Origin of the sequence: Streptomyces sp. ASQP_92, assembly GCF_025399895.1 — a bacterium.
Lineage (GTDB): Bacteria > Actinomycetota > Actinomycetes > Streptomycetales > Streptomycetaceae > Streptomyces.
In genome coordinates this window covers 226,145-602,845 of the sequence record NZ_JAODUA010000003.1, presented here as the reverse complement: position 1 = coordinate 602,845, position 376,701 = coordinate 226,145, and the positions used below count along the sequence as shown (strand labels likewise).

General features: G+C 71.9%; 326 protein-coding genes, 3 pseudogenes and 1 riboswitch (1 of these 330 running past the window's edge). Of the genes and pseudogenes, 138 read left to right on the top strand and 191 right to left on the bottom strand.

Annotation, left to right across the window (positions count from 1 at the left end):
• The 18 genes from N4G70_RS12200 to N4G70_RS12115 form a co-directional block, all read right to left on the bottom strand.
• Positions 1-8,145: non-ribosomal peptide synthetase (locus tag N4G70_RS12200; RefSeq protein WP_261712567.1), on the bottom strand; the 8,145-nt coding region annotated here is incomplete at its 3' end.
• Positions 8,146-8,297: 152 nt separating this feature from the next.
• A complete protein-coding gene (locus N4G70_RS12195; RefSeq protein ID WP_261712566.1) occupies positions 8,298-9,479 on the bottom strand; it encodes an acyl-CoA dehydrogenase family protein in 1,182 nt (393 codons plus the stop codon).
• Positions 9,476-10,174: a hypothetical protein gene (locus N4G70_RS12190; RefSeq protein ID WP_261712565.1), complete on the bottom strand. Its 699-nt coding sequence runs from the start codon at positions 10,172-10,174 to the stop codon at positions 9,476-9,478. The genes N4G70_RS12195 and N4G70_RS12190 overlap by 4 nt, the downstream gene beginning before the upstream one ends.
• Positions 10,171-11,049 carry a hypothetical protein gene (locus N4G70_RS12185; RefSeq protein WP_261712564.1) on the bottom strand — a complete coding sequence of 293 codons (879 nt, stop codon included), beginning with the start codon at positions 11,047-11,049 and terminating at the stop codon, positions 10,171-10,173. Before N4G70_RS12185 ends, N4G70_RS12190 begins: the two co-directional genes overlap by 4 nt.
• 2 nt (positions 11,050-11,051) lie before the next feature.
• Positions 11,052-11,321, bottom strand: a complete 270-nt coding sequence (locus N4G70_RS12180) for an acyl carrier protein (protein WP_261712563.1) — start codon at positions 11,319-11,321, stop codon at positions 11,052-11,054.
• Positions 11,322-11,386: 65 nt separating this feature from the next.
• Complete coding sequence (locus tag N4G70_RS12175; protein WP_261712562.1) at positions 11,387-12,718, bottom strand: type III PLP-dependent enzyme; 1,332 nt, start codon at positions 12,716-12,718, stop codon at positions 11,387-11,389.
• Positions 12,715-14,100, bottom strand: a complete 1,386-nt coding sequence (locus tag N4G70_RS12170) for an ATP-grasp domain-containing protein (RefSeq protein WP_261712561.1) — start codon at positions 14,098-14,100, stop codon at positions 12,715-12,717. The genes N4G70_RS12175 and N4G70_RS12170 overlap by 4 nt, the downstream gene beginning before the upstream one ends.
• A 65-nt stretch (positions 14,101-14,165) precedes the next feature.
• Entirely contained in the window at positions 14,166-15,095 is a 930-nt protein-coding gene (locus tag N4G70_RS12165; protein ID WP_261712560.1) for a 3-oxoacyl-[acyl-carrier-protein] synthase III C-terminal domain-containing protein, read from the bottom strand.
• Positions 15,096-15,255: 160 nt separating this feature from the next.
• Positions 15,256-15,990 carry a DUF4097 domain-containing protein gene (locus N4G70_RS12160; protein WP_261712559.1) on the bottom strand — a complete coding sequence of 245 codons (735 nt, stop codon included), beginning with the start codon at positions 15,988-15,990 and terminating at the stop codon, positions 15,256-15,258.
• 215 nt (positions 15,991-16,205) lie between these two features.
• Positions 16,206-16,916 carry a 2-hydroxychromene-2-carboxylate isomerase gene (locus tag N4G70_RS12155; protein WP_261712558.1) on the bottom strand — a complete coding sequence of 237 codons (711 nt, stop codon included), beginning with the start codon at positions 16,914-16,916 and terminating at the stop codon, positions 16,206-16,208.
• A gap of 1 nt (position 16,917) precedes the next feature.
• Positions 16,918-17,664 (bottom strand): 3-oxoacyl-[acyl-carrier-protein] reductase, encoded by a 747-nt coding sequence (fabG, locus tag N4G70_RS12150; protein WP_261712606.1) that lies wholly within the window; start codon positions 17,662-17,664, stop codon positions 16,918-16,920.
• A gap of 22 nt (positions 17,665-17,686) precedes the next feature.
• Positions 17,687-18,184, bottom strand: coding sequence for a 3-hydroxyacyl-ACP dehydratase FabZ family protein (locus tag N4G70_RS12145; protein WP_261712557.1), 498 nt, complete (start codon positions 18,182-18,184; stop codon positions 17,687-17,689).
• Positions 18,181-18,594 (bottom strand): hypothetical protein, encoded by a 414-nt coding sequence (locus N4G70_RS12140; protein WP_261712556.1) that lies wholly within the window; start codon positions 18,592-18,594, stop codon positions 18,181-18,183. Before N4G70_RS12140 ends, N4G70_RS12145 begins: the two co-directional genes overlap by 4 nt.
• Positions 18,595-18,607: 13 nt before the next feature.
• Complete coding sequence (locus N4G70_RS12135) at positions 18,608-19,729, bottom strand: beta-ketoacyl synthase N-terminal-like domain-containing protein (RefSeq protein WP_261712555.1); 1,122 nt, start codon at positions 19,727-19,729, stop codon at positions 18,608-18,610.
• Positions 19,726-20,691 carry a hypothetical protein gene (locus N4G70_RS12130; RefSeq protein ID WP_261712554.1) on the bottom strand — a complete coding sequence of 322 codons (966 nt, stop codon included), beginning with the start codon at positions 20,689-20,691 and terminating at the stop codon, positions 19,726-19,728. Before N4G70_RS12130 ends, N4G70_RS12135 begins: the two co-directional genes overlap by 4 nt.
• The gene (locus N4G70_RS12125; protein ID WP_261712553.1) at positions 20,688-21,491 is read right to left on the bottom strand and encodes an alpha/beta fold hydrolase; all 804 of its coding nucleotides are present in this window, start codon (positions 21,489-21,491) and stop codon (positions 20,688-20,690) included. Before N4G70_RS12125 ends, N4G70_RS12130 begins: the two co-directional genes overlap by 4 nt.
• The gene (locus N4G70_RS12120; protein WP_261712552.1) at positions 21,488-22,726 is read right to left on the bottom strand and encodes a beta-ketoacyl synthase; all 1,239 of its coding nucleotides are present in this window, start codon (positions 22,724-22,726) and stop codon (positions 21,488-21,490) included. Before N4G70_RS12120 ends, N4G70_RS12125 begins: the two co-directional genes overlap by 4 nt.
• Positions 22,727-22,763: 37 nt before the next feature.
• Positions 22,764-23,024: an acyl carrier protein gene (locus N4G70_RS12115; protein ID WP_120721618.1), complete on the bottom strand. Its 261-nt coding sequence runs from the start codon at positions 23,022-23,024 to the stop codon at positions 22,764-22,766.
• A 491-nt stretch (positions 23,025-23,515) separates the two neighbouring features.
• Here N4G70_RS12115 and N4G70_RS12110 point away from each other — a divergent pair, with 491 nt between their 5' ends.
• Positions 23,516-24,313 carry an ABC transporter ATP-binding protein gene (locus tag N4G70_RS12110; protein WP_261712551.1) on the top strand — a complete coding sequence of 266 codons (798 nt, stop codon included), beginning with the start codon at positions 23,516-23,518 and terminating at the stop codon, positions 24,311-24,313.
• The gene (locus N4G70_RS12105) at positions 24,313-26,250 is read left to right on the top strand and encodes an FtsX-like permease family protein (protein ID WP_261712550.1); all 1,938 of its coding nucleotides are present in this window, start codon (positions 24,313-24,315) and stop codon (positions 26,248-26,250) included. Before N4G70_RS12110 ends, N4G70_RS12105 begins: the two co-directional genes overlap by 1 nt.
• A 16-nt stretch (positions 26,251-26,266) precedes the next feature.
• Here N4G70_RS12105 and N4G70_RS12100 read toward each other — a convergent pair whose 3' ends face one another.
• Complete coding sequence (locus N4G70_RS12100; RefSeq protein ID WP_261712549.1) at positions 26,267-27,247, bottom strand: LysR family transcriptional regulator; 981 nt, start codon at positions 27,245-27,247, stop codon at positions 26,267-26,269.
• A gap of 154 nt (positions 27,248-27,401) precedes the next feature.
• Positions 27,402-28,196 carry an AfsR/SARP family transcriptional regulator gene (locus N4G70_RS12095; protein WP_261712548.1) on the bottom strand — a complete coding sequence of 265 codons (795 nt, stop codon included), beginning with the start codon at positions 28,194-28,196 and terminating at the stop codon, positions 27,402-27,404.
• A 585-nt stretch (positions 28,197-28,781) separates the two neighbouring features.
• Here N4G70_RS12095 and N4G70_RS12090 point away from each other — a divergent pair.
• Together N4G70_RS12090 and N4G70_RS12085 are read left to right on the top strand one after the other, a co-directional pair.
• Entirely contained in the window at positions 28,782-28,991 is a 210-nt protein-coding gene (locus tag N4G70_RS12090; protein ID WP_261712547.1) for an MbtH family protein, read from the top strand.
• Positions 28,992-29,136: 145 nt separating this feature from the next.
• The gene (locus N4G70_RS12085; protein WP_261712546.1) at positions 29,137-30,150 is read left to right on the top strand and encodes a helix-turn-helix transcriptional regulator; all 1,014 of its coding nucleotides are present in this window, start codon (positions 29,137-29,139) and stop codon (positions 30,148-30,150) included.
• A gap of 109 nt (positions 30,151-30,259) precedes the next feature.
• On the opposite strand, the gene N4G70_RS12080 is transcribed toward N4G70_RS12085, so the two are convergent.
• Genes N4G70_RS12080 through N4G70_RS12070 form a run of 3 tightly spaced genes read right to left on the bottom strand, consistent with a single transcriptional unit; the run spans position 30,260 to position 33,646 of the window.
• Entirely contained in the window at positions 30,260-30,784 is a 525-nt protein-coding gene (locus tag N4G70_RS12080) for a flavin reductase family protein (RefSeq protein ID WP_261712545.1), read from the bottom strand.
• Complete coding sequence (locus N4G70_RS12075) at positions 30,781-32,073, bottom strand: cation:proton antiporter (RefSeq protein ID WP_261712544.1); 1,293 nt, start codon at positions 32,071-32,073, stop codon at positions 30,781-30,783. The genes N4G70_RS12080 and N4G70_RS12075 overlap by 4 nt, the downstream gene beginning before the upstream one ends.
• A gap of 22 nt (positions 32,074-32,095) precedes the next feature.
• Positions 32,096-33,646 (bottom strand): tryptophan halogenase family protein, encoded by a 1,551-nt coding sequence (locus N4G70_RS12070; RefSeq protein ID WP_261712543.1) that lies wholly within the window; start codon positions 33,644-33,646, stop codon positions 32,096-32,098.
• A gap of 294 nt (positions 33,647-33,940) precedes the next feature.
• Here N4G70_RS12070 and sbnB point away from each other — a divergent pair, with 294 nt between their 5' ends.
• From sbnB to N4G70_RS12045, 5 genes are all read left to right on the top strand, one after another.
• Positions 33,941-34,999 (top strand): 2,3-diaminopropionate biosynthesis protein SbnB, encoded by a 1,059-nt coding sequence (gene sbnB / locus N4G70_RS12065; protein ID WP_261712542.1) that lies wholly within the window; start codon positions 33,941-33,943, stop codon positions 34,997-34,999.
• Between the two features lie 15 nt (positions 35,000-35,014).
• A complete protein-coding gene (gene sbnA, locus N4G70_RS12060) occupies positions 35,015-35,992 on the top strand; it encodes a 2,3-diaminopropionate biosynthesis protein SbnA (protein WP_261712541.1) in 978 nt (325 codons plus the stop codon).
• A gap of 278 nt (positions 35,993-36,270) precedes the next feature.
• Positions 36,271-38,085: a fatty acyl-AMP ligase gene (locus N4G70_RS12055; protein WP_261712540.1), complete on the top strand. Its 1,815-nt coding sequence runs from the start codon at positions 36,271-36,273 to the stop codon at positions 38,083-38,085.
• Positions 38,082-38,465, top strand: a complete 384-nt coding sequence (locus tag N4G70_RS12050; RefSeq protein WP_261712539.1) for an acyl carrier protein — start codon at positions 38,082-38,084, stop codon at positions 38,463-38,465. Before N4G70_RS12055 ends, N4G70_RS12050 begins: the two co-directional genes overlap by 4 nt.
• On the top strand, positions 38,462-39,136 hold the full coding sequence (locus N4G70_RS12045; RefSeq protein ID WP_315904245.1) for a 4'-phosphopantetheinyl transferase superfamily protein: 675 nt from the start codon (positions 38,462-38,464) through the stop codon (positions 39,134-39,136). The genes N4G70_RS12050 and N4G70_RS12045 overlap by 4 nt, the downstream gene beginning before the upstream one ends.
• A gap of 17 nt (positions 39,137-39,153) precedes the next feature.
• On the opposite strand, the gene N4G70_RS12040 is transcribed toward N4G70_RS12045, so the two are convergent.
• Positions 39,154-42,105: a trypsin-like peptidase domain-containing protein gene (locus tag N4G70_RS12040; protein WP_261712538.1), complete on the bottom strand. Its 2,952-nt coding sequence runs from the start codon at positions 42,103-42,105 to the stop codon at positions 39,154-39,156.
• Positions 42,095-42,406, bottom strand: coding sequence for a trypco2 family protein (locus N4G70_RS12035; RefSeq protein WP_261712537.1), 312 nt, complete (start codon positions 42,404-42,406; stop codon positions 42,095-42,097). The genes N4G70_RS12040 and N4G70_RS12035 overlap by 11 nt, the downstream gene beginning before the upstream one ends.
• 356 nt (positions 42,407-42,762) lie before the next feature.
• Here N4G70_RS12035 and N4G70_RS12030 point away from each other — a divergent pair, with 356 nt between their 5' ends.
• From N4G70_RS12030 to N4G70_RS11975, 12 genes are all read left to right on the top strand, one after another.
• Positions 42,763-44,112, top strand: coding sequence for a YcaO-like family protein (locus N4G70_RS12030; protein ID WP_261712536.1), 1,350 nt, complete (start codon positions 42,763-42,765; stop codon positions 44,110-44,112).
• A gap of 15 nt (positions 44,113-44,127) precedes the next feature.
• On the top strand, positions 44,128-44,739 hold the full coding sequence (locus tag N4G70_RS12025; RefSeq protein ID WP_261712535.1) for a TOMM precursor leader peptide-binding protein: 612 nt from the start codon (positions 44,128-44,130) through the stop codon (positions 44,737-44,739).
• Between the two features lie 57 nt (positions 44,740-44,796).
• Positions 44,797-46,410, top strand: coding sequence for a tpaE (locus N4G70_RS12020; protein WP_261712534.1), 1,614 nt, complete (start codon positions 44,797-44,799; stop codon positions 46,408-46,410).
• A 2-nt stretch (positions 46,411-46,412) separates the two neighbouring features.
• On the top strand, positions 46,413-47,111 hold the full coding sequence (locus N4G70_RS12015; protein ID WP_261712533.1) for a tpaF: 699 nt from the start codon (positions 46,413-46,415) through the stop codon (positions 47,109-47,111).
• A 1-nt stretch (position 47,112) separates the two neighbouring features.
• Positions 47,113-48,813 (top strand): hypothetical protein, encoded by a 1,701-nt coding sequence (locus N4G70_RS12010; RefSeq protein WP_261712532.1) that lies wholly within the window; start codon positions 47,113-47,115, stop codon positions 48,811-48,813.
• The gene (locus tag N4G70_RS12005) at positions 48,810-50,684 is read left to right on the top strand and encodes a YcaO-like family protein (protein ID WP_261712531.1); all 1,875 of its coding nucleotides are present in this window, start codon (positions 48,810-48,812) and stop codon (positions 50,682-50,684) included. The genes N4G70_RS12010 and N4G70_RS12005 overlap by 4 nt, the downstream gene beginning before the upstream one ends.
• 30 nt (positions 50,685-50,714) lie before the next feature.
• Positions 50,715-53,393, top strand: a complete 2,679-nt coding sequence (locus N4G70_RS12000; protein ID WP_261712530.1) for a lantibiotic dehydratase family protein — start codon at positions 50,715-50,717, stop codon at positions 53,391-53,393.
• Positions 53,374-54,309: a lantibiotic dehydratase C-terminal domain-containing protein gene (locus N4G70_RS11995; RefSeq protein WP_261712529.1), complete on the top strand. Its 936-nt coding sequence runs from the start codon at positions 53,374-53,376 to the stop codon at positions 54,307-54,309. Before N4G70_RS12000 ends, N4G70_RS11995 begins: the two co-directional genes overlap by 20 nt.
• A 309-nt stretch (positions 54,310-54,618) precedes the next feature.
• Entirely contained in the window at positions 54,619-54,774 is a 156-nt protein-coding gene (locus N4G70_RS11990; RefSeq protein ID WP_120721640.1) for a thiocillin/thiostrepton family thiazolyl peptide, read from the top strand.
• Between the two features lie 123 nt (positions 54,775-54,897).
• Positions 54,898-55,956: a hypothetical protein gene (locus N4G70_RS11985; RefSeq protein ID WP_261712528.1), complete on the top strand. Its 1,059-nt coding sequence runs from the start codon at positions 54,898-54,900 to the stop codon at positions 55,954-55,956.
• A 54-nt stretch (positions 55,957-56,010) separates the two neighbouring features.
• Entirely contained in the window at positions 56,011-57,939 is a 1,929-nt protein-coding gene (locus tag N4G70_RS11980) for a RiPP maturation radical SAM C-methyltransferase (RefSeq protein WP_261712527.1), read from the top strand.
• 13 nt (positions 57,940-57,952) lie between these two features.
• Positions 57,953-58,627: a DUF5825 family protein gene (locus N4G70_RS11975; protein ID WP_261712526.1), complete on the top strand. Its 675-nt coding sequence runs from the start codon at positions 57,953-57,955 to the stop codon at positions 58,625-58,627.
• A 57-nt stretch (positions 58,628-58,684) separates the two neighbouring features.
• On the opposite strand, the gene nshR is transcribed toward N4G70_RS11975, so the two are convergent.
• On the bottom strand, positions 58,685-59,491 hold the full coding sequence (gene nshR / locus N4G70_RS11970; RefSeq protein ID WP_261712525.1) for an NshR/TsnR family 23S rRNA methyltransferase: 807 nt from the start codon (positions 59,489-59,491) through the stop codon (positions 58,685-58,687).
• 465 nt (positions 59,492-59,956) lie between these two features.
• Here nshR and N4G70_RS11965 point away from each other — a divergent pair, with 465 nt between their 5' ends.
• Positions 59,957-60,085 (top strand): DUF6408 family protein, encoded by a 129-nt coding sequence (locus N4G70_RS11965; protein WP_261712524.1) that lies wholly within the window; start codon positions 59,957-59,959, stop codon positions 60,083-60,085.
• Between the two features lie 76 nt (positions 60,086-60,161).
• Here N4G70_RS11965 and N4G70_RS11960 read toward each other — a convergent pair whose 3' ends face one another.
• Both N4G70_RS11960 and N4G70_RS11955 read right to left on the bottom strand, forming a co-directional pair.
• On the bottom strand, positions 60,162-62,270 hold the full coding sequence (locus N4G70_RS11960; protein ID WP_261712523.1) for a DUF2075 domain-containing protein: 2,109 nt from the start codon (positions 62,268-62,270) through the stop codon (positions 60,162-60,164).
• Between the two features lie 193 nt (positions 62,271-62,463).
• A complete protein-coding gene (locus N4G70_RS11955; RefSeq protein WP_261712604.1) occupies positions 62,464-64,347 on the bottom strand; it encodes a DUF2075 domain-containing protein in 1,884 nt (627 codons plus the stop codon).
• A 556-nt stretch (positions 64,348-64,903) separates the two neighbouring features.
• Between N4G70_RS11955 and N4G70_RS11950 the strand changes: the two genes are divergently transcribed.
• Positions 64,904-65,485 carry a Uma2 family endonuclease gene (locus tag N4G70_RS11950; protein ID WP_261712522.1) on the top strand — a complete coding sequence of 194 codons (582 nt, stop codon included), beginning with the start codon at positions 64,904-64,906 and terminating at the stop codon, positions 65,483-65,485.
• 97 nt (positions 65,486-65,582) lie between these two features.
• Here N4G70_RS11950 and ychF read toward each other — a convergent pair whose 3' ends face one another.
• Positions 65,583-66,671 (bottom strand): redox-regulated ATPase YchF, encoded by a 1,089-nt coding sequence (gene ychF, locus N4G70_RS11945; protein ID WP_261712521.1) that lies wholly within the window; start codon positions 66,669-66,671, stop codon positions 65,583-65,585.
• A gap of 223 nt (positions 66,672-66,894) precedes the next feature.
• On the opposite strand from ychF, the gene N4G70_RS11940 reads away from it, so the two are divergent.
• Positions 66,895-67,479 (top strand): DUF6542 domain-containing protein, encoded by a 585-nt coding sequence (locus N4G70_RS11940; RefSeq protein ID WP_261712520.1) that lies wholly within the window; start codon positions 66,895-66,897, stop codon positions 67,477-67,479.
• A gap of 325 nt (positions 67,480-67,804) precedes the next feature.
• On the opposite strand, the gene ppgK is transcribed toward N4G70_RS11940, so the two are convergent.
• Positions 67,805-68,557: a polyphosphate--glucose phosphotransferase gene (gene ppgK, locus N4G70_RS11935; RefSeq protein WP_261712519.1), complete on the bottom strand. Its 753-nt coding sequence runs from the start codon at positions 68,555-68,557 to the stop codon at positions 67,805-67,807.
• A 47-nt stretch (positions 68,558-68,604) separates the two neighbouring features.
• Positions 68,605-69,585, bottom strand: coding sequence for a 4-hydroxy-3-methylbut-2-enyl diphosphate reductase (locus N4G70_RS11930; RefSeq protein WP_261712518.1), 981 nt, complete (start codon positions 69,583-69,585; stop codon positions 68,605-68,607).
• 313 nt (positions 69,586-69,898) lie between these two features.
• On the opposite strand from N4G70_RS11930, the gene N4G70_RS11925 reads away from it, so the two are divergent.
• The 4 genes from N4G70_RS11925 (at position 69,899) to N4G70_RS11910 (ending at position 73,517) form a co-directional block, all read left to right on the top strand.
• The gene (locus N4G70_RS11925; protein ID WP_261712603.1) at positions 69,899-71,299 is read left to right on the top strand and encodes an APC family permease; all 1,401 of its coding nucleotides are present in this window, start codon (positions 69,899-69,901) and stop codon (positions 71,297-71,299) included.
• Positions 71,300-71,308: 9 nt separating this feature from the next.
• Positions 71,309-72,523, top strand: a complete 1,215-nt coding sequence (gene xseA, locus N4G70_RS11920) for an exodeoxyribonuclease VII large subunit (protein ID WP_261712517.1) — start codon at positions 71,309-71,311, stop codon at positions 72,521-72,523.
• A 10-nt stretch (positions 72,524-72,533) separates the two neighbouring features.
• Positions 72,534-72,764, top strand: coding sequence for an exodeoxyribonuclease VII small subunit (locus N4G70_RS11915; RefSeq protein WP_120721656.1), 231 nt, complete (start codon positions 72,534-72,536; stop codon positions 72,762-72,764).
• A gap of 162 nt (positions 72,765-72,926) precedes the next feature.
• Complete coding sequence (locus N4G70_RS11910; protein ID WP_261712516.1) at positions 72,927-73,517, top strand: malonic semialdehyde reductase; 591 nt, start codon at positions 72,927-72,929, stop codon at positions 73,515-73,517.
• A gap of 84 nt (positions 73,518-73,601) precedes the next feature.
• Here N4G70_RS11910 and N4G70_RS11905 read toward each other — a convergent pair whose 3' ends face one another.
• Positions 73,602-74,156, bottom strand: coding sequence for a DUF4245 domain-containing protein (locus N4G70_RS11905; RefSeq protein WP_261712515.1), 555 nt, complete (start codon positions 74,154-74,156; stop codon positions 73,602-73,604).
• Positions 74,157-74,283: 127 nt separating this feature from the next.
• On the opposite strand from N4G70_RS11905, the gene glpX reads away from it, so the two are divergent.
• Positions 74,284-75,315: a class II fructose-bisphosphatase gene (gene glpX / locus N4G70_RS11900; protein ID WP_120721659.1), complete on the top strand. Its 1,032-nt coding sequence runs from the start codon at positions 74,284-74,286 to the stop codon at positions 75,313-75,315.
• An 80-nt stretch (positions 75,316-75,395) separates the two neighbouring features.
• Here glpX and N4G70_RS11895 read toward each other — a convergent pair whose 3' ends face one another.
• Entirely contained in the window at positions 75,396-75,749 is a 354-nt protein-coding gene (locus N4G70_RS11895; RefSeq protein ID WP_261712514.1) for a WhiB family transcriptional regulator, read from the bottom strand.
• A gap of 150 nt (positions 75,750-75,899) precedes the next feature.
• Positions 75,900-76,592: a DUF1707 domain-containing protein gene (locus N4G70_RS11890; protein ID WP_399035076.1), complete on the bottom strand. Its 693-nt coding sequence runs from the start codon at positions 76,590-76,592 to the stop codon at positions 75,900-75,902.
• Between the two features lie 182 nt (positions 76,593-76,774).
• Here N4G70_RS11890 and N4G70_RS11885 point away from each other — a divergent pair, with 182 nt between their 5' ends.
• Positions 76,775-78,445 (top strand): fumarate hydratase, encoded by a 1,671-nt coding sequence (locus N4G70_RS11885; protein ID WP_261712513.1) that lies wholly within the window; start codon positions 76,775-76,777, stop codon positions 78,443-78,445.
• 163 nt (positions 78,446-78,608) lie between these two features.
• The gene (locus tag N4G70_RS11880) at positions 78,609-78,920 is read left to right on the top strand and encodes a hypothetical protein (protein ID WP_261712512.1); all 312 of its coding nucleotides are present in this window, start codon (positions 78,609-78,611) and stop codon (positions 78,918-78,920) included.
• A gap of 19 nt (positions 78,921-78,939) precedes the next feature.
• Here N4G70_RS11880 and N4G70_RS11875 read toward each other — a convergent pair whose 3' ends face one another.
• Entirely contained in the window at positions 78,940-80,463 is a 1,524-nt protein-coding gene (locus N4G70_RS11875; protein ID WP_261712511.1) for a ricin-type beta-trefoil lectin domain protein, read from the bottom strand.
• A 142-nt stretch (positions 80,464-80,605) separates the two neighbouring features.
• On the opposite strand from N4G70_RS11875, the gene N4G70_RS11870 reads away from it, so the two are divergent.
• From N4G70_RS11870 to N4G70_RS11860, 3 genes are all read left to right on the top strand, one after another.
• A complete protein-coding gene (locus tag N4G70_RS11870) occupies positions 80,606-81,997 on the top strand; it encodes an aspartate ammonia-lyase (RefSeq protein ID WP_261712510.1) in 1,392 nt (463 codons plus the stop codon).
• A gap of 57 nt (positions 81,998-82,054) precedes the next feature.
• On the top strand, positions 82,055-82,744 hold the full coding sequence (locus tag N4G70_RS11865; protein ID WP_261712509.1) for a DUF402 domain-containing protein: 690 nt from the start codon (positions 82,055-82,057) through the stop codon (positions 82,742-82,744).
• A gap of 292 nt (positions 82,745-83,036) precedes the next feature.
• Complete coding sequence (locus N4G70_RS11860) at positions 83,037-85,088, top strand: ATP-binding SpoIIE family protein phosphatase (protein ID WP_261712508.1); 2,052 nt, start codon at positions 83,037-83,039, stop codon at positions 85,086-85,088.
• Positions 85,089-85,177: 89 nt separating this feature from the next.
• Here the strand turns inward: N4G70_RS11860 and N4G70_RS11855 are convergent, their stop codons facing one another.
• Positions 85,178-87,469 (bottom strand): transglycosylase domain-containing protein, encoded by a 2,292-nt coding sequence (locus N4G70_RS11855; RefSeq protein ID WP_261712507.1) that lies wholly within the window; start codon positions 87,467-87,469, stop codon positions 85,178-85,180.
• 270 nt (positions 87,470-87,739) lie between these two features.
• Here N4G70_RS11855 and N4G70_RS11850 point away from each other — a divergent pair, with 270 nt between their 5' ends.
• The 4 genes from N4G70_RS11850 to N4G70_RS11835 are packed head-to-tail and all read left to right on the top strand — an operon-like array spanning position 87,740 to position 93,713.
• Positions 87,740-90,121 carry an FtsX-like permease family protein gene (locus N4G70_RS11850; RefSeq protein WP_261712506.1) on the top strand — a complete coding sequence of 794 codons (2,382 nt, stop codon included), beginning with the start codon at positions 87,740-87,742 and terminating at the stop codon, positions 90,119-90,121.
• A 51-nt stretch (positions 90,122-90,172) separates the two neighbouring features.
• On the top strand, positions 90,173-90,697 hold the full coding sequence (locus N4G70_RS11845) for a PadR family transcriptional regulator (protein ID WP_261712505.1): 525 nt from the start codon (positions 90,173-90,175) through the stop codon (positions 90,695-90,697).
• On the top strand, positions 90,694-91,386 hold the full coding sequence (locus N4G70_RS11840; protein ID WP_261712504.1) for an ABC transporter ATP-binding protein: 693 nt from the start codon (positions 90,694-90,696) through the stop codon (positions 91,384-91,386). Before N4G70_RS11845 ends, N4G70_RS11840 begins: the two co-directional genes overlap by 4 nt.
• Entirely contained in the window at positions 91,383-93,713 is a 2,331-nt protein-coding gene (locus N4G70_RS11835; RefSeq protein ID WP_261712503.1) for an FtsX-like permease family protein, read from the top strand. The genes N4G70_RS11840 and N4G70_RS11835 overlap by 4 nt, the downstream gene beginning before the upstream one ends.
• 539 nt (positions 93,714-94,252) lie before the next feature.
• Here N4G70_RS11835 and N4G70_RS11830 read toward each other — a convergent pair.
• Positions 94,253-95,197, bottom strand: coding sequence for a hydrogen peroxide-inducible genes activator (locus N4G70_RS11830; protein ID WP_261712502.1), 945 nt, complete (start codon positions 95,195-95,197; stop codon positions 94,253-94,255).
• 143 nt (positions 95,198-95,340) lie between these two features.
• Here N4G70_RS11830 and N4G70_RS11825 point away from each other — a divergent pair, with 143 nt between their 5' ends.
• A complete protein-coding gene (locus N4G70_RS11825) occupies positions 95,341-95,895 on the top strand; it encodes a peroxiredoxin (protein ID WP_261712501.1) in 555 nt (184 codons plus the stop codon).
• Between the two features lie 3 nt (positions 95,896-95,898).
• Positions 95,899-96,432, top strand: coding sequence for an alkyl hydroperoxide reductase (locus tag N4G70_RS11820; RefSeq protein WP_053726284.1), 534 nt, complete (start codon positions 95,899-95,901; stop codon positions 96,430-96,432).
• A 75-nt stretch (positions 96,433-96,507) separates the two neighbouring features.
• Here N4G70_RS11820 and N4G70_RS11815 read toward each other — a convergent pair whose 3' ends face one another.
• From N4G70_RS11815 to N4G70_RS11800, 4 genes are all read right to left on the bottom strand, one after another.
• Positions 96,508-97,917 carry an AI-2E family transporter gene (locus tag N4G70_RS11815; RefSeq protein WP_261712500.1) on the bottom strand — a complete coding sequence of 470 codons (1,410 nt, stop codon included), beginning with the start codon at positions 97,915-97,917 and terminating at the stop codon, positions 96,508-96,510.
• Positions 97,918-98,087: 170 nt separating this feature from the next.
• The gene (locus tag N4G70_RS11810) at positions 98,088-98,789 is read right to left on the bottom strand and encodes a lytic transglycosylase domain-containing protein (RefSeq protein ID WP_261712499.1); all 702 of its coding nucleotides are present in this window, start codon (positions 98,787-98,789) and stop codon (positions 98,088-98,090) included.
• Between the two features lie 384 nt (positions 98,790-99,173).
• Positions 99,174-100,496, bottom strand: a complete 1,323-nt coding sequence (locus N4G70_RS11805) for a PhoH family protein (RefSeq protein WP_261712498.1) — start codon at positions 100,494-100,496, stop codon at positions 99,174-99,176.
• A gap of 893 nt (positions 100,497-101,389) precedes the next feature.
• On the bottom strand, positions 101,390-102,151 hold the full coding sequence (locus N4G70_RS11800; protein ID WP_261712497.1) for an isoprenyl transferase: 762 nt from the start codon (positions 102,149-102,151) through the stop codon (positions 101,390-101,392).
• Between the two features lie 137 nt (positions 102,152-102,288).
• On the opposite strand from N4G70_RS11800, the gene mgrA reads away from it, so the two are divergent.
• Positions 102,289-103,326, top strand: a complete 1,038-nt coding sequence (gene mgrA / locus N4G70_RS11795) for an L-glyceraldehyde 3-phosphate reductase (protein WP_315904244.1) — start codon at positions 102,289-102,291, stop codon at positions 103,324-103,326.
• Positions 103,327-103,763: 437 nt separating this feature from the next.
• On the opposite strand, the gene N4G70_RS11790 is transcribed toward mgrA, so the two are convergent.
• Together N4G70_RS11790 and N4G70_RS11785 are read right to left on the bottom strand one after the other, a co-directional pair.
• Positions 103,764-105,293: a DUF2079 domain-containing protein gene (locus N4G70_RS11790; protein WP_261712495.1), complete on the bottom strand. Its 1,530-nt coding sequence runs from the start codon at positions 105,291-105,293 to the stop codon at positions 103,764-103,766.
• Between the two features lie 57 nt (positions 105,294-105,350).
• A complete protein-coding gene (locus N4G70_RS11785; RefSeq protein WP_261712494.1) occupies positions 105,351-106,154 on the bottom strand; it encodes a class I SAM-dependent methyltransferase in 804 nt (267 codons plus the stop codon).
• A gap of 46 nt (positions 106,155-106,200) precedes the next feature.
• Here N4G70_RS11785 and N4G70_RS11780 point away from each other — a divergent pair, with 46 nt between their 5' ends.
• On the top strand, positions 106,201-106,575 hold the full coding sequence (locus N4G70_RS11780; protein WP_261712493.1) for a DUF192 domain-containing protein: 375 nt from the start codon (positions 106,201-106,203) through the stop codon (positions 106,573-106,575).
• Here N4G70_RS11780 and N4G70_RS11775 read toward each other — a convergent pair.
• The 15 genes from N4G70_RS11775 to N4G70_RS11705 all read right to left on the bottom strand — a co-directional run bounded on the left by N4G70_RS11775 (position 106,565) and on the right by N4G70_RS11705 (position 119,310).
• Positions 106,565-107,320, bottom strand: coding sequence for a hypothetical protein (locus tag N4G70_RS11775; RefSeq protein WP_261712492.1), 756 nt, complete (start codon positions 107,318-107,320; stop codon positions 106,565-106,567). The two genes, N4G70_RS11780 and N4G70_RS11775, sit on opposite strands and share 11 nt — an antisense overlap.
• Positions 107,321-107,488: 168 nt before the next feature.
• Positions 107,489-108,112, bottom strand: coding sequence for an OmpA family protein (locus N4G70_RS11770; protein WP_261712491.1), 624 nt, complete (start codon positions 108,110-108,112; stop codon positions 107,489-107,491).
• A gap of 7 nt (positions 108,113-108,119) precedes the next feature.
• A complete protein-coding gene (locus tag N4G70_RS11765; RefSeq protein WP_261712490.1) occupies positions 108,120-108,722 on the bottom strand; it encodes a hypothetical protein in 603 nt (200 codons plus the stop codon).
• Between the two features lie 38 nt (positions 108,723-108,760).
• The gene (locus N4G70_RS11760; RefSeq protein ID WP_261712601.1) at positions 108,761-109,414 is read right to left on the bottom strand and encodes a pilus assembly protein TadG-related protein; all 654 of its coding nucleotides are present in this window, start codon (positions 109,412-109,414) and stop codon (positions 108,761-108,763) included.
• A gap of 8 nt (positions 109,415-109,422) precedes the next feature.
• Positions 109,423-109,725: a hypothetical protein gene (locus N4G70_RS11755; RefSeq protein WP_399035057.1), complete on the bottom strand. Its 303-nt coding sequence runs from the start codon at positions 109,723-109,725 to the stop codon at positions 109,423-109,425.
• Between the two features lie 74 nt (positions 109,726-109,799).
• Positions 109,800-110,780: a response regulator transcription factor gene (locus tag N4G70_RS11750; RefSeq protein ID WP_315904243.1), complete on the bottom strand. Its 981-nt coding sequence runs from the start codon at positions 110,778-110,780 to the stop codon at positions 109,800-109,802.
• A gap of 43 nt (positions 110,781-110,823) precedes the next feature.
• Positions 110,824-112,095, bottom strand: coding sequence for a sensor histidine kinase (locus tag N4G70_RS11745; RefSeq protein WP_261712598.1), 1,272 nt, complete (start codon positions 112,093-112,095; stop codon positions 110,824-110,826).
• 41 nt (positions 112,096-112,136) lie between these two features.
• Complete coding sequence (locus tag N4G70_RS11740) at positions 112,137-113,036, bottom strand: DUF5936 domain-containing protein (RefSeq protein ID WP_399035054.1); 900 nt, start codon at positions 113,034-113,036, stop codon at positions 112,137-112,139.
• 72 nt (positions 113,037-113,108) lie between these two features.
• The gene (locus tag N4G70_RS11735) at positions 113,109-114,044 is read right to left on the bottom strand and encodes a type II secretion system F family protein (protein ID WP_261712489.1); all 936 of its coding nucleotides are present in this window, start codon (positions 114,042-114,044) and stop codon (positions 113,109-113,111) included.
• 80 nt (positions 114,045-114,124) lie between these two features.
• Positions 114,125-115,462: a CpaF family protein gene (locus tag N4G70_RS11730; RefSeq protein WP_261712488.1), complete on the bottom strand. Its 1,338-nt coding sequence runs from the start codon at positions 115,460-115,462 to the stop codon at positions 114,125-114,127.
• Positions 115,459-115,896 (bottom strand): hypothetical protein, encoded by a 438-nt coding sequence (locus N4G70_RS11725; RefSeq protein WP_261712487.1) that lies wholly within the window; start codon positions 115,894-115,896, stop codon positions 115,459-115,461. The genes N4G70_RS11730 and N4G70_RS11725 overlap by 4 nt, the downstream gene beginning before the upstream one ends.
• A gap of 3 nt (positions 115,897-115,899) precedes the next feature.
• Complete coding sequence (locus N4G70_RS11720; RefSeq protein WP_261712486.1) at positions 115,900-116,292, bottom strand: TadE/TadG family type IV pilus assembly protein; 393 nt, start codon at positions 116,290-116,292, stop codon at positions 115,900-115,902.
• Positions 116,292-117,530, bottom strand: coding sequence for a P-loop NTPase (locus N4G70_RS11715; RefSeq protein ID WP_261712485.1), 1,239 nt, complete (start codon positions 117,528-117,530; stop codon positions 116,292-116,294). The genes N4G70_RS11720 and N4G70_RS11715 overlap by 1 nt, the downstream gene beginning before the upstream one ends.
• A gap of 7 nt (positions 117,531-117,537) precedes the next feature.
• Entirely contained in the window at positions 117,538-118,245 is a 708-nt protein-coding gene (cpaB, locus tag N4G70_RS11710) for a Flp pilus assembly protein CpaB (RefSeq protein ID WP_261712484.1), read from the bottom strand.
• A gap of 132 nt (positions 118,246-118,377) precedes the next feature.
• Positions 118,378-119,310, bottom strand: a complete 933-nt coding sequence (locus tag N4G70_RS11705) for a hypothetical protein (protein ID WP_261712483.1) — start codon at positions 119,308-119,310, stop codon at positions 118,378-118,380.
• Positions 119,311-119,681: 371 nt separating this feature from the next.
• Here N4G70_RS11705 and N4G70_RS11700 point away from each other — a divergent pair, with 371 nt between their 5' ends.
• Complete coding sequence (locus N4G70_RS11700) at positions 119,682-121,379, top strand: chitinase (RefSeq protein WP_261712482.1); 1,698 nt, start codon at positions 119,682-119,684, stop codon at positions 121,377-121,379.
• A 70-nt stretch (positions 121,380-121,449) separates the two neighbouring features.
• Here N4G70_RS11700 and N4G70_RS11695 read toward each other — a convergent pair whose 3' ends face one another.
• From N4G70_RS11695 to N4G70_RS11675, 5 genes are all read right to left on the bottom strand, one after another.
• Positions 121,450-122,370 carry a serine protease gene (locus N4G70_RS11695; protein ID WP_261712481.1) on the bottom strand — a complete coding sequence of 307 codons (921 nt, stop codon included), beginning with the start codon at positions 122,368-122,370 and terminating at the stop codon, positions 121,450-121,452.
• 168 nt (positions 122,371-122,538) lie between these two features.
• Positions 122,539-124,017, bottom strand: a complete 1,479-nt coding sequence (locus N4G70_RS11690; RefSeq protein ID WP_261712480.1) for a GntP family permease — start codon at positions 124,015-124,017, stop codon at positions 122,539-122,541.
• 124 nt (positions 124,018-124,141) lie between these two features.
• Positions 124,142-124,555 (bottom strand): RidA family protein, encoded by a 414-nt coding sequence (locus N4G70_RS11685; RefSeq protein ID WP_261712479.1) that lies wholly within the window; start codon positions 124,553-124,555, stop codon positions 124,142-124,144.
• Entirely contained in the window at positions 124,545-125,327 is a 783-nt protein-coding gene (locus N4G70_RS11680; protein WP_261712478.1) for an IclR family transcriptional regulator, read from the bottom strand. The genes N4G70_RS11685 and N4G70_RS11680 overlap by 11 nt, the downstream gene beginning before the upstream one ends.
• A complete protein-coding gene (locus N4G70_RS11675) occupies positions 125,324-126,382 on the bottom strand; it encodes a sugar kinase (protein ID WP_399035142.1) in 1,059 nt (352 codons plus the stop codon). The genes N4G70_RS11680 and N4G70_RS11675 overlap by 4 nt, the downstream gene beginning before the upstream one ends.
• A 205-nt stretch (positions 126,383-126,587) precedes the next feature.
• Between N4G70_RS11675 and N4G70_RS11670 the strand changes: the two genes are divergently transcribed.
• Positions 126,588-127,877 carry an amino acid deaminase gene (locus tag N4G70_RS11670; protein WP_261712476.1) on the top strand — a complete coding sequence of 430 codons (1,290 nt, stop codon included), beginning with the start codon at positions 126,588-126,590 and terminating at the stop codon, positions 127,875-127,877.
• Positions 127,878-128,436: 559 nt separating this feature from the next.
• Positions 128,437-130,065, top strand: coding sequence for a D-aminoacylase (locus N4G70_RS11665; RefSeq protein WP_261712475.1), 1,629 nt, complete (start codon positions 128,437-128,439; stop codon positions 130,063-130,065).
• Here the strand turns inward: N4G70_RS11665 and N4G70_RS11660 are convergent.
• Together N4G70_RS11660 and N4G70_RS11655 are read right to left on the bottom strand one after the other, a co-directional pair.
• The gene (locus tag N4G70_RS11660) at positions 129,995-130,333 is read right to left on the bottom strand and encodes an alkyl sulfatase dimerization domain-containing protein (RefSeq protein WP_261712474.1); all 339 of its coding nucleotides are present in this window, start codon (positions 130,331-130,333) and stop codon (positions 129,995-129,997) included. The two genes, N4G70_RS11665 and N4G70_RS11660, sit on opposite strands and share 71 nt — an antisense overlap.
• Positions 130,334-130,465: 132 nt before the next feature.
• Positions 130,466-131,902: a cellulase family glycosylhydrolase gene (locus N4G70_RS11655; RefSeq protein WP_261712473.1), complete on the bottom strand. Its 1,437-nt coding sequence runs from the start codon at positions 131,900-131,902 to the stop codon at positions 130,466-130,468.
• A 108-nt stretch (positions 131,903-132,010) separates the two neighbouring features.
• Here N4G70_RS11655 and N4G70_RS11650 point away from each other — a divergent pair, with 108 nt between their 5' ends.
• From N4G70_RS11650 to N4G70_RS11640, 3 genes are all read left to right on the top strand, one after another.
• A complete protein-coding gene (locus N4G70_RS11650; protein WP_261712472.1) occupies positions 132,011-132,532 on the top strand; it encodes a hypothetical protein in 522 nt (173 codons plus the stop codon).
• Between the two features lie 250 nt (positions 132,533-132,782).
• Positions 132,783-133,994 (top strand): pyridoxal phosphate-dependent aminotransferase, encoded by a 1,212-nt coding sequence (locus N4G70_RS11645; RefSeq protein WP_120721702.1) that lies wholly within the window; start codon positions 132,783-132,785, stop codon positions 133,992-133,994.
• 113 nt (positions 133,995-134,107) lie between these two features.
• Positions 134,108-134,494 (top strand): hypothetical protein, encoded by a 387-nt coding sequence (locus N4G70_RS11640; protein ID WP_120727791.1) that lies wholly within the window; start codon positions 134,108-134,110, stop codon positions 134,492-134,494.
• Between the two features lie 299 nt (positions 134,495-134,793).
• On the opposite strand, the gene N4G70_RS11635 is transcribed toward N4G70_RS11640, so the two are convergent.
• Positions 134,794-136,617: a phosphoenolpyruvate carboxykinase (GTP) gene (locus tag N4G70_RS11635; RefSeq protein ID WP_261712471.1), complete on the bottom strand. Its 1,824-nt coding sequence runs from the start codon at positions 136,615-136,617 to the stop codon at positions 134,794-134,796.
• A gap of 296 nt (positions 136,618-136,913) precedes the next feature.
• On the opposite strand from N4G70_RS11635, the gene N4G70_RS11630 reads away from it, so the two are divergent.
• Positions 136,914-137,594, top strand: a complete 681-nt coding sequence (locus N4G70_RS11630; protein WP_261712470.1) for a hemolysin III family protein — start codon at positions 136,914-136,916, stop codon at positions 137,592-137,594.
• Positions 137,595-138,608: 1,014 nt separating this feature from the next.
• On the opposite strand, the gene N4G70_RS11625 is transcribed toward N4G70_RS11630, so the two are convergent.
• A complete protein-coding gene (locus N4G70_RS11625; protein WP_261712469.1) occupies positions 138,609-140,633 on the bottom strand; it encodes a thioredoxin domain-containing protein in 2,025 nt (674 codons plus the stop codon).
• A 113-nt stretch (positions 140,634-140,746) separates the two neighbouring features.
• On the opposite strand from N4G70_RS11625, the gene N4G70_RS11620 reads away from it, so the two are divergent.
• Positions 140,747-143,992: a tetratricopeptide repeat protein gene (locus N4G70_RS11620; RefSeq protein ID WP_261712468.1), complete on the top strand. Its 3,246-nt coding sequence runs from the start codon at positions 140,747-140,749 to the stop codon at positions 143,990-143,992.
• A gap of 73 nt (positions 143,993-144,065) precedes the next feature.
• Here the strand turns inward: N4G70_RS11620 and N4G70_RS11615 are convergent, their stop codons facing one another.
• Both N4G70_RS11615 and mca read right to left on the bottom strand, forming a co-directional pair.
• Positions 144,066-144,311, bottom strand: a complete 246-nt coding sequence (locus tag N4G70_RS11615) for a hypothetical protein (RefSeq protein WP_261712467.1) — start codon at positions 144,309-144,311, stop codon at positions 144,066-144,068.
• Positions 144,304-145,185, bottom strand: a complete 882-nt coding sequence (gene mca, locus N4G70_RS11610) for a mycothiol conjugate amidase Mca (protein WP_261712466.1) — start codon at positions 145,183-145,185, stop codon at positions 144,304-144,306. The genes N4G70_RS11615 and mca overlap by 8 nt, the downstream gene beginning before the upstream one ends.
• 128 nt (positions 145,186-145,313) lie before the next feature.
• Between mca and N4G70_RS11605 the strand changes: the two genes are divergently transcribed.
• Positions 145,314-145,715, top strand: coding sequence for a DUF4307 domain-containing protein (locus N4G70_RS11605; protein ID WP_261712465.1), 402 nt, complete (start codon positions 145,314-145,316; stop codon positions 145,713-145,715).
• A 225-nt stretch (positions 145,716-145,940) separates the two neighbouring features.
• On the top strand, positions 145,941-146,438 hold the full coding sequence (greA, locus tag N4G70_RS11600) for a transcription elongation factor GreA (RefSeq protein ID WP_261712464.1): 498 nt from the start codon (positions 145,941-145,943) through the stop codon (positions 146,436-146,438).
• 67 nt (positions 146,439-146,505) lie between these two features.
• Here the strand turns inward: greA and N4G70_RS11595 are convergent, their stop codons facing one another.
• From N4G70_RS11595 to ilvA, 3 genes are all read right to left on the bottom strand, one after another.
• A complete protein-coding gene (locus N4G70_RS11595) occupies positions 146,506-147,351 on the bottom strand; it encodes an ABC transporter permease (RefSeq protein WP_261712463.1) in 846 nt (281 codons plus the stop codon).
• Positions 147,348-148,361 (bottom strand): ATP-binding cassette domain-containing protein, encoded by a 1,014-nt coding sequence (locus tag N4G70_RS11590; RefSeq protein WP_261712462.1) that lies wholly within the window; start codon positions 148,359-148,361, stop codon positions 147,348-147,350. Before N4G70_RS11590 ends, N4G70_RS11595 begins: the two co-directional genes overlap by 4 nt.
• Before the next feature lie 194 nt (positions 148,362-148,555).
• Entirely contained in the window at positions 148,556-149,785 is a 1,230-nt protein-coding gene (ilvA, locus tag N4G70_RS11585; protein WP_261712461.1) for a threonine ammonia-lyase, read from the bottom strand.
• A 154-nt stretch (positions 149,786-149,939) separates the two neighbouring features.
• Between ilvA and N4G70_RS11580 the strand changes: the two genes are divergently transcribed.
• The 3 genes from N4G70_RS11580 (at position 149,940) to N4G70_RS11570 (ending at position 151,314) form a co-directional block, all read left to right on the top strand.
• Positions 149,940-150,443: a MarR family winged helix-turn-helix transcriptional regulator gene (locus N4G70_RS11580; RefSeq protein WP_162952534.1), complete on the top strand. Its 504-nt coding sequence runs from the start codon at positions 149,940-149,942 to the stop codon at positions 150,441-150,443.
• Between the two features lie 33 nt (positions 150,444-150,476).
• The gene (locus N4G70_RS11575) at positions 150,477-150,989 is read left to right on the top strand and encodes a sigma factor-like helix-turn-helix DNA-binding protein (RefSeq protein ID WP_261712460.1); all 513 of its coding nucleotides are present in this window, start codon (positions 150,477-150,479) and stop codon (positions 150,987-150,989) included.
• A 70-nt stretch (positions 150,990-151,059) separates the two neighbouring features.
• On the top strand, positions 151,060-151,314 hold the full coding sequence (locus N4G70_RS11570; protein WP_261712459.1) for an amiloride-sensitive sodium channel family protein: 255 nt from the start codon (positions 151,060-151,062) through the stop codon (positions 151,312-151,314).
• A 19-nt stretch (positions 151,315-151,333) separates the two neighbouring features.
• On the opposite strand, the gene N4G70_RS11565 is transcribed toward N4G70_RS11570, so the two are convergent.
• A complete protein-coding gene (locus N4G70_RS11565; RefSeq protein ID WP_261712458.1) occupies positions 151,334-152,488 on the bottom strand; it encodes a cystathionine gamma-synthase in 1,155 nt (384 codons plus the stop codon).
• Between the two features lie 69 nt (positions 152,489-152,557).
• Here N4G70_RS11565 and N4G70_RS11560 point away from each other — a divergent pair, with 69 nt between their 5' ends.
• From N4G70_RS11560 to N4G70_RS11550, 3 genes are all read left to right on the top strand, one after another.
• A complete protein-coding gene (locus N4G70_RS11560) occupies positions 152,558-153,667 on the top strand; it encodes a hypothetical protein (protein WP_261712457.1) in 1,110 nt (369 codons plus the stop codon).
• 221 nt (positions 153,668-153,888) lie between these two features.
• On the top strand, positions 153,889-154,554 hold the full coding sequence (gene msrA, locus N4G70_RS11555) for a peptide-methionine (S)-S-oxide reductase MsrA (protein ID WP_261712456.1): 666 nt from the start codon (positions 153,889-153,891) through the stop codon (positions 154,552-154,554).
• 295 nt (positions 154,555-154,849) lie between these two features.
• Positions 154,850-155,464, top strand: a complete 615-nt coding sequence (locus tag N4G70_RS11550) for a DUF4236 domain-containing protein (RefSeq protein WP_261712455.1) — start codon at positions 154,850-154,852, stop codon at positions 155,462-155,464.
• 38 nt (positions 155,465-155,502) lie between these two features.
• Here the strand turns inward: N4G70_RS11550 and N4G70_RS11545 are convergent, their stop codons facing one another.
• Positions 155,503-156,855 carry a tetratricopeptide repeat protein gene (locus N4G70_RS11545; RefSeq protein ID WP_261712454.1) on the bottom strand — a complete coding sequence of 451 codons (1,353 nt, stop codon included), beginning with the start codon at positions 156,853-156,855 and terminating at the stop codon, positions 155,503-155,505.
• A gap of 171 nt (positions 156,856-157,026) precedes the next feature.
• Here N4G70_RS11545 and N4G70_RS11540 point away from each other — a divergent pair, with 171 nt between their 5' ends.
• From N4G70_RS11540 to N4G70_RS11530, 3 genes are all read left to right on the top strand, one after another.
• Positions 157,027-157,590 carry an anti-sigma regulatory factor gene (locus N4G70_RS11540; protein ID WP_261712453.1) on the top strand — a complete coding sequence of 188 codons (564 nt, stop codon included), beginning with the start codon at positions 157,027-157,029 and terminating at the stop codon, positions 157,588-157,590.
• A 317-nt stretch (positions 157,591-157,907) separates the two neighbouring features.
• Complete coding sequence (locus N4G70_RS11535; RefSeq protein ID WP_261712452.1) at positions 157,908-158,114, top strand: hypothetical protein; 207 nt, start codon at positions 157,908-157,910, stop codon at positions 158,112-158,114.
• Positions 158,115-158,267: 153 nt separating this feature from the next.
• Entirely contained in the window at positions 158,268-158,705 is a 438-nt protein-coding gene (locus N4G70_RS11530) for a DUF4291 family protein (RefSeq protein WP_399035026.1), read from the top strand.
• Positions 158,706-158,741: 36 nt separating this feature from the next.
• Here N4G70_RS11530 and N4G70_RS11525 read toward each other — a convergent pair whose 3' ends face one another.
• Complete coding sequence (locus N4G70_RS11525; protein WP_261712596.1) at positions 158,742-159,095, bottom strand: DUF1330 domain-containing protein; 354 nt, start codon at positions 159,093-159,095, stop codon at positions 158,742-158,744.
• 390 nt (positions 159,096-159,485) lie between these two features.
• Positions 159,486-160,523 (bottom strand): NAD(P)-dependent alcohol dehydrogenase, encoded by a 1,038-nt coding sequence (locus tag N4G70_RS11520; protein ID WP_261712451.1) that lies wholly within the window; start codon positions 160,521-160,523, stop codon positions 159,486-159,488.
• A gap of 158 nt (positions 160,524-160,681) precedes the next feature.
• Between N4G70_RS11520 and N4G70_RS11515 the strand changes: the two genes are divergently transcribed.
• On the top strand, positions 160,682-161,536 hold the full coding sequence (locus N4G70_RS11515; RefSeq protein ID WP_261712450.1) for a helix-turn-helix transcriptional regulator: 855 nt from the start codon (positions 160,682-160,684) through the stop codon (positions 161,534-161,536).
• A 14-nt stretch (positions 161,537-161,550) separates the two neighbouring features.
• On the opposite strand, the gene N4G70_RS11510 is transcribed toward N4G70_RS11515, so the two are convergent.
• Positions 161,551-162,819, bottom strand: a complete 1,269-nt coding sequence (locus N4G70_RS11510) for an Ig-like domain-containing protein (protein WP_261712449.1) — start codon at positions 162,817-162,819, stop codon at positions 161,551-161,553.
• A 272-nt stretch (positions 162,820-163,091) separates the two neighbouring features.
• Positions 163,092-163,412 carry a hypothetical protein gene (locus N4G70_RS11505; protein ID WP_261712448.1) on the bottom strand — a complete coding sequence of 107 codons (321 nt, stop codon included), beginning with the start codon at positions 163,410-163,412 and terminating at the stop codon, positions 163,092-163,094.
• A gap of 108 nt (positions 163,413-163,520) precedes the next feature.
• On the opposite strand from N4G70_RS11505, the gene N4G70_RS11500 reads away from it, so the two are divergent.
• Entirely contained in the window at positions 163,521-163,805 is a 285-nt protein-coding gene (locus N4G70_RS11500; protein ID WP_261712447.1) for a hypothetical protein, read from the top strand.
• Between the two features lie 115 nt (positions 163,806-163,920).
• Here the strand turns inward: N4G70_RS11500 and hutH are convergent, their stop codons facing one another.
• The 5 genes from hutH to N4G70_RS11475 form a co-directional block, all read right to left on the bottom strand.
• Complete coding sequence (hutH, locus tag N4G70_RS11495) at positions 163,921-165,462, bottom strand: histidine ammonia-lyase (protein WP_261712595.1); 1,542 nt, start codon at positions 165,460-165,462, stop codon at positions 163,921-163,923.
• A 449-nt stretch (positions 165,463-165,911) separates the two neighbouring features.
• Entirely contained in the window at positions 165,912-167,045 is a 1,134-nt protein-coding gene (locus tag N4G70_RS11490; RefSeq protein ID WP_261712446.1) for a sensor domain-containing diguanylate cyclase, read from the bottom strand.
• A gap of 88 nt (positions 167,046-167,133) precedes the next feature.
• The gene (locus tag N4G70_RS11485; protein ID WP_261712445.1) at positions 167,134-167,922 is read right to left on the bottom strand and encodes an enoyl-CoA hydratase/isomerase family protein; all 789 of its coding nucleotides are present in this window, start codon (positions 167,920-167,922) and stop codon (positions 167,134-167,136) included.
• A 64-nt stretch (positions 167,923-167,986) separates the two neighbouring features.
• Positions 167,987-169,198 carry an adenylate/guanylate cyclase domain-containing protein gene (locus tag N4G70_RS11480; protein ID WP_261712444.1) on the bottom strand — a complete coding sequence of 404 codons (1,212 nt, stop codon included), beginning with the start codon at positions 169,196-169,198 and terminating at the stop codon, positions 167,987-167,989.
• 115 nt (positions 169,199-169,313) lie between these two features.
• Positions 169,314-170,174: a biotin--[acetyl-CoA-carboxylase] ligase gene (locus N4G70_RS11475; RefSeq protein WP_261712443.1), complete on the bottom strand. Its 861-nt coding sequence runs from the start codon at positions 170,172-170,174 to the stop codon at positions 169,314-169,316.
• Between the two features lie 151 nt (positions 170,175-170,325).
• Here N4G70_RS11475 and N4G70_RS11470 point away from each other — a divergent pair, with 151 nt between their 5' ends.
• From N4G70_RS11470 to N4G70_RS11455, 4 genes are all read left to right on the top strand, one after another.
• Positions 170,326-171,927, top strand: coding sequence for an acyl-CoA carboxylase subunit beta (locus N4G70_RS11470; RefSeq protein WP_261712442.1), 1,602 nt, complete (start codon positions 170,326-170,328; stop codon positions 171,925-171,927).
• Between the two features lie 8 nt (positions 171,928-171,935).
• Positions 171,936-172,142 (top strand): acyl-CoA carboxylase subunit epsilon, encoded by a 207-nt coding sequence (locus N4G70_RS11465; RefSeq protein WP_261712441.1) that lies wholly within the window; start codon positions 171,936-171,938, stop codon positions 172,140-172,142.
• A gap of 721 nt (positions 172,143-172,863) precedes the next feature.
• Positions 172,864-172,992, top strand: a complete 129-nt coding sequence (mmpB, locus tag N4G70_RS11460; RefSeq protein WP_261712440.1) for a morphogenic membrane protein MmpB — start codon at positions 172,864-172,866, stop codon at positions 172,990-172,992.
• 39 nt (positions 172,993-173,031) lie between these two features.
• Positions 173,032-173,643 carry a nucleoside triphosphate pyrophosphatase gene (locus N4G70_RS11455; protein ID WP_261712439.1) on the top strand — a complete coding sequence of 204 codons (612 nt, stop codon included), beginning with the start codon at positions 173,032-173,034 and terminating at the stop codon, positions 173,641-173,643.
• A gap of 18 nt (positions 173,644-173,661) precedes the next feature.
• On the opposite strand, the gene N4G70_RS11450 is transcribed toward N4G70_RS11455, so the two are convergent.
• Positions 173,662-174,126: a hypothetical protein gene (locus tag N4G70_RS11450; protein ID WP_261712594.1), complete on the bottom strand. Its 465-nt coding sequence runs from the start codon at positions 174,124-174,126 to the stop codon at positions 173,662-173,664.
• Positions 174,127-174,519: 393 nt separating this feature from the next.
• Between N4G70_RS11450 and N4G70_RS11445 the strand changes: the two genes are divergently transcribed.
• Together N4G70_RS11445 and N4G70_RS11440 are read left to right on the top strand one after the other, a co-directional pair.
• Complete coding sequence (locus tag N4G70_RS11445; RefSeq protein WP_261712438.1) at positions 174,520-176,274, top strand: biotin carboxylase N-terminal domain-containing protein; 1,755 nt, start codon at positions 174,520-174,522, stop codon at positions 176,272-176,274.
• A 647-nt stretch (positions 176,275-176,921) separates the two neighbouring features.
• Positions 176,922-177,500 carry a TetR/AcrR family transcriptional regulator gene (locus N4G70_RS11440; RefSeq protein ID WP_261712437.1) on the top strand — a complete coding sequence of 193 codons (579 nt, stop codon included), beginning with the start codon at positions 176,922-176,924 and terminating at the stop codon, positions 177,498-177,500.
• Positions 177,501-177,527: 27 nt separating this feature from the next.
• On the opposite strand, the gene N4G70_RS11435 is transcribed toward N4G70_RS11440, so the two are convergent.
• Positions 177,528-178,487 (bottom strand): DeoR/GlpR family DNA-binding transcription regulator, encoded by a 960-nt coding sequence (locus N4G70_RS11435; RefSeq protein ID WP_261712436.1) that lies wholly within the window; start codon positions 178,485-178,487, stop codon positions 177,528-177,530.
• Positions 178,488-178,641: 154 nt separating this feature from the next.
• Positions 178,642-180,081, bottom strand: coding sequence for an NAD(P)H-quinone dehydrogenase (locus tag N4G70_RS11430; RefSeq protein ID WP_261712435.1), 1,440 nt, complete (start codon positions 180,079-180,081; stop codon positions 178,642-178,644).
• Between the two features lie 234 nt (positions 180,082-180,315).
• Between N4G70_RS11430 and N4G70_RS11425 the strand changes: the two genes are divergently transcribed.
• The 4 genes from N4G70_RS11425 to N4G70_RS11410 all read left to right on the top strand — a co-directional run bounded on the left by N4G70_RS11425 (position 180,316) and on the right by N4G70_RS11410 (position 185,633).
• Entirely contained in the window at positions 180,316-180,753 is a 438-nt protein-coding gene (locus N4G70_RS11425; protein ID WP_053728283.1) for a gamma-glutamylcyclotransferase, read from the top strand.
• A 910-nt stretch (positions 180,754-181,663) separates the two neighbouring features.
• Entirely contained in the window at positions 181,664-182,488 is an 825-nt protein-coding gene (locus N4G70_RS11420; protein ID WP_261712434.1) for a purine-nucleoside phosphorylase, read from the top strand.
• A gap of 56 nt (positions 182,489-182,544) precedes the next feature.
• Complete coding sequence (locus N4G70_RS11415) at positions 182,545-184,191, top strand: phospho-sugar mutase (RefSeq protein WP_261712433.1); 1,647 nt, start codon at positions 182,545-182,547, stop codon at positions 184,189-184,191.
• A gap of 215 nt (positions 184,192-184,406) precedes the next feature.
• Positions 184,407-185,633: a glycosyltransferase family 39 protein gene (locus tag N4G70_RS11410; protein ID WP_261712432.1), complete on the top strand. Its 1,227-nt coding sequence runs from the start codon at positions 184,407-184,409 to the stop codon at positions 185,631-185,633.
• A 39-nt stretch (positions 185,634-185,672) separates the two neighbouring features.
• Here the strand turns inward: N4G70_RS11410 and N4G70_RS11405 are convergent, their stop codons facing one another.
• The 3 genes from N4G70_RS11405 to N4G70_RS11395 form a co-directional block, all read right to left on the bottom strand.
• A complete protein-coding gene (locus N4G70_RS11405; RefSeq protein WP_261712431.1) occupies positions 185,673-186,308 on the bottom strand; it encodes a PH domain-containing protein in 636 nt (211 codons plus the stop codon).
• 38 nt (positions 186,309-186,346) lie between these two features.
• Positions 186,347-186,961: a class F sortase gene (locus tag N4G70_RS11400; RefSeq protein ID WP_261712430.1), complete on the bottom strand. Its 615-nt coding sequence runs from the start codon at positions 186,959-186,961 to the stop codon at positions 186,347-186,349.
• A gap of 93 nt (positions 186,962-187,054) precedes the next feature.
• Positions 187,055-188,155 (bottom strand): hypothetical protein, encoded by a 1,101-nt coding sequence (locus N4G70_RS11395; protein ID WP_261712429.1) that lies wholly within the window; start codon positions 188,153-188,155, stop codon positions 187,055-187,057.
• 244 nt (positions 188,156-188,399) lie between these two features.
• On the opposite strand from N4G70_RS11395, the gene deoC reads away from it, so the two are divergent.
• The 3 genes from deoC to N4G70_RS11380 are packed head-to-tail and all read left to right on the top strand — an operon-like array spanning position 188,400 to position 191,701.
• Positions 188,400-189,359 carry a deoxyribose-phosphate aldolase gene (gene deoC, locus N4G70_RS11390; RefSeq protein WP_261712593.1) on the top strand — a complete coding sequence of 320 codons (960 nt, stop codon included), beginning with the start codon at positions 188,400-188,402 and terminating at the stop codon, positions 189,357-189,359.
• 10 nt (positions 189,360-189,369) lie between these two features.
• Complete coding sequence (locus N4G70_RS11385; protein ID WP_261712592.1) at positions 189,370-190,815, top strand: aldehyde dehydrogenase family protein; 1,446 nt, start codon at positions 189,370-189,372, stop codon at positions 190,813-190,815.
• On the top strand, positions 190,808-191,701 hold the full coding sequence (locus N4G70_RS11380; protein ID WP_261712428.1) for an aldehyde dehydrogenase family protein: 894 nt from the start codon (positions 190,808-190,810) through the stop codon (positions 191,699-191,701). The genes N4G70_RS11385 and N4G70_RS11380 overlap by 8 nt, the downstream gene beginning before the upstream one ends.
• A 109-nt stretch (positions 191,702-191,810) precedes the next feature.
• On the opposite strand, the gene N4G70_RS11375 is transcribed toward N4G70_RS11380, so the two are convergent.
• Positions 191,811-192,221: a hypothetical protein gene (locus tag N4G70_RS11375; RefSeq protein WP_261712427.1), complete on the bottom strand. Its 411-nt coding sequence runs from the start codon at positions 192,219-192,221 to the stop codon at positions 191,811-191,813.
• A 64-nt stretch (positions 192,222-192,285) separates the two neighbouring features.
• Between N4G70_RS11375 and N4G70_RS11370 the strand changes: the two genes are divergently transcribed.
• Positions 192,286-192,984, top strand: a complete 699-nt coding sequence (locus N4G70_RS11370; RefSeq protein ID WP_399035008.1) for a uridine kinase — start codon at positions 192,286-192,288, stop codon at positions 192,982-192,984.
• 141 nt (positions 192,985-193,125) lie between these two features.
• Here N4G70_RS11370 and N4G70_RS11365 read toward each other — a convergent pair whose 3' ends face one another.
• The gene (locus N4G70_RS11365) at positions 193,126-193,908 is read right to left on the bottom strand and encodes a SigE family RNA polymerase sigma factor (RefSeq protein WP_261712426.1); all 783 of its coding nucleotides are present in this window, start codon (positions 193,906-193,908) and stop codon (positions 193,126-193,128) included.
• Positions 193,909-194,098: 190 nt separating this feature from the next.
• On the opposite strand from N4G70_RS11365, the gene afsQ1 reads away from it, so the two are divergent.
• The 5 genes and pseudogenes from afsQ1 to N4G70_RS11340 all read left to right on the top strand — a co-directional run bounded on the left by afsQ1 (position 194,099) and on the right by N4G70_RS11340 (position 197,861).
• Complete coding sequence (afsQ1, locus tag N4G70_RS11360; RefSeq protein WP_174248559.1) at positions 194,099-194,776, top strand: two-component system response regulator AfsQ1; 678 nt, start codon at positions 194,099-194,101, stop codon at positions 194,774-194,776.
• A 40-nt stretch (positions 194,777-194,816) separates the two neighbouring features.
• Complete coding sequence (locus N4G70_RS11355) at positions 194,817-196,322, top strand: cell wall metabolism sensor histidine kinase WalK (RefSeq protein WP_261712425.1); 1,506 nt, start codon at positions 194,817-194,819, stop codon at positions 196,320-196,322.
• Positions 196,319-196,942 (top strand): hypothetical protein, encoded by a 624-nt coding sequence (locus N4G70_RS11350; protein ID WP_261712424.1) that lies wholly within the window; start codon positions 196,319-196,321, stop codon positions 196,940-196,942. The genes N4G70_RS11355 and N4G70_RS11350 overlap by 4 nt, the downstream gene beginning before the upstream one ends.
• A 68-nt stretch (positions 196,943-197,010) precedes the next feature.
• A pseudogene (locus N4G70_RS11345) lies at positions 197,011-197,559 on the top strand (VanZ family protein); the annotation flags it as partial.
• A 98-nt stretch (positions 197,560-197,657) separates the two neighbouring features.
• On the top strand, positions 197,658-197,861 hold the full coding sequence (locus tag N4G70_RS11340; RefSeq protein WP_261712423.1) for a PspC domain-containing protein: 204 nt from the start codon (positions 197,658-197,660) through the stop codon (positions 197,859-197,861).
• Between the two features lies 1 nt (position 197,862).
• On the opposite strand, the gene N4G70_RS11335 is transcribed toward N4G70_RS11340, so the two are convergent.
• The 3 genes from N4G70_RS11335 to N4G70_RS11325 all read right to left on the bottom strand — a co-directional run bounded on the left by N4G70_RS11335 (position 197,863) and on the right by N4G70_RS11325 (position 200,264).
• Entirely contained in the window at positions 197,863-198,603 is a 741-nt protein-coding gene (locus tag N4G70_RS11335) for a hypothetical protein (protein WP_261712422.1), read from the bottom strand.
• 76 nt (positions 198,604-198,679) lie between these two features.
• The gene (locus N4G70_RS11330) at positions 198,680-198,985 is read right to left on the bottom strand and encodes an ATP-binding protein (protein ID WP_261712421.1); all 306 of its coding nucleotides are present in this window, start codon (positions 198,983-198,985) and stop codon (positions 198,680-198,682) included.
• Between the two features lie 124 nt (positions 198,986-199,109).
• Positions 199,110-200,264, bottom strand: a complete 1,155-nt coding sequence (locus tag N4G70_RS11325; protein WP_261712420.1) for an adenosine deaminase — start codon at positions 200,262-200,264, stop codon at positions 199,110-199,112.
• A 114-nt stretch (positions 200,265-200,378) separates the two neighbouring features.
• Here N4G70_RS11325 and N4G70_RS11320 point away from each other — a divergent pair, with 114 nt between their 5' ends.
• Complete coding sequence (locus tag N4G70_RS11320) at positions 200,379-201,143, top strand: S9 family peptidase (protein ID WP_261712419.1); 765 nt, start codon at positions 200,379-200,381, stop codon at positions 201,141-201,143.
• An 18-nt stretch (positions 201,144-201,161) separates the two neighbouring features.
• On the opposite strand, the gene N4G70_RS11315 is transcribed toward N4G70_RS11320, so the two are convergent.
• Positions 201,162-202,067: a LysR family transcriptional regulator gene (locus N4G70_RS11315; RefSeq protein ID WP_261712418.1), complete on the bottom strand. Its 906-nt coding sequence runs from the start codon at positions 202,065-202,067 to the stop codon at positions 201,162-201,164.
• A 120-nt stretch (positions 202,068-202,187) separates the two neighbouring features.
• On the opposite strand from N4G70_RS11315, the gene N4G70_RS11310 reads away from it, so the two are divergent.
• A complete protein-coding gene (locus N4G70_RS11310; RefSeq protein WP_261712417.1) occupies positions 202,188-203,465 on the top strand; it encodes an MFS transporter in 1,278 nt (425 codons plus the stop codon).
• A 136-nt stretch (positions 203,466-203,601) separates the two neighbouring features.
• The gene (locus N4G70_RS11305; RefSeq protein WP_261712416.1) at positions 203,602-204,603 is read left to right on the top strand and encodes a sigma-70 family RNA polymerase sigma factor; all 1,002 of its coding nucleotides are present in this window, start codon (positions 203,602-203,604) and stop codon (positions 204,601-204,603) included.
• A gap of 90 nt (positions 204,604-204,693) precedes the next feature.
• Here the strand turns inward: N4G70_RS11305 and N4G70_RS11300 are convergent, their stop codons facing one another.
• Positions 204,694-206,049, bottom strand: a complete 1,356-nt coding sequence (locus N4G70_RS11300; protein WP_261712415.1) for a hypothetical protein — start codon at positions 206,047-206,049, stop codon at positions 204,694-204,696.
• 135 nt (positions 206,050-206,184) lie between these two features.
• Here N4G70_RS11300 and N4G70_RS11295 point away from each other — a divergent pair, with 135 nt between their 5' ends.
• From N4G70_RS11295 to N4G70_RS11285, 3 genes are all read left to right on the top strand, one after another.
• Positions 206,185-206,436, top strand: a complete 252-nt coding sequence (locus N4G70_RS11295) for a hypothetical protein (RefSeq protein WP_261712414.1) — start codon at positions 206,185-206,187, stop codon at positions 206,434-206,436.
• Entirely contained in the window at positions 206,433-206,750 is a 318-nt protein-coding gene (locus tag N4G70_RS11290; protein ID WP_261712413.1) for a hypothetical protein, read from the top strand. Before N4G70_RS11295 ends, N4G70_RS11290 begins: the two co-directional genes overlap by 4 nt.
• A gap of 154 nt (positions 206,751-206,904) precedes the next feature.
• Positions 206,905-207,105 (top strand): hypothetical protein, encoded by a 201-nt coding sequence (locus N4G70_RS11285; protein WP_261712412.1) that lies wholly within the window; start codon positions 206,905-206,907, stop codon positions 207,103-207,105.
• Between the two features lie 178 nt (positions 207,106-207,283).
• On the opposite strand, the gene N4G70_RS11280 is transcribed toward N4G70_RS11285, so the two are convergent.
• The 14 genes from N4G70_RS11280 to N4G70_RS11215 all read right to left on the bottom strand — a co-directional run bounded on the left by N4G70_RS11280 (position 207,284) and on the right by N4G70_RS11215 (position 222,445).
• A complete protein-coding gene (locus tag N4G70_RS11280) occupies positions 207,284-207,577 on the bottom strand; it encodes an STAS domain-containing protein (protein WP_261712411.1) in 294 nt (97 codons plus the stop codon).
• A 124-nt stretch (positions 207,578-207,701) separates the two neighbouring features.
• Positions 207,702-208,286, bottom strand: coding sequence for a Uma2 family endonuclease (locus N4G70_RS11275; RefSeq protein WP_261712410.1), 585 nt, complete (start codon positions 208,284-208,286; stop codon positions 207,702-207,704).
• A 139-nt stretch (positions 208,287-208,425) separates the two neighbouring features.
• The gene (locus N4G70_RS11270) at positions 208,426-209,016 is read right to left on the bottom strand and encodes a Uma2 family endonuclease (RefSeq protein ID WP_261712409.1); all 591 of its coding nucleotides are present in this window, start codon (positions 209,014-209,016) and stop codon (positions 208,426-208,428) included.
• A gap of 109 nt (positions 209,017-209,125) precedes the next feature.
• Complete coding sequence (locus N4G70_RS11265) at positions 209,126-210,403, bottom strand: thymidine phosphorylase (protein ID WP_261712408.1); 1,278 nt, start codon at positions 210,401-210,403, stop codon at positions 209,126-209,128.
• A gap of 101 nt (positions 210,404-210,504) precedes the next feature.
• The gene (locus N4G70_RS11260) at positions 210,505-210,897 is read right to left on the bottom strand and encodes a cytidine deaminase (protein ID WP_261712407.1); all 393 of its coding nucleotides are present in this window, start codon (positions 210,895-210,897) and stop codon (positions 210,505-210,507) included.
• On the bottom strand, positions 210,894-212,183 hold the full coding sequence (locus tag N4G70_RS11255) for an ABC transporter permease (protein ID WP_261712406.1): 1,290 nt from the start codon (positions 212,181-212,183) through the stop codon (positions 210,894-210,896). The genes N4G70_RS11260 and N4G70_RS11255 overlap by 4 nt, the downstream gene beginning before the upstream one ends.
• The gene (locus N4G70_RS11250; RefSeq protein ID WP_261712405.1) at positions 212,180-213,304 is read right to left on the bottom strand and encodes an ABC transporter permease; all 1,125 of its coding nucleotides are present in this window, start codon (positions 213,302-213,304) and stop codon (positions 212,180-212,182) included. The genes N4G70_RS11255 and N4G70_RS11250 overlap by 4 nt, the downstream gene beginning before the upstream one ends.
• Positions 213,301-214,836: an ABC transporter ATP-binding protein gene (locus N4G70_RS11245; protein ID WP_261712590.1), complete on the bottom strand. Its 1,536-nt coding sequence runs from the start codon at positions 214,834-214,836 to the stop codon at positions 213,301-213,303. The genes N4G70_RS11250 and N4G70_RS11245 overlap by 4 nt, the downstream gene beginning before the upstream one ends.
• A 258-nt stretch (positions 214,837-215,094) precedes the next feature.
• Entirely contained in the window at positions 215,095-216,159 is a 1,065-nt protein-coding gene (locus N4G70_RS11240) for a BMP family protein (RefSeq protein ID WP_261712404.1), read from the bottom strand.
• 140 nt (positions 216,160-216,299) lie between these two features.
• Complete coding sequence (locus N4G70_RS11235) at positions 216,300-217,562, bottom strand: amidohydrolase (protein ID WP_261712589.1); 1,263 nt, start codon at positions 217,560-217,562, stop codon at positions 216,300-216,302.
• 201 nt (positions 217,563-217,763) lie between these two features.
• A complete protein-coding gene (locus N4G70_RS11230; protein ID WP_261712403.1) occupies positions 217,764-218,855 on the bottom strand; it encodes a hypothetical protein in 1,092 nt (363 codons plus the stop codon).
• 15 nt (positions 218,856-218,870) lie between these two features.
• Positions 218,871-219,809: an N-acetylneuraminate synthase family protein gene (locus N4G70_RS11225; RefSeq protein ID WP_261712402.1), complete on the bottom strand. Its 939-nt coding sequence runs from the start codon at positions 219,807-219,809 to the stop codon at positions 218,871-218,873.
• 54 nt (positions 219,810-219,863) lie between these two features.
• On the bottom strand, positions 219,864-221,066 hold the full coding sequence (locus tag N4G70_RS11220) for a cytidylyltransferase domain-containing protein (RefSeq protein WP_399034990.1): 1,203 nt from the start codon (positions 221,064-221,066) through the stop codon (positions 219,864-219,866).
• Positions 221,063-222,445 (bottom strand): DUF6716 putative glycosyltransferase, encoded by a 1,383-nt coding sequence (locus N4G70_RS11215; RefSeq protein WP_261712401.1) that lies wholly within the window; start codon positions 222,443-222,445, stop codon positions 221,063-221,065. The genes N4G70_RS11220 and N4G70_RS11215 overlap by 4 nt, the downstream gene beginning before the upstream one ends.
• Before the next feature lie 188 nt (positions 222,446-222,633).
• Here N4G70_RS11215 and N4G70_RS11210 point away from each other — a divergent pair, with 188 nt between their 5' ends.
• Both N4G70_RS11210 and N4G70_RS11205 read left to right on the top strand, forming a co-directional pair.
• Positions 222,634-223,617 (top strand): glycosyltransferase family 2 protein, encoded by a 984-nt coding sequence (locus N4G70_RS11210; RefSeq protein WP_261712400.1) that lies wholly within the window; start codon positions 222,634-222,636, stop codon positions 223,615-223,617.
• Positions 223,617-224,993, top strand: coding sequence for an alpha-2,8-polysialyltransferase family protein (locus N4G70_RS11205; protein WP_261712399.1), 1,377 nt, complete (start codon positions 223,617-223,619; stop codon positions 224,991-224,993). The genes N4G70_RS11210 and N4G70_RS11205 overlap by 1 nt, the downstream gene beginning before the upstream one ends.
• 60 nt (positions 224,994-225,053) lie before the next feature.
• Here the strand turns inward: N4G70_RS11205 and N4G70_RS11200 are convergent, their stop codons facing one another.
• A complete protein-coding gene (locus N4G70_RS11200; RefSeq protein ID WP_261712398.1) occupies positions 225,054-225,701 on the bottom strand; it encodes a TetR/AcrR family transcriptional regulator C-terminal domain-containing protein in 648 nt (215 codons plus the stop codon).
• A gap of 38 nt (positions 225,702-225,739) precedes the next feature.
• Here N4G70_RS11200 and N4G70_RS11195 point away from each other — a divergent pair, with 38 nt between their 5' ends.
• Together N4G70_RS11195 and N4G70_RS11190 are read left to right on the top strand one after the other, a co-directional pair.
• Positions 225,740-227,212: an FAD-dependent monooxygenase gene (locus N4G70_RS11195; RefSeq protein ID WP_261712397.1), complete on the top strand. Its 1,473-nt coding sequence runs from the start codon at positions 225,740-225,742 to the stop codon at positions 227,210-227,212.
• A gap of 233 nt (positions 227,213-227,445) precedes the next feature.
• Entirely contained in the window at positions 227,446-228,585 is a 1,140-nt protein-coding gene (locus N4G70_RS11190; protein WP_261712396.1) for an acyltransferase, read from the top strand.
• 18 nt (positions 228,586-228,603) lie between these two features.
• Here the strand turns inward: N4G70_RS11190 and N4G70_RS11185 are convergent, their stop codons facing one another.
• Positions 228,604-229,188: a Uma2 family endonuclease gene (locus tag N4G70_RS11185; protein WP_261712395.1), complete on the bottom strand. Its 585-nt coding sequence runs from the start codon at positions 229,186-229,188 to the stop codon at positions 228,604-228,606.
• A gap of 317 nt (positions 229,189-229,505) precedes the next feature.
• Positions 229,506-231,086 carry a methylmalonyl-CoA mutase gene (locus tag N4G70_RS11180; RefSeq protein ID WP_261712394.1) on the bottom strand — a complete coding sequence of 527 codons (1,581 nt, stop codon included), beginning with the start codon at positions 231,084-231,086 and terminating at the stop codon, positions 229,506-229,508.
• 200 nt (positions 231,087-231,286) lie between these two features.
• On the opposite strand from N4G70_RS11180, the gene N4G70_RS11175 reads away from it, so the two are divergent.
• A complete protein-coding gene (locus tag N4G70_RS11175) occupies positions 231,287-232,186 on the top strand; it encodes a L,D-transpeptidase family protein (protein WP_261712393.1) in 900 nt (299 codons plus the stop codon).
• 323 nt (positions 232,187-232,509) lie between these two features.
• Here the strand turns inward: N4G70_RS11175 and N4G70_RS11170 are convergent, their stop codons facing one another.
• The 3 genes from N4G70_RS11170 to N4G70_RS11160 all read right to left on the bottom strand — a co-directional run bounded on the left by N4G70_RS11170 (position 232,510) and on the right by N4G70_RS11160 (position 236,238).
• Positions 232,510-233,502 carry a hypothetical protein gene (locus N4G70_RS11170; protein ID WP_261712392.1) on the bottom strand — a complete coding sequence of 331 codons (993 nt, stop codon included), beginning with the start codon at positions 233,500-233,502 and terminating at the stop codon, positions 232,510-232,512.
• Positions 233,502-234,164 carry an RNA polymerase sigma factor gene (locus tag N4G70_RS11165; protein ID WP_261712587.1) on the bottom strand — a complete coding sequence of 221 codons (663 nt, stop codon included), beginning with the start codon at positions 234,162-234,164 and terminating at the stop codon, positions 233,502-233,504. The genes N4G70_RS11170 and N4G70_RS11165 overlap by 1 nt, the downstream gene beginning before the upstream one ends.
• Positions 234,165-234,489: 325 nt before the next feature.
• A complete protein-coding gene (locus tag N4G70_RS11160) occupies positions 234,490-236,238 on the bottom strand; it encodes a glycoside hydrolase family 20 protein (RefSeq protein ID WP_261712391.1) in 1,749 nt (582 codons plus the stop codon).
• 263 nt (positions 236,239-236,501) lie between these two features.
• On the opposite strand from N4G70_RS11160, the gene N4G70_RS11155 reads away from it, so the two are divergent.
• The 7 genes and pseudogenes from N4G70_RS11155 (at position 236,502) to N4G70_RS11125 (ending at position 241,906) form a co-directional block, all read left to right on the top strand.
• On the top strand, positions 236,502-237,149 hold the full coding sequence (locus tag N4G70_RS11155; RefSeq protein WP_261712390.1) for a 2-oxo-4-hydroxy-4-carboxy-5-ureidoimidazoline decarboxylase: 648 nt from the start codon (positions 236,502-236,504) through the stop codon (positions 237,147-237,149).
• A gap of 189 nt (positions 237,150-237,338) precedes the next feature.
• Positions 237,339-237,719 carry a succinate dehydrogenase, cytochrome b556 subunit gene (gene sdhC, locus N4G70_RS11150; RefSeq protein WP_100574740.1) on the top strand — a complete coding sequence of 127 codons (381 nt, stop codon included), beginning with the start codon at positions 237,339-237,341 and terminating at the stop codon, positions 237,717-237,719.
• 8 nt (positions 237,720-237,727) lie between these two features.
• Positions 237,728-238,210 carry a succinate dehydrogenase hydrophobic membrane anchor subunit gene (locus N4G70_RS11145; RefSeq protein ID WP_261712389.1) on the top strand — a complete coding sequence of 161 codons (483 nt, stop codon included), beginning with the start codon at positions 237,728-237,730 and terminating at the stop codon, positions 238,208-238,210.
• Positions 238,211-238,241: 31 nt separating this feature from the next.
• Complete coding sequence (gene sdhA, locus N4G70_RS11140; protein WP_261712388.1) at positions 238,242-239,996, top strand: succinate dehydrogenase flavoprotein subunit; 1,755 nt, start codon at positions 238,242-238,244, stop codon at positions 239,994-239,996.
• Complete coding sequence (locus N4G70_RS11135) at positions 239,996-240,772, top strand: succinate dehydrogenase iron-sulfur subunit (protein ID WP_120721784.1); 777 nt, start codon at positions 239,996-239,998, stop codon at positions 240,770-240,772. Before sdhA ends, N4G70_RS11135 begins: the two co-directional genes overlap by 1 nt.
• Positions 240,773-240,839: 67 nt before the next feature.
• Positions 240,840-241,085: pseudogene (locus N4G70_RS11130) on the top strand (Uma2 family endonuclease); the annotation flags it as partial.
• Positions 241,086-241,249: 164 nt separating this feature from the next.
• The gene (locus N4G70_RS11125; protein ID WP_399035133.1) at positions 241,250-241,906 is read left to right on the top strand and encodes a TetR/AcrR family transcriptional regulator; all 657 of its coding nucleotides are present in this window, start codon (positions 241,250-241,252) and stop codon (positions 241,904-241,906) included.
• Position 241,907: 1 nt separating this feature from the next.
• On the opposite strand, the gene N4G70_RS11120 is transcribed toward N4G70_RS11125, so the two are convergent.
• The gene (locus N4G70_RS11120; RefSeq protein WP_261712386.1) at positions 241,908-244,106 is read right to left on the bottom strand and encodes an alpha-N-acetylglucosaminidase; all 2,199 of its coding nucleotides are present in this window, start codon (positions 244,104-244,106) and stop codon (positions 241,908-241,910) included.
• 121 nt (positions 244,107-244,227) lie between these two features.
• Positions 244,228-245,796: an ABC transporter substrate-binding protein gene (locus N4G70_RS11115; RefSeq protein ID WP_261712385.1), complete on the bottom strand. Its 1,569-nt coding sequence runs from the start codon at positions 245,794-245,796 to the stop codon at positions 244,228-244,230.
• Between the two features lie 301 nt (positions 245,797-246,097).
• Between N4G70_RS11115 and N4G70_RS11110 the strand changes: the two genes are divergently transcribed.
• Entirely contained in the window at positions 246,098-246,346 is a 249-nt protein-coding gene (locus tag N4G70_RS11110) for an SCO4848 family membrane protein (RefSeq protein WP_261712384.1), read from the top strand.
• 57 nt (positions 246,347-246,403) lie between these two features.
• Here N4G70_RS11110 and N4G70_RS11105 read toward each other — a convergent pair whose 3' ends face one another.
• A complete protein-coding gene (locus N4G70_RS11105; RefSeq protein ID WP_261712383.1) occupies positions 246,404-247,018 on the bottom strand; it encodes a DUF3995 domain-containing protein in 615 nt (204 codons plus the stop codon).
• 251 nt (positions 247,019-247,269) lie between these two features.
• Here N4G70_RS11105 and N4G70_RS11100 point away from each other — a divergent pair, with 251 nt between their 5' ends.
• Positions 247,270-248,571 carry a D-alanyl-D-alanine carboxypeptidase gene (locus N4G70_RS11100; protein ID WP_315904241.1) on the top strand — a complete coding sequence of 434 codons (1,302 nt, stop codon included), beginning with the start codon at positions 247,270-247,272 and terminating at the stop codon, positions 248,569-248,571.
• Here N4G70_RS11100 and N4G70_RS11095 read toward each other — a convergent pair.
• The 4 genes from N4G70_RS11095 to N4G70_RS11080 are packed head-to-tail and all read right to left on the bottom strand — an operon-like array spanning position 248,540 to position 251,362.
• Positions 248,540-249,439: a YihY/virulence factor BrkB family protein gene (locus N4G70_RS11095; protein ID WP_261712381.1), complete on the bottom strand. Its 900-nt coding sequence runs from the start codon at positions 249,437-249,439 to the stop codon at positions 248,540-248,542. The two genes, N4G70_RS11100 and N4G70_RS11095, sit on opposite strands and share 32 nt — an antisense overlap.
• Positions 249,427-249,891, bottom strand: coding sequence for a GtrA family protein (locus N4G70_RS11090; protein ID WP_261712380.1), 465 nt, complete (start codon positions 249,889-249,891; stop codon positions 249,427-249,429). The genes N4G70_RS11095 and N4G70_RS11090 overlap by 13 nt, the downstream gene beginning before the upstream one ends.
• Positions 249,888-250,826 carry a decaprenyl-phosphate phosphoribosyltransferase gene (locus N4G70_RS11085; RefSeq protein WP_261712379.1) on the bottom strand — a complete coding sequence of 313 codons (939 nt, stop codon included), beginning with the start codon at positions 250,824-250,826 and terminating at the stop codon, positions 249,888-249,890. Before N4G70_RS11085 ends, N4G70_RS11090 begins: the two co-directional genes overlap by 4 nt.
• A complete protein-coding gene (locus tag N4G70_RS11080) occupies positions 250,823-251,362 on the bottom strand; it encodes a phosphatase PAP2 family protein (protein ID WP_261712378.1) in 540 nt (179 codons plus the stop codon). The genes N4G70_RS11085 and N4G70_RS11080 overlap by 4 nt, the downstream gene beginning before the upstream one ends.
• Positions 251,363-251,549: 187 nt before the next feature.
• Between N4G70_RS11080 and N4G70_RS11075 the strand changes: the two genes are divergently transcribed.
• Together N4G70_RS11075 and N4G70_RS11070 are read left to right on the top strand one after the other, a co-directional pair.
• Positions 251,550-252,935 carry an FAD-binding protein gene (locus N4G70_RS11075; RefSeq protein ID WP_261712377.1) on the top strand — a complete coding sequence of 462 codons (1,386 nt, stop codon included), beginning with the start codon at positions 251,550-251,552 and terminating at the stop codon, positions 252,933-252,935.
• A 79-nt stretch (positions 252,936-253,014) separates the two neighbouring features.
• Positions 253,015-253,770, top strand: a complete 756-nt coding sequence (locus N4G70_RS11070) for a decaprenylphospho-beta-D-erythro-pentofuranosid-2-ulose 2-reductase (RefSeq protein WP_261712376.1) — start codon at positions 253,015-253,017, stop codon at positions 253,768-253,770.
• Here the strand turns inward: N4G70_RS11070 and N4G70_RS11065 are convergent, their stop codons facing one another.
• From N4G70_RS11065 to glyA, 3 genes are all read right to left on the bottom strand, one after another.
• A complete protein-coding gene (locus N4G70_RS11065) occupies positions 253,771-254,349 on the bottom strand; it encodes a 2'-5' RNA ligase family protein (protein ID WP_261712375.1) in 579 nt (192 codons plus the stop codon).
• 112 nt (positions 254,350-254,461) lie between these two features.
• Positions 254,462-255,472 carry a tryptophan--tRNA ligase gene (gene trpS, locus N4G70_RS11060; RefSeq protein WP_261712586.1) on the bottom strand — a complete coding sequence of 337 codons (1,011 nt, stop codon included), beginning with the start codon at positions 255,470-255,472 and terminating at the stop codon, positions 254,462-254,464.
• Between the two features lie 532 nt (positions 255,473-256,004).
• Positions 256,005-257,276 (bottom strand): serine hydroxymethyltransferase, encoded by a 1,272-nt coding sequence (glyA, locus tag N4G70_RS11055; RefSeq protein ID WP_261712374.1) that lies wholly within the window; start codon positions 257,274-257,276, stop codon positions 256,005-256,007.
• Between the two features lie 29 nt (positions 257,277-257,305).
• Positions 257,306-257,396, bottom strand: a riboswitch (ZMP/ZTP riboswitch).
• Between the two features lie 91 nt (positions 257,397-257,487).
• Between glyA and rocD the strand changes: the two genes are divergently transcribed.
• Positions 257,488-258,723, top strand: a complete 1,236-nt coding sequence (gene rocD / locus N4G70_RS11050) for an ornithine--oxo-acid transaminase (protein WP_261712373.1) — start codon at positions 257,488-257,490, stop codon at positions 258,721-258,723.
• A gap of 10 nt (positions 258,724-258,733) precedes the next feature.
• On the opposite strand, the gene N4G70_RS11045 is transcribed toward rocD, so the two are convergent.
• The 5 genes from N4G70_RS11045 to N4G70_RS11025 all read right to left on the bottom strand — a co-directional run bounded on the left by N4G70_RS11045 (position 258,734) and on the right by N4G70_RS11025 (position 263,774).
• Positions 258,734-259,633 (bottom strand): hypothetical protein, encoded by a 900-nt coding sequence (locus N4G70_RS11045; RefSeq protein ID WP_261712372.1) that lies wholly within the window; start codon positions 259,631-259,633, stop codon positions 258,734-258,736.
• A gap of 202 nt (positions 259,634-259,835) precedes the next feature.
• A complete protein-coding gene (locus tag N4G70_RS11040) occupies positions 259,836-260,255 on the bottom strand; it encodes a hypothetical protein (protein ID WP_261712371.1) in 420 nt (139 codons plus the stop codon).
• 1 nt (position 260,256) lies between these two features.
• The gene (locus N4G70_RS11035) at positions 260,257-262,029 is read right to left on the bottom strand and encodes a hypothetical protein (RefSeq protein ID WP_261712370.1); all 1,773 of its coding nucleotides are present in this window, start codon (positions 262,027-262,029) and stop codon (positions 260,257-260,259) included.
• A gap of 243 nt (positions 262,030-262,272) precedes the next feature.
• Positions 262,273-263,457, bottom strand: a complete 1,185-nt coding sequence (locus N4G70_RS11030; protein WP_261712369.1) for a glutathionylspermidine synthase family protein — start codon at positions 263,455-263,457, stop codon at positions 262,273-262,275.
• A gap of 50 nt (positions 263,458-263,507) precedes the next feature.
• A complete protein-coding gene (locus N4G70_RS11025) occupies positions 263,508-263,774 on the bottom strand; it encodes a hypothetical protein (RefSeq protein ID WP_261712368.1) in 267 nt (88 codons plus the stop codon).
• Between the two features lie 141 nt (positions 263,775-263,915).
• Here N4G70_RS11025 and N4G70_RS11020 point away from each other — a divergent pair, with 141 nt between their 5' ends.
• On the top strand, positions 263,916-264,776 hold the full coding sequence (locus N4G70_RS11020) for a hypothetical protein (protein WP_261712585.1): 861 nt from the start codon (positions 263,916-263,918) through the stop codon (positions 264,774-264,776).
• A 91-nt stretch (positions 264,777-264,867) separates the two neighbouring features.
• Here the strand turns inward: N4G70_RS11020 and N4G70_RS11015 are convergent, their stop codons facing one another.
• From N4G70_RS11015 to N4G70_RS11005, 3 genes and pseudogenes are all read right to left on the bottom strand, one after another.
• The gene (locus tag N4G70_RS11015) at positions 264,868-265,074 is read right to left on the bottom strand and encodes a DUF397 domain-containing protein (protein ID WP_261712367.1); all 207 of its coding nucleotides are present in this window, start codon (positions 265,072-265,074) and stop codon (positions 264,868-264,870) included.
• Positions 265,071-265,229 (bottom strand): annotated as a pseudogene (locus N4G70_RS11010) (transcriptional regulator); the annotation flags it as partial. The gene N4G70_RS11015 and the pseudogene N4G70_RS11010, both read right to left, overlap by 4 nt.
• A gap of 76 nt (positions 265,230-265,305) precedes the next feature.
• Positions 265,306-266,652, bottom strand: a complete 1,347-nt coding sequence (locus N4G70_RS11005) for a tetratricopeptide repeat protein (RefSeq protein WP_261712366.1) — start codon at positions 266,650-266,652, stop codon at positions 265,306-265,308.
• A gap of 453 nt (positions 266,653-267,105) precedes the next feature.
• Between N4G70_RS11005 and N4G70_RS11000 the strand changes: the two genes are divergently transcribed.
• Complete coding sequence (locus N4G70_RS11000; protein WP_261712365.1) at positions 267,106-267,324, top strand: hypothetical protein; 219 nt, start codon at positions 267,106-267,108, stop codon at positions 267,322-267,324.
• 209 nt (positions 267,325-267,533) lie between these two features.
• Positions 267,534-268,652 (top strand): methyltransferase domain-containing protein, encoded by a 1,119-nt coding sequence (locus tag N4G70_RS10995; RefSeq protein ID WP_261712364.1) that lies wholly within the window; start codon positions 267,534-267,536, stop codon positions 268,650-268,652.
• A gap of 26 nt (positions 268,653-268,678) precedes the next feature.
• Here N4G70_RS10995 and N4G70_RS10990 read toward each other — a convergent pair whose 3' ends face one another.
• On the bottom strand, positions 268,679-270,100 hold the full coding sequence (locus N4G70_RS10990) for a PLP-dependent aminotransferase family protein (protein ID WP_261712363.1): 1,422 nt from the start codon (positions 270,098-270,100) through the stop codon (positions 268,679-268,681).
• Between the two features lie 46 nt (positions 270,101-270,146).
• Between N4G70_RS10990 and N4G70_RS10985 the strand changes: the two genes are divergently transcribed.
• Both N4G70_RS10985 and N4G70_RS10980 read left to right on the top strand, forming a co-directional pair.
• The gene (locus N4G70_RS10985) at positions 270,147-270,644 is read left to right on the top strand and encodes a carboxymuconolactone decarboxylase family protein (protein WP_261712362.1); all 498 of its coding nucleotides are present in this window, start codon (positions 270,147-270,149) and stop codon (positions 270,642-270,644) included.
• 80 nt (positions 270,645-270,724) lie between these two features.
• Positions 270,725-271,453 (top strand): isocitrate lyase/phosphoenolpyruvate mutase family protein, encoded by a 729-nt coding sequence (locus N4G70_RS10980; RefSeq protein WP_261712361.1) that lies wholly within the window; start codon positions 270,725-270,727, stop codon positions 271,451-271,453.
• A gap of 63 nt (positions 271,454-271,516) precedes the next feature.
• Here N4G70_RS10980 and N4G70_RS10975 read toward each other — a convergent pair whose 3' ends face one another.
• Together N4G70_RS10975 and N4G70_RS10970 are read right to left on the bottom strand one after the other, a co-directional pair.
• On the bottom strand, positions 271,517-271,999 hold the full coding sequence (locus N4G70_RS10975; RefSeq protein WP_261712360.1) for a hypothetical protein: 483 nt from the start codon (positions 271,997-271,999) through the stop codon (positions 271,517-271,519).
• The gene (locus tag N4G70_RS10970) at positions 271,996-272,241 is read right to left on the bottom strand and encodes a helix-turn-helix transcriptional regulator (protein WP_120721816.1); all 246 of its coding nucleotides are present in this window, start codon (positions 272,239-272,241) and stop codon (positions 271,996-271,998) included. Before N4G70_RS10970 ends, N4G70_RS10975 begins: the two co-directional genes overlap by 4 nt.
• Before the next feature lie 51 nt (positions 272,242-272,292).
• Here N4G70_RS10970 and N4G70_RS10965 point away from each other — a divergent pair, with 51 nt between their 5' ends.
• A complete protein-coding gene (locus tag N4G70_RS10965; protein ID WP_261712359.1) occupies positions 272,293-272,610 on the top strand; it encodes a hypothetical protein in 318 nt (105 codons plus the stop codon).
• Between the two features lie 74 nt (positions 272,611-272,684).
• On the opposite strand, the gene N4G70_RS10960 is transcribed toward N4G70_RS10965, so the two are convergent.
• The 4 genes from N4G70_RS10960 to N4G70_RS10945 all read right to left on the bottom strand — a co-directional run bounded on the left by N4G70_RS10960 (position 272,685) and on the right by N4G70_RS10945 (position 276,569).
• Complete coding sequence (locus tag N4G70_RS10960; protein ID WP_261712358.1) at positions 272,685-273,674, bottom strand: malate dehydrogenase; 990 nt, start codon at positions 273,672-273,674, stop codon at positions 272,685-272,687.
• 287 nt (positions 273,675-273,961) lie between these two features.
• Complete coding sequence (locus tag N4G70_RS10955; protein ID WP_261712357.1) at positions 273,962-274,999, bottom strand: DUF2690 domain-containing protein; 1,038 nt, start codon at positions 274,997-274,999, stop codon at positions 273,962-273,964.
• A 207-nt stretch (positions 275,000-275,206) separates the two neighbouring features.
• Entirely contained in the window at positions 275,207-275,689 is a 483-nt protein-coding gene (locus tag N4G70_RS10950) for a DUF3017 domain-containing protein (protein ID WP_261712356.1), read from the bottom strand.
• A 19-nt stretch (positions 275,690-275,708) separates the two neighbouring features.
• Entirely contained in the window at positions 275,709-276,569 is an 861-nt protein-coding gene (locus N4G70_RS10945) for a bifunctional methylenetetrahydrofolate dehydrogenase/methenyltetrahydrofolate cyclohydrolase (RefSeq protein WP_261712355.1), read from the bottom strand.
• 206 nt (positions 276,570-276,775) lie between these two features.
• Between N4G70_RS10945 and N4G70_RS10940 the strand changes: the two genes are divergently transcribed.
• Positions 276,776-277,537: an RDD family protein gene (locus N4G70_RS10940; RefSeq protein WP_261712354.1), complete on the top strand. Its 762-nt coding sequence runs from the start codon at positions 276,776-276,778 to the stop codon at positions 277,535-277,537.
• Positions 277,538-277,601: 64 nt separating this feature from the next.
• Here N4G70_RS10940 and purH read toward each other — a convergent pair whose 3' ends face one another.
• Together purH and purN are read right to left on the bottom strand one after the other, a co-directional pair.
• The gene (purH, locus tag N4G70_RS10935; protein ID WP_261712584.1) at positions 277,602-279,236 is read right to left on the bottom strand and encodes a bifunctional phosphoribosylaminoimidazolecarboxamide formyltransferase/IMP cyclohydrolase; all 1,635 of its coding nucleotides are present in this window, start codon (positions 279,234-279,236) and stop codon (positions 277,602-277,604) included.
• Positions 279,163-279,768 carry a phosphoribosylglycinamide formyltransferase gene (gene purN / locus N4G70_RS10930; protein WP_261712583.1) on the bottom strand — a complete coding sequence of 202 codons (606 nt, stop codon included), beginning with the start codon at positions 279,766-279,768 and terminating at the stop codon, positions 279,163-279,165. Before purN ends, purH begins: the two co-directional genes overlap by 74 nt.
• Positions 279,769-280,106: 338 nt before the next feature.
• On the opposite strand from purN, the gene N4G70_RS10925 reads away from it, so the two are divergent.
• Positions 280,107-280,907, top strand: coding sequence for a hypothetical protein (locus N4G70_RS10925; RefSeq protein ID WP_261712353.1), 801 nt, complete (start codon positions 280,107-280,109; stop codon positions 280,905-280,907).
• Positions 280,908-280,977: 70 nt separating this feature from the next.
• Here the strand turns inward: N4G70_RS10925 and N4G70_RS10920 are convergent, their stop codons facing one another.
• Positions 280,978-282,828, bottom strand: coding sequence for a DUF6350 family protein (locus N4G70_RS10920; protein WP_261712352.1), 1,851 nt, complete (start codon positions 282,826-282,828; stop codon positions 280,978-280,980).
• Positions 282,829-282,991: 163 nt separating this feature from the next.
• Between N4G70_RS10920 and N4G70_RS10915 the strand changes: the two genes are divergently transcribed.
• The gene (locus N4G70_RS10915) at positions 282,992-284,596 is read left to right on the top strand and encodes a helix-turn-helix domain-containing protein (RefSeq protein WP_261712351.1); all 1,605 of its coding nucleotides are present in this window, start codon (positions 282,992-282,994) and stop codon (positions 284,594-284,596) included.
• A 94-nt stretch (positions 284,597-284,690) separates the two neighbouring features.
• Here N4G70_RS10915 and sucD read toward each other — a convergent pair whose 3' ends face one another.
• The 5 genes from sucD to N4G70_RS10890 form a co-directional block, all read right to left on the bottom strand.
• Positions 284,691-285,575, bottom strand: coding sequence for a succinate--CoA ligase subunit alpha (gene sucD / locus N4G70_RS10910; RefSeq protein ID WP_120721826.1), 885 nt, complete (start codon positions 285,573-285,575; stop codon positions 284,691-284,693).
• Positions 285,576-285,597: 22 nt separating this feature from the next.
• Positions 285,598-286,776, bottom strand: coding sequence for an ADP-forming succinate--CoA ligase subunit beta (gene sucC / locus N4G70_RS10905; protein WP_261712350.1), 1,179 nt, complete (start codon positions 286,774-286,776; stop codon positions 285,598-285,600).
• A gap of 229 nt (positions 286,777-287,005) precedes the next feature.
• The gene (locus N4G70_RS10900; protein ID WP_261712349.1) at positions 287,006-288,160 is read right to left on the bottom strand and encodes a VWA domain-containing protein; all 1,155 of its coding nucleotides are present in this window, start codon (positions 288,158-288,160) and stop codon (positions 287,006-287,008) included.
• The gene (locus tag N4G70_RS10895) at positions 288,160-290,556 is read right to left on the bottom strand and encodes a DUF5682 family protein (RefSeq protein ID WP_261712348.1); all 2,397 of its coding nucleotides are present in this window, start codon (positions 290,554-290,556) and stop codon (positions 288,160-288,162) included. The genes N4G70_RS10900 and N4G70_RS10895 overlap by 1 nt, the downstream gene beginning before the upstream one ends.
• The gene (locus N4G70_RS10890) at positions 290,553-291,701 is read right to left on the bottom strand and encodes an AAA family ATPase (RefSeq protein ID WP_261712347.1); all 1,149 of its coding nucleotides are present in this window, start codon (positions 291,699-291,701) and stop codon (positions 290,553-290,555) included. The genes N4G70_RS10895 and N4G70_RS10890 overlap by 4 nt, the downstream gene beginning before the upstream one ends.
• A gap of 139 nt (positions 291,702-291,840) precedes the next feature.
• Here N4G70_RS10890 and N4G70_RS10885 point away from each other — a divergent pair, with 139 nt between their 5' ends.
• Positions 291,841-293,193, top strand: coding sequence for an SWIM zinc finger family protein (locus tag N4G70_RS10885; RefSeq protein ID WP_261712346.1), 1,353 nt, complete (start codon positions 291,841-291,843; stop codon positions 293,191-293,193).
• Between the two features lie 196 nt (positions 293,194-293,389).
• Positions 293,390-295,168, top strand: coding sequence for a DUF5691 domain-containing protein (locus N4G70_RS10880; protein ID WP_261712345.1), 1,779 nt, complete (start codon positions 293,390-293,392; stop codon positions 295,166-295,168).
• A 514-nt stretch (positions 295,169-295,682) separates the two neighbouring features.
• Here the strand turns inward: N4G70_RS10880 and N4G70_RS10875 are convergent.
• Positions 295,683-296,096, bottom strand: coding sequence for a cobalamin B12-binding domain-containing protein (locus N4G70_RS10875; protein ID WP_189762011.1), 414 nt, complete (start codon positions 296,094-296,096; stop codon positions 295,683-295,685).
• Between the two features lie 432 nt (positions 296,097-296,528).
• Here N4G70_RS10875 and N4G70_RS10870 point away from each other — a divergent pair, with 432 nt between their 5' ends.
• Both N4G70_RS10870 and N4G70_RS10865 read left to right on the top strand, forming a co-directional pair.
• Positions 296,529-297,332 (top strand): triacylglycerol lipase, encoded by an 804-nt coding sequence (locus tag N4G70_RS10870; protein WP_261712582.1) that lies wholly within the window; start codon positions 296,529-296,531, stop codon positions 297,330-297,332.
• A 323-nt stretch (positions 297,333-297,655) separates the two neighbouring features.
• Positions 297,656-299,356 carry a M23 family metallopeptidase gene (locus N4G70_RS10865; protein WP_261712344.1) on the top strand — a complete coding sequence of 567 codons (1,701 nt, stop codon included), beginning with the start codon at positions 297,656-297,658 and terminating at the stop codon, positions 299,354-299,356.
• Positions 299,357-299,413: 57 nt separating this feature from the next.
• Here the strand turns inward: N4G70_RS10865 and pcrA are convergent, their stop codons facing one another.
• Complete coding sequence (pcrA, locus tag N4G70_RS10860; RefSeq protein WP_261712343.1) at positions 299,414-301,885, bottom strand: DNA helicase PcrA; 2,472 nt, start codon at positions 301,883-301,885, stop codon at positions 299,414-299,416.
• A gap of 201 nt (positions 301,886-302,086) precedes the next feature.
• Between pcrA and N4G70_RS10855 the strand changes: the two genes are divergently transcribed.
• Positions 302,087-303,238: a C40 family peptidase gene (locus N4G70_RS10855; protein ID WP_261712342.1), complete on the top strand. Its 1,152-nt coding sequence runs from the start codon at positions 302,087-302,089 to the stop codon at positions 303,236-303,238.
• A gap of 18 nt (positions 303,239-303,256) precedes the next feature.
• Here the strand turns inward: N4G70_RS10855 and N4G70_RS10850 are convergent, their stop codons facing one another.
• Complete coding sequence (locus tag N4G70_RS10850) at positions 303,257-303,610, bottom strand: hypothetical protein (RefSeq protein ID WP_261712341.1); 354 nt, start codon at positions 303,608-303,610, stop codon at positions 303,257-303,259.
• A gap of 362 nt (positions 303,611-303,972) precedes the next feature.
• On the opposite strand from N4G70_RS10850, the gene N4G70_RS10845 reads away from it, so the two are divergent.
• Entirely contained in the window at positions 303,973-305,058 is a 1,086-nt protein-coding gene (locus tag N4G70_RS10845; RefSeq protein WP_261712340.1) for a C40 family peptidase, read from the top strand.
• Between the two features lie 68 nt (positions 305,059-305,126).
• On the opposite strand, the gene N4G70_RS10840 is transcribed toward N4G70_RS10845, so the two are convergent.
• The 3 genes from N4G70_RS10840 to N4G70_RS10830 form a co-directional block, all read right to left on the bottom strand.
• Entirely contained in the window at positions 305,127-306,263 is a 1,137-nt protein-coding gene (locus N4G70_RS10840; RefSeq protein ID WP_261712339.1) for an esterase family protein, read from the bottom strand.
• 130 nt (positions 306,264-306,393) lie between these two features.
• Positions 306,394-307,074 (bottom strand): response regulator transcription factor, encoded by a 681-nt coding sequence (locus tag N4G70_RS10835; protein ID WP_261712338.1) that lies wholly within the window; start codon positions 307,072-307,074, stop codon positions 306,394-306,396.
• On the bottom strand, positions 307,071-308,342 hold the full coding sequence (locus N4G70_RS10830; RefSeq protein ID WP_261712337.1) for an ATP-binding protein: 1,272 nt from the start codon (positions 308,340-308,342) through the stop codon (positions 307,071-307,073). Before N4G70_RS10830 ends, N4G70_RS10835 begins: the two co-directional genes overlap by 4 nt.
• A 255-nt stretch (positions 308,343-308,597) precedes the next feature.
• On the opposite strand from N4G70_RS10830, the gene N4G70_RS10825 reads away from it, so the two are divergent.
• On the top strand, positions 308,598-309,902 hold the full coding sequence (locus N4G70_RS10825) for a PspC domain-containing protein (protein WP_261712336.1): 1,305 nt from the start codon (positions 308,598-308,600) through the stop codon (positions 309,900-309,902).
• 156 nt (positions 309,903-310,058) lie between these two features.
• Here N4G70_RS10825 and N4G70_RS10815 read toward each other — a convergent pair whose 3' ends face one another.
• From N4G70_RS10815 to guaA, 4 genes are all read right to left on the bottom strand, one after another.
• Positions 310,059-310,577 (bottom strand): DoxX family membrane protein, encoded by a 519-nt coding sequence (locus tag N4G70_RS10815; RefSeq protein WP_399034943.1) that lies wholly within the window; start codon positions 310,575-310,577, stop codon positions 310,059-310,061.
• 94 nt (positions 310,578-310,671) lie between these two features.
• On the bottom strand, positions 310,672-311,916 hold the full coding sequence (locus tag N4G70_RS10810; protein WP_261712333.1) for a hypothetical protein: 1,245 nt from the start codon (positions 311,914-311,916) through the stop codon (positions 310,672-310,674).
• 120 nt (positions 311,917-312,036) lie between these two features.
• Positions 312,037-312,825 (bottom strand): class II aldolase/adducin family protein, encoded by a 789-nt coding sequence (locus tag N4G70_RS10805; protein WP_261712332.1) that lies wholly within the window; start codon positions 312,823-312,825, stop codon positions 312,037-312,039.
• Between the two features lie 119 nt (positions 312,826-312,944).
• The gene (guaA, locus tag N4G70_RS10800; RefSeq protein WP_261712331.1) at positions 312,945-314,534 is read right to left on the bottom strand and encodes a glutamine-hydrolyzing GMP synthase; all 1,590 of its coding nucleotides are present in this window, start codon (positions 314,532-314,534) and stop codon (positions 312,945-312,947) included.
• Positions 314,535-314,853: 319 nt separating this feature from the next.
• Between guaA and N4G70_RS10795 the strand changes: the two genes are divergently transcribed.
• On the top strand, positions 314,854-315,156 hold the full coding sequence (locus N4G70_RS10795; RefSeq protein ID WP_261712330.1) for a chorismate mutase: 303 nt from the start codon (positions 314,854-314,856) through the stop codon (positions 315,154-315,156).
• 426 nt (positions 315,157-315,582) lie between these two features.
• Here the strand turns inward: N4G70_RS10795 and N4G70_RS10790 are convergent, their stop codons facing one another.
• From N4G70_RS10790 to N4G70_RS10755, 8 genes are all read right to left on the bottom strand, one after another.
• Complete coding sequence (locus tag N4G70_RS10790; protein WP_261712329.1) at positions 315,583-316,773, bottom strand: hypothetical protein; 1,191 nt, start codon at positions 316,771-316,773, stop codon at positions 315,583-315,585.
• 295 nt (positions 316,774-317,068) lie between these two features.
• Positions 317,069-318,874 (bottom strand): GMC family oxidoreductase, encoded by a 1,806-nt coding sequence (locus N4G70_RS10785; protein WP_261712328.1) that lies wholly within the window; start codon positions 318,872-318,874, stop codon positions 317,069-317,071.
• Positions 318,875-318,939: 65 nt separating this feature from the next.
• A complete protein-coding gene (locus tag N4G70_RS10780) occupies positions 318,940-320,568 on the bottom strand; it encodes a succinic semialdehyde dehydrogenase (RefSeq protein ID WP_261712327.1) in 1,629 nt (542 codons plus the stop codon).
• Between the two features lie 166 nt (positions 320,569-320,734).
• On the bottom strand, positions 320,735-322,378 hold the full coding sequence (locus N4G70_RS10775) for a serine/threonine-protein kinase (RefSeq protein WP_261712326.1): 1,644 nt from the start codon (positions 322,376-322,378) through the stop codon (positions 320,735-320,737).
• 78 nt (positions 322,379-322,456) lie between these two features.
• Positions 322,457-323,980, bottom strand: coding sequence for a serine/threonine-protein kinase (locus N4G70_RS10770; RefSeq protein ID WP_261712581.1), 1,524 nt, complete (start codon positions 323,978-323,980; stop codon positions 322,457-322,459).
• 198 nt (positions 323,981-324,178) lie between these two features.
• A complete protein-coding gene (locus tag N4G70_RS10765) occupies positions 324,179-325,942 on the bottom strand; it encodes a serine/threonine-protein kinase (protein WP_261712325.1) in 1,764 nt (587 codons plus the stop codon).
• Positions 325,943-326,143: 201 nt separating this feature from the next.
• Positions 326,144-328,894 (bottom strand): protein kinase, encoded by a 2,751-nt coding sequence (locus N4G70_RS10760; RefSeq protein WP_261712324.1) that lies wholly within the window; start codon positions 328,892-328,894, stop codon positions 326,144-326,146.
• 216 nt (positions 328,895-329,110) lie between these two features.
• Entirely contained in the window at positions 329,111-331,828 is a 2,718-nt protein-coding gene (locus N4G70_RS10755) for a protein kinase domain-containing protein (protein WP_315904240.1), read from the bottom strand.
• Between the two features lie 269 nt (positions 331,829-332,097).
• On the opposite strand from N4G70_RS10755, the gene N4G70_RS10750 reads away from it, so the two are divergent.
• Positions 332,098-333,237: a serine hydrolase gene (locus tag N4G70_RS10750; RefSeq protein ID WP_261712323.1), complete on the top strand. Its 1,140-nt coding sequence runs from the start codon at positions 332,098-332,100 to the stop codon at positions 333,235-333,237.
• On the opposite strand, the gene N4G70_RS10745 is transcribed toward N4G70_RS10750, so the two are convergent.
• Positions 333,234-334,940, bottom strand: coding sequence for a glycerol-3-phosphate dehydrogenase/oxidase (locus tag N4G70_RS10745; RefSeq protein WP_261712322.1), 1,707 nt, complete (start codon positions 334,938-334,940; stop codon positions 333,234-333,236). The genes N4G70_RS10750 and N4G70_RS10745 overlap by 4 nt on opposite strands.
• Before the next feature lie 233 nt (positions 334,941-335,173).
• On the opposite strand from N4G70_RS10745, the gene N4G70_RS10740 reads away from it, so the two are divergent.
• Positions 335,174-336,418 carry a nucleotide sugar dehydrogenase gene (locus N4G70_RS10740; RefSeq protein ID WP_261712321.1) on the top strand — a complete coding sequence of 415 codons (1,245 nt, stop codon included), beginning with the start codon at positions 335,174-335,176 and terminating at the stop codon, positions 336,416-336,418.
• A gap of 91 nt (positions 336,419-336,509) precedes the next feature.
• Positions 336,510-337,007, top strand: a complete 498-nt coding sequence (locus tag N4G70_RS10735) for a hypothetical protein (RefSeq protein WP_261712320.1) — start codon at positions 336,510-336,512, stop codon at positions 337,005-337,007.
• 111 nt (positions 337,008-337,118) lie between these two features.
• On the opposite strand, the gene N4G70_RS10730 is transcribed toward N4G70_RS10735, so the two are convergent.
• The 4 genes from N4G70_RS10730 to N4G70_RS10715 all read right to left on the bottom strand — a co-directional run bounded on the left by N4G70_RS10730 (position 337,119) and on the right by N4G70_RS10715 (position 341,473).
• On the bottom strand, positions 337,119-338,243 hold the full coding sequence (locus N4G70_RS10730) for a GuaB3 family IMP dehydrogenase-related protein (protein ID WP_261712319.1): 1,125 nt from the start codon (positions 338,241-338,243) through the stop codon (positions 337,119-337,121).
• A 106-nt stretch (positions 338,244-338,349) separates the two neighbouring features.
• Positions 338,350-339,855: an IMP dehydrogenase gene (gene guaB / locus N4G70_RS10725; protein ID WP_261712318.1), complete on the bottom strand. Its 1,506-nt coding sequence runs from the start codon at positions 339,853-339,855 to the stop codon at positions 338,350-338,352.
• Between the two features lie 167 nt (positions 339,856-340,022).
• Positions 340,023-340,607, bottom strand: coding sequence for a sigma-70 family RNA polymerase sigma factor (locus tag N4G70_RS10720; RefSeq protein WP_261712317.1), 585 nt, complete (start codon positions 340,605-340,607; stop codon positions 340,023-340,025).
• Positions 340,608-340,861: 254 nt separating this feature from the next.
• Positions 340,862-341,473, bottom strand: a complete 612-nt coding sequence (locus tag N4G70_RS10715; protein ID WP_003948568.1) for a response regulator transcription factor — start codon at positions 341,471-341,473, stop codon at positions 340,862-340,864.
• Positions 341,474-341,899: 426 nt separating this feature from the next.
• Here N4G70_RS10715 and N4G70_RS10710 point away from each other — a divergent pair, with 426 nt between their 5' ends.
• Positions 341,900-342,229: a WhiB family transcriptional regulator gene (locus N4G70_RS10710; protein WP_120721857.1), complete on the top strand. Its 330-nt coding sequence runs from the start codon at positions 341,900-341,902 to the stop codon at positions 342,227-342,229.
• Positions 342,230-342,342: 113 nt separating this feature from the next.
• On the opposite strand, the gene N4G70_RS10705 is transcribed toward N4G70_RS10710, so the two are convergent.
• Positions 342,343-343,236 (bottom strand): LysR family transcriptional regulator, encoded by an 894-nt coding sequence (locus N4G70_RS10705; protein WP_261712316.1) that lies wholly within the window; start codon positions 343,234-343,236, stop codon positions 342,343-342,345.
• Positions 343,237-343,316: 80 nt separating this feature from the next.
• Between N4G70_RS10705 and N4G70_RS10700 the strand changes: the two genes are divergently transcribed.
• Together N4G70_RS10700 and N4G70_RS10695 are read left to right on the top strand one after the other, a co-directional pair.
• On the top strand, positions 343,317-343,985 hold the full coding sequence (locus tag N4G70_RS10700) for an MOSC domain-containing protein (RefSeq protein WP_261712315.1): 669 nt from the start codon (positions 343,317-343,319) through the stop codon (positions 343,983-343,985).
• Positions 343,986-344,112: 127 nt separating this feature from the next.
• Positions 344,113-344,886, top strand: coding sequence for an SDR family oxidoreductase (locus N4G70_RS10695; protein ID WP_261712314.1), 774 nt, complete (start codon positions 344,113-344,115; stop codon positions 344,884-344,886).
• 41 nt (positions 344,887-344,927) lie between these two features.
• Here the strand turns inward: N4G70_RS10695 and N4G70_RS10690 are convergent, their stop codons facing one another.
• Positions 344,928-346,787 carry a DUF2264 domain-containing protein gene (locus N4G70_RS10690; RefSeq protein ID WP_261712313.1) on the bottom strand — a complete coding sequence of 620 codons (1,860 nt, stop codon included), beginning with the start codon at positions 346,785-346,787 and terminating at the stop codon, positions 344,928-344,930.
• A gap of 199 nt (positions 346,788-346,986) precedes the next feature.
• Between N4G70_RS10690 and N4G70_RS10685 the strand changes: the two genes are divergently transcribed.
• The 5 genes from N4G70_RS10685 to N4G70_RS10665 all read left to right on the top strand — a co-directional run bounded on the left by N4G70_RS10685 (position 346,987) and on the right by N4G70_RS10665 (position 352,643).
• Positions 346,987-348,138: a substrate-binding domain-containing protein gene (locus tag N4G70_RS10685; protein WP_261712312.1), complete on the top strand. Its 1,152-nt coding sequence runs from the start codon at positions 346,987-346,989 to the stop codon at positions 348,136-348,138.
• A 124-nt stretch (positions 348,139-348,262) separates the two neighbouring features.
• Positions 348,263-349,591, top strand: coding sequence for an ABC transporter substrate-binding protein (locus N4G70_RS10680; RefSeq protein WP_261712311.1), 1,329 nt, complete (start codon positions 348,263-348,265; stop codon positions 349,589-349,591).
• Positions 349,592-349,595: 4 nt separating this feature from the next.
• Positions 349,596-350,687, top strand: coding sequence for a carbohydrate ABC transporter permease (locus N4G70_RS10675; protein ID WP_261712310.1), 1,092 nt, complete (start codon positions 349,596-349,598; stop codon positions 350,685-350,687).
• The gene (locus N4G70_RS10670) at positions 350,684-351,556 is read left to right on the top strand and encodes a carbohydrate ABC transporter permease (RefSeq protein ID WP_261712309.1); all 873 of its coding nucleotides are present in this window, start codon (positions 350,684-350,686) and stop codon (positions 351,554-351,556) included. Before N4G70_RS10675 ends, N4G70_RS10670 begins: the two co-directional genes overlap by 4 nt.
• 58 nt (positions 351,557-351,614) lie before the next feature.
• Entirely contained in the window at positions 351,615-352,643 is a 1,029-nt protein-coding gene (locus N4G70_RS10665; protein ID WP_261712308.1) for a hydroxyacid dehydrogenase, read from the top strand.
• A 25-nt stretch (positions 352,644-352,668) separates the two neighbouring features.
• Here the strand turns inward: N4G70_RS10665 and N4G70_RS10660 are convergent, their stop codons facing one another.
• The 3 genes from N4G70_RS10660 to groES all read right to left on the bottom strand — a co-directional run bounded on the left by N4G70_RS10660 (position 352,669) and on the right by groES (position 358,320).
• Positions 352,669-356,157, bottom strand: a complete 3,489-nt coding sequence (locus N4G70_RS10660; protein WP_261712307.1) for a hypothetical protein — start codon at positions 356,155-356,157, stop codon at positions 352,669-352,671.
• 88 nt (positions 356,158-356,245) lie between these two features.
• The gene (groL, locus tag N4G70_RS10655; protein WP_261712306.1) at positions 356,246-357,874 is read right to left on the bottom strand and encodes a chaperonin GroEL; all 1,629 of its coding nucleotides are present in this window, start codon (positions 357,872-357,874) and stop codon (positions 356,246-356,248) included.
• 137 nt (positions 357,875-358,011) lie between these two features.
• Positions 358,012-358,320, bottom strand: a complete 309-nt coding sequence (gene groES, locus N4G70_RS10650) for a co-chaperone GroES (RefSeq protein WP_003998759.1) — start codon at positions 358,318-358,320, stop codon at positions 358,012-358,014.
• A gap of 233 nt (positions 358,321-358,553) precedes the next feature.
• Between groES and N4G70_RS10645 the strand changes: the two genes are divergently transcribed.
• From N4G70_RS10645 to N4G70_RS10635, 3 genes are all read left to right on the top strand, one after another.
• Positions 358,554-359,243, top strand: a complete 690-nt coding sequence (locus tag N4G70_RS10645; protein ID WP_261712305.1) for a response regulator transcription factor — start codon at positions 358,554-358,556, stop codon at positions 359,241-359,243.
• A 314-nt stretch (positions 359,244-359,557) separates the two neighbouring features.
• Positions 359,558-360,592, top strand: coding sequence for a cell wall metabolism sensor histidine kinase WalK (locus N4G70_RS10640; RefSeq protein WP_261712304.1), 1,035 nt, complete (start codon positions 359,558-359,560; stop codon positions 360,590-360,592).
• 190 nt (positions 360,593-360,782) lie between these two features.
• A complete protein-coding gene (locus N4G70_RS10635; RefSeq protein ID WP_261712303.1) occupies positions 360,783-361,967 on the top strand; it encodes an LCP family protein in 1,185 nt (394 codons plus the stop codon).
• A gap of 656 nt (positions 361,968-362,623) precedes the next feature.
• Here the strand turns inward: N4G70_RS10635 and N4G70_RS10630 are convergent.
• Complete coding sequence (locus N4G70_RS10630) at positions 362,624-363,496, bottom strand: polysaccharide deacetylase family protein (RefSeq protein WP_261712302.1); 873 nt, start codon at positions 363,494-363,496, stop codon at positions 362,624-362,626.
• 19 nt (positions 363,497-363,515) lie between these two features.
• Positions 363,516-364,421 (bottom strand): polysaccharide deacetylase family protein, encoded by a 906-nt coding sequence (locus N4G70_RS10625; protein ID WP_261712301.1) that lies wholly within the window; start codon positions 364,419-364,421, stop codon positions 363,516-363,518.
• A gap of 85 nt (positions 364,422-364,506) precedes the next feature.
• Here N4G70_RS10625 and N4G70_RS10620 point away from each other — a divergent pair, with 85 nt between their 5' ends.
• Positions 364,507-365,739 (top strand): class I SAM-dependent methyltransferase, encoded by a 1,233-nt coding sequence (locus N4G70_RS10620; protein WP_261712300.1) that lies wholly within the window; start codon positions 364,507-364,509, stop codon positions 365,737-365,739.
• A 600-nt stretch (positions 365,740-366,339) separates the two neighbouring features.
• On the opposite strand, the gene N4G70_RS10615 is transcribed toward N4G70_RS10620, so the two are convergent.
• The 9 genes from N4G70_RS10615 to tsaB all read right to left on the bottom strand — a co-directional run bounded on the left by N4G70_RS10615 (position 366,340) and on the right by tsaB (position 374,342).
• Positions 366,340-366,705: a hypothetical protein gene (locus tag N4G70_RS10615; protein ID WP_261712299.1), complete on the bottom strand. Its 366-nt coding sequence runs from the start codon at positions 366,703-366,705 to the stop codon at positions 366,340-366,342.
• A 67-nt stretch (positions 366,706-366,772) separates the two neighbouring features.
• The gene (locus N4G70_RS10610; RefSeq protein WP_261712298.1) at positions 366,773-367,393 is read right to left on the bottom strand and encodes a hypothetical protein; all 621 of its coding nucleotides are present in this window, start codon (positions 367,391-367,393) and stop codon (positions 366,773-366,775) included.
• A 183-nt stretch (positions 367,394-367,576) separates the two neighbouring features.
• On the bottom strand, positions 367,577-368,053 hold the full coding sequence (locus tag N4G70_RS10605; RefSeq protein ID WP_261712297.1) for a VOC family protein: 477 nt from the start codon (positions 368,051-368,053) through the stop codon (positions 367,577-367,579).
• Positions 368,054-368,250: 197 nt separating this feature from the next.
• A complete protein-coding gene (helR, locus tag N4G70_RS10600) occupies positions 368,251-370,446 on the bottom strand; it encodes an RNA polymerase recycling motor ATPase HelR (RefSeq protein ID WP_261712296.1) in 2,196 nt (731 codons plus the stop codon).
• 324 nt (positions 370,447-370,770) lie between these two features.
• On the bottom strand, positions 370,771-371,622 hold the full coding sequence (locus N4G70_RS10595) for a polysaccharide deacetylase family protein (RefSeq protein ID WP_261712295.1): 852 nt from the start codon (positions 371,620-371,622) through the stop codon (positions 370,771-370,773).
• Positions 371,623-371,753: 131 nt separating this feature from the next.
• The gene (locus tag N4G70_RS10590; protein ID WP_261712294.1) at positions 371,754-372,017 is read right to left on the bottom strand and encodes a hypothetical protein; all 264 of its coding nucleotides are present in this window, start codon (positions 372,015-372,017) and stop codon (positions 371,754-371,756) included.
• Positions 372,014-373,138, bottom strand: a complete 1,125-nt coding sequence (gene tsaD / locus N4G70_RS10585; RefSeq protein WP_261712579.1) for a tRNA (adenosine(37)-N6)-threonylcarbamoyltransferase complex transferase subunit TsaD — start codon at positions 373,136-373,138, stop codon at positions 372,014-372,016. The genes N4G70_RS10590 and tsaD overlap by 4 nt, the downstream gene beginning before the upstream one ends.
• The gene (rimI, locus tag N4G70_RS10580) at positions 373,135-373,617 is read right to left on the bottom strand and encodes a ribosomal protein S18-alanine N-acetyltransferase (protein WP_120727836.1); all 483 of its coding nucleotides are present in this window, start codon (positions 373,615-373,617) and stop codon (positions 373,135-373,137) included. Before rimI ends, tsaD begins: the two co-directional genes overlap by 4 nt.
• Positions 373,618-373,688: 71 nt before the next feature.
• Positions 373,689-374,342, bottom strand: a complete 654-nt coding sequence (gene tsaB, locus N4G70_RS10575; RefSeq protein WP_261712293.1) for a tRNA (adenosine(37)-N6)-threonylcarbamoyltransferase complex dimerization subunit type 1 TsaB — start codon at positions 374,340-374,342, stop codon at positions 373,689-373,691.
• A gap of 145 nt (positions 374,343-374,487) precedes the next feature.
• Here tsaB and N4G70_RS10570 point away from each other — a divergent pair, with 145 nt between their 5' ends.
• Positions 374,488-375,036 (top strand): hypothetical protein, encoded by a 549-nt coding sequence (locus tag N4G70_RS10570; RefSeq protein ID WP_399035127.1) that lies wholly within the window; start codon positions 374,488-374,490, stop codon positions 375,034-375,036.
• Between the two features lie 47 nt (positions 375,037-375,083).
• Here N4G70_RS10570 and N4G70_RS10565 read toward each other — a convergent pair whose 3' ends face one another.
• The 3 genes from N4G70_RS10565 to N4G70_RS10555 form a co-directional block, all read right to left on the bottom strand.
• Positions 375,084-375,260 carry a hypothetical protein gene (locus tag N4G70_RS10565; protein WP_261712291.1) on the bottom strand — a complete coding sequence of 59 codons (177 nt, stop codon included), beginning with the start codon at positions 375,258-375,260 and terminating at the stop codon, positions 375,084-375,086.
• 152 nt (positions 375,261-375,412) lie between these two features.
• Positions 375,413-375,922 carry a tRNA (adenosine(37)-N6)-threonylcarbamoyltransferase complex ATPase subunit type 1 TsaE gene (gene tsaE, locus N4G70_RS10560; RefSeq protein WP_261712290.1) on the bottom strand — a complete coding sequence of 170 codons (510 nt, stop codon included), beginning with the start codon at positions 375,920-375,922 and terminating at the stop codon, positions 375,413-375,415.
• Positions 375,891-376,701 carry the 3' portion of an alpha/beta fold hydrolase gene (locus N4G70_RS10555; RefSeq protein ID WP_261712289.1) on the bottom strand. The gene runs 425 nt beyond the window's last position, so only the last 811 of its 1,236 coding nucleotides appear in the window; its start codon lies off the right edge, out of view; its stop codon occupies positions 375,891-375,893. Before N4G70_RS10555 ends, tsaE begins: the two co-directional genes overlap by 32 nt.

The following is a 376,701-nucleotide window of genomic DNA, read 5'->3' as shown; positions in this document are numbered from 1 at the left end:
CAGAAGGGGTGCGACGGACCAGCCGTCCCAGGCGATGTGGTGGACGACGAGTTGCAGCACATGGGTGCCGGGTTCCGTGCGGTAGAGGAAGGCGCGCAGCGGGACCTGGGAGGTGAGGTCGAAGCCGCGGCGGGCCTCGGCGCGGCAGGCCTCGGCGAGCTGCTCGGGCGAGACCTCGCGCACCCTCGGTCCGCTCCACACCCCGGCGTCGAGGACGACCTGCCGCGGCTCGCCGTCCACCTCCGGGAACACCGTCCGCAGACTCTCGTGCCGCGCCACCACATCACCCAGCGCCGCGTCCAGGGCCACCACGTCGAGCGGGCCCGAGAGGTGGGCCACGAAGGAGACGTTCTCGGCGGCGGAGTCCGGGTCGAGGCGGTTGAGGAACCACAGCCGGGTCTGGGTGAACGACACCGGCAGGGGTTCGCCGTCGGCGCGTTCGGTGCGGCGCAGGGGCGGCCGGACCGCTTCCTCGGTGCCGAGCCGCTCGGCGACGCCGGCCACGGTGCGCTGCTCGAACAGGGTGCGGATGGGCAGCTCGACGGAGAGGGCGGTACGGATCCGGCTGACGGCACGGGTGCCGAGCAGCGAGTCGCCGCCGATGGCGAAGAAGTCGTCGTCGATGCCGACGGCGTCCTTGCCGAGGACATCGGCGAAGATGCCGCAGAGGATCTCCTCGACGGGGGTGCGCGGGGCGCGCCCGCGCGGGGCCCGCGCCTCCTCCTCGGCGGCCGGCAGGGCACGGCGGTCCAGCTTGCCCTGGGGGGTGAGCGGGAGTTCGTCGAGGAACACGATCACCGCGGGCACCATGTACTCGGGCAGCGACCGGGCGAGCCGCTCGCGCAGCAGGTCCGGGTCGGCGCCGTCCGGCTCGGTCGGGACGACATAGGCCACGAGCCGGTCCCCGCGATCGTCCTCGGCCCGCACCAGCGCGGCGGCCTGGCGCACCTCGGGCTGGGCGGCGAGCTCCGCCTCGACCTCGCCGAGTTCGATGCGGAAGCCGCGCAGTTGCACCTGGTCGTCGGCGCGTCCGGTGTAGTGGAGCTGGCCGTCCGGGAGCCACTGGGCGAGGTCGCCGGTGCGGTACATGCGGGCGCCCGCCGGGCCGTAGGGGTCGGCGACGAAGCGCTGGGCGGTGAGGCCCGGCCGGTGCAGATAGCCGCGGGCGAGGTTGCCGCCGACGTAGAGCTCTCCCGTGACCCCGGCCGGGACCGGGCGCAGCGCCTCGTCGAGGACGTACACGCGGTGGGCCCCGGTGGGGCGGCCGATGGGCGGGTGCCCTTCGCCGCGCAGCGGGTCGCTGACGGTGGAGGCGAGCACGGCCTCGGTGGGCCCGTATCCGTTGAACATCCGGACCTGGTGGGCCCAGCGCTCCATGACGTGCGGCGGGCAGGCCTCGCCCGCGACGATCAGGGTGAGGTCCTCGGGCAGCGTGCAGTCCTCGGGCAGGGCGCCGACGACGACGGGCGGCAGCCCGGCGAGGTTGACGCGGTGGCGGTGCATCAGCTCCACCAGCGGGCGGCCCGGCACCCGGCACTCCTCGTCGGCGATGACGAGGGTGCCGCCGGCCAGCAGGGACAGGCTCAGCTCCCACACCGAGGCGTCGAAGCTGAACGAGGCGAACTTCAGCACGCGCGAGCCGGCGTCGACGCCGAACTTCTCGACCAGGCTGGCCACCATGGCGGCGAACCCCGCGTGGTCCACGCCGACGCCCTTGGGTCGCCCGGTGGAGCCGGAGGTGTAGATGACGTACGCGGGGTGGCGGGGGTCGAGGACGGCGGTCCGGTCGGCGTCCGTGGGCGCGTGGTCGGGGAGCGCGGCCAGTTCGGCGGCGGTCTCGGGCAGGTCGAGGAGCACCGTCCCGCAGCCGGGCTCGGGCAGCCGGGCGGCCAGGTCGCCCGTGGTGACCAGGAGCGAGGGCCCGCTGTCGGCGAGCATGTACGCGATGCGGTCCGCCGGGTACTTGGGGTCGACCGGCAGATAGGCGGCGCCCGCCTTGAGGACGGCGAACACGGCCACCGTCATCTCGACGGGGTCCGCGAGGGCGAGGGCGACGATCCCCTCGGGTCCGGCGCCACGGGTGATGAGCAGGTGCGCCAACCGGCTTGCCCGGGCGTCGAGTTGGCGATAGGTGAGCTCGGTGTCCCCGTCGATCACGGCCACGGCGTCGGGGTCGCGCGCCACATGGGAGGCGAAGAGGTCGGGGATCACGGGGCGCGGGGTGTCCGAGGCGCGACCGCCCCACTGACCCACGATGCGCCGGAACTCGGCGTCCTGGTGCAGCGCGAGACCCCCGAGAGGAGTCTCGGGGCTGTCGAGCAGGGCGTGCACGGCCTGGACCAGTTGGCCGAGGGCCGCCTCGACGGCGTCCTTCGCGTATCCGGCGGGCCGGTACTGGACGCTGAGGCCGAGGCGCCGGCCCGGGTACACCAGGACCGCGAGGCCGCGTTCGGCGGCGAGACGGGTGGTGCCGTTGGTCAGACGCAGCCCGGGTACCAGTGCGCCCAGTTCGGCGAGGTCGGCCCTGGGCTGGTTCTGGAAGCTGAGCACGGTGTCGATCAGATCGCCGACGCCCGCGACGCGCTGCACCTCGGACAGGCCGAGGTGGTGGTGGTCCAGGAGGTCGGTGCCCCGGGCCTGCACCTGGCGGACCAGTTCGGCGAAGGGCTGCGCGGGGTCGAGGGTGACCCGTACCGGCAGCATGTTCATGAAGAGGCCCACCATGCCGTCCACGCCCGGCAGCTCCGGCGGCCGGGCCGAGCTGACGGCGCCGAACACGACGTCGGAGCGGCCGGTGCGGCGGCCGAGGACGACCGCCCAGCACGCCTGGAGGACCGTGTTGAGGGTGACACTGTGCTCGCGGGCGAAGGTTGTGAGGCGGGTGGTGAGCTCCTCGGTCAGCTCGAACGCCACCGACTCGGGCAGCCGGGAGGTGTCGGTCCCGTCGCCGGTGCCGAGGCGGGTGGGTTCGGAGACCCCGTCGAGCGCCGCGCGCCAGGCGTCCCGGGCCGCCGGTACGTCCTGCCCGGCGAGCCACTCGAAGTAGTCGCGATAGGGCGGGGCGGGCGCCAGCGCGCGGGGGTCGGCGCCGGCCGCGTACAGGGTGAACAGCTCGCGGGCCAGGACGCCCATCGACCAGCCGTCGACCAGGAGGTGGTGCAGCGTCCACAGCAGGCGGACGCGCTCGCCGGGCAGGCGCAGCACGGTGAACCGCAGCAGCGGGGCGGTGGCGAGGTCGAAGCCCCGCTCCCAGTCGGCGTCGGTCAGGCGGTCGATCTCGGCGGTGCGCTCCGCCTCGTCGCCCAGGGCGGTGAGGTCGGCCTCGCTCCACGGCGTCCGGGCGTGCGGCGCCACGGTCTGGAGGTGCTCCTCCTGTCCGGGCGTGGTGGGGAAGCAGACGCGCAGTCCCGCGTGGCGCGCCAGGAGCGCGTCGGCGGCGGCGCGGAAGGTGTCCGCGTCGAAGGGCCCCTCGATGTCGAGGACGACCTGCATCAGATACGAGTCGGTGTGCTGCTTGTCCAGTTCGGCCTGGAAGAGCAGGCCCTTCTGGAGCGGGGACAGCGGCAGCACCTCGGGGGCGGACCGCGCACTCTCCCGGTGGCGTACGAGGGTGTCGAGCGCCCGGAACCAGTTGTGCGCGATGTCGTGCGCGTCGTCGTCGGTGAACACCTCCGGCGCCCAGATCCAGTCGGCGACCAGGTGGGCACCGTCCGCCCGGTCCTCGGTCACGGGGGTGACCGCGAGGGTGTGCCGCAGCGGCATGCTCGGGTGGGTGCCGGTGCCGACGACACCGTCCTCGGTGACCAGGGACCAGTCGCCGGCCGGCTCGGCGGTGCGGAACCGGCCGAGGTAGTTGAAGCCGATCGCGGGGGTGCCGTGGCGGGCCAGGGCGGGCATCGTCTGGGGGTTGAGATGGCGCAGCAGTCCGTAGCCGAGGCCGTGGTCGGGCAGCCGGCGCAGCAGTCGGCGCACCTCGCGCACGGCGGAGCCCGCGCCGGGCCCGCCCGCCCACAGCTCGTCCCAGTCGATCCCCTCGCCGAGGCCGAGCAGGACCGGGTAGACGCTGGTGAACCAGCCGACGGTGCGGGACAGGTCGACGTCGTCGGTGAACTGCTCGCGGCCGTGGCCCTCCAGCTCGACCAGGGTCGCGGCGGGCGAGGGGTCGCCGTGCCGGCGCCGCCAGTCGGCGACGGCGATCGCCAGGGCGGCCAGGAGCAGGTCGTTGACCTCGCCGTCGGCGCCCGGGGCGCCGGACAACAGGGTGGCGGTGGTGTCGGCGGGCAGTTCGAGGCGCAGCCGGTGCGCGCTGCCGTAGGTGTCGCGCACCGGGTCAAGCGGGCCGGATCCGACCGGGATGGCCGCGCCGGTCAACTGCTCGGCCCACAGCGGGAATTCGGCGAGCCGGCCGGCGGTCCTGGCCTGTTCGCCCAGGAGCCTGGTCCAGCGGCGGTAGGAGGTGGGCACCGGGTCGGGTGCGGTTCCGGCGACGGCGGCGGCGAGGTCGGGCACCAGGATGCGCCACGAGACGCCGTCCACGCACAGGTGGTGGGTCAGCCACACCAGACGGCCGGGCCGGCCGGGCCCCGCGTCGAGCAGCACGAGCTGGGTCACCAGGCCACGCTCGGGGGCGAGCCGGGTGCGCGCCAGATCGATCTGTTCGCGGACGGCGGCGGCGAGCGCGGCCGGGTCGTCGGCCAGGGCGGAGACATCGACGCGGTGCACCACATCGGCCGCGGCCACCGCGCCTGGCTCCGGGGCGGTCAGGGACCACAGCCCCGGGGCGGGTACGGAAAGACGCGTCCGCAGGGCGGGGTGCCGGTCGAGGACGGCGGCGGCCGCGGTGCGCAGCGTGTCGAGGTCCAGGTTGGCGGGGGTGGTGAGGACCACGTACTGGCTGTACTGCCGGGACCGCTCGTCCAGGGCGGCGAGGTCCTCCCTCAACTGGGCGGCGATCGGCCCGAGTTCGATCTCGCCGGTGCCGTCGTCGGTCTCGGTGGGGAGGCCGGGGGCGCCGGACGTCGCCAGGGCGGCGATCGCGCGGGGGGTGCCGTGCTTGCGGATCAGCAGCGGGGTGAGTGAGAGGCCCTCCTTGCGGGCGCGGCTGACCGCGAGGATGGTGCTGATGCTGTCGCCGCCCAGGGCGAAGAAGTTGTCGTCGACGCCGGCCGAGGGCAGGCCGAGGATCTCGGCGAAGACCGCGCAGAGGATCTCCTCCTCGCGCGAGTGCGGGGTGCCCGCCACGGCGGCCACGCTGTCGGGGCCCGCGTCCGGCCGGGGCAGCGGGAGCGCCTTGCGGTCGACCTTGCCGTGCGCGGTCAGCGGCAGCCGGTCGAGGGCGACCAGGTGCTGGGGCACCATGTAGGAGGGCAGGGTCTGCTTGAGATGGGCGCGGACCGGGCCGAGGTCGAGGACCTCCCCGTCCCGCGGGACGGCGTAACCCACCAGCTGCTTGCCGCCGTTGGGGTCGTCGGTCACCTTGACCGCGGCGTCGGCCACGGCGGGGTGGCCGCGCAGGGCCGCCTCGATCTCGCCGAGCTCGATGCGGTGGCCGCGCACCTTGACCTGGTCGTCGCGGCGCTCCAGGAACGTCAGTTGGCCGTGCTCGTCCCAGCGCACGCGGTCCCCGGTGCGGTACATGCGGGAGCCCGGCGCTCCGAACGGGTCGGCGACGAAGGTCGCCGCCGTGCGGGCCGCGGCGCCCAGGTAGCCCCGGCCCACCCCGGCCCCGGCGACGTACAGCTCGCCGGGGGTGCCGTGCGGGACGGGACGCAGGTCGTCGCCGAGTACGTACAGGCGGGTGTTGCGGACCGGGATGCCGATCGGCACCGGCCGGTCCTGGGGCGGGGCCTGGGAGATGTGCGCGTGGGTCACGTCGTCGGAGCACTCGGTGGGGCCGTAGGCGTTGACCAGCGGAATGTGCGGGTAGCGGGCGAGCCAGCGCTCGCACAGGTCGGCGGGCAGGGCTTCGCCGGTGACCATGAGGTGGCGCAGCCCGGGCAGGGCGATCTCGGTGCCGTCGAAGTCCCAGACGTCCAGGGCCGCGCGCAGCAGCGAGGGGACGACTTCGAGGACGGTGACGCCGTCGGCGGCGGCCAGCGGGAAGAGGAGGTCAGGGTCGGCGGCGGTGTACCGGTCGACGGCCCGCACCCGGCCGCCCACGACGAGCGGCGCGAGCATCTGCCAGACGGAGATGTCGAAGGTCACCGGGGCGTTCTGCACCAGCGTGTCGTGCTCCCCGAGGCCCAGGTCGTCGACCTTGGCGAGCAGGTGGTTGACCATGCCGGCCCGGTGCACCATGGCACCCTTCGGCTTGCCGGTGGAGCCGGAGGTGAAGATGACGTACGCCAGGTCCTGGGGGTCCACCGCGAGCGGGGCGAGTGCGTCGGCCGCGTCCTCGGAGCCGTCGGGGGTGACCAGGCGCACGGGGTGTCCGGCGGCGGCCGCGGCCTGCTCGGCGAGCGCGCGGTGCTCGGCGTCGGCCAGCAGGTGCTCGATGCCGTTGTCGGCGAGCAGTGCGGTGGTGCGGGCGACGGGGGCGTGCGGGTCCAGGGGTACGTAGGCGGCTCCGGCGCCCATGATGGCGAGCACCGCGGTCACGAATCCGGCGCCGGGCGCCGCGAGGACGCCGACCAGGCCGGTGGAGGGAAGCCCGCGCGACAGGGCGCTCGCCCGGCCCACCAGGGCGGCGTAGGTGAGGCGTTCGCCGTCCTCCTCGACGGCGATCGCCTCGGGGCGCCGCGCGGCCTGGGCGCGGACGCGCTCCACGACGCAGCTGAAGTCGGCGGCGCGCACCGGGCCGGTGCCGGTGGCCAGCCAGGCCTCCTCGGCGTCCGCCGTCGCGCCCACCCGCCCGACCGGTTCGTCGTCGGCGGCGGCCGCGAACTCCTCGGTGAATCGCGCGAGTTGGTCGAGGTGGGCGCGCGCCTCTTCGGGGGTGTAGCGGCCGGGGTTGGCGTTGAGGTGGAGCTCGATGCCCTCGTCGGCGGTCTCCACGACGGTGATCATCAGGTCGTCGACGAGACCGGTGGACAGGTTGTTCACCTCGGCGGTGCAGGGGCCGAGCACCAGGGAGGCCTGCTGCGGCAGGAGGTTGACGAACGGGCCGAACGGCCTGCGGTCGTCGGCGCGCAGCCCCATGTCGCGGCGGATCGCGCTCACCCGGTGCCGCTGGTGCTTGAGCACCTGGGCGAGCTCCCGGGAGGCGCGGCGCAGCAGCTCGGCCTTGGTCAGGGTGGGGCGCACGGGCACCCGTAGCGGCAGGTAGTTGGCCATCATGCCGGGCACGGCCCGCTGCCGGGCGCTCATGCGGGCGGAGGCCGCGAGGGTGAGCAGGACCTCCTCGGTGCCCGCGGTGCGCTGGGTGTGGACGGCCACGGCGGCCACCGCCGCGGTGGGCAGCGTGACCTCGGCCCGGCGCGCGCTGTCGCGCAGCCGGCGCGCGGCCTCGGCGGACAGCGCGGTGGAGACACGCAGGAAGCCGGTCGGCAGCCCGTGGGGCTCCGTCCGGCGGGACAGGGTGACGAGTTCCGGCGGCTCGGGGAACCGGCCCCGCCAGAACGCCTGGTCGCGCCGGGCTCCGGTGGACTCCCGGTAGGCGCTCTCGGCGTCGGTCAGCTCGCTCAGCGGGGGCAGCGGCCGGCCCGGCACGGCGCCGTCCGGGTCCGCCTCGTACAGCTCGGCGAGCCGGCGCCACAGGACGGTCTGGCTGAACCCGTCGCACAGCAGGTGGTGGACGCACAGGTAGAAGTAGTGGCGCTCGGCGCCGACCGTCAGGAGCGCGGTGCGCAGCAGCGGGAAGTCGTCGAGTCCGAAGGCCGCGTCCAGATCCGCGGACATCCAGTCGAGCGCCGCGCCCTCCGGATTCTCGGATTCCCTCAAGTCCTGTTCAAACAAAGGCACTTCGGCGAGCGGCTCGATGTGCTGGCGCGGCTCGCCCTCGATGTCGGTGAAGCGGGCCCGCAGGCACTGGGCCTCCTCGAACAGCCGCCGCAGCGCGGCACGGAAGCGCCGGCGGTCCAGGGGCCCGCGCAGATCGAGGTAACCGGCGGAGTTGTACGCGTTGTTGCGCCCGGCGCCCTGCGCGTCGAGCCAGATCTCCACCTGGCCCGCGGTCAGCGGCAGCACGGTGCCATGAGTCGAAGTCATCACAGGCTCCCAGGAGAGGTCGGGCCGGCGGTCGGAATCGTGCGAGAGGTGCGGGGCCGGGCCGGGTGAAGGCCGTAAAGGATGGGTTCATCCTGGTCCGGTGGCCTGACGACGGACTGACTCACCGCTGACGCGCTGGTGTTGGGGGCGGTTCAGGCCTCGGCCGGGTGGCGGCGGCGGTCGCGGTCGACCTTTCCGCCGAGCAGCCCCTGGAAGAGGTTGAGCCGTTGCATGTTGCCGGTGCCTTCGAGGAACTCCATCGCCCGGGCGTCGCGGGCCAGCTTGTCCAGGAAGGGGTGGGACAGGCGCGCCCCGGGCCCGAAGAACGTGGCGGCCGCCAGGGTGACGTCCTCGGCGAGGCGGGCGGCCCGCAGTTTGGCGGCCGACGCCAGATGGCCGTCGGTGCCGCGCGCGTCCACGGCCGCGGCGGCGTGGTGCACCAGGTGGCGGGTGGCGTCCACGCGCCGGCCCAGCTCCTCGAAGCGCTCGCGCTCGGCGCCGCTCAGCGTGCTCCGGTGCTCGGCCACGTACTCCAGAGCGGCGCGGGCGATGCCGACCGCGATGGCCGCGACGCCGGGCCGCAGCACGTTGAAGGTCTGCACGAACGCCCACACCCCGCGCCGGGTCGCGGTCAGATGGCGGCCGAGGACACGGTCCTCGGGGATCGGCACCCGGTCCATGACGATGGAGCTGATCCGGGCGCCACGCAGTCCGATCATGTCGAGCGGCCGGGCGTCGAACCCCGGCCCGGCGGTGTCGACGAGGACGGCGGTGATGCCGAGCGGCCCCGGCCTGGCCCGCGCGAACACCACGCCGATCTGGGCGCGGCAGGCGTTGCCGACATAGCGTTTCTCGCCGCTCAGCAGGGCGCTCCCGTCCGGTGCGGGGGTCAGCGAGGTGCGCAGCGCCGCCGCGTCCGAGCCGCCCTCCGGTTCGGTCAGGGCGAAGCAGGTCCACAGCGGCTCGGCGAGCATCCGCCCGTAGAACCAGCGTTTCTGCCGGTCGTCGGCGCACAGGCCGACCGCGACACCGGCCAGCAGCGGCCCGGGCGATGCGACCAGGGTGCCGACGTCGGCGCAGGCCAACTCCTCCATGACGACGGCCCGTTCGAGGGCGGAAACCCCGAAGAAGCGGTGGCCGCCGATCTTCTCGGGTTCATGGCCGTACTCCTCGGGGACGCCCATCGTGGCGAGGTGGCGCACGGCGGGCAGGTCGAAGTGGTGGCGGATGGCCTCCGGGTCGCGGTCGATCTCCAGGGCGAGGGGACGCACCTGGGCGCCCCATTCGCGGATCTGCCCGCGCAGCACGAGGAGACGGTCGTCCAGCTGCGTCACGGTGCCTCCTTCGCCACGGCGTACGCCTCGGCCAGCAGCTCCGACACATAGGCGGTCAGGCCGGGGCTGTCGGTGAGATAGCCCGCCGCGCCCAGCAGCCGGACCTGCTCGCGGTCGGCGGCGGTGATCCGCCCGTGCAGATGGTGGAGCATGCCGGGTGGCAGGTGGCCGGGGCGGGCTCCGTTCAACACGGCCTGGATTTCCAGGTGTTCGGCCAGTACGTCGGCCACCGTGCCCTTCACCAGCTGCTGCTGGAGCAGGGTGGAGTCGCCGACGCGCCGGTGGGCGAGGCGGGTGAAGCAGGCGGCGCGCAGCGCCTGGGCGAGCCCGAGGCGCAGCCATACGAGCCCCAGGCCGTACACCGCCCGCTCCTCGGCGCCGGAGTCCGCGCCGCGGTCCGCCGGTGCCGCCCGCCCGGTGTCGATCAGGACCACGGGCCCGCCCGGCAGGCCGAGTTCGCCCCGTACCGTCGCGCGCGCCGGATCCAGGGGCTCCTGTGCGCCGTCCAGCCAGAGCGCGTGGGCTCCGGCGTGGGTCGGCGCGGCGACGACTGCGTGCCCGCCCGGCCCGCACGGCAGCAGACCGGGCAGGACGCCGTCGGCGAGCGCGGCGAGCGCGGGGGCGAGGCCCTCGTGCCGGGCCGCGTCGTGACAGCGCTCCAGCAGACCGGTGGTGTCCCGCACCAGCGTGGTCATGGCGCTCCCTGGTCGAGCAGGCAGACGCTCAGCTCCGCCGAGTCCGGGTCGTGGTCCACCAGGACGCGTCGGGCATCGCGGCCGTCGGCCGGTGCGACGCAGCCGACCTCCGCGGCCAGCGCGCCGAACACGCCCGAGGCCGGGAACCCGTCCGGGGCGGAGACCGTGAGCCCGGTGTGCCCGGGCAGGTCGCGGGCGGCCCGAAGGCCGGGGCTGAGGACGGCCGGCACGTCCGGATCGCAGTCCAGCTCGTCCAGGGCGGTGCGCACCGCGCCCGGAACGTCGTCGGCCGCCACCCCGGACATCCGGCGCATCGCCAGCGATCCGGTGCGCCCGGCGGCCGTGAACAGGAGCGCCGCGCCCGCGTCGCCCGCGAGGTGGCGCCCGGTCTCGTACGGCAGCCTCGCCTGGTCCAGGACGAACACGGCGGCGGTCCGGTGCCCGTGGCGCCGGATGTAGGCGTCCGCGAGTTCCAGCGCGGCGAACGGCGCCGCCGAGCCGCAGTCCGCGACGGTGAACACCAGGGGCCGTCCGGGGATGATCTCGGACAGACAGGTGACCGCGGCTCGCCGGCAGTCCAGATCCGGGGTGGCGTGCGCGACGACGGCGAGGCCGATGTCGGCGGGCTCGGGCGTGAGGTCGGCGAGGAGGGCGGCGGACATGGCGGCGAAGGTGTTGCCCGCCGCGTCCGCCGCCTCGGGCCGGGGTTCGACGCCGTACAGGGCGGTCAGATCGGCGAAGTGCCGCCGTGAGAACGGGTCGTCGATCCGCGTGGTCCCGGTGGAGAAGCTCCGGTGCACGATCCTGTCGAGCCGCAGCGGGAACCGGACGGGTGCCCGCCGCGCGGGCGATGCCCCGGCGGGGTGCGCGGCCATCGTCAGGAGCCCATTTCCGTGGCGATGAAGTCGGCGAGCGTCCGCACGCTGGTGAAGTGCGCCATCTCCAGGGAATCCGTGTCGAACTCGATGTCCAGCGCCTCCTCCAGTCGCATCAGCATCTCGAACACGCCCGTCGAGTCGAGCCCGAGCTCGTCGAACAGCCGTGATTCCTCGGTGAGTTGGGGCAGCTCGTAGTCGAGTACCTCCGAGAGCGCGGCGGAGATCGCGTCGACGATCACGTCGCGGTCGGTGGCGGTCAGTCCGGCCATGGCGGTGGTCCTTTCGAAGGGGGCAGGGGGGCAGGAGGCTGAGGGTCGTGCGGTGGCGGGGCCGGTCAGTGGGTGGCGGCCCGGCGGAACGCCGCCGCGGCCGGCAGGCGCTGCTTGCGCAACAGGTCGTCGGGCCGGTCCGCCTCGCGGATCAGATGCGCCCGGCCGTCCGCGACGAGCACCTCGGCGGGGTAGCCGTGGCTGAGGAAGTGCACGGGCGACGCGGTCGGACCGTAGGCGCCGGAGCGCTCCACGCCGAGCAGGTCCCCGGGCCGCAGCGGCGGCAGCTGGACCTTCTTGGCCAGCGTGTCGTTGGGGGTGCACAGCGGGCCCGTCACGTTCCAGGCCTCCGTCGGCTCGGGCCCCGTACCGTCGAGGCTGCCGCTGAGCAGGCGCAGGGGGAAGTTCCGCTTCACGAAGGAGCCGATGCCGACGGCCGCCATGTGGTGGTGGGTGCCGCCGTCGGTGACGGCGAACCGCTCGCCGAGCGAGGTCTTCACATAGCGCACCCGCACGACGTACGTACCGGACTCGGCGGTCAGATAGCGGCCGAGCTCCATCACGAGGCGGGTGCCGGGGTGGGCGTCCGCGAACCGTGCGATCACCGGGTTGAGTTCGGCGGCCAGGGCGGTCAGGTCGAGGTCGTGTTCGCCGTCGAAGTAGGCGACGCCGAGGCCGCCGCCGATGTCCACGAGGTCCAGTGCGAAGCCGAGCGCGGCCGACAGGCGCTGCGCGAGCTCGAAGATCTGCTCCGTGTTGCGCACGATGGTGGCCTCGGTGAGGATCCGGGTGCCCATGTAGACCTGGATGCCCCTGATGTGTACGTACTCATAGCGCTCCACCAGGCCCTGTTCCGCCAGGAGTTGGGCCTCGTCCATGCCGAACTGGCGGGGCTTGCCGCCCATGGTGAGCCCCGAGCCCTTGATGGAGAAGGCGGGGTTGACGCGCAGCACGACCGGGGCGCGGGTCCCGCGCTCGCGGGCCAGCTCGTCGATCCAGGCCAGCTCCTGGAGCGACTCGCACACGATCGCGGCGATGTTCTCGTCGAGACAGGCGGCCAGCTCGGCGCGGCTCTTGCCGGGGCCGAGGAAGAGGATGTCCTCGGGGGCGACGCCCGCGCGGCGCGCGGTGAGCAGCTCCGTCATCGAGGACACCTCGGCGCGCGCGCCGTGCGCGTGCAGCAGGGCGCACACCGCGATGTTGGGGTTGGCCTTGAGGGAGTAGAAGATCTGGAGCCGTTCGTCGAACGCCTCGCGCAGCGCGCGCATCCGGCCCGCGAGCGCGTCCCCGTCGTACACGAACAGCGGGGTGCCGTAGGTCCGGGCGAGTTCGGCGACGGGGATGCCCTGCACGGTGGCCGGGCCCTCCTGCACATCGGGTCCCGTGGTGATGGTCATGCGACGGTGTCCCTTCCGGCCGCGAGGCGGGCGGCTATCCGCGTGTCCAGGGCTTCGACGGCGTCGTCCGAGTCCGCCACGAGCACTCCGTAGAGGCGCCCCGCGACGGGTCCTTCGGGCGTCCGGCCGTCGGCGGGGAAGCCCGCGTTGACGGTGGCGTAGTTGTTCACGAGCAGGCCCGTGCCGCGCGCGCGGTCGAAGAGGAGCCCGTCCAGGAGCCGGTGCGCGGCCGCGAACGGAAGGGGCTCGGCCAGCCGCAGCGGGTAGTGGCGGGCGACGGCGATCTGCCGCTCGGCGACGAACTGCTCCTGGAGCCGCACCTGGTACGTGGACATGTTGTTGCGGGCGTTGATCTCCACGACCGGGTAGAGCGCGCCGTCGGGGTCGATCATGGCGTCCACGCCGACGACGCCGAAGTAGCCGTCGGAGGCCAGCCGTTTGCCGAGCCGTTCCGCGGTGTCGCGCACCACGTCGAGCTGGGCGCCGGTGAGCCGGGCGGGCATCCGGTGGCCCTTGTGCACGCCGCCCTCGGTGAGCTGTTCCTTCACGAAGTCGAAGTGCGTGGTGCCGTCGCGGGCGACGGTGAACTGGTAGTTCAGATCGCCTTGTTTGGCGACCCACTCCTCGACGACGAAGCTGACCGCGTCATGGCCCGTGCGCTCGGCCTGGCGGGTGACCATCGAGAGGATCCGCTCCCCGCGCCGCCTGCTCTCCAGGACGGCGATGCCCTTGCCGGAGACGCCGAACGCCTCCTTCACCACATACCGGCGCTGCTCGTCACCGGCGGCGGCCTCGAAGGCGGCGCCCAGTTCGGCGAGGGTGCGGCAGGCCCAGCCGCGGGGCTGGCGCAGTCCGAGTTCGTCGGCGACGCGGCGGCTGTAGACCTTGCTGTTGACCGCCTTGCAGGTGACGGCGTCGGGGGCGGCGACGGACAGTCCGGTCGCCGCGGCCAGCAGCTCCTCCTGCGCGGAGACGCCGTGGGCGGCGATGCGGCAGCCGCCGACGGCCAGGCCCGAGAGGGCGGCGAGCAGCGCCGGGTCGGCGAGCGCGTCCTCGGTCACCGTGCGGGCCGGGTCCTGCGCGCCGGCCACATGGAGGTGCGGAAGCCGCACCCCGAGGTCCGCGAGGAAGGCGAGGTGGTCGTCGTCGGGACGGGACTTGAGGACCACGTGGTCGACCGCGTCACCGAGCAGCAGCGCGAACTCGTCCATGTGGTTGACCACCGCGTCGGCCGCCGGGGCCGACAGGCGGGGCAGCGTGTGCTCGCCGCGCGCCCACTGCTGTTCCACCTCGAAGTTGCCGAGGAAGACCAGGGGGGTCTCGGGTGTCCCGGTGAGCGCCGTCGCGAGGCGTTCGCGGAAGCCGGGCCAAGTGCCGGTCATGTGCCGTCCTCTCGGGGTCTGGGGCTCGCGGGCGGTGGGCCGCGCGAGGCTCGGTGCCGTCGCTTTCAGTGCTGGAGAACCATCGCCGCGAAGGACTGGCCGAGGCCCGCGGAGGTCATCACATAGGTGGCTCCGGGCCGCAGCAGGCCCAGTTCACGGGCGGACTGGTAGTTGATGAACGGGTCCGCGCAGAAGCAGTGGCCCGTCCGCGCGATGTTGTCCAGGAAGATGCGGTCGGCGGGGATGCCCAGTTCCTTGGCGGCGACCGTCCACGAGACGCGGTTGACGTTGTGCGGCAGGACGAGGTCGACGTCGGCGATGGTGAGCCCGGCGTCGGCGAGGGCGCTGTGCACGACGTCGGACATGACGTCCTGGTAGATGCGCTTGGCCTCCCTGGCGCCCTCGGGGTCCAGGTCGATGACGCCGTCCTCGCGGCCGACGATGCGCGCGTGGTATCCGAGCACCCGGTCGCGGGGCCCGTCGGCGCCGACCAGTACGGCCGTCATGCCCTCGCCCATGATGGAGACGTCGGCGACCCACTGCGAGAACGGGGTGAAGGTCTTGTCCCCGGCCAGCACCAGGGCCAGCGCGTCGGGGTCGCCGTCGGCGGCCAGCAGGGTGCCGGCCACGTCGACGGCGAGCAGGCCGGTCGCACAGCCGTGGTCGGCCACCGAGAAGACGTTCGCGTTGCGCAGTCCGAGCACCTCGCGCACCTGCTGCAAGGGGCTGACCGGGTAGGGCGCCGTGGTCCGCAGGCCCTTGGCCCGGATCACATGGCGCACCCGGTCCTCCCGGCCGGCCAGCGCGTCCAGCTTGCCGATCGCCGCGAGCAGCATCTCGGCCTCGGACTGGTCGGGGGCCTGGCAGATCCGGTCGAGGCCGTAGAGCCGGGTGAACCTGCGTACCTGCTGGTCGTCGAGGCCCAGCGGTTCGCGCAGGTCGGCCACGGAGATGGTGGGCGGCAGGTAACTCGACACCGCTTCCAGTGAGGTCATGCGCCGGGCCCTCCTTGAGTGGTTTGCAGCCACTCAAGACTCGCCGGGCCCGCTGACGAGCGGCTGACGCGCAGCTGATCCGTCCGGGCATGCCGATGTCCCAACCCGCCGTGCGGTCACGGGGGTTGGGACCCGGTCGGTGGTTCAGGAGCCCGGTGGTTCAGGAGCTTTTGACGCTGACGTCCCCGCTGCCGGTCTTCAGCCCGATCTCGTACTTGCCCGAGGGGTCGTTGGGGACCTTGATGTCCTTGTCGCCGTTGCCCGTCTTGACGGTCACCTTGTAGCTGGCCGGCGGCACGGTGAGGCTGACGTCGCCGCTGCCCGCGGTCACCTGGACGTTCTGCGGGGCGCTGGGGGTGAGGTGGATGTCGCCGGAGCCGGTGCGGGTGTCGATGCCGCCGCCCGCGAGGCCCCGTCCGGAGATCTCGCCGTTGGTGGTCTTCACCTTCACGGCGCCGCTGATGTCCTCCAGCGTGATGTCGCCGGAGGACGCCGACACGTTCACCGCGCCCACCTTGTGCAGGCTGACCTCCCCGGAGGAGACGTCGCCGCTGACGGGGATCCCGGCGGGCACCTGCACGGTGTACTTCACCGAGCAGGAGCCGGAGCAGCCGCCCAGGATGAGGACGCCGTCCTCGATGCGGTGGGTGGCGCCGGACGGCTTGGTGTCGCCGTTGTTGTACTGGACCTTGCGGTGTAAGGACGCCGAGCCGCCGTCGGTGCCGTTCACGGTGACACCGCCCGACCCGTTCTCCAGGCGCACGGCGGTGATCTTCCCGGAGAGCGCGCTGTCGTCCTCGAAGGACTGCTGGTTGATGGAGCCGCACGCGGTCAGCGCGCCGGCCGCGATGCCGATCGAGGTGAGAATGCCCAGGGCGCGGAGCTGCTGACGCATGAAATGTCTCCCAGTTCTGGAGAAGCGGCTTGAAGCCGTGCGGGCATGTCGCCCGCTCGGGCGTGGGGAAAACCGTGGCCCGGTTCGACCCGGGATCTCGCGTGTCACGACGCTAACGCAGAGTGTCGGAACACGAACATGGGGCAGACCCCCGGATACCCCCTGAGGACTGCCCCCCGTCCGAACTCACCGCCGTACGACGGTCGTACATCCGGTCACCCGCAGCCTCCCGCGTGTCCGTCGTCGACGGATCTCGCCCCGAGCCCGACCGCCCCCGCGGGTTCCGGCAGACCGCGGGGGGTGAGCTCGCGCTCCCGCAGGTGGAGGACGAAGTCCGGCAGCCGGTCGAGCCCCCAGAAGCGGCTGAAGCCGTGCACGAAGAAGGGCACGCCGAACACCCCGTCCGCGCAGACGTCCAGCAGCAGGCGAACCCCTTCCGCCCGCAGCGCCGGGTCGTCGCTCGCACCGGCCAACTCGGCCGGATCCAGACCCAGTTGGGATCCGATGTCGGCGATGACCGCCCGGTCGCAGATGTCGCGGCCCTCCTCCCAGCGCGCGCGGTAGGCGGCGGCGACATACTGCGGGCCGCGTCCCGCACGCCGCGCGACGAGGTAGGCCAGATGCGGGATCTCCCACACCGGTTCGCGGTCGACCGGCCAACTGAGCGCGATACCACGGGACTTGGCGAGGCGATTGACGTCCTGGAGCACATAGAGGTGCTTGGCGCGGGACATGGGGGTGTACGGGAAGGTGCCGCCGGCCTCGGTCAGCAGGCGTTCGCTGATCGCGTCCGGCTCGAAGAAGGGCCGCCACTCGACGGCGTCCGCCACGTCCGGGTGATGGTTCGTCAGATCACGGTAGGCGAGCCAGGAGTAGGGGCTGCGCAGCGAGAAGTAGAACCTCGGGGTCTTCCGGTCGGCGCCCACCTCAGATCACCAGGCCCCCGTCGACCCCGAACACCTGGCCCGTGATGTACGAGGCCCGCTCCGACACCAGGAAGGACACCAGGTCGGCAACCTCCTCGGGCCGGCCGAAGCGGCCCAGCGGGATGCGTTCGGCGAGCTTGTCGCCGCTGTCCTCGCCCAGCGCCGCCGTCATGTCGGTCTCGATGAAGCCCGGGGCCACCGCGTTGACGCGGATGCCGCGCGGCGCGACCTCCTTGGCCAGGGCCTTGGAGAAGCCGATGATCCCGGCCTTGGACGCCGAGTAGTTGGTCTGGGTGGCGTTGCCGTACACCCCGGCGACCGAGGACATCGTGACCACGGTGCCGGCCCGCCGCTTCAGCATCCCGAAGACCGCGGCCCGGCAGATGTGGTAGGTCCCGTCGAGGTTGACGCGCAGCACGTCCTGCCACGCCTGGTCGTTCAGCATGATCAGCGGGTTGTCCCGGACGATGCCGGCCGAGGAGACCAGAGCGTGGATCGGCCCGAGGACGCGCTCGGTCTCGCGGACGAACTCCTGGGCCTGGGCCCCGTCGGCCACGTCCACGCGACGGGCGAAGACGGTCGCGCCCGCCTCCTCGGCCTCCTTGGCGACGGTCCGGGCCTCCTCGTCGCGCGAGCGGTAGCAGAACGCCACGGCGAAGCCGTCGGCGGCGAGCCGGCGCACCACGCTGCGACCGATCCCCCGGGAGCCCCCGGTGACCAGTGCGACGCGGGGTTTCTCTGCGGACATCATGACCTCTCGTCGATTGTCTTCACGGGCTCGCGAGGACGGCGGCCCCGGCGAGCGACTCCAGCTCCTCGGCCGGGCGCAGCGCGAACGTGAGCTGTTCGACCTCCAGGACCAGCCGGCCGTCCACGGAGCTGGAGCCCCGGGTGACGACGGTGTCCCCGAGGTCGCGGACCAGCGTGACCTCGTGCACGAGGACCGACCCCGGGTAGACGGGCCCCAGGACCCTGGCGTCGCGCACCCCGGCGCCGAGCGTGACCTGCCCGGTCCGCACATCGGGGTTGGGCCGCTCCCAGCACGCGAGCAGCAGCGCGGCCTGGGCCCAGGACTCCAGCATCATGCTCGCCGGGTAGGCGTACTCCTGCGCGGCCCCCTGGGCCAGGCCCCGGTAGGCGGGTTCGGCGACGCTGACCGCCTTGTACGCGGTGAGCCGCTTCCCCGGTTCCACCTCCCCGAGCCGGTCCACGAGCAGCGCCGGGTGGCGGTGCGGGATGACGGAGGTGATGCGGAATTCGGGGTTCACTCGTCCTCCTGGTCGGGGCGGTCCTGCGGGAAGTGCAGGGCGATGCGGGCGGCGGGCCGGGCGTCCGCGCTGACGGATGCGGTGGCCCGCACCCCGTGGTCGCCGCGTTCGATCCGGGCCTCGATGACGAGTTCCTCGCCCGGCCGCACCGGGCTCAGAAAGCGTGCCTTCTTGAGCACGAACCCCCCTCCCCCGCCGACTCCGTGGGCGGACACCAGGTCGTGGACGTACTGCACCAGGGCGAAGCCCGGCACCAGCGGGAAGCCGGGGCAGTGGCCCTGGAGGAAGGGGGCGCCGTGGGCCACGGTGACGCTGCCGCGCACCGTCTCCTCGGCGGGGAGCGGAGCGGTGGGGCCACTGGGGCGCGACGGCTCCAACTCGGCGATGCTGAGCGCCTCTTCGAGCATCATGGTCGTGTCCTCCTCATCCGCCCAGCAGGGCGCAGCCGACGGTGCCGTCCCGGTCGATGCCGGTGACCAGGGCCGTCGTTCCGGGCGGCAGCCCGCCCTCTTCGGCGAGTGCCAGTACCGCCGCCGTCTGGAACGCGGTGGCCGCCGCCGAGGTGTCCCCGAGCAGCGGACGGCAGCGGATCCTGCGGGGGTCGGCGCCCGACGGCAGGGCGCGCAGGACGGCGTCCTCCTCGCCGTCGGCGCCGAGCGGCGCGACGAGACGCACGCTCGCCGCATCGATCCCGGCGTCGTCCAGGACGGCGCGTACACAGGTGGTGAGGGCCTCGGCCGCGGCCTCGGGCCGGTGGTAGGCGCGGAAGCGGGTGCCCAGGAGCCGGGCGAGGGGGGTGCGGCCCGCGGCCGTGGCGCTCGCGGCCGGCTCCAGGAGCCAGACCACGGAGCCCTCGCCGAGCGGGGGCCGCTCGCCGCCGTCGGCGGCGTGCCACTCGAGCCAGGCGCGCTGCGTCGAGTACTCCTCGGCCGCCCCGCACAGGACCCGGTCGCAGTGGCCACCCCGGTGGAGGCGGGCGGCGTAGCCGAGGGCGAGCAGGCCGGTCAGCCAGCCGCCCGCGACGGTGGTGTTGGGGCCCTTGATGCCGTGCCAGATGGCGCTCTGGCCGGCCATCCGGTTCATCACGGTGTTGGGGAAGCGCGCCGGGTCCACGAGGTAGGGGCGCTCCCCGGTCAGCGAGTCCCGGGTGAAGTCCATGATGCTCTGGACGCTGCCGTGGCCGGTGCCGAGCACCAGGGCGAGCCGTTCGGGGTGCTCGACGACGTCGGGCCCGCACTCCTGGAGGAGCTGCCCGTACGCCGACACGGCGAGCGCGGTCAGCCGGTCCATCGTCCGGGTGCCCTTCTTGCCGAGCGCGCCCGCGGCGGTGAACTCCGGTACCAGAGCGCCCTGTTGATAGGGACCCGGGTACTCGGTGGCGTCGAGCGCGGCCGGCGCGCTCCGGTCGGCGGCGAGGCCGGTGCGGAAGGCCGCACGTCCCGTGCCGTAGGGCGAGAGCGCGGACCACGCGGAGAAGACGAGCTCACCGGCGGGTGCGGGCCGGGCCGCGAGACCCGGGTCGTCGAGGGTGGCCGCGCCGGTCATGCCGTGGTCCCGCGGCCCGATGTCTGCCCCGGCTTCCCGTTCAGCGCGTTGAGCAGCCGGTCGTCGAAGTTGACCAGGCTCCAGTCGCGGCGGTTCTCGATCACGGCCCAGCCGTGGGTGATGCGGCCGGTGGTGGTGGGCACGAGGACGCCGTCGCGCAGGACGTAGGTGTCCATGCGGGCGGTGTAGGTGAAGCGCTTGAAGACGTTCTCGACGGTGAAGACGGTGTAGAGCGTCTCCTCCATCCGGGCCTCGTCCAGGACGGTGATCCGCGAGTGCGGGACGACCGGGATCCAGTCCTGCTCGTCGAGCAGGGTCTTGATGGAGACACCGCGGTCGGCCAGGAACAGGTCGACGACCTCCTCCATCTGCCGCAGATAGCCCGACATCTGTACCCGCTCGGTGAAGTGGCAGTAGAAGTACGGCATCCGCCAGGCCCAGCCGAAGGCGTTGCGGCCCTCGGTGAGCTGCTCCAGGGGGTCCGCGCCCGGCCGCAGCGCGATGGGCTCGGCGCCCGCGCCGAGGCGGTCCACGACCGCGCCCTCGAGGGCGGCGGGCGGCTGCTCCGCCGCGTGGCCGCGCGGGTCGAACCGGAACTGCACGGCGACCTTGGACACGACGGCCCGCTGGGTCTCGCCGTCGCGCCGCACCGTCATCTCGACCGTGAGCCGCATCCCGTCGCCCTTGTCCGGCGCGGGGGCGACGACGGCGCTCGCCACGTCGTCGATGTGGAACGCGGTGAGGATCTTGGTGTCGATGTCCGTGATGTCGACGCCCAGGCCGTAGCGCTCGTACAACTGCCCGGCGAGGAAGCCGTGTTGACGCAGGTGGTCGTAGACGGCCTCCTCCACCATGTAGTTGACGTGCTTGAAGCCGATCCAGGTGCAGATGTTGGACCCCTCGTAGCGGGGCCGTATCTCCACGCGGGTGGTGCCGTCCGTCGCGGCGGTGCTGACGCTCATGGCTTCTCCAGGAGGGAAACGGGGGCTGCGGCGGCGTGCCGCGCCGGGCAGGGGTCGGCGGCGAGGAAGTCGCACACCAGGCGGGTGACGCGGTCGGCGGCCTCCACCATCGGGAAGTGGCCGCAGTCGTCGAGGAGTTCGAACCGGGCGCCGGGTACGGCGCCGGCCAGCGCGCGGCCGTCCTCGGCACGGGCCGCGATGTCCTTCTCCCCGGACAGGACGAGCAGCTCGGTGCGGACCGCGTTGAGGTCGAGGAAGGGGGTGCGCAGATACGACTCGAAGAACCGCATCCAGCCGTAGGGGCCGATCTGGTCGCGTAGCCGGCGGGCCATCCAGTCCCGGTGGGCCTGGGCGAACCGGCCGGTCTCCCCGACCGCGAGCGCCTCCTCGAAGACGCGGTGGAAGTCGTTGAGGTAGTAGGAGATCACCGACCAGTCGAAGTCCTGGGGGCTCGACCGGTAGAAGGGGCTGATCAGTACGGTGCGGCGGGGCGCGAGGTGCCCGGCCGCGAGGGCCTCGGTGAGCAGGTTGGCGGCGTAGGAGTGGGCGACGACCGCGTCGTACCCCTCGCCGACCAGGTCCCGGAGGCAGCGGCCCGGCTCGGGCAGCGCGCCCCAGCCGTCGCCGCCGTTCATGGCCCGCCAGGGCAGCGCCGCGTCCCACAGCTCCAGGTGCCGGTCCGCGCGGGCCGCCAGCGGGTCCCAGACGGAGGGCTTGCCGCCGAGGCCGTGCAGCAGTAGGACCCTGAGCGGCTCGCCGGACTCGGCGGGCCTGCGCAGCCGGGCGGTGATCCGGCTCATGCGACCGGCTCCCCCTCGTATCTGCCGAGGATGACCACCGCGTTGTTCCCGGCGAAGGCCAGCGCGTTGTTCTGCACGATGCGCACATCGGCCGGGCGGGCCCGGTTGGGTACGGGGTCGAGCGCGCACTCGGGGTCGGTCGCGTGGTGGTTGATGGTGGGCGGGATGAAACCCTCGGTGATGGCCAGCGCGCAGGCCGCCGAGGCGAGCGCGCTGGCGGCGCCCATGGTGTGGCCGAGCATGGACTTGATGGAGATGGTGGGCGGCGGCTCGGCGAACACCTGGCGGATGGCTCCGGCCTCGGTGACGTCGTTGGCCTTGGTGCCGGTGCCGTGCGCCGAGATGAAGTCGATGTCCTCGGGCTTCACTCCGGCGTTGCGGTGCGCCAGTTCGATACAGGCGGCGAGGCTGTCCTGGTCCGGGGCGACCGGGTGGTGGGCGTCGCAGTTGAGGCCGTAGCCGAGCACCTCGGCGTAGATGCGGGCGCCGCGCGCCAGGGCGGACTCCAGGCTCTCCATGAACAGGATGCCCGCCCCCTCGCCGGTGAGGATGCCCTTGCGGTCCACGTCGAAGGGCTGGCACACCTCGGGAGCGATGGTGCCCAGGCGGTAGAACCCGGTGAACGTCTTGCGGCACACCGCGTCGGCCCCGCCCGCCAGGGCGATGTCCACCTCGCCGGAGCGGATCGCGTCGAAGCCGGATCCGATGGCGTAGTTGCCGGCGGCGCAGGCGGTCGGAATGGTGACCGCCTCCACGTCCTCCAGCTCCAGCTCCCGTACGACGCTGCTGGACAGCAGTCCCGCGGTCGAGCGCCGGGCGGCGACGGGGTCCAAGTTCTCCGGTCCGTCCCAGAGTTGACGTTCCATCAGGACGTCGAGGTCGTGCGATTCGCCGTCGGTGGTTCCCACCGACACCAGGACGCGGCGGGCGCGCAGGGCTGCCGGCTCCATGTGCGCGTCGTCCACGGCCATTCTGGCCGCCGCGACACAGAACTGGCTGGCCCTGCCGAGCTCGCCCGGATCGATGTGCTCGATCCACCGCGCCGCGTCGAAGCCCTCGATCTCGCATCCGTTGGCGTGCGCGTATCCGGTGGTGTCGAACGAGGTGATCGGCTTGACGCCGCTCCGGCCGGTCCTGAGCCCGGCCAGGAACTCGGCCGGCCCGGTGCCGATGCTGGTGACCGTGCCCAGGCCCGTGACCACGACCCGGTGTGGCTGCCGGCGCTCACTGCTCACCGGTGTCTCCTCTCTGTCGGCATCCGAGCGGCCGGGCCTACTTGGACAGGCTTTCCCTGACCACGTCGACGACGCCGTCCAGGTTGACCATGCGGACCAGTTCGGCCTGGTCGATCTCGATCTGGAAGGTGCGCTCCAGGGACGAGAGGATCTCGATCGCCCCGAGCGAGTCCGCGTTGTGGTCCTCCTTGAACAGGCTCGTGTCCGTGACCTCGGCGGGCTCGATCTCCAGGATCTCGCAGACGATGTCGCGGATCTGAGCGCGCTGTTCGTCGGTGATGGCAACCGTGCTGGGCATTGCGCCTCCCATGGGAATGCGGTGGTGGGGTACCGGGTGGATGTCGAGAAGTCTTGTCGTGGGCGCTGACGCGAACCTGACGGAAGGCTGACTCCCGGCACCGGTCGGCGACGCCCTCTGAGCCGCGTCGAAGCGAGCGCGGACCACGCCCGCGCCCCCGACTCGCCCACCGGTGACCGGCGTTGTTCAGGCCTGACCGAAACACCTGGTCCCGGGCGCCGGGGGGCGTCATCGTGGGCGCCCGGGCGCCCACGCGTCACCCGGGCCGGCGCGGCCTCACCCGAAAGTGGATTCCTCGTCACCACCGTCAACCTGTTCATGGGCGACGGCGTCAGTGTGGTCGGGTACGCGGCGACGATCGCCGCACCGGACACCCGGAGCACCCAACTAGCGCCCTTCATACGAGAGTTGACCCATTACGGCGTCTCCTCGAAGCGGCGCCGGCGGCCCTCTCGACCCGCAGTACTCACCCCGACCAGGGAGTCGATCTGATGAACCGCACAGGGCCGCACGGCCCGGACGACGTCGTCGTGCTGAGCGAGGTCCGCCGCGCCTACGGCACCGAACGCGCCCGCACCGTCGCCCTCGACGGCGTCTCGGTCGCCTTCCGCCGGGGCACCTTCACTGCCGTGATGGGCCCCTCCGGCTCCGGCAAGACCACGCTGCTCCAGTGCGCGGCGGGCCTGGACCGGCCGACGTCCGGCACGGTCACCCTCGACGGCCTCGACCTGTCCGGGCTCGGCGAACGCGCGCTCACCAAACTGCGCCGCGAGCGCATCGGCTTCATCTTCCAGGCCTTCAACCTGCTGCCCGCGCTCACCGTCGAGGACAACGTGACCCTGCCGCTGCGGTTGGCAGGGCGCAAACCCGCGCGCGGGGCGGTCGCCCACGCCCTGGAGCGGGTGGGTCTCGCCGACCGGATGCGGCACCGGCCCGGCGAGCTCTCCGGCGGCCAGCAGCAGCGCGTCGCCATCGCCCGCGCCCTGATCACCGACCCCGCCGTCATCTTCGGCGACGAGCCCACCGGCGCCCTGGACACCCGCACGGCGCTCGAAGTGCTGCGGCTGCTGCGCTCGGCCGTGCGCGACGGCGGCCAGACGGCCATCGTGGTCACCCACGACCCGGTGGCCGCCTCCCACGCCGACCGCGTGGTCTTCCTCGCCGACGGCCTGGTCGTCGACGAGCTGTACGGCGCGTCCGCCGACACGATCGCCGAACGCATGACCCACCTGGGCGCCTGGGGCGACCTGCCCGACGCCGGCACCCGCTCGCTCAAGGGAGCCCTGTGATGTTCCACCTGGCTCTGCGCACCCTCGGCTTCCGCAAGGGCGGCTTCCTCGCCTCCTTCATCGCCCTGTTCTTCGGCGCACTGATCCTCGCGGCCTGCGGCGGCCTCATGGAGACCGGGGTACGTGCCGACGTGCCGCCCCAGCGGTTCGCCGCCGCGCCCGTCGTGGTCGCGCGCGGCCAGTCCTACGACGGCGACCTGGTCCTGGCCTACGACCGTCTCGACGCCTCGCTCGTCGCGCGGATCGCGGCCGCGCCCGGCGTCCGGCGGGCGCTGGGCGATGTGTCGTTCCCGGCCACCGCGCTCGACGAGGGCCGGGGCACGGACCCGGGCGCCGAACTCGGCGGGCACGGCTGGTCCTCCGCCGTGCTCGCGGGCGCGCCCCTCGCGCAGGGCACCGAGCCGCGCGCGGCCGGCCAGGCCGCCCTGGACACGCGGCTCGCCACCCGGCTCGGCGTGGGCGTCGGCGACCGGCTGCGGATGATGGTCTCCGGGGCGTCGGTGTCCGTGCAGGTGAGCGGCCTGGTGCGCCCCGCGACCGGGACCGACACCGCCCTGTACGTCACCGACGCCCAGGCAGAGCAGTTGCGCGGCGCCCCGGGACGGGTGGACGCCATCACGGTGCTGCCCCAACCGGCCGTCAGCGCCGAGGAGTTGAAGCACAACCTGGCTCCGGTGCTGCGCAGCCTGGACGCCACGGCGGTGACCGGGGAGGCCCGGGGCACCGTCGAGTTCCCCGACTCCGAGGGCGGGGCGTCCCCGCTGATCTCGATGTCCGCGGTGTTCGGCGGGATCGCCGCCATGGTCGCCGTGTTCGTCGTGGGCTCCACCCTGGCCGTCCTCATCCAGCAGCGGATGCGGGAAATGGCCCTGCTGCGGGCGATCGGCGCGCTGCCCGGACAGATCCGCCGCATGGTGGTGGGCGAGACCTTGGTCGTCGGGCTCGGCGCGACCTTGCTCGCCCTCGTTCCGGGGCGGGCGGCGGGCGAGTTGATGATGCGTCAGCTCGCCGCGGCCGGTGTGGTGGACGACGCCATCGTCTACCGGGCCGGATGGATCCCGCTGGCGACCGCCGCCGGTACGGCGCTGCTCGCGGCGGTGGCCGCCGCCTTCATCGCCTCCCGCCGGGCCGCGCTCGCCCCGCCCACGGCCGCCCTGACCGAATCCGCGCTGGGGAGCCGCTGGCTGAGCGCGCCCCGGCTGGTGTGCGCGCTGCTCTGCTTCGGCGGGGCCGCGGCGCTCGCGTTCGTCACCGCCACCGTCATGGACGGCTCGGTCGCCTCCAGCACCGCGGGGCCCGCCGCCATGCTGTGGACCGGGGGCGTCGCGCTGATCGCCCCCGGCCTGACCCGGGTGCTGCTCGCCGTGCTGCGCCCGCCGCTGCGGCTGCTTCCGGGCCTGGCCGGCCGGCTCGCCTCGGACAACGCCCGTGCCCGCAGGATCCGTACGGCCGGCGCGGTCACCCCCGTGGTCCTGGCCACCGGGCTCGCCACCGCGCTGATCTACCTCCAGCTCAGTGCGGACGCCGGCGGCGGGGGCGAGGCGACCAGCGCGTGGATCAACTATCTGCTCGCCGGAACCATCATCGGCTATGCGGTGATCTCCCTGGTCAACACCCTGGTGGTGGCCGCCGCCGAACGGCGCGCCGAGTTCGCGCTGCAACGCCTCGTCGGCGCGACGCCGGGCCAGATCCTGCGCATGGTGACCGTCGAGGCGCTCCTCGTCGCGGTCATGGGCATCGCTCTCGGCTCGTTCGTCGCCCTCGCCACGCTCGTGCCGTTCAGCCTCGCCCTGGACGGCTCGTGGCTGCCGGGCGGAGGCCTCGTGGTCTACGGCGCGATCGTGGGGTGTGTCGCCGCGCTGACCCTGCTGGCCACCCTGCTCCCCGCCCGCCTCGCCCTGCGCATCCGGCCCGCCGAGGTCCTGGCGATGCCGTGACCGCGCCGGGCGGGCCTCAGACGGCGTCGGCGGCGGCCTCGGACAGGAACGGCCTCAACTCCGCGAAAGATTCCGGATGTTGGGCGATCCACGCCCAGTAGCGCGGGATCGTACGGGCGTACTCGCAGTAGTAGCGGCGCACCGTGTCCACCAGGCTGCGCAGGGTGCCGCGGGCGAGCGAGTCGGTGCGCCACACCAGCAGCATCTCGGTGCTCGCGGTGCCGCTCAACGGCACGAGCGCGACCTCCTTGGTCGCTCCGGTCGGCGTGGTCAGGGCGGCCGCGCCGGCGTCCCGTACCCAGTTCATCGCCTCGTGGTGGCCGTCCACGTAGTGCAGGACCTCGGGGTCGGCGTGGTCGAACTTGGCGAACAGGTGCTTCTCGATGGGGTGGAACCAGTGGTCGCGGGCGTAGCGGACCCAGGTGAGGCCGGCCAGGTCGGCCACGCCCACCCCGACCCGGTCGGCCAGCGGATGGCCGCGCGGAACGGCGAGCCAGACCGGCTCGCGCACGATGACGGTCTTGGCCAGGGCCGGTTCCAGCACATCGGCCGGCGCCACCAGCGCCATGCTGGGCACCAGGGCCGCGTTCAGGGCGCCGCCGCGTACCGCCGCCACGGCCGCCGCGGGCGCGAGGGTCTCGCTGCGTACCTCGCCGACGGGCAGCGCCTCCTGGAGCACCATGCGCAGCGACGGCGGCGTCCACTCGGCGTTCCCGAACCGGAACACCTCGGAGGAGAACGCGCTGGCCTCGGCGATCACCAGATCGGCCTGGTGGACGAGGTCGGCGAGGAGCGGCAGCAGCCGTTCCCCGCGGGAGGTGGGGAGCACGCCCGAGCGGCTGCGGACGAAGAGCTCGCCGCCGATCGCCTTTTCTATCCGATGTAATTGCGCGGTAAGGCTCGACTGCGGAAGATTCAATTCCACAGCGGCCTTGGATATGCTCCCCGCGCAGTCGATGGCCATGACGATTCTGGCATGACGTAACTCGACGTTCACTTATCCCCCGTTCGCGACCGACACCCGCGGACGTCCATCCGGGGACAGGCCCGGACCGACCGCACGCTAACAGGACGCACAGGTTCAGTCCATATCGTCGTCAGGCGAGGGCGTGGGCCGCCGGACGGCGTCGGGGGAATGCAGCGGAAATCGGTCAGCCGATGGCCGTAACGGCGTGGGCCAGCACGCAGCGCGGTTCGCCGAGCGTTTCGTCCTGGCGGAGAATCGCCTCATAGGCGCGGTGCAGCGCCCGCCCCGGTTCGAGCCCGAGATCCACGGCGAGCCGACGGCGTGCGCCGTGGAAGATCTCCAGCGCCTCGGCCTGCCGGCCGTCCCGGTACAGGGCGAGCATCAACAGCTCGCTCAGCCGCTCCCGGCCGGAGTGCTCGACGGCCAGTTGCCGCAGTTCGGAGACGGGCACCCGGGCCGCGTCCACGGAGAGCTTGGCCGCGGTGAGGTCCTCGTAGGCGGTGATGCGGCGCTCTTCGAGATGGTCGGCCTGGATCCGGCAGCGCATCCCGTCCCGGGCGTCCATCAGCGCGGGCCCGCGCCACAGTCCCAGCGCGGACTCCAGGGTGACGATGGCCCGGTGCGGGTCCCGGTCGACCAGTTCGGCTCCGGTCTCCGCCAGCGCCAGGAAGCGGTGCGCGTCCACGCTCGCGACCGGCACGTCGAGGAGATACCCGCTGCTGACGGTGTGCAGCGGCTCGGTCGTGCCGGTGACCGACTGAAGGAGTTTGCGCAGTCTTCGCACATTGGCTTGAAGTGCGTTGCGGGCGTTCGCCATCGGCTGCTCGGCCCACAGCTCGTCGACCATCCGGTCCGAGCTCACCGGCACCCCGGGAGAGAGAGCGAGCATCGTGAGCACCACGCTCGCCCGCTTCGAGGACATCGTGTAGCGCTTGCTTCCGTGCGCGAGGTAAAGCGGACCGAGAACGTTGATTTCCATAGCAGGACCCCCATGTCAACTCGCGGACTTCGCACATGATGCCCAGGTGTATTCGGCCGGGGGAAATACCATCTCGCCGCGAATGCGAGCGCCATCAGTATGGCTTCGTGTCATCGCTCATCAAGCGGCTCATGCGTCCGACAAGTGCCAGGGGTGACGGCCGCTGTTTCCCCCAGATATCCGTCCTGCCCCCTTTCGGTCCCCTTTCGCTCGTACGGTCCGTGCGGCCCGCGACCCCCGGGAAGCGCAGGGCCGGGACGGCCGGCCCCGGCCCGCCGGCGGCTGGACGCGCCCGGGGAGCCGCTCCCCGCCACGGCTCCGCCGGGCTCGGGCCATACCAAAGGGCCCCGAATTGCCGTGCGCGGCTGGCGAGTTCACAGAAAGCGCTTAAGATCCTGGCGACGACGCGGTGGTGGGGGTGTTGGACGTCGCTCGGCGACCGCGTCCTGTCGCTCGGGATCCTGCCGCACGGTGTCGGCCGGCCGCCGCCCGGCTGTCAGCTTCGCGTCAGCGATCCCCGCGAGCATGAGGGCTCGGGCCGTACGGCCCCCGTCTTCCCACGACTCGGATACCGGAGTTGGCGACGTGTCGAACCCCTTTGACGATCAGGACGGATCCTTTCCCGTAGTGGTGAACGGCGCCGGCCGGCCCTCGCTGTGGCCCGCGTTCGCGCCGTGTCCCGACGGCCGGCAGGTCGCGCTCGGCGCGGGGCCGCGCGACGCCGCCCTCGCCTTCGCCGGGGAGCGGTGGCGCGACCCGCGCCCGCGCGAGGCCGTCGCCGCACCGGTCTTCTGAGCACTCCCCGGTTCGCCCGCACCCGCGGGATGCGCCCGGTCTCCATCGCGCCCGGCGACGCACGACGACGTCTTGGTGACGCTCACCGGCCAGCCGGTCGGCCCGACCGTTCCTTTCGCGAACGAGCTCATTAACGGGGGCAGTTATGCAGAGAATCCACTTCACCGCCGCCGATATAGCCAAGACCCGGCTGAGGACGACCGCCGGGCCGCTGATCGAGACGGCCTTCGCCTACGGGCTGCTCGGCCGGGGCGTCACACCCGCCTACGCCCGCTGGCGCAAACAGGTCGCCACCCGGCTGCCGGCCTGGCCGAGGTTACGTTCGGGCGGGCTCGGCGTCGGCGGCGACCCCGAGGTGCTGTTGCGGCTCATCGAGCAGAGCGGAACCGAGGACCGCGCCCCGCAGGACACACCCCAACAGGACGCGCTGGCCGCCCAGTTGTCGGCCTACCGGGAGGCCGCCGGCCTCTCGGAGGTGTGGCAGGCGGCGATCGCACCGTACTGGGACCACATCGAGGCGTATCTGGAGGTCGAGTGCGAGGCGCGCGGCCGGGTGGTGATGGCGGGCGGGGTCGGTTCACTGCTCGCCACGCTGCACCCGAGGATCACCTGGCGCTCGCAGATCCTGGAGATCCCGGGCGGGCCCGACGAGGACATCTACCTCGACCGGCGCGGCCTCGCGCTCACCCCGTCCGTCTTCCTCAACCACCGCCCGGCGCAGCTCACGGGCGGCCGGAGCGAGGGCGGTGAACTGGTGCTCGCCTTCGCCGCGCCGCCGGACGCCCAGCGGGCGGCGAGCCTGTGGGACGCGCCCGACGACGACGCGCAGTCGCTCGGCGCGCTGGTCGGCCAGACCCGCGCCGCCGCGCTGCGGGTGCTGCGGGCCACCTGCACGACCAGCCAGCTGGCACACCGGCTCGGCATCTCGGCGGCGGGCGCGAGCCAGCACACCACGGTGCTGCGCCAGACCGGCCTGATCACCACCCGCCGCATCCGCAACACCGTCCTGCACACGGTGACCCCGCTGGGGCTCGCCCTGCTCGACGGGCTCCCCATGCGCTCCGCGCCGGACCGGCCCTCTTCGGGCGCCACCGTCCCCGAGGCGTGGCGCCACACCCTGGACGGCATCCCCCGCCCGGTCGTGCAGCACGCCTCCTGAGGGGTCCGCGCCTCCGAGTCACCTCTACGGTTTTGAGTCACCCACACGCGAAGGTCCGGCCCCGGCGGGGTCGGACCTCTTGTCGCTGTGCGATCGGTGGCGGCCCGGTTCAGAGCCGCGACCAGGAGCGGAACTGCCGCAGCCCGTACAACAGCGGCGGCAGGGCGTGCCGTTGGGTGATCAGCCGGGCCTCGCCGAAGACGGTGACGTGGTCGCCGGTGCGGTGCAGGGCGCTCACATCGCAGTCGGCGACGGTGTGCGCGTCCTGGACCAGATGGGGTCCGCCCGAGTCCGCGCCCTGCTCCCAAGGCACCAGATGGAAGCGTTCCGGGTTGCCCGAGGCGAACAACTCGGCCGTCCCCCGGGCCCCTTCGTGCAGCAGGTTCACCGCGAAGGTGCCCCGCTCCAGGATCGCCTCCAGGGTGGGGCTGCCGTGGCGCAGGCACACCAGGAGCGTCGGCGGCTTCAGCGTGACACTGCACACCGAGGAGCAGGTCATGCCGCGCGGCGCCCCGTCGTGGCCGGTGGTGGTGACCACGCCCACGCCGGTGGGGAAGCCGCTCATCATCGCGCGGAAGTGGTCGGGCGTGGTCCGGTCGGCCACCGCTTCGACATGGACGGTGTGTTCGGTCATCGGACCCTGCTTTCTGTGGCTACGGCGTACGTCGCGGTCGTGGGGCGGCGCTCTGTCCGGTCGAGGAGAGTGAGGAGCGGTCCCGTCATGGCCGTCGTCGTCAGCGCCATGACGATCAGGGCGAGGACGATCGGGCCGGTCAGGATCCCTGAGCTCAACCCGGCCTGGAGCACGATGAGTTCGGTGAGCCCGCGGGTGTTCATCAGAACGGCGACCCTGCGTGCCGTCGCGGGGGGCCGGCCGCTGCGGCGGGCCCCCAGATATCCGCCGAGCCCCTTGCCGACGCAGCCAAGGACGACGGCCGCGGCGATCAGGCGCCAGGAAGTGTCGGCGAACGAGCCGGTGAGCACGGTGACCCCGGTGACCACGAAGAAGGCGGGCGCCAGCGCGCCGCCCGCCCGCGAGACGGTGGTGACCGCGCGTTCCCAGGGCGCGTCCGTGCCCCGGGGAACCGCCAGGCCGACCAGGGCGGCGCCGAGGACGGCCGTCATGCCGAGGTGTTCCATGGCGAGCGCGACCGCGAGGGCCACCGCGCCGAGGAGCACCGCCGCGGCGCGCGGCAGCTTGACGCAGGCGCTGCGGGCGGCCCGGGTCCGCAGCCCGTAACGGACGGCCAGCGCGCACACCGCGCCGAAGGCGAGCGCCCGCACCGAGTGGAGCACCCCGTCGAGGCTTCCCGCGCCGAGGCTGATGGCGAGGGTGAGCAGCAGCCAGCCGACCGCGTCGATGACGAGGGCCGCGGCCAGCGCCGTCTGCCCCGCCGCCGACCGGGTCATGCCCCGGTCGGCGAGGATCCGGGCCATGACGGGGACGGCCGTGATGGACATCGACACCGCGACCATCAGCACGAAGGCGGGCAGCGGGGCGTCGCCGCGTGCGGCGGTGTCGCCGGTGGCCAGCACCAGACCGGCAAGGAGCAGTCCCGTCACGAGCGGCGGGACCAGCGCTCCGGTCGCCACCCACAGCGTGCCGCCGCGCCGGGGGCCGGCGGGGTCGGCCCCCAGGGTGTGGGCGAGGCCGACCAGGAACAGGACGAGACCGGCCTGCGCGATCAGCTTGACCACGCCGAACACGGGCCCCGGCAGGGCCGCGTCCAGGGTGTCGCGGCCGAACAGGGCGATCACGACGGGCCCGGACAGCAGGCCCACCACGATCTCCCCGATGACCACGGGCTGACGCAGCACCCGGGCGAGGGACCGGCCCGTCAGCGCGATGAGCAGGATGGCGGCGAGCGCCGCCAGGACGTGGGCGACGCGTGGCGCGTCGCCGAGGAGCCTGAGCGATTCCATGACGCGGTCCCCCGTCGGCCGCTCAGCGATGCTGGGCGAAGTATTCGTACGCCTTGGGAAGCGTCTGCGTCAGTCGTCGCGTCTTGTCGCGGATCGCCTCGAATTCCCGCTCGGCGGCGGAGGGGTCGGACAGGGCGAGTGCGGGCGACGGCTTCAGCTCGATTCCGCCCATTCCGAGCAGAACGCACATGTACGAGTAGGCGGGCAGACCGTGGTAGTACGGGAAAATGCTCTCGGAGTCGGGGACCTGGGTCTTCCACATCTCCAGGCGCTCGGCGAGCGAGTCGGGAATCACCCGGGTCTTGGTGTCGCGCCAGTACTGGGTGTCCTGTCGTTTGGCCGCGACGTAGTGCAGGACCAGGAATTCTCGTATTCCGTCCATGACATGGGAGACGGAACGGTTGTAGAGCTTGCGCTGGTTCGGGTTCCAGTCCTCGTTCGGGAAGTTCTTGGCGATCTGCTCGATGGCGTGGTGGATGAAGAAGATGCCGGTGGATTCGAGCGGCTCCACGAATCCACTGGAAAGGCCCACGGCCACACAGTTGTTGACCCAGGAATTCCTGCTGCGGCCGATGCGCATCTTGATGTGGTTGGCGTTGACGTCGGCGGCGGCCGGCCCGACGAACTCGCGCAGGGTGCGCTCGGCGTCCTCGGGCGAGAGGTAGTCCTTCGCGTAGACGTATCCGGTGCCGACCCGGCCCATCAGGGGAATCGTCCAGATCCAGCCGGCGTCCTGGGCGGTGGCGGTGGTGCACGGCAGGATGCCGCGCTTCTCCATGTCCATCGGGACCTGGAGGGCGACCGCGCTGTCGTTGGGCAGGGTGTCCTGGTAGGAGATGAACGGCTCGTCGAGCGCCTTGTTGATGAGCAGCGCGCGGAAGCCGGTGCAGTCGATGTAGAGGTCCCCGGTGATGTCGCCGTGCCCGGCGGTGGTGACCCCGCTGATCCAGCCGCGCTCGTCCAGGTTGACCTGCTGGACGTCGTCGACGATGTGCCGCACACCGCGTTCCACCGAGTACGTGGTGAGGTACTTGGCGAGCAGCGCCGCCTCGAACTGGTAGGCGTAGGGGAACTGGGTCTTGCCCTGGTGCTCGGACATCGTGAGGCCGTGCATCTCGTCCGCGCCCTCGTCGAAGGGCTGGTCGATGAGGGCGCCGTCCAGGCGGCGCGGGCTCAGTCCGGCGTCGATGACCGAGGCCATGACGAAGCAGTCCTTGTCGAACCGGTCGGTCGGCCCCTGCTGGAGCCACCAGTCGGTCAGCGGGAAGCCGTTGACCGAGCGCATCTGCTCGAAGGGGTGGTAGAAGTAGTGGCCCTTTTCCCGCCAGTTCTCGAACCTGACGGCCAGTTTGTACGTGGCGTTGCAGGCCGGCATCCAGTCCTTCTCCTTGAGTCCGAGGAACTCGAAGAAGTGCCGGATGTCGCTGAAGGTGGCCTCGCCGACGCCCACCGCGCCGATGTTCCCGGACTCCACGAGGGTCACGTTTATTCGCTCCCCGAAAGCGGCCTTGAGGTATGAGGCCGTCATCCATCCGGCTGTTCCGCCACCCACGATCACGACTTTGTTGAGCACTGGTGACTCCTGTTCGGTAGTCCACGAGTTTCGCCAGTGGCTCCGGCCCCCTGTGTCTGATTTTCCTGGGTGGCGCCACCGATAAAGGAGACTAGGGGCGGCTGAACTCGGCGCCCAGATCCTTAAGTGATGGCCGAAAGGCGCAGGTGGGGCTGACCGGATGGACAGATGGCCCCGAGGTCCGCTACGGGCCCCCTTTGCCGCGTCAGCCCACTGTCAGCGGCGTTCGGGAACATGAAAGGCGGGGTTACCGGGTGGGAATCGCTCCGCCCGCCCGCTGCAATGGAGATTTGGATGACAAAGGAAGAATCCGTCCCGCCGTTCGCCGTGATCCCCGGCTCCCAGGTCCACGGCATTCTGACCGGCCACGAGCAGCGCACCATGGAGCTGGTGAAGGCCGCCTACCGGCTGCACGGCGAGGGCGACACGGTCAACCCACCGTCGTATTTCCTGCGCTTTCCCGACCGTCCCTCCGCCCGGATCATCGCGCTGCCCGCGTCCATCGGCGGCGAGAACCGGGTCGACGGGCTGAAGTGGATCTCCAGTTTCCCGGAGAACGTGGCCTCGGGCATCCCCCGCGCCTCCGCGGTACTGGTGCTCAACGACCACGCCACGGGGTATCCCCTGGCCTGCCTGGAGAGCTCGATCATCAGCGCGGCGCGCACCGCGGCGTCCGCCGCGCTCGGCGCCGACCTGCTCTCGCGCGGGCGGCCGCGCCCGCGCAGGGTCGGCTTCATCGGCACCGGGTTCATCGCCCGGCACATCCACACCTACCTCGCCGGCACCGGCTGGACCTTCGACGAGGTGGGGGTGCACGACCTGGCCGCCGCGTACGCGGGCGGCTTCCGCGCGTATCTGGAGGGCTCGGGCGAGCGGGGCCGGATCACCGTGCACGACAGCGCCGAGGAGCTGATCCGCTCCTCGGACCTGGTGGTCTTCGCGACCGTGGCGGCGGCTCCGCACGTCCACGAGCCCGCCTGGTTCGCGCACAACCCGGTGGTCCTGAACATCTCGTTGCGCGATCTGGCGCCCGAGATCCTGCTCGCCTCGACGAACGTCGTCGACGACATCGAGCACTGCCTGAAGGCCGACACCTCGCCGCATCTGACCGAACAGCTCACGGGATCACGGGAGTTCATCGCCGGAACCCTGGCCGAGGTGATGGCCGACAAGGTGGAGATCCCCGGGGACCGCCCGGTGGTGTTCTCGCCGTTCGGGCTCGGCGTGCTGGACCTGGCGGTCGGCAAGTTCGTGTACGACGAGGTGGCCTCCCGGGGCGAACTCCGCGTCGTGGACGGCTTCTTCCATGAGGTGGACAGATATGGGCGGACCGCGACCGACAGCCGTTCCTGAGGTGAGGGGGCCCAAGTGCCGGTGATCTCCGTACCCGAGGACTTCCACACGGACGATCTCTATGTGGACCTGCGGTCCGTCCTGGACGTGCCGCTGTATCTGAAGTGCGAAGGCTTCAACTTCGCCGGTTCGATCAAACTCAAGGCGGCGCGGTCGATGATCGCCGACGCCGAACGCGAGGGGCTGCTGACCCCGGACTCGGTCATCGTCGAGTCGTCGTCGGGGAACCTCGGCGTCGCCCTGAGCATGATCGCGGCGAGCCGGGGCTATCAGTTCCTGTGCGTCACGGACACCCGCTGCAATCTGAACACCCGGCGGTTGATGGAGGCGATGGGCGCCCGGGTGCACACCATCACCGAGCCCGACCCCGAGGCCGGTTTCCTCGGGGCCAGACTCGACCACGTACGGCAGTTGTGCGCCTCCGACGACCGTCATCTGTGGCTCAACCAGTACGCCAATCCGTGCAACTGGCAGGCCCACTACCGCAGTACGGCGCCGTCCATCGCCGAGCGCTTCCCGGAGCTCGACGTCCTGTTCGTCGGGGCGGGCACCACGGGGACGCTGATGGGGTGCGCCCGGTACTTCAAGGACTCGGGCCGCCCGGTCACCGTGGTCGCCGTCGACTCCGTCGGCTCGGTGAGCTTCGGCGGCCCCCCGGCGCCCCGCATGATCCCGGGCCTCGGCTCCGGCGTACGGCCACCCCTGCTCGACCGGTCGTTCGTGGACGACGTGGTGCTCGTGCCGGAGATCGACACGATCCGGGTCGCGCACCGCCTGGCCGCGGGCGGCTTCCTGTTCGGTGGCTCCACCGGGACGGTCGTCTCCGGCGCGCTCGGCTGGCTGGCCGAGCACCGCGGCGGCGGCCGCTGTACGGCGGTGGCGATCTCTCCGGACCTGGGCGAGCGCTATCTCGATTCCATCTACCAGAGCAACTGGGTGAGCGACATCTACGGAGCTCACGCACTGGAGCTCGGCCCGCTGCGCATGGGCTGACGAAGCCCGGCGTCCCTTCGACTGATGCTACGTCAGGTCGCTTGCGGAGCGCGCCGGTTGATCACGGCCCCCACCACCCCTCCCCCCGGTAGTGGGGGCCGTGTCATTGCCGTCGCGGCCCGCCCGCTGGATGCTGGACGCCGGACCGGAACCCCGCCACGCCGTCAGCTCCCCGTCAGGGCCCGGCGGCACCATCGGCAACAGGGTCGCCGCGGGCAGCGACATCCGGCTCGGCCCCGGCGCATTCCCGAGCGGCGACAGCCGAGAGGAGCGAACCCATGCACCGGACCCTCGCGCCGAGCGCGCCTTCGCCCACCCCACCGCCCCGGCTCCAACTGCCGTGCCCATCAACCCTCGTGGAGTCCCTGCTGCGCCGCGCCTCAGGCAGTGGCGCGGCGCGCCCCGTGTTCACCGCGCTCGGCGCCGAGGGCCAACGGCTCGAACAGCTCACCGCCGTCGAACTCCTCGGCCGGGTCCGCGCCACGGCCGCCGCGCTGGGCGAGGTGGGCACGGCGGGAGACCGGGTCCTCGTCCCGGCGCTGCCCGGCACCGACTTCGCGGTCGCCTTCCTGGCCTGCCTGTACGCGGGCCGCATCGCCGTACCCGTACCGCCGCTGAGGCCCGCGGCCCGGCGGCGCCCGGCGGACGGCGCCGACCGGCTCGGGGCGATCCGCCGGGACTGTCGGCCGGTCGCGGCGCTGGTGGCGTCGGCGCGGGACGCCCTCCCGGGGGAGGAAGGGGCCGGGCTCGCGTGGATCCCGGTGGCGCGGGCGCCGGGGCACCCCGATCTGCTCCCCGATCCGACGGCCCTCGACCCACGGGCGGTGGCGCTCCTCCAGTACACCTCGGGGTCCACCAGCGAACCCCGGGGAGTGATCGTCGGGCATGCCGGCCTGATGGCCAATCAGCAAGCCGTGCGCGATCGCTGCGAGGTCGACTCCGGTACCACGGTGGTGAGTTGGCTGCCGTTCTTCCACGACATGGGGCTCTGCACCGGGGTGGTCCTGCCCCTGGTCTCCGGAGCGGCGGCGGTCACGATGGAACCCTCCGCCTTCGTCCGCGACCCCCTGGTGTGGCTGCGCGCGATCGAGGCGGAGGAGGACGTGTTCGCCGCGGCGCCGGACTTCGCGTACGAGCTGTGCGTGCGGCGGATCGGGCCAACCGAGCGCAGGCGCGTCGACCTGTCCACCTGGCGGGTGGCCGTCAACGGGGCCGAGCCGGTGCGGGCGCGGACACTGCGCGCGTTCGCCGACGCCTTCCGGCCCTCCTTCTTCCGCCCGGAGGTGTTCTCGCCCGGGTACGGCCTCGCCGAGTGCACCCTGGGCGTCACCCTGGGGCGTCCGCTGTACGAGGCGCCGGTCCGCCGCTACGACCGGGACGCCCTGGCGCGCGGCACCGCCGTACCGGCCGCCTCCCTGGACACCGCCGTCGAACTGGTCGGCTGCGGGCCGCCCCTGCCGGGCGTACGGATCGAGGTCGTGGACCCGGCGACCCGGCGGGTGCTTCCGGAGGGCGCCGTGGGCGAGATCTGGGTGGACGCGCCGGGGAACTGCCAGGGGTACTGGGGCCGCGAAGCCGAATCGGCCAGGACGTTCGGGGCGCGGCCGGCCGGCTCCGCCGAGGGCGGACCGTATGTACGCACCGGGGATCTGGGCTGCCTGGACGGCGGCGAGCTGTTCGTCACGGGCCGCCTCAAGGACGTTCTGGTGGTGGGCGGCGAGAACTACTTCCCGCAGGACGTGGAGGCGGTGGCCGGCGCCGCGCACGAGGCCTTCGCCCACCAGCGGGCCGCCGCCTGGCCGCTGGAGGAGGACGGTTCGGGGGTCGCGGTGGTCGTCGAGACGGCCGAGCGGGACCCCGAGGTGCTCGCCCGCGCCGTACGGGCCGCGGGCGTCGCGGTCGCCCGGGCGCTGCCCGCCCCGGTGAGCGTCTTCGCGGTCGCCCGCCACCGGGTGCCGCGCACGACCAGCGGCAAGACCCGCCGCCGGGACTGCGCGGACGATCTGCGGGCCGGGCGGCTGCCCCTGCTCGCCCAGTGGTCCAGCCTGCCGCCCCGGCCGGCGGGCCCTTCCGAGAGGAGACAGTCCGTATGAGCATCCCCACGAGCGGCCGGGAGGCCGCGCCGGCCACCGCGACCGCGACCGCCGCCGGCGTCACTGTCACTGTCACCGAGCGCCAAGTGGCCGACCATCTCACCCAACTCCTCGCCGAACACCTTCAGTTGGACCACGACCTGATCGACCAGGACGTGCCGCTCAGCGCGTACGGCATCGACTCGATGGCCGGCACCTGGCTGACCCGGCGGCTGGGCGAACGCTGCGGGGTGAGCATCGACCGGGCGCTCCTCGTCCACCGGCCGAGCGTGACGGAGGTGGCGCAGGACGTGGTCGCGGCGCTGGCCGCGCGGGGCACGGCCGGCCCCCGGGACTCCGTCGGTTCACAGGATGGCCCCGGCCGGCGGGGCACCCCTTGATCGAGACGCTGTTCCCCCACCCCGGCACCGCCGCAAAGGAACACTTGGGGGATGTTCCCGAAGGCAGCGGCCTCTTCCCCGAGGAGCGCGCGCTGGTGGCGGGGGTCGGCGCCGGGCGGCGCCGGGAATTCACCACGGTGCGGCACTGCGCCCGCGCGGCCCTGAAGACACTGGGCGCGGGCCCGGCCCCGCTGCTCCCGGACGAGTGGGGCGCCCCGCGCTGGCCGCCCGGGATCGTGGGCAGCATGACCCACTGCCGCGGCTACCGGGCGGCGGTCGTCGCCCGGCACGGTGACGTAGGGGCGCTGGGCATCGACGCGGAGCCGCACCGCCCGCTGCGGGACGGCGTCCTGACGGCCGTGGCCCTGCCCGCCGAACAGGACGAGCTGGCCGCCCTCCTCCACCGCGCTCCCGCCGTCCGCTGGGACCGGCTGCTGTTCTGCGCGAAGGAGGCGGCGTTCAAGGCGTGGTTCCCGCAAGGGGTGCGGCACGGCGGGGCCAGGCCGAACGGGTTCCACGACATCGGGGTCACCTTCGGCGGGGCGGAGGGAACGTTCCGGGCGGTGGTCCTGCCCGGGCGCCCCGGCGAAACCGTCCTGGAGGGCCGCTGGCTGGCCTCACCGGAACTCCTCCTGGCGGCGGTGGCGCTGCCCGGCCCACTCCTCGGGTGACCGTCACTCCGCCGACGTCACTCCCCCACCCGCCCCGCCCCCTCCCGTACCCAACTCGGCCTGATCACCTCGGCGTTGCCGTCCAGCGCGGCGGCCGCCCGGGTCAGGGATCCGGCGGCCGTGCGCGGGGACGAAGGGAGGGCCCGGGCGGCCCGGGACAGCGCGCGGGCGGCGTCCGCCTGGGTGGCTCCGGCGATGTCGAGGGCGGCGGAGGCGCGGTCGGCGGTGGCGGCGGACTCCTCAAGGCGACCGTCGCACCAGTACGCCCAGGCCAGGTTCAGCAGACAGACCCCCTCGGCCCGGGGGTTCTCCATCAGGGATGCCTCGTGGCGGGCCTCCTCCAGGACGGTGGCCGCGCGGGCCGGGGCGTCCAGGGCCAGCAGGGCGATGCCCTGGGCGTTGAGGGCGTACGCGATGGCCTCCTGGCTGTCGGCGGCGCGATAGGCGCGGGCCGTCCCGGCGCCCGCGTCGGCGGTCTCCTGCCAGCGGCCCAGGGTGAGCAGGGCGATGGTACGGGCGTTGCCCGCGCGGGCGACGGTGAGCAAGTCCCCTTCGCTGGCGGCGAGTTGGGAGAGGCGCTCGGCGACGGCCAGGGCGCTCTCGCCGTCGCCGAGGTAGCTGTGGGCGAGACTGAGGGAGAGCAGCGCGTGCACCTCCCGCTCGGTGTCGCCGAGTTCACGGGCCAGATCGGCGGCGCGGGTGAGCGGGACGATCGTGGCCCCCTGGTCGCCGAGCTGGCGGTGGGCGTCACCGAGTCCGAACAGCGCGTTCTGGAGCGCGGGCCGGTCGCCGAGGCGTTCGGCCAGGGTCGCCGCCTCGGCGAACAGCCGGACCGCCTGCTCCATCGGGCCCGCGCTGAGCCGGGCGTGCCCGTAGGCAACCGCGTGGGCGAGGCGCACCCGCTCGTCCTGGATGTGTTCCTCGACGGCCAGATGCATCGTGACCGCGGCAAGGACCGAGCCGTGCCACACCAGCCATTCGCTGATCTCGCACAGCGCCCGCGCGGCGTCGTCGTGGTCACCGGCGCGTACGAGGTGGTGGAAGCGGCGCCGGTTCGGCTCGATGTCCTCCAGGGTGCGCCACTCTCCGCGCGGCCGGCTCCGGCGCTCGTACCAGGACGCGATCTGCCGTTCCACTGCCTGCCTCCTGTGGGGTCCGTTGCGGGGCATGCGCCCGTAGGCGATCTCCGCGTCCAGCGGGTGCAGCGCGAAGGTGCGGTGCGCGCGGTCCACGGAGACCAGATGTCTGCGGACGAGGGAGATGAGGACGGGGGCCGCGGGCAGCTCGGGGTCGAGCCCGGCGAGGATCTCCTCGACGGCGTCCTGTCCGACCGGCGTGCGCAGCGCGGCGAGTACGCCGAGGACGGCGTGCGCCCGTGCGTCGAGGCGTTTGTAGCGATCCTGTGCGAGGTCGGCGACGACGTCGTGGCGCCGGGTGAAGTCTTTGAGTACGTCTTGGAGGCTGGGCAGCAGCACCGTGTCGTCGGCGAGCGCGCCGATGAGCAGTTCCAGAGCGCGCGGGACGCCATGTACATGGACGGCGGCGTGCAGCAGTTCGTCGTCGGACAGTTCCGCCATGCCGAGGCTGCCGTCCCGGTCGAGTTCGCGCAGCAGGGCGGCGGCCTCCGCGGGGCCGAGACCCTCGGAGAGTTCGATGTGGGCGGCGAAGCGCCGCAGTTCGGGGGCCAGGCGCACCGGCACCTGGCTGGTGACCAGCAGCCGCGGGGTGGAGCGGACCCGGAAGAGCCAGTCGAGGATGACGGCGAGTTCCTCGTCGGCGACGCTGCCGTCGTCGTCGAGCAGGTCCTCCAGGTTGTCCATGAGGACGACGATGAGCCGCTCGCCGAGGGCCGCGTGCAGCTCGGCGAGCCGTTCCCGCGCCGTGCCGCCCGCGCTCCAGACGTCCCGCAGCCGCGCCAGGCACTCGGGGCCGAGCAGCCGCGCGCAGTCGAAGTAGAGCCGCTCCAGGGAGATCCCGGAGGTCCGGGTGGAGAGGTTGATCAGGCCGGACGGGACCGGGCCCTGGACGGTGCCCGGCCATGAGCCCCGGTCCAGGAGGTCCATGACCTTCGCGGCCAGCGCGCTCTTTCCTATGCCGCGCGGGCCGGTGATGGTGACCATCCGGATCGTGGGGTCGCTCAAGTGGCGTGCCACGGCGTCGCGTTCACTGGTGCGGTTCTTGAACAGCTCGATCCCGTACGCGACGGGAACGCCCACCACCCGCAGGTCGGGGACCCGTTCGCCGGGTGGCTCCACGGGCCCGGCGAGCGGCAGCGGTTCGCGGTCGCCGAGGCCGAGGAGCCTGGTCAGTTCCGTACGCCTGCCGTCGGCGAGTCCGCGCAGGGCGTGGTCCAGGCGTACCGCGGTGAGCCGGCCGGGGCCCTCCGAGCGGTGGTGTTCGGCGACGACGCCGATGATGAGGTGGCCGGCCCACACCGCGGCGCCGGACATCCCCGCCCAGGGCGAGGCTCCGGGGTCGGGGTCCGCGCCGGCCGGGGCGACCGTCATCTCCAGGGTGCCGGTGCGCAGGTTGGACAGGGCGGCCACGGTCCCGTCCGCCTGGTGCAGTTCGCGGAAGGTGCCCTCGCGGCGGGTGCGGCGCTTCCACAGCGGAAACCCGGCGGCACACACGTCGACCACCCCGTGCCGGTCGTCGGCGACGCGTCCGAAGCGGGACGGCTCGACCACCGCGGGGGCGCCCGGCGGCGGCTCGACGCCCAGGACGGCGAGGTCGCTGTGCCGGTCCGCCCAGGTCACGGTCGCCGGGGCCGACCATTCGCCGTCCCGGTCGGCGTCGCACCGTACGACCAGGGCGGTCGCGTCGGCGACCACATGGGCGGCGGTCAGGACGGCGGAGGCGGAGACGCGGTAGCCGGAACCGCGTCTGCGGCCGGCGCCGGTCTCGACGATGATCTCGGCGATCCGGTGCGGGTCGAGCCCTGGCCCGTCGGCCACGGACTCAGGTCTCATCGAGCAGTTCGTCCCCGGAGATCAGCGCCGGCCGGTCGGGGTCGCCCGCGGCGACGGGTCTGAGCGTGAGCGTGATGCGCTGGGTGACCGTCTGGGCGGTGCGCGCGCTGTGGTGCACGTCGAACACCCAGAACCGCACCTTGGCGCCCGGCTCGCGGCTCCGCTCGACGCCCACGGTCAGTTCGAGGTCGAGCTTCTCCGCCTGGAACCGCAGGCCATCGCCTTCGCCGTCGGCCATGGCGCGGCTCAGCTCGGCTCTCAACTGGGCGATCATGTCGGCCAGTTCCACCGCGTCGTCCACCCCAGCGCCCCCGCGTCTCGCCCGACACCGCCCGGTTCACCCGGCCCGTCGAGCATACCCAGCGCCCGCCGACGGGCCCTGTCTCCCGTCGACTTCGAGCCAGGCGCACCCTCAGGCCTATCACATCGGCAGGCCGTCGTCGACGGGTCGGGACCCGTCGGAGTCCGGTGCCGGACGAGCGGGCTCCGGGACACCGAAAATCCGCAGGTCGACGGGGTCGCACGAAACTAACTCGCCCCGCCGAAACGGCAGTTGGGGCGGCCCGACGGGGTGCCGGAGTATTGCAACTATGTTGCTTGACAAGTTCCCGGGAGGCCGTGCAAGGTCGATAACCGGAAGATCGCGACGGGGGGTTCGTGGTGCCACGGGGGAAGTCGGAAGCTGTCAGCGCGCCCGAGTTGCGGCGCATCGCCTCACTGGTCTCGCCCTACGGCCTGGTGTCCCGCACGACCGCGGTTCCGGCCACCGAGGGCGACCCCGCGTTCGCCGTCCACGTCTCCAGCATCGGTGACCCGTCACAGGTGCTGACCAGTCTGCGCGGCTGGCGCGACAGCGGCGACATGGGCAACGTCAACGGCGTCGGCAGCGCGCTCGGCGGTGAGCGCGCCCGGCTCGTCTCCATCGCCGAGGCGCTTGAGCGGTACTCGGTGTGCTCCTGGCACGACGACGACATCCTGGTGGCCGCCGAGGCGGACCTCACCGAGGAATACGTCTCGCCCTCGCGGTGGCCGCGGTGTTCCGACGGCGAGTTCGCCCGCGCCGACTGCGGCCTGGTGCCCTACGACCCGTCCGTCCCCATCCGCTGGGTGCGGGCCCGCTCGCTCACGCACAGACGCACCGCCCTGGTGCCGGCCGTGGCCGTCCATCTGCACATGACGCCCCAGTCGCCGTCGGAGCTGTTCACCCGCGGGGTCACCACCGGCGCGGCCGTCCACTCCGACATCCGCAGCGCCGTCCTCGGTGGCCTCCTGGAAGTCGTCGAGCGGGACGCGCTCTCGCTCTCCTGGCTCCAGCGCCTGCCGCTGCCGGAACTGTCGATCGACCCCGAGAGCCTCGACGCGGACACCCGCGCCCATTACGAGACGGGGACCGCCGGCCATCTCTCGATCCGCGTCTTCGACGCCACGACCGACTTCGGCATCCCCGTCCTCTACGCGATCCAACTGGCCGACCACGAACCGTCGTTGGCCCAGATCGTGTGCGCCACCTGCGACCTCGACCCGCGGCGGGCGCTCGGCAAGATCTACCGGGAACTGGCCGCCCTGCGCATCGCGCTGCGCGACCACGTGCGGCGCGGCCCGGTGGGCCGGCCCGACGACGGCACGGTCAGCGTGATCGGCTCGGCCGCCTACAACGCCTCCCTGGACCGTCGGCACGTCTTCGCTCATCTGCTGGAGGGCGAGCGCCCGCGGCGCAGCCTCGACGCGCTGCCCACCCTGCCGGCCGGCGCCGATCCGCTGGGCACCGCGGTGTCCCGGCTGGCCGAGCGGGGCGCCGAGGTCCTGGCGGTCGACATCACCACCGACGAGGCGCGCCAGGTCGGCATGCACGCGGTGAAGGTGCTGGTGCCGGAAGCCGTGCCGCTGTCCTTCATCCACAGCGAGCGCTACCTCGCCACGCCGAGGCTGTACGCCGCGCCGACCGCGATGGGCCACGAGAGACACACCGGAGAGTCGGTGAATCCGGAGCCCCAGCCCTTCGCGTAGAGAGGAGCACACGACATGTCACCCGAGGAACCGGCGGACTGTCTGTATCTGGTGCGGGACGCGTTCGGGGAGCAGTACGCCGAGGCGTACGCGATCTCTCCCGTGGTCCGGGTCACCGGTGAAGAACTCCCCGACGACACCCGGCTCGCCCGCGCCGGGACGATCGTGGTGGTCCACTCCGGACGTCTTGAGGAACTGCGGGACGCGGTGGACCGGTTCGGGTTCGAGCGGGGCGTCCCGACGGTGGGCCTCGAACTGCTTCCGACCCGGATCGTGTGCGGCCCGGCCGTGATCCCCGGCGCCACCGCCTGCTACGCCTGCTATCTGCGCCGCATCGAGCAGCACCGCGATCCCGCTCAGCCCTATGACGTGGGCCCGGCGACGCGCGGCCTGCCGGAAGGTTTCGGCCGTCCGCACCTCGCGATCGCCCACGGTCTGCTGACGCTCGCCCTGGCCGAGCTCCGCACCGGCCCCACCGGACTCGGCGGCACGGTCCGCACCTTCGACCTCGTCACCGGGACGCTGTCCAGCGCGCCGACGGTGGCGGTGGACCGCTGCGCCCGGTGCGGCGAGCGACTGCGCGCGGCGGCGCCGGACGCCGTCGCGAGTCTGGCCGGGCTGCCCTGACCGGCGAGGTCGGTGGTGAGCCCCAGTTGTCGAGCTTCGTAGTGAGGAGTGCAACTCATGGCCGCTGAGGTCAAGGCCGAGACGATCGGCCGGGCCGCGCACCGCGACCGGCAGATCGCGGTGCCCGTGCACCCCGCGGTGCGCCGGGGTGTCCGGCTGCGCCGGTCCGGCGACTCGGTGATGCTCGACGGCGCGGACAAGCGGCAGGTCTTCACCGGCCGCTTCGCGCGGGACAGCCTGAGCCGGCTGGTCGCCGCGTGCGACGGCTCCGCCACCCACGCCGAGCTCGCCGCGGCGACCGGCCTCCAGGAGTCCGTCGTCTACAAGTCGCTCGCCCTGCTGTGGGCATCGGGCGTCGTGGAGGAGGGCACGCCGGATGCTCAACTGCCGTTGGTCGCACCGGAGTTGGCCTGCTTCCTGTCGCGCCTGGGCAACTCCACCGGCGTGAACCCGTCCTGGACGCGGGGCGCCGAGCGGCTCGGGAGCGCCACGGTGCACCTGGCCGGGGACCACTCCCTCGTGGAGGCCGCGGCGCGCTGTCTGACCGGCGTGTGCGTGGTGGTCGCCGACGGCGACGGGCCGGCGGAGGCGACGGACGCCCTCGTCGTGTTCTTCGAGACGCCGCGGTCCCGGCCGGGCCTCGCCGAGCTGCGCGACCGGTGCCGGCGCGAGGGCCGCCCCCTGCTGCGGGTCCGGGCGGGGGCGGGCTCGGTGGTCGTCGGACCGTATGTGGAGCCGGAGTTCACGCCGTGTCTGCGGTGCGCCACCTCGGGCGAGGACGAGCTGGACGGCGCCCCCGAGGAGCACGCGTACGACCTCGTCGCGGGGCTCGTCGCCCACCATGTCCTCGCCCTGGTCGCACGGTCGACGATGACCCATCTGCCGCTCGATGCGGCTGTCATCGACCTGACGACCCTGGCCACGAAGTACCGCGCGAGCGCGAGCCGCCCCGGCTGCCCCGACTGCTCGTTCAGCCAGGGCCCCGCCGCCGCGGTGCCGCCGGCCGGCGCCCTGTACGAGGCGGCGGTGGCGATCCCGCCGCGCCGGTTCCTCGACCCCAAGGGCCATCTGGCGCACTACCAGTCCTCGAACATCAAGTTGCAGTCGGAGTTCCGGGAGTGGCCCACCTGCCCCCGCCTGCCGCTGCCCCCCGCAGAGGTGTCGCGCCTCGCGGGCCCCCCGGCCGCGGACCGCGCGAAGCTCGGCGACAGCGATGTCTCGCTGCTGCTCGCGGTGGCCTTCGGCATTCGTGAGCAGACCGCCGACGGGTGGGTGAAGCGGTGGACCGCGGCCGCCGGGAACATCGGCTCGGCCGGCGCCTATCTGCTGAGCCGGGACGAGTCCGTGCTGCCGGTCGGCGGATACGCCTACGTCGAGCCGGATCACGCGCTGGCGCGGCTCACCACGGGCGGGGCCCCGCCGCCGGGAGAGCGGCCGCTGCTGCTCGTCGTCACCGCCAACCTGAAGAAGGTGGTGCGCAAGTACGGCACATTCGGGCTGCGGCTCGCCCTGCTCGACGCGGGCTGCGCCCTGTCCGCGGCCCGCCGGGTCGCCGGCCATCTCGCGCTCGACTTCACGCTCGCCACCAACTGGGACGACGAGGCCCTGAGCGACTACCTGGGGATCGCCCCGAACGAAGAGCCCATAGCCGCCGTCATGGAACTGGGGTAACCATGCGCTCCGACCTGTCCACGATGCGTCCGCTGCTCGACGGCTTCGCCTCCCGTGCCGTCACCAGCGACGGCCTCGCCGCGCACCGCTCCCCCGCCCCCTTCCCCGACGCCACGCCCGTCGAGGTGCGGGACGCGGACATCGGAGCCGGCCACGACTTCCACCGGACGCTGCTCGACCGGCGCTCGTCGCTGCGGTACGCCGACGAGCCGGTGCGCACCGAGGTCGTACTGCGTCTGCTGACCGGCGCTCTGGAGCGCGACGGCCGCGACTGGGGCCTCGACGAACAGGCAGGGCCGCTGGAGGCGTTCGTGTTCGCGCTGCGCAGTGAGGGCATGCCCGCCGGGGTGTACCGGGTCACCGCGCGCGAGGCGTCCCTCATCGCCCCGGCCTCGGCGCTCGGCGACCCCGAAAACCTGGGCGTGCAGCGCGAGTTCGCCGGTGCGGGCGGGATCGTCAGCATGTACGCGGCGCTCGACCGGGCCGACTCGTGGGCGGGCGCGCACGGCTACCGCATGTGTGTGACGCGCGCGTCGATGGCGCTGTACGACTTCCATCTGGAGTGCCAGTCCCACGGTCTCGTCGGCACCCTGTTCGGCGGGTTCATCGGCACGGCGGTCCGCGACCTGGTCCACAGCGACGGCGTGACCCGCCATCCCCTGCTGTCCGCGACGTACGCGCTGCCGGAAGCGGGCGAGTGAGATGGTCGCCGAGCCCAAGACCGGTGTCGTCCTGGCCCGCCCGGATGTGAGTGTGCTGCGGACCGTGGAAGGGGTGTGGGTCGGGGTCGGCGCCGCGTCCATGACGGTGAAGGGCGGCGCCGCGTTCGAGCTGGTCTCGACACTGGTGAGCCGCTCGGACGGCAGCCTGACGGGCACTGATCTGGTGGCCGGGCTGCCGCAGGCGGCGCGCCCCGCGGCGGAGCGCCTGCTCGGCGCGCTGGTCGCGCACGGTTGTGTCGTCCTGCTCGACACTCCGATGAGCCGGCAGGAGGCGGAGCGAGGAGCGGTGGCCCGTCGGCTGATCCCGCAGTTCTCCCAGCTCACGGGGGATCCGGTGGCGGCCCTCGACCGCCTGCTCGCCACCACCCTCGTTCTGCACGGCCGCCCGGCCTGGCTCGACGGACTGCGTACGCTCCTCGACGCCGCCCCCGCGCCGGGAGCCCGGATCGAGTACCGCTCGACCTGGCAGAAACGTCCCGCCGGGCGAAAGGGCGCCGAACTGGTCGTCCTGGACGCGGACGGCCGACCGCACGAGGAGACGGTGCGGATCCAGGACGAACTGCTCGCGCTCAAAGTGCCGCACGGCATCGTGGGCACGGTGGCCGGCCGGTACTGGATCCTGTGGACCGACCACGACACGACCGGCTGCTGGGACTGTCTGCACCGGTACGGCCGCGCCCGGCCGCGGAACGCGAACGCGACGCCGGTGCCGCAGGAGTGGGCCGCGGCCACCGTGGCGCACGCGGCCCAGTCGCGCCTGGCCCACCTGCCCACCGCCGCCGCGCTCTCGCTCGACCCCGAGGCGCTCGCCGTCAAGCAGCATCCGGTGTGGCCGGTCGCGGGGTGCCGGTGCGGCCGGGCCAAACAGCCACCGGCCGCGGCGCGCGCCCACGACGACGGGGCGGAGCCGCTGGTACGCCGGAACATCGCGAGCCCGCACGACGACCCGCGCCAACAGGACGACGACGACCGCATCGTCGCCACCCTGGGCCGCTGGACGGACGACCTGATCGGCCCCTTCCTCGGCCTGGACGGCGAGGACGCCCCGCAGGTCCCCTTCGGAAGGGCCCTGGCCACCGTCCTTGTCGACACCGACGGCACTCCTCACATACGGCGCGTATCCGCCGCCACGCTCTCGACCCGGGAAGCCATGTATCAGGCCGCGCTCAACGCGATCGAACGGTTCGCGACCGTGCCCGGCGCGCCCGCCGGCCCGAGCCTGGGCGCCGGATGGACCGAGGACGAGGCCCTCTACCGCGCCCTGCTGCGCCACACCCTGCAACAGCCGCACAGCGAAGGCGAGTTGACGGCGTTTCACCTCGACGAGCTCGGCGACGACGCGTGCGCCCGTGCGGCCCGCTATCTCGACCAGGCGGTCGCCCGCGCCACGGACCGAGGCACCGCGCGATGGACCGCGACCCGCCTGGCGAACGGCCTCCATCTGGCCCGTGCGCACACCCCCGACGACGTGGCCGCCGAGGGCCTGGGCGCCTGCCGTGCCGAAGCGGTCTGCGCGGCCCTGCTCCGGCTGGTCAACGACGACGACGTCCTGGTGCCCCTCAACCCGCACTTCCGCACCTGGCCGGAGGTCTGGCGGCACATCACCAAGCCGCACGGCACACAGGCCCGGCACACGGTTCCCTTCCTGGGCGACCGGGTCCGGCTGATGGAGGTGGCATGAGTACGGTGACCCAGGACCCGCCGGTGGCGGACCCGTTGCTCGCCCTGCTCGCCGACGCCGGCGCGCCGACACCGGCCGAGGTGCTGCTGGGCACGCTCACCGGCCCGGCCCGGCTGGCGACTCCCGACGACGCCCCGCCCGGGTCGGGGCGCGGGGTGGCCGTGTTGTTCTGGCGCGGCAGCGTCCACGTCCTCGGCTACGACCGCGAGGGCGGCGGATGCCCCCGGTGTCTGTGCTGGTTCCTGACCCGCCAGGTCGTCCCGCGCCCCGCCGCGCCGTACGGCGAGCCGGCCGACGACACCGCGCGGGCGAGGGCCGCTGCCGAAACGTTGTGGCACGGGCTCACCCCCGCGCTGCGCGCCGTCGTCGGCGGGCTCGCCGCGCTGCTCCTGCGGGGCGACCGCCCGGGCGGCTCCCTCGTCACGGTCGACCGGGCGAGCGGCACGGTCCAGCCCGGAAGGATCCCGCCGAGGGCCGGGTGCCCGGGCTGCCCGCCGTCGACGGCCACGACCGCGGTCACCTTCGACACCGAGCCCGCGTCCCTGGTGAAGGCCGAGGGAACGCTGCGCACCCGTGCTCCGCTGCCCGCGACGCTCGCCTCCGACTATGTGGGGCCGCACGCGCTGTTCCGGTCACCGCTGGTCGACCTGGACGGGCCCGTACCGGCCGCGCAGGTCCATCTGCCGCTGGGCAACGGCGACTTGGAGCCCGGCATCGGCCGCTCCCACACCTTCACCGCGAGCAGGCGGACCGCGGTCCTGGAAGGCCTTGAGCGCTACACCGGCTTCCACTACCGGCCCTCCCAGGGAATCGTCGAGGCCACCCTCGGCGAACTCGGCGCCCGCGCCATCGACCCCCGCACACTCGGCTACCACGCCGACGAGCAGTACGCGCGCGAGGACTTCCCGTTCGCGCCGCTGGGCGCGGAGGAAACGGTGCGATGGGTGCCGGTCACCCCGCTCGGCGAAGGACCGGCCCGCCATCTGCCCGAGCCGGCCCTGACCTGGGTGCGGCCGGACGGTGCGCGCAAGCCGTTCTTCTACGACACCTCGAACGGCTTCGCCCTGGGGCAGAGCCCCGAGGAGGCGACCCTGCACGGCATCCTGGAGGTCGTCGAGCGGGACGCGTTCCTGCTCACCTGGTACCGCAGGCTCGTGCTGCCCGAGCTCGTGATCGGGCCGGCCGACCGCGCGCTGCGGGATCTGGTGGAGCGCGTCGACATCGTCACGGGCTTCCGCGTCCGGCTGTTCTGGGCGGCGCTGGACACCGGGATCCCGGTGGTGCTCGCCCTGGCCCAGCGCGACGCGGCGACGGGACCCTGCACCTTCGTGTCGACCGGGGCCGGACTCGACCCGCGCAGGGCCGCCGAGTCGGCCATCTTCGAGGTGGCCGCGATCCTGTCCGCCGTCACCCACTCCTTCGAGGAGAACCTCGCCCACGCGGCGCGCCTGGCCGACGACTTCCATCTGGTGCGCACCATGGCCGATCACAGTCTGCTGGGCGCGCTGCCCGGCTCCCGGCCGTGGTTCGACTTCCTGTCCACCCCGGACCGGCCCACCCTCGGTTTCGCGGAAGCGGCGGCGGCCGTCCCGGTGTCGGCCACGCTCGGCGAGGACCTCGACCACGTGCGGACGAGGATCGAGGCGGTCGGCGCGCACATCTACGTCGCCGATGTGACCACCCCCGAGTTGCGCTGGCGCGGCCTCCAGTGCACCCGCACCTTCATTCCCGGCTTCCTGCCGATGACCTTCGGGCACGACACCCGGCGCCTGGTGGGCCTGCCGAGACTCGACCGGGCGCCACTGCCGTACGCCTCGCTGCTGCCGCCCGGCCGGAGCGCGGCCGAGGTCCCGCCCCACCCGTTCCCCTAGTCCGCCGGTTAACGAGAGGAGATCGTGCTCGTGCGATCGGATGAACGCCCGAAGCGCCCCACCGTGCCCACCGCGAAGGTGAGCCCCTACGTCGTCTTCCGGCGCGGCCGGCTGCCCGTCGCCGAGCTGGAGGGCCTTCGCTTCGAGGGGTCCTGGGCGCGCGTCGACGAGTTCCGCCGGCTGCGCCAGGCGTGCGACGAGCGGGCGGGCGAGGTGTCCGACGTACTGGCGGCGCTCGTGCCGCGGGTCGAGGAGTCGGTGCGGGCCGAGGTGGTGAAGCTGCGCCGCGACGTGTTCAACCAGCGCGCCGACCCTGCCCTGCGCCGACTCGGTGTCCTGGAGCCGCACCTGGACGAGGTGACGTTGCGTCAGGTACGGGAGTGGCACGAGCTCGTCCGGCGGATGCGCGACTGCGAGAGCGCGTCCCGGGCACTGTTCGACGAGGAGATGGACGCGGCGCGGGACACCCTGCGCCGGCTGTTCCACCACGACGCGATGGTGAAGAGCATCCAGCTCTCCGGCGACCAGCTCTACCAGAGCCTGCTGCGGTACGCCTCGGGCGAGGGCGGTTCAGTGAAGCCGAGCCGGCTGCGCGTCATCGAGTCCTCGCTGGTGAACTTCGCCTACCGCGCGGCCTTCAAGCCGTCGCCGTTCGGCCGGTTCACCGAGGTCGGCGCGTTCCCGCCGGACCTGCCGGACGCCGAGGGCCCCGAACCGGAGGCCGAGACGCACTCGGCCACCACCTTGAACCGGGTGTTGCTGAACTGGATGGTCGGCGGAGTCCAACGGGTGCCCGGCGGCTTCGAGTTGGGCACGCTGCTGCTCAACTCCTCGCTGCACGCGAGCGACGGCCTGATCGAGTTCATCGGGATCAAGGCGGACGGGCGGGCCACCGAATACGGCGGATCGGAGGGCGTGGTCCGGCTCAAGCGCGACAAGGTCGTCGACTCGGTGCTGGCCGCGACGGCGGAAGGCTCGGCCCGCGTTCCGGCGGTGCTGGCCGCCCTCACCACGGTGACCGGCGACGACGCCGTCAGCCGCAAGGTGGTCAACGCGCTGATGCGCACCGGCCTGCTGTCGTTCCGGCCCGGCATCGACGAACAGGACCCCGGCTACTCGGCGAAGCTCGGCGACCTGCTGGGCTCCGGCACGAGCGAGCCGCTGAAGGCGCTGACCCGCGACCTCGCCACCCTGCGGGAACTGGAGACGACCTTCCCCGACGCCTCGGCCCAGGAACGCGGGCACCTGCTGCGTTCGGCCGGCCGGGCCATCACGGAGGTGGCGGAGATCTGCGCGGTCGGGTCGCCGCCCGACGCGATCGTACGGTCGCCGGTGTACGAGGACGCGTGGACCCGGGCCCGGCCGACCACCTGGAGCAAGCCGTCGCTCGATGCGGGCCTGCCCGCCCTGGAGAGCCTGTGGCGGTTCTCCTCGATGCTGGACTACGGCCAGGTGAAGCGGCTGGGTCTGTACTCGTTCGCCGTCGCCGAGTTCGGCGACCGGGACACGGTGCCGTTCCTGACGTTCTTCGACCGGCTGATCCGGCTGTCGGACGCCGAGCAGGACGCGGTGTTCGGTGGCCGCGCCTCCAAGGAGGCGGAGACCTTCGCGGCGCAGCGCACGGCGGCGCTGCGCGAGATCGGCGCCAGGATCGTCCGGGACGACGACGTGCTGCGGCTGAGCCCGGAGGCGATCACCGACGCGTGCTCGGGTGTGAAGGACTGCGTCGACCCGGACTCGATCACCTTCCGCCTCCAGTTCGCCGGCGAAGAGCCGTCGCCCCGCATCGTGGTCAACGGCGTCCTGACCGGATACGGCGTCTACTTCTCCCGCTTCGGCGCGTTCATCGAGGGATCCGCCGCCGAGGGCTGGACGCTGCGCTCCGCGCTCCGCGACCACCTGCGGCAGGCGTTCCCCGGGCAGACGGACCTCAACGCCGTGCTCGGCTTCAACTTCAACCTGCACCCGCCGCTGACCGACCGGGTCCTCGACTACCCGGGCTCTTGGCCCACCACGCCGGACATGAAGGCGTACGGGGTCGGCGAGTTGATGGTCCGCGTCGACCACGCCAACCGCGGGCTCGTGCTGTGGGATCCGGCCGTCGGCGAGCCGGTCGACCTGATGCCGATGAACTTCCTGATCCCGGTGGGCGTGCCCGTCCTCTACCAGTTGCTGGAAGCGCTCAGCCCGACCACCCGCTATCCCTGGCAGCCGCTGGAGGACATCTCCCACGCCATGGATCCGGGCGCCTTCCCCGGCTCCTCGCGCCGGCTGATGGTCGACGACGTCGTCGTCAACAGGTGGGCGTGGACGGTGCCGGCCAAGGACATCCCCGGCCTCGCGGAGGTGAGCAAGGACTCCCATCCGGCGCTCCTCGCATTCGACCAGTGGCGCCAGGCCCAGGGGCTGCCCCGGCACGCGTTCGTGCTGTGCCAGACCTCGGCCGAGTACAACGTGCTCTCCGGGCGCACCCGGGGGCTGCCCCGCAACTGGTCGGACTTCGAGCACCTGCACCGGGCCAGCGTCCACAAGCCCATGTACGTCGACTTCCGCAACCCCTACCTGGTGCGCAGCTTCGCCAAGTCCGCGTTGTCGCGCGACGACGTCTTCGTATCGATCCGAGAGTGCCTGCCGGCCACCGAGGAGTACGGCGGTGACCGGGGACCGACAGCGGCAGAGGAGTTTTTCGTTGAGCTCTACAGGAACTAGCCGGGACGACGGGTGGCGTGCGCTCCACGTCCACCTGCCGCACTCGCTCCAGACCGCGTTCCTGCGCGACGTGATCCGTCCCGTGGTGCGCGCCGGCGAGGGAGGCGACCGCTTCTTCTTCCTGCGGTACTGGCAGGGCGGCCCGCACATCCGGCTGCGGATCGACGGGGCGGACCCGGAGAGAGCCGACGCGATCCGCGCCGCGCTGCTGGCGGGGATGCCCGCGATGACCGCCGAGCTGAGCGCCGAGTACGACTACGAGGTCTCCCTCCAGGCCGACCTGGCCCGCCTGGAGGACGAGTCGACGCAGGCCATCAGGGCCCCGGGCACCGTCGAGCCGATGGCGTATCTGCCCGAGTACGCCAAGTACGGCGGCGTCGAAGGCGTCCGCATCGCCGAGGAACTCTTCTGCCGGACCTCGGTCGCCGTGCTCGACCTGGCCGCCGCCCGGCCCACCCCGGAGCCGAAGGCCCCGGTGGGCGAGGCGATCCGGATCATGGCGATGTCCCTGCGGGGCTCGGGCCTCGACCTCGACCAGAGCCGTCAATTCCTGGGCGGCTACGAGGAGTTCTGGCGCCGGTACGTACCGGAAGGCTACGACCGGACCTGGGACGGTCTGTACGAGAGAACGCGGCCGAAGGTGCTGGAGCTGTGCGAAGCCGTGTGGCGCGAGGGCAGAACCGATGTCTTCCACGACATCTACGCGAACGCCCTGACCGCCGCGCGACAAGCGGGCACCGCCTCGGGTGAGGACCTCGGTGAACTCGTACTGGGCGGGACCCCCTATACCCGCTGCCTCTCGAACTACATCCACACCACGAACAACCGCCTGGGGATCATTCCCGCGGGCGAGGCATTTGTAGCGCATGTGATGCACCGATCCCTCTCCGAAATCGGAGCCCGCACGGGGAGATAAGCAGCCCCCTCCCGGCAGAACACGCAAAGAATGCGCCAGTGGAGCGCCTTTTCGGCATGCCCAAAAAAGGGATGAGAATGAGCAGAAAAACCCCCTAGGCAGACACATCCTCCCAGCTCAGAGCGGGTGTGGTCGGTCGAATTGAATTCGATGGCCGCCACCGCTCCCTTCGGCATGCCCTGAAATGGAATAGGCACTTCGGCACCAAAACGCGCGGACTATAGCGCGCAGATTTTTTTAATTCAAGGAGTGAAAACCCGGCTTCCGGGTGCTAGCTTTATTGCACCAACCACGGGGAGGTGAATGACAATGAACAACATCGAAGAGCTCGACCTGAACGCCCTGGAGATCTCGGACCTGATCGAGGATTCGGGCAACAACGACGAGTCGCTGTCGCAGATCATGGCGGCGTCGTGCACCACGAGCGGCTGCGCGTGCAGCTCGTCCTCGTCGTCCTCGTCCTGACCGTAGTGACGAGACGGGCCCCCGCCGGAGGCGCCTCTTCCTGAGGGCGCGCCCCCGGCGGGGCTTGCCATGAGCGAACCGCCTTCACCCGTGAAGGGGTGGGGGTGACATCTGGAGGTACGCGTGCACGTCTTCGTGACGATCCCCCTCAACAAGCAGGACGTGTCGGTGCCGCAGCGCACTCGGGGTCTCGTCACGGACCTGTTCGCGTCCGGCCCCACCGCCTGGCCCGGGGCCTTCTACTTCGTCCGCACCTGGGACCGCGAGACCAGCCTCGACAGCTTCCAACTCAGCCTGGAGTCAACCGAGTTCAGCGCCGATGAGGCACGGGACCGGGTCGAGCGGGCCGCGACCACCCACGGTCTTCACGCCACCGTGGCGGAGGTTCCGTTCGAGGAGATCCCCTCGCCGCTGTGGAACTGCGGTTTCGGCGGCCCCGACTTCGACTCCGTCGCCAAGCGCCTCTTCCGTGCCGCGTCGCCGGTGCTCGCCCGCATCGCGGCGTCGCTCGACGGCGACACGACCGGGTCCTATCTGCTCGCGCTGCGCCTGATGGTCGCGCACGCCGGCGCCACCCTGCTCGAATCCGAGCAGCGGCAGCTGCCCTCGCACTCCTTCGAGGAGCTGCTCAGCCTGCGCCTCCTCAGCTTCCGCTCGCACTACGAGGGCGTCTTCGCGCGGGCGAGCGACCCGGAGTCCTTCGAGCGCCGCTACGCCGCGTACTACGACCAACTCGGCGCGCGCGCCCGGGACTACGTCCGCGCCTGCGCCCAGTCGCCCGAGTCGGCCGTCGCCGATGCCCGGGTCAGCGACTGGGCGGGCCTGGTCCACCAGCACTTCACCGCGCTGCGGGAGGCCGTGGCGTCCGGTGCCGTCGTCGACGAGGGCCTCACCCTCGACGACCTCAACCGGGGCCGCGAGGTACCGCTGCCGCCGACCCGCTTCCACTCGTTCATGTCGGACGAGATGGCCCAACTGCTGCACCACAACCCGGACTTCCTGTCCTTCCGCGTCCTGACGAGCCTGCTGTACAGCAGCCTGCACACGCTCGGGTTCAACCTCGTGGAGCGCTACCTCTTCTGCTACGTACTGGCCCGCGCCAACGAGGACGTCTCGGGGCGGGCGACCGCGGAGCTGCAGAGCGGGCTCGGCGCCCTGGCGCGGAAGCTCGCGCACCGGTGACCGCACACGGTGCCACGGTCGTCCACCCGAAACCGATCTACCCAGAGGGGCGTCATGCGTGTCGTGCTCGCTAGTGTGCCGTGGAGTCCGATCGAGATGCCGTCCCTGGCGCTCGGGCTGCTCAAGAGTCTGACGTTGAAGGAGTTCCCGGACGCCGAGGTCGAGGTGGTCTACGGCAACCTGGAGTTCGTGGACTGGGTCACCTCCCGGCGGAAGTTCCGGTACGAGGACTACAAGTACTACGACCGGGAGAGCTGCTACCTCGGCCACGGCGACTGGGTCTTCTCCTCGGCCCTGTACCAGGACCCGGCCTGGAAGGTGGACGAGTTCCTGGAGGCCTTCGGTCCCCGGCCCGCGGGATCCGAGGGCGCGAGCGCGCCGGCCCCCTGGCTCGAGGCGACGCTGTGGCTGCACGAGCACGCCCAGGAGTTCACCGACCAGCTGGCCGAGCGCATCGCCGCCGGCCGGCCCGACGTCGTCGGCTTCACCACCACCTTCCAGACCGTCACCGCCTCCCTCGCGGTCGCGCGCAAGCTCAAGGAGCTCTCCCCCGGGACCGTCACGGTGTTCGGCGGCGCCAACTGTGAGGGCTCGCAGGGCGAGGCGCTGCACCGCAACTTCGACTTCATCGACTACGTGGTGCGCGGCGAGGGCGAGCTCGCCTTCCCCGGCCTGCTGCGGTCGCTGCGCGAGGACGGGCCGGCCGTCTCCACCATCGGCGGCGTGTGCTGGCGCGACGAGAACGGCACCTCCGTCTTCAACCGGCCGGCCATGAAGCCGCTCCCGCCGGACGCGATGGTCCTGCCGCACTACGACGAGTACTTCACCCGGTTCGCGAAGTCCGAGGCCCGGCGCTGGGTGGAGCCCCGCCTCGTCATCGAGGGAGCGCGCGGCTGCTGGTGGGGCGAGAAGCACCACTGCACCTTCTGCGGCCTCAACGGCGCCAGCATGATGTTCCGCAGCAAGCGCCCGTCGCAGTTCTTCGACGACATCGTGACGCTGGCCGAACGCCACCGGGTCCTGGACATGCTCGTGGTCGACAACATCCTGGACATGGCCTACCTGGACTCGCTGCTGCCGCAGCTCACCGAGGCCGGCGTCGATCTGCGGATGATGTACGAGATCAAGGCCAACCTGCGCTACGAACAGCTCCAGGTGCTCGCGAAGGCCGGCGTGGTCTGCGTACAGCCCGGCGTGGAGAGCCTGAACGCCAACGTCCTCAAACTCATGGACAAGGGCGTCACCGGCTGCCAGAACGTCCGTATGCTGCGCGACGCCGAGTCGCTGGGCCTGACCGTGATCTGGAACTACCTCTACGGGTTCCCGGGCGAGCGGGACGAGGACTACAGCTCGGTCATCGAGCAGTTCCCGAAACTGCACCACCTGTGCCCGGCGGGCGCGGACGACCGGCTCGGCATCCAGCGCTTCAGCCCGTACTTCGAAAAGCCCGAACTCGGCTTCACCGAACGGCGGCCGGCCCGCCAGTACGAGCTCTGCTTCGACCTGCCGGAGCCCGAACTCTTCGACCTGGCCTACCTGTTCGAGTCGCCGGAACGCGGCATCGGCGACGAGCTGGCGGCGAGGCTGACGGCCGGGCTCAACGAGTGGCGCGGCGAGCACTCCCACAGCCGGCTGTCCTGCTTCGAGACCGACGATGCCATCACCATCACCAACAGCCGGCCCCACTTCGACTGGGACGTCGTGCGCCTCACGACGCCGCTGGAGCGCACCCTGTTCCACATGCTCGACGACCCGAGGTCGGCGGAGTACCTGGAGCGGGAGGCCGCCCGGCGTGCGGAGGCCGGGGTCGAGGAGGTGCGCGCGGTGCTCGCGCGCTGGTCGGAGCTGGGTCTGGTCTTCACCGACTCCGGCCGGATGATCCACGTCGTCACCAAGGACCACAACCAGCATCTGATGCGGATCCTCGTCGGCCGGGAGCTGGCGACGACCCAGCACCAGTCCGTGGCGCCGGTCGCCGTCTGAACAGGAGCGCGCAATGACACTGGACGTCGACGTGTCGACCATCCCCGAGGTTTCGTCCGGCTCCCGCTTCGGACTGTGGCGCCATCGCGACGCGGCGGTGCGGGCCCTGCCGGACGTGTACCTCGGCCACCGCCCGCTCGGCGGCGACGCGGCGGAGGAGGCGCACCGGGCCTACGAACTCGGCGCACGGTTCGTGTCGATCGAGCCGCTCGCCGTCCTCGGCCCGGACGGCGACGCGGAGCGCACCACCCAGGTGCTCTCCCTCGTCCGCGAACTCTCCAGCCGGGGCGTGGAGGTCGACTGGCGGGCCCGGCTCGTCCCCGGCGGCCCCGAGTGGTGGGTCTTCGGCCACCTGTTCCCGCCGGCGGTCCTCGAAGGCCCGGGCGGCGACGAGGCGTTGGCGACCTGGCGGTCGCGCTACCACGTCGGCCGGTGCTTCCTGCGCCGCGGCCCCGGCTTCGTTCAGATCCGGGACCGCCGCCACGGCGGCTTCCGCCGCCTCACCATCTCCGACGCCGCCTACCTCACCGCGATCGACGCCCTCCTGGCGGGCCGGGGCACGGACACCGTCCCCGCCCCGATCGTGACGGCCTTCGAGAAGCAACACCTGGCGGTGCGCTTCGGCGCCGAGATCTGGTGGGCCCCGTACCGCTTGCAGCGGTGGCCGCTGCCGTCTTGGGAGGTGTGAGGGGGTTGGGGGGTGCGGGCGGGCCGTGCCGGCCCGCCCCGAAGCGGGCTCGGCCCGCTATCCCTTGGGGAGGTTGTACTCGGCCCGCTCGTGCAGCGCGATCCCCGCGGTGACGGAGACGTTGAGGGACTCGGCGGCAGGGTTCATCGGGATCGAGACCTTGCCGACCGAAAGCCCCTCGAAGTCGCTCGACGTGCCGATCTTCTCGCTGCCGAAGACGAGCGCGAGCCGCTCGTCGATGCCGCGCAGATCACGGGTGCTCAGCTCCCCCTCCGCGTCGAAGGCGACCAGCCGCATGCCGCTTTCCCGGAAGTAGCCGGTGGCCTCCTCGCGGGTGGCGAGCACGACCGGGAGCGAGAACACGTATCCCCGGCTCGCCCTGACCAGACGCCGGTCGGCGATGCTGACGAGGTCACTGTCCACGAGCACGATGCCGGCGGCGCCGAGCGCGAAGGACGTCCGCAGGATCGCCCCGATGTTGCCGACGATCTTCACGCCGTCGAGGACGACGATGTCCCCGGTGGTGGCGGCCAGATCGGCGAAACGACGGGGCTTCGGAACCCGGACGAGGCCGAAGGCCTTGGGCCGCTTCTCCGTCTTGAACACGTGGTTGGCGATCGAGGACTCGATGAGCCGCACCGGAATCTTCCGCTGCTCACACGCCGCGAGCAGCTCGGCGGGCAGCGGGCTGGTCTCGAGCCCATAGACCTCGAAGAAGTCCAGCCCCGCTCCGATGCACTGCATCAGAGGCTCGATGTCCTCGATGAGCGCCGTCTTGACAACGGATCTCGACGGCTTCGTGACGTCGATGATGCGTTGTACAGCGGGATCGGACTTCTCGGTGATGACGGCCAGACTGTTCACCGTCGGATCTTATCGCAGGGGGTGAGGTGTGGAGCTGGAGTGAGGGGTGGGGGCCAGGGGCAGCGGCTCCGGGACAGCAAGTCCGCTTGTCAATTCAGGCACACTCGACACCCCAGCTCTGGTCAGCCCTACCGCACCCCCATGACGGGCAGCATCCGACGATCGGCTTGCCCTTCTCGGCGTGGGTGGGCCAGAGCCAGTGGTGGCTGCCTGAGACGGTGTGCCATCCAGTTACTTGCCGGCATGCCCGTTCGGGCCGAAATTCCGACTCAACTCCGTTCGACTGCAGGGACATTGGCCCCGACGAGACCGCCGCCCTGTGAGATAGGCTTTCACCGCTGCGCACCTTCCCGGAGGGTACGAGGCGGAGTCCACGGTCCAGTCCACTGGCCGTGAGTTACGGATGGGCCAGATGCCCGGTAGGGCGGTCCTACCATCCGTAACTCACACCTTGGGTGGGCCTTCATGGAACCGGTCGAGTACAAGCCTGCGCGTCGTCCCTGGATCCGCGAGATCCTGGCCGGCGTCGCCGCCAGCGTGATCTCCAACCTCGTGTGGGAGGCACTGGCGGTGGCGGCACGCCACCTCATCTGAGGCAGGCATGTGGCGGGCCCGGCGAGCCCGCCACTCTCAGCCTGTGTGGCTTCGCCCCGAGGGCGACGAAGACCTCTCAGAAGAGCAGCTCCTGTCCCCCAGAAGTGTCACCGCCCTTCCTCTTCGGGCTGGGGAGATGGGGTACCCGTGCCTCAGCAGGCAGGTTCTCCCAGGTAGGTCGCAGGCCGTGAATCTGCGCGGCGCCGACGCAGGTCTTGAGGTACGTCTGCGTCTCCTCATCGGTGGAGTACAGCACCGTCGCGCGGCTCGCCCTCGTCATGAGCACGTGGTAGGCGTGCCGGACACATCGCGCGAACTCCTCCCGCTTCTCCTCCTCGCTTCCGGTCCCCTCCCGGAGCTTCATGTCAAAGGAACCGGGCACTTTGACACGTTTGATCTTGCTTCCCGCCTCCTCGTACCACTGGCCTTTTTGATAGACCCACCGGTCACCGCGTCTCACCATGTCCTCGCCGAGGATCACCCCACACCAGTCCCATTCGAGGCCCTGGGCTGTATAGACGCAGCCGATCTGATGGATGCCATACGGGTGCACCGACCATTTCGTGGACGGGGGCACCGCTCCGCCCTCGCGGAAGGAGTCGCCCTTGGCGTTCCACGATCGGTGCCAGCCACCGATCCGCACATCCGCCTCCAGGCGCGCGGCCTTCCCCTGCCCCACAGGTTCCGTCCAGGGCCAGCAGAAGCCGGCCACCATGCGAGCCGTCGCTCCCGCCGCCGCCTCGGACTTGATGATGTACTCGAGTTCCTCAGGACTGTCCGCCACTTCGACATGCATCAAACCGTCGGGGGTCCACTCGGTGGTTCCTGCCTCGATGTCCAGGACCGCTCGCACCCAACGGATGTACGCGTCACTACCCCCGCAGCGCCATTCCTCCCTGAGTTCATAGCGGAGCGGCGTGATCCCCCGCGCTCTCGCGGCACTCTCGATCAGACTCACCGTTCCGACTTCCTTGGGTCGCACGGACTGGCTCTCGTCGAGAAAGAACACGGTGAGGCGAGAGGCATCGAGCAGATCGTCCACTTGGGGCTGCTTTCCCGACTTCTCCTCTCGGCGGTACATGTCGATGGTTCGCTCTCTCAGGCGGTGTGCCTCGTCGCAGATGAGGACATCCAGAACTGGGTCTGGGGGCGTCACGAAGTGGCTGAAGTAGGCGAACCTCTTCCTGAACTCCCTGTCGGGGTAGCCCACCTGCTCCTGGAGCGCCCCGTTGAAGGCGCGGCTTCCGCTGGCGTACTTCACCGACCGTTTCGCTGCCTCGAAATCGGCCCTGAGTTGTAGGCCCACGGCACTCTTTCCGGTACCCGCACCACCTAGCACGATGAATACCGCTCGACTGCCGTCCGACGGCGCAGCGGACTCATCGGGATGGCCCAGGACCAGTTCGGCTCTTTCCCGGACGCTCGCCGCCACTCGCTTCTGCTGTCCACGCAAGGTGAACACCGTGTCCTCTCCACGAGATCTGATCATCGCGTCGAGAAGCGGAGTGTTACGCAGGTTCATGAACCGCAGGAGCTGCTCCGCCTCAGAAGCCGCACCGTCCTCCGAGAAATGCCGCCGCAGGTCCACAAGGAGCTGGTCGCGACTATCTCGGGTGTACACCCGCTCATAGGCTCCGGTCGGCGCCAGCGTATCGAGCAGCGGTCTCACCGAGTCGTCGGTGGAATTGTGCAGGTAGGCGAATCCGCCGCATTCGACAGTGACACCACGCAGCGGCCCTTGGTCGCCGGTGAACACACGGTAAGTGTTCCTGAGCTGCAGCGCAGGGTGCTTCTTGGGGCTTTTATATCCGGGCACCCGCACGAGTTCCGCGGTGGCGGCCTCCACTCGCGTCACCATTGACCATCGCTTCAGCTCGACGAGTTGGAACGATGGCAGACGCGTCTCAGGGTGTCGGCCCACCAGAACGACGTCGATGAGAGTCGGCTCGCCCTTCTTCGGGGCGTCGACCGTCGCCGCGCACTCCACGACCATTTCAACGTTGCCGCGCTCCGCCGCAACAAGGTCTTCCGCCAATTTGACCAGGCTGTCGGCCCAGGCCTCCCGTTCCGTATCGGACACGTCGTGCCCTCGGAAGTGCCTGTATCTGGCGGCGAGATGCGGCACCATCCGCCGCCTGGAGTTCAGAGTGAGCAGGTCCTGCGCAGGCAGCTTCAGCAGGAGCATGGACACGAGATGGTTCCCCCAGGGCACGAGTGACTCGTGCGGGTGGGGGCATCTCCTCGCGTAGAGGAAGCCCGTCGGGCCGCAATTGGTACGGGTGATCTTAGGGAGTACGGCAGCGCACGCGAACTTCTCCCGTCGCCTCATGGCATGTCAGCGGCAAGTTGGCGAAAAGCCGCTGGTTCAGGCCGGTCGGTTACGCGGTGACAGCCACACTCCCGCTGGCACCCACCAGTTCTCGTAGTCTCTCCTGCGTCTCGCGGTCCGTGGAGTAAACGACCGTGCCCACCATTCCGCGGGTCAGCAGCACCTTGTACGTGTTGCGGATCAGGCGATCCACATCGGCGTCCGGTGTCGAGCGCTTGAACACCGGGTCCTTGGACGCCGTGCGGTCCGTCACCCACCGGTCACCGCGCCACACCAGGTCGGGGCCGATGATGACGCCGGACCAGTCGTACTCGAAACCTTGGGCGGTGTAGACGCAACCGATCTGACCGAAGCCCGCCGGGTCCGTGGCCCATAGGGCGGACGGCGGTGCGCCCGCGACAGAGCGGTCGCCGCGAAGGTTCCAGGGGCGCGCCCAAGCACCGATCCGCACGTCTGTCGGCAGGGGCTGTCCCGGCTTGGGTTCCGGGGACCACTGCCAGCAGTAGCCGGCCGACATACGAGCGCTGTAGCCCTGACCGCGACGGCCGTCCAGGAAGGTTTCCATCTCTTCCGGGCTGTCGGCCAAGAGGAGTTGCATGCGGTCATCCGGATCCCACACCACCGGGTCGCCGGGTTCCAGCCCCAGGAGCCGCACCACCCAGCGCAGGTAGACATCGCTCCCGCCGCAGCGAAACTGGCTTTCCAGCCTTACGACGGGGCAGTTCAACCCCCTACGCGCCGCAGCGGCTCGAATGTCTTCCACCGTGCCCATCTCACCCGGGCGCACGACCTGATGCTCGTCGAGCAGAAAGACGGGCACTTTGGCGACGTCCATCAACTCGTCGATCTGCTGCTTGTCGGTCCGACGTGCGGCCGGCGTGTACCGGTTGGCGGATGTCTCGCGGATGCGGTGGGCCTCATCGCAGACCAGGACGTCGAGGCTGTTCCTCTCCGTCGTCATGAAGCTGTTGAAGTACTTGAAGAGATCCTGCACTTCGCGCTTCCTGGCACCCGCGACCTTGCGCATCGTCTTGGTGAAGGACTGGGAGCCGGTCGCATGCAGAGCCGGGATGCCTCGCCGGTACAACTCGCCCAGCAGGGAAAGCGCGATGACGCTCTTGCCGGTGCCGGGACCACCGGTGATGACCACAACCTCCTTGTGGTCGGACTGCTGGGCCTTGCGTACCGCGCTGAGGACCTTGCGGTAGGCGACCTGCTGTTCATCGAGGAGCACGAACTGCTCTCTCTCACGGACTTCCTGTGCTGCTACTGCCATCAGCTGCTTCGAGGGGACCGATTTGCCCGCGAGCAGCGCGTCAGCGGCTGCGGCGCCCGAACACTCAGAGCTGAGCCGGGCACGAACGTAGTCGATGAACCCACCCCGGGCGTCACCCGAGAACAACTGGGCCCCTTCGGACTCGATCTCACACAGTGCGGCCACGTCAAACGCGGTTGCGTTGTGCAGGAAGGCCACTCCCCCGACCCGCTCCGGGTGGCCGGCGACAGCGCCATTGAAGTTGGTGAGGTATTCGCAGTAGCGGCGCACCTGCTCGACGGGATTGAGGACCGGCTGACCATAGGAAGGGACATGACACAGGACCGGGTCGTCCTCGTCCGGAACCACATCGCTCCACTGTTTGAGTTCCACCACGACATAGGAGGGGTCGCCCGTGCGTGGGTGGAACCCCGCGAGAACCGCGTCGGCTCGCTTGCTGCTCATCGGAAGCGCGTACTCGAGCATGACCTCCACGTCACCGAGGCCCGCGTCATTGAGCACGGCGGTGAGCGCGGGGATGCTCCGTTCCCAGGACCGCGCCTCTGAGGCGTTGGGCGGGTAGCCGCGGATGCGGGTGAACCGCTCGGTGAGGTGGAGATGAAGCGAACTGTCCAGCGCCATGACGGCGACCGTTTTCGCAGACGCTCGGAACAACAAGGACTTCCCCCCGGGCAGCACGAAATAGCTCGTGCGGGTGGGGGCATGTCCTTCGAGACTCCACAGGGTGGAGCGGAAGCCCGTCGGGCCGCGTTGGCGATGGGTTTGAGGGTACCTGGCGATATCTACGGCCATACCGGCGGTCGCATCGGCGCCGGACAGGCTTCACGCCGGGAGCCTGGAATCCCCTGCCACCTGGGAATGTGGAGCGGCTGGACGAGTCGGGCTGTGCGCCGGGTTCTGCTCCAGCCCCGTCAGCCCATCCACGTCCCGGCACAATCCCAGCACCGGAAACCCAAGGGCCCGCCCCCGAAGGGCCGGACCCTATCTGACCTTCACGTTCGCAAGGTCAGCGACGCGGTGACACGTCAGCCGCTACACGTTGAACCGGAACGTCCCCAACACCGCTCCCACCTGCGGAAAGGTCATCTCGGGCGGGTCAAGTCAGCACAGAATCAGCACGGGCGGCAGAGGCTCCGGCGGGCGGGGGCAGGAGGGTGGCTCCACCGTCCGCGATCTCGTGGCCCGGACCTCCCCGAGTCGCTACGGTTGAGCCATGACCGCACTGCCCGACTGGATGCGCCCGCCCCGCGCGGAAGGCTGGTTCGCGGAGGACCTGGACTACCTCCCGGAAGCGCCGCGCCACACCGAGCTGATCGACGGAGCCCTCGTATTCATGATGTCCCCACAACGGTGGTGGCACGGCCATCTCGTCACGATGCTCACCGTGGCTCTCATGGAGCAGGCGCCGGCCGACGTCAGAGTCGGGCGGGAAATGACCATCAAGCTCGATCAACGCAATCGGCCCGAGCCGGATCTGCTGGTGACGACGGCTGACTTCGACGGTGACCGCACCTGGTTCGCACCGGATGAAGTACGACTCGCCGTCGAGGTGGTCTCTCCCGAATCCGCCCACCGGGATCGCACGGTAAAGCTCCACAAGTACGCAGAGGCCGGCATCCCGCACTACTGGCGCATTGAGGACGAGGACGGAGCACCCATCGTCCACGTCTACGAACTGGACGAGCCGACCGCCACCTACGTACCCGTTGGCATCTTCAGGGGCTCACTCCACCGCCCGGTGCCCTTCGAGATCAACCTCGACCTGCAGAAGCTCGCTCCGCCCCACCGTGGCTGAGTCAGCACGGGAATGCGGAAGGGGCCGGGCTCACCAGAGCCCGACCTCTTCCGAGCTGCATACTTGAAAAATTAACTAGCTCACAGTTACGAACCCGCTATACGTTGAAGCGGAACTCCACCACGTCCCCGTCCTGCATCACATACTCCTTGCCCTCCATGCGCGCCTTGCCCCGCGCACGCGCCTCCGCCACCGAGCCCGCTTCGATCAGGTCGGCGAAGGAGACGACCTCCGCCTTGATGAAGCCCTTCTGGAAGTCGGTGTGGATGACGCCGGCCGCCTCGGGGGCCGTGGCGCCCTGGGGGATGGTCCAGGCCCTGGTTTCCTTGGGGCCCGCCGTCAGGTAGGTCTGGAGACCCAGGGTGGCGAAGCCGACGCGGCCGAGGGTGGCCAGGCCCGGCTCCTCCTGGCCCATGGACTGGAGGAGTTCGAGCGCCTCGTCGTCGTCCAGCTCGATCAGCTCGGACTCGATCTTGGCGTTGAGGAAGATCGCCTCCGCGGGGGCGACCAGCGCGCGCTGCTCGTTCTTGAAGTCCTCGTCGACCAGCTCGTCCTCGTCCACGTTGAAGACGTACAGGAACGGCTTGGTGGTCAGGAGGTGCAGCTCGTGCAGCAGGTCGCCCTGCTCCGTGCCCTTGGTGATGCCGTGCGAGAAGAGGGTGTCGCCGGCTTCGAGGATCTTCTGGGCCTTCTCGACCGCCGCCAGGACCGCGATCTTGTCCTTCTGGAGGCGGGACTCCTTCGTCAGGCGCGGCACCGCCTTCTCGACGGACTGGAGGTCGGCGAGGATCAGCTCGGTGTTGATCGTCTCGATGTCGTCCTTCGGGGACACCTTGCCGTCGACGTGGACGACGTTCTCGTCCTTGAAGGCGCGGATGACCTGGCAGATCGCGTCCGACTCGCGGATGTTCGCGAGGAACTTGTTGCCCAGGCCCTCGCCCTCGCTCGCGCCGCGCACGATGCCGGCGATGTCGACGAAGTCGACCGTGGCGGGCAGGATCCGCTGGGAGTTGAAGACCTCGGCGAGCTGGGCGAGGCGCGGGTCGGGGACGCCGACGACGCCGACGTTCGGCTCGATGGTGGCGAACGGGTAGTTGGCCGCCAGTACGTCGTTCTTGGTCAGGGCGTTGAACAGGGTCGACTTGCCGACATTCGGCAGACCGACGATTCCGATCGTGAGCGACACGTGGCGACTTCCCGGTACGAGGGCGGTGGACGGTCCTGAAAGTGGACCGCCCACCAGTTTACGGGCGCGCGATCCCGGCCGTGACGGCCCGGGTTTCCGGGCCCGCGATCGTGCCCATGACGGCCCCGGACCCTCGAACGCACGGGCAAGCTCGCCCAAAGGGCATGCGCAATGGGCGTGTCCAATGGGCGGTTACGCCCCCGTCGCGACCTACGTTGGTTCGGTGGAGCAATACAGGACGCGCAGCCCCCAGCCCGGACAGCGAGCACGGACCTCGGCACCGGGAGCCTCCCGGGCGCCACTCGGCGCGTCCGGAGCGGCGGCGAGCGGTGAGAGCGCCGCCGTCTACCGCGCGGCGGGCCGCACCCGCCCGGTGCCGCCCCTCGTCCTCGCGCTGCGCCGACTCCCCTCCCCCCGGCTCACCGGACTCGGCGGCGGACTGTTCGCCGCCGCCCTGATGGTGGCGCTCGGCACCCTCGACTGGCTGCTCTTCGACGGCTCGCCCGTGGTGTACGGGGTGCTGTTCCTGCCGGTCTGCGCGGTGACCGCGCTCTGGGTGAGGGCCGCCGACCTGGTGACGGCCCCGATCTGCGTCCCCATCGCGTTCGCGGTGGGCATCGTCCCGGTCGCGGGCGGCGCCGGCGGGTTCGGCGGGCAGGCCATGGCCGTGGTCACCGCCCTCGCCCTGCACGCGGGCTGGCTCTACGCGGGAACACTGGTCGCCGGAGTGATCGCCACGGTGCGGAAGGTGCGGCTCATGGGGCGCCGGCGCGCCCTCGCCAAGCCCGCCGCCTCGGCCCGGCGCTGACCCGCCCCGGCGCACCCTCTGCCGGGGGCCCACTTCGGCCACCCTCTGCCCAGGCCCTGCCTCGGCCACCCCCTGCCCAGGCCGCACTTCGACCGCACCCTGCCCGGGAAGCAACCCGCGCCGACCGCCCTCTGCCCGGGAAGCAACCGGCCCCGGCCACCCCCTGCCCGGGCCCGCCTCGGCCGCCCCGGCCCAGGAAGAAACCCGCTTCGGCCATCCCCTGCCCAGCCCCGCCTCGGCCGCACCGGTCCAAGAAGCAACCCGCCCCCACCCCCTGCCCGCGAAGCAACCCGCCCCCGCCACCCCCGCCCGGAAGGCGACCCGCTCAGCCGCGCGACGCCGCCATCCCCGCCCCCACGATCCCCGCGTCGTTCTGGAGCTGCGCCGGGACGATCTCCGCCTTGATGCCCTCGATCAGCGGGAGGAACTTGGCGGCCTTGCGGCTGACGCCGCCGCCGATGATGAAGAGGTCGGGCGAGAACAGCATCTCCACATGGGCCAGGTACTTCTGGACCCGGCGTGCCCAGTGCGGCCAGCTCAGGTCCTCGTCCTCCTTGACCTTGGTCGAGGCGTGCTTCTCCGCGTCGTGGCCGTGCAGCTCCAGGTGGCCGAGCTCGGTGTTGGGGACGAGATGACCGTCGGTGAAGACCGCGCTGCCGATGCCCGTACCGAAGGTCAGCAGGATCACCGTGCCCGCGCGGCCCCGGCCCGCGCCGACGCGCATCTCGGCGACGCCCGCCGCGTCCGCGTCGTTCAGGACGGTGACCGGCGCGCCTCCCAGCCGTTCGCCGAGCAGTCGGGCCGCGTCCACGCCCACCCACTCCTTGGAGACGTTCGCGGCCGTACGCACGGTGTTCGCGGTCACCACCCCGGGAAAGGTGACGCCCACCGGACCGGACCAGCCGAAGTGCTCCACGACCTCCGCGACGCAGCCCGCGACCGCTTCCGGGGTCGCGGGCTGGGGGGTCAGTACTTTGTGGCGCTCCCGCGCGAGCGTGCCCCGTTCCAGGTCGACCGGGGCACCCTTGATGCCGGTTCCGCCGATGTCCACTCCGAACACGTTCCTCATGGCGTTCATGAGATCCACCGTACGGGCGGTCGCGCGGCGGGACGTACTGGGCGGCGCTACTCGCCCGCGAGTTGGGCTGCCTCCGCGCGCAGGTCGCGGCGGAGCTCCTTGGGCAGCGAGAAGGTGATCGACTCGTCCGCCGTCTTCACCGTCTCGACGTCGCCGTAGCCGCGCTGGGCCAGCCATTCCAGTACGCCGTCGACGAGGACGTCCGGCACGGAGGCGCCGGAGGTCAGGCCGACCGTGGTGACACCCTCCAGCCAGGCCTCGTCGATCTCGTCCGCGAAGTCCACCAGGTGGGCGGCGGGGGCGCCCGCGTCGAGGGCGACCTCGACCATGCGGATCGAGTTCGAGGAGTTCTTGGAGCCGACGACGATGACCAGCTCGGCGTCCTCGGCGAGCTTCTTCACCGCGACCTGGCGGTTCTGCGTGGCGTAGCAGATGTCGTCGCTGGGCGGCGAGAGCAGGTTGGGGAACTTGTTCTTGAGGGCGCCGACCGTCTCCATCGTCTCGTCGACGGAGAGCGTGGTCTGGGAGAGCCACACGACCTTCGACTCGTCGCGCACCTCGACGTTCGCCACGTCGTCCGGGCCGTCGACCAGGGTGATGTGGTCCGGGGCCTCGCCGGAGGTGCCGATGACCTCCTCGTGGCCCTCATGGCCGATCAGGAGGATGTCGTAGTCCTCCTTCGCGTACCGCACGGCCTCCTTGTGGACCTTGGTGACCAGCGGGCAGGTCGCGTCGATGGTGGCCAGTTTGCGCTCGGCGGCCTCCGCGTGGACGGTCGGGGCCACGCCGTGGGCGGAGAACATCACGATGGAGCCCTCGGGCACCTCCTCCGTCCGCTCGACGAAGATCGCGCCCTTCTTCTCCAGGGTCTGCACGACGTACTTGTTGTGGACGATCTCGTGCCGGACGTAGATGGGCGCCCCGTACTGCTCCAGGGCCTTCTCCACGGCGATCACGGCACGGTCCACGCCCGCGCAGTAGCCACGAGGAGCGGCGAGAAGGACCCGGCGGGAAGCGGCAGTAGTCATGCCGTCCATGGTAGGGGCTACCGCCGACAGCCCCGCCGACCCGCCCGAGGGGCGTCCCGCGCCCGACCCGCCGACCCGCCCGCGCCCGGCCACCGCCCGCCCGAGGGGCGTCCCGCGCCCGACCCACCGACCCGCCCGCGGGGCGCCCGCGCCCGGCCACCGCCCGCCCGAGGGACGCCCCGCGCCCGACCGGACTGCCCGGCGGGCCAAAGATCGCCCGGCCGGTGAGACTGGCCGCATGAGTGGCGTACGCGAGGAGCACGTGGACCCGGACCGCCCCCGCCGCACGGGTGGCGCGAGCCGTCCCCGGCGCATGAGCGGCACCGGCCCGGACGAGGGGGCCGCGCCCACCGGGCAGCTGCGGCGGAGCCTGGGCTTTCGCGACCTGGTGGTCTACGGGCTGCTGTTCATCGCCCCCATGGCCCCGGTCGGCATCTTCGGCACCCTGGACGCCAAGTCGCACGGAGCCGTCGCACTGGTCTATCTGGTGGCCACGGTCGCGATGGGCTTCACCGCGTTCAGCTACGCCCAGATGGTGCGGGTCGTCCCACTGGCCGGGTCGGTGTTCGCGTACGCGCGCAAGGCGCTCGGCGAGGGGCCGGGCTTCATCGCCGGGTGGATGGCGATGCTCGACTATCTGCTGATCCCGGCCGTCGCCTACCTCTTCTCCGGCATCGCGATGAACTCGCTCGTGCCGTCCGTGTCGCGCTGGGTGTGGACGGCGATCGCCGTCGTGATCACGACCCTCCTGAACCTGTGGGGCGTACGGGCCGCCGCCCGGGTCGGCTTCGCGGTGCTCGCCATGGAGATCGTGGTGCTGCTCGTCTTCGTGGTGTCGGCGGTGGTGGTGCTCGTACGGGACGGCGCCCAGCGCGGCTGGCTGACGCCGCTGACCGGGGACGCCGGGTTCACGCTGGGCGCGGTGCTCGGGGCGGTGTCCGTCGCGGTCCTGTCCTATCTGGGCTTCGACGCGATCGCCACGTTCGCCGAGGAGGTGACCGGGGGCTCGGCGAAGGTGGCGCGGGCGGTGCTGTTCTGCCTGGTGCTCGCCGGGTTCCTGTTCGTCGCGCAGTCCTATCTGGCGGCCCTGCTCGAACCGATGTCGTCGGCGCAGCTCGCGGCCGATCCGGTCAAGCAGGGCTCGGCGTTCTACGACACCGTCGAGGCCTCGGTCGGCGGCTGGCTGCACACCCTGGTCGCGGTCAGCAAGGCGATCGGGGCGGCGTTCGCGGCACTGGCCGGGCAGGCCGCGGCGGGCCGGCTCGTCTTCGCGATGGCCCGCGACCGGCGGCTTCCGCGTGTGCTGTCGCGGACCGACTCGGGGGTGCCGCGCGCGGCGCTGCTGCTCGCCGCGGTGGTCACGCTGATCGCCGCGGTGTGGGCGGCCCGGCGCGACGACGGCATGGACCATCTCGTCTCCGTGGTCGACATGGGCGCGCTGACCGCGTTCTTCCTGCTGCACGTCTCCGTGGTCGCCTGGTACGCGGTGCGCCGCATGGAGGGCGCCCCCAACTGGCTGAGCCATGTGGTGGTTCCGGTGCTCGGGGCGGCGGTCATCGTCGCGGTGGTCTGGGAGGCGACGGCCACCGCCCAGCTCGTCGGGCTGGGCTGGCTGGCGGTGGGGCTCGTGGTCCTGGCGATGCAGTGGGGCCGCCGCTCCGGCCCGGACCCGGAGCCCCCGGAGCGGGGCGGGACTGTCGGTGGCGCGGGCTAGCCTGCGTACATGGCTCTGAATACGAGTGCGGACGCGCCGCTCCCCGTCGGCGAGGTGTCCCGCCTCATCGGGGGGTGGATCAACCGCCTCGGGGCGGTCTGGGTGGAGGGGCAGATCACCCAGCTCTCACGGCGGCCCGGCGCGGGCGTGGTGTTCCTGACGCTGCGCGACCCCTCGCACGACATCTCGGTGGGCGTCACCTGCTACCGCCAGGTCTTCGACGCGGTCGCGGACGTGGTGTCCGAGGGCGCGCGCGTCGTCGTGCACGCCAAGCCCGAGTGGTACGCGCCGCGCGGTCAGCTCTCGCTGCGGGCGGTGGAGATACGGCCGGTCGGCATCGGTGAACTCCTCGCCAGACTGGAGCAGTTGAAGCGCACGCTCGCCTCCGAGGGCCTGTTCGCCCTGGACCGCAAGCGCCAACTGCCGTTCCTGCCGCAGCTCGTGGGTCTTGTGGTGGGCCGCGCCTCGGCGGCCGAGCGGGACGTTCTGGAGAACGCCCGGCGGCGCTGGCCCGCGGTCCGCTTCGAGGTGCGCAACGTGGCGGTGCAGGGGGTGCACGCGGTGCCCCAGGTGGTGCGGGCCGTGCGCGAGCTCGACGCGCTGCCGGACGTGGACGTGATCATCGTGGCCCGCGGCGGCGGCAGCGTGGAGGACCTGCTGCCCTTCTCGGACGAGGAGCTCGTACGGGCCGTCGCCCAGTGCCGTACGCCCGTGGTCTCGGCGATCGGCCACGAGCCGGACGCGCCGCTGCTCGACCTGGTGGCGGACCTGCGCGCGTCCACCCCCACCGACGCGGCCAAGAAGGTCGTGCCGGACGTCGGCGAGGAGCTCGACCGGGTACGGATGCTGCGGGACCGGGCGCGCCGCCATGTCAGGGGCCTGGTCGACCGCGAGGAGCGGGGCCTGGCGGGGATGCTGGCCCGGCCCTGGATGGAGCGGCCGCACCGCATGGTGGACGACCGGGCCGACGAGGTGGACGCGCTGCTGCACCGTTCGCGCCGGGTGCTCGGCCACCTGCTGGACCGGGCGGACTCGGAGCTCTCGCACACCCACGCCCGGGTGGTGGCGCTGTCCCCCGCGGCCACCCTGGAGCGCGGGTACGCGGTGCTCCAGCGGGCCGGCGGCGAGGTGGTCCGCTCCCCCGGCGAGGTGGGCCCCGGTGAGGATCTGCGCGCCCGGGTCGCCGAGGGCGAACTGCACGTCACTGTCGTACCGCGGACATAGGGTGGATCGCATGGCCAAGACGGACGAGGCCGCGTCGGGCGACGCGGCACTGGGGTACGAGCAGGCGCGGGACGAGCTGATCGACGTCGTACGGCGCCTCGAAGCGGGGGGCACCACCCTGGAGGAGTCCCTCGCACTGTGGGAGCGGGGCGAGGAACTGGCAAAGGTGTGCCACCGCTGGCTTGAGGGCGCCCGGGCCCGTCTCGACGCGGCGCTGGCGGAGCCCGCCGAGCAGGAGTGACCCCGGGCCCGGCGGTCCCGGGCCGATCAGGGAGCATGGAGACACCGACCCGCATTCTCGATGTGAGTCCGGTCACCCTGAAGATAGCTTAGTTGAAAGCTAATACAAATCGGCGTACGGTCGAGTCATCGCTTGATCAGCCGCCCGGAAGGTGTTTCTCAGATGTCCCTCGTTCTTGACCCCGCCGCCCAGGACCTCCTCTTCCGCGAGGCCCGCACCGCCAACACGTTCACGGACGAGCCGGTGACCGACGAGCAGGTCCAGGCGATCTACGACCTGGTCAAGTACGGCCCGACCGCCTTCAACCAGTCGCCGCTGCGCGTGACCCTGGTCCGCTCCCCCGAGGCCCGCGAGCGCCTGGTGCAGCACATGGCCGAGGGCAACCGCCCGAAGACCGCCACCGCCCCGCTCGTGGCGATCCTCTCCGCGGACAACGAGTTCCACGAGGAGCTCCCCGCCCTCTTCCCGCACTTCCCGGCCGCCAAGGACGCCTTCTTCTCCGAGCGTTCGGTCCGCGAGGGTGCCGCCCTGCTCAACAGCGCGCTCCAGGCCGCGTACTTCATCGTCGGCGTCCGCGCCGCCGGCCTGGCCGCCGGCCCGATGACCGGGTTCGACTTCGCCGGCGTGCAGAAGGAGTTCCTGGACGACGACCACACCCCGCTGATGATCGTCAACATCGGCAAGCCCGGCGAGGACGCCTGGTTCCCGCGTAGCCCGCGCCTGGCTTACGAGGACGTCGTCACCACCGTCTGAGCCCGTTCGGCTACGTCAAGGGCCCCGCACCTTTCCGGTGCGGGGCCCTCGGTGTTCGCGGCGGCAGGCCGGGCGGTGTCGCGGTCAGCCCGTCGCTTCCCTGGACTCCTTCTTCGACTCCAGGGACCCGGCCATAGTCACCAGCTGCTCATACGGTGCCGTGCCGGTCACCACGGTCGTGGAGCCCTGGTCCTGGCGGACGAGGGCGTCGTACTTGGGGCCGTCCCAGAAGGTCCAGGTCGCGCCCGCGATCTTCTGCGACTTGTCGGTCCTGGTCGCGTTCTTGCTGACCTCGGCGACGTACTTCTCGAAGGGCGCGGTCGACTGCTCGATGGCCACGTACTGGTTCTGCGGGTCGAGGAACCCCAGGTGCCAGGCGTTGTTCTTGGCGCCGTCGTACGACACCGAGGTCGCCCGCCACTTGTCCTGGTCGGGCAGGCCGACCGGCGCCGCGACCGGGTAGGGCGCGGCCCTGCGCACGGTCGACAGCTCGACCGTGTAGTTGACCGGCTTGAGCGGAGGGGCATCCGATTCGTCGTGCGGGATGAACACATAGATCACAGCCGCCGCGATGCCGATCACCGCCAGCGACTGCAGCATGTTCCGGACTGTCTGCTTGCTGCTGCGCGTTCCTGCCACGACCCCATGGTCTCAGGTCATGTCGCCGCTCATACGTGGGCCCCTCTGCTCAATTTGTCGACGTACGGATAGAGTCCTAGCACCCTCTTTATCCTGCGGCCGTCGCCGTACAGAAAGGTGCGCTCCGATGACCGAGCATCATCTGCCGTCCGAACTCGAGGTCTCCCCCGAGGCTCCGGACCGCAACCTGGCCCTTGAGCTCGTCCGGGTCACCGAGGCGGCCGCCATGGCCGCCGGCCGCTGGGTCGGCCGCGGGGACAAGATCGGCGCGGACGGCGCCGCGGTCAACGCCATGCGGACCCTCGTCTCCACCGTGTCGATGAACGGCATCGTCGTCATCGGTGAGGGCGAGAAGGACGAAGCCCCCATGCTCTACAACGGGGAGCGCATCGGCGACGGCACCGGACCCGAGGTCGACATCGCCGTCGACCCGATCGACGGCACCACCCTGAACGCCAAGGGCATGCCCAACGCGATCGCCGTGCTGGCGGCCGCCGACCGGGGCGCCATGTTCGACCCGTCCGCCGTCTTCTACATGGACAAGCTGGTCACCGGCCCCGAGGCGGCCGACTTCGTCGACATCAACGCCCCGGTCTCGGTGAACATCCGCCGGGTGGCCAAGGCCAAGAAGTCCTCCCCCGAGGACGTCACCGTGGTCATCCTCGACCGCCCCCGCCACGAGGGCATCGTCAAGGAGATCCGGGAGACCGGCGCCCGCATCAAGTTCATCTCGGACGGCGACGTCGCCGGTTCGATCATGGCCGTGCGCGAGGGCACCGGCGTCGACCTGCTCATGGGCATCGGCGGCACCCCGGAAGGCATCATCTCGGCCTGCGCGATCAAGTGCCTGGGCGGTGTGATCCAGGGCAAGCTGTGGCCCAAGGACGAGGCCGAGCGTCAGCGCGCGATCGACGCCGGGCACGACCTGGACCGCACGCTCTCCACCAACGACCTGGTCAGCGGTGACAACGTGTTCTTCGTCGCCACCGGCATCACCGACGGCGAGCTGCTGCGCGGAGTCCGCTACCGCGCGGAGACCGCGACGACCCAGTCGCTCGTGATGCGCTCGAAGTCGGGCACCATCCGCCAGATCGACTCGACGCACCGCCTGTCCAAGCTGCGCGCATACAGCCAGATCGACTTCGACCGGGCCAAGTAGCCCTGGAAGTACGGCAGTTCGTACGTAGGTGAAGGGGCGTCCCCGTTGTGCGGCGGGGGCACCCCTTCACTCACGCAGAGCTACGCGGCGGACGCGGACTTCTTCACCTCGACCTCGCGACGACGCCGACGGGCGATCACCACCCGGCGCTCGGCGGCGGTCAGGCCGCCCCACACCCCGTACGGCTCGGGCATCAGCAGGGCGTGCTCGCGGCACTCCACCATCACCGGGCACCGGGCGCAGACCCGCTTGGCGGCCTCCTCGCGGGAGAGCCGGGCGGCCGTCGGTTCCTTGGAGGGGGCGAAGAACAGGCCCGCCTCGTCCCGGCGGCAGACCGCCTCCGCGTGCCACGGGCCCGCCTGATCCTCCCGAGCTGGACCACGCTGCGGCGGAACGGCGGCGACCTGCAGGGAATGATGCGGCGGATGCAGCACGGCCTACTCCTGACGACGGCTTCGCGAGCGAGCGACGATGCGACAGTCCCTACCCGCTGTACGCGGGCCTATGCACTGAGTTCCTAAGGGCGGAACTGCGCTCGGATGCCCGATGGCCTGAACTCGGCGCCGCCGCGCGCCGGTTCCGGGTCAGAAGTCGAGGCGCTTGCGCAGTCGGTCGTGCAGGTCGGCGATGCGCTTGCCCCGCTTCGGCTTGGCCTCGATGTTGCCGAAGACGGAATGACCATTGACGACGACCACCGGAGCCTCCGGGTCGTCGGCCTCCAGGGTGTGCACCTCGAAGTTGCCGAAGATCCCCGTGCCGCTGCCGCGCAGGCTCAGATTCTCCGGGACCCGCACCTCCACATTTCCGAAAATCGCGGTGGCGTTGATGACGGTCAGACGCTGCTGGAAGAGCGCCTCGGTGAGGTCGATCTCCACATTCCCGAACAGGGCGAAGGCGTTGGTGCGCCGGCCGACCCGCCAGCGGCCCTTGCGGGTGGAGCTGGAGAAGACCGCGATCAGGTTCTCGGCGTCGACGGGGGTGCCCGTCTCCAGCGCCTCGCGGGGCCCGGCCGCCGGGCGGGGGCGGACCCCGCTCACCGGCAAGTCCTTGACCAGGGGCTCCAGTTCACCGAGGGTCTTGGCGCGGTAGACCGCGTCGATGCGCTCGGAGTGCTCCGCGGTGTCGAGCCGACCCTCGGCCAGCGCGTCGCGCAGGATGTCGGCGATCCGGTCCCGGTCGGCGTCGGAGGCCCGCAGCGCGGGGGGCTCGGCGAGCGGTGCGGGATCGGCCTTCGCGGGCTCCACGGGGCCCGGCTGAGCGTGCTTTTCGAGGTCCACGGGGGCAGCGTACCCAAACGCGATAGATCGCGACTAGTCGCGGGGCGGGACGGACTGGGCCCCGGGCGGCCCGGGCGACTGAGCCTTACCTCACAGCCTCGCTGTCCGGGCGGCGGCATACGCTGGTGGGTGCTGTGCCAATGGAGGTACAGCAGCTGTCTGCCGAGTGAGGAATGGCCGCAATGCCAGAGTTTCAGTACTCCGACCTTCTCCCCCTGGGAGAGGACACCACGCCGTATCGCCTGGTGACCGCCGAGGGTGTCTCCACCTTCGAGGCCGACGGTCGTACGTTCCTCAAGGTCGACCCGGAGGCGCTGCGCACGCTGGCCGCCGAGGCGATCCACGACATCCAGCACTACCTCCGCCCGGCCCACCTGGCCCAGCTCCGGAAGATCATCGACGACCCGGAGGCCTCGGGCAACGACAAGTTCGTCGCGCTCGACCTCCTGAAGAACGCGAACATCGCCGCGGCGGGCGTCCTGCCGATGTGCCAGGACACCGGCACCGCGATCGTCATGGGCAAGCGCGGCCAGAACGTGCTGACCCAGGGCGGCGACGAGGAAGCCCTGTCGCGCGGCATCTACGACGCGTACACCAAGCTGAACCTGCGGTACTCGCAGATGGCGCCCCTCACCATGTGGGACGAGAAGAACACCGGCTCCAACCTGCCCGCACAGATCGAGCTGTACGCGACCGACGGCGGCGCCTACAAGTTCCTCTTCATGGCCAAGGGCGGCGGCTCGGCCAACAAGTCGTTCCTCTACCAGGAGACGAAGGCCGTCCTGAACGAGGCCTCCATGATGAAGTTCCTGGAGGAGAAGATCCGCTCGCTCGGCACCGCCGCGTGCCCGCCGTACCACCTGGCGATCGTGGTGGGCGGCACCAGCGCCGAGTTCGCGCTGAAGACCGCGAAGTACGCCTCCGCGCACTACCTGGACGAACTCCCCAGCGAGGGCTCGGAGTTGGGCCACGGCTTCCGCGACGAGGAGCTGGAGAAGAAGGTCTTCGAGCTGACGCAGAAGATCGGCATCGGCGCGCAGTTCGGCGGCAAGTACTTCTGCCACGACGTGCGCGTGGTGCGCCTGCCGCGCCACGGCGCCTCGCTGCCGGTCGCGATCGCCGTCTCCTGCTCGGCCGACCGCCAGGCCGTCGCGAAGATCACCGCCGAGGGCGTCTTCCTGGAGCAGCTGGAGACCGACCCCGCGCGCTTCCTGCCCGAGACGACCGACGAGCACCTGGACGCGGACGACGAGAACGTCGTGCGCATCGACCTCAACCAGCCGATGGACGCGATCCTGGCCGAGCTGACCAAGCACCCGGTCAAGACCCGCCTCTCGCTGACCGGCCCGCTGGTGGTGGCCCGAGACATCGCGCACGCCAAGATCAAGGAGCGGCTCGACGCGGGCGAGGAGATGCCGCAGTACCTCAAGGACCACCCGGTGTACTACGCGGGCCCGGCCAAGACCCCCGAGGGGTACGCCTCCGGCTCGTTCGGCCCGACCACGGCCGGCCGGATGGACTCCTACGTCGAGCAGTTCCAGGCGGCGGGCGGCTCCAAGGTGATGCTGGCCAAGGGCAACCGCAGCAAGCAGGTCACCGACGCCTGCGGCACGCACGGCGGTTTCTACCTCGGCTCGATCGGCGGCCCGGCCGCGCGCCTCGCGCAGGACTGCATCAAGAAGGTCGAGGTCGTCGAGTACGAGGAGCTCGGCATGGAGGCGGTGTGGAAGATCGAGGTCGGGGACTTCCCGGCGTTCGTCGTCGTCGACGACAAGGGCAACGACTTCTTCCAGGCCCCCACCGAGCCGCCGACGTTCCTGAACATCCCCGTGCGGGGCGCCGGACAGGCCTGATCCGGCACGGGCGCCCTCGTACGGCATCCCCCCTGCCGGGCAACCGGAACGCGAATAGGGCCCAAAGTCCCTAAGAATCCGGCGAATTGGCCGCCTATCCTGGCATGTGTCCGCAATCACCCCGGCCGCCGCATCGGCCGGGGAGGTTCAACCACCGGGAGGGGTGGCGCAGTTGGGGTGGTTCAAGGGGCCCGGCGGTTTACTGACGGGGCTCGACCAGGCGCTGCTGAGGCTCCGCGCGAAGGCGTCGCCGTCGGCCGACGCGATGGTCGGCGCGGCGGGGCACGTGGTGACGCCGATCCCCCGGGGCGGCTACGGCGAGGTGCTGTTCTCCGTGCGCGGGCGGCCGCTGAAGTACGCGGCGCGTGCGCACACCCCGCTCGCCCTCGGCGCCCGGGTCCGGGTGTCGTCGGCGCTGTCGCCCTCGGCCATCGAGGTGGCCCGCCTCGGCCCCGCCGCGGACACCTGTCCGTGACGGGGCCGGGCGGCGTGTGTCAGGCGAAGCGCTGGCTCGCGGTGCCGTCGCAGGGCCGCAGGGTGAGCGGGTCCTTGGCGGCGCCGAGCGTGGCGCACAGGCCGGTCGCCGCGGCCGGGCGCAGGCCGCCCGACTGGCGCACCCACTCCTGGTTCACGGCGCCCGAGCAGTTCCAGATGATCAGCTTGGCGCCGGCGGTGTAGTTCGCCCCCGGCACGTCCAGGCAGCGGTCCTGGGTGAGCTGGGTGTGCACGGACTTGCGGCCGTCGTCGTACCACCAGCCCTGGTTGCGCCCGCCGTGGCAGTCCCAGCCGATGACGGCCGTGCCGTTGGCGCTGCTCGACGCGGTGACGTCGAGACAGCTGCCGGTCGCCTCGTTCTTCAGCGGCCGGTAGGCGTCGTCCCAGGCCAGGGTCTGGAGCACCGGGGTGCCGGTGGACGCCGGGTCGGCGCAACTGCCTTCCGCGGCACCGGAGTTGTAGAGCTGAGTGAGGCAGGAGGCGAAGGCGCCGTGGCCCCGGTAGTTGGGGTGGAAGGACTGGCGGACCGAGTTCTCGTCCGGCAGTCCGGGCTTGGAGAGGTCGATGTAGAGGCCCCGGGCCCAGGTGTCCTCCATGCACACCTCGTGGCCGTTGAAGAGGCGCGAGTTGTCGAGGTAGGTCGCTCCGGTGTCCCTGGCCACCTTGCGCATGCCGACCTCGAAGGCGGGCACCGCGGTGTTGCGGCCCCACACCGTGTCGGAGTCGTAGCCGAGGCCGCCGCACACCAGCTTGCCGGGGAAGTTCGGGTTGTCGTGGAAGTCGGGGCCGATCGGGCTCGGGTAGCCCATCACCACGAGTTTGTAGGAGCCGTCGGCGTAACCGGCGTCGCGCATCACGGTCTTGAGGTCGCCGACCGTCTGCTCGACCTTGGGCACCAGCGCGTCGACGCGGCCCTGCCAGCCGGGCTCGTACTTGGACTGGCACGGGCCCTGGAGCAGCAGATAGCGCTCGACGCAGTCGGTCATGACCGGGCCGAACTGGAGGTCGTCGTTGGCGCCGGCGACCAGGAGCACCATCTTGATCCGGGTGTTGCGCGCCTTGATGGCGAGGCTGTCGCTCTGCACGAGTTCGTCGGCGTACTGCTTGGTCCCGCCGATCCTGATGTTTCCGGTGTACGCGCCGGAGCAGGCGACGTTGTAGGTCTCGTCGGCCGGGATGCCGGTGCGGTGGATGGCGGAGTCGGGCGAGCGGTGGCACCAGTTGTCGGGGCCGTTGGTACCGGCCTCGTAGGTGCCGACGCCCTCGCCGGAGATCTCGCTGTCGCCCAGCGAGATCAGGCCGGTCCTGCGGTCCCCCATGGCCCGCTCGGCGGGGTCGCCGTAGAGCCGGGTGGCCTCGGCCGCGCGGATCTTCTCCAGTTCGGGCGGGAGCGGAGTGGACCGGACGGACGGGGCGGACGCGGCCTGCGCGCCGGTCGCGCCGACCGTCATGCCCCCGAACGCGGCGGCCGCGGCCACGGCGGCCGCGAACGTACAGCGAAGTCTGTGCCTCTTGCGCGTCATTACGCCTCCCTGGTGGGCTCCCCGGGAGTACGGGGTCGTCCCCCCGGGAAAATGCAGCCCCCCGGTATTTACTGGCCGGTAAGGCATGTTGGGAATAGGTAGAACAAGACAACTGCTCAACTTTTGCGGGAGGTTCAACCCCATGAACGACAGCGAGTACCGGACCGAGCACGACTCGATGGGCGAGGTGCGGGTCCCCGCGCAGGCCAAGTGGCGGGCGCAGACGCAGCGGGCGGTGGAGAACTTCCCCATCTCCGGCCAGCGCCTGGAGCGCGCCCACATCGAGGCGCTGGCCCGCGTCAAGGCGGCCGCCGCCAAGGTCAACGCCGAGCTCGGGGTGGTCGACAAGGACATCGCGGCCGCCGTCGAGGAGGCGGCCGGCGAGGTCGCCGAGGGCCGTTGGGACGAGCACTTTCCGGTCGATGTCTTCCAGACCGGATCCGGCACCTCCTCGAACATGAACATGAACGAGGTCGTGGCGACGCTCGCCTCCGAGAAGCTGGGCCGGGACGTCCATCCCAACGACCATGTGAACGCCTCGCAGTCCTCCAACGACGTCTTCCCCTCCTCCATCCACATCGCCGCGACGGCCGCCGTCACCGCCGATCTGATCCCCGCCCTGGACCATCTGGCGAGCGCCCTGGAGCGCAAGTCCGCCGAGTTCGCGGACGTGGTCAAGTCGGGGCGTACGCATCTGATGGACGCCACCCCGGTGACGCTGGGCCAGGAGTTCGGGGGCTATGCGGCCCAGGTGCGGTACGGCATCGAGCGGCTGCGCTCCTCCCTGCCCCGCCTGGCCGAACTCCCCTTGGGCGGCACGGCGGTCGGCACCGGGATCAACACCCCGCACGGGTTCTCGGCGGCCGTGATCGCCGAGGTCGCCCGCGTCACCGGACTGCCGCTGACCGAGGCCCGGGACCACTTCGAGGCGCAGGGCGCGCGCGACGGCCTGGTGGAGACGAGCGGGCAGCTGCGCACCATCGCCGTCTCCCTCACGAAGATCTCCAACGACCTGCGCTGGATGGCCTCGGGGCCGCGTACGGGATTGGCCGAGATCAGCCTTCCCGACCTCCAGCCGGGCTCGTCGATCATGCCCGGAAAGGTCAATCCGGTCATTCCGGAGGCCGTCCTCATGGTCGCGGCCCAGGTCGTCGGCAACGACGCGACCGTGGCGACGGCGGGCGCGGCCGGCAACTTCGAGCTCAATGTGATGCTCCCGGTGATCGCCAAGAACCTCCTGGAGTCCATCCGGCTGCTCAGCCGTGTCTCGCGGCTGCTCGCCGACCGCACCATCGACGGCGTCACCGCGCACGTGGAGCGGGCCCGCGAGTACGCCGAGTCCTCGCCGTCCGTCGTCACCCCGCTCAACAAGTACATCGGGTACGAGGAGGCAGCCAAGGTCGCCAAGAAGTCCCTGGCCGAGCGCAAAACCATCCGCGAGGTGGTGCTCGAAGGGGGGTATGTGGAGCGCGGCGATCTGACGGTCGAACAGCTCGACGAGGCCCTGGACGTGTTGCGGATGACCCGCCCCTGAGGGACCGCGTGATCCGTATCGCTGCGTGGCCTTGACCCCACTCCGTAATATCTGCACATGACAGGTACAGGAGGCGGCACCCACCACTGGGCGCCGGGGGACCAGATCCTCTGGCGCTACCGCGACCACGCCCTGGGCCTGGAGGGCGGCCGTAAAGGACCGTTCCACATCTGCCGCCCGGTGACGGTCGTCCAGGACACCGACGACCTGCTGGCGGTGTGGATGGCTCCCGGCACCGAGTGCGTGCGCCCGGTGCTCACCGACGGCCGCCCCCTGTACCAGGAGCCCCTGGCCACCCGGTACACCACCCCGCGCACCACGGAGCGCTCCCAGTGGTTCGGCAGCGGCGTGCTCAAGCTGGCGCGCCCCGGTGAGCCCTGGTCGGTGTGGCTTTTCTGGGAACGGGGCTGGCGCTTCAAGAACTGGTACGTGAACCTGGAGGAGCCGCGCGCCCGCTGGTCGGGCGGCATCGACTCCACGGACCACTTCCTCGACATCTCCGTTTCCACGGACCGCAGTTGGCGCTGGCTGGACGAGGACGAGTTCGCGCAGGCCCAGCGGGTCGGCCTGATCGACGGTGACCTCGCCGGCCGGGTGCGGGCGGCCGGGCAGGCCGCGGTCGAGGTGATCACGGCGTGGGGACGGCCGTTCTCGGACGGCTGGGAGGCGTGGCGGCCGGATCCGCGCTGGCCCGTTCCCGCACTCCCGGCGGACTGGGATCGCACCCCGGCGCACATGACGTCGTGAGACCCTTGATGCGCCCCGGGGGTTCAAACGTAGGATCGTCCTCCGCGGGGTCGCGCGGGGGCCAACCAGCGCCGATCGGGCGGTTCCGGTGCGAGAATTGACCGTATGTCACCACAGGGGGGTGGAGCATGCCCGGTGTCGCCGCCCGGACCGGACCTCCCCCGCGCCCAGAGAACGTGGGGGACGGTGTACCGCGTGAAGCGCCGGCCTCACGCATCCTTACCCTGTCGCTGTCACTGCCGCCGCACGCGGCAGGGCGGATGTCTCACCCCGGACGGACGGAACCCGACGCGTGACGGAGCCCCAGCCCACCTCGCACGAGAGCCGGCGCAAGGAACTCGCCCGGCCCACCGAGCAGACCCTTGCCCACGCCGTTGAGGAGCAGGGGAGGCCCCATGCCGACACATCGGCCGCACCGCAACCGGGCGGTCAGGCCCGCCGCAGCCCGCTGGGCGCCCGTCCGGGCGACCGGAGCGGCGGCGTGACCGCCTCCGTGCCCGGCCAGCCCGAGCGGGCGGGCCGGGACGCCGCGGCCGCCTCCGCCGTGCCCCGGGTGGGCGCGCCCGACGACAGTGGCGCGGCCGAGGGCCCGGGCGCCCCGGACTCCGGCGAGGGCGCCGCGGCGGTGGCCCGGCGCGAGGGCGACCGGCTGCGCTTCGTGGGCGCCGCGACCCGCCGGATCGCCCGGGGCATAGACCTCGACGAGATCGTGCTCGGCCTGTGCCGGGCCACCGTGCCGACGTTCTCCGACGCCATCCTGGTCCACCTGCGCGACCCGCTGCCGGTCGGCGACGAGCGCCCGGCCACCCCGTTCGTGCTGCGCCTGCGCCGCACCGACCGGCTGCGTTTAGTGGACGAGGCGCTGAGCGAGAGCGCGGAGGCGGAGGGCCTCACGGTGCTGGGCGGGTCGGGCCCCGACCTGACCCCCGCCTCCGAGCTGTGCGAGGTGCGCACCGGCGGTGAGCTGAACGAGGTGCTGCGCGGGGTGCGGCCGGTCTTCGCGGAGTCCCCGGCGGCCCGCGCGGCCCTGGCCGAACTGCTCGGCCCCGACCGTACGGTGCCGGGCGGGCGGCGGGCGATACTCGCGCCGCTGCGCGGCCGGCGACGGGTGATCGGCGCCGCCGTCTTCGTGCGCGGCCCCGAACGGCCCGCCTTCGAGGCCAACGACCTTCTGGTGGCGGCCCAGTTGGCCACCCACACGGCGCTCGGCATCGACAAGGCCGTCCTGTACGGACGCGAGGCGTACATCGCCGACGAGCTCCAGCGCACCATGCTGCCCGACAGCCTCCCCCAGCCCACGGGGGTCCGGCTCGCCTCGCGCTACCTTCCGGCGGCCGAGACCGCCCGCGTCGGCGGCGACTGGTACGACGCGATCCCGCTGCCCGGCAGCCGGGTCGCCCTGGTCGTCGGCGACGTCATGGGCCACTCCATGACCTCCGCCGCGATCATGGGCCAACTGCGCACCACCGCACAGACGTTGGCGGGTCTGGACCTGCCGCCCGCCGAGGTGCTGCACCACCTCGACGAGCAGGCCCAGCGGCTCGGCACCGACCGCATGGCGACCTGCCTGTACGCGGTGTACGACCCGGTCGCGCACCGCATCACCATCGCCAACGCCGGCCATCCGCCGCCGGTCCTGCTGCACCTCGGCGGGCGCGCGGAGGTGCTGCGGGTGCCGCCGGGCGCCCCGATCGGGGTCGGCGGGGTCGACTTCGAGGCGGTCGAGCTGGACGCCCCGGCGGGCGCCACGCTGCTCCTGTACACCGACGGCCTGGTCGAGTCCCGGCTGCGCGACGTGTGGACCGGCATCGAGCAACTGCGGGAACGCCTCGCCGCCACCGCCCAGTTGACCGGCCCCGACCACTCGCCGCCGCTGGAGGCGCTCTGCGACGACGTGCTGGACATGCTCGGCCCCGGTGACCGGGACGACGACATCGCGCTGCTCGCCGCCCGCTTCGACGGGATCGCGCCGAGCGATGTGGCGTACTGGTTCCTCGACCCGGAGGAGACCGCCCCCGGCCGGGCCCGCAGGCTGGCCCGCAGGGCCCTGGAGCGCTGGGGCCTCGAGGAGCTGACCGACTCGGTGGAGCTGCTCGTCAGCGAGGTCGTCACCAACGCGGTGCGCTACGCCGAGCGGCCGGTCACGCTGCGGCTGCTCAAGACCGACGTGCTGCGCTGCGAGGTCGGCGACGACTCCCCGCAGCTCCCACGACAGCGCCGGGCGCGCGAGACCGACGAGGGCGGGCGCGGCCTGTTCCTGGTCAACCGGCTCGCCAGACGCTGGGGCGCGACCCGGCTCTCCGGCGGCAAGGTCGTCTGGTTCGAGCTGCCGACCCGCCCCTGAACACCCGTACCGCGCACGGCACTTGACACGGAACGGCCCCCACTCCCCGCTCGGGGGGTGGGGGCCGTTCCGTCGGCTCGGGCGCCGGATCAGTTCGGCAGGAGCGGGTCCTCGGGAAGGCCCGTGCCGGTGGGGTGCGTCGGCGGCGTCGTGGGTGGCTTCGGCTTGTGCGAGGCCGTGCCGGACGGCGTCTTGGACGGGTCGACCGGGGTCTTGGACGGCGTGTTCGACGGCGTCTTGGAGGGGGTGCCGGACGGCGTCTTGGGCGGCGTGCCCGAGGGCGTCTTCGACGGGGTGCTCGACGGCTTCTTGGACGGCGTGTAGTCGGGCTCCTTGGCCGCGCCCTGGTCGGTCTCCAGGTCGAACTTGTCGGCGCCGCCCTTGACCGCGTCGAAGGTGTACGCGGCCCAGATGCGGGCCGGTATGGAGCCACCGTTGATGCGGCCGGGCTCACCGGCACCGTCCGTCATCGACACCTGGCCGCCCTTGGGGACGTTCACGGTCTTGCCGTCGTCGCCCTTCACGGTGCGCGGCTCGGCCGCCTCGCCCCACAGCCCGATCGAGGTGACGAGGTCCGGGGTGTAACCGGTGAACCAGGCCGACTTGTTGTCGTCGGAGGTACCGGTCTTGCCCGCGACCTGCTTGCCGTCACGGTTGTCGGCGGAGGCCACCGAGTCCTGGGCCGTACCGTCGTCGACCACACCGGTGAGCACGGAGGTGACGGAGTCCGCCGCGTCCCTGCTGATGACCTGGCTGCCTATGGGGTCGGGCTTGTCGTACTTGTGGTCCTTGTGCTCGGCGGACTTCACGATCGACGGCGTGACTTCCTTGCCGTGGTTGTCGAGCGTGGCGTACACCGCGGCCATCTGGAGCGGGCTCGCACCGTAGGAGCCGAGGGTCATGGCGGGCACGGGGGCCTTGCCCTTGAGGGACGTCATGCCCATGGCCACGGCGGTGTCGCGCACCTTGTCGAGGTGGGCGTCGACGCCCATCTGCGCGAAGACGGAGTTGACCGACTTGTTCATCGCGTCCTGGACGCTGATGGGCCCGTAGTCGCGGCCGTCCTCGTTCGGCGGGTTGAAGGGGATGTCGCTGCCCTTGACCGGCCGCTTGCTGTCGCCGTTGTAGACGGTGTTCGCCTTGATGGGCTTGCCGTCCTGAGTCTCGGCGCCCTGGTTGAAGGCGGCCGCCAGGATCACCGGCTTGAACGTCGAGGCCGGCTGATACGTGGTGTTGGTGGCGTTGCTGAGCTGGTGCTTGAGGAAGTCCTGGCCGCCGTAGAGGGCGACCACGGAGCCGGTCTTGGGGTCCACCGAGGCGGCACCCGCCTGGAGGTCGGCGTCGACCTTGCGCTTCTTCGGGTCGAGCTTGTCGGTCAGGTCCTTCTTGACCGCCGACTCCAGAAGCTTCTGCTTGGTGGGGTCGATATTGAGGGTGATCGTCCAACCGCCGCGGTCCAGGAGCGCCGAATCGACCCCGTTGTGGATCAACTCGGCCTTGGCGGCCGCGACCAGATACCCGGTCTGACCCTCCATGCCGGGGGCGACCTTGGCGTCGTGCGGGGGCTCGAACGTCACCTTCTTGCGCTCGTCCGGCGTCAGCTTCTTCATCTCGACCATGTTGTCCAGGGCCTTGTTCCACCGGCCCTGCACCAGGTCCCTGCCGACCGGCCCCGCCGTCTGCCAGTCGTACTGACTGGGGGCCTGGAGCAGCGCCGCGAGGTAGGTGCCCTCCGACAGCGTCAGCTTGGAGACGTCCTTGCCGTAGTACGCCTGCGCGGCGGCCTGGATGCCGTAGGCGCCCCGGCCGTAGTAGCTGGTGTTCATGTACCCGGCGAGGATCTCGTCCTTGGAGTAGCGCTGGTCCACCTTGAGGGAGATGACGATCTCCTTCAGCTTGCGGGTGACCGTCTGCTCCTGCGTCAGGTAGTTGTTCTTGACGTACTGCTGGGTGATGGTCGAGCCGCCCTGGGCGCCCTTGCCCATGAGGGTCTTGAGGATGCCTCGGGTGGTGCCCTTGAAGTCGACGCCCTTGTCGTCGTAGAAGGTCTTGTTCTCCAGGGCGACGAAGCTCTGCTGGATCGGTACGGGGACCTTTTCGAGCGCGACGGTCTCGCGGTTGAGGACACCGGTGCGGGCGAGCACCTGGCCGTTGGAGAGCTTGTAGACGTTGCTCTCCAGCTTGGCCTCGACGTTGTCGCTGGGGATCGGCACCATCAGGTAGACGACATAGAACGCGCCCATCGCGAGAAGGCAGAGCCCGAAGAACGTGCCGAGCACCTTCTTCCAGGTGAAGAACCGGCGTATGCCCTTCTTCTTCACCTTCTGCTTGCCCCGGCGCGTCCCGCCCTGTCGGGCGCGCCGCTCTTCCGCTCGGCCCATAACCTCAGTCGCTCGCCTTCATATGACTCACCAGACTCGCCAGATCAGCTCAGAAAACTAACACCGCACCTATGGACAAAGCGGATTCGATCACGTCTTTTCCGTACGTGAGAATCAGCACCTGCCCCATGGGAACCGACGATCGAATCGTGCCGAGGGTTGCGAGAGTTCCCGATGCTGCCCGGTTTTGCCCCGCAATGGGGCGGCTGGAGGGAGCTATGCACCCCGGGTATACACAGGGGGTATACCTAGTGCGTATAGTCCTCTCCCATGAAGCGACGCCTGCACGATCTCGGCCTCGGCATACGGTTCGCCCTCGGGGGCGGCCGGGAGGGCTGGGCCCGCACCCTGCTCACCGCGCTGGGTGTCGGCCTCGGGGTCGCCCTGCTCCTGAGCGCGGCCTCGGTGCCCGGCCTCGTGGACCACCGGGCGGCCCGCATCCACGACCGCCAGCCGTTCTCGGCCGGCTCGGACAAGAACACCAAGAACCTCAGGGCCTCGCTCCTGTACGCGGGCGCCGACACCGAATACCGGGACGACACCATCGGCGGGAAGCTGCTGCGGGCGGCGAGCGCGGACCCCGTCCTCCCGCCGGGTCTGGCCACCCTGCCCGCCCCCGGCACCATGGCCGTCTCCCCCGCGCTGCGCGAGCTGCTCGACTCCCCCGAGGGCGACCTGCTGCGGACCCGGCTGCCGTACGAGATCACCGCGACCATCGGGGACGCGGGGCTGGTCCAGCCCTCGGAGCTCTACTACTACGCGGGCAGCACCGCCCTCTCCACCGAGAGCGGCGCCTCCATGGCGGCCGGTTTCGGCAACATCGACGAGGAGCGCCCGCTCGACCCGATGCTGGTCGTCCTCGTCATCCTGATCTGCGTCGTGCTGCTGATGCCCGTCGCCATCTTCATCGCGACCGCCGTACGGTTCGGCGGCGAGCGGCGCGACCGGCGGCTCGCGGCCCTGCGCCTGGTCGGCGCCGACGCCCGCACCACCCGCTGGATCGCCGGCGGCGAGGCCCTGGCCGGATCGGCGCTCGGGCTCGCCACCGGCACCCTGTTCTTCCTCGGCGGCGCCGAACTCGTCGGCCCCCTCGGTCTGTGGAGCTTCGGGTTCTTCCCCGCGGACCTGCGGCCGCTGCCCTGGCTGGCGCTGGTCGTCGCCGTCACCGTGCCGGCCCTCGCGGTGGTGGTGACCCTGGCCGCGCTGCGCTCGGTGGTCATCGAACCCCTCGGCGTCGTCCGGGGCGGCCGCACTCGCAGGCGCAGGCTGTGGTGGCGGCTCGCGATGCCCGGCGTCGGCGTGGCGCTGCTCTTCGTGTCCCAGAACCCCGAGCTGCGCACGGCGTCGCTGTCGGTGGCTCCCCCGCCCATCGCGGTGCAGCTCATGGACGCCGCGGCCCCCCTCTCCATCGCCACGGGCGCCACCTTGGTCCTGGCCGGGCTCGTCTCCCTGCTGCCCTGGCTGGTCGAGGCGGTGGTGGGCCGGCTGCGCGGCGGCTCGCTCTCCTGGCAACTGGCGGTCCGCAGGCTCCAGTTGAGCAGCGGAGCGGCGTCGCGGGCGGTCAGCGGGATCACGGTGGCGGTCGCCGGTTCGGTGGCGCTCCAGATGTTCTCCGTCTCCATCCACGACGACTTCGACAAGGTGACGGGAGCCGACGCGAGCCGCGCGCAGTACACCGTGCTCGCCGACTATCCGGACACCAAGCTCGCCGAGCGCATGATCGAGGCGTTCCGCGAGACGCCCGGGGTGCACAAGGTCATCGGCTCGGTGACCAGCTATGTGACCTGGCCGGGCCCGGTCGCCGACGACGACATCCGGCCCACCACCACGCTGACCCTCGGCGACTGCGCGACCCTGCGCGAGCTGGCCCACATCGACTCCTGCCGGGACGGCGACACCTTTGTGGTGCACCCCTCCAGCGACCGGGAGCGGGCCGCCTGGGTGGACCGTACGGCCCGGCTCGGCAAGCCGGTCGACACCTCGTCGGGCGAACCGGGCGAACCGCGCAGGCTGTGGACGCTGCCCGCCTCCGCCCGGACCGTCATCGGCCGCCCGGACCCCGCGGGCGAGGTGCAGTACGGCATCTTCGTGACACCCTCGGCGATCGACACCTCGCTCCTGACGTCGCTGGCCCGCACCTCCGCCATGCTCACCGTCGACCAGAGCGTGCCGGACGCCGCGGAGCACATCCGCAACACCGCGGCCCGGCTCTCCCCGACTCTGCGCGTCCACACCGTGCGGACCATCGAGCGCGACCAGCAGTACGCCGGCATCCAGACCGGACTACAGGCCGCCTCCCTCGCGACGCTCGGCCTGATCGCGGCCGGGATGCTGATCTCACAGCTGGAGCAATTGCGCGAGCGCCGGCGCCTGTTGGCGGCCCTGGTGGCCTTCGGCACCCGCCGGGCCACGCTCGCCGGTTCGGTGCTGTGGCAGACCGCGGTGCCGGTGGTCCTCGGGATCTCGCTCGCGGTGGTGGGCGGCATCGCGCTCGGCGCCCTGATGCTGCGGATCGTCGGCAAGACGATCAGCCAGTGGTGGCTGTTCCTGCCGCTGGCCGGGGCGGGCGCCGCCGTGATCCTCGCGGTGACCCTGCTGAGCCTGCCGGCCCTGTGGCGCCTGATGCGCCCGGACGGCCTGCGTACCGAATGACCCTCACTAACTCCCGCACCAACCAAGGCAGTTAAGAGAAAGGAACGCCCCATGTCCATCGGCCACACCCTCCTCGGGCTCCTCGAGTCGGGCCCGCGCCATGGGTACGACCTGAAGCGCGCCTTCGACGAGAAGTTCGGGCACGACCGTCCGCTGCACTACGGGCAGGTCTACTCGACGATGTCCCGGCTCCTGAAGAACGGCCTCGTCGAGGTCGACGGCGTGGAGGCGGGCGGGGGGCCCGAACGCAAGCGGTACGCCATCACCGAGGCCGGCGTCACCGACGTCGAGACCTGGATCAGGCAGCCCGAGAAGCCCGAGCCCTACCTCCAGTCGACCCTCTACACCAAGGTCGTCCTCGCCCTGCTCACCGGCCGTGACGCCGGGGACGTGCTGGACACCCAGCGCGCCGAGCACCTGCGCCTGATGCGCGTGCTCACCGACCGCAAGCGGCGCGGCGACCTCACCGACCAACTGATCTGCGACCACGCCCTGTTCCATCTGGAGGCCGATCTGCGGTGGCTGGAACTGACCGCCGCACGCCTCGGCCAGCTCGCCTCGGAGGTACGCGCATGACGCCCGCCGGCTCCCTTCTCGTCGCCCACGACCTGCACAAGGCCTACGGCCCCACACCCGCCCTTGACGGCGCCGGGTTCTCCATCCACCCCGGCGAGGTCGTCGCGGTGATGGGCCCCTCCGGCTCCGGCAAGTCGACGCTTCTGCACTGCCTCGCCGGGATCGTCACCCCGGACTCCGGCACGATCACCTACGACGGCCGCGAGCTGTCCGCGATGTCGGACGCCGAGCGCAGCGCCCTGCGCCGCTCCGAGTTCGGCTTCGTCTTCCAATTCGGCCAGCTGGTCCCCGAGTTGACCTGTGTGGAGAACGTGGCGCTGCCGCTGCGCCTGGCCGGCGTCAAGCGCAAGGAGGCCGAGCGCAGGTCGCTCGAATGGATGGAGCGCCTGGAGGTCGCCGACCTCGGCGCCAAGCGCCCCGGCGAGGTCTCCGGCGGCCAGGGCCAGCGGGTCGCGGTGGCCCGCTCGCTCGTGACCAAGCCCCGGGTCGTCTTCGCCGACGAGCCGACCGGCGCGCTCGACTCCCTCAACGGCGAGCGCGTCATGCAGCTCCTCACCGAGGCGGCCCGCTCCACCAACGCGGCGGTCGTCCTGGTCACCCACGAGGCGCGGGTCGCGGCCTACTCGGACCGCGAGATCGTCGTACGCGACGGAAAGTCCCGCGACATGATGCTGGAGCACTCCGTATGAGCCTGCTGCGTGATCTCGCGCTCGGCGCCCGCTTCGCCCTCGCGGGAGGTCGCGAAGGCTGGACGCGCACTCTGCTCACCGCCGTCGGCGTGGGCCTGGGCGTCGCCCTGCTGCTCGGCACCACCGCACTGCCGGGCGCGCTCAATGCCCGCCACGCACGTGACGAGGCCCGCAGCGACTACGGGGCCTCGGTCAACAGCGGCCCCGCGCAGGACACCCTGCTGCTCGGCCGCGCGGACACCCAGTACCAGGGCAACGACGTGCGGGGCCGGCTGCTCCAGCCGGAGGGCCCCAAGGCGCCGGTGCCGCCGGGCGTTTCGGCGCTCCCGGCGCCCGGCACCATGGCCGTCTCGCCCGCCCTGCGCGAGCTGCTCGCCTCCCCCGAGGGAAGCCTGCTGCGCGAGCGCCTCCCCTACAAGATCACCTCGACCATCGCCGACCAGGGCCTGATGGGCCCGCACGAGCTCGCCTACTACGCGGGCAGCGACACCCTCAAACCGCGCAAGGAGGTCAACGACGCGGTCGAGGTGCTGCGGGTCAACGCCTTCGTGAACAAGGCGCCCCAGGAGAAGCTCGACCCGATCCTGGCGCTGCTGATCGTCATCATCTTCGTGGTGCTGCTCATGCCGGTCGGCGTGTTCATCGCGGCCGCCGTACGCTTCGGCGGCGACCGGCGCGACCGGCGGCTCGCGGCGCTGCGCCTGGCGGGCGCCGACCGGCGGATGACCCGCTGGATGGCGGCCGGCGAGGCGCTGGCCGGGGCCGTGGTCGGCCTCGTGATCGGCGCCCTGTTCTTCGTGGTCGGCCGGCAGTACGTGGGTGACATCTCGATCGCCGGGCTCAACGTCTTCCCGGCGGACGTCGACCCGAGCCCGCTGCTCGCGGCGGGCGTGGCGATCGCGGTGCCCGCCTCCGCGGTCGCGGTCACCCTGTTCGCGATGCGCTCGGTGGTGGTCGAACCCCTCGGCGTCGTCCGCACCTCGACGCCGCGCAGGCGCCGTGTCTGGTGGCGGGTGCTGCCGCCGCTCGCCGGAGTCGGCCTGCTGGCGCCGATGATGGGCCGGGGCCGCGAGAGCGGAATGTTCAACCAGGCCCAGGTCATCGGCGGCACCGTCCTGCTGCTCATCGGCGTGACCGCGCTGCTGCCCTGGCTGGTGGAGGCGGTCGTGCGACGGCTCGGCGGCGGGCCGGTCGGCTGGCAACTCGCCGTGCGCAGGCTCCAGTTGACCTCCGGCTCGGCGGCCCGCATGGTGAACGGCATCGCGGTCGCGGTGGCCGGGGCGATCGCCCTGCAAATGCTGATCGGGGCCGTCGAGGGCGATTACGTGAAGTCGAGCGGCGAGGACACCGACCGGGCCCAGCTCATGGTGCCGCTCGTCGATCCCTCTCCGGCCACCCAGGCCCGCGCGATCAGCACCCTGAAGGCCACCACCGGGGTCACCGGCACGGTGGTGCTCGGCTCCCTCGAAGCCGGCGAGAAGGCCAAGGAGCCGCAGCACTTCACCCCGGTCACGATCGGCACCTGCACGGACCTGAGCGAGGCCGCGACCCTGCCGTCCTGCAAGGACGGCGACGCGTTCATCGCGACCGGCGGCGACTGGGAGCCCGAACGCGCCCTGGCCCCGGGCGCCCCGCTCTTCCTCGACCCGACCAGCAGCGGCTCCCTCGCCAAGGGCGCGGAGGTCCGCTGGACGGTTCCGGCCGGTACGCGCAAGGTCGCCGCCCGGCCCGACCCGGTGGGCCAGCGCCGCCCCGGCCTCCTGGTCACCCCGGGCGCCCTGCCGCACGACGCGAAGCTCCCGCTGCACTCCACAGTGTTCGTCTCCACGGCCCCCGGCGACGATCTCGCCAAGGAGCGGGTCCTGAACCTCGCCGCCAAGGTCGACCCGCTCGTCCCGGCGCGCGCGCTGAGCGAGCACCACACGTCCAGCCGGTTCGCGGGGGTCCGCAAGGGCCTCTACATCGGGGCCGCGGCGGTGCTGATGCTGATCGGCGCGAGTCTGCTGGTGTCGATGCTGGAGCAGTTGCGCGAGCGCAGGAAGCTGCTGTCCGCGCTGGTCGCCTACGGCACCCGGCGCTCCACCCTGAGCTGGTCGGTCCTGTGGCAGACCGCCGTCCCGGTGGCGCTCGGCCTGGCCCTCGCGGCGGCGGTGGGCCTGGGGCTCGGGTCCGTGCTGCTGCGGATGGTGGGCCGCCCGGTGTCCGTCGACTGGATCCCGGCGGCGTCCATGATCGGCATCGGCGCGGGCGTGGTCCTGCTCGTCACGGCCCTGTCCCTGCCACCCCTGTGGCGCCTGATGCGACCGGACGGCCTGCGCACGGAGTAACACGGCGGGGCGCTAGTCCTCAAACGCCGGACGGGCTGAAATGCCCCGACGCGGGCCAGCACCAGTGCCGCCAGGGGCGCGGGGAACTGCGCGAAAAGCGGGCACGGCCCGCAGCCGAAAGCGGGGTCACCTGGGGCTCCGCCCCAAACCCCGTTCGCGCCTAAAGGACGCTCGTCCTCAAACGCCGGACGGGCTGAAATGCCCGATGCGGGCCAGCACCAGTGCCGCTAAGGGGCGCGGGGAACTGCGCGACCAGCCACGCACGGCCCGCAGACCGAAGGATTTTTGGGGGCGCGGGGAACTGCGCGACCAGCCACGCACGGCCCGCAGACGAAAGCGGGTTTCAGGGGCGCGGGGAACTGCGCGAGAAGCGACCACGATCCGCACATGAAACCGGGGTTTCCTGGGGCTCCGCCCCAGACCCCGATCGCGCCTGAACGGCGCTCGTCCTCAAACGCCGGACGGGCTGGGTATGCCCGCGCTGGCCCGCACCAAGCAGTTAAGGGGCGCGGGGCACCGCGAGGGCGGAGGGTGCCGGTTCACTTGGGTACCCGTACCGGAAGCCCTCGCACCACCCCCCGCAGCGCCGCCGCGAACTCCTCGAACTCGCCCTGCCGCGCCGCCCCCGCCCGCATCGCCAGAGCGATCGTGCGCGAGGGGGCCGGCTCGGCGAAGTATCCGGTGACCAGGCGGTCGTTGCGGCCCGTTTCGATCTCGACGGCCGTACGCGGCAGCAGCGTCACCCCGAGCCCCCCGGCCACCAACTGCACCAGCGTGGACAGGCCGGCCGCGGTGGTCGTCACGGGCGCACCCTCGGTGCGCCCGGCCTCCCGGCAGATGTCGAGCGCCTGGTCGCGCAGGCAGTGGCCCTCGTCCAGGAGCAGCAGATGCAGTTCGCGCAGCGCCTCGCGGGGGATCTCGCTGCGCCCGCCGAGCCAGTGGTCCTGGGGGGTGACGAGCACGAAGTCCTCGTCGAACAAGGGGAGTTCGGTGACACCGGGTACCCCGAGCGGGACCGCGAGCAGCAGCAGGTCGAGCCGTCCGGCGGTGAGCCCCTCTATCAGCGAGGACGTCTGCTCCTCGTGGACCTGGAGGTCGAGCTCCGGGTACCGCTCGTGGACGAGCCGCAGCACGGCGGGCAGCAGATAGGGCGCCACGGTCGGGATCACGCCGAGCCGGAGCACCCCGGTGAACGGCGCCCGCACCGCCTCGGCCTCCTCCAGGAGCGCGCCGACCGCGTCCAGGACGGCCTTGGCCCGCACCGCGAGCCGCTCCCCCGCGGGGGAGAGCAGCACCTTGCGGGTGGTGCGCTCCAGGAGCTGGACGCCCAGCGCCTCCTCAAGCGCCGAGACCGCGCCGGACAGCGCGGGCTGGCTCATGCCGATGGCCGCGGCGGCATCGCGGAAGTGGAGATGCTCCGCGACCGCCGCGAACGCGCGCAACTGCGCCAGGCTGGGCTGCTTGCCCCTATTACCCACGGCCACTGATAGGCACCTCCGATCGCGCTGACCCAGTCTAGCTATTTCCCTGATCAATGCCTCCTGTGTCAGGATCGTAATCCGTCCAACCCCCTGGGAAGCACCCGAATCCGCTCGATTCGGGCTTCCTCGTTCTGCAAGGAGAGCGCGTGCTCACTGTTGGTGACCAGTTCCCCACGTACGACCTGACTGCCTGTGTGTCGCTGGAGAGCGGCCAGGAGTTCCAGCAGATCGACCACAAGACCTACGAGGGCAAGTGGCGCGTGGTCTTCGCGTGGCCCAAGGACTTCACCTTCGTCTGCCCGACCGAGATCGCCGCGTTCGGCAAGCTGAACGACGAGTTCGCCGACCGTGACGCCCAGGTCCTCGGCTTCTCCGGTGACTCCGAGTTCGTGCACCACGCCTGGCGCAAGGACCACCCGGACCTGACCGACCTGCCGTTCCCGATGCTGGCCGACTCCAAGCACGAGCTCATGCGTGACCTCGGCATCGAGGGCGAGGACGGCTTCGCGCAGCGCGCCGTCTTCATCGTCGACCCGAACAACGAGATCCAGTTCACGATGGTGACCGCCGGTTCCGTGGGCCGTAACCCCAAGGAGGTCCTGCGGGTCCTCGACGCCCTGCAGACCGACGAGCTGTGCCCGTGCAACTGGACCAAGGGCGAGAACACCCTCGACCCGGTCGCGCTGCTGGCCGGTGAGTGACCCATGTCCCTCGACGCGCTGAAGTCCGCGGTCCCGGACTATGCCAAGGACCTGAAGCTGAACCTCGGTTCGGTCATCGGCAACTCCGACCTGCCGGCCCAGCAGCTCTGGGGCACGGTGCTCGCCACCGCCATCGCCTCGCGCAGCCCGATCGTGCTGCGTGAGCTGGAGCCGGAGGCCAAGGCCAACCTGTCGCCCGAGGCGTACACGGCCGCCAAGTCGGCCGCCGCGGTCATGGCGATGAACAACGTCTTCTACCGCACCCGCCACCTGCTCTCCGACCCGGAGTACGGCACGCTGCGGGCCGGTCTGCGGATGAACGTCATCGGCAACCCGGGCGTGGAGAAGGTCGACTTCGAGCTGTGGTCGCTCGCCGTCTCCGCGGTGAACGGCTGCGGCCAGTGCCTCGACTCGCACGAGCAGGTGCTGCGCAAGGCCGGTGTCGACCGCGAGACGATCCAGGAAGCCTTCAAGATCGCCGCCGTGATCACGGCCGTGGGCGTCACCCTCGACTCCGAGGCCGCGCTCGCCCAGTAGGTCGCGTACACACCACTGAAGGGGCCCCGCCGGTATCGCACCGGCGGGGCCCCTTCGGCATGGGTACGGGGGTGACTACTCCCGGTCGCCCGAGGTGGCCGCCGCGGCGGCCGGCGGCGGGGCGTGTTCGACGGCCCGGGCGCTGCGCAGGGCGTTCTCGCGGGAGTACTTGCGCAGATAGCCGACCACGGTGTTGGTGACGGCGACCAGCGGGACCGCGACCACCGCGCCGCCGATGCCGCCCACCAGACCGCCCGCGGCCACCGAGAGCACCACCGCGAGCGGGTGCACCCGCACCGCGCGGCCCAGGATGAAGGGCTGGAGGACATGCCCCTCGATCTGCTGGACGGCCAACACCACGAGCAGCACCATCAGCGCGTTGAACACGCCGTCGGTGACCAGGGCGACGACCACGGCGAGCGCGCCCGAGACGACCGCGCCGACCAGCGGGATGAACGCGAACAGGAAGATGAACACGGCGAGCGGCACCGCCATGGGCACGCCCAGGAAGTAGATGCCGATGCCGATGCAGATCGCGTCGATCAGGGCCACGATCACCGTGCCGCGCACATAGGCGGTGAGCGTGCGCCAGGCCTTGGGCCCGGCGCCCGCGACGCCCGGCCGGGCGGCCTCCGGCACCAGGTTGAGGACCCACTGCCAGATCTTCGGGCCGTCGTACAGCAGGAACAGCGTCGAGAACATCGCGAGCAGTATCCCGGTGAGCACCTCCACCAGGACGGTCACGCCCTGGAGCCCGGCCGTGGTGATCTCGTTGGTGTTGGCGCCGATGGTGTCGCTGAGGTTCTTGGCGATCTGGTTGATCTGGTCCTCGGTGACGTGGAACGGGCTGTTCAGCGCCCAGCGCTTGAGCTCCTCGATACCGGCCCGCACCTTGCCGGAGAGGTCGTCGAGGTTGTCCATGACCTGCCAGACCACGAACCAGCCGACGAGGCCCATGATGACGAACCCGGAGATCGCGGTGACCGCGGTGGCGAGGCCGCGCGGCAGCCCCATCCGCTTGAGCCGGGCGACGGTCGGCTGGAGCAGCGCGGTGATCAGCAGGGCCGCCACGAAGGCGAGGACCACCAGGCTGACGGCGCTGATGATCTGGGTCAGTACGTAGATGGCCCCGGCCAGCACGAGCAGGCGCCAGCCCACCGCGGCCGCCACCCGCATGCTCCAGGGCACGGCGTCGACCGGATCGGGCCGCGCGGAGACCGCGGGCGCGTACGCGGGCGGCGGCGGTACGTGGTCGGCCGGCACGTGGTCGTCGCCCGGCTCGCTCTCCTCCGGCGACTCGTCCTCCCGGGCCGTCGCCGGCGCTCTGGTGGCGGTGGAGTGCACGGGCGCGGGGTGTGCGGGAACGACGTTCACCGGATCGAGCTCGGCGTCGGCTTCCGCCGCGGCCCTGCGCTCGTCCAGACGCTCTCCCATCCGGGTCAACCCGGCTCCGAGCCGTCCGAGCAAGTTGGGCACTTTCGCCATGATCCCGCCGTTTCCCTTGTCCCCGCCGCTGAGTCTCCCCACCGTCTACCCCCGAACCGTCCGGACCTGACCGTACACGGGCGAAGCCCCGCACCGAAGGACGGTGCGGGGCTCCGAAAGGTTGAGCGACGCCGGGTGTTTTCTCCCGCCGCGCCGACCTGCCGGCCGGTCTAGTACCAGCTGTGGGCCTGCCAGTACGACCAGGCGCCGCAGGGGCTGCCGTAGCGTTCGTTCATGTAGTTCAGGCCCCACTTGATCTGCGTGGCCGGGTTGGTCTGCCAGTCGGAGCCCGCCGAGCTCATCTTGGAGGCCGGCAGCGCCTGGACGAGGCCGTAGGCGCCGGAACCCGCGTTGGTGGCCTGGTAGTTCCAGCTCGACTCGTTGTTCACGATGTGGCTGAAGCACTGGAACTGGCCCGCCGGGACGATCTGCCGGGCGATCGACTGGATCTCGTCGATCGTGTAGGAGCTCTTGACGGCGAAGTCGGCACGGCTCGCCGAGCGGCTGGCGGCCTGGGTCTCCAGGTCGCGGGCCTTGGCCTCCTTGTCGGCCTTCTCCTTGTCCGCGGCGTCCTTCTTGTCCTTGGCGGCCTGTGCGGCCTGGACGCGCGCGGCCTCCTCGGCCGACTTCTTCGCCGCGGCGCTGGCCTGCGCGGCCTGGGCGTCCGCCTGCTGCGTAAGGGACGCGGTCTGCACCTGGGCCTGCTGGCCTGCGGGGATGTCCGCGAGAAGCGTGGTGTCGGCTGCGGTGGCCTCGAAGTTGTCGTTCGAAGCGACAGCGGGGCTTCCTGCGGCAACGCCGACAACGGCGCCAACGGTGGTGACCGCAGTGGCAGATGCCACCGCGAACCCCCGGACCGAGATCCGGCTCACACGGTTTCCTTCCAGCAGCATCCGCACGGGTGACCTCGCGGACGCGATCGTGCCCCTGGCTCTCTCCTCCCAACTACTGGGTCACGGGAGGAACTGACCCGATGGGCAACTCCCCTGCGGGAAGTGCCGCGTGAAGCGCGGGCGGCATACGGCTCAGCTATGGAGTTGCGTGGGTACGGGAGTACCCGGGTACAAGGGTGCCGCATGCGGGGCCTGACGGATCCAAGACTCTGCCGGAAGCGGACGCCGTGAAGCAATTCCCCGTTGCGTGTGAAAGCTCACACCCCGTTCACCCCACTGGTTTCTTGCAATCGCACCCACATGGAGGCGCCGCCCGGCTACGCTGCTGCGTTCGCCGGACGGCGCCAACTCGTGCTTACCGCCTCAGATCGAGACGTCCTCCAGCATTTCGGTCACCAGGGCGGCGATCTGCGAACGCTCGGAGCGGGTGAGGGTGACGTGCGCGAACAGCGGGTGCCCCTTCAGCTTTTCGACGACGGCCACGACGCCGTCGTACCGACCGACCCTCAAGTTGTCGCGCTGGGCCACGTCATGGGTGAGCACCACCCTCGAATTGGCACCGATCCGGGACAGAACGGTCAGCAGGACGTTCCGTTCCAGTGACTGCGCCTCGTCCACGATCACATACGCGTCGTGCAGCGAGCGGCCCCGGATGTGCGTGAGCGGCAGGACTTCGAGCATGCCGCGCGAGGTGACCTCCTCGATGACCTCACGGCTCGTCACGGCGGACAGCGTGTCGAAGACGGCCTGGGCCCAGGGGCCCATCTTCTCGGCCTCGGAGCCCGGCAGATAGCCGAGTTCCTGCCCGCCCACCGCGTACAGCGGCCGGAAGACCATCACCTTCTTGTGCTGCCTGCGCTCCAGGACGGCTTCCAGGCCCGCGCAGAGCGCGAGCGCCGACTTGCCCGTGCCGGCCCGGCCGCCCATCGAGATGATCCCGATGTCGGGGTCGAGCAGCAGGTCGAGCGCGATGCGCTGCTCGGCGCTGCGGCCGTGGATGCCGAACACTTCGCGGTCGCCCCGCACCAGCTTGACGTTCCCGTCCGGCGAGACCCGCCCGAGCGCCTTGCCGCGCTCGGAGAGCAGCACGAGCCCGGTGTGCACGGGAAGCTCGGCGGCCTCCGGAACGTAGAGCGTCTCCTCCTCGAAGAGAAGGTCCACCTGCTCGCCGCTGAGCGGCAGTTCGGCCATTCCGGTCCAGCCGGAGTCGGTGATGGCCAGCTCGGCGCGGTACTCCTCGGCGAGCAGGCCGACCGACGACGCCTTGATCCGCAGCGGCAGGTCCTTCGACACGACGGTGACGTCGTATCCCTCCGCCTGGAGATTGCGGGCGACGGCGAGGATCCTGGAGTCGTTGTCCCCCAACCTGTAGCCGGCGGGCAGTACGCCGGGATCGGAATGGTTCAGCTCGACACGGAGGGTGCCGCCGAGCTCCCCCATCGGGATGGGGGCGTCGAGACGTCCATAGCGGACCCGGAAGTCGTCGAGCAGGCGCAGCGCCTGCCGGGCGAAGTAACCGAGCTCCGGATGGTGCCTCTTGGCCTCCAGCTCCGTGACCACGACGATGGGGAGCACCACTTCGTGCTCCTCGAACCGGGTCATCGCGTTGGGGTCGGCCAGCAGGACGCTGGTGTCGAGAACGTAGGTGCGCCGGTCGGGCATGCGGCGCTTTGTGCTGGTCACCACGGAAGGACGTACCCCCTCGTAAGAGGCGCATGAGATCGGGGTGCGACGGCGTCGCGGAAACGGGGACCGGGCTTCGGCCGCGCTGCGCGGGCCGAGCTCCGGCCCTCCACGTCGCCCGCGCGCGGTGCGCGGTCGTCCTGGTGCAAAGGGCCTCCCGGGCGGGTGGCACGGGGCCGCCCACTGAGATACGACGTCCGTGGACCGGTCGTCGACCTGGGGGGGTTATGCCCTCGAACAAGCGAAGCCATGCCCCGTCATATGCCCTGACTTCCCCCTGGGCCTCCGCCCCGGACCCCGCTCACACCTGAACGGCGCTCGTCCTCAAACGCCGGACGGGCTGAGATCCATGGACGCGGGCCAGCACCGGTGCCGCCAGGAGCGCGGGGAACTGCGCGCCCAGCCCCACACGCCCCGCACCCGAAAGAAGGCAACCCGGGGCTCCGCCCCAAACCCCGTTCGCGCCTAAAGGGCGCTCGTCCTCAAACGCCGGACAGGCTGAAGATGCCGATGCGGGCCGGCACCAACCCTGCCAGGGGCGCGAGGAACTGCGCGAGAAGCAAGCACGGTCCGCAGACCGAAGGGCTTTTAGGGGCGCGGGGAACTGCGCGAGAAGCGAGCACGGCCCGCAGACCGAAGGCCTTGGGGCTCCGCCCCAGACCCCGTTCGCGCCTGAACGGCGCTCGTCCTCAAACGCCGGACGGGCTGAAGGTGCCCCCGCACCGAGCAGCTTAGGGGCGCGGGGAACTGCGCGAGAGGCGAGCACGGCCCGCGGACCGGACCGGACCGGAGAGGGGGTGGGGGGAGGCCCACCCGGGCGCGGCGGGACGACGGGAAGCGCGCTGAGCCCGTCCGGCGTTGGAGGACAAAGGGGGGTTAGAAGGAGGACCCACCCCTCACGTGCCGTACCTCCGATGCCGCGCCGCGTAATCCCGCAGCGCCCGCAGGAAGTCGACCTTGCGGAAGGCCGGCCAGAACACTTCGCAGAAGTAGTACTCGGAGTGCGCCGACTGCCAGAGCATGAAGCCCGACAGCCGCTGCTCACCACTCGTGCGGATCACCAGGTCGGGATCGGGCTGCCCCCGCGTGTAGAGGTGCTCCGAGATGTGCTCGACGTCGACGATCTCCGCGAGCTCCTCGAAGGACGTGCCCTTCGCCGCGTGCTCCAGCAGGAGGGAGCGGACCGCGTCCGCGATCTCCTGGCGGCCGCCGTAGCCGACGGCGACGTTGACCAGTATCCCGTCGATGTCGTGCGTGGCCTGCTCGGCCTCCTTGAGGACGGCCTGCGTGTGGTGCGGCAGCAGATCCGCGTTGCCGACGTGGTGGACCCGCCAGCGCCCGTCCGCCGCCAAGTCCCGTACCGCGTCCTCGATGATGCCGAGCAGCGGGATCAACTGGTCTTCGGGGCGGTCCAGGTTGTCGGTGGAGAGCAGCCAGAGGGTGACGACCTCGACGTCCGTCTCGGCGCACCAGCCGAGCAGCTCCTGGATCTTGCTGGCGCCGGCCTGGTGACCCTGCTCGGGGCTGCGGGCCGATGCCTTGGCCCAGCGCCGGTTGCCGTCCAGGATGACACCGATGTGCTTGGGCACCTGGTCATGGTCGAGGCGGCCTTCCACCCGGCGCGCATAGAGCCTGTACACCAGGTCGCGCAAACTCACCGATTTCACCCTCTCGTTGCCTTCCCGGGGGCCCGCCGCCGCCCCGCACACCGGCCGCCCCAGGGAAAGCACAGTACTGCGGACGGGTCATGGCGGCCCAACTCGGTCTGTCACAAGTCCGTGATAAGCAGGGAAACGTGACTGAATCCCTCCGCTTCCTCGCCGCGCCGGACCGCTACGACTCCATGGAGTACCGCCGCACCGGCCGCAGCGGCCTCAAACTGCCCGCCGTCTCCCTGGGCCTCTGGCACAACTTCGGCGACGACCGCGCCCTGGACGCCCAGCGTGCGATTCTGCGCCGCGCCTTCGACCTGGGGGTCACCCACTTCGACCTGGCCAACAACTACGGCCCGCCGGCCGGCTCCGCCGAGCTGAACTTCGGGAAGATTTTCGGCCAGGACTTCGCCCCGTACCGGGACGAGCTCGTCATCTCCACCAAGGCCGGCTATCTGATGCGCCCCGGCCCGTACGGCGAGTGGGGTTCGCGCAAGTACCTGCTGTCCTCGCTCGACGCGTCCCTGGACCGGATGAGCCTCGATTACGTCGACGTCTTCTACTCGCACCGCTTCGACCCTGAGACCCCCCTGGAGGAGACGATGGGCGCGCTCGCGTCCGCCGTCCAGCAGGGCAAGGCGCTGTACGTGGGCGTCTCCTCGTACACCGGCGAGCAGACCGCGGAGGCCGCCCGGATCCTGAAGGAGATGGGCGTCCCGGCCCTGATCCACCAGCCCTCGTACTCGATGATCAACCGCTGGACCGAGCAGGACGGGCTGCTCGACACCCTGGAGGCGGCCGGCATGGGCTGCATCTCCTTCGCGCCGCTCGCCCAGGGTCTGCTCACCGACAAGTACCTCCAGGGCATCCCGGAGGGCTCGCGCGCGACGCAGGGCAAGTCCCTGGACCCGGGTCTGCTGTCGGACGAGGTGGTGCGCCGTCTGCGCGGCCTGAACGACATCGCCTCGCGGCGCGGTCAGTCGCTGGCGCAGTTGGCGCTGGCCTGGGTGCTGCGGGATCCGCGCATGACGTCGGCGCTGATCGGGGCGTCCAGCGTGCGTCAGCTGGAGGAGAACGTGGCGGCGCTGGCCGGACCGGCGCTCACCGAAGGGGAGTTGAAGGAGATCGACGTCTTCGCCGTGGACACCGAGGGCACCAACATCTGGGCCGGGCGCGGCTGATGGGGAGGAGGGGCCCGGGTCGGCGGTCCGCGTGACGCGGACCCGGCCGGGCGCCGGGAGAGAAAAAACGGGCCGGTCCGTGGGGGGGATACGGACCGGCCCGAGGGGGGGTTTCCACCATAACCCTTCGTAAGTGATGCTGGGCGCCACGGCGCTCCAGAACTACGCTCCGAAACCGGGTGAGTACGGTTTTCCGGTCCCTCGCAGGGGTGATGCCCGGTCCGGGCTCTCGCTTGACCGTGCAGGTCAGATGGGGTGCGGCAGGGTCGGCGAGGGAGCGGCGGCCTCGTCCTGGGGGCGAAAATCCGCTGCGGGGGTGCTTCACCCCCTTGGCGCAAGGGTGGCGGCGCGGTGTGACCGTGTGACACCAGCGCGTACACGAGGGCCCCTGCCGGGCGACACCGAATGGTCGACCCGCGCCCGACGTGGCCGGTGCCTCAGTCCCGTCGGCGCAGCAGCGAGACGCCGTCCGCCTCGGCCACCCGCACATAGCCGTAACCGGCGAGCGCGCGGGCGTACTCCTGCTCCTGCCGGGGGCCCGGATAGGGCCAGGGGCCCGGCGGGTGGGGCCAGGACTCCGGCGGGACGCGGTCGTAGGCGATCCACTGCGCGGTGGGGCGCGGGATCGGGCCGTCCGTCGCGTACAGCTTCCAGTGCACCGGGAAGGTCGGGAACAGGGCGACCGTGGTGCGTGAAGTCAGTTGCGGGACAAGGCGGTTGGAGGCCGCCACGGTCGCGCCGTCGGGGATGCGCCGCAGCAGGGCGTGGACGGCGCGGACGTGCGGGGTGCCGTGCCAGGTGGAGCGGTGGGCGACCTGGGCGAGCGGGAAGGACGGGACGAGGACGAGGGTGACCGCCGCCACCGTCGCCAGGGAGGCCCGGACATGGCGCCGGGCGAGCGGGCCGCCGTCGGCGGCGTAGGGCCGCAGCGCGTCGGTGAGGGCGGCGAACACGACGGGCATCAGGACCGCCGTGTAGTGGAACGCGGTGCCCCAGTGGAAGGCGTTGGTGGACAGCATCCGCCAGCCGAGCGTGGGCAGCGCGATCAGGGCGAGCGGGGAGCGCAGCGCGATGAGCGCGGCCGGTGCGAAGACGAGGACGAGGGTGGTCGCCTTCACCTCGGGGCGTACCGCGTCCAGCGGGGCCAGGGCGAGGGTGGTGAGCAGCGCGTGGTGGGCGGGCGCGAGGTTCGCGGCGTGCGCGTAGGTGCCCGCCGGGCTGAAGTACGGCATGAGGACCTTGAATTCGAGCGCGCTGCCCACCAGGCCGAGCGCGGTGGCCGCGATGCCGAGCCGGCGCGGCCCCCGCCAGGCGATGTACGCCCCGATCGCGGCGAGGGTCAGCCCGAGGTCCTCCTTGACGAGGAGCAGCGGTGCCGCGTGGGCGAGCGCGCGCCGCCAGTTGTGCCGGGCCAGCGCTTCCAGGGCGTAGGACACCAGCGGGACGGCGAAGCACACCTCGTGGAAGTCGAAGCCGACCGCGGAGGCGATGCCCCAGCTCAGCCCGTATCCGCAGGCGACGACATGGGCGGGCCGGCGGCCGAGGACCCGCGCGGCCTGCCGGGCGAGCGGCACCACGGCGAGCGCGAGCAGCGCGGCCTGCGCGACGAGCAGGGTGTACGGGGAGGGGACGAGGCGGTAGAGCGGGGCGAGGAGGGCGAGCACGGGGTGGAAGTGGTCGCCGAGGAGGTTGAAGCCGTCGCCGCGCAGCGGTGCGACGGGCGCCCGCAGGTGGGCGTAGGCGCGGACGGCCTGCTCGAAGATGCCGAGGTCGTAGCCGGTGGTGCGGACCAGCGCCTGGCGCCGGGCCGAGACGGTCGCGTACAGGAGGAAGAGCGCGGCGGCCCACCCCCACCACAGGAGGGCGGGCCGGCCGATGCGTACGCGCGGGAGGCGGGCGAGGGCGGGCACGGGCAGGCGCGGCGACTGCGGGCGCCGCCCTACCCTTTGGTCAGCAATTGTCCGCATGTGTCCCGATGTTAGGCCCCGGGGGCCGCTGTCGGGCCCAGGCGGCCCGCGTGGGGCCTAGGAGGTGCGGCCGGGCCTCAACGGCTTCCGGGCCTCGATCAGGAAGCGTGTCGTGTGCGCGACGAAGGGGCCCTCGGTACGGATCTGCTCGTCGAGCGCCTTCAACCGGTCGCGGTACTCCTCGACCGTGAAGCCGGGCACCATCCAGATCACCTTGCGCAGGAAGTAGACGACGGCGCCGATGTCCAGGAACTCCGTACGCAGCTTCTCAAGGCGCAGATCGACGACTTCGAGCCCCGCGCCCTCCGCCTCCTTGCGCGCCTTACCGGGGTCGCGTGCGCCGCGCACCTCCGGGGGCTGCGGTCCGAGGAAGTACTCGACGAGCTCGAACACGCTGGCCGGGCCCACCTGTTGGGAGAAGTAGGTGCCGCCGGGCGACAGGACGCGGGCGATCTCCGACCACCAGGTGGTCACCGGGTGCCGGCTGACGACGAGGTCGAAGGCGCCGTCGGCGAACGGCAGCGGCGGCTTGTCCTCGTCGGCGACGACGGCCACTCCGCGCGGGTGCAGCAGGCCCGTGGCCCGGGCGACGTTCGGGGGCCAGCCCTCCGTCGCGACGGCGAGCGGGGGGAGCTGGGGCACGGCGGCCAGGACTTCGCCGCCGCCGGTCTGGATGTCGAGGGCGGCGGTGGCCTTCGCCATCCGCCCGGCCATCGAACGGGCGTACCCCCAGGATGGCCGCTCTTCGGTGGCCCGTCCGTCGAGCCAGGAGAAGTCCCAGCCGTCGACGGAGACGGACGCGGCCTCGTCGATCAGTTCCTCGAAGGGACGGTTGTTGTGGTTCCTGATGTTTCGGCCCATGTTGCGGACCCTACGCGGCGGCTCCGCGAGCCACTACCGTTTATCCATGGGCCGATGGAGGGACGGAACGGGCGAGTTGAGGGTGCTCGACGGCGCCCACGCGCCGGTGCCGCTGGAGATCGCGGCGTCCTACCGGGCCCGTACGCGGGGCCTGCTCGGCCGCGACGGAATCGAGGGCGCGCTCCTGCTGACCCCGGCGAGCAGCGTGCACACCTTCCGGATGCGCTTCGCGATCGACGTGGCCCATCTGGACCGGCATCTGCGGGTGATCGCGGTACGCACCATGGCGCCGGGCCGCCTCGGCGCGATCCGGCCGCGCGCGCGGCACGTCCTGGAGGCGGAGGCGGGCGCCATGGCCGCGTGGGGCCTGCGGCCGGGCTCCCGGGTGGCCGTCGCGGCGGGACAGGATCTCAGGACTTGAGCTTGGCCGCCTGCGCAACGGAGAGCTCGTCGGGAATGTGGGGCGTGTCGTCGCCGGTGACATCGACGGCGTAGTACGTCACCACCGTCGTCCCGGTGCGCACCACCTGGAAGACCATCGGCACGGGGTCGCCCTGGGCCTGGCCCATCAGCTCGTACGCGAGGGCTTCGTCGCCCGCCTTCGGCGCGGGCAGCTCCTTGACCTCGGTGAAGGACGACGGCTCCAGGTCGCCGCCCTTGGTGGAGAACCCGTCGGCACAGGCCTTGATGGCGCTGCGAAGCCGGGGCAGCACCTCGGTCGCGCCCGAAGGGTGGGCGCCGAGCACCTCGGTGACGACCGTCTGGTCCGCCTGCCCGTCCTCGGTGGTGTTGGTGAGCCGCCGGAACACGGTGGCGGAGGGGGCGGGCTGGGGTGTGCCGTTGATGACGGCCACGAAGGGCATGCAGGCGTCGTTCGAGGTCCGGGAGCTGCCGGTGGGGGTGCCGCCCTCCATCGGTTCGGCCGCGAAGTCCTTCACATCGCCGGTCACCAGAGCGGCCGCCGCGAGCTGGTCCCCGGTGAGCACCCCGGAGGCGGTCTTCACCCGCGCGGTACCGGTGGCACCGGGCGCGGCCGCGGTGTCCCGCACGGATCCCTGCGCTCCCGCACCCTCCGCACCACCAGGCCCGCACGCCGCCGCCGCGGTAAGGGCGACGAGACACACCCCGGCCGTCGCCGTACGACTCCGTACCAGCCTTGGCTTCATACCCAGCACCGTAACAACCACTCCTGTGGATTGGCTGGGTCCTGGCCCACCCGTTACCGACCGACACGGGCCACCCACGGCCACGTCCCCTCGGCTACCCCGGGACGGCCGGGACTAACAGGGCTCGGCGGGCGGGGAGTTGAGGGCGGGCGCGCGTCCAGAGCCCGCCTAACCTCCGCCGCCGCGCGTGAAGCTGACCTCCACGCGGCGGTTCTTCTTGCGGCCGTCCTCCGTCGAATTGTCCGAGATCGGGTAGTCCTCGGCATATCCCCGGATCTCGAAGGTCACGTCGGGGCCCAGGGACAGGGAGAGGGCCTTCTGGACGGCGTCGGCGCGCTGCTTCGAGAGGATCACGCCGTGTTCGTGCGTGCCGAGGTTGTCGGTGAAGCCGAAGACGCGGACGCCGGTCGCCTTCTGCTTCTTGATCTCGGCGGCGATGCCCTGGATGCGGTCGTTGGCGTCGGGTGACAGGGCCGCGCTGTCCATGGCGAACAGGACCTCCGCCTGGAGCGCGAACGTCACGTTGGTGTTGGTGTCCGAGCGCCGCTCCTCGCCGCCCTGGTCCTCCACGATCGCCTTGATGTCGAGCACCTTGGGCGCCGCCAGCGTGCCGCCCTCGGCGAGCTTCAGGTTCGGCGAGGTCCCGTCGACCTTGACCGACGGGTCGGTCGTCGCCTCGGTGCCGGGCAGTGGGGGGCTGCTCGGCGTCCCGTCGGCGTACGAGGTGGTGGCGCCGGCGGTCAGGACCAGCGCGGCGGCGATCGCTACGGCTGCGTGCCGGGTTCTGTTCATGGCGTGATCACCCGGAGACGGGGACGGTCATGGTGGGGAAGGTCGGGAGCTGGAAGTCGACCTCCTTGGTGGTGGCGGGTGGGGCGGGGAACTGGGCGAAGAAGGGGACGGTCTGGCCCGCCTTGACGCCCACGATGCCCATCGTGCACAGGCACTTCCCGCCGGTGTCACGCAGCACGTAGTAGCGCTTCTTCCCGACCTTGTCGACGAGGGTCGCTCCGGCCACCGAATCCCCGCTGGCCAGTACGTCCTTCTCAGTGCCGACCCAGCCGGAGGTGTCCACGAAGTTCTCCGAACCGGAGTTCTTCAGCTGCCCGGCCACCGTGACGAAGCCGCCCGTGTCACGGGACATGCTGTTGATGGTGAGGACGATTCCCCCCTGCCCTGTGGTCTCCGCGAGTTTGGTCGCCGGGTCGGACTTCGGCGTCGAGGAGCCCGGCTGTTGGCCACCGCCCGACGAGGCCGCCTTCGACTGCGAGCCACCACTGGCCGTGTTCGACTTGTCGTCCTTGCTGTCGCCGCCGCATCCGCCGACAGCCAACGCCAGGGCGGCGGTCACAACGGCCGCCACCGCGCCCCTACGGGCCCTCAACGTGCGCGGAACGCTCATCGGTGCCTTTCCCCTGTCCGTCTGTTCGTCACTTGATGTCAGTCGACCAGTTTCACGGTGAAGATCTTCTCCAGATCCGGCATGGGCTCCACGGGCATGTCCTTGCCGTCGCACGTGATCGTGACGGGAGGGGGCGTCGTGGCCGTCGGAGCGGGCGTCGGTGCCGGCGTCGATGTGGCCGTGGGCGTTGGCGTCGGCGTCGGCGCTGGACTGCCGCCGCCCCCCGTGCTCGGCGGAAGCACGCATCGCAGCTCGATCAGCGCCGTCGCTTCGGCGGTGCCGTGCTCCCCCTCGGTCCCCGGGATCACCGACTTGCCCACCGTGTACTGGGTCGTGACGCCCACGGTGAACTTGTACTGGCCCGCCCCGCCGGGGTGGGGCTCGAACGCGGAGAGGTCGGCATGGTTCGCCGCCGCGAAGTTCACCGCCTCGGCGTGGGCATCCGCGACGAAGACGCCGTCCTTGAAGATGTCGTCGACACCGCCGGGTGTGGTGAGCGCCGCCAGCACCCTCGGGCCCAGCTCCTCACGCGCGCGCTGGGCCGCCGCGAGAGCCGCCGCGTCGGCCGCTCCCTGAGCGCCGTTGCGCGTCGCGGACGCCTGGCCGACCGCGAAGAAGGCGAAAGCGAGAAAGAGCAGGCCCGCCACCATCACGACATAGATGGGGAAGGCCTGCCCTCGATCCTGGCGCAGGTTCGGGATCAGCCGCCGGCCTTGATCTTGTCGATCTGTTCTTTGATCTTGTTCGTGATGGACGTGCCGATCCCCGTCGCCATGATCCCGCCGATGATCGCCACCACCACCAGAATGATCCCCAGATACTCGAACGACGTCTGCCCCCGGTCGCGCCCCCCGGCTCGCCCCCGCGGCGCGTACCGGGCGCGGGCCCGGGCGACCGTCGTGTCCCTCCAGGCGTTCGCGCGCAGTTGTGCGGCGACGGCGGTCCTCAGCAGCGTGTCCTGCGGCATCTCGCGGGTCTCCTCCGGTTGCGGCATCGCGTACATCACCGGGAAGGTAGGCCGGGGGCGCGGTGGCCGGGGAGGGTCCAGGGGCCCAAAGACGGGCCCAAAGAGGTGAGTTACGCATGGTGGGCCACCCCCAGCCAGCGGGCGATCGCCGCGCTGCGGGTCGTGGCGCCCAGCTTGGCGAAGATGCGGTTGATGTGGTTCTTGACCGTCTTCTCGCTGATGAAGCACGTGGCCGCGATGTGCTGGTTGTTCATGCCCGCCGCGATCAACTCCATCACCTCGGCCTCCCGCGAACTCAGCCTGAACTCTTCCCTGTTGCGCATGGACAGCGCTCGTTGCCCAGTTGAAGACTGTGCCACAACCGGTTGCAGTTGCGAAAGGGATTCCCCGGAATTGGCAGGCTCCGGGTCCGGTTGGCCGCGCACATGGGCCAGGAGGGCGTTCGTCGCCGTGGCCGTGAAGGCGGCCCTTCCCTCCCTCATTCCCCTTACGGCAGCGGTCAGTTCGTCCGCCGTGAACTCGCCGTGGACCAGATAGCCGCCCGCGCCGAGTCGCAGCGCCTCCCGCACGATCTCGCTCTCACGGCTGTACGTCAGCATCATTACGGGCGCAAGGCGCACCAGGTGCGGCAGGGCCGTGAGGCCGTCGACGTCCGGCATCCGCACGTCCAGCAGGATCACGTCCGGGCGGTGGCGCACCGCGGCCTCGTACGCCGCGCGGCCGTCGGCGGCCTCGGCGGCCACCTCGATGTCGTGGCGGCCGTGCAGCAGCGCGACGAGGCCCGCCCGCACGACCGGGTTGTCGTCCACGACGACGATCCGCAGGGGCGGAAGCGGGCGCGCCGGGCCGCATACCCCGGCGTCCGGGTCCGGGCCGGACACCCTGGCACCCCGGTCCAGGCCGGACACCCCGGCACCCTGGTCCAAGCCGGACACCCCCGCGCCCAGCTCCGGGTTCGGGTTCGGGTCCCAGCCCCGGTTTCGCTCACGGCCCCGACCCCCGTCCCGGTCCCGCTCAGGGCCCCGGCCCCCGTCCCGGACCGAACCGCTCACCCGTCGGCCCGGCCACCCGTACGCGAAGTCGTCCTGCATGACGCCTCCCTTCCAGCCGTTTCACGAGGGTCGCACGCCCACGTCACGCACGTCGCGGAACGTGGGCGTCTTTCAACTGATCTTCCGGTAAAGGGAGTTCGACACGGACCTCTGTTCCGCGGGGCGCGTCGCCCCGGCCCACCCTGATCCGCGCCCCCATCGACGCGGCCCGTTCCACCATGCCCACCAGGCCGAAGTGGCCCGTGCGCCTGAGGTCGTCCAGGGTGGTGCCCGGCGGGAGGCCCCGGCCGTCGTCCCGCACGCTGAGGCGGAGCAGGGCGCCCTCGACACCCGCCGCCACCTCGATACGGGCCGGGCCCGCGTGTCGGTGGGCGTTGTCCAGGGCCTCGCTCGCGATCGTCAGGAGCTGGCGGGCCACCCCGGCCGGGAGCATCGGCGCCGGCCCTTCGCCCAGTGGCGTCCACCGCGCCCGGATGCCGGTTCGGCGGGTGAAGTCCCGTACGGCGGCAGACAGTTCGGTCAGGACGTCGACCTTCCCCTGGGTCCGCCGGAGGTCCCCGAGCAGTTCGCGGGACTCCGCGGCCGCCCGCCGCGCGGCCCGTGCCACCAGGTCGGCCTGGCCGCGGACCGTGAGCGGGTCCATGCGGTCGGCTGACGCGGCCAGGCCGTCGGCGGCCAGCGCCAGGCCGTGCAGGGTCTTGGCCACCGAGTCGTGCAGGTCACGGGCGAGCCGCGCCCGCTCCTCCTCCACCGCGTCGTGCACGGCGAGGCGGGCCCGGGTCTCGGTCAGGGCCTGGCTCGCGGCGCCGAAGCGGAACAGGAGGTTGCGGATCGTCACCCCGACCGCCCCCGCGATCACACAGAACCCGGGCAGCAACAGGGCCGAGGCGTCCGCCAGTTGGGAATGCGGGCCGGTCGCGTACACCAGGGTCAGGATCGCGACCTGAAGGCCCGCGAAGAGGCCCGCGCCACGCCAGCCGTAGACCAGGCCGGCCAGGAGCGGGGTGCAGATGGTGACATAGCCGAGGGGGGACTCCGGGGTCGCCGTGATCAGGAGCAGCGCGCCGAACACGGCGTCGACGGCGAGCAGCCAGGGGTGGCGCAGGAGGAGCGGGCCGAAGCGCTCCCAGTCGCGGAACAGGACGTAGGACCCCATGAAGGTGACCAGGACCGCGGCCCCGACCAGCAGGCCGGGCGCGCCCGGGGCGGCGCCCGCGAGCGAGAAGGGGGCGCCTATCGCGATCATCGCCAGGCGGAAGCCGAACACCTGGCGGCACATGGCCTGGAGTGCGTTGATCTGGAGGGCGAGGGCGGGGGCCGCCACCGTGTCCTTCGCGCGGCGGCGCATCGGCATCGGCACCCTCAACCCCCTTGCGCCGAGCGTCAGTTGCAGGGTCACTTCGGGCCACCGAGGAAGCCGCCGAAGTCGAGGTCGGCGCCGTACACGAAGCCCACGGTGAGCAGGATCAGCGTGCCCGGCAGCAGGAAGGTCGTCACCGCGAAGGTGGCCTTGGGGACCGCGCGGGCCGCCTTGCGGCGGGCGTTCTGCGCGTCGGTGCGGCGCATGTCGGCGGCGATCGCTATCAGCGTCTCGACGATGGGCGCGCCCAGTTCCTCGCCCTGCTGGAGCGCGGTCACGAACATCGCGACCTGCTCGGAGTCATTGCGCTTGCGCAACTCCTCGAAGGCCTGGCGACGGCTGACGCCCATGTCCATCTGGCGCAGGGTGATGCGCAGTTCGTCGGCCCAGGGCCCCTGGTACTTGTCGGCGACCCGCTCCAGGGCCTGACGGAAGCCGAGGCCCGCGCTGACCACGACGGCGAGTACGTCGAGGAAGTCGGGCAGGGTGCGTTCGATGTGGTCGCGGCGCACCCGGACGGCCGACCAGATGCCGACCTCGACCCAGAACAGGGCGAACCCGACCATCACCACGGCGATGATCCAGTGCCCTTCGAGCAGCATGATCAGCGCGGCCGCCGCGCCGAGCAGCCCGTACACCGCGCGCCGGGCCGCGTAGCGGTCGATGGTGAGGCCGCCCGGGTTGCCCGCCAGGTCGATCTGACGGCGCTTTTTGGCGACCCGTTCGGGGCCCATCATCCGCAGCACCGCGGGCGCCCAGCGCATGCCGAGCCGGTCCACGGCCGAGCCGACGGCCGTGGTGCGCGTCGCGCCGATCTCCAGGGCCACCGAGAGGTCGCTCGGGAGTTTCACCTCGGCCCGGTACATGCGGATGCCGTGGAACATCCCGTACACACTCAGGCCCATCAGGGCCGCGTAGAACAGTCCCAGTCCCATGGGTCGCTCACTCCCCTCTCTTCAGTCGGCCGCGTGGGCGCGTGCGGCGGTGCGCGTGCCGGTGTCGCCGGGTCATACGTCGATGCGGGAAAGGCGGCGGACCACGAAGAAGCCCAGGGCGTACAGGGCGATCGAGATCAGGACGGCCGCCTGGCCGAGGAAGGCGCCGGTCATGCGGTCGAGCGCGCCCGGCATCACCGCGTTGAGCATGAGCAGCGCGGCCATTCCGAAGCCGGGTACGGCGTACGCGGTGACCGTCACCTGGGCGAGCGTGGTGCGTACCTCGCGCCGGGTCTCCTTGCGTTCCTCCAGGGTGGTGGTGAGGTTGCGCAGCGAGCTGACGACGGTGCCGCCCGCCCGGTTGGCCAGCACCAACGTCGTGACCAGGACGCCCAGTTCGCGCGAGGGCAGCCGTTCGGCGATCTCACCCAGCGCGTCGTCGAGGGACTCCCCCACGGCGAGCCGGTCGGTGACCCGGCCCAGCTCCTCGCCCGCCGGGGCCTCCATCTCCTCGGCCGCCATGGCGATGGCGGTGCGCAACGCGAGTCCGGCCTGGGTGGCGTTGGCGAGGATGCGGGAGAGTTCGGGCAGTTGGTTGATGAAGCGCTCGATGCGTTTCTGGCGCTGCCAGTCGAGGAAGGAGTTGGCGCTCCACAGTCCGGCGAGCCCCGCGAGCGGCCCGAAGAACGAGGCGAGGACGGACGCGGCGATCAGCCACAGAGCGGCCACCCCGGCCACCATGTACACGAAGAACTCGCCTGGGGTCAGGTCGAGGCCGGTGGCGGCCAGCTTCCGTTCGATGCGCCGGCCCAGTGACGTACCGCGCAGCCGGCGGTCCACACCGCGAAAGGGGCGCTGCCGACCGGTGCCGGCGGGGGCGCCCGGGTTGCTGAGCCGGTCGATGAGCGCTTCGCGCTGGGCGCGGCCCGCCCCGTAGGAGCGCAGCCCCAGGACGGCCAGCACCCCGGCGAGCAGGGTGACGCCGAGCGTGAGGAAGGAGAGGTTCATCTGCGCGTTCCCTGTCGGTTGGCGGGCTCGGTGGGCGGGAGACAGCTCGGCGGGCGGGGTGAACTCACGTGCGGACGGGCTCAGTTGGCGTGGCGGACGGTGAGCTGTTCGGTGTGGGCGGCGACCCCGTAGGCCTGGGGTACGGGCTGGTTGGCGAGGTAGAGGCGGTCGGCGACCCTGCGCGGCAGCGGGAAGTACTGGAAGTGGCCGTGGATGCGGCCGTCGGCGGACATGGGCCGGGCGTCGAAGCGGCAGACGGTGGTGATGCGGTACGGGTCGCGGCCGTGCGACTCCAGAAGGGCGATCTCGGTGATCTTGCGGGCGCCGTCGGCGTGCCGGGTGAGCTGGACGATGACGTCGACGGCCGAGTTGATCTGGTCGTGCAGCGCCTCGAAGGGCACCTCCACCTCGGACATCGAGGCGAGCGTCTGGAGCCGCATCAGCGCGTCCTCGGCGCTGTTGGCGTGGACGGTGGCGAGGGAGCCGTCGTGGCCGGTGGACATCGCCTGGAGCATGTCGAGGGACTCGCCGCCGCGGACCTCGCCGACGACGATGCGGTCGGGGCGCATGCGCAGCGAGTTGCGTACGAGGTCGCGGATGGAGATGTGCCCCTTGCCCTCGACGTTGGGGGGCCGCGCCTCCAGGCGGATGACATGGGCCTGCTGGAGCTGGAGTTCGGCGGAGTCCTCGATGGTGATGATGCGCTCGTGCGGCGGGATGAGGCCGGACAGGGCGTTGAGCAGGGTCGTCTTGCCGGTGCCGGTGGCGCCGGACACGATGATGTTGAAGCGGGCCTGGACGAGCCCGGCGAGCAGCAGCAGCATGGGCTCGTCCAGGGAGCCGAAGGTGATCATCTCCTGGAGCGTGAACGACCTGGGGAAGCGGCGGATGGTGAGGGTCGCGCCGGTCAGCGACAGCGGCGGGATGATCACGTTGACGCGCTCGCCGGACGGCAGCCGGGCGTCCACCATCGGGTTCGACTCGTCCACCCGGCGGTTCACGGTCGACACGATCCGCTCGATCGTCTGCATGAGCTGCTCGTGCGAGGCGAACCGGAGCGGCAGTTGCTCCACCCTGCCGCCGCGCTCCACGAAGATCTGGTCGGGCCCGTTGACCATGATCTCGGTGATGGAGGCGTCTTCGAGGAGCGGTTCGAGGATGCCGAGACCGAGCGCCTCGTCGACCACCCGCCGGATGAGCTGGGCCCGTTCGGCGGTGGAGAGGACCGGGCCCTCGCGGCTGATGATGTGCCCGAGCACCCGTTCCAGGCGGGCCCGGCGCTCGGCGGCCGCCAGCGACGACATCTCCGCGAGGTCGATCTCCTCCAGGAGCTTGGCCCGGTAGGAGGCGACCAGGTGGCCGTCCTCCCGCCCCGCGCCGCTCTCCTCGGGGGCGGCGATCCGTGCCCGCAGACTCATGTCGTGCCTCCAGTCGTCTCGGACCGGCTTCGGTGCTGAAGCCTCGGCATGGTGGAGGTGCGGGTGGCGGAGCCGAAGAAGCCGTCGCCGAGGCCCGGGATGACGCTGGGGATCTCGATGGTCACCGTGTACGCCGCCCCGTCCCCGCCGCCCCCGGCCGGCGCGACCCGCGGCTTGAGCCAGTCGCTGACCGCGGCCGTGCCGGCGGCCACCGGGTCCGGGCTCGGCTCGCCGTTCCTCGGCGCGTCCAGGCTCGCCGCCCGCGCCGCCGCCCGCGCCCCGGTGCCCGCCTGGTTCGCGGCGTACGCGGCGACGCCGAGCTGGATCGCGGCGAGCCCGACGAGCAGCAGCAGAGTCACGAACCCGATGTATTCCAGGGCGACTTGGCCCCGGTCGGCGTGCCGGTCGCCGTCTCGGTGGATGGGGATGCGCACGGCTCAGCGCTCCTTCACATGGGCGGCGGTGCCGTCGACCGGAAAGCCGCTGAGGACGCCCGGGATCAGGACGGGGATCTTGAGCGTGACGGTGGCGCGGTACATGCCGCCCCCGTCCTCGCCGCAGGCCGTGTCACCCTCGAAGGAGGACGGCACCTGGCGCAGGGCCGCCGTGCGGCACGCGCCCGCGGCGCCGCCCTGGGCAGCGGCCCCCGCCCGCGCCCCCTCGTCCGCCGCGTTGCCCGCCAGCACGAAGGTGTAGCCGACCAGGGCGCACTGCCACAGCGCGACGAGCAACAGCAGGATCAGCGGAACCACGCCGATGAACTCGATGGCGGTCTGCCCCCGGTCCCGGCCCCGCTCCCATTCCTGCGCGCGGATCCTGACCCGGCGCATCAGCCGCCCCTGCGCCTGAGCACGAGGCCCGAGCCCCGGGCCGCCCGGGCCTTCGCCCTGCCCTCCGGCGCCTTGAGCAGGCCGAGCTCTCCGGCCAGGGCCCACAGCGCCTGGCGGATGGTGCTCCGGCCGTCGAGGTCGTGCAGGCGGCCCGCGTCCACGACGGACTGGAGCTCCTTGAAGTGGGCCGGCACCGCGGTCTGGGCGACCCGGGTCCCGGTGATCTTCTGGACGAGCGGAGGCTGGATCTCGGTGCTGCGGGTGTGCCGGTTCACCACGGTGGTGGTCTCCTCGGCCTTGCGGATCTGGAGCCGGTCCCACATCCGTACGGTCCGCTTGGCACCCCGTACGGACACGACGTCGGGGGTGGTGACGAGGAGCGCCACGTCGGCCATCTCGACGACGGCGGCGTTGGCGGCGGTGAGCTGGCTGCCGCAGTCCACGACGACGGTCTCGTAGCGGGTGCGCAGGGCGCCGATGATCTGGCGGGCGGCCCGGTCGGTGACCTCCTCGCCGCGTTCGCCCTCGCCGGGAGCGAGCAGCAGGGCGAGCCCGCTCTCATGGGTGAAGACGGCGTCGGCGAGGACCCGGGGCGAGATGTCGGTGATGGCCGCGAGGTCGGCGATGGAGCGCCGGAACTGGACGTCGAGGTAGGAGGCGACGTCACCGGCCTGGAGGTCCATGTCGAGCAGCACGGTGGTACGGCCCGACGCCCGTGCGGCGAGGGCGAGTTGGACGGCGACGAGGGTGGTTCCGACGCCGCCCTTGGCTCCGGTGACGGTGGTGACGGTGCCGCCGGGCCCGGTGAAGACGTCGAGGCTCGCGCCCAGGTGGCGGCGTACGCCCGCGGACCACTGGGCCGCCGCCTGGACGCGGACCGCCAGCTCCTCGTAGGACAGCGGCAGCGCGACCAGGCCCCGGGCGCCGGAGTCCATCGCGGCGGAGAAGACGGCGGGCCCCGCGTCGGAGGAGATGAGCACGACGCCGATCGCGGGGAAGCGCAGGGCGACCTCGCGGATCAGTTCCAGAGCGGGGGTGGGCCCGATGCGTTCGTGGACGAGGACGACCTCGGGGAGTTCGTCCAGGGACTCCCCGGCGAGCCGGGCCAGGGTGTCGAGCAGCTGGGTGGAGTCGCCGACCGGCACCGCGGGTTCGGCGTCGGGGAGTTGGCTGAGCAGGGTGGTGACGGACCGGGCGGCGTCCGCGTCGGCGACGGCGGGCAGGATTCGAGTGGTCATCCGCACCTCACTGGTCCTTTTCGAGCCGGTACGTACGGTCACCGGGCGGGATCGCGCTGTCGCCGTTGCCGCGGCCGACGAGCGCGAGGCGGACATGGGTGGCGAACGACTCGGCGTAGGCCACCCGTTGGGCGTCGAGGGTGCTGAGGGCGAAGGTGATCGGGACGGCCTGGGTGGTCTGGTTCTTGTCGGCGGCCGAGGGGTTGAGTGCCTGGACGGCGCCCACCTGGATGACCCGGGCGTTGGCCACGATGAGCTTGGAGACGGGCGTCTCGCCCTGTTTGGTGGCGGCGAAGGTGGCGAAGATGTTGACGCTGTCGCTTCCGTTGATCTTTCCGGCGACCCCGGTGGACGCGTCGATCATGATGGCGATCTCCTGTTCGCCCGGCTTGAGTTGGGGCCGGTCGGTGAACATGCCGTCCTGGAGGAGGGAGCCCTTGGTGAGGTGGGTGGCGGCCATCTTGCCGACGACGTCCGTGAGGTCGGTGACCGCGCCCTGGGAGAGCCAGCGCTTGGGCATGCTCGTCCGCGCGAACTGGTCGGCCCTCAGGGGGGCGTAGGCGTCGATGTCGTCCTTGAGTCTGTACGCCGTCACCTCGGGGCCCACCTTGGAGTCCACGTCGCTGATCACCGTGAGCACCCCGGCGAACGCCCCCAGGGCGCACAGGACCGAGAGGAGGAGAAGGATGATGCCGCGGCGCTGGCGGGAGTTCATTGACCGTACGACCTCGTTCGCTGACGTGGGGCAGAGCGGGCAAGTGGCGTGCTGCTGGCGCGGGTTGGGGCCGGGACCGGGCTCGGCGGCGCCGTCCCGCCCGGGGCTCCGAGCGGGGCCCGGGACCGGCTCCTACGGGCCCGGCGCGATGGCGCGGCGGCGTTCGGCCCGGGTGAGGGGGCGGGCGCGGTAGGCGGAGGCGGGTACGGGCCCGAGGGCGGCGGCGCCGGTGGCCTCCGGCTCCTCCTCGGGCGGCTGGTGCGAGGCGCAGAACCCACAGCGGTCGCCGATCAGCTCCATGGCGCACCAGCGGCACTGCTCGCGCCGTACGGAGGCGACGAGTTGGTAGAGGACCGAGATGTCGGGCAGATAGGCGGCGAACTCGGTCACCTTGCCGGTGCCCCACCAGGCGGCCGAGTCGGCGGGCAGCACGGTCTCCTGCACGGCTTTGACCTGCCAGGCGGGGGCCAGCGCCATGGTGACCCAGTCGGAGCCCGCGCTCCCCGGGGCCACCAGCATCTCGCAGGCGAAGTCCGGCCCGGCCAAGGTGGCCCCGGGGCCCACCTTGACGAGCTGGGGCCGGGGGTGGGCGAGGACGGCGAACTGACTGCCCGGCATCCATGACCTGGCGTGCGCGGTGAGGCCGACCGGGACGCGCTCCAGGCGGGTCACGGAGTTGAGGACGGCGCCCGCGTGGATGTAGTGCGAGAGCAGCCGGGCCGCCGAGGCGATCACACCGGGGCTGAAGTCGCAGACGGAGAGCTGCCTCAACTGCCGTACCAGGATGGCCAGTCCCAGCGGCGGCAGATCGGACTTGATCAGGGTGACCCGGTCGGTTTCCAGCAGCGACCGCACGGTGTGCAGCCGGTGTTCGTGGGCCGCGGAAAGAGAGGCGGGAAAGAAGGCGATCACATAGCCGTGCTGTTCCAGGAGGCGGTGCATGTCGACGAGCGCCGCGTCCAGCGGCTGGGCGTCGGGGGACTGGAGCAGCGCCGCGAGCGGCGTCTGCGGATCGGTCGGCGGCAGCACCAGGTCGGGGCTGGTGACGGCTATCGCGGTCGGCACGTCTCGGGCCCCCGTTCGCTGATCGCGGTCGCCACCTCGGGCCCCCGTTCGCTTCGGTCCCGGAGCCCGTACGAGCCCCCGTGACCGCGACTGACTGCTGCGATTCCCACCTGCCTCAGCACTTTATCCACGACTTACCGGGCGGAGAACCGTCTTCTCCTTTCCTGTGTGCTTCCGCGGCTGGTTTTGGTACGCGTGGGACGAATGATGCGCCGAAAGTCGGCCAACCGGCGGCCTGAATCGATCCGGACGGTCGGTGCCGGAGGTCTTGACAACCCAATTGGTCTGGACCATGTTGTCCGACCAGGACGCCCACCCCCACTTCCCCGTCCTCCTCCCCGCCCTCCCCACTCCCCTCCCGGAGGCAGCACGTGAACCGTGCGAGACATGCAAGGCTCGCCCTGGCCGTGGCCGCGGCCGGCGCCCTGTCCATAGCCGGGCTCTCCGGCACCGCCCAGGCGGCCGACGTCAACAACGCCAAGAACGCCGGATTCGAGTCGGGCCTCGCCAACTGGACCTGCACGGCCGGGAGCGGCGCCACCGTCTCCTCCCCCGTGCACGACGGCACCGCCGCGCTCAAGGCCACCCCGTCGGGCTCCGACACCGCCCAGTGCGCGCAGACCGTCGCCGTCAAACCCAACTCGACGTACACGCTGAGCGCCTGGGTGCAGGGCAGTTACGTCTACCTGGGTGCGAGCGGCACCGGCACCACCGATGTGTCGACCTGGACGCCCGGCACCGGTGGCGGCTACGGCCGGCTCTCCACCACCTTCAAGACCGGCGCCTCCACCACCTCGGTGCAGATCTACACGCACGGCTGGTACGGCCAGCCCGCGTACTACGCCGACGACATCTCCGTGGACGGCCCCGACGGCGGCGGAGGCGGCGACCCGGCCCCGACCGTTCCGGCGGCGCCCGGCGGCCTCGCGGCCGGCTCGGTGAGCTCCTCCTCGGTGAACCTGTCCTGGAGCGCGGTGTCGAACGCGACCGGGTACAACGTCTACCAGGGCGGCACCAAGGTGCAGTCGGTGACGGGCAGTTCGGCGACCGTGACCGGACTGAGCGCCTCGACCTCGTACCAGTTCCAGGTGACCGCCACCAACAGCGCGGGCGAGTCCCCGAAGTCGGCGGCGGTGACCGCGACGACCTCGGCGAGCGGCGGCAACCCGGGCGGCGGCGGGAACGTGCCCAAGCACGCGGTGACCGGCTACTGGCAGAACTTCAACAACGGCGCGACCGTCCAGAAGATCAGTGATGTGCCGGCGAACTACGACATCATCGCGGTCGCCTTCGCGGACGCCACGACGACCCCGGGCGCGGTGAGCTTCACGCTCGACACCAACGGCCTCGGCGGCTACACCGTCGACCAGTTCAAGGCGGACATCGCGGCCAAGCACGCGGCGGGCAAGTCGGTGATCATCTCGATCGGCGGCCAGAACGGCACGATCTCGGTCAGCGACTCCACCTCGGCGAACAACTTCGCCACCTCGGTCTACTCGCTGATGCAGACCTACGGCTTCGACGGCGTCGACATCGATCTGGAGAACGGCCTCAACTCCACCTACATGACCCAGGCGTTGAAGTCGCTGGCGTCGAAGGCCGGCAGCAAGCTGGTCATCACGATGGCCCCGCAGACCATCGACATGCAGTCCCCGTCGAACGAATACTTCCGCACGGCGCTCAACATCAAGGACATCCTGACCGTCGTCAACATGCAGTACTACAACAGCGGTTCGATGAACGGCTGCGACGGCAACGTCTACGCCCAGGGCACGGTCGACTTCCTGACCGCGCTCGCCTGCATCCAGCTCCAGGGCGGCCTCGACCCCTCGCAGGTCGGCCTCGGCCTGCCGGCCTCGACGTCCGGCGCGGGCAGCGGCTATGTCTCACCGTCCGTGGTCAACGCGGCCCTCGACTGTCTGACCAAGGGCACGAGCTGCGGCTCCTTCAAGCCGTCGAAGACCTACCCGACCCTGCGCGGCGCGATGACCTGGTCCACCAACTGGGACGCCAAGTCGGGCAACGCCTGGTCGAACGCGGTCGGCCCGCACGTCCACGCCCTGCCGTAACCCGGCGATGGACGACGACAGCAGCGCCCCCGCCCCGCGGGCGGCGCTGCTGCCGCGTCGTCCTAGGGGGTCACGGCTTGGGCAGGGTGCAGCCCGCGCGGCTGAGGTCGATCTTGTTGCCGGCGCCTATGCAGGGAACGATGATGTACGTCTCCTGGGCGTAGTTGATGCCCTGGCGCACGGTGACGTTGCCGTTCTGGTCGACCTCGCACGGGTTGTTCTCCGTGCAGCGCTGGCCGTCCTCGTTGCCGGTGTTGTTGACGGCGACGACCTTGCCGGTCGTGGTGTCGATCACCGGGGAGCCGGAGGTGCCGCCGATGGTGTTGCAGGACGAGGTGTAGCGGACCGAGTCCTTCCAGGTCCAGTCGCCCTCCTTCAGCCGGTAGACGAACCCGTCCACGTTGCAGCTGTAGGTGCGCTTCCAGTACCCGGAGACGACCTTGATCGCCGAACCCTGCGTCGGGTGCGCGTCGTTGAGGGTGAGCGCGCTGATCCCGTAGCCGCTCTGGATCTGGGCGTAGGACTTGGTGAGCTGGTAGATCGAGATGTCGGTGTCGGTCATCGTGGCGTACGCGACCTTGCTGGCGCGCAGCGTCGTGACCTTCGAGCCCGAGGCGTTGAGCAGCGAGAAGGAGCGGGTCGAGGGTTGGTCGACGATGACCTCGCCGGGGCCGGGGAAGCCGCTTTCGAGGCAGTGGCCGTTGGAGAGCACGAGGGCGGGGTCGTTCGGCTGCGAGCTGGGCGTGCGGATCACGGAGCCCGAGCAGTTGCTGAGTGCCACCGTGCCGGCGAAGGTGACCGCCTTGACGGGGGCCGCCTTGACGGGTGCCGCCTTGGCGGGTGCCGCCTTGGCGGGCGCCGCCTTGGCCGGGGTGGTGACCGGGGCCGCCGGGGCGTCGGAGGTCTGCGCGGCGACGGCGGGCACCGCGCCCGCGGCCGCGAGCAGCAGGGCACTGACGGCGCCGAGCGCGCCGACGAAGGACTTCTTCATGTGGGGGTTCCCTTTTTGAGGGTGCTGGGATGATGAAGAGGTGCGGTTTTGTCATGCGCATTGTTGAGGCAGCGGCGCTCAACGGGCAAGTGGACAAACCGAGTTGTCCGGGGGTGACCGAAGCAGCCGATGGAAGGCGAACCCCCGCCGGACACCCCCGGGAGCTCCCTAGATCACCAGGCTGAGCAGCGCCGCCACCACGAAGCCCGCCACCGACAGGACCGACTCCAGGACCGTCCAGGACTTCAGGGTGTCGCGTTCGGAGATGCCGAAGTACTTGGCGACCATCCAGAAGCCGCCGTCGTTCACGTGCGAGGCGAAGATCGAGCCCGCCGAGATCGCCATGATGATCAGGGCCAGATGGGCCTGGGAGTAGGCGGAGCCCTCCACCAGGGGCACCACGATGCCCGCCGTGGTGACGATCGCCACCGTCGCCGAGCCCTGGGCCACGCGCAGCACGACCGAGATCAGCCAGGCGAGCAGGATGACCGGCAGGCCCACGTCGTTGAACGTGGTGGCCAGCGCGTTGGCGATGCCCGAGGCCTTCAGGACGGCGCCGAAGATGCCGCCCGCGCCGACCACCAGCAGGATGTTGCCGACCGGCTTCAGGGACGCCGTGGACACCCGCTCCAGGGACGTACGGGACCAGCCGCGCCGGATCCCGAGCAGGTAGTAGGCGAGCACCAGCGCGAGGGTGAGGGCGACGAACGGGTTCCCGAAGAACTCCAGGACCGAGCGCACGGCGGAGGGGTCGAGCGCGACCGAGGAGAACGTGGCGGCCAGGATCAGGATCAGCGGGGTGCCGATGATGGCCAGCACCGCGCCCAGCGGCACCGGCTCCTCGCGCGGGGTCACCCCGGCGGCCGCCTGCTCGGCGGCGACCGCGGCCTTGGCCTCCTCGGCGGCCTCGACCATGTCCTGCGGAACCTCGACGAAGAGGCGCTTGCCGATCCAGGCGGCGTAGGCCCAGGCGGCCAGGACGGACGGGAGGCCCACGAGGGCGCCCATCAGGATGACCCAGCCGAGCGAGACGTGGAACAGGCCGGCCGCGGCCACCGGGCCGGGGTGCGGCGGCAGGAAGGCGTGGGTCATGGACAGACCCGCGAGCAGCGGCATGCAGTACAGCAGGATCGACTTGCCGGACCTCTTCGCGGCCGCGTAGACGATCGGTGCGAGGACGAAGATGCCGACGTCGAAGAAGACCGGGATGCCGAAGATCAGGCCGGTGAGGCCCATCGCGAGGGGGGCGCGCTTCTCGCCGAACAGGGCGAGCATGCGGGCGCTCAACACCTCGGCGCCGCCGCTGACTTCGAGGATCGCGCCGAGCATGGTGCCGAGCCCGATGATGATCGCGACATGACCGAGGATGCCGCCCATGCCGGACTCGACGACCGAGACGGCGGCGGATTTCTGGACCGTGCCAAACAGCTCGGTGACCGACAGGCCCGCGCCCAGGCCGACGGCTATGGAGACCGCGAGCAGCGCCACGAAGGGCTGGAGCCTGACCTTGATGATCAGGAAGAGCAGCAGCGCGATGCCGAGGACGGCGACGGTCAGCAGACCGGCGGTGCCGCCGATCAGCGGCAGGATGCCGCCGGTGTGCACGGGGGGTGGTGGGGCGGGGGCCGCGACAGCGTGGAACAACATGTGCCAACTCCGGTGTGCAGCAGGGGGGGTTCCAGGGCAGGGGGGACCGCGGCACGGCGTCCCGGCGGTCCGGGGCGCCGCACCGTGCGGCGGGAGGAGCGGTGTGACTAAGGCGGGCAAGGAATTACGCGTCCAGGACCGCGAGGGCGTCGATCTCGATGAGCAGGCCCGCCGGCAGACCGACGTAGACGGTGGTGCGGGCGGCGGCGGGGGCCTTGAGGCCCTGCTCCTCGAAGTACGCGTTGTAGATCTCGTTCATCTCCGCGAAGTGGTCCACGTCCGTGAGGTAGACGCGCATCATCATCACGTCGTCCCAGCTCGCGCCGCCCTCCTCCAGGATCGCCTTGACGTTGGCGAAGGTCTGGAGGGTCTGTTCGCGCAGGGTGGGGCCCGCCGGGGTGGGCGCCCGGCCCTCGACCGCCGGCAGGAAGCCGACCTGGCCCGCCACCTGGAGGATGTTCCCCTTGCGCACTCCGTGCGAGAACCTGGCGGGCGGGGTGGTGTGCGTGGCCGGGGTGAGGGCGATCTTATCGGTCATCGGAACTTCCTTGTGCGGATGGGGTGTTGGTGGTGGTGCCGGAGTACTCGCGGCTGATGGCCTCCGCGGTGCGGCGCACCTGGGGAAGCAGGCCGAGGAGTTCCTCGGCGGTGACGACGACGTTCGGCGCGGAGACCGACATGGCGGCGACGACCCGGCCGTCCGCGCCGTGGATGGGCGCGCCGACGCAGTTGATGGACTCCTCGTGGCCACCGAGGTCGGTGGCCCAGCCCTGTTCGCGCACGGTGGCCAGCTCCTTGAGGAAGGCGGCCGCGTTGGGTGTCGAACGGGACGTGTAGGTGGGGTAATCGAGCTTCTCCGCGACGGCGCGCCGCTCGGCCTCCGGCAGATCGGCGAGCAGCAGCTTGGCCACGGCGGCCACGGTGATGGCGACGGGTTTGCCGATGCGCGAGTACATCCGCACCGGGTAGCGGCTCTCGACCTTGTCGATGTAGAGCACCTCGCCCTCCTCGTGCACGGCGAGGTGGACGGTGTGCCCGATCCGCTCGTTGAGCGCTACCAGGTGGGGGTGGGCGATCTCGCGTACGTCGAGGTTCTCGACGGCCTCCTGGGCGAGCGCGAAGAGGCGGGCGCCGAGCCGGTAGCGCTGGTCCTCCTGGCGGTAGACGAGCCCGTGCTCGTGCAGGGTGCGAAGGAGCCGCAGCGCGGTGGACTTGTGCACCCCGAGCCGGTCGGCGACCTGCCCGAGGTCGGCGGGGCCCTGCGCGAGCAGCGGCAGGATGCTCAGCGCCCGGTCGACGGTCTGGCTCATCTCGTACGTACCTCCTGGTCGTCCCCCGTCCAGCCGGGGCCGAGACGAAGTCTCCCCCAGGCGGTGTCGTCCAGGGCCACGAGCCGGTCGGCGTGGGCGCGTGCCGGAGGCTGGGTGAGGTCGCCGGGCACGGTGAGCGCGGCGGCGGCCATGAGGTGGCCGTGCCGGATGCGGTCGCGCACGGGCAGTCCCCGCAACGTGGCGGACAGGAACCCGGCCGCGAAGGCGTCGCCAGCGCCGACGGGGGCGACGACGTCCACGGCCGGCGGCCGTACGAGGGTGGCGACCCCGTCCCCGTCCTCGATTCCCTCGATCGCCCGTGGGCTCCGGTCGATGACGACGGCTCCGCCCTTGCCCAGCTTGATGACCAGGAGCTCGGGCTCGGGCAGCGCGTCGGAGATCGCCCGGGCTCCGCGCACCCCCCACGCGGCCTCCGCCTCGTCGGCCCCGACGAAGACGATGTCCGCGCCCCGGGCCAGATCGAGCAGCACCCGGGGCCCGGCCGCGTCCCGCCACAGGCCGGGGCGGTGGTTGACGTCGAAGGAGATGAGGGGGCGGCCGGGGTCGGCGGGAGGGGGCGCGGCGGCGCGGCCCGGCGAGGGGCGGGGGGCGAGGGGCGGGCGGGCGGTGAGCTCGCGCATCAGGGCGAGGCAGTCCTCGGAGAGCGCGGCGGTGATCCCGGACAGATGCAGGATCCGCCCCGCCCACAGATCATGCCGGGGCACGGTGTCCGGGGACATCGCGGAGGCGGCCGATCCGGCGCGGTAGTAGAGGACCTCGTGCCCGTCGGCCGCGCGGTCGTCGGCGGTGCGGAAGTAGATACCGGTGGGCCGCTCGGGGTCACGGCGCACCGCGCGCACATCGACGCCGTACGAGCCGATCGCCTCGACCAGATGGTCGCCGAAGCCGTCCGCGCCGACCCGGCTGACCCAGCGCACACGGTGCCCGGCGGCGGCGAGCGCACAGGCCACATTGGATTCGGCGCCGCCGATCGTCCGTGTGAAGGCGGGAACATCGGCGAGGCGGCCCGGCCGGGTGGGCACAAAGGTGACCATGGACTCGCCGAGGCAGACGACATCGACCGGGGCCTCGGCGTCGTGCGCGGCGGCTGGGGATCCGGTGGTCACTGCTGGCTCCTCGCTGCTGGCGGCCGGGGGCCGGTCATTGACCCGGCGTTGGCCCGGATGTTAGACAGCATTAAGCGATATGCGCAATGAGTGTTGCACATGATGCAACACTCTCTCGAGGAGTGAGGTTTCCGTGGCAGCCACCGATCGCACAGCCGGGCTCGCGGCGCTGGGCGCCGAACGCGTCGACCACCGATTCAAGGGGCTGCCGCCGGACGCGGAGGGGCGCACCGTCGCCGAACTCGCCGCCGAACGCCGCAACTTGTTCACCGGGGGCTTCACCACCCCGGTCCTCACGCTGTCCGCCGAGGCCGTCGAGCACAACCTGGCCCTCCTGGAAACCTACGCGGAACGCCACGGGCTGGCCTTCGCACCGCACGGCAAGACCTCGATGGCGCCCCAGCTCTTCGCCCGCCAGATCGAGCGCGGCGCCTGGGGGATCACCCTCGCGGTGCCCCACCAGGTGCGGGTGGCAAGGGCGTTCGGGACCGAACGGATCTTCCTCGCGAACGAACTCGTCGACGCGGCGGCGCTGCGCTGGATCGCCGGGGAACTGGAGCGGGACGAGGCGTTCGAGTTCATCTGCTACGTCGACTCGGTACGCGGCGTCGAGCTGATGGACCAGGCGCTGCGGGGCTCCGCCCGGCGCCTGGACGTGGTGGTCGAGCTCGCCGCGGGCGAGGGGGCGCGCACCGGGGTGCGCACGGAGGCCGAGTGCGCCCAGGTCGCCGACGCGGTGGCGGCCACCGGCACGCTGCGACTCGTCGGCGTCGCGGGGTACGAGGGCGAGGTGCCGCGGGCGGATCCCGAGCGGGTACGCGCCTACCTCGACCGCCTGGTCGCGCTCGCGGTCGCCTTCGACCGGGCGGGGCGGTTCTCCGGACTCGGGGTCGAGGAGATCGTGCTCAGTGCGGGGGGCTCCGCGTGGTTCGACACGGTGGCGGAGGCGTTTGCGCCGGTGCCCCAACTCTCCCTCCCCGTATTGAAGTTGCTCCGTTCCGGTGCGTACGTCTCGCACGACGACGGGCACTACCGCAAGCTGACGCCGTTCAACCGGGTCCCCTCGGAGGGGGCCCTGCGGCCCGCCTTCCAGCTCTGGGCCCAGGTCGTCTCCCGGCCCAGTCCGGAGCAGGCCTTCGTGAACGCGGGCAAGCGGGACGCGGCGTACGACCTCGACCTGCCGGTGGCGCAGGTGGTGCGGGACGCGGTGACGGGGGTGGTGCGGGGGGCCTCCGGGATCACGGTGACGGGGCTTTCCGATCAGCACGGGTGGTTGCGGACCGAGGCGGGGGTGTCGTTGTCCGTCGGGGACTGGGTGGGGTTGGGGCTCTCGCATCCCTGCACGGTGTTCGACAAGTGGGTTCTGGTTCCCCTGACCGAGCGGGACGGGACGGTGGCGGACTACATCCGCACGTACTTCTGACCCCGGGGGCGTTTTCCCACCCACCCGCCCGTGCGGCGGGGTTGGTCGGTTCCGGCCCCTCCTGGGGCTCCGCCCCAGACCCCGAGCACCTTCGCCCACCCACCCGCCCGTGCGGCGGGGTTGGTTGGCTCCGGGCCTTCCTGGGGCTCCGCCCCAGACCCCGTTCGCGCCTGAACGGCGCTCGTCCTCAATCGCCGGACAGGCTGAAATGCCCCGATGCGGGCCAGCACCGACCCCGCCAGGGGCGCGGGGAACTGCGCGAGAAGCGGGCACGGTCCGCAGCCGACCGGGGTTTTAGGGGCGCGAGGAACTGCGCGACCAGCCACCCGCAACCCGCAGCCGAAAGCGGGCTTCAGGGGCGCGAGGAACTGCGCAAAAAACGACCAAGGCCGCGGGATCGGGAGGGGTTAGGGGCGCGAGGAACTGCGCAAAAAGCGACCACGGCCCGCGGACCGGAGGGCGCTTAGGGGCGCGGGGAACTGCGCGCCCGGCCACCCGCGGCCCGCAGCCGGAACAGGGGCGCGGGGAACCGCGCGAAACAGCCGGCGCCCGCACGGACGTGGGCCCGCACCGACAGGAGACCCGTATGGACCTGGTCATCCGGAACGCCCGTGTCGTGGACGGCACAGCCGCCCCCTCCTACCCCGCCGACCTCGGCCTCACGGACGGCCGGATCAGCGCGATCGCCCACCCCGGTGAGCCCAGGCTCACCGCGACCCGCACCCTGGACGCCCACGGCCTCGCCGTCGCCCCCGGGTTCATCGACATGCACGCCCACTCCGACCTCGCCCTGCTGCGCGACCCGGACCACAGCGCGAAGGCCGCCCAGGGCGTCACCCTGGAGGTGCTGGGCCAGGACGGCCTGTCGTACGCGCCCGTCGACGACCGCACGCTGGACGAGGTGCGCCGGGCCATCACCGGCTGGAACGGGGACGGCGGGGACATCGACTTCGACTGGCGCACCGTCGGCGAGTACCTCGACCGCCTGGACCGCGGCATCGCCGTCAACGCCGCCTATCTGATCCCGCAGGGCACCGTGCGGATGTACGCCGTGGGGTGGGACGACCGGCCCGCCACACCCCAACAGCTCGACCACATGCGGCAGTTGGTGGCCGAGGGTCTGGAACAGGGCGCGGTCGGGATGTCGTCGGGGCTCACCTACACCCCGGGCATGTACGCCACCGACTCCGAACTCACCGAGCTCTGCCGGGTCGTCGCCCGCTACGACGGCTACTACTGCCCCCACCACCGCTCGTACGGCGCAGGCGCCCTGGAGGCGTACGAGGAGATGGTGCGGCTCACCCGGGACGCTGGATGTGCCCTGCATCTCGCGCACGCCACCATGAACTTCGGCGTGAACAAGGGCCGCGCGCCCGAGCTGCTCGCCCTGCTCGACCGCGCCCTCGCCGACGGCGCCGACATCAGCCTCGACACGTACCCCTACACCCCGGGGTGCACAACGCTCGTGGCGCTGCTGCCCAGTTGGGCGAGCGAGGGCGGGCCGGAGGCGATCGTGGCGCGGCTGCGCGACGACGACACCGCCGAGCGCATCCGCCACCACATGGAGGTCGTCGGCGCGGACGGCTGTCATGGCGTGCCCATCGACTGGGCCACCATCGAGATCTCGGGGGTGAGCGACCCGGGGCTCGCCGGGTGTGTCGGCAAGACCGTCGCCGGGGCCGCCGCCCAGCGGGGAGAGGCGCCCTGGACCACCGCGCGCCGGCTCCTCATCGAGGACGGCCTCGGGTCGACGATCCTCCAGCACGTCGGCCACGAGGAGAACGTACGGGCCATCATGCGCCACCCCGTGCACACGGGCGGCAGCGACGGCATCCTCCAGGGCTACAAGCCGCACCCGCGCGCGTACGGCACCTTCCCGCACTATCTCGGGCGCTACGCACGGGAGTTGGGCGTGCTGTCGTTGGAGGAGACCGTCGCCCACCTCACCTCCCGGCCCGCGGCCCGCCTTCGGCTGCCCGACCGGGGCCTGATCCGCGAGGGCTACCGCGCGGACCTCGTCCTGTTCGATCCGGACACCGTCGCCGCGGGCGCCACCTTCGACGCCCCGCGCACGCTGCCCGTCGGCATCCCCCATGTCCTGATCGACGGGAAGTTCGTCATCGAGGACGGCAGACGGACCGGCGTGCCGGCGGGCCGCTCCGTGCGGCGGACGCCCGGGACGCGCTGAGCGGGCCGGTGGCCAGACCGCGCGCCGCCGTGAGATAGACGGTGCGCAGCGGCCCGTACTCGGCCGAGTAGGCGAGCTGGGTCAGGGCGAGTGCCTGGAGCGCCTTCGCGCTGCGCAGTGCCGCGACCGGCACGGCGGCCCCCACCACCCGGTCGAGCAGTTCGATGACCACGTCGTAGCGGGGGGCCGGGGCGTCGTACTCGCGCTGGGCGGCGGCGAGCAGCCCCCGCCAGCCCAGCCGCTCACGGGACCGGTCGGTCACGGTCATGGCCACTGCCTCCTGTCGCGTCCGGGGCGCGGGTCGATCGGACGCGTACGGGACGCTAGGAACACCCCGTACCCGGCACAACCGCGCCGCGTCGGACGTGGCTCAATCCCTTCGCGCGCGCACCCGGGCGCCTCACGCCCGTGGCCGGATCCGCGCCGAGACCTCCCCCGTGTCCGGCGTTCCCGAAGCGATGTGCAGGATGCGGGTCGTGGGGTCCCAGGCCCCGGCGGTGGCGCCCGTGACCTCACCTCCGTGCGGGAAGAAGCGGGCGGGCAGATACACCTCGGTGTCGCCGCGCACACCCTCCTTCGGCCGCCAGCTCACCGCCAGGGTGCGGAGCGGCTCGTCCCAGGCGTAGGTGATGGGGTCACCCGCGATGGCTCTCGGGGCGGGCCGGTCGAGGGCCGGCAGGAGCGGGGTCGGCCTGAGGTCCCGGTCCCAAGGCGCCCAGGATCCGGGGTCGTTGGACCAGTAGGCGGTGCCCGCGCCCATGGAGTCGGCCAGGGCCCGCACCCTGGCGATGTACTCCAGGGCGCCGGGCAGTGTCGCGTCGAGGCCGTACTCGCCGATGAGCACGGGGGCGCCGAGCCGGCGGGCGGTCTTCTCGGTCTGCTCGCGCCAGGAGGTGAGCGTGCGGTCCACCCACCTCCCGGTGCCGGCGGTGTAGCCGCCGCCGAGGTCCATGGGCAGGGGGTAGAGATGCGGCGCGTACACGATGCGGGCCGCCTCGCCCTCGCCGCGTGGGTCGGACAGATACGGAAGTGCGCTGGGCAGGCCCCAGTTGGCGCTGACCGCCTCGGGTTCGACGAAGATCCAGGAGTCGTGGTCGACCGCCCGGATCGCGGTGATGGTCCGGCGGTAGAGGGCGGCGAGCGGGCCCGCCTCGAAGGCGGGGCCCTGGACGCTGCCGCCGAAGGGCTCGTTCATCAGGTCGTAGCCGACGACGGCGGTCTCGTGGGCGAACCGCCCGGCGACGTGCGCCCAGGCGGCCGTGTAGTGCGCGCGCAGATCGCGGCTCGCCCCGCGCGTGCCCCAGAAGTTGTCGAAGGCGCGCACGGTGCCCGGCTCGATGTACTTGAGCTCCCACTGGTCCCGGTCGGCGACCGGCAGCCCCTCCGCCTCGGTCGCCCACGCGGGCGCGCCGTTGCCCTTGACGGCCGGGCCGTAGACGTCCTGGTGCATGTCGAGCATGACGCGGAAGCCGTGCGCCCCGTACCAGCGCACCCGCTCGGCGACCCGGTCGAGGTAGCCGTCGTCGTAGGTGCCCGGTGTCGGCTCCACGCTGCGCCACTGGATGAGGAAGCGGACGAAGTCCGAGCCGAGCGCGTCCGCTTCGCGCCGCACATCGGCCTCCTTGATCCAGGGCAGACCGTCCGGCCGCGACTTGGCGCTGCTCGCGGTGTTCAGACCGGTCAGGACGAGCGCGCGGCCCTGGTCGTCGGTGATCCAGCGGTGGCCGGTGGCGGTGGGCGCGGGGCCCGCCCGGGCCGGTCCCACCGCCACGAGGAGGGCTGCGGCCATCGCCGCCGCCGCGCCCGCCGCCGTCCATCCGATCGCCCGTAGCCGCATGGCCGGACTCTAGGGGGTTCGTGGCTCCTTCAACACCCCTGCTCACAGCCATAGTTGAGGCTTGTTCAGCATCTTCTCATCGGTCGCCGGGTGCCCTAGGGTCCGGCCATGCGTCTGCCCAGAATCGAACCGGCGGTGGCGGCCGTCACCGGGCTCTGCCTGCTGCTCGCCCTGCTCCTGGGCCTCACCCCGGTGCTGACCGCGTTCACCGCGCACGGCGGGGCCGCCCTCGTGCCGAGCGCCCTCGGGGTGCCGCTCGCCGTGCCCGCGCTGCGCGCGGTGCCGCTGGGAAGTACGGGGTGGACGCAATTGCTCTGCGAGGACTTCGCGGTGGCGGTCCTGACGGCGGTGGCCGGGCTGCGCATGCGCCGCCATGTGCGGCTGCGCCCGACCGCGTCCCGCCCGCGCCGACTGCTCGCGGGCTGGACGGCCCTGATCGCGGGCGCGGCGGCCGCCGGGGTGTGGCGGGGCCTGGTGACGGCCCGCCTGGTCGACGCTGGCACGCTCGGCTGGCTTCTCTACGCGGCGGCGGGCGCGGTGTTCGGGGCCCTTTGGGGCGCGGGGCTCGGCTGGCTCACGGCGGTGGCGGCCCTGGCGGGCCCGGCCCCGGCGCGCCCATCGAATCCCTGAGCCCCTGGGAGGGTCCGGGGCGGCCGCAGCCGGCTCACCCCCTCCCAGGGCCCGGAAGGAGCGGGGTGGGGAAGATCTCACCACTCCCGGACCGCACCCCCATTCCAAGCCAGGCCGCGCCCGGCGCCCCGCATTCCCCCGGCCCGCCCGACCCCGCCGCATTGCGATGGAAGCCCGCCCCGGGGGACGCACGCCCGAGCGGACCCTAATCACGAGGCACCCCGCGAAACACGGTCGTAAGGTGGCCGTCATGCAGGTGATCCAGTCGACCAAGCTCGCCAATGTCTGTTACGAGATCCGGGGCCCGGTGCTCGAGGAGGCCATGCGCCTGGAGGCGGCGGGCCACCGCATCCTCAAGCTGAACACCGGCAACCCGGCGGCCTTCGGCTTCGAGTGCCCGCCCGAGATCCTGGAGGACATCCTCCGCAATCTGTCGGGCGCGCACGGCTACGGCGACGCGAAGGGCCTGCTGTCCGCGCGGCGCGCGGTGATGCAGCACTACCAGACCAAGGGCATCGAGCTCGACGTCGAGGACGTCTACCTCGGCAACGGCGTCTCGGAGCTCATCCAGATGTCGATGCAGGCGCTGCTCGACGACGGCGACGAGGTCCTCGTCCCCGCCCCCGACTACCCGCTGTGGACGGCCTCCGTCTCGCTCGCGGGCGGCACCGCCGTGCACTACCGCTGCGACGAGCAGTCCGACTGGATGCCGGACCTCGCCGACATCGAGCGCAAGGTCACCGACCGCACCAAGGCCATCGTCATCATCAACCCGAACAACCCGACGGGTGCGGTGTACGACGACGAGATGCTGCGCGGCCTCACCGAGATCGCCCGCCGCCACAACCTGGTCGTCTGCTCGGACGAGATCTACGACCGCATCCTGTACGACGGCGCCACCCACACCCCGACCGCCGTGATCGCCCCGGACCTGATGGTCCTCACCTTCAACGGCCTCTCCAAGAACTACCGGGTGGCGGGCTACCGCTCCGGCTGGCTCGCGGTGTGCGGGCCGAAGGCCCACGCCTCCTCGTACATCGAGGGCCTGACCATCCTCGCCAACATGCGCCTGTGCGCGAACATGCCGTCCCAGCACGCGGTGGCCACCGCGCTCGGCGGCCGGCAGTCGATCGAGCAGCTCGTGCTTCCGGGCGGGCGGCTCCTGGAGCAGCGGGACACGGCGTACGAGCTGCTCACGCGGATCCCCGGGGTCACCTGTGTGAAGCCGAAGGGCGCGCTGTATCTGTTCCCGCGTCTGGACCCGAACGTCTACAAGGTGAAGGACGACCGGCAGATGGTCCTCGACCTGCTGCGGGCCGAGAAGATCATGGTGGTTCACGGGACCGGGTTCAACTGGCCGGAGCCCGACCACTTCCGGATCGTGACGCTGCCGTCCACCAAGGATCTGGCGGACGCGGTGACGCGGATCGGGACCTTCCTGGACGGTTACAGCCAGATGTAGCGGCGGCCGAATCCGGCTCGGCGACCGGTCGCCGAGCCCCGGCTGTCCCCGCCTCAACTTTAGACAGAATCTAAGCTAGGATGGCCTCCTGAAACACTCAGGAGGCCATGCGCATGTACGAGCCGATCCGCACCAAGTCGGTCCACAGCACGGTGGCCGCCGACGACACCCGCATCCCGCACCGCTCCCGCGAGGAGGAGCTGGACATCCAGCTCGCCGGACACCTCTCCGCACTGCTCGCCGTCACCGACGAACTCGGCCTCACCGAGGCCGGGGACGCCATCGCACGGCAGATCGCCCGGCTGCGCGGCGGACTGCCGCCGGTGCGCCACGCCGGGCTCAGCGGCGCCGACCCCAAGGCCCTGCACACGCGCGCCCACGCGCTCGCGGGCCGCGCCCTTCTGGTCGCCGCCTCCCGCGCCGACACCGCCGCCGCGATCCTCGCGGCCGAGCGCATGGACGCCCACGCCGCGGCCGACGCGCTGCCCACCGCCGCCTGACGCGGCCCCCTGTTCGGCCCCGGTCCGCGAGCCGCGGAGGTCCGCGGACCGGGTGCCACACATCCCCAAGTACCGCACGCCGCGCCCGAGTTGGCGTCGGCGCCCGTGCTGTTCGCGCCCCTCGGCGTACGTGAAAAAGGGCCGGCCCCCGGAGCCGTGAGGGGGCTCCGGGGGCCGGCCTTCGCGCGGCGGGTCACGAGTGACCCCACAGGTCAGGGCGGATGTCGAACCGACCCGCCGCGAGCACCTCCGGCCGGGCCAGGACAGGCGGCCGTGACCGGAGGGGGTTTCGGGGCGGTTCAGCCCAGGCGGGACACCAGCGCGCGGTACTCGTCCCACAGCTCCTTGGGCGCGTGGTCGCCGAAGGTGTTGAGGTGCTCGGGGACCAGGGCGGCCTCCTCGCGCCAGACCTCGGTGTCGACCTTGAGCAGGAAGTCGAGGTCGGCCTCCGGCAGGTCCAGGCCGTCGGTGTCCAGGGACTCCTTGGTCGGCAGGATGCCGATCGGGGTCTCGACGCCCTCGGCCTTGCCTTCGAGGCGCTCCACGATCCACTTCAGGACGCGGCTGTTCTCACCGAAGCCGGGCCACACGAACTTGCCCGCGTCGTTCTTGCGGAACCAGTTGACGTAGTAGATCTTCGGCAGCTTGGCGGCATCCGCGCCGGCGCCGACCTTGACCCAGTGGGCCATGTAGTCGCCCATGTTGTAGCCGCAGAACGGCAGCATGGCGAACGGGTCGCGGCGCAGCTCGCCGACCTTGCCCTCGGCGGCGGCGGTCTTCTCGGAAGCGACGTTCGCGCCGAGGAAGACGCCGTGGTTCCAGTCGAAGGACTCGGTCACCAGCGGCACCGCGGAGGCGCGGCGGCCACCGAAGAGGATCGCCGAGATCGGCACGCCCTTGGGGTCCTCCCACTCCGGCGCGATGGTCGGGCACTGCCCGGCCGGCACGGTGAAGCGGGCGTTGGGGTGGGCGGCCGGGGTGTCGGAGGCGGGCGTCCAGTCGTTGCCCTTCCAGTCCGTGAGGTGCGCGGGCGCCGTCTCGGTCATGCCCTCCCACCACACGTCGCCGTCGTCGGTGAGCGCGACGTTGGTGAAGACCGAGTTGCCCCACAGGGTCTTCATGGCGTTGGCGTTGGTGTGCTCGCCGGTGCCGGGCGCGACGCCGAAGAAGCCGGCCTCGGGGTTGATCGCGTACAGCTGGCCGTCCTCGCCGAAGCGCATCCAGGCGATGTCGTCGCCGATCGTCTCGACCTTCCAGCCGGGGATCGTCGGCTCCAGCATGGCGAGGTTGGTCTTGCCACAGGCGCTCGGGAAGGCCGCGGTGACGTACTTGGCCTCGCCGTTCGGCGGCGTCAGCTTCAGGACGAGCATGTGCTCGGCGAGCCAGCCCTCGTCCCGCGCCATGACCGAGGCGATGCGCAGCGCGTAGCACTTCTTGCCGAGCAGGGCGTTGCCGCCGTAACCCGAGCCGTAGGACCAGATCTCGCGCGACTCGGGGAAGTGCGAGATGTACTTGGTGGTGTTGCACGGCCACGGCACGTCCGCCTCGCCCTCGGCGAGCGGCGCCCCTAGGGTGTGGACGGCCTTCACGAAGAAGCCGTCGGTGCCGAGCTCGTCCAGGACGCGCTGTCCCATGCGGGTCATGGTGCGCATCGAGACGGCGACGTACGCGGAGTCGGTGATCTCGACGCCGATCGCGGAGAGCGGCGAGCCGACGGGGCCCATGCAGAACGGGACGACGTACATCGTGCGCCCGCGCATCGAGCCGCGGAAGATCCCCTTCTCGCCCGCGAAGACGTCCTTCATCTCGGCGGGGGCCTTCCAGTGGTTGGTCGGGCCCGCGTCCTCCTCCTTCTCGGAGCAGATGAAGGTACGGTCCTCGACCCGGGCGACGTCACGGGGGTCGGAGGCGGCGTAGTAGGAGTTGGGGCGCTTGGCCTCGTTCAGCTTCTTGAACGTGCCCTTGGCGACGAGCTCCCCGCACAGGCGCTCGTACTCGGCCTCGGATCCGTCGCACCAGACCACGCTGTCCGGCTGGGTCAGTTCCGCGATCTCGTTGACCCACGAGATCAGTTCCTGGTGCTTGGTGGGGACAGAGAGGGGAGCCGCGATATCGCGCGCCACGATCGCTCCTTGATGAGGGTCTGGAGGGGTTGACGTACTACTTCATTGCCGCCCCGTGGGGGCTGCGACCCGGATGCTTGACCCCGTGGATCCCTTTGGCGCTCATCCGGTGCCGACCGCACTCATCTGATCTTCCGCGTCGTTCGCCCATATGTCCAGGGGGCCTCTCACGTGAGCATCACCACTTACCGCCTTCTTAACTGCCATTTGCCGTTCACTTACCCGCCGACCGCCGGACGCTCGGTAACACCCCGTACCTATGCGTAACTTACGGAGCCGTAGGTAGCATTCGGACCATGACTGATCAGGTGACGGAGCACGCGATCGACCCGGTGACACAGATGGTGAAGCCCAAGATGCGCGGCTGGCTGCACGCCGGAATGTTCCCAGCCGTACTGATTTCGGGCCTGGCGCTCATCGCGTTCGCGGACTCCCCCACGGCCCGGATCTCCTGCGGGATCTTCGTCCTGACCGCCTGTCTCCTCTTCGGGACCAGCGGCATCTATCACCGGGGCACCTGGGGCCCGCGCGGCGAGGCGATCCTGCGCCGCCTGGACCACGCCAACATCTTCCTCATCATCGCGGGCACCTACACCCCGCTCACCCTGCTCCTGCTGCCCGGCTCCACCGGCCGGGTCCTGCTGTGGGCGATCTGGGCGGCCGCCGTGGCCGGCATCGCCTTCCGCGTCTTCTGGATCGGCGCCCCCCGCTGGCTCTACACCCCCTGCTACCTGGCGATGGGCTGGGCCGCCGTCTTCTTCCTCCCCGACTTCGCCCGCACCGGCGGCATAGCCGTGCTGGTCCTGATCATCGTCGGCGGCCTGCTCTACAGCGCGGGCGGCGTGATCTACGGCCTCAAGCGCCCCAACCCCTCACCGGCGTTCTTCGGCTTCCACGAGGTGTTCCACTCCCTGACGCTGGCGGCGTACGTCGCCCACTATGTGGGGATTTTGCTGGTGGTTCGTCAGCACGGGTAGCTCCGCGGGGGGAGGGGGAGCGCGGGCGGTTTCCCCTGGCGGGGGGCGGTTCCCCTGGCGGGGGCGGGGCCTGTGTCCCCCTGGCGGGGGGCGGGCGGTTTGCCCTGGCGGGGGTGGGCGGTTCCCCCTGGCGGGGGCGAGCGGTTTGCCCTGGCGGGGGCGGGCTGTCGCGCGGGGCGGTGTGGGTTGTGCCGGTGCCCTCCCTCACGTCTCCATCGGCGCCCCACCCACGGTGCGCCCCTGGCTGCGGCTGGGCCCCTGCGCGGTTCCCCGCGCCCCTAGCCCCTCTCGATCCTGCGGGCCGTGGTCGCTTTTCGCGCAGTTCCCCGCGCCCCTAAAACCTGTTTTCGGCTGCGGGCCGTGGGGGGGGCTGGTCGCGCAGTTCCTCGCGCCCCAAGGAAACCCGTCTGCGTCCGCGGGCCGTGTACGGCTGATCGCGCAGTTCCCCGCGCCCCCAAGAAACCCGCCTGCGTCCGCGGACCGTGGAGGGCTGGTCGCGCAGTTCCCCGCGCCCCCCAAGGAAACCCGCCTGCGTCCGCGGCCGTGGGGGGGGGGCTGGTCGCGCAGTTCCTCGCCCCCTAAGAAAACCCGACTGCCTCCGCGGACCGTGGGTGGCTGGTCGCGCAGTTCCCCGCGCCCCTTAAGTGCCCGGTGCCGGCCCGCGTCGGGGACCTCGGGCCGCCATCGCGCCCCTTGACCACTCGGTGCTGGGGCACCTTCAGCCCGTCCGGCGATTGAGGACGAGCGCCCTTAAGGCGCGATCGGGGTCTGGGGCGGCGCCCCAGGAGGGCCCGAACCAACCAACCCGATGCACGGGCGGGCGGGTGGGCAAAGGGCCCGGGGTCTGGGGCGGAGCCCCAGGAGGGCCCGAACCAACCAACCCGATGCACGGGCGGGCGGGTGGGCAAAGGGCCCGGGGTCTGGGGCGGAGCCCCAGGGGGCCCGGAACCAGCCAACCCCGCCGCACGGGCGGGTGGGTGGGAAAACGCCCCCCCGGGGCCGGGGCGGAGCCCCTTAGGTCAGGGCCGCTGCCAGGGCCTCCGGCGTCGTCGCCGGGGCCGTACAGACGAACCGCCGGCACACGTACGCCGCCGGCCCCCCACCCACCAACGGCCGATCCGCGAGGAGCGGAAACTCCTCACCCCCCGGCACCCCCACCGCCACCACCGCCCCCGGCGCGGCCGACAGCAGCGCCGTACGGTGCAGCGCCCCCGTGCGCGGGTCCGTGGGCGCGCCCACGACGGCGACCTCCCGGGGCCCGTCGAGCAGCGCCTCGGCCGCCGCGAGCCCCCACCCGATGAACCGCGGCGCCCGCGGCCCGAGCGCCCGGACCACCCCGAGCGCCGACTCCGCCGCCTCCCGGTGCGCCGAGGATCCGGTGTGCGCCGCGTAGGACAGCAGGGCCGAGGCCGCGGCCGTCCACCCCGAAGGCGTCGCGTTGTCCGTGGGGTCCTGGGGCCGGCGGATGAGCCGCTCCGCGTCGTGCGCGGTGTCGTACAGGACGCCCTGCTCGCCGACGAACTGGTCCAGGACGATGTCGAGCAGGAAGCCGGCGAACTCCAGCCAGACCCCCTCCCCGGTGACCCCGGCGAGCGCGAGGAAGCCCTCGGCGACGTCGGCGTAGTCCTCCAACACCCCCTGATTGGCGCCCACTTGACCGTCCTTGGAGGTCCGGGCCAGCCGGGCGTGGGCGTCCATGTGGACCCGTACCAGCACATCCGCCGCCTCGGTCGCGCGCTCGACGAGGTCCGGGCGGTCGAAGAGCGCGCCGACCTCGGCGAGCGCCGCGATGGCCAGGCCGTTCCAGGCCGCGACCAGCTTGTCGTCGCGCCCGGGCCGCTCGCGCAGCTCACGCGCCGCGAGGAGCCCGTCGCGGGCGGCATCCGTCAACTCCCCGCCGTCCCGCGGAAGTTGGAGGACGGAGGCGCCTTCCTCGAAGGTGCCTTCCTCGGTCACCCCGAAGCGCCGGGCCGCGGCGAGGCCGTCCTGCTCGCCCAGGATCTCGGTGAGCTGCGCGGGCGTCCACACGTAGAACGCGCCCTCCACATGGCGCCCGGTCCCGTCGTCGCTGTCGGCGTCGAGCGCGGAGGCGTACCCGCCCTCGTTGGTGCGCAGCTCGCGGACCATGAAGTCGGCGGTCTCCAGGGCGACCCGGCGGGCCAGATCCGAGCCGGTGACCCGCCACAGATGCGCGTACACCCGGCACAGCAGGGCGTTGTCGTACAGCATCTTCTCGAAGTGCGGGACCAGGGTGGCCTGCGGGCGCGGGCGCAGTACATAGCGGTGGAAGCCGCCGCCGAGCTGGTCGTAGAGGCTGGAGCGGGCCATGGTCTCGCACATGCCCTCGGCCATCTCCAGGGCCGCCTCGGAGCCGGTTCGCGCATGGTGGCGCAGCAGGAACTCGATGACCATGCCGGGCGGGAACTTGGTGTCGCCGCCGCCCAGCCAGCCGCTCGCCGGGTCGTACTCCCGGGTGATCCCGAGCAGCGCCTGGGCCAGCTCCTCCTCGCCGGGCAGCCCGCCCGTGCCGTGGTCCAGTTCGCGGCCCGCCAGATCGCGGGTGATCTTCTCGGCGACCTCGGCCACCTCCTCACGCCGGTCGGCCCACGCGGCCCGGACGCCTTCGAGGACCTGCCGGAAGGACGGCATGCCGTGCCGGGGTTCGGGCGGGAAGTAGGTGCCGAAGTAGAAGGGTTCGCCGTCCGGGGTCATGAAGACGGACATGGGCCAGCCGCCCCGGCCGGTCGCGGCCTGCACGGCCTCCATGTAGACGGCGTCCACGTCGGGCCGCTCCTCGCGGTCCACCTTGATGTTCACGAAGTGCTCGTTCATGAAGGCCGCGGTGACCTCGTCCTCGAACGACTCGTGGGCGAGGACATGGCACCAGTGGCAGCTGCTGTAACCGACGCTGAGCAGCACCGGAACCCCGCGTTCGCGGGCCTCCTCGAAGGCTTCGGGCGACCAGGGCCACCAGTCGACGGGGTTGTCGGCGTGCTGCAGGAGATAGGGGGACGTCTCATGGGCCAGGCGGTTCGGCATGACTCCATACTCCCCCACACGGGAGATGATCCGCCGACTCCCTCGCGCCGACGCGCGTCACCCACGACACTTGGGGACGCAGGCGGACGTCGGGCTCTCGGAGGGGGACGCACATGCGGGACAGCCATCGGGCCGAGGCCGAGCGGCTGTTGGTACGGGCCGTGGAGGAAGAGGTACGGCGCTCCGGCGGGCGGTCCGACGCGAACACGCTGCTCGCCCGGGGCCGCGGCGCGCTCGACGCGCTGGCCGGGAGCGCCGCGGAGGAGTACGCGGCCTATACGCAGGCACTGGACGAGGCGGCGGCGGGACAGCTCTCCTTCGGGGAGCGCTTCACCCGCGACGGCGGCTCAACCGCCTTGCTGGCGACGGGTGTTGGTGCCCTCGCAGCGGTGGTCGTCGACCTGGCCCTGGGGCTCGGCGCGGGCGGCGCGGTGGGCGCGGGGGCCGCCGTGCTGGTGGCCGGGGCCGCGGGGACGGTCGCCAAGGTGACGGCCTCGCACGTGCCCGCCGCCCATCGCAGGGCCGGGGCGCTGGGCCAGCCGGGCGGCCCGGAGCAGCTGCGTCTCCAGTGGCTGACCGCCCTGGAGGTGCGGGGCATCCGTCCGTTCCTCGACCAGCAGCGGGCGGTGAGCCCCAAGGTGCCGCAGAAGAAGGTGCCCACGCAGTTGCGCGGCACGGACAAGAGCGCGGCGGCCCGGCGCCGCTCCGTCCTGGAGCAGTCCTTCGGTCATCTGCCCGACCCCCAGGGCCCGTTCGCGGGCCGGCGGGCCGAGCTGGCGCGGATCGGACAGTGGGTGCAGGCCGCCCGCGCCTCCACCGAGACCCGCCCGGTGGTCGTGGTCCTGCACGGCGCGCCCGGTTCGGGCCGCAGCACCCTCGCGATCCGCGCCGCGCACGCCCTGCGCGACCAGTTCCGCGGGGCCTGCCTGGTCGACATGCGCGGCGGCAATCCGGCGGGCGAGGGCCCGCTGCCGACCCGGGACGCGCTGCTGCACCTGCTCAACCGCCTCGGCGCGCCGCGCGAGCAGCTCCTGTTCCGGGGCGGGGCCGCCCCCGATCGCGCCGAGTCGGGTCCTCGGGGAAGGTCGTCCCCCGAGCAGCAGGTGCGCCGCCTCGCCGAGCTCTACCACCAGCATCTGACGGGCCTGCCCGTCACCGTCGTCCTGGACGACACCGACGACGTGGAGCAGGTGCGCACCCTGGTGCCGCAACGCTCCGAGGGCCTGGTCCTGGTCACGTCGACCCGGCCACTCGATCTGCCCGCCGACTTCCCGGCCTGGGTGCACCAACTGCCGGTCGAGCCGCTGGACGCGGCGGGCGCGGAGGAGCTCCTGCGGGAGGCCGCCGAGGAGAAGGAGACGGGCCCCTACGACGCCGAATCGACCGAATCGGTACGCCAGTTGTGCGGCGGGCTCCCGTTGGCGCTGCGCATCGCCGGGTCCTCGCTCGGGCCGCGTTCGGCCCGCGCGCTGGCCGCGGACCTCGGGGCGTACGGCCCGGTGGCGCCCACCGAACGCGCCCTGTGGCTGCGCTACACCGACCAGTCCGAACCGGCCCGCCGGCTGCTGCGCCGACTGGCGCTCGCCGGGCGGGCCTCGCTCGGCGCGGCGGCCGCCGCGGCCCTGCTCGCCGCCGACGAGCAGGAGGCCCAGCGCCAGCTCACCGCGCTCGCCACGGCGGGCCTCATCGACCATGTGCGGGGCAGCCGCTACCGGCTCCACGACGTCGTACGGTCCTTCGCCCAGGCCCGCCTCGCCGACGAGGAGGAGCCGGCCGAGCGGGCCGCCGCGCAGGAGCGGCTGATCCGCAACTACGCGGAGCTCGCGGACGCGGTGGGCCGCATGGTCGACGGCAAGATGTCGACGCGGGCCGGCCAGTTCGGCGGGCACGGCTTCCCGTCCCTGGACGCGGCGCTGCGCTGGCTGGACGACGAGTCCAGCTTCATCACCGCCGCCCTGCGCCAGGCCGAGGGCGTCGACCAGGAGGCCGTGCTCAGCCTGCTCGGCGCGCTGTGCGACTACTGCCTGCTGCGCGGCGACCTCTACCGCCTGGGCGAGATCAGCGAGCTGACCCAGGCAGTCGACCAGGGCCTGCTCGTGCGGTCGGTGCAGTGGCGCACCGGCATCGCGGCCCGTCAGCTCGGCGAGCTCGACACGGCGCGTACGACGCTGTCCTCGGTGGTCACCCTCTATCGCGAGGCCCATCACGACGCGGGCCAGGCCCTGGCGCTGTGCTCGCTCGGCATCACCCTGCACCACCAGGGCAATCTGGCCGAGGCGGCGGCCCGGCTGCGCGAGGCGATCGACCTCCAGTCCGGCGAGGAGCTGGCCGGCGACCGGGCCTGGTCGCTGCACGCGCTCGCGGCGGTGGAGCGCGACCGCGCGAATCTGTCGGGCGCGCTGGCCCTGCTGGACGCCGCCCTCGCCCTGCACCGCGAGAACGAGTCGCTGCACGGCGAGGCCTGGACCCACTTCCAGCTCGGCCAGCTGTATCTGCGGACCGGTGAAGTGGCGCGTGCGGAGGGCGAGTTGGACACCGCGCTCGATCTGTACGGGCGCACCCGCGACGGCCGCGGCGAGGCCTGGGCGCTGACCCAGCGGGCCCGGGCCCGCCTCGTCGACGGCGACGCCCAGGCGGCCGTCGACGGCCTGAACCAGGCCCTGGCGCGCCACCGTGAGCAGGAGGACGCGCGCGGCGAGGCATGGACGCTGTACTACCTGGGGCAGGCCCTGGAGGAGCGCGGCGACCGGGACCAGGCGGTGCGCGAACTGGAGCGGGCCCGCACGATGTTCTCGCGCATGCGGGACGTGTACGGGCTCGCCTGCGCCCGCCACCACTCGGGCCGGGTCACCCGCGACCAGCGCGCCGCCCAGACCGGCAACCTGCGCAACTCCGGCTTCGCCCGGCAGCTCCTGGTCGACGCGCGCGCCGACTTCCACCGCATCGGGGTGGCCCACGGCGAGGCCTGGACCTGTCTGGAGCTGGCGTTGATCGACGCGGGCAACAACCGTCCGGGCCCGGCCCTCGCCCTGTGCGACGAGGCGACCGCACTGTTCGCCTCGTACGACGACCGGCGCGGTGGCGACTGGTCCCGCTTTCTGCGCTGCACGCTGCTGCCGTACGCGGGCGCGGGCGGGGTGGAGGTGGGCACGGCGGTGGCCCAGGAGGAGGTGGCCCAGCTCCTGCGCGCCGGGCACGGCGCCCGCGACGCCAAGCTGGAGGACTGCGCGCAGGCCTACGCCCTCATGCTGGAGCGCGGCATCTCCCTGGAGGCGGGCTGGCAGGCCTGGCAGCTCGGCATGGTCCCGGACCGGCACGCCCGCGAGGTCATGGGGGTGCCGGTGGAGGCGGGGCGCTGAGCCCTGCCGCCCTCACGTCGGCGGTCGGCGACAGACCGGTCGCCCCCGCCGGGGCGGGGGCGACCGGTCCGCGTCAGACCTTGTTCGGTGCGCCCTTGGCCCCGGCGGTCGCCGGGGTCGCCTCGGACGGGTCCGGGGCCTCCTCGAAGTCGACCTTGCCCATGTGCCGGTTCATCGACTTCATCAGCATCCACACGCCCAGGGCGAGGGCGGCGAAGACGATGAACCCGAGCACACCGGGCGTCACCTTGTCGTTGTTGATCTCCTCGGCCAGCGGGACCAAGTGCGTCATTGCGAGGCTTGCGCTCATATCAGGCATTGTCGCGCACGCCGGCGAAGAGGTCGTCCTCGGGGAGGGAAGTGTCCACGAACGACTTCGCCAGCTCGTACTCCTCGGTCGGCCAGACCTCCTTCTGGAGGTCGAGCGGCACGCGGAACCAGCCGCCGTCGGGGTCGATCTGCGTGGCGTGCGCGATCAGCGCCTTGTCCCGGATCTCGAAGAACTCGGCGCAGGGAACGTGCGTGGTCAGCGTGCGTTCGGCGCGCTCGAACTCCTTCCAGCGCTCCAGCCACTCGCCGTAGGGGGACTCCATGCCGCGGGAGAGCAGCGCCTCGTGCAGCGCGACCGTGCGCGGCTTGTTGAAGCCCTGGTTGTAGTAGAGCTTCTGCGGCTGGAAGGCCGGGCCGAACTCGGCCTCGGGGTACTTCCCGGTGTCGGCCGCGCCCTCGAAAGCCACCATCGTGATCTTGTGGGTCATGATGTGGTCGGGGTGCGGGTAGCCGCCGTTCTCGTCGTACGTCGTGATGACCTGCGGACGGAAATGGCGGATGGAGCGCACCAGGCGGCCGGCCGCGAGGTCGACGTCCTCCAGGGCGAAGCAGCCCTCGGGAAGCGGCGGCAGCGGGTCGCCCTCGGGCAGGCCCGAGTCGACGAAGCCGAGCCACTCCTGGCGGACGCCGAGGATCTCGCGCGCCTCGTCCATCTCTCTCTTGCGGACCTCGTGGATGTGCTCCTCGATGTACTTGTCGCCCTGGAGCTTCGGGTTGAGGATGGAGCCGCGCTCGCCTCCCGTGCAGGTCACGACCAGCACGTCCACCCCCTCGGACACATACTTCGCCATGGTCGCCGCGCCCTTGCTCGACTCGTCGTCGGGGTGGGCGTGGACGGCCATCAGTCGCAGCTGCTCAGTCAAGACAAGATCCTCGATGACTCAGTAAGTGAATTCGGCGCCCTCTGTGATCGGCGCAATGGGCGGCTTCTATAGTGACCGAATCGGGGGGCGGAAAATTCCGGCGACCCCCACCAGCAGGAGGACGACTCATGGCCGCTGTGCGCGAGCAGCTTCCCCAGGGCCGCTACGGGCGCTCGGCGGACCAGCGCGCGGACCGCAAGCTGAAGATCGTCGGCGCGGCCCTCGCCGTCGCACTGCTCGGTGTGATCGCCTGGATCGGCTTCGACTACGTGGGCGGCCAGTCGCTCTCCGCGCAGGTGATCAAGTTCAAGGTGGTCTCGGACACCTCGGTCGAGGTCCACCTCGAAGTGGTCAAGGACAAGAACGCCAAGGGCACCTGCACCCTGCGCGCCCAGCAGACCAGCGGCGACGACGTGGGCCGGGCCGACTTCCGCTTCGACGAGCCGGTCAAGCAGATCGACAGGGTCGTCACCATCACCACGACCTCGCGGGCCACCGCCGCCGACCTGGTCGGCTGCCAGTCCGACTGACCCCCCGCGGGGCCGACGCCGGCCCCGGGCGGCGCCGTACTGCTGACGTCAATGATCAACGTTGCCGAAGCACCCGCGCTGACCTGCGTTGATGAAGTTCTAGCGGTTTATGTCCTCCCCCTACGGCGCCTGAATTGTTAGGCTCGTGGTTTCGCCCACCCAACAAGGCACATGCTTCTGGGTAGGGCGATGCTTTGTTATTCCCAGTACCGACGAGGAGCACCTGTGACCCAGACCAGCGACAACGTCACCTGGCTGACCCAGGAGGCGTACAACCAGCTCAAGGCCGAGCTGGAGTACCTGTCTGGTCCCGCGCGCACGGAGATCGCCGTAAAGATCGCGGCGGCCCGTGAGGAGGGTGACCTCCGGGAGAACGGCGGGTACCACGCGGCCAAGGAGGAGCAGGGCAAGATGGAGCTCCGGGTGCGCCAGCTCACCCAGCTCCTGGAGCACGCCAAGGTGGGCGAGGCCCCCGCCGCGGACGGCGTGGTCGCTCCCGGCATGCTCGTCACGATCGCCTTCGACGGCGACCCGGACGACACCCTGGAGTTCTTGATGGCCTCCCGCGAGTACGCCTCGACGGAGATCGAGACGTACTCGCCGCAGTCGCCGCTCGGCTCCGGGGTGAACGGCAAGAAGGTCGGCGAGGACGCCGAGTACGAGCTGCCCAACGGCAACAAGGCCTCGGTGAAGATCCTGGCCGCGGTCCCGTTCAACGGCTGACTCCCGCCCCAGCACAGCCAGAGCCCCCGGCCGCCCTTGAGCGGCCGGGGGCTTCGTGTCGGCCGGGTCAGGCCGTGGCCGAGCGGTACTTGCGGACCGCCAGGGTGCGGAAGACCACGATGATCAGGAGCGACCAGGCCAGCGAGGCCCAAACCGGGTGCTGCATCGGCCAGGCGCCGGAGTCGACCACGCCCGGGTTGCCGAACAGCTTGCGGCAGGCCTGGACGGTCGCGCTGAACGGGTTCCACTCGGCGATGTGCCGCAGCCACGGCGTCATCCCCGAGGTGTTCACGAACGCGTTGGAGATGAAGGTGACCGGGAAGAGCCAGATCAGCCCGCCGGAGGTGGCCGCCTCGGGGGTGCGGACCGAGAGGCCGATCAGCGCGCCGATCCAGGAGAACGCGTACCCGAGCAGGAGCAGCAGGGCGAAGGCGCCCAGCATCTTGGGCAGGCCGTTGTGGATGCGCCAGCCCACCAGGAGGGCCACGATCGCGAGGACGACCACGGTCAGGGTGGTCTGCACGAGGTCGGCGAGGGTGCGGCCGGTCAGGACCGCGCCGCGCGCCATGGGCAGCGAGCGGAAGCGGTCGATGAGCCCCTTGTGCATGTCGTCGGCGATGCCCGCGCCGGCGCCCGCCGTGGCGAAGGTGACGGTCTGCGCGAAGATGCCGGCCATCAGGAACTCGCGGTAGGCGCCCGCGTCGGTGGTGCCGCCGATGTTGACCGAGCCGCCGAAGACGTAGCTGAACAGCACCACGAACATGATCGGCTGGATGAGCCCGAAGATGACCATCTCCGGGATGCGGGTCATGCGGATGAGGTTCCGCTTGGCGACGACCAGCGAGTCCCGTACGGATCCGCCGATGCCACCGCCGGCCCGGGGTGCGGGCGCGGCGTCGGTGAGGGTGCTCACTTGGCGTCCTCCTTGCGTCCCTTGGCGGGGGTCCGGCCTTCGGCGCCCTCGGCGTCGTCGTCCTTCGCGGTCTCGGCCGCGTGGCCGGTCAGCGAGATGAAGACGTCGTCGAGGGTGGGGCGGCGCAGCCCGATGTCGTCGATCTCGACGCCCTGGGCGTCGAGTTCACGGATGACCTCGGCGAGCAGTTTGGCGCCGCCGGTGACCGGGACGGTGAGCTGACGGGTGTGCGTCTCGATCTTGACCTCTCCCTTGCCGAACCCGGCGAGGACGTCGCGGGCCGGGGTGATCTGGTCGCTCTGGTGGACGACGACCTCGACGCGCTCGCCGCCGGTGCGGGCCTTGAGCTGGTCGGAACTGCCGCGCGCGATGACCTTGCCGTGGTCGACGACGGCGATGTCGTGCGCGAGGCGGTCGGCCTCTTCGAGGTACTGGGTGGTGAGCAGCAGGGTGGTGCCACCGGCGACCAACTCCTGGATGACTTCCCACAGTTGCTGCCTGTTGCGCGGGTCGAGGCCGGTGGTCGGCTCGTCCATGAACATGACGGGCGGCGAGACCACCAGGGCGGCCGCGAGGTCCAGGCGGCGGCGCATGCCGCCCGAGTACGTCTTGGCGGGGCGGTCGGCGGCGTCCGCGAGGTGGAAGCGGTCGAGCAGTTCGCCCGCGCGCACCTTCGCGGCCCTGCTGTTCATCTGGTAGAGCCGGCCGACCATCTCGAGGTTCTCGCGGCCGGTCAGGTATTCGTCGACGGCCGCGAACTGGCCGGAGAGGCCTATGGAGCGGCGGACTTCGTTGGGATGCTTGAGGACGTCGATGCCCGCGACGACCGCCTTGCCCCGGTCGGGCTGGAGCAGAGTGGTCAGGACGCGCACGGTGGTGGTCTTTCCGGCGCCGTTGGGGCCGAGCAGGCCGAGGACCGTGCCCTCAGGGACATCGAGGTCCACGCCGTCCAGAGCCGTTACGTTGCCGAATGTCTTCACCAGGCCTTCGGCGTAGATGGCGCCTGGCATGTGAGTACCCCCAGTGGTGGGTGTGACTTCCTGGACAAATCGTAGATTTCCCGGGCGCCGGGCGCCCGGTGGAGCTGTGTGCGGGCCACACCATAACGCGATACATCGCGTCCTGTCAGCGGTTTGCGCGCGCTCGTCCCCGCCCCCTCCCGCGCGCCGACCCCCCGGCCCGCGCGTCGATCCCGCACGGCGTCTCAGTCCAGCACGGTGTAACCCGCCTCGCGGAGCGCCGACGCGACCTCGCCACAGTGCTCGGGGCCCTTGGTCTCCAGGTGCAACTCGACCTCCACCTCCGTGAGTCCGAGCCGGGGATCGGTCCGTACGTGGCTCACGTCCAGCACATTGGCATCCAGCACTGACAATTCCGCCAGGAGCGAGGCCAGCGCCCCGGGCCGGTCCGTCAGGCGCAGCCGCAGCGACAGATAGCGGCCCGCCGCCGACATGCCGTGCCGCAGGATGCGCTGCATCAGGAGCGGGTCCACATTGCCGCCCGAGAGCACCGCCACGACCGGCCCCCGGAAGGCGTGCGGATCGCTGAGCAGCGCGGCCACCGGGCTCGCCCCGGCCGGCTCCACCACCAGCTTCGCGCGCTCCAGGCAGAGCAGCAGCGCACTGGCCAGCTCGTCCTCCGAGACCGTACGCACCTCGTCCACCAGCTCGCTGATCAGCGAGAACGGGATGTCGCCCGGCCGCCCCACCTTGATTCCGTCGGCCATCGTCGGCGCCGTCTCGATCGCGACGGGATGCCCGACGGCCAGCGAGGGCGGATAGGCCGCGGCGGCCGCCGCCTGCACGCCGACGATCTTGACGTCCGGCCGCAGCGCCTTGACCGCGACCGCGATCCCCGCCGCGAGGCCGCCGCCCCCGATGCCCACCACGATGGTGCGCACCTCGGGGCACTGCTCCAGGATCTCCAGACCCACCGTGCCCTGCCCGGCGATGATGTCCTGGTGGTCGAAGGGGTGGATGAGCACCGCCCCGGTCTCGGCCGCGTACGCCTCGGCGGCGGCCAGCGTCTCGTCGACGACCGTGCCGCGCAGGATCACCTCCGCGCCGTAACTCCGGGTCGCCGCCACCTTGGGCAGCGGGGCGCCGATCGGCATGAACACCGTGGAGCGCACCCCGAGCAGCGAGGAGGCCAGTGCCACGCCCTGCGCGTGGTTGCCCGCGCTCGCCGCCACCACCCCGGCCGCCCGCTCCTCCGGGCGCAGGCCCGCGATCCGTACGTACGCGCCGCGCAGCTTGAACGAGCCGGTGCGCTGGAGGTTCTCGCACTTGAGGTGGACCGGGGCTCCGACCAGCGACGAAAGGTGGCGGGACCCCTCCATCGCGGTGGCGCGGGCCACTCCCGACAGCATCTTCTGCGCGCCCCGGATGTCGTCGAGGATGAGGTGGTGCAAGGGGCCTGACGTACTGAAGCTCATGACCTCAAGTCTCGCAGCTCACGCCCTTTCGGGGCGTGGGGATCCCGAGCGGTGGGCACTTGTCCACAGGTTTGCGCACCGCCGGTACGTACGGGGGCCCGGCCGCGTACTCTGTCCCCCACCACACCGACACCCGCACGAGAGAGCCCCGGCCATGCCCCCTGTTCAGGACATGACTCCCCCGCTCGACCCCGGCCTCCTCGATGCCCTCCAGCACCAGGTGGCCGTGTTCGCCCGCCGCGCCGAGCAGACCCGGCTCGGTGGCGTCGGACAGGTCCGCAACTCGATGGACCGGGCCGCGTATCTGCTGCTCAACCGGCTCGACCGGGAAGGCCCGATGGGCGTCAAGGCGCTCGCCGCGGGAATGGGGATCGACTCCTCGACCGTGACCCGCCAGGTCGCGCCGCTCGTCGACACCGGCCTCGTCAAGCGGACTTCGCACCCCGAGGACGGCCGGGCGGTCGTGCTCCAGCTCTCCCCGCGCGGCCAGTCCCGCCTGGAAGAGGTGCGCTCCTCGCGCCGCGAGCTGATGGCGCAGGTCACCGACGGATGGACGGAGGACGAGCGGGAGTCCTTCTGCACCCTGCTCACCCGCTTCAACTCGGCGCTCTCCGCCCGCCAGTCGGCCGCCCACGAGCCGTCCGCGCCGACCTCTTGACCCGGGGCTCGCGCCTGCCCTCATATGAGGCTCATGCGCGAGCGGTCCTCCACCCGACACCGCCGCCGCACCCGGGAGTTCGAGGCATTCGTGGCGGGCGCGGGAGGCCGGTTGCTGCATGCCGCCACCCTGCTGACCGCGGAGCCCTTCGACGACAACCCGCGCGCCCGGCGCCTGTTGACCGCCGCCCTCGCCGAGACGTACGCCCGCTGGCACCGGCTGCGCGGTGAGGACCCCTACGACCGCACCCGCCAGGAACTCGCCGGCCGCTTCGCCCGCGCCGCCTGGCGCCACCACCGGCCCGCCGTCCCCGGGCTGCCCCGGCCCCCCGCCGACGAGGGGCTCCTCGCGCGGCTGACCGCGCAGGAACGGCTCATCCTCGTGCTGCGGCTGTACGAAGGCGTCGCCGAGGAGCAGACGGCGGCGCTCGTGGGACTGCCGACGGACCGGGTCCGCGCGATCTGCACCCGGGCGATCACCACGATGCGCAGCACCCCGCCCGCGCCCCGCACGCCCGCCGCCCCGGCTCCCGGGGCCACCACGTGAACCGGCCGCCGAACCGGCCGCCGGTCGGCCCGTCGATCCGGCCGGGGATCACATCGAGGGAGGCCGTCCGGTGAGCGCGCCCGATCGCAAGACCGCCGAGGTCCGCCGCATGCTGGAGGGCGCCACCCATCCGGCCGTCCCGGCCGAACTGGCCGAGCGGGCGGCCGAATTGGGGCTGCGCATGCTGCACCGGCGGCGCATCGCGCGCCGGCTGCTGTGGCTGCTGCTCACGGTGGCGGTGATCGCGTTCCTGGTGTGGGCGTCGGTGGCCCAGCCCTGGGTGGCGCCGCCGTCCACGGTGACGCCACCCGTCGACGGGCTCTAGGCCCGCCGGTGAGCAGGACCTAGCCGAGCGCCTGCCGGAGGTCGGCGAGCAGGTCGTCCGCGTTCTCGATGCCCACCGAGACCCTGACCAGGTCCGCCGGGACCTCCAGGGCCGAACCCGCGACGCTGGCGTGCGTCATGCGGCCCGGGTGCTCGATCAGCGACTCGACGCCGCCGAGGGACTCGCCGAGCGTGAACAGCTTCGTACGGTTGCAGACCTCGACCGCCGCCTGCTCGCCGCCCTCGACGCGGAAGGAGACCATGCCGCCGAACGCCCGCATCTGCTTCGCCGCCACGTCGTGGCCCGGGTGCTCGGGCAGCCCCGGGTACAGGACCTGGGTGACCTTGGCGTGCCGGGTCAGCATCTCGGCGACCTTGCCCGCGTTCTCGCTGTGGCGGTCCATGCGCACCGGGAGCGTCTTGATGCCGCGCAGCACCAGCCAGGAGTCGAAGGGCCCGGCGACCGCGCCCATCGCGTTCTGGTGGTACGCCAACTCCTCGCCGATCTCGGCCGAGTTGGCGATCAGCGCGCCGCCCACGACGTCGGAGTGGCCGCCCATGTACTTCGTCAGCGAGTGCACGACGATGTCCGCGCCCAGCGACAGGGGCTGCTGGAGGTAGGGGCTGGCGAAGGTGTTGTCGACGACGAGCTTGGCGCCGGCGGCCGAGGCGACCTCGGCGACGGCCGCGATGTCGGTGATGCCGAGGAGCGGGTTGGAGGGCGTCTCGACCCACACGACCTTGGTGCGGTCGGTGATCGCGTCCCGTACCGAGGCCGGATCGGAGGTGTCGGCGACCGACCACTCGACGCCCCAGCGCGAGACGACCTTCGCGAACAGGCGGAACGTACCGCCGTAGGCGTCGTTCGGGATCACGACGTGGTCGCCGGGCGCGAGCAGCGCCCGCAGCAGGCAGTCCTCGGCGGCGAGACCGGAGGCGAAGGCGAGGCCGCGCCGGCCGCCTTCGAGGGCCGCCAGGTTCTCTTCGAGGGCGGTCCGTGTCGGGTTCGCGCTGCGGCTGTACTCATAGCCGCCGCGCAGACCGCCGACGCCGTCCTGCTTGTACGTGGAGACCTGGTAGATCGGGGGTACGACCGCACCGGTCAGCGGATCCGCGGTGTTTCCGGCATGGATCGCGATGGTCTCGAAGCTCTTGTCGAGGTGCTCGTGGCTCATGGCCCAGAGCCTAGTTCGTCGCACCGCTGGGTTCGTCATATCCGCCCGCGGTCTGGTTCGCTGGTGGGCATGGAGATTCTGTGGTCCCTGCTCGCGCTGGGCGTGTTCGTCGCGGTCATCAGCCGGTTCGTGTTCCGCCGGGGCGCCGGCGGCATCCAGCTGTCACGGCCCGGAGCGCCCGACGCCGCGGACCCGGCGGCGTACGGCTTCGCCTTCCAGGAGGAGCTCGACGTCCGCCTGCCGGGGCCCGACCAGGATCTCCTCGACGTCCTCGCGGTGGTGCAGCAGACCCAGGACTTCAAGCCGGCCCAGCGCCTCCTGGCCGGGACACCCAAGGAGGGCGAGCGGCGCTGGCAGCGCGTCCAGGCCTTCGCGGGCGCGGCCTCCCTCGAACTCGCCCAGCGCCCGGGTGTCGGCGGGGCCTGGCTGCGCGCCTGGCGTTCCGAGGCGCCCAAGGACGCGGGCGCGGCGCAGGTGCACGCGGAGTTCCTGGTCCAGCAGGCCTGGCGGTCCTCGTCGGCCGACCGCGACGACTTCCGCATCATCCTGGAGGAGGCCCGCACGATCTGCGGCGAGGCCGCGCTGCTCGCCCCCGGCGACCCGGTCCCGTACATCGTCGAACTCGCGGTGGCCCGCGGACTGGCCTATGCGCGCCCGGAGTTCGACCACCTGTGGGCCCAGGTGATGGACCGCGCCCCGCACCACATGGGCGCGCACCTGGCGGCCCTGCACTACCACTGCGAGAAGTGGCACGGCTCGCGCGCCCAGGCCGACGAGTTCGCGACGGCGGCCGCGGCCCGCGCCCCGCGCGGCTCCCTGCTGTCCGCGCTCCCCCTGTTCGCCGTCCACGAGCACGTTCCGGACGTCGTCCTGGTCAGCGACTTCTACCGCACGGCGGTGGTGAGCCGCGCCATGGAAGGCGCCCTGCACGCCGTCCACCAGGCCCGCCCCGACGACCCGGTGCTGCCCCAGGTCCGCCATCTGCTGGCCTTCTTCCTGGTACGCGCGGAACGCTGGGCGGAGGCGATGGACCAGTTCGTGGCCCTGGACGGCCATGTGGGCGCCGTCCCCTGGACCCTCTCCGAGGACCCGGCGGCCATGTACGCCGTGTGCCGGGCCCTGGCGGTGGCGGGTTACGAGGCGAACGGGGGGAGCCCGGCGACCCTGCGGCGGCCGTAGGGGTCGCGCCCCGGGTGCCGAACCGGTGCCGGCCCTCCCCCGGCTCTGGGTGCCGAAACGGTGCCGGATCCCCCTGGCGCCCCGGATGCCGAACCGGTGCCGGCCCTCCCCGGCCCCGGGTGCCGAAACGGTGCCGGCCCGGCCCCGGCCCGTTCCCGGAATCTCCGGCCCCGCCCCCGCGTTCCTCCTACGCACCCACCCTTCCTTTCCGAGGAGCCCCGATGATGTTCGGCCGCCGCACCCCCGAGCTGCCCACCCCCGAGCAGGCCCTCAAGGGACGCCCGGAGCCCGAATTCGCCCTGCCCTCCCGGCACACGGTCCTGGGCAACCCGCTGGCCGGGCCGTACCCCGAGGGCCTTGAGGTCGCGGACTTCGGGATGGGCTGTTTCTGGGGCGCCGAGCGCAAGTTCTGGCAGACCCCGGGCGTCTGGACGACGCTGGCCGGCTACCAGGGCGGCAGCACGGTCAATCCCGCGTACGAGGAGGTCTGCTCGGGCCTGACCGGCCACACCGAGGCGGTCCGGGTGGTGTACGACCCGGCCGTCGTCTCCTACGAACAGCTCCTGAAGGTGTTCTGGGAGAACCACGACCCGACGCAGGGCTTCCGCCAGGGCAACGACGTGGGCACCCAGTACCGCTCCGCGATCTACACCCACACCCCCGCCCAGGAGGCCACCGCCCGGGCCTCCCGCGAGGCCTACCAGCAGGTCCTGACGGCCTCGGGCCACGGCACCATCACCACGGAACTACTGCCGGCCGAGGGCCGCCCGTTCTACCCGGCCGAGCCGTACCACCAGCAGTACCTGGACAAGAACCCGGCGGGGTACTGCGGGATCGGCGGCACCGGAGTGTCCTGCCCGATCGGGGTGGCCAAGGCGGACGGCTGAGCCTGCCGAGAGGCAACCGAGCCTTGGCCGATTGGGGGCTCGGCGGTCTCCGCAAACGATCTAAAAACAGGTCGCGTACGTGATGCGGCCTGGCGAGTCCCGTCAGCCGGTCGAGAACCCTGCCGACGGCTCGTGGATTGGTATGGCTGGTCAAGAGCCGTACGGCACGCGATGAGCCGGTCGGCGCTCAAGCTCTCTGCCACGTGAAAACGTCGGCCATCTTCCCAAAAGGGGGACGAACTCCAGCACCGGCGGCCACAATTGAACCTTCGGAATTGGTCGGCCAGGGGGCGTCGTGGGCTTCAGTTACCGCAAGAGCTTCAGGGCTGGACCGATCCGAGTCGGCGCATCCAAAGCTGGCATCAGCTACTCGGTCGGCGTCAAAGGTGTTCGGGTGACGAAGCGAGCGGACGGCAGACTGCAAGCCGCTCTCTCAGCACCCGGCACCGGACTGCTCTACAGCGGTAGCAAGAGGGCTGGCATCGCAGCCGACGACTCCACCTCTGCCAGCCCTACAGCCAAAGATCTTCGTGCTGCCTATCAGCAGATCTACACGACGTCGATCCAACTACTCCGGACCGGCAGAAGCGGTGCCGAGATCCGTGGGAACCTGCACAGCCGGGGCCTTGCCCACCCTCGGCTCCTCAAGGCTGTCACCAACGCTGAGAAGCACCTCGCCGACGAAACGATGCGTAGAGCCAAGCAAAAGGCGAAGGACGCGCAGGAGGCTCGCATGAACGGCCTGGCTGCGGAGGCTGCTGAAGCCCTTGAGCAGGGCACGGCATCGCACCTCGTGGACAGATGGCTGAAGAAGGAACGGGGCGTGGGCTTCATGGCACGGGGTGACGTCATGGGACGGGCGAAAAAGATCCGTAAGGCCAATATTCGACGGGGCGCGTCTTGTCCTTGAACCTGACGACAAGGCGTTCACCACGCCAGACCCTCTGATCAGAAAGGCCGTTCAGAAACGGCCGCACCTCGTGTCAGAGCCAGGATCCGTTCATGGAATTCTCGTGATGCCGCCTCACGCGGGTATCGGCAGCGGAGTTCTCTGTCCAGCTCATGCGCGATTAGCAGCAGCGACGGCAGAGACTTACGGTCGGCGGAAAGAGCCATCCCGCCCATATCCACTGCTTCTTCGATGTCCCCGGTTCGTGCCGCGGAGAGTCCGAGCGTGAGGCGCGCCTCCGCTGCGCGCATGGGAGAGGTTTCGGTGCCGTCGGGCCCCGTGCTGATACGGATCACCGACCGGGCATGAGCGGCGGCGCGTTCGTCGTCTCCGAGCAGACGGTAGGCGTCCATCTCGTAGAAGTCCCACTTGTCCGGGTCGATGATGAAGTGGTGTTCGGGGTGATCCGGGCGGGGCAGGCGATCCAGCCTTGCGCGGCCCGCGTCCAGGGAGTCACGTACCAGGCGGGCGTCTCCCATCCGGGCGGCGGCTCGGGCCTTGTGGGCGTACAGCTGCACGCCCACAGAGTGCGTCTGGTCGGCGACGTGCCCGGCTTCCACGGCGTCGTGCATGTCCTGCCACCGGCACTGGGTGAGAGCGAACCACGCCTCGATCTCCCACGCCCAAGCCTTTATCTCCCCGTGGCCGGCCTCCTCGCCGATGCGGAGTGCGGCGGCCTTGCTGAGGTTGGCGGCCTCGCGCTGGCCCCGGTCGTACTGGACGTATGCGTTGAGCAGGAACAGCCACCCGGCGTCGACGAGAAGATCTCGGTGCTGGCGCAGCGTCATGCGGCCTTCGAGCTGCTTGGTGACGTACTGCAAACCGTTACGGGTGCGCTGGTGGAGGTGGTCGGCATCCGCGTACGGATAAGCGCGGGCCAACTGGTCGATGCCCTGCTCGATCGACTCCAGGGCGGCGCTGTTGATGCTGGACATCTCGGTCCGCCGCAGCAACTCGGCGACGTCCCACAGTCCCGCGCCCCCCTGAGCCAGGAGGGTGCTCGGGTCCTCCGGCACGGAGATGGGGGCTGTTCGCTCCAACTCCCATGGGCGAGGCGCCAGTCCCGCGAGGTGACCCGGGATGCGCAGCCCGTCCACCACTTCGAGGATCTTTCGGTGCTGCGTGATCCGGGGTCGCACGCCCTTGCCGCTGGTCTCCGGCCGGGCCATCTTGCCGATGTGCTCGCGCTTGTAGCCGACTGCCTCGGCGATCTTGGCGTAGCTGACTTTCCCGTGCAGCCGAGCGAGTCTGAAGACCTCGCCGAAGTCATGATGGGCGATCGCCGAGCGCACATCCGCGCGTTCCAGCACGTTCGGCGGCAATGCGGCCGGGGTCGGAGCAGCTTCGGTCATTTCACTTCCCCATCGTGACTGACCTGATGTTCCATCTGCGTCTGCCTCGCGAGTGTACCCACGAGGGGGGTCCCCAAGAGGGGGAAGCGACAGTCAGTACAAGGGGTGCACCCTCTGTCCACGCTGCCGGGAACGCCCCGGCAGACAGGACCAGAGACGGTGGCTTGTCGCATGGATGCGAGAAATGCGGAGCGGCACAAGAGCGTGATGAGCGAACCCGCAGCGAACGCACCGACTGTGCGCACATCGCGTCGCTCGGTCTACGACCCGGCGAATGGACACTTCCGTCATCTGACGGTCTACGCGGAATCGCCGGACTGCGCCAAAGCAGCGCGGGACATGATCGGCTCCTACCTCCAGGGCTGGGGACTGCCACACGTGGTCGATGCCGCGCAGCTCGTCGTGTCAGAACTGGTCGGCAACGTCGTGCACCACGCGGTGCCCGACGACTGCCTGATGCGGCCCGGTGCCGCGCGGAAGATCGACGTGCTTGTGAAGGCGTGGCCCGGATGGCTGTTCATCGGTGTCACTGATGAGGACTCGACCCCGCCCGACCTCCCGGCGGGTGAATACGTTTCGCCAGAGCTGGCGGGCGACTTCGCAGAGGCGCTGTTGCCGGACCGCGGGCGCGGGCTGTTGCTCGTTCAGCGGCTGGCTGACGCGGTCTGGTGGTCACCCAAGGGGCCGGGCGGCAAGACCGTGTGGTGCCGCTTCGACCTCGACGGCACGACGTAGAGAGCTCACTCCGGGTCATCTCCCCTGTATGCGCCGGCGCGACTGGGAGTGGGCTGCGGACCTGACATTGGCCGGAGCCTGATCGCTCCGACCACAAGGGCTCGCTGCTCGTGTTTCGTTCCCGTGGAGTTCCTCGTAGGTCACATTGCTGCACCCGCGTAGGGACGGGAGTGTCCTGCTCGACCGGGGTGGCCAGGTCGAGGGCTGACCCCGGGTGCGGCGCCGTTCGGGGGAGTCCGGCCCGTTCCTGGAGTACCGGTGGCCCGGTTCGGGTGCATTGCTGAGGACATCAGCGATCGACCCGACAGGCGGTAGCCGTGAGCGACCCGAGAACGACCATGGGAGACCCCGTACACCTGGCCCTGCCGCACGCACCGCCGAAGCCCGCGCGGGGATGCGCGGTCTGCGCCGAGCTGGTGGCACGCCGACGGGTTGCCCAGCGAAAGGGCGACCTCTCGGCGGCCACGGACGCCGACGTGGAGATCCGCCACCACCCCCACCGGGGCCGCCCCCGGCATCGGTGACCGGGCCGGGCCCGGGGTGGGGTGGCCGGCCCGTCCTTTTGCCCACCCGCCCGTATGCGCAGGGTTGGATGGTTCCGGGCCCTCCTGGGGCTCCGCCCCAGACCCCGTTCGCGCCTAAAGGGCGCTCGTCCTCAATCGCCGGACGGGCTGAAGATGCCCATGCGGGCCCGCACCGGTCCTGCCAGGGGCGCGGGGAACTGCGCGAGGAGCGGGCACGGTCCGCAGGATCGGGAGGGTTTAGGGGCCGGCGGTTTCGACTGGGCGGTCCGCAACGCCTGCCTGTCGCACTACGAGCGCGCCGTCCACACCGAACAGGCCGCCTGGAAGCGGGAGTTGAAGCGGGCGCCCGCGCGGGTGCAGTGGGATCCGGAGCGGGATCTGCGGCTCCAGGCGCTGCCGTACCGCTCGTTGCAGCTCGGCCTCGCCGGGGAGGCGGTGCGGCGGTACGCGGACGAGTGGATCGTCGGTATCCGTGATGTGACGCCGCTCGCCCACCGCGTGCACGCCCTCGTGCGGGACGGTCAACTCGACGCCGCACGGGGCCTGTTGCCCGTCGAGCGGGTCTACCCCGGACCGGCGGTCGGTTCGTAGGGCCGGGGCCCTCCCCCGGCAGCGCCGTCCGGCGTCCTACACCGAAGCCGCCGCCCGCAGCGCCGCGGCCGTCCGTGCCGGGTCGTACCCCGGGCCGACCCCGTCCACCAGGATCAGGTCGCCGGGGATGTGGTCGGCGCGCAGGGGGATCAGGGCCTGGTAGGCCGGGGAGTCGTACCAGGCGCGGGCCTCCTCGATCGTCGGGAACTCGATGATCACCAGCGCGTCGGGCCACTCGCCTTCCCGGACCTCCAGCGGCGCGTTGTGGACCAGGAAACGGCCACCGAACGGGTCCAGGGTGGACTGGATGCGCTCCATGTACACGAAGACGTCCTCGTGCGGCGGGCGTCCGCCGGCCGGGCGGAGGTTGGCGATGGCGTAGGCGGTGATGGGGTCCTCCCGGTGGTGGGTGTCGTGCTCCCTTGCGAACGGTCCGATCATGCCCAGGGGTGGCGGGCCAGGTCGATTACCTCGGAGGTAGGCGACCCCGGCCCTGGCCCGGACCGGGCCCGGGTTGGGCCCGGGCCCGGGTTGGGTCCGGCCCCGCGTCGGGCCCGGGCCCGGGAACCCGCAGGGCGGTCCGCCAGGGTGGGGCACAGCCCGAGGGGCCCCGGGCGAGGGAACGCCCTTCGGGCAAGCGAACGGCCCCGGAGGCGGGGGTTCCTCCAGGGCCGTTCGGTCGGGGCGGGTCGGCAGTCGACCGGGCCGACGGCTACAGCCCGCCGGCGCGTCGGCCCGGCCAGGCGGCCGGCGAACCGGCACGTCAGCCCGGTCGGCGCGTCAGATCGTCGCCGTGTCGATCACGAAGCGGTAGCGCACGTCGCTGGCCAGGACCCGCTCGTACGCCTCGTTGATCTGGTCCGCGCGGATCAGCTCGATCTCCGCGCCCAGGCCGTGCTCGGCGCAGAAGTCCAGCATCTCCTGGGTCTCGGCGATGCCGCCGATCATCGAACCCGCGAGGATCTTGTTGCCGCCGATGAGGCCGAACATGTTGAGCGAGTTCGGCTCCTCGGGAGCGCCCACGTTCACGAAGGCGCCGCCGGCCTTGAGGAGGGCGAGGTAGGCGCCGAGGTCGAGCGGCGCGGACACGGTGGAGACGATGAGGTCGAAGGTGCCCGCGAGCTGCTCGAAGGTGGCCTCGTCACTGGTCGCGTAGTAGTGGTCGGCGCCCAGCTTGAGGCCGTCGTCCTTCTTGCGCAGCGACTGGCTGAGCACCGTCACCTCGGCGCCCAGCGCGTGCGCGATCTTCACGCCCATGTGGCCGAGGCCGCCGAGCCCGAGGATGGCGACCTTCTTGCCGGGGCCCGCCTGCCAGCGCTTGAGCGGCGAGTAGAGGGTGATGCCGGCGCACAGCAGCGGGGCGGCGACGTCCAGCTCGATGCCGTCGGGGATGCGCAGGGTGTGGTCGGCGTCCACGACGATGTGCGTGGAGTAGCCGCCGTAGGCGGGCTTGCCGTCCCGGCCGATCGCGTTGTACGTCGAGACGCCGTCCGAGCAGAACTGGTTCTGGCCCGACCGGCAGGCCTCACACTTCCCGCAGGAGTCGACGAAGCAGCCGACGCCCGCGTGGTCGCCGACCTGGAAGGCGGTGACGGCCGAGCCGACCTCGGTGATCACGCCGGCTATCTCGTGGCCGGGCACCATCGGGAAGATGGCCTCGCCCCAGCCCTCGTTCACCTGGTGGATGTCGGAGTGGCAGATACCGGCGTACTTGATCTCGATGAGCACGTCGTTCGGCCCGACCGGACGGCGCTCGATGGTGGTGCGCTCCAGCGGGGCCTTGGCGGCGGGGGCGGCGTAGGCGGCGACGGTGGTCATGCCGTTCTCCTCAGATCTTTGGGGTACGCCGTCCACCCTGCCCCAGTTCCCGGACGTCACCCAGGCCTCTGTTCTGCCTACGTCCAGCGTGCGTACCACTGACAGGGTCAGGCTCCTGGGCGTACGTCCAGGGGGGCGAGCGCGGATACTGGGGTGTCATGGACCAGCGCGCCGAACTCAGCGAATTCCTCCGCTCCCGCCGGGCCCGGCTGAAGCCCGAGGACGTGGGGCTGCCCGACCACGGGCGGCACCGCAGGGTGCCCGGCCTGCGCCGGGAGGAGCTGGCGCAGCTCGCCGGGGTCTCCGTGGCGTACTACACGCGTCTGGAGCAGGGCAACGCGCAGAACGTGTCCGTGGAGGTCCTGGAGGCGATCGGGCGGGCGCTGCGCCTCAACGACATCGAGCACGACCACCTCAGCCATCTCGCCAAGGGCAAGCCGAAGAAGAAGCGCGCCTCGGCCTGCCGGACCCAGCAGGTGCGCCCGGCGCTCCAGCAGCTGATCGACGCGATGGAGGGCGTGCCCGCGTACATCCTCGGGCGGCGTCTGGACATCCTCGGGTGGAACCGGATGGCGGCGGCCCTCTTCGGCGACATGGGCCAACTGCCGCCCCGGGAGCGGAACATGGCGCGCCATGTCTTCCTCGACCCGGCCGCGCGCTCGCTGTACGCGGACTGGCACAGCAAGGCCGTCGACGTGGTGAGCGTGCTGCGGCTGTGCGCGGGCTGCTACCCGGACGACCCACAACTGACCGCACTGGTCGGCGAGTTGTCGGTCAAGAGCGAGGAGTTCCGGGCGCTGTGGGCGGCGCACACCGTCGCCGACAAGGGCCATGGCGTCAAGCGGCTGCGCCATCCGGTGGTGGGTGAGCTGACGCTCGCGTACGAGACGCTGAAGCTCCCCGACGCGCATGACCTGTCGCTGGTCACCTTCCACGCGGAGCCGGGCTCGGCGTCCGAGGAGTCGCTGCGGCTGCTCGGCAGTTGGAGTGCCGAGCAGCCGGTGCGTACCTGAGGAACCGCGGCGGATCAGACGGCGGAGCCGGCCTTCCACTGCTCCCAGCTCATGTTCCAGCCGTTGAGGCCGTTGTCGGGCTGGACCGTCTTGTCGTGGGAGTTCTTGATGACGACCACGTCACCGGTGATCGAGTTGTTGTAGAACCAGGCGGCCATCGTGCCGTCGTCGCCCGCGCCCTTGGTGTCCGACAGGCCCACGCAGCCGTGGCTGGTGTTGGCGCTGCCGAAGATGGACTTGGCGCCCCAGTAGTTGCCGTGGATGAAGGTGCCGGACGCGGACAGGCGCATGGCGTGCGGCACGTCCTTGATGTCGTACTCGCCCTTGCCGTCGTCGTCCGTGAAGCCGACCGTCGCACCGTTCATCCGGGTCTCCTTGTACTTCTCGGAGATCACCATCTGGCCGTTGTACGTGGGGTGTTCGGGGGATCCCGCGGAGATCGGGATGGTCTTCACGGTCTTGCCGTCCTGGGTGACGGTCATGGTGTGGGTGTTCGCGTCCACGGTGGAGACCTGATTGCGGCCGATCTTGAAGGTGACCGTCTTCTCCTGGACGCCGGTGATCCCGTTGGAGGCCTCGACGCCGTCCAGGTCCATCTTCATGGTGACGGTCGAGTTCTCCTTCCAGTACTCCTGCGGGCGGAAGTCGAGGCGCTGCGCGCCGAACCAGTGCCCGACGACTTCCTGGCCGCTGCTGGAGGAGACGGAGATCTTGGTCTGGACGCCCTTCTTGTTGGTGATCGCCTTGTCGAAGTTGATCGACACCGGCATGCCCACGCCGACAGTGGAACCGTCCTCGGGCGTGAAGCTGCCTATGAAGCTGTTCTTCGGGGAGACGGTGGTGAAGGAGGCGTTCTCGTGCGCCTGGCGCCCCTTGGCGTCCGCCGCGGTCGCGGTGATCTGGTACTTCACGGAGCGCTTGAGGGCCTTGTCGGGCGCCCAGCTGAGGCCGTCGGCGGATATCTTCCCGGCGACCTTGACGCCGTCGGCGGAGGTCAGCGTCACATCGGTCAGCTTGCCGTCGGCGACGGTGACCTTGGTGCCGCTGTTGATGCCGACGTTGTCGGCACCGTTCTTCGGCGTGATGGTGATCTTCGCGTCCGAGGTGTCCTTCTCGGCGGCCTTGTCCGCCGCCGCCTGCGACGACGACGAGCTGTCGGCCTTGGCGCCCTTGTCGCCGTCGCCGTTGCAGGCAGAAAGGACCAGTACGCCGCCGAGCACCGCGCACGCCGCCGCGAGGCCCTGCTTGCGGCGCTTACTCTCCGTCTTCACACGCTTCTCCATCGTCGCCGTCCCCCCACGTCATCACGTCTAGAACATCAGACTGCTCGATACCGTTCCGCAGCGGGGGTGAATGTGGGGCACACCACGCGTCCACGGACGGGTCGGGGCGGGACGGTACAAGATCGCCGAAAGGCTGTCCCACCGTCCCACCCCGACCTCCGCTCGCCCGGCGCGCCCGTTGGGTCGTCGCCCTCGTCAGTCCTCGACCCGGCCGTGCTCAGGTCTCGGCGCGGCCGCTCACAGCACGCGTCCCGGCCTCGTCACCGCTGTACTCAGTCGTCGCCGTCCTCGTCGTCGAAGTCCCACTCCTCGCCGTCGGGGTCGTAGCCGACCCGCTCGCTGCTCCAGGAGGCCTGGACCAGCTCCGCGCCGGGCAGCGCCGCCACCAGGTCGACCGGGTCCACGAGGTAGGCGAGGGCCTCCGCTCCGTCTTCCCGTACCGCGGCCTCGGCATGCGTACGTTCCTCGGTACGCATCGCGGGGTCCTGGGCGATGCGGTCGACGGCGGCGCCGGCGAGCCGGTCCGCGTCCTCGATCTCCAGGACCAAATCGATGCGCAGGCGCACATATCGTGATGTCTCTTCTTCGCTCATGCGAGGGAGCGTAGGGCTCAAGGCATCCGCGACTTTCCCGCGACCCGCTGCTTTCACTAGCATCAGCGCATCCCGCCAATTCGCCGTACTCGCAAAGGGATCGCTCACTTGTCCGTCGCTCGTCGTCCCCTGCTCACCGCCACCGCGGCGGGGACTCTGCTCTGCGCCCTGTGGTTCGTGCCGTCCGCCAACGCCACGGACGAACAGCATCCTTCGGCGGCCCCCGCGCACTCCGCGTACCGGGCCGCCCCCACCCCCGCCGAAGGCCCCCTCGCACTCGCCGACACCGGCGGCGGCGCGGACACCTCCCCCTACCTGGTCGGCGGCACGCTGTTCCTGGGTCTCGGGGCGGGGTTCGTGACGTACTCGGTCCGCAGATCGCGCACCTGCTGACCGGCCGCGCGCGCCTCGACTGCCGTGGCGCGTAAGGCAGTTGTCGCTACGACGCGACGAGAAGGGCCGCCCGGGACATGGTGTCCCGGGCGGCCCTTCTCGTACGGCGGGCGGGTCAGGCGAGCGGGCCCGTCACCGGCTCCACCGCGGCGACCAGCTTCCCTTCGCGTACGAAGGCGTCGGCGGCGGCCAGGTCCGGGGCGAGGTAGCGGTCGGGTCCGGGGCCCTGGACGCCGGCCGCGCGCGCCGCGGCGATGGCGGCCTGCGAGGCGGGCGCGGGGGTGAGTCCCTTGCGCAGCTCGATGCCCCGGGTCGCCGCGTACAGCTCGACGGCGATGATGCGGGTCAGGTTGTCGACGGCGGTACGCAGCTTGCGCGCGGCCGACCAGCCCATGGAGACGTGGTCCTCCTGCATGGCCGAGGACGGGATCGAGTCGGCGGAGGCGGGCACCGCGAGCCGCTTCATCTCGCTGACCAGGGCGGCCTGGGTGTACTGGGCGATCATCAGGCCCGAGTCCACACCGGCGTCGTCGGCGAGGAACGGCGGCAGACCGTGGCTGCGGTTCTTGTCGAGGAGACGGTCGGTGCGGCGCTCGGCGATGGAGCCGAGGTCGGCAGCGACGATGGCGAGGAAGTCCAGGACGTAGGCGACCGGGGCGCCGTGGAAGTTGCCGTTGGACTCGACGCGGCCGTCGGCCAGGACCACCGGGTTGTCGACGGCGGAGGCCAGTTCGCGCTCGGCCACGGTCAGGGCGTACGCGATCGTGTCGCGGCCCGCGCCGTTGACCTGGGGGGCGCAGCGCACCGAGTACGCGTCCTGAACGCGGGGCGCCTCTTCCTCCTGGAAGTGGCCGGTCAGGCCCGAATCCTTCAGGACGGCCAGCATGTTGGCGGCGGAGGCGCCCTGGCCGGGGTGGGGGCGGATGGCGTGCAGCTCGGGGGCGAGGACCTTCTCGGTGCCGAGCAGCGCTTCGAGGGAGAGCGCGGCGGTGATGTCGGCGGAGGTGTAGAGCTTCTTCAGGTCGGCGATGGCCATGCACAGCATGCCGAGCATGCCGTCGGTGCCGTTGAGGAGGGCGAGGCCCTCCTTCTCGCGCAGCTCGACGGGGGTGATGCCGGCCACGGCGAGCAGCTCGCCGGCGGGCTTCACCACGCCGTCGGGGCCCTCGGCGTCGCCCTCGCCCATCAGGGTCAGGGCGCAGTGCGAGAGCGGCGCGAGGTCGCCGGAGCAGCCGAGCGAGCCGTACTCGTGGACGACCGGGGTGATGCCCGCGTTGAGCACGTCGGCCATGGTCTGGGCGACGGAGGGGCGCACGCCGGTGTGCCCGGAGGCGACGGTCTTCAGACGCAGGAACATCAGCGCGCGCACGACCTCGCGCTCCACGCGCGGGCCCATGCCGGCGGCGTGCGAGCGCACGATGTTGCGCTGGAGCTGGGCGCGGAGCTCGGGGCTGATGTGCCGGGAGGCGAGCGCACCGAAGCCGGTGGAGACGCCGTACACCGGCTCCGGCTTGGCGGCCAGCGCGTCGACGATCTCGCGGGCTCGGGCCAGGGCGGCGAGGGCCTCGGCGGAGAGCTCGACCTTCGCGTTGTGGCGGGACACGGCGATGACGTCCTCGGGGGTGGTCCCGGAGGTCCCCACCACGACAGTGTGCATATCCATATTCAGCACCCTACGGATTGAATCGCCGGGTGTCACTAGGCGGGGTGCGCGGGCTGGGCCCCTCGGGGCTCCGCCCCAGACCCCGGGGTTGGTCCCGTGCCCTCCTGGGGCTCCGCCCCAGACCCCGTATCGCGCCTTAAGGGCGCTCGTCCTCAAACGCCGGACGGGCTGAGGTGTCCTGTGCTGCCCCGCACCGAGTAGTTAGGGGCGCGGGGAACTGCGCGACCAGCCACGCACGACTCGCGGCCGAAGACGGGTTTTGGGGCGCGGGGAACTGCGCGAAAAGCGACCACGACCCGCAACCGAAAGCGGGTTTTCCTGGGGGCGCGGGGAACTGCGCAAGACGCTGGCGCGGCCGCACCCACCGAGGGGGTTGGGGCGCGGGGAACTGCGCGAGGTACCAGCGCGGCCGCAGGGGCAGAGGGGGTTGGGGGCGCGCCCCCCTAGCCTCGGCCCCTGAAGCGGCGGCGGTCGTGCGCCGGCGTCGGCGGATTCTCCGCCAGCCGCAGCACCGCCCCGTCCCGCCCCGCCACCACCGGCTTCGCCGAGCGCGCCGCCTTCGCCCGGTACTGGGCCGCGTCCGCGAGGCGGAACAGGCGGCGGGCCGAGACGATGGGGCCGATGGGGTCACCGGTCGAGGCCACCCCGCACGCGACCCCCTCCCCGAGCTCCAACTCCCCCGCACGCAGGCAGAGTTCGTCTCCCACCGCCACGACCTCGTCCGCGCCCGGCCCCACCGAAAGGAGGCAGAACTCGTCGCCGCCCAGCCGCGCGGACAGCGCGCCCGGCAGTTTCGCCCCGCACAGGGACAGCACCGAACCGAAGCGTTCGAGGAGCCGGTCGCCTACCTCGTGGCCCAGCGTGTCATTGACCCGCTTGAGCCCGTTCAGGTCGCACACCACGAGGCTGACCACCGAGCCGTCGGCGCGGTGGCGCTCGATCGCCTCGTCGAGGCGCATGTCGACCGCGCGGCGGTTGGCGAGCCCGGTGAGCGGGTCGGTGAAGGCGAGGCGGCGCACCTCTTCGAGGCGTTCGGTCTGGGCGATGCCGGCCGCCGCGACCGAGGCGAGGACGGTGGCGAAGTCCGCGTCGGCCGCGTCGAAGACGGGCGCCCCGACGGGCCGCGCCACATAGAGCTCACCCCAGGCGCGCCCGTGCAGCACGATCGGGGCGACCACGCAGCAGCCCCGGCCGCGGCGGCGCAGCGCGGTGACCCGTTCGTGGCAGTAGCCGACATCGCCCTCGGGGGGCGCGGCGGCCGTCTCGACCCAGGCGTTGGGTTCGCCACCGCCCGCCCACCGCTCGTGCAGGAACTCGGTGATCTCGGGGAACTGGTGCACCGGATACGCCTCGTCCTCGGGGAACTCCTCCTCCCCGTGGGCCCGTTCGCCCGCGTTGACGAGGACCCTCAGACGCCCCAGCTCGCGCTCCCACACCGACAGCGCGGCGAAGTTCCCGCCGAGCGCGCACCGCGCGCCCAGGGCGGCGGCGCGCCAGGACTCGCGCGGCGTATGTGCCGCGGCCATGGCCTGCGCCAGCGAAACCACGGCCCGCAGCCGGGCATCCTCTCCACCCATTCCTCCAGCTTAGGTAGGTTTTGGGTGTTTTGACCCGGGGGACGCCGTGAAGGGCGCCGGGGACACGGCCGCAGCCCCGGCGACCGGGTCACTCCCCGGGCCAGGCCGGCTTCCGCTTCTCGTTGAACGCGGCCACGCCCTCCGCGCGGTCCCCGGAGAACGCCACCGCCCGCCAGGCCGCGTCCTCGACCTCCAGGCCGGCCCGCAGGTCGAGGCCCTGGCCGAGCCGCATCGCCCGCTTGGCCGCGCGCAGCCCGACGGGCGAGTTGGCCGCCATGCGTCCGGCGAGCGCCAGCGCCTCGGTGCGGGCGCCCTCGGCCAGTACGTCGATCAGGCCCAACTCCCTTGCCTCGGCGGCCTCGACGCGCCGCGCGGTGAAGACCAGCTCGGCCGCGCGGGCGGCGCCGACCCGGCGCGGCAGGAGCTGCGTACCGCCGCCGCCGGGGATGACGCCGACCGACACCTCGGGGAGCCCGACCACGGCGGTCGCGTCCGCCACGATCACATCGCAGGCCAGCGCCAGCTCGAAGCCGCCGCCGAGCGCGAAGCCGTGCACGGCGGCCACGGTCGGCATGGGCAGTTCGAGCACACCGGTGTAGGCGGCACGGGCGGTGGGCCGCTGGCGTACGAGGTCGGCGTCGCTGAAGGAGTTGCGCTCCTTGAGGTCCGCGCCGACGCAGAAAGCCCGCTCGTTCGTCGACGTCACCACGGTCACCCGGGCGTCGCGGTCGGCGCCGAGCGCCTCGCAGGCGGCGGCGATGGAGCGGGCCATTTCCGTCGACACCGCGTTCATGGCCTTGGGCCGGTCGAGCACCAGCTCGGCGACATACCCCTCGCGCCGTACGACGACGAACTCCCCGAACCGCTGCTCGGCCATGGCAACCCCTCCGTTAACGAACGTTACGTCGGGGGTGATCCTAGGCCGCGACCCGAGCGGCCCTCTAGGACAGGTTCGGGACCTCGCGCCGGCGCAGCAGCCAGGGCTCCACCACCCCGAGGCCGCGCACCGGGCGCTGCCACATGGGCTGGAGCGCGAAGCGGTACTTCGCCGGGGGCGTGAACTCCTCGCCCTCCTTCTCGGCGGCCAGCGCGTCCTGGGCGGCCTGCGCCTCGGAGACGGGCGCGTCCCCGGTGCGGGCCAGCTCCTCCGCGAACGCCCCGTCGACCAGGACGGCGTCCTTCGGGGCTATGGAGGTGAGGCGGCTGGCCAGGTTCACGGTGGTGCCGAACACGTCGCCCATGCGGGTCGTGACGGTGCCGAACGCGATGCCCACCCGCAGGGCGGGCATCGTCTCGTCGCCGGCCATGGTCTCGATGAGCCGCAGCGAGATCTCGGCGGCCGTGCCCGCGTCGTCGGCGGCGAACAGGACCTCGTCGCCCAGCGTCTTGATGAGCCGCCCGCCGTGCGCCGCGACGAGGTCGGCGGCGGTCGTCTCGAAGGCCTCGACGAGCTCGCCGAGCTCCTCCTCCTCCAGGCGCCGGGTGAGCCGGGTGAACCCGACCAGGTCCGCGAAGCCCACCGCCAGGCGGCGGTCGACCATCTCCTCGTCGTCGGCCGCCTGCACCACGCGACCGGTCGCGGCGGCGAGCTGGCGCCGCCACACATAGACGAGGAACTCCTCCAGCTCGGGCAGCAGCAGCTCGACCAGGGGGTACGTGACCTCGGTACGGGTCATGCCGGGCTCGGGGGGCTCGGTCAGGCCCTCCAGAAAAGAATCGATCTGCCATTCGGCCAGCCGGGCGGTGGTCTGCCCGGTGGAGCGCGCGACCTGCACCGCCATCGGCTCGCTGAGCAGCCCCGCCTCGACGAGTCCGGCGAGCCGGCGCAGGGCCAGCACGTCGGCCTCGGTGAGCGCCTTGGCCTGCCCGATGTCGGCGAACCCCATGGCCCGCCAGAACCGGGACGCCAGCTCCATGGAGACGCCCGCGGTACGGGCCGCCTGGAAGGGGGTGTAGCGCCGGTCGGCGCCGAGGATGAGCTGCTCCAGACGGATGGCGAGCGGGTCGTCGGTGGGCTCGGCGGTGTGATCGACGGCGTGGTGCGGCGTCGGGTACGCGGAGGGCGCGGCCTCGGCCGGGGTGCCGGAGCCGCCCGGGGTGTCGCCGGGGCCGCTTCCGGCGTCCGCACCGGACCGTGTCTCGTCGACGGTCACCGGCCGCCTCCTGCCCGTTGCCTGCGCACTGCCCTGCCGATCTGTCGCTGGATCGGGCTCAACGATACGGCAGGTGTGCCGTAGCTCACGTCCCGGGAGCGCCCGTCCGGCCGCTTCAGGACACGGCCGGACGCAGGTGCACGATGTCCCCCGCCGCCACCGGCCGCTGGACACCCTCCGCGGTGGCCAGGACCAGGCGACCGTCCCCGTCCACGGCGACCGCCTCGCCCTCGATCGACTGCCCGCCGGGCAGCTCGGCACGCACGGTGCGGCCCAGCGTCGCGCAGGCCGCCGCGTACGCCTCGTGGAGGCCGGAGGCGGCCGGGTCGCCCGACGCCGTGCGCCACGAGGCGTACCACTCCTCCAGGGAGCGAAGGACCGCTCGCAGCAGGGTGTCGCGGTCGGTGGAGACCGCGTTCGCGAGGGCGAGGGAGCCCGCGCCGGGCACGGGGAGTTCGTCGGCGCGCAGCGTCACGTTGAGGCCGATGCCGACGACGACACCGTCCGCGCCGGCCCGCTCGGCGAGGATCCCGCCCGCCTTGCGTTCTTCCCCGTCCACCGTGATCAGGAGGTCGTTGGGCCATTTCAGTGCCGTCTCGACGCCCGCGGCCCGCGCGAGGCCGCCCGCGACCGCGACGCCGGTGAGCAGTGGCAGCCAGCCCCACCGCTCGACCGGCACCGAGGGGCCCGGCTTCAGCAGGACGGAGAAGAACAGGCCGGAGCGGGCCGGCGCCGACCAGCGCCGGTCGAGGCGACCGCGCCCGGCGGTCTGCTCCTCGGCGACCAGGACGGCGCCCTCGGCGTGCGCGTCGGCCTTCGCGGCGAGGTCGGAGTTGGTGGAGCCGGTCGCCGTGACCACGTCCAGGGAGGTCCACAGGGCGTCGGGCCGCAGCAGGGCGCGGCGCAGCGCGGTGGCGTTCAGGGGCGGCCGGTCGAGATCGGACCAGCGGCTGTCGGAAGCGTCCGGGGGTGTCATGCAGCCAGGTTAGGTCGCAATTGCAAGGCACCCCGGGTGTGGCAAACGCCGCACTGCCGAACCGTATCGGCGCCACTACCCTACGAGTCAGTAGCCAGCCTACGAGTCAGCAGCCAGCCACCCCCGTGACCAGGCAGGGAGCCGCATCCCGATGTCCGAGCCGGAAAACGCCCAGAGCGACGCCACCGTCGACCTCCACACCACCGCCGGAAAGCTGGCGGATCTTCAGCGCCGCATCGACGAGGCGACCCACGCCGGCTCCGCGCGTGCGATCGAAAAGCAGCACGCCAAGGGCAAGTTGACGGCCCGTGAGCGGGTCGAACTGCTCCTTGACGAGGGCTCGTTCGTGGAGCTGGACGAGTTCGCCCGGCACCGCTCCACCAACTTCGGGATCGAGAAGAACCGCCCCTACGGCGACGGCGTGGTCACCGGGTACGGGACCGTCGACGGCCGCCCGGTGTGCGTCTACTCCCAGGACTTCACCATCTTCGGCGGCTCGCTCGGCGAGGTCTACGGCGAGAAGATCGTCAAGGTCATGGACTTCGCCCTGAAGACGGGCTGTCCGGTCATCGGCATCAACGACGGCGGTGGCGCCCGCATCCAGGAGGGTGTCGTCGCGCTCGGCCTGTTCGCCGAGATCTTCCGCCGCAATGTGCACGCCTCGGGCGTCGTCCCGCAGATCTCCCTGATCGTCGGCCCGTGCGCGGGCGGCGCGGTGTACTCGCCCGCGATCACCGACTTCACGGTGATGGTCGACCAGACCTCGCACATGTTCATCACCGGGCCCGACGTCATCAAGACCGTCACCGGCGAGGACGTGGGCTTCGAGGAGCTCGGCGGCGCCCGCACCCACAACACCACCTCGGGTGTGGCGCACCACATGGCTGGCGACGAGAAGGACGCGATCGAATACGTCAAGTCCCTTCTCTCCTACCTCCCTTCGAACAACCTGAGCGAGCCGCCGGCCTTCCCCGAGGAGGCGGATCTGGAGACCTCGGACGAGGACCGCGAGCTGGACGCCCTCATCCCGGACTCCGCGAACCAGCCGTACGACATGCACACGGCCATCGAACACGTCCTGGACGAGGGCGAGTTCCTGGAGACGCAGGCCCTGTTCGCGCCGAACATCATCACCGGCTTCGGCCGCGTCGAGGGCTACCCGGTGGGCATCGTCGCCAACCAGCCGATGCAGTTCGCCGGTTGCCTCGACATCAACGCCTCCGAGAAGGCCGCGCGCTTCGTGCGCACCTGCGACGCCTTCAACGTGCCGGTCCTGACCTTCGTGGACGTGCCCGGCTTCCTCCCCGGGGTCGACCAGGAGTACGGCGGCATCATCCGCCGTGGCGCCAAGCTGATCTACGCCTACGCCGAGGCGACGGTCCCGCTCATCACCGTCATCACACGCAAGGCGTTCGGCGGCGCGTACGACGTCATGGGCTCCAAGCACCTGGGCGCCGACCTCAACCTGGCGTGGCCGACCGCCCAGATCGCCGTCATGGGCGCGCAGGGCGCGGTCAACATCCTGCACCGGCGCACGATCGCCGCCGCGTCGGACCAGGAGGCGACCCGGGCCGAGCTGATCGCGGACTACGAGGACACGCTCCTGAACCCGTACATCGCGGCGGAGCGGGGGTACGTGGACGCGGTGATCATGCCGTCCGAGACGCGCGCCCACATCGCGCGCGGGCTGCGTCAGCTGCGCACGAAGCGGGAATCCCTCCCTCCGAAGAAGCACGGCAACATCCCCCTCTAGGAGCCACTGTGATCAAGGTCGTACGGGGCAATCCGACCCCGGAGGAGCTGGCCGCCGCACTGGCGGTGGTCCAGGCGCGCGCCGCGGCGACGGCCTCGGCCGCGCCCGGTGCGCCGCGGCCCCCGGAGGGCTGGTCCGACCCCTCCCGCATCGCCCGCCGCCCCCTCCCGGGGCCGGGCCCCCACGCCTGGTCCCGAACCTACTGGCCCGCCTAAACCCGCGCCCGGCCCCCGCGCCCCCAACCCGCTTCCGGGTGCGGGCCGTGCGGGTGCCTGTCCTTCGCCCTCGGGCCGTGCGGGGCGCCCGCGTTTCGCCCGCGGGCCGTGCGGGGCTGGTCGCGCAGTTCCCCGCGCCCCTTAACTGCCCGGTGCTGGGGCACCTTCAGCCCGTCCGGCGATTGAGGACGAGCGCCCTTAAGGCGCGATACGGGGTCTGGGGCGGAGCCCCAGGGAACCCCGCTTTCGGCTGCGGACCGTGCTCGCTTCTCGCGCAGTTCCCGCGCCCCTGGCAGGGTCGGTGCGGGGCTGTCTGGATCACCTCAGCCCCCGCGCCCCCAACTGCCCGGTGCTGGGGCACCTACAGCCCGTCCGGCGTTTGAGGACGAGCGCCCTCAAGGCGCGAACGGGGTCTGGGGCGGAGCCCCAGGCAACCCCGCTTTCGGGTGCGGATCGTGACCGCTTCTCGCGCAGTTCCCCGCGCCCCTCGCAGAGTGGGTGCGGGCCCGCATGGCCACCTCAGCCCCCGCGCCCCAGGCAGGACCGGTGCGGGGCTGTATCGAGCGCCTTCAGCCCGTCCGGCGATTGAGGACGAGCGCCCTCAAGGCGCGAACGGGGTCTGGGGCGGAGCCCCGGGCAACCCCGTCGCGCTTCGTTCGCCGCACCGGTTGAGTACTCGTACTCAGGCGCACCCAACCCCCCACGCCGCACTATCGATTGCATGCTGTGGTCAGACCCCGATGACGAGCCGCCGAAGGAACTGCGCGACGCCCAGGCGATGATGCGCCGGGCGGGCCTGTTTCTCGCCCTTGCCATGGTGGTGGCGATGATCGTGGTCGGTATCCGCTGAGGGCCGGGCCTGGGCCGGGTGCACCCCGCGGCGCCTACGATGGCGCCCATGACTGCTCAGCGCCGCCTCGTCCTCGCCTCCCAATCCCCCGCCCGCCTCGGGCTGCTCCGCCAGGCCGGGCTCGCGCCCGAGGTCATCGTGAGCGGCGTCGACGAGGACGCCCTGAGCGCGCCGACCCCGTCCGAGCTCGCCCTGGTGCTCGCCGAGGCGAAGGCCGACGCGGTGGCCGGCCGCCCCGAGGCGGAGGGCGCGCTGGTCATTGGCTGCGACTCGGTCCTCGACCTGGACGGCGTGGCGCTCGGCAAGCCCGCCGACGCCGAGGACGCGACGGCCCGCTGGAAGTCGATGCGCGGCCGCTCGGGCGTGCTGCGGACCGGGCACTGCGTGATCGACACGGCGACCGGCGAGCGCGCCTCGGCGACCGCGTCGACGGTCGTACGGTTCGGCGAGCCCACGGACGCGGAGGTCGCGGCGTACGTGGCGAGCGGTGAACCCCTTTACGTGGCAGGGGCGTTCACCCTCGACGGCCGCTCGGCACCCTTCATCGACTCCATCGAGGGCGACCACGGCAACGTCATCGGGCTGAGCCTGCCCCTGCTGCGCACCCTGCTCGCCGAGCTGGGCCTCTCGATCACCGAGCTGTGGGTCTAGGCGGGAGCCAGGCGGGCATCAGGCGGCCGCAGGCGCCCCGTTGGGCGCCTCCGGAGCCCCGTCCTCGGGGGCGGGCCCGGCCTTGGTGACGGGACGCTCCCTCGCGTACGCCAGCAGAACGAGGACGAGCAGCGCGAGCACGACCATCAGATACGCGAAGGCACCCCAGCCGACCAGCCCGACGGTGAACGCGGCAAGGACCGCGTGCACCACCGCGCAGGCGATCAGCGTGATGCGGGCGACGCGGCCGGGGGCGCGGTCGCGGATGCCGATGATCAGCAGAAGGACACCGCAGACGGCGAGGAAGAGTCCGAACAGGCCGCCCGCGACCCAGGCTCCCACCGAGATCGCGTGGGGATCGATCCCGGCGAGCGACATGTTCTGGTTGTGGGCGACCAGGCCGAGCACCCAGTTGACCAGCACGATGCCGCAGGCCTCGGCGAAGAGAATGAGCGCGGCCACGATGGCGATCGGTCGGCGCAGCACGCGCGACACCCCCTGTTACCCCTAGTACGGCTGTGCCGCGCACGCTACTAACCGGTAATGGTTCGTACAAGGGTCCGCACAACACCGGTGGTACGCCCGGGGCGGCGCCGCTTCGCCACGCGGGGGCCGGACGGCAAAGAATCACTCGGCCATTCGTAGGTACTCCACAAAGAATTCCCCGGACGTGCTGGCCCCCGGGACAGAGACCTTGCCCACACCCCACCGCTACTGTGCGGTACGGGAGCCCGGCGTACCGTGGTGCGACAAGGGATTTCGCGACTTGAGCGTGCCTCGAATCACACTCCGTGTGGGCAAGCTCACCATTGGGGATGGGTCGTAAGCCAGTGTGCGGCTTCCCTAAACTCAGCTTGTTTCAAGGAGGGAGCCATCGTGCGCAAGGTGCTCATCGCCAACCGAGGCGAAATCGCTGTCCGCGTTGCCCGGGCCTGCCGGGATGCCGGAATCGCGAGCGTAGCCGTCTACGCCGATCCGGACCGGGATGCGCTGCATGTCCGGACAGCGGACGAGGCATTCGCCCTGGGCGGTGACACCCCGGCATCCAGCTATCTGGACATCGCCAAGGTGCTCGCGGCAGCGGCCGACTCCGGAGCGGACGCGGTCCACCCGGGCTACGGATTCCTGTCCGAGAACGCCGAGTTCGCCCAGGCCGTGCTGGACGCGGGCCTGACCTGGATCGGCCCGCCCCCGCAGGCCATCCGCGACCTCGGCGACAAGGTGGCGGCCCGTCACATCGCCCAGCGCGCGGGCGCCCCGCTCGTCGCCGGCACCCCGGACCCGGTCTCGGGCGCCGACGAGGTCGTCGCGTTCGCCCGCGAACACGGCCTGCCCATCGCCATCAAGGCGGCCTTCGGCGGCGGCGGCCGCGGCCTGAAGGTCGCCCGCACCCTCGAAGAGGTCCCCGAGCTGTACGACTCGGCGGTCCGCGAGGCCGTCGCGGCGTTCGGCCGGGGCGAGTGCTTCGTCGAGCGCTACCTCGACAAGCCGCGCCACGTCGAGACCCAGTGCCTGGCCGACACCCACGGCAACGTCGTCGTGGTCTCGACCCGTGACTGCTCGCTTCAGCGTCGCCACCAGAAGCTGGTCGAGGAGGCCCCGGCACCGTTCCTGACGGAGGCTCAGAACGCGGAGCTGTACGCCGCGTCCAAGGCCATCCTCAAGGAGGCCGGCTATGTCGGCGCGGGCACCGTCGAGTTCCTCGTCGGCGCCGACGGCACCATCTCCTTCCTGGAGGTCAACACCCGCCTCCAGGTCGAGCACCCGGTCACCGAAGAGGTCACCGGCATCGACCTGGTCCGCGAGATGTTCCGCATCGCCGACGGCGAGGAACTCGGCTACGACGACCCGGTCATGCGCGGCCACTCCTTCGAGTTCCGCATCAACGGCGAGGACCCGGGCCGCGGCTTCCTGCCCGCGCCCGGCACGGTCACCCTGTTCGCACCGCCGTCGGGCCCGGGCGTGCGCCTGGACGCCGGCGTCGAGTCCGGCTCGGTCATCGGCCCCGCCTGGGACTCGCTCCTGGCCAAGCTCATCGTGACCGGCGCGACCCGTGAGCAGGCGCTCCAGCGGGCCGCGCGCGCGCTGGCCGAGTTCACGGTCGAGGGCATGGCGACCGCGATTCCCTTCCACCGCGCGGTGGTCGCCGATCCCGCCTTCACCGCCGACCCGTTCACCATCCACACCCGCTGGATCGAGACCGAGTTCGTCAACGAGATCCCGGCGTTCACGGCCCCGGCCGACGCGGAGTCCGACGAGGAGCCCGGCCGCGAGACGGTCGTGGTCGAGGTGGGCGGCAAGCGGCTCGAGGTGTCCCTGCCGTCCTCGCTCGGCATGACGCTGGCGCGGACCGCCGCGGCGGGTGGCGCCAAGCCGAAGCGGCGTGCCGCCAAGAAGGCCGGCTCCGCCGCCTCCGGCGACACCCTCGCCTCGCCCATGCAGGGCACGATCGTGAAGGTGGCGGTCGAGGAGGGCCAGGAGGTCAAGGAGGGCGACCTCGTCGTCGTCCTTGAGGCCATGAAGATGGAACAGCCGCTCAACGCGCACCGCGCGGGGACGGTGAAGGGGCTTGCGGCGGAGGTGGGGGCGTCGGTGTCGTCCGGCGCGATGATCTGCGAGATCAAGGACTGACCCCAGCCCTGCCCCACCCGAGCCCCGGCCCGCACCACCGGCCGGGGCTCACCCATACCCCGGGGCGCCACCCCGACCCCCTGGTCCTCAAACGCCGGACAGGCTGAAGCTGCCCCCGCACGCCCCCCCAGCCCCTGGGGCTCCGCCCCAGACCCCGTTCGCGCCTAAAGGGCGCTCGTCCTCAAACGCCGGACAGGCTGAAATGCCCCGACGCGGGCCAGCACCGACCCCGCCAGGGGCGCGAGGAACTGCGCGAGAAGCGACCACGGCCCGCAGTTGAGAGCGGGGTTGCCTGGGGCTCCGCCCCAGACCCCGTATCGCGCCTGAACGGCGCTCGTCCTCAAACGCCGGACAGGCTGAAATGCCCCGCTGCGGGCCAGCACCGACCCCGCCAGGGGCGCGAGGAACTGCGCGAGAAACGACCACGGTCCGCAGCCGAGAGCGGGTTTTGAGGGGCGCGGGGAACTGCGCGACCAGCCCCTTCGGCCCGCAGGCGAAGGCGGGTTTTCCAGGGGCGCGGGGAACTGCGCAACAAGCGACCCCGGTCCGCAGGCGGGGGAGGCGGCCCCCCTCCAGGGGCGGGGCGGGGCAGGGGCAGAGCGGGGTTCGGGGCCGGGACCCGGGAGGGGGGCTGGCATGCTGGAGGGATGGATGGGAAAACGGGGTCGCCGCCCCGCCCGCTGCGGGCGGACGCACGGCGCAACCACGACCGTCTCCTGGCAACCGCCCGCACCGCCTTCGCGGAACACGGCACGGACACCTCCCTGGAGGACGTGGCCCGCAGGGCAGGCGTGGGCATCGGCACCCTCTACCGCCACTTCCCCACCCGCCAGGCCCTGCTGAGCGCGGTGTTCCAGAGCGAGGTGGACATACTGCTCACCCGCTCGCGGGAGCTGCTGAGCGCCGAGCAGCCCTGCACCGCGCTCATCGAGTGGCTGCGCGCCATCATCACGCACGCGGGCCTGTACCGGGGCCTGGCCCGCGCCCTCATGTCGGCCTCGGGCGACGCCGGTTCGGCCCTGGCCCGGTGCAGCGAACCGATGCGGGAGGCGGGCGACGCCCTGCTCGTACGGGCCCGGGACGCCGGTTCCGTACGCGCCGACGTCACCATCGCCGACCTCATGCAGCTCACCAACGCCATCGCGCTCGCGGCCGAACAGTCCCCGGACGACCCGGAGTTGGCCGACCGGCTGCTGGCCCTGACCTATCGGGGCCTGAAGGGCTGACCGAGCCCGAGCAGCGCCCGGTCGCGCCTAGCGGCGCCGCAGATCCGCGACCCGCGCCCGCTCGCCCGGCCCCTGGGGCTCACCCATTCCCGAAGCGCTGCGCAACTGTGGGCCCGCGCCGGGGCCGTGGGTGCGGCGCTGGCCCGGGAGCGGCATCTCGCGGCGGGGCGGGCGGCCCGGGCCGGTCTCGCCGGAGGGCGCGCCCGAGGGGCCCGCCACGGCGATCTGCACCCCCTGGTCGGCGAGGGCCTGCAACTCGGTGGCGGCCCGGTCGTCGTGGCCCGGCGGCTCGTCGGTGACCAGGCGGGTGATCACGTCGGTCGGCACCGTCTGGAACATGGTGTCGGTGCCGAGCTTGGTGTGGTCGGCGAGGACCACGACCTCGGCCGCCGCCTGCACCAGCGCGCGGTCCACGCTCGCCGAGAGCATGTTGGAGGTGGACAGACCGCGCTCGGCGGTCAGACCGCTCCCGGACAGGAAGGCGCGCGAGACCCGGAGCCCCTGGAGGGACTGCTCGGCGCCGCTGCCCACCAGGGCGTAGTTGGAGCCGCGCAGGGTGCCTCCGGTCATGACGACCTCGACCCGGTTGGCATGGGCCAACGCCTGGGCCACCAGCAGGGAGTTGGTGACGACGGTCAGGCCGGGGACCCGCGCGAGCCGGCGGGCCAGCTCCTGCGTGGTCGTCCCCGCGCCGACCACGATGGCCTCGCCCTCTTCGACGAGACCCGCGGCGAGGTCGGCGATGGCCGTCTTCTCCGCGGTGGCTAGATGGGATTTCTGCGGGAAGCCGGATTCACGGGTGAACCCGCCCGGCAGTACCGCACCGCCGTGGCGGCGGTCGAGGAGTCCTTCGGCCTCCAGCGCCCGCACGTCCCGCCGTACGGTCACTTCGGAGGTCTGGACGACACGGGCGAGCTCCCGGAGCGATACCGCCCCGTTGGCGCGCACCATTTCGAGGATCAATTGGCGACGTTCTGCAGCGAACACGAAACTGACAGTAACCTGGGCGGCCGAATATTCTCAGCAGTTTGCGCCGAATAACAGAAGGTGCACCCAAAGGGGGCTGTCGAGTGGTATACGCCCCGTTACGGCCTCTCGGGCCCCGCGCCGCACTCGCCAACCCCCCGCCCCAGCAGGGGAGTTACGCCTCTCCGGCCTTCTTGCGGGTGTGGAGCTGGCGGGCCACCTCGGCGATCGAGCCGGACAGCGACGGGTACACGGTGAACGCGTTCGCGATCTGTTCCACCGTCAGGTTGTTGTCGACCGCGATCGAGATGGGGTGGATCAGTTCGCTCGCGCGCGGGGCGACGACACAGCCGCCGACGATGATGCCGGTGCCCGGGCGGCAGAAGATCTTGACGAAGCCGTCCCGGATGCCCTGCATCTTGGCGCGCGGGTTGCGCAGCAGCGGCAGCTTCACGACCCGGGCGTCGATCTTGCCGGCGTCGACGTCGGCCTGGGTGTAGCCGACGGTGGCGATCTCGGGGTCGGTGAAGACGTTGGAGGAGACCGTCTTCAGGTTCAGCGGGGCCACCGCGTCGCCGAGGAAGTGGTACATCGCGATGCGGCCCTGCATGGCGGCGACCGAGGCGAGCGCGAAGATGCCGGTCACGTCGCCGGCCGCGTACACGCCGGGGGCGGAGGTGCGCGAGACCTTGTCGGTCCAGATGTGGCCGGACTCCTTGAGGCGTACGCCCGACTCCACGAGGCCCATGTTGGCGGTGTTGGGGATCGCGCCGACGGCCATCAGGCAGTGGCTGCCGCTGATGACGCGGCCGTCGGAGAGGGTGACCTCGACGCGGTCGCCGACGCGCTTGGCGGACTCGGCGCGCGAGCGGGCCATGACGTTCATGCCGCGGCGGCGGAACACGTCCTCCAGGACCGCGGCCGCGTCCGGGTCCTCGCCGGGCAGCACGCGGTCGCGGGAGGAGACGAGGGTGACCTTGGAGCCGAGCGCCTGGTAGGCGCCCGCGAACTCGGCGCCGGTGACGCCGGAGCCGACCACGATGAGCTCCTCGGGCAGTTCGTCCAGGTCGTACACCTGCGTCCAGTTGAGGATGCGCTCGCCGTCGGGCTGCGCGTCGGGCAGCTCGCGCGGGCTTCCGCCGGTGGCGATGAGCACGGCCTCGCAGGTCAGCATCTCCTCGGTGCCGTCGGCGGCCGTGACGATCACGTCGCGGGTGCCGTCGATGCCCTGCGGTCCGGCGAGCCGGCCGCGGCCGCGCATGACCCGGGCGCCCGCGCGGGTCACCGAGGCGGTGATGTCGTGGGACTGGGCGAGCGCGAGGCGCTTCACCCGCCGGTTGACCTTGCCGAGGTCCACGCCGACGACGCGGGCGGACTGCTCCTCGGGAGGCGTGTCGTCGGCGACGAGGATGCCCAACTCCTCGTACGAAGAGTCGAAGGTGGTCATCACCTCGGCCGTCGCGATCAGGGTCTTCGACGGCACGCAGTCGGTGAGCACCGACGCCCCGCCCAGACCGTCGCAGTCCACGACGGTCACCTCCGCACCGAGCTGGGCGCCCACCAGGGCCGCCTCGTATCCGCCCGGTCCGCCACCGATGATCACGATCCGCGTCACGAAAAAGTCCGCCTCGTAGTGTCGATCCCGGCCTGCCTGCCCGCCCGGCCGGGGGTCCGGGGCGGGGCCCCGGGGGAACGCAGTACGTACTTCATTGTCCCGCACGCTTCCCGTGTCCTCGCCCCGGGGGCGCCATTCGGCCGCCATGGCGGGTTACGGCGGGATACGGCGGGGCCCCCGTGGTGGCGGGCGGTGCGAGCGGCCCCCGCGGGCCACTGTCGTACCCTCGACACCATGTCGCTCTACGCCGCGTACGCCGGCAACCTGGATCCGCGGCTGATGACCCGCCGCGCCCCGCACTCTCCGTTGCGCGGCACCGGCTGGCTCAACGGCTGGCGCCTGACGTTCGGCGGAGAGCAGATGGGCTGGGAGGGCGCGCTCGCGACGATCGTCGAGGCCCCCCGCTCCCAGGTCTTCGTCGCCCTGTACGACATCGCGCCGCTCGACGAGGAGTCGATGGACCGGTGGGAGGGCGTCGGCCTCGACATCTACCGCCGGATGCGGGTGCGGGTGCACACCCTGGACGGCGAGGACGCGGCCTGGCTGTACGTCCTGAACGGGTACGAGGGCGGTCTTCCTTCGGCGCGCTACCTCGGGGAGCTGGCCGACGCGGCGGAGTCCGCGGGCGCGCCGCACGACTACGTGATGGAACTCCGCAAACGCCCCTGCTGAGACCCGGGCCCCCTGCAACCCCCTCAGGGGCGCGGGGGTGCCGAACGCTCGGGGCCGGGCCCCCTGCAACCCCCTCAGGGGCGCGGGGGTGCCGAACGCTCGGGGCCGGGCCCCCTGCAACCCCCTTGAGGGCGGGGGACCGAACGCTCGGGCCGGGCGCACCACCAGCCCCTCAGGGGCGCGGGGGTGCCGAACGCTTGGGGCCGGGCGCCCTGCAACCCCCTTGAGGGCGGGGCCGAACGCTCGGGCCGGGGCGCACCACCAGCCCCTCAGGGGCGCGGGGGTGCCGAACGCTTGAGGCTGCGCGACCACCAGCCCCTCAGGGGCGCGGGGAACTGCGCGACCAGCCACGCACGGCCCGCAGACGAAGAAGTCGCCCCCCTCCTCGGGCACCGGACCCTCAAGACTCCCTTCACCCGCGGCCCGGTGGGGGCCGTTCGCGCAGTTCCCCGCGCCCCTGGCGGGGCTGGTGGCGGGCGCGGTCACCACGGCGGGCCATGCGGACCGGCCGCCCTTCACCCGCGGCCCGGTGGGGGCCGTTCGCGCAGTTCCCCGCGCCCCTGGCAGGGCTGGTGGCGAGCGCGGTCACCACGGCAGGCCACGCGGACCGGGCCCCCTTCACCCGCGGCCCGGTGGGGGCCGTTCGCGCAGTTCCCCGCGCCCCTGGCAGGGCTGGTGGCGGGCGCGGTCACCACGGCAGGCCACGCGGACCGGGCCCCCTTCACCCGCGGGGCGATTTCGTGGGAAGCCACAAACGGATTCGGCAGGTCCGTTATCCTGCACATCTACGCGCGTAGGACTTCAGCGGTTACGCTCGTGCGCGTAATTCTTCTTTACCGGGGGAAATCCCCCGGACCCGGCCGGACAGTCACCGGGCGGGACGACGTTCCTTCGCGAGGCGAGAGACTCAGTGAACGCATCTGCCACCCCGGACCTGCTCCAGGACGACCCCCACGCCGCCGCCGACGCCGCCGCCGCGCGCCTGCGCGAGCTCACCGGCGCCGAGACCCACGACGTCGCCCTGGTGATGGGCTCCGGCTGGGCGCCGGCCGTCGACGCGCTCGGCGCCCCCGAGGCCGAGTTCCCCGTGACCGAGCTGCCGGGCTTCCCGGCGCCGGCCGTCGAGGGCCACGGCGGCAAGATCCGCTCGTACAAGATCGGTGACAAGCGGATCCTGGTCTTCCTCGGCCGCACCCACTTCTACGAGGGCCGGGGCGTCGCCTCCGTCGCGCACGGCGTGCGCACCGCCGTCGCCGCGGGCTGCAAGACCATCGTGCTGACCAACGGCTGCGGCGGTCTGCGCGAGGGCATGCGCCCGGGCCAGCCGGTCCTCATCAGCGACCACATCAACCTGACGGCCACCTCGCCGATCATCGGCGCCAACTTCGTGGACCTCACCGACCTGTACTCGCCGCGCCTTCGCGCGCTGTGCAAGGAGGTCGACGAGACCCTGGAAGAGGGCGTCTACGTCCAGTTCCCCGGCCCGCACTACGAGACCCCGGCCGAGATCAACATGGTCCGCGTGCTCGGCGGCGACCTGGTCGGCATGTCGACCGTCCTGGAGGCCATCGCGGCCCGCGAGGCCGGCGCGGAGGTCCTCGGGATCTCGCTCGTCACCAACCTCGCCGCCGGTCTGACCGGTGAGCCGCTCAACCACGAAGAGGTGCTCCAGGCCGGCCGCGACTCGGCGGCGCGCATGGGCGAGCTGCTCACGCGGGTACTCGACCGCATCTGAGCCTTCCCCACAAGCACTTCCAAGCCCTTCCAAGCCCCTCCCGAAAGGCTGACAACGTGACGCAGGACCTGATCGCGCGGGCCAAGGCCTGGCTCGCCGAGGACCCCGACAGCGAGACGCGCGACGAGCTGGCCAAGCTCATCGAGAGTTCGGCGGACGCCGAGCACGCGGCGGAGCTGGCCGCGCGGTTCAGCGGCACGCTTCAGTTCGGTACCGCCGGGCTGCGCGGCGAGCTGGGCGCCGGGCCGATGCGGATGAACCGTTCGGTCGTCATCCGCGCCGCCGCCGGGCTCGCCGCGTACCTCAAGGCGAAGGGGCAGGGCGACGGGCTCGTCGTCATCGGCTACGACGCGCGCTACAAGTCCGCCGACTTCGCGCGGGACACCGCGGCCGTCATGGTCGGCGCGGGCCTGCGCGCGACGGTGCTCCCCCGGCCGCTGCCGACGCCCGTACTGGCCTACGCCATAAGGCACTTGGGCGCCGTCGCCGGCGTCGAGGTCACCGCGAGCCACAACCCGCCGCGGGACAACGGCTACAAGGTGTACCTCGGCGACGGCTCGCAGATCGTGCCGCCGGCCGACGCGGAGATCGCCGCCGAGATCGCCGCCGTCGCCTCGCTGCACGACGTACCGCGCCCGGAGAGCGGCTGGGAGGTGCTCGGGGACGAGGTCCTGGACGCCTATCTGGCGCGTACGGACGCGGTGTTGACCGAGGGCTCGCCGCGCACCGCGAACGTCGTCTACACGGCGATGCACGGCGTCGGCAAGGACGTGCTGCTCGCCGCGTTCGCGCGGGCCGGGTTCCCCGAGCCGGTGCTCGTGGCCGAACAGGCCGAGCCCGACCCGGCGTTCCCCACGGTCGCCTTTCCCAACCCGGAGGAGCCGGGCGCGATGGACCTGGCGTTCGCCACGGCCCGCCGCGTCGACCCCGACGTCGTGCTGGCCAACGACCCGGACGCCGACCGCTGCGCGGCCGCGGTCAAGGACCGGGACGGCCAGTGGCGGATGCTGCGCGGTGACGAGGTCGGCGCGCTGCTCGCCGCCCACCTGGTCTCCAAGGGCGTCACCGGCGTGTTCGCCGAGTCGATCGTGTCGTCCTCGCTGCTCGGCCGCATCGCCGCGGCGGCGGGGCTCGGGTACGAGGAGACGCTGACCGGGTTCAAGTGGATCGCCCGCGTCGAGGACCTGCGCTACGGCTACGAGGAGGCGCTGGGCTACTGCGTCGACCCCGAGGGCGTGCGCGACAAGGACGGCATCACCGCCGCCCTGGCCTTCGCCGAGCTCGTCTCCCTCCTCAAGGAGCAGGGCCGCACGGTCCTGGACCTGCTCGACGAGCTGGCCCTGGCGCACGGCTTGCACGCCACCGACCAGCTCTCGGTCCGGGTGGAGGACCTGACGGTGATCTCGAACGCGATGGCGCGGCTGCGCGAGCAGCCGCCGACCGCGCTCGCGGGTCTCGCCGTCACGAAGGCGGAGGACCTGACGGAGGGCACCGAACAGCTGCCGCCCACTGACGGTCTGCGCTACTACCTGGAGGGCGCCCGGGTCATCGTGCGCCCGAGCGGCACCGAGCCGAAGCTCAAGTGCTACCTGGAAGTCGTCGTGCCGGTCGGCTCGGCCGACGAGCTGGACGCGGCCCGCGCCCGGGGCGCGGAGCTGCTCGCCGGCATCAAGAAGGACCTCGCGGCGGCCGCCGGCATCTGATCGGCGGGGCGTGCGGAGCAACCGGGGCGGTGGTCAAGAGACCACCGCCCCGGTCCTGCTTTCGGGTGATTTCGTACGGCAGTTGACGCAGCGGTGCCGCATCGGGCGGGGACGCGCGAGCAAGGGTGGCCCGTACCTCTCGCCGTACTCGTCGCGGTCCCTCGCCGCGCCTGACGGCGTGCCTCCCGCCGTGCCCGAGCCAAGGAGCCGTCGCAGTGTCCCCGACCGCGCCTCCCCCAGCGACGACCACGGTCCGTCGCGGACCCGTCCCCGGCGCCCGCCGGTATCCGGCCGAGCGCGTTCCGGGCGCCCGGCCACCGGTCCGGGAGCGGGTACGCGCCGCCCTTCGGTACGCGGGGCCCGCGCTGCTCGGCCATCTCGCGGTGCGCCTGCTGGGGGTGCTCGTCCTCGCCCGCTGGACGCACCTGCGCCACCACGGCCTGTGGCCGGTGCTCGCCAAGTCCTGGGACTCCAACTGGTACCTCGGCATCGCGGCCCACGGCTACGAACCGTCCCCGCCGGGCACCGACGAGCCCAGCGATCTGGCCTTCTTCCCGCTGTACCCGGTGCTCGTGAAGGCGGTCGCCGCCGTCACCCCGGGCTCGCGGGCCAGTGTCGCCCTGGCGCTCGCGATCGTGTTCTCGCTGGTCGCCGCGGGCGGGGTGTTCGCGGTCGGCGACCGCCTGCACGGCCGGCGCACCGCCACCCTGCTCACGGTGCTGTGGGCCGCGCTGCCGGTGGGCGTGGTCCAGTGGATGGGCTACACCGAGTCCCTGTTCACGGCGCTGACGGCCTGGGCGCTGTACTGCGCGCTGACCGGGCGCTGGGTCTGGGCGGGCTCGCTCGCGGCGCTCGCGGGCCTGACCCGTCCGACCGGCATCGCCCTCGCGGCCGCCGTCTCGCTGACCGCCCTGGCCGCCCTCGTACGCGCCCGGCGCCTGGCGTGGCGGCCGGTGCTCGGCGGCCTGCTCGCGCCGCTCGGCTGGTGCGCCTATGTGGCCTGGGTGGGGCTGCGGGTCGGCCGCTGGGACGGCTACTTCGCCGTGCAGAAGCGGTGGACCAACGAGTGGGACGGCGGCGTCGGCACCCTGCGCGAGATGCGGGATCTGCTGGTGTACGCGAACCGGCCGCCGCTGTTCCTGGTCGTGGTCACTCTGGTCCTGATCGTCTCCGCAGTGCTGTACGTGCTCTCGCTCGCCGACCGCCAGCCGCTGGTCCTGCTGGTCTTCACGGGCGCCCTGCTGCTGGTCGTCCTCGGCAGCGGCGGCGTCTACTTCCCCCGGGCCCGCTTCCTGCTCCCCGGATTCCCGCTGCTGCTCCCGCTCGCACTCGCCCTGTCCCGGGCCCGCCGCACGGTGACCGCCCTCGTGCTGGGGTCGGCCGCCGTGTCGTCGGCGTGGCTGGGCGCGTACATGCTCATGGTGTGGCCGGGACCGCCGTGACGGGACCGCCGTGGGGCCGGGGCAGGCGCCGTTTCGCTCTCAGCCGATGGCCAGCAGGACCACGAACAGGACGGCCCCGGCGACGGCGGGCGCGATGACCTCGTACGCCCAGCGGACGCTCACCGGTCCCTGGGCGCCCTCGCGCGAGGCGCCCTGCTCGGCGAGTTCGCGCAGGGTCAGGACGGACTGGTCGGTGGGCGCCATCCGCGCCTTGGTGTCCGTGACGTCGGCGGTCACCGAGACCCCGCTCTGCCCGTCGACCGTGGCGTCCCGTACCTGCCGGCGGGCGGCCCGCTTGCGCTGGCGCAGCGAGACCGGGATCGCCCACAGCTGGTACTTGCCGCCCGACTGGTCGAAGACCTCGCTGGAGTAACCGGCCCGTACGTCCGCGACGGATGCCCAGGGCAGCGTGATCGTGCGGAACGGGTTGCGTACGAGCAGCCGGTCGGCGCTCGCGAACACCGCGGGGCGGAAGCTGAACGCGACGATCAGGGGCACCGCGCACAGCAGCACGGCGAGCGCCAGCCAGGGCGCGTTGCCGTGCCCCTGGAGCACGGCGTCGACGCCGAGCCAGATGCCGATCGCGAGCAGCAGCGCGCCGCCGGCGATACCGGCGGCTGAGCGGTAGGTCCGGTCGGCGTAGGCCGGCTCGGCGGGCGGCGTGGGGCTCGTCATGGCCCGATTCTGCCTCACGCCCCACGCGCCGGTTTCCCTCAGGCCACCAGATCCGCGTACACGATGATGTTGTCGGGCCGGTGGCCGCCGGTGAGCTCGCCGCCACAGGTGATGATCCGCAGCTCGGGGCGGTCGGTGTCGCCGTACACCTTCTGCGTCGGGAAGGTCTTCTTGTCGACCTGTTCGAGCGCGCGGACCGTGAAGTCGGCGCTCCTTCCGTCGGCGCGGGCGACCGAGACGGTGTCGCCGACCTTGACCTTGGAGACGTTCTTGAGGACCGCGGGGCCCTTGACCGTGTCGAAGTGCCCGATGAGGACGGCGGGCCCCCGCTCGCCCGGGGTGACTCCCTTGTCGTACCAGCCGATGCGGTCCGCGTCGGCGACGGAGGGCACCTCGACGGTGCCGTCCTCGGCGAGCCCGAGGTCGAGGATCGGCCCGGCGTCCACCCCTGCCGCCGGGATCCGCACCCGTACCGGCTTGGACGCGGGCAGCGCGGCCGCGGCCTTCGGGGAGGCCGGGGCGGCCGTGGAGGCGGTGATGTGCGGCGGCGGAGTGGCCTTCGGGGTCTCGGAGCCGCAGCCGGCGGCCGAGGCGCCGACGGCGAGGACGAACAGGGCGGCGACGACCGAACGGGCCGCGCGGGTACGGGACATGAGGTGCTCCGGGGCGGAAGACGAGCGGCCCCCCGGGGGGGAGACCCGATCCGAGAGGACGGGCGGACCCCCGGAGGGACCCGCCCGGCGTGATTAGACGCGGCCGGCGGCGCGGCGGCGCGCCACCACGAACCCGGCCGCACCGAGGGCGGCGATCCCCGCGCCGCCCGCGAGCAGCGCGCTCTTGTCCATGCCGTCCTGCTTGAACTCGGCCCCGGCCGCGACGCCGCCCTTGGGCACCACGGTGGTCTGACCGCCGTTCTGCGCCGGGGAGTTGACCGGGGTGGTGGTGGGGGTCTTGGCCGGGGTGCCACTCGCGCACCCGGCGGGGAGCTTCGGGAAGTCGGTGTACCTGTACGGCATGGTGCCGCCCTGGGTGCGCTGACCGAGCTTGGGGGTGGCGGTGTTCGCGCCGTCGATGCGGACCCCGTAACGGCCGTCCAGGGGGTGGGCACGGTCGGCCGTGGCGAGCGCCTTGAAGGAGGCGTCGCGCAGCACGGCCTTCGGACCCTGGCTGCTGTTGGTGAGCTTCACCGACATCCCCGCGCCGAAGACGCTGGGCACGACCTTGGTCACCGTGCAGCCGGCGCGGCCGTCGGTGAACTCCGACGTCAGCTTGCCGGTGGTGGCGTTCAGCACCACGTGCATTCCGTGGACGTACCCGTCCGCGTCCTCACCGTTGGTCCCCAGGATCAGGACGACCTTCCCGTTGGTCACGAACTCGGCCCGGTAGTGCCCGGCGGCGGACCGGGAAACCGGCACGCTCTCGCCGTTGACCAGCTTGTACGTGACGGTGTCGGGGTCGGTGCAGGCCTTGGACAGCGCCGGGAAGGGCTGGGACTTCCAGGCGGTGTCACCGCCCTGGGAGCGCTGGAAGAACACGGCCTTGCCGCCGGTCGCCGCCTCGAGCTTGATGCCGGCGCTCAGGTCGGTGGGGTGGGCCCGGTCGACGGTGGCGACGACCTTGCCCTTGGCGTCCTTGAGCTCGGCCTTCGGGCCGTTCGCCAGGTCGTTGGTGAGCGTGACGGTCATGCCGAGCCGCTCCGAGGCGACGCTCTTGGTGACGTGGCAGGAAGTGGTGGCCGGCGTCTGCCCCGGGGTGGCCGCGAAGGCCGCCGCCGGGGTGAGGAGGGCTCCGGCGAGGGCGGCGGTGGCGATCGCGACGCGGAGCGGGGTGCGGGCGTAGGTCGACATGAACGACTCCATGGAGCAGGGCGGCCGAGTGGCCGGAGAAGGAAGAAGTGGAGGTCGCATGCCGCCTCCTCTGCCGGGTGGGGCCGTTGAGGCTGGGCGGGGCTGCTGAAGAGAAATCTATGGATCACCTGTACGAGAAGCGTCTGCTCCGTGTCACAGGCGCGTGACAGAGCTCACCCCCGCTCACCTGAGCCTCGGGGGCTGTACAGGAAGCTACGCGCGTAGATATGCTCATCTGGTGACCATGCCCACCAATGCACCCGCAGCTGCTGCCTTCGCCGACGCGACCGCGTCCGACGGCTCGCTGCGCCGCTTCCTCCACGGGCTCCCCGGCATCGACCCGGTGGGCCTGGAAGCGCGCGCCGCGTCCCTCGGCACCCGTTCGATCAAGACCTCGGCCAAGGCGTACGCCATCGACCTGGCCATTTCGATGATCGACCTGACGACGCTGGAAGGCGCGGACACCCCGGGCAAGGTCCGGGCGCTCGCCGCCAAGGCCGTCCACCCCGATCCGACCGACCGCACCACCCCGCACACCGCCGCCGTCTGCGTCTATCCGGACATGGTGGCGAGCGCCAAGGAGGTGCTGAAGGGGTCGGACGTCAAGGTCGCCTCCGTCGCCACCGCCTTCCCGGCGGGCCGCGCGGCGCTCCCGGTGAAGCTCGCGGACGTACGGGACGCGGTCGAGGCGGGCGCCGACGAGATCGACATGGTGATCGACCGGGGCGCGTTCCTGGCCGGCCACTACCTCAAGGTGTACGAGGAGATCGCGGCCGTCCGCGCCGAGTGCGGCGACAAGGCCCGCCTCAAGGTCATCTTCGAGACCGGTGAGCTGTCGACGTACGACAACATCCGCCGTGCCAGCTGGCTCGGCATGATGGCCGGCGCCGACTTCATCAAGACGTCGACGGGCAAGGTCGCGGTCAACGCCACCCCCGCCAACACCCTCGTCCTGCTCGAAGCCGTACGGGACTTCCGCGCCCAGACCGGGATCCAGGTCGGCGTGAAGCCGGCCGGCGGCATCCGCTCCACGAAGGACGCGGTGAAGTTCCTGGTCCTGGTCAACGAGACCGTGGGCGCGGACTGGCTGGACAACCACTGGTTCCGCTTCGGCGCCTCCTCGCTGCTCAACGACCTGCTGATGCAGCGTCAGAAGCTGGCGACCGGCCGTTACTCCGGCCCCGACTACGTGACGGTGGACTGAGACCATGGACATGAAGACACAGACATCCGCTTTTGAGTACGCGCCGGCTCCCGAGTCGCGCTCGGTCGTCGACATCGCGCCGTCCTACGGCCTGTTCATCGACGGCGAGTTCACCGAGGCCGCCGACGGCAGGGTCTTCAAGACCGTCTCGCCGTCCACCGAGGAGGTCCTGTCCGAGGTCGCCCGGGCGGGCGTCGAGGACGTCGACCGTGCTGTGAAGGCCGCGCGCAGGGCGTTCGAGAAGTGGTCGGCGCTGCCCGGCTCCGAGCGCGCCAAGTACCTGTTCCGGATCGCCCGGATCATCCAGGAGCGCAGCCGCGAGCTGGCGGTCCTGGAGACCCTGGACAACGGAAAGCCGATCAAGGAGACCCGCGACGCGGACCTCCCCCTGGTCGCCGCGCACTTCTTCTACTACGCGGGCTGGGCCGACAAGCTCGACCACGCCGGGTTCGGTGCGAACCCGCGCCCGCTGGGAGTGGCGGGCCAGGTCATCCCGTGGAACTTCCCGCTCCTGATGCTGGCCTGGAAGATCGCCCCGGCGCTCGCCACCGGCAACACGGTCGTCCTGAAGCCGGCCGAGACGACCCCGCTGTCGGCGCTGTTCTTCGCGGACATCTGCCGCCAGGCGGGCCTGCCCAAGGGCGTCGTCAACATCCTTCCCGGATACGGCGACGCGGGCGCGGCCCTGGTCGAGCACGAGGACGTCAACAAGGTCGCCTTCACCGGTTCGACCAACGTCGGCAAGGCCATCGCGCGTTCCGTCGCGGGCACCGACAAGAAGGTCACCCTGGAGCTGGGCGGCAAGGGCGCCAACATCGTCTTCGACGACGCCCCCATCGACCAGGCCGTCGAGGGCATCGTCACCGGCATCTTCTTCAACCAGGGCCAGGTCTGTTGCGCGGGTTCGCGCCTGCTGGTCCAGGAGTCGATCCAGGACGAGCTGCTCGACTCCCTCAAGCGCCGCCTCTCCACGCTGCGCCTCGGCGACCCGCTGGACAAGAACACCGACATCGGCGCCATCAACTCGGCCGAGCAGCTCGCCCGGATCACCGCGCTCACCGAGACCGGTGAGGCCGAGGGCGCCGAGCGCTGGACCGCCCCGTGCGAACTGCCGTCGGCGGGTTACTGGTTCGCCCCGACGCTGTTCACCAACGTCACCCAGGCGCACACCATCGCCCGCGACGAGATCTTCGGCCCGGTCCTGTCTGTGCTGAGCTTCCGCACCCCGGACGAGGCCGTCGCCAAGGCCAACAACAGCCAGTACGGCCTGTCCGCCGGCATCTGGACGGAGAAGGGCTCGCGCATCCTCGCCGTCGCGGGCAAGCTCCGCGCCGGTGTCGTCTGGGCCAACACGTTCAACAAGTTCGACCCGACCTCGCCGTTCGGCGGCTACAAGGAGTCGGGCTTCGGCCGCGAGGGCGGCCGGCACGGCCTGGAGGGCTACCTCGATGTCTGAGACTTCGACGCGTCTGAGTGTCTTCAAGACCTACAAGCTGTACGTGGGCGGGAAGTTCCCGCGTTCCGAGAGCGGCCGGGTGTACGAAGTGGTCGACAGCAAGGGCAAGTGGCTGGCCAACGCGCCGCTCTCCTCCCGCAAGGACGCGCGGGACGCGGTCGTCGCGGCCCGCAAGGCGTTCGGCGGCTGGTCGGGCGCGACCGCGTACAACCGCGGGCAGATCCTCTACCGCATCGCCGAGATGCTGGAGGGCCGCAAGGACCAGTTCGTGCGCGAGGTCGCCGAGGCCGAGGGGCTCTCGAAGTCCAAGGCCGCCGCCGTCGTGGACGCGGCCATCGACCGCTGGGTCTGGTACGCGGGCTGGACCGACAAGATCGGCCAGGTCGTGGGCGGGGCCAACCCGGTCGCGGGCCCGTTCTTCAACCTCTCCACCCCCGAGCCGACCGGTGTCGTGACGGTCCTGGCCCCCCAGGACTCCTCGTTCCTCGGCCTGGTCTCGGTCGTCGCGCCCGTCATCGCGACCGGCAACACGGTGGTCGTCATCGCGTCCGAGAAGGCGCCGCTCCCGGCCCTCTCGCTCGGCGAGGTGCTCGCCACCTCCGACCTGCCGGGTGGCGTGGTCAACGTCCTGTCCGGCCGGACGGCCGAGATCGCGGCGCCGCTGGCCGCGCACCAGGACGTCAACGCGATCGATCTGACGGGCGCGGACGCCGAGTTGGCGCGCGAGTTGGAGATCGCGGCGGCGGACAACCTCAAGCGCGTCCTGCGCGCCAAGGCCGTGGACTTCACCGCGGACCCGGGCACCGAGCGCCTCACCGCGTTCCTGGAGACCAAGACGGTCTGGCACCCCACGGGGTCCCTGGGCGCCTCCGGCTCCGCATACTGAGCTGCGCGTACTGAGCTCCACGTACTGAGCTGCGCGTACCGGGCCTGCGCGCACCGGGCCGTGCGAAGGGCCCCGCCGTCCACCGACGGCGGGGCCCTTCGCGTACCCGTCAGCGGGGCAGCAGACCGGCGGCCCGGTCCATGAGCGGCAGGTCCTTGAGGGCGGAGCCGCTCGTCAGGACACCCGTCGCGGCCGTCGTCGACACCGGCTTGAAGTCGGCGACCTGGGTGCCGACCCCGTTGGTCAGCGGGTCGACCCCGGTGTTGGCGAGCGGGTCGAGCCGCAGCCCGAGCACGGGCCCCACGGCGTGGCCGGCCGAGCCGGTCAGGCCGTGCGCGGCCGCCGTGAGGTCGGTGACGGTCGCGTTCTGGGCGGACGGGTGGACGGGGGCGGGGGCGGCCTGGGCGGCCGGGCCCCCGGCGGCCAGGGCCGCGCCGGCCGCGGTCACGGTGAGCCCGGCACTGAGCAGCGTCCGGTGGCGCAGGCCCCTCGCGGGCCTGGATGCCTCGTGTCGTCCCATGGGATCCCACTCACTCTCGGAGGTAGTCGTGTGTAATCACGCGATCACGAAGCGTAGTTGAGATGTGACACTGGATACCAACGGCCTCCCCTGGGGGTCCCACTCCCGGGCGCATGGCCCACACTGGTGTCCCGTGAGTTCATCTGCCATCGCGACGCGCGTCGTCCTGCTCTCCGGGCCCTCGGGCTCCGGCAAGTCGTCCCTGGCCGCCCGCACGGATCTGCCCGTGCTGCGCCTGGACGACTTCTACAAAGAAGGTGACGACCCGACCCTGCCGTTGGTGGCGGGCTCCACGGACATCGACTGGGACTCCCCGCTGTCCTGGGACGCGGACGCCGCGATCGTCGCCATCACCGAGCTGTGCCGCACGGGACGTACCTCCGTGCCGGTGTACTCGATCGCCACGAGTTCCATCACCGGCACCACCTCGCTCGGCATCGGCCGCACCCCGCTGTTCATCGCGGAGGGCATCTTCGCCGCCGACATCGTGGACCGCTGCCAGGAGCTCGGGGTGCTCGCGGACGCGATCTGTCTGCGGGGCCGTCCCTCGACGACGTTCCGCCGCAGGCTGCTGCGCGATCTGAAGGAGGGCCGCAAGTCGGTCCCGTTCCTGCTGCGCCGCGGCTGGCGCCTGATGCGCGCCGAACGCGCCATCGTGGCCCGCCAGTCCGCGCTGGGCGCCCATCCCTGCGCCCGGGACGAGGCCCTGGGCCGCATCGCGAGCGCCGCGGCCGGACGCAGCCGCGCGGGAGTCGCCGCCTAGGGCGGGCCGAGCGTCCGTGGTGCGCGCGAGGGCGCGCACACAATGAAGCGGCGGGGCCCGAAGGCCCCGCCGCTTCCCCCGTTCCCCCCGTGGGTGGCCCCCGTGTCCCCCGTGGACCACCCGCGCCCCTCCCCCGGACCTTCAGGCCACCAACTCGCCGAAGGACTCCTCCTCGTCACGGCCGAAGCTGAGGACGTCGTCCTCACGCAGCCGGCGCAGCGAGCGCCAGATGCTGGACTTCACCGTGCCGACACTGATGTCGAGTATGTCCGCGATCTCCGGGTCCGTACGGCCCTCGTAGTAGCGCAGGACCAGCATCGTGCGCTGCAGTTCGGGCAGCCGGGCCAGCGCCTGCCAGAGCACGGCGCGCAGTTCGGTGCCGCGCATCGCGTCCGTGTCGCCGGCCGTCTCCGGCAGCTCCTCGGTCGGGTACTCGTTGAGCTTGCGCCGCCGCCAGGCGCTGATGTGCAGATTGGTCATGGTCCGGCGCAGATAGCCGCCGACCGCCGCCTTGTCACTGATGCGGTCCCAGGCGCGGTAGGTGGAGAACAGCGCGCTCTGGAGCAGGTCCTCCGCCTCGAAGCGGTCGCCGGTCAGGTGGTAGGCGGTGGCGTACAGGGAGGCGCGGCGCGCCTGGACGTAGGCGGTGAACTCCGCCTCCGACAGGCTGCTCCGCTCCCCCGAGCCCTCCCGGTACGCCGCCTCCCCGCCCCCCTGCGACTTCTTCCCCGCGGCCGGAACCGCGGGGCTGTCCAGCACCGTCATGTAGGGCGAAGGCCCTTGCTGTACCGATGACGTGTGCTGGCGCCCGGCGCCCCGAGCGCACCCCCGCATGCTCGGGACGCCGGACTTCTCGGCACTCCGTACGACGTCGTGGAGACGCGTCACAACTGCGCTGGAGTTGGTGCTGTGCAGTGCGTTCATCTCGCGCCCCCCGTCGGTGGAGTCTGTTTCGTGCCCGTGCTGGGTTACGAGGAAGAGCCTGCCCGGGCAGTTTCATGGGGTTGTCCGTCGAGTGTCACGGGCCTGTCACAGCGGCCTGTGCGAGCGGTGTCGCGGGCCGAGGGCCGGACGGGGGTCGTACTCCTTCCCCCCATGGGCCAGAATGACCTCTGTGCCTTTCCTGTTGCTGATCGAGGACGACGACGCCATCCGCACGGCCCTCGAACTCTCCCTGTCCCGCCAGGGCCACCGTGTGGCCACCGCGGCGACGGGAGAGGACGGTCTGAAACTGCTGCGCGAGCAGCGGCCGGACCTGATCGTGCTGGACGTGATGCTGCCCGGGATCGACGGTTTCGAGGTGTGCCGCCGCATCCGGCGCACCGACCAACTGCCGATCATCCTGCTGACCGCGCGCAATGACGACATCGACGTGGTGGTGGGCCTGGAGTCCGGCGCCGACGACTATGTGGTCAAGCCGGTCCAGGGGCGGGTCCTCGACGCCCGGATCAGGGCCGTGCTGCGCCGCGGCGAGCGGGAGGCCACCGACTCGGCGGCGTTCGGCAACGTGGTGATCGACCGGGCCGCGATGACCGTCACCAAGAACGGCGAGGACCTCCAACTCACGCCCACGGAGCTGCGGTTGCTGCTCGAACTGAGCCGCCGCCCCGGACAGGCGCTCTCCCGCCAGCAGTTGCTCCGGCTCGTCTGGGAGCACGACTACCTCGGTGACTCGCGGCTCGTCGACGCCTGTGTGCAGCGGCTGCGCGCCAAGGTCGAGGACGTGCCGTCCTCCCCGACGCTGATCCGTACGGTCCGTGGCGTGGGCTACCGCCTGGACACCCCGTCGTGAAGCTGACGCTCCGCCCCCGCACCCACCAAGAGCCCGGCCGGTGAAGCGGGCCGTACTCGCCGGGCTGCGCTGGACCAGTCTGCGGCTGCGCCTGGTCGTGGTGTTCGCGCTCGTCGCGCTGACCGCGGCCGTCTCCGCGTCCGGCATCGCGTACTGGCTCAACCGCGAGGCCGTCCTGGTCCGTACGCAGGACTCGGCGCTCAACGACTTCCGCCAGGGCATGCAGAACCGCGCCGCCTCGCTGCCGCTCCAGCCGACCGAGCACGACCTCCAGGTGTCCGCCAAGCAGATGGCGGACAGCAGCAACTCCCGTTACAACGTGCTGCTCGTGGCCGAACGCGCTCCCGGCAAGCCGATCGTGGGCGCCTCCGACGTGGACGGCTTCACGCTGGAGGACGTGCCCGCGTCCCTCCAGGAGGCGGTCACCAAGAAGCAGAAGGTCACGGGGAGCAACGCCTACCCGTACCACCTGTTCTGGCAGCGGATCACGCTGCACGGGCGCCCGTATCTGGTCGGCGGCACGAAGATCATCGGGGCGGGGCCGACCGGCTACATGCTGGCCCCGCTCGACCAGGAGCGGCGCGACCTCAACTCGCTCGCCTGGTCGCTCGGCATCGCCACCTTCCTCGCGCTGCTCGCCTCCGCGCTGCTGGCGCAGGCGGCCGCCACCACCGTGCTGCGGCCGGTGCAGCGCCTCGGGGACGCGGCGCGCAGGCTCGGCGAGGGCAAGCTCGACACCCGCCTGAGGGTGTCCGGAACCGATGAACTCGCCGATCTGTCAAGGACGTTCAACCGCACGGCCGAGGCGCTGGAGAAGAAGCTCACCGACATGAGCGCGCGCGAGGAGGCGAGCCGTCGCTTCGTCGCCGACATGTCGCACGAGCTGCGGACGCCGCTGACCGCGCTGACCGCCGTGGCGGAGGTCCTCGACGAGGAGGAGGACAGCCTCGACCCGATGATCGCGCCCGCGGTGCGGCTCGTGGTCTCCGAGACGAGGCGGCTGAACATCCTGGTCGAGAACCTGATGGAGGTCACCCGCTTCGACGCGGGCACCGCCCGGCTGGTCCTGGACGACGTGGACATCGCCGACCAGATCACCGCGTGCATCGACACCCGGGCCTGGCTGGACGCCGTCGAACTCGACGCCGAGCGCGGCATCATGGCGCGCCTCGACCCGCGCCGCCTGGACGTCGTGCTCGCCAACCTGATCGGCAACGCCCTCAAGCACGGCGGCTCCCCGGTGCGGGTCTCGGTCCGCGTGGAGGGCGAGGAGCTGGTGATCGCGGTACGCGACCACGGGCCCGGCATCCCCGAGGACGTCCTGCCGCACGTCTTCGACCGGTTCTACAAGGCCAGTGCCTCGCGGCCGCGCTCGGAGGGCAGCGGGCTCGGCCTGTCCATCGCGATGGAGAACGCGCACATCCACGGCGGTGACATCACCGCCACCAACTCCCCCGAAGGCGGCGCCGTGTTCGTGCTGCGGCTGCCGCTGGACGCCACCGAGCCGGCCACCACCGAGACGCCGGAAGGAGACGCGGCGCAGTGAGAGAACTCCGTCGCCGGGCAGCCTTCGCGCTGGCCGGTCTGCTGACGCTGGCCACCGCCGCCACCGGCTGCGGCATCCGGCCCACCTCGGTGCCCGTCGACGCGGGCCCGGCGCCCTCCCGGGTGCCGTGCGAGGTGCCGGACAACGCGATCGGCCCGCAGTTCGAGGGCGTCACCATCCAGGTCCACCTGGTGTGCGGGGCCCAGTTGGTCACGGCCCAGCGGTCGGTGCGCATCGCGGAGAACAGGGGCGCCCAGGACCGGCTCCGCTTCGCGCAGACCCTGCTCGACGAGCTCATCGCCCAGCCGTCGGGCGACGAGAAGGAGGCCGGGTTCACCACCGAGGTCAAGGGCCCGCTCACCGTCACCGCGGCCCGCGCCAACGACCCGGCGGGCACGCTGCGCCTCAGCCGCGCCCCGGAGGCCCTGTCCGCGCTCGCGCTGTCGCAGGTGGTGTGCACGTACGCGGAGAACATGCCGACCACGCCCGGCAGCCAGCAGGTGGTGCTCGGCGGCCCCGGTGAGGACCCGGCCCGCGGCTACACCTGCACCGCGGAGATGAAGTCCCGCCCGGACAGCGCGGCCACCCTCGGCGAGATCCCCCGCCCCAGCCGTACCTAGGGCGGCCGCGGGCGGAATCACTGGGCCCGGGCGGAACCGTTCCCGCCGCGTCCCGCGTCTTGGGGGGCGTGCAGCAGCGTCATGGTCAGGACGGCAGCGCCGTCATCCGGTTCCGCGCGGTGGGGTGGGTCCTCCTCCTCGCGCATCTGCTGCTCGTGGCGTGGATCTCGCTGAGACCCCGGGACGTGATGTGGGTGACGGCCACCAATCTGACGCCGCTCGCCGGCATCAGGGCCGACCTCGCGCTCGGCCCGCTCCAGGCCGCCCACCGGATCGGTGAGGGTCTGCTGCTGCTCGCCCCGCTGGGGGTGCTGCTCCCGATGGCGGGCGGCCGCCTGCGGGTCTCGCCGCTGGCTTCCCTGGTACGCACGGTGCTGGCCGGCGCGCTGATCTCGCTCGGCATCGCCCTGCTCCAGACGGCCGTGCCCGGGCAGGTCCCCGATGTGGACGCGCTGCTCCTGAACACCGCGGGCGTGGCGCTGGCCCACCTCGCGGTGGTGCCGGCGGGCCGGCGGGGCCTCCGCCGCAGGAACCAGGGCGACCCCTGCGCGCCCCTCCTTCCGGAGGAGCCTTCTCAGGGACGTACCCCGACAAATCCCAGGGTTGTCACAGCCCCCTGGACCGACGCCCCGGCGAGGGTCCGGCGGGAGTATGGAGACATCGCGAGGGAGCCCGACCGAAGCGGCTCCCCCCTCCAGCTCCGAAGGAGCCTGCCATGAGCGCCCCTCTTGTCCGCCCGACCGAAGGCCGCCGGATCGGCGGGGTGTGCGCAGCGCTGGCCCGGCGCTTCGGCACCTCCGCCACCACGATGCGGGTCATCTTCCTCGTCTCGTGCCTGCTGCCGGGGCCGCAGTTCCTGGTCTATCTGGCGATGTGGGCGCTGATCCCCGGCGAGAAGTCGGCGCGCGCGGCCTGGTAGTTCAGGCCCCGAGAATCCGGGCGAGCTTGTCGAGCTGACGGTCGGCGATGTCGTGCGGCACGGCGACCGTCACCGGTGCCCGCCCGGACAGGTCGATCGCCATGAACCGCACGATGGTGGCGCCCCGGCGCACCACGACGAGGTGCACGGGGGCCGGAGCGCCCTGCCCGGTCGCGGTCGCGGTCCAGCTCACCGACTCGCCGCGCACCTGGTACGGCTCGGCCCGCACGTCCTGGTAGGTGGCCCGATGGCCGTCGAGGAGCGTGTCGAAGGCGGTGCCGCAGTGGGCCAGAGCCGTTCTCAGCCGCTCGATCAGGCGCCGGGCGTCCGGCGGCGCGTAGGCGGACAGCGAGGCCGACACCGCGAGGCCCGGGTTCCGGCGCGCACCGAGGCCCCGGCTCACGGTCGCGCGGGCCCGGTCGTCGGGTGCCCCGCCCATCACCTCGGCCAGCGGCGCGCAGGCGGCGCGGTCGGCCCGGGGGGCGCGGTCGGCGCCGGTGTCGGGCGCGGGTGCGCCGGAGATCTCGTACCCGGGCACGTCATCCGCCGCGAGGGCGGCCCGTTCCAGGCCGTTCGGCGGCGGAGAAGCGGGCGCCCGGGCGGTGACCGGTCCGGCGGGGCCCTCCGGCGCCGCGGTGCAGGCCACGCCCGCGAGCAGCGCGGTCAGGACGAGCACCGCCGCCCGGGTGAGCACCATCGCTCGGGTCGGCACCGTCGCTCGGGCGGACGCCTTCGGACGCATGATCAGGACCCTACTCAGACACCGTCGGGGCGCACACCCGGCTCACGGGTGTGCGCCCCGAGGGGGTGTACCGGGGTCAGCCGCCGAGGCCGCCGGGCAGACCGCCGCTCGCGAGGTTGCTCGCCACGGGGCCGGTCGGCAGACCGCCGAGCAGGCTGCCCACCGGGTCGCCGGACGTCTTCTTCTCCTGCTGGCCGACCAGCGCCTCGGGGGAAGCCGCGGGGACGACCTTGGAGACGGCGCCGATCGGGGTGCCCGCGGTCACGGTCGACAGCGCGCCCAGGGCCGGGAGCGCGGGGGCGGCGGACGCCGTGCCGGCGGCAGCCGCGGCGAAGGCGGCACCGAGGGCAACGACACCGAGCGTCTTGGTGGACTGCTTCATCAGAAATTCGTCCTTGGGGTGGGAAAGGTGAGCGGCTCGCCAAGGTAGTCAGCCGACCACCCGGGCGCAAACATGCGAAAACGGCCGGGGGTTCACACCCCCGGCCGTTTTCCGCTACCTGAGATCAGCCGCCTGCGACCGAAGAACCGCTGGTCGTGGCGGTCTGCTGGAACAGCCATTCGGATTTCAACTCGGCGTATCCGGGCTTGATCACGTCATTGATCATGGCCAGTCGTTCGTCGAAAGGAATGAATGCTGATTTCATCGCATTGACTGTGAACCACTGCATGTCATCGAGTGTGTAGCCGAAGGCATTCGTCAGGTGCTCGAATTCCTGGCTCATGGTGGTGCCCGACATCAGCCGGTTGTCCGTGTTCACGGTGGCCCGGAAGTGCAGCTTGCGCAACAGCCCGATGGGGTGGTCGGCGTACGAGGTGGCGGCTCCGGTCTGGAGGTTGGACGTCGGGCACATCTCCAGCGGGATCCGCTTGTCCCGTACGTACGAGGCGAGCCGGCCGAGCTTCACCGTGCCGTCCTCGGCGACCTCGATGTCGTCGATGATGCGCACCCCGTGGCCGAGCCGGTCGGCGCCGCACCACTGGAGCGCCTGCCAGATCGACGGCAGCCCGAACGCCTCGCCCGCGTGGATGGTGAAGTGGTTGTTCTCGCGCTTGAGGTACTCGAAGGCATCGAGGTGGCGGGTGGGCGGGAAGCCCGCCTCGGCGCCCGCGATGTCGAAGCCGGCGACGCCCGAGTCCCGGTAGGAGTTGGCCAGTTCGGCGATCTCCAGGGCGCGGGCCGCGTGCCGCATCGCGGTGAGCAGCGCGCCCACCCGGATTCGGTGGCCGTTGGCGCGGGCCCGCCGTTCGCCTTCGCGGAAGCCCTCGTTGACGGCCACGACGACCTCGTCGAGGGTGAGGCCCTGCTCCAGGTGCTGCTCGGGCGCGTAGCGCACCTCGGCGTAGACGACACCGTCCTCGGCGAGGTCCTCGGCGCACTCGGCGGCGACGCGGAACAGCGCGTCGCGGGTCTGCATGACGGCGCAGGTGTGCGCGAAGGTCTCCAAGTACCGTTCCAGGGAGCCCGAGTCGGCGGCCTCGCGGAACCAGATGCCGAGCTTGTCGGCCTCGGTCTCGGGCAGTCCGTCGTACCCCGTCTGTCGGGCGATGTCGATGATGGTCCCGGGACGCAGACCGCCGTCGAGGTGGTCGTGGAGCAGCACCTTCGGGGCACGGCTGATCTGATCCGGGCTGGGTACGGAAGCGGTCTGGCTCGTCATCTGCGCACTCTAATCCCTACGCGCGTAGATCGCCCGGTGTACGGCCACCGTCGATACGTAACAGTGACCGCGCGGACGGGTGGCGTACACCTCGGCTTCTGAGACTGTTCTGCCATGGCACTGCAAGCGACTCCCCTGCCTGCGGCCCGGCTGGGACGGGCCGTCGGCGCGACCGGCGCCGGCGCTACGGTCGGCGGCGTGGTCCTCGTGCTCCCGGACGGCGACCCCGTCTCGGCACGCCGGCCCTCCCCCCTCGCGTACGCGGCCGCGCTCCCGCTGGCCCGCAGACTGGCGCGGGACGGCGGCCCGGAGGGTCTCGTGGCGCACGCGGTCCACTATCGCGGCCGGGGCTGGAACGGCGGCGACGCACGGCTGGCCACGGACGCCGAATGGGCCGCGGACGAGGTCGTACGGCGCTATGGGGACGTGCCGGTGTGTCTGGCCGGGCACGGCATGGGCGGCCGGGCCGCGCTGCGGGCGGCGGGCCATCCGGCCGTCAACTCCGTGCTGGCGCTGGCCCCTTGGATCCCCGACGACGACGTGGCCGCCGACCCCGAGCCGGTGAAACAGCTCGTGGGCCGGCGCGTGATGATCGTGCACGGCACCAATGACGCGCGCACCGACCCCGAGCTGTCCTACCGGCTCGCCGAGCGCGCCAAGAAGGCCAACCGGGACACCTGCCGCTTCGAGGTCCACTCCGACGGCCACTCGATGCGTCAGCACCGGCCCGAAGTCCACGCGCTCGCGGTCGACTTCGTCTTCGGCACCCTGTTCTCGCGCCCGTACGCCCGCCCCGTCACGGACGCGTTCGCCGCGCCACCGCCCCTTGGGCTCCGGATGCCCCTGGCGGCCGGCTTCGGCAAGTCCCTTCGCCGATAAGGGAGTTCGCGGGGCGACTCACTCGGGGATCAGCTTTCCACGGCGGGAGAGCAGAAAGGCCTTGAAGGCGGCCACCGGCGGGGTGTCCGGATGGCCGTCCAGCCAGGCCACCCCGATCTCGCGCACTGCGCGCGGGGCGGTGACGGTCAGCTCGACCACTCCCGGCCGGGCCACCGCGGGCGGCGGGAGCAGCGCCACGCCGAGCCCGGCCGCGACGAGGCCGCGCAGCGTCTCGGCCTCCTCGCCCTCGAAGGCGATGCGGGGCGCGAACCCGGCGTCGGCGCACAGGTCGTCGGTGATGCGGCGCAGCCCGTAGCCCGGCTCCAGGGTCACGAAGGTCTCGTCGGCGGCCTCCGCGAGCCGCACCCGCTTGCGGCCCGCGAGCCGGTGGTCGTCGGGCACCACCAAACGCAGCCGCTGCTCGTCCAGGCGCCGGGCCGCGAGGTCCGGCGCGTCCGGCACGGGCGAGGTCAGACAGAGATCGAGCTCGCCCGCGCGCAGCCGCTCGATCATCGCCTCGCCATAGTTCTGTACGAGGGTGAAGCGGACCCGGGGATGGTCGACGCGGAAGGCGCGGATCAGGCCCGGCACCGTCTCCGACCCCATGGTGTGCAGAAAGCCGAAGGCGACCTTGCCGGTGCCCGGGTCGGCGTCCGCGCGCACCGACTCCGCGGCCCGGCCCACCTCGGCGAGGGCCCGCTCGGCGGAACCGAGGAAGGTACGGCCCGCGGCGGTCAGCGCGACGGTGCGGCCCTTGCGCGCGAACAGGGCGACACCCAGGTCCTCTTCGAGGCGGACCATGGCGCGCGACAGGGTCGACTGGGGCACGCCCAGTTCGTGCGCGGCGCGGGTCACGTGCTCATGGCGGGCCACCCCGGCGAAGTAGGCCAGCCGCGGCGCGAGCGCCATCGCGGCGTCCTCCATGGATTCTTCGTAACTGTTCGATGACACGCGCACCTCTGACCTCGGCTGATGCAGCAGTGGATCGATTGTCGCCCATCTGTGCATTGGACGCATAAACGCAGGCAGGCCTACGGTTTCGACATGCCTCCCGCCAGTACCGGGGCGTCCACCACCGTGGGCGCCTCCACCTCGTCGTCCCCGCTCCAGCTCACCCCCGGCGCCGCCGGCTACCGCCGGATGAGCTTCGCGCTCTTCGCCGCCGGTGTCGCCACTTTCGCCCTCCTCTACTCCACCCAGGCCCTGCTGCCGCTGATCTCCGCGGACCTCGGGGCCACGGCGAGCGCGGCGAGCTGGACGGTGTCGGCCGCGACGGGCGCGCTCGCCCTGTGCGTGCTGCCGCTGAGCGCGCTGTCCGAGCGGTTCGGGCGGACCCGGACGATGACGGTGTCCCTGGCCGTCGCGGTGGCGGTGGGCCTGCTCGTCCCGTTCGCGCCTAACGTCGGCTGGCTGGTGGCGCTGCGCGCGGTGCAGGGCGCGGCGATCGCGGGGCTCCCCGCCTCGGCGATGGCGTACCTGGCGGAGGAAGTGAGGCCCAAGGCGCTGGTCGGGGCGATCGGCCTGTTCGTCGCGGGCAACTCGATCGGCGGCATGAGCGGACGCATCCTGACCGGCTGGGTCGCGCAGGCCTGGGGCTGGCGCGCGGCGCTCCTTGCGGTGGGTGCCCTGGCCGCGGTGTGCGCGGTGGCGTTCCGCCTGCTCCTGCCCAAGGCCCGCAATTTCACCCCGGGTTCGCTGAACCCGCGCGCGCTGGCCCGCACCGTGCGCGGCCACCTCGCCGACCCGCTCCTGGTGCGTCTGTACGCCATCGGCGCGCTGTTCATGACGGTGTTCGGCGCGGTCTACACGGTGATCGGCTACCGCCTCACCGCGGCGCCCTTCAACCTGCCGCAGGGCCTGATCGGCTCGATCTTCCTGGTGTATCTGGTCGGCACGGTCTCCTCGGCCGCCGCCGGGCAGTTGGTGGCGCGGGTGGGCCGCCGCGGCGCCCTGTACCTGGCCGTCTCCACCACCGCGGCGGGCCTGCTGCTCTCGCTCGCCTCCTCGCTGCCCGCGATCCTGGCGGGCCTGGTGCTGATCACGGCGGGCTTCTTCGCGGGCCACGCGGTGGCCTCGTCCTCGGTGAGCCACACCGCCAAGACGGGTCGCGCCCAGGCGTCGGCGCTGTACCAGTCCGCGTACTACCTGGGCTCCAGCGCGGGCGGCACGCTGGGCGCGGTCGCCTTCCACGCGGGGGGCTGGCCGGCCACGGTGCTCCTGGGCGTCCTCGCGGTGCTCGGCGTCGTCTCGGTCACCCTGTACGGCTCGCACGCGGCCCGCGCCGAGCGCCGCACCCGCCGCCTGCACCTGACGCACGCGTGACGCACGCCTGACCCACGCCCACAGCTGACCCGAGCACCCCGCTGACCTGCCGATTTCTCCATAGCCGCGCGATTGTCAGTGGGGTCCGGTAGCTTCCGAAGTGCTGGCTTTACACGGCACGACACGGGGTGGACCGATGAGTGATCTGGCAGCGGCGGCGGATCTGGACGTACGCCTCGAAGAGCACCGCAGAGAGTTGACCGGGTACTGCTACCGGATGCTCGGCTCGGCCTTCGAGGCGGAGGACGCGGTGCAGGACACGCTGGTGCGGGCGTGGCGCAGCATCGACAAGTTCGAGGGCCGCTCCTCGCTGCGCTCGTGGCTGTACCGGATCGCGACCAACGTCTGCCTGGACATGCTGAACGCGGGCAACAAGCGGGCCCGCCCGATGGATCTGACGGCGGCCACCCCGGTGGCCAACGCCCAGCTCAACTCCCGCCCGGAGGTGACCTGGCTGGAGCCGGTGCCGGACGGGCGGGTGCTGCCGACCGTCGAGGACCCGGCCGAGGCGGCGCTGGCCCGCGAGTCCGTGCGGCTCGCGTTCGTCGCCGCGCTCCAGCACCTTCCGCCCAAGCAGCGCGCGGTGCTGATCCTGCGCGAGGTCCTGGCGTGGAAGGCGAGCGAGGTCGCCGAGCTCCTCGACACGACGGTCGCCTCGGTCAACTCCGCTCTCCAGCGCGCCCGTTCGACCCTTGCGGAGTCCGAGCCGAAGCAGACGGACGCGGCGAACCCGCTCGACGAGGAGCAGCGCAAGCTCCTGGACCGCTATGTGGCGGCCTTCGAGGGCTACGACATGACGGCCCTGACCGCCCTGCTCCACGAGGACGCGACGCTGTCGATGCCGCCGTACGACCTGTGGCTGCGGGGCCACGACGACATCGTGGGCTGGATGCTGGGCGTGGGCGAGGTGTGCCGCGGCTCCCGCCTCCTGCCGACGGTCGCCAACGGCACGCCGGCCTTCGCCCACTACCACCCGGATCCCGCGGGCGGCTTCGTGCCGTGGGCCCTGATGGTGATCGAGACGAGCGGGGGCAAGGTCTCGGGCATCTGCTCCTTCCTGGACACGTCCCGCTGGTTCCCCCTCTTCGACCTCCCGGCCCGCCTGGACGAGGAGGGCGTTCCGGTTCCGGCCCACTGAGCCGCGGGGCGCTCGGCACGGAGCACGTCGACATCGGGGAGCCGCGACGGTCCGGGGGGGCAGGGGTGGAGGCTTCCCCTCACCCCAGCCCTACGCCTTGAGCCGGGCAACCTCACTGATCCGTGCCGCCAGTTGACGAACGGACCGCGCGTTCTTGTGCGGCGTAAGGCGGCGCCGCATCGTGTCGAAGTGCTCGTCCCCTCGGGCGGACGACACATGTTCGTAGTCCTCCAGGAAGCGGGTCCACGAGTCGCATGCCGCGTCGAGGTGGCCGTATTCGAGCTGCCGTTGGGCGAGCACGGCGTAGAAGTGGACCCTTCCCTGGCGCTCGTTGGCGGGCTGCACCGTGAGCGCCTGTTGCAGGGCCTTGATCGACCCCGGCAGGTCCCTCCCCTCGTACAGGACGTGCGAGACGTGGAAGGCGTAGGCGGACTGGTTGTACCCGCCGATCGACTCGCGGCGGCTGTCCGCCCGCATCAGGGCGGATTCCGTCGCGGCCAACAGGCTTCGCGCGCGCCGGTGATCTCCCACCATGGCCGTGGCGTGCGCCTGCTGACCGGTGAGAAACGCCTTGAGGCGGGGGCCGGCCTTGGGGGCCGCTTCGGCTGCCGAGTCGGCCAGCTTCAGGGCCAGCGGGCCATATCCGAGGTTCGACGCCTGGAGGCTCATGCCGCGCAGTGTCCGGCAGTACGTCACATGGTCGTCCGCACGGTCCGCCAGCTTCAGCGCCTTGAGGTAGTACGTCTGGGCCGTCCCGTGGTCCCGTTCGTACATGGCCATCCACCCCGTCAGGTAGACCAGGTCCGAGGCGGCTGCCCACATGTCCTTCCGGACGGCGTCTGTCGCTTCGGCGCGCAGCCACGGAACCACGGTGTTGACGAGGAAGGCGGCGGCCATCGGCCGTGCGTGTGCTCCGCCCAGCTCGTCGAGGATGTCCGCGATCTTGTCGGTCATCCTGCGGACCGACTCGACCTGACCGGCTCCGATCCGAACCGTCTGCTTGCCGGGAACGACGGGGCCGGCTTCCGCGGCATGCGCGTCCCCGGAAAACATCGGCACGGCCAGGGCGGCGGAGAACAGGCCCGCAGCCGCGATGACACCCCGGCGCGACGGATCCATGTCGGCCGTCCCCAGATCGACGATCTCTTCCACGGCATCGAGGCCGGCCGGAGCCTGATCGGACGCGGCAAGCGGGAGACCGGCCTCGGCGTGTGTCACCGTCCGGTGCAGCTTGCGCGAGAACGCCTCGACGATCAGACGCCTGACCGGGGGGTTCGGCACGGTTCCGGCTACCCAGTGCGACACCGCCGACTGGTCGTAATGAAGGTCCATTCCGGCTTCCGCACCCATGCGGTTGACGATGAGCGCGAACTGAGAGCGCGACCATTTGGCCTGTACGAGCAGGCGGCGCAAGCTCTCGTTCGGGATGCGTGTCCGATTGGCCATGCCCTCAACTCCCGGCAGTGCGCGTGGCGTTCATGGGTTTCATGCTCCGACCGTCCTTCCAAGGTACCGCCGTGCGTGGTCGTGCGGTTGCGTAGAGACAGGAGAGACCGTCGAGGAAGGAACCGCGCCGTGGACGTGGACAGCCCCATTGACCGGGCCGATGAATTCGTTGAAGTAGCCGCCGAGTACGCCGAGTACGCCGTGGACACGGCCAACGGCAACAGGATCGGCGTCGTGCAGGACCGCTTCGAGGGGAGCGTCTACCTCCGCCCGCCCGGCGGCGGCGTCGAGTGGGCCACCCCGCCCGAGGCGCTGCGTTCCCCGTCGGCCGCCGAGCTCGTTCAGGCGCGTGTGTTCGACACCCCGGTTGAGGCGCGGCGCCCATGAGCGCCAGGAGCACCGCGCGGTTTGTGCGCTACCGCGTCATGGCGCACCCGGACGAAGCCCTCCGCGCCTCGGCGACGTGCACGAACGGGACCTGTCACTACGTGGTCCTGCCGACGGAAACGGTCGACGAGGTGAGCCGGGCCATGCAGGAGCACACGGCACGCACCGGTCACGCCGTCTTCTGCCGCACGATCCAGGACACGGCCGTCGTGGTCCTGGCCGATCGAACCGAGCAGGAGCGGCGGGCCGAGGCCAACGCCCTGGAGTACAGGCACCTCGGCGGAGCCGCCGAGGACGCGCGGGCCGACGCGTGAGGCGCCACGCAGCCACCGGACGCGTCCGGCCATGACGGGCAGGAGCGCCGAACTGCCCGACGGGCGAGGGAAGTTGACCTCGGGCGCGGTCGGCCCGCACCCACCGTGCGTACAGGAAGTCGATCGTGCGGCGAGGGACGAGGGGAGAGCGGGCATGGAGAGCAAGTCCGGCGCGGGGGCGGTCCAGTTCGAGTACGTGACCTACACCGTGAAGCCCGAGAGGTGCCCGGCCTGTCACCAACCGGTCCCCCTCCACCTGCCCGCCCGCAGGGGAACCCTCGCCCGCTGGAACGGACCACCCCGTGTCGCCTACTGGCACCCTCGATGCGCCGAGGCCCACGAGACCCCGCTGTGAGGAACAGCAGCGGGTGATCGCGCGCGCAGTTGGCAGGTCCTGCGGGGGCTCGCCCGCGCGCCGCTCGCTTCGGGCACCCTGCGACCGGACTGGCTGCCGGCCTCAACGGGCAATCCCGCGCTCCACCGCGTACGCGCGACCAGCCCCGCACGCCCCGCAGCCGGACGCAGGGCCGGCCTCACGACAGGTCCGACCCCAAGCCCGCCAGTTCGAGCAGCGCCACAAGCCCCGCCCCCGCCCCCCGCATCCGCACCCGGCGACCGGCCCGCCGGGCGGTGAGGCGGAGGCGGGCCACCGCCTCGACCGCGGCGAGGTCGGCACGGCTCAGTGCGGCGAGGTCACACACCACGAGCTCCGCCCCGGACCCGTACAGCCCACGCAGCCGCTCGCACAGGAGCGGGACGTCGGCGAAGGTGAGGGGGTCGGGGACGACGAGGACAGGGGCGCGCTGCGCGGGGTCGATGGCTTCCACACCGATGAGACCCCGTAGCCCTCCGGAACTCATCGGTGCGGCGTCCCCGGCACGCCTCCGGCCCGGCTAGCGTCCCGGGAAAAGGCGTGGTCGGTGCGGCGTCCCCGGCACGCCTCCGACCCGCCTAGCGTCCCGGGAAAAGGCTTGTCTCGATCGACAGCTCGAAGGGGGCGGGCAGCATCACCGCTTCTCCGAACTTGCCTGCCGTGAGCGTCCGGTAGACATCACCCGTGGGCTCGCCATACAGCGTGACGGTGGGCCCACCGGGCGCCCAGCGGTCGATCAACAGATGGAGCGGGATGCCGGCTTGGGCGTATCCGGCGGCCTTGGTGATGCGGTCATGGCCGGCGTTGGACTGCGAGGTGATCTCGACCACCAGCTCGGCGGCGTCGGCGGGAATGTGGTTCTTGTCCCCGAACAGCGCATCCTTGGGTACCACCACCAGGTCCGGGATGTACATCCCGTGCCGGGACGGAAGGGCGAGCGCGAGGGTCTGGTAAATGCCCCAGTCAGCGGCGATCACGGAGTAGAGCTGTCGCTGAACGGTCTCGGCGATGTCGTTGTGGCCGTTCGATGGCGTCGGTGACAAGGTGACGACCCCCTCGATGATCTCCACCTTGCAGCCCTCGGGTGCGTCCGTCCCCTCCCAGAGACGGACGAGGTCGTCCCAGCCCTGGCCGGGCTCGTGGCCAACCGTGAGTGCGCTCATGGCGGTCTCCCTGCGTCGGTTCGTCACGCAGTCCAGCATGCCGAACGGGACCGGCGAGGGTCCACCGATCCCGTTCACCCGGACGTGGTGCGGCCGTATGCCCCGGCCGGCGGGGTCGGGGCACATCGAGGCCCAGCGGCTAGCGAACCGGAAAGCCCCCGGTGTCGATCTCCAGGTCGAAGGGGGCGGGCAGGGTCAGCTTCCCGCCGTACTCCACCGTGCCGAGAACTCGATAGGTGCCCTGTTCCGGCTCACCGTAGAGCGTCGCGGTCGGACGGCCCGAGTGCCAGGGGTCGAGCAGCAGGTACAACGGCACGCCCGCCTTCGCGTACCCGTGCGGCTTGGTCACGCGATCGTGGTTGGCATTGCTCTTGGAGGTGATCTCCACTACGAGCTCGGCATCCTCCGCGGCCGTACGGCCATCCGGACCCTGACTCAGTCGTGAACGCGGCATCAGCACCAGGTCGGGAATGTACATCCCCCCGCTCTGGCGGAGGGCGAGGCCCAGCGTCTGGTAGATCGCCCAGCCATCGGGCAGCACGGTGAGGAGTTGCTGCTGCACGAGCCAAGCGGTGTCGTTGTGTTCGTCGGACGGCGGTGGTGACACGGTGACGATCCCCTCGATGATCTCCACCTTGCAGCCCTCGGGTGCGTCCGTCTCTTCCCAGATCCGGACGATGTCGTCCCACTCGTGGCCGGTGCCGGAGTGGTCGACGGTGAGTGCGCTCACGGCGGTCTCCCTACGTCGGTTCGTCACGACTCCAGCATGCCGAACGGGACCGGCGATGGTCCACCGGTCCCGTTCACCCATACGAGGGCCCAAGCCACACAATCCCAGGTCAGGCGATACGTTCCAGCACGATCGGGTTCGCCGAGAAGGCCGTTCCGGACGGGGCCACGTCGTACGAGCCCTCCAACGACTCCAGCGCGTACGCGAACTTCTCCGGCGTGTCCGTGTGCAGGGTCAGCAGGGGCTGGCCCGCGGTGACCGTGTCGCCGGGCTTGGCGTGGAGTTCGACGCCGGCGCCCGCCTGCACCGGGTCCTCCTTGCGGGCGCGGCCGGCGCCCAGGCGCCAGGCGGCCACGCCGATGTCGTACGCGTCGAGGCGGGTCAGGACGCCCGAGGAGGGGGCGGTGATGACGTGCCGCTCGCGGGCGACCGGGAGTGCCGCGTCCGGGTCGCCGCCCTGCGCCGCGATCATCCGGCGCCACACGTCCATCGCGGAGCCGTCGGCGAGGGCCTTCGCCGGGTCGGCGTCCTTGATGCCCGCCGCGTCCAGCATTTCGCGGGCGAGCGCGATGGTGAGCTCGACGACGTCGGAGGGGCCGCCGCCCGCCAACACCTCGACGGATTCCCGGACTTCTAGGGCGTTGCCGGCCGTGAGGCCGAGCGGGGTGGACATGTCGGTGAGCAGCGCGACCGTCTTGACGCCGCTGTCGGTGCCCAACGCGACCATCGTGGACGCCAGTTCACGCGCGTCCTCGATGGTCTTCATGAACGCGCCGGTGCCGACCTTCACGTCCAGGACGAGGGAGCCGGTGCCTTCGGCGATCTTCTTCGACATGATCGAGGAGGCGATCAGCGGGATCGCCTCGACCGTGCCGGTCACGTCGCGCAGCGCGTACAGCTTCTTGTCGGCGGGGGCCAGGCCGTCGCCCGCCGCGCAGATGACCGCGCCCGTGGTGTCCAGGACGTTCAGCATCTCCGCGTTGGAGAGCAGCGCGCGCCAGCCGGGGATCGACTCCAGCTTGTCCAGGGTGCCGCCGGTGTGGCCGAGGCCCCGGCCCGAGAGCTGCGGCACGGCCGCGCCGCAGGCGGCGACCAGCGGGGCGAGCGGCAGGGTGATCTTGTCGCCGACGCCGCCGGTGGAGTGCTTGTCGGCGGTCGGGCGGGAGAGCGAGTCGAAGTTCATGCGCTCGCCGGAGGCGATCATCGCCGCGGTCCAGCGGGCGATCTCGGTGCGGTTCATGCCGTTGAGGAGGATCGCCATGGCGAGGGCGGACATCTGCTCGTCGGCGACGACGCCGCGCGTGTACGCGTCGATGACCCAGTCGATCTGCTCGGGAGACAGCTCGCCCCGGTCTCGCTTGGTGCGGATGACGGAGATGACGTCCATGGCATTCCTTCCGGCTTGGTGCACGTTACCTGCGCGACTCTACGCGCATAGAGGGGTGGGGAAAGCGCGGCCCCCGCACGGGCAGTGCGGGGGCCGCGAGGTTACTTCAGGTGGTCCGGGCCGAAGGCCTGGGGCAGCATCTCGGCCAGCGTGAGAATGCCGTCCGGGGTCTCCAACAGGAGCTCGGCGCCGCCGAATTCGAAGAGGAGCTGACGGCACCGACCGCACGGGACCAGCACCTCGCCGCGTCCGTCCACGCAGGTGAAGTGCGTCAGGCGGCCGCCGCCGGAGAGCTGGAGCGCCGAGACGAGCCCGCACTCGGCGCACAGTCCGATGCCGTAGGAGGCGTTCTCCACGTTGCAGCCGGTCACGGTGCGCCCGTCCTCGACCAGGGCGGCCGCGCCGACCGGGTAGCCCGAATACGGCGCGTACGCGCGGGACATGGCCTCGCGCGCGGCCGTGCGCAGGGCCGCCCAGTCGGGCACCGGCGTCACTTGCCCTGGCCCTTCCGGTAGCGCATGCCGTCCGCCTTGGGCATCCGCAGACGCTGGGCGGAGAGCGACAGCACCAACAGCGTCACGACGTACGGGGTCGCGCCCACGAAGTCGCTCGGCACGTCGTCGGTCAGCAGGTACCAGACCAGGATCACGACGGCGGTGGCCGCGCAGATCGCGGCCTGGAGCATCGCCTTCCTGTACGCCTTCCAGCCCGCGAGCACCGCGAGCAGCACGACGAGCAGAAGCAGCAGGGCGTGCACGGTGGTGCCGCCGTTGCGGAGCTGGAGCGCGTCGGAGAAGCCGAACAGGCCCGCGCCCATGGCGAGTCCGCCGGGCCGCCAGTTGCCGAAGATCATCGCGGCGAGACCGATGTAGCCGCGGCCGCCGGTCTGGCCCTCCAGGTAGATGTGCGAGGTGACCAGGGCGAGGAAGGCGCCGCCGAGACCGGCGAGACCACCCGAGACGGCGACCGCCGCGTACTTGTAGGAGTACACGTTGACGCCGAGCGACTCGGCCGCGATCGGGTTCTCGCCGCAGGAGCGCAGGCGCAGGCCGAAGGCCGTCTTCCACAGCAGCCACCAGGTGCCGACGAACAGCGCCACGGCGATGACGGTGACCCAGGAGACCTCGGTGACCAGGCCGCCGAGGATTCCGCAGAGGTCGGAGACGAGGAACCAGTGGTGCTTCTGGACCGATTCGAGGCCGGAGGACAGGCCCGGGATGGTGAAGCTGGGCAGCGCGTCGGCGGGCGGCGACTGCTTGGGGTTGCCGCCCTTGACCTGCGCGTCGCCGTCGTTGAAGAACAGCTTGGCCAGGTACTGCGTCACGCCGAGCGCGAGCAGGTTGACCGCGACACCGGAGACGATGTGGTCGACGCCGAAGGTGATGGTGGCGACCGCGTGGATCAGACCGCCGAGCACACCGAAGCCGATGCCCGCGATCAGGCCGAGCCAGGGGCTGGACTGCCAGCCGACCCAGCCCGCGCCGAAGGTGCCGAGGATCATCATGCCTTCGAGGCCGATGTTGACCACGCCGGCCCGCTCGGACCACAGACCGGCCAGGCCCGCGAGCCCGATCGGCACGGCGAGGCCGAGCGCGGCACTGATCTGGCCCTCGCTGGTGAGCTGGTCGGCGCCGGTGATGATGCGGACGGCGGAGATGAGGATCAGCGCACCCGCGATGATCATCAGGACCTGCGCGAGGGAGAACTTGCGCTTGGCGTTGCCCCGCTTGACCCCGGCCGGAGGCGGTGGAGTCGTGGTCGTTCCGGTCGTGACGCTCATGCCGTCACCTCCGTATCGGTCTTGGCGGCCTGGGCCGCGAGCTCGGCGCCGACGCGCTGCTGCTGGCGCTTGAGGCCGTAACGGCGGACGAGTTCGTAGGCGATCACGACGCACAGGACGATGACGCCCTGGATCACGCCGAGGATCTCCTTGTCGTAACCGATCACTTCGAAGTGGCCGGTGGTGCGCTCCAGATAGCCCCAGAGCAGGGCGGCGAGCGCGACGCCCACCGGGTGGTTGCGGCCGAGCAGGGCGATGGCGATGCCCGTGAAGCCGAGTCCGAGCGGGAAGCTGTTGTCGAACTGGTGGCTGTCGTTGAGCAGCGTCGGCATGCCGACGAGGCCGGCCACCGCGCCCGAGATGATCATGCTGGTGACGATCATCTTCTTGACGTTGGCGCCGCTGGCCGCGGCCGCGGACTCGGACTGGCCGACCGCCCGCAGATCGAAGCCGAAGCGGGTGCGGCCGAGCGTGAACCAGTACGCCACGCCGACCACGACGGCGACGACGATGAAGCCCCACAGCTGTCCGGCCGGGCCCATGTCGAGGGTGAAGAACCAGGACGACTCGGGCAGCGGCTTGGTCGAGACGAGCGTGCCCGCCTCGTCGAGCTGGCCGAGGCGCTCGGGCTGGAGCAGATAGGCGATGATCGCGGTCGCGATGGCGTTCAGCATGATGGTCGAGATGACCTCGCTGACGCCCCGGGTCACCTTCAGGATGCCCGCGATCGCCGACCACACCGCGCCGACCAGCATGGCGACGAGGATGATGACCGGGATCTGCACGATGCCGGGCAGGCTCAGCGCGCCACCGACGACCGCTGCCAGGAAGGCCGCGAGGCGGTACTGGCCGTCGACGCCGATGTTGAACAGGTTCATCCGGAAGCCGATGGCCACCGCGATGCCCGCCAGGTAGTACGTCGTCGCCTTGTTGAGGATGTAGACCTGGCTGTCGCTCGCCGAGCCGTACGACAGCATGTCGTTGAACGCCGGGAACGGGTTCTTGCCGGTGGCGAGGATGACCAGGGCGGTGACGACAAGGGCCGCGACGAGCGCGAGCAGGGGGGCCGCGATCGCGAGGAGCAGCTTCTCCTTGTCGATGCGGGAGGTGAGCTTCTTCATCGGTCCTCTCCCCCAGTGTTGTGCTGGTGCTCCAGGTGGCCGGTGGCGGCACCGGTCATGGCGGAGCCCAGTTCCTCGGGGGTGATCGTGGCGGGGTCGGCGTCGGCGACCAGTCGGCCCCGGTACATCACCCGCAGGGTGTCGGACAGGCCGATCAGCTCGTCCAGGTCGGCGGAGATCAGCAGCACGGCGAGGCCCTCACGGCGGGCCTCGCGGATCTGGTCCCAGATCTGCGCCTGGGCGCCGACGTCCACGCCCCGGGTGGGGTGCGCGGCGATCAGCAGCTTGGGGTTGTGGCTCATCTCGCGGCCGACGATCAGCTTCTGCTGGTTGCCGCCGGACAGGGACGCCGCGGTCACCTCGATGCCGGGGGTGCGCACGTCGTACTCGCGCACGATCCGCTCGGTGTCGACGCGGGCGGCCTTGTTGTCGAGGAGGGGGCCCTTGGAGTTGGGCTTCTCGGTGACATGGCCGAGGATGCGGTTCTCCCACAGCGGCGCTTCCAGGAGCAGGCCGTGGCGGTGGCGGTCCTCGGGGATGTAACCGACGCCGCTCTCGCGCCGCACACGCGTCGGCGCCGTCGAGATGTCGGTGGTGTCGAGCGTGATGACACCGCCGTCGGGGATGCGCATGCCCATGATGGCCTCGACGAGCTCGGCCTGGCCGTTGCCCTCGACGCCCGCGATGCCGAGCACCTCACCCTTGTGGATGGTGAAGGAGACCGAGGAGAGCACCTCGCGCACCACCCCGTCGGGGTCGGTGGCGGCCAGCCTGAGGTCCTCGACCTTGAGCATCTCGACCGTGGTGACGGTCGACTCGCGGGTCTCGGGCGAGGGCAGTTCGCTGCCCACCATCAGCTCGGCGAGCTGCTTGGTGGTGGTCGTGCGGGGGTCGGCGGTGCCCACCGTGGTGCCGCGCCGGATCACCGTGATCTCGTCGGCGACCGAGAGCACCTCGCCCAGCTTGTGCGAGATGAAGATGACGGTCAGGCCCTCGGCCTTGAGCTCGCGCAGGTTGTCGAAGAGCGCCTCGACCTCCTGCGGGACCAGGACCGCGGTCGGCTCGTCGAGGATGAGCGTGCGCGCGCCGCGGTAGAGGACCTTGAGGATCTCCACGCGCTGGCGGTCGGCGACGCCGAGGTCCTCGACCAGGGCGTCCGGGCGGACCCCGAGGCCGTACGCGTCCGAGATCTCCTTGATCTTGTTGCGCGCCTTGGAACCGATGCCGTACAGCTTCTCGCCGCCGAGGACGACGTTCTCCAGGACGGTCAGGTTGTCCGCCAGCATGAAGTGCTGGTGGACCATGCCGATGCCGAGCGCGATGGCGTCGGCGGGGCTGGAGAAGGAGGCCTGGGTGCCGTCGATGGTGATGGTGCCCTCGTCCGGCTTCTGCATGCCGTAGAGGATCTTCATCAGGGTCGACTTGCCGGCGCCGTTCTCGCCGCACAGCGCGTGCACGGTGCCCTTGCGGACGGTGATGTCGATGTCCTTGTTGGCGACGACACCGGGGAATCGTTTGGTGATGCCGCGCAGTTCGACGGCGGGAGGGCTGGACGCGTTGATGGCGCACTCTCCTCGTGGGCAGGAGCAGGGGGGCGGGGAGCTTCCGGGGAAGCCGGGAAGCGCACTGATGTGCCACGCCGGGCTCCCGGCGTAGTAGTTCAGCACACTCACGGCGCGCCAACTCCGGCCTACGCGCGTAGAGTTGACACTTCGTTACGGCCCGGTGAGCAGGGCGGTCCCTGCTCACCGGGCCGATGTGTGACGGGGGCGGTCAGCGACCGCCACGGGTCACGGGGTCGTCTTGACCTTGATGGTGCCGTCGACGATCTTCTTCTGGGCCGCGTCGAGCTGCGACTTCAGGTCGTCGATGAAGCCACCGCTCGTGGCGAGCGAGACGCCGCCCTTGGCCAGCGGGTAGCTGTTGGTGCCGACCAGCGGCTTGCCGTCCTTGATGGACTTGATCAGGTCGTAGACGCCGATGTCGACGTTCTTGACCACCGAGGTCAGGATCGCGTTCTTGTACTTGGAGAGCGAGGCCTGCTGGTACTGGTCGGAGTCGACACCGATCGCCCAGGCGCCCTTCTTGCCCGAGACGGCCTCGATCGCACCGGTGCCGGAGGAGCCGGCCGCGGTGTAGACGACGTCGGCGCCGTTGTCGAGCATGCCCTGTGCGGCCTGCTTGCCCTTGTCGGGGCTGGCGAAGCCGGAGGTGTCCGAGCCGTGCGACAGGTACTGGTTGTCGACCTTGACGTCCGGCTTGGTGTCCTTGACGCCCTGGTTGAAGCCCGCCTCGAACTTCTTGATGAGGGGGACGTCGACGCCGCCGATGAAGCCGACGTGGTTCGTCTTGGTCTTCAGCGCCGCGGCGACACCCGCGAGGTAGGAGCCCTGCTCCTCGGTGAAGACGATGTTGTCGACGTTCTTCGGGCCCTCGACGACGGAGTCGACGATGCCGAAGGTGACGTTCGGGTACTTGACCGCGACCTTCTTCATCGAGTTCGCGTAGGCGTAACCGATGCCGATGACGGGGTTGAAGCCGGCACCCGCGAGGTCGGTCAGACGCTGTTCGCGGTCCGCCTCGGTGTCGGTGGTCTTGGCGGTCAGCTCCTTGACGTCGCCACCGAACTCGGCCTTGGCCTTGTCGATGCCGCGCGCGGCGGAGTCGTTGAACGAGTGGTCACCACGGCCGCCGACGTCGTACGCGACACCGATCTTGACGCCCTTGCCGCCCGCGGAGGACGAGGACGAGGTGCCCGAGTCCTTCTGGGAGGACGTGGAGCCACAGGCGGTGGCGGAAAGCGCGAGCGCGGCGGTGGCGATACCGGCCGCAGCGATCTTGGATACCCGGCGCAAGAGGAGGTCCCTTCAAACCTGAACCGAGGCGCCCCTACCGGCGCTGGTTTCGCGTCGGATCGTAACGCGCGTAGATGTCGCGTAAAGCCCTGTTCGGAAGCCGTTATCGGATCGTCGCGAACAGGGGATGAAGTGTCCGGTTACGAGCGGTTGCCGTCGAGGAGCGCGGCGGCGGTGAAGAGTTCGACCCCGACCTTGATGGCGGCCTCATCCGCGTCGAAATCACCCCGATGGAGGTCGAGCCGGGCGTTGGAGCCGGGTGTGCGCACCCCGAGCCGGGCCATCGCCCCAGGTACATGCTCCAGGTACCACGAAAAGTCCTCGCCACCCAGTGACTGCTCCGTGTCCTCGATGGCATACGGCCCCCGGCGCGCCGCCATGGCGTCGTGGAGCAGCTCCGTGACGACCGGATCGTTGACGACCGGGGGCACTCCCCGGACGTAGTTGATCTCCGATTTGGCGCCGTGCAGGGTGGCCACCTCGTCGATCGCGGCGTGTACGAGGTCGGGCGCGTCGCGCCACGCCGCGAGGTCCAGGCAGCGCACGGTTCCGGCCAGCTCGGCGTGCATCGGGATCACGTTGCAGGCGTGGCCGGCCTCGATGCGGCCCCAGGTCAGGGCGAGACCGGCGCGGGCGTCGACCCGGCGGGCGAGCAGCGCGGGCACGTCGGCGGCGACGCGCGCGGCGGCGGTCACCAGGTCGGTGGTCAGATGCGGGCGCGCGGTGTGGCCGCCGGGGCCGTCGAGGGCGACCTCCAGGCGGTCGCAGGCGGAGGTGATGGCTCCGTGGCGCAGCCCGATCCGGCCGGCGTCGACCCTCGGGTCGCAGTGCACCGCGATGATGCGGCCCACGCCGTCCAGGGCGCCCGCCACGATGGCGTCGGCGGCGCCGCCCGGCAGCACCTCCTCGGCGGGCTGGAACAGCAGCCGTACGGGGGCGGGCAGGCGGCCCTGGCGGTGCAGCTCGGCGAGGACGAGGCCGGCGCCGAGGACGGTGGTGGTGTGCACGTCGTGGCCGCAGGCGTGGGCGCGGTCCGGCACGGTGGAGCGGTAGGGGACGCCCGTCTTGGCGTCCGGGATGGGCAGGGCGTCGATGTCCGCGCGCAGGGCGAGCATCAGGGGCACCTCGGCATCGCGGCCGCCGGCGCCCTTGCCCCGCGCGCGCGGGGGGAGGCCGATGTCACAGATGAGCCCGGTGCCCGACGGCAGGACGCGCGGTTCCAGGCCGGCCGCGCGGAGGCGGTCTCTGATCGCGGCGGTGGTCCTGAACTCCTGGTTGCCCAGCTCGGGGTGCATGTGCAAGTCCCGGCGGAACGCGATGAGTTCGGCACACAGGGCCTCGCTCAGCTCGCCGGGCAGCGGTGCTTCGCCGGGCTGGTCGGCTTCGGACGACTCACGGGACATCAACTGGTTCACTCGTTGAGGGTAGGCCGTCGGCGGCGTCAACTCACCCGCGATCAACAAAAGTTCAGCCGCATAGGGGAAAGAAAGCTGGTCACAAGGCGCATGTCGATCGTGTGAACTGGGTAAACTATTTCGTCCTTCTGACCGATGCCCCGGCACTGGCGTTCCCCCCGCGGGAGGAGGCGCCCGTACTCCCGGCGCCTAGGCCGCCACCGTGGCGAGCCCGTGGACCTGGCGCGCCGTCCCCGTCACCCCGTCCAGGAAGCCCCGGGCGCGGGGCGAGGCCCGGTCGGTGAGCCAGCGCGGGTCGATGTCGCAGACCACGACCCGCACCCCGGTGCCCGCGAGCGCGAGCGGCAGGGTGTGGATCACGGTGGAGGGGAAGCTGAGGATGGTGCGGCCCACCGGCCCACGGCGCGCTATGAGTTCGAGCGGCAGATCGGGGCGGACGATCTCCAGGCCGGTCCTGGTGTGCAGGGCGCGCAGCTTGTCCGGGGACTCGCGGCGGTGCGCGAAGTAGCGGGTCACGCCGTGGGTGCGGGCCAGTAGCGCGACCGCGTCCAGATAGCTCGCGGGGTCGACGATGCCCGTCTCCACCAGCGACGTCCCCACCAGGTCCGCGCCCTTGGTCAGGCGCGGCGGCCCGAAGTGGGCGCGGGTCCAGCCGAAGGTGTGCGGGGTGACCGTGACGCCGTCGGGCGCCTCGACGGGCAGCGCGCTGAACACCTCGACGTTCCGGCCGCGCGCCGGGGCGAGCCGGCGGCGGGCGGCCGCGGCGACCGGCGCGAACAGCAGGTCGCGCGCGCCGGTCCGGCCGCCCCGCCGGTGCCAGCGCACCAGGCGTTCGCCGCGCGCCAGTTGGGAGACGAACTCCATGGTGGCCGTCCCGTCGTCGACGACCACCACCTCACGGGCACGGGCGACGGTGAGCAGCAGTTGTACGTAGCGCGAGAACGGGTCGCCCAGGACGATCCGTTCGGCCCGCCGCAGCATCGGGGTGAGCCCGCCGATCGTGTGCAGCGGGGCCGCGAGCCCGCCCCGGGCCTCCTCCCAGCGCACCTTCGTGCCCGCGTCGCGGGCGAGTTCGGCCATCCGGCGCAGTTGGCCGCGCGACATGGGGTCGGTCGGCGAGAGCACCACCACGGTGAGGCCCGACAGGTCGGGCGCGCCCGGGCGCGGCTGGGCGGGCACGCCGCCGAGCAGCGGGCCGGGCGAGTGCGCCCACTCCAGGACGTTGAGCAACTGGACCGGGCTCTCCACGAACGCGAGGGTGGCCACGGTGGACCGGGGCACGGCGGGCCCGCCCCCTCAGACCGCGGCCGGGGCGCGGCCCCCGGCGCTCTCGGCGGCCTCGGCCCGGGCGACCGCACCGGCGACGCGGCGCAGCTTCTTCATCGGGGCGAGCTCGGAGTCGTACACCCTCTTCACGCCGTCGCCGAGGGCGGCCTCGATGGTGCGGATGTCGCGGACCAGCCGGGTGAGGCCGCCGGGCTCGACGGAGGCCGCCTGGTCGGAGCCCCACATGGCGCGGTCCAGGGTGATGTGGCGCTCGACGAAGGCGGCGCCGAGCGCGACCGCGGCGAGCGTGGTCTGAAGGCCCGTCTCGTGGCCGCTGTAGCCGATCGGCACGTTGGGGTACTCGGCCATCAGGCTGTTGATCACGCGCAGGTTGAGCTCCTCGGCCTTGGCCGGGTACGTCGAAGTGGCGTGGCACAGAAGGATGTTGTCGCTGCCGAGCACCTCCACCGCGTGCCGGATCTGCTTCGGGGTGGACATGCCGGTGGAGAGGATGACGGTGCGGCCGGTGGCCCGCAGGGCGCGCAGCAGCTCGTCGTCGGTGAGCGAGGCGGAGGCCACCTTGTGGGCGGGCACGTCGAACTTCTCCAGGAAGGCGACGGCCTCGGTGTCCCACGGGGAGGCGAACCAGTCGATGCCGCGCCGCGCGCAGTGCGCGTCGATGGCGCGGTACTCGTCCTCGCCGAACTCCACCCGGTGGCGGTAGTCGATGTACGTCATCCGGCCCCACGGGGTGTCGCGCTCGATGTCCCACTGGTCGCGCGGGGTGCAGATCTCGGGGGTGCGCTTCTGGAACTTGACCGCGTCGCAGCCCGCGTCGGCGGCCGCGTCGATCAGGGCGAGCGCGTTGTCGAGGTCGCCGTTGTGGTTGATGCCGATCTCGCCGGTGATGTACACGGGACGGCCCGGGCCTGCGGTGCGGCTGCCGAGGGTGCGCAGACGGTTGCTCATGAGGGCGTTTCCTTTACGTGTGCGGGGGCGTAACGGGGGGGTGGGCTCGGCTCGTCAGGCTTGTGAAGGGGTGTGGTCGAGCTCGGGTCCGAGGAGCCAGGCGGCGATCTCGCGGATCGCTCCTTCGCCGCCGGGGGTGCGGGTGACGGCGCGCGCGGCGGCGCGCACCGCGTCGTGGGCGTCGGCGACGGCCACGGGCCAGCCGGCGAGCGCGAAGCAGGGCAGGTCGTTGACGTCGTTGCCGGCGTAGAGCACGCGCTGCGGGTCGATGCCCTGCTCCTCGCACCACTGCTTGAGGGCGAGGTCTTTGCGGTCGATGCCGTGCAGGACGGGGATCTTGAGCTTGTGGGCGCGGGCGGCGACGACGGGGTTCTGCTCGGTGGACAGGATGAGCAGCTTCAGTCCGGCGCGGCGCAGGGCGGCGATGCCGAGTCCGTCGCCCCGGTGCACGGCGACGAGTTCGCGGCCGTCGGAGTCGACGAGCACCTTGTCGTCGGTCTGGGTGCCGTCGAAGTCGAGGACGACCGCGTCGACGTCGTCGAGGGTGGGGCCGGGCAGCCGGTCCAGGAGGGGGGCGAGCGCGCGGGCCCGTGCCAGGTCGTGCGGCTCGTCGATCTCCAGGACCCGGGCGGGGTCGGTGCGGACGAGCGCGGTGCGGCCGAAGAAGCGGTGCTTGTGCTCGCGGAAGCCCGCGGCCTCCATGGCGTAGGCGGCCCCGGTCTCCAGGAAGTCCTGGGGGCGGTCCTGGCGGCGCGGCCGGAAGGCCTTGTCGTGGCCCATGCCCTGGCCGCCGCCGAGTTCGTCCTCGCGCCACAGGAAGCCGTGGAAGGGGGCGACGGTGACGGCGGTCTCGGCCCCGTCCTCGACGACCGCGGCCGCCACGCCCTCGATGTCCTCGCGGGTCAGGAACGGGCTGGTGCACTGCACAAGCAGCACCACGTCGGCGTCCGGGTGCGCCTCCAGGGTGTGCAGCACGGCCGCCTCGCTGCCTGCGGTGTCGCCCGAGATGGCGGCCGGGCGGTCGACCACGTCGGCGCCGGCCGAGCGGGCCGCGGCCGCGATCCCCGGGTCGTCGGTGGAGACGACCACCTCGGTGACATGGCGGGCGGCGCGGCAGGCGAGCACGGCCCGCACGACCAGCGGGACCCCGGCGACGGGAGCGAGGTTCTTGCCGGGCACCCCCTTGGAGCCGCCCCGTGCGGGAATGACGGCGAGGACTTTGGGGCGGGTGCTCGCGGAGGCGTTCGGGGATATCACAGTTCTCCCATCCGGCGGATGACGGGCGCGACCCGCTGTACGCCGTGGCGGTAGGCGCCGCGCGCCGCGTCGCGCACGGCGTCCCTGATCACCCGGCGCACCCCGGTCGGCTCGGCCGCGGGGGCCGCGCCGGGCAGGGGGGTGCCGTCGGGGGCGAGGTGGTGGCGGGCGAGGACGGCGGGCAGATAGCGGGGCGCGGTGGTGGCGGTGTAGTACGGAGCGATCGGCGGCAGGCTTTCCTTCGAAAGCAACTCGCTCATTCGCTCGCGTACGTGATCGAAGGCGTGGTGGTACGCGTCCCCCGGGGCCACCCCTTGTGCGGCCAGCCACGCGGGGTCGGGCGTGGGCCGGTGTCCGGCGTCGAGCCGGTCCCAGGAGGTCAGACAGCCGGAGCCGAGGAAGTGGTGGTTGCCGAGGACCTCGCGGACGCCGAGGTCGGTGAGCACGGCCGTCGGGACGGACCGGTGCAGGGCCTCCAGGGCGGCGGTCGAGGAGACGGTCACCAGAAGGTCGGCGCGGTCCAGGATCTCGCCCATGTTCCCGTACGCCAGCGAGAAGTTGGGCGGCAGGTCCATGCCCCGGGCGAGCTTCTGGAAGGGGTGTTCCTCCAGGTGCGTGGTGTGCTCGCCGGGCTTGGAGCGGAGCTTGAGGACGACCTCGCGCCCGGGGTGGCGGCGGGCGTGCCCGACCAGCCGGTCCAGCAGATAGCGCCGGTCGGCGCGGCTCTCGGGGACGGAGGGCTGGGCGGCGAAGACGACGGTGTCGCGGCCGGCCCGGGGGTGGTACGGAGCGCCGCCGAGGAAGGGCAGGGCGGCTTCGGTGACCGCGCCGTGGTCCGCGCCCGCTCCCTGGTACACCGCGCGGAAGCGGTCCGCGTCGTGCCGGGAGTTGGCGAGGACGACATCCGCGCCGTGGCGCAGGAGCAGGCCGTCGGCGAGCTTCTCGTAGACGACCCCGACGTAGCCGGTGACGACCACGGGCCGCCGGGCGTGCCCCCGCCACCGGGCGGCGAGCCCGTGCAGCGCGGCCTGGACCGCCCCGCCGACGAGGGCGAGCACGACGACGTCATAGCGGGGCCGGCCGCCCCGTTCAGCGCCCGCATCCCCCAACTCACCTGCTTCTGCGAGGAACTGATCCATCGTCACTTCGCGCGGGGCGGCATCCGCGACCCCCACCTCGTCGAGCTGGCGAGGGGTGGGGGTGGCGCGGCCCCGGAGCAGGAAGCCGTCGAGTTCGGGGGCGGCGGGGTCGGTCGCGGCGGATTCGGCTCCGGGGGCCTGTTCGGCGAGACGGCGCGCGGTGAGGGCGCCCCATTTCCACCGGGTGTCCGAATCCGCGAGAACCGCGATCCGCAGCCTTGAATCGGTACGTGATGGCACGCCGTAGAAACTAGGAAGCCCTGCGGATTCGCGGCCCAACTCGACTGCAACAACGGGTTAACAGCGTGACTATTCGCGGCGTGCGGGGCATGGAGGCGACCCGGTTGGCGTCCTTGCCATTCGTCGTTCATCCGGGATCTGTCTGCCGGACAACACGTATGACGGGCGGCGCCCCTAACGTCACCGCCGTGGTCAAGCTCTCCGTCATCGTGCCGTTCTACAACGTGCGCGCCTACGCACCCGACACCCTGCGAAGTCTGCGCGCGAACGCCCGCGACGACTTCGAGTTCCTGCTCGTCGACGACTGCTCGTCGGACGGCACGATCGAGCTGCTCGAACGCGCGGAGCGCGAGCTGCCGGGGGCGGTGCTGCTGAGACACGCCCGCAACGGCGGCCTCGCCACGGCGCGCAACACGGGCCTGGACGCGGCGCGTGGCGAGTATCTGGCCTACCTGGACGGCGACGACTGGCTCGCCCCCGGACACTTCGCCCAACTCCTGTCCACCATCGAGGAGTTGGGGTGTGATTTCATACGCACCGACCACGTCCAGGTGACCGGTCAGGAGCGTACGGTGCACCGGGTTCCGCACGGCCGGCGCGGCGAGGTGCTCTCACCCCGGGACGCGATCCTGCCCGCCACCCGCTCCACCTCGGTGGACTACGCGTTCGCCTGGGCCGGGATGTACCACCGAAGGCTCGCCGACCGCGGCCTGCTGCACTTCACCGACGGGCTGCGCACGGCCGAGGACCGGCCCTGGATCTGGCGGCTGCACCGCGAGGCCGATTCGTTCGCGGTGACCGGGCACCTCGGCGTCTTCTACCGGCGCGGCATCGCCTCCTCGCTGACCCAGATCGGCGATGTCCGTCAGCTCGATTTCATTCGCGCTTTCGACCAGGTAATAGAAGAAACGGCAAAGGACCGAAATGCGGCCGAACTGCTCCCGAAAGCCGTGCGGACGTACTGCGCGATCATTTCCCACCATATGAGCGGCATCGAAAGGTTCGAACCGGCCGTGGCGAGAAAACTGCGGGCGCTGAGTTCGGGAGCACTGCGACGCATGCCGCAGGACCATCTCAGGTCCGCCCTGAACTCGATGGACTCCCGGCGCGCCGCCCGGCTGCGCCGGCTGCGCCACCGTCCGGCCGCGTCCCCGGCGGGGGCTGCCGCCTGATGCCCACGACCCAGATATTCGCCGCGTCCACGCTGTACGGGGTGGCCACGCTGGCCGCCGCGCTGGACAGCGACTGCTTTCCCGCGGCGGACCGCAGACTGCTGCTGCTCAGCAACAACGCCATTGTTCCCGAGACTTCGGCCCCGCTCGACACCCTGCCGGGCTTCGCGCTGCTGCGCGGCCGCTTCGACGGGGTGCTGTCCTGGAACGACACCATCGCCCCCTTCCACCCCGGCGGCTGGTCCCCGCGCCCGGACGATGTCCCGTTGTGGGAAAGGCAGTTGAGGATGGTGTGGGGGCTCGGCGACGACCGGATCGAGCTCGCCCTGGAGTCCATCCAGGTGAACCCGGCCCAGGCCGTGGCCCAGCTGTTCCCGGACGCGCCGCTGACCGTGTACGCGGACGGCCTGATGACGTACGGCCCCACCCGCAACAAGCTGGACCCGCTGATCGGCTCACGGGTGCGGCGCGTGCTCCACCTCGACCTGGTCCCGGGCCTGCGCCCGCTGCTGCTCGGCGAGTTCGGGGTGCCGAGCGAGACGGTTCCGACGGCCGCGTTCGTACGGACGATAGGCGAACTCGCCTCGGCGGAGTTCGAGTTGAGCCCGTTGAGCGCGGTCGCTCCGGCCGGCCCGGCGGCGCCCGGCGAGCCGGTGGCGCTGCTTCTGGGCCAGTACCTCTCGGCGCTGTCCATCCTCACCCCCGCCGAGGAGGAGGAGCTGCATCTGCGCATGCTGCGGGGGGCGGCGGCGCGGGGCCACCGCAGGATCGTCTTCAAGCCGCACCCCTCCGCACCCCCGGCGTCGGCGCGCGCCCTGACGAGCGAGGCGACGAGGCTCGGCGTCCAACTGAGCATCCTGGAACGCCCGTTGCTTGCGGAGGTCCTGTATGAACACCTCTCCCCCGCGCTGGTCGTCGGCTGCTTCTCGACGGCGCTGCTGACCGCGTCGGCGTTCTACAAGATCCCGGTCGCGCGGGTCGGCACCGAGCTGCTCCTCGACCGGCTCGCCCCGTACCAGAACAGCAACCGGGTTCCGGTGACGATCGCGGACGCGCTGCTGCCGCCCCTGGAGCGACCCCTGGAGGCCGACCCGTCCCCGCCCGGGGACCTGGCGGAGCTCCTGAACGCGGTGGGCTACGCGATGCAGCCGGAGCTGCGGCCCGACCTGCGGGACGCGGCCGAGCGCTACCTCGCCGCCTCCCTGGATGCCCGCACCTGGCGGTACTTCAAGCGGCGCCGCCTGACCGCGCTGGGCCTGCCGGGCGCGCTTCCGGTGCAGCTGGGCTTCATCCCGCGCAACGCGACGGTACGCCGGGTGGCCCGCCGGGCCCGCTCCCTGGCCCGCCGCACCCGGGGGGCCCGCCGCTTCCGGTAGGGACGCCGCCGCTTCCGGCGGGGCGGGCGGGGCGGGCCCGGGCCGTGCGGGCGGCGCGGGTCACGTGCGCAGGGTGTACGTCGCCTCGATGCCCGCGATCAGCACGTCGAGGCCCTCCTCGAACCGCTCGTCATAGCTGCCGAACATCTCCGGCCCGACCGCCGCGGCCAGCGGGTAGGCGGCGAGCCGTTCCGCGCGTTCCGCCGTGTCCACCCCCGGCCCCGCCTCCCCGGGGCGGGCCATCGTGCCCTGCTCCTCGGCGACGAAGCCCATGGTGTAGGCGTACGAGGCCGTCGCGGCACGGATGGCGTCGCGCAGGCCGAAGCCGGCCTCGACCAGGATCCCGAGATAGACCTCCAGGGACTCCGCGTGGTCGTTGCCGGTGAAGCGCGCGCCCCCGTACACCTTGGCGCCGTCGCGGTAACTGAGCAGCATCGCCCGCAGCGCGCGGTTGACCTCGCGGATCAGGCCCTGCCAACTGCCCGCGTCGGCCCCGGGCACGCCGTCCGCGGCCATCCGCCGGTACATGACCGTCGCCATCTCGTCGAGCAGGGCTTCCTTGTTCTTGAAGTGCCAGTAGAGCGCGGGCGCCTGCACGCCGAGGTCCTTCGCGATGGCGCGCAGCGTGAGCCCTTCGAGGCCCGTGTCGTTCAGGAGCCGCAGCGCGGTGTCGGCGACCTGCGCCCGGTCGATCTTCGTCGTAGCCACCTTGACAATTTAACACCGTTAAGCGCACCCTTGCGACCATGGAACTTAACGGCGTTAAGGAATACGTCCTTCCGTCCACCACCGACGTCCTGATCGTGGGCGCCGGCCCCACCGGCCTCGTGCTCGCCATCGATCTGGCGCGCCGCGGCGTCCCCGCCCTACTCGTCGAGAAGGCCGACCGGCTCTTCCCCGGCTCGCGCGGCAAGGGGGTCCAGCCCCGCACCCTGGAGGTGTTCGACGACCTCGGCCTGATCGACGCCGTTCAGCGAGCCGGCCGCGACTACCCCCGGATGCTGAGCTGGGAGGGGCCCGACGGCACGGAGCGGGGCGCCGAGTGGGACATGATCGAGCGCTCCGAGCCCACCGAGGGGGAGCCCTACGCCAACGCCCTGCTCATCGGCCAGTCCCGCCTCCAGGAGGTGCTCCACGCCCATCTGCGGGCGCTCGGCGGCGATGTCGTCTTCGGCTGCGAGGCGACCGGCCTCACCCAGGACGCCGAGGGCGTCACCGCCTCCTTCGCCGACGGGCGTACCGTGCGGGCCCGCCACGTGGTCGCCGCCGACGGCGGCCGCTCCGGGATCCGGCGCGCGCTCGGCATCGCCATGGAGGGCGAGGCCGTCGACCCCAAGCCGATGCTCGTCGCGGACCTCCTGCTCACCCCGGACGTGATCGTCGACGACCGCAACTGGCATGTGTGGCGCGGCGGTTCGGGCGGCGGCGCGGTGCTCTGCCCGCTGCCCGGCGAGGCCGGTCTCTTCCAGCTCATCATCCAGTTCGACGACGAGAACACGGTCCCCGACACCGACGAGGAGGGTGTCGTCGCCCACCTCACCTCGCTCACCCCGATCGCCGCGCGCCAGGTCACCACGGTCGTCTGGGCCTCCGACTTCCGGCCGCGCGCCGCCCTCGCCACCCGCTACCGCGACGGCCGGGTCCTCCTCGCGGGAGACGCCGCGCACATCCACTCCCCGGCCGGCGGCCAGGGCCTCAACACCGGTGTCCAGGACGCCTACAACCTCGGCTGGAAGCTCGAACGGGTGCTCCGCCACGGCGCCCCCGCCGCGCTCCTCGACACCTATGAGCAGGAGCGGCTCCCGGTCGCGGCCGCGGTGCTCGGCCTGAGCACCCGGCTGCACCGCCACGCCCTCCTCACCAGGAACAGCCAGCGCGGCGGCGAGACCCGCCAGCTCGCCCTCGGCTACCGGGGCGGCCCGCTCGCCACCGGCCGCGCGGGCGCCCTGGAGGCCGGCGACCGCGCCCCGGACGGGCCCCTGCCCCGGGGCAGGATCTTCGACCTGCTGCGCGGCCCGCACTTCACCCTGCTCGCCGTCGACACCCCCGCCCCGGCCCTCGCCTCGCCTCAGGTCCACGTCCACGAACTGGGCGCGTACGAGGCGTACGGGCGCGGCCTGTTCCTGGTCCGCCCCGACGGCTACCTGGGGTGGGCCGGCGAGGACGCCACCGGGCTGCACGACTATCTGGCCTCGCTCGGCGTTCCCCAACTCCCCTGACCCGCATGGTGGTTCAGGGCCCAGCCCGGCCGGGACAAGCACCCCGCGCCCCCGCGCCCCGGTGAAATCGACGTCCGGGCAAACCCGTTCCGGCGCGAGATGAACGCCCCGCGTCGGGCAGGGGAACTCCGTCGCCACGGCCCGCTTTCCGGGGCGTGGCGGTCCTACGCTGTCGACGCCGAGGCCCGCCGGGTCGCGGTGGAACGCCGGGGACGCCGGGGAAGAGGAGAGCCGTGACCAACACCCTGCCGCGGGTACGCGCCGCCGGCGGCGGCGGGCCGACGGCCGAGCACGCCCCGGTCGCGGCCCCGGTCTCCCGGCTCCGCGCGCTCGACGGGCTGCGTCTGATCGCCGCCCTGATGGTGGCGCTCTACCATTACGGCGGCCGCTCCGGCGACATCAGCAAGGGCTGGGGCGCCTCTCCCAAGAAGCTGTTCCCCGCCGCCCACGAGTGGTTCTCCTACGGCTGCCTCGGGGTGCAGATCTTCTTCGTGATCAGCGGGTTCGTCATCTGCATGAGCGGCTGGGGCCGCCCGCTGCGCTCGTTCTTCGCCTCCCGCGTCTCCCGCCTCTACCCGGCGTACTGGACGGCGATCCTCCTGGTCACCGCGGTGTTCGCGCTGCCCTGGGTGGTCTACCAGGCGGTCACGCCCAGCGCGTTCCTGGTCAACCTGACCATGGTGCAGATGCCGCTCGGGGTGCCCCGGGTGCTCGGGGTGTGCTGGACGCTCTGGGCCGAGCTCCGCTTCTACGCGCTGTTCGCCCTGTGCGTCGTCCTGCCCGGCGCGACGCGGCGCCGGGTGGTGCTGTTCTGCGCGGGCTGGACCCTGGCGGCGGCCCTCGCCACGACGGCCCACCAGCCGTTCCTGGACGCCGTGTTCATGCCCGAGTACGCGCCCTTCTTCATCGGCGGCATGGGCCTGTACCTGCTCCACCGCGACCGCCGCGACATCACCGCCTGGGGCATCGTCGCCGTCAGCTGGGCCATCGGCCAGCACGAGGCGGTCGCGGGCCTGTGGCACAAGCCGAACCCTGCGGCCTTCTCCAACCGGCACGCCTGGGTGATCATCGCCATCGTCACGCTGGGCTTCGTCCTGGTCGGCGCGATCGCGCTCGGCCATCTGCGCCGCGCCAACTGGCGCTGGCTCACCGTGGCGGGCGCCCTGACCTACCCGTTCTACTTGGTCCACGAGCACCTGGGCTGGGTGGTGGTCGGCGTACTCCACCGAGAGCTGGGCATCCCCGCCCCGGCCACCTTCGCCCTCACCATCGCGGCGATGCTGGGCCTTGCCTGGCTGATGAACCGCTATGTGGAGCGCTGGGCGACACCGCTGCTGCGCCGAGCCCTGACCAGGCCCCGCACACCGTCCTGACCAGGGCGACCCGGCCGGTCAGTCGCCGTCCCCGTCGAGCAGAACGTCGACGGGTAGCTCCAGGGTGACGCCCACGGACGAGGGCAGGACCACGGTCGCGCCCCGTTCGTAGCGGGATCGGGTCCGATAGGTGTCGCCCACCGGATCCGTGAACACGAGGACCTCGCCGTGCTTGCGGTCCGCGACGACGTACACCGGGATCCGCGCCTCCGCGTATGTCTCGGCCTTGGTGACCAGGTCGTTGCCCCAGTTGGACGACGTCACCTCCAGGACGAGCCGGAAGACGTTCGCCGCGTAGCAGTTCTTCGTGACCAGAGCGTCCTTGTAGTCGGCGTCGACGATGGCCCAGTCCGGTTCGGCGTAGTCGTCGGGGCCGGTACCGAGCCAGACGCCGATGCCCTGGAGCGACTTGAGGCCCGCGTCCCGGCCCCCGGCCTGGCGGAACAGATAGGCGACCTCGTCCAATGCCTCTTGATGCGGGCCGTCAGGCGGTGGTGTCACGACGATGCTCCCCTTGAGGACCTCCACGCGATGTCCGGGCAGCGCCTCCGAGAGGCGGTCGGCGGCTTCGCCGATCGTCATCTCGTTCAGTATTACGGCCACGGCATCCTCCATTCGGGAGACCACTCTCCACCGAGAGTAACCGGAGGCGTCCCGCGTCCGCCTCCGGCCACTCGAAGGAGGGACACCTCCTCCGGGCGCCGCCCTGGACCCCGTCGTTTCGCGCCTGAAGGGCGCTCGTCTTCACAGGCCGGACGGGCTGAAGATGCCCGGTGCGGGCCGGCACCGACCCGCCAGGGGCGCGGGGAACTGCGCGGGGAGCGACCACGGCCGCAGGGGAAGGCGGGATTCAGGAGGGGTACGGCGGGCCGTGCCGAGGGGGCCACGGCCCGCAGGGGGAGCGGGCTCGGCGGCGGCGCCTAGAACGCGTCCGTCGGCACGTACGTCCCCCACACCTCGCGCAGCGCGTTGCAGACCTCGCCGACCGTGGCGCGGGCCCGCAGGGCGTCCTTCATCGGGTACAGGACGTTGTCCTCGCCCTCGGCCGCCTTCTTCAGCTCGGCCAGCGCCGCGTCCACCGCTCCCTGGTCGCGTTCGGCGCGCAGGGTGGCCAGGCGGGCCGCCTGCTGGGCCTCGATCGCCGGGTCGACGCGCAGCGGCTCGTACGGGTCCTCGGTCTCGACCTGGAAGCGGTTGACGCCGACCACGACCCGCTCGCCGGAGTCGGTCTCCTGGGCGATGCGGTAGGCCGAGCGCTCGATCTCGCCCTTCTGGAAGCCGTGCTCGATCGCGTTGACCGCGCCGCCCAACTCCTCGACCTTCGCCATGAGTTCGATGGCCGCGGCCTCCACCTCGTCGGTCATCTTCTCGACGACGTACGACCCGGCGAAGGGGTCGACGGTGGCGGTCACATCGGTCTCGTACGCCAGCACCTGCTGGGTGCGCAGGGCGAGGCGCGCGCTCTTGTCCGTCGGCAGGGCGATCGCCTCGTCGAAGGAGTTGGTGTGCAGCGACTGGGTGCCGCCGAGCACCGCGGCCAGGCCCTGGACGGCGACGCGGACCAGGTTGACCTCGGGCTGCTGGGCGGTGAGCTGCACGCCCGCGGTCTGCGTGTGGAAGCGCAGCATCAGCGACTTGGGGTTCTTCGCGCCGAACTCCTCACGCATCACCTTGGCCCAAATGCGGCGCGCGGCACGGAACTTGGCGACCTCTTCGAGGATGGTGGTGCGCGAGACGAAGAAGAAGGAGAGCCGCGGGGCGAAGTCGTCGACGTCCATGCCGGCCGCGACGGCGGTGCGCACGTACTCGATGCCGTCGGCCAGCGTGAACGCGATCTCCTGCGCGGGCGAGGCGCCGGCCTCGGCCATGTGGTAGCCGGAGATCGAGATGGTGTTCCACTTGGGGATCTCGGCCTTGCAGTACTTGAAGATGTCCGCGATCAGGCGCAGCGAGGGCTTCGGCGGGAAGATGTAGGTGCCGCGCGCGATGTACTCCTTGAGCACGTCGTTCTGGATGGTGCCGGTGAGCTGGTCGGCGGAGACGCCCTGCTCCTCGCCCACCAGTTGGTACATCAGGAGCAGCAGCGCGGCGGGCGCGTTGATGGTCATCGACGTCGACACCTTGTCGAGCGGGATGCCGCCGAACAGGATGCGCATGTCGTCGACCGAGTCGATGGCGACGCCCACCTTGCCGACCTCGCCCGAGGCGATCGCGGCGTCCGAGTCGTGGCCCATCTGGGTCGGCAGGTCGAAGGCGACCGACAGGCCCATGGTGCCGTTGGCGATGAGCTGCTTGTAGCGGGCGTTGGACTCGACGGCGGTGCCGAAGCCGGCGTACTGCCGCATCGTCCAGGGCCGGCCCGTGTACATCGACGGGTACACGCCGCGCGTGAACGGGTATGCGCCGGGCTCACCCAGCTTCTCGGCGGGATCCCATCCGGCGAGGGTGTCCGGTCCGTAGACCGGTTCGATGGGCAACCCGGATTCCGACTCGCGCGCCATGTGCTGTGCCTCCCGCTAGAGCTCTACTACTCACTGGTACCCAACCCTCGCGACGGACTGTAGCGGCGGGCGTGCGGCGGGTGGAGAGGCGCACGCTGGGAGCTTGCTCACAGCTTCCGCGATGCGGTCCGCTGCTTTTGCAACCGTTCGGGGCGGGAAGCTGTCTCAGGGGACACAAGAGGAATCAAGGGGGGCGACCGATGCGCCGGAACCACCGCACCACTCTCATAGCCACAACCCTCACCACGACCGCCGTCCTCGCGGCGGCCGTCGGCTGCGGCCCGCAGGCGGCCAAGGGCGACGCGGGCACGCCCGCGACCCCCGGCTCGCCCACCCCCTCGGCGTCGGCGCCGGGCTCGCCTTCCGCGTCCGCCTCCGCCTCGGCCTCCCCGTCCACGGACGACAAGCCGGCCGGCTCGCCCGCCGCCCCCAGCGCGTCGGCCACCACCGCCGCCAAGCCGGCGCCCAAGGTGCTGATGTCGAACGGCTCCAAGGGCGACCGGGTCAAGGAGCTCCAGGCCAGGCTCGCCCAGATCGGCTGGTTCGACGACACCCCGACAGGCACGTACGGGGCCGCCACCACCGCGGCCGTCAAGGGCTTCCAGGGCAAGCGGGGGCTCCCCGAGACCGGTGCCACGGACAGCGTGACCTGGGACAAGCTGCTCGGCATGACCACGGCGCCGACGGCCCAGGAGCTGGCGGGCAGGGCGGTCAACAAGCCGGTCGCCAAGCTCGACGCGCGCTGTATGACGGGCCGCGCGCTGTGCATCAGCAAGACCAGCCGCACGCTGTCCTGGGTGATCGACGGCAAGGTGCAGTCGACGATGGACGTGCGCTTCGGCTCGCAGTACACGCCGACCCGCGAGGGCGTCTTCAAGGTCTTCGAGAAGAGCCGCGACCATGTCTCGACGATCTACCACACGGCCATGCCGTACGCGATGTTCTTCAGCGGCGGCCAGGCGGTGCACTACTCGTCGGACTTCGCGGCGCGCGGCTACAGCGGTGCCTCGCACGGCTGCGTCAACGTCCGGGACAAGGCCAAGATCGCAGCGCTCTTCGACCAGGTCCACACCGGCGACAAGGTCGTCGTGTACTGGTAGTCGTCCTGGCGGGCGTGGCCGGAGGGTCGTGCCCGGATGCCAGGTCCGGATGTCAGGTCCGGATGTCAGGTCCGGATGTCAGGTCCGGATCTCATGCCCGGATGGTCGACGACGATCCGAAGAGGGAGGGCGCGGGCGGGACCGGGGGAACGTGTCCCGCCCGCGCCATTCGCGCGGAGCCATGGGTACGGGGGGAACCCCGGCTCATCTGCGCAGCCGATGACCAGTCGGCTCACTCTCTACTGCGCCACCGGTTCGAAAAACGTTACTGCGGGTTCTCGCCGGGCTTTTCGAGCGGCTCGTGCGGGCGCTTCGGCCGGGTGTCAGTGCGCGCCGGCCGGGCCGAGCGCCCCGGCCGTGAGCAGGTCGAGGAGCTTGCTGGGGTGGGGCGCGAGGGAGCTGTGCTTGCCGCCGCCCGCGCCGCCGTTCTTGTTCCCGGATCCGTCGCCCTTGCCCCGGCCCTTGTCCCCGCCGGAGCCCTGACCGCCGCCGCCTCCGGAGTCGCCGTTGCCGCCGCCGTCGCCGGCCTTGCCGTCGAGGAGCAGGTCGCAGAAGGCCTTGACCGCGCCCGCGCCGTGGGCCGCGGACTCCAGATTGCGGCGCTTGTCCGTGTCGAGCTTGCCCGAGCGATAGGCCCGGCAGTCGTCGGCGGTTTTGGCCAGCCACTGGCCGCCCCGGCCCTCGTCGCTCCCGGGCCCGGTGCCGTCCTTGTCGCCGGGGTCGGCGCTGCCGCCCGTGGCCGAAGCCCCCGGGCGTGCGGAGTGCGACGGATCGCCGCTCGTCGGCGCGCCCGATGACGGCCCCTGCCGGTCGGGCGACGGGGAGGCGGCGGGTTGCGACGGCGAGGCGGAGTCGGCGGTGGGACCCGGAGTCGCCTCGGCCGAGACGGTGGAGGCGGGCGTGGGGTCCTGCTCGTCGAAGGCGAAGGGGCCCGGCAGCACACCGGTGCCCGCGGCGACGGCGACCCCGCCGAGCGCGCAGCAGGCAAGCGCCGCCGCGAGACCGAGGCGCACCGGCGCGAAGCGCCTGCGCCGGGGTGCCGGGGGCGAGGGGGTCACACGTCCGACCCGTACGACCCCGAGGGCCGTGCGGTCGCCGGGGGCGTTGTCGGGGCGGGCCTTGCGGAAGGCGGCCAGGGCGGCCTCCTCGCCGGGAAGTTCGGCAGTGGCCGGCTCGGCGGGGGCGAGGGAGGACAGCAGGGCCGAGAGCCGGGCGGCCTCGGCCCGGGCCCGCTCGTCACCGGGCTCGATCCCTTCTCCGCGCAGCAGTCGCTCGGCGGCATCCCGGTCAAGCCACTCGTGCCGCTCGTCAGCCATCACATGTCCTTCTGCGTCCGGGCGCGCGATTGCGTCACACCGCGTTCCGGCGCACGCTGCGACGGCACGGCACCCAGCTCCTCCACATCCTGGGCCACGTCCCCTGCGGAGCCGTCCGCGCCGAGCAGTTCAGCCAGCCGCTTCAGACCCCGGTGTGCGGCGGTCCGCACCGCACCGGGCCGTTTGCCCAGGGTCTGCGCCGCACTCTTCGCGTCCAGGCCGACCACCACGCGCAGCACCACGGCCTCGGCCTGGTCCTGCGGGAGCTGGGCAATGAGCGCCATCGTACGTCCGGTACCGAGCGCCTCCATAGCCTCGTCGGCGGTGTCCGAGACCCCGGCCCGCTCCGTCAGCTCGCTCTCGTCGCCGCCGACGGCGGGCCTGCGGCCGCGCATCCGGATGTGGTCCAGGGCCCGGTTACGGGCGATGCGGGCGGCCCAGCCGCGGAAACGGTCGGCGTCGCCCTCGAAGCGTTCGAGGTCACGGGCTATCTGGAGCCAGGCCTCGGAGGCGACGTCCTCGGCGTCCGGCTCGCCGACCAGGGTGCGGACATAGCCCAGCAGGCGCGGGTGGACAGCGCGATAGACAGCACGGAAGGCCTCTTCGTCCCCGTCCTGCGCCCTGAGCACCGCGGCGGTCAGCTCCGCGTCGTCCCCCAGCAATCCCTGCACCCTGTCTTGACTGACTGTCTCGATGTCACCGCTGGTCATCCCTGTTCGCGTCCCCGAACGCGAATCTGCACGCTACGGCCTCGGTGCCCCATAAGTCCACGGCTTGTACAACCTGCAACAACTTGGCGACACAGCGGGGTGTGACACAAAACGCACGCGCGGCGCTGAAGAAGATACGGGGTCGCCACAACGACCCCGCCGGAAGACGGCCGGGGCCTCTCCTGTGGGGGGTGGCGGCCCCGGTCGTCCTCCGCACCCCGCACATCCCCGCGGCTCGGGCCGGCCGAGCCCGCCCCGGGCCTCGCGGCGGCCAGGCTCAACTCAGGCGGTCCGCAAGGGACTTGAACTCCTCCCAGTCCATCGCCGGGTTCCGCGCGTCCCACAGTTTCTGGGCCGTCGCGCGCAGCGGCAGCCGGATGCCGCGCGCCACCTGCTCCTCGGTCGCCGCGCCCGGCACGTCCGACCAGACCGCGAACCGGCCGCCCAGGATCTGCCCGGCGTACTTGCCGTCCACGGGCTTGGTCCCGCGCAGCACCAGCGGCGTCCACTCCTCGTAGATCCGCTTGCCCGTCGGATACTTGAAGTCGTTCGGCTCGCCCAGGACGTAGTACAGGTACTCGTCGTTGAGGTTGACCAGGGCGCGCCCCTCGGCCAGGAGGTCCTCGGGTGGGCGCTGACCGCCTTCCTTGCCGGTCCAGTACTCGACCTCGCGCCCCTGGTCGGCGGCGACCTTGCCGCCGGCGAAGAAGCCGTCGTTCCACGCCTTGACGGTCCGCCCGGCGTTCACCGAACGGATCACCGCGGCACGGTCGTTGAGCCAGCCCGTGGCCAGGTCCTCGATGTCCGCCTTGGGGCCGTACGCGGCGCGGGCCGCGGTCGCGAGCGCCGGATAGGTGGTCTCGGGGGTGGCCGGGGCCTTGACCACCAGGGCCTGGTACTCGTCGCCGCCCAGGTGCCAGTACGCCCCCGGGAACAGGTCGGCGTACTCGCGCAGCAGGTCGTCGACGATGCGCCCCGACTCGGGGTTGGCGATGTCGACGGTGCCCTGGACCGCCTTGCCGTCCTTGTCGCGGAGCTGGAGGTCGGGGTGGGCGGCGATGACCGCGCCGAGATGGCCCGGGGAGTCGATCTCAGGGATCACGGTGATGTGCAGCTTGGTGGCGAGGGCCACGATGCGCTGTACGTCGCGCTTGCTCAGATGGTCGCGCGAGACGATCTCGGGGTGGCTGGCGGACTCGACGCGAAAGCCCTGGTCGTCGGAGAAGTGCAGCCCGAGCTGGTTCAGCTTGAGGTCGGCCATCTGCCGGAGCTGGTCCTCGATCCACGCCTCGGTGTACGGCTTGCGCGCGATGTCGAGGTTGAGGCCGCGCTGCGGCTTGTCGGGGCGGTCCTCGACCACGCCCTCGGGCATCACCCCGCCGCCCTTGAGGGCCTGTTTGAGGGTGCGGGTGCCGTAGAAGACCCCGGCGTCGTCGGACCCGGAGATCCGCACCCGGCGATCGCGGGTGGTCAGCGTGTACGACTCGGGCACGGCCTTCTCGCCCGTGGGCGGCGGGGTCAGCGCGAGCTGGATGTCGCCCTCGCGCGGCTGCCCGCCGAGCGCGTAGTCGGCGCCGAGCTCCTGCGCGAGCAGCTTGCCCTCGTCGGCGAGGCTGCCGCTGCCGGCGTCCACGATCACCCGGGTCGAGTCGACGGGCCGGTAGCCGGGCCCGCGCGCGGGCCGGTGTTCGCGTACGGACGGGATGGTGCGGGGCGACGAGGAGATCGGATAGATCGGCGAAGGGGAGGGCAGCGCGGAGGAGGCGGCCTTGTTGTCGGCCGGGCCGCCGTGCCCGCCGTGGGTGTCGTCGTCGGGCCACACCGCGATGATCAGCGCCAGCACCACGGCGCCCGCGAGGGCCACCTTCAGCACCAGGGCGCGCCGGCCGCGGGGCCGGTGCAGCCAGGCGGGGCGGGGCCTCGGCGCGCGGGCCTGGGCGGCGCGCGCCCGGAACGACGGCGAGGGCGACCGCTTCGGGTCCCCGGATCGCGGCGTCCGGGCCCGTGACATCCTGAAACGCGACATCACTCAGAAACCTCCCGTCCAAGAACAGTATGGGCGGATCCGGTGACCCCGGATACCGGACGACAGCCGGGGCGAAGGTACGCCGAGACGCCGGAGGGGCCGTCCACCGCGCGTGACCCGGTGCGCACATCCGGGTGAAATTCGCGCAACAGTCGGGCGCCTCCCCCTCCTCGTGGATAGCGTGGCGGCACTCCCACCTCCCTTGCCACTCCAGTCTCCGTGCTCCGCAGCCCGTCCCGTTCCGTACGACCGCGTCCCGCGCGGTGTTCGAGGAGCCCACGCTGTCCAGCGAATCCCACGCCGGCCCCCGGAAGCGACCGCCGACACTCCATCACACTCCTCGTGCCCAGGGGCGGGCGGCCATACCGAATCAGGTCCGGGGCACATCCGTTCCGCAGGCCCCGCCGGCGCCCGGCGGTCTCGACGGCTTCAACCATGCCTCGAAGGAGGCGGCCGAAGCCGCCCTGCTCGCCTGCTGCGCCAGCCGCCGCTGGGCGCTCCGGATCGCCGCCCACCGCCCCTATCCGGATCTGGACGCGCTGCTCGCCGCCGCCGACGAGGCCAGCTACGACCTGAGCGCCGTCGACCTCACGGAGGCGCTGGCCCAGGAGCCCTCGCCGGGGCTGCACGAGAGCGCGCCGGCGGCGGCCCACATGGCGCTGGGCGCCGCACACGCGCTGTACGAGAGCAGCTTCGGGCACGCCTTCGTGATCTGCCTGGACGGCTTCAGTCCGGGCGAGCGCCTCAACCAGGTGCTGAGCGGGATCCGGCTGCGGATGGACAACGACTGCGACGAGGAGCGGTCGATCGCCGCCGACGAACTGCGCCGGATCGCCCGCGGCCGACTCGCGCAACTCGTTGCCAACCACCCCGAACCCGACATTTCCAGCGCCGCGCACCGCGTTCTCTAGGCCGTACGAGGCTGTTTGATTGCCTGTTTGATCACACCTATGGACCCCGGGCGAGGGAACCGACATCACGTCGCTACGATGACCGGGGCCGGTGGACCGTACCCGGCCGGGTCAGACCGACAGAGCAGTCCTTCTTTGGTTAGAAGATTGGCGGCCGGCCCTAACACACCGCTCCCGGAGGGTTCTTCCGTGCCGGCTGGAACGCTGTACCGCGGCCGGGAAGGAATGTGGTCCTGGGTGGCTCATCGAGTCACCGGCGTCCTCATCTTCTTCTTCCTGTTCGTCCACGTCCTCGACACCGCTCTCGTGCGTGTCTCCCCCGAGGCGTACGACAAGGTCGTGGCCACCTACAAGACGCCCATCGTCGCGTGTCTGGAATACGGCCTCGTGGCCGCGATCCTGTTCCACGCGCTCAACGGCCTGCGCATCATCGCCGTCGACTTCTGGGCCAAGGGCCCGCGCTACCAGAAGCAGATGCTCTGGACCGTCGTCGGCGTCTGGGTCGTGCTGATGGTCGGCGCGCTCTATCCGGTGCTCGGCCACGCCGTCCGTGAACTGTTCGGGAGCTGAGGACTGAGATGTCTGCCGAAACCTCTTCCGCTGCCGCGATCGGGGAAGTCGAGGGCGCGAGCCTGTACGACACCGATCACCCGGCCCCGCTCATCGAGGCCCCGCGCAAGCGCACCAGGAAGACCCCCAAGTCGACCCGTACGAACTTCGAGCTGTACGGCTGGATGTTCATGCGGCTGTCCGGCATCGTGCTGGTCGTCCTGGTCCTTGGCCACCTGTTGATCCAGCTCGTCCTGGACGGCGGCGTCTCCAAGATCGGCTTCGCCTTCGTGGCGGGCCGCTGGGCGTCCCCGTTCTGGCAGGTGTGGGACCTGGCCATGCTGTGGCTGGCCATGCTGCACGGCGCCAACGGCCTGCGCACCGTCATCAACGACTACGCGCAGCGGGACAACACCCGCTTCTGGCTCAAGATGCTGCTCTACACCGCCACGGTGTTCACCGTCCTGCTGGGCACGCTGGTGATCTTCACCTTCGACCCGAACATGCGCTAGGCCACGGGCTGAGGGACTGAGGAATTCAACGATGAAGATCCACAAGTACGACACCGTCATCGTCGGCGCCGGCGGCGCCGGCATGCGCGCGGCCATCGAGTCGACCAAGCGCAGCCGCACCGCCGTGCTGACCAAGCTCTACCCCACCCGCTCCCACACCGGTGCGGCGCAGGGCGGCATGGCCGCCGCGCTCGCCAACGTGGAGGAGGACAACTGGGAGTGGCACACCTTCGACACGATCAAGGGCGGCGACTACCTGGTCGACCAGGACGCCGCCGAGATCCTGGCGAAGGAGGCCATCGACGCCGTTCTCGACCTGGAGAAGATGGGCCTGCCGTTCGGCCGTACGCCCGCCGGCGAGATCGACCAGCGCCGCTTCGGCGGTCACTCCCGCAACCACGGCGAGGCCCCGGTCCGCCGTGCCTGCTACTCGGGCGACCGCACCGGCCACATGATCCTCCAGACCCTCTACCAGAACTGCATCAAGGAGGGCGTGGAGTTCTTCAACGAGTTCTACGTCCTCGATCAGCTCCTGGTCGAGGAGGACGGCGTCAAGAAGTCCGCGGGCGTCGTCGCCTACGAGCTGGCCACCGGCGAGATCCACGTCTTCCAGGCCAAGTCCGTCGTGTACGCCTCGGGCGGCACCGGCAAGTTCTTCAAGGTGACCTCCAACGCGCACACCCTGACCGGTGACGGCCAGGCCGCGTGCTACCGCCGCGGGCTGCCCCTGGAGGACATGGAGTTCTTCCAGTTCCACCCGACGGGCATCTGGCGCATGGGCATCCTGCTGACGGAGGGCGCCCGCGGTGAGGGCGGCATCCTCCGCAACAAGGACGGCGAGCGCTTCATGGAGAAGTACGCGCCGGTCATGAAGGACCTCGCGTCCCGTGACGTCGTCTCGCGCTCCATCTACACGGAGATCCGCGAGGGCCGCGGCTGCGGTCCCGAGGGCGACCACGTCTACCTCGACCTGACGCACCTCCCGCCGGAGCAGCTCGACGCCAAGCTCCCGGACATCACGGAGTTCGCGCGCACCTACCTGGGCATCGAGCCGTACACGGACCCGATCCCGATCCAGCCCACCGCGCACTACGCCATGGGCGGCATCCCCACCAACGTCCAGGGTGAGGTCCTCGCGGACAACACCACGGTCGTCCCGGGTCTGTACGCGGCCGGCGAGGTGGCCTGCGTGTCGGTGCACGGCGCCAACCGCCTGGGCACCAACTCGCTCCTGGACATCAACGTGTTCGGCAAGCGCGCGGGTATCGCCGCCGCCGAGTACGCGCACACCACGGACTTCGCCGAGCTCCCGGAGAACCCGGCGGCGATGGTCGAGGCGCAGGTCGCGAACCTGCTGTCGGCGACCGGCACCGAGCGCGTCTCGGTCATCCGCAAGGAGCTCCAGGAGACCATGGACGCCAACGTCATGGTCTTCCGCACCGAGCAGACGATCAAGACGGCGGTCGAGAAGATCGCCGAGCTGCGCGAGCGGTACAAGAACGTGTCCGTCCAGGACAAGGGCAAGCGGTTCAACACCGACCTCCTGGAGGCCATCGAGCTGGGCAACCTGCTCGACCTGGCCGAGGTCATGGCCGTCTCCGCCCTGGCGCGCAAGGAGTCCCGCGGCGGTCACTACCGCGAGGACTACCCCAACCGCGACGACGTCAACTTCATGCGCCACACCATGGCGTACCGCGAGGTCGCGGACGGCGGCAAGGACTCGATCCGACTCGACTACAAGCCCGTCGTCCAGACCCGCTACCAGCCGATGGAGCGTAAGTACTGATGGCAACCCCGACCCTCAGCAAGGACGACAAGGCCGCCGCGCCGGAGCCCGGCTTCGCCGACTCGCCGTACATCACGGTCACCTTCCGCGTCCGCCGCTTCAACCCGGAGATCTCGGACGAGGCGACGTGGGAGGACTTCCAGTTCGAGATCGACCCGAAGGAGCGCGTGCTCGACGGTCTCCACAAGATCAAGTGGGACATCGACGGGTCGCTGACCTTCCGTCGTTCGTGCGCCCACGGCATCTGCGGCTCCGACGCCATGCGCATCAACGGCAAGAACCGTCTCGCCTGCAAGACGCTGATCAAGGACATCAACCCCTCCAAGCCCATCACCATCGAGGCCATCAAGGGCCTCACGGTCCAGAAGGACCTGGTCGTGGACATGGAGCCGTTCTTCCAGGCGTACCGCGACGTGATGCCCTTCCTCATCACCAAGGGCAACGAGCCGACGCGCGAGCGTCTCCAGTCGCCCGAGGACCGCGAGCGCTTCGACGACACGACCAAGTGCATCCTGTGCGCGGCGTGCACGTCCTCGTGCCCGGTCTTCTGGAACGACGGCCAGTACTTCGGCCCGGCCGCGATCGTGAACGCGCACCGCTTCATCTTCGACAGCCGTGACGAGGCGGGCGAGCAGCGCCTGGAGATCCTGAACGACAAGGACGGCGTGTGGCGCTGCCGCACCACGTTCAACTGCACCGACGCGTGCCCCCGTGGCATCGAGGTCACCAAGGCCATCCAGGAAGTCAAGCGCGCCCTGATCACGCGCCGCTTCTGATCCTGTACGAGTCCGACGAGGGCCCCGCACCTGGAAGTCGCTTCCGGGGGCGGGGCCCTCTCGCACGTACGGTGATCTGCGCACCAAGGTCGGCGCCTATGCCCGGGCCGGCGTGCCGGTGTACGTGATCGTGGACCGCGAGCACAACCGCATCCACGTCCTCACCGACCCGGAGGAGAACGAGTACGCGACCCACCGCGTCCGCGCACCGGGCGAGCTCATCACCCTGCCCGACTCGCTCGGCGCCAAGGTCACCCTCGACGTGACGGAAATCCTGAAGGCCGCCCAGCCCAAGCCCCGCAAGAAGGACTGAGCCGCACCGGCGGCGGCCGGAACCCTCGCGCCACCCGCACCGGCCTGGCCGATTAGGCTCTTGCCGTGCCAGCAGAGAACGCGCCTGAAGAGACAGACCCCGGTACGGCCGGGGCCCGCCCCGCCAAGGGGGAGCAGACCCGTTCGCTCATCCTGGAGACCGCCATGCGGCTCTTCCAGGAGCGGGGGTACGACAAGACCACGATGCGGGCCATCGCACAGGAGGCCGGGGTCTCGGTCGGGAACGCGTACTACTACTTCGCCGGCAAGGAGCACCTGATCCAGGGCTTCTACGACCGGATCGCGGCGGAGCACCAGGCGGCGGTGCGGGAGGTGCTGGAGACCGAGACCGATCTGGAGGCGCGGCTCGCCGGGGTACTGCGGGTCTGGCTCGACATCGCCTCGCCCTACCACGAGTTCGCCGCGCAGTTCTTCAAGAACGCGGCCGATCCGGACAGTCCGCTCAGCCCGTTCTCCAAGGAGTCGGAGCACGCGCGGGAGGCCGCGATCTCGGTGCACCGGGAGGTGCTGGCCGGCACGAAGACCAAGGTGCCGGCCGAACTCGTCGACGTCCTGCCCGAGTTGATGTGGCTGTCCCAGATGGGGCTCGTCCTGTACTGGGTGTTCGACCGCTCGCCCGGCCGCGAGCGCAGCTATCGGCTCGCGTCCCGGGGGGCCAAGCTCACCACCCGGGGGGTCGCCCTGGCCCGGTTCCGGGTGCTGCGGCCGCTCGTCCACGAGGTGCACGAGCTGTTCACCGACTTCCTGCCGGGGATGGCCGAGGCCGCCGCCTCCCGCAAGAAGCCTGCCCGCAAGGGCTAGTTCACAGGCCCAGGGCGTCCCGCACCTCCCCCGCCACCTTCACGATGTCGCCCCTGGGTTCCACCGGATACACCGGATGCGTCCGCACCCAGGTGTCCTCCAGGGCGTACCAGTCGACCGCCGCCGGGGGGCGCCCCGATGCCAGGGCGGTCGTCAGGGTGGCGAAGCAGGTGCGCCAGCGGAGCGTGTAGAGGCCGCCCACCAGGCCCGACCACTCGCGGTTGGCGTAGTCGCGCAGGGTCCCGCCGTTCGCCGCGGCGCGCGGGCCCCACACCGTGAGCAGCGACAGCGCGTCATGGGCGAGGCGGTCCCGCTCCGGGGGGCTCGCGCCCCATGAGCGGGCGTCCGCGATCCAGCGGCCCAGGAGGTGGCGCCGGTCGGTGGCGACCACCCGCTCGAGCAGGGCCAGATCGCGCATCCACTCCCCCGTGAGCCGCGCGAACCGCTCCTCGTCCTTGGCCTCATAGGCGGCCCGGATGCGCGGGAGGAGCCGCCGGGACTCGTTGGAGAGGGTCTGGCGGGTGACGTCCAGCAGGTCGTAGCGGTACGCGCTGCTCGTACGCAGCGCCGGGGAGACGGCCAGGAGCGCGGGCAGGGCCTGGGCGAACTCCTCGGCGTCGTAGCGCAGCCGGGGCGGCGACCAGAACCCGGCCGAGGTCGCCGACAGGTCGGGGCGGGCGCCGAACAGACCGTCCGCGGCCTCGCTCCAGGAGTCCTCCCGGGTGGTGCCGTAGGCGGTGCGGCGCAGGATGTCCCACGCCTGCTCTGCCCCTTCGTCCCGGGCGCCGTAGCGCTGGCAGGACCACTGCTCGAACCAGTCCTCCAGGTCGGGGGCCTCGTCCGTCCAGGCCAGGTCGGAGAAGAGGGCGAAGGCGGCCGGGTTGTTGTCCGCGCCCTCCGGCATGAGCGCGATGCCGTCGAGCGCACTGTCCGGCTTGGTGAGCCAACTCTCGTACAGGGAAGCCCAGTCGGGGGTGTTGGCGCCCATGGCGGTGTGGCCGCCGAAGTTCCAGATGGAGCCGAACGCGTAGGGCGTGCCCTGCCAGGACTCCTCGCGGTCGGTGACCGAGGGGTAGTGGTCGGAGAGGCCGTCGACGACGAACAGCCTGGTCTTGTCGACCGCTTCGATGATCTCCCGGTGGGGGTTGTGCTGCCAGCCGAGCAGCGTCCAGATCGCCCCGGGGTGCGCGGTGCGCAGCGCCTTCTCGACGGCCCGCGCGGCCTCCCCGATCGGTACGTCGCCGGGTGTGCCGCCCTCGTGGAGCAGGTCCATCTTGTACAGCGTGGTGGCGCCGAGCAGTTCGGCCTGTACGCGGTAGAAGGTGGCCGCGACCCGGCGGAAGTGGTCGGAGCGCGGGTCCAGCCAGTCGGGGCGGGGGAAGCCTCCCCACACGCCCTGCGGCACCACATGCGCGCCGGGGTTGCGGGCGGCGAAGCCGGGCGGGAGCGTACCGAAGTAGCCGGGGAGCACCGGCGTCATGCCCAGCTCCCGCAGCCGGTCGACGATACGGACCGTCAACTCGGCGCGCTGGTCGAGGAGTTGGGTGGAGACCGGGCCGCCGAAGCCGGACATGTTCTGGAGCAGCCACCACGGCTGGTGCGCGGGACCCGGGATCCAGGTGCGCAACTCGGCGTCGTGGTAGCCGTGGTGGAGGAAGGTCCGGTGGTAGACGGTGTCGGCGCCGAGGTAGACGAGGACCTCGTTGTAGCCGTGCAGCGCCAGGACGTCGAGTTCGCGCTCCCAGTAGGACCAGTCGTGGTAGGGCCCGGTGTAGCCGTCGTTGGTGTCGTTGAAGGCGAAGCGGTGGGTGACGTTGGCGGTTCGCCCGATGGGCGCGGGGACCCCGGGCAGCCGGCGCGGCAGCCTGGCCTGTTCGCCGGCCCAGGAGATGTGGGCCTGGGCGACCTGGCGCAAGTACGTGTGGAATCCGGTGAGTTGGACGGCCGGCGTGGTGCCTTCGACGAGGATGTCGCCGGGCCCGCCCGTCACCCGGAAGCGGTCGTGGCCGGCCGTGCGCGCCACCGTGCGGAAGGTGACCTGATCGCGGTGGTCGGGCAGCAGCCGGGCCAGGGCCCGCGCGGCGGGCCCCCGGGTGGCCGCGGCCGCCGCTCCGGCGGCGTGTCCGGCCTCGGAGCCCGCGCCGACCGCGAGGGCCGAGCCGGCGAGTGAGCTCAGGAGCGTACGACGGGAGAGGCGCATCCCTCGACGGAAGCAGCGTGCCCGTGCGCGGTCAATGGAGCAGAACCGGTGGGCCCCCGGACAGAAGCCCTTTGGGTCAATCCCGCCCGGTCGCGGCCGCCGTCCCGGGGGCGGCCGGACCTCAGATCCAGCCCAGCTCCCACAGCCGCCACACGCCCGTACCGTCCGACAGGTACTGCGAACCGCTGACGTCCTTGTTGCCGAGGACGTAGTTCTTGCCCTGCCACAGCGGGACCAGGGGAACGTCCTGCGCGACCTTCTCCTGGAGCGCCTTGAAGTCGTCGGCGGCCCGGCCCCGGTCGGTGAACTCCTGGGTGCGCCGGATGATGTCGTCGGTCTCCTTGTCGGAGTAGCCGTTGTGGAGACTGTTGCCGGTGCCGACGAGCGGCTGGGCGAAGTTGTCCGGGTCGGGGAAGTCGGCGAGCCAGCCGGCGGTGTACGCGTCGTACTTGCCCTCGGCGTAGTTCTCCTGCATCTTCGGCCAGTCCGGCTCGGCGATCAGGGTCACCTTGAACAGGCCGTCGCGCTCCAGCTGTTGCTTGAGCTGCTCGGCTTCCGCGCCGTTCGCGCCGAGCTTGCGGTAGGCCATGTCGAAGCGGACCGGGAGCTGCTCGCCCGCGGACCGCAGCAGGCCCTTCGCCTTGACCGGGTCGGGCTTGGGGTAGGCGTCGAAGAACGCGGTGCTGTGGCCGGTGAAGCCCTGCGGGATCACCGAGAAGAGGGGGTCGACGGTGCCGCTGTAGACGGCGGAGGCGAGCGCCGCGCGGTCGATGAGGGCGGCCGCGGCCTCGCGGACCTTGACCTTGGAGACCGGGCTCGACGACTTCAGGTTGAAGTTGAGCTGGCGGGTGTCGTAGCCGGGCGAGGTCGAGATCCGCAGGTCCGGGCTTGGCGACAGCTTGGCGAGCATCTCCGGCGGCATCTCGCGGTGGGCCACGTCGACCTGCTTGGCCTGCCAGGCGGCGCTGAGCTGATCGGCCTCGGCGAAGTACCGGACGGTGATGGGGAGCCCTCGTCTGGTCACCGCGCCCTTGTAGTCGGGGTTGGGCTCCAGGCCGGCGCTGACCGGCCGCCCCGAGGGATCCTTCTTGTACTCCTTGAGCAGATACGGACCGGAGCCGACCACCGAGTTCTCGGTGCGCAGCGCGCCCGCCGGGTACTGGTCCCGGTCGACGATCGCACCCGCGCCGGTCGCCAGCTTGGACGGGAACGTGGCGTCCTTGCTCTTCAGGTTGAAGGTGACGGTGTCGCCCTCGGCCTGGACCGAGGCGAGCATGGAGAACAGCGGGGCGGGGCCCAGCTTGTCGGCGATCTTCAGCATCCGGTCGAAGGAGTACTTCACGTCCTCGGCGGTCATCTTGCGCCCGCTGGAGAACGTGATGCCCTCGCGCATCACACACTGGTACGTCTGGAGCTTCTGCCCGACGAAGGTGCAGCTCTTGGCGGCGTCCGGGACGGGCGTGGTGCTGCCCTGACGGAAGGTCAGCAGCGACTGGTAGACGTTGTTGTAGATCGCCCAGGAACCGGCGTCATAGGCACCCGCCGGGTCGAGCGCGGTGATGACGTCGGTGGTGCCGACGACGATCGGGTCCTTCTTCGCCTGGTCCGACGGCAGCAGCTGCCAGCCCCCGACTCCGGCGACCACCACTGCCGCGCCTATCGCCACCATCCGCATACGGATCGACCGCATTGCCGTGCTCTCCTCGGAACGCCCCACCCTGCCCCGGCGCGCGGAGCCGACACGCTGCGCCTGTGATGACGCTCACCCAATCACACAACCTTCACATTGTGGAAGGGTCAACCTTCTTCTCACAGGGAATCGTTGGCCGAGCGTGACGGAGCTCTCCGTAGCCGCGTGTTCACGGCGCGGGTGGCGCGGCGGACGGGGCGGCCGGCGCCCGGAGCCCCGCGCGCGGGGACCGGCATGTCCGGTTCGATACTGGTGGCGAACCTCTGGTAGCCAACGCCCCGCCCACCCCGAAGGACTCCCCATGAAGCTCAGCCGCCGCGTCTCCTGGTTCCTGCTCGCGTTCGGAGTCTGGTCGTGGGTGGTCTGGGTGACCTTCGCCAAGAACCTCTGGGCCGACGCCGGCGGGCTCGCCTTCGACGACGGCCGGCCCACGGCGTACTTCTGGGTCCATCTGACGCTGGCGATCGTCTCGTTCGCCTTCGGGACGATCATCGGCGTGATCGGGCTGCGGGGGGTCCGGGGCGATCGGAACGCCCGGGCCGACCGGTAGACGGCCCGGCGCTGCCGCTCCCTGCCGAGTCGTCTCGGCCCGTCCCCGCGAAGCCCGTCAGCCGACCCCGGTGATCATCGACCCCGCCGACAGGAGCAGGGCGCCGAGCGCCCCCAGGGCTCCAAGGAGTCGCGACTCGCCCCGGGCGCCCGGTCGTCGGACATACCGGATGGTGGCGGCAGCGAAAGCCAGACCGCCGACGGTGAACCACGGTCCCCACAGGAAGAGGTACCAGCGGGTCAGCCCGGCCAGGTCGGGCGCGACGGAGAGGCTCCCGGCCTCGACCAGCAGCCCATGGACGACGAAGAGACACCCGTGCCAGGCGAGCAACACCGCCGCGCCGCCACCGCAGAACACCACGAGTCGGCCGGTCCATCGGCCGCGCGGGCGGGTCAGGCCGATACCGATCAGGGCTCCCAGGAGCTTCAGCAGACCGGTGACCCACAGGACGGCCATGAACCAGGTCACCCGGTCGTCGGCGAGTTTCACCAGGGACGGTGACACCGTCGTCCGCGCGCCGAAGGTGAAGCCCAGCGCCCAGGCGAAACTGGGTGCCGCGAACAGGAGCCCCCATGCCGCGGCGGCGAGCCCCGGCCACGCGCCCGGGCGCATGCGGGATGGCCGACACGGGACCGGCCCCGCCACGTCGTCCGCGAACAGCTTGATCGTCATGACGTCATCCTGGCCGGATGACGGCGCCGGGCGGGTCGTCCCCGATGATGATCGACCTCCGCCGCGCGGCTGGCTCCGGCGGTCTTCTCCGGGCCGCCGGATACGCGAGGGCTTCGGCAGCCCGCCGAGGGTGGCCGGGTCCCCCCGCACTGGTGGACGCGGGCGCCCGGCACCTCCGCCCGGGTGGGAGCTTTCGGCGGGTCATCCATACGATGATCGGTTCGGTGGCCGCAGCCTGTACGTTCTCGAACGTGTCTGCCCTGAACGTGAAGAAGAGCGCCGCCCCCCGGCGCACCCCGCGTCCGCGCCGTCCCGCACGGCTCGCCCTGTCCGTCGCCGTGGCCGCCGCGGCCGTGCTGCCCGCGCTCGCCCCGGCCGCCGCCCTCGCGCTGCCCCGGGACGACAAGCCGGCCGCCTCCGCCACGCCCGGCGCGCCGGGCAAGCGCAATGACGCGCCCCCCACCGGCATGTCGAAGGTCGGCGGCGCCCCGCTGGGCGAGGCCGGCACCCAGGTGCGGCTCGGCGCCGGCGCGCCCGTGCTGCCGCAGCAGGTGACGGGCCGGTCCTGGATCGTCGCGGACGCCGAGAGCGGCCAGGTCCTTGCCGCGCACAACGCGCACTGGCGGCTGCCGCCCGCCTCCACCCTGAAGATGCTGTTCGCCGACACCGTGCTGCCCAAGTTCCCCCGGGACCAGCAGCACACGGTCCTCGCGCAGGATCTGGCCGGCCTCGGCGCGGGCAGCAGCATGGTCGGCGTCAAGGAGAACCTGACGTACTCGGTGCACGACCTGTGGCTCGGGGTGTTCCTGCGCTCGGGCAACGACGCCGTGCACGTGCTGTCCTCGATGAACGGCGGCGTGACCAAGACGGTCCAGGACATGCAGGCCCGGGCCGACGAGCTCCAGGCCCTGGACACCCGTGTGGTCTCGCCGGACGGCTACGACATGCCGGGCCAGGTCTCCAGCGCCTACGACCTCACGCTGTTCGCCCGCTCGGGGCTCCAGAACAAGGACTTCCGCGAGTACTGCGCGACGGCGACCGCGAAGTTCCCCGGTGTCGAGGGCAAGGACAAGAAGCGCGAGATGTCCGAGATCCAGAACACCAACCGGCTGCTCACCGGTGACGTCGGGCTCAGTCCGTACAAGGGCATCGCGGGCGTCAAGAACGGCAACACCACCAACGCGGGCGCCACCTTCACGGGCGTCGCCGAGCGCGGTGGCAAGGTGCTGCTGGTCACCGTCATGAACCCCGAGTCGACGGAGAGCCAGGCCGTCTACAAGGAGGCGGCCCGCCTGCTCGACTGGGGGTTCGCCGCCAGTGGCAAGGTCACCCCGGTCGGCGAGCTGGTGCCGCCCAAGTCCGCGACGGCCGACAAGGGCACCGGCTCGGGCGGCGCGCAGGACGTGGTGAAGAAACGTCTCGACCGGGCCGCCGCCGCGCAGGGCGAGAGCGGCGGCGTCGGGATCGCGCTGGGCGTCGCGGGCGGCGCGCTGATCGTCGTGGCGGGCGCGGTGTTCCTGATCAATCGGCGCTGGCCTCTTCGGAGGCGATGAGGTCGGGGTCGTCCTCCTTGGACGGGGTGGCCGTCCACGCCGCGCAGAACAGGAGCAGCTTCGCCGTGAAGTTGATCCACAGCAGCAGCGCGATGGGCACCCCGAAGGCCCCGTACATGCTCTTGGCGGCGACGCCCTTCATATAGCCGCCGAGCAGCATCTTCAGGAGTTCGAAGCCGACCGCGCCGAGCAGGGCGGCCACCATCAGACGGCGGCGCCGCGGGCTCACGCCGGGCAGCAGCGTCAGGACGTACAGCAGGAGCAGGAAGTCGGCGAGGACGGCGACGGCGATCGCCGCGACGCGCAGCAGTACGCCGCCCGCGCCGCCCTCGTCGATGCCGAGCCGCTCGGCGGTCCAGCCGACGGCGGTGGAGCCGATGGAGGACGCGGCCCACGAGGCGAGCCCCGCGGCGCCGAGGCCGAGGAGCACCCCGCCGTCCTTGAGCTTGCGCAGGATCGGGTTCTCGCCCTCGTCGGTCTCCTCCATGTCCCACACCACGCGCAGACAGCCCCGCATCTGGCCGACCCAGCCGATACCGGTGAACAGCAGCAGCGCGCCGGCGACGATGCCGACGGTGCCCGCGTTGTCGATGAGCGCCTGGAGGTCGAGCTGGTCGGAGATGCCGGGGACCTGTTCGGCCAGGGTGCTCTGGAGCTTGTGCACCTGGTCGGTGGAGAGCAGCGCGGCCGCGACGGCAGCGCCGACGGTGAGCAGCGGGAACAGCGCGAGGAAGCTGATGAAGGTGATGGCCGCGGCGAGCCTGGACCAGTGGACCCGGTCGAGCCGCTCGTACGAACGCCAGGCGTGGGTCCGCATGAGCCGGGCGATCCAGGGCCCGACGACGGGAAGTTTCTTCAGCCAGTCCATGACGTACGACTACCCTCTCCAGCTCGGCTGTGTCGGTCCGGGCGCGGGCCGCGCGGCCCGCGGCCGAAGACCAGTGTTCTCGTGCCCCAGAATCGCAGGCAGGTGGCGAGCGCCATGCCGACGACGGCGCCGGACAGGGTGTCGGCGCGCGGCGAGGTGAACCCGAGGCCGTAGTGCGAGACGGCGATGCACAGCAACTGGACCAGCGCGCCCGCGATGTTGACGGCGAAGAAGACGGCGTACTCGCGCGGCCCGGCCCGGCGTCCGCGATAGGTGCCGAACGCGTTGCCGAGGTAGGCGACCGTGCAACCTGCCACGAACGAAAGGGACTTGGCGGCGATCGGGTCCCAGTGGAGCCCCGAGCGCAGCCCCACGAACAGGGCCAGATCGACGGCGTACGCGCAGACGCCGGCCAGCGCGAACCCGACGACCTCGTGCCTGGCGACGCTCACAGGTCGGCCACCGCGAGCGCGTACAGCGCCACCCAGACGGCCCCGATGACCGCGAGCGCGCGGTCGTGCAGGACGACGTCCTCGGGCGCCCCCGCGCTCCCGCGGTCGGCGAAGACGGCGTACCGCAGGATCGCCCCGATGAACGGGACCATCGACAGCTGCCGCCAGGGCAGCAGCGATCCCCGGGCCACCCCGCCGGCCTCCAGGGCCCACATGCAGTAGGCGAGGACCGCGACACCTGCGGCGAGCTGCCACACGAAGCGCAGATAGCCGGTGGTGTACGCGTCCAGGAGCGAGCGGGTGGCGGCTCCGCTCCCCTCCATCCGCAGGGCCTCGGAGTAGCGCTTGGCGGCGACCATGAACAGCGCGCCGAACCCGGCGGTGATCAGGAACCAGCGCGACAGCGGGATCCCGAGCGCGACGCCGCCGGTCATCGCCCGCATGAGGAACCCGGTGGTGACCACGACCAGGTCGACCACCAGGACGTGCTTGAGCTTGACGCAGTACGCCAGTTGCATCAGGACGTACGCGGTGAGCAGCGTGGCCGTCATCGCGTTGCAGGTCAGCGCGGCGAGGGGTGGGGTGAGGACGGCGAGGGCGGCGCCGGTCGCGTACGCGGCGCCCACCGGCACCCGCCCGGCGGCGACCGGGCGGTGCCGCTTGTCGGGGTGGGCCCGGTCGGCCTCGGCGTCCCGGGCGTCGTTGATGAGGTACACCGCCGAGGCGGCGGCCGTGAACAGGCAGAAGACCAGGGCGAGTTGGGCGAGGTCGTGCGGGTTCCACAGCCGTCCCGCGGCGGCGGGCGCGGCCAGCACGAGCACGTTCTTGACCCACTGGCGGGGGCGTGCGGTGCGCAGCAGACCGCCCGGCAGGGCGAGCGGCCCGCGGGGCGCCGGGGTTCCGGGTTCGAGGAGTACCGCGCCGGGCTCGGTCATCGGCGCCCCGCTTCCAGCGGTTGGCGCATCCAGGCCGCGCCCGCCCGCGCGGTGACACCGCCGAGCAGCGCGCCCGCCGCGATGTCGCTCGGGTAGTGCACCCCGGCCACCACGCGGGACAGGCACACCGCGGCGGCCAGCGGCGGCACGAGGTGCGCCCCGGCGGGCCGCAGCGCGCCGTACGCGACGGCGGCGGCCGCCGCTGAGGTGGCGTGCGAGCTGGGGAAGGAGTGCCGCCCTGCGGTCCGCACCAGTGGCTCGGCCGCCGGGAGGTGCGGCCGGGGTCTGCGCACCATCCGCTTGACGCCCATGCTGGCCAGGTGGGCGGCGGCGACCAGGGCGGTGGCGCGCAGCCAGGCCCCGCGCCGCTCCCGGTCGGCGGCGGCCCCGGCCAGTCCGGCCGCGAGCCACAGCGCGCCGTGCTCACCGGCGAAGGACAGCGCGCGGGCGGCGGCGGCCACCCGTGGGTCCTCGGCGCAGTCGCGCAGTGCGGCCAGGAGCCTCCGGTCGGCGTCGGTGCATGACGGCTTGTGCATCTGCCACCCCTCTTCCGTGACGTCGGCCCGCCAACTGGCCGTAGGCCACCGGCGACTCTCCTGCGCGAGGGAAGACGAATACGGGACAAATGAGACTGACACCCATGTAATCACCCATTTCGGTGAGTGGTTTATCAGGGCGGGTGGCTGAAGGGAAGGGGACGAGATAGGCGATACCGTCACATTCATGTCTGCCGAGACGACACCCGACGCCGCGTTCGCGCCCCCCGGCCCGCCGACGTCCGTGAGCGGCTGGGGCCGCACCGCCCCCAGCGCCGCCCGCCTGCTGCGCCCCCGAAGCTATGAGGAGGCGGCGGCCGCCGTCCTGGCGTGCGGGGCGCGCGGCACGATCGCCCGGGGTCTTGGCCGGGCCTACGGGGACGCCGCCCAGAACGCGGGCGGCGCGGTCCTCGACATGACCGGCCTCGACCGCATCCGCGGCGTGGACGCCGAGGCGGGCGTCGTCGTCTGCGACGCGGGCGTCAGCCTGCACCGCCTGATGGAAGTCCTGCTGCCGCTCGGCTGGTTCGTACCCGTCACCCCCGGCACCCGCTACGTCACCGTCGGCGGGGCGATCGGCGCCGACATCCACGGCAAGAACCACCATGTGTCCGGGTCCTTCGCCCGCCATGTGCGCGAACTCGACCTGCTCACCGCCGACGGCACGATCCGCACCCTCACCCCGGACAGCGAACTCTTCGACGCCACGGCCGGCGGCATGGGCCTGACCGGAGTGATCCTGCGAGCCACCCTCCAACTCCTGCCCGTACGCACCTCGTTGATGGCGGTGGACACCGAACGGGCCCTGGATCTGGACGACTTGATGACCCGGCTCGAATCGGGGGACCACCGCTACCGGTACTCGGTGGCGTGGATCGACCTCCTCGCGCGGGGCGCGAAGACCGGCAGAGCGGTGCTGACCCGCGGGGACCACGCGCCGCTGGACATGCTGCCGCCCCGCGCCCGCCGCACCCCGCTCGACTTCCGGCCCCGCAGCCTGCCGGCCGCCCCCTCGTTCCTGCCCGAGGGGCTGCTCGGACGCGGCTCCGTCTCGGCGTTCAACGCGCTCTGGTACCGCAGGGCGCCGCGGCACCGCACGGGCGAGCTCCAGCGCATCTCGACGTTCTTCCACCCCCTGGACGGGGTGCCGCACTGGAACCGGGTCTACGGCAGGGGCGGCTTCGTGCAGTACCAGTTCGTCGTCGGGTACGGGCAGGAGGACACCCTGCGCGCCATCGTGCACCGCATCTCCCGGCACCGCTGCCCCTCCTTCCTCGCCGTCCTGAAGCGCTTCGGCGACGCGGACGCCGGCTGGCTCTCCTTTCCCCTGCCCGGCTGGACGCTGGCCCTGGACATCCCCGCCCGCCTGCCGGGCCTCGCCGCGCTCCTGGACGAGCTGGACGAGCGGGTGGCGGCCGCCGGCGGCCGGGTCTACCTCGCGAAGGACGCGCGGATGCGGCCGGAACTGGTGGCGCACATGTACCCGTGGCTCCCCCGATTCCGGGCGCTGCGCGCGGAGTTGGACCCGCGGGGCGTCTTCCGTTCGGACATGAGCAGGCGCCTGGGCCTGTGACCCGGCCCGCCCCCCGCACCGCCGCCCGCCTTCCCACAGCGCCCCCTCCTCCCCCACGCCCCCTCTTCAAGGAGCCCTGATGAAGGACGCATTCGGCATGCCGCAGTCCCTGCTCGTGCTCGGCGGCACCTCCGAGATCGGCCTCGCCACCGCCCGCCGCCTGGTGGCCCGCCGCACCCGCACGGTGTGGCTCGCGGGCCGGCCATCGCCCGCCCTGGACGCGGCGGCGGCCGAGCTGAGGGCGCTGGGCCCCGACGTCCACACCGTCGCCTTCGACGCGCTCGACCCCGCCGCGCACGAGGTCGCGCTCGGCAAGGTGTTCGCCGAGGGCGACATCGACCTGGTGCTGCTCGCGTTCGGGGTGCTCGGCGACCAGATCCACGACGAGAAGGAGCCGCTCGCCGCGGTACGGGTCGCGGGCACCAACTACACCGGCGCGGTCTCGGCGGGCCTCGTCTGCGCGAAGGCCCTCCAGACCCAGGGCCACGGTTCGCTCGTCGTCCTGTCCTCGGTGGCCGGCGAGCGCCCCCGGCGCGGAAACTTCATCTACGGGTCCAGCAAGGCGGGCCTCGACGCCTTCGCGCAGGGCCTCGGGGACGCGCTGCACGGCACGGGGGTGCACGTCATGGTCGTACGCCCCGGATTCGTCCGGACGAGGATGACGGCCGGGCTGCCCGAGGCGCCGCTCGCCACCACCCCCGAGGCGGTGGCCCTCGCCATCGAGGCGGGGCTGCGGCGGCGGGCGGAGCTGGTGTGGGTGCCGGGGGCGCTGCGGATGGTGATGTCGGCGCTGCGGCACGTGCCGCGCGCCGTGTTCCGGCGGCTGCCGGTGTAGCTAGCGCAGGGAGGGATGGTCCAGGGACGCGCCCTGGGCGGGCACGCCGAGCGCGCCCACGCCGAAGGGATAGTGGCGCAGCGTGCGCCACACCCCGTCGGCGCCCTGCTCGTAGAGGGCGAACCCGCCGCACGTCCAGGACGCCGAGAACTGGGCGAGGGACTCGTACGCCAGGTCCATCGCCTCCTCGGAGATGCCGTGCGCCACCGTGACGTGCGGGTGGTAGGGGAACTGGAGCTCGCGCACCAGCGGGCCCGCCTCGTCCCGTACCCGCTGCTGGAGCCAGGCGCAGTCGCCCGCGCCCTCCCGCACCTTGACGAAGACGACCGGGGACAGCGGACGGAAGGTTCCGGTGCCCTCCAGGCGCATCACGAACGCCCGGCCCGCCGCCGCGACCGAGGCCAGGTGCGCCTCGATCTCGGGCAGGCACTCGCGCTCGACCTCGTGCGGCGGCAGCAGGGTGATGTGCGTGGGGATGCCGTGCGCGGCGGGGTCACCGAAGCCCGCGCGCCGCTCCTGGAGCAGGCTGCCGTAGGGCTCCGGGACCGCGATCGAAACGCCGAGCGTTACGGTCCCCACGTCGTTCTCCTCCGTGCTGTGGTGTCGATGGTGTGCAGTGTGACGGGCTTACCGGCGGCTGACCAGAGGCCGAGGTCGTGCTCCGGCCGCGCGATCGGCGGCCGGAAGGCGGTCAGTGCTTGGCCGGCAGCAGCCCGACCTTGTCGTAAGCCGTGGCCAGCGTCTCGGCGGCGACCGCGCGGGCCTTCTCGGCGCCCTTGGCGAGCACCGAGTCCAGCGTCTCGGGATCGTCCAGGTACTGCTGCGTACGGGCCCGGAACGGGGTGACGAACTCCACCATCACCTCGGCGAGGTCGGTCTTGAGCGCGCCGTACATCTTGCCCTCGTACTCGGATTCCAGCGCGGCGATCGTCCTGCCGGTCAGGGTCGAGTAGATGGTCAGGAGGTTGGAGACGCCCGGCTTGTTCTCGGTGTCGTACTTGATCACCGTGTCGGTGTCGGTGACCGCGCTCTTGACCTTCTTGGCCGTCGTCTTCGGCTCGTCGAGCAGGTTGATCAGGCCCTTCGGCGTCGACGCCGACTTGCTCATCTTGATCGACGGGTCCTGAAGGTCGTAGATCTTGGCCGTCTCCTTGAGGATGTACGGCGCCGGGACGGTGAACGTCTCGCCGAACCGGCCGTTGAAGCGCTCGGCGAGGTCCCGGGTGAGCTCGATGTGCTGGCGCTGGTCCTCGCCGACCGGAACCTCGTTGGCCTGGTAGAGCAGGATGTCGGCGACCTGGAGGATCGGGTACGTGAACAGGCCGACGGTCGCGTTGCCCGCCCCCTGCTTGGCCGACTTGTCCTTGAACTGGGTCATCCGGCTGGCCTCGCCGAAACCGGCCAGGCAGTTCATGATCCAGGCGAGCTGGGCGTGCTCGGGGACGTGGCTCTGGACGAACAGCGTGCAGCGCTCGGGGTCGAGACCGGCGGCGAGAAGCTGGGCGGCGGCGAGCCGGGTGTTGGCCCGCAGCTCCGCCGGGTCCTGCGGGACGGTGATCGCGTGGAGGTCCACGACCATGTAGAACGCGTCGTGGGACTCCTGGAGCGCCACCCACTGGCGGACCGCGCCGAGGTAGTTGCCGAGGTGGAACGAGCCTGCGGTGGGCTGGATTCCGGAGAGCACACGCGGACGCTGCGGCATGGCGAAGCCATCCCCCTGGGGGTGGTGGTGGGCGACGGGCGGGCGAGTCGAGGCCATGCTCAGCATTCTCTCAGGTACGCGAGCCGTCCCGGAAACCCCGCACTTGTGACCGCCCCCACAGGTCCCGGGGCCCGCCCCTGAAACCCCCTTCCCCCGCGCCGGGTCCCGTCTCGCCCTCGGGCCGTGCGTGGCCGGTCGCGCAGTTCCCCGCGCCCCTGACCCCCTGTCGTCCGCGGACCGTGGTCGCTCTTTGCGCAGTTCCCCGCGCCCCTTAAAAACGCCGCCTTCGTCCGCGGACCCTGGTCGCTCCTCGCGCAGTTCCCCGCGCCCCTGGCAGGACCGGTACTAGCCAGTGCAGGCCACCTCAGCCTGTCCGGCGATTGAGGACGAGCGCCGTTCAGGCGCGAACGGGGTCTGGGGCGGAGCCCCAGGAGGCCCGGGCCATCCAACCCCGCTGCACGGGCGGGTGGGTGGGCGAGGCGCCTCGGGGTCTGGGGCGGAGCCCCAGGCGAGTGGGTGGGCGCCCAGGGGGTCAGCCCAGGGGGAGGCCGGGGGCGGGGTGGGTGGAGAGGAGGGCCGCGACCTCCTTACGGATCGCGGACAGGGCCGCCTCGTCCCCGGAGGCCGCCGCCCCCACCCCCCGATCGATCCACGCCGCCACCATCGCCATGTGCTCGACCCCCAGCCCCCGGGACGTCAGGGCCGGCGTACCGATGCGGATGCCGGAGGGATCGAAAGGCTTGCGGGGGTCGTACGGGACGGTGTTGTAGTTGACGACGACCCCCGCCCGGTCGAGCCCCTTCGCCGCGATCTTGCCGGAGACGCCCCTGCCGGTCAGATCCATCAGGATCAGGTGGTTGTCGGTGCCGCCCGACACCAGGTCGAAGCCCCGCGCGAGGAGCGCCTCCGCCAGCGCCTTCGCGTTGGCCACCACCTGGTGTGCGTACGCGCAGAACGCCGGCTGCGCCGCCTCGTGCAGCGCGACCGCGATCGCCGCGGTGGTCTGGTTGTGCGGCCCGCCCTGGAGCCCGGGGAAGACCGCCTTGTCGAGGGCCTTCGCGTGCTCCTCGCGGGACATCAGCATCGCCCCGCGCGGGCCCCGCAGGGTCTTGTGCGTGGTGGTGGAGATGACGTCCGCGTACGGGGCGGGGGACGGGTGGGCACCGCCCGCGATGAGCCCCGCGATGTGCGCGACGTCCGCGACGAGCACCGCGCCCGCCTCCCGCGCGATCTCCGCGAACGCCGCGAAGTCGATCGTGCGGGGCAGCGCCGTGCCGCCGCAGAAGATCAGCTTGGGGCGCTCCTTGAGGGCGAGGTCGCGCACCTCGTCGAGGTCGACCAGACCCGTGTCGGCGCGTACGCCGTACTGCACGCCGCGGAACCACTTGCCGGTCGCCGAGACGCCCCAGCCGTGCGTGAGGTGCCCGCCCATCGGCAGCGCCATGCCCATCACGGTGTCGCCGGGCTCGGCGAACGCGAGGTAGACGGCGAGGTTGGCGGGCGAGCCCGAGTAGGGCTGCACGTTGGCGTGCTCGACGCCGAACAACGCCTTGGCGCGGTCGACGGCCAGCGCCTCGACCTTGTCGATGTTCTGCTGGCCCTCGTAGTAGCGCCGGCCCGGGTAGCCCTCGCTGTACTTGTTCTGGAGCACCGTCCCCGAGGCCTCGAGCACGGCCGTCGAGACGTAGTTCTCGCTGGGGATCAGGCGCAGGGTGTCCGACTGGAGGCGCTCCTCGGCGGAGACGAGCGCGGCCAGCTCGGGGTCGGCGGCCAGCAGGGCGGGGTGGGAAAGGGGAAGGGGCATGGCGTCCTCCGGGGTCCGTTGACGGGTTCCCGGGGTGCCCAGGCGGGCGGCACCTCGTGCGGCAGGCCGCGCACGGCTTCCCCGGGGTCGATTCCCCGTTCGCCAGTCGCCGCGCGTACCGAACACCCTACCGGTGCCCCCGTACGGCAAGGTTTCCCCGTCCGGCATCCGAGCGACGATAGAAAAGGGCACCACCGACGCCCCATGCCGCATGACGATCGGAGAACCCGTGTCGACACACGCAGCGACCGAAGACGCCATCCGTTCCGCCGAGGCACACAGTGCGCACAACTACCATCCCCTGCCCGTCGTCGTCGCCTCCGCCGAGGGCGCCTGGATGACGGATGTCGAGGGGCGGCGCTATCTCGACATGCTGGCCGGCTACTCGGCGCTGAACTTCGGCCACGGCAACCGCCGCCTGATCGACGCCGCCAAGGCCCAGCTGGAGCGGGTGACGCTGACGTCGCGGGCGTTCCACCACGACCGTTTCGCCGAATTCTGTACGCGGCTCGCCGAGTTGTGCGGCAAGGACATGGTGCTGCCCATGAACACCGGGGCGGAGGCGGTGGAGACCGCCGTGAAGACCGCCCGCAAGTGGGGGTACCGCGTCAAGGGCGTCCCGGACGGAACGGCGAAGATCGTGGTCGCCCGGGACAACTTCCACGGCCGTACGACCACGATCGTCAGCTTCTCCACCGACCCGGAGGCCCGCGCGGACTACGGCCCGTACACGCCGGGCTTCGAGATCGTCCCGTACGGCGACCTCGAAGCGATGCGGGCCGCGGTCACCGACAACACCGTGGCGGTGCTGCTCGAACCGATCCAGGGCGAGGCCGGCGTGCTGGTCCCGCCGGCCGGATACCTCGCCGGCGTGCGGGAGTTGACCCGCGAGCGGAACGTCCTGTTCATGGCGGACGAGATCCAGTCGGGGCTCGGCAGGACCGGGAAGACGTTCGCGTGCGAGCACGAGGGCGTGGTGCCGGACGTCTACATCCTGGGCAAGGCGCTGGGCGGCGGCGTGGTCCCGGTGTCGGCGGTCGCTGCCTCCTCCGAGGTGCTCGGGGTGTTCCGGCCGGGCGAACACGGTTCGACGTTCGGCGGCAACCCGCTGGCCTGTGCGGTCGGCCTGGAAGTCATCGCGATGCTGCGCACCGGCGAGTACCAGCAGCGCGCCACCGAGCTCGGCGACCATCTGCACCACGAGCTCGGCCTGCTGACCGGCGCGGGCGCGGTCGAGGCGGTCCGGGGGCGCGGGCTGTGGGCGGGCGTGGACATCGACCCGTCGCACGGCACGGGCCGGCAGATCTCCGAACGGCTCATGGAGCGGGGGGTCCTGGTCAAGGACACCCACGGCTCGACGATCCGGATCGCCCCGCCGCTGGTGATCAGCAAGGAGGATCTGGACTGGGGCCTCGATCAGCTCCGCGCGGTCCTCGACCAGGGGTGAGAGGCCCGCGTCAACCCGCTGACGGCGACGGGCAGTCGAGGCCGTCGCAGAAGCCACTGAGCGCGGTCTTCAAGGTCTGCTCCTGCTCGGGCCACGCCGTCGCGGGGGCCGCGGACAGGACGGCGTAGTGCCGGCCGCCGGGCGTCAGGAACGCGTAGTCGACCACCTGGCGCCGGTGGCCGAGCGCCTGGTGGTCGTAGGCGTACACCAGCCGCGCGCCCTGGGTGGCCCCGGCGGGCACGGTGGCGTCGCGGCCCAGGCTGATCTCCTGGTACCCCGTGTGCGATGTGGCCAGCGTGCCCGAGGTTCCCTTCAGCGCGTCATAGGGGCTCAGGCCCGCCTCGGAAACCAGGTACACCTGGATGAGCCGGGCGCCGTCCGGGGAGTTGTAGAACACGCCCTTGTCGCCCTGGTCCTGCCGGGTCCAGCCCTGCGGCACATACAGCCTGAACCCCCGTGGATCCTGGGCGAGTTGGAACCCGGCGGGCACGGTGGCGCTCGGTGAGGGGGAGGCGGAGGAGGCCGGGGTGCTCGGGCCGTCCTTGCCGTCGCCCGTCCGTTCCGGGGCGCCGGAGCGGGAGTCGGAGGCGGACGGGGACGCCGTGGCCTCGGGGTGGCCCGAGCCGTCCCGGGCCAGCAGCCAGCCGCCGCCCGCACCGGCCACGGCGACGACCACCAGCGCCACCACGACGACCACGGGCACCCGCCGGGAGGGCGGCGGCTCGGGGAGCTCGGGCGGCTGCGGGAGGGGCCCACCGGTCCGGTACGGGTCCCCGGGCCCGGCGGTGCGGTACGGGTCCTCGTAGCCGCCGGGCCGGTACGGGGTCTCGGATCCGGTGGGGCGGTACGGGTCCCCCTCCCCGGCGTCGTAGGTGTCGAGGGCATCGAATCCGGGCGCGAGGGGCGGCACTTGGGGGACCTGGCCGGACGGCGGAGGCGGGACGGGTGCCGGGGGCACGGGGTCCGCGCGGGGCCCCTGGGGCCCCTGGGGCCCCTGGGGGCCCGGATGCTCCGGGGGCGCGGGGGGCCTGGGCGGGCCGCCCCGTACCGTCTCCCACTTCTGGGTCGCCGCGTTCCAGCGCACCTCGTCCGCGCCACCGGTCACCGCTGCCTCACATCCCGACCAGTTCGCGGACGCGCTCGACCAGGCCCTGGCCGGAGGCGAGCAGGCCGGTGAGGGCGGTGGCGCCCGTCAGCAGCTCGCCGAGGCGGGCCAGACGGCCGGGGGTGGCCCGACCCTCCGTGCGGATCTCCTCCTCGGCGTCGGCGAGTTCGGCGTCCAGGGTCCGGGTCTGGTCGTTGCGTACGAGCTGGGCGAGGCCCGCCCTGAACTCGACGATGGATTCCAGGAGTTGACGGTGGGCCTCGTCGTCGGCTGCGCCCGCGCGGTAGACGCTGTGCACGGTGTTGTGGTCGCCGACCGAGACGGACCCGGTGACCCCGCTGATGTGCACGGAGCGCTCCGCGGTCTCGCGCGGCGGGTGTGGCCGCGGGGCGTGCGGCGCTGCGCTGTCGTCGCCCGGCATGGTCATCTCAGCCCTCGTTCCTGACGGTGTTGTGGTCGCCGACGCTGATCGCGCCCCGGGCGTTCTCGATCATGACGCCGCCCTGGGTGACGTTGATGATCTTCTGCTCGAACTGCCCGGTGTCGTACCCGGCGTCGTACAGGGCGCTGCGCACGCCGCTGGTCACCCGGTCCTCGATGGACTTCACATAGCGCCGGTAGTCCATGGCCTGGAAGAGGGAGGCGTCGGGCGCGGCGGCCAGTTCACGTACCGAGCGGGCGGGGCCGTCCGGCAGCGCCCGGGCGTATCCGCCGGTGAGGCGGTGCCAGAGGGACGCGAGCGCCCGGCCCACCACGACCAGGGAGGCGACCGGCGATCGCGGCGTCCGCGCCAGCGCCCAGGCCGCCTTGCCCAGCGGGGTGCGGCAGGCGAAGTTCTGGGCGGTGCGGTCGGCGCGCAGGAAGTCCTCGCGCAGCGGGGACAGGACGTGCGGGGCGATCTCCAGGACCAGCATGCCGCCCTGAGTGTGGACGCGTACGAACACGGTGGTGACGAGGTGTTCCTCCCAGCCTCCCACCCGGATCCGCAGGAAGTGCCTGCGGGCCTCCCCGCCCTCTTCGAGGGCCGCCGCCCGGTGCTGCTCCACCTCGCCCTCGCCGTAGGGCGCGTGCGTGCGCGAGGGAAGCCCGTCGACCGGCAGGAAGAGGTACTCGGTCACTTCGAGCTGGCGCAGCCGGTCGCGCACGGCGTGTGCCTCGGCGGGCGCCGTCGGCGCGGGGATGCGCAGCCGGGTGACGAGGGGTTCGACGATGCGCAGGATCTCGGCGTTGCTGACGCGGGCCGGACTCTTGTCGCCCAGCGAGGTGCGCGGCCGCAGCTGGATGGAGACCGACCAGGGCTCGAAGGCCTGGCCCGCGCCGCGGAAGGGGGCGTCCGAGCGGTAGACGGCGAGCGGGGCGTGCTGCTCGGCGCGGATCAGGGCGGCGAGCCGGTGGAGCCTTCCGTTGTCGCCGCGTTGCGCGGGGTCGGCGGCGAAGTCCTGGAAGCCCTGCGGTGAGAGTTCGTTCGCCATGATCCGGGTGAACTGCACGCGCTGGAGGCAGACGCAGAGGGCGACCACGGCGAAGCAGGCGACGATGCCCCAGGCGAGCCCCGGGCCGAAGCCCCGGTCGGCGGCGTCGAAGGCGGCCCCGCCGAGCAGCCGGGCGGGACCGGCGACGAAGCCGGGCACGGAGTTCCCGCCCTCGGAGAAACCACCGAGGGCGTCGTCGCCCCGGCCGTAACTCCCGTACTGGGACGATGAGTTGAGCTCCTCGGAGTCGGAGCCCTGGAACAGCGAGAGCAGCACCACGACACCGAACATCACCAGCAGCAGCCGGGCCCACCAGCGCAGCAGGAACGCGAGGACGGTGCGGTACCACGGCGCGGTCGCGGCGCTGCCCCGGATGGCGCGGGCGATGCCCAGCTGGAGGCAGGGCCCCAGGACCAGCAGGAGGGCGGAGTGGGTGACGACGGCGCCCAGCACCCACAGCACGAGGATGCCGAGCGACCAGGCGAGTTCCAGGCTGCGGGCGCGCAGCGCGTGGGCCAGCACGCGGGCGGCGTCGAAGCCGAGCGAGGGCGCGACGACGCGCTCCTCGTGGACGTAGAGCTCGTCGATGACGGCGTCGCGGTACTCGGTGTCGAGATAGGTGCCCGCCGCCATCAGACGGGTCGCCTCGCTGAGCGAGGGGTGCACCGGCGGCAGCCCGCCGGGCGCGCCCGGCGGCTGAGCCTGCTGCGGCACCTGCGCCTGTGTCATGTCCAGCTCCCCCGCGACGGTGGGGCGTACGCCGGGGCCCCTCAACTCGGCTGAGGGGAAGGGAAGTTCGAGGGCGCCGCCAGGGTGGCCATGCTAGCCGCGCGCCGCCGACGCCACCGCCCTGTTCACACCCTCCCCACGGGTACTTCCGCAGCGCCGGGGAGGGGCACGGGGGCGCGAGGGGGCGCATGGGACGCCGTACGGGGGCGGCCGGGCCCTGTCACCGGATCACATCCGGGCCCGTCACCGGATCACATGGGGCAGGAACCTCGCGTACTCGTCGGTGACGAGCCCCGCCGACTCCCGGATGCCGAGGCCCGCCGCCTCGCCGTCCACCACCCACGCACCCAGCACCACGCGGTTGCCCTCGAAGTCGGGCAGCGGAGCCAACTCCTGGTAGCAGCACGCCTCTTCGGGGCGGGGGGCCGGGGCGGAGCCCGGCGGGTGCAGGGTGACGCCGGCGCCTTCGCGGCCCAGCAGGGGCTTGACCACGTACCCCGGCCCGTCCGCCAGGTCGCGCGGCCCGTCCAGGTGGGCGGGGAGGAGGTTGGGGTGGCCCGGGTACAGCTCCCACAGGACCGCGAGCAGCGCCTTGTTGGAGAGCAGCATTTTCCAGGCGGGCTCGATCCAGCAGGTCGTGCCCGTGCCGCCCCCGTTGTCGAGGGTGTCCAGGACCTGCGGCCCGAACGCGTCGGAGGCCAGCCACTCCCATGGATAGAGCTTGAAGCAGGACCGGATGAAGCGGAGCTTCTCGTCGACGAAGCGGCCGGTGATGCTGTCCCAGCCGATGGACTCGACCGACAGGGCCTCGGTGTCGAGCCCGGCCTGTTCGGCGGTCTCGCGCAGATAGGCCACCGTCATGAGGTCCTCGCCCAGCTCGTCGCCGTCGGAGTGCGCGAAGTGCACGGGTCCGGGCGGCAGCAGCGGGGCCTGGCGCCGCCAGGCCGCGACGAGGCGTTCGTGCAGGGAGTTCCACTGGTCGGCGCCGGGGAAGCGGTCCTCCATCCAGAACCACTGGGCGCTCGCCGCCTCGACGAGCGAGGTCGGGGTGTCGGCGTTGTACTCCAGCAGCTTGGCGGGGCCCGTGCCGTCGTACCGCAGGTCGAACCGGCCGTAGAGGGAAGGGAGTTCGACCCTTCGGCGCCAGGACTCGGCGACCAGGTCGGCGAGGCGGCCGTCCATGATTCCGAGGTCCGCGAAGCGCCCGCGTTCCACGATGTGGGCCGCCGCGGCCAGACACATGGTGTGCAGTTCCTCGACGGTCTCCTCCAGCGCCTCGACCTCGGGCAGCGTGAAGGAGTAGTACGCGCTCTCGTCCCAGTAGGGGCGCAGCGAGTCGTCGGGGTAGCGGGTGAGCGGGTAGATCACGCCCTGTTCCTCGACGATCCGCTGCCAGTCGGGGCGCGGCTGTATGTGATGACGTTCCATGGGTGTGCCCTACGTCGTCTTCCTGCGTTCCTGCGGCCGGCCGGCGCGGCTCAGCCGCCGCCGCTCCCGTCGTGCCCGAACCCGCCGCGCGAGACGCCCGACTTGTCGAAGGAGCCCCCGGAGACCTTGCCGCCCCGGCTGGTCCCGCCGTAGTAGTACGTGCCGCTGCCGCCGCTCTTGCACTCGTACTTCGGCAGTTCCTTGTAGGTGACCGGGTTGACGCACCGCCGGTCCGGCTCGTCACTGCACGCGGTGAGCGTCGCGGCCAGCACTCCCATGCCACCGAGCACCACCGTCGTGGACCTGAACCTGCGCATCGTGGACCTCCCCCGTTCCCCTACTGGCTTCGCTGTGGGACGCGTTTCGGCCACACCCTAGTTCCCACCCCGCGGCGGGCCACTCCCGGGCTTTCCCCCGGCCGCCCGGCCTGCGGCTACAGTCCCCCTGTGTTCTTCGGGATGATCTGCGCGCTCGCCTCGGCCGTCTGCTTCGGTACGGCCACCGTCCTCCAGGCCGCCGCGACGCGCGCCGCCGAGCCGGGTTCGGGGGCGGGCGCCGGATCCGGTGTCGACGCGGCGCTGCTGCTGCGCGCCGTGCGCCAGTGGCGCTATGTCGTGGGCCTGGCGCTCGACGGACTCGGCTTCGTCTTCCAGGTCCTCGCCCTGCGCTCGGTGCCGATCTATGCGGTGGGCGCCGCGCTCGCCGCCTCGCTCGCCGTGACGGCGGTGGTCGCGGCCCGCGTCCTGAAGGTCAGGCTCTCCGGTACGGAGTGGGCGGCGGTCGCCGTGGTGTGCGCGGGCCTGGCCCTGCTCGCCCTGTCCTCCGGCGCCGAGGGCGACGACCGGGGCCCGGCCTCGCTGCCCTGGTGGCTGCTCGGGGTGGCCGGCGCGGTGCTGGCCGCGGGCGCGGCCGGCGGGCGGCTGCCGGACCGTGCGCGGGCGCTGGTGCTCGGTCTCGGCGCGGGGTGCGGCTTCGGCGTGGTGGAGGTCGCGGTACGCCTCATCGACGACCCCTTCGACCTGACGAACCCCGCCCTGTACGCCCTGCTGCTCGGCGGCGGCGCCGCGTTCCTGCTGCTCACCTCCGCCCTGTCGCGCGGCTCGGTCACCACGGCCACGGCGGGCATGGTCATCGGCGAGACCATCGGCCCGGCCCTGGTGGGGGTGGCCTGGCTCGGCGACCGCACGCGGGACGGTCTTGGCTGGCTGACGGTGACCGGCTTCGCGGTCGCGGTGGCGGGCGCGCTGGCGCTCGCCCGCTTCGGCGAGGCCCCGGCGGCCGGGGTCGGGCCGTCGCTCCAGGACGTCGAGGAGCGCTGACCGGCTGGGCGGCCCCACGGCCGGGCCGACCGAAACCCCGCCGCTCCGAAGGGGGTTGGGGCGGCGGGGCGTCTGGGTGGCGCTCTTGCGGTCAGGCGCCGAAGTCTCCGGTCTTCAGGCTTCCTACGAAGGAAGAGAACGCATCCACACGGAAGGTCAGAGCCGGGCCGTTCGGTGCCTTGGAGTCACGGACGGGGACGACACCGCTCGCGACGACAAGGTTGGTGGCCACCTCTACGCAGTTGCCACCGTTGTTGCTGTACGAAGACTTGAACCAGCGAGGAGATTCGGTCGTCACGATTTGCCCTTTCGTACCTGCTCGATCATGGCCACCGATGCCGCCTGCGACAGCGATTCGGCCTGTAGTTGATGGGAGACCGTCAACCTGGGCCCCACCAAGGCGCTTTCACGGTCCAGGTTGCCCCGCGCCTGGGACTCCGCGCAGCAGAAGACCAGGACGCTTCACGTCTGTTCTCGTCACGGCGTGCCGCAGGGGAGCTCTCGCGCGACGGGACGGGCAGGGCTCCCGTTACGCCGGAACCAGCTCAGGCCGTACGACTTCTCTGGCACGTTCGTAAAGGTTCTGCGCCGCATGGTTCCGCGCATGAGGGCGAACGAGGTGGAACATGTCGGTCATCCTCTTGTCGATGCGACCCGAGTTGACCCATGGGTAGTCGTCCAGCGCGAGCCCCCACGTCCGACAAGCCGCTTCCAGATGCCCCACGGCCAATTGCCGCTCGGCAAGAATCATCCGTTCTTTGACACGCGTACGCCGGTAGATGCTGTACCGGAGACGGTCCGATTCCTGCATAGCGGCTACGGCTCCATGTACGTCGCCCATCTCGAACCGCACCTGACTTGCGTGGTAGTTCAGCGCTGCCGGATCGTACGATCCGAACGCCTTTCCCCGGGACTCTGCCTTGTCCATGGCCACTTCGGCTTCGTGCAGGTACGTGAGTGCGGATCGGCGGTCTCCGACCTGCGCGGCTGCATGGGCCTGTTGGCCGGCGAGAAAAGCGCGCATCCGTGGCCCGGCCTGCGGAGAGGATGCCGCAGCAGCATCGGCGAGGCGCTTGGCCATCTGGCCCTGGTTGAGATCTACCGCTTGGACGCTCATACCGCGGAGCGTGGTGCAGTACGTCAGGTGGTCCTCAGAAGCGCCCGCAAGCTCTAGTGCTTTGAGGTAGTAGCGCTGGGCGAGGCCGTGCAAACCCTCATCTACGGCCATGTACCCAGTGAGGTAACAGAGGTCGGACGCGGCGGACATCATCGCTCTCCGCACGTCCTCGGGACCGTCCGTCCGAAGAAATGGGGCCACTGTGTTGACCAAGAAGCTTGCGGCGAGGGGCCGAGCAGTGCGCCCGCCAAACTGATCATCCATGGATGAAAGCTGTTCCGTCATGGCTGACACCGTGTGCACATCGGACATGCCGAGGCGGGTCCGTATCCCGGTCTGGGCGGATTCCATGCGGCCCACCACGTCGGGCCAGTCGGGGACGGTCAGGGCGACAGAGAACAAGGCAGCGCTCAGTACGCCACGCCGGGAAGGGTCCATGTCCGTCCTTCCAAGATCAATGATCCCGTCAACTGTGGTGCACGGCGTCCCCTCCGCTCGGTTCTCAGGGCGTGGGAACCCGGCATCCGCCCACGTGATGGGTCGCCCGAGCCGCCGCGTGAATGCCTCCAGGATCAGCGGTTGTACGTCTGTGCGTGGCAGGCTCCCGCTCAACCATTGGTGAACGGAAGGTGGGCGGTACTGCTTTGGAGTACCGCGCTCGGTCCCCAACCTGTTGATGGCTTGAGCACACTGCCGCAGCGTCCATCCGGTCTCTCGGAGCAGTCGTGTCAACGCGGTGTTCGGCTCGCTGGTGCCCACGGTCGTTCAACTCCCCATGCGCGGCGCTTAACGCTCTTAATCCTCGTGCGCTTCTCAACGGTACCGCCGTGCGTGGTCGTGCGGTTGCGTAGAGGCAGGAGAGGTCACCAACGGAGGGAGACGAGCCGTGGACTCCAACGGCGTCGCTTGCCGGACCTGCCAGGCCGAGGTGTCCGCCGAGGGGCCGGCGAACGGCCAGACCGTTCGCGTAGCGCTGGGATGGGAAATGACTGACGCACAACAACCACTCCAGGGAGCCGCGTTGGGCCCGGGCTGTGCCATCTGTGCAGCCGCGAGCAAAGCACGGGCGCGGGCTCATGGGACGGGCAGTCCCCTGGGGGTCCGACAGGCAACAGAGATCATCCGTGAACACTTGTCCGGGCACGGGCAGGGGCACGGGCAAGGAGCAAGGAGCGGCGACGTATGACGCTGTGTCTCGCTGATCTTCACGCTATGGACTTCAGTGCTCGGCGGCCCGGCAATGTCGACCCGGGGACGTGTCCCGCCTGCGCCATGGTCGTCGAGGTGCTGTACGCGGCGGTGGACGAGCACGACCCCCACCTGGTCGATTTCGCGGTGGAACTCGGGGCGTTGCACGCGCTGTTGGGCCACCCCGGGGACCGCCGGCCGGAGCGAAGGAACTTCCTCTCTCAGACTCTGGGGCGCACCTAGCCGAGGGGGCCGGCAGCGGTGGCTCGGACTCGGCAGGGGCGGGCAAGAACCCGTTCATACGGAACGGAACGAAACGGAACGGAACGGCGACAGCGCCGAAGAAGGAGAGCACCATGGACATCACTTTCGCCAACGGGAAGGCCGCTTAGCCAGTGGCCGCCAACGCACACCAGGGGCGCCCCAGCCGCGAAGAGCTGGGGCGTGTCCTCATGTCTGGAGGCGCGCTCACTCCGGAGTGGGCACCGACCTTCACCGCCGTTCCGCGCTCCAGCTTCCTCCCCGACCGCATCTGGCCGTGGGACATGGAGACGGGACAAAGCGTTCTCGTGTCACGCACGGACGATCCGGAGGCGTGGTACGGATACGCGGACTCGGACGTTCCTGTGGTGACTCAATGGGACGACGGCAAGCACACCGGCACCGATCCCGGAACCGTGTCCACCTCATCGGCGTCCATGCCCTCCGTCGTCTTCCGGATGCTCGCCGACCTGGACGTGAAGCCGGGTCATCGCGTCTTGGACGTCGGCACCGGCACCGGCTGGAACGCCGCACTGCTCGCGCACCGGCTGGGGCCTGAAAACGTCGTCAGCGTTGAACTGGACCCCGGCGTCGCGGCCGACGCCCGTACGGCACTCAACCTGTTCGGTCTTCCGGTGTCCGTGGTGACCGGTGACGGGCTCCGCGGATACGCCGAGGGGGCGCCGTACGACCGCGTCATCGCGACATGTGGGCTGCGATCCATCCCCTACGCATGGGTTGAGCAGTCCCGCCCCGGCGGAATCATCGTGACGCCGTGGGGGACCCACTACAGCAACGGAGACGCTGTGGCCCGGCTGGTCGTCGCCGACGACGGCAAGAGCGCGTCGGGGCTGTTCACCGGGCCCGTCGAGTTCATGAAGGCGCGTGCTCAGCGTCAACCACTCGTGCGGCACGCCGAGTACGTGACGGGCAGCGTGGCCGATGGCGACGCATCATCGAGCACGGTCACGGAGGAAGAGTTCCTGGGCGGTCGATTCAGCGTCCAGGACTTCGTGGTCGGCCTGTGTGTCCGGGACTGCGTTCGCGTCGTCGCCGACAGAGACGAAGGTACGCGCGCCGTCTGGTTCTACGGGCTGACGGACCACTCCTGGGCCTGCGCACAGTTCCGGGACCGGGCCGCTACCCGCGTATGGCAGTCAGGGTCACGCCGGCTCTGGGACGAATCGGAGGCCGCGTACCACTGGTGGACGGGCCAAGGGCGGCCCGGCCTCGCTCGCTTCGGAACCACCGTCGACAGGAACGGCGAACGGGTCTGGCTCGACTCGCCCGACAACCCGGTTCCCGCCTAGCCAGAGCGAGACCAGCCCCGGGTCCCTCACGCCCCCACCGCCGCCAGTACGCGCAGAAGCGCGTCGAGCGCACCCGTCCACGCCGAGTCCGGCGGGGTGCCGTAGCCGACCACCAACGCCTCGCGGCCGTGCGGGAGTTGGGGGTGGCGGAAGCGGGAGAGGCCCTCCAGGGCCAGGCCCTGCCAGGTGGCGGCCTGCACGATGGAGCGTTCCGTGCCGGGCGGAAGTTCCACGAGGGCGTGCAGGCCGGCCGCGATGCCGCTGACCCGCGCGTCGGGTGCCCGCTCGGCGATCGCGGCCACCAACTGGTCGCGGCGGCGCCGGTAGTGCAGCCGCATGCCGCGCACATGGCGGTCGTAGGCGCCGGAGCCGATGAACTCGGCGAGGGTGAGCTGGTCGAGTACGCCGCAGGTCCAGTCGGACAGGCCCTTGCCCTCGGCGACCTCGTCCACCAGGTGCTCGGGCAGCACCATCCAGCCAAGGCGCAGGCCCGGCGCGAGGGACTTGCTGGCGGTGCCGATGTAGACGACGTGCTCGGGGTCGAGTCCTTGCAGCGCGCCGACCGGCTGGCGGTCGTAGCGGAACTCGCCGTCGTAGTCGTCCTCCAGGATCAGCCCGCCCGTGGCGCGCGCCCAGTCGACGGCGGCGGCGCGCCGGTCCGGCAGCAGCGGAACGCCGATCGGGAACTGGTGCGCGGGCGTCATGAGCACCGCCCCCACCCCTTTGTTCGTCCCCAACTCGTCGGTGCGGGTGCCCTGTTCGTCCATCGGGAGCGGCGGGGTGCGCAGTCCCGCGTCGGTGAGCAGCTTCCAGTGGAAGTCGAGCCCGTACGCCTCGACCGCCACCTCCCGCACCCGGCGCGCCCGCAGCACCCGGCCCATCAGCATCAGGCCGTGCACGAACCCGGAGCAGATGACGATGCGGTCCGGGGAGGCGTACACGCCGCGCGAGCGCGCCAGGTAGTCCGCGAGGACCGTGCGCAGCTCGATGCGGCCGCGTGGATCGCCGAAGCCGAAGGCGTCGTGCGGGGCCGCCGTGAGCGCCCGGCGGGCCGCCTTGAGCCACTCGGCGCGCGGAAAGGAGGCGAGGTCGGGCGAGCCCGCCATCAGGTTGTAGGTGGGCTTGCGGCGGGTCGGCAGCCGGTGGACGTGGCCGCGGTCGGGGCGGGCCGCGGCGCGCTGGGCCACCCGCGTCCCCGACCCCTGGCGGGCGGTGAGCCAGCCCTCCGCGACCAGCTCGGCGTAGGCGTCGGCGACCGTGTTGCGGGCGATGCCTAGGTCCGCGGCGAGGGTGCGCGAGGAGGGCAGCCGGGTGCCGGGGGCGAGCCGTCCGCCGCGTACGGCCTCGCGCAGCGCGTCCATCAGCCCCGAGCGCAGGCCCGCGCCCTTCAGGTCGAGGTGGAGATCGACACCGATTGTTGGGGTCGAAGTGGCCCGGGATTTCACCATGGGAATGGACCATACCCGTGTGCCACACGAACCGTACGGTCGTTCCATGACCACGAACGAGAGCAAGACCTACGCACCCGAGCACGCCCCCCGCCTCCCCTGGGCCAAGGCCGCGCCCGAGGTCTACAAGGCCATGATCAAGCTGAACGCCGCCGCCGAGCAGGGCCTCGACCCGGTGATCGCCGAGCTGGTCAAGATCCGGGCCTCGCAGCTCAACCACTGCGCCCTGTGCCTGGACATGCACACCAAGGACGCGCTCGCGGCCGGCGAATCGGTGGAGCGGATCGTCCAGCTCAGCGCCTGGGAGGAGTCCGCGCACTTCTACACCGAGAAGGAGCTCGCGGCCCTCGCGCTGACCGAGGCGGTCACGGTGCTCACCGACGGCTTCGTCCCGGACGAGGTGTACGAGCGCGCCGCCCAGCACTTCGACGAGGCCGAGCTGGCGCACCTCATCGCCGCCATCACCGTCATCAACGCCTGGAACCGCTTCGGCGTGACCACCCGCGGGGTGCCGGGCCACTACACCCCCGGCATGTACAAGTGACCCTGGCTCCAGGGGAGTTACAGTTCGCCGGGCCGCTTCACATGAGCCGCGCGGCACCGCACAGCACCAGGAGAGACGCCATGGCACAGCCCAACCCCGCCGCCGCCTTCCGCGCCCTGCACCAGGGCCGGGCCCCGGGCGACCCGCTGGTCCTGCCGGGACCCTGGGACGCGGCCAGCGCGCGGGTCTTCGAGGAGGCGGGCTTCCCCGCCCTGGCGACGCCGAGCGCGGGGGTCGCGGCGTCCCTGGGGTACGAGGACGGCGCGACCCCGGCGGACGAGATGTTCGCCGCCGTCGCCCGGATCGTACGGTCGGTCTCGGTCCCGGTCTCGGCGGACGTCGAGGGCGGTTACGGCCTGGCGCCCAAGGAGTTGGTGGCCCGGCTCCTGGAGACGGGCGCGGTCGGCTGCAATCTGGAGGACTCCGCCGAGGGCGTCCTCAAGGACCCGGCCCGGCACGCCGACTGGCTGGCCGAGGTGCGGGCGGAGGCGGGCGACGCGCTGTTCATCAACGCCCGCGTCGACACCTATCTGCGCGGTGTGCCCGAGCTCGACGCGGCGATCGCGCGGGCCCGGGCTTATGTGGCGGCGGGCGCGGACGGCGTGTACCCGTTCGCCGCGCCGCCGGAGCACCTGCCGAAGATCGCGGCGGCCGTTCCGGTGCCGGTCAACATGGCGGTCCTGCCGGACGCCCCCGGGCCGCGCCGCCTCGGCGAGTTGGGCGCGGGCCGCATCACGTTCGGGCCCGGCCTCCAGATCCGCGCGGCGCAGGCGGTGCGCGACATCGCCCGCCAGGTGCGCGAGTTGTAGCGGCGCGCGGATGTGAGGGTGCCCCGGCCGGTGCGGCCGGGGCACCCGTGCGTCCGCGTACCGCTACTCGTCCTCCGGCTCGTCCTGGGCGCGCAGGCCCGCCACCCACATCGGCATCAGCCAGTGCACGACCAGGACGCCGAGCAGCACCCGAAGGACCACACCCGTCAGGTCCCCGCCCGCCAGGCCGTATCCGCCGACGGCCAGGACGGTGACGAGCAGCAGCGCCGTGGTGAGGCGGTGCGCGCGGGCCAGCACTTCGATGCGCTCGGCGCGCTGGCGCTCGTCCAGGGCCCGGCGGCGCAGTTCGAGCAGGCCGCGCGTGGCGGCGTTGATGGCGCCGGTGGCCACGCACCACGGCAGCAGCAGCGCCAGCAGCACGAAGGGGTGGCGCCCCCAGCTCGCCACGGACGCGGCGGTCAGCAGGACGTGGACCGCGACCACGGTCCGGCGCCGCGCCGCGGTCGCGTACAACGCCACCGCCTCCCGCCGGTTCATGATCGCCTGCATCCGGCGGTCGTAGCGCGTCAGTTGGGCCTCGCTCACTGGTTCCTCCCGTAGGCCTCGTCGGTGAGCGGGCGGAACGGTTCGAGGGAGAACAGCGCCTCGACCGGCAGGCCGAAATACCGCGCGATCTTCAACGCCAGGTCGAGGCTCGGGTTGTACTGCCCGCGCTCGATGTAGCCGATGGTCTGGTAGTGGGCACCCACCGCCTCGGCCAGGCTCTGGCGCGACACCTTCCGTTCGGCACGCACCATCGCCAACCTGTTGTGCACCTGCTCGCTCATGTATAAGAAGTACTACATTGAGGAGCAGGAACACAACGAGCGGGGAGTCCCATGTGGGGTCGCAAGGAGCTTTCGGTACTGGCGCTGCGGGACGCGGACGAGATCACGCGGGCGCTGCGCGAGGCGCTGACGGAGGCCGGTGAAGCCGAGCGGCCGGGTCTGACGGCGGCCCTGGAGATCGCCGAGCGGGTGGCGGAGCGGCCCGAGCGCGAGCTGCGCGGCCGCTGGGTGCGCGAGCAGCGCGCCTCGGTCGGGTACACGGGCCCCGACGACGAGTCGGTACGGGCCGTCAGGGCGCTGCGCCAGGCGCGGCCGGAGCTCAGCCTGCTCGCCGCCGTCCAGCTGACCAGGGACGCGGTGCGGGAGTAGGCGGGAACGGGCGAAGCCCCGGCAGTGGCTGCCGGGGCTTCGTCACGGATGCTTCAACGGGCGTTCCTCCGGGCTCAGATGAGGCCGAGCTCGCGGACCGCGTCGCGCTCCTCGGCGAGCTCCTTGACGGAGGCGTCGATGCGCGCACGGGAGAACTCGTTGATGTCCAGGCCCTGGACGATCGAGTACTGGCCGTCCTTGACGGTGACCGGGAAGGACGAGATGAGGCCCTCGGGGACGCCGTAGGAGCCGTCCGAGGGGATGCCCATCGAGGTCCAGTCGCCCTCGGCGGTGCCGTTGACCCAGGTGTGCACGTGGTCGATGGCGGCGTTGGCGGCCGAGGCGGCCGAGGACGCGCCACGGGCCTCGATGATCGCGGCGCCGCGCTTGGCGACGGTCGGGATGAACTCGTCGGCCAGCCACTGCTGGTCGTTCACGACGTCGGCGGCGTTCTTGCCGGCGATCTCCGCGTGGAAGATGTCCGGGTACTGGGTCGCCGAGTGGTTGCCCCAGATGGTGAGGCGCTTGATGTCGGAGACGGTGCTGCCGGTCTTCTTCGCCAGCTGCGAGATCGCCCGGTTGTGGTCCAGGCGGGTCATCGCGGTGAAGCGCTCGGCCGGTACGTCCGGAGCCGAGGCCTGCGCGATGAGCGCGTTGGTGTTGGCCGGGTTGCCGACGACGAGGACCTTGATGTCGTCCGCGGCGTTGTCGTTGATGGCCTTGCCCTGGGGCTTGAAGATGCCACCGTTGGCCGAGAGCAGGTCGCCGCGCTCCATGCCCTTGGTGCGCGGGCGGGCGCCGACGAGCAGGGCCACGTTGGCGCCGTCGAAGGCGACGTTGGCGTCGTCGGTGATCTCGATGGAGCGCAGCAGCGGGAACGCGCAGTCGTCGAGCTCCATGGCGGTGCCCTCGGCGGCCTTCAGGGCCGGGGTGATCTCCAGGAGGCGCAGGTTGACCGGCACGTCCGGGCCGAGCAGGTGACCGGAGGCGATGCGGAAGAGCAGCGCGTAGCCGATCTGGCCGGCCGCGCCGGTGACGGTGACATTCACGGGAGTGCGGGTCATGGCGATCTCCGTAAGAAACAGCAGGTGGTGGGGGGTTGCCCCTGGCTTCCGGGCACCCCGTAAACGCCGGCAACCTGACGTGCGACCGTCTGAATCTTGACGTGAAGAGATGTCCAGCGGTCAGGCTATCCGACCCGGGGCGTCCCACACCCCCCAAGGCCTGTGGGACGTCTCACGCTGATCGATCATTGACCGGTAGTGGCCGTTCCCGCTGACCGGCGGTGGCCGTTACGGTCGACCGGCAGGGGCCGCCCCCGTCGAGCGGTAGTGGCCGTTGCCGATTCACCTCAATGGCCCCCGGCGGCCGTTCCCGGCCCGCCGGACGGGCTCGCGAGCGCCCGGCCCGGGGCGCATCCGCTCCGGCCGTTCCTCAGCGTGGCGCACGACCGCGCGGCCGCGGGGCCGTCGACGGCGAGCATCTTCGTGTACACGTCGCGATAGGAGTCGGCCACCACCGTCCCGCCCTCCGTACCGGCCGCGAAGATCTGCGCCCGGTCGCCGGGGACGGCCTGCCGCAGCCGGGCCCAGGCGGCCCGGCACGTTCCGCTGTAGCGCACCTCGACGACCGCGGCACCGACCCTGGCGCTGCCGACCGTCTGCACCCGCATGTCGGTGCAGCCCATCGCCTCGGGGTCCTGTCCGGTGCACGAGGCGGCGACGCACCGCACGCCGACGGGAGGCGCGGGCGCCTTCGCGGAGGGGCTCGGGCTCGGCTCGGCCCGTGGCGCGGGGTCGCTTGCGCCGAGGTCGGTCAGGAGCACGGCGGAGGTGATGACCAGGAGCGCGCCGATCACGCCGGCCAGGAACATGACGATCCGGCGCCAGGCGTGGCCGGGGCCGGGCGCCTGCGAGGGGGCGCGCCGCACGGGCGGACTGCGGTCGGCGACACCCACGCCGGGCGACTGGGCACGCACCCCGCCCGGCGTCCCGGCCGGCGTTCTCCCCGGTGCCCCGCCGGGCGCACGGCCGGACGCCCCGGTCGGGCCGGGCCCGCCGGGCGCGGACCGCGCCCGGTCGACGCGCAGGGCCTCCGTGGCGCGGTCGTGCCGCCGCTCGGAACGGCTCCAGGCCCGCTCGGCCGGCTCCCACAGGGCGGTCAGACGGACGGGGTCGGTGCCGGTGACCTCGGCGAGGGCGAGCACGGCGGCCCGGGGGGCGACGAGCCGGCCGCCGAGATACCGCTCCCACGACGTCTTGCTGTATCCGGTGCGCTCGGCGACCGCGGCGACGCTGAGCCCGCTGCGGTCCACCAGCCCGCGCAGATGGCCCGCGAACTCCCGTATCGGCGGGTCGAGTTCCTCCGGCAGCGCCTTCCAGCGAGGCATCGCTCCCCCTCTTCGCGTCCCTGCCCCAGGGACGCAGGCCCCAGGATGACAGTTCCCGAGGTGGTGCGCACCGGGACGAACAAGGCGGCGCGCAGACGTCTCAACCAGGCGTATCGGGGCGGGAGTTGGAGCAGATACGCGACACCGGACGCACAACGGCCCGCACTCTCCGGGGAGATGTGCGGGCCGTCGGCCGGGCGCGGGCGGTCAGCGGACCGTGAAGTGGACCGCGTCCTCCAGGAACGGGATGTTCAGCCACGGCCGGGGCTGGGCCATCAGCGCGAGCAGCACGATGGCCACGCCGAGCACCCCGTACGTGGTGATGTCGGTGAAGCGGGACCTGACGGCCAGCATGCCGACAGAGGGCAGGGTCCAGCGCAGGGCCGCGCCCGCCATTAGGGCGGCGCCGATGATGACGAGCCCGACCCGGAAGGCCTGCCCGAACGGCTCGGTGGCCACCGTCAGGAGCCCGAAGCCGACCGCGATCAGCACGGTGAGCAGCGGCCACTGGCGGGCGGGTGCGGGCGCGTCACCCGGGGCGGCGCGGCCGCCGCCCTCAGGACGGGCGGTGTCCCGTGTGACGGAGGGGAACCGCCGTGAGCCGCTCGCGCGGGCCGGCGCCGACGGCGCGTCACCGGCGGCCGACGGCTCCGTCCCCGTGGACGGCTCGTGACTCCTACCAGCACCCATGGGCCTCAGGCCTTTCCGGTCAGCCCGCTTGGGCGGCGAGCTCGGCCGCCTCGACGACGTTGACGAGCAGCTGGGCGCGGGTCATCGGGCCCACCCCGCCCGGGTTGGGCGACAGCCAGCCGGCCACCTCGGCGACGCCGGGGTGCACATCGCCGAGGATCTTGCCGCTCTCGTCACGGCTCACGCCGACATCGAGGACGGCCGCGCCCGGCTTCACGTCCTCCGGCTTGATCAGGTGCGGGACACCGGCCGCGGCGATGATGATGTCCGCCTGACGCAGGTGCGCCGACAGATCCCGCGTGCCGGTGTGGCACTGGGTGACCGTCGCGTTCTCGGAGCGCCGGGTGAGCAGCAGCGGCATGGAGCGCCCGATGGTGACACCGCGTCCGACCACGACGACCTCGGCCCCGTTGATCTCCACGCCGTGCTTGCGGAGCAGCTGGATGATGCCGTACGGGGTGCAGGGCAGCGGTCCGGGCTCGTTGAGGACCAGCCGGCCCAGGCTCATCGGGTGCAGCCCGTCGGCGTCCTTCGCCGGGTCCATCAGCTCCAGGACACGGTTCTCGTCGATGCCCTTGGGCAGCGGGAGCTGGACGATGTAGCCGGTGCACTCGGGGTTGTCGTTCAACTCCCGCACCACCGCCTCGATCTCGTCCTGCGTGGCGGTCGCGGGCAGCTCGCGCTGGATGGAGGCGATACCGACCTGGGCGCAGTCGCGGTGCTTGCCCGCGACGTACTTCTGGCTGCCGGGGTCCTCCCCGACGAGGACGGTACCCAGGCCGGGCGTGATGCCCCGTTCCTTCAGGGCCGCCACGCGGACGGCCAGTTCGGACTTGATCGCTGCGGCGGTGGCCTTGCCATCGAGAATCTGGGCGGTCATGTTTCCCATTCTTTCAGGGCGACGCATGATCGCCCAAGTTGCACTTGCACAACACATCCAGCAACCGGCTGGACAAACTTATGTCTCGTTTAGAACGATGATCCGCGCAGTGCCGCGGGCAGTGCCGGGGGGCGATCCGCTCATAACAGCTATTCCTCCGCTCGGGCCGCGTCGTCCCCGCAACACCCAACGGAGGAACACCCGTCATGAGCTTCGGCGACCCGAACAACCCCTACGGGCAGCAGCCCCAGCAGCCCCAGCAGCCTCCGCAGGGCGGCCCCTACGGCCAGCAGCAGGGCCAGCCCGGCTACGGCTACCCCCAGGGTCAGCAGGCCCCCCAGGGTGTCCCCCAGCAGGGCTACGGCTACCCGCAGCAGCCCGGCCAGGCCCCCGGTCAGCCGCAGTACGGCGCCTACCCGCAGGCACCGGGCACCCTCCAGGCCAACAACGGCCTGATCAACGTGCCGGTGCTCGGCACCGTCGAGGTCGCCTCGATGGGCCGCCGCCTCGGCGCCCGCCTGATCGACGGCGCCGCGATCGGCCTCATCCTCGGCATCCTCATGGCGGTCGGCATGGCCGGTGCCGTCGGCCTCGTCAAGGACTGTGACCCCAACTCGGTCGACTACACGTCCTGCATGAACGACGCGAGCGCCGGCTTCATCTCCGTGATGTTCACCTGGCTCGCCGTCATCGGCGCCTTCACGCTGCTGTACGAGTGGCTGATGGTCTCCCTCGTCGGCGCGACCCTGGGCAAGATGGCCCTCGGCCTGCGCGTGGTGAAGGAGAACACGGGCCAGAACCCGGGTCTGGGCGCGGGCTTCATCCGCTACATCATCCCGATCGTCGGCGCGTTCCTGTGCTACATCGGCGCCATCCTGGTCTACCTGTCGCCGTTCTTCGACAACTCCGGCAAGCTCCAGGGCTGGCACGACCGTGCCGCCGGCACGCTGGTGATCAAGAAGGCGTAACCGCCACCGTACGGTCGCCGGGCCGCGCTCCCCTGGGGGGGCGCGGCCCTTCGCGCGTCCGGGGTCAGTGGAAGAAGTGCCGGGTGCCGGTGAAGTACATCGTCACGCCCGCCTTCTTCGCGGCCTCCACCACCAGCTCGTCACGGACCGAACCGCCGGGCTGGACCACGGCCTTGACCCCGGCGTTCGCCAGGATCTCGAAGCCGTCGGGGAACGGGAAGAACGCGTCGGACGCGGCGTACGAACCGCGCGCCCGGTCCTCGCCGGCCCGCTCCACCGCGAGCTTCGCGGAGTCGACCCGGTTGACCTGGCCCATGCCGACGCCGACCGAGGCGCCGTCCTTGGCGAGCAGGATCGCGTTGGACTTGACGGCGCGACAGGCGATCCAGGCGAAGGCGAGTTCCTTCAACTCGGCCTCGGACAGGGCCTCTCCGCTCGCCAGCGTCCAGTTCGCGGGGTCGTCGCCCTCGGCCTGGAAGACATCGGTGTGCTGGAGCACGGCGCCGCCGGAGACGGGCTTGAGGTCGCCGGGCTGGTGCGGGGTGCCGTCGACCTTGAGCACCCGGATGTTCTTCTTGCGGGCCAGCACCTCGACGGCGCCGTCCTCGTAGTCCGGGGCGGCGATGACCTCGGTGAAGATCTCGGCGACCTGCTCGGCCATCGCCACGCTCACCGGCCGGTTGACGGCGATGACGCCGCCGAACGCGGAGAGCGGGTCGCACTCGTGCGCCTTGCGGTGCGCGGTGGCCAGGTCGTCGGCGACGGCGATGCCGCACGGGTTGGCGTGCTTGATGATCGCGACGCAGGGCTCTTCGTGGTCGTAGGCGGCGCGGCGCGCGGCCTCGGTGTCCACGTAGTTGTTGAAGGACATCTCCTTGCCGTGCAGCTGCTCGGCATTGGCGATCCCGCCCGGCTGCCCGTCGGTGTAGAGGGCCGCCGCCTGGTGCGGGTTCTCGCCGTAGCGCAGCGTCGACTTGCGCTCCCAGGTGCCGCCGAGGAACTCGGGGAGCTGGGCCCCGCCCTCCTCGGGCGCGTACACATTGGTCATCCAGGACGCCACGGCCACGTCGTAGGCCGCGGTGTGCTGGAACGCTTCTGCCGCCAGGCGCTTGCGGGCGGTCAGGTCGAAGCCGCCGTTCTTGACGGCGTCGAGCACGGCCGCGTACCGCGCCGGGCTGGTGACCACGGCGACCGACGGGTGGTTCTTGGCGGCGGCGCGGACCATCGAGGGGCCGCCGATGTCGATCTGCTCCACGCACTCGTCGGGGCTCGCGCCGGAGGCGACGGTCTCCTTGAACGGGTACAGGTTGACCACGACAAGCTCGAAGGGGCGCACGCCGAGCTCGTCGAGCTGGGCCCGGTGGGCGTCCAGACGCAGATCGGCGAGGATGCCCGCGTGCACCTTGGGGTGCAGCGTCTTGACCCGGCCGTCGAGGCACTCGGGGAACCCGGTGAGCTCCTCGACCTTGGTGACCGGCACCCCGGCGGCGGCGATCTTCGCGGCGGTCGACCCGGTGGACACCAGCTCGACCCCGGCCGCGTGGAGCCCTTGCGCCAGCTCCTCCAGGCCCGTCTTGTCGTAGACGCTGACTAGCGCCCGCCGGATGGGCTTGACGGTGTCCGTACTAACCGAGTTCACCGATCTGAACCTTTCGTCCCTCAATGCGGTAGCCGTTACGGGCCAGGCGCCCCACGACATCGACGAGCAGCGCTCGCTCGACTTCCTTGATCCGCTCATGGAGAGCGGCTTCATCGTCCTCGTCCCGGATCTCGACCACGCCCTGGGCGATGATCGGGCCGGTGTCGACGCCGTCGTCGACGAAGTGGACGGTGCACCCGGTGACCCGCGCGCCGTACGCGAGCGCGTCGCGTACGCCGTGGGCTCCGGGGAAACTGGGCAGCAGCGCGGGGTGGGTGTTGACCACCCGGCCGCCGAACCGGGCGAGGAACTCCTTGCCCACGATCTTCATGAACCCGGCCGAGACCACCAGGTCCGGCGCGTACGCCTCGGTCGCCGCGGCCAGCGCCGCGTCCCACTCCTCGCGCGAGCCGTGGTCCTTGACCCGGCACACGAAGGTGGGGATCCCGGCCCGCTCGGCGCGCTCCAGGCCCGCGATGGCGTCCCGGTCGGCGCCCACGGCCACGATCTCGGCGCCGTACCCGTCCGGATCGGCGGCGATCGCGTCGAGCAGGGCCTGCAAATTCGTGCCGGACCCGGACACCAGCACCACGAGCCGGGCGGGCCGGGTCGCTGCGGGCGGAAGGCGATCGGGGGAGGCGGACGCGGAGGTGGGCGGGGAGGCCACGGCGGGGCTCTTTCTCGCGGTCGTACGTCTTTGTGTGGTCGTACGAACGAATCGCGCCCCTCGATACGGGGAACTCTACGAAAGCGCCGACCGTCAGCAACGATACCGGCACACCGGACGGCCCCCACGGGACGGGGGCCGGACCGCCAGGTAGCGTCTGGGAGGACGCCACGAGACGAGACCTGTCTCACTTACTTGTTTGCGAGATGTGCCCCCCTGGCCCGACCGGCCGGCGGGGGTTCCGAGGGGAAGACGTTCACCCGATGCAGGACCGACGCCACCAGCTGTTCGCAGCCCGCCAGTCCTCCACCCCTGGCTCCCCTCATTCGACGGACCCGGGGAGCGCGGGGCCCGAGGGCACGGGAAGCGGCACCGGAGCGGGCTCCGCCGACGACAACCCCTTCGCCCCGCCGCCCGAGGGCCGCCCCGACCAGCCGTGGCAGCCGCGTCGTCCGGCGGCGGGCGAGGACGAGGGGCAGGACGGCCAGAACGGCCGGCACCAGGGTTCGCCCTGGGGCAGCCAGTGGAGCGACCGCCAGCCCGGCCGCGCCCCGGGCGGCTTCGGCCGGCGCCCCGAGCGTCCCGAGGGCGGCCCGGGCCAGAACCCTCCGCCCCCCGGAGGCGGTCTGCGCTGGGACCCCACCGACCCGGCCCAGCGCCGCGCCCGTTACGCCCTGCTCTCCGGCATGTGGGCCTTCTTCTTCGCCCTGTTCGACATGCCGGAGATCGCGCTGCTCCTGGGTGCGCTCGGCCTGTACTGGGCGATCAGCTCACTGCGCGCCAAGCCGAAGCCGCCCCCGGCCCCCTCGGCGACCTCCCCCGCGCCGGCGGCGCAGCCCGCCCCGCAGCAGCCCTCGTCCGGCAAGCCGCAGGTGACGGCGGCGGTGACCGGCCTGGTCACGGCGGTCCTCGCCCTCACAGTGGTGGCGTCGAGCTTCACGATGCAGCTCGTCTACCGCGACTACTACACCTGCGTGGACGACGCCCTCACCAAGACGGGCCAGCTCGCCTGCAACGACCTGATCCCGCCGAAGCTGGTGCCGTTGTTCGGGGTGAAGGAGTAGCGGGGCGAAGGCGGGCGGCCTTCCATTGCCTCGCCGAGTGGCTACGGCTGGCGGGCAGCCTGCCGGGGGGCTAATCGGTGCTCGGCCGCGCCTCGGACGCGGGAGCGTCATCCGGGCCGGTGGGCGGCAGCGCGTCAGGCTCCGGGGCCGCCGGGTGCCCTTCGCCGGTGCGGTCCGCCAAAGCGGCGGCGGGCTCGTGGGCCGGCCTGGGCGGGGCCGCCTGTGGCTGAAGCGGGTGGGCGTCCGGTCCAGGGGCGGCCGCGACCTCCGGCAGGCCCGGCCGCACCTCCTGACCGGCCGGGTCCGTCTCCGAGCCCGGCAGCGCCTCCGGCGTCCCGGGCCCCGGCACCGGCCCGTACGGGGCCCCGGGCACGACCCCCGGCTCCCCCGTGACCAGCGGCGCGAACGGGGCGAGCGGCCCGCCGGCGGCCGGGGGGATGTCCGCCATGAGCCCGCCCGAAGCCTCCTTGAGCGCCGCCCAGCGGGCTTCCCGCGCCCCCTCCTCGTGCCAGAGGCCGCCCTCGCCGAGCGGCAGGAAGTCGTACGCCTCGTAGTCGGCCGGGCCGCCGTCGGCCACCGGCGGCGCGACCGCGCGGCTGCGCTTGCGGGGCCGCCACGCGAGCGCCCCCGCCACCCTGGCCCGCACCGGGCGCCGGGGCGCGGCCCGCCGCGACCTCCAGGCCCGCAACGCCAGGGCGCCCGGCATCCCGACCGTCGCGGCCCACAGCAGCGCCGCGCCCCCCGTACGCCACCACACCGGCCCCAGCGCGGCGAGGCTCCCGGTGCCGAGCGGGCCGCCGGCGACGACCGCGAGGGCCGCGAAAGCACAGCCGCACAGAGCCGCCCCGAGCAGCGCGGCCCGCGCCGTTTCGCGGCGCCCCCAGCCCTCCGCCACGGCCGCCCGCGCGGTGAAGTGGGCCAGGACGAGCCCGGCCCCCAGAGGCACCCCGGCCGCCGCCCACGTCCACCACGACCCGTGCCCCGGGGACGGCACCGCCGCGAGCAGCGGGAAGTGCGGCAGGGTGGCGGTGCCCGCCGTGCCGAGGGGGCCGACCGTCGCCCCCGTACCGACGGCGAAGCCCGGCCCGAGGCCGTACGAGGCGCCCCACACCGCGGCGTTCGGCACCAGGGCGACGGCGAGCAGCAGCACCGCGAACCGTCCCGACCAGTCCTCCGCGAGTCGCAGGAAGGCGTCCTCGGCGACGCCGATGTGCCAGGCGAGTCCGGCCCCCGCGAGCAGCGCGCCACCGCCGAGCAGCACCGCGGTGGCGGCCCCGGCGGCCCGTACCGCCGCGTGCGCGGGGACGCCCAGGAGAGCGGCCCGCACCCGGACCGGGACCACGTTCGGCAGCGGCCCGATCGGGCGGCCGTGCGCGGTCCAGACGCCGGCGGCGGTCGCCAGCGCCACGGTGAACGGCACGTGCAGCGCGGCGCCGAGCGGGTCGGCGGGCAGCGGCCCGGCATCCGCGTACAGCACCGCGGCAGCCGCCACCGCCAGATACCCGCAGGTCACCGCCCCGAACACGGCCAGGCCCGAGGGAAGCGGAGCGGCGTCGACGTCCTCGTACGCCTCGTCGTCGGGCATCAGCGCGTCGCGGGCCGCGCGGTGGGCGAGCCAGGCGGGCAGCGCCACCAGGAGGAGCGGAACGAGTCCGACCGGGGCCGGTGCGCCGGTCAGCGTCTCGGGCCTGACCAGCGGTGTTCCATGGGCGAGCAGCCACAGCGACGCGGCCGTGCGCAGGGCGCCGCCGGGCCCGCTGTCGGGGTAGGGGGAGCTGATCCACACCACGATCACCAGCACGGCGAGGGCGCCGAGACCGAGCCCCGCCGCGATCGCGCCACGCAGCAAACAGGTGGCGAGCACGGAGGGGCGCGCCTTGGCGGTCGGCAACAACAGGCTGCGCTCGGTCACTTGGGTCACCCGGCCATGCTGCCAACGACACGCGCTTTCTACCGGTAACACGTGAATGCCCGAAGTGTCGCTCAATATACGGTTATGTACTTATTACCCGGGGCGCATTCCGCTGTGCCGCCCCGGGCGCACCAGCCGTTACGGCCTTCGCGGGGAGCCCTGGGAGCCCTTCATGACACAGAGCACGGCCGACACCAAGGCCACCGACGCCATGTCCCCCCTGCCCACTCCCAAGGAGCGGCGCCGGCTGCGGGAGGCGAAGGATCTGAGCGAGGCGCAGGTCGCGACGACTGTCGGCGTCACACGGGCGACCGTGCGCTCGTGGGAGACGGGCCGCACCACGCCGCGCGGACGCAAGGGCCAGATCTACGCCCGTTTCCTCGCCGCCATCGCGGCGGAACTCGCCGCCGCGGGCGACCCGGACGGCCGGGGGGAGGGCGAACGCGGGGACGAGCGTGACGGCGAGCAGCAGCCGTCCCGCACCCCCGCCCCGCCCCGCAAGCAGGCCGCGAACCCGGCCAAGCCGCCCGCGAAGCCCCACGCGGAGAACACCCGGCCCAGGCCCGCCGCGTCGAGCGCCACGCCCAGGTCCTCCCGCCCCGGAGGGAGGACGGCGAAGCCCCCCGGCACGGCAGGCGCTCCGGCCGCCCCGGCCACCCCGATCGCCCCGGCCGCCTCCCACGACCCACCCGCGCCCGCGCCCTCCCCCGGCCCCGCCCCCGTCCCGCTGACCGTCGGCGCGTCCCGCACGGGCGAAGTCGTGGCGGAGCACGCGGAGGCCGGCCCGGAAGAGGAGCGTCGCCAGGACCCCGCGGGACGCACACCGGGCGGCATCGCCACGCCCCCGGCCGGCACCCCGCGCGGCGACGACGCCGCCGGCGCCGAGCCGCACGCGACGACACCGACCGAGACCCCCCGAACCGACGACGCCGCGGACGCCGGGCCGGACCCGGTCACCCCCGCCCAGGCCTTCGACGCGCTGTATCTGTCCGCCGCGGCCGCCCTCGCGCAGCAGACCTATCTGCTGACCGGGCGGACCCGGCTCGCGCGGGAGTCCGTGGAGCGCGCCTTCCATCTGGCCTGGGAGTACTGGCCCCAGGTCGCCACCGACCGGGACCCGGTGGGCTGGGTACGGGCGGCGGCGCACGAGTACGCGCTCTCCCCCTGGCACCGCTTCCGGCGCACCCACAAGCACCCCGACCAGCCGCCCGTGGAGCCCGAACGCCGGGCGCTGCTCGACACGTTGCTCGATCTGCCGCCCGCCTACCGGCGCACCGCGCTCCTGTACGACGGGCTCGGGCTCGACCTGCCGGACGCGGCCGCCGAGATGGAGGCCAGCACCCCGGCCGCCGCGAGCCGGGTGCTGCACGCACGGGCCGCGCTGGTGGACCGGGTCCCCGCCGCGCGGCGCGCCAGGACCCCCGAGGCCCTCTCGTCGGTGCTGCGCGAGCGCATCACGGACCTCGCGCTCGCCGGGCCCCCCTCCGTGACCCGGCTGCCCGCCCCGCGGGTCGTACGCACCGGGGGCGAGCGGCGGCGCCGGTTCTGGACGCGGGCGGCGATCGCCTTCACCACCCTGATCGTGAGCGCGACGGCCTTCACCGTGGTGACCGTGCCGCCCCACCACGTGCGCCCGGTGCCCCTCGGCGTACGCGTCGGAGGTGTCCCCGTCAACAGCGGTCCGCAGCGGCTGACCAGCGAGGACCTCGAACTGCGCGACAAGCTGCGCTCGGAGCCGGCCCGGGGGCCGCACCGGCTGGTCCTCGACATCCGCTGACCGTCCGCGGCCGGGAACGCACGAGGGCCCGCACCCCCTGAGGGGTGCGGGCCCTTGACGCGTACTCGGGGAACTCAGCTCCCCAAGGCGGTGCTCAGCTGCCGAGGATGGCGCGCGCGAGCTTGGCGGTCTCGGTCGGCGTCTTGCCGACCTTGACGCCGGCGGCCTCCAGGGCCTCCTTCTTCGCCTGGGCGGTGCCGGAGGAGCCGGAGACGATGGCGCCGGCGTGGCCCATGGTCTTGCCCTCGGGCGCGGTGAAGCCCGCGACGTAGCCGACGACCGGCTTGGTGACGTTGGCCTTGATGTAGTCGGCCGCACGCTCCTCGGCGTCGCCGCCGATCTCGCCGATCATCACGATCAGGTCGGTCTCGGGGTCGGCCTCGAACGCGGCGAGCGCGTCGATGTGCGTGGTGCCGATGACCGGGTCGCCACCGATGCCGACGGCGGACGAGAAGCCGATGTCACGCAGCTCGTACATCATCTGGTACGTCAGCGTGCCGGACTTCGACACCAAGCCGATACGGCCCGGCTTGGTGATGTCGCCCGGGATGATGCCGGCGTTGGACTGGCCCGGCGTGATCAGACCGGGGCAGTTCGGGCCGATGATGCGGGTCTTGTTGCCCTTGGAGTTCGCGTACGCCCAGAAGGCGGCGGAGTCGTGCACCGCGATGCCCTCGGTGATGACGACGGCGAGACCGATCTCGGCGTCGATCGCCTCGACGACGGCGGCCTTGGCATGGGCCGGCGGCACGAAGAGGACGGAGACGTCGGCGCCCGTCTTCTCCATCGCTTCCTTGACGGAGCCAAAGACCGGAACGTCGGTGCCGTCGAAGTCGACGGAGGTGCCGGCCTTGCGCGGGTTCACGCCACCGACGATGTTGGTGCCGTCGGCCAGCATGAGCTTGGTGTGCTTCATGCCCGTGGCGCCGGTCATGCCCTGGACGATGACCTTGCTGTCCTTGGTGAGGAAGATAGCCATGGTGGTGTCTTAACCTCTTCCCTTACTTCGCAGCCGCGAGCTCGGCGGCCTTGTCGGCCGCGCCGTCCATGGTGTCCACGCGCTGCACGAGCGGGTGGTTGGCGTCGCTGAGGATCTTGCGACCCAGCTCCGCGTTGTTGCCGTCGAGACGGACGACCAGCGGCTTGGTGACCTCTTCGCCCTTGTCGGCGAGGAGGGCCAGCGCCTGGATGATGCCGTTGGCGACCTCGTCGCAGGCGGTGATGCCGCCGAAGACGTTGACGAACACGGACTTGACGTCCTCGTCGCCGAGGATGATCTCCAGGCCGTTCGCCATCACCTGGGCGGACGCGCCGCCGCCGATGTCGAGGAAGTTGGCCGGCTTCACGCCGCCGTGGTTCTCACCGGCGTACGCGACGACGTCCAGGGTGCTCATGACGAGACCCGCGCCGTTGCCGATGATGCCGACCTCGCCGTCGAGCTTCACGTAGTTGAGGTTCTTGGCCTTGGCGGCCGCCTCGAGGGGGTTGGCCGCGGCCTTGTCCTCGAGCGCCTCGTGCTCGGGCTGACGGAACTCGGCGTTCTCGTCCAGCGACACCTTGCCATCGAGGGCGAGGATGCGGCCGTCCTTGGTCTTCACCAGCGGGTTGACCTCGACGAGGAGCGCGTCCTCGGCGACGAAGGTCTTCCACAGGGTCACCATGGCCTCGGCGACGCCCTCGGCCACGTCGGCCGGGAACTTCGCCTGGGCCACGATCTCGCGGGCCTTCTCGATGTCGACGCCGTCGACGGCGTTGACCGGGACCTTCGCGAGGGCCTCGGGGGTCTTCTCCGCGACCTCCTCGATGTCCATGCCGCCCTGCACCGACGCCATGGCGAGGAAGGTGCGGTTGGTGCGGTCGAGGAGGTACGAGACGTAGTACTCCGCCTCGATCTCGGGGGACAGCTCGGCGATCATCACCTTGTGGACCGTGTGGCCCTTGATGTCCATGCCGAGGATGTCGGTGGCGCGGGCGACGGCCTCGTCCGCGTTGGCGGCCAGCTTCACGCCGCCGGCCTTGCCGCGGCCACCGACCTTCACCTGCGCCTTGACGACCGACTTGCCGCCGAGACGCTCAGTGGCCTCGCGCGCCGCCTCAGGCGTGTCGATCACTTCACCGGCCAGCACCGGTACACCGTGCTTGGCGAAGAGGTCCCTCGCCTGGTACTCGAACAGGTCCACGCGCGTCCGTCCCTTTTCAGTGGTATCGCGGTTGCGTTGTCTGCTGGGCGTGCCGCGAAGGGCAACGTGACGGCGCTGTCACTGAGGGAGGCGTACACGGTCCGAGTACGCGGCATGTCCGTCTCGCAGGTTATCTCCGCAGGCCCTGGCTCCCTAAATCGCAGATCACACCTGGGCGGTGATACCTGTCACAGATCACCTGGTCGGCGCGCGTCGCGGCGGACCTCCCTCACGCCTCGGGTATCGGCAGCGGCCGCCGCTCGATCGCCGCGGCCATCACCTCGGGGAACAGATCGGGCGTGCAGGCGAAGGCCGGGGCACCCAGAGCGGCCAGGGCCGCGGCATGCTCGCGGTCGTATGCGGGGGCGCCTTCGTCGGAGAGCGCGAGCAGGGCCACGAACTGCACCCCCGACGCCTTCATCGCGGCGACCCGCTTCAGCATCTCGTCCCGTATCCCGCCCTCGTAAAGATCACTGATCAGAACGACCACCGTGTCCGCGGGGCGGGTGATCTGCGACTGGCAGTACGCCAGCGCCCGGTTGATGTCGGTGCCGCCGCCGAGCTGGGTGCCGAACAGGACGTCGACGGGGTCGTCGAGCTGGTCGGTGAGGTCGACGACGGCGGTGTCGAAGACCACCAGGCGCGTCGCGATCGAGCGCATCGAGGCGAGCACGGCGCCGAAGACGGAGGCGTAGACGACGGACGCGGCCATCGAGCCGGACTGGTCGATGCACAGCACGACGTCCTTCTTCACCCCCCGCGCGGCCCGCCCGTACCCGATGAGCCGCTCGGGCACGACGGTGTGGTGGTCGGGCAGATAGTTCTTGAGGTTGGCCCTGATGGTGCGGTCCCAGTCGATGTCGCGGTGGCGGGGCCGGCTGATGCGGGCGCTGCGGTCCAGGGCGCCGGTGAGGGTGGCCCGGGTGCGGGTGGCGAGGCGCTTCTCCAGGTCCTCGACGACCTTGCGCACCACGGCGCGGGCGGTCTCCCGGGTGGTCTCGGGCATCGCCTTGTTGAGGGAGAGCAGGGTGCCGACGAGATGGACGTCGGCCTCGACCGCCTCCAGCATCTCCGGCTCCAGGAGCAGCGTGGCGAGGCCGAGCCGCTCGATGGCGTCGCGCTGCATGATCTGCACCACGGAGCTCGGGAAGTACCCGCGGATGTCCCCCAGCCAGCGGGCGACGGAGAGCGCGGACGCGCCGAGCCCGGCACCGCGGTCCTTGGCCGTGCCCTTGCCGAGGCCGTAGAGCGCGGCGAGCGCGCCGTCCATGGCGGCGTCCTGTCCGGTGAGCGCGCGGCCGGTGCCCTCGGCGCCGGGCTCCCCGCCCAGCACCAGCCGCCAGCGGCGCAGCCGCTCGTCAGTACTTGGTGGCGTGCTGGTCATCAATTCCCCACCCCCACAAGGCTGTTGGTGTCATCGAGGTCGTCGGGTCCGGCAGGGGCGTCGCGTCGGGCGAGGTCGGTGCGTCGGACAAGCGCGTCGGGTCCGTTCGGGTCGTCGGGTCTGCGGGAGTCGCCGGGGTCTGTCCGGCCCAGGAGCAGGGCCACCAGGGGCAGTACGGCGTCGGCGCGGGCCGTGTCGAGGCCGGAGCCGAAGCCGGGGGCGGTGGCGTCGCCGGGCCCGGGTCGCACGGCGGGCCCCCGGCGCACCAGCTCCCCCAGGGTGCGCCGCACGCCCGCCTCGTAGGCGGCGAACGTCCGGCGCAGCAGCGGCAGTACGTCGGTGAAAGCCTCCGGCGCCACGCCCGTCAGCCAGCCGTCGACGAGGCCGCGCAGCCGCTCGTCGTGGACCAGGAGCATGCCGCCGCCCGACGCCCCGCCGACGAAGCCCTCGATCCATGCGGCCGCGTCGGCGGGGGCCGTGCCCGGGGAGAGGGCGAGGCTCATGTGGCGGGCCGCGTCCTCGCTCTCGATGCGGCCGTCGTCGAGCAGCAGCCGCACCGCGCGGCCGCGCAGGAGGCCGGGAACGGTGTCGCGCGCGGCGAGCCGGGCGAGCACCGAGGACCAGCGCTCGCGGAGCCCGCCCGCGCCGGTGCCGGCCGGGTCCGCCAGCAGCGCCGTCGCGGTGTGGACGGCGTCGAGGTGGGTGCGCATCTCGGCGGCGCCGTCCGCGTCGAGACCGGCGCAGGCGGGCGGCAGGCCGACGCAGATCCGCTCGGCGAGGCCCGCCGCGACCTCGGCAAGGCCTTCGGTGGTGGTGCCGCGGACGTCTCCGTAGCGCAGGGTGCGGGCGAGCGCGGGCAGGGCTTGGGCGAGGTGGGCGACGTCGGTGTCGAGCGCGGCCCGGTCGGCGAGCGCGCGCATCACCACCGGCAGCGCGTCGGGCAGTTCGGCCAGGAGGCACTGCTCGGCGAGCGAGGTGATCTCGACGAGCGCCGTCGTGGCGACGGCCCGCGACTCGGCCTTCGCGGTGGCGGCGCCCAGGACGGTGGTGCCCCACACTCCGGCTTCGGCGACCCGCACCGACAGTTCGGGCTCCCAGCGCAGCCGCCAGTTCTCGCGGAAGGTGCCGGTGGAGCGCGCCCGGACCGGCTCGCCCCAGTCGATGCCGAGCAGCCGCAGCCGGTGCAGCAGTCTGCTGCGGCCCGCGTCGGTCTCCTTGCGCAGATCCAGCTCCAACTCCCGCTCCAGGGCCTCCGGTTTGAGCCGCAGGCCGCGCTGGGTCCGTACGAGATCGCGCTGGAGCGGGACGGCGGGCGCCGCGTCGGGCACCTCGCCCAGCACATCGCCCACGATCAGCCGTTCCTGGATCAGGCCGAGCGGCACATCGGAGCCCTCGCACAGCACGGCCCGTACGGCGTCGGTGGTCTCGGCGAGGCCGGGCAGCGGGCGTCCCCGCATGGCGGCGAGCGTTGTGGCGAGCCGGACGGCCTCGATGACATGGGCCGAGGAGATCGCGTAGTCCTCCTCGCGCAGCAGCCCGGCCACCTTGGTCATCCACCGCTCGACCGGCCGGTCCCGGGCGCCGAACAGATGCCCGTACCAGCCCGGCGAGTCGATGCCCGCGCCGTAGCCACTGCGCCGGGCGAGCCTGCGGTGCGTCCAGGGCACCCAGGTCAGCTCGGCCTTGACCTTGGGCAGCCCCTTGAGCAGGGCGCGGTCGGCCGCCACGGTGAACCCGCCGGCCAGCGCGGGGACGTGCCAGGCCCCGCAGACGACGGCGACCTCGGCCCCGAACTCCCTTGTGGCGGCGCGCAGTTGCTGCCGCATATGGGCCTCGCGGACCAGGTCGCGCGGATGGCCTCCGTCGCCGTACGTCTCGCGCAGTACGCCCATGGCCTCGCCGAGCGCGGCGAACGGCGCCGCGGGGTCCGCCGCCGCGTCCCGGTGCTCGACGACGTCCTCCCACCAGCGCTCCGGGTCGTCGTATCCGGCGGTCTCCGCGAGCGCTCCGATGGGGTCGATCCGCGGCCCGCCCTCCTGCGGCTCCCCCTCCTCGCCGATGGCGAGCGAGTGGGCGGCGGGCAGGTCGATGAAGCGGACCGGCGCGCCGTGCGACAGGGCCCAGCGGATCGCCACCCATTCCGGCGAGAACTCGGCCATCGGCCAGAACGCGGCCCGCCCGGGGTCGTCGACGACATGGGCGAGCAGCGCGACCGGCGGCCGCATCGCGTCGTCGGCGGCCAGGTCCAGCAGGGCGTCGCCCTCCGGCGGCCCCTCGATGAGCACCGCGCGCGGCCGGGCGGCCTCAAGCGCGGCCAGCACCGCACGGGCCGAACCCGGCCCGTGATGGCGCACCCCGAGCAGCAGGGGCCCCGGCGCGGTGGCACGCGCCGTCATGCGGACACCTCGCGGCAGGCGCGGTAGAAGTCCTTCCAACCGTCCCGCTCACGGACCACGGTCTCCAGGTACTCCTGCCAGATGACCCGGTCGGCCGCAGGGTCGCGCACCACCGCGCCGAGGATGCCGGCGGCGACGTCCCCCGCCCTGAGCACGCCGTCCCCGAAGTGCGATGCGAGCGCGAGACCCCCGGTCACCACGGAGATGGCCTCGGCCGTGGAGAGCGTCCCCGAGGGGGACTTGAGCTTGGTGCGCCCGTCGGCGGTCACCCCGTCGCGCAGCTCGCGGAAGACGGTGACGACCCGGTGGATCTCCGCCATTCCGTCGGGCACGGCGGGCAGGTCGAGCGAGCGGCCGAGCTGGTCGACCCGGCGCGAGACGATGTCGACCTCGGCCTCGGCGGTCGCGGGCAGCGGCAGGACGACGGTGTTGAAGCGGCGCCGCAGCGCGCTGGACAGCTCATTCACGCCGCGGTCGCGGTCATTGGCCGTGGCGATGAGGTTGAAGCCCCGCACGGCCTGGGTCTCGGCGCCCAGCTCCGGGATGGGCAGCGTCTTCTCGGACAGGATCGTGATCAGCGAGTCCTGCACGTCGGCGGGGATGCGGGTGAGCTCCTCGACCCGGGCGGTCATGCCGTCCGCCATGGCTCGCATGATCGGGCTGGGCACGAGCGCGGCGCGGCTGGGGCCGTGCGCGAGGAGTTGGGCGTAGTTCCAGCCGTAGCGGATGGCTTCCTCGGGCGTGCCCGCGGTGCCCTGCACGAGCAGCGTGGAATCACCGCTGACGGCCGCCGCGAGGTGCTCCGACACCCATGTCTTCGCGGTGCCGGGCACGCCGAGCAGGAGCAGCGCGCGGTCGGTGGCCAAGGTGGTGACGGCGACCTCGACGATGCGCCGGGGCCCCACGTACTTCGGTGTGATCACGGTCCCGTCGGACAGGGTGCCACCGAGCAGATAGGTGGCGACCGCCCACGGCGAGAGCCGCCAACGGGCCGGGCGCGGGCGGTCGTCGGCGGCCGCGAGCGCGGCCAGTTCGCCGGCGAAGGCCTGCTCGGCGTGCGGCCGCAGGGCCTCATCCGTCGCGGCCTCGGCGTGCGATCCGGTGTTCTCGGATTCGATGTCGGACTCGATTTCGGACATGGTCATGGCTCCCCCTCCAGGTCGTTCGAGACGTTCGACCGGCTTGTGGTCTCCACCGTGCACCACACCACTGACAATCACCCTCGCGCAGGTCATCGCCGCAGGTCAGAGCCGATTGTCAGTGGCCGCCCGTACCTTCGGGGACATGACTCAGCAGGGGGTGCGCTGGACGGCGGAACAGGTGCTGGCACTGGCGCCTGACGATGCGTCACGCAAAGCGGGAAGCAGGCTCGGCACGGCCGGGCCGTGGTCGGAGAGCGGGTGCGACGGGACGGGCGCGGTGTGGGGCCTGTGCAAGGGCAGCGGCAGCCGGCCGTACCAAACGGTGCTCGACACAAGTGGCCCGGCGTACAAGTGCAGTTGCCCGAGCCGGAAGTTCCCGTGCAAGCACGCGGTGGGGCTGCTGCTGCTCTGGTCCGGTGACGACCGGGCGGTGCCGGACGGGACGGCGCCCGACTGGGCGGAGCAGTGGCTGGCGAGCAGAAGGGGCCGTGCCGAAAAGTCGGCGTCGACCTCAACGGACGTTCCAGCCGCGCCTGTTGACGCGGAGGCGGCTCGGCGCAGGGCCGAGAAACGCGCCGAGCGGATCACCGCCGGAGCAACCGAGCTAGAGCAACGCCTCACGGACCTGCTGCGCGGCGGCCTCGCGGCGGCCGAGCGCCCCGGCTACGGCCTCTGGGAGGAGACGGCGGCCCGCATGGTGGACGCCCAGGCGCCCGGACTTGCCTCGCGCGTAAGGGAGTTGGGAGCCATACCGGGTTCCGGGCCGGGCTGGCCGACGCGGCTGCTCGAGGAGTGCGCGCTGCTGCACCTCCTCGACCGGGCATGGCTCGGCCGGGACGCCCTGCCCGAACAGCTGGCCGCGACGGTCCGCTCACGCGTCGGGGTGGCGACGCCTCCCCAGGGACCGCCGATCCGCGACCGCTGGCAGGTCCTCGCCCAGTACGACACGGCCGACGCGAAGCTCACCACGCGCCGCATCTGGCTGTACGGACGGGACTCGGGCCGCTCGGCGCTGATCCTGGACTTCGGCGCGGCGGGCCGAGCGCCGGCGCTGGCGCTCCCGGTCGGCCTGACGATTGACGCGGATGTGACGCCCTACCCGGGCGGCGGCCAGTCGCGAGCCGCCCTGGGCGAGCGGTACGGCACCCCGACGGCGGCAGAAGGCCCCCCGCCGGGCGGCACGACCACCGAGGCCGCCGAACGGTACGGCCGGGCGCTCCTGGACGACCCGTGGATCGAATCGTGTGCGGCGACTGTGCACGCGGCGATACCGATCCCCCCGAAGGACGGCGACGACACCTGGCAACTGGCCGACAAGGAGGGCGAGTTGGCGCTGCCGATCGCCACCAACGCCACCCCGCGCTCCGCCCTGTGGAAGCTCGCCGCGGTGTCCGGCGGCGCCCCGGTAACGGTCTTCGGCGAATGCGGCCACCGGGGTTTCACCCCCCTGACGGTCTGGCCGGCCGGGGGAAGGGAGGGGGTGGGCTTGACGTGAGGGGCGCGCCGGGCCCTCCGGAGGGCGGAGGCAGACAGAGGGTCGCCGCCCTACGCAGACCGGCCGGCGTAGGGGTGCGGGGCGGGCAGCGTAGGGGCACAGAGCGGCCGGCGTAGGGGTGCGGGGCGGTCGTGAATGAGGCGGCACCGAATACAGCGACACACCGAACACAGCAGTCCGGCATGAAGGGGGTTCGATGACCAGGGCGACCATCGAGGGCGTGGGCGGCGTGAGCCGTGTCGACGGCGAACAGGGGGTTGGCGGGGGCGGTACGGGCGCCCGTACGGAGGGCGCGGGGGACGGAGACTCCCCTTCTCTCGGGGGCGACGCGGGTGCTCGGGCGAAGGCCACGGGCGGTGCGGGGTCCCGCTTGGGCGCCGGCGCCAAGGGCGAGGGAGGCGGCAGCGGATGTCGATCCTGGGAGGAGCTGGTGACCGGCGCCCTGCTTGGTACCGACCGGCGGCCCGGGACCGGGTCGCCCGGGGAGGTGCTCGATGCCGCCGCGACGCAGACACTGCGTCGCAGGGCAGGGCTGGTGCCGGCCGTGGCGGCAGGGCGTCCGCCCGCCGCTCCCCCGGACGAACGCCCGGAGCCACCGGACGCGGCGCGGCGGCGTCTGGCGTTGCTGCTCGCCGACCGGTCGGCGCCGGCCCATGCCGGGGGCCGCCGAGGGAGCGCGCCCGACCTGGGCGAGTTGCTCCCGCAGTGGCTGGCCATCGCCAATGAACGGGGCCTGCGCGCACCGGCGGCGCTGTTGCCCACGCTGCTCGACGCGGCGCGGGCCCGCACCGACCTGCGCCCCTTGGCCCTGGCCTTCGCGGGCCCGCGCGGGCTGTGGCTCGCCGGACTCAACCCGGAGTGGCGCTTCGCGCTCCGCGGGGGCGCGGGGAACGCGCTGCTGCCCGACCCGGGGGACGCCGAATCCGTACAACTCCTCTGGGACGAGGGCCTTTTCGCGGAACGGGTGGCGCTGCTGGCGACGGTACGGGCGCACGACGCGGACGCGGGCCGTACGCTGCTGGCTTCGAGCTGGGCGTCCGAACGTGCCGAGGACCGTCTCCTGTTCCTGGACTCGCTGCGCGATGGGCTGTCGTCCGCCGACGAGCCGTTCCTGGAGCAGGCCCTGGCCGACCGGAGCCGCAATGTGCGGGCGACGGCGGCGGAGCTGCTCTCCGCGCTGCCCGACTCGGCACTGGCGGGACGGATGGCCGACCGCGCCGCGTCCTGCGTGTCCCTGGACCGGACGGGCGACGAGGCGGTGATCTCGGTGGAAGCGCCGCACGAATGTGACGCGGCGATGCAGCGGGACGGGGTGGCGCCGCGGCCGCCGGCGGGCCGGGGTGAACGGTCGTGGTGGCTGGGCCAGTTGGTGGAGTCGACGCCGCTCGGTATCTGGCCGCGACGGCTCGGCGGACGGACGGTCACCGACATCGTGGCGCTGCCGGTGGCCGACGACTGGGGCGACGAGCTGCACGCGGCGTGGTGTCGGGCGGCGGTGAGGCAACGGGACGCGGAATGGTCGCGGGCGCTGCTCGGCGCGCCGTCGGCGCCACCCGGCGAGGGGGCGGGCACGGCGTCGCTGGCCGAGCGGGCCAAGCTCCTGTCCGTCCTCGCGGAGCCCGAACGGGCCGACTGGGTGGCCCGGTTCATATCCGCGCACGGCCTGTCGGAGGCGTTCCAGCTGCTCGGGGTGTGCGTGGTGCCGTGGGCGGAGGCGCTGGGGCGGGCCGTGGTGGACGCACTGGAGATCGCGCGGGACGCGGGGAGCTACCCGTGGAGCTTCAGCGGGGTCATGGGCCTGGCCGAGCGCTGCCTCGATCCTGCGGAGTCGGGCCGCCTGGAGGCGTTGACGGCTACGCCGCCGGAGGAGGAGGGGGCGTCGCCGGGGGCGGGGGGGTACTGGGCGGAGGCGTTCCAGAGGCTGGTGGCCACGTTGGGGCTGCGCGCAGCCATGCGCTCAGAACTAACCCCCTAGCCGCCCGGCGGGCCGGCGGTCCCGGCACCCCCCACCCCGCTTCAGCCGGCACCCCGTGCCCCCGCCCTCGCGCAGTTCCCCGCGCCCCTCAACCCGCTCGATCCTGCGGACCGCGGCCGCTTCTCGCGCAGTTCCCCGCGCCCCTGAAAAACCCGCCTTCGCCTGCGGGCCGCAGAGGGCCGGTCGCGCAGTTCCCCGCGCCCCTAGACCCTCTTCGGTCCGCGGACCGTGGTCGCTCCTCGCGCAGTTCCCCGCGCCCCTTAGCGGTACTGGTGCTGGCCAGCATCGGGCATTTCAGCCCGTCCGGCGTTTGAGGACGAGCGCCCTTAAGGCGCGATACGGGGTCTGGGGCGGAGCCCCAGGGGGGCCGGAACCAGCCAACCCCGGGCCTACGGGCGGGTGGGTGGGCAAAGGTGCCTGGGGCCTGGGGCGGAGCCCCAGGGGGGGGCCGGAACCAGCCAACCCCCCGCACGGGCGGGCGGGTGGGAAAACGCCCCCAAGACGAGGCCCCCCGTCACGCCCCCGCCGGCTGCCGCACATTCGCGTTGACCCACGTAACAATCGACGCCGTAGTCGCCCCGGGCGTAAAGATCTCCGCCACCCCGAGCTCCTTCAGCGGCGGAATGTCCGCCTCGGGGATGATCCCCCCGCCGAAGACCTTGATGTCCTCCGCGTCCCGCTCCTTCAACAGCTCCAGCACCTTCGCGAACAGCGTGTTGTGCGCACCGGAGAGGATCGAGAGGCCGATGGCGTCGGCGTCCTCCTGGATCGCGGTGTCGACGATCTGCTCGGGCGTCTGGTGCAGCCCGGTGTAGATGACCTCCATGCCGGCGTCACGCAGCGCCCGCGCGATGACCTTGGCGCCGCGGTCGTGACCGTCGAGCCCCGGCTTGGCCACCACCACGCGGATCGGACCAGTTACACCCATCACTGCCTCCACATGTCCCACCTGCGCACCCCCGCGCCAAAGAGCCGGGAAGTGAACGAACGTTATCGACAGCATCCCGCAACCCGCCGTTTCACGGTGGAGAGGGAGGGGGAAATCACACGTGGGACACGTTCGTTTCGCACCGTACCCGCATCAGTCGGCCCGCCGGCCCCGGCCGGAGAGCGTTGCGCCGTGTGGGCACGGACGCGAGGGGAGCCGCCACGAAGGTGCCGTACCCCCGTGCTGTGAGCCGTTCAGCACGGTGGTCCGGCCCCTCGTCTTTCGGCGCCGGCTCGGCTCGGGCCGGCTCCCGGAGCGCATCGACCCCAGGTCGGAGCGGGTCGCGGCGGAACCCCATGAGGGCGCCACGGGGGACGGAGCGGCCTCCCGTGTGCCATTCGGGAGGTCGCCGCCGTGCAGCTCTTCACGCTTATGCCGCCGTGCCTGCGCCGGGCGTGGTGGACGGCGGCCCTGATCCGGGCCACCGCGATCGACCTGGCCGTGCTGGCCGGGCACCTGCTGCTCTACCCCTCCGGCCTGACCCCCGAGCGGCGCCCCGCGCCCGACGGCACCGCGCCGCAGCTCCCCACCGCCGGCCGGGCGCACCCGCCGGTGGTGCTGCTGCACGGGTTCATCGACAACCGGTCCGTCTTCGTGCTGCTGCGCCGTTCGCTGGCCCGGCACGGCTGGCGCCACCTCGAATCGCTCAACTACTCGCCGCTGACCGTCGACGTCCGGGTCGCCGCCGAACTGCTCGGCCGCCATGTCGAGGAGATCTGCGCCCGGACCGGGCACGGCGAGGTGGACATCGTGGGGCACAGCCTGGGGGGCCTCATAGCCCGCTACTACGTGCAGCGTCTGGGCGGCGATCTCCGGGTCCGCACCCTGGTCACGCTGGCCACCCCCCATACGGGGACGCGCTCGGCGCAGCTCGCGCACGCTCATCCGATCGTGCGCCAGATGTGTCCCGGCTCTGATCTCGTCGAGGAGTTGCGCGGCCCCGCGCCGGGTGTCCGCACCCGGTTCGTGAGCTTCTGGAGCGATCTGGACACGTTGATGATTCCCGTGGAGACCGCCCGGATCGACCACCCCGATCTGATCGTCCAGAACGTCCGGGTCACCGGAATCGGCCATCTCGCCATGCCGGTCCACCCGGCGGTCGCGGCCGGGGTGCGCCAGGCGCTGACCGCAGGGGAGGCGGAGGTAGCCGACCAGGACGCGTTCTCGGTGGCCTGAGCGGAAACACGCCCGGGCGCCCGAACGGGGTGACATCACGACAAACCGGTGCCGACTCCCGGCCTGATGCAGCTGCCCGGAGTCGGCCGCGACCACGTATCCGCACGCGGCGGACGTCGAACGGGCCCCGAACGCAAGGCCAAAGCTCGGTCCGCGTCCCGCCGAAAGACGGCCGATTGCCCGTTTCCCGGAACCGGAAACTCCGCCGAAGATTGTCGGCCCCGCGTACCGCCGGGTACAGTCACGCCACTGCTGCCCCCGGGACCCCCACCCCCATGGGGACCCCGGCCGCAGGTTCTGTTGCCGAGGCGAGAGAGAAGTTGGTGACTGACCAGCACGCCCACGCCGGGTACGTCGGACACGACGGTTACCTCAACGGCAGCAGTGGCCATGACGGCGCCGGAACCCATACCCGGAGCACCGGCAGTTTCGCCGTGGATCCGCTCTTCGGCGCCATGCAGGACGCGCACGACGACCGGAACGCCCACCAGGCGGGCGGTACCGGCCAGTTCGACACCGGCACGTTCGCCGCCCCGTACGAGACCACCGGCCAGTGGACGGTTCCGGCCCAGGCGACGGCGTACGAACCGGACGGCGCGACCGGCACGTTGGACGGCAGGGCCTTCCGTACGGACGCCTTCGACACCGGCCGGCGCGACGACAACCCGCACGGGACAGGGCAGTTCGACACCGGCACGTTCAGCACCGGTCAGTTCGCGACGCACGCCTTCCCCACCCAGGGTTCCGACACCGGCACGTTCGCCCCGCACGCCTTCAGCGGTCACGGCGCCGACACCGGCACCTTCCCCACCGCCCCCTTCGCGACGCCGAGCCCCCTCGACACGGGCAGCTTCGACACGGGCAGCTTCGAGACGGGCGGTTTCGACACCACGGGCCAATGGGACGCCTCCGCGTGGAATCAGGCGCAGGACACCGGTCAGTACGACAACACCGCGTTCGCCTCCGCGTATGACTCCACGGGCCAGTGGTCCGTGCTCGGTTCGCAGTCCGAGACCGGCACCTACGACGCGACCGCGTGGAACACGACGACGCCCGACGCGACGGCCGCGACCAAGGCGACGCCGACCGCGACCGCGGCCCTCCCCCGGCTCGACCTCCACCCGCTGGAGTCGGAGCCTCAACTGCCTTACGAGACAGCCGAGTTCGCCCAGGTCGACCTCTTGGAGGAGCCGGGCTCGGCGTCCGGCCCCGAGACCGGCGGGATCCCCCGGGATCTGCCCGGCGCGGCCGTCCCCGGTTCGCGCGCCGAGGCGCGGCGCGGGGCGAGTCGTCGGCGGCGTACGCCCGCCAAGCGTTCGGCGCTGCTGACCGTCGCGGTGCCGTCGGTGTGTGTCATGGGCGTCGCGGGTGTCGCGGTCGCGTCGGTGAGCGGGCTGACCGGGGGCAAGGACGAGGGCAGCACGGTGACGGCCGCGTCCGACCCCGCCTCGGTCAAGCCGGTCGCCGCCAACAAGAACCTGGACACCCAGCTCGCCAATCTCAGCGCCGACGCGAGCAGCTTCGCCGACCGGGCCAGCCGGACGCAGGAACGTATCGACCTCAAGGCCCGTCAGGACGCGGACAAGAAGAGGAAGGCGGACGCCGCGGCCGCCAAGGAAGCCGCGCGCCCCAAGTTCCTCCTGCCGGTGACGCAGAAGGGGCTCAGCGCGTACTACGGGCAGGCCGGCGTCAACTGGATGTCGGTGCACACCGGCATCGACTTCCCGGTCTCGTACGGCACCCCCGTGATGTCGGCGATCGACGGCACGGTCCGCACGCAGTGGAACAGCGCCTACGGGAACATGGCCATAGTGACCGGCGCCGATGGCACCGAGACCTGGTACTGCCATCTGTCCAGCACCAAGATCCGCTCGGGTCCGGTGAAGGCCGGCGACGTCATCGCGTACTCGGGGAACTCCGGCAACTCCACCGGGCCCCACCTCCACTTCGAGGTGCGCCCCGGCGGCGGCTCGTCGATCGACCCCCTGCCGTGGCTGCGCAGCCACGGCCTGGACCCGACGTAACCCGAAGGCCGTGGCCGCGCGGCCACGGCCCGGGGTCCCTCCGGCCCGGGGGCCCGCTCAGAGCTTTTCCACCGGCGCGTACCGCAGCAGAAGCTTCTTCGGGCGCTCGTCGCCGAAGTCGATCGTGGCCTGGGCCTCCGAGCCCGCTCCGGTCACCGACATCACGGTGCCCAGGCCGAACTGGTCGTGGGTGACGCGGTCGCCGACCACGAGCGAGACGACCGGCTTGTCGTTGCCGCGCCGCGTCGCGAAGCCCGAGGGGCCCGCCTTGGACCGCGACGACGACAGCGAGTTGCCGATCCCGCCGCCGAGCGACGTGCCGGAGACCGGGCCCGCCGGGGCGGCCATCGGTCCCTTCCGCTTCCACTCCAGGTGCTTGACCGGGATCTCCTCCAGGAAGCGCGAGGCCGGGTTGTACGAGGGCTGGCCCCAGGCGCTGCGCATCGAGGAACGCGTCAGATAGAGCCGCTCGCGGGCGCGGGTGATGCCGACGTAGGCGAGCCGGCGCTCCTCCTCCAGCTCCTTGGGCTGGCCGAGCGCCCGCATGTGCGGGAAGACGCCGTCCTCCATGCCCGTGAGGAACACCACGGGGAATTCGAGGCCCTTGGCGGTGTGGAGCGTCATCAGCGTGATGACTCCCGAGCCGTCCTCCTCCTCGTCGGGGATCTGGTCGGAGTCGGCGACCAGGGCGACCTTCTCCAGGAACTCGGCGAGCGTGCCCGCGCCCGCCCCCTCCGCGCCGTCGGCCTCGCTGCGCTCCTGCTCGAACTCCAGGGCCACGGCGGCCAGTTCCTGGAGGTTCTCGATACGGGTCTCGTCCTGCGGGTCGGTGGAGGCCTGCAACTCGGCCAGATAGCCGGTCCGTTCGAGGACGGCTTCGAGGACGACGGCGGGCCCGGCGCCGGAGTCGACGATCGTACGGAGCTCCTCCATCAGCGCGTTGAAGCGCTTGACGGCGTTGGCCGAGCGGGCCGCCATGCCGTACGCCTCGTCGACGCGGCGCAGCGCCTGCGGGAAGGTGATCTTCTCGCGCAGGGACAGGGCGTCGATCATCGCCTCGGCGCGCTCGCCGATGCCGCGCTTGGGGACGTTGAGGATGCGGCGCAGCGGGACGGTGTCCTCGCCGTTCGACAGCACGCGCAGATAGGCCAGGACGTCCCTGACCTCCTTGCGCTCGTAGAAGCGGACGCCGCCGACGACCTTGTAGGGCAGGCCGACCCGGATGAAGATCTCTTCGAAGACCCGGGACTGGGCGTTGGTGCGGTAGAAGACGGCGACGTCTCCCGCCTTGGCCTCGCCCTTGTCCGTCAGCCGGTCGATCTCGTCGGCGACGAACTGCGCCTCGTCGTGCTCGGTGTCGGCGACATAGCCGGTGATCTGCGAGCCCGGCCCGGCGTCCGTCCACAGGTTCTTGGGGCGGCGGCTCTCATTGCGCTCGATCACCGCGTTCGCTGCGGACAGGATCGTCTGGCTTGAGCGGTAGTTCTGCTCCAGGAGGATCGTCGTCGCGCTCGGGTAGTCCTCCTCGAACTGGAGGATGTTGCGGATCGTCGCGCCGCGGAAGGCGTAGATCGACTGGTCGGCGTCGCCCACCACGCACAGCTCCGCGGGGGCCTGCGCCTGGCCGGAGGGGCCCACCAGCTCCCGCACCAGCGTGTACTGGGCGTGGTTGGTGTCCTGGTACTCGTCCACCAGGACGTGCCGGAAGCGCAGCCGGTAGTGCTCGGCCACGTCCGGGAAGGCCTGGAGCAGGTGGACCGTGGTCATGATGATGTCGTCGAAGTCCAGCGCGTTGGCCTCGCGCAGCCGCGCCTGGTACATCGTGTACGCCTGGGCGAGCGCCTTCTCGAAGCCGTCGGCGGCCTGGCCGGCGAAGGTCTCCTCGTCGATCAGCTCGTTCTTCAGGTTGGAGACCTTGGCGCTGAAGGCCTTCGGCGGGAACTTCTTCGGGTCCAGTTCGAGGTCGCGGCAGACCAGGGCCATCAGGCGCTTGGAGTCGGCCGCGTCGTAGATCGAGAACGACGAGGTGAACCCGAGCTTCTTCGATTCGCGGCGCAGGATCCGTACGCAGGCGCTGTGGAAGGTCATGACCCACATCGCGTTGGCGCGCGGGCCCACCAGGTGCTCCACGCGCTCCTTCATCTCGCCCGCGGCCTTGTTGGTGAAGGTGATCGCGAGGATCTGGCCGGGGTGGACGCCCCGGGTCGCGAGCAGATGGGCGATGCGGTGGGTGAGCACCCGGGTCTTGCCGGAGCCGGCGCCGGCCACGATGAGCAGCGGCGAACCCGCGTGCACGACGGCGGCGCGCTGCTGTTCGTTCAGCCCCTCCAGGAGGGCGGCCGCGTCGATCGCCGGGCGCGGGGCGCCGCCGCGGTAGTACGCGTCGCGGTCCGCGGGCGCGTCGAATCGGCCGCCGAACAGGTCGTCCGGCACCGCTTCGGGTGCGTGCGACTCCTCGGGCGGGGGCGGGTGCTCCTCCTCGGTGGGCTGGAGGTCCGCAAGGAAGCTGTCGTCAAAGAGGCTGCTCATCGTCTCCCGAGTCTAGGCCGCCCCTCTGACACTCCGCCCCCGCCTTCGGAGAGATCGGCCGCGACTACCCACCGTGAAGGTCACGGGAATGTATCGGGCCTGTCGGACATCAACCTTCCCAGGGGGTACGGGAGTTGGCTAGCGTGCCGCAGCAGCCGGGGAACGCCCCCGTCCGGAACGATCCGGAAGGAGGTGTCGGCCTTGCCCTCACACCGCAAGCCGCGCACCCGAATATCCTCTTCCGCCCCTGCCGTGGGCGTGACGACGGCGGCGCTCGCGTCGGTGGGTCTGCTCGCGCAGGGCGCGGACGCCGCGCCCATCGTGCCGGGACAGCGGCCGAGCGTCGAAGAGGTGCAGAGGAAGGTCGACGACCTCTACCGGCAGGCGGATCTGGCGACGCAGAAGTACGACGCGGCCAAGGAGGCCACGACTACGCAGCGTGCCACGGTGGACGCGCTGCTCGACCAGGTGGCGGCCGGCACCGCGAAGCTGAACGAGACCCGGCGCATCATCGGCGGCTATGCCGCGGCCCAGTACCGTGACGGCGGGGTCTCCCCCACGATGACGCTGCTGTTCGCCCACGACCCCCAGGCCTTCCTCGACCAGCGCCGGCTCATGGGCCGCCTCTCCGACGAGCAGCACAAGACCCTCAGCACGTTCGAGACGGAGCGTGCGGCCGGCGCGAAGAAGCGGGCCGAGGCGAGCCGCAGCCTGGCCGCCCTGACCACCTCGCAGCAGGCGCTGCGCGCCGGCAAGCAGGAGGTGCAGGCCAAGCTGACGGCGGCGCGCGGCCTGCTGTCGACGCTGACCGCGCAGGAGAAGGCGCGGCTCGCGGCGCTGGAGAGGAAGAAGCAGGACGACGCGAAGCGCAGGGCGGCCGAACTGGCCGCGCGCCAGGCGGCCACCGCCCGCCAGAAGCCCGCCCCGCCGGCCGGCCACGCGCCGTCGGCCCCGTCCGCGCCGGCCGGCCCGTCCGCCCCCTCCACGCCGTCGGCCCCGTCTGCGACCAAGGCGGCCAAGGCCCTGGCCTTCGCCCGGGCCCAGGTCGGCAAGCCGTATGTGTGGGGCGCGACCGGCCCCGCCTCGTACGACTGCTCGGGCCTGACGCAGGCCGCGTGGAAGGCCGCCGGGGTCGATCTGCCGCGCACCACCTGGGACCAGGTGAAGGTGGGCTCCCGGGTCGCGACCGCCGATCTGCACCCCGGTGACCTGGTCTTCTTCTACGACGACATCAGCCACGTCGGCATGTACATCGGCAACGGCATGATGATCCACGCGCCGCACTCCGGGGCGTATGTGCGCGAGGAGTCGATCTACTACATGCCGATCTACGGATCGGTCAGACCCGGCTAGAACCGCGGGCCCCGCGACTCAGTGCCACAGCAGCGCGATGAAGATGTTCACGACGGTGAGACCGCCGACCGCGCCGAACACGCCCTTGTTGATCTTCGCGTCGTCGCGCTTCACATAGACCAGGCCGAGGATCACGATCAGGACCGCGAGCTTCACGCCGATCTTGAGGGTGTTCACGCTCATGTCGTCGGCCTGGTTGAGGCCGACCAGGGCGACGCCGGTGACCAGCATGGTCAGGGCGCCGTGCAGCATCGCGGGGACGAAGCGGGCGGTGCCCGCGCTCATCGCCTTCATCTGCGTCAGGAATCCGCCGAGCAGCGAAGCGATGCCGATGATGTGCAGGCCGACGAAGACATTGATGAGTACGTCCATGGGCGGGAGCCTAATTCCCGCTTAGCAGGGGCCGTGCGGCGGGTGGGGCCCAACCGGCACTTCGGTCACAGCAGGCGCGGACCGTGGGGGCCATCGTCCGGCGATCGGTCGAAGTCGGTCGCCGGGGCGCCGGAAAGAGGCACTTTTCGTCATTACGTCGCCCAGCCGTGTCGCCCAGGTTTAGCGTCCTCCCCCAGGTGGCCGACTCCCCACCGCCGCCGCTTCACCGGGCGGCTGTCGGCCGCCCCGCCGAAAGGTCCGGCGGCGGGCCGCTCCCCCTGTGCGGTCCGTCGCCGGAACGGCTCCCCCACGAGGAGCCGCAGCGCGGAAGTACTGCCGTACGGAAGGACGTGAAGGCCCTCGTGGCTGCGCACCGAAAGCCCAAGCAGCACCCGCTGGGCGGCCCCGCCGCCCGCACCGCCGCGACGCTCGCGCTGGCGTCCGCGGCCACTGCCACCCTCTTCGAGGGTTCCGGGCACGCCGAGCCGAAACTCACCCCGGCACAGGTCAAGGCCAAGGTCGACCAGCTCTACCACGACGCCGAGGTGGCGACGGAGGCGTACGACGGGACGAAGGAGAAGGCGGACGCGACCGAGCGTTCGCTGAGCGAGCTGCGCGACGAGGCCGCCCGCAGGACCGAGCGGCTCAACACCGCCCGCAACGCGCTGGGTTCGCTGGCGGCCGCCCAGTACCGAAGCGGCGGTGTGGCACCCGAACTCCAGCTCATCCTGTCGTCCGACCCCAAGCGGTATCTGGACGACGCCGCGTTCGCCGAGCGCGCCGGGGACCGGACCGCGACGACGGTCGCCGGAGTACGCAGACAGCTCGCCGAGCTCGACCGGCTGCATGCCCGGGCCGAAGGAAAGCTCACCCAGCTACGCGGGCAGCAGTCCACGCTGCGCAAGCAGAAGAGCGACATCCAGTCGAAGATCACCTCGGCCGAGGCCCTGCTGGCCCAACTGACCGCGCCGGAGCGGGATTCCTACGAGAAGGCCGAGACGGCGGGCGCCAACCAGCCGGCCGGAGCGGCCTCCGCCGACCGCGCACGGGCCGCACGCTCGGCCGACGCGCCGCGCACACCGCTCGCCGCGGTCCCCGGCTCCCGCGCCGCGGCAGCCGTCGCCTTCGCCTACAGCGCGCTCGGCAAGCCCTACGTCTGGGGCGCCACGGGCCCCTCGTCCTTCGACTGCTCGGGCCTGACCCAGGCCGCCTGGCGCTCGGCCGGGGTGCAGCTGCCGCGCACCACGTACACCCAGATCAACGTGGGCAGCCGGGTCCCGCGTTCTCAACTCGCCCCCGGCGACCTGGTGTTCTTCTACTCCGGGATCAGCCACGTCGGGCTCTACATCGGCGGTGGCCAGATGATCCACGCGCCGCACCCGGGAGCGCCGGTACGGATCGCTCCGATCGACCAGATGCCGTTCGCGGGCGCCGCCCGGCCCGCCTGACCGGGGCGCACCGCGGGTCACGAGGAGGAGCGGTTCGCCGCCTGCGGCTCACCGCTTCTGACGGAACGTCAAACCCCTTGCCTGCCCGCCACCTTGGCCCCCGCACCCATCTCCCGGGTCAGCCAGCGGAAGACCTCCGGCACCTGGGACTTCCACACCGCGCTCGCGTGACCTCCGCCGTTGAGCTTGACCACCGTCACCGCGGTGGGCGGCTTGGCGGCGGACTTCAGGGCGAGCCCGTCGTTGTAGCCGTCGGTGCGTTCACCGGAGACGTACAGCGCGACGTGCGGCGGGGTCTTGGCGTTCTTGAGGATCCACAGCGGGTTGGACTCCTGGCGCAGCTTGGGGTCCTTCGCCGTGATCGAGTCCTTCTCGGCGGCCGGGTCGTTGTAGCCCGACAGGTCGACGCCGGCCCGGTAGCGGTCGGGGTGCTCGATGGCGAGCTTGGCCGCGCAGTGGGCGCCCGCGGAGTATCCGGCGACGGCCCAGCCGTCGGCGCCGGTGGCGGCCCGGAAGTTGTCGGTGACCATCTTGCGGACGTCCACGCTCAGCCAGGTGTCCGCGTTGACGACACCGGGCACGTTCGCACAGCCGGTGTCCTTGCCGCCCAGGAGCGTGGTGCGCGGCGAGACCAGGATGAACGGCGCGACCTCGCCCCGCTCCATCATCGGAGTGAGCTGCTCCTGCGCCTTCAGCGTGCCGAACCAGGCGCCTATCGACCCCGGGTAGCCGGGCAGCAGCTCGACCACGGGGAAGGTCTTGTCCCGGTACTCCGGGTCGTCGTACTGCGGCGGCAGCCACACCGCCACATCGCCCTCCACGCCCGAGACCTGGCCCTTGAGCATGGTCTTGACGACGCCCTTGCCGACCTTGTTCGTGTACGGCTCGAACTGCTGCTTCACCTTGGGCTCGGCGGCCGCGTTCCTGCCGCCGGTGCCGTCGGGCCCGAGGTCGGGGGCGGCGTTGACGTGATCGCCGCCGCCCAGCAGGTCGCCCCAGGTGTCGTACAGGCCGTTGGCGTTGTTGACCAGCAGGAAGACCACGAGGATCGCGGTGACCTGGGCGAAGCCGAGCATGAGGAGCCGCGAGATCCCACGCACGAAGGCCGGTCCGCCGATCCTGGTCCACAGGACGAGCGGCAACAGCAGGGCAGCCGCGGCCGCGAGGATCGCGATCACGAGCAGAGGGGTACCGGTCAGGCTCATCACGCCACGGAAGAGGGCCGCCCCCGGGGACCAGTTGCCCGCTTTGCCATCGTTTTACCAAAGGATGACGGGCTGTGGCCTTTACTTCTCATCCCGTCGCGGCCGGCCGCGGCCGGCCGCGGCGCACGGCTCAGACGAGCCGCCGAGCCGTCGCCCAGCGGGTCAGCTCATGGCGGTTGGACAGCTGGAGCTTGCGCAGGACCGCCGAGACATGGGACTCGACCGTCTTGACGGAGATGAAGAGCTGCTTGGCGATCTCCTTGTAGGCATAGCCTCGCGCGATGAGCCGCAGCACCTCGCGCTCGCGCTGGGTGAGCCGGTCCATGTCCTCGTCGACCGGCGGCGCGTCGGTGGAGGCGAACGCGTCCAGGACGAAGCCCGCAAGGCGCGGCGAGAACACCGCGTCGCCGTCCTGCACCCGGAAGATCGAGTCGACCAGGTCGGCGCCGGTGATCGTCTTGGTGACGTAGCCGCGGGCACCCCCGCGGATCACCCCGATCACGTCCTCCGCCGCGTCCGAGACGGACAGCGCGAGGAAGCGCACCGGGTTCTCGGCGTCGCCCATCATGGCCGCCGAGCGGCGCAGCACCTCGACGCCGCCGCCTCCGGGCAGATGGACGTCGAGCAGCACCACTTCGGGGCGGGTCGCGGTGATGACCGTGATCGCCTGGTCCACGTCGGCGGCCTCGCCGACCACCTCGACGCCGGTGGTCGCGGTCTGGCCGATCTCCGCCTGGACCCCGGTGCGGAACATCCGGTGGTCGTCGACGAGGACCACCCTGACGTGGCGGTTGGTCGTTTCCTCGGTCATCCCTGTGCCCTCTCCATCTCCAGCTCGACCTCCGTGCCCCCGCCGGGCACCGAACGCAGCCTGGCCGTACCGCCGTTGCGCTGCATCCGGCCGATGATTGATTCTCGTACGCCCATCCGGTCGGCGGGCACCGCGTCCGGATCGAAGCCGGGGCCCCGGTCCCGTACGGAGACGAAGACCGTGCGGCCCTCGACCTCGGCGTACACCTGGACGGCGCCGCCCTCGCCACCGTACTTGGCCGCGTTCACCATGGCTTCCCGCGCGGCCTGCATCTGTGCGGACAGGCCGTCGTCCAGCGGGCAGTCGCCGACGACGACCACCTCGATGGGGACGCCGTGCTTGTCCTCGACCTCGGCCGCCGCCTTCTTCACGGCCTCGGCGAGCGTCTCGGGTTCCTCTTCCCTGCCGGTGCCCTCCGGCTTGTACAGCCAGGCGCGCAGTTCGCGCTCCTGGGCCCGCGCGAGGCGCCGCACCTCGCCGGCGCTCTCCGCGTTGCGCTGGATCAGCGTCAGGGTGTGCAGCACCGAGTCGTGTACGTGGGCGGCGACTTCGGCCCGCTCCTGGGCCCGGATGCGCATCAGGCGTTCCTCGGACAGGTCCTGCGTCATGCGCACCAGGTAGGGCCCGGCGAGCAGGGCTATGCCGGCCAGCACCGCGATCGCCGCCGTCAGGACGTTGCCGAGCTGGGCGGCCGAGCCGTTGACCACCACGAAACCGGTGAGACCGGTGCCGACCAGGGCGACCCCGGCCAGGCCCCGGGCCACCGGGAGCCACCGGCTGCGGCGGGCCCCCTCGGTCCAGCGGGCCCGGCGGGTGTTGTCGGCCTGGCGCCACACCAGGACGACGCCGACGCCGATCAGGACGCTGGGGAAGATGTACGGGTTGGCCCAGCCGCCGACGTCCACCTTGGAGGCGAAGATGGCGGCGCCGAAGAGCAGCGCGATCAGCGCGACGACCTGCCCCTTGTCGGGCTTGCGCAGCCTGCGCCGGCCGTCCGGGCTGACCTCGAACGCCGAGCGCTGCCCGGTCGTGCCGCCGAGCCCCAGCGGCACGAAGAACCAGAACACCGCGTAGAGCAGCGCCCCCAGGCCGTTGATCGAGAGCAGCCCCAGGAACACCACCCGCACCCACACCACCGGCAGCCCGAGGTGTCCGGCGAGCCCGCGCGCGACGCCGCCGAGCAGCCGCCCCTCGGCGGAGCGGTACAGCTTGCGGACCGGCGCTTCGTCGGCCTCGGGCGACGACAGGCGGGGGGTGACGACTGGCATGCACCGATCGTCACACGGCCACGCGACCCCGGGCATCAGGGTTGGCCCCCAGGCTTCCCTGAGGGCGCCCCCCTCGCACGAGGGAGCCGGCCTCCCCCGCGCGGGGCGCACCGCTCGCGTGCGGGTCGCCGCCCCAAGCCCCCTCGGGGACGAAATCAGGGTGAGGCCAGGGTCGGGGCGGGTGCCGTGTGCCGGATAGGCCCGTCACCATGTACGTATGAGCACGCCGACCTTGGTGGACGTACAGGTGGACGTATGAGTACGCCTGCCGATACGCCCCTCGCGCCGCCCGACCCCGCGCCCGAAGCCGAACCCGAGGCCCCGCGGCTGCGCCGCAGCGGCCGCAACAAGGTCATCGGCGGCGTCTGCGGAGGTCTCGGGCGGTACTGCGACGTCGACCCGGTGATCTTCCGGATCACCCTCGGCGTGCTGTCGGTGACCGGCGGCCTCGGCCTGGTCTTCTACGGCTTCGCCTGGCTGCTGCTCCCGCTGGAGGACGAGGAGGAGAACGAGGCACGGCGGCTGCTCACGGGCCGGGTCGAGGGCGCGGCCCTGGTGGCCGTCCTGATGGCCCTGGCCGGCTGCGGGATCTTCCTCACCATGCTGAAGAACGGCCCGGTGATGACGTTCGCGGTGCTGCTCGCGCTGCTGCTCGGAGGCACCGCCGTCTGGTCGCTGCGCCGCTCCACCACTCCCCCGGACACCCCCCTCGACCCGGTCGCGGCCCAGGCCGTCGCGGACGCGCCGCCGGAGACGAAGGCACCGCCCGCGCCGTCCCCTCCGTCGTGGTGGCGGGACCCGATCGTCAAGGACGGCACCACCGGGCCGGTCGCCACCGGTTACCTGTGGGGCCCCGCGGACGCGGACGCGCCGCCCACCGACCGGGCGTCGCGCAAGGCCTCGAAGGCGGCGGTACGCGAGAGCCGGGGCCCGCGCCCCCTCGGCGGCCCCCTCTTCCTGCTGGCACTGCTCGCCTTCGCCGTCGGGCTCGGCGACGGCTGGGACCACCGGCCGCTCGGCACCGGCCTGGAGATCGGGTTCGCGGCGGCCCTCGCGGTGTTCGGACTCGGCCTGATGGTCAGCTCGCTCCGGGGCCGTACGGGCTTCGGCACCCTCTTCCTCGCGGTGCTCACCGCCGCGCTGCTCGCGGGCTCGGCCGCGCTGCCCAAGACCATCGACTCCCACTGGGAACGCACCAGTTGGACGCCCGCCTCGGCCGCCGAGGTACGGCCCGGCTACGACCTGGGCACGGGCGTCGCCACCCTCGACCTGAGCCGGGTCGCCGTGCCGCCGGGCCGGACCCTGACGACCCGCGCGGAGGTCGGCGCGGGCCGCGCCAAGGTCGTCGTACCGAAGGACGTGACCGTGCGGGTGAGTTTCGACATGGGCCTCGGCGACATCCAGCTGCCGGGCGAGAAGCCGGACGACATCCGGGTGACACCGGACCAGAAGCGGACCGTGACGCTCTCGCCGCCGGTGGGCGCCGAGCCGGCCGGCACGCTCGATCTGCGCCTCAAGGTCGGCGTCGGCCAGGCGGAGGTGGACCGTGCCGCGTCATGAGTTCCGTCCGGGCCGGCTCGTCGCCGGTCTCGCCCTCGCGGCCACGGCCGTCCTGTTCGCGGGGGACGCGGCCGGGCGGTGGGACACGCCCCCCTTCGTGGTGATCCCGCTGATCTGCGGGGGTCTCGGCGTCGCCTCGCTGGTGAGCTGGATCGACTACGGGGTGCGCAGACGGCGCCGCCGGGCCAGGAACGCGTCCACGGACAGCAGCGGGGTGCCGGCCAGCACCAGCGGGAGCCAGGCCATCAAGTAGGCGAGGTCGTTGCCGTAGTAGTAGGGGGTGGTCGCCCAGCTCACCGTGAGCCACAGGGAGAGCGAGATCAGCGCGCCGCCCAGGGCGGCGAGCCGTCCGAACAGGCCGAGCAGCGTTCCGATGCCCACGGCCAGCTCGCCGAGCGCGATGGCGTAGCCGAATCCCGACGGGCTCGTGAGGGCGAGGTCCACGAGGGCAGGGATCGCGGCGCTGTCCCGCACGCCGTGCATCAGCTCGCCGATGGAGCCGGCGCCCGACGCGTGGAGGAACGCGCTGTCGGTGAGCTTGTCCAGGCCCGCGTAGACGAAGGTCACGCCGAGGAAGATCCGCAGCGGCACCAGCGCGTAGGCCCGGGCCGCGGCCCGCAGGCCTCCCCGATGGTCCACCCCGCCCCGCACTCCTGTCGCATGTCCATGTGCCATGGCTGATCCCGCCTCCATCCGATTGGCCTGTCACCAGACGATACGGACGGGGGGAACGCGTGTCTCAATCCGACCCGGGTGGCGGGCGCGCCCGTCAGTCGGCGACCTCGATCAGGACCCCGTTGGTCTCCACGCCCGCCGCCGTCACCACCCGGATCTCCACCCGCCCGGCCTCCACGTCCACCGGCACCGGCACGGTGAGGACCCCGTCCGTGGGGTTCGCGAAGCCGCCCGGGACCGGGATCAGCGGGACATGGACGTACACCGCGCCGATCCGCACCACCACCCGGGCCAGCCGGTCGGGGGTGCCCGCGCCCGGCGGCACGAACCCCGCGCCCCGGATCTCGATGTCGTCCCCGGTACGGATCGGCGCGTCCAGGTCCCCCGCCTCGCGTGCCCGCACGACGGAGAGCACCACCGGACGGCAGCCCTCCGCGTGTTTGCCCGCGAAGTACGTCGCGGTGGAGACGAGGACCAGGGCCGCCAACCCCCAGGGCAGATCGGGGAGTTGCTCGGGTCGGCGGGCCAGGCGCACCGCCGCGAAGAGGACCGCGACCAGCGTCACCACCACGTACTGGGCGTCCGCGAAGCTGCCCCGGCCCGCGTCGTCGGTCAGGAGGTCGGCGCCGCGCGGCCGGTCGGCCCGTACCTTCTGGAGCCGCTGGCCGTGGATGCGTACCGTCACCACCCGGCGGACGGTCACCGCGATCGCCGAGGTGAGGAAGACCACCGTCAACAGGCCCGCGCAGCGGCCCAGTTCGAGCCCGCGCAGGATCGTCTCGCGCTCGGTGTGGTCGGCGGCCGCGGCGAGTCGCACGGCCAGGAACAGGGCGGCGAAGACCGCGAACAGGACCCAGGCCGCCGCGACGGCGCGCGAGGTGGAGAGCCGGTTGTCCTCGCCGAGCACCGGCGCGAGGACCCCGCCGTGCGCGCGGTGGCGGTGGGCCGTCGCGGTGAGCAGCACCGCCACGGCGAGCGCGGACAGCAGACCGGCGGTGCGGGCGGGCGTCCACCCGGCGCCGATGGCGGTGGCCGCCTCGGCGAGGGAGAGCGCCAAGACCCCTCCCCAGAGCGTCGCGAGGGTGCCGCGCCAGACTCGCTCGGGGCGGCCGAGGCCCGCCTCCCGGCAGCGTTCGGCGACCATCCGCGCGGACTCGGTCAGCTCGTCCGAGACCCACTGGCGCGAGGCTCCCGCGGAGTGGGCCAGCGCGACGGGCAGCCCCTCGCCCGCGGCGAGCCCGTCCCGCTTGGCGAGGAACGCCGCCACCGCGCGCCGGTGCCCGTCCCGCGCTCCATGCGCACAGTCACCGCCGCATTGCCGAGCCTCCTGCACCGCCACGGGAACTCCGTCCTTGCGTCACATCCCTTGAGCCGTCAGGGAATTGTCGCGCACCAAAGCCGCCCGGCGGCCGGTGCCGGCCGGTTCGGGGGGTGATTGACGCACCATCAAATTGACGTACTACGACAGAAGTTCGGGCTCCGCGCGGCTGATCCGGCGCCACAGCGGCTGGTAGTTGATCCACGCGACGAGGTCGCTGCCGAGCTGATCCCGGGTCGCCACCGCGTCCCGCCGGTCGATGAGCACGGGCTTGCCGGCCGCCCGCGCCGCGAGCTGCACCTTCGCGCACCGCTCCATCGAGAGGAACCACCAGGCGGCCGCGTCCACCGAGTCCCCGACCGTGAGCAGCCCGTGGTTGCGCAGCACGACCGCCTTGTACGAGCCGAGCGCCGCCGCGATCCGCCGGCCCTCCTCGGCATCGACGATCACCCCGGTGTAGGCGTCGTACACGGCGTGGTCCTCGAAGAAGGCGCAGGCCTCCTGCGTGTACGGCTCGACGAACTCGCCCAGGGCCGCGAGCGCCCGCCCGTACGTGGAGTGGGTGTGGACGACGGCGACGGCGTCGGGGCGGGCCCGGTGCACCTGGGCGTGCACGGTGAACGCGGCCTGGTTGACGTGGTGGCCGCCCCGCACGACCTGCCCGTCCCCGTTGACCAGGATCAGCTCGCCCGCGGTGACATGCGCGAACGGCACCCCGAACGGGTTCACCCAGTAGCAGTCGGCCAACTCCGGGTCGCGCGCGGTGACATGACCAGACACGCCCTCCTCGAAACCGAACCGGGCGAAGAGGCGCAGCGCGCCGGCCAGCCGCTCCTTGCGGTGCTGCCGCTCCTCGGCGGGGTCGTCGTGCACGGGCGGCAGATCGAACCGCAGCTGGTCCACCGGTATCGGCTCGGGCATCTCAGTCATGGCCGGAAGCTACCTCGCGTTCCCGCAGGTGAACAGAGTCGTGCGACCCCCGGCGCCAACGACGGCGGCGCCGCCCCCGGGTGCGGGGACGGCGCCGTCGTGCGGTGGGCGGGTGGGGACTACTCCCACTCGATGGTGCCCGGGGGCTTGCTCGTCACATCGAGGACGACGCGGTTGACGTCGGCGACCTCGTTGGTGATGCGGGTGGAGATCTTCGCGAGCACGTCGTACGGCATCCGCGTCCAGTCCGCCGTCATGGCGTCCTCGGAGGAGACCGGGCGCAGCACGATCGGGTGGCCGTAGGTACGGCCGTCGCCCTGGACGCCCACCGAGCGCACATCGGCGAGCAGCACGACCGGGCACTGCCAGATCTCGCGGTCAAGACCGGCCGCGGTCAGCTCCTCACGGGCGATCGCGTCGGCCTCGCGCAGCAGGTCGAGGCGCTCCTTGGTGACCTCGCCGACGATGCGGATACCGAGGCCGGGGCCGGGGAACGGCTGGCGCTGGACGATCTCCTCGGGCAGGCCGAGCTCCTGGCCGACCATGCGGACCTCGTCCTTGAACAGCTTGCGCAGCGGCTCGACGAGCTCGAACTCGATGTCGTCGGGCAGGCCGCCCACGTTGTGGTGCGACTTGATGTTCGCGGTGCCGGTGCCGCCACCGGACTCGACGACGTCCGGGTACAGGGTGCCCTGGACGAGGAAGGCGACCTCGGGACCCTCTTCCTGGAGGATCTCCAGCTGGGCCTGCTCGAAGACGCGGATGAACTCGCGGCCGATGATCTTCCGCTTGGTCTCCGGGTCGGAGACACCGGCGAGCGCGGTGAGGAATCGCTCCTGCGCGTCGACGACCTTGAGCTGGACGCCCGTGGCGGCCACGAAGTCCTTCTCGACCTGCTCGGTCTCGCCCTTGCGCATCAGGCCGTGGTCGACGTACACGCAGGTGAGCTGGGAGCCGATGGCCTTCTGTACGAGGGCCGCGGCGACCGCGGAGTCGACGCCGCCGGACAGGCCGCAGATCGCGCGCTTGGTGCCGACCTGCTCGCGGATGAGGGCGACCTGCTCCTCGACCACGTTGTGCGTCGTCCAGGTGGGCTCGATGCCCGCGCCGCGGTAGAGGAAGTGCTCCAGGATCTGCTGGCCGTGCGTGGAGTGCAGCACCTCGGGGTGGTACTGGACGCCGTACAGCTTCTTCTCGTCGTTCTCGAAGGCAGCGACGGGGACGACGTCGGTGGAGGCCGTCACCGTGAAGCCCTCGGGGGCGGCGGAGCAGGCGTCGCCGTGCGACATCCACACCGACTGCTCGGCCGGGGTGCCCTCGAAGAGGGTGGAGCCGAGCTTGGAGACGGTCAGCGGGGTGCGGCCGTACTCGCGGGCGCCGTTGTCGTCGACCGTGCCGCCGAGCGTGGTCGCCATCAGCTGGAAGCCGTAGCACATGCCGAAGACGGGAACCCCGGCCTCGAAGATCGCGCGGTCCAGGCGCGGGGCGCCCTCGGCGTACACGGAGGACGGACCGCCGGAGAGGATGATCGCCTTGGGGTTCTTGGCCAGCATCTCGGCCACGGGCATGCTGCTCGGGACGATCTCGCTGTAGACCCGGGCCTCGCGGACGCGGCGGGCGATGAGCTGGGCGTACTGCGCGCCGAAGTCGACAACCAGGACGACGTCCGGGTTGCTGTCGGGCGCGGCTGCGGAGGGTGCTGCTGGCACGGGAGGCGGCCTTCCGGCGGTGGGAGGGGGTCGGTATTTGTCGATTCTACCGGGGCGGGCGGTGGCCGGTTCGTCTCACCATCCGAACCCGGATTGGCCCGCGCCCTGGGCGCCGGTCCATACTGGCGCCATGCGCACGCACCAGACCTTCGTCTTTACCTATGGCACCCGGCCCGCCGGGCGCCGTGGGTACGTCGGTTCTGCTGCTTGAGCCACTGACGAACGACTTCCACCGAGCGCCCCGGGCCGACAAGGCCCGGGGCGCTCGGTCGTTTCCGGTCTTGCCGGTCCGGGGCGCCCCACCCACCGAGGAGCCCCCATGAGCACGACCGTCACCGAGAAGACCGTCACCGAGAAGACCGGCGCCCGCACCGACGAGGCGGCCGCGGTGATCACCGGAGCGCGCGAGCGCATCGACGCGCTCGACGACCGCATCATCGGCCTCATCCAGGAACGCATGGCGGTCTCGGCCGTCATCCAGGAGTCCCGCATCGCCTCCGGCGGCCGCCGGGTCAATCTGAACCGCGAGATGGAGGTCCTGGCCCACTTCAGCGACGCCCTCGGCAAGCCCGGCACCGGGCTCGCGATGAAGGTCCTTGAGCTGTGCCGGGGCCGTATCTGAGTTCGGTCGCTCCTCACCCGTACGGCGCCGTGACCGCTCCCGGCCCGGCTTCGTTGGTGGGGTGTCCGTGCCAGCCAGGGGCGGGCCCGAAGAATCCACGCGTGGCTCCACCGGGGCGTGTGACGCACCGCAAGTGCGTCGTGGGACCTCGCCCCGGTGTGCGTGACCGGACGGCAGGGGACAGCAGCCCGGTCACCCCATAAAGGCGGTCGGTCCCGGGGACGCCCGGGACCGACCGCATCCGGCCGAAACGGTTCCCCGCCGCGGCCCGTCCCGCACGACACGAACCCGAGTCCCCGCGCGCACCGTCCCGAATCCCACCGCCCCGATCCCACGGCCCAATCCCACGGCTCCGTGCCACGGCCGGACGCCCCGCCCGCGCCGGCCCTGGCACCCCGGGCCGACGAGGTACCTCCTCGGCGGCCCCTACGTGCGGCTCAGCAGACCGCAGTTCCCCGGATTGCCCTGGTCCAGCGGCTTGCTGCGATCGTAGGGGTCGCTTGCGGGGCCGCTCGGGCTCGGGCCCATGGGGGTGTCGTCGGCGAACTCGGGGTGCAGATAGCCGTCGTGCGTATCGCAGTCGGTGTTGCCGATCTCGACGTCGTACGCGGCGATCCACAGCTTGCCGTCGGTGGCGCGGTTCACGGACGGGTCCAGGACGGCCACATCCAGGGTCCGGCGCACGATCGTGCGGGCCACCTCCGTGGAGCCGGGCGCGGCCTTCACCAGCGGGTAGACGAAGGTGTAGTCGGCGTGCACGGTGGCCCCGCCCCCGGGCCGCTTGGAGAGGGTCATCATGCCGCGGGTCTTGACCACGCTCCCGACGGGTACGACCTTGCGGGGGTCGAACCGGCTGAACAGCGTCAGCGGGTCGTGCTCCTTGTCCGGCTTGGCCAGTGCGGTGGTGAAGTGGTCGACGGTGTCCTTCTCCAGCGGGTCGATCAGGCCGAGTGCCGTCTCGGGGCGTTCGCCGCGCAGGGTCGTCGGGGACAGGTTCGACTCGATCAGGAGGGTGCGGGTGGCGGCCAGGGCCTTCGCCACCCGGTCCTTGGAGACGCCTCCCATGGCGGTCGCCTCGGGGAGTTCGATACCGGCGGCGCCGTCCGCGTACTGCATCGCGGGCGAGCCGCGGAACGGCTCCTTCAGGGTGGCGCGTTCGGGGTCGAAGGAGGGCGGGGCGGCGGTGGGGGTCGCGGTCTCCGCCGGGAGCGGGGCCGTGGCCGTGTCCTCGGAACGGTCCTCGCCGGTCAGCAGGGACAGCGCCCTGGACGGATTCAGGGCGACCAGCAGCACGGCCGCGGCGACGAGGATGCCGAGCACGCCCCACATGCGGCGCCTGCGTCCGGCCCGGCCGTTCATCTCCTGCCAGGCCGGGCCGGTCCGCCAGCCCTCCGGTTCGGCCGGGGCCCGCCTGCCCTTGCGGCCGCGGGCGGCGGACTCGGCGGCCTCCTGCTCCTTGCGCAGCCGGTCGGTCACCATGCGGGCCCGCGCCGAGGGTTCCTTGGGGGCGGAGGAGCGAATGTCCCGCTCGTTGTCGCGGACGAATCGTTCCCAGATCTCGTCCGGCAACGCGTCGTCGCCCGACGACTTCCCCGGGCTCGGCGGCTTGTCGCTCACTTCGTGTGGCCCCTCTTGACATGTCACGTGCGGCATACGCCGCGCCAGCGTTTTCGACCCGCGGTGGTCGACGATGGTTGCCACGAGCCGGGAGTGGTGTGGATCACATAAGGATTCCGTGAAGACGGGGCAACCCTTCACAGGGGTCACAGGTCATGCATGTGGAACCAACGGGTACGCCCGTGTTCCGTTCACGCCGGCGGGACCCCACCAGGTCTCCGCACACGCGAGAGGCGCTGCGCTCGGAGGGGGGCGCAGCGCCTCTCGGCGTATCCGGACCGCACCTGTCTCCGCCTCAGTCCTCCTGCTTCGGCGGGACCGTCGGCATGCCGAGGAACGGCAGCTTCAGGGCGCCGAACGCCTCCGCGGGGACCGCCGGGGACTTCGGTTCGACCGGGGCGAGGCGGACGTAGGCCGCGCCCTGCGGGGGGCGGGGGTCCTCCTCCCCCTTGTTGGGCCACAGCGACATCGCGCGTTCGGCCTGTGCGGTGATCGTCAGGGAGGGGTTCACGCCGAGGTTCGCCGAGACGGCCGCGCCGTCCACGACCGAGATCCCGGGGTGTCCGTACAGCCGGTGGTACGGGTCGATCACGCCGGTCTCGGCCGAGTCACCGATCGGGCAGCCGCCCAGGAAGTGGGCGGTGAGCGGGGTGCCCATGAGCTCCCCGACGTTCGAACCGGCGAAGCCGTTGATCTCCGCGGCGATCGCCGTCGCTCCCTCGGTGGCGGCCCGGATCTGCTTCGGGTTGGGCGCGCCGTGGCCCTGTTCCGCGGTCAGCAGGCCCTTGCCGACGCCGTCCGGCTTGAGATGGGTGGTGAGCGAATTGTCGAGTGACTGCATGACCAGGCCGATGATCGTTCGCTCGGACCAGCGGTGATTGCTGATCGAACGGGCAAGCAGCAAGGGGTGCTTGGCCGCGTTGCCCAGCCAGTTGCGCACCCGGTTGACGCCGTAGGGCACCTGGAGGATGGACATGCTGCCCATCGCGTTCGAGCCCTTGCCGTAGCGGACCGGCTCGATGTGGGTGTTCTCGTCCGGGTGGATCGAGGAGGTGATGGCGACGCCCCGGGTGAAGTCGACCCTGGGCGTGCCGTGCCGCTTGCGATAGCGCCGGCTGGTGGTCTGCGCGCCCACCAGCGCCTCGGAGTTGGTACGGGTCAGCTCGCCCAACCGCTTGGAGATGTACGGGAGTTGACCGCTCGCCTTCATGCGGTGCAACAGCGTCTGGGTGCCGTAGGTGCCGGCCGCGATGACGACCCGGCGGGCCGTGAAGAGGCGGCCCGGGGCGTCCTTGTCGTCGGTGGGCAGGGTCGCCACGGCATGGCCGCCGCGCGAATCGCCGGTCACCGAGACCACGGTCGTCATGGGGTGGACCACCGCACCCGCCTTCTCGGCGAGGTAGAGGTAGTTCTCGTTGAGGGTGTTCTTGGCGCCGTGCCGGCAGCCCGTCATGCACTCGCCGCACTCGATGCACGCCCGGCGCGAGGGACCCGCGCCGCCGAAGTAGGGATCGTCGACGGACATGCCCCGCTTGGCCTTCGCCGTACCGTCACCGTCCTGCCCGTCGCCGAAGAAGACGCCGACGGGCGCCAGGTGGAAGGTGTCACCGACTCCCATGCGCTGGGCGGCCGCCTTGAGGTGGACGTCGGAGGGCGTCATCGTCGGGTTGAGCCGCACCCCGAGCATGCGCCGCGCCTGGTCGTAGTAGGGCGCCAGCTCGTCCTGCCAGTCGGTGATGTCCTTCCACTGCGGGTCCTCGAAGAACGGCCGCGGCGGCACATAGAGGGTGTTGGCGTAGTTGAGGGAGCCGCCGCCGACCCCGGCGCCGCCCAGCACCATCACATTCCCGAGCAGGTGGATGCGCTGGATTCCGTACAGGCCGAGCTTCGGCGCCCACAGGTAGTTCTTGAGGTCCCAGGAGTTCTTGGGCAGCGTGGCCGGGGTGAAGCGGCGGCCCGCCTCCAGGACGCCGACGCGGTATCCCTTCTCCGTGAGTCGCAGCGCCGTCACCGAGCCGCCGAAGCCCGAGCCGACCACGACGACGTCGTAGTCGTACGCGCCGTCCTCGTCCGGATTCTGGGCTGGGGGTACCTGGGACATGGCTCTCCTCGTGCGCGGGGGCGGACTGGCGGACCGGACTTCCGGGGATCCCGGACTTCCGGGGATCAGCGCAGGCGCAGGGCCTTCATCGCCTTCAGGCTGCGGGTCATGAGGGCCGCGTACTTCTCGTCGTCCATGCCGAAGGCGGGGGCCAGCGGGATGAGCCGCTGCTGGGCGATGGTCTGGGCCTCGGTGTACTTGAGGATGCCCTCGGAGCCGTGCCGGCGGCCGAGCCCCGAGTCCTTCATGCCGCCCATCGGCGACCGGACGCTGCCGTAGGCGGGGGCGTACCCCTCGTTGATGTTGACCGTGCCGGTGGTCAGTCGCGCCGCCACCTCGTGCCCGCGGCGTGAATCCCTGGTCCATACCGAGGAGTTGAGGCCGTAGGGCGTGGCGTTGGCCTGCTCGATCACCGCGTCCTCGTCCGTGAAGCGGTAGATGGAGACGACCGGTCCGAAGGTCTCCTCCGTGCACACCGCCATGGGCGCCTCGACGCCTTCGAGGATGGTGGGCTCGTAGAAGAGCGGGCCGATGTCGGGGCGGGCCACGCCGCCCGCGACGAGCCGGGCACCCTTGGCGACGGCCTCGTCGACGTGCCGGGCGACGGTCTCCAACTGGCGCTCGCCGACCAGGGAGCCCATGTCCGCTCCGTACGCCAGTGAACGACCGAGCCGCATCGCCTTCGTACGTGCGGCGAATCGGTCGAGGAAGGCGTCGGCGATCGATTCGTGAACGTACAGTCGCTCGATCGATATGCAGAGCTGCCCGGCCGAGGAGAAGCAGGCCCGGACCGCGCCCGCGGCCGCCTTCTCCACATCGGCGTCGCTCAGCACCAGCATGGCGTTCTTGCCGCCCAACTCCAGGGAGACGCCCACCAGTCGGGCCGCGGCGCCCTGCGCGACCTCCCGGCCGGTGCGCGTTGAGCCGGTGAAGGAGACGTAGTCGGCGTGCCTGACGACCTCGGGGCCGACCACCGGCCCTTCACCCAGGACGACCTGGAAGACCTCGGCCGGCAGGCCCGCCTCGATCAGAAGGTCGCGCGCCCACAGGGCCGTCAGCGCGGTCTCGGTGTCGGGCTTCATCACGACGGCGTTGCCGGAGACGAACGCGGGCAGCGCGTCGCCCACCGACAGTTCGAGGGGGTAGTTCCAGGGCGCGATCTGCCCGATCACCCCGCGCGGCCGGCGCAGCTCGGTGACCTTGGTCAGGGTGGGCACGACTCCCGTGTGGCGCTTGGGCTTCAGATAGGCCGGGGCCTTGCGCCCGTAGTGGCGGGCGGCGAGGGCGACGGCCTGCACCTCTTCATGGGCGTGCAGCCGGGCCTTGCCGGTCTCCAGCTGGATCAGGTCGAGCACCTCGGCCTGGCGGGCCAGCACCAGGTCGTGGAAGCGGAGCAGCACGGCCGCGCGGGCGCGGACCGGTGTCGCGGCCCACAGCCGCTGGGCCGTGCGGGCCCGCGCGAAGGCCTCGGCGACGTCCTCGGGGGTGGACTCGGGCAGGTCGGCCAGCTTCTCACCGGTGAACGGGGTGTGGTTGGCGGTCCGCCCGGAGCCGGCCACACCCCGGGTGAGCTGGGCGACGAGCTGGCCCGTGACCACGTCGGCGGCGGTGCGCGCGCCTGCCGGCGCGGGGGCGACCGGGTTGGTTCCGGCGGGCGTGAGGGTGGTCGTGGGCGAGGCCTGCGAGTCCGTCATGGAGGGAGCGTATGCCCGGCGGGGCAGTTTCGGTACCCGTCGGTAACGGCTTTTCGCACCCCGGCGATCGTGCCAGCGATCACTGGCTACATAACCGCTGATCAGCGCCTTACGACCAACAGGACCCTCCAGATTTACCTGTCCCGGACCGCCGGACGGCCCTGGCCTACAGGTCGTGGATCTTCAGTCCGTCCGCGACCCGGTCGAAGAGCGCCTCGCCGTCCCCGGCCGCCCTGCCCGCGGCCGGCATCGAGACGCGCAGCCGCCAGTAGGCGGTCCCCTTCCCGGGCACGAGCAGCTCGTGGTAGCGGTAGCGGGTCGGATGGGGGGCGGAGACGGCCGAGTTGGGGGTGTACTCGGTGACGATGTCGTAGGCCTTCTTGCCCTGGTGCTGGACGGTGGTGGTGGTCACCTTGCCGTCGGCGAACTCGGTGCCGTTCTGGCCGCCCTTCTCGTAGTACGCCTTCCACACCGCGGGATCCGCTGGCATCGTGTTGTTGGTCTTGTCGGTGGCCGGGTCGAGCCGGTCGGCGTAGATCCGGAAGACGGCGCTCGGGTCGTCGTAGGTGACGTTGTCACCGCTGGTGCCCTGGGTGCGCGCGTAGTCGTCGGGAACCGTCACGTCCGCGTGCAGCACCTCGTTCTCGGGCCGCACCTGCCAGCCGTCCGGCAGCCCGCCCCCGCCGAACGGGTCCGCCACGAGCAGCACGAGTGCCGCCGCGATCGCGAGCACTCCGCCACCGAGCCCGTACTGGGCCCTCCGGTTGCCCACGAGGACGGGCGGCACCCAGCGGTTGCCGTCGGCCGGTGCGGAGCCCGCGAACAGCCGGGTCGCCGCGAGCGGCACCGGGGCGGGGTTGGCGGCCGGCTCGAGGGTCGCCCGGACCTCGGCGGCGCTGGGCCGGCCGGCGGGGTCCTTGCGCAGGAGCTGCATGACGAGGGTGCCGAACGCGCCGGAACCACGGGCGGGCACCTGGGGTTCGGCGGAGAGCACCGCCTGGAGGGTGGCCGGGGTGTTGCTGCGCCGGTAGGGCGACATGCCCTCGACCGCCGCGTACAGCACGACGCCGAGCGACCACAGGTCGGACTCCGGACCCGGCCGCTGACCCAACACCCTTTCCGGGGCGATGAATTCGGGCGAGCCGACGAAGCCGCCGGTCTCCGTCAGGCCCTGCTCCCCCTCGACCTGGGCGATGCCGAAGTCGGTGAGCACGACCCGGTCGCCGCGGCCGAGCAGTACGTTGTCCGGCTTGACGTCACGGTGCAGGACGCCCGCCTCGTGAGCCGCCGAGAGCGCGCTGAGCACCGCGAGGCCGATCCTGGCCGCCTCCCGGACGTCGAGGGTGCCCTCCTGGAGCCGGTCGGCGAGCGACTGGCCGCGCACCAGCTCCATCACGATCCAGGGCTTGCCGTCCTCCATGACCACGTCGTGCACGGTGACCACACAGGGGTGGTCGATGCGGGCCGCCGCACGGGCCTCGCGCTGCATGCGCAGATACACGGTGGCGCGCTCGCGCTCGCCCAAGTGGTCCGGAACCCGCGGTTCCTTGACCGCGACCTCTCGGTCGACGACCTCGTCATGAGCCCGCCACGCCGTGCCCATGCCGCCGTGACCGAGCCGGGCGACCAGCCGGTAACGGCCGCCGAGCAGCCGGCCGGTGCCGTCGCCCGATGGCGACTGCGCCGGTCCGGGCGGTTGCTGCTGCCGCTGCGTCGGCTCGTACGGCGTCGGCCGCGGGACCGGAGCCGCCCCCGGGGCCGGCAGGCCGTAACTGGTGGGCTCGTTGGCCCGTCCCCCGTCGTTCGTCATGCCCACATCCTGACGAACGGCCGCGCGAAGTGCCACTTCCGGCCAGGTGCGGTGCACAGCCGTGACAGAAGCGGCGCCTCAGGGGCCGGGGCGGAAGGAGTCGAGGGCGGTGTCGAAGGTGCGCTTGGCCTCGTCGAGCCGGCTGACCGGCGCCGACACCCACACGTCGTACATCCGGCCGAAGTCGTCCCAGCACACGTCATAGGTGTGCCGGGCGCCCTCCGCCTTGGTGAAGCCGTTCCAGGTGAACTCCCACAGGGCCGCGTCCCGCCCGTGGTGGGTGGTGGCGATGACCTTGCCGTCGCGGTAACCGGGGTTGCTGAGGGGCCCGTTGGCCGCGGCGAGCTTCATGACGCCGAGCGGGCCGCCGGCCACCGCGTTCTGGAGCCTGATGCCGATCCTGACGGCCCCGCCGGGCGACTGGTAGAACACGCGCTGGGAGTCGGTGCTGCGGACGTAGCCGTCGGGCAGGGCGAGCGCGAAGCCGTTCGGGTCCCGTACTACGTGGAAGCCGTCCGGCACCGGCGGCGGCCCCTGCCTGGGGGGTGGCGGCGGGGGCGGAGGCTGGGGCGGCGGCTGGAAGGCCACCGTCGCGGCGGCGCTCGGCGAGGGGTGCTCGGCCGCTGACCGGTCGGTTCCCGCACCGCCGAACGTCAGGACCGCGAGCGCGGCGCCCGCCCCGGCCAGCACGATCACCAGAGCGGCCCCCACCAGCACGCCCCGGGCCCGCCATGGACGGGCGATGGGGCTCGGCGCGGTGACCGGGGTCGCGGGCGGCGCGTCGGCCGGGGGCAGTTCGGGGGTGACGCGCTCGGTCGGTACGTAGCGCGGTCTCGGGGTGCTGCCCGTCGCGGCGAACGTCCGCAGCAGCGACTCCGCCTCGACGGCGCCGAGCCGCTGCGCCGGGTCGCGCTCCAGCAGGCCGTGGACCACCGGAAGCAGCGGCCCCGCGGCCGTGGGCGGGCGGATCTCGTCGAGGACGACGGCGTGCAGAACGCCGCCCAACGAGTCGCGGTGGAAGGGGGATTCGCCGCTCAGGGCAGCGCACAGGAGCGCGCCGAGTGACCACAGGTCGGACTCGGGCCCCGCGCCCGCGCCCTGCATCCGCTCCGGCGCGGTGTACTCCGGCGACCCGACGAAGGCGCCCTCTTCGCTGATCGTCGAGGTGCCCGGCACCTGGGCGATGCCGAAGTCGGTGAGCACGACCCGTCCGCTGTCCTCCTCGATGAGGACGTTGGCGGGCTTGAGGTCGCGGTGCAGTACGCCCCGGGCGTGCGCGGTGGCGAGCGCGCCGAGGAGCGCGACCCCGATGCGGGCGGCCTCGCGCACCTCGACGGGTCCCGCGGAGGCGAGCCGGTCGGCGAGCGATCCGCCGTCAACGAGTTCCATCACGATGTAGGAGCGCTTGGCACCGGACGCCGGGTCGGGCTCGGTCTCCTCGACGACGTCGTGGACGACGATCACATGGGGGTGCTTGATCTGGGCGACCGCGCGCGCCTCGCGCAGCGCGGCGGTGGCGGGTGCGCCGCCTTCGGGGTGCAGCTCCTTGACGGCGACATGGCGGCCGAGCAGTTCGTCGTGCGCGCGCCAGACCGTGCCCATGCCGCCCCGGCCGAGTCGGGCGCCGAGCCGGTAACGCCCGGCCACCAGACGGGAGTTGACGCTGTCCTGGGGTCCTTTCGGATCCTGCTCTGCTGTGGGCACCGGGTTCCCCCTCGATCTCCCCCGCATGCGGGCAGGGCCCATCATGCCGCACCCGGTCCGGCTCCGGCGGCGTTCGCCGCAGGCGGTGGGGGCCGGTCAGCCGCCGGTGGCGGGGGTGGGCTGCCAGCCCTGGAGCACCGTGTCGAACTGCTGGCGGGTGGTCGCCCAGTCCTCGTCGGGGCCCGACATGTAGAGCGCGTACTCGGGCTTGCCGCCGTCCCCGTAATACATCTGGTCGATGGCGTGCCGCTTGCCGGGGAAGTCCTGCTTCTCCACGTAGGTGAACTCCCACAGGGACGACTTCACCTGGTCACGGAAGGTGTTGCTGTGCAGGGTGACCCGCTTGTACTGGGGCAGCCGCTCCTTGAGCGACTTCTCCATGTTGAGCATGTGCATGTACGGGTTCTCGAAGTCCGGCACCTTGTCGACGCTGATCCGGATGCGGTGCTTGCCGTTGTCCGGGGTGTAGTCGATCTCGGTGCCGTCCATCTGACGCTTCCAGCCCTTGGGGACGAGCAGGCTGAAGCCGGCCTTGTCGTCGACCCGCTGCCAGCCGGCCGGCACCGATCCGTCGCCCTCGCCCGGCGACCCGGTCTCGGGGGTGGTGGGCCGCTGGGAGGCGCCACCGCCCGTGGTGCCCGAACCGCCCTTGTGCTCCTGGTACTTCATGAACGCGAACCCGGTGCCCACGCCGACCACGGCGGCCAGCACGACCACCAGGGCCACGGTCCGCCAGCGGCGGCCGCGCCGGGCCGGGCGGTGAGCGGGTTCCGGCGCGGGGCGCGCGGGGGGCGGGTGCGGGGTGGTGTGCCGCTCGGTGGGCCCGGTCGGTGACGAGGCCGCCACGCGGGTGTCCCGCTCGGCGGGGCGACGCGCCGGCGGCTGGGCCTGGTCGGCCTCGGCATCGCGCCCCTCGAAGGACCGCCCCTCGAAGGTTCGCCCGTCGAAGGCCTGGCCCTCGAAGGAGCGCCGCTCCGGGGCGCGTTGCTCCGCGAGGCGCCCCTCCGCGACGCGTCCCTCCAGGGCGTCGAGGAACATCCGCTCGGCCTCCTCGGCCGAGGGGCGCTCGTGCGGGTCCTTGCGGAGCAGCGCGACGATCACGGGGGCCAGCGCTCCGGCCCGGTCGGGCGCGGGGGGCTCCTCGGCGACCACCGCCTGCATGGTGGAGATCGGCGAGTCCCGGCGGAACGGCGACTCGCCCTGCACCGCGGCGTACAGGGTGGCGCCGAGCGACCACAGGTCGGAGGCGGGGCCCGGGTGGGCGCCCTGGACGCGCTCGGGCGCCAGGTAGTCGATGGAGCCGACGAGTTCGCCGGTCTTGGTGATGGCGACATCGCCCTCGATGGCGGCGATCCCGAAGTCCGTGAGCAACACCTGCCCGTTGCTCGCGAGCAGCACATTGCCGGGCTTGACGTCGCGGTGCAGCACCCCGGCGGCGTGCGCGGCACGCAGCGCGCCGAGCACATGGAGTCCGATACGGGCGGCCTCGCGGGCCTCGATGCGGTGGCCGTCGGCGGCCTTGACGGCGTCGGCGAGGGAGGGCCCGTCGACGTACTGCATGACGATCCAGGGCCGGTTGTCGTGGTCGAGGACGTCGTGCACGGTGACCACGCCGGGGTGGGTGATGCGGGCGGCGGCGCGGGCTTCCTTCTGCGTGCGCGCGTGCAACACCGCCCGGTCGGCCTCGGCGACGTACAGGGCGGCGGTGAGTTCCTTGACGGCGACGGTGCGGTGCAGAACCTCGTCGTGGGCACGCCAGACCTTGCCCATGCCGCCGCGGCCTATCGCGTCACCGAGCCGATAGCGTCCGGCAAGGAGCAGCCCTGCGCCGGAGCCGCTCGTGCTGTGAGTGTTTTCCACGTCCCCCGCCCGACCAGACTTTCCTTCGAGGTCAGATTACGGAGCGGATTCCGGCCAGGGAACCTCGGGGCACCCAACCGTGACCATACGGGCCGTTGGTCCCGCGATGATCAGGACCTTCGTGCCCGCGCCGGACCGCGCATACCCTCCGAATCCCGTACGGGCAGGGCGATTTCGGTGACTCCGCAGCGTGACCGTTCGTCAGCGGGTGGCCCGGTAGCCACCGGTCGCCTGCCCGAAGATCTCTGTCACCCTGTCACGTTGGGACTCGGGGCCGATGACCTGGACCACGTGATACCGGCCATTGACGATCATGGCGAGATTGCGGACGTAGACCTGCCGCCCGCTGCTGTCGCGCCAGGTGAACTGGCCCTCGGCCATGGACTGCTGTCCGACGTCGATGCGCCGCAGACCGCTGGAGGTGGACCAGCTGGAGTTCCGGTACGGCTGAAGTTCGCGTTCCTTGTCGGCCTGGTAGGCCAGCGGGTCCGAGCCGTTGTCCCGTACCGCGTCCCGGCCGGGGACGACGATCAGGGTGAAGTCGCCCCCCACATAACGGACTTGTCCGGCGTCGTTCATCGGCTGCCGCTGCCAGCTCTTGTCGACGCCGACCTGGAAGCCCTCGGGATCCTTGCGCACGGCGTATCCGGCGGCCGGGCTGGGGCTCGGGCCGCCGGGCCCGGTGGTCTGCGTCTGCTGGGAGGGCGGTGTGCCGCCGGGCGTGGGCGCCGGGGAGTCACCGGGCCCCGCGCCCGGACTCCGCTGGCCGCTGGGGCGGGGCGGGGTGGCGCTGCCCGCGTTCTGCCCCTGATCCGACCGGGGCATGAAGAACATGGCGTACGCGACCGCCCCGGCCAGCAGGAGCATGATCAGCACGAGCAGCAGCCGGCCGAGCGACCTCGGTCCCCGGCTCCGCTGCGCCGCCGGGCGGTGGCGGTGGCGGCCGTGTTCGGCCGGCGGGGCGACGGCCACCGGGGCGGTCCGTCGTCTGCGGCGCACGAGTTCGCCCCGGCGGCGCAGGATGGGGAGCCGCTTGGCGTCGGGGACGATCAGCGGGGTGATACGGGTGCCCGCGTCCGGCTCCGGCGCGGAGCGGACCAGGGAGCGGAGCCAGCCGCGCAGTTCCTCGAACTCCGGCCGTTCGGTGGGGTCTTGGCGCAGCAGCGACTCGACGACCGGCCGCAGCGGACCGCACTCCTCGGCGAACGCGGGCGGCTCCGCGCACACCATCTGGACGAGTTCTGCCGCGCTCTCCTCGGGGTAGGGGGCGTGCCCCTGCACCGCGCGGAACATCAGGGCGCCCAGCGCCCAGAGGTCGGTGGCGGGGCCGATCGGCGGGGCGAGCCGCCAGTTCTCGTGTATGGGCCCGGCCTGTTCGGGCGACCAGCGCTCGGTGACCGCGCCGACCACGGCGATCCGGGTGTGCCGAGCCCGTTCGGCAGCGAGCCGGTTGGCGGGGCCCCGATAGGGGGCGCCCGGGTGGGCCGAGGGGTCGCCGGGGGCCGGGCGGCGCTCCGCGACGGACGCCCGCTCCCGGGACGGGACGGGCGGCGGGGCGCTGGGGTGCGGTCGGCGCTGGGAGTCCGCCCGGAAGGCGTCGGCCCGGAACCCGGGCGGCAGCGCGGGCGTGCGGGGGGCGGGTGCGCGGGCGGCCGACGCGCTGCCCGAACTGCCGTGAGCATGTGGCGAGTTGGGCCGACCCGGTTCGGACGTACGGCCCTCGCTCCGCCCCGCGTCCGGGTCCGGGTCCGGGTCCACCGAATCCTGGCGGGGGGCCGGCGCTGCGGGGCGCGGCACCCAGCGGCCGGTCACCGGGTCGTACTGGCGGCGGGTGCGGCCCGAGTCGGGGCCCCGGTCGTCGGCATACGGGCTCGCGGTCGCCCCGCCCGCCACCCGTACCCCGCGCACGGGGTCGTACATGCCCTGGTCCGCCCGGCCGGTCCCGCCCTCCGGCTCCGGGGGCGGCGCGGCCTCGGGATCGGGTCGCTGGGCCGGGAGGGAGCCATCCGCGCCGGTGCGCGTCGCGGCCCCGGCGCCCGCGCGGTACGCGGCGACGACCCCGGTCCGCGCGGCGGCTCCCGGTGGCAGGGCGGGACCGGACCGGTCGGGGTTTCCGGGCCGGGCGGGGGGATGCGGTTCGGCGCTGTCCGGTGAAGTGGCGTACGGGGCACCCTCGTTGACCGCGTCCGGCGCCGGGGGCGGAACGTCGCCGAACCCGGCTCCGTCCGGCGGAAGCGGCACGGGGGCGTACCCGCACAGCGCCTCCTCGGCGGCCCCCGCCGCGAGGCCGGTCAGCACGACCCGGCCGTCGTCGCATATCAACACCGTACGGGCGGTGATGTTGCGGTGCGTCCAGCCGTGCGCGTGCAGCACCGCGAGCGCGGTCAGCACATCGGAGGCGACCTCCGCCGCGCGGAACGGGTTCATCGGCCGCTCGGCCAGCAGCGCCGACAGCGGCCGGGCGGCGATGAGCTCGCTGACGATCCACAGCGAGCCGTCCTGCGCGAACACGTCGAAGACCTGGTCGAGGCGGGGGTGGTCGGGGATCTGGGCCGCGGCCTGGGCCGCCTCCACCGCCCGGCGCACGGCGGGGTCGGCGGGACGCCGCGTGGTGCGCCCATAGCCCGGCGCACCTCCGTACCCGGGCGCGTTTCCGTACCCGGGCGCGTCTCCGTAACCGGACGCGTTTCCGTAACCGGGCGCGCCCGCGTACTCGTCCTCACCGCCCGCGCCTGTCGCGCCCCCGCGCATATAGGCGTCGGGGGTGCCGTACGCGTCGTCACCGTCCAGCACCTCGGCGTCGACGACCTCGGGCAATGGCACCTGGCGGACCAGGACTTCCTGCCCGCTGTACGTGTCGAAGGCGCGCGTCTCGACGAGGTCGAAGCCGTCCTCGGGGGCAAGCGGCAGCCGATAGCGGTCGGCGAGCACCCGACCCGCATAGTCGTCCACGACGCCTCCCCACAGCGCGCTCGTTCCCCCGGACCCGGCTCTCGGCCCCGCACAACGCGTCAATTCCGGTCGGTTTCCGGCCCATTGTGGCTGCGTACGGTCCGCGAACTCTCACGATACGTGGCCACGCCGGATCGTGCCCCGGGGATACCCGTTTCCCCGCAGGCGCCGCCGTAACCCGTGCGGAAGCAGGTTCGGGCGTCGGCCGAGGGTGGGTCAGGCGGGCTGGAAGGTGGCGAAGAGCGCGGCCAGGGTCCCCTGGGTCTCCGGCTTCGACCAGTCCTCGTCCTTGGCCGAGAACATGATTCCGTAACCCTGGCTGACGCTGACGACGAATCCACGGTCCACCGAGTGGTACTTGGTTCCGTCCTTGTCGTTGTAGGTGAACTCCCAGTCGGCCGCCGGCCAGCCCCGGTAGGCCACCGCGGCTATCTTCACGCGCTGGTAGCCGGGCCTGACCATGGACGACTCCTGATTCGTCCAGTCCTGCACCGGGTTCTTCTTGGGGCTGTCGGTCCAACCGATCAGCAGACGCTGCCCGTTGGGCCCGGTGAAGCGGGCTCCCGCGTCATCGGTCGTCGTGAACGACCAACCCGCGGGCAGTCCTATGGAGAAACCCTGGTCCGACTTGTACGGGGTGGTGGCGGGACTGCCCGTGGCGCTGCCCTTGCCGCCGGTGCCGGTGCCGTCGCCGGTGCCAGTGCCAGTGCCAGTGCCGGTGCCGTTCGCGTCGCCCTTGCCGTCGCCCTGGCCACTCGACGCGTTCTGGCCCGAGGGGCTGCTCCCGCCGGAGGGCTTCTGGCTTCCGGTGCCCTTCTTGCTGCTCGCCGCGGAACCGCCGACGGCGGGACCGCTGGAGGCCGCCTTGTCGTTGCCGGACTTGCTCGCGTTGTCATCGCCCGCGCTGAGGGTGATGGCGAGCACCGTGCCGAGTATGGCGAGCGCCGCGACCACCGCGATGATCACCAGGGTGCGGCGCGGCACGACATCGGTGAGCGGCGCGCGCGGCGGCGACACGGGCCCGGACGGCGATCCGGGCGTCGACCCGGACCTGGACCGCGGAGCGGGCACCACCTTGGAGCGCCCGTCCCTCGCCTCGCGGGCGCCCTGCGCCTTCTCCTTGGCGGAGGCCCTGGCCTCGGCGGCCGCGTTCCGTACGGACTTGAGCGCGCCCCGCACCCGCTCGGCGGCCACGTCGGTCTTGGGCTCACCGGGCAGCGGCGGCAGCGGAACCACCCGGGTCGCCTCGGGCGAGACCGGCTCGGGCACCGCCGCCGGGCGCTCCGGGGCGTTGAGCACCCCGGTGAGCATCTTGCGGGCCGCGGCGTTGTCGAGGCGCTGCGCCGGGTCCTTGGCGAGCAGCCCGTAGATGACCTGCTCGAGGAGCGGGCCCGCGTTCTTGGGCGGATCGACCGGCTCGGTCATCACGGCGGTGAGCGTCGCGATCGCCGAACCCTTGTCGTACGGCGGCACGCCTTCGACGCACGCGTACAGCAGCCCGCCGAGTGACCAGAGGTCGGCGGCCGGGCCGGGCTTGTGACCGCGGGCCCGCTCGGGCGAGATGTACGAGGGCGCGCCGACCAGCATGCCGGTGGAGGTGATGGAGGGGTCCCCCTCCACCTGGGCGATGCCGAAGTCGGTCAGCACGACCCGGCCGTCCTCGGCGATCAGCACGTTGGACGGCTTGACGTCGCGGTGCAGGATGCCCTCGCGGTGCGCGGAACGCAGCACGTCCAGGATCGCCAGCCCCACCTCCGCGGCCCGGCGGGGCGTCAGAGTGCCGTCCTCGCGCACGGCCTCGGCGAGCGACTTGCCCTCGACGAGCTCCATGACGATCCAGGGCCGGTCGTCCTCGTCCACCACGTCGTAGACGGTCACGGCGGCGGTGTTGCGGATCCGGGCGATCGCCTTGGCCTCACGCAGGGTGCGAGTGATGAGCCGGCGCTTCTCGTCGTCGTCGATGCTGGAGGGGAAGCGGAGTTCCTTGACGGCGACGGTCCGCCCGAGCGTCTCGTCGACGGCCCGCCAAACGGTCCCCATCCCGCCCCGGCCGAGCACGCCACCCAGCCGGTACCGCCCGGCGAGCAACCGCCCTTCCCCACCACCGGCGGCGGAGCCACCCTTGGCGTCGGCGGGGTCGGCACCGGCGGGGCTGGTGGCCGACTTGGCGAGGGTGGGCTTGGAGACCGGCGTGGCGGGGGCGGCTGGTACGGAGGCCTTGGCGTCGCCAACGGGCTTGGCGTCGCCAACGGGCTTGGCGTCGCCAACGGGCTTGGTGTCGGCGAGGGGTTTGGCGTCGGCAACGGGCTTGGTGTCGGCGGCGTTGGGGGTCGGCCGCGCGTCCTGGGTCTTCGGGGCCGACTTGGCATCGGCGGGCAGGGGAGCCGACTTGGCGCCCGGCTTGGCATCCGGCTTGGCGATCGAGACCGTGGGCTTGGCGTCGGTAACGGGCTTGGCGTCCGCGCCCGATGAGCGCGGCTTCGTGTCCGCGTCCCTCGGGGCCGGCTTCGGCTCGTGGGCGGGGGTGTCCTTCCGCCCGTCCGATGCCGCCGCGGCGGGCCTGGCAACGGACGCCCGGGGGTCCGTCTTCTTCCCTGCGGCGGCCGCACCCGCACCCGCCTTCGCACTCCCCGCCGAGGAGCCCGACTTGGACTTCGGGGAAGCCGCGTCCCGCCCGGCATCCGACGGCTCACCCGCACCGCGCTTCGCCACCGCGTCACTCGCGTCACCCGTGTCGTCGGGCTCGGTGCCGGTGCCGGGCTCGGTGGGCCCGGCCGAACGGCCGGCCGGGGCCGCGGCGTCCGCCGTGTCCGCCGGGCGTCGCCCGGACTTCGTGCCCGCCTCGTCCGAGGCGGACTCGGCGGGCGTCGACGACGCCTCCGGTTCCTGCCGCTCGTCCCGCTGGGGTTCCCGCGACTGCTCCGCCTGCGACATGCGTCCCCTCTGCGATTCCTGATCTTCGCCCGCGCCGGCCTCGGCCCGCGGCCTGCCGCGACCTGCCCTCGTGGAGGCGGCCCGGCTCACCGCTCCGACCTGTTTGTCCTGCCGGGTGCCCGACCGCGCCGGAGCCGTTGTCGAACCCGGCGTCCGCACGAGGCCCGTAACCCGCCCTGGCAGAGCCCCCATTGTCCCTCACGCCAGGACCGGTGGTGGTCCCGGGTCCAACGTCCGCCAAGATGGCTCCGAAGGAAGGGAAGCCCGCCATGCCGACGCTCCGGGCCCTGCTCGTCGCAGCGCTGGCCACGACGCTCTGTGTCCTTGGCACGGCCGCACCGCCCGGCGAACCGGCCCCCACCGCCGAACGCGCCGCGCTGGCCCGTCTCGTCACCACCGGGGGCGCCCCTGCCGCCGCACTGCTCAGCGAGGGCCCGTTCGGCACCCGGTACCGCACCGCGGGCGCGGTCCTCGGCCGGGACGACCACTTCCGCGCGGGCAGCGTCACCAAGTCCTTCGTGGCCACCGTCGTGCTCCAACTCGCCGCCGAGGGCAGGCTGGGACTCGACGACACCGTGGAGCGGTATCTGCCCGGGCTCGTGCGCGGGCACGGCAACGACGGCCGCCACCTCACCCTGCGCTCCCTGCTCTCCCACACCAGCGGTCTCTTCAACTACACGGCGGACACCACCGTTCCGGTTCCCCTCACCCCTCACGAAGTCATCCGCACCGCGCTCGCCCACTCCCCCGGGCGCCCGGGCAGGTATGCGTACGCGAACACCAACTACGTGCTGCTCGGCCTGGTCATCGAGGCCGTCACCGGCCACCCCTACGCCGTCGAGACCCAACGCCGCATCATCACGCCCCTCCATCTCACCGGCACCTCCTTCCCCGGCGCCCGCACCACACTTCCCGAACCCCACAGCCGCGCCTACGCCCCCGACGGCCGGGACGTCACCGACATCGACCCGCGCCAGGCGGGCGCCTCCGGCGAACTGATCTCGACCCTCGCCGACCTCAGCCGTTTCTACGCGGCCCTCCTCGGTGGCGCCCTGCTGCCCGCAGCCCAGCGGCGCGAACTGCTCGACACCACCGCCACCCTGGGCCTGTACGGCCTCGGCGTCTACCCCCAGCGCCTGCCTTGCGGCGCGACGGTATGGGGGCACAACGGTCATATCCAGGGCAGTTATGTGCGCGCCGCCACCACGACCGACGGCCGCCACACCCTCGTCTTCCGCACCAACACCGATGGCCTCACCGACCCCTCCCTCGAACTCGCCCTGCTCGACGCGGAGTTCTGCCCGAAATCGGGCACCGCACCCGTGTCCACGGCCCCGCCGGTGTCCGAGGCCGGGTCCGGGCCCAGGGCCGTACCCCCGTCCCCGTCCGCACCTTCGCCCATGCGCTAGACCGGTGCGATGTCCGGCGCCCCGAGCCGGGCCGCGTCCGCCGTCAGGTCGTCGGGCTGGCGCTGCGACTCCCGCTCGGCCTCCACCCGCTTCTCGTAGTGCTCCACCTCCTTCTCGATCTGCTGGGTGTCCCAGCCGAGCACCGGGGCAATCAGCTCCGCGCACTCCCGTGCCGATCGTGTGCCCCGGTCGAAGGTCTCGATCGAGATGCGGGTACGCCGCGTCAGTACGTCGTCGAGGTGGCGGGCCCCCTCGTGCGAGGCGGCGTAGACGATCTCGGCGCGCAGATAGTCGTCCGCGGCGGTGAGCGGCTCGCCGAGCGAGGGGTCGGCGGTGATCAGCTCCAGGAGGTCCTCCGCCATCGAGCCGTACCGGTTCAACAGGTGCTCCACGCGCACCACATGGAGCCCGGTCCGTGCCGCGATCCTGGCCCGGGTGTTCCACAGCGCCTTGTACCCCTCGGCGCCGAGCAGCGGGATGTCCTCGGTGACGCAGGCCGCCACCCGCTGGTCGAGCGCGTGCACCGCCTCGTCGACGGCGTCCTTGGCCATCACCCGGTACGTCGTGTACTTGCCGCCCGCCACGACGACGAGGCCCGGCACCGGATGCGCGACGGTGTGTTCGCGCGAGAGCTTGCTGGTGGCGTCGGACTCCCCGGCGAGCAGGGGTCGCAGACCGGCGTACACGCCCTGGACGTCGTCCCGGGTCAGCGGCACCGCGAGGACCGAATTGACGTGTTCGAGGAGGTAGTCGATGTCGGCGCTGGAGGCGGCCGGGTGCGCCTTGTCGAGGTCCCAGTCGGTGTCGGTGGTGCCGACGATCCAGTGCCGGCCCCAGGGGATGACGAAGAGCACGGACTTCTCCGTGCGCAGGATCAGCCCGGTATTCGAGTGGATGCGGTCCTTGGGCACCACCAGGTGGATGCCCTTCGAGGCCCGTACATGGAACTGCCCCCTCTCCCCGATCAGCGCCTGGGTGTCGTCGGTCCACACGCCCGTCGCGTTCACGACCTGCTTCGCGCGGACCTCGTACTCCCCGCCCGCCTCACCATCCTGCACCCGGGCACCGACAACGCGTTCACCCTCGCGCAGGAAGCCCACCACCCGGGCCCGGTTGGCGACCTGGGCCCCGTACGCGGCGGCGGTGCGCACCAGAGTGGTCACATAGCGGGCGTCGTCCATCTGCGCGTCGTAGTACTGCAAGGCGCCCACCAGCGCGTCCTTCTTCAACGCGGGGGCGACGCGCAGTGCGTGGCGCCGGCTCAGGTGACGGTGTGTCGGCAGGCCCCTGCCGTGGCCCGACGAGACGGACATCGCGTCGTAGAGCGCGACGCCCGATCCCGCGTACAACCGCTCCCAGCCCTTGTGCTGCAACGGATAGAGGAACGGGACCGGCTTCACCAGGTGCGGCGCGAGCCGTTCGAGCAGCAGCCCGCGCTCCTTGAGCGCTTCCCGTACGAGGGCGAAGTCGAGCATTTCCAGATAGCGGAGCCCGCCGTGGATCAGCTTGCTGGAGCGGCTCGAGGTGCCCGACGCCCAGTCCCGCGCCTCGACCAGACCGGTGGCCAGGCCTCTGGTCGCCGCGTCGAGCGCCGTGCCCGCCCCGACCACCCCCGCGCCCACGACCAGCACGTCCAGCTCGCGTTCGGCCATGGCGGCGAGCGCCTGTGCGCGCTGCTCGGGTCCCAGTGTCGCTGTCCTCACGGCTTGCCTCCGTGGATCGGGGTGGTCCCGCGGGCCGGGTGGTCCGGCTCACACCCTCGATTCTGGACGGGACGACCGACATCGGCCACCGCCTGTGGACAACACTCGGCTTGCCGCGTCCGCACAATGCCGTAAATCAGTCATATTTCCTCTTAGTCTGACATTCAGCACGCCCATTCTGTCCACAGGGCTTGCGCCCCCTGTCACCTCCGGCTAAGGGAAAGGACGGTCACATGCCCGCAGACCTCGCCGTCATCGGACTCGGCCACCTGGGCCTGCCCCTCGCCCAAGCCGCCGTCGCCGCCGGCATCCAGACCGTCGGTCACGACACGGATCCACGCGCGGTCGCCGAACTCAACGCGGGACGCACCCCCGTCGACGGCTCGCTCACCCCGGCCGACCTGCGCCGGATGCTCGCGGGCGGCTTCCACACCACGACCGACCCCGCCGAGCTCGGCCGCGTCCGTACCGCCGTCATCTGCGCGCCCACCACCCTGGGCGCGGACCGCACCCTCGACCTCGGCGCGGTCGCCGACGCGGCCCGCGCGCTGGCCCGGCGGCTGCGGCCGCACACCACCGTCATCCTGGAGTCCGCCGGGCACCCCGGCACGACCGAGGAATTCCTGCGCCCGCTCCTCGAAGAGGGCTCGGGCCTGCGGGCCGGACGCGACTTCCATCTGGCGTACTCGCCGAGCCGCGTCGACCCCGGCAACCGCACCCACAGCTTCGCGGCCACGCCCAAGGTCATCGGCGGTCTCACACCGGCCTGCACGGAGTCGGCAGCCGCCTTCTACGGCCGCCTCACCGACAAGGTGGTGCGCGCCCGGGGACTTCGCGAGGCCGAGATGTCCAAACTCCTCGAAACCAACTTCCGGCACGTCAACATCGCCCTGGTCAATGAAATGGCCGTGCTCTGCCACGACATGGGGGTCGACCTCTGGGACGTCATCCGCTGCGCGGAAACCAAGCCCTTCGGCTTCCAGGCCTTCCGGCCGGGGCCGGGCGTCGGCGGGCACGGCATGCCGCTCGACCCCACCCCGCTGCCCTACGGGGGACTGCGCATGGTCGGGCTGGCCCGCGAGATCAACGCGCACATGCCGAGCTATGTCATCCAGCGCTCCACCACACTCCTGAACGAGCACGGCAAGTCGGCCCGGGGCGCCCGCGTCCTGCTGCTCGGCGTGACCTACAAGCCGGACTCGGCCGACCAACAGGGCGCCCCCGCCCGGGAGATCGCGGGCCGCCTGATGGATCTGGGTGCTCAGATCACCTACCACGACCCCCATGTGCCCACCTGGCGCGTCCGCGACCAGCCGGTGCCGCGCGCGGACTCGCTCTACGAGGCCGCCGCCCACGCGGATCTGACCGTGCTGCTCCAGCACCACCGCACGTACGACCTCCAGGGCCTCGCGGTCAAGGCGCAACTGCTCCTGGACACCCGTGGCGCGACCCCGGCAGGCGCGGCCCATCGCCTGTGAAATCGGGGTGGGGCCCGGGCACGGCGGCTGCTAATCTGCGGCGTTCACTTCTCGCACAGCCGTGCGTTTTCCGTCCCAGGGGGGACCATCCATGAGCCAGCCCGTCACGCCTCCGCCCCAGCCCTCCGGCCCGCAGCCGGACTTCGGATACCCGGCGGCTCCGGTCGCCCCGTCGCCGGTGCGGGGGCCCGGCAACCTGGTGGGCGGCGCACTCGCCGGCTTCGCCGTCGCCGTCGCCACCGGGCTGGTCTACGGCCTCATCACGGGCGCCATCGAGCGCCAGTTCGGCTACGCGGCCTTCGGTATCGGCTTCGCGGTGGCCATCGCGGCCTTCAAGGTGGGCGGGCGCAGCTTCTGGCTGTTCGTGATCTCCGCGCCCCTGGCGGTGGCCGCCACCTTCTTCGGACAGCTCCTCGCGGTCGCGATGATCGAGACCAAGGACACGCCCGAGTCGGTCACCGACCTGTTCCTGAGCCACTTCGGCCTGCTGACCGACCTGTGGTCCTACGACCAGAGCATCCTGCGGTACGCGTTCCTCGTGCTCGCCATCGTCGGCGCCTGGGCGGGGGCCAGCCGCGCGACGGAGTAACCGGGAGCCGCCGGGGACCACATGCGGGAGGGCCCGTACCGCTCGTCGCGGTACGGGCCCTCCCTCTATGCGGGCGGCACGCCCTTATGCGGGCGGCACGCGGTGCAAACGTCAGCGCTTGTGCTGCGCGTCCGCCACCGTGACCTCGACCCGCTGGAACTCCTTGAGCTCGCTGTAGCCGGTCGTCGCCATCGAGCGGCGCAGGGCGCCGAACAGGTTCATCGAACCGTCGGGGGTGTGCGAGGGGCCCGTGAGGATCTCCTCGGTGGTGCCCACGATGCCCAGGTCCACGAGCTTGCCGCGCGGCACGTCCTCGTGGACGGCCTCCATGCCCCAGTGGTGGCCGCGGCCCGGCGCGTCGGTGGCGCGGGCCAGCGGGGAGCCCATCATCACCGCGTCGGCGCCACAGGCGACCGCCTTCGGGATGTCGCCGGACCAGCCCACGCCGCCGTCCGCGATGACGTGGACATAGCGGCCGCCGGACTCGTCCATGTAGTCGCGGCGGGCCGCGGCGACATCGGCGACGGCGGTGGCCATCGGGACCTGGATGCCCAGGACGTTGCGGGTGGTGTGCGCGGCGCCGCCGCCGAAGCCCACCAGAACGCCGGCCGCGCCGGTGCGCATCAGGTGCAGGGCCGCGGTGTACGTGGCGCAGCCGCCGACGATGACCGGGACGTCCAGCTCGTAGATGAACTGCTTCAGGTTCAGCGGCTCGGCCGCGCCCGAGACGTGCTCGGCCGAGACGGTGGTGCCGCGGATGACGAAGATGTCCACCCCCGCGTCCACGACCGCCTTGGAGAACTGGGCGGTGCGCTGCGGGGAGAGCGCGGCGGCGGTGACCACACCGGAGTCGCGCACCTCCTTGATGCGGCGGCCGATCAGCTCTTCCTTGATGGGCGCCGCGTAGATCTCCTGGAGGCGGCGGCTCGCGTTGGCCTCGTCCAGCTCGCCGATCTCGTCGAGCAGCGGCTGCGGGTCCTCGTACCGGGTCCACAGACCCTCGAGGTTCAGCACGCCGAGGCCGCCGAGCTCACCGATGCGGATCGCCGTCTGCGGCGACACCACGGAGTCCATGGGGGCGGCCAGGAAGGGCAGCTCGAAACGGTAGGCGTCGATCTGCCAGGCGATCGAGACCTCCTTCGGGTCCCGGGTGCGCCGGCTCGGGACGATGGCGATGTCGTCGAACGCGTACGCCCTGCGGCCGCGCTTGCCGCGCCCGATCTCGATCTCAGTCACGTTGTGTGGGCCTTTCCCTCTACGTCTGCATGCCCCAGTATCCCCGACATACGAGCGAGGGGCGGCCCCGGGAACTCCCGGGCCGCCCCTCGTCGGGTGGTGCGGACTACTTCCTGCTGTAGTTCGGCGCCTCTACGGTCATCTGGATGTCGTGCGGGTGGCTCTCCTTGAGGCCCGCCGAGGTGATCCGGACGAACTTGCCGTTCTGCTGGAGCTCGGGCACCGTACGGCCACCGACGTAGAACATCGACTGGCGCAGACCGCCGACGAGCTGGTGGACGACGGCGGAGAGCGGGCCGCGGTACGGCACCTGGCCCTCGATGCCCTCGGGGATCAGCTTGTCGTCGGTGGACACGGACTCCTGGAAGTACCGGTCCTTGGAGAACGAACGCTGCTCACCGCGGGACTGCATCGCACCGAGCGAGCCCATGCCGCGGTACGACTTGAACTGCTTGCCGTTGATGAACATCAGCTCGCCCGGGGACTCCTCGCAGCCGGCGAGCAGCGAGCCCAGCATCACCGTGTCGGCGCCCGCGACCAGGGCCTTGGCGATGTCGCCCGAGTACTGGAGGCCGCCGTCGCCGATGACCGGGACGCCCGCGGCCTTGGCGGCGAGCGAGGCCTCGTAGATCGCGGTCACCTGCGGGACGCCGATGCCGGCGACCACGCGGGTGGTGCAGATGGAGCCGGGGCCGACACCGACCTTGATGCCGTCGACGCCCGCGTCGATGAGCGCCTGCGCGCCGTCGCGGGTGGCGATGTTGCCGCCGATGAGGTCGACGCCCGAGGAGTTCGACTTGATCTTGGCGACCATGTCGCCGACCAGCCGGGAGTGGCCGTGCGCGGTGTCCACGACGATGAAGTCGACACCGGCGGCGATCAGCGCCTGGGCGCGCTCGTAGGCGTCGCCCGCGACGCCGACGGCCGCGCCGACGAGCAGCCGGCCGTCCTTGTCCTTGGCGGCGTTGGGGTACTTCTCGGCCTTGACGAAGTCCTTGACCGTGATGAGGCCCTTGAGGATGCCGGCGTCGTCGACGAGCGGCAGCTTCTCGATCTTGTGGCGGCGCAGCAGCTCCATGGCGTCCACGCCGGAGATGCCGACCTTGCCGGTGACCAGCGGCATCGGCGTCATGACTTCGCGGACCTGGCGGGTGCGGTCCGACTCGAAGGCCATGTCGCGGTTGGTGACGATGCCGAGCAGCTTGCCCGCCGGGTCGGTCACCGGGACACCGCTGATGCGGAACTTGGCGCACAGCTCGTCGGCCTCGCGCAGCGTCGCGTCCGGGTGCACCGTGATCGGGTCGGTGACCATGCCGGACTCGGAGCGCTTCACCAGGTCGACCTGGTTGGCCTGGTCCTCGATGGAGAGGTTGCGGTGCAGCACGCCCGCGCCGCCCTGCCGGGCCATGGCGATGGCCATGCGCGCCTCGGTGACCTTGTCCATCGCCGCCGAGAGCAGCGGGACGTTCACCTTGACGTTCTTCGAGAGGTACGAGGAGGTGTCGATCTGGTCGGGCGCCATGTCGGACGCGCCCGGCAGCAGCAGCACGTCGTCGTATGTCAGCCCGAGCGTCGCGAATTTCTCGGGCACTCCGTCGACGTTTGCAGTCATGACACCTTCCCCAATGGCCTTGATCGGTGCGGATGTCCATGCTAACGGGCTGTGCGGGTGTCTCATTCCACGAGCAAGATCATCGTGCTTCTTTGTACGTTCATACGTGAGGGAGCGGGGGTTGGGGTGCCCGCCGCGCACCTATGGGCACGCCGAACACACGCCTCCTACTGCTCGGCGAGGGCGCGCAACCGGCTCAGCGCGCGGTGCTGGGCGACCCGGACGGCGCCGGGCGACATGCCGAGCATCTGCCCGGTCTCCTCGGCGGTGAGGCCGACGGCGACCCGCAGCACCAGGAGCTCGCGCTGGTTCTCGGGAAGGTTGGCCAGCAGCTTCTTGGCCCACTCGGCGTCGCTGCTGAGCAGCGCCCGCTCCTCGGGTCCGAGCGAGTCGTCGGGCCGCTCCGGCATCTCGTCGGAGGGCACGGCCGTCGAACCGGGGTGGCGCATCGCGGCCCGCTGGAGATCGGCGACCTTGTGCGAGGCGATGGCGAAGACGAAGGCCTCGAAGGGGCGCCCGGTGTCGCGGTAGCGCGGCAGCGCCATCAGGACGGCGACACAGACTTCCTGGGCGAGGTCCTCCACGAAGTGGCGAGCATCACCCGGCAGCCGGTTGAGCCGGGTGCGGCAATAGCGCAGCGCGAGGGGATGGACATGCGCGAGCAGATCATGCGTGGCCTGCTCGTCCCCGTCGACAGCACGGTGAACGAGTGCACCGATGACCCCCTGGGCCGTAGCCTCGTCGTCGCGCATCGATCCATGGTGCCTCGGCGTCGTCCCTTCCGTGGCACCGCGTCCGTAGTTGTGCACCGAAGCGTTATGAGCGGGTGCGCCGGAACTCATCCCCTGCACCCCCCTCCCGCTCGACCGACCTGTCCCCGAGGAACTCCACACCTACAAGGATGCGGCATCGCGGCGGAAGCAACACCTACTGCTGCCGTTCGCGGGACGACCGGGCCCGTCCGCCCGGTGGCGGACGGGGCTCCGACCGGCTGTCTCACCTGCCGTCAGCGCACCAGACCCCAGCGGAAACCGAGCGCCACGGCGTGCGCCCGGTCGGAGGCGCCGAGCTTCTTGAACAGTCGGCGGGCGTGCGTCTTGACCGTGTCCTCGGAAAGGAACAGCTCGCGGCCGATCTCGGCGTTCGAGCGGCCGTGGCTCATGCCCTCGAGGACTTGGATCTCGCGCGCGGTGAGCGTCGGCGCCGCACCCATCTCGGCCGACCGCAGCCTGCGCGGCGCGAGCCGCCAGGTCGGGTCGGCGAGCGCCTGGGTGACGGTCGCCCGCAACTCGGCGCGCGAGGCGTCCTTGTGCAGATAGCCGCGGGCACCAGCGGCGACCGCGAGCGCGACCCCGTCGAGGTCCTCGGCGACCGTGAGCATGATGATCCGGGCGCCCGGATCGGCGGACAGCAGCCGACGGACCGTCTCCACACCGCCCAGACCGGGCATGCGTACGTCCATCAGAATCAGGTCCGAGCGGTCGGCACCCCAGCGGCGGAGGACTTCCTCGCCGTTGGCCGCCGTCGTCACACGCTCGACGCCGGGCACGGTCGCAACCGCGCGGCGGAGCGCCTCGCGGGCAAGAGGGGAGTCGTCGCAGACGAGGACTGATGTCATGGCCGCCCTCCGCAGCTGATGCGCGTCACCTTGAGCCTCCAGGCTGGGTACATGTGTCACCTGAGCGACTGACGCTCTCGGACACTTGCCCGAGCGCTTGTTGTTTCAATCGCTTCCGCACTCTCAACGACGGTCACTCGAAAGAGTTACGGGTCGGGCGGGCACGTTCGGCACTCTACGTGAGGAACCGTGCACACAGGAGAGTCTCGCGAGTCGGCGGCCCAACTTTTTGGGCTATGCCCCATTTAGCGGCTTTTCTTCCCTTTTGCTGGTGTCTGTGGCTAGATTCCCAATGAGTCATATTTACATCTACTTACACAAGAGATGTACCTTCGTCGGTACGTACGTTTCGGATGAGCCCCCGTGCGCACCCGTTCTGTACCGGCCGCCCATCCGCCTCAGCACGGTTTCAAGGGGACTAGAGCAATGGCAGATTTCTCCCGCCTTCCCGGACCGAACGCCGATCTGTGGGACTGGCAGCTCCTCGCGGCCTGCCGCGGGGTCGACAGCTCGCTCTTCTTCCACCCGGAGGGCGAGCGCGGCGCGGCGCGGAGCGCGCGCGAGAGCTCGGCGAAAGAGGTGTGCATGCGCTGCCCGGTGCGTGCGCAGTGCGCGGCGCACGCCCTGGCGGTACGCGAGCCCTACGGGGTGTGGGGCGGGCTCACCGAGGACGAGCGCGAAGAGCTCATGGGCAGGGCGCGCAACCGCCTGGTGACGGCCGCGGCCCCGGCCGGAGGCGGCATGGGCGCGACCTGAGGGACCGCGGAGCACACCGGATACGCAGAAACGTTCCTGCGCCGTCCGGCCCAGTGCCGGGCCCCTGGCGGGCACCTGGCGTCCTGCCCGTCGGCGAGGGGACGCGGCCGCGTCTAGTCGCGCTCGGCGGCCCGGGTGAGCTGGTCCAGCGTGGCCGCGACGGCCGGGACCTGGGCCAGGTCGGGCAGGGTGAGCGCGACGATCTCCCGCTGGACGGCCGGCTCGACGGTCACCGTGCGGGCCCCCTTGGGGCGTACGGACTCGATGGCGAGCTCCGGCATCACCGCGACGCCGAGCCCTGCGCCGACCAGGCCGACCACCGCCGGGTAGTCGTCGGTCGCGAAGTCGATGCGCGGGGTGAACCCGGCCTCCTCGCAGACCTCCACCAACTGCCGCCGACAGCGCGGGCAGCCCGCGATCCAGGGTTCGTCCGCCAGGTCCTTGATGGCGACGGTGCCCGCCTCCGCCAGTGCGTGCCCCTCGGGCACCAGGCCGACGAGGCGGTCGACCAGGAGCGGGCGGACCACCAGGTCGTCCCACTCCGTGGCGTTCGAGCCGTACCGGAACGCCAGCGCGATGTCGCAGTCGCCCTCGCGCAGCATCTCCACCGAGCGCGGCGGCTCGGCCTCCACCAGCGAGACCCGGGTGCCGGGGTGGGCCGCGCGCAGGGCGGCGAGCGCGGTCGGTACGAGCGTGGAGGAGCCGCTCGGGAAGGAGACCAGGCGCACCCGGCCGGCCCGCAGGCCCGCGATGGCGGCGACCTCCTCCTCGGCGGCGGTAAGACCGGCCAGGATCCCAGAGGCGTGCCGGACCAGGGCCTCGCCGGCCTGGGTCAGGCGCATCTCGCGGCCGGTGCGGATGAGGAGCGGGGTGCCGGCGGACGATTCGAGGGCCTTCATCTGCTGGCTGACGGCGGGCTGGGTGCAACCCAGCTCGCGCGCGGCCGCCGAGAAGGAACCGGTGGCGGCGACGGCGCGCAGGACGCGGAGGTGACGGGCCTCGATCATGCGGCAAGCATAAGCGAATCTTGGAGGCTGCGAGTAAAATCGTGGCGCGGCTTTGGGTGCGGCTCGGTTAGCGTTCGGCCATGGAGCTTCTTTCTGTGAATCTCGGCCGCGCCAAGGCCGTCGGGTACACCGATGCCCAGGGCGGCGTCACCGGCATCGACAAGCGTCCGACCAGCGGCGCGGTCCGGGTCTTCGCGCCCGGCGCCAGGGGCGTGGGGGGCAGCGGTGTCGAGGGGGACGACGTCTGCGACCTGCGCCATCACGGCGGTGACCACCAGGCGGTCTACGCCTACGCCCGCGAGGACCTGGACGTCTGGGCGAAGGAGCTGGACCGCGCCCTGCCCAACGGTTCCTTCGGCGAGAACCTCACGACGTGCGGGGTCGATGTGAACGACGCCCGGATCGGCGAGCGCTGGCGCATAGGCCGGGACGCGGTCCTCGAAGTGGCGTCCGGGCGCATTCCGTGCCGGACGTTCGCGGGCTGGCTCGATCAGAAGGGCTGGGTCCGGCGCTTCACACAGGCGGCCGTTCCGGGCGCGTACTTCCGGGTGATCGAACCGGGCGAGGTCCGGGTGGGTGACCCAGTCACCTTGATCGAACGACCGGATCACGAAGTTTCGGTCGCTTTCTGGTTCCGTGCGTTCACGACCGAGCGGGCCCTGCTGCCGCGCGTCCTGGCCGCGGGCGACGCCCTGGACCCCGAGGCGCGCGAGGCCGCGCAGACGTACCTGTCGAAGCACGGCTCCTAGGCGTCGCGGCGCCGGGCGCGGCCGGGAAGAACGGCCGCTCTTGGGGCAGTTCATGGCGGTCACCACCGGTTCGGCGGCGGGGCGGGGGCGGTCGTCGGGCGCTCGGCGGGGGCATTACCGTGCGCCTATGACGACTGCACTGATTACGGGAGCGACGGCGGGCATCGGCGCCGCGTTCGCGCGGCGCCTGGCGGCCGATGGACACGATCTGGTGCTGGTGGCCCGGGACGGCAAACGGCTCAGCGAGCAGGCCACCGAGCTGCACGACCGGCACGGCATCGAGGCCGAGGTGCTGACCGCCGACCTGTCCACCGAGGACGGGATCACCGCGGTCGAGAAACGGCTGTCCCAGCCCAGGCGACCGGTGGACCTGCTGGTCAACAACGCGGGGTTCGCCAACAAGGGCCGCTACCTCGAAGTGCCCATGGCGGACGAGCTGACCATGGTGAAGGTGCACATCGAGGCGGTCCTGCGGCTGACGTCCGCCGCCACCGCCTCGATGCGCGAGCGCGGGCGCGGGGGCGTCGTCAACGTGGCCTCGGTCGCGGCCTTCGTGCCGCGCGGCACCTACGGCGCGTCCAAGGCGTGGGTCGTGCAGTTCACCCAGGGCGCGGCCCGGGACCTCGCCGGGTCCGGGGTGCGGATGATGGCGCTGTGCCCCGGGTTCGTACGGACCGAGTTCCACGAGCGGGCCGGCATGGGCACCGACAACATTCCCGGCTGGATGTGGCTGGACGCCGACAAGCTCGTGGCGGCCGCCCTGACCGACCTGGCGCGCGGCAAGTCCCTCTCCATCCCCGACCCGCGCTACAAGGCGCTGATGGGCGCGGTGAAGCTGGCGCCGCGCGGCGTGCTCGGCGGGCTGACCTCCAGGACGGGCCGCAAGTACGGTCCGCAGTAAGCCAGTTGGGGCCAAGCCCGCGTGGGCGGCGCGGTGTGCCCTCACTCGTCCTCTGTGCGAACGGTCGGCGAGGCCGGGTCGAGTACGAGCCGGCAGGCGGTTCCGTCCCGCCAGGTGATCCGTACGGTGTGGCCGGTGACCTGGACGTCGGCGAGCGCGTGGACCGGGCCCGGGTCCGGCCGCGCGGTGAGGGAGGCCAGCGCGACGAAGAGGGACTGCGTGGCGCCGGTCGTTCCGTCGAGCGCCAGCAGCTCGGAGCCGGGGCCGAACAGGGTTGATCCGGCGGGCAGTCGGCGCACCTCGGCCGAGTATCCGTGCACCGGGTGCAGCTGGCCGGTGCGGCCGGGGGTGGTGGCCCAGCCCGTCTGGCGGACCGGGGTGCCGGGGGCGGCCCCGATGACCAGATGGGCGCGGAGTTCGGCACGGCCGTGCGCGAGGGTGACCGACACGATCCGCACCCCGGGCGGGCCCGGTCGCGGCTCGGACAGGGATGCCGCCCAGCCGGGGCCGCTGCCCAGGGGGGTCGCGGGGCCGCGCGTGGTGGACTCACCCTGTGACATCAGCCCGAAGTGGTTGTCGGGCACACCCCGCGCGGTCGGTCCGGTGCCGGTCGAGTAGGCGAAGCGGGAGTAGCAGGGATCCTCGTCCGCGCCGCCGCCCACGTGGTTGTTGCTGCCGTGGTTGTGCAGCCGGACCAGGCCGTCGTCGACGGTCGCCTGGACCAGCAGGCCCGGCGGGCCGAGGGTCGCGGTGGCGTCCTCGGTCTCGGCGGGCAGCGGCTCCTCGACGGCCGTCCAGACGGGGTGCTCGGGCGGCAGGAGCAGCCCGAGGTATCCCTTGGCGGCCCAGTACGGGGAGGCGGGGCCCGAGTAGTGCTGGATCACCGGCGGGTAGGGGCCGTGCCAGCCCAGGGTGAGCAGGCCGGCGGCATCCGTCGCGCCCCGGCCGGGCGGCCGGTCCAGGAAGTACTTCAGGCTGCCGGAGGCCAGTCGGCGGGTGGCGCCGGGGGTGAGCGGGGTGTGGCCGGTGAGGGCGCCGAGCCAGGGCGCGGCCGCGGCGGCGAACCGGTAGGTGAGTGAACGGCCGTAGGGCATGGGCGCGCCGTCCGCCCCGAACATCCGGGCGTGGGCGTCGAGTTGGGCATGCAGCCTGGGGCCGTAGCGGTCCAGGAGTTCCTGGTTTTCACCCAGATGGGCGTGGAGTACGGGATAGAAGTGCAGGGCCCAGCCGTTGTAGTGGTCGAAGGAGCGGTGGGGGCCGTCGCTGTACCAGCCGTCGCCGAGGTACCACTGGTCGACGCGCGCCAGGGCGCGTTCGATGGTGGCCGCGGCGCGGTCGGTCTCGATGCCGGCGTCCTGGAGGAATCCGGCGACGGTGAGGCCGAACAGCCACCAGTTGTTGTCGACCGGGGACGGGCCGAGGGCCGGCAGCAGCCAGTCCACGGTGCGCCGGCGGGTGCGGTCGTCGAGCTTGTCCCACAGCCAGGGGCGGGTGAGGCGCAGCCCGAGCGCGACGGACGCGGACTCGACGATCGCCTGCGGTACGTGGGTGGTCAGCGGCCAGGCGTCGGGAGACGCCGGGTCCAACTGGCCCGTGGGTACGGGCTGTCGGGTGCCCGCGGCCAGGCCGTCGGCGTAACGGTCGAGGTGGCCGTGCGGATCCTCGCCGCCGGCGCCGGCCACGCGCAGGGCGGCCAGCAGCCAGGTGCGGGCGTAGCCTTCGAGGCCGTCCGAGCGGGGGCCCGACCAGCTGGGGCGGGCGCCGGGCAGATTGATGAGCCCCCGCCCGGGCGAGGCGTAGGGCCGTACGGCGAGCAGGAGTTGGTCCGCCGAGCGCTCCCAGTGCGCGCGGGTCCAGCCGGTGTACGGGCTGAGCTCACGGTTCTCGGCGGCGATGGGCATGACGCGAACGCTCCCTCGGGGGGCGGCGGTGGGCGGCACCACCCGGGGGTGGGGCGCTGCGCGAATCTCTGGGAACTTAGAACTCGCTTTGATCGAACGTCAATGGATCTGACCGAATGATCGAAACTGCCGCCGTTCGATCACGGTGCATTAAGGTCGGGGCCCAACCGGGCCACCACACCGCGAAGGGGATGCCGCCGTGCGTGAAAGTGCTGCTGAACGTCATGACCGACTGCTGGAGCTGGTGCGCGGGCGGGGGTCGGCGCGGGTCTCCGAGCTCGCCGGCCAGCTCGGGGTCTCGCCGGTGACCGTCCGGCGGGACGTGGAGTTGCTGGCCAACCAGGGCCGCCTGGACCGGGTGCACGGTTCGGTCTCCTGGCCCGGCGCCGGGAAGGGCGCCCCGCAGGCGGCCCAGCCCCGGGGCGAGGCGGCGCGCGAACTGGTCATCGGCATGCTCGCCCCCAATGCCACCTACTACTTCGCCGAGGTCATCCGGGGCGCGCACGAGGCGGCCGCGGCGGCCGGGGCCCGGCTGATCCTGCGGATCTCGGACTACCGGCCGCAGGAGGACGCGGGCCGGGCGGCCGGCCTGCTCGCGGCCGGAGCCGAGGGCCTCCTGATCGCGCCGGGCTGGAAGGAGCCGGACGACCCGGTCGAGCACGGCGCCTGGATCGCCGGCCTTCCGGTGCCCACCGTCCTCCTGGAGCGGCGCGGCGTGCCCGGCCGGGAGCTGGACGACCTGGACCGGGTCTGCTCCGACCACAGCCACGGCGTGCTCATCGCGCTGCGCCACCTGCTCGGGCTCGGCCATGCCACGCCCCTGCTCGTGGCCCGCGCGGACAGCCCCACCGCGATCGCGGTGCGCGCCGGATACCGGCACGCGCTCGACGCGCTCGGCCTCACCGCGCCGGTGCCCGTCATCGGCTCGGTGTCGGCGGAGGCGGACCCCGAAGGGTTCGAGCGGGCGGTGCGGGCGCTGCGCCGCGCGGTCGTGTCCGGGCAGGCCACGGCGGCGCTGGTGCACAACGACGTGGACGCCATCCGGATCGTGCAGCGCCTGGCCGAGCTGGGCGTACGGGTGCCCGACGACCTGGCGCTCGTGGCGTACGACGACGAGGTGGCGGCGCTCGCGGACATCCCGCTCACCGCGGTGGCCCCGCCCAAGCACGAGGTGGGGCGGCACGCGGCCGAGCTCCTGATCGAGCGGCTGCGCGGCACGGGCGGGCCCGGTCCGGCCGGGGGTGAGGAGTCGCCGCGCCGCCATGTCGACCTGCTGCCGAGGCTGCGGGTGCGGGCCTCCTGCGGAGCCCCGTCCGACACCCTCCGGGACCCGATGAGCGTTCAATCCTGAATAGGAGCGTTCACTCTTCCTCTGATCTTTTTTCGATCAATCGAACTTTCGCTCTTGACTTCGGTCAGCGCTGGGCCAAGGATCGCGGCCATCGCCTCGTCCCCTCACGTTCAGGAGCCGTTCCGTGAGCCGCAGTTGGACCAGATCGACCTCCGCCCTCGTCGCCGCCTCCACCGCTCTCGCCGTGCTCACGGCGTGCGGCGGCGGGGGCGACAAGACGAGCGACGCGGGCAAGGGCACCGCCGACAAGCCCGTCACCCTCACGTTCTGGGCCTGGCAGAAGGGCTCCAAGGACGTGGTGGACGCCTTCAACGCCTCCCACAAGAACATCCAGGTGAAGTTCGAGGAGATCCCCTCCGGCAACGCCGGCGGCTACGCCAAGATCTCCAACGCGGTGAAGGCGGGCAACGCCCCGGACCTCGTCACCGTCGAGTACCCGATGCTGCCGGAGTTCGTCAGCCAGGGCTCGCTCCAGGACATCAGCGAGTACGTCACCGACGACGTGAAGAAGCAGTTCCTGCCGCAGTCGATCCAGCAGACCACGCTCGGCGGCAAGAACTGGGCGATCCCCTTCGACGCGGCGCCCCAGGCGTACTACTACCGCAAGGACTTCTTCGAGAAGAACCACATCGAAGTCCCCAGGACCTGGGCCGAGTTCAAGGCAGCGGCACAGAAGGCCAAGGCCGCCGACCCCAAGGCGCACATCGGCACGTTCTTCCCCGACGACCCCACCACCTTCGAGGCGATGGCCTGGCAGGCCGGGGCCCAGTGGTTCAAGGCCGACGGCGACACCTGGAAGCTCAACACCGCCGACGCCGCCACCAACAAGGTCGCCGACTACTGGCAGGGCCTGATCGACGACAAGCTGGTGCAGAACGCGGTCTCCTTCAGCCCCGAGTGGACGGCCTCCCTCAAGGACGGCTCCACCGTCGGCTACCTCGGCGCCTCCTGGGGCGCGGGTGTCCTCAAGGGCACCGTGCCCGACCAGAGCGGCAAGTGGGCGGTGGCCCCGGTCCCCAGCTGGGACGGCAAGCCCGCCAGCGGCATGCTCGGCGGCTCCACCTGGGCCGTGACCAAGGGCAGCACCAAGACCGCGGCGGCCCTGGAGTTCGCCCGGTGGATGTCAACCACCGAGGACGGTGTCGGCGCCCGCATCAAGTCCGGTACGTCGAGCGCCTTCCCGGCGGACATCGCGCTGCGCCCGACCGCCAAGAAGGCCTTCGACGCGAGCTTCTACACCGGCCAGGACATCTACCGGCTCTTCGACGCCGCGGGCAGCTCGATCAACGCCAACTGGGGCTGGGGCCCGAGCATGGGCACCACCAACACCACGCTGAAGGACCAGCTCGGCAAGGTGGCCGGCGGCTCCGTGAAGATCACCGACGCGATCAGGGCCGCCCACGACGCCACCGTGACCGAGCTGAAGAAGCGCGGCCTGAAGGTCGAGGGCTGACCGCATGAGGACGAAGGGGCGCGCCGAGGGGCCGGCGGCGGGAGGCGCCGCGCACGTGCCATGCCCGGACACGGAAACCCCCCGCGCCCCGGCCACCCCCGGCCCCCCGGCCCACGCCACACCCCCGGGCACTCCGAGCACCCCGGCCCACGCCACCACCCCGGACACCCCGAGCACCGACACCACCCGCCGGGCGGCCCGCCGGGGCCGGGGACGTACGAACGCCGCCGCGGGGGTGCTCCTCGCCCCGTTCTTCGTCCTGTTCACCGCCGTGACGGTGGTGCCGATCGGGTACGCGCTCTGGCTGAGCCTGTTCACCGAGAAGCAGTCGGGGCTCGGCTTCGGGGGCGCCCGTTCCGTGTTCAGCGGGCTCGACAACTACACGGCGGCGCTGGGTGACCGAGCCTTTCGCGAGGGCTTCTGGGTGCTCGCCGGCTACTGCGTGGTCTACATCCCGCTGATGGTCGGTGGCGCCCTCGCGCTCGCGCTGCTGCTCGACTCGACGCTGGCCCGCGCCCGCCGCTTCTTCCAGCTCGCCCTGTTCCTGCCGCACGCCGTGCCCGGGATCATCGCCGCGCTGGTCTGGGTCTACCTCTACACCCCGGGCCTCAGCCCGGTCGTGAGGGCCATGAACTCCGGCGGCATCGGCTTCGACTTCTTCTCCTCCGGCGGCACGCTCCCCTCCGTCGTGAACATCGCGCTGTGGGAGTGGCTCGGCTACAACATGGTGATCTTCTACGCGGCGCTCCAGGCCATCGACCGCTCGGTCCTGGAGGCGGCCACCATGGACGGCGCGGGTGAGTGGCGCACCGCGTTCGGCATCAAACTCCCGCTGATCCGCGCCTCGTTGACGATGGTGGCGCTGTTCACCGTCATCGGCTCGCTCCAGCTCTTCACCGAACCCCTGATCCTCAATCAGGGCGGCAGTTCCACGGTCACCTCCACCTGGACGCCCAACATGTACGCCTACACCGCGGCCTTCAGCCGCAACGACTACGGTCTGGCCGCCGCCTCCGCCGTGCTCCTCGCCCTCGCGGCGGCCCTGCTCTCCTTCGTCGTCACCCGTCTCACCCAACGGAAGGGGGCCGCGGCATGACCTCCTTCACCACCGCCGGACCCCGGTGGCCCTCGCGCCGCTGGCTGTCCAGGACCGCGGTCAACGGCGCGCTCCTGCTGTCCGTCGTCTACACGCTCTTCCCCCTGGTGTGGCTGGTCACGGCCGCCACCAAGGACACCGGCGGTCTGCTGTCCGGCGAGGCGTTCTCGTTCAGGGGCTTCGACCTGGGCCACAACCTGTCGCAGCTGGCCTCGTACGGCGACGGCGTCTACTTCCGGTGGTACCTCAACTCCCTTGTGTACGCGGGTGGCGGCGCGGCCGTGTGCGCGCTGGTCAGCGTCGCCGCGGGGTACGCCTTCGACAAGTACGCCTTCCACGGCAAGGAGAAGCTGTTCGGCGTGGTGCTGCTGGGCGTGCTCGTGCCGACCACGGCGCTCGCCCTGCCCATGTATCTCCTGGCGAGCGAGGTCGGCCTGGTCAACACGTACTGGTCGGTCCTGATACCCGTTCTGGTCAATCCGTTCGGGGTGTATCTGTCCCGGGTGTTCAGCGCGAGCTACATCCCCGACGAGGCTCTGGAGGCCGCCCGTATCGACGGCGCGGGCGAGCTGCGCACCTTCTGGTCGATCGGTCTGCGCATGATGATGCCGGGCTTCGTGACCGTGTTCCTCTTCCAGTTCACCGCGATCTGGAACAACTTCTTCCTCCCCCTGGTCATGCTCAGCGACCAGAAGCTCTTCCCGCTGAGCCTCGGTCTGTACGCCTGGAACAGCAACACCCATGCCGAGCCGGGCTACTACCCTCTCGTCGTCACCGGCTCCCTCCTCGCCGTCATCCCCCTGATCGTCGCCTTCGTCTCCCTCCAACGGCACTGGAGGGCCGGGCTCGCCGCCGGCAGCGTCAAATGAGCGGCCCCCACATCCGGTTACCCCTGGCCAGCGCCTCGTGAGGAGCCCCAGTCCCACCATGCACCACACCACTGACAACCGGCCCGCTCTGCTGCTCGCGATGGGTCCCGGCATCGCGGAGCGCCTCCTCACCGAGCGCCACCGCACCCGGCTCGCCGCCCTCACCCGCACCGACCCGCACCTCGTCGCCCACGACCTCACGGCGCCCACCGGACCGGTCGCCGAGGCCCTGGCCGGCGCCGAGCTCCTGCTCACCTGCTGGGGCGCTCCCCCGCTCACCGAGCACGTCCTGGACGCCGCCCCCCGCCTGCGCGCGGTCGTCCACGCGGCGGGCTCCGTCAAGCACCATGTCACCAAAGCCTGTTGGGCCCGCGGCATCGCCGTGACCTCGGCCGCCGCCGCCAACGCGCTGCCGGTCGCCGAGTACACGCTGGCCGCGATCCTGTTCGCGGGCAAGGAAGTGCTGCGCTCGGCCCGGCACTACGCCGAGCTGCGTACCGCCCCCGAGTGGCTGAGCGAGACCGACCGCACCGGCAACTACCGGCGCACCGTCGGACTGGTCGGCGCGTCGCGCATCGGCCGGCGCGTGATCGAGCTGCTGCGCCCCTTCGACTTCGAGGTCCTGCTGTACGACCCGTATGTGAGCGGAACCGAAGCGGGGGCGCTGGGCGTTGAACCGGTATCCCTGGACGAGCTGTGCGCCCGCAGCAGCGTCGTCTCCGTCCACGCGCCCCAGCTGCCCGAGACCCACCACATGATCGGCGCGCGCCAACTGGCCCTGATGCCCACGGGAGCCACCCTGGTCAACACCGCGCGCGGCTCCCTGGTGGACGAGCCCGCCCTCCTCACCGAGCTCCTCACGGGCCGCCTCCACGCGGTCCTGGACGTGACGGACCCCGAACTCCCGCCTCAGGACAGCCCGTTGTACGCCCTCCCGAACGTCCTGCTGACCCCCCACATCGCGGGCTCCCTCGGCAACGAGCTGTACCGGATGGCGGATCAGGCACTGGACGAGGTGGAACGGTTCGTGTCGGGGGTGCCGTTCGCGGATCCGGTGCATCCGTTGTCGTTGGGGCGGTCGGCGTAGGCGCCGGTTCTGCACATGGGGCGGTTCAATGGCCCGGCCCGGCCCGCAGCACTTCCACGACCAGGGGCGCGGCCGCCGGTTCGAGGCACAGCACCGCGGGCAGGGCCGTGGTCCAGGCGCCGTGAAGGAGCGCCTGAGCCGCCAGGAGCCGGGCGCGAACCGGTGCGGACGCGACGGCGAGCGCAGCGCAGGCGCGGGCCGCGTACTCACCCGTCAGCCCGGCCGATGCCAGCAGCGCCTCCGCGCGGGCCGTGTCCCCGGCCGCCGCACAGGCCTCGATCAGTTCGGCGTAAGCCCTGGGCAATGTCTCGTGGAATCGGTGAGCGGTAGCCAGCTCCACCGCCCGGTCCCCCTGCCCCAGGGTCAGCAGGGTGGTGAGCACGACCGGCGAAACGCCCAGTCGCGGACCCGTTCCCGTCCCAAGGTCGACAAGCAGCGCTGCGGCCCCCTCGGCATCCCCCAACGCCAGCCGCACAGCGGCCAGTTCACCCACCCCTTGGCGCCCGGGATCGTCCGCCACCATCCCGGACAGTTCCCCGGCCAGCCGTCGGGCCTCATCGTCCCGCCCGGCCCCGGCAAGCTCCACGACGACGCCGGCGAGAGCCGACTCCCGGAGGCCTCGTGGGAGGGACGCGGCGCGCGCCCACGCGCCCTCGGTGTCGCCCCTCGCAGCGACCGCTCGGGCGATCCGGGCCATCACGGGCCGCTGCTCGGCGTCGAACAGGAGGGGACCGTCGTCGACGGACGCCTCGGCCGGGGCGACATCGGCGCCGAGCCCGTCCCTGAAGTACGCCTCGGCGCGCTCTATCTCGCCGGCGGCCGCGAGGGCGTCGGCGACCTCGCCGGTGATCTCGGTACGCGCCTGCGCTTCCGACGCCTCCTCGGACGCCACGTCCGCGTGGACCTGTTCGACGTCCGCGAGCACGGCCGTGGCCAGCGCGCCATGGCCGGCCCCCGCGAGCGCCCGCGCGGCCCGGCACAGCGTGCGCAGGCGCGTCATCGCGTCCGGTGCCGCGTGCATCCCGGTCTCGGTCTCGGTCAGCAGGGCCACGGCCGATGCTCGATCGCCGGACTTCGCCGCCGGGCGGGCCACCGCGATGAGCGCGTCGGCCCGGTTCTTCCAGTACGGCAGGGACCGGGCCAGGCCCGCGGCCCGGTCCCGGTCACCCGTCGCGGCCAGCGCCGCCACGACCCGTACCCGCACGGCGTGGCGCTTGTATCCGACGGCCACATCCTCCGCGAGCTCCAAGGCCCGGTCGACATGCCCCGCCGCCGTCAGCGCCGCGGCCACCTCCGCCAACGCGTCCCGGTCCCGATCCCGCCGCGCCACGGACTCGGCCCGGTCGAACTCACCCGCCTTGGCCAGGGCCACGGCCAGCGGCCCGCTCGCCCTGGCGCGGTCGAGCGGGCGGAGCCGCGCGATCACGTCCTCGGCCAGGCCGAACGCGCCGACCGCCGCGAGTTCCGTGGTGAACACCACCCACATCCTCGACTTGTCGAAGCCTCCGTGGCGCTCGGCGCCCCGCGCCACCTGCCACGCCCGGTCGAGATCACCGGCCCGGATGAGGGCCTTGAACATCGGTTCCGCCTCCAGTGCCGAGCGAGGCACGCGCCGGATCCGCTCGAAGAGGAGGTCGGCCTCCTCCTGTCGGCCCCGCTCGCGCAGCACGGCCGACACCTGCACCAGAGCCACCAGGAAGCCCGCGGGCTCGGCGTCGCACGCCGTCGAAAGCGCCTGGTCGACGCGGTCGGCCAGGGCCAGGTGCCGGGCGACCAGGCCGGTCGCCTCCGCTCCCGCCGGGTCCGGGGCGGCGGAGGCGATCTCCAGCGCGAGGGCGGTCTCATCGGCGTCCAGACAGGCCCGGACCACCGTGAGGGCGGGCGACCAGTGCCAGACGGCGGCCTCGTCGTTCCGTTCCACAAGGAGTCGCCGCGCCCGGCCCAGCTCCCCCAGTTCGGCATAGGTCTCCGCGAGCACGCCGAGCAGGAACTCCCACGCCGGCACCCGGTCGTCCCGTTCGACCACCACCGACTCGGCCTCCGCCAGCAACTCCAACACCTGCTCGCGGTCGCCCTGTTCGGCACGTACGCGGGCGATGTCGTTCAGCGCCCTGGCCCGCCGCCCCCGGTCCGGCAGGCCTCGGGCCAGGGCGAGGGCGTGCGCCACCTCGCCGACCGCTGCCCATGCGCCGGGCAGCCCGCCCGGAACGGCAGCCGCCCGCTCCAACAGGCGGTCCCGCCGCACCGCGACGCGCAGCATTTCCACCAGGGCGCGCTCTCCGCCGCGTTCCAGGTTCAGCTCCTCGACGGCGCGAATCTCCGCCAGCGCGTCGGCGTCACTGCCCGTGGTCGCCAGCATCCGGTCCTGGCGCGCCGCGTCGAGCGCGAGCTCGGCCATCCGCTCCAGGTCGCCTTCGGCCCGCAGCATCCGAAAGTACCCCCGTTGGAGGTACTGGGGCGCCCCGGCGCCCCACCCCCGACGCCGCCACTCCTCGGCCCACGCGGACAACCTGTCCCGGAACAGGGCGAGTCGACGATCTCCCAGCATGACGGCGGCGTGCTTCTGGAGCTCCTCGTGCGCCAGGAGGTAGGCCTCGACGCGCATACCGAACGTCCGCCCCGCCCGGGTCATCAGGACGTCGCGGACCCAGTACTCCCCCTCCCCGGTCAGCTCCGCGAGGTCCGGTGCGGTCAGGCCGCCGCCGGCCGCGACGACCAGGCCGAGCAGATCGCGTTCGAGACCGGGCGAGGCCAGCAGATGCTTCAACTCGGCTTCCATGGCGACCCTGTTGACCTGCGCCTCGGCCGAAGCCGAGAGCGGGCGCACGATCGAGGGGTCCCGCAGCGGATGCCCGTGGGGGACGTCCATGGGGATCGGCGGATTGGGACGGCCCGCGACGATCACCCGCATCCCGGCCTCCGAGCGCTCCGGAAGCAGGCTCGCGACGCTGTGCGCGTCGGGGCCGGTCGTGACGCCCCGGTCCTCGTCGAGGCCGTCGACCAGCAGGACCAGGCGTTCCCCGCGCGCCGCGCAGGCCCGCGCGGCGACCCCGTACAGGCGCAACAGATGGGCTTCGCGGGTGGCGGCCGTCAGATGTGCCGGAATGCCCTCGCCCGCCAGTTCCGCGAGTTGTTCCAGTACGACGTCGGCGTAGGCGACCACATCGTTCTGGGCACTGAGCCGCGCGGTGACGAAGAACGGGACGACGCGGACGCCGGCCGGTGGGCGCAGGGCGAAGCGGGCCATCAGCGCCGTCTTGCCCGCCCAGGCGTCCGCGCGCCACCAGGTGTACGCGGGTCCGGAGTCGGTCGTACAGAAGGCCGCGAGCTCCGCCAACTCGGCCTCACGGCCCACCAGTTCAGGAGGCGCGATCCGCCGCACCTGCTCCCAGTACGCCGAACGGACTGGGGACGCCGCGCCCTGGGTGACGTGGACCTCGTTGTGGTCCCCCACAACCGCCGCCCCCACCACATCCGTCACCGCGACCGGCCGCCGCCCCGCGTCCTCCCCCATGCGCCCATCATGCCAACGCCGAAGGCCCGGCACCCCCCGAAGGGGATGCCGGGCCTCGACTACCGGGTGGTGCCGCTGACGGGGTGCGTCAGTGGGAGTGGCCGTGACCGTGGCCGTGACCGGCGTCGGCCTCTTCCTCGGCCGGCTTCTCGACGACCAGGGTCTCGGTCGTGAGCAGCAGGGAGGCGATGGAGGCGGCGTTCTCCAGGGCGGAGCGGGTGACCTTGACCGGGTCGATGACGCCGGCCTTGACCAGGTCGCCGTACTCGCCGGTGGCGGCGTTGAAGCCGAAGCCCTTCTCGAGCTCGCTCACCTTGGCGGTGATGACGTAGCCCTCCAGGCCCGCGTTCTCGGCGATCCAGCGCAGCGGCTCGACGACGGCGCGGCGGACGACCGCGACACCGGTCGCCTCGTCGCCGGTCTTGTCGAGGTTGCCGTCCAGAACCTTGGCGGCGTGCACCAGGGCGGAGCCACCACCGGAGACGATGCCCTCCTCGACCGCGGCGCGGGTCGCGGAGATGGCGTCCTCCAGACGGTGCTTGCGCTCCTTGAGCTCGACCTCGGTGGCGGCGCCGACCTTGATCACGCACACGCCGCCGGCCAGCTTCGCGAGGCGCTCCTGGAGCTTCTCGCGGTCCCAGTCGGAGTCCGTGGACTCGATCTCGGCCTTGATCTGGTTGACGCGGCCCTCGACGTCGGCCTTGTTGCCACCGCCGTCGACGATCGTGGTGTCGTCCTTGGTGATGGTGACGCGGCGCGCGGTGCCGAGCACGTCGAGACCGGCCTGGTCCAGCTTGAGGCCGACCTCTTCGGCGATGACGGTCGCACCGGTGAGGGTGGCGATGTCCTGGAGCATGGCCTTGCGGCGGTCGCCGAAGCCCGGGGCCTTGACGGCCACGGCGTTGAACGTGCCGCGGATCTTGTTGACGACCAGGGTGGAGAGCGCCTCGCCCTCGACGTCCTCGGCGATGATCAGGAGCGGCTTGGAGGCGCCGGCCTGGATGACCTTCTCCAGGAGCGGCAGCAGGTCCTGGATCGAGGAGATCTTGCCCTGGTTGATCAGGATGTACGGGTCGTCGAGGACGGCCTCCATACGCTCCTGGTCGGTGACCATGTAGTGCGAGAGGTAGCCCTTGTCGAAGGCCATGCCCTCGGTGAACTCGAGCTCCACACCGAAGGTGTTGGACTCCTCGACGGTGATGACACCGTCCTTGCCGACCTTGTCCATGGCCTCGGCGATGAGCTCGCCGATCTGCTTGTCCTGGGCGGACAGCGCGGCGACGGCGGCGATGTCCGTCTTGTCCTCGATCGGACGGGCGGTCGCGAGAAGCTCGTCGGACACGGCCTTGACCGCGGCGTCGATGCCCTTCTTCAGGGCGGCCGGGGAGGCGCCGGCGGCGACGTTGCGCAGACCCTCGCGGACCAGCGCCTGGGCCAGGACGGTCGCGGTGGTGGTGCCGTCACCCGCGATGTCGTTGGTCTTGGTCGCCACCTCCTTGACGAGCTGGGCACCGAGGTTCTCGTACGGGTCGTCGAGCTCGACCTCGCGCGCGATGGTGACACCGTCGTTGGTGATGGTGGGGGCGCCGAACTTCTTGTCGATGACGACGTTGCGGCCCTTGGGGCCGATCGTCACCTTCACGGTGTCGGCAAGCTTGTTGACGCCGCGCTCAAGGGCGCGACGGGCGTCCTCGTCGAACTTCAGGATCTTCGCCATGGGAGCGGTTCAGCCCTCTCGAAAACTCGGGTTAATGACACTGCGCCCCTCGCCGCCCGGCAATCAGCGGGGTGACCAGGGGCGCAGCTCTCAAAGCGTTCGCTTCGAGCGTCGAAGTACTCGTGTACTCCGGTGAATTACTTCTCGATGATCGCGAGCACGTCGCGGGCCGAGAGGACGAGGTACTCCTCGCCGTTGTACTTCACCTCGGTGCCGCCGTACTTGCTGTACAGCACGATGTCGCCGGTCTTGACGTCGAGCGGCAGACGCTCGCCGTTCTCGAAGCGGCCCGGGCCCACGGCCAGGACGACGCCCTCCTGGGGCTTCTCCTTGGCGGTGTCCGGAATGACCAGGCCGGAGGCCGTGGTCTGCTCGGCGTCGAGCGGCTGGACCACAATGCGGTCCTCGAGCGGCTTGATGGCAACCTTGGAGCTGGTGGTCGTCACGTTCCGGTCTCCCCCTTCGGAGATCTCACGGGGTTAACTGTCTGGGGTGGCGACCAGGTGGATCCGTCGTCGCGGGTGCCGGACCTGCCCGTCGCTACTTGGCACTCTCCGGTGGGGAGTGCCAGAAGCGAGACTAGGACGGCGGTTAGCACTCGGTCAAGCGGAGTGCCAATCTGCCACCGTCGCGGCGGACCCCGCCGGGCACATCCGGCCGGTATGTGACCCTGGACGGCATGCGCATTCTGGTCGTCGAGGACGAAACGGGGCTCGCCGACTCACTGCGTCGGGGCATCTCCGCCGAGGGCCACTGGGTCGACCTCGCCCACGACGGCCACCGGGGCCTCGACCTCGCGCTCACCGGCGGATACGACGCGGTCGTGCTCGATCTGATGCTGCCGGGGCTCAGCGGATACGAGATCTGCCGGCGGATGCGGCGGCTCGGCGACGCGACCCCGGTGCTGATGCTGACCGCCAGGGACGGCGAGTACGACGAGGCCGACGGGCTCGACTCGGGGGCCGACGACTATCTGACCAAGCCGTTCTCGTTCGTCGTGCTGCTCGCCCGGCTGCGGGCCCTCGTCCGGCGGGCCGGCGCCGAGCGCCCGGGCCCGCTCCAGGCCGGCGACCTCACCCTGGACACCGGCGCCCGGCGCTGCCGGCGCGGCGAGCGCGAGATCGAGCTGACCGCCCGCGAACTGGCCGTCCTGGCCTGCCTGATGGCCGAGCCGGGCCGGGCCGTCGCCAAGCAGCACATCCTGGACGAGGTCTGGGACAGCGGCGCGGGGCCGGACGGCGGGATCGACCCGAACATCGTCGAGGTGTATGTCTCTTCGCTCAGAAAGAAGATCGATTCGCCGTTCGGCCGTCGATCGATCCTGACCGTGCACGGGGTCGGCTACCGGATGGCCCCCGATGGGGGCTGAGCCCCGGCTCTCCCGGACGGGACGGCTGCTGCCGAGGACCGTGCGCGGGAAGGTCGCCGCGGCCGCCGCGCTCGCGATGGCGCTCCTGCTGGCCGCGGGCGGGATCTGGCTCTATGTCGTGCTGCGCTCCAATCTGCTCGACAACACCACCGGCCGCACCGAACTGGCCGCCCGCAAGGTCGCCGCCCAGGTCGACGCCGGGACCGTACGCCCGCTGCTGCCTCCGCCGCAGGACGGCGTCGACCTCGTCGTGGTCCTGGACGAGGGGGGGCGGGCTCGTCGCCGCGAGCCAACAGACCGGCTCCGCGCGGGAGTTGGCGGGCCTGCGGCCGCCGCCGGGCCAGGACTCGGCCTCGCGGACCCTGACCGAGGGCGGTCACCACGAGGTCGCCGTGGTCGTACGCGCCCAGGTGCCGGGCGGCCCGGCCAGCTATGTGTACGGCACGACCGTCCTGAGCGACGTCGACGACGCCACCGGCGCCATCGGCTGGGCCCTGCTCGCCAGCGCCCCTCCGCTGATCGCGCTCGCGGCCGGCATCGCCTGGGCCGGCACCGGGCTCGCGCTGCGCCCGGTGACCTCGATCCGTACCGAACTCGCCGAGGTCGGCTCCAGCGCGCTCGACCGGCGGGTGCCCGACCCCGGCGGTGCCGACGAGGTCGCCCTGCTCGCCCGGACCGTGAACGCCACCCTCGACCGGCTGGAACAGGCCCACGTCCGTCAGCGCGAGTTCGTCGCGGACGCCTCGCACGAGTTGCGCAACCCGATCGCCGCGGTCCGCTCCCGGCTCGAAGTCGCCCTCGCCGCACCGGACCCGGCGTCGGTGCGGGCCGCGCTCGACGACACCGAGCGGCTCCAGCGGATCGCCGCCGACCTGCTGCTCCTGGCCCGCCTCGACGCCCATCCGCAGCCCGTGTCCGAGCCGATCGACCTGACTCTGCTGGCGGCCGAGGACGCCGCCCGCAGGCGGACCGCCCGGGTCCCGGTCGAGCTCGTCGCGGACGCGCCCGTGCCGGTGCGCGGCGACCCCGCGCAGGTGGAGCGGATGCTGGCCAACCTGGTCGACAACGCGGTGCGCCACGCCCGTACCGGAGTACGGGTGCGGGCCGCCCGGGAGGGGAACGAGGCGGTGCTCGACGTCGTCGACGACGGTCCCGGCGTCCCGGCCGCCGACCGGTCCCGGATCTTCGAGCGCTTCGTACGCCTGGACGCCGCCCGCACCCGCCAGAGCGGCGGCACCGGCCTCGGCCTGGCGATCGCGCGGGAGATCGCACGGGCCCACGGCGGCGACCTGACGGCCGGGCCGGGCCCGGGCGCCCGCTTCAGGGTGCGGCTGCCGGGACGGTTCTGAGGCGAGCGAACACCGGGCGGGAAACCGGCCCGGGGAAACCGGCCCGGGGAAACCGGTCCGGGGAAACCGGTCCGGGGAAACCGTCCCCGGACGCGGCCCGCGCCGAGGCGGTTCCTGAAGGGGGCTTCAGGACTCTCAGGTTTCCTTCAGCGCCGGGGCCCCAGCATCGGTCGGCGTGAGCCACCGTCGCATGAGCCGCAGCCCGATCACCCACCGTCGCGAGAAGCGCTGGAGCGCGAGGCGCCTGGTGCGCACCCTCGCCGCGTGCGCCGTCGTCCTGGTGCTGTGCGCCCTGGCCGGCGGCTGGTACCTGTACCGCGATCTGTCCGGAAGCATCGGCACCTCGCGGGCGCTCGCGGACGGCGCGCCCACGTCCGTGGGCGGGGACACCAACATCCTGTTGATGGGTCTGGACAGCCGCAAGGACCAGAACGGCGACGACCTGCCGCCCGAGGTCCTCGACAAGCTGCACGCGGGCAGTTCCGACATCGGCGGCTACAACACCAACACCCTGATCCTGCTGCACGTCCCGGCCGACGGTGGCAGGGCCAGGGCGTTCTCCGTGCCCCGCGACGACCTGGTCGACATCGCGGGCCACGGCCAGGACAAGATCAAGAAGGCGTACGGTCTGGAGAAGGCCCGTACCGAGGAGAAGCTGGCTGCCCAGGGCGTCACCGACCGGCGGAAGCTGGAGACGGCGGGCCGCGAGGCGGGGCGCCGGGCCGAGATCCAGACGGTACGCGCCTTCCTCGGGGTGCCCATCGACCACTTCGCCGAGGTCAACCTGGCCGGTTTCTACCACCTGGCCGACGCTCTGGACGGTGTGACGGTCTGCCTGAAGAAGCCGGTCAAGGACCGGTACTCGGGCGCCGACTTCCCGGCCGGGAAGCAGACCCTGAACGGTCAGCAGTCGCTGGCGTTCGTGCGCCAGCGGCACGGTCTGGCCGGCGGCGATCTGGACCGCACCCGGCGTCAGCAGGCCTTCCTCGCCTCGGCGACGCACAAGCTCGACTCGGTGGGCACCTTCACCGACCCGGTCCGCCTGCTGCATCTGCTGAACACGGCCAAACAGGACCTCGTCACCGATCAGGGCTGGGACCTCCTGTCCTTCCTCAAGCAGGCCAAGAACCTGTCGGGAGGGAACGTGGAGTTCACGACGCTGCCCATCGAGCGGTTCGCCGAACACCGCGGCGAGGACGTCAACATCGTCGACCCGGCGAAGATCAAGCGGATCGTCGCCGACGCCATCCATCCCGTGCGCTCCACCCCGCCCGCGGTGCCCGCCGGGCCCGGCGCCACCCCCGACCCGAAGCCGGCACCGGAGAAACCGTCGGCCCCGGTCCTGGACGGCGGCGGCATCCCGTGCGTGGACTGATCCGGGCGGGCGGGACGGGGCGCGTCGCGATCCGGCGGCGGCGCGGCGCGCGGAGGCCCTGCTCCTGACGCTCGTCGTCGCGGTGACCGTTTTCGGCCATGCGGCGGCCTCGATGGCCATGACGGGTCAACTCCGCTCTCCCACCTATGAGTTCGCGGCCCTGTTCGGCCTCGGCAGCGGTCGCCGCCCGGAGCCGCCCCTCCCCACGCGCCCCGGCCCCGCGGGACCGCTCGCGCAGTTCCCCGCGCCCCTGACCCCTCTCGATCCTGCGGACCGTGGTCGCTTCTCGCGCAGTTCCCCGCGCCCCTCGAACCCCGTTTTCGCCTGCGGACCGTGGTCGCTTCTCGCGCAGTTCCCCGCGCCCCTAACCCCTCTCGATCGTGCGGACCGTGCCCGCTTCTCGCGCAGTTCCCCGCGCCCCTCGAACCCCGTTTTCGCCTGCGGACCGTGGTCGCTTCTCGCGCAGTTCCCCGCGCCCCTAACCCCTCTCGATCCTGCGGACCGTGGTCGCTTCTCGCGCAGTTCCCCGCGCCCCTAACTACTCGGTGCTGGTCCGCATCGGGCAACCTCAGCCCGTCCGGCGATTGAGGACGAGCGCCCTTAAGGCGCGATACGGGGTCTGGGGCGGAGCCCCAGAGGGGTGTGCCCGGGCGCGTTCAGAGGTGGTCCTCCAGGTGGCCCACCGCGAAGCCCTGGGCGCGGACCTGTTCCAGGAGGCGCACCGCCAGCCGCGCCGCACCGTCGCCGGGCGCGGGCAGCGGGGCCCGCACGATGTCCCCGGGCCGCAGCCCACAGGCACCCCCGGCGTAGCGCAGACCATCGGGCGTCATGGTGGCGCGGGCCAGCACGACCGCGGTGATCCCGCACTCCTTGGCAGCCCGCAGGGTGGTCGCGTCGTAAGCACCGTAGGGCGGTCTCAGCAACCGTGGACGGACTTCGCCCGCCCGGGTGGCGAGCCGGCCCCGGCGGCCGCAGATCTCGGCCCGCTGCCCGGCGTGGTCCAGGGTGCGCAGGTCGCGGAGGTGCGGGGCGTGGTCGTGCACCCCGGCGCCGAGCGCGCGCAGCGCCTCGACGCGGTCCCGGCCGGGCGGAGCCGCCGTATCGGGGCCGGCCCCGGCCTCGCCCTCCGTGTCGGCCGCCGCATCGGTGGGGAACAGCGTCACCGGCAGCGCGAGGTCGCGCACCAGCCGTACGAAACCGGGGTCGACGCCCGGTCCGCCGTCGAAGGTCAGGAAGACCACCTTCGCCCGCATCGGCACGTGGTCGATGACATAGGGCAGCTCCGGTCCCTGCCCGGCGGCGGGGCGCGGCGCGACCGTCAGCGGGCCGCCCAGGCCCCAGTGCCGGGCGGCGGCCGCCCGCGCGTCCGGCCCGACGCGGGGCACACCCCGCTGGGCGGCCTTGCGTCCGAGCCGCTGGAACGGGCCCACCGGAGCGGCCTGTTCCGTACATCCGGCGAGTGGGCCGAGCAGCGCACCGGCGGCGAGCAGTCCGGCCAGGGCGGCCCGGAACCGGTGCGCGCGCCTCACCTCGGCTCCCCGGCCCCGGTCACACGTAGTCCTCCAGACGGGCCACGGCGTACCCCTTGTCGGTGATCACCTTCATCACCTGGCGGACCATGTCGGGCATGGTCCCGTTCCAGTCCTCGCGTCCCCGGAAGTGGCTGAGGATGATGTCGCCGGGGTGCAGGTCGCGGTCCCACTCGCGCCATTCCATGTGGTCGGTGAAGGCTTCCTCCGCCCACAGCGGCGCGGCCTTGATGCCGCAGGACTGGGCGGCCTTGAGGGTGTCCTCGTTGTAGTTCCCGTACGGCGGCCGGAACAGCCGGGGCCGCTTGCCCGCCCACTGGCCGATCTTGTCCTGCTGGTCGCAGATCTCGTGCCGCTGCTCGTCGTAGGAGAGCCCGGGCAGATAGCGGTGGTTGAGGGTGTGGTTGTTGAGCGTGACCCCGAGGCCCTGCATCTTCCTGAAGTACTCGTGGTCGTTCTTGACCAGGTAGTCGCTGAGGAACGCGCTGTAAGGGATGCGGAGTTCCTGCATCATCTTCAGGAACGTGGGGTCCTTCTCGGCGCCGTCGTCGATCGTCAGGAAGACGATCTTGTCCTTAGTGGGGACGGTGGTGAAGACGGGCGGCAGCGAGTCACCGCCGTCCGTCTCGAACCCGGCGCGATTGGTGATCTTCGGCTTGACGGCGGGCACCGGGGGCGCGAGCAGGGGCGGCTTGGCGAGCCCCCACTTCTTGACGGCCGCGAGCCGGGCGGCCTCGGTGTGCTGGAGCTGCTCGGAGTAGTCGGCGAGAGCGCCGGCCGGGCCCTTCTTGGCGGCCTGCGCGCCGTGGTGTCCCGTCCCGGCGTCCTCGGCCGCGCAGCCGGAGGCGAGCAGGGCGGCCACGAGCCCGAGGGCACCACAGAGGACCTTTGCCCGAGATTTTCCCTTTTGTCGTACTAGTTGCATGGCGCCGCATCCTGTCAGGTGCCGGGCCCCCCGCCCGTACGACACCGCCGCGAGCGCCCCACCATCGCCCGGCTGGCCCACAGCGATGCGGCGGCTGGACGACAATGGCGGGGTGAACGACCTCGACACCTTCTCCCTCCTGCTGACCGACGAGGGCCGCGCCCTGCTCGCATCCCTGCGGGACCACGACCCGTCGCAGGAGCTGGCGGTCGCCACCCGGCTGCGCCGCGAGCACGACGCGGACCTGGTGTCGGCGGCGCTCGGGCAGGCCCGGCTGCGGCAGCGGGCGGTGGCGAAGTTCGGCGCGGCCGACGCCCACCGGATGTACTTCACGCCCAACGGCGTCGAGCAGTCGACCCGCGCCTCGGTCGCCACCCACCGCGCCCGCGCCTTCGCCGCACGCGGCGTACGCTCCGTCGCCGACCTGTGCTGCGGCATCGGCGGCGACGCGCTGGCCCTCGCCCGGGCCGGGATCCACGTCCTCGCCGTCGACCGCGACCCGCTGACGGCGGCGGTGGCCCGCGCCAACGCGGCGGCGCTGGGTCTCGCGGACCTGATCGAGGTGCGCTGCGCCGACGTGACCGACATCGACACGAGCCCCTACGACGCGGTCTTCGTGGACCCCGCGCGGCGCGGCGGCCGGGGCCGCATTTTCGACCCGGAGGCCTACTCGCCGCCGCTCTCGTGGGCCGTCTCGGCGGCTCTGGCGGCCCCCTTCGCCGCGTTGAAGATCGCTCCCGGCATCCCCCACGAGGCGATCCCGCCGCAGGCCGAGGCGGAGTGGATCTCGGACGGGGGCGACGTGAAGGAAGCGGTGCTCTGGTTCGGCACCGGAGTCACCCCGGGCGCGGTCCGCGCCACCCTGCTGCCGTCCTCCGCCGCCCTGTGGACGGCGGCCCCGCTCGCGGCGCCGCCGGTCGGCCCGGTCGGCCGCTATCTGTACGAGCCGGACGGTGCGGTCATCCGGGCGCATCTGGTGGCCGAGATCGTCGAGCGGTGCGGGGGTCGTCTGATCGACGAGACGATCGCGTACGTCACCAGTGACGAGCCGTACGCGTCCCCGTACACCTCGGCGTACGAGATCACCGACCAACTCCCGTTCAACCTCAAGAAGTTGAAGGCGGTGCTGCGGGAGCGGGAGGTGGGGGTGCTGACGGTCAAGAAGCGGGGGTCGGCGGTGGAGCCGGAGGAGATTCGGCGGCGGGTGAAGTTGCGGGGGCCGCATGCGGCGACGGTCTTCCTGACCCGCGTCGCCGGCGCCCCCACGATGCTGATCGGCACCCCCCTCCCCCCACCCGCGGCTCCGCCCCGCCCCTGAAGACCCGGGGCCACTATGCCCACCCACCCGCCCGTGCAGCGGGTTGGAAGGTTCCGGCCCCTCCTGGGGCTCCGCCCCAAACCCCAGGCACCTCGCCCACCCACCCGCCCGTGCACCGGGGTTGAATGGTTCCGGCACCCTGGGGCTCCGCCCCAAACCCCAGGCACCTCGCCCACCCACCCACCCGTGCAGCGGGGTTGAATGGTTCCGGCCCCCTGGGGCTCCGCCCCAGACCCCAGGCACCTCGCCCCCCCCACCCACCCGTGTAGCGGGTTGGATGGTTCGGGCCTTCCTGGGGCTCCGCCCCAGACCCCGTATCGCGCCTGAACGGCGCTCGTCCTCAAACGCCGGACGGGCTGAAATGCCCGATGCGGGCCAGCACCAGCACTGCCAGGGGCGCGGGGAACTGCGCGAGAAGCGACCACGGCCCGCAGACCGAAGAGGGTTTCAGGGGCGCGGGGAACTGCGCGACCAGCCCCCTGCGACCCGCAGACGAAGACGAGCCTTGGGGGCGCGGGGAACTGCGCAGAAGAGCGACCCCGGCCCGCAGGCCGAAAGGGAGTTGGGGGCGCGGGGAACCGCGGAGGGGGCGCCCCGGGGTCAGGCGAGGTCGGTCAGTTCGTCCGCGTAGACGTGGGACAACGGCTGAGGCCCCACATACTGCTGACAGTTGCACCGCCCGGATTCAAACCGCAGCGGCTTCTTGCCCTCGTCCCACGCAACCGGAACCTCAACCCGCTCATGACACTTGCCCGCCTTGTCATGCTTGGCCAAGTGGTGCGTGCACCCGCACACCGGCTCCGGCGGCCGCTGCGCGGCCTCCAGGGCGAGCCGTTCCTGCTTGGCCGCCTCCAGCCGCTCCATCTTCCGCTCGTGCCGCGTCCGCAGCGCCGTCCGGGCGTTGTCGATCGCCCAGCCGAACCCGCCCATCCAGAAAACGATCAGAATCCACCAGTACCAGGCCATGGCGGCCGTCCTTCCCCCGAGATGTGTCACCGCGTCGCGCGGCGCCAGGCTCAGGATAGGCCGGGGGTCAGCGGGGTGGACCGAAGGCGAGGGACCGCTGGACCCAACGCCGGTACGCGGTCGCCTTCATGACCCCGATGAGCCCGGTCAGCCAGCAGATCAGGCCGAGGCCCATGCCGTACGCGACGAGCGCGTAGGTGTCGTGACCGGGGACGGCGGTCGCCGGCAGCACCAGGCAGACGCCGAGCCCGCCCGCGCACAGCAGCACCGAGGGCACCAGCCACGCCAGGCTCAGTCCGGGTCTGCGCAGATTGCGGTCGAGTACGGGGTCGCGGTCCAACTCGGCCCACTGGTACAGGAGTTGGCGTATCCGGCGGTCCTTGCGCAGCCCGAATCCGACGGCCAGGCCGGTGGGGATCATCACGCCGAGGCCGAGCAGCAGGAACACCCCGCCGACGATCGCGGTGAGGACGTCGGTCAGCGAGGTGAGCGCCGTGCCGACCAGCGACCAGCCGAGCGCGAACAGCGCCGCCCACAGCCAGAGCAAACCGAGCCGGCCGGCCCCCAAGTACCCCCTGACCAGCGCTTCGAGAACCTGCGCCCGGTCCGCGAGCAGCGCGTTGCGGTCGGGCCAGGAACGTATCGCGACGGGTGGCGGCGACGGCGGGAGCAGCGAGCGGGACGACATGCGCCCGAGATTATCGGGGCCTCCCGCCGGCCTGGAGACCCCCCTGCGTCATGTTCACAACAGGTGGCCGGTTCGCCACCGCTCCCCCGCCTCAGTCCCCATGGCGTGCCCGTCAACTGGCCCGCCACGACGGCGACTTGGGGGCCGGTCCCGGCGTCCCGCAGGACTACGCGTCCCGCGGGTCTACGCGTCCCGCAGGACGTCGACGTCAAGCTTCTTCATGTCCATGACCGCCGCCATGACCCGGTCGGCCTTGTCCCCGTCGCCGGTGAGCAACTCGGGCAGTTCGGCCGGGACTACCTGCCACGACAGGCCGTACTTGTCCTTCAGCCAGCCGCACGGACCCTCTTCGCCGCCCTCGCTGAGCAGCGTCCAGAACCGGTCGATCTCCGCCTGGTCGGCGCAGCCCACCGAGAGGGAGATCGCCTCGGTGAAGGTGAACTGGGGGCCGCCGTTGAGGGCGGTGAAGCGCTGCCCGGCGAGCTCGAACTCGACCGTCATCACCGATCCGGTCTCCCCGGGCGCCGACGCCGCGTAGTGCGTGACGGCCACGACGCGCGAATCCCCGCCGAAGATGGAGACGTAGTGCTCGGCGGCCTCCTCGGCCTGGTCGTCGAACCAGAGGAAGGTGGTGATCTTCTGGGTGATCTGCGCGGACATGGTCGGCCTCCTTGCCGTTGCCTGACCCCGTGCGGGCGGCATCACGAGGTGGACCCGACCCGCGCCCGAAACTCATCGGCGGCACGGCCCCGAACGCCGATTCCCTTAGGCCCCGCCGTTTCAGCACAGCATCGCCGGGGCCGGGCGGCAACATTTCCGACGGCCGCGGCCGGCCCCCCGCGGTTCGCCCCCGGGGTTCAGGAGCCGGTGAGCACGACGAGCCGCTGGGTCGCCCTGGTCATCGCGACATAGCGGTCCACCGCCCCCTCGATGCCCTCGCCGAACCGCTCCGGCTCGACAAGGACGACGAGGTCGAATTCGAGGCCCTTCGACAGCTCCGGCGTGAGCGAGCGGACCCGGGACGTGGCCCGGAACCCGGGGTCGCCGATCACGCAGGCGATCCCGTCGTCGTGCTCGGCGAGCCAGGTCTCCAGGATCGAGTCCAGCTCGTCGACGGTGCCGTGTCCGACGGGGACGCCTCCGCTGCGGATGGACGTCGGTACGTTGGCGTCCGGCAGCGCGGCCCGGATGACCGGCTCGGCCTCCGCCATGACCTCTTGTGGCGTGCGGTAGTTGACGCCGAGGGAGGCCACCTCGATCCGGTCGAGCCCGATCCGCTCCAGCCGTTCGCGCCACGACTCGGTGAAGCCGTGCCGGGCCTGGGCCCGGTCGCCCACGATGGTGAAGCTCCGGGAGGGGCAGCGCAGGAGCAGCATCTGCCACTCGGCGTCGGTGAGTTCCTGGGCCTCGTCCACGACGATGTGCGCGAACGGGCCGGCCAGCAGGTCCGGTTCGGCGGCGGGCAGGGCGCTGTCGTCGATCAGGGCGTCCTGGAGGTCCTTTCCGCGCAGCATCCTCAGGGCGCCCTCGCTCTCGTCACCGGCCGAGTTGAAGTTGGAGGCCGAGATGATCTCGTCGATGACGCCGGACATCCGGGCACGCTCGGCGGCGACGACCGCCTCGTGCCGTCGCCTGCGCCGCTCCACCTCGGGGTCGCCGAGCCGCTGGCGGGCCGCGTCCAGGAGCGGCAGGTCGGACACCGTCCAGGCCGCCGGATCCGCGCGCCGCAGGCTGCGCAGGTCGTCGGGGCCGAGCCAGGGCGCGCACATCCGCAGATAGGCGGGCACCGACCACAGGTCGCCGACGACATCGGCCGCTTCGAGCAGCGGCCACGCGCTGTGCAGGGCGTCGACCAGTTCGCGGTCCTGGCGCAGCGCCGACCGGAACTCCTCCGGCGTCACCTCCTCGCCGTCGTGCTTGTCGTGGAGGATCGTGACCAGCGCCTCCCAGACCAGTTCGCGCCCCTCGTTGTGCGGGGTGCCGGGTCCCGGCGCGTCGAAGGCCTCGGCCCAGTCCTCGGCGGTCAGCTGGATGTCGGACCAGGGGGTGGAGACGGTCATCGCGCCGGTGGGCGGCTCCTCGTAGAAGGCGACGGCCTTCTCGATCGCCCCGACCATCTCGACGGACGACTTGAGGCGGGCCACCCGCGGATCGCTCTCCCGCGTGGCCGACGCGCCCTCGGTGACGAGGTCCCGCAGCACACAGGTCTGTACGCCCTCCTCGCCGAGGCTGGGCAGCACGTCGGCGACGTAATCCAGGTAGGGGCGGTGCGGGCCGACGAACAGGACGCCGCCGCGCCGGTGGCCCAGGCGCGGGTCGGAGTACAGCAGATAGGCGGACCGGTGCAGGGCGACGACGGTCTTGCCCGTGCCGGGCCCGCCGTCGACGACGAGGGCGCCGCGCGACCCGGCGCGGATGATGGCGTCCTGGTCCGCCTGGATGGTGGACAGGACGTCGCGCATCCGGGCCGAGCGGTTGGTGCCCAGGCTCGCGATGAACGCGGACTGGTCGTCGAGGGCGGCATGCCCTTCGAGCCCGTCCGCGCTGAACACCTCGTCCCAGTAGTCGCTGATCCGGCCGCGGGTCCAGCGGTAGCGGCGACGGCTCGCCAGGCCCATCGGGTCGGCGTGGGTCGCCGCGAAGAACGGCTCGGCCGCGGGCGAGCGCCAGTCGATCAGGAGCCGGCGGCCCTCGCGGTCGGTGAGGCCGAGGCGGCCGATGTAGAGGGGCTCGGGGTCGTCGGCGGCGACGATGCGCCCGAGGCAGAGATCGAGGCCGAAGCGGCTCAGGGCGCGCAGCCGGCCGGTCGCCTGGTGGACTTCGACGTCCCGGTCCATGGCCGCCCGGCCGATGCCGCCGGGTGCCCGGCGCAGTTCGGCGAGGTGGTCGGAGAGTTCGGCGATCGTCTCGTCGAGGGTGCGGGCGACGGCCGCGAAGTGCCGCTCGTCGCCCCCGATCAGCGCGGGGTCGGCCTTGGCGGCGAGACGGTCGGGCAGGTCGAACGCGACGGCGGTACTGGATTCTGAAACCGACGACGGCACACGCACACGCACTTCGTGAATCTCCCATTTCCGCAGGTACTGGCCCGAGGCGAGTGATTCTGCGGTACGACGGGGGCCTTGCCGCAAGCCCCCCTGTGCGCTATATCTTGATAGTGGCGAGGAGAGTACGTACTCCTTGCCTTCTTCTTTTTTCCGGCCCCGTGCGGTCGGCCGCGGACCGTGCTCGCTTCTCGCGCAGTTCCCCGCGCCCCTGAACCCTCTCGATCCTGCGGACCCTGCTCGCTTCTCGCGCAGTTCCCCGTGCCCCTGGCTGCCCGGGTGCCGGCCCGCACCGGCCCCTCAGCCCATGCTGCTGGGCCCCCGGGAGGGGGTCGGCTAGACGTAGTCCTCCAGGCGGGCCACCGTGAAGCCCTGCTCCTGTATGTGGCGCAGCATATTGACCGTCATCTCCGTCATGGACGTGCCCTTGAGCTCCTTGGGCCCGCGGAAGTGCGCCAGGATGATGTCACCGGGGTGCAGCTTCTTGTCGCCGCGCTGGTACTGCATGTTGGTTATCTGCATCGACTCGCGCCACAGCACCACCGCCCGGACGTCGCAGGACTTGGCGGCCGCGCGCGTGTTCTCGTTCCAGTTGCCGTACGGGGGCCGGAAGAGCTCGGGCGCCTTGCCGTACTCCGTGCCCAGCTTCTTCTGCTGGGTGCATATCTCGTTCTTCTGCGCGGCCTCGCCGAGCGTGCGCAGATTGGGGTGCGAGAGCGTGTGGTTCTGTATGGAGTTGCCGAGCTCCTGGAGCGGCTTGAAGTAGCCGTAGTCGCCGCGGATGATGTCGTCGGTCAGGAACATCGTGAACGGGATCTTCAGGTCCCGCATCATCTCGACGAACTTGGGGTCCTTCTCGGCCCCGTCGTCGAACGTCACGAAGACGATCTTCTCCTTGGTGGGGATGTCACTCACCACCGGCACCTCGCCCGGCTTGCCCTTCACGGGCTTCTCGGCCGGCGGCGCGGGCGGCGCCGCGAAGGGCTTGAGCCCCCATTTGCGGTACGCGGCCCCGGCGGCCGCCGTGTCACCGGCGGGGGACGCCGTCGAGGGCTTGCCGGCAGGCGTGCCGGGCGGGGTGGACGCGGACGGGGCGCTGCCCGAGCCGCCGCCCGACGAACAGCCCGTGACCATCAGCAGACCGAGGAGAGCCGCGCCGATCGCCTTTTTACGCACGAGCCAACCCATGTCCCATTACCGCCCGTTTCCGTCATCAACTCTCTCTAGTGTGATGCCGAAAACGGTCACAGGGTTGCCTCGAACGATCACGCATGACCGGTCCGCGATGGGTTCGCGCCGGTTTCTCCACGGGTGAGCGATCAGGCGCCCGTCCGGCCGAGCGACTCGAAGCGCCAGCGATGCACCGGCCGGGCCACCAACTCCCCTTCAGGTTCCGGGAGTTCGGGCAGCTCGGCGTCGTAGGGCGCGTCCCACCAGGTGATGACGAGGACCCGGTCGCCGGGCGCGCGCAGGATCTCGCGGTCCAGCGGCGAACCGGCCACCGGACGCTCCCGCACCCAGGCGAGCAGCTCCTCGCCGCGCCCCTCGGCGGCCCGGGCCTCCCACATCAGCGCGACGGTCATGAGTACAGGTTCTTCTTGCTGACCTCGTGCACATGGTCGTGGTCATGCCCGTGGTCATGTCCGTGGCCGTGCGCCTCGCCCGGTACGTGCGGCTCGGTCACCGGCAGCGAGGAGTCCGCCGACAGCTCCAGGTCGGAGGCGGGCCGGTTCCTGGCCACCATCTCCGCGCCCAGGGCCGCGACCATCGCGCCGTTGTCGGTGCACAGTCCGGGCCGGGGCACCCGCAGCCGGATGCCGGCCCGCTCGCAGCGCTCCTGGGCGAGCGCGCGCAGCCGGGAGTTGGCGGCGACGCCGCCGCCGATCATCAGGTGGTCGACGCCCTCGTCCTTGCAGGCGCGTACGGCCTTGCGGGTCAGGACGTCCACCACGGCCTCCTGGAAGGACGCGGCCACATCGCGCACCGGCACCTCCTCGCCCGCCGTGCGCTTGGCCTCGATCCAGCGGGCAACGGCGGTCTTCAGGCCGGAGAAGGAGAAGTCGTACACCGGGTCGCGCGAACCGGTCAGGCCGCGCGGGAACGCGATCGCGTTCGGGTCGCCCTCCTTGGCGAGCCGGTCGATGACCGGGCCACCGGGGAAGCCGAGGTTCAGCACCCGGGCGATCTTGTCGAAGGCCTCGCCCGCCGCGTCGTCGATGGTGGCGCCCATGGGGCGGACGTCGGCGGTGATGTCGGGGGCGAGCAGCAGCGAGGAGTGGCCGCCGGACACCAGCAGCGCCATCGTCGGCTCGGGCAGCGGCCCGTGCTCCAACTGGTCGACGCAGATGTGCGAGGCGAGGTGGTTGACCCCGTAGAGCGGCTTGTTCAGGGCGTACGCGTACGCCTTGGCGGCCGAGACGCCCACGAGCAGCGCGCCCGCGAGCCCGGGCCCGGCGGTGACCGCGATGCCGTCGAGGTCGCGCGCGGAGATCCCGGCGGTCTTCAGGGCGCGCTCGATGGTCGGCACCATCGCTTCGAGGTGGGCCCGGGAGGCGATCTCGGGGACCACGCCGCCGAACCGGGCGTGGGTGTCCACGCTGGAGGCCACGGCATCGGCGAGCAGCGTCGTCCCGCGCACGATGCCGACGCCGGTCTCGTCGCAGGAGGTCTCGATGCCCAGTACGAGCGGTTCGTCAGCCATCAGTCAGTCTCTTCTGTTCCTTGGACGTATTCCTGGACGGTCAGTCGCATCACGAGCGCGTCGACGTTGCCCGGCTGGTAGTAACCGCGCCGGAAGCCGATGGGCTCGAAACCGAAGCGCTCGTACAGCTTCTGGGCCCGGGTGTTGTCCACGCGCACTTCGAGCAGGACCTCGTCGCACTCGAAGGCGGTGGCGTGCTTGAGGAGGTCGGTCAGCAGCCGGGCGCCGAGGCCGGTGCCCCACTGGTCGCGGGCGGCGGCGATGGTCTGGACGTCGGCGAGCTCACCGGCCGCGGCGAGCCCGGCGTAGCCGACGAGCCGCGCCCGGCCGTTCTCGAAGGACTCGGCCACCACATAGCGGCGGGTGGCGCCGGGCCCGCGCGCGTGGGCGAGCTCGGACCAGAACATCCCCGCCGACCAGGCGTCCTCGGGGAACAGTTCGTGTTCGAGGTCGAGCACGGGCGCGATGTCCCACCAGCGCATCTCGCGCAGTACGGCCCCGGTCGCCGGGGCGGCGGCCCCCGCCGCGTCGGCACCTGTCACTCCGGCCCCGGTCACTTCGGGGTGACCACCTTGTAGTTCTTGGGCACCTGCGCGTCCGGCCGGCGCAGATACAGAGGCGTCGGCGGCAGGAACTCCGAGCCCGCGGCGAGCTTCTCGGCGGCCAGGGCCGCGAGCGCTCCGGCCGACTGGTGCTCGGGGCCGCGCGCGAGCGGGAAGGAGTCCGGGTAGAGCACGGCACCCTGGCCGACGACGGGCAGGCCGCTCAGCTCGTCCGCGATGTCGGCGGGCCGGTCGACGCCGGGCTCGCCCGCGCGGGTGCGGAAGTCGTCGTAGCGGGCCCAGTAGACCTCCTTGCGGCGGGCGTCCGTGGCGACCACGAACGGCTCCTCGATGCCGGAGGCGTAGGCGAGTCCGTCCAGGGTGCACAGTCCGTGGACGGGCACGCCGAGCACCGAGCCGAAGGTGGCGGCGGTGACCAGGCCGACCCGGAGTCCGGTGTAGGGGCCGGGGCCGACGCCGACGACCAGGTCCGTCACGGCGGCGAGGTCCAGGCCGGCCTCGGCGAGCACCCGGTCGACGGCGGGCAGCAGCAGCTCCCCGTGCCGGCGGGCGTCGACCTGACGGGACTCGGCGACGACGGAGGTGCCGTCGTGCAGGGCGACGGTGACGGCGGGGGTGGCGGTATCAACGGCGAGCAAGAGCACGCGAACAGCCTACGACCAAGCCGGCGGGGGCACGGCGTCCAGCCCGAACCGTCACCTGCTGCTACCGTCAGCCGCAGGTATGACCGTAGACATGCACGTACGTACGAAAGGGGAAGCCCAGGTGGCAAGGAGCAGCACGGGATTCGTGGCCGGGCTCACCGCGGCCGCTCTCGCGGTGGTCGGCTTCCTCGCCTATCAGGCCTCGGCGAGCGCGCCCCCGGCCGCCGACCTCGCGGCCCCCGGCGCCATCGCCTCCCCGTCGTCGAAGCCGTCGAACCTGCCGCCCGCGGGCTCGCCCGCGAACAAGCCGGACCTCACGGTGCCGGCCAACTCGGGCACCGGTGTCCGGGTCGTGTACGCGCTGGGCGCGAAGCGGGTGTGGCTGGTCGGCGTGGCCAAGACGCCGAGGACCTTCGAGGTCGTGCCGTCCTCGATCAACCCCAAGCCCGGCACGTACAGCGTGCTCTCGCGGACCGGCAACAAGATCACCGGCTCGGACGGGGTGGCGGTCGACCACGTCGTGCGGTTCGCCAGCAACGAGAACGTGGCGATCGGTTTCAGCTCGGCGGTGGACGGCTCGATGACGAGTCCCAAGACGGCCAAGAAGACCGGCGGCATCCGGATGTCGCGCGCGGACGGCGACGCGATGTGGGCGTTCGCGACCCGCAACTCCAAGGTCGTCGTCGTCCCGTAGCCGCGGCGCGCGGGCACCGGGCCGGAGTCCACATCCACCCGAGAGGGTTACGCGGCGTCCTTGCGCGCGTCACCCTCGTCGGCACTCGGGGCACTCTCGCGCGGCGGCGTCGACACGGCGCTGGCCGCGGCGCACGAGGCGAGCAGATCGCGTACCGACACCCCGAGCGGCACCGGGACGCCCCGCGGGGCCTGTGGCTTCGCTTCGCGTTCCGGCACGGTCATGGCAGCCTCCTGAGGCGGCGGAAGAAGGCGCGGTTAGGTAGACCTAACCAGGTCTCTGTCTCCATGTGACCACGCCTGGTGCGACCGGCGCAACATTTTGCCGACGTCTTGTCGGAACGTACGGCTCGCTCCAGCCGCACCCCGGCGCGCCCTCAGAGCCCCTCGACGCCCGCGCCGCTCCAGCGGGGCCCGATTCCGGTGATCGTCACCGTCCTGCGGTCGTCGTCCGTCTCGCCCACGACCCGGTCGATCACCACCTGGAGCCGGTCGTCCGAGAGCCCCTCGACCTTGCCCTCGCCCCACTCGACGACCACCACGGACTCGGGCAGCGACACATCGAGGTCGAGGTCCTCCATCTCGTCGAGGCCCCCGCCGAGCCGGTACGCGTCCACGTGCACCAGAGCGGGACCGCCGACCAGCGAGGGGTGGACGCGGGCGATGACGAAGGTGGGGGACGTCACGGCGCCGCGCACGCCGAGGCCCTCGCCGAGGCCACGGGTGAGGGTCGTCTTTCCGGCGCCGAGCTCCCCCGTGAGCATCACGAGATCGCCGGGGCGGAGCAGTTTGGCGATGCTGCGGCCCAACTCCTGCATTTCGGAAGGGGAGTTGAGCGTCAGGCGGGTGCCGGCGTCAGCCGCCGGGCTGCTGTGCGGTGCTTCCATACGTCCCAACGTTAGCGGCCTGCGGCACCGCCCCGACCCGGGCCAGGAGATCCGCGAGGCGGTCGGTGACCGTCTCGGGGTGCTCCAGCATCACCAGGTGTCCGCCGTCCGGCACGATGACCAGTTCGGCGTCGGGCAGCAGATCGGCGATGGCCTCGCTGTGCGAGCTGGGCGTGACCAGGTCGCGGTCGCCGGCCAGGACCAGGACGGGGACCTCCGCGAAGATCGCGAGCGCGGCCGTCTTGTCGTGGTCGGAGAAGGCCGGGTAGAACTCCGCGACCACGTCGATCGGGGTGCTCTCGATCATCCGCTCGGCGAACCGGGCGACCGCCGGGTCGACGTCCCGCGAGGAGAACGAGTAGCGCTTGATCATGCCCGCGAACAGGTCGGCCGTCGCCCGGCGGCCCCGCTCCACCAGCTCGGCCTGGGAGCCCAGCGCCTTGAGCACGCCCGGCAGCACCCGGCGCACCGCGTTGACCCCGGCCACCGGGAGCCCGTAGTTGACCTCGCCCAGCCTGCCCGAGGACGTTCCCACGAAGGCGACGCCGACGACACGGTCCCGGATCAGTTCGGGGTACTGGTCGGCCAGGGCCATGATCGTCATGCCGCCCATGGAGTGGCCGACGAGGACGAGCGGGCCCTGGGGCGCGGCCGCGTCGATGACCGTCTTCAGATCGCGCCCCAGCCGGTCGATGTCGACCGGGACGCCCTCGCGCTGGGACCTGCCGCGGTCCGAGCGGCCGTGGCTGCGCTGGTCCCAGTGCACCGTGCGCAGCACT

What these genes read in the sequence shown, in the direction of transcription:
- N4G70_RS12190 (WP_261712565.1), bottom strand. Translation starts at nt 10,174, where the DNA reads ATGACCACGCTGGTGCGGGACACCACCGGTCTGCTGGAGCGCTGTCAC.
- N4G70_RS12185 (WP_261712564.1), bottom strand. Translation starts at nt 11,049, where the DNA reads ATGGCCGCGCACCCCGCCGGGGCATCGCCCGCGCGGCGGGCACCCGTC.
- N4G70_RS12180 (WP_261712563.1), bottom strand. Translation starts at nt 11,321, where the DNA reads ATGGCCGGACTGACCGCCACCGACCGCGACGTGATCGTCGACGCGATC.
- N4G70_RS12175 (WP_261712562.1), bottom strand. Translation starts at nt 12,718, where the DNA reads ATGACCATCACCACGGGACCCGATGTGCAGGAGGGCCCGGCCACCGTG.
- N4G70_RS12170 (WP_261712561.1), bottom strand. Translation starts at nt 14,100, where the DNA reads ATGACCGGCACTTGGCCCGGCTTCCGCGAACGCCTCGCGACGGCGCTC.
- N4G70_RS12165 (WP_261712560.1), bottom strand. Translation starts at nt 15,095, where the DNA reads ATGACCTCACTGGAAGCGGTGTCGAGTTACCTGCCGCCCACCATCTCC.
- N4G70_RS12160 (WP_261712559.1), bottom strand. Translation starts at nt 15,990, where the DNA reads ATGCGTCAGCAGCTCCGCGCCCTGGGCATTCTCACCTCGATCGGCATC.
- fabG (WP_261712606.1), bottom strand. Translation starts at nt 17,664, where the DNA reads ATGTCCGCAGAGAAACCCCGCGTCGCACTGGTCACCGGGGGCTCCCGG.
- N4G70_RS12140 (WP_261712556.1), bottom strand. Translation starts at nt 18,594, where the DNA reads ATGATGCTCGAAGAGGCGCTCAGCATCGCCGAGTTGGAGCCGTCGCGC.
- N4G70_RS12135 (WP_261712555.1), bottom strand. Translation starts at nt 19,729, where the DNA reads ATGACCGGCGCGGCCACCCTCGACGACCCGGGTCTCGCGGCCCGGCCC.
- N4G70_RS12130 (WP_261712554.1), bottom strand. Translation starts at nt 20,691, where the DNA reads ATGAGCGTCAGCACCGCCGCGACGGACGGCACCACCCGCGTGGAGATA.
- N4G70_RS12125 (WP_261712553.1), bottom strand. Translation starts at nt 21,491, where the DNA reads ATGAGCCGGATCACCGCCCGGCTGCGCAGGCCCGCCGAGTCCGGCGAG.
- N4G70_RS12115 (WP_120721618.1), bottom strand. Translation starts at nt 23,024, where the DNA reads ATGCCCAGCACGGTTGCCATCACCGACGAACAGCGCGCTCAGATCCGC.
- N4G70_RS12110 (WP_261712551.1), top strand. Translation starts at nt 23,516, where the DNA reads ATGAACCGCACAGGGCCGCACGGCCCGGACGACGTCGTCGTGCTGAGC.
- N4G70_RS12105 (WP_261712550.1), top strand. Translation starts at nt 24,313, where the DNA reads ATGTTCCACCTGGCTCTGCGCACCCTCGGCTTCCGCAAGGGCGGCTTC.
- N4G70_RS12095 (WP_261712548.1), bottom strand. Translation starts at nt 28,196, where the DNA reads ATGGAAATCAACGTTCTCGGTCCGCTTTACCTCGCGCACGGAAGCAAG.
- N4G70_RS12085 (WP_261712546.1), top strand. Translation starts at nt 29,137, where the DNA reads ATGCAGAGAATCCACTTCACCGCCGCCGATATAGCCAAGACCCGGCTG.
- N4G70_RS12080 (WP_261712545.1), bottom strand. Translation starts at nt 30,784, where the DNA reads ATGACCGAACACACCGTCCATGTCGAAGCGGTGGCCGACCGGACCACG.
- N4G70_RS12075 (WP_261712544.1), bottom strand. Translation starts at nt 32,073, where the DNA reads ATGGAATCGCTCAGGCTCCTCGGCGACGCGCCACGCGTCGCCCACGTC.
- sbnB (WP_261712542.1), top strand. Translation starts at nt 33,941, where the DNA reads ATGACAAAGGAAGAATCCGTCCCGCCGTTCGCCGTGATCCCCGGCTCC.
- N4G70_RS12055 (WP_261712540.1), top strand. Translation starts at nt 36,271, where the DNA reads ATGCACCGGACCCTCGCGCCGAGCGCGCCTTCGCCCACCCCACCGCCC.
- N4G70_RS12050 (WP_261712539.1), top strand. Translation starts at nt 38,082, where the DNA reads ATGAGCATCCCCACGAGCGGCCGGGAGGCCGCGCCGGCCACCGCGACC.
- N4G70_RS12040 (WP_261712538.1), bottom strand. Translation starts at nt 42,105, where the DNA reads ATGAGACCTGAGTCCGTGGCCGACGGGCCAGGGCTCGACCCGCACCGG.
- N4G70_RS12025 (WP_261712535.1), top strand. Translation starts at nt 44,128, where the DNA reads ATGTCACCCGAGGAACCGGCGGACTGTCTGTATCTGGTGCGGGACGCG.
- N4G70_RS12020 (WP_261712534.1), top strand. Translation starts at nt 44,797, where the DNA reads ATGGCCGCTGAGGTCAAGGCCGAGACGATCGGCCGGGCCGCGCACCGC.
- N4G70_RS12015 (WP_261712533.1), top strand. Translation starts at nt 46,413, where the DNA reads ATGCGCTCCGACCTGTCCACGATGCGTCCGCTGCTCGACGGCTTCGCC.
- N4G70_RS12010 (WP_261712532.1), top strand. Translation starts at nt 47,113, where the DNA reads ATGGTCGCCGAGCCCAAGACCGGTGTCGTCCTGGCCCGCCCGGATGTG.
- N4G70_RS12005 (WP_261712531.1), top strand. Translation starts at nt 48,810, where the DNA reads ATGAGTACGGTGACCCAGGACCCGCCGGTGGCGGACCCGTTGCTCGCC.
- N4G70_RS11990 (WP_120721640.1), top strand. Translation starts at nt 54,619, where the DNA reads ATGAACAACATCGAAGAGCTCGACCTGAACGCCCTGGAGATCTCGGAC.
- N4G70_RS11980 (WP_261712527.1), top strand. Translation starts at nt 56,011, where the DNA reads ATGCGTGTCGTGCTCGCTAGTGTGCCGTGGAGTCCGATCGAGATGCCG.
- N4G70_RS11975 (WP_261712526.1), top strand. Translation starts at nt 57,953, where the DNA reads ATGACACTGGACGTCGACGTGTCGACCATCCCCGAGGTTTCGTCCGGC.
- N4G70_RS11965 (WP_261712524.1), top strand. Translation starts at nt 59,957, where the DNA reads ATGGAACCGGTCGAGTACAAGCCTGCGCGTCGTCCCTGGATCCGCGAG.
- N4G70_RS11960 (WP_261712523.1), bottom strand. Translation starts at nt 62,270, where the DNA reads ATGCTCCTGCTGAAGCTGCCTGCGCAGGACCTGCTCACTCTGAACTCC.
- N4G70_RS11950 (WP_261712522.1), top strand. Translation starts at nt 64,904, where the DNA reads ATGACCGCACTGCCCGACTGGATGCGCCCGCCCCGCGCGGAAGGCTGG.
- ppgK (WP_261712519.1), bottom strand. Translation starts at nt 68,557, where the DNA reads ATGAACGCCATGAGGAACGTGTTCGGAGTGGACATCGGCGGAACCGGC.
- N4G70_RS11930 (WP_261712518.1), bottom strand. Translation starts at nt 69,585, where the DNA reads ATGACTACTGCCGCTTCCCGCCGGGTCCTTCTCGCCGCTCCTCGTGGC.
- N4G70_RS11925 (WP_261712603.1), top strand. Translation starts at nt 69,899, where the DNA reads ATGAGCGGCACCGGCCCGGACGAGGGGGCCGCGCCCACCGGGCAGCTG.
- xseA (WP_261712517.1), top strand. Translation starts at nt 71,309, where the DNA reads ATGGCTCTGAATACGAGTGCGGACGCGCCGCTCCCCGTCGGCGAGGTG.
- N4G70_RS11915 (WP_120721656.1), top strand. Translation starts at nt 72,534, where the DNA reads ATGGCCAAGACGGACGAGGCCGCGTCGGGCGACGCGGCACTGGGGTAC.
- N4G70_RS11910 (WP_261712516.1), top strand. Translation starts at nt 72,927, where the DNA reads ATGTCCCTCGTTCTTGACCCCGCCGCCCAGGACCTCCTCTTCCGCGAG.
- glpX (WP_120721659.1), top strand. Translation starts at nt 74,284, where the DNA reads ATGACCGAGCATCATCTGCCGTCCGAACTCGAGGTCTCCCCCGAGGCT.
- N4G70_RS11885 (WP_261712513.1), top strand. Translation starts at nt 76,775, where the DNA reads ATGCCAGAGTTTCAGTACTCCGACCTTCTCCCCCTGGGAGAGGACACC.
- N4G70_RS11875 (WP_261712511.1), bottom strand. Translation starts at nt 80,463, where the DNA reads ATGACGCGCAAGAGGCACAGACTTCGCTGTACGTTCGCGGCCGCCGTG.
- N4G70_RS11870 (WP_261712510.1), top strand. Translation starts at nt 80,606, where the DNA reads ATGAACGACAGCGAGTACCGGACCGAGCACGACTCGATGGGCGAGGTG.
- N4G70_RS11865 (WP_261712509.1), top strand. Translation starts at nt 82,055, where the DNA reads ATGACAGGTACAGGAGGCGGCACCCACCACTGGGCGCCGGGGGACCAG.
- N4G70_RS11855 (WP_261712507.1), bottom strand. Translation starts at nt 87,469, where the DNA reads ATGGGCCGAGCGGAAGAGCGGCGCGCCCGACAGGGCGGGACGCGCCGG.
- N4G70_RS11850 (WP_261712506.1), top strand. Translation starts at nt 87,740, where the DNA reads ATGAAGCGACGCCTGCACGATCTCGGCCTCGGCATACGGTTCGCCCTC.
- N4G70_RS11845 (WP_261712505.1), top strand. Translation starts at nt 90,173, where the DNA reads ATGTCCATCGGCCACACCCTCCTCGGGCTCCTCGAGTCGGGCCCGCGC.
- N4G70_RS11840 (WP_261712504.1), top strand. Translation starts at nt 90,694, where the DNA reads ATGACGCCCGCCGGCTCCCTTCTCGTCGCCCACGACCTGCACAAGGCC.
- N4G70_RS11835 (WP_261712503.1), top strand. Translation starts at nt 91,383, where the DNA reads ATGAGCCTGCTGCGTGATCTCGCGCTCGGCGCCCGCTTCGCCCTCGCG.
- N4G70_RS11820 (WP_053726284.1), top strand. Translation starts at nt 95,899, where the DNA reads ATGTCCCTCGACGCGCTGAAGTCCGCGGTCCCGGACTATGCCAAGGAC.
- N4G70_RS11815 (WP_261712500.1), bottom strand. Translation starts at nt 97,917, where the DNA reads ATGGCGAAAGTGCCCAACTTGCTCGGACGGCTCGGAGCCGGGTTGACC.
- N4G70_RS11790 (WP_261712495.1), bottom strand. Translation starts at nt 105,293, where the DNA reads ATGCGGACAATTGCTGACCAAAGGGTAGGGCGGCGCCCGCAGTCGCCG.
- N4G70_RS11785 (WP_261712494.1), bottom strand. Translation starts at nt 106,154, where the DNA reads ATGGGCCGAAACATCAGGAACCACAACAACCGTCCCTTCGAGGAACTG.
- N4G70_RS11780 (WP_261712493.1), top strand. Translation starts at nt 106,201, where the DNA reads ATGGGCCGATGGAGGGACGGAACGGGCGAGTTGAGGGTGCTCGACGGC.
- N4G70_RS11775 (WP_261712492.1), bottom strand. Translation starts at nt 107,320, where the DNA reads ATGAAGCCAAGGCTGGTACGGAGTCGTACGGCGACGGCCGGGGTGTGT.
- N4G70_RS11770 (WP_261712491.1), bottom strand. Translation starts at nt 108,112, where the DNA reads ATGAACAGAACCCGGCACGCAGCCGTAGCGATCGCCGCCGCGCTGGTC.
- N4G70_RS11765 (WP_261712490.1), bottom strand. Translation starts at nt 108,722, where the DNA reads ATGAGCGTTCCGCGCACGTTGAGGGCCCGTAGGGGCGCGGTGGCGGCC.
- N4G70_RS11755 (WP_399035057.1), bottom strand. Translation starts at nt 109,725, where the DNA reads ATGTACGCGATGCCGCAACCGGAGGAGACCCGCGAGATGCCGCAGGAC.
- N4G70_RS11750 (WP_315904243.1), bottom strand. Translation starts at nt 110,780, where the DNA reads ATGCAGGACGACTTCGCGTACGGGTGGCCGGGCCGACGGGTGAGCGGT.
- N4G70_RS11745 (WP_261712598.1), bottom strand. Translation starts at nt 112,095, where the DNA reads ATGCCGATGCGCCGCCGCGCGAAGGACACGGTGGCGGCCCCCGCCCTC.
- N4G70_RS11740 (WP_399035054.1), bottom strand. Translation starts at nt 113,036, where the DNA reads ATGGGACTGGGACTGTTCTACGCGGCCCTGATGGGCCTGAGTGTGTAC.
- N4G70_RS11735 (WP_261712489.1), bottom strand. Translation starts at nt 114,044, where the DNA reads ATGAACCTCTCCTTCCTCACGCTCGGCGTCACCCTGCTCGCCGGGGTG.
- N4G70_RS11730 (WP_261712488.1), bottom strand. Translation starts at nt 115,462, where the DNA reads ATGAGTCTGCGGGCACGGATCGCCGCCCCCGAGGAGAGCGGCGCGGGG.
- N4G70_RS11720 (WP_261712486.1), bottom strand. Translation starts at nt 116,292, where the DNA reads ATGCGCCGGGTCAGGATCCGCGCGCAGGAATGGGAGCGGGGCCGGGAC.
- N4G70_RS11715 (WP_261712485.1), bottom strand. Translation starts at nt 117,530, where the DNA reads ATGACCACTCGAATCCTGCCCGCCGTCGCCGACGCGGACGCCGCCCGG.
- cpaB (WP_261712484.1), bottom strand. Translation starts at nt 118,245, where the DNA reads ATGAACTCCCGCCAGCGCCGCGGCATCATCCTTCTCCTCCTCTCGGTC.
- N4G70_RS11695 (WP_261712481.1), bottom strand. Translation starts at nt 122,370, where the DNA reads ATGAAGAAGTCCTTCGTCGGCGCGCTCGGCGCCGTCAGTGCCCTGCTG.
- N4G70_RS11690 (WP_261712480.1), bottom strand. Translation starts at nt 124,017, where the DNA reads ATGTTGTTCCACGCTGTCGCGGCCCCCGCCCCACCACCCCCCGTGCAC.
- N4G70_RS11685 (WP_261712479.1), bottom strand. Translation starts at nt 124,555, where the DNA reads ATGACCGATAAGATCGCCCTCACCCCGGCCACGCACACCACCCCGCCC.
- N4G70_RS11680 (WP_261712478.1), bottom strand. Translation starts at nt 125,327, where the DNA reads ATGAGCCAGACCGTCGACCGGGCGCTGAGCATCCTGCCGCTGCTCGCG.
- N4G70_RS11675 (WP_399035142.1), bottom strand. Translation starts at nt 126,382, where the DNA reads ATGGTCACCTTTGTGCCCACCCGGCCGGGCCGCCTCGCCGATGTTCCC.
- N4G70_RS11660 (WP_261712474.1), bottom strand. Translation starts at nt 130,333, where the DNA reads ATGACCGTGACCGACCGGTCCCGTGAGCGGCTGGGCTGGCGGGGGCTG.
- N4G70_RS11655 (WP_261712473.1), bottom strand. Translation starts at nt 131,902, where the DNA reads ATGCGGCTACGGGCGATCGGATGGACGGCGGCGGGCGCGGCGGCGGCG.
- N4G70_RS11650 (WP_261712472.1), top strand. Translation starts at nt 132,011, where the DNA reads ATGCGTCTGCCCAGAATCGAACCGGCGGTGGCGGCCGTCACCGGGCTC.
- N4G70_RS11645 (WP_120721702.1), top strand. Translation starts at nt 132,783, where the DNA reads ATGCAGGTGATCCAGTCGACCAAGCTCGCCAATGTCTGTTACGAGATC.
- N4G70_RS11640 (WP_120727791.1), top strand. Translation starts at nt 134,108, where the DNA reads ATGTACGAGCCGATCCGCACCAAGTCGGTCCACAGCACGGTGGCCGCC.
- N4G70_RS11630 (WP_261712470.1), top strand. Translation starts at nt 136,914, where the DNA reads ATGACTGATCAGGTGACGGAGCACGCGATCGACCCGGTGACACAGATG.
- N4G70_RS11625 (WP_261712469.1), bottom strand. Translation starts at nt 140,633, where the DNA reads ATGCCGAACCGCCTGGCCCATGAGACGTCCCCCTATCTCCTGCAGCAC.
- N4G70_RS11620 (WP_261712468.1), top strand. Translation starts at nt 140,747, where the DNA reads ATGCGGGACAGCCATCGGGCCGAGGCCGAGCGGCTGTTGGTACGGGCC.
- N4G70_RS11615 (WP_261712467.1), bottom strand. Translation starts at nt 144,311, where the DNA reads ATGCCTGATATGAGCGCAAGCCTCGCAATGACGCACTTGGTCCCGCTG.
- N4G70_RS11605 (WP_261712465.1), top strand. Translation starts at nt 145,314, where the DNA reads ATGGCCGCTGTGCGCGAGCAGCTTCCCCAGGGCCGCTACGGGCGCTCG.
- N4G70_RS11590 (WP_261712462.1), bottom strand. Translation starts at nt 148,361, where the DNA reads ATGCCAGGCGCCATCTACGCCGAAGGCCTGGTGAAGACATTCGGCAAC.
- ilvA (WP_261712461.1), bottom strand. Translation starts at nt 149,785, where the DNA reads ATGAGCTTCAGTACGTCAGGCCCCTTGCACCACCTCATCCTCGACGAC.
- N4G70_RS11580 (WP_162952534.1), top strand. Translation starts at nt 149,940, where the DNA reads ATGCCCCCTGTTCAGGACATGACTCCCCCGCTCGACCCCGGCCTCCTC.
- N4G70_RS11575 (WP_261712460.1), top strand. Translation starts at nt 150,477, where the DNA reads ATGCGCGAGCGGTCCTCCACCCGACACCGCCGCCGCACCCGGGAGTTC.
- N4G70_RS11565 (WP_261712458.1), bottom strand. Translation starts at nt 152,488, where the DNA reads ATGAGCCACGAGCACCTCGACAAGAGCTTCGAGACCATCGCGATCCAT.
- N4G70_RS11560 (WP_261712457.1), top strand. Translation starts at nt 152,558, where the DNA reads ATGGAGATTCTGTGGTCCCTGCTCGCGCTGGGCGTGTTCGTCGCGGTC.
- msrA (WP_261712456.1), top strand. Translation starts at nt 153,889, where the DNA reads ATGATGTTCGGCCGCCGCACCCCCGAGCTGCCCACCCCCGAGCAGGCC.
- N4G70_RS11545 (WP_261712454.1), bottom strand. Translation starts at nt 156,855, where the DNA reads ATGACCGAAGCTGCTCCGACCCCGGCCGCATTGCCGCCGAACGTGCTG.
- N4G70_RS11540 (WP_261712453.1), top strand. Translation starts at nt 157,027, where the DNA reads ATGGATGCGAGAAATGCGGAGCGGCACAAGAGCGTGATGAGCGAACCC.
- N4G70_RS11530 (WP_399035026.1), top strand. Translation starts at nt 158,268, where the DNA reads ATGCCCATGCGGGCCCGCACCGGTCCTGCCAGGGGCGCGGGGAACTGC.
- N4G70_RS11520 (WP_261712451.1), bottom strand. Translation starts at nt 160,523, where the DNA reads ATGACCACCGTCGCCGCCTACGCCGCCCCCGCCGCCAAGGCCCCGCTG.
- N4G70_RS11515 (WP_261712450.1), top strand. Translation starts at nt 160,682, where the DNA reads ATGGACCAGCGCGCCGAACTCAGCGAATTCCTCCGCTCCCGCCGGGCC.
- N4G70_RS11510 (WP_261712449.1), bottom strand. Translation starts at nt 162,819, where the DNA reads ATGGAGAAGCGTGTGAAGACGGAGAGTAAGCGCCGCAAGCAGGGCCTC.
- N4G70_RS11505 (WP_261712448.1), bottom strand. Translation starts at nt 163,412, where the DNA reads ATGAGCGAAGAAGAGACATCACGATATGTGCGCCTGCGCATCGATTTG.
- hutH (WP_261712595.1), bottom strand. Translation starts at nt 165,462, where the DNA reads ATGCACACTGTCGTGGTGGGGACCTCCGGGACCACCCCCGAGGACGTC.
- N4G70_RS11490 (WP_261712446.1), bottom strand. Translation starts at nt 167,045, where the DNA reads ATGGGTGGAGAGGATGCCCGGCTGCGGGCCGTGGTTTCGCTGGCGCAG.
- N4G70_RS11485 (WP_261712445.1), bottom strand. Translation starts at nt 167,922, where the DNA reads ATGGCCGAGCAGCGGTTCGGGGAGTTCGTCGTCGTACGGCGCGAGGGG.
- N4G70_RS11475 (WP_261712443.1), bottom strand. Translation starts at nt 170,174, where the DNA reads ATGACACCCCCGGACGCTTCCGACAGCCGCTGGTCCGATCTCGACCGG.
- N4G70_RS11470 (WP_261712442.1), top strand. Translation starts at nt 170,326, where the DNA reads ATGTCCGAGCCGGAAAACGCCCAGAGCGACGCCACCGTCGACCTCCAC.
- mmpB (WP_261712440.1), top strand. Translation starts at nt 172,864, where the DNA reads ATGCTGTGGTCAGACCCCGATGACGAGCCGCCGAAGGAACTGCGCGAC.
- N4G70_RS11455 (WP_261712439.1), top strand. Translation starts at nt 173,032, where the DNA reads ATGGCGCCCATGACTGCTCAGCGCCGCCTCGTCCTCGCCTCCCAATCC.
- N4G70_RS11440 (WP_261712437.1), top strand. Translation starts at nt 176,922, where the DNA reads ATGGATGGGAAAACGGGGTCGCCGCCCCGCCCGCTGCGGGCGGACGCA.
- N4G70_RS11425 (WP_053728283.1), top strand. Translation starts at nt 180,316, where the DNA reads ATGTCGCTCTACGCCGCGTACGCCGGCAACCTGGATCCGCGGCTGATG.
- N4G70_RS11405 (WP_261712431.1), bottom strand. Translation starts at nt 186,308, where the DNA reads ATGACGAGCCCCACGCCGCCCGCCGAGCCGGCCTACGCCGACCGGACC.
- N4G70_RS11400 (WP_261712430.1), bottom strand. Translation starts at nt 186,961, where the DNA reads ATGTCCCGTACCCGCGCGGCCCGTTCGGTCGTCGCCGCCCTGTTCGTC.
- N4G70_RS11395 (WP_261712429.1), bottom strand. Translation starts at nt 188,155, where the DNA reads ATGTCGACCTACGCCCGCACCCCGCTCCGCGTCGCGATCGCCACCGCC.
- deoC (WP_261712593.1), top strand. Translation starts at nt 188,400, where the DNA reads ATGCCCACCAATGCACCCGCAGCTGCTGCCTTCGCCGACGCGACCGCG.
- N4G70_RS11385 (WP_261712592.1), top strand. Translation starts at nt 189,370, where the DNA reads ATGAAGACACAGACATCCGCTTTTGAGTACGCGCCGGCTCCCGAGTCG.
- N4G70_RS11380 (WP_261712428.1), top strand. Translation starts at nt 190,808, where the DNA reads ATGTCTGAGACTTCGACGCGTCTGAGTGTCTTCAAGACCTACAAGCTG.
- N4G70_RS11375 (WP_261712427.1), bottom strand. Translation starts at nt 192,221, where the DNA reads ATGGGACGACACGAGGCATCCAGGCCCGCGAGGGGCCTGCGCCACCGG.
- N4G70_RS11365 (WP_261712426.1), bottom strand. Translation starts at nt 193,908, where the DNA reads ATGAACGCACTGCACAGCACCAACTCCAGCGCAGTTGTGACGCGTCTC.
- N4G70_RS11340 (WP_261712423.1), top strand. Translation starts at nt 197,658, where the DNA reads ATGAGCGCCCCTCTTGTCCGCCCGACCGAAGGCCGCCGGATCGGCGGG.
- N4G70_RS11335 (WP_261712422.1), bottom strand. Translation starts at nt 198,603, where the DNA reads ATGCGTCCGAAGGCGTCCGCCCGAGCGACGGTGCCGACCCGAGCGATG.
- N4G70_RS11330 (WP_261712421.1), bottom strand. Translation starts at nt 198,985, where the DNA reads ATGAAGCAGTCCACCAAGACGCTCGGTGTCGTTGCCCTCGGTGCCGCC.
- N4G70_RS11325 (WP_261712420.1), bottom strand. Translation starts at nt 200,264, where the DNA reads ATGACGAGCCAGACCGCTTCCGTACCCAGCCCGGATCAGATCAGCCGT.
- N4G70_RS11320 (WP_261712419.1), top strand. Translation starts at nt 200,379, where the DNA reads ATGGCACTGCAAGCGACTCCCCTGCCTGCGGCCCGGCTGGGACGGGCC.
- N4G70_RS11315 (WP_261712418.1), bottom strand. Translation starts at nt 202,067, where the DNA reads ATGGAGGACGCCGCGATGGCGCTCGCGCCGCGGCTGGCCTACTTCGCC.
- N4G70_RS11310 (WP_261712417.1), top strand. Translation starts at nt 202,188, where the DNA reads ATGCCTCCCGCCAGTACCGGGGCGTCCACCACCGTGGGCGCCTCCACC.
- N4G70_RS11305 (WP_261712416.1), top strand. Translation starts at nt 203,602, where the DNA reads ATGAGTGATCTGGCAGCGGCGGCGGATCTGGACGTACGCCTCGAAGAG.
- N4G70_RS11300 (WP_261712415.1), bottom strand. Translation starts at nt 206,049, where the DNA reads ATGGCCAATCGGACACGCATCCCGAACGAGAGCTTGCGCCGCCTGCTC.
- N4G70_RS11290 (WP_261712413.1), top strand. Translation starts at nt 206,433, where the DNA reads ATGAGCGCCAGGAGCACCGCGCGGTTTGTGCGCTACCGCGTCATGGCG.
- N4G70_RS11285 (WP_261712412.1), top strand. Translation starts at nt 206,905, where the DNA reads ATGGAGAGCAAGTCCGGCGCGGGGGCGGTCCAGTTCGAGTACGTGACC.
- N4G70_RS11275 (WP_261712410.1), bottom strand. Translation starts at nt 208,286, where the DNA reads ATGAGCGCACTCACGGTTGGCCACGAGCCCGGCCAGGGCTGGGACGAC.
- N4G70_RS11265 (WP_261712408.1), bottom strand. Translation starts at nt 210,403, where the DNA reads ATGGACGTCATCTCCGTCATCCGCACCAAGCGAGACCGGGGCGAGCTG.
- N4G70_RS11255 (WP_261712406.1), bottom strand. Translation starts at nt 212,183, where the DNA reads ATGAGCGTCACGACCGGAACGACCACGACTCCACCGCCTCCGGCCGGG.
- N4G70_RS11250 (WP_261712405.1), bottom strand. Translation starts at nt 213,304, where the DNA reads ATGAAGAAGCTCACCTCCCGCATCGACAAGGAGAAGCTGCTCCTCGCG.
- N4G70_RS11235 (WP_261712589.1), bottom strand. Translation starts at nt 217,562, where the DNA reads ATGTCCCGTGAGTCGTCCGAAGCCGACCAGCCCGGCGAAGCACCGCTG.
- N4G70_RS11225 (WP_261712402.1), bottom strand. Translation starts at nt 219,809, where the DNA reads ATGAGCAACCGTCTGCGCACCCTCGGCAGCCGCACCGCAGGCCCGGGC.
- N4G70_RS11205 (WP_261712399.1), top strand. Translation starts at nt 223,617, where the DNA reads ATGCCCACGACCCAGATATTCGCCGCGTCCACGCTGTACGGGGTGGCC.
- N4G70_RS11195 (WP_261712397.1), top strand. Translation starts at nt 225,740, where the DNA reads ATGGAACTTAACGGCGTTAAGGAATACGTCCTTCCGTCCACCACCGAC.
- N4G70_RS11180 (WP_261712394.1), bottom strand. Translation starts at nt 231,086, where the DNA reads ATGGCGCGCGAGTCGGAATCCGGGTTGCCCATCGAACCGGTCTACGGA.
- N4G70_RS11175 (WP_261712393.1), top strand. Translation starts at nt 231,287, where the DNA reads ATGCGCCGGAACCACCGCACCACTCTCATAGCCACAACCCTCACCACG.
- N4G70_RS11170 (WP_261712392.1), bottom strand. Translation starts at nt 233,502, where the DNA reads ATGGCTGACGAGCGGCACGAGTGGCTTGACCGGGATGCCGCCGAGCGA.
- N4G70_RS11160 (WP_261712391.1), bottom strand. Translation starts at nt 236,238, where the DNA reads ATGTCGCGTTTCAGGATGTCACGGGCCCGGACGCCGCGATCCGGGGAC.
- N4G70_RS11145 (WP_261712389.1), top strand. Translation starts at nt 237,728, where the DNA reads ATGTCTGCCGAAACCTCTTCCGCTGCCGCGATCGGGGAAGTCGAGGGC.
- sdhA (WP_261712388.1), top strand. Translation starts at nt 238,242, where the DNA reads ATGAAGATCCACAAGTACGACACCGTCATCGTCGGCGCCGGCGGCGCC.
- N4G70_RS11135 (WP_120721784.1), top strand. Translation starts at nt 239,996, where the DNA reads ATGGCAACCCCGACCCTCAGCAAGGACGACAAGGCCGCCGCGCCGGAG.
- N4G70_RS11125 (WP_399035133.1), top strand. Translation starts at nt 241,250, where the DNA reads ATGCGGCTCTTCCAGGAGCGGGGGTACGACAAGACCACGATGCGGGCC.
- N4G70_RS11120 (WP_261712386.1), bottom strand. Translation starts at nt 244,106, where the DNA reads ATGCGCCTCTCCCGTCGTACGCTCCTGAGCTCACTCGCCGGCTCGGCC.
- N4G70_RS11115 (WP_261712385.1), bottom strand. Translation starts at nt 245,796, where the DNA reads ATGCGGTCGATCCGTATGCGGATGGTGGCGATAGGCGCGGCAGTGGTG.
- N4G70_RS11110 (WP_261712384.1), top strand. Translation starts at nt 246,098, where the DNA reads ATGAAGCTCAGCCGCCGCGTCTCCTGGTTCCTGCTCGCGTTCGGAGTC.
- N4G70_RS11105 (WP_261712383.1), bottom strand. Translation starts at nt 247,018, where the DNA reads ATGACGATCAAGCTGTTCGCGGACGACGTGGCGGGGCCGGTCCCGTGT.
- N4G70_RS11095 (WP_261712381.1), bottom strand. Translation starts at nt 249,439, where the DNA reads ATGGACTGGCTGAAGAAACTTCCCGTCGTCGGGCCCTGGATCGCCCGG.
- N4G70_RS11085 (WP_261712379.1), bottom strand. Translation starts at nt 250,826, where the DNA reads ATGACCGAGCCCGGCGCGGTACTCCTCGAACCCGGAACCCCGGCGCCC.
- N4G70_RS11080 (WP_261712378.1), bottom strand. Translation starts at nt 251,362, where the DNA reads ATGCACAAGCCGTCATGCACCGACGCCGACCGGAGGCTCCTGGCCGCA.
- N4G70_RS11075 (WP_261712377.1), top strand. Translation starts at nt 251,550, where the DNA reads ATGTCTGCCGAGACGACACCCGACGCCGCGTTCGCGCCCCCCGGCCCG.
- N4G70_RS11070 (WP_261712376.1), top strand. Translation starts at nt 253,015, where the DNA reads ATGAAGGACGCATTCGGCATGCCGCAGTCCCTGCTCGTGCTCGGCGGC.
- trpS (WP_261712586.1), bottom strand. Translation starts at nt 255,472, where the DNA reads ATGCCGCAGCGTCCGCGTGTGCTCTCCGGAATCCAGCCCACCGCAGGC.
- glyA (WP_261712374.1), bottom strand. Translation starts at nt 257,276, where the DNA reads ATGCCCCTTCCCCTTTCCCACCCCGCCCTGCTGGCCGCCGACCCCGAG.
- rocD (WP_261712373.1), top strand. Translation starts at nt 257,488, where the DNA reads ATGACGATCGGAGAACCCGTGTCGACACACGCAGCGACCGAAGACGCC.
- N4G70_RS11040 (WP_261712371.1), bottom strand. Translation starts at nt 260,255, where the DNA reads ATGACCATGCCGGGCGACGACAGCGCAGCGCCGCACGCCCCGCGGCCA.
- N4G70_RS11035 (WP_261712370.1), bottom strand. Translation starts at nt 262,029, where the DNA reads ATGACACAGGCGCAGGTGCCGCAGCAGGCTCAGCCGCCGGGCGCGCCC.
- N4G70_RS11030 (WP_261712369.1), bottom strand. Translation starts at nt 263,457, where the DNA reads ATGGAACGTCATCACATACAGCCGCGCCCCGACTGGCAGCGGATCGTC.
- N4G70_RS11025 (WP_261712368.1), bottom strand. Translation starts at nt 263,774, where the DNA reads ATGCGCAGGTTCAGGTCCACGACGGTGGTGCTCGGTGGCATGGGAGTG.
- N4G70_RS11020 (WP_261712585.1), top strand. Translation starts at nt 263,916, where the DNA reads ATGATCTGCGCGCTCGCCTCGGCCGTCTGCTTCGGTACGGCCACCGTC.
- N4G70_RS11000 (WP_261712365.1), top strand. Translation starts at nt 267,106, where the DNA reads ATGGACTTCAGTGCTCGGCGGCCCGGCAATGTCGACCCGGGGACGTGT.
- N4G70_RS10995 (WP_261712364.1), top strand. Translation starts at nt 267,534, where the DNA reads ATGTCTGGAGGCGCGCTCACTCCGGAGTGGGCACCGACCTTCACCGCC.
- N4G70_RS10990 (WP_261712363.1), bottom strand. Translation starts at nt 270,100, where the DNA reads ATGGTGAAATCCCGGGCCACTTCGACCCCAACAATCGGTGTCGATCTC.
- N4G70_RS10985 (WP_261712362.1), top strand. Translation starts at nt 270,147, where the DNA reads ATGACCACGAACGAGAGCAAGACCTACGCACCCGAGCACGCCCCCCGC.
- N4G70_RS10980 (WP_261712361.1), top strand. Translation starts at nt 270,725, where the DNA reads ATGGCACAGCCCAACCCCGCCGCCGCCTTCCGCGCCCTGCACCAGGGC.
- N4G70_RS10970 (WP_120721816.1), bottom strand. Translation starts at nt 272,241, where the DNA reads ATGAGCGAGCAGGTGCACAACAGGTTGGCGATGGTGCGTGCCGAACGG.
- N4G70_RS10965 (WP_261712359.1), top strand. Translation starts at nt 272,293, where the DNA reads ATGTGGGGTCGCAAGGAGCTTTCGGTACTGGCGCTGCGGGACGCGGAC.
- N4G70_RS10960 (WP_261712358.1), bottom strand. Translation starts at nt 273,674, where the DNA reads ATGACCCGCACTCCCGTGAATGTCACCGTCACCGGCGCGGCCGGCCAG.
- N4G70_RS10955 (WP_261712357.1), bottom strand. Translation starts at nt 274,999, where the DNA reads ATGCCTCGCTGGAAGGCGCTGCCGGAGGAACTCGACCCGCCGATACGG.
- N4G70_RS10950 (WP_261712356.1), bottom strand. Translation starts at nt 275,689, where the DNA reads ATGGGTGCTGGTAGGAGTCACGAGCCGTCCACGGGGACGGAGCCGTCG.
- N4G70_RS10945 (WP_261712355.1), bottom strand. Translation starts at nt 276,569, where the DNA reads ATGACCGCCCAGATTCTCGATGGCAAGGCCACCGCCGCAGCGATCAAG.
- N4G70_RS10940 (WP_261712354.1), top strand. Translation starts at nt 276,776, where the DNA reads ATGAGCTTCGGCGACCCGAACAACCCCTACGGGCAGCAGCCCCAGCAG.
- purH (WP_261712584.1), bottom strand. Translation starts at nt 279,236, where the DNA reads ATGTCGTGGGGCGCCTGGCCCGTAACGGCTACCGCATTGAGGGACGAA.
- N4G70_RS10925 (WP_261712353.1), top strand. Translation starts at nt 280,107, where the DNA reads ATGCAGGACCGACGCCACCAGCTGTTCGCAGCCCGCCAGTCCTCCACC.
- N4G70_RS10915 (WP_261712351.1), top strand. Translation starts at nt 282,992, where the DNA reads ATGACACAGAGCACGGCCGACACCAAGGCCACCGACGCCATGTCCCCC.
- sucD (WP_120721826.1), bottom strand. Translation starts at nt 285,575, where the DNA reads ATGGCTATCTTCCTCACCAAGGACAGCAAGGTCATCGTCCAGGGCATG.
- N4G70_RS10900 (WP_261712349.1), bottom strand. Translation starts at nt 288,160, where the DNA reads ATGACCAGCACGCCACCAAGTACTGACGAGCGGCTGCGCCGCTGGCGG.
- N4G70_RS10895 (WP_261712348.1), bottom strand. Translation starts at nt 290,556, where the DNA reads ATGACGGCGCGTGCCACCGCGCCGGGGCCCCTGCTGCTCGGGGTGCGC.
- N4G70_RS10890 (WP_261712347.1), bottom strand. Translation starts at nt 291,701, where the DNA reads ATGACCATGTCCGAAATCGAGTCCGACATCGAATCCGAGAACACCGGA.
- N4G70_RS10885 (WP_261712346.1), top strand. Translation starts at nt 291,841, where the DNA reads ATGACTCAGCAGGGGGTGCGCTGGACGGCGGAACAGGTGCTGGCACTG.
- N4G70_RS10880 (WP_261712345.1), top strand. Translation starts at nt 293,390, where the DNA reads ATGACCAGGGCGACCATCGAGGGCGTGGGCGGCGTGAGCCGTGTCGAC.
- N4G70_RS10875 (WP_189762011.1), bottom strand. Translation starts at nt 296,096, where the DNA reads ATGGGTGTAACTGGTCCGATCCGCGTGGTGGTGGCCAAGCCGGGGCTC.
- N4G70_RS10870 (WP_261712582.1), top strand. Translation starts at nt 296,529, where the DNA reads ATGCCGCCGTGCCTGCGCCGGGCGTGGTGGACGGCGGCCCTGATCCGG.
- pcrA (WP_261712343.1), bottom strand. Translation starts at nt 301,885, where the DNA reads ATGAGCAGCCTCTTTGACGACAGCTTCCTTGCGGACCTCCAGCCCACC.
- N4G70_RS10850 (WP_261712341.1), bottom strand. Translation starts at nt 303,610, where the DNA reads ATGGACGTACTCATCAATGTCTTCGTCGGCCTGCACATCATCGGCATC.
- N4G70_RS10840 (WP_261712339.1), bottom strand. Translation starts at nt 306,263, where the DNA reads ATGAGCCTGACCGGTACCCCTCTGCTCGTGATCGCGATCCTCGCGGCC.
- N4G70_RS10835 (WP_261712338.1), bottom strand. Translation starts at nt 307,074, where the DNA reads ATGACCGAGGAAACGACCAACCGCCACGTCAGGGTGGTCCTCGTCGAC.
- N4G70_RS10830 (WP_261712337.1), bottom strand. Translation starts at nt 308,342, where the DNA reads ATGCCAGTCGTCACCCCCCGCCTGTCGTCGCCCGAGGCCGACGAAGCG.
- N4G70_RS10825 (WP_261712336.1), top strand. Translation starts at nt 308,598, where the DNA reads ATGAGTACGCCTGCCGATACGCCCCTCGCGCCGCCCGACCCCGCGCCC.
- N4G70_RS10815 (WP_399034943.1), bottom strand. Translation starts at nt 310,577, where the DNA reads ATGGCACATGGACATGCGACAGGAGTGCGGGGCGGGGTGGACCATCGG.
- N4G70_RS10805 (WP_261712332.1), bottom strand. Translation starts at nt 312,825, where the DNA reads ATGACTGAGATGCCCGAGCCGATACCGGTGGACCAGCTGCGGTTCGAT.
- N4G70_RS10795 (WP_261712330.1), top strand. Translation starts at nt 314,854, where the DNA reads ATGAGCACGACCGTCACCGAGAAGACCGTCACCGAGAAGACCGGCGCC.
- N4G70_RS10785 (WP_261712328.1), bottom strand. Translation starts at nt 318,874, where the DNA reads ATGTCCCAGGTACCCCCAGCCCAGAATCCGGACGAGGACGGCGCGTAC.
- N4G70_RS10780 (WP_261712327.1), bottom strand. Translation starts at nt 320,568, where the DNA reads ATGACGGACTCGCAGGCCTCGCCCACGACCACCCTCACGCCCGCCGGA.
- N4G70_RS10775 (WP_261712326.1), bottom strand. Translation starts at nt 322,378, where the DNA reads ATGACGAACGACGGGGGACGGGCCAACGAGCCCACCAGTTACGGCCTG.
- N4G70_RS10770 (WP_261712581.1), bottom strand. Translation starts at nt 323,980, where the DNA reads ATGGGCACGGTCTGGCGCGCGCACGACGAACTGCTCGGCCGCCATGTC.
- N4G70_RS10755 (WP_315904240.1), bottom strand. Translation starts at nt 331,828, where the DNA reads ATGTCGCAGGCGGAGCAGTCGCGGGAACCCCAGCGGGACGAGCGGCAG.
- N4G70_RS10750 (WP_261712323.1), top strand. Translation starts at nt 332,098, where the DNA reads ATGCCGACGCTCCGGGCCCTGCTCGTCGCAGCGCTGGCCACGACGCTC.
- N4G70_RS10740 (WP_261712321.1), top strand. Translation starts at nt 335,174, where the DNA reads ATGCCCGCAGACCTCGCCGTCATCGGACTCGGCCACCTGGGCCTGCCC.
- N4G70_RS10735 (WP_261712320.1), top strand. Translation starts at nt 336,510, where the DNA reads ATGAGCCAGCCCGTCACGCCTCCGCCCCAGCCCTCCGGCCCGCAGCCG.
- guaB (WP_261712318.1), bottom strand. Translation starts at nt 339,855, where the DNA reads ATGACTGCAAACGTCGACGGAGTGCCCGAGAAATTCGCGACGCTCGGG.
- N4G70_RS10720 (WP_261712317.1), bottom strand. Translation starts at nt 340,607, where the DNA reads ATGCGCGACGACGAGGCTACGGCCCAGGGGGTCATCGGTGCACTCGTT.
- N4G70_RS10715 (WP_003948568.1), bottom strand. Translation starts at nt 341,473, where the DNA reads ATGACATCAGTCCTCGTCTGCGACGACTCCCCTCTTGCCCGCGAGGCG.
- N4G70_RS10710 (WP_120721857.1), top strand. Translation starts at nt 341,900, where the DNA reads ATGGCAGATTTCTCCCGCCTTCCCGGACCGAACGCCGATCTGTGGGAC.
- N4G70_RS10705 (WP_261712316.1), bottom strand. Translation starts at nt 343,236, where the DNA reads ATGATCGAGGCCCGTCACCTCCGCGTCCTGCGCGCCGTCGCCGCCACC.
- N4G70_RS10700 (WP_261712315.1), top strand. Translation starts at nt 343,317, where the DNA reads ATGGAGCTTCTTTCTGTGAATCTCGGCCGCGCCAAGGCCGTCGGGTAC.
- N4G70_RS10695 (WP_261712314.1), top strand. Translation starts at nt 344,113, where the DNA reads ATGACGACTGCACTGATTACGGGAGCGACGGCGGGCATCGGCGCCGCG.
- N4G70_RS10690 (WP_261712313.1), bottom strand. Translation starts at nt 346,787, where the DNA reads ATGCCCATCGCCGCCGAGAACCGTGAGCTCAGCCCGTACACCGGCTGG.
- N4G70_RS10675 (WP_261712310.1), top strand. Translation starts at nt 349,596, where the DNA reads ATGAGGACGAAGGGGCGCGCCGAGGGGCCGGCGGCGGGAGGCGCCGCG.
- N4G70_RS10670 (WP_261712309.1), top strand. Translation starts at nt 350,684, where the DNA reads ATGACCTCCTTCACCACCGCCGGACCCCGGTGGCCCTCGCGCCGCTGG.
- N4G70_RS10665 (WP_261712308.1), top strand. Translation starts at nt 351,615, where the DNA reads ATGCACCACACCACTGACAACCGGCCCGCTCTGCTGCTCGCGATGGGT.
- N4G70_RS10660 (WP_261712307.1), bottom strand. Translation starts at nt 356,157, where the DNA reads ATGGGGGAGGACGCGGGGCGGCGGCCGGTCGCGGTGACGGATGTGGTG.
- groL (WP_261712306.1), bottom strand. Translation starts at nt 357,874, where the DNA reads ATGGCGAAGATCCTGAAGTTCGACGAGGACGCCCGTCGCGCCCTTGAG.
- N4G70_RS10645 (WP_261712305.1), top strand. Translation starts at nt 358,554, where the DNA reads ATGCGCATTCTGGTCGTCGAGGACGAAACGGGGCTCGCCGACTCACTG.
- N4G70_RS10635 (WP_261712303.1), top strand. Translation starts at nt 360,783, where the DNA reads ATGAGCCGCAGCCCGATCACCCACCGTCGCGAGAAGCGCTGGAGCGCG.
- N4G70_RS10625 (WP_261712301.1), bottom strand. Translation starts at nt 364,421, where the DNA reads ATGCAACTAGTACGACAAAAGGGAAAATCTCGGGCAAAGGTCCTCTGT.
- N4G70_RS10620 (WP_261712300.1), top strand. Translation starts at nt 364,507, where the DNA reads ATGCGGCGGCTGGACGACAATGGCGGGGTGAACGACCTCGACACCTTC.
- N4G70_RS10615 (WP_261712299.1), bottom strand. Translation starts at nt 366,705, where the DNA reads ATGGCCTGGTACTGGTGGATTCTGATCGTTTTCTGGATGGGCGGGTTC.
- N4G70_RS10610 (WP_261712298.1), bottom strand. Translation starts at nt 367,393, where the DNA reads ATGTCGTCCCGCTCGCTGCTCCCGCCGTCGCCGCCACCCGTCGCGATA.
- N4G70_RS10605 (WP_261712297.1), bottom strand. Translation starts at nt 368,053, where the DNA reads ATGTCCGCGCAGATCACCCAGAAGATCACCACCTTCCTCTGGTTCGAC.
- N4G70_RS10595 (WP_261712295.1), bottom strand. Translation starts at nt 371,622, where the DNA reads ATGGGTTGGCTCGTGCGTAAAAAGGCGATCGGCGCGGCTCTCCTCGGT.
- N4G70_RS10590 (WP_261712294.1), bottom strand. Translation starts at nt 372,017, where the DNA reads ATGACCGTCGCGCTGATGTGGGAGGCCCGGGCCGCCGAGGGGCGCGGC.
- rimI (WP_120727836.1), bottom strand. Translation starts at nt 373,617, where the DNA reads ATGCGCTGGTGGGACATCGCGCCCGTGCTCGACCTCGAACACGAACTG.
- N4G70_RS10565 (WP_261712291.1), bottom strand. Translation starts at nt 375,260, where the DNA reads ATGACCGTGCCGGAACGCGAAGCGAAGCCACAGGCCCCGCGGGGCGTC.
- tsaE (WP_261712290.1), bottom strand. Translation starts at nt 375,922, where the DNA reads ATGGAAGCACCGCACAGCAGCCCGGCGGCTGACGCCGGCACCCGCCTG.